We start from the raw sequence: 461373 nt of genomic DNA, 5'->3' as shown, positions 1-461373 counted from the left end.
AGCGCTTGGTAGCTGGAGCCACAGACCACCCGCACACGGCCAACACAGTCGCCTTCGCGATCGGCGCTCTTGCTTTCGGACTTGGATACATGATGGGACACTCGGCCGGCAAGTCGGAAAGTCGCTACTGGCGTCAGGTGAAACAATCGCTGCAGATAGTTAGCCTTTCCTGGACCATGGTCCACACACCACGATCGGTAACCGCTTCATTCGCTGGAGCAGGCTCGGCGTATTCAATCGGATTTTGGCTGAGCTGACCGCCAAGCAGGGCAAGCCAGAGCAGTTGATGATCGATGCCCGAATACTCATGTTTTAAGCTCGCCGTAGGCCACCGCCTGTGCTGCAACCACAGCAGTAAGGCTCCAAACAACGGAACTACAATGTCCATCCAGAAAAACACGCCAGCGTTGCCCGGCGCGAAATTGTTGACTATTGCCATTTAGTAGATATGTCCGGCCACCGCACCGACAGTGACCTGAGGCAGCTATCTCTGTCTTTTGTTCTTCATACTTGGGCTGCAATTCAGATCGCACATTTTCAAGACTGACCTCCTGAGCGATGGCAGGAGAGGTCAACAGGGAAACGAGCCAGATAGCGGATAAGAGTTTCCTATCATCGCGCCTGTTCCAAAACTTCGGACGGCTTGCCGCCCTGATACGCCATGTCATCATAGCAGAACCCACGCTCAGGCCGCGGACTTCTCAAGGAGATCCTTCAATGTCCCAGTTGCTCACAGGTTTCGACAAGCCTTACGCCGCCTTCCTGTTCGATATGGATGGCACCATCCTGAACTCGCTGGCCTCTACCGAACGTGTCTGGGGACGCTGGGCGGAACGACACGGACTGAACGCTACCGAGTTCCTTCCCACCATGCACGGCTCTCGGGCCGTCGATACGATTGCCCGGCTCAACTTGCCCGGCGTCTCGCCCGAACGCGAAGCTGCAGCCATCACCGAGGCCGAGATAGACGATGTCGAGGGAGTGGTCGCCTTGCCGGGTGCTGCGGTTTTCCTCAGAAGCCTGCCGGTCGAACGGTGGGCGATCGTGACATCATCGCCGCTTCGCCTGGCCCGACGACGCCTGGAAGCGGCCGGGCTGCCTCTACCGGCGGTCATCGTCACGGCTGAGGACGTGGCAATCGGGAAACCGAACCCGCAGTGTTATATTCTCGGGGCGGAGCGGCTTGGGGTGCGCCCAAGCGAATGCCTTGTGTTCGAGGATGTTCGCGCCGGGATTTTGGCTGGCGAAGCGGCTGGTGCCGATGTGATGGTGGTGACGGCAACACAACATCACGAAGAGTCCTACGCGACGCATTCCACCCTACCCTCATACGAGGGTGTGAAGCCAATTCTGTTCAATGACGGCAGAATCGGTATCAGCCGGTCCTGAAGCCACGGCTTCCGCAAAACGATCGCTGCCCTTGAAGATCTATGCAGCTAGATATGCGCAACCACGGAGATCGCAACTGCGACCCAAAACAGGGCGCTAACCTCTGCCGCAACCAAGTAACCAATCGCCCGATCACTCATCAATTCCCTCCACAAGAACCGCTTTCACGTCTACTCCGCCAAGACGTGTCTGTTTCGCCATACGAAGTCTCGCGCCCGCAGCAATTCGACGTAACGGTGTCGAAGAGTTCGGACGTCGATGTCCCCGCGTGCCCACTCCTCCAACCAACTCTCGAATTCCTCGGATGCCTCCAAAGGGAAACCGACGTTTTTGGCACGGTTGAATGCTTTGGCGACAATTGCGCGGCGATATTCAACTGACATCGCGTTCCCTCTGCAAGAAGACCCGTGCATGAACCCTAGTTGTCGAGGCCCCAGCAGCGCCAGCAACCGCCGCGCGAAATGTGTCACCTGCGAGAGATTTTATTTAAGGCGTTGCTAAATTGCAGCATCGCTGACCAGGAACGGCGTTCCTGGATTCTCCGGCGTGTTAGTATCCTGAGGGGATCGACGTGAAGGTCGTGCATCGCGCCGCGACCGGTTCGTCGAAGCTCCGGCGAGGTGAAACCACGACGGTCGATATACTGCAGCCGTTCGCCCGCAGCCACGCCGGCGGATCTCTGATCACTGGGCACAGAGCAAGTTCAGACTTGCACGCCAACGGGGGCCCTGGGGCTGGTGTCCCAAGGCGCTACTTCCACCGCAACGGCTCGGTGATCAGCTAGATAAGGGCTTGAGGCAGGTGGGCCTGTCTTACCAGGTCAGCCTTCAATCGAGCGGTTTCGAGCCCCAACTCGATAAATGTGCGAGCATGCCTTGCAAGCGCGACGTTGTCTGTCCACAGATTCCGCCAGATCGCGGTCTTCAGCGACAAGTCCCTGTCGACGATGGTGGTCGAGAAAGATTCAAACGTGACGTAGTCGTCCCATCCGATTGCGGTCAACGCGTCGAATATCGCCGCGAAGTCGATGTTGCCGGTTCCGAGATAGCCGCGGTGGCTTTCACCGATATGCACGTATCCTATCCTGTCCGCAGCGTGACGAATTGCGAGGCCCACGTCCGCTTCTTCTATGTTCATGTGAAACGTATCGAGATGCAGGAAAACGTTCGAAGCGCCGGTATCGCCAATGTAGGCAATGCCCTGTGCGGCTGTGTTGAGCATGTTGCTTTCGAAGCGGTTGACGATCTCGAGATTGAGCGTCACCCCCGACGCCTTCGCCCGATCAGCCACTCTCGCCAAGGTCGCGACACTTGTGTCCCATGCTTTCCTCGTGAGCGGTCGCTCCTGCTTGCCGTGCGAAGAGCTCAGAATTCCGGCGAGCTTGGTCCCGCCAAGATCCCGCACCAGCGCAACCGCACGATCGAGGATTTCGTTGCCGTTGGAGACGACCGCGGCGTCGTCGCTCGAGATATCGCCCTCCGGCGGCAACCCCATGCTGATGGCAACGTCGAGGCCGAGCTCTTGCACCCGGGACGCGAGCCATTTTACGTCGACCTGTTTCGGATCAAGGTAGGAGAACTCGATGAGCTTGAAGCCGAGCTCGTGCGTTCGCGTGAGGGCTTTCTCCAGTTCGTCTCGGGAGGAGCCGGCACTCCAGACAAACGAATGAACACCGATTTTAGACATGACGGACCGATTCCTGATTTCATCTGGATGCATTCAGCCCGCCGCGCACAGGGCGACGGCGGGCCGCTCGGGAGGGAGACCTTAGCGGGCTGCTGTCCAGCCCTTGTAGTCCTTGATGTTGTCGGCGGTGATCAGTTTCGGATCGAGAAGCACTGTGCTTTCGGCGGGTTTGTTACCCTTGAGGACGTCGACGGCCATCTTGAGAGAGTCGCCAGCCATCACGTATGGATCCTGAGAAGCGGACGCCTTGATCATCGATTTGCCGCTTGCAAGAGACTTTTCGATATCCGGTGCACCATCGACCGCTGTGATGAAGAACTCATTGCGGTTGAGCTGCTTTGCCGCAAGTTCAGCGCCGATGCCGGTCGGGTCGTTGATGGCGAACACGGCATCGATCTTGTCGAAACGGGTCAGCAGCCCCTGCATGACGGCGAGGCCGCCGTCGCGGGAACCCTGACCATTCTGGTCATCCGACAGGATCTTGATGTCGGCGCTCTTGGAAAGGACGTTCTTGCATCCCTGGACGCGATCCACGATCGACGATGATGCAGGACCGTTGATGATGACGACGTCGCCCTTGCCCTTCAATTGATCGACGATGTACTGGCAAGCCTCCTCGCCCGCCTTCACGTTGTTGGTCATGACCGTGACGTCGGCGCCCGGCGCCGACACGTCGAAGGCAGCTACGATGACACCGGCGGCCTGGGCTTTCTTCACTGCCGGTGCGATCGCCTTGGCATCGACGGCGTTCAGCATGATGATGTCGACGCCGGCGGCGATGAAGCTGTCGATCTGCGATACCTGCTTGTTGAGATCGTAGTCGGCGGATACCGAAGTGACCTGTACATTCGGATTGATTTCCTTGGCGCGGTCCTCGATGCCCTTGATGGTCGCGACGAAGAAGGGGTTTCCAAGCAGGCCAACGGATATGCCGATCTTTTCGAGATCCTTGGCAGCGGCCGGCATTGCGATCGACGCGGCCAGTGCGGTGGCCGCGAGCAGTTTAGAGATCATACGCATGCTTTCCTCCATATGGCGCTTCCTGCGCCCTGTTATCCGGTAACCCCGGTTCCTCCAGCCACACGTTACGTGCGGCTAAGCCCTTTCAGCCGATAGCGGTCCAGCGCGACGGCGACGATGATCACAAGCCCCTTGATGATGTACTGCCAGATGTCGGAGACCCCCACGAGGATCAGGCCGTTCGAGAGGACGGCGATTATGAGCGCGCCGATCAGGGTGCCCCAGATGGAGCCGACGCCACCCACGAAGCTGGTGCCGCCGAGGATGACGGCGGCAATGGCGTCCAGTTCGTATGACTGGCCAAGTTGCAGACCGTTCGCCGCATAGAGACGAGCTGCCGACATCACCCCACCGAGACCCGCAAGCAATCCCGACATCGAATAGACGAAGAGAAGGACGATTGGCACCTTGATGCCGGTCAAGCGAGCTGCCTCGACATTGCCGCCCACAGCGTAGATCCAGGTGCCCAGAACGCTGCGCTTGAGGATCACCCAGGAGATCAAAATCGTTGCAAGGGCAATAATTGCCAGCCAGGGGACACCGAGAAGACTGCCATTGCCGATGAAGTCGAATGGAAGGTCCGGATTGAAGACCGTGGTGTCGTTGCCGATAAGACGAGCAATGCCGCGCATTGCCGTCAAAGACCCAAGCGTGACGATGAACGGTGGAAGCTTGAAGAGTGCGATGACCAGGCCATTGGCGACCCCGCATGCCAACCCGACCGCGATCGCCGCAGGAATTCCCAACATGCCGACATCAGGCCAAAGTGACACGATGACGCCGACCATCGCCGATGCCGCCAGGATGGAACCCACGGACAGGTCGATACCGCCCGTCAGGATGACGAAGGTCATTCCCGCAGCAAGCACGGTATTGATCGACGCCTGCTGCATGACGATCGACAGGTTGTTGACGCTCAGGAACCGCCCGCTAAGGAGATGAAAGCCGATCGCCAAGATGACGAGTACCGGCAGCATTCCGAGTGCGGTCAAGGTCGACCGCAGCTTGATCTTGTCGGTTGCTGTCTGTTCGCTCTGCGTTGCGCTCATTACTGTATCTCTCTGTTATCGCGCTTCATGCGTCTCGGTTTGCCGGGCCGGTCGATAGGGCCATGATGGCTTCCTGCGCGATCGGCTGTTCGGGCGATCCGACGATTTCGCCCGCGATGCGTCCTTCCCGCATGACAAGGACACGGTCGGCGATGCCAATCACCTCCGGCAGATCGCTGGAAATGACGACGATCGCGATGCCGCTTTGCGCGAGCTCGTCAATAATTCGGTAGATTTCGGATTTGGCCCCGACGTCCACGCCCCGCGTCGGCTCATCGAGAATGATCGCTCGCGGCTTGGTCTCGAGCAGCCGAGCCAGCAAGACCTTTTGCTGATTGCCTCCGGATAGCGCACCGACGTTTATCGACGTGCTTTTCGTCCGGATCGACAGCGATGTCACAGCGCTTTCGGCACGGCTCTTCGCCTTTGTGAAGTCCAGCAGCCCACCCGAGCGTGCATCCTTGGAAATCACGCCGATGTTGATATTTTCATTGATGGACATGTCGAGAAAGAGACCGAGGCCCTTGCGATCCTCCGTGAGGTAGGCAAGGCCCGCATCAAGAGCGTCGCTCGGGCCTTTCAACGTGAGTTCACGATCGTCCAGAGCAACGGAACCCGACGTTTTATGATCGGCGCCGTAGATCAGCCTCGCCAATTCCGTGCGACCCGATCCGACCAATCCAGCAATGCCAAGGACCTCCCCGGCGCAGGCATCGAATGAACAGCCGTGAACCCGCCGCCCGTCGCCGATATTCTTGACCGACAGGACCACCTTGCGATCGCTCGTTGCCGCCCGATGCTCCTTTTTGTAGAAAGATGATATATCCCGTCCAACCATCATGGAGACGAGACGTTCGGCCGACAGCTCCCCGCGCTCCAAAGTGCCGACATAGGCGCTGTCCCGGAGAACGCTGACACGATCTGCGAGCGCATAGATTTCTTCCATGCGATGGCTGATGTAGATAATCGCGATACCGTGAGCTTTAAGGCCGGCGATGACGTCGAAGAGCTTTTCCGTTTCCCTGCTGGTCAGGGATGTCGTCGGCTCGTCCATGACGATGATGCGTGCATCCGTCGTCAGCGCGCGGGCGATCTCAACCATCTGGCGCTCGCCAAGAGACAGCGTGGCTACGAGCTGGTTCGGCGCAAAATTGATCCCCAGGCGTTTAAGGATCGGCTCGGCGCGTTTCTTGATATCACCGCGGTCGACCAGACCCAACCGCGAGGGCTCCGCGCCGAGAAACATGTTCTGTGCCACGGTCAGGTTCGGGGCCAGCGAGAGTTCCTGATAGATAACCGCGATGCCGTTTGCCTTGGCCTTTACCGGATCGCCGGCAACCGCCGCGCGGCCGCTCACCAGGATACTTCCGCCCGGATCAGCGGTGTAGGCACCGGAAAGCACTTTCATCAAGGTGGATTTGCCGGCTCCATTTTCGCCCATCAGGGCATGGACCTCGCCTGGGTAGACCGTAAGCGAAACATTTGTCAGGGCACGGGTACTGCCAAACGTCTTGCTGATATTCCGCATCTCCAGAACCGGAACGTCGTGTGCGGGTGCGGCGTTGCTCATGCCCTCGCCTCCTTCAGTGCAGTCTCGCTGGAGACATTCAGGCCAAGCTCTTCGACACGCCGCTTCCACTCCCGCCGGTAAGCATCAAGTCCGGCGATCTCGGCAGGGGCGATCCGAACACACTCATTCTTGAAAGGGGACCTGCCAGCCTGCCGGAAGACGAGGGCGGCGGCACCAAATGCGCTTCCTTCAGGGTTGCTGCTTGTGAAAACCGCCTGCTGTCTCAGGGCCGCCAGGATAGGCGCATAGAGATCGGCTTTGAGTAGGCCACCATCGATGACGATGTCGTTTGTCGAATGAATCAGATCGAGGGAAGCATCCGACATCAGCGCAACGTAAAGCAGCGCCACTGCTGCACGCTCCTCACCCGAGACCTGTGGGCCTACGAACATTCCCTCGAAGCCGGGGAACGGTCCACCTGCCGCAAATGACGGCAATGCGAAACAGCCCTTGGCTATGACCGCCTCGATAGCGACCTTCGAGATCGACCTGTTCCATCCGCCACTTGCCACGTCGTATTCGCGACCGCCCATAAACCTGATGGTTGCCGCTGGAACGTGATCCACCGTCACGTTCGCAAGCATGTCACGCTCCCGATCCAGAGCCTCCAGCGGGCATGCCTGGTTGAAGATGATGACCCACGTTCCAGTCGATATCAGTGTGAAGTCATGGAAGCCGAGCGAGCGGTAGTAGTAGAGAGCCGAATTGCTGTCGTGCAGACCATTGTGAACGGCAACGTCGGCGCAGGTGCCATCGGCAATTTCAACACGGTGGGTGCCCAGGACCTCTCCAGCAGCAACCACGGCAGGCATCTTCGACCTCCACCCCTGCTGATAGACAAGACTGCTGAAGTCGTCCGCGTGCGGAGCCCAGAGATGAGAGTGGCATCCGAGGTAGGAGACCTCCGAAGCGACCTTTCCCGAGAACTTCCACGACCAGAACTGCGGATAGGACAGAATGCTATCCGTAGTCTCGAGCAACCTCGGGTCTCGATCCTGCAGCCAGAGAATGTGTCGGCCGTAATTGAAGCCGAGCGGCAGCCGTGGAGAAAAGGTTTCGTCAAAGGGCGGCGTCAGCAGATCGATCCGAGCAGCCACGTCCGCTGGCGGCTCTTGCTCGTAGTCCAGGATTGGGTGGTGAAGCCTGTCGTCCGCGACCAACGCGAAGGTGCAACCATGTCCCGAGAAGATCAGGTGCCGTACACCGTAGGCTTCGACAGCCTTCTTCAGTTCGATGTTCATCCAGCCGAAGAGCGCTTCGTCGTCAAGCACGCGAATGTCACCCACCTCGCGCCAGACCGGTTTGGCCCTTGCCTCCCCCACGACCTCACCGTCACCGTTGATGACGAAAAGCTTCGAGTTGGTCTTCCCGAGATCGAAAACTGCGATGGGACTATGGTCGGTCAATTCCCGCCTCCCAGACTCGCGACGAGAATGTTGATCCCTGCATCTTCCAGCATCCGGGCATTTGTATCGGACAGGCCATCATCTGTAACGATCGTCCCAACCCGCGACAGTGGAAGGACGATGTTCCGGGGCTGGATTGAAAACTTCCGGCTATCGGCCAGGAGTACGATTTCGTCAGCACAGGCGCTCAATTCACCGATCGCCTTCACCAGCAGCGGATGGGATTCCAGAAGCCCCTGGACGCCGATACCCTGCGTCCCGACAAAGAAGCGCGAAGCGAAATAGTCGGGGGTCCCCGCTGAGGGATCGTGGATAATGCCCGGCTCGCGATAAAGCTGCCCGCCCGCGACGCTGAGATGGCAGGTGCCGTGTTCGCCCAGATGGGCCGCCAGCGGCATGGAATTCGTGTAGATGCGCAGATTGCGATGAGCCAGCAAGGCGCCGAGTTGGAAGCATGTGGAGCCGGCATGGACGATGATCGAGTCACCATCACGAACAAGCGAGGCTGCTCTCTGCGCGATGGCGCGCTTGGCCTCGACGGCGATGTCCCGGTTCTCATCGTAAGGGCGGGCTGACAGGCGTCCCGATACCTCGGATGCGGAGATACCGCCGTAGACTTTTTTGGCTTTTCCCGTCTCGTGAAGCTTGTCGATATCCCGGCGGATGGTTGCAGGGGAAACGCCCAGCCGATCCTGCAGATCACGCACAGACGCAAACGGAGTGTCCCGCAGCAGGTCTGTGATGAACTTGTGTCGCTCTGAATCGTTCAATGCACTTCCTCCACCAGCCGCTCCCCGCTGATGATTGAAGATAATCACATGAAAGCGCCTATCGCAAGATAGTATGATGCAGAATCTTCGTGATTGACGATTATCGATCGCAGCCATACGATAAAGATAAAGTTCGCTCACACGATCGTGAGACTTCGAGCTTTCAGATACGGAGGAAAGCGTTTGGCGGCGGCAGCACGGGACTCGCACAGCGAGTTCGATCAATTTCTGAACCTGTCAAGGCAGATTGGAACCGACATCCTCAAGACGCAGGGAGCCGGCGGCAACACATCGTTGAAGCGCGACGGCACGATGTGGGTCAAGGCATCCGGCACCTGGCTCGCACACGCCAACGACAGGGACATCATGGTCCCTGTCCGGGTTGCCCCGCTGGTCGATGCCCTGCGCGCAGGAGATCCGCGAGCCGAGAAGGCAACGGATTTCGTCGTGGGCGAACTGAATACGAGTGGATTGCGGCCGTCGATTGAAACGAGTTTCCATGCCGCCCTCAACAGTCCTGTTGTTGCGCACTATCACTGCGTCAATGCGATCGCGCTTTCGGTGCTCCAAAAGCGCAACCAACTGCTGGCCGAAAAGCTGACCCCGACAGGTTTGAAGTGGACCACCGTGCCTTACCGTCGTCCGGGAACGCCGCTGGCGCGCGAGGTAGATGCAGCCGCGAATTCAGACCCGGATGTTCTGATCCTCTTCAATCATGGCATAATCGTCACCGGAACAACCGTTGACGAAGTTGCCTCGAAAATCGCGAACGTTTCGGCGGCGTTGAATATGCCGACAAGAGAGGTTTCAGGACCGTCACTCGACGCTCTCAAGACAATGAGCGCGGGGAGTGGTTACCTTCCCGCAAGCGATATCGAGAGCCACCAGCTCGCTCTTTCGCCAGAGAGCATTCGGCTAGCGACCGCAGGCTCGATGTACCCCGACCATGTGATATTTCTCGGAACCGAGATCGGCGTTCTGGATCAGGGGCAATCGGTATCTGATCTCGTTGCCAGCTATGCAGGTGCGGGTGCGACCACTCCCAAGCTGATAATCGTTCCAGGCATGGGAGTGCTTCTGTCAGACGAACTCACGGCTGGCGGCCAAGTCATGGCCCGATGCCTGGCGGAAGTAGTTGCCCGCATCCCCGATAGTGCCGATGTCCTGTATCTCTCGGATGCCGACGAATACGAACTAACGAACTGGGAGGCCGAACAATACCGTCAGGCACTTGATCGCGGAGCGTCTCGAGGTGAATGACAGGTCGGCCGACCGGGTCGCGACCGTGATTGGCGTCGACATCGGAACGTCGGGTGTGAGGGCCGCGGCGATCGACGACAACCGCGACGTCGTGGCCATCTCCAGCGCGCCGTTTCAAGATGCAGCCAGCTTCCGCTCGCCGGCCGCTTGGTGGGAAAACACCGAGCAAGCCCTGCGGTCACTGGCGACCGCCGCAGACCTGACAAACGTCAGGGGGATTGCCGTCGACGGCACTTCCGGGACCGTCCTTGGCGTCGACGACGAGCTGAAGCCGATCGGCAGGCCGTTGATGTACAACGACACGTGCCCGGATCCAGCCATTATCGCGCGTATCGAGAAAACTGCCCCGGCAGACAGCGCCGCGCGCGGCTCCGGCTCAGCGCTCGCCAGGGGGATCTATCTCGCGCGGCACGCGAACGTCACGCGCATCTTGCATCAGGCCGATTGGATTCTTGGCAAGCTCGGGCTGCAGGAGATCTGCTCGGATGAGAATAACTCACTGAAAACCGGATACGACCTCGAGCACGAAGCCTGGCCGGCGTGGATTGAGGAGGCAGGCCTGGACCTCCGACTTCTTCCTCGCGTCGTTCGCGCCGGCGCGTCACTGGCGCGGGTTGACGGTTTCGCGCATGGTCTTGGCCTTGCGCCGGACTGCCACTTCCACGCCGGAACGACCGATGGCTGTGCGTCGTTCATCGCGACCGGAGCTTCGGAAATTGGGGATGCGGTCACGGCGCTCGGGTCAACGATGGTGTTGAAGCTCGCTTCCGGCCGACCGGTGAACGCGCCGCAGTACGGCGTCTACTCGCACCGGGTGCTCGATTTTTGGCTTCCCGGCGGTGCCTCGAACACGGGTGGAGCGGTTATCAAGTCCCTGTTCGGGGATGAGCGCCTTTCGGAACTGACCGCTCAGATCGACCCATCAAGGCCGACCGGCCTGAACTACTACCCGCTGAACAAGGCGGGAGAGCGGTTTCCTGTAAGCGATCCCCTCTATCCTCCGCGTCTCGAGCCCCGCCCTGCAAACGAAGCCACATTCTTCCAGGCGGTGCTCGAAGGCATCATGGAGATTGAACGGATGGGCTACGAGCGGCTGGTGCGCCTTGGGTCGGCTCCATTGAAAACTGTCCGGACTGTCGGTGGCGGCGCTAAGAATACAGTGTGGGCATCCATGCGGGAGCGAACGCTTGGCGTGCCCTTTGCACAGCCGGCCTCGGTCGAGGCGGCGGTCGGGACCGCCGCTCTGGTCCTCCAATGGGAAAAGAGGAAACCTTGAACAAGATCCCCTGGACATCGCTCTCGCAGCTTATCGCGCAATACGACTATTTTTTGCTGGACCAGTTTGGTGTGCTTCGCGACGACGAAGGCCCCTACGATGGCGCAGCCGAGGCGCTGAGCGAGCTTCGATCGGCGGACAAACATGTGATCGTGCTTTCGAACTCCGGAAGGAGCGGCGAATTCAATGCAGACCGGTTCACGCAGCTGGGTTTTGGCAGGACAACTTTCGACCGGTTTGTCACATCGGGCGACGTTGCCTTTGAAATCCTTGCGTCATCCGGGAGCATCAAGGCGGGCCTGCGGGTATTCACCATCTCGAGCGGCGGCGACACCAACCTCGCAGACCGCCTCGATCTCGCAACCGTCGACGATGCCGCCGAAGCTGAGTTGGTCATCATCTCCGGCAGCGAGGCCGAACGCATCCCGCTCGAACGCTACCGGGAGATCCTGGAGCCGGCCGCGGCAAGGCAGGTTCCGTGCATCTGCACCAATCCGGATATTCACAAGCTGTTTGGCGGGATAAACGTTGCAGGAGCCGGTGCGATCGCAGAGATTTACGAAAGTTTGGGCGGCTCGGTCCGCTGGATAGGCAAGCCGCATCGAGAGATGTACGACGTCGCGATGCGGGCGTGGGGAAACCCGGCCCGATCGACGGTTGTGTGTGTGGGTGATAGCATCGCGCATGACATCAAGGGCGCCCAGGACGCACAGCTGGCGTCCGTGCTCGTCCGCACGGGAATTTTATCCGATGCGTCGGAAAGCGATCTGGAAGATGCATTCGCAACTACAGGAGCTTACCCCAGCTTCCTGATGAAGCGCTTTGGCTAAACAACCGCTACGACCGGACGTTCACTGCGCCGGTTTGTCGGCGAAATGCGACATGGCGTATTCGGCAATGCGCTGGTTCGCGCGCCGCGCATCGTCAAGCCAGAACGGAAACAGCTGCCATTGATGAACCATGCCGGGCCAGACCTCGGTCGTAACGTCGACGCCTGCCTGGCGAGCCTTGTCGGCAAGACGCAAGGTGTCGTCCAGAAGCACCTCCCCGGATCCGACCTGCATCAACAGCGGTGGAAAGCCGGTCAGGTCAGCCTGGACCGGCGAGGCTTGTGGGTCTGTCGGCGAGCGCTCGCCGAGATAGGCCTTGCTCAAGGCTTTCAGATGGGCCTCGCTGATCAGCGGATCGCTGAGCGCGTTGCTCTTTACCGAAGCGCCCGCGGCTGCCAGATCGGTGATCGGGCTCATGGCGATCACGGCCGCCGGCAAGGGTCCCTTGACTTGCATCTGCCGTAGCGTCGCCTCGATCGCCAGATTGCCGCCGGCAGCGTCGCCTGCGATGACTATATTGTCATTGTCGTAGCCAGAATCGAGCAGCCAGCGATAGGCCGCCAGCGCGTCGTCGATCTGCGAGGGGTAGGTGTATTCGGGAACCAGGCGGTAGTCGATGAGGAGGACGTCGGCGGAGGCGGCTTTTGCGAGCGAACCCGCCAAGGCACGGTGCGTCCTCAGTGAACCACTGTTAAAGCCGCCGCCGTGAACGTAGAGAATCACCCTTCGGCCGACAGGATGGTGAAGGCGAGCCGGCCAGATCAGCTGCGCATTGACGCCACCGGCATCGACATTGCGGATCTGGATGCGCGTCGGTTCCGGCGTCGATGCCATCAGTGTCTCGAATGCAGCGCGCCGCTCTTTCGGGCTGTCCGCATCGGCATGGTGCTCTTTCCAGAGGCCGACCAGCTTGTCGACCTGCTGTTTCGATGCGTCCGTCTGCGGTGGAGGATCGTAGGCGTGCGCCGGAATGACGGGCATTGCCAGGCAAAGGCAGGCCGCTACCCACGCGGCGGCTGGCCAGCGCGATCGGGAACTGCGCTGCGGAACCCCTCCGGCGATCCGCGCAATTTTTCGCTGCTGAGAACGTACCCAAGACATCGCAAAGCCTCTCCATTCAAGGCGAAATACCGACGTGAACGTGCCACGCCTGTCGTTGGAGTCAAGCATGGCAAAATGGAAAGAGATGCCTGGCTAGCCCTTCGACGTTAGCGCGGCTACGCGCCCGAGGTTGACGATCGCCTTGATCGGCAGATGGTCTGAGGCGATGCGGGCAAGTGGCGTGTCATGGGCCTCCACCGCCGTCACGACGCCCTTCCGGTTGGCCATGATCCGGTCGAGCGCCAGGACAGGCAACCGGGCCGGAAAGCTTGGAACGGCATTGGGCTGCTGCCCGAACACCGACTGGAAGGTCTGCAGCGACGAGCGGTCGCCGAGCCGCCACTCGTTGAGGTCGCCGAGCAGGATTGTCGGTGTCTCCGCCCGATCGGCCATCAACTCGACCAGCATCTTGGCCTGCCGCGCTCGCGAATGACGAAGCAGCCCGAAATGCGCGGCAATGATGCGCAGCGCCCCTCCCCGTTCGAGCTCGATTTCGGCCACCAGCGCCCCGCGCGGCTCCAATCCGGGCAGTTTTATCTGGTGTACGTCGCGCACCAGACCCCTCTTGAACAGCACGACGTTGCCGTGCCAGCCGTGTGCCTTCGCCATGCCATCAACGGGCACGGGAATGAGCCCGGTTTCCCGCTCCAGGCGATTGAGATCGAGAATCCCGGTACGCTCGCCGAACCGGGTGTCGGCCTCCTGCAATGCGATCACGTCCGCGTCGATCTCGTGGATTACGCGGCTGGTGCGCTCAGGATCGAACCGGCGATCGTTGCCGATGCACTTGTGAACGTTGTAGGAGGCGATCAGCGTGCCTTCGGTTCTCGGCTTTGTCTCAGGATGCGCCGCATCCAGGCGTCGTCTACGATTCTTGATGGACGCAAGGATGCTGGCCGGCAGGCTGTCTTTTCTGGCATGCATCGGCGGTCGCTGACGCTCCATTGATCGAATTGGTTCAGGTGCGGAGTATAGGCCGCGCGCCGGAAGTTGCCACATCCAAGCGCGCGAAAATGCGCTCTAAAGATAGGGTGATCCCAGCCACAGAATCTTATCCAGCAGGCGCACCGCAAAGGGGCGGTTGCGCAAGCCGGCCAGGGTCACCGGTGAAGCCGAGCGGATCGCCTCGTCGATATGTTCGTCGATCTCCGTCGAGAAACCTTCGTTGAAGACTTCGAGGTCGATCTCGAAATTCAGCCTGAGCGACCGCGGGTCGAGGTTCGAGGAACCGACATAGGACCAAACGCCATCGATCGACAGAAGTTTCGAGTGGCTGAAGGCGCCGCTGGATCGCCATATGCGACAATAGTTGCTGACGATCTGGTCGAACTGCGCGGTCATCGCCCGGTCGACGAGGACAAGGTTGTTGGCGGCGGGCACGACGATATCCACCTCCACGCCACGTCTTGCGGCGGTTGCCAGTGCACTGATCAATTCACGATCCGGCAGGAAGTATGGCGACATGATCCGAATGGACTTTCGCGCTATGGAGAAAGCGCCGATCAACATCTTGTGGTTCGTCTCGATACGCCGGTCCGGTCCCGATGCGACGACACGCATGAAGACCGGATCGCCCGGCTGTCCCCCGGGCGCCTCTGTCCGCCACGCCTCGCCCTCAAGGACCTCGCCGGTGGCAAACCGCCAGTCCTCGCCAGCCACGTTGAAGAGATCGGCGACGACCGGCCCTGTAAGGCTGAAATGCGTATCACGGGCAAAGTTCTCACCGGCCACCTCGCGGGTAAAGCCGGCCCTGATGTTCATCCCGCCGGTCAAGGCAACCCTGCCATCGACGATCAGGATCTTCCGGTGCGTGCGTAGATTCGCGTAAGGCAGGCGCAATCCGATGATCACGTTGCCGTTGAACACCGCGACGGTGACGCCGCCCTCAGCAAGGTAACCGAGGATACTGGGAACAGAGTAGCGGGCACCCACCGCATCGATCAGCACGCGAACCTCGACGCCGCGCTTGGCTGCGCCAATAAGCGAATCGGCAATCCTCAACCCGATCGGGTCGCGGTCGAAGATGTAGGTCTCGAGCAGCACGCTGCGTTCGGCGTTGTCGATTGCCGCCTTCATCGCAGCGTAGCATTCGTCGCCCGTTTCCAGCATGTCGATGGAATTGCCGGTCGAGATCGGATTGCGGGTGACGCGGTCGCCGAGCGTCTGCATGGCGGCAAAGCGGCGACCGAAACCGCTGATAACGAGCTCGGCATCGGCGTCGAAGGCTTCGAGCTTATCGAAATCCGCGTCCGGTGTCAGCGCATCGCGCCTGACGCTCAGGGACGCAAGCCGAATGCGGTTGATCCCTGCAATGGCGTAGAGCACGGCGCCGATGATCGGCGAAAGGATGATGACGGCGACCCAACCGGTTGCTGCTCGCACCTCCTCTTTGGTCATCGCGGCATGTATCGCCGCCGCCGCTCCCATGGCAAGCGAAACAACGAATAGAATATGCGGCCAGTACGTCGATATGAGATAAAACATTCGTGAAAATATAGCGATAAAGTCGTAGCGCGCAATTGTGAAGCCGATGGCAATTGACCAGCGTCCAGAGTGTTCTACCTGGTGGATTTACGTCCAGCCAACCTGAAGACCCGCCCGGTTCAGGCGACAGCCAACGGTTGGGCCAACCATAGAGATTTGCCCCAAGAACCAATCCGAGATCGGATGGTCTGACGCCGAAGAATAACCGAACCCGTTTTAGCGGCAGAAAGGGTAATATCGACGTCGTTTGCTGCGCCGCAAGAATTGTTTTTGCAGTGTGTCAAAAACTGCTTGAATCCTGACTGTTCATCTGGAACTGTTCTCTGGGTATCGCGTTAGACCACGGCATCACATGACTGGAGATCGGCGATGACAGAAACTCGGGACGAGTGGATCAACAAGCGCGCTTATGCGCTTTGGGAAAACGAAGGGCATCCGACTGGGCGAGACCATCTACACTGGGAGCAGGCCAAGAAGGAACGTGAAGCGCTCGAAGGTTCCGCAGCATCTTCCGATGGCAAGGAAGTAAAGACACGTGCGAAGGGTACTGCATCCGCACGCAAGGCAAACGGCGCCGTCAAGGCGGCGGCTCCCAAGAAGACCGCTAGCACCAAGTCGGCATGATCGAACTGTCGATCAATCTGCAATCATAGGGCGCCACGTGGCGCCCTTCTTGTTTGTCATATGGCTGCATTGGTTCCGAGTTATTGATGGTACGAAGACGCCGGATGCGCGGGAGGGGCGATGACAAATGAACGCGCATGACTGCTACGCACAAAACGCCCGGCGGTGGCCCCTGGAGATGGAACCAAAACGACACTCCGATCTTTTTAGAAGCAAACGGAGGCTGGTCATGAACAGAAGCTATTTCGATGCAATTCTGATGTCGTTTGTTGTTGCCGGCTGCTATCTTTTCATCGCCCCGGTGTGAGGGCCAAATGTCGACCGTGGTCATCGCCGCAACGGCTTATCTGGTATTTGCCCTGCTGATTGTCGTTGTCATCGACAACGTCGTATCACTGCTCTTCCGTGAGACCACGGCCGTTCATATCCGGTCATCCGCTTTTGCAAAGATGTTGTCGGTCTCCCGCCGATTCCCCTGGAAGTCGTAGCCCACCATGGCCAGAAATTGACGGCAACGCACCACTGCTCATCGATATCCCGTCGAAGGATATTTTCCGGGCCGCCTTTTCCACCACTAGCACTCCTCTATTTCTCCGCTCTTCAGGCGGAGTTCTTTAGCGTGCGGACGATTGGTTCCCGGGTTCCGTGCTGATGTCAAAGCCCTTCAGCAGCGTCGCACTTGGCGAGGCCATCAGATCGGCCCTGCAACAGAGACCCATGGGGTGAAAGCGCAGCAATGGCCTACGAACTGTTTTATTGGGACGGCCTCCAGGGGCGCGGCGAATTCGTACGCCTGGCACTGGAGGAAGCGGGTGCGGACTACGCGGATGTTAGCCGTCAGGCCGGTCCCGGGAAGGGCATCGGAGCCATGATGCAGATCATGGAGAGCCGATCGGAAGCTTACATTCCCTTCGCTCCGCCTTTCCTGAGGGACGGTGACCTGATTGTTCCGCACGTCGCCAACATCCTGGCCTACCTCGGTCCGAAGCTTGGGCTTTCACCTGAGGAGGATCGGTTGCGCCACGTCGCGAACGGGCTGCAATTGACGATCACCGATCTTGTTGCAGAGGTGCATGACACCCACCATCCGATCGCGACGTCTCTCTACTACGAAGATCAGAAGGAAGAGGCGAAAGCCCGGTCGGCCGCGTTCATACGGGACCGAATCCCGAAATTCCTCGGATATTTCGAAAGGGTTCTGCAGCAGAACCCTAAAGGATCGCGGCACAGCGTCGGCAACGCGATTTCCCACGTCGATCTGTCTCTGTTCCAGGTTATTGAGGGCCTGCTTTATGCCTTTCCGAGAGCCATGAAAGGTTACAAGCTGCAATATCCGGGGCTCGGCACGTTGCACGACGCCGTGAGAAGGCGGCCGAACATTGCCGCCTACCTTCGTTCCGATCGACGGCTGCCGTTCAACCAGGACGATATCTTCCGCCATTATCCCGAACTCGATCAGGCGGGCTAGATCGGCATTGCCGGCTGGCCATCGACGCTGATAAGCTTTGGCCAACTCGCCCTGTTATCCATCCCGCACCATTCCTGGAGGCCGTCGCTGCCATGGCAAATCTTGCTCAATCGCTTGCATCCATCAAAATCCCCGATCTGGCGGGAAAATCCGTCCTGATCACCGGTGCGTCGACCGGCATCGGCGCGGCGCTTGCACGTGCCTTTGCCGCGCAAGGCATGAAGGTCGGGGTTCACTACAATGCGAGCCGCGAGCCCGCGGAGGCACTGGCTGACGAGATCACCGCCGCCGGGGGCACAGTGCATCTGGTACATGGCGATGTCTCGCGGGAAGGCGAGACCGAACGCGTCGTGGAGGAAACCGCCAGGACCTTTGGCCATCTCGACGGCCTTGTGAACAATGCAGGGGGAATGCTTGGCCGCAAGCCCACCTCGGAATACACCGACGAGCACTACCTGAAGGTCATGGACCTGAACGCTCGCTCGGTGCTCGCCGCAACGCGCGCAGCGCATCCGTGGCTGAAAAAGCAGGGCGGCTTCATCATCAACACGACATCGATTGCCGCCCGCAACGGCGGCGCCGGCGGCGCGGTGCTCTATGCGGCATCGAAGGGATTCGTCACCACGATTACCCGCGGCCATGCCAAGGAATTCGTGCCCGATCGCATTCGCGTAAACGCAGTGGCGCCGGGCGTCATAGCCACACCGTTCCATGAACGTTACACCAACGACGAGCAAATGGAGATGCAACGCAAATCCATTCCCATGGGCTTCGTGGGCACACCCGAGGATTGCGTCGGCGCCTATCTTTTCCTCGCGTCGCCGACATTATCGGGGTACGTCACCGGCCAAATCGTCGAAGTCAATGGCGGACAGCTGATGCCATGAAATTTGGAGGACGCAGGGCGCGATCCTCTGAATGCTCTTGGAACTTTTGCAGTGCAGCAACGTTTCCGGCTTGGGCAATGGCCAGGTGGGGGCGTCGATGAGCTATGCATTTTCCGAACTCGATTTTCTCAAACCCGAGCTGGGAGCCGAATATACCGGTCGGGGCACGCACTTCTCCGTTTTCTCCGCTCACGCCGAACAGATGGAACTCTGCCTGTTTTCGCCTGACGGCAAGAAGGAAGTTGCACGGTTGGCATTGCCGAAGCGCGAGGGCGATATCTGGTCGGGCTACATCGCCGACATAGGTCCCGGCACACTCTATGGCTATCGCGCACACGGTCCCTACGATCCCAAGTCCGGACATCGCTTCAATCCCAACAAGCTGCTTCTCGATCCCTATGCCAAGCAGACCGCGGGGGACCTGCGGTGGGACGATGCGCTTTACGGCTATACGGTTGGCGCCAAAGGTGGCGATCTGACTTTCGACAAGCGCGATAGCGCTCCCTTCATGGTCAAGGGCGTCGTCCAGGATTCCGATTTCGATTGGAGCAACGACCAGGCGATCCGCCGTCCGTGGACCGACACGATCATCTATGAAGCACATGTGCGCGGAATGACGATGACGCACCCCAAGGTGCCCGACAGGTTACGCGGCACCTTTCTCGGCATGTGCAGCGATCCGATCGTCGACCACCTGGTGAGCCTCGGTATTTCGGCAGTCGAGCTTTTGCCAATCCAGTATTTCCCGAACGACCGCTACCTGCTGGAAAAAAATCTCAACAACTATTGGGGTTACCAGACGCTTGGCTTCTTTGCCCCGCAGGCCCGTTACATGTCGAGCCAGCAGATCACCGAAATCAAGACCATGGTTAGGAAGTTCCACGCCGCGGGCATCGAGGTGATAATGGACGTGGTTTACAACCACACCGCCGAAGGCAGCGAGCGCGGCCCGACACTTTCTTTCCGAGGACTGGACAATGCCAGCTACTATATTCTGTCGCCGGACGATCCGCGCCACACCTTCGATACGACGGGAACCGGCAATACTCTGAACGTCGCACATCCGATGGTGATGCGCATGGTGCTCGACAGCCTGCGCTATTGGGTTGGCGTGATGCATATCGACGGTTTCCGCTTCGATCTGGCCAGCACACTCGGGCGACAGGATCTGGAATTCGACCGCCAGGGGATTTTCTTCGGAGCGATCCGGCAGGATCCCATCCTCTCAGGCGTCAAGCTCATCGCGGAGCCATGGGACGTTGGTGAAGGCGGCTACCAGGTCGGCGGCTTTCCTCACCCCTTTCGGGAATGGAACGACAAGTTCCGTGATGATGTCAGGCGCTTCTGGAAGCGAGATGGCGGCATGGTGTCGGACGTTGCGTCGCGCCTTACCGGCTCGTCCCTCCAGTTCAATCATTCGGACCGCGGTGCAACGTCCTCGGTCAATCTGCTGTCGGCGCATGACGGCTTTACGCTGATGGATACAGTCTCTTTCAACGACAAGCACAACGAGGCCAACGGAGAGGACAACCGCGACGGCCATTCAGACAATCATTCCGACAACATGGGCGCCGAGGGCACCGTCGAGGATGAAGGAATTGCCGCGGCCCGCGCTCGCCGCCGCCGCAACATGATGGCAACCTTGCTCCTGAGCCAAGGGATTCCGATGATTCTGGCCGGCGACGAGATCGGCAACAGCCAGGATGGCAACAACAACGCCTATTGCCAGGATAATGAAATCGGCTGGGTCGACTGGTCGCGCCTCGGGGATCCGTTTCTGGTCTTCTGCCAGAAGATGATCGCGCTGCGCAAGGCGCACTCCGAATTGCGCCAGGAGCGTTTCCTGACGGGAGAAACGAGTGAAGACGGCCGTATCGAAATCGCCTGGTACAAGGCGGACGGCCAGTTCATGGACGACGACGCCTGGAACGATCCGGAACTGCGCCTCGTCTGCGTGTACGTATCAGCCAGCCTCAATACCCCCAATACCGAGAAGATCGGCGGCCTGGTGATCGTTCTCAACGCTGGTGGCGACTGCGAGGTCGTGCTTCCCGAGGTGAATGGCATCAAGGATTGGGGCCGGCTTCTCGATACTGGCGCCGACGATCCGTTCAGTGCATTCCGCCCGGATCGATCGGTTGTCGCTTACCACGAAACCGTTTCGGTGTTTGCGCCTAAGGGTGCCAGCGAGCCGCCAAAAAACGCCAGCCCGGCAGAGCGTCGCCGCTGGTTCCAGTTCGGACGGCGCCGCAGCTAACATTTGCCTTAACGGAACACCGCCCGTGCGGTGTCGGCCTGCACCCGCGCCTTGCTTTTCAAACCCTTTCGAGTGCGATGGCAATCCCCTGCCCTACTCCGATGCACATCGTCGACAGCGAATAGCGGCCGCCGGTTTCGCGCAGTTCAAGAGCTGCCGTGCCGGTAATGCGGGCGCCCGACATGCCCAGCGGATGACCGAGGGCGATGGCGCCGCCATTGCGGTTCACGCGCGCGTCGTCATCGGCAATGCCGAGTTCGCGCAGAACCGCCAGACCTTGCGACGCGAAGGCCTCGTTGAGTTCGATCACGTCGAACTGTTCCTGCGTCATCCCCAGCCGCGCCATCAGCTTGCGGGAGGCCGGGACCGGGCCAATTCCCATGACGCGTGGCGGCACGCCGGCGGCAGCGCCACCGAGAATACGCGCAATCGGGGTCAAACCATGCTTCGCGGCCGCAGCCTCGGATGCGATGACCAGCGCGGCGGCGCCATCGTTGACGCCGGAAGCATTGCCGGCCGTCACTGTGCCGCCCTCTTTCCGGAAGGGCGTGCCGAGCCTGGCAAGCGCTTCCATCGTCGTCGCGCGCGGATGCTCGTCCTTCTCGACAACGACCGGATCTCCCTTGCGCTGGGGAATCGTAACCGGGGTGATTTCCCTGGACAGACGTCCGTTTGCCTGGGAGGCCGCGGCCTTCGCCTGGCTGCGGACAGCAAAGGCGTCCTGGTCTTCACGGATGACGCGATACTTTTCCGCGACGTTTTCGCCGGTTTCCGGCATGGAATCGACGCCGTACTGCTTCTTCATGAGAGGGTTGATGAAGCGCCAGCCGATGGTCGTATCGTATATCTCCGCATTGCGCGAAAACGCCGTGTCGGCCTTCGGCATCACGAAGGGCGCGCGCGACATGCTTTCGACGCCACCGGCAATCACCAGCTCGGCTTCACCGGCGCGGATGGCGCGGGCGGCTGCGATGACAGCATCCATACCGGAGCCGCAGAGCCGGTTGATGGTCGTGCCGGGCACCGAGACCGGCAGGCCCGCGAGCAATGTCGCCATGCGCGCGACGTTGCGGTTGTCCTCGCCAGCTTGGTTGGCGCAGCCGAAGATCACGTCCTCGACGGCTTCCCAGTCCACTGACCTGTTGCGCTCCATCAGCGCTTTCAACGGGACGGCGCCCAGATCGTCCGCACGCACGGCGGACAGCGATCCGCCGAAGCGCCCGATCGGGGTGCGGATGTAATCGCAGATATAGGCGTCAACCATTTACGCGGCTTCCTTGTCGCCCTGGTGGGCTTTCCTGGTGCGCGCGTTGATGTCGCGCAGCGTTGTCAGTTCCGTTTCAGTCGGCACGGGCGTCTCGATCACCAGATCGGCAAACTTGACCGCCCAACCGCAATTCTCGACGATCTGCTCGCGGGTAACGCCGCGATGGATCGATACCACTGTCAGTTCCTTCGTCACTGGATCCGGCTCGAGAATGCAGAGATCGGTGATAACGCGAGTCGGGCCTTTCGTCTTCATCCCAAGCCGCTCGCGATGATCGCCGCCTTCACCGTGGCCCATGGAGGTGATGAAGGGCAGCTTCTCGACGAAGCCGCGCTTGGAGAGCGCCATGGTAATGTAGATCTGGCCGCAATTGCTGGCGATCTCCGGCGCACCGCCGCCGCCCGGCAGGCGGACCTTTGGATGGTCGTAGGGGCCGACGACCGTGGTGTTGAGGTTGGCGAACCTGTCGATCTGCGCGCCGCCGAGAAAGCCGGTGGTGATGCGTCCGCCCTGCAGCCAGTAGCGGAACATCTCGGGGACAGAGACGGTGAAGAGCGCCGTGTCGCAGAGTTCGCCATCACCGATCGACAGCGGCAGAACATCCGGCTTGGTGCCGACGGTACCGCTTTCGTAAATCAGCGTGATATCAGGCGCATGCGTGAGACGCGCGACATTGCAGGCGGCCGATGGCGCACCGATGCCGACGAAGCAGACATCGTCGTTGGTCAGTGCCCGCGAGGCGGCAATGGTCATCATCTCAGTCGGGGTGAAATCGCTCATCTCGGGCTCCTCACGCTGCCTGCTTCCTGCCATGCCTGGCGAAATTTTCCGGGCCCGCCTTCATGACGTTTTCGTCGATCCACTTTTCAAAACTCTGCCGTTCGCGGGCGATTTCGTCCCAGGCAATGTAGAAAGCGTTCGAGCGCGGATAGTAGCCCTGCGCATACGAGGGGAAAGCACCGCCTGGCACTTCGGCGACGGCGGTTACCGCCCAGCCCGGCAGAACGACGGAATTCGGCGATGGCGGATCAAGCTCGTCGACGATCTCCTCGACGGTGACGATCGACCGCTTGGCGGCAAGAACCGCTTCCTTCTGGACACCGACGATGCCCTCGAGAAGCACGTTGCCCTTGCGGTCGGCGCGCAGCGCGTGGATGATGGTCACGTCGGGGCGGATGGCGGGAACGGCAGCCAGCACCTCACCCGTGAAGGGGCAGGTCACCGACCTGATGTTCGGATTGACCTTCGGCAGGTCGGCGCCGATGTAGCCGCGCAGCATGGCAAACGGCAGGTTCGCAGCACCGGCCTCGTAGGCGTTGGCCATGGCGGCATGGCTGTGCTCCTCGATCTCCAGCGGTCGCGGCCACTGGTTTTCGACGGCATCGCGGAACCGATGCAACGAACCGACGCCGGGATTGCCTCCCCACGAGAATTTCATTGCGCGGGCCGCGCCAACCCCGATCAGCTGGTCGTAGAGAATGTCCGGAGTCATGCGGATCAGGTATAGGTCCTTCCGACCCTGCCGGATGACCTCGTGGCCCGCGGCATAGGGGATCAGATGGGTGAAGCCCTCCATCGAGACGGTGTCGCCATCCCGGACGTTCTCGGCCACCGCTTCCTTCAACGTTACGATCTTCGCCATTTGGCCTCCCGCAAAATCATCCTGTCGGACGGGCGCCAATAAGCGCCTGTCCGACGTTGCCGTCAAATATTTTGTGCGTTATTTGACATTTGTTCATATATCGCACAGAATAACGGTATGGAGGAGCAGATGCGTGAAACGGATTTTGTAAGCGGCTTTGCGCGGGGTCTGAAAGTCATCGAGGCATTCGGCGAGACGCGGCAGCGCCTTTCGATCGCCGAGGCGGCCAGGTTGACCGGTCTTGACCGCGCTACCGTGCGTCGCTCGTTGCTGACCCTCGCCGAACTCGGCTATGCCGACTACGACGGCAAGTTCTTCGCGCTGACGCCGAAGATCCTCCGGCTTGGCCACGCCTACCTTTCGGCCACGCCGCTGCCCGTTCTCATCCAGCCCCATCTTGACCAGTTGTCCGAAAAAGCCGGACAGAGCGCGTCTGCCTCGGTACTCGACGGCACGGAGATCGTCTATATCGCCCGCGCTTCACAACGTCGGGTGATGTCGATCAATCTGATGCCGGGGAGCCGGCTGCCCGCCTATTGCGCCTCGATGGGGCGCGTCCTTCTCGCGTCCCTGCCGGATAACGAAGCCCGCTCGATCCTGGCCAGGACCGATCTAAGAGCCAACACCCCGAACACGAAAACAGATCCGGTTGAACTGGTGGCCGAATTCCGCCGCGTGCGCGAGCTGGGCTATGCGATTATCGATCAGGAGCTTGAAGTCGGCCTATGCTCGATCGCGGTGCCAGTCGAGAACGACCGTGGCCAAACGGTCGCTGCCATCAATATAGGCGCGCCGGCCGCGCATGTGCAGGCGTCCGAAATGGCGCAGCGCTACCTGCCTATGCTCAGGGAAACCCAGAAAACTCTGCGCCCGATGCTGCGCTAGTCGAACTCGGTCCCGGACCTAGACCTTGCGGAACTCAAGTTCGTAGACCACTTCCTCGCCATTCTTCGGATCGACGCCCGGCGCCCCGCTGATGACGAGCCGGTTGCCGTCTATGGAAAACGGTCTGATCAGGTCGCTCACACCCCAGGCGGGGTTCCAGCTTGCATCGACATGATGCACGACGCGACCGTTTTCGAAGGTGTAGGTCCCGGCATAGGCAAGCATCGAATCGAAGAGTGCCACCTTCTCGGCATCGGTGGGCACTTCACCCTTGAGCGCAGGCCTTTCTCGGCTAACGACGACGGCCATCACCCGTCCGTCCGGGTGATAGGAGAGATACCCGACCGGGTCGGGTCCCATTGCGTCGGTAATTGCACCGGTCGCAACGGTCCGCCGTTTCCAGGACACCATTCTCCATGTCCCATGTAATGCGGCTGCACTTCCCATAGGTCCTCCCACGCAGTTACAGGGGCGGACGATACCACGCGTTTCGAACCCGGAACAGGCGGTAAAGGCTTGGTCGCAACGCCGGCATGCGCCTCCCGGATTGCCTGCACCAGCATCGGTGGCATAAGTGGCAAGTCGCGTTTGAGCCATTTGCTTCTTATACTATGGGCGAAGCCAGACCCATTTGCATTCGAAGGACCAAACAACCATCTAATAGACATGAAACGCAGGTTTCTCGGCTTCGATCATGTGAGACCGGACCTTGCGTTTACGGAATACGAACCATAAGCGGTTGCTTTGTGAAGAAAACCCGTTTGCTTAGGAAAATCTACCACTTCTCCTGATAGTTGGTGGAAACGGTACCAAGGATACGGGCAACCCATGAAATTCCACGCTTCGCTTCCGGATCAAAGTGTGATTACGATGGGAAGGTGGGGTCGGCCCATTTTGAAGACGCGATGAGTAAAGATCAGTTTCAGGTAAAGTTTTGGGGGGTTCGCGGCAGCATACCGGTCTCCGGCCCCGAATTCGATCGTTATGGCGGCAACACCTCCTGCATCGAAATTCGTTGCGATAAGCATCGGATGCTTTTCGACGCCGGTTCCGGTGTACGTGAAGCCGGGCTTGCGTTGCTCAATGACGAAGTCAAGGATGTCGACCTGTTCTTCAGTCATTGCCACTATGACCACATCATTGGCCTGCCTTTCTTCAAGGCGATCTACTATCCTACCATCGATCTCAACATCTGGTCCGGCCATCTCGATGGCAAGATGACCACGCGGGAGATGATCGAGCAGTTCATCAGTCCGCCTTGGTTCCCTGTCAAAACCGATATCTGCCAGGCAACAATGAACTTCCGCGACTTTCACGCGGGCCAGACGCTGGAGCCGCGTCCCGGCATCAAGATCAAGACGTTCATGCTGAACCATCCGGGCGGGGCAATCGGCTACCGCATCGAATGGAAGGGCCGCTCCGTCGCGCTTATCTACGATATCGAGCATGTTCCCGGCGCCCATGATCCGGTTGTGCTGGAGATGATGAAGGACGTCGATCTCGCAGTCTACGACTGCACTTACAACGAAGACGAAATGCAACGCTTCAAGGGCTTTGGCCATTCCACCTGGCAGCATGGCGTCGCGCTCGCCAAGATGGCCGGCACCAAGCGGTTTGCCCTCTTTCATCACGCGCCGTCACGCACGGATGTGCAGTTGGAGGGGATGGAGAAGGAAGCACAGGCTGCATTTCCGGGAGCCTTCGCCGCCCGAGACAACCAGGTTGTCGAACTCTAGGTTTTCAGAAGGTCATGCGCCGACAGCCAGTCGGCGCCCGGGTGATTGCCGGTTTCCTCGACAAGACGAGCCAGGAAGTCCCATTCCGCCGCGCCGTGGACGAGGTGGTGGGTAAGTATCCCGATCGGCTCATTGTCGTTTCCGAAGCGTGCGTCCAGTTCCGCCACCAGCTCCGCGACGAGATCGGCATGTGGCCTGTTGCCACGCTGACCGCGCGTGTTGACGACGTCGACATGCGTGTTGAGCAAGCGGATCGCGCTGCCGGCTTTCACTCTGCCAAACGTCGACAGCGCTTCGAAACCCAATTCCGCAAGGTTCGGAATCAGTGGTTCGCTTATCCGGTTCCAAGGCGGCACCAGCATGGGGACCAATCGACGCGGATGCAGTTTCCCGAGAGCACTGAGACCCTCCTGAAGCTCGCCAAGCACAAGGTCAGCGGGGCGGTGGGCACCGAGTTCCTGTTTCTTCTCTTCCGGGCCGGCATGGTTCTTATGGGCCCAGCCGTGAACGGCGACCAGAACGTGATCTTCCCGGGAAAGCCGCCCCACCAGCCTTTCGCCGGTACAGCTCGGGATAACCGCGAGCGTCAAGGGCATGGGCCGTGTCAGCTCGAGCAGGGTGTCAAGCGCCTCCGTCGGCTCGATCGCGTCGTCGTCCCGAAGCCAGAGCCGTGCGGCGCGACCGGCCGCCTGCCAGCGGTCGAGTTCGTGGCGAAGCGGTGCCCAAGTCTCATTGTTCGTCATGTCATCGGTCCAGCATATCCACGCAAGATAGTGTCGAGTTTCACTGCAGCGATTTCGAGCGAACGCTCGCCCAATACGAAATGGCGTGCGCTGTCGCCCATGCTCGATCGCTTGAAAGGGTCATCGAGCAGTGCGCCGATTGCCGCCGCATACGCAGCGATGTCGTTGCTCGGCGTGAGGTAGCCAGTCACCCCAGCCTCTACAACATCCGGAACGCCGGCGGTTTTCTGCGCCACCACCGGCAGCCCGGCGGCCTGGGCTTCCAGATAGGCAAGGCCGTAAGCCTCACCGCATCCGGGCCAGACATAAATGCCGGAGTTCCGGAGTTCGTCGGCAATCTCGGCTCCGCCCAACTCTCCCAGCCATTGGATGCGACCGGGCGCGAATTCAGCAAACTGCCGCTCGACGTCTTCCCGCATCGGTCCGTCTCCGATGATGGCCAACGTCCATGGCCGGTCCCGCAGGAACCGCAGCGCCGCCGCGAGCATCATATAGCTGTCCATCTTGTCGCCCGCGCGCATCATCGCGATGGCGATTAGCCTTTGCGATGATGCGCCACTCGGCGCGTTGACGTCAAAAGCAGCGGTGTCGATGAAGGGCTTGAGGTCCGCGAACCGTCCATCGGGAATAGCCCGCACCAATCCGGCCTTGTCGCGCTGCGTCATCGTGATGTTGACGGCAGCGTTTCGAACGGCATCCACAACCAGTTGCTGGAGCGGCGCCCAATCGGTCTGGTCCCGCTTCGGAGAATAAGATGCCTCGGCGGTGACGTAGGGAACACCGAATTCGGCGCACAGCACCGGCCCGAATGGATCTGGGGATTTGTAGTAGGGATGATAGCAGAACCAGAGTTGCGGTCTCGGCCCACTAGCCCATTGCTGCCGCAGCCGCGCCAACTCTGATGCCGCAGCCGATTGCAGTTCTGCGCCGATCTCAGCCGTGGGCGCGAAGCTTCGAAACTCCGACGCGAGTTCCACGGAATGTCCGGCAAGCTCCAATGCCCGGATAAGAAGGCGCGCCATCAGGCGATCGCCGGAAGGCACGGAGTGGTTTGGCGATTTCAGCGGTGCATAGAATGCAATTCGCATCACGATGTTCCCGCCGACACAGACTGTTCACAATCGACTTCTAGCTCTGCCACCAAAAATTCCGCTATTGTCGGCTCGCATAAGGCTTGCCGGTAAACATGTGAAATGCGATCGCAATCCGGAAAGACGGCATTTCCACCTCAGTTTTGTCATCTCTATTGCATTTGTCATTGGGTATTCAAGAACGGGAATGAATGGCGACGTTCGCTGCCACCAGCGTTTTTTCGGAGCGCGCGATCAGAAGAGCACGGCTCGGTTCCGGGCTGATCATGTTTGTCTTCGTTCTACTGCATCTCTCCAACCATGCGCTGGGACTGATCTCCGTCGCCGCCGCCGAGGACGGTAGACGGTTTTTTCTGGCGATCTGGCGAAACCCGGTCGGCACGGTGGTCTTCTACGGCGCCGTGCTGGTCCATATTGCGCTGGTGTTGCGCGCGATCTACCGGCGCCGCAGTCTTGTAATGCCGGCAAGTGAGACCGCCCAGATCATCATCGGCCTCGCGATCCCACTATTGCTGATGGACCACGTCATCGGCACGCGCATCGCTCACACGCTGTTCCACTACACGGACAACTACGAAACTATCGTACGTCTGCTCTGGATAGCATCGCCGATCAGCGGCTGGCGTCAGGTGGTCGCCGTCCTCGCCGTGTGGACACATGCCTGTATTGGTTTGCATTTCTGGCTGCGCTATCGACCTTGGTACGACAGCCTTGCCGCTCCCCTTCTCGCCATCGCGATCCTGATGCCGGTGCTGGCCCTGCTTGGTTTCATCGAGATGGGACGAACGATTGCCGAGCCGGCCTACGAAGGCATCGTCGATACCAGCCGCTATCAGGCAAACATCAACACCCGCTACTACACGGATCCCGAGGCGCAGCACCAGATCGCGATCATCCGCGCGGCCTTGTACGGATCGTTTTCAGGTGCCTTGTTGATTGTCGTCGCAGCGCGTGCGCGCCGGCGGTGGAAGGAGCGGGTAGATCAGATCACCGTGCGGTATCCGGGCGGCGAGGCGATCCGCGTGCCCCGTGGCTTCACGGTTCTTGAAGCGAGCCGGCTGGGTGGACTACCGCACTATTCGGTCTGCGGCGGCAAGGGTCAATGTTCGACATGCCGTGTCCAGATCCTCGGCAACTATGAGGACCTGCCGCCGCCCGACAAACTGGAAGAGTCGACGCTGACTCGGATCAACGCCGCGCCGGACGTGCGGCTCGCCTGCCAGCTTCACCCGATCCATGACATCACGGTGGTCCCGTTGCTCGTACCGGCACCCGAGACCACGCTTCCCGCCAACAGTCAGGAAACAAGCCCCGGGCGCGAACGCGAGATTACCGTTCTCTTTTGCGACATTCGCCAATTCACATCGTTGACGGAAACCCGCCTCCCCTTCGACATCGTGTTTCTGCTCAACCGCTACTTCTCGCTTGTCGGCAATGCTGTCGAAAAGGCCGGTGGGAGGATCGACAAGTTCATCGGCGACGGGGCGATGGCTCTGTTCGGCATCGGCAACTCGCCGGAGGAAGCCTGTCGTCAGGCGATCGAGGCAGCGTTGGCGATCACGCGAGACATCGAGAAGCTGGGCATGGAACTCTCCGACGAATTGTCGCTTCCGCTTCGCATCGCCATTGGCATCCATACCGGGCCGGCGGTCGTCGGAACGCTCGGCTATGGCCGGGTGCGCAGCCTGACGGCGATCGGCGACACCGTGAATGTGGCAAGCCGACTGGAGACGGCGGCAAAGGAATTCGACGCAGCAATCGTCATTTCGGAGCCGGTCGCCACTCTTTCCGGGGCCGATATGGCCGGTGTCGAGAGCCAGGAAATCAGTGTGCGCGGCCGCGCCTTGCCCTTGAAAGTTTACATGATTCCAAGCGACAAGGCTGCTGGGCTACTGAAAGGAAAAGACTGATGACTGGCCGCAGCAGGCTTGCCGCGAAATTCTGGATGAAACGCTTCCGCAAGGCACGCAACGCCATTGCAAGCAGGCTGTTCGACACCCGCACCGGTCGCCGCGTTCTGATCGAGAACATAGGACCGCGGGTCGTTTCGATGACGGTCGACGCCGGCGATCATTTGATGACTTTCTCGCCGTCGGACTACATCGGCCGCAAAGTCTTTCGGAAAGGGCATTTCGAGCGCGACCACGTCGACCGGTTGATCACGACCCTGCGCGAGCGCGGCTTGATGCGAAAGCATTCGAGCCTGCTCGAGATCGGTGGAAACATCGGCACCCAGACGATCTACTTCGCCTTGAGCGGCGCCTTTGCTCATGTGGTCAGCGTCGAACCCGATCCTCGCAACTTCCCACTGTTGCAGACGAATATCCTTCAGAACGGTTTTGGCAGCATAGTCACGCCGGTCAACTGTGCCGCCGGGGAAACGGCTGGCGAGATCGACTTCTTCATGAACGCCGGAAACCACGGCAAGAGCAGCGCCATCCGACAGAGCGCCAGGGACATAAAGACCAGCGTGCCGGTGAAACCGGTCATGCAGATACTAGCCGAGCTTTCCGTCGATCCTGCCCGGGTGGGTCTCGTCTGGATGGATATCGAAGGCTACGAGCCGGTTGCCTGCCGCTCGATGGTGCCGTTGCTAAGCCGTCGCGTGCCACTCTACATGGAGTTCACGCCACTTTTCTATGGCCCCGGACCTACCCGCGAGTTCATTGCCACGCTCGCCGGCTTCTACGAGACCTGCCTCGTGTTTTTCGAGGACGGCGAGCAGGAGATGAAAGTCGTCGACCTGCCGGCAGGCTTGGAGCAGTACGATGTTCTCTTCCTGCCCTGATCACTTCCGGCGGTAGAGGAAGTACCGCCCTTCCTTGATACCCTGCGGCAGCGGCAGTTGCTCGAGTTCCGGCCGGTCAAGCGGCAAGCCGCTGACGGCAATGCCATCCTTGACAAGCACCCCGACCATCAGTTGCGGCAGCCACGTCAAGGTCACGGCATCGATTTCGTCATGGCCGGTGCCGATGTCCGCATGGGCGAGCGCGGCATCGATGCCAAGGAACGACTGGCCGGAATCCCGGATATCACCCGTCACGATGTCTTCTGCCGGCGGTGTCGAGGATGAATAGGACCGAACCTCCCGATCGAAGGCTATGATCCGGCGGTCCGGGAACTGCTCACGCAGATGATCGTAGGTGCGGCCGTTGCCGAGGCCAAATTCCAGAACGGGCCCCTCGGTGCCGTTTACGAGATCGGCGACTGCGTTGAGGATGTCGCGCTGAGCCGTCAATCGGCGGATAAAACTGTCGAGGCGGCTCATCTATGTCCTTGTCCGTTCACTGATTTTTCGACACTGGTGCTAACACATGAAACCTTGTGAAGTCGATTGCCGTAAATGCACAATGACGTTGCAATGACAACACGCGGCTATGCTAAGGTCTGCCAATGAACGACATTTCGAATGATGCATTCTTCGCGGGCGTGCCGGTCTTCACCGATTTCGAGGATGTGACCAATACCGGCAACTATCGGCCGTTGCCTGACGGTTGGATTCTCGCGCTCGCCGATATTGTCGGCTCGACGCAGGCGATCGAGGGCGGACGTTACAAGGACGTCAACATGGCCGGCGCCAGCGTCATTTCGGCAGTGCTGAACGCCGTGGAAAAAGGCGACTACCCCTTCGTATTTGGAGGCGACGGCGCGCTGATCGCTCTGCCCGGCAGCCTGGAAGACGTGGCTCGCGAGGCCCTGGCCGCCGTGCAGGTCTGGGTGGAGGAAGACCTGCAACTGACGCTACGCATTGCCGTGGTGCCGCTCCAAGATATCCGCGTGCAGGGGCTCGACGTGCGGGTCGCCCGTTACGCGGCGAGCCCCTTCGTCACCTATGCGATGTTTGCCGGCGGCGGCACGAGCTGGGCAGAGCGGCAGATGAAGGCAGACTCCTATGGTGTCGATCGTGCGCCGACCGGCACGCGCCCGGACCTTGCGGGGCTCTCCTGCCGCTGGAATCCTATCGAGGCACGCAATGGGAAGATCGTCTCCATCATCGCTATTCCCGGCGAGGCAGGCTCCGGGCCGCAATTCCAGCAGCTCGTCGGGCAGATCGTCGCCATCTCCGCAGAGCTAAACCGGGCAAGCCACCCGGTGCCGGTCGAAGGCCCGAAGCTCGCCTTCTCGCTTGCCGGCATCAACCGGGAAGCCATGGCCGTCGCGCCGAAAGGCCGCCGCTTCCTGCGGAAGCTCGGAATCATCGCCCAGACCGGACTGGCCTATGTTCTCATGCGCTTCAGTCTCTCGCTCGGCAGCTTCGATGCCGATGACTACCGGCGCGATCTCGCCGGCAATTCCGACTTCCGCAAGTTCGACGACGGTCTCAAGATGACGATCGACGTCGACGAAGCGCATCTGCGACGCATTGAAATTCTTCTCGAAGAGGCACAGGAAAAGGGAATCACTCGTTACGGGCTGCACCGCCAGGATTCGGCGCTGATGACCTGTTTCGTACCGACGCCGCTGGCGCAAGACCATATCCATTTCATCGACGGCGCTAGTGGGGGCTATGCCGTTGCCGCCAGCCAGATCACCCACAAAAAGCTTTCCGCAACCTCGATCACGCCTTGATGATGTGATCGGCGGACAGCCCGCGCCGTCCGAAGATGTTACGCGTATCGATGATCAGCGAGGCGCTTGCCGCAAGCAAGTCGTAGTCGACCTGGTCATGGTCGGTCGCGATTAGAACCGCATCATAGCCGCCAAGCGCTTCTCGTGTCAGCTCTACGGACTGGCGCCCCTTCAGCGCCTGGTATTCGCGCGTGGTCGGAATCTCGGCAACGAAGGGGTCATGGTAGTCTGCCTTGCCGCCGCGCTCTTCGATGATCTCGATCAGACGCAGCGACGGGCTCTCTCGAATATCGGCGACATTCTTTTTATAGGCAAGCCCGAGCACAAGAACGCGCGAACGGCTGAGAGCCTTCCCGGCGCGGATGTCGAGGCTTTCGGCGAGCTTGCCGACGACATAGCGCGGCATGGCCGAATTGATCTCGCCGGCGAGCTCGATGAAGCGTGTCGGCAGTTCGTATTCCCGCGATTTCCAGGTGAGGTAGAAGGGATCGATCGGAATGCAGTGGCCGCCGAGGCCGGGCCCCGGATAAAAGGGCATGTAGCCGAACGGCTTGGTCTTGGCAGCGTCGATCACTTCCCAGACATCGATGCCCATGGCGGCATAGACGGTCTTCAGCTCGTTGACGAGCGCTATATTAACCGACCGAAAGATGTTCTCGGTCAGCTTTACTGCCTCCGCAGTCGCGTTCGAAGAGACGGGAACCACGGTCTTCACAGCAGCACCGTAGAAGCTCTTCATGAGCGCCAGAGCTTCCGCGCCGTCGCCGGCAACGACCTTAGGAATCGTTGCCGTGTTGAAATGCCGGTTGCCGGGATCCTCGCGCTCAGGCGAGAAGCCGATGAAGAAATCCGTGCCTGATTTGAGCCCCGTTTTTTCGAGGATAACCTTGACCACGTCGTCCGTGGTGCCTGGATAGGTTGTCGATTCCAGCACAACAAGCTGGCCGGCCCTCAGATGGGCGGCAATGGAACGCGAAGTCGCCTCGACGAACGAAAGATCGGGGTCGCGGTGCTTGGTCAATGGCGTCGGCACGCAGATAACAATAACGTCGCAGGCGGCAAGTCCGCCGAAATCCGTCGTCGCGGTGAAGCGCCCGGCGTCGATCTCAACCGACAGTTCGGCGTCGGCAACCGCGTCGATGTAGGACCGGCGGGCGTCGAGCGATACGATCTTTCGCGGATCGATATCGAAGCCTGTGACGGCGAAACCGCAGCGTGCAATCGCCATCGCCAGAGGCAGACCGACATAGCCGAGACCGATGATGCCAGCGCGGGCGTCGCGGGTCTCGATTTTGCGTGAAAGTGCGTCGTGGGCTGGGGAACTGGCCAAGGGTGTCTCATCCGGATGCAAAACGATGGCCACTGATCTAATGTAAGATCGCAGCGAATGAAACCCGCCGCAACGCCCTGCGAAAGCGACATGATTGTTAAAGACCGATCCGAGTTCCCGGGCACCGTCGTGGTGTGGCCGAAATGACTCGGATGCCCAAAGAGATATCATCGCAGTGTTGGAAAGTTGGCGACTGCCATTGTCTGGCATTTGGTACGTGCCTATCTACCCGGGATAACGGAACACCAGAAAGGACTGCCTATCCTGCCCGCTTATCAAGGGTTTGACAGGTACCTCTGCCGGGCACCCGGCAGATCGTTGACACAATAATACTGCTCATCCATCCTCGGTCCGTCCTGCGCATGCTCATGCTGCAGGCAGCCTTGTTGTCGCTTTGAGGATTGGATGCGCCCTATGAGGATACTATCTAAAATGGGCACTATCGAATCCAGCGTCTCGTCTATCTTGTTGGATCGCGTCGCCGAGTGGCTGACAAATTCGTCGCTGGCCGGGGATGATCTTGAAAACATTGTTCGCGGATTTTGCGAACGTATTGCCGCCGCGGGCCTGCCAATCGCGCGCGTGCACCTGACGTTTTCGATGCTACACCCGCTTTACGACGCCCTGAGCTTTACGTGGCGCCGCGCGAGCGGAGTAACGATCGAAGGCTATCGTCACGCCGTGGGCCAGAAGCCCGACCGCTTCCTGCAAAGTCCCTACTATTATCTGCTCGACAATAATCTTCAGCACATTCGCCGGCGCATTCCCGCCGATGGTCCGGCGGAGTTCCCAGTGTTCGCAGATCTGCGCCAGGAGCACATCACAGATTATCTAGCCTTTGTTCAACCGTTCGGCGACGGCTCCGTTCAGGGAATGATGGGATCCTGGTCGACGGACAGCCATGTCGGCTTCTCCGACGACATGATCGACGCCTTGTTGCGGATGCAGAACCACCTGGCGGTAGCCGCCAAGATGGCAGTGCTCGGCAAGCTCGCGAACAATATGCTGACAACCTATCTTGGCGGCGACGCCGGAAAGCGCGTGCTGAACGGCCAGATTCGCCGTGGCGATGGCGAGACGATCCGCGCGGCCCTTGTGATGGGCGACATGCGCCAGTCGACCATGTATGCGGAAAAGGAAGGCCGACAGGCTTACATCGATACGCTGAACCAGTTCTTCGACGCGATCGCCGCGCCCTTCAATCGCAACGGCGGGGAGATCCTGAGCTTCCTCGGGGATGGCTTCCTGGCGGTCTATCCCTGCGGTCGCCACAAGGATCCCTCAAAAATTGCTTGTCAGGCGGCCCTCTCCGCCGTGCATCAGGCACAAGCTCGGGTGGCGGAGCTCAACAAGGAGCGGTTGGAAGCCGGCTTGAGCAAGGTCTCCTATGGCATCGGCCTGCACGTCGGCAACGTCATGTTCGGCAACGTCGGCCTGAAGGATCGCCTGACCTTCTCGGCATTCGGTTCCGCCGTAAACGAAGTCCAGCGCCTCCAGTCCCTGACGAAGAAATACTCGCGCGAAGTGGTTGCGAGCCAGGCCTTCGCCGGCTATTGCGGCGGCGAGTGGAACACACTCGGGGAAGAAAAGCTTCGCGGCATCCGCCAGAAGGTTACAGTGCTCCAGCCGCGTGCTCCCGCACCCGTGCCGCGGGTCGAAGAAAGTTTCCGGGACGTCGCCCAGACCGGTCTTTCCGAGGCGGAGCAGGTCATTCTGCTTCATCGCGATGCGCGCAAGCAGGCTGAGAAGCCCGCAACCGAGAAATTCATGCAATAGAGCGACCTGCATCCGCGAATTCAGCCAACGCTTCACCTTTTGGTGCGCGTGAAGCGTGATGCGTTTTGCCTATCTGTCATCAACTGGACACCCCGATTACGGTACGATAGTGTTGCTCCAACATGAGCAAATAACACTGGGGAATTTCATTGGTATGGCGTCCGCCACGGATCTGTTGCGCATCGAGAATCTTGACATTTCCTTCTCGATTTTCGGCGAGCGCCTGCGCGTCGTAAAGAACGCAAATCTCCGCATTCTGCCGGGCAAGGTTACCGCGCTCGTCGGTGAATCCGGCTCCGGAAAATCCGTGATCAGCCAGGCTATCATGGGCATCTTGCCCAATTCGGCCAAGGCCGAGGGACGCATACTGTTTACGGATCCGCTCGACGGAGAAACCAGGGATATTCTACAGTATTCACGCGATAGCGCAGAGATGCGCGATCTGCGGGGCCGGCGCATGGCGACGATCTTCCAGGAGCCGATGACCTCGCTGTCGCCGTTGCACACGGTCGGCAACCAGATCAGTGAAGCATTGCTCATTCACACCGACGCGGACAAGAAAGAAGGGCGCGAAAAAACCGAGGAGATGCTTGGCCTGGTCGGGTTTACACACCCCAAGCGTACCTTCGACATGTATCCCTTCGAACTCTCGGGCGGCATGCGCCAGCGCGCGATGATCGCAATGGCGCTCATCTGCAATCCGGCACTTTTGATCGCTGATGAGCCGACGACTGCTCTCGATGTGACCATCCAAGCGCAGATTCTCGAACTGCTGCGCGATCTTCAGCACAAGCTCGGCATGGCAATGCTTTTGATCACCCACGATCTCGGCGTCGTCGCGAACATGGCCGACGAAGTCGTGGTGATCTATCATGGCGAGGTTATGGAAGCCGGGCCGGTCGAGTCGATCTTCGGCAATCCTCAGCACCCGTACCTGCAGGGCCTGATGGCCGCCGTGCCTCATTTCGACATGAAGCCCGGCGAACGGCTCAAGGCTCTGCGCGACGTGCCGGTCAATCTCGAGTCGCTGATCGGCAAGAAGAAATCCCAGATCGAGGGGCCGGACGTTCTGCTCTCGGTGAACAATCTCTCCAAGACGTTCAAGACACGCAATCGTGGCCTGTTCGGAACGCGTGAAGCGGCAGCCGTGCGTGCGGTCGATGACGTCAGCTTTGACATCAAGCGCGGCGAATGCCTTGGCCTGGTCGGAGAATCCGGCTGCGGCAAGACGACCGTCAGCAAGATATTGATGCGCGCCGTGACGCCAGACAGCGGCTCGGTGATCTTCAACGACGGCAAGGACGTGATCGACGTGCTTGCCGTGCGCGGCGACGAATTGCAGGACCTGCGCACCAAAATCCAGATGGTGTTCCAGGACCCGGTTTCTTCGCTTTCGCCGCGCATGACCGTGCGCAATATCCTGAGCGAGCCACTGGAAATCCATGATCGCGGTGACAGTGCCGAACGCAAGCAAAGGGTCGAGGGGCTGATGGGTGCAATCGGCCTCGACCGCCGATACCTTAGCCGCTACCCGCATAGTTTCTCCGGCGGCCAACGCCAGCGCATCGGCATCGCCCGCGCGCTGGCACTTGGACCGAAGCTGGTTATCCTCGATGAACCGGTATCCGCGCTCGATGTGTCGGTACAGGCGCAGATTCTCAACCTGCTCAAGGACCTGCAGAAGGAACTGGGCCTGACGTACCTTTTCATTTCGCACAATCTGGCGGTTGTCGACTACATGGCGGATCGCATTGCGGTTATGTGCATGGGCCGCATTGTCGAGATCGCGCCGCGCGAGATCATTCTTCGCGATCCGGTGCATCCGTACACAAAATCGCTCCTGGCAGCGGTGCCCTTCCCGGATCTGAGCCGGCCGCTCGATTTCGAAGCCCTGCGCAAGAACGGTGCCGCGGACAAGCAGAATTGGGGCATTACCTTCACCGCCGAACACGACGATGCGTCCGAGCTCGATTTTGCCGATCTCGGCAATGGCCATCTCGTGCGCGCCCGCAAGGGAGCCGACGCCAAGGAACTCCGCTCATGGTAACGCGGCGCACGTTCATCGGAGGGCTCATCGGCTCGGCGATTTTGCCCTCTGCGGGCAACGCCGCAGCGGATCGGGATATCGAGCCGGAATTCCTCCGCGATTGGCTGAGAGCAGGTCGTATTCCAGCCATGGTGGATCGCCTCCCGACGCATCCGCGTATCATCAATATGAAGGAAGCGGGACTGCAGCCGGGTGTCTATGGCGGCACCGTCCGCACGATCATCGGCAGCGCGAAAGACATCCGCTACATGACCGTTTATGGTTATTCGCGGCTGGTAGGCTACAACGAGAAACTGCAGTTCCAGCCCGATATCCTGATCGGCTTTACCTCCGAGAATGATTCAGTGTTCACCTTTCATCTTCGCGAGGGGCATCGCTGGTCAGATGGGCAGCCGTTTACTGCCGACGATTTCCGCTACTGGTGGGAAGACGTCATTCTCAACAAGGATCTGACGCCTGGCGGTGGCGCGCTGGAACTGAGGCCACACGGCAAACTGCCCCGGTTCGAGGTGATCGACCCGGTCACGGTGCGTTATACGTGGGATGAACCGAACCCGAACTTCCTGCCGGCGCTGGCGGGGCCACTTCCGCTCATGATCTTCGGACCCGGACACTACCTCAAGCAGTTCCACAAGAAGTATCAGGATGATTTTCGCCTCTCGGCTCTGATGCGGGAAAACCGGGTCAAGAAATGGGCCGATCTGCATATCAAGATGTCGCGCGCATCCCGTCCTGAAAACCCCGATTTGCCCACGCTTGATCCGTGGCGCAACACGACGGCGCCACCGGCAGAGCAGTTCATATTCGTGCGAAACCCGTTCTTCCATCGCATCGACGAGAACGGCGTGCAGCTTCCCTACATCGACAGGTTCATTCTCAACGTCAGTTCGTCATCCATTATCGCTGCCAAGGCCGGCGCCGGTGAATCCGACTTGCAAGCGACCGGCGTCGATTTCAACGACTATACGTTCCTCAAGGATGCCGAGAAGCGGTTTCCGGTGAAGGTCAGTTTGTGGACGCAGGTGCGCGGCTCACGCGTGGCGCTTCTGCCAAATCTCAACTGCGCCGACGAAGTCTGGCGAAATATCTTTCGCGATGTGCGATTCCGTCGAGCTCTGTCGCTGGGCGTCGACCGGCACGAGATCAACATGGTCGCATTCTACGGACTCGGCAAGGCGAGCGCCGACACTGTCCTTCCCGTCAGCCCGCTGTTCAAGCAGGAGTATGCGGACGCGTTCATTGCGCACGACCCTGATGAGGCAAACAGACTACTCGATGAAATTGGCCTGACGAACCGGGACGACGATGGCATTCGGCTGCTGCCCGACGGACGACGCGCGGCGATCACCGTGGAAACGCCCGGCGAAAGCAATCTCGACACCGACGTCCTGGAATTGATCCGCGATCACTGGCGCGAAATCGGCCTGGCTCTATTTACCCGTACGTCACAGCGCGATGTTTTCCGCAGCCGCGCGATGAGCGGTACCATTATGATGTCCATCTGGTTCGGGATCGACAACGGTGTGGCGACCGCCGACATGCCGCCGAACCAGCTTGCGCCGACCGTGGACGATCAGCTGCAGTGGCCGCTATGGGGAATGTATTATCTTTCCGCCGGACAAGAGGGCAGCGCGCCTGACCTGCCGGAAGCCAAGCAACTGGTCGATCTGCTGAACCAATGGGGCAGGTCCTCCCGATTCGAGGAGCGAGAGGCCGTTTGGCACCAGATGCTTTCTCTTTACACGCAGCAGGTTTTCTCGATCGGCCTGATCAACAGCACGCTGCAGCCGATCGTCAAATCGGCGAAAATGCAGAATGTCCCGGATCGCGCGCTATATGGCTTCGACCCGACATCCTATCTCGGCCTCTACATGCCGGATACCTTCTGGTTCAAGGAGGCCTGAGCGATGCTGAGATACATTCTGTGGCGCATAGCCGCCATGGTCCCGACGCTCTTCGTAATCTCCGCATTGGTCTTCACAATCATCGAATTGCCACCCGGTGACTTCTTCGAAAGCCAGATTGCGGAGCTTCGCGCACAGGGCGAATCCGCGAATCTGCAGGAGATCGAAGAGCTTCGAACACAGTACGGTTTCGACAAGCCCGAGATCGTCCGTTACTTCTTTTGGGTCGGGGGGATGCTTCGCGGCGATTTCGGTTATTCGTTCGAATACCAGCTGCCGGTCTCCGAGGTCGTTGGCGATCGGCTTTGGCTGACGATCCTCGTCTCCTTCACCACCATTTTGTTGACGTGGCTCATCGCCTTTCCGATCGGCATCTACTCCGCTACCCATCAGTACAGCTGGGGCGACTATGGCCTGACATTCCTCGGCCTCCTCGGCATCGCCATACCCAATTTCATGCTGGCACTGATCCTGATGTATTTTGCCAATGTCTGGTTCGGTGTCTCCATCGGCCACCTCATGGACCAACAGTACCTGAACGAGCCGATGAGTTGGGCAAAGGCGCGCTCGATTCTTTCGCACCTCTGGATTCCGGTCATCATCGTCGGAACCGCAGGAACCGCAGGCATGATCCGGCGGCTTCGTGCCAATCTGCTCGACGAGATGCAGAAGCAGTACGTCGTGACGGCGCGGGCGAAGGGAATGCATCCCCTGCGCGCCCTGATAAAATATCCGCTGCGAATGGCGCTCAACTTCTTTGTTGCCGATATCGGGTCGATTCTTCCGTCGATCATCTCGGGGGCGGAAATCGTCGCCATCGTCCTTTCACTTGAGACCACCGGCCCGATGTTGATCAAGGCTCTCCAGAGCCAGGATATGTATCTGGCAGGGTCGTTCCTGATGTTCCTCGCATTCCTCAATGTCATCGGCGTGCTGATATCCGACATCGCCCTCGGCTTCCTTGATCCGCGAATCCGTCTGCAAGGCAGGAGCACCAAATGACGTCGCCCTTGCCCCCGCCCGGCGCGCCGATGCCGCACTTTGTCTCAACGGCACACTTCGATCCCCACGCGACCGAAGCCATGACCACGAGCCAGTCGCGAATCCATCTCGCCTCGCAAAAACAGCTGATGTGGTGGAAGTTCAAGCGGCACCGGCTTGCCTTGATCTCAGGCATTTTCCTGCTTTTCGTTTATCTGATGATCATCATCGTCGAATTCCTGGCACCGTACGGGCTACACACCAAGAACGTCGACTTCATCCATTCGCCGCCGCAACGCGTTCGCCTCTTCCACGACGGCAGCTTCGTCGGACCGTTCGTATACGGCCGCAGCATGTCGCTCGACCTCGACACCCTTCACCGCAGCTACACGGATCGACCCAACGATGTTCAGCCGATCCGGTTTTTCTGCCGCGGCGATGCCTACAAGTTCTGGGGGCTCATAAGCTCCGACCTGCATCTGGTCTGCCCGGCAGTCGGGGGGCAGATGTTCCTGCTTGGCACCGATCGTCTTGGCCGGGACGTTCTGTCACGCATTCTCTACGGAGCACGCATCTCGCTCACGATCGGTTTGATCGGTATAACCATCAGCTTCTGCCTCGGCATCATCATCGGCGGTCTTGCGGGTTATTGGGGTGGCATTTTTGACCTGGTTGTGCAGCGGCTGATCGAAGTGTTGCAATCGCTGCCGAGTTTGCCGCTCTGGATGGCTCTGGCGGCGATCATGCCGGTGACGTGGAGCCCGATCGTGATCTATTTCGGCATCACGGTGATCCTCGGGATCATTGACTGGACAGGGCTGGCACGAGCGGTGCGCTCCAAGCTCCTCGCACTGCGTGAGGAGGACTATGTGCAGGCGGCCCAGCTTATGGGCGCGAGCACGTCGCGGGTGATCGGTCGGCACCTGGTTCCCGGGTTCATGTCGCACCTGATCGCCTCGGCGACGATCTCCATTCCCGGCATGATCCTCGGCGAGACTGCATTGAGTTTCCTAGGCCTCGGCTTGCGGCCTCCCATCACCAGTTGGGGCATCCTGCTGACGGAAGCAAAAAGCGTAAGCGTTATCGCATTCTACCCATGGTTGCTTTTTCCGATCATACCAGTCGTCCTAGTGATTTTGGCGTTCAATTTTCTCGGAGACGGCTTGCGCGATGCGGCAGATCCCTACAAATAGCGGCCACACCGGCGGAGCGCTGCTCTGTTGCCTCATGGCCCAGCGGAAACCGACGGTGCTATCATGACACACACCCCAGAAGGAGTGCCCATGGCACGGCGCCTGGAAGATGCCCGCATTCTCATGTACAGCCACGACACGTTCGGGCTTGGCCATTTGCGCCGCTGCCGCACGATCGCGCATGCACTTGTCGAGGACTATCGCGGCCTCAATATCCTGATCATTTCAGGCGCTACGATCGCCGGCGCATTCGACTACCGCACACGCGTCGACTTCGTGAAGATCCCGAGCGTGATCAAGCTTCGCAACGGCGAATATACGTCGATGGCGGGCCATATCGATCTTCACGAGACGCTCAAAATGCGCGAATCGAGCATTCGCCACACAGCCGAGACGTTCCAGCCGGATATCTTTATCGTCGACAAGGAACCCATGGGGCTCAAGGGCGAGATCGAGGAAACGCTAGGTTACCTGAAAGCCCGAGGCACGATACTCGTGCTCGGCCTGCGCGAGATCATGGACGCGCCGCACCTGCTTGATGCCGAGTGGAAGCGGAACGGGATCATGCAGAAGATCGACCACTATTACGATTCCGTCTGGGTATATGGTCCACCGGATTTCTACGATCCTCTGGTGGGTCTTGACGTTCCGCCCAGCGTACGGCGCAAGATGGATTTTGTCGGCTTCCTGCAACGCAGTGTTTCGACCAGCAAGACCTCGATCAATGCGCGCACTGACAACTATATTCTGGTCACGACGGGTGGCGGTGGCGATGGCTCGGATCTGGTGCATGACGTGATGAACGCCTACGAGCAGGATCCGACGCTACAGCAAAAGGCGCTCGTGGTGCTCGGTCCCTACATGCCGGCCGCCGAGCGCTCAAAGCTTGTCGCCAAGGGGGCGAAGATCCCCTACATAGAAGTAATCGAGTTCGACAATAACATGGAAGAGTTGATCGCGGGCGCAATCGGGGTCGTCGCCATGGGTGGCTATAACACCTATTGCGAAATCCTTTCTTTCGACAAGCCGGCGTTGATCGTGCCGCGCGTAAAGCCCCGTGAAGAACAATTGCTGCGTGCCCAAAGGGCAAGTGAACTCGGGCTGATCGACATGTTGCTGCCCGATCAGTCCTCAGATCCAGCCGTTATGTCCGAGGCGTTGAAGCGTTTGCCGGAGCGGCTGCCTCCATCCAAGAGCGGCTGCACCGCGCGGCTTGAGGGGCTGGATCATATTTCCCAGACCGTTGGGGACTGGCTCGACAGCCGCGGAAGCCGCCTTTCAGTCGTCGGCGCCGAGTGAAGAGCAAGGCCTTGTCGTACCGTCGCAAGATCCTCGTCGTGCTGAAGGGCTACCCGCGCCTTTCGGAGACGTTCATCGCCCAAGAATTGCTCGGCCTCGAAAAGGCCGGCTTCGACCTAACCCTCATTTCGATGCGCCGCCCCACCGACAAGAAACGGCATCCGGTGCACGACGAAATCACAGCGCGCGTGGTCTACTTGCCGGAATACCTGCACGAGGAACCGGTTCGTGTGTTGAAGGGGCTTTTCGCCGGCTTTGGCAAACCTGGTTTCAGGGCGCTATGGAAGCGCTTTTTCCAGGATCTGCCACGCGACATATCCCGCAACCGCTTCAGGCGCTTGGGACAGGCGCTGGTGCTTGCGCGCGAATGGCCGGACCACGGCGAATGGCTGCATGCGCACTTCATCCACACACCGGCCTCTGTAACCGAATATGCGAGCATCCTGACGGGCGTGCCGTGGACCTGTTCGGCTCATGCCAAGGACATCTGGACCTCTCCGGATTGGGAGCTGAACGAGAAGCTCGGCAGTGCACGCTGGACGGTCACCTGCACCCGAAGCGGGTTCGAGCATATGCGGACGTTGACACCGCGCAAGGATGCCGTGCATCTGAGCTACCACGGCCTTGATCTTGCGCGCTTCGGGCATTTCGCCGGTGAGCGTTCGCATCGCGATGGCAGCGATCCCGCCGATCCGGCATTCATTCTCAGTGTTGGCCGAGCGGTGGAGAAAAAGGGATACGACACGTTGCTGCGCGCCCTCGCGCTCCTGCCCGGCGACCTGAACTGGCGGTTCGAGCATATCGGCGGTGGCGACGAGCTTTTAAGGCTGAAGGTGCTGGCGACGAACCTCGGGCTGGCCGACCGGATCACCTGGAAAGGAGCGCTCGCACAGGAAGACGTCCTCGATCACTACCGCCGCGCCGATCTTTTTGCGCTTGCCTGCCGGATCGCGGCGAATGGCGATCGTGACGGATTGCCGAATGTCCTGGTGGAAGCGTCGAGCCAGCGCCTGCCTTGCATCTCGACCGCCGTATCCGGTGTTCCGGAGCTTCTTGAGGACGGCGAGAATGGGCTGGTCGTTCCACCCGAGGAGCCCGCAGCACTGGCCGCTGCCCTGGAGATCGCCATCCGCGACCCGGCCTTGCGTCAGAGGCTTGGCGACGCCGCCGAGGCACGCGTTCGGGAGCATTTCGACTATCACTCCAGCATCAGTCAATTGAGCCGCCTCTTCGAACAAGAATGGCAGAAAGCTTCATGAACCGCGCGCCCCGCGTCTTTTTCTATGTGCAGCATCTGCTTGGCATAGGCCACATCGCACGTGCCAGTCGCATCGCAAGCGCACTCGCCAAGGATGGGCTTGATGTCACTGTCGTGACTGGTGGGCTGCCCGTTCCCGGTTTTCCCGCCGATGGCATCAAGACGGTGGCCCTGCCGCCGGTCGTTGCAAGCAATGCGGGTTTTTCAGGGCTCGCCGACAGCGATGGCACGGCGGCGGGAGAGGCGTTCCTGAATAGGCGTCGTGATCTCTTGCTGGCCGCGTTTCGCGAGACCCGCCCCGATGTCGTGATCATCGAGGCGTTTCCGTTCGGACGCAGGCAAATGCGCTTCGAACTGCTTCCCCTCCTTGATGCGATCGAGAACGCTGCGCCACGCCCGAAGCTGGTGAGCTCGGTCCGGGATATCCTCCAGCAGAATCGAAAGGCCGGACGGGACGAAGAGACCGTAGCGCTGGTGGAAACGCACTTCGACGCAATCCTGGTGCATGGCGATCCAAGCTTCGTTCGCCTTGAAGATACATTTCCGCTGACATCGGGGATTGCCACCAAGATTCGCTACACCGGGATGGTGGTGGCTCCGCCCGCGGCCGACCCGATCGAGGCGTTCGATGTCATCGCCTCGGCGGGGGGCGGTGCAGTCGGAATGGATCTGTTGCGTGCCGCTGCCAGTGCGGCGACCCGGCTGCCGGCGAACTTGCGGTGGCTGCTGATCAGTGGTCCAAACCTGCCGGATGCGGATTATGCCGCGCTATCGGCAGAGACGCCCCCAAACGCAAGCCTCGTCCGGTTCCGCAGGGATTTCCCATCACTGCTGCGTGTTGCCCGCGTCTCCATCTCGCAGGCGGGCTACAACACAGTGGGCGATCTGCTGCAGACCGATTGCCGAGCGATCCTCGTGCCATTCGTTGCCGGTGGCGAGACCGAACAGACAGTACGGGCGGAGCGCTTGGAGGCACTCGGCCTAGCCGATGTCCTGACCGAAGCGGACTTGACTCCGGTTCGCGTTGCGAAGGCTGTTGAAGCCGCACTCATGGGGCGACGCGCGAATGCGATGCCGATTGACCTCGGCGGCACCGATGCAACAGCTGCGATCATTCGGTCAATGATGGGCTGAAACGCTCGCACTTTGCGAAAGTCCTGTGATATAAACAACGTCCCGGCGAGAATCGGCATGACGACGGCAAGCCGCTTCGCCTTGTTTGCGTTATGATATCCGGCAGTCCGGTTGCATGGTCCTGGTTTTCGGCATTCTCACCGTTTCGCCGCAGGTTCCCTGCCCAGATTTCCCAGGCAACTGACGGTTAGCAATGGAAAAAAGCCTCGCGCGATACATTTGGTCGAATACGCGCCTGCAACAGCTCTGGATTCTGACAGTCGTTGCAGTGTCGATGATCCCCTATTTTCTGTCTTTCGACCTGCCTAAGCAGATCGTCAACGGGCCAATACAGGGTTCGGGCTTCGAAGGCGAAGGCGCGACACAGACCTTCATGCACCTGTCCTACAGCCTTCCATGGATGGGCGAGGTGGTGTTCTTCAAGGGCCTGCAACTGGATCGCTACCAGATGCTGATGGGCCTGAGCCTGGTTTTCCTCGCTCTTGTCGTTTTGAACGGTCTCTTCAAGTTCTACATCAACACCTACAAGGGTCGCCTCGGCGAGCGGATGCTGCGCCGGATCAGGTTCGAGCTGATCGATCGTGTCCTGCGTTTTCCGCCATCGCATTTCAAGCGTGTGAAATCCGCTGAAATCGCCACGATGATCAAGGACGAAGTCGAGCCGATGGGCGGCTTTACCGGTGACGCCTTCGTCTCTCCTGCGCTGCTTGGCGGTCAGGCGCTGACAGCACTTGCCTTCATCATCGTCCAAAATTTCTGGCTCGGCATGATTGCCGCGGGGATTGTCGGCGTGCAGGCCGTGGTCATCCCGCGCATGAGAAAGCGGCTGCTCGAGCTCGGCCGCCAGCGCCAGCTCACCGCACGCGAACTCTCGGGCCGCGTCGGCGAGATCGTCGATGGCATTGGCACCATTCACAGCAACGACACGTCGAACTTCGAGCGCGCCGACATCGCAGCCCGGCTGGGGCTGATCTTCTCGATCCGCTACGATCTCTATCAGTGGAAGTTTCTGGTCAAGTTCCTGAACAACTTTCTGGCGCAGGTGACGCCTTTTCTGTTCTACGCAATCGGCGGTTATCTTGCGCTTCAGGGCCGGCTCGACATCGGGCAGCTCGTAGCCGTGATCAGCGCCTACAAGGATTTGCCAGGCCCGTTGAAGGAACTGATCGACTGGGACCAGATGCGTCAGGATGTTCAGGTCAAGTACCAGCAGGTCTATGAACAGTTCAACGTCGAGCCACTCATCGACAGCAAGATTCAGGAAATCCCCACAGGGCCCGTCGGCGCATTGACGGCGGCGCTGGTGGTGACGAACCTGACGGTGAGTGACGATAGTGGCGCCCGTCTGGTCGACCACGTTTCGGTTGAGATCAAGCCGAATGAAACGGTCGCAGTCGTCGGCCCGAATTCCAGTGGGGCGGAGGCTTTCGCGGAGGCGCTGGGCCGGCTGGTCTGGCCGGATTCCGGGCGGGTCACGATCGACGGCAAGGACCTGCTGGAAATGCCGGAATCCATCACCGGGCGGCGTATTTCCTACGCGTCGGCGGATAGCTATTTCTTCCATGGTACGTTGAAGGACAATCTGCTTTACGGCCTCAAGCATGCGCCGCTAACGGACCCGGGCTACGACACGCAGGCGGCGCTGGAAGCCAAGTGGCATGCCGAAGAAGCCGTGAAGGCGGGAAATCCGACGCTCGATCTCAACAGCGATTGGGTCGACTACCAGGCTGCCGGAGCGAGTGGTTCGCAGGACATCCTTACGGCTATACGACCCGTGCTCGACGCGGTGCTGATATCGGAGGACATTCTGGATCTTGCGCTTCGCTCCACGGTCAACACCAAGGTGCATGTCGGGCTTGCCGATCACATCGTCGATTTGCGCAACGCGTTGCGCGACCGGATGCAGGAGTCGGACCTCGGCAACATCGTTGTGCCATTCGACTTCGACGCCTACAACGCGCAGGCGACCGTCGGTGAAAACCTGCTCTTCGGCTCGATGCAGCGGCCGATGATGAACAATCGGCGGCTTGCGGCCCACTCTTATTTCCAGGCGCTCTTCCGCGACACCGGCCTCAGCGATGATCTGTATGCGATGGGTCTCGAGATCGCCGAAAACGCCGTCGAACTCTTCCACGACCTGCCGCCGGATCATCCCTTCTTCCAGCAGCTCACCTTCATGACCGCGGACGACATTCCAACCTATCAGGCCCTCCTGCAGAAGCTGCAAAGCCGCAGGTTCGACGATGCAACCGCAGAAGAACGATCGGCTATTATCCGGCTGAGCTTTGCCTATATCGAGCCGCGGCACCGCTTCGGTCTTCTGACAGACGAATTGATGGCGAAGATCGTCAGTGCTCGCAAGCAATTCCACAGGGACATTCCGGCGGACCTCGCAGCCGTCATCGAGCGCTACGACCCCGAGCGGTTCATCTCTTCGGCGAGCCTGATGGACAATGTACTGTTCGGGCGTATCGCCTATCAGCAAGCCGATGCATCCGAACGCATCCGGGCAATCATGGGCGATCTCTTTGACTCGCTCGAACTGTTCGATGACGTGCTGTCGATCGGTCTTGAATTCGACGTCGGCTCGGGCGGAAAGCGTCTAACCATGGTACAGCGGCAGAAGGTCAATCTTGCCCGCGCTCTGTTGAAGCGTTCTGACTACTTCGTCTTCAACCGGCCGCTGACCGCGCTCGACCAGCGTGTTCAGGATCAGATCACCCACAACATCGTCGAAGGGCTTCACAGGGAAGGCGAGAGACCAGCGATCATCTGGGTGCTTTCCAATGCAAAACTAGCGGAGATCTTCGATCGGATACTGCTTTTCGACCGCGGAAACCTCGCGGAGGCAGGGAATTTTCCGGAACTTTCCGAACAGAATGGTATGTTCAAGGAACTGTTATCGTAATATTCTATTAGAGCGGCGGTAAAGGCGCTCTTCAACGGGCGCAACGGAATTCTAGAGCGCACCGGAACAGTGCGGCAAGGGGTAAAGACGCTCATGCTGTTGAGAGACGAAGTCGACATGCTGCGGCGGGTGCCAATCTTTTCAAGGATAGCGCCGGCGAAACTCAAGCTTTTGGCGTTTACGTCGGACAGAATGACCTACAAGGTCGGACAGGATCTCTTTCACCAGGGCGATCCGGGCGACGCGGCCTATGTCGTGCTGTCCGGCACAGCCGATATCCTTGTGCGTTCCTCCGCGGGTGACATCAAGGTCGCCGATGCCGAACTTAACTCCATCGTCGGTGAGATCGCCATATTGTGCGACGTATCGCGTACGGCGACCGTGCGTGCGACCTCGCCGCTGGAGGTGTTGCGCATCAGCAAGGAACACTTCCTCAAGCTGCTGAGCGATTTTCCCGAGATGGCCGTCGAGATCATGCGCGTGCTGGCCGATCGCCTGAATCATACGACGGCCGAATTGACCGCCGAGCGCGCTGCCAAGCAGCCGCAACCTACCATGTAAATTCCCGCATTCCTGACATTCCTGCCAAATCACAAAACCCGCCTTGCCAGGCGGGTTTTGTAGAATCGCGCGCCTTGTGTCGTCAGTCGCGCTGTTCCAGCGCCTTGCTGAAAGCCAATGCGGCAAGAGTGCATACCGCGCCGGAGAGCAGATAGTAACCGACGAAGGTGAGGCCGAATTCGCTGGACAGGCTGAGCGCCACCAGCGGCGCAAAGCCGGCACCGACGAGCCAGGCCAGATCGGAGGTGAAAGCAGCACCGGTGTAGCGGTAGCCTCGACCGAAGCGCGACGAAATCGATCCCGTTGCTTGTCCGAACGAAAGACCGAGCACGCCAAAGCCGATGATGACGAAGGCATCCTGACCATTGGAACCCGACGCAATGAGCATCGGCCCAACGAAGCTGAAGATGGCAATCAACACCGCGCAGATCGCAAGTTGACTGCGACGACCGATGCGATCGGCAATCATTCCCGAAGCGATGATGGCAACGATACCGACCATCGCACCGATGATCTGAACGACCATGAAGGCGCCAATCGGCTGGGTGCCGTAGAGGCTCATCCAGCCGAGCGGGAAAATCGTCACGAGGTGGAACATCGCAAAGCTTGCCAACGGCACGAACGCCCCGATCAGAATGTCGCGACCGTGCACGCGCAACACGTCCCGGATCGGCGCCGCCTCGAGTTCGTTCCGTTCAAGCGCGGTACCGAACTCAGTCGTCATGACCAGCCGCAAACGGGCGAAAAGTGCCACGACGTTGATGGCAAAGGCAACGAAGAAAGGATAGCGCCAACCCCAGCTCAGGAAATCCTCGCTCGACAGGTTGGCGATGAAGAAGCCGAACAGCACGCTCGCAAGCGCAAAGCCAATCGGCGCGCCAAGCTGCGGGATCATCGCATACCAGCCGCGATGATTTGGCGGAGCATTCAGCGCGAGCAGCGAGGCGAGACCATCCCACGCTCCGCCCAATGCAAATCCCTGCCCAAGCCGGAAGAGCGCCAATAGCGCAATCGACCACACGCCGATCTCATTGTAGCCGGGAAGGAACGCGATGGAAGCGGTCGAGCCGCCGAGCAACACAAGAGCAATGGTGAGCTTTGTGCCTCGCCCGTAGAGACGATCGATCGTCATGAACACGACCGAGCCCACCGGACGCGCCAAAAATGCCAGCGAGAAGATCGCGAAAGAGTAAAGCGTTGCAGTGAGGAGATCCGGCGCGAAAGGGAAAACAAGCTTCGGAAAGACCAGCACCGAAGCCAGGCCGTAGACGAAGAAATCGAAGAACTCGGACATTCGTCCGATGATCACCCCGATCGCAATGCTGCCGGGTGAAACCGGCTTGTCGCCATGAATTTTTCGTGCGTCACGTTCCATCGACGTGGACGACGGTCCGTAGTGTGTCGTGCTTGCCATCAAACGCCTCCCTGCAGAAGCGCTTGCGGCAAAGCGCCTCAGAACGATCTTGAACAAACCAGTGCGGTTATCAAGTCCGATCGACGCAAATAGTTCATCAACCGCCATCGAAATCGAGCGCGGATGAAGAATTTCGCCCGCGAGCCCGGAATTCGTCCTGAAAGTGGTGGCGGTCGCCGCTTCTGTCGATATATTAGCCTTCGAAAAAGCTTGCGCGCAAAAAGTCCTATTAACTCCAATCCGGATTTTGACATCCTGCGCGACGTGTTTTATCCCGCAGTGCGGCATTCCTGCTGCACTGCGACCAAACACCTCATGTTGCTATCATGTACAGTGCTTTAGTCGCGGATCGGATGAAACGAAAAGAGCATAGAGACGTGCAAAAACTGAGCAAGTTTTCCCGCCCTCTCCTCGTCCTGCCAATGCTTCTTACGCTGGCCGGATGCAACATGGTGGTCATGTCCCCCTCGGGCGACATCGCCGTTCAACAACGCGATCTTATTATCGTGTCGACGGCGCTGATGCTGCTGATCATCATCCCGGTGATCTGCATGACGCTGCTTTTTGCCTGGCGGTATCGCCGGTCGAACACAGACGCGACCTACGATCCGGAATGGCATCACTCGACACGTCTCGAAGTCGTGATCTGGTCTGCCCCGCTGGCGATCATCATCGCGTTGGGTGCCATAACCTGGATCAGCACCCACAAGCTCGACCCCTTCCGGCCGCTCGATCGATTGGATGCCGAGCGCGGGATATCGGCGGAGACCAAGCCTTTGACGGTGCAGGTCGTCGCGCTCGATTGGAAATGGTTGTTCTTCTATCCGGAACTCGGGATCGCAACGGTCAACGAACTGGCCGCGCCGGTCGATGTTCCGATCAATTTCGAGATTACTTCCTCGTCGGTTATGAACTCCTTTTATATTCCCGCACTTGCCGGTCAGATCTATGCAATGGCGGGCATGCAGACGAAGCTGCATGCGGTGATCAACAAAGAGGGCGTTTATGACGGCTTTTCCGCCAATTACAGCGGTGCCGGCTTCTCGCATATGCGTTTCAAGTTCCACGCCTTCAACCCACAGGGTTTCGACGCTTGGGTCGCCCGGGTCAAGACGCAGGGCACTGCATTGAACCGCGACGCCTACCTGAAGCTCGAGCGTCCGAGCGAGCGCGAGCCCGTGCGCTACTTCGCATCGGCCGACAAGGATCTCTTCAATGCGATCCTCAACCTGTGCGTTCGGCCCGGTCAGATGTGCGTCGACGAGATGATGCACATCGACATGATGGGTGGTGGCGGCAAGGAAAGCGCCGAGAATCGCGCGAAACTCCGATACGACAACCGCCATGCCGATCAGGGCGAAGGTGGTCACGCCGTTCCGGAAAGCGGCACCGAGGCAGCGCCTGCGGAAGGTGGCCAGGCAGACGACATGCAGGGCATGCCGGGAATGCAGCATGACGGCCACACCATGCCCGGCATGGATCACGGCAACGGCAATTCAGCTCCCACGCAGCAAAATAGCAATTAGACCTGGCGCTTTGCGTCGATAAGACATCAATGAACGGGTTACTCCATGTTTTCCAATCCTGACCTCCTGAAGTTCATCTTCGGCCGGTTAACCCTAGAATCCATCCCCTATCACGAGCCGATCCTGGTCGTGACCTTCATCGGCGTCGCCGTGATCGGCATCGCGGTGCTCGCCACGATCACCTATTTCAGGTTCTGGGGTCCGCTATGGCGTGACTGGCTGACAAGCGTCGACCACAAGAAGATTGGCATCATGTATGTCATCCTGGCACTCATCATGCTGCTGCGCGGTTTCTCCGATGCAATGCTGATGCGCACCCAGCAGGCACTCGCCTTCAACGGTTCCGATGGCTACCTGCCGCCGCACCATTACGACCAGATCTTCACCGCCCACGGCGTCATCATGATCTTCTTCATGGCGATGCCGTTCGTGACTGGCCTGATGAACTTCGTGGTACCGCTGCAGATCGGCGCGCGCGACGTCTCCTTCCCGTTCCTCAACAATTTCTCGTTCTGGATGACCACGGCCGGCGCCATCATCATCATGATGTCGCTGTTCATCGGCGAATTCGCGCAGACCGGCTGGCTTGCCTATCCGCCGCTCTCGGGTGCGGACTATAGTCCGGGTGTCGGTGTCGACTATTATATCTGGGGTCTGCAGGTCGCCGGTATCGGCACGACGCTATCGGGCATCAACCTGATTGCGACGATCGTGAAGATGCGTGCTCCCGGTATGACGCTGATGAAGATGCCGGTCTTCACCTGGACCTCGCTTTGCACCAACGTGCTGATCGTCGCCAGTTTCCCGATCCTGACGGCAACGCTGGCGCTGCTATCGCTGGATCGCTACGCCGGCACCAACTTCTTCACAAACGATCTCGGCGGCAACCCGATGATGTATGTGAACCTGATTTGGATCTGGGGTCATCCGGAAGTCTACATCCTCGTGCTCCCGGCTTTCGGCATCTTCTCCGAAGTGGTCGCGACCTTCTCTGGCAAGCGCCTTTTCGGTTACGCGTCGATGGTCTATGCGACCGTCGTCATCACCATCCTCTCCTATCTTGTCTGGCTGCACCACTTCTTCACGATGGGGTCGGGCGCCAGCGTCAACTCCTTCTTCGGCATCACCACGATGATCATCTCGATCCCGACGGGGGCGAAGATGTTCAACTGGCTCTTCACCATGTATCGCGGTCGCATCCGCTACGAAGTGCCGATGCTGTGGACGATCGGCTTCATGGTCACCTTTGTCATCGGGGGCATGACCGGCGTGCTGCTCGCCGTCCCTCCGGCGGACTTCGTCCTGCACAACTCGCTGTTCCTGATCGCCCACTTCCACAATGTCATCATCGGCGGCGTGGTGTTCGGCCTGATGGCAGGCGTCACCTACTGGTTTCCCAAGGCCTTCGGCTTCAAGCTCGATCCCTTCTGGGGCAAGATGTCCTTCTGGTTCTGGTTCATCGGCTTCTACTTCGCCTTCATGCCGCTCTACGTGCTCGGCCTCATGGGTGTCACCCGCCGTGTATCGCAGTTCGAGGATCCGTCGCTGCAGATCTGGTTCCTCATCGCCGCCTTCGGCGTCGGGCTGATCGCTCTCGGTATCGCCTCCTTCCTGATCCAGCTTGTGGTCAGCTTCATCAAGCGGGAGCAGTTGCGCGACACCACCGGCGACCCGTGGAATGCACGCACGCTGGAGTGGTCGACCTCGTCGCCGCCGCCGGAATACAATTTCGCGTTCACACCGGTCGTGCACGATCACGACTCCTGGTACGACATGAAAGCGCGTGGCTATGCCCGTCCGCTGGAAGGCTTCAAGCCGATTCACATGCCTAAGAACACCGGCACGGGTGTCATTCTCGGTGCGCTCAGCGTTGCCTTCGGCTTCGCGATGATCTGGTACATCTGGTGGCTCGTGGCCGTGTCGTTCGTCGCCATGATCGCCATCGCAATCGGTCATACCTTCAACTATAACCGCGACTTCTACATTCCCGCCGAGGACGTCGCCGAAACGGAAGGCAAGCGCACCGCCACGCTCGCCGGGCAGGTGTAAGACCATGAGCGAAATGACAATCGACAAGGCCGCCAAGCCCGAATTCTACATGACGGAAGAGCACCATCCGGAAGGCAGCACCATGCTGGGCTTCTGGCTCTACCTGATGAGCGACTGCCTGATCTTCGCAATTCTCTTTGCGACCTATGGCGTTCTCGGCCGCAACTATGCGGCCGGCCCGTCACCGGCGGATCTCTTCGATCTACCGCTGGTGGCGCTCAATACCTCGATGCTGCTGCTCTCCTCGATCACCTATGGCTTTGCCATGCTGCAGATGGTGCAACAGAAGAAGAGCGGAACGTTGTTCTGGCTGGCCGTCACCGGCCTCTTCGGTGCCGCCTTCCTGGGACTGGAACTCTACGAGTTCTCGCACCTGATCCACGAAGGCGCGGGCCCGACGCGTAGCGCGTTTCTCTCCTGCTTCTTCACGCTGGTCGGCACGCACGGCCTGCACGTCACCTTCGGCATCATCTGGCTGGTGACGTTGATGGTACAGGTTCAACTGCGCGGCCTGATCCCGGAAAACCGCCGTCGCCTGATGTGCCTTTCGATGTTCTGGCACTTCCTTGACGTCGTCTGGATCGGCGTCTTTTCCTTCGTCTATCTTATGGGAGTTCTCGGATGAGTTCGAACGCACCAGCGCACGAGGATGCCCACGAGGCCCACCATGGCCACAGTCACGGACACGAGGCAGCTCACGGCACGTTCAAGAGCTATGTGATCGGCTTTCTCCTGTCCGTCGTTCTGACAGCCATCCCTTTCTGGCTGGTCATGGCCGATGTCTTCGACAGCCGCGCAGTCACCGCCGCCTTGGTCATGGCATTGGCGGCCGTACAGATTGTGGTCCACATGATCTTCTTCCTGCACATGAACCCGCAATCGGAGGGTGGCTGGACGATGATGGCGTTGATCTTCACGTTGCTCATTGTCGCCATCGGACTCTCGGGCTCGCTCTGGGTCATGCACCATCTGAATGCCAACATGATGCCGATGAGCCCCGAAATGATGAAAAACATGCCGTAGGCATGACGGGCGGCGGAAACGCCGCCCGTCATGGTTTTGAACCATGCGCAGCGTTTCTCCCGAAGAACCGTATAGACAACACTCCACAGCCGGGCTGGCGATCTTCTGTGGCCTGATGGTGCTGCTGATTGCTGCGCTGTTGGCACTGGGCGGATGGCAGATCGAGCGTCTTTCCTGGAAACAGGATCTGATCGCACACGTCGATCAGCGTCTTCATGCCGAGCCTGTTGCCGCACCTTCGCGCGCCGAATGGAGTGCCGTCAACAAGGCGAACGACGAGTATCGCCGGGTCACGGCACAGGGAACTCTCCTGAACGACAAGGAGACCGTGATCTATGCATCAACGGCGCTCGGTCCAGGTTATTGGGTGATAACGCCGCTTGTGCTCGCCGACGGCACGGCGATCCTTATCAACCGCGGCTTCGTTCCGACCGAGAAACGTGATCCGGCCTCCAGGCCGGAAGGGCAGATCTCGGGGCCGGTCAGCATCACCGGCTTGCTGCGCATCAGCGAACCAAACGGCACGTTGATCAAGTCGAACGATACGGCAAATGATCGCTGGTATTCGCGAGACGTGGCGGCGATCGCCGAGCGACGCGGCGTTGGCGATGCTGCTCCCTATTTCATCGACGCCGACACCTCGCCCAATCCGGGTGGACTGCCGATCGGCGGGTTAACGCAGGTAGCCTTCCCGAACAATCACCTGGTCTATGCTATCACCTGGTTTGTACTTGCCGCCATGGCGGCCGGCATTTTCCTCTTTATCCTGCGGGGCGAATTGCGGTCGCGCCGCACCTGATCAGACGGCCTTGCTTTTTGGGTAGAACCGTTCCCCGATGCGCTCGGCGGCTCCATAGGCCTGGCTGACGATTTCGGGGACGAGGTCGATATCCGGCAAGCTTCCGACTCCGAGCGGACCGACGGCGAAAAGGTCATCCACCATGGTACCATTTTCCAGGCAAGGCTGGCCGCGTTGGTTGACGGCAAGACCGAGTGACAGTTCGTCGGGAACGGCAAGGCCGGCGTTGACCAGCGTTTGGATCAGCGGCGACGTCAGGTCCGGTGCCCGGCAACGGCAATCGAAGATGCGTTCGGCATGGAGCAACTCCTCGACCTGCGATCTGGCGGGTTTGAAGAATATCCCGCTCAAGCCTCGTCGACCTGCGACGCCACGGCAAAGTACGGTGCTGCCTCCTGCGAGCTCGCTTTTGAGCCGCGCATACATTGCCTCCGGCAAGCGGTTGCGATGGCTGTCGTAAATAGCCCGCAAATGCCGGTTGAACTGATGCTTCTCGCGGGCCGGCAGTGACTGCCAGAGTGAGCGGGCGTGCTTGCGCAGACCGTTCATGACTGATTGCCAGCTACGGCCTTCGTTCTCCGCCTCACGGCAGGCGGCGCGAATGAAGCGAACGATCTCCGGCAGGGCCTCGGGCAAAGCCTCCGCGGGAAAGACGGGATCGGCCGAATTCGGCGTGTGGCTCTGCGGCAGGAAGCCATGCTTGGAGATGATGGTGACTTGGCCGGCATAGCCGGCATCGCGCAATTGCTGGAGTTGATCGACGACGCGAATGCCGCTTCCGAGCAAGACGGTGTGCGGTCTGGCGACGAGACGCTGCGCGCGAACCGGCGTCGTTACCGGCTCTGGCTCTTGTGCTTCGCGGGCACCGTAGCCGGTGGCGAGGATCACAGTATCGAACAACGGATTGGCCGGGTTGGCGCTTTCGAGCAGGAATCGACTACCGTGGCTCCTGCGAATTGCCACGACCGCTTCGTGGCAGACCTGGACGGTGATATCCTTGCGGGCGGCGAGCGCCTCTGAAAAACGCTGGTAAACATAATCGCTGAAGATTTCCTTTGGCACGAATATCTGGCGGAAGCCCGGGATTGCGGCAGGTACCGCCGCGCGGAATTCCGCATTGCTACAGAGCCAATCGTTGAAATCGTCGGTATCGCCAAGCGAGACCGAGAGGTCCCGCACGCGCGTATTGAGGATGGTGGATGACCTTGCCGACGATAACGCCTGTCCGCCGCTGACGGAGGAGTTCGGGTCGAAGAGTTGCAGATGGAACGGAGTCCGTACCGTCTTCATCAAAGCGATCGCCATCATCATTCCGGAAAAGCCGCGTCCGACGATCGCAATGCGTGGCACCGCCGAAATGTGAGCAGCCGCACTGGACTTCGCAGAAAAAAGTCCCTGAACCGTCATCGCAACTCCCTTGCGGTTAATCCGCACCGTGTCTCGATCATGGTTTCAACGCAGGAATATCGATCGCGCGTTGAGCAGGTTGAGCGGCTTTCACCAACACCGTTTGCCGCAAATTTCGAGCTTGCTCCCTCGGTTCAGCAAGCTTCGTGACAGACTTATAGTCTATCAAACCAGTCGTGTATCAAAGACCTAAAAGACGATTTTAGCAAGTCCCCGTTCCTGCGCAGGGCGACAAAATCCGGTAAGCGGCTGAGAGAGAAAGATAATTCTTGCGCCCGCACCGTCGCCCACCGGTGCCCTGACTGCCCGGCGTGTGGCTGGTTGAGGCACTCACGAGAAAATAACCATCTGGTGAATTGTTTACTTGAACGCCCCCGTGGAATCAGCAAAAGTAAGTGCGCTAACCAATCCCTATACGGATTTGTCGTCCTTTCGGGCCACCGCCCGACCACACATCTATCTGGAACCATTCCCGTGAGCAGCGATGCGTCAATACGCGCTACGAAGCCTTCGGCTTCGCTGGCGCTTGTCAAAGCGGCAGGCTGGGGCAAGGGCCTCTTCACGCTAGTCCGCATTACCGTCATGGCCTTCCGCCATCCGTGGCAATCGGGGTTCGCAATCGGCGCAACCCTCGTCGCTTCTACTTTCCAGCTGATGATCCCTCGCCTGCTCGGCCAAGCCGTGGATCACACAGAGGTTGCGATGGAAGGCGGCTCCGCGGGGCAATTGGCCCAGGATGCGTTGCTGACCACCGCGCTGATGCTGTTGGGCGCAAGCATATTGCGCGGCATCTTCACGATGATCCAGAACTACTACAGCGAGTCCGTCGGCCACCATATGGGCTACGAGCTGCGGCTGGCCTGCTACGAGAAGATACAGCGCCTTTCCTTCAGTTTTCACGACAGCGTTCACTCGGGCGACCTGATCACCATCGGATTGCTCGATCTTGAAGGCGTGCGCATGTACTTTTCCACTGCCCTCGTGCGTACGATCTTGCTGACCATGCTGATCGGCATCGGCGCATACATGCTGCTTTCCACCGATGTCGTGCTCGGGCTTCTGGCACTGAGTTTCGTGCCTTTCGTTGGCTGGCGCTCGTCGGTCACGCAGCTTCGCCTGCGCTCCACCTGGCTCGATCTCCAGGAACGACTTTCGGTGCTGACCCGCGTGATGGAGGAGAACCTCGGAGGCATCCGCGTCGTGCGTGCCTTTGCAGCACACGCCCACGAGATTATGAAGTTCGAGACGGCATCGAAGAGCGCATTGGCGCTTGCACACCGGCGCGTCGGCATCCGCGTGGTCAACACCAGCGCGATGACCTTCTCGTTTTTCGCGTCCATGGGCCTTGTGCTCTGGATCGGCGGCGGCAAGGTGATGTCGGGCGAGATCACCGTCGGAACGCTCGCGTCATTCCTGACGTTCATGACGATCCTGCAGATGCCGGTGCGCCAACTCGGGCTGATGGTCAATGCCTTCGCCCGCGCCTCCACATGCGGTACGCGCCTCTTCAACCTGCTCGATCTCGAGATCGCCGTTCGTGATGCGCCCGATGCAAAGGAGCTGAACGTCACCGACGGCACACTACACTTCGAGAATGTCAGCTTTGCCTACCCCGGCGCGCCAACACGCGAGGCGTTGCACCAGGTTTCGTTCGAAGCCAAGCGCGGCGAGACAATAGGGATCGTCGGTCCACCAGGGAGTGGAAAGTCGACTCTCGCCCATCTCATCCCGCGGTTCTACGACACGACGGAGGGCCGGATCACCATCGACGGACAAGACATTCGCAAGGCGACGCTGCAATCGCTTCGCCGCGCTGTCGCGGTGGTGCAGCAGGATTCCTTCCTCTTCACGACGTCGATCGAAAACAACATCGCCTATGGGGATCCGTGGGCCAAGGAAGGGCGCATCGAGCGCGCCAGCGAAAGTGCGCAGTTGCATAACTACGTTCTCGGACTGCCAACGGGCTATGACACCGTCGTCGGCGAACGTGGCGTTTCGCTGTCCGGCGGGCAGAGGCAGCGTCTGTCCATTGCACGCACTTTGATGCTGAAGCCTGCGGTCATGGTTTTCGACGATTCGACCGCGGCAATCGATGCTGCGACCGAGCAGCGGATCCGCGCGGCGATGCGCAAATACGCCGCTGACCGGGTGACCATTATCGTCGCGCATCGCCTGAGCTCGCTGATGCATGCTGATCAGATCTTCTTTGTCGAGGATGGAGAGATCGTCGAACGCGGCACGCACGAGCAACTGCTCGCCGCAGGCGGTCGCTACAAGGCACTCTACGATCTGCAGGTGCGGCCGGGCGACGACGCCCGCAGCGCCTAGGGAGGAACACAATGGCCGAGGAACTGGAAACCGAGCGCTCGGACGTTCGCGAGGATGGACGGAGACCACCGCGAGCCGTCGTTGGCTCTCACCGAATCGAAGAGGAGATGTTCGGCAAGGCTTTCGATGGCAGCATCGTCAAGCGCATCTGGGCCTTCGTCAAACCATACAGGAAGCAGGTTCTGCTGTCGGTGGTCGCAGTGTTGACCTTCACAGCGATGCAGTTGCTGATACCGTTGATCATCCGTTACGCGATCGACCACGGGATGAAGCCGGGCGGCGATCATTCTGCCTTGACCTGGGCGATGGTGGTTTTTCTCGTTGCCATTCTCATCAACTATGCCGCCAGCTATGCCCAGGAAACGCTTGTCGGTGGCGTCGCCGAGGAGGTGCTGTTCGATATCCGAAAGGCAATGTTCTCGCACCTGCAGCGCGTCTCGCTGTCCTTCATGGACAAGACGGAAGTGGGGCGGCTGATGTCGCGGCTGCAGGGCGACGTCAACTCCATGCAGGAGTTCCTTGAGACCTCCGTGCTTTCCGTGGGCGACATCGCTCTCCTTTTCGGCATCGTCTTCGTGATGCTCTATCTTGATTTCAAGCTCGGCCTGCTGACCTTGTCCGTGCTACCCATCCTCTTCATCGTCCGCCTCTTCTGGCTGCCGCTGGCGCGAAAATCCTTCATGGCGGCCCATGAGACCAATTCGGTCGCCAATGGGGCACTTGCCGAGGCGATCCATGGCGTGCGAGCCGTGCAGAGCATGGATCGGCAAGGCGTCAATTTCGCGCTCTACGATGACAAGGCCAAGGCCAACCTGCTCACTCACTTGACGGCCGCGCGCTATGCCCAGGTGATGGTACCGATCGTCGATTCATTGACTGGCGTTGCCATGGCGTTGGTCATCGTCGTCGGTGGGGCACGGGTGCTGAACCAGGCGCTGGACGTCGGCGTGCTGGTGGCATTCCTCTTCTACATCCAGCGGTTCTTCGACCCGATCCGATCGCTGACGCTGCAATATTCCGTCATGCAGCGCGCCATGGCATCCGGCCAGCGACTGACCGAAGTGTTGGACGTCCCCGTCGACATCAAGGATGCGCCCGATGCCAAGGTCCTGTCGAAGGACATGGACGGGTCGGTCGAGTTCAGGGACGTCGTTTTCGGCTACAACCCGGAACACCCGGTGCTGAAGCATGTCAGCTTCAAGGTCAATCCGGGCGAGACCGTTGCACTCGTCGGCCCCACGGGCTCGGGAAAATCCAGCTGCATGTCGCTCATCCACCGCTTCTATGACGTGCAGCAGGGTCAGGTTCTCGTTGGTGGACATGACGTGCGCGAATTGACCCAGGATTCGCTTGGAGACCAGATCGCCATGGTGCTGCAGGAGCCCTTCCTGTTCACCGGCACGGTTTTCGAAAATATCCGCTACCACAAGCACGAGGCAACCAGGGAACAGGTGATCGACGCCGCCAAGGCGGTTGGTGCCCACGAGTTCATCATGCGGTTGCCTGACGGTTATGACAGCATGCTCGGGGAGCGCGGCGGCAATCTCTCGCTCGGACAGCGGCAATTGCTGAGCTTTGCCCGAGCGCTGGTGGCTGACGCGAAGATCCTCGTGCTCGATGAAGCAACGGCGAACATCGACAGCTACACGGAAATGCTGATCCAGAAGGCCCTGGTAAAACTATTGGAAAACCGGACAGGGCTCGTTATCGCGCACCGGCTGGCAACCATCCGCGAAGCCGACCGCATCATCGTGTTGCAGAACGGCGAGTTGATCGAAAGCGGCAACCATCAGGAACTGATGAATAACCGCAAGCTCTATTCGCGGCTCTACAACCTCAACTATGCTTCGTTCGACGATATTCCGGAAGAGGTTCTGGAGCCGACCGGGCCGACGTGAAGCTGCCGAGCCGGCACCAATTCAGTTTGTCCCTCCGCGGTTCCATCCTCGGCCGCGCTCCCCGAACATCTCATAGCCGGACGCGGTGATCGCCAGTGTGTCTTCGAGCTTGATGAAGCCGCGCGTCGGGTGAAGCATGGTGGTCTCTATGGAAATCACCATGCCGGCCTCGAGCGGACGGCTGGCGTCCGTGCCGTCATAGGTGACGGGGTGGTTGGTCATAAGGAACGGCGCTTCGTGGGTGATCAGCCCCATGCCGTGGCAGAAGAAGTCAGTGAAGCCGGCCGACGGCAGAGCTTTGAGAACCTTTTCTGCCGCATCGATCACCTCGGTCCCGGCCACTCCCGCCCGGACCTTGGCAAAACCCGCCTGCTGCACGGAGTCGACTTCGGCAAGAAGATCCTCGAGTTCAGCATCGGGCTCACCGAGGACACCCATCCTGCACAGGTCGCCGATGTAGCCGTGATAGTTGCCACCGGAATCGATCGACAGTATCTCGCCCGGAGCCCAGGCCTGCGGCGATGCAGCGCGGTTGTGACTTGCCCCGAGTGTGAGCAGGCAATATTCGAAATGGAGGCCGCGATTTGTCTCTTCGCGCCTGAGCCGCTCGATGATCTCGGTCTTGGTGGAGCCTTCCGATGCCGCCGCTATGGTCGCCAGCATTGAGTCGGTTATCAGGTCGGAGGCGAGCCTCAGCTTGTTGAGCTCTTCCGGCGTCTTGATCGCACGCAGCCTTTCCATCGTGTGCGTCGCGTCGACGAATCGCGCGCCGTCCAGATGCGCCGCAAGGAAATCCCGCGCGTCGGCAGGCAGGAACGACGGTTCGATACCGATGCGGGAGCCCGACTTGCCGATCTTGGCGAGGTGTTCGGCAGCAAGCGCAGCCGCATCGAGCGTACCCCACGCTGCAGTGTGGACCGAGCCGGTCCAGAAGGGCTTGTTCTGATGCTCGGCACCTTCCATCCGGTTGCCGACATAGGCGGAATGGTCAGGTTTTCCTCTTTCGTAGATGACGATCGGCAGGTAGCGGCCGTGGCCGATCGCATCCATGGCGGCGAAAAATATGAACTTGTAGCCACCGAGCAGGTATTGCGTGTTGTGCTTGGAGGTCGCGAGGAGAACATCTATGCCCGCGGCCTCCATGAGCTGGTCGAGCCTTGCTGCGTCGAAGGGCGGTTCTGCCGCTTGGGTTTGCACTGCACTGATGCTCATCGGTTTTCCTCCTGGATGCGTTGCTGCTCACGACCTCACGTGCCACTCGGCAACAGACGGAAGTCCGGCAGGTCGCGGAGCGTGCGTTCCGGCCCGGCGGGCGAATAGACGACAAAGAGCTGCATCGGCCCGGCGCCGGTGTTCCTGGTCGAGTGAAACCGGCTTTCAGGCACATAGACGGTGCAGCCTGGCCCGACCGTTCGCGTTATCGGTTCGCCGCGCTCGTCTTCCACCATCTGCTCCCCCTCGCCCGCAATGACGAAAATGATCTCCTCGGCGCCCGGATGGTTGTGGCGTGCATGTCCTTGACCACTTGGAAGATCAACCACGCCGCCAGAAAAACGCACTGCGCCGTTCACTTCGGGAGCAACCGTCAACGAAAGGCGGCCCCAGTCGAAACCGAATGCGTCAACGTCCTCCGGATAAAGAAACATATCCTTTTTCATCATGTCGCGGCCTCCTCCCGCATCCGTGTCTGCATTCAGACCGCCCGCTCGACGACGATCGATTTGAAACTTTCCGTCTGCTTGCGAATGGCTAGCTCGGCCGGCAGCCGCTCCATGGAACTCGCGCCATAGAAGCCATGGCAATCGGCGCAACGCTCGAGCACGTACCGCGCGTCCTCGGGCATCGATATCGGCCCCCCGTGGCACAGGACAAGTACATCCCCGCGCACGGAGCGGCCGGCAGCCGCTATCGCATCGATCTCCTTCACGCAGTCGTCGAGAGACTTGGCGGAGGTTGCGCCGATGGTCCCGCCGGTGGTCACGCCCATGTGGGCAACGATTATATCGGCTCCGGCCTTCGTCATGGCGATCGCTTCCTCCTCATTGAAGACATAGGGCGTCGTCAGCAGATCGAGCTCGTGGGCCTGTGCGATCATCTCCACCTCAAGGTCGTAGCCCATACCGGTTTCCTCGAAGCTTCGGCGCATCTGCCCATCGAAAAGCCCGATCGTCGGGAAGTTCTGCACACCGGAAAATCCCATCGCCTTCAGTTCTGCGAGGAATTGCGGCATGAGAATGAACGGATCGGTTCCATTGACGCCAGCGATCACCGGGGTGTGCTTCACCACTGGCAACACCTCGACTGCCATCTCCTTGACGATCTCGTTGGCATTACCGTATGCGAGCAATCCGGCAGCAGAGCCGCGTCCTGCCATGCGATAGCGCCCTGAATTGTAGATGATGATCAGGTCGATTCCACCCGCTTCCTCGGCTTTTGCGGAGATTCCCGTGCCGGCTCCACCGCCCACGATGGGGCGACCGGCGGCGATCGTGCCGCGAAGCTTGTCAAGGATGGTCTTGCGGGGGATCGCTGGCATGAATGTCTCTCTCGTCAGTTGGTGATTGCACGAAAAGCTGCGACGGCGGCTTCGGCGAACTCGGGGTCGTTGATATGGTGCGGAAGCCGCGCAATGCGGCGGTTGTCGGTGGTCTCGAACGTTGCTTCCAGCGCTGCAAAAAGAGCCTCGTCGGCAACGGGATCGAAGAAGGCGCCACCTTCGACGTCGAGCGCGGAGACGCCTTTCTCGGGAATCAGGAAGCGGACGGGTCCGCTGCATCGGTTCAGCTTCTCGCCGATCCAGGCGCCAAGCTCGGCGCACTCCTCGGCGGTTGTTCGCATGAGCGTGATATTTGGATTGTGACGATAGAGCAGCCGTCCGGCATGGCGCTCCGGTACAGTCTCAAATGCCCAGAAATTGATCATGTCGAGCGCGCCCACCGAGCCGATATAAGGGAGCCCTGTGCGGGCGATGGCGCCGAAGCGGTCTTCGGTCGCAGGCAACACGCCGTCGAAGAGGAGATCGCAAACCTCGGTGGTCGTTATATCGATGACGCCGGCAAGGAGGCCGCTGTCAGCGAGCTTTTCCATGGTGCGCCCGCCTGTTCCGGTGGCGTGAAAGACCATGCAATCATGATCGGCTTTCAGACGATCGACGATCGCCGTCACACACGGCGTCGTCACACCGAACATGGACAGCCCGATCGAAGGCTTGGAGACAAATTGCGGAGGCGGCTGCCGCGTCATCGCCGTCACTGCCTGGGCGGCGTTCTGCAGTATAATCCGGCTCAGACCATTCAGCCCCGCCATGTCGGTTACAGAAGGCATCATGACGATGTCCGAGATGCCGACATAAGGCGCGACGTTGCCGGATGCCAGCGTTGAGACCATGATCTTGGGCAGGCCAAGCGGCAGCTCCCGCATGCCGGCGGTTATAATCGATGTGCCGCCTCCGCCCCCAATTCCCACCACGCCGCCGACGTCGCCGCGCGCAGGAAGGAACCGCGCCAGGGCCTCGCCCATGGCCGTCACCGCAACACCACGGTCGTCTCCTGACAGGACGGCGGACATCCCGCGGGGATGAGCGGCGGCGACGGTTTCAGCCGCGATATCGACCGCCACGGACGCGCCGCGGATGCCAACATCCACCCGTACGGCCTTGCCACCTGCGGCCTCGACGCAGTCCGCCAGATACGCAAGCTCTTCTCCCTTCGTGTCGGCTGTGCCGATCACGTAGATGCGCTTCATCCTTCCTCCCCGGCGCTGATGGGCCTGCTCGACCTCACGCCACCCTCGCCTCGGTCGGCCCGCTGGCCCTTGCAAATTTGTGAGACGCGCGTATCATAGAGATATGGCTGTCTCACGTCAACAAACCGAATCCGCATCCAGTATCGAACGTGGCCCTCGCGCCCGCACACGGCGGCTCATGCTCGAAACCGCAACGCGACTGATGCAGTCCGGCGCCACACCTTCCATCAGCGAGGTGGCCGAGGCGGCCGAAGTGTCACGCGCCACTGCCTATCGCTATTTCCCAAGCCAGGCTGCCCTCGTCCACGCGGTTGTCGACGAGGCTTTGGGCCCTATTCTCGACTGGCACTCGGACTCGCCGGATGCGAGAACAAGAGTGTCAGAGCTCCTCGCAACCGCGATGCCGCGCATCGACGAATTTGAGGCGACTTTCAAGGCGGCGCTCAAGCTCTCGCTCGACCAATGGGCACTGAGGCAAGCCGGTACCCTTGGCAACGAACCACAATTCACTCGCGGCCACCGTGTCGATCTTTTGAGGGAAGCGACCGCTCCGCTCGCGGGAACGCTTTCGCTCCAGTCGCGGGAGCGTCTCACGCAAGCCCTATCCCTCGCGTTCGGCGTCGAGGTCTTGATCGTTCTGAAGGACATATGGGGATTGACAGCCGATCGGGCTCAGGCGGTCACCCAATGGGCGGCCACAGCGCTTGTCGACGCCGCGATCCGAGACACACAGCATGAGCGGAGCTTGCTGTCACAGTAGATAGACCGAATCTGGTTATACCAATTCTGAAAGATGACGCGCCGTCCAAGACAACTGTCGACCGGATACAGCTGGTATATTTGAACCGTGAGTATTCTATGGGAGTGGCTTTTTACGCGCGTCCACTTAGTATATTGGCACGCAGATCTGAAAATTGCTCCTCTTGACGGCAATGCTCTTTGGTACTACCAGTTTAAATGCAGAAAACTATTCCAGGCATTGGATCCGATTGGGGGGGCAGGGGCGAGGAGGCTCTAGAACTCTGATAGCGGATTGGATCCACTGACCAGGCCGGAATGCCCGCATCAATGCGGGTGGCGTGCATAAATGGGAGGAAACATTATGCGCAAGACAGTAGCCGGTCTGTTGGCCGGCATCGGCTTGATGTATGCGAGCGCGACCACCGCGCAAGCGCAAGAATTGACAATTTTCTGGGCGGAGTGGGATCCAGCCAACTATCTTCAGGAACTCGTGAACGAATATGAGGCCGAGACGGGCGTCAAGGTCACGGTCGAGACGACGCCGTGGGCGGATTTCCAGACCAAGGCATTCACGGAATTCAATGCCAAGGGGTCGGCTTACGATATGGTCGTCGGCGACTCACAATGGATCGGAGCGGCATCGGAAGCCGGACACTACGTCGATCTGACGGAGTTTTTCAACAAGCACAAATTGACTGAGGTGATGGCTCCGGCCACGGTCAAGTATTACTCCGAGTATCCATCGAACTCGGGCAAATACTGGTCGATCCCCGCCGAGGGCGATGCGGTGGGCTGGTCTTACCGCAAGGACTGGTTCGAAGATCCCAAGGAGATGGCCGCCTTCAAGGCAAAATACGGCTACGATTTGGCGCCTCCGAAGACCTGGAAGGAGATGCGCGACATCGCCGAGTTCTTCTACCGGCCGGATGAAAAGCGCTACGGCATCGCCATCTACACGGACAATTCCTATGACGGACTGGTGATGGGCGTTGAAAACGCAATGTTCTCGTTTGGCGGCGAACTGGGCGACTATGCGAACTACAAGGTCGACGGGATCATCAATTCGGACAAGAACGTTCAGGCTCTTGAACTCTACCGTGAACTCTACGGCTTCACGCCTCCCGGTTGGGCGAAGACCTTCTTCGTGGAAAACAACCAGGCCATCACCGAAAACCTGGCGGCGATGAGCATGAACTACTTCGCCTTCTTCCCGGCGCTGGTGAACGAGGCATCAAACCCGAATGCAAAGGTGACCGGCTTCTTTGCCAATCCGGCCGGCCCGACGGGCGAGCAGTTCGCCGCATTGGGCGGACAGGGTATTTCAGTCGTGTCCTACTCCGAGAACAAGGAGGAGGCCATGAAGTTCCTGGAGTGGTTCGTCAAGGATGAGACCCAGAAGCGCTGGGCCGAACTCGGCGGCTACACGGCGAGCGCCAAGGTGCTGGAGTCGCCGGAGTTCCAGAACGCGACCCCCTACAACAAGGCCTTCTACGAGACGATGTTCAAGGTGAAGGACTTCTGGGCAACGCCGGAATATGCGGAATTGCTGATCCAGATGAACCAGCGGATCTACCCCTTCATCACCGCTGGACAGGGCACCGCCAAGGAATCGCTCGACGGCCTCGCCTCCGACTGGAACACAACATTCAAGAAATACGGGCGTACAAACTGAACCTTCGTTCCGGAGGGGGTGAATTCGCCCCCTCCCCTTTCAAAAGCGCGCCTTGCCCTTCGGCAGGGCGTTCGCAACAAGGCGATAGCGTGCCCGTTGTGGGCCCGCCACGTCGGGCTCTCGGAGGAGGAGCGTATTGGCCACCCTAGTCATGACATCGCTGAACTCGAAGACACGCGCGGCGTCCAGGGGCATGAGCGACCTCAGGATTCGCAACCTGTTCATCATTCCGACGATCCTGTTCCTGATCGTCTTCAATATTTTTCCGCTGATCTATTCGCTCGGCTATTCGTTCACCGACTTCAGAGCCTCGACCAATGCACCGGCAAATTTTGTCGGCTTGCAGAACTACCGCGAGCTTCTCAATGATCCATTCATCTGGTCGAACTTTGCGATCACCGCGCAATACGTGATCGTGTCGGTAACCGGCCAGGTTATCGTCGGCTTCGGCACAGCCATGCTGCTTAATCGCGACATCCCGTTCAAAGGCCTGCTGACGACACTGTTGCTCTTGCCGATGATGCTTTCGATGGCGGTTGTCGGCCTCTTCTGGAAGCTGCTTTACGATCCATCCTTCGGCATCATCAATTATGCGCTCGGTCTTGGTTCCTTCGAATGGTTGTCGAACCCCAGAGTGGCTCTCTACGCGGTCGCTATCACCGATATCTGGATGTGGTCGCCCTTCGTGATGCTGCTTTCGCTGGCCGGACTCTCGGCGGTGCCGAAGCATCTCTACGAGGCAGCGGCAATCGATAGGGCGGGACCATTCTACACCTTCTTCCGCATCACCCTACCGCTCGTCGCCCCTATTCTGATGATCGCTATCATCTTTCGCACCATGGAGGCCTTCAAGACGTTCGACCTGGCATACATCCTGACGAGCCAGCCGACGACCGAGGTGATCTCGATCCGCCTCTACAAGATGGCCTTCCAGGAGTGGCAGACGGGGCGTTCATGCGCGCTCGCCTACATCGTGCTGATCATGGTGCTGGCGATCACCAACATCTACGTCAAGTATCTCAACAAGGTGAAGGAGCGCTGAGATGGCCGCCGTCCAAACCCGCTCAGAACGCGCATTGAACCGGGTGGCCATCGCCGCAGTTCTTGCCATCACGCTGATCTTCCTTGCGCCGATCTACTGGATCACCGCGACAGCCTTCAAACCACGCAACCTTGCCACGACGATTCCGCCGACGGTGCTGTTCCAGCCGGAAATCTCGCCCTTCGTGAAGCTCTTCACCAAGCGTTCCCAGCTGCGCGAACCGCCGACAGCGGAGCAATATGCGGCAGCGCCCTGGTGGGAACGGCTCGTCTTCGATGGCGGCGAAAAGGTCGTGCGCTCCGGTCGCGGCGAGGTGCAGCTTTCGGGCTACCCCAGCCGCTTCATGAACTCGTTGATCGTTGCGATCACCTCGACGGTGCTCGCGGTCGGAATGGGTACCTTCACCGCCTACGGTTTCTCGCGTTTCAGGGTAAAGGGTGAGGCCGACCTGCTTTTCTTCATCCTCTCGACACGCATGCTTCCGCCGGTGGTGGTCGCGATCCCCATGTTCCTCATGTACCGGGCCGTCGGACTGAACGACACCCACTGGGGTCTGATCATCCTCTACACCGCCTTCAATCTCTCCTTCTCCGTCTGGCTGATGAAGGGTTTCATCGACGAAATCCCCAAGGAATACGAAGAGGCAGCCCTCGTCGACGGCTACACGCGCATGGAGGCGTTCTTCAAGATCGTCATCCCCGAGGCCGCGACAGGCATCGCTGCCACCGCCGTCTTCTGCTTCATTACCGCATGGAACGAATACGCCTTCGCCCTGATCATGACGAACAGGCGGGCGCAAACCGCCCCGCCCTTTATCCCGAGCCAGGTCGGCTCGGGCCTTCCCGACTGGACGGTGATCGCCGCCGGCACGTTCCTTTTCCTGTTGCCGGTTGCCATCTTCACCTTCCTGCTCCGCAACCATCTCCTGCGCGGCATGAGCTTTGGAGCGATCCGCAAATGACATTTCGCGCCATGAACCACAAATATCTCGAGCCCGGTGCACAGATCCTGATGATCCTGGGCATCATCGCCCTGTGCCAGCCATGGAACCTGTTTCTCCATCGCTATGGGCTGACGATGACGCTGATCGGACTGATCGCCTTCATGGTCACATCCAAAATTCCGCCGGAAGCGAAACGCGACGAAAGCATCAATTCATGACGCAGATCGAACTTCATGGCATCGAGAAATATTTTGGCGCCGTTCAGGTCATCAAGAACCTTAGCCTCGACATCGCAGACAACGAGTTCATCGTTTTCCTTGGCCAGTCGGGCTGCGGCAAGACGACAACGCTGCGGGCTGTGGCAGGCCTTGAGACAATCGATGACGGCGATATCCTGATCGATGGCCAGCCTGTCCAACACATGAAAGCCTCCGACCGAGACATAGCTTTCGTATTCCAGTCCTTCTCGCTCTATCCGCACATGACCGTCTACGAGAACATCGCATTCCCGCTTCGGGCCATGCGCAGCAACCGCGCCGATATCGAACGCGACGTGCAGGCCGTGGCGAAGACCCTCCAGATCACGCATCTGCTGGCCAAGAAACCGTCTGCGCTGTCCGGTGGCGACATGCAGCGTGTCGCGATCGGCCGGGCGCTTGTCCGCCGTCCGAAGGCGATGCTGATGGACGAACCGATCGGCGCGCTCGATGCCAAGCTGCGCGAGGAGATGCGCGCGGAAATCAAGCGCCTGCATATCAAGCAGGGGTCAACCACGATCTACGTGACGCACGACCAGGTGGAAGCCATGTCGCTCGCCGACCGCATCGTGATCATGCACGAGGGCGTGCTTCAGCAGATCGGCAGTCCGACCGAAGTCTACTCGCGCCCCGCCAACGTTTTTGTCGGCCAGTTCGTCGGCAGCCCGGTGATGAACATGACCGAAGCCTCGGTGAAGGAACATGCTGGGCAACTGCGCGTCCAGGTGCCCGGGGCGACGGACGGGTTTACATTCCCTTCCGCACTGGCGAACAGCCTCTCGGCTCAAAAAGGCGAGAACGGTAACCTTACTCTCGGCGTCCGGCCCGAAGGTGTGCTTGTTTCGCGCGAGGCACGCGAGGGTTACATACCGGTCGAGGCCCACATCATCGAGCCGCTTGGATCGCACGACATCGTCGACCTGCGGGTGGGTACCCAGACTTTGCGCGCCCGCACGAAGAGCGGGTTCGTGGCACGCGCCGGCGACCCGGTATGGGCTCGCATCGCCCCGGATCAGGCCCACTTTTTCAACACCGCGACTGGCATGTCTCTGGGGATCAGACTCTGATGGCGCATATCGAACTCAAGGGTATCAGCAAGACGTTCGGCGACCATACGGCGTTGCAGAACCTCAACCTTGAAATTGCCGACGGCGAGTTCTTCGTGTTGCTCGGCCAGACGGGTGCAGGCAAGACGACAACCTTGCGACTTATCGCCGGACTGGAGAAGCCGACCGCGGGCAGGATCCTCATCGATGGCGAGGATATGGCTGAGTGGGGTGCGGCCGAACGCGACGTCGCACTCGTACTACAGCAATATTCGCTTTATCCGCGCTATACTGTTCGTGAAAATCTCGAGTTCCCCCTCAAGTCGCGCATCCGCCGCGTCGATCCGAGCGAGATCAAAGAACGGGTGGATCGGGTCGCCAAGACGCTTCGGATCGAACACCTGCTCGATCGCAAGACCGACCGGCTCTCGGGCGGCGAGATGCAACGCGTCTCTATTGGCCGCGCAATCGTTCGCAAGCCGCACGTGTTCCTGATGGACGAGCCGCTTTCCGCCCTCGACGCCAAGCTGCGCGAGGCGCTGCGGACAGAGCTCAAGAACCTGCAAATGAACCTCGGCGCAACCTTCCTCTTCGTCACCCACGATCAGATCGAGGCCATGTCGATGGGCGACAAGATCGGCGTCCTCAACAATGGTCAACTGGTGCAGACCGGCACGCCACACCAGATCTATACCAATCCGGTAAACACCTTCGTCGCCCGTGCCGTCGGATCACCGCCAATGAACCTGATCGATGGCAAACTGGCCGGCGGACAGGCAATGGCAAATGGCGGCTACAGCCTGCCTCTTGCAACCGCGAGCATCTCCGCCGGTGATGCGCGCCCATTGACCTTTGGAATCCGTCCCGAGGACCTCGTTCTCGAAGGCGGCGCGCCCGGCGAGGCTCGCGTCCACGACATAGAGAACCACGGTGTTGAAAAGATCGTGACGCTGAGAGCAGGAGAAAAGCTTCTGCAGGCTACGGTTCCGGCCCAGACCAAAATCAAGATCGAGGATGTCGTCCGCTTTTCCTGGAATCCCGAAAAGGTCGTCCTCTTCGACGGAGAGAGCGGCATCAGCCTGCGCCACGCCGGATGAGTGGATCAAACCGACCTGTTGTCGATCGAGCGACTATCGCGATTGAGACTGCTGCTTTCGCGAGGACGGACGCCTACTCCGGAAATCTTCGGCGATAGTGCCCTACGACTTCGGGGTTGCACAGGTTGAGCGGAAGTTCTCCCCGCAACACCCGAACGGCTTCCGCTGCGGCCCCTGTTCCCATGCGCATCATGCTCTCCTGCGTCAGGCCGGCGAGATGCGGTGTCACAATCACATTGTCGAGGGCCAGGTAGGGGTGATCCGAAGGTAACGGCTGGCTGGAGAAGACGTCGAGCGCCGCTCCGGCGATCCTTCCCTCGACAAGTGCTTCGATCAGGGCGGCATCATCAATGACGGCGCCGCGCGAGACATTGACTAGGATCGCGTCCGGTTTCATCCGGCCGATGCGCTCAGGACTGAGCAGCCCGGTCGTCTCGGGCGTCAGCGGACAGCAGAGCACGAGGATATCGACGCTGGTGACAAGATCGTCCACGGACGCGAACCGTACGCCTTCCGGCAGACTTCCCGGCGAGCGGCTATTTGCAACCACCTCGAGACCAAAGCCGTATCTTGCAATGTGGAAGACCGCCTTTCCCACATTGCCCATACCGATGATGCCCACGGTCCGCCCGGCGAGATCGACGGCCCGGTCGGACTGCGCACGGCCGACGGCCCAGCCTTTGTCCCGCAGATCGCGATCCATCGTCCGAAAGCGCCGGAGCAACGCCAGCGTAACCATGAAAACGTGTTCAGCTACCGTCGACGCATTGGCGCCCGGGACGTTGGCAATGAGCACACCCGCCGCCCTGGCGGCGTCGTAAGGGATCATGTCGAGCCCGGCGCCGTGACGGATCGCGGCCCGCAAAGCCGGCGTCACGGCAAACAGCACCGGTGGAATCGGCGCCCGTACGATCAGCACCTCGGCATCTCGCGCCTCCCGGATCAACGTATCGGAATCGAGCGAGGATGCGATGCGCAGATCGCCCGCCGCTCTCAGCATCGCGTCAGCCTCTGGGTGCAGTGGATGCGTTGAAAAGATCAAGCGCACCGGCCTCTCCTCTTCCTCAGTGCCGCCGTCTATTCGGCCGCGTTTGCCGGCCCGCCGAGCAGACCTTTCCAGTAGCTTTCCGCACCCTGCAAATGAGCGTTCATGAGCGCCTGCGCGAGGTTCCCATCGCGCGAAAGAAGTGCCTCGTAGATACGAATGTGCTCCTCGTGCGAGCGCCTGCTGCGACCTGCATCACCGAAATAGATCGGCAACCGCTGCTCGCCCATCGAGTAGTAGACGCTGCACACGCGATAGAAGATGCTGTTCTTGGTCGCCCGCACGATCTCCAGATGAAAGTCCCGGTCCTCGCGCGCCAGCCCCTCGCCGGTCGCCAGCCGCGCTTCGGACGCTGCCAGAATTTCGCGAAGTCGTTCGTAGTTCTCTTCCGTCGCACGCGCGCAAGCAAGTTCCGCCGCCTTGATCTCGTGGATCTTCCTAAGTTCCACTGTCTCGTAGATCAGGGTCGGGTCAAGGGGCACGCCGGCACGCGCGAAAAGCGCCATCGCCTCTACGCTCGCCTCCGTGGTGGTGAGATATATTCCGGACTTAGCCCGACGCTCGACGATGCGCATGGCCTCCAGGATGGCCAGCGCCTCGCGGATCTGCCCACGGCTTACCGCAAAGTGCTCGGCAAGTTCCCGTTCCGAGGGCGTTCGGCCGCTGCCGTTCGACGTCGAGAAGAGATAGGCTGCGAGATCGGAGAGGAGATTGTTTTCTTTCATGGTCAATGTCTTTGCGCGTGGGCCTCCAGAATGCGTTCATTGATCGTGAAGCCCAAGCCGGGTTTCTCGGGAATCTCTATCATCCCCTCCTTTACCGAAACCGTCTCCTCGACGAGGTCATGAATCATCGGGTTTGCGCCAAGCGAATATTCAACGACGAAACTCGCCGGCGAGGCAGCGCAAACGTGCAGGCCCGAGAAGAAACATGGGGCGCCCGCCCACAGATGCGGCGCGAAGCGAAGGTTGAAGGCGCTGGCCAGCGCCGCGATCCGCATCGCCTCGGTGATGCCGCCGCAAAAGGCAGGGTCAGGCTGGAATATATCGACCGACCGCAGCATGGCGAGGTCACGAAAGGCAAAGCGGGTCGCCTCGCTCTCGCCGGCGGCAATCGGCACGTTTCCGGCAGCGCGCACCTCCGCCATGCCCGGCTTGTCATCGGCAACGACCGGCTCCTCGAACCAGGCGAGATCACAGTCGCCGACAAGCTGGATGAACCGCTTGGCGTCGGCCACCGTATAGGTTCCGTGCGCATCGACCATCAGTTCGACCGCGGCACCGAGCGACTTGCGGGCCGCCCGCACGCGAGCCGCCGATACATGCGGCGCCCCATCCATGGCTCCCACGCGCATCTTGACCGCGCCGAAGCCGCCTGCGGCAATGTAGGACTGAAGCTGGTCACCGATCTTGTCGACATCTTCCCAACCACCGGAGGCATAGGCCGGCAAACGCTCCGCCTTGCGACCGCCAAGCAGCTTCCAGACCGGCACGCCCAGTGACTTCCCAAGGATGTCCCAAAGAGCGATATCCACGGCGCTGATCGCAGCGACCGATAGCCCGCGACGCGACAATTCCGGCATCGAATGGCCGGTCCTGGCAGCCGTCTCGTGACGCACACCGTTGTATAGCATCTCCCATATTGCCGAAATGTCGGAGGGATCACGCCCGATCAGCTTCGGTCCGACTTCGTGGTTGAGCATATGCACGAGTGTGCCGTAGGTGCCGGCGCTGCCGGCCGCATTCTTGCCCTCGCCCCAACCAACAAGACCATCGTCGGTTTCGATGCGCAGTATCGCCGAATCAAAGGTTGTCAGCCGACCGAAATCGCTGCTGTGCTGGCGGCTTGCTTCGATGGGGATGCGAACCCACCAGGCGTCTACTGTCTTGATGCGCATTTCGGCTTCCTCGCCGTGGCGGCGCTCCGGCCGCGGTCATCCTCAGTGCCAATCGTCACTTGATCAGCGGAAGGATGGTTTCTGCCGTAATCCGCATTTGATCGTCGTAGAATTTCTCGGTGAGCAGGCTGGAGCCATGATCCTGAATAAACTTCAGTTGTTCCGGCGGAATGTCCACGGGGCTGCGTTCAACCATGTCGGGATATTTCGCTGCCGGCGTCCGGTCCACAGGAGCGACAAACTCGTTGGTCAGCGCGCCGTCATAGCCGACTTCCTTCAGCGTCGCGACAATCCTCGGCCAATCGAGATGGCCAAGCCCCGCCGCGAAGCGGTTGTTGTCCGCGACGTGGAAATCGAAAAGCCGCTTTCCTGCAAGCCGGATTGCATCGTACATATCCTCCTCCTCGATATTGAGGTGGAATGCGTCCAGGCAGACACCGCAGTCAGGGTGGACGGCATCGGCAAGGGCAAGTGCCTGGGCCGCACGATTGAAGAGGTAGGTTTCAAATCGGTTCAGGGGTTCAATCGCGATCCTTACGCCTGCTTTCTGCGCATGGGCGAAGCATTCTTTTGTCGCCTCCACCACCCATCCCCACTCCTCTTCCTCAGTGCCATCCGGCACCACTTTGCCGACGGTCGCCGGGACCAGCGTCACGATCTCCCCTTCGAGCGCGCTCACCATCGTGATGACATCCTTGACGTAATCGACAGACTTCGCCCGCTGGCCTTCGTCCCTTGCAGCAAGGTTTCGCTCGCCGAGCGTCAACGTTACCGCCCCCCAGCAACGGATCCCGTACTCCCGCAGCAGCGCACGCGTCTCCTTTACGTCGTATTGGGTCGGTTCGCCTGAAATCTCGATGCTCTCGTAGCCGTATCTCTTGATGCGCTTGAGCGTTACGGCGAGCGGTTCTGCCCGCATCCAGTTATGGGTAGAAAGATGCATGGTCGTCCTCCCAGACTAACATCAATGTCTATCGCTTTCGCGAGCGCGCCACCAGCTTTACCAGCTATCTGGTTCGGCCAATTGGCACCATAGTAGATGGTCTATCGCAAAATCCTTCGTATCGCAAGGCACGGTGATTGCATTGTGAACTTCACTAAATGACTAATTGATATTATTTTATAGATAAATACGTAATCTTGGCACATCCGGCTCCGTTCACTGCGTTTGACGCGAGTGACCAACGTGGTATTACCAGATTGCACACATGGAGAACAGCTGCTGCGTGGCAGCGCGGGAGGGAATATGAGAATAGGCATGTGCATGTTTCTCTGGACGACACACGTCAGTGGCCGGCACGAAGGCATCCTTCGGGACATCAAGGCAACGGGCTTTGACGGTGTCGAGATCCCGATATTCGAAGGTACTCCCGAGGACTATCGCCAGCTCGGTGACCTCCTTGACCGGATTGGATTGGCGCGCACCGCTGTGTCCGCGATGGGAGATCCGGCGATGAATCTGATATCACCGGAAAGCGCGACACGTGAGCGCGGTGTGGCCTACATGAAATGGGCAATCGACTGCGCCGCCGCGCTTGGCGCCGACACGCTAAGCGGACCCCTTCATTCGACCCTCGGTCACTTCTCCGGCGCCGGCCCCACGAAAACGGAATTAGCTCTCTCGGTCACCTCGCAACGCAAGATCGGCGACCACGCAGCGGGGCGCGGCGTTGTCATCGGGCTCGAAGCACTGAACCGCTTCGAATGCTACCTGCTGAATACGATGGACGCCCTCGCCGCGCACATCGATGAAATCGGTCACCCTAACGTCCGCGCGATGTACGATACGTTTCACAGCAATATCGAGGAGGAGGACCCGGTTGGCGCCTTCACCCGCAACAAGGACCGCATTGCGCACGTGCATATCTCGGAGAACAACCGCGGCGTGCCTGGACGGGGCAATATTCCGTGGCCCGAGACATTTCGCGCGATCCGGGCCAGCGGCTACGACGGATGGCTGACAATCGAAGCCTTCGGCCGATCACTCAAGGATTTGGCCGCTGCCACGAAGGTGTGGCGCGACTTCTCCGAGACACCGGAAGCGGTTTACCGGGAGGGCTACCGCCACATTCGCGATGGATGGCAGGCGGTCGAGGCACGAACGATCTAGAGATTGGCGCCGAGCGGTCACCCGGGTCGGCTGATAGCGACCTCGCCGTGCCGATCGCGTTTGCCGGTAGTGACCTGCATGCGGGGCCTCAAGGCTCAACATGCCCTTGGATTAAATCGGCTTCGCTGATACACAAATGAAAGTTTCACTTTTCATCGGAATTTAGCATGAGCCGCAACTTTCTGGTCGTTGATCCCGAGGAGAGTATCGAGGTGCTCAAAGGCCTGGCTTCGCCGGTCAGGGTGCGCATTCTCAAGCTTCTGCACGTCGACGGATCGATGAATGGCAACGATATCGCTGCGAAGCTCGACCTCCCCCAATCAACCGTGTCGATGAATATCCAGATTCTCGAGGCGGCTGGCCTCATACGAACGGAAACGCAGAAGGCCCGAAAGGGAAATCAGAAGATTTGCCATTCGACATTCGACGAAATCCTCGTGATGTTCAAGGAAGACATCGCGCCCTTGAACTCGCGCGTTATCGAAGTGTCGATGCCGATCGGCCTTTATACGAGCTGTGAAGTGTCCGCCCCTTGTGGACTATGCTCGACGGAAGGAATTATCGGCCTGCTGGATGTTCCGCATGCATTTCTGGATCCTGACCGGATGAAAGCCGGGCTGGTCTGGTTCACGCGCGGCTATCTGGAATATCAGTTTCCGAACAACGCCAAGCTCAGCCAGAACGTCATTGAATCGATGGAATTTTCGATGGAATTGAGTTCTGAGGTGCCGGGCACGTCGGCCGACTGGCCAAGTGATATTACACTTTCGGTAAACGGGAAGGAAATCGGCACATGGATGTCGCCGGGCGACTTCGGGGATAAACGTGGCGTTTACACGCCGGATTGGTGGAAACTGAAAGGCAGTCAATATGGCAAGCTGAAAACCTGGCGGGTAATGCCGGACGGTAGCTATGTGGACGGCATCAAGATCTCGCCGGTGTCGCTTGCCGACCTCGATTTGGGCAGTCATCACTCGATCCGGCTGCGGATCGCCGTCAAGCAGGGTGCCAAGCACCCCGGAGGCATCAACATCTTCGGACGAGGCTTCGGCAACTACGATCAGGATATCGTCCTGCGACTGATGACTGATCGCTGAGCGGGAGCCACGCTACCGACTATTTTCACCCTCGGGGTGCTCTCCCCATGGCAGCAGAGAGCGGAACGGTTCCGCCTTCGCATTTTGCATCTGATATCTTGATGTGCATCGTGAAACACGTTACCGCGCCCATGCCTTCCGTCGGCCGACCTGCGCAAGCAGTATGACCGGCAGAATGCCGATAACAACGATCGCAAGCGCTGCAATCGCCCCCTCCTCGTACGTGCCGCGGGCGGCTTCCCCGTAGAGATGGGTTGCAAAGGTCTCGAAGTTCAGCGGACGCAGCAGCAGCGTGGCCGGCAACTCCTTTACGCAGTCGACGAAGACAAGCAGGGCACCGGCTGCCAGCGACGCCTTCGACAACGGCAGGTGTATCCGAAACAGCGTGCCACCAGCCGACGTGCCGAGCGTTCGAGCCGCGTGATCGAAGGCGCGTGGTATCCGCGACAGCCCTGCCTCGATGCTGCCCGCGGAAATTGCCAGGAAGCGCGTGGCGTAGGCATAGAGCACCGCACCGCCCGAACCGATGAGTAGAAGTCCGGCCGAGTTTGCGAACCATTGCTTCGTCGCGCGGTCGAACAGGCCATCGAAACTTGCAGCGACAATCAGCACGCCGATTGCGACGACCGTGCCGGGAGCCGCGTATCCCATGGTGGAAAGGCGGTAGAACCACGGGGCCATCCTGCTGCCCGAAACTCGACCGGCATAGGCAACGATCAGCCCGGCTGCGACGGTCAAGATTGTGGCGGTCGCCGCAAACAGCAATGTGTTCGTCATCTCGCTGAAGAACCGCTCGGAGAGCCCGGCGAACCGCCAGCGCTTGTAAGCCTCGCCAAGCAGAAAGATGGCGGGTGCCCCGAACCCGAAGAGAACCGGTAACATGCCGGCAAGAAGCAGCAACACACCCGGTGCACCGCCGACGCGACGGGGCTCGAAGACCCGCGACCGCTGAGCCGAGACCGAGTAGCGCTGCCGCCGTCGCGCCCAGCGTTCCATGGCAACGAGCGCGACAACGAACAGCAGCAGGAAAAGCGCAATCTGGGCGGAGCCTGGCAAATCCGAACGTGTGATCCAGGTCGTGTAGATCGACACTGTAAGCGTCCGCACGCCGAGGAACTCCGCAGCACCGATATCGTTGAGTGCTTCCATCAGGGCGAGGCTGACACCAACCGCGACCGCCGGCCGCGCAAGTGGAAGCGCCACACGCCAGAAGATGCCGCGACGCGACACACCAAGCGTTCGCGACACCTCGATGAGGCTCGCCGATTGCATGAGGAATATCGCACGCGTTGGAATATACACGTAAGGGTAAAGAACAAACCCAAGCAGCAGGACGCAGCCCGTCATCGAGCGGATATCCGGCAGCCGGAATTCGCGCGGGCTGGAGTACCCAAGCACCCAACGGATCACTCCCTGGACCGGACCTATCGGGTGAAGAATGTCAAGATATGCATAGGCGATAATGTAGGTCGGCACAGCGAGTGGAAGCAGCAGCGCCCACTCTAGCACCCAGCGTCCGCGAAACTCAAAGGCGGTTACGAGCCAGGCCAGCATCGTACCCAGTGCACCTGCCAGAAGCCCGACGCCTCCGAGTAGCAAGAGCGTGTCTACCAGGGCAACAGGCAGCACCGTCGACACCAGATGCAACCATAGCCCCGGCGACCCCTTCGACGCCTGATACACAAGCGAGGCGAACGGCAGAAGCATGACGAGCGTCACGGCTGCGGAAGCAACGAGCCACCCCGAACGGCCAGCAAATCGCCGCCATACCAAGAAGCCCGAACGTGGGAGAGTTGAAGACACGCGCCGTGGAAAACGACATGCCGTTTTCCGGCATGTCGTCAATCCGTCAATTGTCGAAGCCGACCTTTTCCGCGAGCACGCTCGCCTGCTTACGATGGCTGACAATCTCGCTGAGCGGCGTCTTGTCGATGTTGAGGGTCCCTAGCGATGCAATGATCGGATCAACCGCGACGCCGGCCTTGACCGGGTATTCGAAGTTCGCTTCGGCGTAAATCTTCTGTGCCTCGTCGGAGACCAGATACTCCAGCAGCTTGATTGCTTCTGCCTTGTTGGGCGCATGCTTCGCCACGGCAGCACCGCTGACGTTGACCTGCGTCCCGCCATTCTTGAAGGTCGGAAGGATGACCTTGATGGCATTGCCCCAGGCAACCTGCTCCTCACCGCCCTTGCCGGAGCGCATCAGACCGACATAGTAGGAATTGGCAATTGCGATGTCGCAGATGCCGCCGAGGATATCCTTTGCACCATCGCGGTCGCCACCGCCGGCCTTGCGGGCGAGATTGGCCTTAAGCCCGGTCAGCCACTTCTCCGTTTCATCGGCGCCGTAGTGGGCGACAAAGTCCGCGAAAAGGGCGGTATTGTAGGGGTGTTGACCCGAGCGAATGCAAACCTTGCCCTTCCACTTCGGATCGGAAAGATCCTCGTAGTTGAAGGCGGCGAGATCGAGGTTCTTCTCGGCGTAAAGGACGCGCGCCCGCATCGAGAGCGCGAACCAGTTGCCGTCGGCATCACGAAGCTCTGCCGGTATGGCCTTCGAAAGAAGGTCCGAGGAGACGGGCTGGGTAACGCCCTTTTCAACCAGATCAACGAGATTTCCGGCATCGACCGCCATCATGATATCGGCTGGTGAGCTCTCGCCCTCTGCCAGGACCCGCTCCGGCATGCCGTCCTTGAGGAAGACCGTGTTAACGTTGATGCCCGTCGAAGCCTTGAAGGAATCGAGAAGCGGTTGGATAAGTCCGGGCTCACGCGTCGTGTAAATGTTGACTTCGGCAGCCGTCGCGGCGCTTGCGAGCGTGAAAAGCGCAGAGCCCGCGATGGTAAGCGTCACAATTGTTTCCCTGATCATGGCGCACAATCTCCCCCTTTGGAACGCCATTTAGAAGCAACATACATGATAGAAGCGGTCAAGTTATTGAGCTAACGTTCACCAAATAGTGACCGGCGGCCAACCGACCTCATGGGTTCGGAAAGGTCAGCACGGCTTCGCTGCGGATGGAAATTCCTACCTCCCCGGTGTCGGGCGGTCGATGATCCAGCGAGCGGACGCAAATCGGCTCCTCCAGCCCGTCCAGTTTGACAGCAAGTTGCTCAATCTCACCCAATAGCACTCGTTGGACGATGCGGCCGCTGAGCCCGGACTGCGCTGTCGTCACGGTGATGTCGCTCGGCCGAATGTAGGCGACGGCCTGGCTTTCCTCCCGAAGCTGGCGAGCAGAGGGGAAGGCACCTATCGGCGTGTGGATCTGCCCGTTGCGGTATATTCCCTGTACTTTGTTGAACGCGGTAAAGAAATCCGCCGCATAGCGTGAATTGGGAGAGTGGAAGAGCTCATATCCACTACCCTGCTGGACAATCTCGCCGGCGCGCATCAGCACGACACGATCACCTGCGGAAAGAGCCTCCTCGGGATCGTGCGTGACCATCACGACAGTCGTCCCCATCGAGCGCAAGAGGGAGAGTGTATCGTCGCGCATCTGCTCCCTCAGTCCTCTGTCGAGATTTGAGAACGGCTCGTCCATCAGCAGAATGTCTGTGCCCGGAGCGAGTGCCCGCGCCAAGGCGACACGCTGCTGCTCGCCGCCCGAAAGCATGTGCGGATGACGCGAAGTAAGATGCGTGAGCCCTACCCTCGCGATCATCGCCATAGCCTTTGTCCTGGCGTCCTGCCTTGGAAGGTTTCTCAAGCCGAAAAGCACATTCTGCTCGACTGTCAGATGCGGAAACAGCGCATAGTCCTGGAATACAAAGCCGATATTGCGCATCTCGGGTTCCACGAAACGGGACGGCCCGGCAACGTACTCGCCACGTATGCGGATCACACCCCGGTCCGCGGTATCGATACCGGCAATGATCCTCAGAAGGGACGTCTTTCCGCAGCCCGAGTGCCCGACAAGGCAGATGACTTCACCCGGCGCAATAGACAGCGACAACTCCCTGACGGCATAGGTGTTTCCGAAGCGACGCGAGATGTTCTCAAGCTCGAGCGACTTCGGTGCATCATCAGATATCAATTCCAGTCTCCCATCGCACGATCAAAAGACATTCAGACCGGGTTGCGCCAACCATACGAACTAGCGCCATGCCTTCGCAACAGCCGAAGCGGAGCCTGCCTGAACACTAGGAATTGAAGAGGATCCATGCACATCCGAACTCTTTTGCCGTGCTGAACACTTGCAGCCCCAAAAGTGCATTGTACAACAGTGTCCGATTGGAATTGGTACAAACCAAAGTAGCGCCTGTGACATGCCAAGACGTCCGTCGGAACCCTCACAGGGCATCGCTGCATTCGAAATGAAATTCGATGAATCGAACAACCCCCTCTGGAGGAAGCGGCCATAGTGGGCCGTAAGCGGGCTACCGATTCTTCAACCATGATACCGAATAAGCAAGGAGGATGTTTAAATGGACTATCGCAAGTTGGGGCACAGTGGGGCCGTCGTAACGTCATTTTGCCTGGGCACCATGACATTCGGAACAGAGGCCGATGAAGCCGCTTCGCACAAGCTTCTGGATGACTACTTCGCATGGGGTGGAAATTTCGTCGATACAGCTGACGTCTACAGTGCCGGAAAGTCGGAGGAGATTATTGGCCGATGGCTGAAGTCCCATCCGACGGAAGCACGTCAGGCGGTGATCGCCACCAAGGGGCGCTTTCCGATGGGCACGGGACCGAACGACATCGGCCTGTCGCGCCGGCACCTCAATCAGGCACTGGACGACTCGCTGAGGCGCCTCGACGTCGAACATATCGACCTCTACCAGATGCATGCGTGGGACGCTCTTACGCCTATCGAGGAAACACTTCGCTTCCTTGATGACGCGGTTTCCGCCGGCAAGATCGGCTATTACGGCTTCTCAAACTATGTCGGCTGGCACATCGCAAAGGCGGTCGAGATTGCCAAGGCAAAAGGATACACGCGCCCGGTGACCCTGCAACCGCAGTATAATCTGCTGATGCGCGACATCGAGCTCGAGATCGTCGCTGCCTGCCAGGATGCCGGCATGGGGCTGTTGCCTTGGTCGCCGCTAGGCGGCGGCTGGCTGACCGGAAAATACAAGCGGGACCAGATACCGACCGGCGTCACGCGCCTCGGCGAGAATCCGAAGCGCGGCGGCGAGGCCTATGAAGCGCGCAACGCGCAGGAGCGGACCTGGGGCATCATCGGCGCGGTCGAAGAGATTGCCAAGGCCCGCGGCGTCAGCATGGCACAGGTGGCGCTTGCCTGGGTTGCTGCCCGACCGGCCGTAACCTCTGTCATTCTTGGTGTGCGCACCACAGAACAGCTGGCCGACAACCTCGGCGCCGCCAAACTGGTCCTCTCGGACGAGGAGATGACAAAGCTGACCGACATTAGTGCGCCGACGCCCGGTCAGTATCCGTACGGTCCGCACGGCATCAATCAGCGCAACCGCAAGATTGAAGGCGGGCGCTGAAAAAGCCGAGGCGGCGTCAGATCCTGACGCCGCTTGTCTTGTCGAAGAGGTGAAGGTGCTGCGGATCGACGGTGACGCCGATCGTTTCGCCTGACAGCAGGCTGCCGCGGCCGGTTTGGACGATGGTCAGCTCCGGCGTGGTGGCTGTCGCCACGAAGGTCGATGAACCCGTCGATTCCACGAAGGCAACAGGCACATCGAAAATCCCCTGCCCCTGTCCGACAATATCGAGATGTTCGGGACGAAGCCCTGCCGTCACCTCGAGCCCCGGCTGCAACTGATTGCCGGAGACGATCCTTTGCTTCGCCGCACCGAGATCGAGAGTGAGGGTCCTTCCGTCTTCGCCGACGACCGCCGGGATGAAATTCATCGCCGGTGAGCCGATGAAGCCTGCAACAAACCGGTTGGCGGGCCTGTCGTAAAGATCAAGCGGCCTGCCCTGCTGCTCGATCACCCCGTCGCGCATGACGACGACATGATCGGCCATGGTCATGGCTTCGATCTGGTCATGCGTCACATAGACCGAGGTCGCATGCAGCCGGTCATGTAGCGCACGGATCTCCTTGCGCATCGACACACGCAGCGCGGCATCGAGATTGGACAGCGGCTCGTCAAACAGGAAGGCCTTCGGGTTGCGGATAATGGCGCGGCCCATGGCGACGCGCTGGCGCTGGCCGCCGGAGAGCTGCCGGGGATAGCGGTCCAGCAGCCCTGTCAGCCCGGCGATCCTGGCGACCTCCTCCGCCTTGATCTTCGCCTCGGGCTTCGGGACCTTGCGCATCCGCAGCGAGTAGGTGAGGTTCTGCTCGACGGTCATATGCGGGTAAAGCGCATAGGACTGGAACACCATGGCGATATCGCGCATGCGCGGAGGGACATCGTTCATCACCTCGCCGGCAATCTTCAGCGTACCTCCGGAAATTTTTTCCAGCCCGGCAAGCGAGCGCAGGAGCGTGGACTTGCCGCATCCCGATGGACCAACCAGCGCCACGAATGTCCCTTTGGCAATCGAAAGGTTGATGTTCCTCAGGGCGTGGTAGGCACCGTAATGCTTCTCGATCCCGGAGAGTTCGATCTGGATATCCTGGTTCATGCCGAAAACCTTGCTGGTCCCGGAACGGGACCGGTGAAATGGCCAAGGGTGAAAAATGTCGTCATTTGACTGCTCCGGCAGCGATACCGCGCGTCAACGTGCGCTGGAAGATCAGGAAGAAGATTACAGTCGGTACGATGCCCAGGAACGCCGCCGAAGCCTGCAGTACCGGGTCCGACATGTTCTGGCCGCGGGTGAGGCCCATGGCCACCGACACCGTCTGATTGTTGTTGGACACCAGCATGACCAGCGGGATCAGGAATTCATTCCAGGTCCAGATGAAGAAGAAGGTTCCCAGGACCATCAGCGTCGGCCGCAAGACCGGAACCACGACGAACCACAGCGTCTTCCAGTGGGTCGAGCCGTCCATCTCAGCGGCTTCGAGGATTTCCTTGGGAAAGGTACTCAGCACGGTCGATAGCAAGTAGGTCCCAAAAGCGCTTTGCAGGACCGCGAATATAATGATGACGGAAAGCTGCGTATCGTAGAGCCCCGTCGCTTTCGCCATGTAATAGAGCGGGTAAATGATCGACTCCTGCGGGACCATGATGCCGAGAAGGAAAACCACCAAAATCACGCGTGAGCCCCGTACCTTGCCGATGCCGATCGCATAGGCATTGAACAGGCTGATCAGCACCCCCAACACCGAGACGGCGAGACTGATCATCACGCTGTTGATGAGCTTGCGGCTGAAATCAGAGGTCGTCCAGAATTTTTCGACTGCTGTGAGATCGATCGACCGTGGAATCGAAAGCGGTCCGCCGACAGCATATTCGGCGCTCGCCTTGACGGCGTTGAGCAGCGCCAGGAAAAACGGAAACAGCGTGAAGGCGAGGAGTAGAATAAGGATCGCCAGAACCAACCACCGCATGGGATTGCGCTGAGTGCGGCGGGTTGCAGCCGTCGCCTTGACCTTGGTCGTACCGTCGCTGAGAGCTGAATAGGCCATGATCTACTCCTTCGGCTCCTGCCGGCTCTGGAAGCGCAGGAAGATTACCGCCAGGGCGATTGTCAGGGTCGTCTGCACGACGGCGATCGCCGCTGCATAGCCGACGCGCTGCGTGGTAAAGAAGTGGTAGTAGGTCAGATAGGAAGGCACGAGTGTGGCATTGTCGGGCCCGCCGGCAGTGATGACGAAGATCGGCGCGAAGACTTTGAGCGCTGCGATCAGCGTGGTCAGCACAACGACGAAAATCTCCGGCGCCAGCAGCGGAATGGTGATCGTCACTAACCGGCTCCACCAGCCTGCACCGTCAAGCTCGGCAGCCTCGTAGAGAGAAGGGTCGATACGCGACAGACCTGCCATGAATACCACAAGGCAATAGCCGACCTGTATCCAGACGATGACGAGCGAGACGGCAGCAAGCGCGTAAGTCGCATCGCCGATCCAGTTCTGGGCGAGATTGCCGAGACCGATGGCCTTCAGGGTGATGTTGATGACGCCGACGGGATTGAGAATCCATCCCCAAAGCACGCCCGCGACCGTCACGGGGAGAATTTGCGGCAGATAAAAACCGGCCCTGAAGAAGCTAGAGACCCATTCCCCGAACTCGTCCCTGACATAGTCGAACAGCAGTGCGGCCAGCACTAGGCCAATGCAGACCGGTATCACCGTCATCGAAAAGATGAACAGCAGCGTGTGATACATCGACCCCCAGAACTGGTCGTCGGTCAGCAGACGCTGATAGTTTTGCAGGCCGACAGGCCGCGGCGTGCCGACGCCTTTCCATGCCGTGAAGCTCAGCCCCAGATTGGCAAGCTGGGGTATCAGCACGATCAGAGTGAAGCCGATCAACCCGGGGATCAGGTAGAGGCCATAGCTTGGTGAACTGCTGCCCGATCGCTGGCTGGATAGTGCCATATCGTTCTTCCTTCAACCTCCCACGAGGGCTGCACCCGGAGGCGCAGCCCAGCGCTTGGGTGGCGCTACTGATTTTCCTGCGCGTCGTCGTAGACCTGCTTGATCTGTTCGATGAACTGATCCGCAGTCAGACTGCCCTGGAAGAGACCAGTGTCTTTCTGATTGAGCACGTCGTAATAGCCGGGAACCGGCCAGTCCGGATAGAAGCCAAGGCCGCTCTTGTCAGAGATCTGCTTGAAAACCGCAGCAGCGTTCTTGCCGATCGGGTTGGTGATCGCGGCCGGATCCGCAGCGATCGGAACGCCGCCGGCATTGGCGAGTGCGGCCTGATACTTTGGTGACAGAGTCAGGCTGATCCACTCGGCGGCGAGATCGGGACTTTTGCTAGCCTTGGGAACGACCCAGAGATTGCCCGTCGAACCGACCGAATATTTCGGCGTCGGAATCACGAACTGACCCCATTTGAAATCCTTGATGGTCGAAGCGAAGGTGCCAAGATTCCACGTGCCCGAGACGTACATCGGCGCCTTGCCGGAGGTAAAGAGCAGAGCCGCGTCCGGGTCCTTCATACCCGTCGAGTCCTTGTTGATGTAGCCCTTACCGACCCAATCCACCAGCGTCTGGGCCGCATAGAGATAAGGCGCGCCATCGAGGGGAGCCTTCAGACCCTGATAGTTCTGAACCCAGGCGTCATCGGCCTTGGTATAGGCGAGAGAGGCAAGCAGATGCTGGCCACTGGTGTCGATGGCGCCAAGCGCAAGGGGCGTCAGACCCTTCTGCTTGAAGGCTTCCATGGCAGCGACCCATTCTTCCAGCGTCGACGGCGGCTTGAGGCCAGCCTTTTCGAACATGTCGATATTGTAGAAGCACGACACATATTCGCCGAACACCGAGACGCCCCACACGGGACCGGAGCCGTAGATGCCCTTTTCGTCATAGCGGCTGAGAACAAGATCGCCCTCGTTCAGGATCTTGTCCCAGCCTTCCTTCTTCACGTAGTCGTCCAGATTGGTCAGCAATCCCTGGCTTGCAACCAAGCCAGCCGTCGCGTTGCCCTTGTTGTATTCGAGAACGTCGGGCGCCTGATCGGAATTGAGGATCATGCCGCCAGCGGCCTGCAACTGCTGAAAGGTCTTCTGCTCGAAACTGACCGAGACGTCGGGATGCTTGGTCTTGAACTCCTCGAGCGCTTCTTTCCAGACGATGCCCTGGGCAGTCGTCGGCTCCTCGAACCACCAGATCTTGAAGGTCTTCTGCTCGGCATGGCCGATCGATGTCATAAGCATCGTCGTGCCGAGCACCAGCGCAAGTCTTGCAATTCTTTTCATGCTTTCCTCCCAAAAAAGCGGCAGAGCCGCGAAAAGATCCATGTCAGTCATGGCGCCGCCAAGCCTCCCCGCCCGGCGTTCGCCTACCATAGGTGGTCGATCAGGGATCAACAACGAAATCTCCGCCACGGCAGTTCTTCAGATAGTTGAGCCCGTGAACCTGGCCAGTCATCTCCAACGCATCGCGGTAAACGGGGTCATGCCAGCCCTCGATATCGATCGAACCGGACCAGCCGGCAAGGCGAAGCTCGGAAATGATGTCGGTCCAGTTGCTGTCGCCGAAACCCGGCGTGCGCATGAAGACGAACTTTTCCTTGCCGAAGATGCCATGCTCCTTGATGACATCCCAGCGGATCGTCGCATCCTTGCCGTGGACGTGGAAAATCTTCGAGGCCCACTTGCGGATCTGCGGCAGCGGATCAATGAGATAAACCATCTGGTGGCACGGTTCCCATTCGATGCCGATATTGTCATCCGGCGTCTCGTTGAACATCAATTCCCAAGCGTCCGGGTTGTGCGCGATGTTCCAGTCGCCTGTCGCCCAGTTCCCGTCCATGGCGCAATTCTCGAAGGCGATCCTGACGCCCTTGTCGGCGGCACGTTTGGCAAGCTCGCTCCACACCTGCTTGTAGCGCGGCAGGCTGTCGGTGAGCACGCTGCCACGGATGCGGCCGGTAAAGCCGGCAACGCAGGTAGCGCCGAAATGATGCGCATTGTCGATGCAATCCTTCCAGCCCTCCAATGTATCAAGGTCGATATCGGTTGTTTCGAGCGGATTGCCGAACATGCCGAGCGTCGAGATGGTGATATCACGGTCGCCGATGGCATCGAGCGAGCGCTTGCCAAGCTCGGCGAGATCCTGGCCGTTGGTGGTCTGCCAGAAGAATGGCTCGAAGCTTTCGAAGCCCATGTCGGCGATCTGGCCGATGCGCTTGTCGGCGCCGCCCTTGGAGGCGCTGACCATGGTTCCGACGCGAATGGACTTGGCGGGGTTGCTCACAATCTCAATCCTATGCTGAAATTTCAATGCGTTGGCCGGTCTTGGCGCTCTCGATTGCGCCGAAGACCATGGCGAGGCTTCTGATGTTGTCCGAACTTGCCGTTTCCGGGCGTTCGCCGGTCTTTATCGCCTCGACGAAGCTTGAAATGACACTGGCGTGGCCGTGGGTTTCCTCGTCGTTCTCGGGCACCGGAACCTCCACGGTCGTGATGCCGCGCAGAAGCCCAGGCTCGTTGCCGGCAACCGCCGCCTTGAAGCCCTCCTCACCGTCCCAGGTCAGCATCCCCTTGGAGCCGACTAGGCGCCACTGGCTTTCCCAACTGGTGCGCTCGCCCTCGGCACACCAGGAGCCCCGATATGTGAACACGACGTCGTCTGCGAATTCAAACGTGGCGTTGGCCGATGCGCCGTGCTGATACCAGGAGCCCTTCGGATTGCGCTCGATGCAGTAGACGGCAAGCGGCTTCTTGTCGGCCACGTAGCGAGCCGCGTCGAATGTGTGGATCGCCATGTCGAGCAACAGGACGTTTTCCATCTCCTCGCGGAAGCCGCCGAAATGCGGCGCCAGGAAGAAGTCACAGTGGATGCCCGTCAGGTCGCCGATCGCCCCACTTTCGATAAACCGGCGCATGCGTCGAACGCCTGAGATGAAGCGGCGGTTCTGGATAATGGCGTGTATCCTGCCGGTCTCGGCAGCGAGATCGATCAGTGCGGCGCCCTCGGCCAGCGAGGTCGCCATTGGCTTTTCGCTGAGCACATGGCAGCCGGCCTTGAGCGCAGTCGAGACGATGTTAAATCGAGCAGTCGGGATAACCACGTCGAAGACGATATCGGCCTTGGATCTGGCAATGACGTCGGCGAGGTCCGTGCCTATGACGGCGCCACCCAGACCGAATTCCTCGGCAAGCTTGTCAGCCGCCGCCTGATTGACGTCGACGAGACCCTTGACCTCAATTGCTGCCGCAAGTGCCGGGGTTTCCTTTATAGCGCGCAACCAGCCCTTGGACATAGCTCCGCAACCGCAGAGAACTGCATTCAATGTCACGATTTCCTCCGGTGGACCGCTTCTGGTTTCCTCCCGAAACGCATCCCGTAAACGTTTACGACATTAGGCGGAATCGTTTCCTGGTGTCAATAGGGGCGGAACTCGATCAAATGCCGCGAAAACCTCTGAGAATGCCATGGCTTAGGGAGACGCGCGCTGCGGCGCAGCATAAAAAAAATGTCATGTCATCTGGCTGTTAAACAAAGCTTCTACTAAGCTCACAATCGGATTGCACAGCCGTGCAATGGGAGGAGAAGCTATGAACCAGGACGCGTTTCTGGAGCTGAATTCTGTTGCCTGCCAGTATGGCAACACCAAGGTTCTGAACGATATCAATCTCAGTGTCGCCCGCGGCGAGTTCGTCGCCCTACTCGGCTCTTCGGGCTGCGGAAAGACGACGCTGCTGCGTGTTCTCGCCGGTTTCATCACCCCTTCCGCCGGCCAGGTCAGCGTGCGCCATCGCGACGTGACCGTGCTGCCGCCCGATAAGCGCGGCATGGCATTGGTCTTCCAGTCCTACGCGCTCTGGCCACACATGACGGTGGCGCAGAACATCGGCTACGGCCTGAAGCTGAAGCGTGTGCCGAAAACCGAAATCGCCGAACGTGTTGGCGCGATGCAGACACTCCTCGGGCTCGACGGTCTCGGCAACCGCAAGCCCTCGGCGCTCTCGGGTGGCCAGCGCCAGCGCGTGGCGCTTGGCCGGGCGCTCGCCGTAGATCCGGAAATCCTGCTGCTCGACGAGCCGCTCTCCAACCTCGACGCCCGCATCCGCCTGACCGTGCGCCACGAACTGCGCGCCCTGCAGAAGCGGCTCGGCATCACAGCCATCCACGTCACCCACGACCGCGAGGAAGCCATGGTGATGGCCGACCGCATCGTCATCATGAATGCCGGCCGCATCGCGCAGCAGGGCTCGCCGGAAGAGGTCTACAACCGTCCGGCCTCGGCCTTCGTCGCCGCCTTCATGGGCGCCGAGAATGTCATCACGCTGGAAGGCACGCTGCAGGGCGACAGCTTCGCGATCGCTGCCGGCCCGGCCAATGCCGCGGGCCATGTAGCGCTGATGGCCCGCCCGCTGGCATCCGGTATCGTCGAGGCGCGCTTCCGCCCGGAAGCGGCCCAGCTTTTCGCGGCCGATACGCCGATCGTCGGTCCCGGCATCACGTTCCGCGGCGAAGTCTCCGCCGTCAGTTATCCCGGCGGCCATTGGCGCCACTCGGTTCGGCTCGCCCACCGCGAGATCATGGCCGATTCGCCGCGCGCCTTCGAACCCGGCGAACAGGTGAGCGTCCATATCGCGCCCGAAGCCCTTTTCCTTTTCAATTCGCCGGACGCAAAGCCGGCGCCCGCCATTTCCCTGCCGACGGCCGGGAAAGTTCACGCCTGACCTTTCATTTCTGGAGAAGCAATTATGAAGAGACTTACTTATGCAGCATTCGCTGTCGCTCTCGCTGCCCTTCCCGTAAAGGCCGACGAGCTGACGGTTGCCACCGCTGGCGACCAGAACATGGTCGACTACATCAACCAGTATCTCGGCCCGCTGTTCGAAAAGACCTATCCGGGCAACACGGTTCGCGCCGTCGGCACTGGCCCTGGCGATGCCGGCTCGCAGAAGATCCTCGAGCGTTTCGACGCCCAGGCCGCTGCCAACAGCCCGACATGGGACGTCGACGTTGCCGTCGTGCATGAGAAGTTCGCTGGCCCGATGGTCCAGAAGGGCTATCTCGAAAAGTACCGCAGCGACATCGACACCGGCAAGCTTGTCTCGCGCGCCAACGCCAAGAACGCTCTCGGCTCGGACGTCGACGGCTACGTCATGCCGATGTTCAACAGCCAGACGGCCATCGCCTACAACCCGGCCATGGTTCCGACCCCACCGAAGAGCTACACCGAACTTGCTGCCTGGGCCAAGGAACATCCGAAGCAGTTCGGCTATAACGGCATCAAGGGCGGCGCTTCCGGCGTCAGCTTCGTTATGGGCTGGATCTACGCCTTCGGCGGCGGCGACGCCAACAACCTGATGACCGGTCCGTTCAACAAGGACGAGACCACCAAGTGGGGCGAAGCCTTCAAGAGCCTGGCCGACTTCACCAAGAACGCCACGCTGACCCCCGGCAACGCAGGGACGCTCGACCTGCTGTCGCGCGGCGAAATCGCCATGGGCCCGGTCTGGGTCGACATGTTCTACTCCTGGCAGGCCAATGGCCAGCTGCCGCCGGAACTGAAGCTGGTTCTGCCGGCTCCGGGCATGCCGGGCCAGCCGATGCACTACGTCGTGCCGGCAAAAACGGGCCACAAGGAACTCGCAGAGAAGTTCATCGCGCTCGCCACCAGCCCGGAAGTCCAGGCTGACGGCATCGTCAAGAAGTTCAACTGGTATCCGGGCATCGACGCGCAGTTTGTCAAGCCGAAGCTCGATGACGCCACCTGGAACAAGCTGTTTGTCGACATCACGCCGGAAGATCTTGCCTCGAAGGGTAAGCCTTTCCCGATCGCTCCTTACAACAGCGCGATCCTCGAAGCCTACGAGCAGTCGGTCAAGTAAAGCAAGAAGCGGCCTCCCCGTCCCGCAAGGATGGGGAGGCCGTATTGAAATCACGGCTTCCCTTCTCCTTTCTGGAAGAAGGGCAGCCATCCATTCGAAGGTCGATCGATGTCCAAACGTCTTCTCGGTCTGCTGCTTGTCGCACCGGCGCTGGCGGTGATTGCCGCTCTCTTCATCCTGCCGCTCATCATGTCGGCGGTCGGGGCCTTTCGCGTCGACGGCGGCGAATTCGGCCTCGGCAATTTCACCAAGACCTTCGACCTCTATACCAACGACATCGTCTTCACGGTGCTGATCGTCGGCCTGTCGACGATCCTGATCGGCCTTGCCTCGATCGCCATCGGCGGCTACCTGACGCTCGGCGAACATCCGGTTGCCGTCGCCATCCTGCGCTGGCTCTATCGCTGGCCGATGTTCATTCCCTTCATCGTCGTCGGCCAGATTCTCCGCACCTTCCTTGCCAAGAGCGGCATGATGAACAACGTGTTGATCGGCATGGGACTGATGACGCCGCTCGATGCGACGAGCTATCTCGACTGGCGCGGTATCGTCATCGCCTTCGTCTGGAAGCAGACGCCCTTCGTGGCGCTGCTCGTCGCCGGCGCCATGGCCTCTGTCAACCGCGACACCATCGAGGCGGCGCGCAATCTCGGCGCCTCGCGGCTGCGGCTGCTCTTCGAAATCCTCGTGCCGCAGGTCGCCGTGACGCTGACCGTCGGCCTCATCCTGTCCTTCGTCACCATGATGTCGGTGCTCTCCGTGCCGCTGATGATCAATGCCCAGTCGCCAACCATGCTGACCGCCGACATCGCCTTCCGCGTCAATGCCTATGGCGATTACGGCGTCGCCAATGCGCTCGGCCTCGTGTCGCTGGTGCTCGCGTCGTCGGTCGCCTGGATCTATCTCCGCCAAAGCCTCAAGGAGCGCGCATGACGACCGCCGCCGCAATCGCCATTCCGTCCCGCCCGCTCGCCGCCCTGTGGTGGATTCCGCGCGGCATCATCTTCGGGCTGCTGGCCTTCTTCATCTTCGGGCCGCTCTTCAATCTGCTGCTCTGGACGGTCGCGGAGAAATGGTATTTCCCGCACACCTTCCCGCTCGAATACGGCTTCAGCTCCTGGGCGCGCGTCTTTGCGCCGCGCGGCGGCGCGGTCGAATCGCTCACCAACTCGCTGATCGTCGCGGTGCTCACCGTCGTCGTCTCGCTGCTGCTGGCGATCCCGGCGGGTTATGCGCTGGCCCGGCTGAAGCTGCCGTTCCGCGCCCTCATCCTGCTCGCCTTCCTCATCCCGCAGGCGTTTCCGAACCTGACGGTCTACGTCAACGTCGCACGCATTTTCTATGAGATTCATTTGAACGGCACGATCCCCGGCGTCGTGCTGGTGCATGTCTCGCATGGTCTCGTTTATGCCGTCTGGATCGCCACCGCCGCCTTCTCGGCGATCGACATCGAGCTTGAGCAGGCGGCCCGCTCGGCCGGCGCCGGCGCCCTGCGCGCCTTCCTCGACATCACCCTGCCGCTTGCGGCCCCCGGGCTGATGGCAAGCGCCATCTTCGTGTTCCTGGAAAGCCTCGACGAGTTCACCGGCAGCTATTTCGTCGGCGCGCCCGACGTGAACATGCTGCCGTTGCTTCTCTATACCGCGGGCTCCGGCGGCAACTATCAGATCGCCTCCATCACCGCACTCTTGCTGCTGGTGCCCTCGTTGGTCTTTATGCTGATCGTGGAGCGATTCCTGAAAGCCGACGTGCTGTCCCGCGTCGGGCACTAAGAGATCAAAATGAACGACGAGACGGTGAAAGAAGAAAAGCAGCAGCGCAAGGAGCGCATGCGCTTCGTCAGCGCCGAGCAGGTCGCCCAGCTTGCCGGCGTCTCGCGCTCGGCCGTCTCGCGCACCTTCACGCCCGGCGCCAGCGTCGCGCCAGCGACCCGCGAAAAGGTGCTGAAGGCCGCCGACGAGCTCGGCTATCACGTGAACGACCTTGCCCGCGGCGTGCTCGCCAACCAGAGCCGGCTCGTCGGCATCGTCGCGACGCGGCCGGAAGTCGGCTTTCGTGCCCACCTCGCCGCCGCCCTCGCCAAGGCGCTGATCCAGCGCGGCAGCATCCCGATCCTCATCAATACCGGCCAGACCGAGGACGAAATGCTGGCGGCGCAGAAGATGCTGATCGGCCACCGCGCCGAGGCGACGATCATCCTCTCCGGCTCACCGCCGGAAAGCTTCTTCGAGCTGGCGCACCGCAACGGCCAGCCGCTCGTCGTCATTGGCCGTTCCGAGCCCGGCGCCGACCATGTGCGCGCCGGCAATTCCGAAGCCTCCCGGAAGGCAGCGACGGCCTTCTTCGACAGCGGCAGGCGTCGCCTCGCCGTCGCCGGTTCGCATTCCGGAACGCCGAGCATCCGCGAGCGCGAGACCGCGTTTACGGCAGCAGCCGAGGCGCTGGGCGCCTCGGTCTCGATCGGCCGCGGCCCCGATTCCGACTATGAGAGCGGCATGACGGCGGCCCGCGCCCTGTTTGCTGGCGGCGAGCGGCCCGACGCCGTCTTCTGCGCCAACGACCAGATCGCCTTCGGGCTGATGGATTTCGTGCGCACCGAACTCGGCCTGCGCATCCCTCAGGATGTCGCCGTCATCGGCTTCGACGACGTTCCGGAAGCCGCGTGGCTGAGCTATCGGCTGACGACCTTCCGGCAGGACCCGCAGATCATGGCGTTGCGCGCCGTCGAGATGGTCGAGCGGCGCCTCGAAAACCCGAACCTGCCGCCGGCCTATGAACGGGTCATCCCCGACTTCGTCATTCGCCAGAGCTTCACACCCTGACCGAAAGAACGCCATGCATTGCGAATTCCCGGATGACTCCCGCTTCGTGCTTGCCAGAGGGATTATTCTCGAAGCCGCCGAGACGGCGCTGTCCTATTTTTCCGATCTTTCAAAGCTTGCGACCGGCGAGAAGCTGAACGGCCAGGATGTCGTCAGCGAGGCCGACAAGGCGGTGGAAGCGATGATCCGCGCGCGGATCGCCGCCACTTTTCCGGATGACGGCGTGCTCGGCGAGGAGGAAGGACTGCTCGAAGGGCCTTCCGGCTATCTCTGGGTTGTCGATCCGATCGACGGCACGAGCTGCTTCGTGCACGGCATCGACCAGTGGTGCATCTCGATCGCCGTCATGCGGGGCGACGGGGCCGTGCTCGGCCTCATCTGCCAACCGACCACCGGCGACCTCTTTGTCGCCCGCAAGGACGGCGGCGCTTTCCTAAACGGCAAGCCGATGCGCGTCGACGGCAAGACGGCTATCGCCACCGGCCTTCTCGGCGTCGGCGCCAATTTCCGCATCCCGGTGAAGCAGGTGTCGCGCTTCATCCACCTACTGCTCGAGGCGGGCGGCATGTTCATCCGCAACGGCTCCGGCGCGCTTATGCTCGCCGAAGTCGCCTGCGGCCGGCTTGCCGGCTATTACGAGCCGCACATCAACGCCTGGGACTGCATGGCGGGCCTTTTGATGATCCGCGAGGCCGGCGGCTGGACGGAGGATTTCCCCGGCAAAAACGGCACGCTACTGACCGGCGGACCGGTGATCGCCGCTGCATCCCAGGTGCGCGACGAGCTGCTGCAGCTTATCGACCGCTCGCTACAGGACGAACGGGCTATCGCATGAAACTGATCCATGTTTCCGACCTCCACCTGATGCCGCCAGGCGAGACGCTGCTAGGCCTCGATCCGCTCGCCCGCGTCAACGCCTGCCTCGCTGATATCGAGCGGTTTCATGCCGATGCAGCGCTTGTCGTTGTTTCCGGCGACCTTTCCGAGACCGGCACGCCGGACACCTATGCGGCCCTGAAGGAACGGCTTTCGCGCTTCCCGCTGCAAACACGCCTGCTGCTCGGCAACCACGACGACCGCGCGAACTTTTCCGCCGCCTTTCCGGATCATGTGACGCCCGACGGCTTCGCCCATGCGGCGATCGACCTCCAGCACGGTCGGGTCATCGCGCTCGACACGCTCAACGACGGCAAGGTGACGGGCAGGCTCTGCCCGGCGCGACTCGCGTGGCTGGCGGCGCGACTGGAGGAGGCACGCGGTCGCCCGGTCTATCTCTTCATGCATCATCCGCCGGCAAAGGTGCATCTCCCGGCACTCGACAGCATCGGCCTTGCCGATCCGCAGCCTTTCTTCGACCTGATGACCGCGCATGGCGATGTCCGCCACGTCTTCGCCGGGCATTTCCACCGGCTCGTCACCGGCAACCGGCAGGGCATCCCCTTCACCATCCTGCGTAGCACCAACCACCAGACGGCGCTCGATTTCGTCTCGCCGCAGACCACCAACTGCTTCGAGCCGCCGCTCTATTCGATCGTCATCGCCGAGCCGGATTCACTGGTCATTCACTTTCACCAGTTCCAGGGTTGACCGAACGGAGGTGACATCGGCTGCCACCTAAGTCGTCGCTGTTTTGATCACGACGATCTGGTTGATAGCCGCACCCTCAAGCGGGTGCGGCCTCATACTTACTCCGCCGGAGCAGCAACAGCGCGGCGGCCGAGCGTCGCCTGCGTCAGCAGGAAGGCGAACAAGGCGCAGAGCGCGATGCCCACCGCCATCGGCATGGCCGTGCCATCCGCAAACAACGCAGAAATCACCATGGCCACGGCGGCAATGACGAAGTGCAGCGTGCCCATAAGCGACGATGCTGTCCCGGCAATCTCACCGTGATCCTCAAGGGCGAGCACCGCGCTCGTCGGGATGACGAGGCCGAGGAAGCCATAGCCGATGAAGAGCAGGACCATCATCACCGGCAGCTGATCGAAGCCAGCCGACATCAGGGCCGCGAACGCAACCATCACGAAGGCAAAGGCGGCGACGGCAACGCGCATGACACGCACGAGGCCGAAGCGCTCGCCGAGCCAGCCGGTGGCCTGTGACACCGTGAAGAACGACACGGCATTGATCGAGAAGGCGAAGCTGTATTGCACCGGCGTCAGTCCGTAGTGCTCGATCAGTATGAAGGAGGAGTTGGCGAGATAGACAAGGAAGCCGGAAATGCCGAGACCGCCGATGAAGGTCAGGGTCAGGAAGTTGCGATCGCGAAGAAGAAAGGCATAGGCCGTGAGCGCCGTTTTGAAACTGCTCCCGGCGCGATCCTGCTGCGTTCGGGTCTCGTCGAGCTGCGTCGCCAGAAGAACGAGGCCGATGAACGCGGCGATCATGACCGCCCAGAAGACGCCACGCCAACCATAGAACTGGATAACGGCACTTCCCGTTAGCGGTGCAAGGATCGGCGAGATGCTGAAGACCAGCATCAGCAGCGACATCAGGCGGGCAGCCTGGACGCCGGTGTGCATGTCGCGGACGATTGCACGCGGCACGACCATGCCCGCAGCACCACCGATGCCCTGAATGAAGCGGAAGACAATCAAAGTTTCGATGTTTGTCGCCAGCGCGCAGCCGATGCTGGCGAGCGCGAAAATGCCGATGCCGAGATAGAGCGGCACCTTGCGTCCCCAAATGTCCGAGATCGGACCGTAGAGAAGCTGGGCGAGCGCAAAGGAGATGAAGAAGGCGAGAAGCGTCAGCTGCGTAACGCTGTTATCCGCATGGAGATCCTGCCCGATCGTGGGAAGCGCCGGAAGGTACATGTCGATCGCGAAGGGACCGATGGCCGAAAGCAGGCCCAGGATGAGGGCAATGCGAAAGAAGGGAGCCGTCATAGTCGTTGTCTTTCATGAAACCGCGCGAAGGGACCGGATTGTCGCTCCGCCACATTGCTCTCGAAGGTTCTTGAGTTCGGCGGCCGGCGAACGCGCGCTTGGGAGGACCCGCGCGCCTGCTACCAACGTGTCAATAAATCTGGACACGGATGTCAAATTAGACACCATTGTCTAAAACGTCAATACGCATTATCTTCGCTTTTATGAAAAGTAAGATGACACCGGCGAGGAAAGCCGCAGGACATACGATGCGCGGGCAATGTGCCAAGCGCTTGTCGATTCTGGAGGCTGCAGCGAACGTTTTCTGCCGCCAGGGATTTTCCGGTGCGAGCATCGACGAGATCGCAGCTGCGGCCTGCGTATCGCGTCAGACCATCTACAACCACTACCGCGACAAGGAAACGCTGTTTGTCGCAGTCGTCGACGATGTGACGAGCCGCGCCAATGCCATGCTGTTTTCGGTTCTGTCGAGCTTTCCTGACAAGGCGGATAACCTTGAGGACGACCTGACCGCATTCGCGGTCCGGCTCAGCAAGAACTGCGTCTGCAATCATGACGGCAAGTTCCTGCGCAAGCTGGTGCAGACCGAAGGTGAGTATTATCCCCACCTCTTCGAATCGTGGCGGCAGCAAGGCCCCGGAAAGCTGACGAACGCGCTGTCGGCGCTTCTGGCAAGGCTTAGCCACAGCGGGGAGCTGGTTATTGACGATTTCGATGTAGCAGCGCGGCAGTTCGTGGCGCTCGGCAACGCAGATCTGCAGCTGGTTACATTGTTTGGTGGAACGCCTACCGATGAACAGCTGGAGGGTGCAGCCCGCAACGCCGTGCGCACGTTCCTTCGTGCCTATGGACGGGCATACGTTCCGCAGCGGCCGCCGTTGGCCGTCGTTAGCGCCTGATCTATGTATGAGAAGGTATGTCGGCTGTGCACGCCACGAAAGATTGGCGCCCGTCTTGGGTTGGTTTGGCGGCGGGTACCGAGAACGGGCTTCAACGAATCAGGATGGCACGGAAGTCGTTGACATTCGTGCCGGTCGGGCCCGTCTCGAACAGATCGCCGGTCGCGGAGAACCCGCTGTAGCTGTCATTGCCGTCGAGCAAGCGCCGGGGATCATGGCCTGCGGCCCGCAGTCGCTTTGTCGTTTCGCCGTCCACGAAGGCGCCGGCATTGTCCTCCGAGCCATCGATTCCATCGGTATCGGCCGCAAGCAGGTGCAGGTCATGTCCCTCGATCGCGAGTGCCATGGCAAGTGCAAACTCACCGTTTCGGCCGCCCCTGCCCCCCCTGCCCCGCAAGGTCACGGTCGTCTCGCCGCCGGAGAGAATGACGACCGGTTTGGCGAATGGCCTGTTCTTGCCAAGCACTTCCCGAGCGATGGCAGCGTGCACCAGAGCGACATCGCGTGACTCGCCCTCAATGGAATCAGAGAGGATAGCGGGCGCGATTCCTTGCGACATCGCGAGAGCGGCTGCGGCCTCCAGCGAGACGCCAGCAGAAGCAACAATGTGACAAGCGTGGCGTGCGAAGACCGGATCATCGGGGTTCGGCGCATCAGCCGCCGGCGAGGCAAGATGATCGAGGGCCGCTTGCGGCAGCTCCAAACCATACTGCTTGATGATTGCCAGTGCATCATGTCGCGTCGAGCGGTCCGGAACCGTCGGCCCCGACGAAACATGGGCCGGATTGTCACCGGGAATATCGGAAACGATGAGGCTGACAACGCGCGCTTTCGTTGCCGCAGCCAACCGCCCGCCCTTGATGGTCGATAGATGCTTGCGCACGACGTTCATAAGCGAAATCGGCGCTCCCGAGGCAAGCAACGCCTCGTTCAATGCAATCTCGTCCTCCAGCGTCAAACCGTGTGGAGGAGCCGGAAGCAGGGCCGAACCCCCGCCGCAGACGAGAGCGATCACGAGGTCGTCCGCGGTCAGATCGCGCACCGTCTGCATCAACCGCTCGGCGGCGGCCAACCCGGAACGATCCGGCACCGGATGTGAGGCCTCGATAATTTCGATGCCCTGCGTGTCGCAACCGTAGCCGTAGCGCGTGACGACAACGCCTTCCAACGGGCCGTCCCAGACACTTTCGAGCGCGCGCGCCATCTGCGCGGCCCCCTTGCCGGCGCCGACGACCACTGTCTTGCCCTTTGGTTTTTCGGGAAGATGTGCCGTGATTCCTGTCAGCGGATCTGCGGCGAGGACCGCGGCGTTGAACAGGCTCGTAAGGAAGTCACGGGGTTGCATTGGACGCTTTCCAATCAGTTCGCGAGAGTGAAGGCATCGCTCTCGCCGGGGACGAGTTCGAGCGGCCAGATGGTGTTGTGCACCCCCTTGGGATAGTGCTCCGAATAGGCAGGCATCGTCGCGAGCAGCGTTTCGGCAAGTTCCACACCGAGATCACGCAGCGACATGCGAAAGCAGGTGAGAGACGGCTGCAGAAATTTCCCACGCGGTTCCTCGCGGAAGCCGATAACGGCGACATCGCGGCCGGGTACGACGCCGGCTTCGGTCAATCGGCGGTAAAATCCGATCGCCATCAGTTCGTAGATCAGGATGATTGCCGTCGGCTTGCCATCGAGCCGGAGCATTTCGTGGCCGGCTTGATAGCCGCCCTGCTCGCTCGATTTGACGCGGATCACGAGAGACGGATCATATGCGATGCCATGCCGTTCCAGCGACCGTTGATAGGCATCGACGAAGATATAGCCGAGATTGATATCGTTTGACGGCGCGGCAATGGCGATGCGCCGATGGCCCTTTGAAACCAGGCGATCGACGGCGGAAGCGGCAACACCCTCAAAGTCAAGGTCGATCCATGTATAGCTGCCGCCAGAGGAGCTGCGTCCCAGCGCCACGAACGGAATCTTTGCCTTCACGAGAAGATCGATGCGCTTATCGACACGTTGGGTGGCCGAGATGATCAAGGCATCGACGACGCGGCGCGCCACCATGCGCTTCAGATATTCATGGGGATCCTCGTCATTCGGGCACGGCAGCATGATCAGGTCGAGCTTGTGGCGCGCCAGGACGCTCTGCAGCCCGCCAGTAACGCCCAGGAAGAAGTTGTCGCTGTTCTCGACCGTTTCCTTGGTGGATTCGATCATCAGCCCGATCACATTGGTCGTACCCTGCCGAAGGCTGCGCCCGGATTGGTTTGCCACGTAGCCGAGTTCTTCGGCCGCGGCGAGCACACGCTTGCGCGTCTCCTCGTTGACGTCGGGCTTGCCGTTCAACGCACGCGAAACAGTCCCGATCGAAATGTCGAGGTGCCTGGCAAGCTGGCGAATTCCCTTCATCTGCGACAATCTTCCTCCCGATCGAACGCTGTGCCTCCCTATCTGCCACACTAAAACGTTTCCGGAAAGCGTCTAAAGTGGAGAGCGGATGAGGGCTGCAGCGCTCGACACACATGCCGTTTGACTGGCAGTGCCGAATCTCACCTGGAACATGTCGAAAGTTGCCAGGACTAGTCGCTAGAAGTCCGTGGCGGCGGCGAATACCTCCGCCCTGTCCAGGGACGGTGCAACGGCATCCTTCGCTGAAAGGATCGGCATGCCGTTGATTGGCCAGCGAATATCCAGGGTCGCGTCATTCCAGATGACGGCACGTTCGTTTTCGGGCGAATAGAAATCGGTCGTCTTGTAGAGAAATTGAGCAGAATCCGAAAGGACGAGAAACCCGTGGGCAAAGCCCGGTGGAATCCAGAGCTGCCGCTTGCTCTCGGCGGAAAGAACCTCACCGACCCATTTGCCGAAAGTGGGCGACGCCCGGCGCATGTCGACGGCAACGTCGAAAACCTCTCCCTCGACGACCCGCACCAGTTTCCCCTGCGGTTCCCGGATCTGGTAATGAAGTCCCCTCAGGACGCCTTTGGCCGACTTGGAATGGTTGTCCTGCACGAACGAAACGTTGCGACCGACAACCGCATCGAACTGGGCCTGATTGAAGCTCTCGAAGAAGAAGCCCCGGTCATCGCCAAAGACGGTCGGCTCGATGAGCAGCACGTCAACTATTTCCAGCGACGTCACCTCTCCAACCAACGCAAACACTAAACCAGAGATGAAGTCCTAGTATACGTTTCTGCGATCCAACATGCTTATGGTCGTCAGCAAGACAATCTTCAGGTCAAGCCAGAGCGACCAGTTATTGATGTACCAAATGTCGTGGTGAACGCGCCCTGCCATCTTTTCGACTGTTGGCGTCTCACCCCTGTAACCACTGATCTGGGCCCAGCCAGTCAGGCCGGGTTTGACATGCCTGCGCGATGCGTACTGCGCGATAAGTGCGCCATAGAGGTCATCATGGGCCAGTGCATGCGGGCGAGGCCCCACGACCGACATATCGCCACGCAGCACGTTCCAGAATTGCGGCAATTCGTCCAGGCTCGTGGAGCGGATAAATGCGCCGACGCGCGTCACTCGCGGATCATTGCGGGTCGCCTGACGGATGAAGGCGGCGTCCTCCATGACAGTCATGCTGCGAAACTTCAGTATGCGGAAGGCGCGGCCGCTGTAGCCTTTGCGCGATTGGACAAAGAAGACCGGACCGCGGCTGTCCAGCTTGATTGCAATCGCCACTGCCAGGCAGATGGGGAACATGACGATCAGGGCAACGATCGAGAAGCCGATGTCGAACGCCCTCTTGAGGGCGCGTTCATAAAGGTCGAGCGGTGGCCTATGCGTCAGAAATGCACGTCTTTCACCCACCGTCTGCGTGTAGCCCTCGACGATATCGCCGATCAATCCGTCGAACATGACGCTTACCGGGACGCAGAACTGCCGCAGGGCGCAAAGGCACTTATCAAGCGCGGGCAGGTTTCCGTAATCGCTCCAGGCGACGATGACCTCGTCCACATCGGCAATGCCGTGCCGCTCGAACGCTTCGTTCGATGGAGCCAAAGTGTCTGAAACCCGCATGGTGTAAGTGACAGACAACCCGCTCATCGCTGCCTTTTGAACGATGGCTTCGGTCCGCATCGCATTTGGGCAGACAAGCAAGACGCGACGAGTGGGGAACGACGCCCGCGCGATCGCCTTCTTCAAGTGACTGTACCACATAAGCCGCAGACCGATCAGCCCGGCGGCAGACAGCATCGCTATTGAAAGGATTGCCCCGCGTGAAATCGTCATGTCGAGCTTTAGGAAAAACGCGACAGCGAGAAGAAACAACAGGGCTGCCGGCAGAAGGGTGACGATCAGGAGCAGTTGATGGCGAAATGCAAGGATTTGAGCGGGACGGTAAGCATGGACGCCGCCCATTGCCAGGACGAAGATCGTTGCGACGAGAAGCCCTACACCAATGTAGAGGGACGGGTCGGCAAATGCCCCGAAAACAATGGGCTCATAAAGTGCATAGCCGGCCGCAGTTGCTGCAAGCAGCATCAGAAAGTCGGAAATCGCAGCGATATATGTGATCGCAATGCTGTTAAGTCCGAACCATTTTCGGTCACTTCTGACCGAAAGGTGCGAGCCCCAGCTCTGTTCCACTGGCATGGTCATAATTCACACCCTCAACCCTGCCGTATAGTTAGCATAAGATAAACGTGCGCAACAATTAGCCTTCCAATACGCCTTATTACGTATTCCTGAATATCTACGCCGAACACCTTCCGTTATGTTGGCGATATTTCGAATTTCTTCCGAACAAATACATATATTTTTCCAGATGCGACCCGATTTATGAAAATCATATTTTATAAATCGATGTATGATTTAACTATTTAAGGTTTAGTATCTGTTTTTTACTATTTATACTACATTGTGAGCGCATGAAAACTAGGGCAAATGCCTTCGCAGAGCTGATACTTTCGCTTTGATACAAAGCATCGTCGGGATTCAGCCAAGAGGGAGGACGACGATCACAAGCGTCCCATTCCCGCGGCGAACTGTACGAATTTTGCCGCCAAAAGCGCGTATGCGCCGCCTTTGCATGAGTTGGCCGAGACGGACCCTGTCCTTCTCCACCATGGCTTGCGCTCTCGGCGGCGTGCCTACGTCGGCGATCGCGATCGCGATCCGGTTTCGCCGCGTTCCGTATCTCAGCTGCTGCACATTTCCGGGTGCGTGACGATAGGCATTCATCAGTGCTTCCTGAATGAACCGATACACGCAGATGTTCAGATGGCCTTTGCTGGGATTGACATCGACCTTTCCCTTAATTGCCACATGGTTGCCGGTGAGGTCCGTATGGCGACGAACTGCCAGCAGGATGGTCTCGTTCAGGGAAAGGTCATCGAGTTCGGGTAGTATGAGACCAGATGAGATATTCCTGATGTCGTCCAGCACAACGGTCACGAATTGAAGTAGCTTCGCCATGCTGTCGACGGCAACCGTGATGGAATTGCTTCCGGTTTGCGGCCGCATGTCGCTGAGTCGAAGCTTCACTAGGGTCAGCACCTGTATCGGCCCATCATGCAAATCGCTGCCAATCTGGTCGAGTATTTTTTCGTTCAGTTTGCCGGATTCGAGCCTGGCGCTTTCGGCCTCAAGTCGAAGTTGCCTGTTCTGGTTAGACAGTTCCAGTGCGTGGCGAAGGCTTGAACGGATTGCCGTGTGCTGGTCGTCGATGAGGCGGCTTCCACTGCGCACGATCATATAGAGGAGCGCGAGCATCGGAACGGAAACCAGCAGTACAATCATCAATGTCGACCGCCAGGCGCCTGATATCTCGGCAAGGAGATAGTCGGGCCGTTCGTAGAACTCGCCGACGAGAATGGTCTTGCCCCGCGCATCGCGCACAAGCGGCGCGTACACTTCTATGTATTGGGCGCGCCGTTCCTCACCGGAATACACGTGCCTGTCCGTTTCCGTCCGGGAGACGACCACCTCGCCATTCAAGGCACGCTTCAGTTCGTCGAAGACCTCCTCCTTGTCGACGGTTCGACCGGCTGTCGAGTAGAAAAGGCCACCGTTTCTATTCCAGATCTTGATCTCGCGGACGTGCTGTCCCAAGGGGCTGTCGCCGAGCAATTGGTCGAGCTTCGCTTTCAATTCAGGCGACACGACCTTCTCGCGAACGTCGGTCTCCGAGATCAGAGGTTCAACAAAGGTTTGCAGATAGGCAGCGCCAACGCCGCCGGCACCCTTCATAATGGCTTTTTCGATGCTTTTCGTCGTCCATAGGCCGAGCACGAACATAAGCGTCAGGACAACCAACGACGCAATCAGAATGAACTTCACTTCCGGACGGGCGTTGCGAATGCTGCTGGTAGCTCGTCGCCATAGCGCCATCCCCCCACCCGGTATTTGGCTCAGCAGTTGTTTCGTTCCGGCTTTCGCCACGCCCGCCTCCCCCGAATCACGCGCCTCGCCATCATATCCATGATTTCTGATATTTTGCGAACGGCAACCCGACGCGGACGGCATCGATTCGGTGCGGTCGGCGACGGGCGCGGGATATGCTTGATGTGACCGGCCCCCGGCGAAGGCCACCAAAACGTTTCAGTGCGCCTCCGAGGCTAACTGCGTTCCCCCGTCGAAGCTCGGAACAATTCGCGAAATTGGCGCGGCTGACACCGAAGATATTGGTTCGGCGCAACGACCTGAGCTCCAAAATGTGCGGCCGCGTGCCATGGCCAGCGTGGATCATATAAGATGGCCCGCGCCAGTGCGATCATATCCGCATCGCCCGTGCTGATGACCGCCTCAGCCTGCTCGAATTCGGTAATAAGGCCGACGGCCACGACGGGCATGCCGGTTGCCGCCTTCACTGCGCGCGCGAATGGTACCTGGTAGCTGGGACCGACAGCAATCTGCTGTTCCGAGGAAAGGCCTCCGCTCGAAACGTGAATGGCGTTGCAGCCCCTCTTTTCGAGTTCCAAGGCAAAAGTCACCGTCTGATTGACATCCCACCCGCCTTTGACCCAATCACTTGCCGAAACCCGCATGGTGACCGGTTGGTCGGGTGTGAACGCAGCGCGAACCGCGTCAAAGACCTCGAGAGGAAAACGCATCCGGTTTTCGAGCGAGCCACCATATTCGTCCGTGCGTTGATTGGACAGCGGCGACAGGAACTGATGAAGCAGATAGCCATGTGCAGCATGGACCTGGACCGCATCGATCTGAAGCCTGGCAGCACGGCGAGCCGCATTCGCGAAGGCCTCGCGAATCCGTTTCAAACCATCGCGATCCAGTGCCACCGGCGGCACGTAAGCATTTAGGAAAGGCGTCACAGACGGGGCTTCCGTTTGCCAGCCACCGGACTGTCCAGGCGAAATTTGCCCGCCGCCTTTCCAGGGCACTTCGGTGGAAGCCTTGCGGCCCGCATGCGCGAGCTGAATAGAGATTGGCATGTCGGACCACCGCCTGACGGACTCAAGTGTCCGCCCGATCGCAGCCTCGCATTCGTCGGAGTAAAGTCCGACGTCGGCGTAGGTGATCCGCCCCTCAGGCGTAACGGCGGTTGCTTCTATCGTCAGCAGTCCTGCTCCTGACAAGGCAAGGTTGCCAAGGTGGATAAGATGCCAGTCGCTCATCATGCCGTCCTTGGCAGAATACTGGCACATCGGCGCTATGACGATCCGGTTCGTCAGTTCGAGACCAGCAACGTTGATCGGCGAGAATAGCTTGGCTGAACTCATGGTTCCAATGCCTCCGTTTTTTCAGCAAATAGTATGACAGCCGAGGACGTCCAGATGCCGTCCAGGCAATTTGGTAGGCCTTGCGAGCGCCGCAGAGGTTCGGTGATCGACCCGACACTCCAATGATGAGGCCGATGCGACGACTTGGCCAGCACCTTTGCGCTTTTCGCACGGACGTGCTCTGACATTCATTCCAAGAAGCGCAAGCTGCGCGCTTAAACGCGCACCCGGTTACTCATTCCAAGATCATCCTACCGACGGCCTTGACAAACCCTGGTTGCCTGCCTTTTATGCAGGCCTGCAGATTAGGCAATGCGCCGCTGCGAATTACATGACTTCGATAGTCGCTGGGCAGTTTCGCCCCATGACGCTCCGTCCCAGACGGAACCCGCGTCGTGGGTTTTTTGTGTTTGAAGGAATGATACGTTGAAGATCGGTGTTCTCTTTTCAACGACAGGACCATACGGTGCGATGGGTCGCGATGCGCGCGACGGCACCCACTTCGCCCTCGAAGAGCTTGCCGGCGCCGGCGGCATCGCGATAGAGCCCATCTTTTTTGATCCGCATGCCGATCTTTCCGCTTACCTTGACGGTGCACGCCAGCTGCTTCGCGCGGGATGTCATCATATCATCGGGACAATCACTTCGGCCGCGCGCAAAGAGGTCATGCCACTCGTGGAGAAGCACGACGGGCTCCTCTGGTACATGTGCCCCTACGAGGGTTTCGAGGCGAACGAGAACGTCATCTACGTGGGGGGCTGCCCCAACCAGCACCTCATTCCGCTCTTCGAGCACCTGATCCCCAGATTCGGCAAGCGACCCTATCTCGTCGGCGCCAATTATGTCTGGGGATGGGAAATGAACCGCTTGGCGCGTGAGCTTGTCGCCAACGTCGATGGCGAGGTTCTCGGCGAACGCTACCTCCCGCTCGAGGAAACCGACGTCGAGCGGATTGTTTCCGATATCGAGCAGCGCCGACCAAGCTTCATCCTGAACAACCTTATCGGCCCATCGAGCTATGCGTTCCTCGCGGCAATCAAAGCGCTTGCCGATCGAGATCCGGCATTCCGGGCGGAAAACTGCCCGGTCGTCAGTTGCGATCTGATGGAATGCGAACTGGACCATATCCCGGCAGGTTCGGCGATCGGCCAGCTTTGCGCGGCTTCCTATTTCGACACTCTCTCGACGCCGAGCAATTTAGCCTTCAAGACGCGGGTTGCTGCCCGGCATGGTGCGGACCGCCGCATCTCAAGCGTCTTCGCAAGCGCATATACCGCTACCAGGCTTTGCGCCGATGCAATCGTTGCAGCCGGCAGCGACGATCCCGTTGCCGTCAAGCGCGAGCTCCACGCCACCTCCTGGGCGACGCTGTTCGGCTCGCTTGTCATAGACCGGGAGACCAATCATGCGGCATTGCCCTTTCATCTCGGCCGCATCAATGCACAGAACGGCTTCGATATCGTCGCCTCTCGCCCGCCGCTGGCAGCCGATCCCTACCTGACCCGCCGCAACAAGCCGGCTGTGACGAAATTGCGGGTCGTGTCATGAGAGAAACACCCAGTTTTGCCGGCTGGCGAGCCACTATCCTGCATCGTCAGGACGGTAACACGGAACGTCTGAACCGCCAGCTCCGGCTGCTTGGAATGGATACCAAACAGCAATGGTCGACGCTGTCGGCAGCCGAAATTCCTGATCTCGTCATCGTCGATGCAGATCAGGGCTGGGACAACCTGCTCCCCTGGCGCGGCACGACGCCGAATTGCCCTGTGGTCGCGCTGCTCGGTTCGGAAGCACCCGGCCGCATTGCGTGGGCCCTGGAGCAAGGCGCCGGCGCAATCATTGCCAAGCCGATTGCCGCGTCGGCCGTTTATCCGGCGCTCGTCGTGGCCGTGTCGATCCATCAGGAGCGCAAAGCCCTCGCAGAGCGCTTGCAATATCTCGAAGAGCGAGTGCGGCTTCGTCCGCTCGTTTATGCCGCAGTGGAGAAATTGATGACCGTTCGCGGCATAGACGAGGAGCGCGCCTATGCGATCCTTCGGGATTGCGCCATGCGCAGGCGGCTACCGATGGAGCAGATCGCAGCTTTCGTCCTAGGCGGGGCCGAACCGCTTCCGGAGGCCGGTTGATGCGTGTTTTCAAAGACTTGTTGCGACAGCCCGCCGCACTTTTCGGTCTCGTCGTGGTTCTGCTCGTTATTGTCACGGCGATTGCCGCTCCGTGGATCGCTCCCTTCAATCCTGATGAGCAGATGTTCGACGGCCTCACACTCGAAGGTGCGCCATTGCCGCCGGGCGGCCAATTTCTGCTGGGCACCGACACGCTGGGACGCGACCTCCTCTCTCGCCTGCTCTTTGGCGCCCGCACGTCGCTCATTATCGGCCTTGTCGCGAACGGCATCGCCGTCACTATCGGCCTGCTGATCGGCATCCTCGCCGGCTACCTTCGCGGCTTCGTCGGCAACCTGTTGATGCGCTTTACCGATCTAATGATGGCGTTCCCGGCGTTGCTTCTCGCGATCGTACTTGCAGCCTTGCTTCGGCCGAGCCTTTGGATCGTCGCGATGGTCATTGCACTCGTCAACTGGGTGCAGGTTGCCCGTATCGTCTACACGGAAACCCGCGGCCTGGTGGAGCGCGACTTCATCATGGCGCAGCGGTCGCTCGGGGCCGGTCACCGGCGTATCCTCTTCGTGCATATCCTGCCGCACCTGATGCCGACAGCCATTGTATGGGGCACGCTCGGCATCGCGACAACCGTGCTGCTGGAGGCAACGCTTTCGTTCCTCGGCATCGGCGTCCAGCCACCACAGCCATCGTGGGGCAACATCATCTTCGAGAGCCAAAGCTATTTCCAGGCGGCTCCGTGGCTGGTGTTCTTCCCCGGCGCCGTGATCCTGCTGACTGCCCTCTCGTTCAATCTCGTCGGCGATGCACTGCGCGACATACTCGACCCGACGCAGCGAGGACGCGGCTGATGGCATTCCTCGTCCTGCGCCGCCTCGTCCAGGCAGCTCTCATTCTTCTCGGCGTTGCGGCTATCACTTTCGTCCTGCTCTATGCACTGCCGGCTGATCCGGCGCGCATGATCGCCGGGCGCAGCGCCACGGCGCAAACCGTCGCCAGTATTCGCCACGAACTCGGCCTTGACCAACCCCTGCTGGCGCAATTCTGGAGCTACCTGCTCCATCTTCTTTCCGGAAATCTCGGGCGTTCCTATGCCCAGAAGACCGAGGTTTGGACACTGATTGTGGCACGCCTCCCCGCAACCCTGGTGCTGATGCTGGCGGGAATTCTGGTCGAAGTCGCGCTCGGGCTGGTGCTCGGTACCTTGGCTGCCGAGCGCCGTGGCGGCGCAGTCGACCGGCTGGTGATGATGGCATCGTTCGTCGGCGTCTCCGCGCCACAATTCGTGGTCGCCTTGCTTCTGCTCTACGTTTTTGCGGTGACGCTCGGTTGGTTTCCGATGAGCGGCTATGGCAGCTTCGCCCATGTGGTGCTGCCCGCCACCACCCTCGGCGTTCTTGGCGCCGGCTGGTATGCGCGCATGGTGCGGTCGGCGATGATCGACGTGCTCAATCAGGACTATGTTCGCACCGCTCGTGCCAAGGGGTTGTCCTCCCGGCGGATCATCTTCCGGCACGCGCTGCCCAACGCAATCCTGCCAATCATCGCCATGATCGGCATCGACATCGGCCAGTTCATGGGCGGCGTGGTTGTGGTCGAGGCGGTCTACGGCTGGCCCGGCATCGGCCAACTTGCCTGGCAGGCGATCCAGCAAGTCGACATCCCTATCATCATGGGCGTCACGCTGGTCTCGGCGCTCGCCATCGTAATCGGCAATCTGCTCGCCGACGTCATCGCGCCGCTTATCGATCCACGCATCCGTACTCGTTGACAGCAACCAAAGAAGGGGAACTCAGTATGTTCAAACGCTTGCTTCAAACAACAACACTCGCGACGATGGTGGCGCTCGCGCCGCTTTCGACGATGGCCCAGGAAACGCCGAAGCAGGGCGGCGACATTGTCGTCACCTACAAGGACGACATCACGACGCTCGACCCGGCAATCGGCTACGACTGGGTTAACTGGTCGATGATCAAGAGCCTGTTCTCGCGTCTCATGGACTACGAACCGGGTACGCCGAACCTCGTGCCGTCGCTTGCCGAGAGCTTCACGGTTTCGCCCGATGGGCTTAGCTACACGTTCAAACTACGCAAAGGCGTGAAGTTCTCGAATGGGCGCGAAGTCGTTGCGTCCGACGTGAAATATTCCATCGAGCGCGCCGTCGATCCGAAGACGCAAGGTCCGGGTGCCGGGTTCTTTGGCGCCATCAAGGGCTTCGAGGACGTGACTGGCGGCAAGGCGACGACGCTTTCCGGCATCGAAACCCCTGACGAATCGACGGTCGTCTTCAATCTGTCGCGGCCCGACGCAACCTTCCTGCATGTGCTCGCAATCAACTTCGCATCAGTAGTGCCGAAGGAAGCAGTGGAAGCCGCGGGCGGCGACTTCGGCAAGAAGCCAATCGGCTCCGGTACTTTCATCCTGAAGGACTGGACAATCGGCCAGCAGCTCGTCTTCGAACGCAACAAGGATTACTTCGTAAAGGACGTTCCGCACATCGACAGCTTCAAGGTCGAAGTGGGCCAGGAACCGCTGGTAGCCTTGTTGCGGCTGCAGAAGGGCGAAGTCGATATTGCCGGCGACGGGATTCCTCCGGCGAAATTTCTCGAGATCAAGAATTCAGCCGACGGCCCCAAGATGATCGTCGATGGCGAACAGCTGCATACAGGCTACATCACGCTCAACACCAAGGTGAAGCCGTTCGATAACGTCAAGGTTCGCCAGGCGGTTAACATGGCGATTAACAAGGAGCGCGTCAGCCGTATCCTGAATGGTCGTGCTACTCCCGCAAACCAGCCGCTTCCCCCGTTGATGCCCGGCTATGACAAGTCCTTCACCGGCTATGCCTTCGATGTTGCCAAAGCCAAGGCGCTTCTCGCCGAGGCCGGATTGGCCGATGGTTTCGAAACAGTCCTCTATTCGACCAATACAGACCCGCAGCCACGTATCGCCCAGGCAATCCAGCAGGATTTGGCTGCCATCGGCGTGAAGGCTGAGGTTCGTGCGCTTGCACAGGCCAACGTCATCGCGGCCGGCGGCACCGAAGGTGAAGCGCCAATGATCTGGTCGGGCGGCATGGCGTGGATCGCCGACTTTCCGGATCCATCGAATTTCTATGGTCCGATCCTTGGATGCTCAGGTGCAGTCGCCGGTGGCTGGAACTGGTCGTGGTACTGCAACGAAGCTCTCGACAAGCGTGCCGTAGAGGCCGACTCGATGTCCGATCCGGCAAAGTCTGCGGAGCGCATCGCCACCTGGGGCAAGATCTTTACCGACATCATGGCCGACGCGCCGTGGGTTCCGGTCATCAACGAACGCCGCGTTGTTGCGAAGTCGCTGCGCATGGGCGGCGCGGACAACGTCTACATCGATCCGACCCGCGTCATCAACTACGACGCGATCTACGTGAACCAATAAGCTCGATAAGGGCAAAGCCTTCCCGGTACGGTCCGGGAAGGCGCTGACAATTCCAGGGAGATACGACATGTGCGTTGCCTGCACCCACACCATCCACCGCGCCCAGCATAATTTCGGCTGGAACAAGGATTTTGTCCCTGCCGTCGTCGCCAAGCCGGGCGAGACCATCCATTTTGAGTGCCTCGACTCCTCCGGTGGCCAGCTTGGACGCGACGCGACGCTTGATACATTGAACAATCTCGACTTCGGCAAGATCAATCCGGTCTCCGGACCGGTCTACATCGAGGGTGCCAAGCCCGGTGACGCGCTGAAGGTGACAATCCGACGCTTCGAGCCTTCGGGCCATGGCTGGACTGCCAACATCCCCGGCTTCGGCCTTCTGGCTGATCAGTTCAAGGATCCGGCACTGCATGTCTGGTCCTATGATGCCACCAGCATGGCTCCCGCCCTCTACGGTCCCGGCGGTCGCGTCCCCCTGAAGCCCTTCGCCGGCACGATCGGCGTGGCGCCTGCCGAGCCCGGCACCCATTCCGTCGTCCCGCCCCGGCGCGTCGGCGGCAACATGGATATCCGCGACCTGACGGCGGGGGTTACACTCTATCTCCCCGTTGAAGTGGAAGGCGCCCTGTTCTCGATCGGCGACACCCATGCGGCCCAGGGTGACGGCGAGGTCTGCGGCACGGCCATCGAAAGCCAGATGAACGTCGAGGCGACGATCGAGCTCGTGAAGGATGCGCGTCTGCAGACGCCGCGCTTCACCACCACCGAGCCTGTCACCCGCCATCTCGATGGCGCTGGCTACGAGGTAACGACAGGCATCGGTCCCGACCTGATGACCGGGGCGCGCGAAAGTCTCATGCGCATGATCGACCTTCTGACGGTCGAGCACGGCTTGAACCCGGTCGATGCCTATATGCTCTGCTCGGTCTGCGGGGACCTGCGCATCAGCGAGATCGTCGACCAGCCGAACTGGGTGGTCTCCTTCTACTTCCCCAGGATCGTATTCGCGTGATGTCATCTGCCGCAGCCGCACTCGTTCTCGACGTTCGAAACCTCGCTGTCGATGCGCTGACACCCGAGGGACGCAAACCGGTGCTTCGGGACATCAGTTTCGATCTGACTGCCGGCGAAACACTGTGCATTGCCGGCGAATCCGGGTCCGGCAAGTCCGTAACGTCGCTTGCGATCATGGGGCTGCTGCCAAAGGCGTCGCTTCGCGTTGCAAGCGGTAACATCATTCTCGGGGATCGAGACCTGCTGACGCTCTCCAACCGCGCGATGCGCAGCGTGCGCGGTGGCGATATCGCCATGGTCTTTCAGGAGCCGATGACATCGCTCAATCCGGTCATGTCCGTCGGCGCACAGCTGACCGAAGCGATACGGGAGCACCAGGGTAGCGAACAGGCCGAGGCCGTTGCCTTGCGAATGCTGGATGCGGTACAGATCAGCGAACCCACACGCCGTCTCAGGCAGTTTCCACATGAACTCTCGGGGGGGATGCGCCAGCGGGTCATGATCGCAATGGCGCTCTCTTGCCGTCCCAAGGTCCTGATTGCCGACGAGCCGACCACTGCCCTCGACGTTACCGTGCAGGCCCAGATCCTGAAGCTGATGAGGGAGCTGAAGTCCGAATTCGGGACCTCGATCATCCTGATTACCCACGACATGGGCGTGGTTGCCGAAATGGCAGACCGCGTGATCATCATGCAGCATGGCCGCATCGTCGAGACCGGCCGGTCAGCGACGATTTTCAACACGCCGAGCCACACCTATACGCAGCAGCTGCTCGCGGCGGTCCCCCGTCTCGGCGCGATGGCCGGCACCGACGGACCGCCGCGCGTAACCCCGCAAACCGGCGCGGTGCCGCGTCCCGACCGCGCGCCGGTCATGAATGTGAGCGGCCTGAACGTCAGCTACGGCACGCCAAGCGGCCGCTTCTTCGCAGGTACGCCGCCCGTCAAGGCTGTCAGCGACGTGTCGTTCGACATTCGCCCAGGAGAGACCCTCGGCCTGGTCGGAGAGAGCGGCTCTGGCAAGTCCACGACAGGAAAGGCCGTGCTGGGTCTCATCCCCTTCACCGGCGACGTCGTGATCGACGGTCGTAACATCGCAGGCCTGGGCCAGCGCGACATGTTGCCGGTGCGTCGCGCCGCACAGATGATTTTCCAGGACCCCTATGCTTCGCTGGATCCGCGCATGGCGATCGGTCCAGCGATCGCGGAGCCTATGCTGATTCACGGCATCGGCAACAAGACCGAGCGCCAGGACCGGGTCGAGGAGTTGCTGCGCCGCGTCGGGCTCGCACCGGATACGGCAACACGCTATCCGCACGAGTTTTCGGGCGGGCAGCGCCAGCGCATCTGCATCGCCCGGGCTCTGGCACTCGAACCCCGTATAATCATCGCGGACGAAAGCGTTGCAGCGCTTGATGTGTCGGTGCGCGCCCGTGTCCTCGATCTCCTGCTTGAGCTTCAGGAGGCTTACGGCTTGGCTTATCTGTTCATTTCGCACGACATGGCCGTCGTGGAACGCATGTGCCACAAGGTTGCGGTCATGCGGCATGGCAAGATCGTTGAAGCGGGCTCGCGCAGGGACATCTTCGAGAACCCGAAGGACGCCTATACCCAGTCACTGATGGACGCCGTTCCCACGCTCCCGCCAGCACCTGCGAGGGCAACCGCATAGGCTCCGGCCGGCGCACTGACGGACAGTGCCTCGGCGTGCCGACGTCGGAGGCCCTTGCTCAAGCCTTGCTGTAACAAGTCGAATGCCTAGATTAGCCGCAGGACAATCGCTTGAGAGCCAGATCGGAAGGAACCGGCAATGCCAGAGAATACTGCAAACGCTGCAAGATCAGGAACGTTCACAATTGGTGGTACAACCGTGCATCGCCTGGGCTTTGGCGCGATGCGCATCACCGGAAAAGGCATATGGGGACCCCCAGCAGACCGTGCGGAAGCCTTGCGCACTCTCGGCCGCCTGCCGGAATTGGGTGTCAATTTCATCGACACCGCAGATTCATATGGGCCAGACGTCTCTGAGGAACTGATCCGGGAAGCCCTTCATCCATACAAGGGGCTTCTGATCGCAACGAAAGCCGGGCTGACGCGGCAAGGACCGGATCAGTGGACCCCGAACGGTCGGCCCGAATATCTGATCGAGCGGGCGCGCGGCAGCCTAAAGAAGCTTGGTGTCGAGCAGATTGCGCTCTGGCAGTTGCATCGCATCGATCCGCGGGTTCCTCGCGAGGAGCAGTTTGGCGCGGTTAAGGCCCTGCTGGATGAAGGTGTCATTGCGAACGCCGGTTTGAGCGAAGTGTCCGTTGCCGAAATAGAAGCCGCCGCAAAGGTTTTCCCGGTTTCAACCGTCCAGAACAGATATAACCTCGTCGACAGGACGAGTGAGGACGTCCTGGATTACTGCGAGCGCCATGGCATCGGCTTCATCCCCTGGTTCCCACTAGCCGCGGGTGAACTGACAAAGCCGGGATCAATTCTCGACGTCGTTGCAAAGAACCACGGCGCTACGCCCAGTCAGATAGCCCTTGCGTGGGTGTTGAAGCGCAGCCGGGTGATGCTGCCGATTCCGGGCACTTCGAAAGTGAAGCATCTCGAGGAGAACGTCGCTACCGCCAACATCGAGTTGTCCGACGACGAATTTCAGTCGCTGGACAGGGCGGCACGCTGACGGCTGCACTTCGAAAGTTGGCGACTGCGCGCATTGCGGCGCGCGGTCGCCTCGCCTTTGCCTGGCGTTCGCCTATGCAGCTGCCTGAACGCGACGCAGTCCGTCGATGCTGGAAACCAGAAACTCCGCAAGCATTTTAACGGCAGGCTCCATTGTCCGCCCTAAACTGATGAGGGCAAGTTCCGAACATGGCTCGGCATCGAACCCCTCGGCCTGCCCAAGCTGACGGTGGTCGGTCAGGACAGCGTCGGCCGGAAGCAGGCTGATGCCCAGCCCGGATGACACCGCTGCCTGGACTCCCATCAGGCCCTGGCTTGTATAGGCGATACGCCAATGTCTTCCCGATCGCTCGATAGCGCTGATTGCCCGATCCCGATAAACGCACCCGGCCGGAAAAACGACCAGTGGCACGGGATCAGAAGGCGAGGGAAACCGATTGTTTCCGACCCAAAGCAGCTCTTCGTCCCACTTGGCGATGCAGGGACCGTCACCCTTCTCGCGTTTGATGAGTGCGAGATCCAGATCCCCCATCTCGAGCAATTTTCTAAGTTCGAAGCTCCAGCCGCTGACTGTGTCCAAACGCGTCGTCGGGAATTGTCGCGCAAATCCAGATAGCAGATCAATCATGGGACGGCCCGCGAAATCCTCAGGCACCCCGAGCCTAACGGTCCTTTGCGTCAGGTTCGGCGCTCCGAGCGCCTCGTTCGCTTCCATCGAAATGGAAAGGATTCGGCGCGCATAGCCGAGCAACAGCTCCCCTGGTTCCGTCGTTCGCACGCCGCCGGTGGCCCGGTCGCGGATCAACAGGAGATGACCCAGGTTGTTTTCCAGCTTCTTGATCTGCTGACTGATCGTCGACTGGGTCAAATGAACCCGGCCCGCTGCCTTGGTGAAGCCGCCGGCGTCAACGACCGCGACAAAGGTCCGTAGCAGGTCCAAGTCAAATCCTATGACCATTTGATTTTCCACTTCTGCCTATTTCGTCATTTAATTTCCAAATTACCTCGATGCATGTCAACTTTTCAATAGAGGCTTGGAGCGACAAAATGACAATTGCAGGCGAACGACCAACGTGGCTGACATTCGATTGCTACGGCACCCTCATACAATGGGATGAAGGTCTGCTGGAAGCGATGGACAAGATCCTTGCCAACAAAGGCACGTCGGTTGATCGCGACGCTTTTCTTGCTGTCTATGATCGGCATGAGCATGCCTTGGAAGAAGAACGCCCTCATCGCTCCTTCAAGGACGTCAGCACCCGCGCACTGGCATTGGCGATGGCTGATTTCTCTCTCAGTGCAAGTCCAGACGATGCCGAGATCCTGACCAGCTCGATTGGCCGAATGCCGCCATTTCCCGAAGTCGTTCAAACCCTGTCGGAACTCAAGGCAAGCGGCTTCAAGCTGGCCATCATTTCGAACACGGACGACGCAATCATCGCCGGCAACGTCGCACAGCTTGGAGGAGTGATCGACAGAGTGATTACGGCCGAACAAGCCGGTGCGTACAAACCGAGTAGCGATACCTTCCGGTATGCCTGGGGTACCTTGGAGACAACAAAGGAACAGCTCGTGCACATCTGCGCGAGCCCCCACCTCGATCTGGTGGCAGCACGAAATCTCGGCTTCAGAGCCATTTGGGTTGATCGCGGGACAGGTAGGAAGCCGTTGCCCGACTTCGTTCCAGTCAAGACAGTATCAAAACTCGACGAGGTCCCCCGGATCTTTGCTGCAAATGGCTGGATGTGATCAGGAGCGCCCGCATGGCTCACGAACTAAATATAGGTAAAGACGGCAAGACGCATCTTCGCAATATCGATGTCGACACGCCCGAGATTCGAGAAGCGAGGGTGGACCTAGCCGCCTGCTTGAGGGCCGCGGCAAAGCTCGGGCTCGAAGAAGGCATCTGCAACCATTTCTCGGCCGTCGTGCCTGGCCATCCCGACCTGTTCATCGTCAATCGATTGGGATGGGCGTTCGAGGAGGCGACCGCTTCCAGCCTGCTCATCTGCGACTTCGCCGGAAACGTACTTGCCGGAGACGGTGAGCCGGAGGCGACGGCCTTCTACATTCACGCCCGGCTGCACAAGATGCTCCCCCGCATCGGCGCCGCGTTCCACACCCACATGCCGAACGCAACAGCCCTCAGCATGATCGAAGGTGAGCCGTTGGTCTGGGCCGGGCAAACTGCGCTGAAATTCTACGGACGCACCGCCGTCGACGAAAACTACGGCGGATTGGCACTGGACGAATCCGAAGGTGACCGCATCGCCGCCACGCTCGGCGACAATGACATCCTGTTCATGAAGAACCACGGCGTCATGGTCTGTGGCCCAAACATCGCGGAAGCCTGGGATGACCTGTACTACCTCGAGCGCGCCGCGGAAGTCCAACTCAAGGCAATGAGTTCCGGTCGGAAGCTTCTGCCGGTTTCGCAGCAGACTGCGCAACAGACCGCCAAGCTCATGCGCGATGGCGACCCGGAAAGCGCGCGCATGCACCTTCAGAGCATCAAGAGAGTTCTAGACCGACAGGATCCGAGCTACCGAAACTAGGCAATGCGAAGTCGACGCGCCGTTCGCGTGAGCATAGGGTCGCGCTTGTTTGCGTGATGGTTTGGACGACGTCGTCGATCCTGCCATCCAACTGTATACCGACTTCATATAGCCCGACAGGCAAAGGCGTCCTGCGCGTTGATGTCCGGTTCAAGTCTTTCCTCCCGCAACGCCAGCACCTGATCGACGAGCGTCAAGACCTCGGGATGGTGGGTGATGACTAGCGTCGTGCGATCCCGCATCAGCTGTTTGAGAGCCTGAAGAACCAGCTGTTCGGAACGCGCATCCAGCCCTTCGGTTGGCTCGTCAAGCAGCAGGATCGGCGCATCCTTGAGAAAGGCTCGGGCGATGGTTATGCGTCGCATCTGGCCGCCGGAGAGCCGCGCACCCGCCTCGCCGACATAGGTATCCAGCCCCCGCGGAAAAGCTAGAACCTCATCAAGCACCGCCGCGCGCCTCAATGCCTCGCGAAGCTCTTCTTCGGTCGCGGCCGGGCGCGCCAGGAGCAGATTGTCTCGTATGCTGGCGTTAAAGAGATGGCTTTGTTGGGCGACGACGGCGTAAAGGGTTCGTACCTGTTCGCCGCCGAGCAGTTGCAGGGGAACCCCACCGACCGTCACCTCGCCACCCTGATAATCCCAGAAGCGCAGAAGCACGTTCAACAGGCTGCTCTTGCCGGAACCGGAGGGGCCAACGATGCCCAGCGCTCCGCCTTGGGGTAGATGAAAGCTGACACCATCGAGCGCCCATGCCGCATCATGCGAATAGCGCATCCGCAATGCGCTTGCTTCGATATCGAAGCGGGTCGGCAATGCCGTCGCCGGTTGCGGCTCGACCGCCGCCGGTTCGGCGTCGGCGATCTCGAAGATGCGCCGCGCTGCAGCCAGCGTCTCGCCAAGTGACTGGAATGCAGTCGGTAGCGGTGCAATCGTGTCGAAGCTGGACAGGACGAAGAACGCAACGAGAGCCAGATCCGCAGGAGGCAGCGTTCCAGCATGGATGACGGGAATGATGACTATAAGAGCGCCCCACATAGAGATCTGGGCGGCCAGTGTCGAAAGGCCGGAAAACAGGCCCTTAATGCGCACCAGTCGGCGCTGATCGGCAATCAGCGCATGCGCCAGTTCCTCGAGATGCACGCCTTGACGGCCAACGGCACCGTAGACCCGCAATTCGCCTGCCCCCCGGCAACTGTCCGTGACGGCAGCGCGAAGCGCGGCGCGGGTCGTCACCAGACGGGCGCCGGGCCCCCTTCCGCTCCACTGTGCAAGCAGCGGCAAAGCTATACCCGCCATCAGAAGCCCGAGGCCGTTGATGAATGCTACTTTCGGACTGATAAACGACACGGCAGCGAGCAAGGCGACGACGCAGATGGCTGCCGATACGACGGGAGCCAGAATACGGAGATAGAAATTATCGAGACTGTCGATATCGGCGCGAAGTCGGCTTAGCAGGTCGCTGCCGCGATAGAATTGCAGGCCTGCCGGCGCCAGCGGCTCAAGACGTCCGTAGAACCAGACGCGAAGCTCGGAAAGCAGCCGCAGCGTCGCTTCGTGCGTGACGACCCGCTCGAGATAGCGCGCCACCGTCCGCGTGATCGCAAGTCCGCGTATCGCAGCAGCCGGCGTGAAGAAGTTGAACATCTGGTTTCCGAGACCGCTCAGCGCCATCGAGGCGATGAACCAGCCGGAAAGCGCGAGAAGGGCAACGTTCGACAGCGCGACGACGACGCTGAGGCCGATGCCTGCGGCGATCCAGGCACGATAGGGGCCAAAGAGCCGCAGCAGTCGCAATATATCCCTCATGACGCGCTGACCTCATCCAACCTGGCGGTTTCCTCGGGCAACTCCGCACATGCGGGCGCTTCCCCGTGGCCCGTCCTTTGCACGATCCGGCCGCGTTCGATCGTGATGATCCGGTCGGCCATTTCGGCGGCCGCCAGGTCGTGGGTGATGAAAAGCACGGCGCTCTTCGATGCCACCTGTCTGATCGATTCCATCACGCGCGACGCGGTCTGTCGGTCGAGCGCCCCTGTCGCCTCGTCGAGGACAACAAGCTCTGCCTCCTTCAGAAGCGCGCGCGCCAGGGCGACACGGCGAATCTCGCCTCCGGAGAGCCCTTGCCCCCCATCGCCGAGCAGCGTGTCGTAACCTGAAGGAAGTCGCGTGATGAAGCCGTCGGCCTGAGCCTGCGCGGCGGCTTTGCGCATGGCTTCGACCGACGCCGCGGGAACGCCGAGCCGAATGTTCTCGCCCACCGTTCCGTAAAACAGGGTCGGGCTCTGCGGCACCCAGGAAACGCAGCGCAGCCAATCCGTCTCGTCGATATCCTGTAGGTCCACGCCATTGACCAGGATGCGACCGAATTGCGGCTGGAGGAAGCCGAGCAACAGCTGGCCGATCGTCGTCTTGCCCGCCCCGCTTGGGCCGACAAGCGCCACGGTTTCGCCCCGCGAGAGCGTGAAGCTGATGTCTTCAACGCCATGACCATCAACATCATGCGAAAAGCCGACCCCTTCGAAGGCAACGTGCATTTGTCGACCGGTCGCGGAGCCGACATGGTCGCTTACCCGCTCGGGCAAGGGTGTCTGCAGGCAGCGAATGATGCTCTCCGAGGAGGCAATCGCCGACATGCGGGCATGGTACTGCGCACCCATGTCCCTCAATGGTCGATAGAATTCCGGCGCAAGCAGCAGGACGAAGAAGCCCGAAAGGAAATCGAGTTCGCGATAGTAAAGCCGAAAGCCGATGTATACTGCGGCAAGTGCGATGCTGACCGTTGCGAAAAACTCCAATACGAGCGCCGAGAGAAAGGCGACCCGCAGGACGGTCATCGTGCTGCTGCGGTATTCGTCCGAAATCCGCGCCACCATCTCGGCCTCTCTGCGGCTTGCACCAAATAGCTTGAGCGTCGTCAGGCCCTCGATCACATCGAAGAAATGAGCGCTCATCCGCGAGAGTTTGCCCCACTGACGCTGGTTGAGACTTTCGGCACCCTTACCGATGATGATCATGAAAACGGGGATCAGCGGCGCCGTCACGAGGAAGATGAGGCCCGACACCCAGTCGACCGGAAACGTGACAAACAGGATCGCAAGCGGCAGGAGAGCCGCCAGTGCCATCTGCGGCAGGTAGCTTGCATAGTATTTTTCTATTTCCTCCACGCCATCAACCACAGTGTTGGCAAGCTCGCCGCTGCGCTGGTTCTGCATCCAGGCCGGGCCGAGTGCAGTGATGTGGTCGTATAGAGTGCGGCGGAGTCTCTGCTTGACATTTGCAGCCGCCGAGAAGGCGGCGATGTCGATCAAGCCACTGACCACAGCGCGCGCGGCGATGATGCCGAGGAGTGCGACCAGCCAGTGCCAGACGTCCGCGATCCCTTTGCTTTCGATCGTGACGGCATTGACGACACAGGCCTGCAGCCAAGCCTGTATGATCATCAGCACCCCGGCAACCATTCCTGCCGTGACCGCCAGCGAAAGCGGCAGGCGGACACCAGAAAGGTAGCTGCGCAGCCAGCCTTCGCGCTGCCGCGTGGCGGAGCGGTCCGGCATCCGTCGAGATCCAGTCGTCATGGCCTTCGCCCCCGGTTCCTTGCTTCCCACCGCCTCAATCGTGATAAGCGACGAGTTTGCTGATGCGCGCACGGAAGACCCAGATCTGGTACCAGTTGTACATCAGTATGACCGGGAGGAAGCCGCCCATCGTAAGGGTGAAGGTCATTAGCGACACTTGTGGGCTGGCGCCTGCGTAGATCGTCCAGGTATTCGGCACGAGCCAGGGGAACATTGTGGCCGCCATGGAGATCCCCACGATCGCGACCGTCAGGTTGAACCACAGGATAGCAGCCAGATCCCGGTCCGCGTGGATTGCCCAGCGCATGTTGATGGTCGCGTAGACGACGGCGACGAGCACCAGCCCCCAAATCCAGAAGTTCGATCCGAACCATTTCTGCGCCGCCCACGGAAAGATCGCGGCACACCAGATGACGGTGATGCAGGCACAGGCAAGAGAGGTAATGAAAGCGAAATTGGTCCAGCGCGCAACATGCTGGCGCAACGGTTCGCTCCGCTCGAAGCGCGCACGGATGAAAAGTCCTCCAGCCATCATCACCACAAGCACAGCGGCGAAGCCGGTCCAGATACTGAAGGCGCTGATGAACCGCAGCGCGCCACCGACATAGGTCGGCACCTTGCCCGGATCGCTCGTCAATGGGAAACCTTGAAGAACCGCGCCTATCGCCATGCCGCCGAAGAATGTCGTAACAAGGCTCGACAGCCCGAAGGCATAGTCCGAGAACCGGCGCCACTTGGGATCAGCGAGATGGCGGAATTCCAGCGCAAGTGCTCGCGTCATGATACCCCAAAGGACCAGCGCAAGCGGCAGCAGCAGGTAGCTGAATGCCGATCCGTAGACAAACGGGAAGGTGCCGAAGAGAATGCCGCCCGCCAGGACCAGCCAGGTTTCATTGGCGTCCCAGGTACCGGCCATGGCCGCCATGATCGCTCCGCGCTCCTGCTCGTCGGGGACAAAGAGCGAAATGATGCCTGCCCCGAGGTCTGCACCATCGAGCATGACGTAGAGCAGGACGCTGACGCACAGCGCCATCCACCAGGCGAAAGCGAGTAGCTGCTGCAGTTCGGTGAGGGTATCCATCATCTATACTCCGCGACCTTCATCTATTCCCGCACGTTGTTCACACGGGCCTGACATATTCCGGTTCGTTGTCGGTATTGGAGGGGCCGTCCGCGAGATGGCCAAGGGCTTCGTGCCCCTCGCCCACAATCGGGCTTTCCATGTCGGGGCCTTTGCGGACCACCTTGGCGAGGAAGTACCATGTGGCGCCCCAGACGATCAGTTCGAAGAACATGAAGCCTACCAGCCAGGCGATGGCCACCGTGACGGACATCTTGCTGACGCCGTCTTCGGTTCGCATCATGCCGTAGACGACCCACGGCTGGCGCGATACCTCGCGCGTCCACCAGCCGGTCCAGACCGCGATGTAGGGCAGGAAGCCGCTGAAGATCAGTGCACGCAGGTACCATCGGTTTTCGGTAATGCGCGCGACCGAGAGACCACCCCTCAAAGCCAGCCAGGCGCCCCAGAATGCAATCAGCACGAGGAAACCGCCAATGCCAGCCATGATGCGGAAAGAATAGAACGGAATGACCACGGCCGGACGATCGGCCGGCGGGAACTGATCCAGACCTGGAACCGCCTCGTTGAACGTGTGCGTTTCGAGCAGGCTCAACACATACGGGATCTTTATCGACCACGCATTGCCATCGCCTTTTGCGTTGGGCCACGCGAGCGCGTTCCAGGAGGTGTTAGGGCTGCCGTCGGGATTGAGAGTATGAAAATGGCCTTCGATAGCGGCGAGACCGGCCGGCTTCGCCTCTGCCGTAACACGGCCCAAGGCGTCGCCGAGATAAGCCTGCAGTGGAGCAATTGCCACCAGGGCAAGCACCGAGTACTTCAGCGATCGCTGGAAGAGAGCCACGTGCTGCTGTTTCAGAAGATACCAGGCCGAGATGGCGGCAACGAAACAGAGCGAAAGTTCGAAACTGGCAACCAGCATGTGCGGGAATGCAGCAAGAGCGTCGGGGTTGAGGATTGCGGCGATCCAGTCAACGATCCGGAACACGCCGTCCCTATACTCGACCCCCGCTGGCGACTGCATCCAGGAGTTCGCATCCATGATCCAGAATGCCGACAGCGAGGACGCAAGCGCCACATTGAAGGTCGCAAACAGGTGCATTCTCCGGCTGATCTTGCCCCAACCGAAGATCATCAACCCGATGAAGCCCGCCTCATACATGAACGCTGTAATCGTCTCGTAGCCGAGAACCTGGCCGAAAAAGGGTCCGGCTGCCTGCGAGAAGGGTCCGTAAAGAATGCCGAATGCCATCTCCATCGTCACACCCGTCGCCACACCGGCGCCGAAGTTGACGATGAACAGCTTTTCGAAAAAGCGACACAGCCTGTACCAGGTCTCGTCATCGGTGCGCAGCCAGCGCCACTCCGAGAAGAACAACATGGCAGCCAGCCCAATTGTCAGCGGCGGATAGATGATGTGGAGGCTCGTGATCCATGCAAAGTCGAGCCTCGAGATCAGGGTCGCCAACTCAGTATTCGACATCGCTTTGCCCCTTAAGCTAGAAGTGAAATCTCGCTATTTCCTGCCGACCTGATGCAAGTCCCGCCTTTGCCGCGGTAACGTCGGTGTGAATTGCCGCAGCTCGGAAACTCGGAAGTCGCGGAATACCTGCGGAACGCTTGCGACAGTGCAGCCAAGACTGCTTAGAGGCGACCCAGATTAATAGTGAACTTAGGGCGATCTGACCTATACCTAGGTCTACGTCATGCATCCGAGCATGGGTTGGCTACCTCTCCAGCAGCGACAGTCGCCGGGTGAACAGAGCGTTCGATTATCTTTTCGTGGCCTATGTCTCGAGCCGTGTTATGTCACCACCATTCAAACAGCGGCTCACCACATCCAACGGGCAAAAATCATGAAAAAGATCGGTTTTCTTTCCTTCGGCCACTGGTCGCCATCGCCGCAATCGCAAACCCGCTCGGCGGGTGATGCGCTCTTGCAGTCCATCGATCTCGCGGTCGCCGCCGAAGAACTTGGTGCTGACGGTGCCTATTTTCGGGTACATCACTTCGCCCGGCAGCTCGCATCCCCCTTCCCGCTACTGGCGGCAGTGGGCGCGAAGACCAAGACTATTGAAATCGGGACCGCCGTCATCGACATGCGCTACGAGAACCCTCTCTATATGGCTGAGGACGCCGGCGCCGCCGATCTCATCGCTGGTGGTCGCCTGCAACTCGGTCTCAGCCGCGGTTCACCCGAACAGGTCATCGATGGCTGGAGCTATTTCGGCTACCAACCGCAGGAAGGCTCGAACGATGCCGACCTCGGTCGCAGTCATGCCGGAGTATTCCTGGAGGCGCTGAAAGGTGATGGCTTTGCCCAGCCCAATCCGCGCCCCATGTTCCCCAATCCGCCCGGCCTGCTGCGCCTCGAGCCTTACTCCGAAGGTCTCCGCGAGCGAATTTGGTGGGGCGCCGGATCAAATGCGACGGCTGTCTGGGCCGCCAAGCTCGGAATGAACCTGCAGAGCTCGACATTGAAGGACGATGAAACCGGCGAACCCTTCCACGTCCAGCAGGCTGCGCAGATACGCGCCTACCGAGAGGCGTGGAAAGAAGCGGGCCACGAGCGCACGCCGCGTGTTTCAGTCAGCCGAAGCATCTTCGCGCTCGTTGACGATCGTGATCATGCCTATTTCGGCCATAGCGGGAAGGACGACGATTCAATCGGCTACATCGATGAAAATACGCGAGCGATCTTCGGCCGTTCCTACGCCGCCGAACCGGATGTGCTGGTCAAGCAGCTCTCTAAGGATGAAGCCGTCGCTGAAGCAGATACCCTGCTCCTCACCGTTCCCAATCAGCTCGGCGTCGAGTACAACGCACATGTGATCGAGGCAATCCTGAAGCATGTCGCGCCTGCGCTTGGCTGGCGTTGATCGACCCTGCCTGTCCTTGAGGTGGGCTTTCGCCGGGCGCACCGATCTAACCGACCAAGCTCGCAACTCGACATCAAGTCGCGCAATACGGCTGCGCGTCGGCGCGAATGACGTCAGCGTCGATCAAGTCGATCTGGCTGCTGGTCGGCGATGGCGTTGAAAAGCGCGTTGAGTTTTATCTGCTGCTTGTGCAGCCGCATCGAGCTGCGTCGGGCTGCATCGACATTGGGGCGCTTGGTGTTCAGCCAGAAATAGGTGGCCTGCGCGCCCATCAACATCGCGGTCAGAAGTAGATTGATTTCATGAACGTCTTGGGGCACCCCCTCCGGTGCCCGTAGGTGTTCTGGCAGCTTCCCAGCCAAGCGACTACCGCGTGCATCGCCTTCGGCCCGACGAGGCGCATTGTTGCTCTCATTTTCCGACTGATTGCTGGTCATCCCCATTCGCCCGGAGACCGGAGGAGGTTGCTGCCAGATTGTTTCCGCAAGTTGCCTTGCGGCGATGCGGGAATTCGCGTCGTTGTGGCGACCGGCTCCCCATTCCCCCGAGCAAGTGTGCCGCAGCACGTGGACCAGAGCGGACGCGTTATTGACGCTGCCATTGCCTGAACTCCCTTCTCTGCGATCTCGCCGGCAGTCGGCAAATGCTTGCCGCCTGCTCTGACACACATTGAAGGTCTGTGACGGTTAATTGTCAACAATCAGCAAGTTGCAAATAGAACCAAATTCTACACAACTCTTGTCAAGTTTTTCTGATGCTGCTCGAGTAATGTCGCGGGCCTCATAGCGCCGAAAGGAAGTACATTCAGCTGAAAATACTGCGGACGCCTACTCAAGGAAGCGTTCAAAGCAGCGACAGCACAGTCTTTTGGCGTTACTTCTCTTCGTCCGGATGATCTACCGGCCAGCGCGCGACGGCATCCTGCCCGGCCGCAGCTACGTTGGCTCGGAAGACGCTTCCAGCCAAGCTTGGCTGACCGGAAAGCAATACATCGAGAAGCGGCTGATGCTCCGCGACGAGACGCGTGACTGCATCGGGCACCTCGTTGCCGACCACGATCAGCATCTGGATCTGGGCGTCAACGCGCTCGTATTGGGTTAGCAGACGGCGATGACCGCATGAGGCGACAATGACCTTGTGAAACGCGAAGTCGGCAGTGTCGGCCTGCTTCGTGTCAAATTTCTCGCAGGCTGTTCTGAGCGCATCGAACGCTTCCACTATGGGCTTTGGATCAAGTGTTTTTCGCGCGATTGCATCTGCGACGAGTTCGGCCGCCAACCCCTCAAGCGCAGCTCGCAACGTATATAATTCCCATACGTCCTTAGCTGAAAACCCCGTGACTTCCCACGCCGCGTAAGGACGCTGTGCCACGAGGCCCTCGGTGAGAAGCTTTTGCAATGCTGAGCGGACTGTGCCTCTGGAGATACCAAGCATCTCCGAGAGCTGCATCTCGGTCAGCCGGCTGCCCGGGGCATAGCGACGGGCAATGATCGCAGATCGAAGCTCGTCTGCTGCACGGCTTTCAAGACTGTGGCGCTGGATCGCGCGAAGAGGTTGTTCACTTGCCATGCACTCTTATACGACAGTAGATTGCTGACAATCAACAAACTTAACCTACCTAAACCTAAGTATGGTTATAAGGCCCCGCCGCTGCGGGTAGTTTTCCGGCAACGTTCGCATCGAAGCGTTTCTTCGATTTGCAATTATTTACCTGCATACCACGGATTTCCCTACACGATGCTGTTTCGGTACCGGGGTTATCAGTCGCTCGGAAATGCCAACAATTGAAACGCCTGCCACACTACCGAGGAGGGTCCTGTGAACGAACTTCTAGCCAAGGTGATTGATGCGCATGGCGGTATGGATCGGTGGAACACCTATGAAAGGGTGGAGGCGACGATCGTCACCGGTGGTGGCTTTTTTTCTCTCAAGGGTCTCTTGCAGGATACAAGTCCACGCCGAATGACGGTCTGGCTGCATCAGGAGCGGTCATCGGTGTTGCCCTATGGCGCGCCCGACCAACGCACCATGTTCACGCCGGACCGAATTGCCATAGAGAAACTGGACGGTGCGATCGTCGCGGAGCGGCGTGTGCCCAAGGATTCGTTTGCGGGCCATCAGATGAACACCCCCTGGGATCCGCTTCATCGCGCCTATTTCAACGGCGAAGCGCTCTGGACCTATCTCGTGACGCCGTTTCTCCTTGCCATGGACGGTGTGCATGTCGAGGAGACCGAACAGTGGCGCGAGGGGGGCGAGACGTGGCGCGTATTACGGGCCTATTTTCCCGGCTCGATCGAAACGCATAGTTTCGCACAGGACTTCTTCTTCGGCGAAGACTTGATGCTGCGTCGCCACGACTACAACGTCAACATTGCAGGTGGGTTTGGCGCATCGCAGTTGACGTCTGACTATGTGACCGCAAACGGCATCCCCCTGCCCACCAGACGCCGCGCCTATACGAGGGGTCCGGACAGACGCCCGGTGCTCGACATGCTGATGGTCGCCATTGACATCAGCGACGCGAGCTTCAGCTAACGACCCGTCGAGCCTGGACTGACAACGCGGCGGCGAGAACAGATTGGACATCACCTGCCCTCGATTGAGCTTCACGCCGCCTGACGCGCGGCCAGCAAAAGGAACCCGAACCATGACAGAAAGTCGCCCGCCCCTCCCGCCCTTCACCCGCGAAACTGCGGAAAAGAAGGTTCGCGGCGCCGAAGATGGCTGGAATTCCTGCAACCCCGAACGGGTGTCACAGGTTTACACACCGGACAGCTACTGGCGGAATCGTTCGGAATTCGTAAACGGCCGGACCGAAATCATCGCGTTTCTGACCCGCAAATGGGCAAAGGAACTTGACTATCGCCTGATCAAGGAGCTGTGGGCTTTCACCGACGACAGAATTGCCGTGCGTTTCGCCTATGAATGGCACGACGATTCCGGAAACTGGTTTCGGTCCTATGGCAACGAGAACTGGGAGTTCGACGGCAACGGACTGATGAAACGCCGCTTCGCCTGCATCAACGACCTTCCCATCCGCGAAAATGACCGCAAGTATCATTGGGATCGCTCGGGGCCCCGCCCTGCCGACCATCCAAGCCTTTCGGATCTTGGTCTCTGACCCTTCGCCCGCAGGCCCCGATGGCGGCTGCGCCACCCAGCTCCAGCCGGCCGGAAAGTCAACCAACAGGAGGTAATTCGCATGAAACCGAGGAAGACAGCATCTCCACCAGGACAGCCGGAACGGCGAACAGACGAAGCCGGGAGCAACGGTCGGTCCTTGACGGACAGCTTCCATCTGACGCGTCGGCAGATCGTCGCCGGTGCCGCCGGCTTGGCCGTATCAAGCTTCGTCACGCATGACGCGTTGGCGCAGAATTCGAAGAGAACCCATCGTTCAACAGGAGAAAATACAATGAGCAGCGGCTTCATCAAGACCAAGGACGGCACCGAAATCTTCTTCAAAGACTGGGGTCCGCGCGATGCCCAGCCCATTCACTTCCATCACGGCTGGCCGCTGTCGGCCGACGACTGGGACAACCAGATGCTGTTCTTCCTGGCGAACGGTTATCGCGTTATCGCTCACGACCGACGCGGTCATGGCCGCTCGACCCAGGTGTCCATCGGCAACGACATGGATCACTATGCAGCCGATGCCTCGGCCGTGGTCGAGCATCTCGACCTGCGCAACGCCATCCACATCGGTCACTCCACCGGTGGCGGCGAAGTGGCCCGCTACGTGGCCCGATATGGCCAGCCGCAGGGCCGTGTCGCCAAGGCTATTCTTGTCAGCTCGGTTCCACCTTTGATGCTGAAGACCACAGCCAATCCCGAGGGCACCTCGGTTGCCGTCTTCGACGGCTTGCGCAAGGCACTGGCCGACAACCGGGCACAATTTTACATCGACCTGCCGACAGGTCCCTTCTACGGTTTCAACAGGCCCGACGCGAAGATCTCCCAAGGCATCATCAACAATTGGTGGCGGCAGGGCATGATCGGCGGCGCCCTGGCACATTATGAAGGCATCAAGGCCTTCTCGGAAACCGACCAGACCGATGATCTGAAGGCATTCAAGGTGCCGACTCTCGTTACTCAAGGCGATGACGATCAGATCGTGCCATACAAGGACGCCAGCCTGCTGCAGCACAAACTGATCAAGGGCAGCGTTCTGAAGATCTATCCGGGCTATCCGCATGGCATGCTCACAACACACGCCGAAGTCATTAACCCGGACCTGCTCGCCTTCATCAAAGGCTGACAGCAAGACCGCTCGGCGTCCCTGAACTGGCGCCGGGCACTGTGGTCGTGCAACGCGCCTGTGCACGCGCAACACAGTTTGAGCCGCTGCACACGGGCGAGCGGTATGATCGCCAACGTTCCACAGCCACTTTCCGTCGCCTGCGTCCACTGCATCCTGCAGGGAAGCCGGGAACCCGGGGATGGCACTGCGCGCCTTCAGGCGTTTCGGAAAAAGCTCGGGACTGCCGCTGCTGTTCCTCCAGCACTTCACCGGAACGCTGGACAACTGGGATCCTGCCGTCACCGACCCGCTTGCCGCCGACAGAGAGGTCATCCTTTTCGACAATGCCGGCATAGGCCGCCCGTCCGGTGATGTGCCGCCAACGATCGCTCGCATGGCCGAGCATGCGCTCGCATTTCTGGATGGCCTCGGCATCGGCCGCTGCGACATCGTCGGATAGTCGCTTGGCGGGATGGTGGCGCAGCAGATCGCGTTGGATCGTCCGTCCATCTTTCGGCGGATCATTTTCGTCGGCACCGCTCCACGTGGTAGCGAAGATATCATGCACCTGGAAAAGCCCTTATTGGCCAAGCACTTCGGCGATCGTACGCTGAAGGGATATGCGATCCTGCAAAAGATCTTCTTCGCGTCGTCGCCAGCAAGCCAGGATGCCGGTCAGGCTTTCATCGGAAGGCTGATGCAGCGGACGAAGGATCGCGAGCCTGTTTCCGGGCGCAAGGTTGCTGGAGCTCAGATCGCGGCGTTTCGGGAAGGGGAGCAATTCAGCGGCGAGCGCTTCGCCGATCTGAAGAACATCCGCCAGCCGACGCTCGTCGTCAACGGTGTCGGCGACCAGATGATCCCCGTCCGAAACTCCTATTGGTTGAGCGAGATCCTCTCGAAAGCAGTTTTCATGACCTATCCGGACGCCGGGCACGGTTCGCTCTTTCAATATCACGAGCCCTTCACACGGCAGGCGGCTGCGTTCCCTGCTTCCGACTCTCCGCTCGCCCCCTATTGAAAGTCAGGCCCAAGCCAAAGCCATCGCGCTACACACAGCTGACGATGCCGTTGAGTTCCGCGAGGCAGGCACGCAGCGGCAAGGTGCCGTGCGTGATGAAGGTGCATGAGCGCATACAACAGATTTGAAACCATACCGAGTATATTCGGTTTTCACAGGAGCCAAAAATCGTACTTTGAAGTTCTGCCGAAAGGAGGCAAGAATGCTCCTCTTCAAGAAGAAGAAACCCTATCCCACCGCGGGGTGGCTGCGCGACGACAACGGCCGGGCCTATGCGAGCTACGGCCGGTTCATGCTGACGGTAGAGGGTGCCGATGAACAGTGGTTCTATCGCGTGTCGGATACCAAAGGTGAGCTGCCTCCTGTCGACAGCAAGACATTTCCAGGTGAAGGCAATGCCCTCAATGCCGCTCAAGCCGAGCTTGATGACAGCGCAGATGCGTTGCGCCCACGTCCTGAGTATTAGCAATTGGATAGGGGCGCGCCGGCCAGGCGGATGCCGCAAGACCAACCATTTTGGACTATAGGTGGCACCGTGGGGTGCCACCTGCCAACATCAAGCCGCCTTCACGGCCGCATGCAGCGGAATCTCCACATCGATCTCCAGGATCGACATGTGCTCGTCGCGATCCATCTTGACATGCACCCGGTCGGCGTCGACCTGCACGTGCTTGGCGATCACGGCAAGGATCTCCTCGCGCAACACTGAAATCAGGTCCGAACCCGTAGAGGATCGTTCATGGGCCAGCAGGACCTGGAGCCGCTCACGGGCGGCAGGCGCGGTTCTCTGCTTGGTGAAAAGACTGAAAATGCTCATGCGGCCTTCCTTCCGAAAATCTTGCCGAAGAAGCCCCGCTTCTCTCCTGGAATCGTCATCGGTACGTCCTCGCCCGCCAGCCGGCGGGCAGCGTCGAAATAGGCCATGGCCGGCGCACAGCGACCGTCAGCCAAAGTGACTGGCGCGCCGATATTGGAGGCGCGCAGAACATCCATGCTTTCGGGAATAATACCCAGCAACGGGATCGAAAGAATTTCCAGAACGTCGTCGACTTTGAGCATGTCGCCGCGATCGGCACGATTGGCGTCGTAGCGGGTCAGCAACAGGTGCTTCTCCATACGCTCGCCTCGCTCGGCCTTGGCAGTCTTGGAGTCCAGAAGGCCGATAATGCGGTCGGAATCGCGAACCGACGAGACCTCGGGGTTCGTCACGACGACGGCAACATCCGCATGCCGCATGGCGAGTGTGGCACCGCGCTCGATCCCGGCGGGGCTATCGCAGATGACCCAGTCGAAATTGCGCTTCAGGTCGTTCATGACGCGCTCGACACCCTCGGCGGTCAGATTGTCCTTGTCCCTGGTCTGGGAGGCCGGGAGAAGGAAGAGCGTTTCCAGTCGTTTGTCGCGGATCAGCGCCTGCGGCAGTTTCGCGTCACCCTGAATAACGTTGATCAGGTCGTAGACAACCCTGCGCTCCGCACCCATCACCAGATCGAGATTCCGCAGCCCGACGTCAAAATCGACGACGACGACTTTCTCGTTTCGCTGTGCCAGAGCCGCTCCAAGTGCAGCGGTAGAAGTTGTCTTGCCAACTCCACCTTTGCCTGAAGTGACGACGATGACTTTCCCCATCTTGCTCTCCTAATGTCCTGGCCAGCCCCGGCTCAGATAAGTTTTTCGGCCTTGATCGCGTCGTCTTCGAGCCAGAGCTGCACAGCCTGCCCGCGAAGGTTTGGTGCCATGTCTTCTGCCATTTTGTAGATACCGTCGATTGCGACAAGTTCCGCCTCAAGCTTGCGGCAGAAGATACGCGCCGACGCATTTCCGACCGACCCTGCCATCGCACGCCCACGCAACGTCCCGTATATGTGCACGGACCCCCCCGCGATGATCTCCGAGCCTGATGCAACCGAGCCGATGACCGTTACATCGCCTTCCGGAAAGATCACCGATTGCCCGGAACGCACCGGCTCTCTGATGACGATCGATTGCGTCGTCTGTCGGATCTCCTGTGGCGCAGGCCTGCTCGTCAATTCGTTAGTTGGCTCCGGTTGAGGCACTTCGAGGTCGGACACCGGGCGACCACCCTTGAGGGCGGGCGGCATGCCTGGACCGAGAATCGATGGCCGTCCGCCCTCTATCCCCATGACACTCACATTGCGGGCCGTCAGTTCCGCGATAAGGTCTTTCAACTGCGTCCTGTCGATTGCGAGATCCGTCACATCGAGCACGACAGGGCGTCCCAAAAAGAAGCCCGCGGAACGAGCAGCCAGATCGTCCAGTCGGATCAACCAGTCATCGAAAGGCAGATCCGGTGACAGCATGACCGCCAGAAAAGAGCGGCCCTTTATACGGATCGAGCGAGCGTCTGTTAGCACTTTGGTCATCTATGTTAAGAAATCGTTGACCATGTGTAGCGCTGCTTTGGTTAACAAAAAGTTAACGGAGCCCAAATGTGAAGGGAATTTCAAACAGTCTGGCTGGACGGACAGCGGACTCGCGGCGCGTTTCCTGATCGCCGTGAAACCCGCCTTTTGAACCAGTCATGAGGGTCGTCCGGCGGCTGAACTTCATCAGCATGAGGGCTGCTTGGTGATGGCGACTCGAAAAAGAACGGCAGGCCCCATAGCCCGGCATCACCGATCCGCCACGATTGCTTCCGGGCGGTCGTCCGAACGAACATACTCGTGATGCCAGACCCCCGTTTCGTCCTGATACAGAATCTCGGCGCTCTTGCCCTCGACCTGCTGCCGGAGTGCCGCATGCTTAGCGGCCGATAGCGCCGCGCCGTGTGTTGAGAAGGCCTCTGACCAAACGTCACCGAGCCTGTAGCTCCACCCGCCGTCGTGCCTGCCGATATGATAGGTAATCTGCACTTTTGCATCCTTCTTTACTCTGCAATCTGGCACCGCGGGAGGTACTCAAAGCAGTGATGAATCAGCGACGCCGATCCGGCACCAGAACCGTTGTCTGCAATTCCTTTCCATCCGGACGAGAAAGCAAACTTCGGCGCCACCGTCCGATACTTGAAACTATCAGGTCAAAAGGGCGCTTGGTACCATACCGAAGCATAGGGGGCCCGCAGGGCGTCGAGCACGCGGCCCAAGGCAGATCCGAACGCCAACGGCAGGCTTCGACACCGGCGGCCGATGCACGCGGCCGATCAGCCCGGTGTCAGAAGTCAGTGAAGGCGGCCGCTACCCTAAAGATAGCGCCGCTGGTGTCCTAAAGTTCAGTGATGCCTGCGACCAAGGTCAGTTGATATCGATAGACCATGGGACCTGTTCCCGCAGGCCTCGCTCGGTCAGTATCTGCTTACGGGAGACTACGCCAAAAAAGCAATACTGGCCAAGCAGATCCACTCTTTTGGTGGGGTCTCTCAACGTGTCCGGAACACGGCTGCCGAAGATTTGCAGCCAACCAAGCAACGGGAGAGAAGCTATGGTCACCTACATTCGGTCAGATCTCGATTTCATTCTGGCGCAGATCAAGATCGCCGAGGCCCACGCGGCCGGACAGCCGCTCTATGGCGCGGGTGGCCTTATTCCCACGTATAACCTGGCCTGGGGCCTGCGTACCGTCGATGGCACCTATAACAACCTTCTTCATACCGAATGGGGCGCGGCCGACACCGAATTCCCCGAGCATCTGGGCACGATTTTTCGGCCTGCAGCCGGCACGCCGCTCGACATGGACGGCCCCGGCGGCGCGCCTGCGATGCCGACCGCGCCGAATTACAACCCGTCCACCAATCCCAATTCCATTGTCGTCGACAGCAGTATCCGCACCATCTCAAATCTTATCGTCGATCAGACCCTTGGCAACCCGTCGGCAATCCTGACCGGGCTGCAACGCGCCGGTATCGTGCCGGCGGCGAACCAGATCGCGGTTACGGGGCAGATCAGCGCCGCCTATGAGCCGCTGAAGCCTCTTTTCAACGCCGTCAATTCCGCTGCGCGCGTCAATGCCGAAGCGCAGGCGGCAGCGTCGGCCAGCCCAGGAAATGTGGCGCTCCAACAAGCAGCCGCCGACGCTGCCGCCAACCTTCTCTCGGCGGAGACCGCTCTGGACGCTGCTGACGACGCGCTCATGACTCTGCTCACTTCCAGTGGCATCGAGCTCAACGGCGCAAACATCGTGATCACCAATGCCGCGCCCGACGAAGGTCTGTCGGCGCCGTTCAACTCCTGGTTCACGCTCTTCGGCCAGTTCTTCGATCATGGCCTCGACCTCGTCGCCAAGGGCGGCAGCGGCACCGTCTTTATCCCGCTGCTGCCGGACGATCCGCTGTACGATCCGACCAGCCCGACCAACTTCATGGTCCTGACGCGCGCGACGAATGTAGGACCAGGACCGGACGGCATTCTCGTCGACAACCCGCTAACGGCAATAAACGAAGCCGCTGACAATACCGATCGCCCGGTCAACACCACCACTGCCTTCGTCGACCAGAACCAGACGTATTCCTCCCATCCTTCGCATCAGGTGTTTCTGCGCCAGTATGCATTCGATGCGGCAGGAGACCCGGTTTCGACCGGCAACCTCATTGAGGGCGGCAATGGTGGCATGGCGACCTGGGGCGAACTCAAGGCCCAGGCGGCGTCCCTCCTCGGTATCCAGCTGCTCGACGTCAATGTCGGCAATGTCCCGCTTCTGGCAACCGACCAGTACGGCAACTTCATCCCCGGTCTCAACGGCTTCCCGCAGATCGTGACTTCGACCGGGCTGGTGGAAGGCAATCCAGCCGCCAACGGTGGCCTTGGTGTCCTGGTGCCGGCGAACGCATTCCTCACCGGCCATGCGTTCCTCGCCGACATCGCCCACAACGCGGTTCCTGACGGCCTGGCCGATGGCGACATCGAAATCGGGTTGAACAATCCCGGGTTCGAACCCGGTGCCTACGACGACGAACTGCTCGATGCGCATTACGTCGCTGGTGATGGCCGCGCCAACGAGAATATCGGCCTGACCGCTGTCCACCACGTCTTCCACGCGGAGCACAACCGTCTGGTGGAACACACCAAGACGGTCGTACTGGCGGACGCACAGGCAATGCTGGCGGACGGCGCAACACCGGCCGAAGCGGTGGCTTTTTTGAACGAATGGCTCGTCAACGACGTCGCCGCGGTTCCTGCAACGGCGGCCGGGCTGATCTGGGATGGCGAGCGACTGTTCCAGGCCGCCAAGTTCGGCACCGAAATGCAGTACCAGCATCTCGTGTTCGAAGAATTTGCACGCAAGATCCAGCCGAACATTAACGTGTTCCTGGTGCCGGACGGCTATGACGTTACGATCGATCCGTCGATCGTCGCCGAGTTCGCGCATGTCGTCTACCGCTTCGGCCACTCGATGCTGACAGAAACGATCGATCGCTTCGATCCGACCTTCAACGAAGATCAGATCAGCCTGATCGAGGGCTTCCTCAACCCGATCCAGTTCGCCAACAATGGCGGGACGACCGAGGTGGTCGACGGCATCAGCGCCGGCGCAATCATCCGCGGCATGACCCGTCAGGTCGGCAACGAGATCGACGAATTTGTTACCAGCGCCTTGCGCAACAACCTGCTCGGCCTGCCGCTCGACCTTGCCACCATCAATCTGGCACGCGGTCGCGACACCGGTGTGCCGTCTCTCAACGAAGCGCGCGCGCAGTTCTACGAAGCCACCAACCAGGATGCCCTGCTGAAACCCTATGAGAGCTGGATCGACTTTGCCGGCCACCTCAAGCATGAAGCGTCGATCATCAACTTCATCGCCGCCTACGGTACCCATGAGTCAATCTTGGAAGCGACGACGCTCGAGGGCAAGCGCGACGCGGCAATGGCACTGGTCGGCCTGACGACCACGGGCAGTCAGGCAGCGGCGATCAGCAATGCCAGCTTCGAGGCGGATTCACTTGCATCGGGCGCCCCCAACGTGATCGTCGACGCGCTTGGCAACTATACGCTCACGGCACCGACCGGCTGGACGATGACCGGGACGGGCGGCCTGTTTGCACCGACTGCCGCCGTGATCAATCCGGCGGGACTGCAGGGGACGAATGTCGCCTGGCTTGGCCAAGACGCCATGCTGTCGCGAGATACCGGCGTGGTTCTCCAGGAAGGCGCCAGCTACAGCCTCAGCTTCGACATCGGCGATCGAACCGATACGGTATGGCCCGGCGGCGTCGCCAGGCTCGTATCGAGTGGCGGAACCGTACTGGCAACCCAAGCTCTTGCTGCGCCGCTCGATGGCAACTGGTCCACAGTAGCATTCCAGACCGCCGCCATCGCGAGCGCCCTCGCCGGCCAGACCCTGAGGATCGAAATCCAGCAGACTGGCGGCACCAGCAACCAGATTCTGGTCGATGACATCCAGTTGAACGTCCTGCAACCGCTGGCACCACTCGACGAGGCGGACCGGCAGGCCTTCCTCAACGGCACCGGACAGTATGCCGGCAATCTCGGCGGCCTCAATCTCGTTGATCTCTGGATAGGTGGCCTCGCCGAAGAGATCATGCCGTTCGGCGGCATGCTCGGCTCGACCTTCAACTTCGTCTTCGAAACCCAGATGGAGAAGCTGCAGAGCGGCGACCGCTTCTACTACCTGCAGCGTCTCGACGGCCTGCACCTGTTCGGCGAGATGGAGAACAATTCCTTCGCCTCAATGATCATGCGCAACACCGACGCGACCCATCTGCCGTCGGATGTGTTCTCCACCCCCGGCCTTATCCTCGAGGTCAACCAGACCCGGCAGTTCAACGATCTTGACGGCGACGGAGTCATGGAAAATACCGATCCCACCGGGGAAGGCATCCTGACGCAGCTCGTCATCCGCAACAACCCGGCGACTCCGGGAGCGGACACAAACTATCTGCGCTACACCGGCGGCGACCACGTGGTGATGGGCGGCACTGAGGCCAATGACACCATTATTGCCGGCGTCGGCGACGACACCCTCTTCGGCGACGGAGGCAATGACCGGCTCGAAGGTGGGTTCGGCAACGACATCATCAACGGCGGCGACGGCGACGATATCATCGTCGACAGCGGCGGCGACGACAACATCAAGGCCGGCAAAGGCAATGACGTGGTCCACGCCGGTCCAGGGCTTGACCTGGTTATGGGCAATGACGGCCAGGACTTCATCTTCCTGGGCACGGACATGGGCTCGGAAGTCTTCGCCGGCACCGGCAATGACTTCATCTACGGCAACAAGAACGCCGAGCGCATCCTCGGCAACGAGGGCAACGACTGGATCGAGACAGGTACCTTCGACGGCGCACCCGGCGATAACTTCGACGAAATCTTCTCGCACGACACGATCGACGGGCATGACGTATTTCTCGGCGATGGCGGCTTTGACGAGTTCATTGGCGAAGGCGGCGACGACATCTTCGTCGGCAGCGCTGGCCGCGGCAAGATGGTGGGCATGTCCGGCTTCGACTGGGCGACCTACAAGGACAACCCGAACTTCGTCAATGCCGATCTGTCTATCCCGATCGTGTTCGACGAGGCGCCGACACTGCCCCAGAACGCCTCGCTCGATGAGTACGAATCGGTCGAGGGCCTGTCAGGCACCCGTTTCGACGATATCCTCAGCGGCACGAATACCCTTGCGGCAGAGCGGCTGCCGGCTGCTCAGGGCGGCACGGAAGGCTACCAGGGTAGCGCGCTCGCTGCCGAAGGTATCGCCCTGATCAGGGGCCTGCAGGAAGTCCTGGGTGCCGGCGTCACCGAATACAGCGCCGGTGACATCATCCTCGGCGGCGATGGCAGTGACATCATGAGGGGCCTCGCCGGCGACGACATCATCGACGGCGACAAGTGGCTCGACGTACAGATCGGCGTTTTTGCACCGGGTGACGTCGACCATACCGGCACACCACTCGAATTGGTCAACAGCATGACGGCGCTGGCGGCGCGCATGTTCAATGGCACGATCAATCCCGGCCAGCTCTCGATCGTCCGAACCATCCGAACCGACACCACGACGGGCGACATCGACACTGCCAGGTATCAGGGTGCCCGCGCCGACTATACCTTCGGCGCCACATCCGACGGCCGTGTTACGGTCACGGACGTCACCGAGCTCAACCTCGACGGCTCGGACACGCTTAGCGGTGTCGAACGGCTGCAATTCACTGACGGCACGGTCGGGCTGATCGTCGGCACCGCTGGGAACGACGTCCTCAACGGCACCACCGGCGATGACCTGCTGCTCGGTCTGGGCGGCAACGACGTCCTGAACGCAGGCGACGGCAACGACATCCTTGTCGGCGGTCCCAGCACGGCGGCGACATCGAGCAACTATGTCGATAACTTCACCACCCCAGTGCTGAACGGCAGCAATGGTACGGCGCCGTGGACATCGTCCTGGGTCGAAACGGGCGACAATGGCAACACGAGCAGCGCGACGGCCGGTCAGATCCGGATCGACGACAGCGACAACAACCAACTGAGGTTGCGCGACGACGACACTGACGCCGGAAACGGGACCGCGACGATCACGCGAAGCGTGAATCTCTCCGGCGCCGCCAGCGCCACGATCAGCTACACCTACAGCGAGAACAGCTTCGACGCAGGTGAGACGGTCACGGTTCAGTTCGCCGCCGATGGCGTCAACTTCAACCAGACGATCCAGACCATCAACAACAATTCCGGAAACGGATCGATCACCAACGCTCCCTTGACGGGGCCGTTCGGAGCCAACTCGGCGATCAGGTTCGTCGTTGCGGGTACCAACGCCAATAGCGCCAACCCTATCGACTACGTCGCGATCGACAGCCTGACGATCGCCTTCTCCGGCGCGGCGGAGACACTCAACGGTGGCGCAGGTAACGATACCTACGTGATCAACCTTGGTGATGGCATCGACATCATCAACGAGACCAGCGGCACCGACCGGATCACGGTCGGCGGTACAGTGCCACCGGCGCTGCCGGCGGCACTGACCGGGCTCAACATGTTCGAAGTGACCACCGGTGGCGGCAACGACGATCTGGTGATCCAGTTCAACGGCCAGCAGGTCACCGTCACCGATCACTTCGACACGGCTGGCGAAGCGGTGGAGTTCATCAACTTCAACGGCAGCACCTTCGAGGGCCACGTCCTCACCGGTGACTACGCCTTGAGCACAGACGACAACGGCGACCGCACGGCAGCGGCGGGCGTCAACACGGCCCTGGCCGGCACCACCGGCGGCGATACGCTGACCGGCAATGACGGTTTCGATCTGCTCTTCGGTCATGACGGCAACGATACGCTCAATGGTGGCCTTGGCGAGGATCTGCTCGTCGGCGGCAGCGGAAACGACACGCTCGATGGCGGTGATGATCTCGACACGCTGGTCGGCGGCGCCGGCAACGACACCTATATCGACGAGACCGGCGAGGATATCATCGTCGAGGCCGCGGGTGCTGCCGGCGGTGTCGACACCGTCGAGACGCTTGCCGCAGCCTACAGCTTGGTCGGCAAGGCCAACGTCGAGAACCTGACCTATACCGGTGTCGATGCTGACCCGTTTGTCGGTACCGGCAACGAACTCAACAACCGGATCGAGGGCGGTGATCTGAATGATGTGCTCGACGGTCTGGTGGGCGCCGACACGATGATCGGTGGCCTTGGAGACGACACCTATGTCGTCGACAACACTGGCGACATCGTCGATGAAGATGCGAATGAAGGCACCGACCTGGTCAATGCGTCCGTGACATACACGCTTGGGGCGGACGTCGACAATCTTACCCTCACCGGAGCCGCAGCGATCAACGGCACCGGCAATGCCCTGGCCAACGTGATCACCGGCAACGCTGCAGCGAACCAGCTGTTTGGCGGCAGCGGCGACGACACGATCAACGGTGGCGGCGGCGCCGACCTGCTCGAAGGCGGTATCGGCAACGATGCGCTGGATGGCGGTGCCGACGCCGACATCATAATCGGTGGTGCTGGCAACGACACGATCAATGTGGCCAACGGCAACGACGTCGTGCGGTACACGGCAAGCGGGTTCGGTGCTGACACGATCAACAACTTCGACGCTACCGGAGGCTCTGCGGCGACGCAGGATCTGATCGATCTCAGCGCCTTCGGCCTGACTGCCGCCAACATCGGGACAACTGCCGCGTCCCGCATCCAGCTGACGGACGTCGAGGACGGCGCAACTGACGACACCCTCATCACCATCCGCGATGCGGCGAATGCAGTCATCGGCACGATCCGTATCGAAGAAGTCGATGTGACCAACATTACAGCGAGCGACTTCATCCTCGCGGGACCGCCCGCAGCCGTGCTGCCAGGTGCCACGGCGAATAACGATACGCTTAACGGTACGGCTAACGCGGACACGATCAATGCTTTGGCAGGGAATGATACGGTCAACGGTGGTGGTGGCAACGATGTCATAAGTGGAGGACTAAACGGCACCGGTGGCCCGGGTGCGGATATCCTGAACGGCGGAGATGGCGACGACACCATTATCTGGAACGCCAACAACGCCACAGCCGCCTCGCTCGTGAACTCGGACGGCGTTGACCGGATAAACGGGGGCACCGAGGGGACCGGTGGTGACACCTTCGTCATCAACGGCAACGGCACCGCCGAGACCTACCGGATCTACACGCTTGCGGCTTGGGACGCCGTCGGCGTCAACAACCTAAGCAGCTTTGCCGGTAGAACGCCGGAGATCGTCATCACCCGCGGCGGTACAGCGTTTGCAAACGTGATCGCCGAGCTTACCGACATCGAGGAAATTCGTATCAACGGATCGGATCCGGCTGGTGGCACCACGACGGTGGGCGGCGACAACATCCAGGTGATCGGCGACTTCTCGGGCACCAGTCTTCGTCTCAACACCATCACCATCGATGGCGAGGCGGGTGACGACACGATCGACATATCGTCGCTGGGTTCTGCGCACCGGATCGTGTTCAAGTCGAACGGCGGCCACGACACGATCGTCGGAACGCTGCGACCCCAGGACGTGATCGAACTTCCGGCCGGCACGACGCCTGACGACTATGTGACCACGACCGATGAAAACGGCGTGACAACGATGACCAGCGCCAATCACAGCATCCGCTTTACAAGTGAGGGCGGCCTGCCGGAATTCACCGACACAGGTGACGGAGATGGGGGTGGGGATGGGGATGGCGGTGGAGATGGCGAAGTTGAAACGCCACCGCCGTCCCCGAGCACGCCAACCGGAGCCCCGGTTGTTGGCACCGTCGCTGCCGACGTTCTGCTGGGAACCTCGAACGGTGACACGATCCTGGCGCTCGGTGGCAACGACTCGGTGATCGCTGCCGCCGGTGCGGACATCGTCCGCGGCGACGACGGAGACGATTTCATCGTTGCCGGGGCTGGCAACGACATCGTCTTCGGCGGAGCCGGAAATGATGACATTTTCGGCGGGGACGACAATGACATGCTCTACGGCGACGCCGGGGCCGATCGTATCTTTGCCGATGGCGGCAACGACATGATCCAGACCGGTCTCGGTAACGACACGGCGTATGGTGGCGACGGCAACGACATGTTCGTGGCGGAGACCGGTGACGGCGACGACACCTACTACGGCGATGCCGGTACCGATACGCTCGACATGGCGGCCATCACGGCAAATCTGACCGTCGATCTCGGAAGTGGGTTCATGGCACGTGGCAGTGCCGTGAGCAGTCAATCGGGCGACGATACCCTCTGGGGCATCGAGAACATCGTGACAGGGTCCGGAAACGATACAATCATCGCGAACGCCTCTGCCAACGTCATCGATGGTGGTGCCGGCAACGACAAGTTCCGGTTCCTGTCCGAAGCGGACGCCGACGGTGACACGATCATAGGGTTCCAGCCCGGAGACAAGATCGATCTGAGTGCGACCGATGCCAACAACGGGCTTGCCGGAAATCAGTCGTTCACACTTGTTGCCGGATCAAACCTGTCTGGTGCCGCACAGTTGATCGTCACTCATGAGACCCGGGTAGATGGCGAGTACACAGTCGTCCAGGGAAGCGTCGATGCCGACAATGCTGCCGAGCTCCGGCTCAGCATCAAGGGCAATCACAACCTGACCGCTTCGGATTTCGATCTGTAAGTCGCGCAATGCAGCATGCCGGCGGTGCCGGCATGCTGCATGAATCAACTAAGAGCGGTGAACTCCATGCGTCCCAAAGCGAACCTGACAGGCAACAAACGCCGGAACGTCGAAAAACTGACGAAGGGCTTTCGAGGAATAGGCGGCTTCCTCTTCATCACCTCCGGCATCATCAACGTTCTCGCGTTGACCGGCTCTTTCTACATGCTTCAAATTTATGATCGGGCCCTGACGAGCGGGAGCGTCCCGACGCTTCTCGGTCTGTCCGCCCTGGCGGTCGGCCTCTATCTTTTCCAGGGCCTTTTCGACATCATCCGATCGCAAATCCTGGTGCGCATGGGCGCTCGCCTGGACAGCAAGATCGCCCCCCTTGCACATCAGGTTGCCATCGATATGCCGCGCTTCGGCTTTTCCACGGCCGAGTCCCTCGAGCGGGGCCGCGACGTCGATACGGTGCGTAGCTTCCTCGGCAGTCAAGGTCCTGTTGCACTCTTCGATCTGCCGTGGATGCCGCTCTATCTGATATTCATCTATATCCTGCACCCGTATCTTGGCGCCCTGACATTTGCCGGCGCCTTCGTGCTGTCCGTCCTCGCCATCGTGACAGAGCTCATGACACGCAGGCTTGCGGGCGCCACGCACAAATCCGGCATCGAAAGAAACACGATCGCCGATTCAAATGCCAGGAATGCAGAGACGCTGAAGGCGATGGGCTTTGCGGGTCGGGCGGTAGACCGTTTCAATCGAGCCAATCAGGATCATCTCGATCTGCAGACGCGCACCAACGATATCAGCGGCACGTTCGGGGCCTTGTCCCGCGTGCTTCGCATGATCCTGCAGTCGGCGGTCCTTGGTCTCGGTGCCTGGCTCACGATACAGGGCGAACTGTCAGCCGGAGCGATTATCGCGGCATCCGTCGCATCGGCCCGCGCGCTCGCCCCGGTCGATCTTGCCATCGGCAACTGGAAGGGATTCGTTGCCGCACGCACGGCGTTCAACAGGCTTAAGGAGACCGTTGTGGCGCTCGCCGGTGTCGATACGCCAATGGCCCTGCCCGCACCGTGCGGTACTCTCAAGGTCGAAAAAATAACGGTGGCTGCGCCCGGCTCCGGTCGGGTGTTGTTGAGTGAGGTCAGCTTCGAGATTTCGGCAGGCCAGGCGCTTGGCATCATCGGCCCCAGCGGCGGCGGCAAGACGACGCTTGCACGGGCGCTGACCGGTATCTGGCCCACACTTCGCGGCAGCGTACGGCTTGACGATGCCGAGCTCACCCAGTGGTCGGATGCAGATCTCGGGCAGCATATCGGTTACTTGCCGCAAGACGTGGCGTTGCTCGATGCAACCATCGAGGAAAACATCGCACGGCTTGAGCAGAATGCCGACCCGCGCGCGATTGTTGACGCAGCCCAGATCACCGGTGTCCACGAGATGATCGTCCGCATGCCGGATGGCTACCGGACCCCCCTTGGTTCTCAAGGGGCATCGCTGTCGGCTGGTCAGCGTCAACGCATCGGGCTTGCCCGCGCCCTCTACCGAAAGCCCTTTATCGTCATAATGGACGAACCCAATTCTAATCTCGATGGAGAGGGTGAGTCAGCGCTTACACAGACGATCAAGGCTATCCGGGAACGCGGCGGAATCGCGGTCGTCATCGCCCATCGTCCGAGCGCACTTGCTGCAGTCGATCTCGTCGCCGTCATTCAAAACGGCAAAATGGTGGCCTTTGGTCCGAAGGACGAGATCCTCCGGCCCACGGCATCCACCACCAATGTCGGCCAGCCGGCCAACACGGCTCATCTTGGCTCGCGTCTAACATCGAGGATGTCAGAATGATCGAGGTAAAAGGAACGAAATCGGAGCAGCAAGAGGACCAGTACGAACGCTATCTCCTGAAAAACGAGGAGAAACGGTCCAAGGCGCCACTGTTCTTCACCGTTCTGCTAACAGGCTTCGCCCTCTATCTGAAAACGGCGTTGTCGGGCAAACAACAGGAACAGCAGCCGATCGATGACGCGGTGCCGAACATCGCGCCCGAGGAAAATCGGGTTGCGCCGCCCGAGGAAACCAGCAACGCCATCGCGTTTAACGATGAGTGGGAACCGCTACCCTCAAAGAAAACCGGTGGTGTCAGGGAGACCGATTTTCACAATCGCGTAGGCTATGCTGTGGACGAAACGCCATCGATCGACTTTCAACAGCTGCACCTTCCCAGTTCAGCGTTGTTGAGACGGTTCGGCGGCATTTCCGTGTCGTTCCATGCCTCCAATGACAACACCTGGAGCACGTTCCCGCCGGATCGGCAGCACCATGCCAAGCCCGACCCGCGACGCAACAACATAAGCAGTAGCGAAAGAAATGCACCTCCGAGTGAGGCAGCAGTGCGGCCCGACAGCCGGCAGACAAACCGGGCGCCGCAAGTCACAGGACCGGTTTCGCTTCTCGACGTATCGGGATGCACGGTCGCCCTGATCGGTCTTGCGGATCTTCTGCGCGGCGCCTGGGATCTGGATGGGGATCCGCTTTCCATCAGAAACCTGACTGTTTCCTCCGGCAGTATTGTCCAGACCAGCGGGGGCTGGGCCTATAGCCCGGCCGCGCTCGGTCCTGTAACGATCACCTATATCATCACCGACGGGCAGTTGTCCGTCCTGCAGACCGCACAGTTCTCCGTCGTCAAGCCGCCGCCGATCGTCGGATCCGACGGAGACGACAATCTGCTCGGCACCGCCTGCGCCGATGAAATCGATGGACGGGGCGGCAACGACAACATCGATGCACGGGCCGGAAACGATACCGTCAACGGCGGTGACGGAAACGACAACATCGTTGGCGGCCTCGGAAACGACGTGATTTTCGCCGGCCTCGGTAACGATACCGTCTTCGGCGGTCTCGGCGATGACCAAATCTGGGGCGGCGCCGGAAACGACCGGCTCTTCGGCGATGATGGCAGGGATATCCTCTTTGGCGACGCCGGGGATGATCTCATCAGCGGTGGTCTGGGCAACGACATCATGTTCGGCGGCGACGGCGACGACCGATTGCTCGGCGACGATGGCGATGACGCACTGAACGGTGAGGCCGGGAACGATGCGCTCGAGGGTGGAAATGGTAACGATGTCGTCTTTGGCCACGCCGGGCAGGATGTCCTGAAAGGCGGCGGCGGCAATGATCTGCTTTCCGGCGGCGCTGGGGCGGATGATGTGGACGGCGGCAACGGCAACGATACGGTCGTAGGCGACGCCGACCAGTCGGCCGATCGGTATGACGGCGGCAGCGAGATCGACACCCTCGATTATTCCGCGCTCATGCAGGCCATCGACATCGATCTCGGCGCAGGCAGTGTTTCCAGTGCGGAGGCCGGCGACGACCAAATTTCAAACTTTGAAGTCATCCGGGCGGGGTCCGGTGACGACGAGGTTACCGGCAGCGACCGCGCCGAGGAAATCCACGGCAATGACGGCGACGACGTGCTCGCCGGTCTCGGCAATGCGGACAGCGTTTCGGGAGGAAACGGCAATGACACCGTGGTCGGGGATCTTGACGGTGCCAACGACCGATACGAAGGAGGAGCCGGCATCGATACACTCGACTATTCGTCGGCCATGGTGTCCGTGTTCGTCGACCTCGTCGCCGCCAACGCGACCGGCGCCGAGATCGGCACCGACATGGTCCGCGGCTTCGAGGTCATCAGAACCGGCGCGGGCGACGACCGGCTTGTTGGGAGTGGTGATGCCGATATTCTCGACGCAGGCTTTGGCAGTGACACCGTGTGCGGTGGAGCGGGCGACGACGTCGTCCTGGCTTCGGCAGACAGCGCGGACGATTGCTATACCGGCGGCGAAGGCTTTGACACGCTCGATTACTCTCAAGCCGGCCACGGCGTTCTCATCAACCTGCAAACAGGAGCCGCGACCGGCTTTGACGTCGGGCGGGATATCATTGACGGCTTCGAAAAGGTTGTCGGGGGCGCAGGCAACGACGTTGTCACCATTGGAGGTACGGCTGTCACCCTGACCGGCGGCGGCGGCGATGACACCTTCCAGTTTCATGTGGCGCCGGGAACCACGAGCGCAGACGTTGTGCATCAGATTCTCGACTTCATGGTCGGCGATCGCATCGAGACGTCGCGGTATGACATATTCGAAGAGGTTATCGACAGCCTCGAGGACCGTTTCGAGGACGTCTATGGAGAACAGGGAGATATTGAAGATTTGCCTATCCGCATCCGCCACGAGGGGACGGACGAACTCGGAAAGACCTTCGTTGAAGTCGACATGGATAGAGATCAACACTTTGAAATGACGATCAGCCTGAGTGGCCACCACGTGCTGATGATCGTTGAAAATGCGGCCGCTTGAGCCGCAGAGGAGGAGACGACATGTTCAAAGGGCGGGAACAGCGCGGGACAGATCAGCCGGATGCTGAAGCAGACAGGATATTTCCTGTCGGCGCTAGAATTCTGGCAGGCTGCACCCTTGGCCTCCTTCTGTTTGCGGGCGCGGGTGGGTGGGCAGCCACGACGCAACTTACGGGTGCAATCATTGCGCCAGGCGTAGTCAAGGTGGATCAAAACCTGAAGGCCATCCAGCATCGGGACGGTGGCATCGTCAGCGAAATTGCGGTCAAGGAAGGCGACTTCGTTAGCCGCGGCCAGGTACTGCTTCGCCTCGACGATGCGCAGACGCGGGCGGAGCTTTCCATCGTCAAGACGCAACTGATCGAACTCAAGGCGCGTCAAGCACGCCTGCTGGCCGAGCGGGACAATCTCGATGAAATCATCGTCACTGCGGATGTGGCGGCAACGTTGAGTGCTTCACCGATGATTACGGCCGGTGAAGCCCGGCTTTTCGAGGGAAACCGCAAGAACCGTGAGAGCCAGAAGCAACAGTTGCGCTATGGCATTTCTCAACTCGAAGAGGAGGTCAAAGGTCTGGATGCCCAACTCGAGGCTAAGGCGGACGAACTTGCCCTCGTGCATACGGAACACGCAAAAATGTCGGGGCTGGCCGAGAGAAAGCTGATCGACACGTCCCGCAAGTATATTGTCGATCGTGAGATTGCAAAGCTCACCGGCGAGACCGCCGAAATCCGGGCCAACATAGCGCGGACCAGGGCACGGATGAGTGAAATTCAACTTCAGATCATAGCCATCGACGAGACCGCGCGGACAGAGGCTCAGCGAGAGTTAAGCTCGATTGAACCTAAAATCTCCGAACTGAGAGAGCGGCGCATGGCGGTCGAAGATCGCCTGTCGAGAACGGAGATTCGTGCTCCGTTGTCGGGGACGGTCAACGAACTTTCGATCCATACGATCGGCGGCGTTATCACGCCCGCAGAGAAGCTGGTTACACTGGTACCGGCCGATGCATCCTTGAAGATCGAAGCGAAGCTTTCGCCCGTCGACATTGACCAGGTGGCAGTAGGCCAACCGTCAAAATTGCGGTTCTCCGCCTTCAACCAGCGCGCCACGCCCGAGCTCAAGGGCAGGATTACCTATGTTTCAGCTGCCACAAGCACCGATCCGACGACCGGTCAGATATTCTATCTCGCAGATGTCGCCGTTTGGCCGGGAGAGCTTGCGAAGCTGGGCGACAACAAGCTTCTGCCGGGGATGCCCGTGGAAGTGTTTATCTCGACTGAAGAGCGAACCGCAATATCCTTCCTTGCCAAGCCGCTGACAGACCAATTCAATCGTGCTTTTAGGGAAGAGTAGTCGGTAGCGTGGAGCCGCGTGACCTTGCACCGGGGTGAGCGGCGACAGGCTTGCCGCCGCTCACCCTTCTCTCACAGAGCGACCTCCCAAAGGCAATCTGTCAGGCGGATGACAAGCCGCGCCGGTGTTGAGCCTCCCGTGCTCGAGTCGTGACCAACATGGTGGCCAGGCAATCCTGGGCAGCACAACATCCGTTTCTCAACCACCTCGGAAAACTCCAAATTGTTAAGGTCGGGATGGATCGCGCCGAGAGAAGCTCAGTGCGCTGGTGCGCCGTCTCAGGCACGTCGAGAGACTGGTGCACCCGCTAGTCGTATTCGCAACGTCGATTGCAGCGAACGCCCGTCCCCGCACTGTGGCGATGGCATAAGCTTCCATGGCCAGCACGCTTCCAGGGCATCACGTCAATGGTCGCATCGCGTAATCCTATCGGTGTACGGAAGGCGACCGGCATACTGCGGATTGCTGTCGTTCCCTGATGTGAGAAAGCTGGCAGGATGATTGTTCCTAACACTTGCTTAACGGCTATTGGGGACGTCGCTGATGCTCAGAATCCAGATCAGGAACCGCGATTACTTGAGCGCTTTCGGCGGCGCGACCCGAATCTACAGTGCCCCTGTGACATGGAGTGCGCTCCTGGCCAATGCAGCGGTCGTTTCTTCCGCAGGCGGCGACCGCCCGCTCGCAGGCTGGGGAGCCTCCGCCCCCGCGCTGTCGAGCGGAAGCTCCACTGCGGTGGGGCCGGCATCGATGGTGCCGGTTGACGAACATACGCAACAGGTGTCGCAGGTCACAAACGTCTTGTCCGCTGCCGCGGCACCCACCAGCGCGGGATCCGCAATGGCGAAGTCGGCGACGGCGACAGCCGACACTTCGGCCGAGGAAGGACCGGTAGTAAAGCCTCGTACCGTTTTAGCCGATGAGGGCTCCTATGCACCGACACAAGTTCCGGGCCTGGCTCCCAAACTGATGAGCGCTGCACCCATCATCGGGCCTAGTGCCGGAAGTGACCCGATGCCATCGGCTGCCGGTCGCGCGCCAACCACAAACGTGCCCTCGACCAGTGCGATCGAGCGCCTCGCTCCGCCGGCGACGATAGCGCCTGCTGCAACCGACACGTCCTTTGTGGCAGCTGCGGCACCGGCCGCTGCCGCACCGGCCGCCGTTGAGCCCGCCGCTGCTGAGCCGACCGCAGAGGCACCGGCGGCTGCTCTCACGGCGACGCCGAACAAGATCGCCCAAGAAAATGCCAAACAGGGCAACCCAATCAGCGAGTGGGGCATCGACGGCGACGGCGACGGCAACATCCAGGGCTTCGCTACGGAGATCAGCACCAACATTGGCCAAACGGTCGATTTCAAGATAGCCACCGACTCGACCCATTATCGCATTGATATCTACCGAATGGGCTATTATGGCGGTGACGGGGCCCGCAAGGTCGCTTCGATCGACAAATCGCTGACCACCGCGCAGATCCAGCCGCATCCGATCGTCGACATGTCGCTTGGTCTGATCGACTGTGGCAACTGGTCGGTATCTGCAAGTTGGGAGATACCAACGGATGCCGTTTCAGGCGTCTACTTTGCCAAGCTTGTGCGCGAGGACGGTACCGAAGGCGCAAGCATCATTCCCTTCGTGGTTCGCGACGACAGTTCCACCAGCGATATCGTCTTCCAGACATCGGATACGACTTGGCAGGCCTACAATGCCTGGGGCGGAGCGAGCCTGTATTACGGCGAGGTTCCTGTCGATCCGGCTGACATGATCGGCTACATGCCGCCCAATTGCAGCTGCGGCCTGACGGCAATCGGTCGCGCTTCCGCAGTCAGCTACAATCGCCCGATCATCACCAACACCAGCCCTGTTGGCGGCTCATGGGATTTCGTCTTCGGTGTCGAACATTCTGCCATCCAGTGGCTTGAGCAGAACGGCTATGACGTTTCATATATTTCCGGCGTCGACGCAACCAGAAATGGCAGCTTGTTGCTCAACCACGATGCCTACCTGTCCGTAGGGCATGACGAGTATTGGTCAGCGGAACAGCGAAGCAACGTCGAGGCCGCGCGTGACAGCGGTGTCAACCTCGCGTTTTGGAGCGGCAACGAGTGCTACTGGAAGGTCCGTTGGGAAAGCAGCATTGATGGCAACGGCACGCCTTACCGCACCATGGTCTGCTACAAGGAAACCTGGGGCACCAGCAGCGACCCGAGCAATATCGGCACCGGCACCTGGCGTGATCCTCGCTATGCCGATCCAGGTCAGGAGCCCGAGAATTCCTTGACCGGCACAATGTTCACGGTCGATAGCTATCGCTCCGATACGATTTCCATACCCTACGACTATTCGAACCTTCGCTTCTGGCGCAACACAGACGTCGCAAACCTTCAGCCGGGAGAGACCTACAATCTCGTTCAGAACCTCCTTGGCTACGAGTGGGATTCCGACGTCGAGAACGGGTTCAGGCCAGATGGGCTTATCAACTTGTCACTCTCGACAATCGCGGTGAACACGTACCTGCGCGACTACGGCACCAGCGTCGGCGACGGTGTGGCGACCCATAGCCTGACGATGTACCGGGCGGAAAGCGGCGCCCTTGTTTTCGGTGCGGGCACCGTTTTCTGGTCATGGGGGCTAAACGCCGATCATGACGGCGTTTCGACGCCGACTGATCCAAACGTTCAGCAGGCAATGGTCAACATGTTCGCCGACATGGGTATCCAGCCCACGACACTGGACGCGAGCCTGATCCTAGCAACACAGTCGACGGACACCGTTAAACCGACGTCGACAATAACGTCGCCAGTAGTGGGTGGGAGTTTCGTGGAGGGACAACGCGTCACCATCACGGGCACGGCACAGGATTTTGGCGGCGGCATCATTGCCGGCATAGAGGTCTCGACGGACGGCGGCCAGCGTTGGTTTAAGGCGACTGGCCGAGAGAACTGGAGCTACAACTGGGTCGTTCAAGCAAGCGGCACATACACGATCATGTCGCGTGCAGTCGATGACAGCGTCAACCTCGAAACGCCGGCGATTGGAAAGCAGGTTACAGTTACGCTCCCTTCTACCAACAGTCTTTGGACGCTTGCTGCAAAACCCACTATGGAGACTGCTGCTGACCGCGACGGCGTGGAACTCGGCGTTCGCTTCCAGTCTTCAATTGGCGGCTCAGTCCAGGGAATTCGATTTTACAAGGGTTTCTACAACATCGGCGAGCATGTCGTCAGCCTCTGGAACGCCGACGGCACGCTTCTGGCCACGGGCATTTCGACCAACGAATCGCTATCCGGCTGGCAAACCGTCACGTTCTCAAGCCCAATCCATATCCAGGCCGGAACGACATACGTCGCATCGTACCACAGCAACGGATTCTATTCGGTAACCGAGGACTACTTCGGCCCGAATGTCAGTCACGGCAGTGGCGTTCTGAAAACCGTCGACGCCGGCGGCGTGTATGCGTACGGTTCCAATCCCAGCACGTTCCCGGGCAACAATGGAGGGGGCTCCAACTACTGGGTGGATGTCGTTTTCGACGCGGGGCCAAACACGGCACCTGTTGCCGTCGATGACAGCGGCTACACAGTTTTCCGCAATGGCACACTCACCGTGTCTATTGCAGCGCTTGTCGCGAACGACACCGATGCTAATGGCGATACGCTGACGATAACGGGCGTTGGCAATGCCACAAACGGCACGGTCGCTCTCGATATCCAAACTGGCAATGTAATTTTTACGCCAACCGCCAACTACACCGGACCAGCAAGCTTCAGCTACACGCTGTCCGACGGCAGGGGTGGAACCGACCAGGGTAGCGTCAGTCTCTCAATTGAAGAAGGGGCCCCGGGCGTCACGCTGTTCCAAGCGAATGAGGGACCAACAGGACCTGCTTACAATGACAGCTCCCCGATGGAACTCGGCATGAAGTTCGTAGCTTCCGGCAGTGGGACGATTACCGGAATCCGTTTCTACAAAGCAGGCAGCGATACGGGTGCGCACACCGGCTCAATATGGGCATCTGATGGCACGCTGCTCGCGACCGTGACATTTACGAATGAATCGCTCAGCGGCTGGCAGACCGCCAAGTTTTCGAGCCCCATCCAGATCACGGCAGGAACAACATATGTCGCGTCCTACCACACGCCAGGGCCGTACGTTGCTACAGCGAATTACTTTACTACAGCCCATACCAACGGCCCGCTGACCGGACTGTCTGCAGCTACAAGCGGCGGTAACGGGGTCTTTTCGTATGGGGCAAATACCACCTTCCCCAGCTCCAGCTACCAGGCGTCGAACTACTGGGTGGATGTCGTCTTCAACCAGTCGACTGTCAATTCGGTGCCGATTGCGGCTAACGACAATGGATTCAGCACTTACTCGAACGTCCCATTGTCCCTAGCCGCTGCAGCGCTCCTTGCAAATGACACCGACGCCGATGGTGATCCTCTATCGATCACCGGAGTCAGCGGTGCGACCCACGGCACTGTCAATTTCGACGGCCAGTCAAATACCGTCGTTTTCAACCCTACGGCCGGATATGTCGGCGCTGCGAGCTTCTCCTATACTATATCGGACGGTCGTGGAGGCACGTCCTCGGCGACGGTCAGCCTGACTGTCGGCCCGCAGGCGACCACAGTAGGCCTCTTCACGTCCTCCGACACCCCAAGCATTGCCGCGGACAACGATCCAGCATCCGTTGAGCTCGGCGTGAAGTTCATATCCTCCGCGCGCGGCGAAATCACCGGCCTGCGCTACTACAAGAGCGCTCAAGACATCGGTACCCATGTCGGTTCGCTCTGGACCAGCACCGGCCAGCTCCTTGCATCAGCAACGTTCTCCAATGAAAGCGCGAGTGGCTGGCAAACTGTGACCTTCTCTCAACCTGTCAGTGTGTCGGCCGGCGTTACCTACGTAGCCAGCTATCATTCCAACGGCTTCTATGCAGCAACCCCAAACTATTTCACGAGCAGCCATTCGAACGGTGCCCTTACGGCTCCATCCAGCTCGACCAGCGGCGGAAACGGGGTTTATGCCTATGGCACATCCAGCCTGTTTCCGACCGCAAGCTATAACTCAACGAACTACTGGGTCGACGTGCTCTACCAGCCCGCGACGCAAAACGCAGTCCCTGTTGCGGCCAACGACACCGGTCTATTGTCCCTCGCGAACACGCAATTGGCTATTCACTCGTCGACATTGCTCGCCAACGATACTGATGCCGACGGCGACGCGGTAACGATCACCGGCGTAGGTAACGCAGTCAACGGATCGGTTACCTTCGACAGCCAGTTGAATGTGGTCACATTTACACCGTCAGCCGGTTACACTGGTCCGGCAAGCTTCTCCTATTCGATTGCGGACACAAACGGAGCGACGGCTACGGCCCAGGTTTCCCTCTCCGTTGTGAACCAGGGCAATGAACAGAATGTGTTTGCGGCCGGCACCACTCCAGCAATTGCCTCGGTCAACGACAATGACGCTGTCAACCTCGGCATGAAATTCCAGGCCGACACCGCAGGCTGGATCACCGGCATCCGTTTCTATAAGGGCGCAGAGAACACGGGACCACACACCGGTTACCTCTGGACCTCGACCGGCACCCTGCTTGGCAGTGCAACATTCACCAACGAGAGTGCAAGTGGCTGGCAGTCTGTCAATCTGTCAGAGCAGATCGCGATCCAGGCCGACACGACTTATGTCGTCTCCTACAGCACTAATGGCAACTATTCTGCCACCGCCAACTCTTTCGGCTCCGATACCTCGACCAACAATCTGCACGCCCTGTCGTCGGCACTGAGCGGCGGTAACGGGACCTACGCCTATGGCTCGAGCGGGGTGTTCCCGACCAGCACCTACAACAGCACGAATTACTATGTCGACGTAGCGTTCAGACCGCAGCTCGCGGCGTAAGGGGTAAAGGGCAGCTTGCATGACAGGTGATAGTCGACTCCCGGTGACGGTATTGGCGGGCTTTCTGGGCGCGGGAAAGACAACGATCCTCAACCATGTGCTGCGCAACCGGGAAGGACGACGGGTTGCGGTCATCGTCAACGACATGAGCGAAATCAACATCGACGCCGATCTCGTTCGAGATGGCGGCGCCAACCTGTCGCGGACGAACGAGACGCTGGTCGAGCTCACCAATGGCTGTATCTGTTGCACACTGCGTGACGATCTGCTGAGCGAAGTGCGCCGCCTCGCCGCCGATCGTCGCTTCGACTACCTCCTGATCGAAGGTACCGGCATTGCCGAGCCGTTGCCGATCGCCGCAACGTTCTCGTTCAGGGACGATAGTGGCGCGGCACTCTGCGATATCGCCAGGCTCGATACGATGGTGTCGGTCGTCGATGCGGCCAACCTGCTTTCGGACTATTCGAGTGCAGATTTTCTGAGCGACCGCGGCGAGACGCGCGATACCGAAGACAAACGCACGCTCATCGACCTTCTGGTCGACCAGATCGAATTTGCCGACGTGATTGTCATCAACAAGATTTCAGAGGTGACAGAGGATGACCGCGCTGCCGTGCGCCGGATCGTCGCTGCGCTCAATCCCGATGCACGCGTCGTCGAAACGGATTTCGGCCACCTGCCCCTCGACACCATCCTCAACACGGACCTCTTCCGGGAGGCAAAATCGGCGCGGCATCCGCTCTGGCACAAGGAGCTCTACGGTTGGGGCGATCACGTGCCGGAAACCGAAGAGTACGGAATCGCGAGCTTCGTCTATCGCGCACGACGCCCATTCGACCCTTCGAAGCTCGATAATTTCCTGGCGCAGGACTGGCCCGGCTTGATCCGCGCAAAAGGTCACTTCTGGCTGGCGACTCGTGCAGACGAAATCGGCCTGCTCTCGATTGCCGGCACGCAGCGGCGAACCGACACCAAGGGATTCTGGTGGGCGAGTGTGCCGAAGGCCCATTGGCCGCGCTATCCGCAATTCCGCCAACAGATCGATCGGCATTGGCACGAGGTTTGGGGCGACCGCAGACAGGAGCTCGTCTTCATCGGAGCTGGGCTCGACGAAGATGCCATCCGAGCTGCCCTCGACGCCTGCCTGATCGGAGCGGAAACCGGCTTCGATCCCTTGCTTGCGCGGGGATTGATCGATCCCTTCCCGCTCTGGCAACACCAACACCACGCATGATGGACTTCCAACCATGAAACTTGAGGAGACGACAATGAGCAACGAACTTTACGCAGATGGCATCGGCGAAATCACCGTCACAGGAACGATTGTCAGAATCGATCTGATGTCCCTCTCCGCCACTGAACGCGATGCGAGCAACAACCCTAAGCCAGTGTTTCGCCAGCGCATCATCATGCCAGTCGACGCTTTCGCCAATGCCGTGGATCTCATGCAGAAGGCGCTCGGCGGCTTGGTCGAAGCCGGTGCGGTGCGCCGGATCGGCGATGTTGCGAAGTTGCCCGCTGCGGACGGAGTTCAGGCACCACATACATCCGGCAACGCATCACCGAATTTCAACTGACCGTAACCGCAACGATGTCTCGGGTGGGCCATGAGTAACTTTTTGCACACCAACCTACACTGCCTTGCGCTCGTCGCGCGCCATCACGGCGTCGATCTGTCACCCGAGCGATTGCAGCATGACTACGCCGTGGATGACCAGCCGGTCGCAATCCGGCAAATGCTGCGGATGGCAAAGGATTCCGGGTTGCGCGCCCGGCACGTCACTCTCAGCTGGCAGTCGTTGTTTCAATTGGGCGAAGCCTTTCCGGTCCTCGCCGAACTTGACAATGGCAACTGGGTGGTCATTGCCGGCGCGGCTGGAAATCCCGACGACCAGAGAATTCGCGTTCTCGACCCTCTGGCTGCACGCCCGGACTTCATCCTGCTAGACGAGGAACAATTCAGCAAATCCTGGCACGGATCGGTTGTCCTTCTCAAACGCAACTATCGTCTGGCCGACGACGACCAGCCATTTGGCTTTCGCTGGTTCATACCCGAGATCATCAAACAACGCAGCTTCTTCCGCGACGTTGCGCTCGCGGCGTTCGTGCTCTACGGCCTCGGTCTGGCAACGCCGATTTTCTTCCAGCTGGTCATCGACAAGGTTCTGGTACATCAAAGCTACGCAACGCTGACCGTTCTGACTGTCGGCATTGCGATCGCGCTTGTGTTTGACGCGCTGTTCAGCTTCCTGCGGCGATACCTGTTGCTCTATGCAACGAACAGGATCGACATCAGGATAGCAACGCGTACCTTCGGGCATCTGCTCAACCTGCCGATAGCTCTGTTCGAGCAGGCTTCCGCCGGCGTCCTTGTCAAGCATATGCAGCAAACCGGCCGAATCCGCGAATTCCTGACGGGCAGGCTTTTCCTGACGCTCCTCGACGGCGTGTCGCTTCTGGTCTTCATCCCGATCCTGCTTCTCTACAGCGTCAAGCTCACCCTGGTTGTTCTGGGCTTCGCTGCGCTTGTCGGCCTTGTCGTCATGATGCTCGTCGGCCCCTTTCAACGCCGGCTGCAGGCTCTCTACAAGGCTGAGGGCGATCGGCAGGCGCTGCTGGTCGAAACCGTCCATGGCATGCGGACCGTCAAGTCGCTGGCACTGGAACCGCGTCAGCGTCGCGTGTGGGACGACAGTTCCGCGCAATCGATCTCGGTGCGTTTCCGGGTCGACAAGATCTCGACCGTCGCGCAATCACTGACCGGCATGCTGGAGAAACTGATGAGTGTCGCCATCATCGGGCTGGGGGCACTCGATGTGTTCAGCGGCGCGATGACCATCGGTGCACTGGTGGCATTCAACATGCTGGCCGGCAGGGTTTCCGGGCCACTCGTCCAGATCGTGACCATGGTGCACGAATATCAGGAGGTCGCGTTGTCCGTGCGGATGCTCGGCGAGATCATGAACCAGCGCCCGGAGCAGTCCGGCCGCGGTCGCGGTATCCGGCCGGAGCTCAAGGGGCGCATCGATTTCGACAAGGTAACCTTCCGGTATGGACCCGATGGCCCACCGGCACTTGACGATGTCTCGTTCACAGTTCCTGCGGGTTCGGTTTTTGGCGTCGTCGGCAAGAGCGGCTCCGGCAAGACCACGATTACCCGGCTTATCCAGGGGCTGTATCAGAACCAGCAAGGCCTCGTTCGGATGGATGGTTACGACAACCGGGAGATCGATCTCGTCCATCTCAGAACAAGCATCGGCGTCGTGCTGCAGGACAATTTCCTTTTCCGCGGTACCGTTCGCGAGAACATTGCGGCAGCAAAGCCGGATGCGAGCATCGAAGAGATTGTCGAGGTCGCACGGATCGCCGGCGCAGAGGAGTTTATCGAACGGCTTCCGCGCGGCTTCGAAACCATGCTGGAAGAGAACGCGGCCAATCTTTCGGGTGGCCAGAAGCAGCGCCTGGCGATCGCTCGTGCGCTGATCACCGATCCGAAGCTCCTCATTCTCGATGAAGCCACGAGCGCACTCGACCCCGATAGCGAAGCGATTATCCGGCAAAATCTAAGCCAGATCGCTGCCGGGCGCACGGTCGTCATCGTATCTCACCGCCTGTCAACGCTTGTCGACGCCGATGCCATCCTAGTCGTCGAACGTGGCAAGGTCGCCGATATCGGCCGGCACGACCAGCTCGTGTCGCGTTGCATGACATATCGTCACCTATGGGCACAACAGATGAGGCAGGTGGCATGAACGTCCGTGCTCAGAAGTCGAACGAAAATCTACCGGTTCCTGCCACCGGTCCGGGAAGGAATCTGGCCAGGGGCGCGCTTCCACCCAGCATTGCGGAGTTCCAATCGGATGCAGTGGAGCTTGAGGAGCGTGCACCACCGCGGATTGCCCGCATGACGCTCTACGGCATCACGGCCCTCATCAGCGCCGCGATTATCTGGGCTTGCGTTTCATCAATCGATGAAGTTGTCATCGCCCCCGGCAAGCTGGTAACGACCCAGCCGACGATCGTCGTCCAACCGCTGGAAACATCGATCATTCGTACGATCAATGTTACGGCGGGTGAAGTTGTGCAGGCCGGACAAACACTCGCAACACTTGACGCGACGTTCAGCCAGTCTGATGTCGACCAGCAGCGGGCGAAATTCGCGGCACTCGACGCGCAGGTGAAGAGAATCGAGGCCGAATTGACCGATGCCGACTATTCGAAGATGGCCGGCACTTCGTCCGACGAAGCTTTGCAGGTGCAGCTCTTCGACCAACGCCGCGCCTTCTATGTCGCGCAACTCCAGAACTACGACCAGCAGATTGCGGGCCAAGCAGCGACTCTCAAGGCAAGCAAGAACCACGAGGCTGTTCTTACCGATCGCCGCGAGACGCTGTCCTTGATCGAGAACGCACGCGAGCGGCTCTACAACCGCGAAAGCGGCTCGCTAATCACCCTGCTCGGATCGCGCGATGCCAGGCTCGATGTCGAGGCCGACCTTACCTCCGTGCGCGGCCGGGCGGATGAAGCCGAACACTCCCATGCCAAGCTGATCGCAGATCGCCAGGCGTTCATCGAGGACTTCCGTCGCGCGTCGATGGAAAAACTCGTCGAATTGCGAGGTCAGCGAGACGCTGCGGGCGAAGAACTCAAGAAGATGGAGCTGCGTCGCAACATGGTCGCCCTCGTTGCGCCAGCAAACGCCGTCGTGCTCGATCTGGCGCAGCGCTCCGTCGGCTCGGTGGTGCGCGAAGCCGAACCGATTGTGACGCTTGTTCCGCTCAACGTGCCGCTGGAAGCGGAGGTTTCGATCAACACGCGCGACATCGGACGCATCGCCACCGGCAAGGAGGCGCGCATCAAGCTCGATGCCTACCCATTCCAAAAGTTCGGGACTGCATCGGGTACGGTCAGGACCGTCAGTCGCGATGCGTTCACGCCCACGAAGGAGGACGCTGCAGCAAACCAGACGTCGGCGCCCTTCTTCAAGGCACGGGTTCTGCTTGAGGATACGCGGCTAAAGGCGTCGGGCGGCCCCGTGCGTCTGCTTCCCGGGATGACCGTTTCTGCGGAGATCAAGGTTGGCCGCCGAACCGTGATATCTTACTTCCTCTATCCGCTGTTACGCGGACTCGACGAGTCTATTCGCGAACCGTAGGCGGTGCCGATCTGCGGTCCGGCGGGTCAGGTTGCGGCGGCTGCGGTCGCGCGTTTCGTGTCCTTCGACAGCGCACTCAGGTAGACTTGCATCGTTTCCCGTGCGACGCGGTCGATCGTCAGGTGCTCTATCCGAATTTGGCTTTTACGCTTCCACTCCTCGATGCGTTCGGGATTTTCGAGGAGGCTGCTGAGAGCCGTGGCGAGTGCCACTGGGTCACGAGGCGGCACGAGGATGCCTGCCTCGCCATATTCCAGCAACTGGGGAATACCATCGACGTCCGTGGCGATGACCGCACATCGCGCCTCGCGTGCCTCCGGCAGCACCAAAGGCGCAGGATCAGCAAGAGACGGAAGGACGAAGATGTCTGCAGCCAGCATGTAGGGAAAAGGGTCCTTGCTGGCACCGAGAAAATTGACTGCTCCCGCGCACGCCAAAAGAGCCACGGTCTCCTTGTAAGCCGCTCTATGAGGGCCGTCTCCCAAGACATAGAGGCGGGCATGCGGAAACGCCCGATTTACAATGTCGAAGGCCTGAAAGAGATAGTCCAGACCCTTCCTCGGATGAAGACCGCCGACAAACAGGATGCTGGGCGACTGCAACACGGCGGGTTCAGGGGCGCGATCCTGAAAGCGGCTTGATCCGATGGTGCCGTTGAGGACGACATCGAGCTTGGAGGCGGATACGCCACGTCGCCTCATCGACGCGCCGACGACATCGCTGACAGCGATCACTCGCGTTCCGAGCCCCATCAAGGTTGCGCTCTTTTCAAACTCGTTGTGCACGGTTGTTATCAGTGGAATGCCGGCCAGCTTGCAGATCGGGAACGCAAGGACCGCACTTGTCATCATATGCGCATGAACAACGTCAGCCTGAAAAGATCGCACAAGCCGTCGCAGTGCCATGGCGGCGCCAAAGAGGTTGGGCAGTTTCCTGGTGTGGTCGACGACTGGCGTTTCAATGCCGTGCCCGTTCAGGAGAGCGTCAAAATCCCCTCCACCACTTGCGACACAAACCTGATGCCCGAGCTTGGCTTGGGCACACGCAAGATCAACTGCCGCGTGCACATGCCCATTTAGTCGCCGGGTGTGATTGAGGACGTGCAGTATGCGCATGATTTTTCGCTCTCCTAAGAAATCGACCGGCGCCGCGGTCGTGCCTGCAGCCCCGTGTAGAAGACCTGCTACCGCACCCGGCTATTGAATTCTAGCGCTGATGATCTGCTCGCCATTGCCACCTCGACATCAATGGTCGAAACCCGCGCCGTCGGCTGATAGTTGAAGGCTCCCTGTCGCCCAATCGATTCGACCCCGAGCGCCTGCAGCCTGGCGATCGCCGCTGCGGCATTAGTGGCCGCGCCTTTGCTATAGATCGGGTAGGCGCTTTCGAGGACCTGGCTGCCTTCGAGTTTCAGGTCGCCCTTGAACATCCCATTGGCAAGAACGTGGCGGCGGAAATTCGCCTCGGCCTGCGCAGGTGAGGCAACATGGTTCGCGATGACCTCGACGGCGAAGTACTCACGCTCCCGCACCTTCCCGTAAAAATCTGAATAGACTGTCAGTCGTTTCCAGGCGCCGTCGTGCGAGAAGTTGTAAATAATCGACTGGTCAAATCCCCGTTCCCCTGAAAAGCTGAAATAGAGGCTTATCAGCGTGATGGTGTGCAGTTTCTGCAGCGACGCGATCCCCCAGAGACTCTCGGTCCTGGGTATCGGGATCGTCGAAACAACACGGCCGGCAATGGCGGTAGAGTCGGCCATATGCAGTCGGAACCCGTCCTGCGATTTATCGAGCCGTTGCATTGCGGCAGACAATTTGAAGGTGACGCCGGAGCGCTCTAAACGCTTCACCGCTGCGAGATAGAGAGCGTCAAATCCCTCTCTGGGTCGCGCCATTTGTCGATTTTTCGGCCCGGCGCTGCGCCTTTTCATGAAAGCGCGCTTCACCAAGTTGAGGACGGACGCATACTCGCTGATCCAGAGCATTCGCTTGCGCGCAAGGTCGATGTCGATCTCTTCGGCCTCTACGCCATAAAAGCGCTTCATGTAGGTTTCCAGGCCGGATCGATGCAGCAGGTAGGATCCAATCCAGAAACGTGCGAAGTCCTTGGCGTTGCTCATGCTGCGCTTGAAAAGGCGGGCGTAGAGCACGGAAGCGAATATGCGCGTCAGACCGATTGGACCAGCACCCAGAATGTCCTCGCGGACGGATATCGGATACGCGGTTATCACCCCCTGCGGGTTCAATCTTCCCCAGCTTGGAGTGATCGGCACATAGTGCGGAAGGAGTTCAGGGAAATGGCGCAGCAACGGCGAATCGTCCTGGAAGATCAGGCTGCCGATGTCGAATGTATATCCCTCGTTGGAGGTCCAATTGATATGATTGCCACCGACATGGTCATACTCGTCTACGACAAGGACCTTGCATCCCTCGGCTGACAATATGGACGCGGCAACCAGCCCCGAAATTCCTGCCCCGAGAACAATAACGTCAAATTGCTGTGCTACAGACGAGTTCTGGGTCCGATGGCTTGCGTCATCCATAAAGCTGCCCCGTTGCTGCCCTCCCAGGTAACACCTGCACAGAGTATAGTTCATTCTGTCAAGAGTCGATATGCTGGATATTCGTTCAATCAAATGATTGAACATCCAATATCAACCAAAATGAGACTTTCTGTCACAAGACTAAACGGTTTTTGGGACTTGCTATCGCGCAAATTATGCTGATACAGTTTCAGACACTACGCTCACAATTGGGCCGATTTCTGCTCTGCTGATCACCGTGTGCGCGTCCCGATGGAGCGTCGCCTGGACGTAGATGTCAGATAAACTGATCGAAGGCGAAGGGGTATTCAGTGGTACGACGAAGCCTCGACCATCTTCACGGCCCTCTGGCCGGCATTGATCTGATCTCGACTGACGTATTTGACACCTTGCTGCTTCGCCAGCCGAAATCACAACGGTCCCGGTTGATGGAGGGCGAGCGCCGTTTCGCCCGCTTGTTACGAGAACAGGGTATTGCAATTGGCGCGGAAGACCTCGCTCGAGCCCGGCTATTGGCCGAGAGGTTTGCATACCGGGCGTTGAACATAGGTGGGATCGAAGGAGAGGTTCGCCTCATCGACCTTGTTGCCCGCCAACTGGCGATTCTCGGCCTTCCCGCGAAACTCATCGACACGCGTGTAGAACTTGAGGTTGAGACCGAGAAGGCGTCGCTGTCAGCAAACGGGCCGTTGGCGATGGCGCTGCGGCTACAGAGGCAGGCAGGTGTTCGCATCATCGCCGTCTCCGACACAGCCCTACCTACCGATCGGCTGGCACATTTGATCGATTATTTCCATGGCCCGGGACTCATCGACAAAGTGTACTCCAGCGCGGAAATGGGAACCAGCAAGAGGCACGGTGGCCTGTTTTCTGCTGTCCTGGACGCGGAAAATGTCGCCGCTTCGCGGATGCTGCACATAGGCGACGATCGAGTCGCCGATTGCCTCGCCCCACGTGCCTTGGGGATCAGTTCGATCCACATTCCCAAGGGCCGAATTCGAAAATACGCTGCGCAAGCCGATGGCGCCAGGACGGAGGCGCTACGGGGAGTACGCCGAGGATTGCGACCGCGTCTCAATCGAACCCCTGCTCCCAAAGATCAAATCTCTTTTGGCCGCGAGGTTTTCGGTCCGATCGTTTCCCAATTCTGCCTTCACATCTGGCTCTTCGCCCAGCAGGCCGAAGCTCAGGGTGACGCCGCAATGCTGTTTTGTGCCAGGGGCGGCATCGGCATTCGAGAGGCATTCGAGCGTCTGGTTGCCAAGCTTGGGCTACCGCTCGGTCTCAGGCGCGAGAATGTCCTCATTTCGCGGCTCGTCGCCGCCCGCAGCGCACTGATGGTGCGAAGCCCTGCGGTATTGGACGAACTACAACGCGAGTTCAAAAAAAGCAGCTTCGCGGAGGTCGCCGCCGCATTGGGGGGGCGGCGCTACGAACTACCGACATCCTGGCAGGAGGCCTTCGCGGCGCCGGATTTCTTCGACATGCTTGATACGCCTCACGGGCGCGAAGTCCTTGAGGATATAGAAAGGCAGAACGCGCTGTTTGTCCGCCACCTCGACAGCATTTCCGGCACGGCGAAACGCACGATCCTCTGTGACACCGGGCTGTACGGCAGCACGCAAAGGCTCATGGCGGCGGCATTTCCGGACCGTCAGTTCGAGACCATTCAATTCGCGCGCTGCAACTACAAGGGCTTAAGCGAGGAGCATTTTCCGAAGGTCGCAGGACTTGTCGTCGAGCAGAGCCACTATAGTCCGCTCAAGGCAGAGACAGTGATTCTCCGCTACTGGCAGATCATTGAGAGTCTGTTTGAGCCGGCAATCCCCTCCGTGCGCCAATTCAGCGAGACCGCCGATGGCGCCGTCACAGGCAATTGCGGGGACATCGCCTACAGGCACTTCGAGGTCGCAGCCGGCAACGCGCTTTTGTCGGGCGTCCTGCAATACATCGAGCGGGTTGATAATGGCGTTGCTGTCATGCAGGACGCAGATCTTGCATGGGCGCGCCTCAAGCAAGCCATCACCTATCCCAGCTCATTTGACATGATGGCGTTGGGCGTGGGGGCCCGCTCGATCGATTTTGGCCGAACCGACAGTGTCGACGTGATGAACGAGCCAGAAGCGCCTGACGTTGCACAAAGACTAAAGTCGCTAAAATCTCACCTGTGGCGCGAAGGTGCTATCGCGCGAGATTTTCCGCGCCTGAAATCGGCATTGTTGCCTGCCCTGGAAGTAGCACACATCGTCCGGGGGGTGTCGGCACGCCTACAGCGGTGAACAGTGCGGAGGAGCGCCTGTTCGCCGTCGCGCCGGTTGATCCCAGTGCAAAGCAGAAATCGCAAAGGGAGGATATTTGGTGTGCCGTGTGGCACCGGGCGGCTGATCGGCTCAGCCGCGCCTGAAGATGCATCGCGCGGCCTGTGTCGATTTGGCTGCGGAGGGAACCGGAGTGTCGGATGCTGGCGTTTAAGGCTATAAAGGGGGCCGGGTGGCTCGTCTTTTCCAGGTTCGTCGGTCGCCTGATCGACTTCGGCACGCTCCTTGTTCTCGCACGGATTCTAACTCCTGCCGATTTCGGCCTTGCGGCTCTTGCCACCTCCTTGGTGCTTGTCGTCGACACGGTGCTTGAGGTGCCCGTAACACAGGCACTGGTTCGCTTGCGATCCGTTGACAAGAGCCATCTGGACACCGGCTTCACCCTGGGCATTTTGCGAAGTTTCCTCATCGCGATCATTGTCCTGGCGGCAGCATGGCCGTTTTCGGTCTTCAACCACGAGACGATGTTGATGCCACTGGCTTTGGTGCTGGCGCTGGGGCCAATCGCCCGGGGCTTCGTCAGTCCGGCCATGGTGAATTTCGCCCGTCAACTCGGATTTCACCAGACATTTCTCCTCGAAACCTCCGGTAAGGTATGCGCCAGCATCGTTGCCGTCGTGGTGGTTCTGTATGGCGGGGGATATTGGGCAATCGCTGCGAACTTCGTTATCGCCTCCGTCGCCTCCACTGTCGCCTCTTATATTCTGGCACCTTACCGCCCCGCATTTTCTCTCGCCAGGCTTTCCGACTTCAAGGGGTTCATCGGTTGGTTTAGCTCGGCGCAACTGATATCGGCCTTGAATTGGCAATTTGATCGCTTCGTCATCGGCGCCCACGCCGATCGGACCACGCTCGGTCGCTATTCAGTTGCCAGTGACGTTGCGGCCGTCCCGACACAGAGCATCATCGGGCCAGCGCTTCAGCCGGTCATGGCGGCCTTCTCACAGATCACGTCAGACAGAGACAGGTTAAGGCTTGCCTTTCTGAAGGCAACGCGTTTCGCAATGTTGATTTCGGTGCCAGCCTGTGTCGGAATTTCCCTGATCTCCGACCTTGCCACCGATCTGCTGCTTGGCGCCAAATGGCACGATGCGGCTCCGATCCTTCGTCTTGTTGCGCTATCGGTCATTCCGATCCCTTACTTTCAGACCTTGTATTCGGTCAGCCTTGCTCTCGACCGACCAAGCATCATCTTTCGATTGAACGCGATCGACCTGTGTTTCCGGATCGTGCTTGTTTCGATCGGCTTCTATCTCCTCTCCGTCATCGGCGTCAGTATCGCCCGCATAGTCCTTTCATCGATCATGTTCCTCTTCTATCTGGCGGAGGCACGCCGGCTGCTTCAGTTGGCAATATCGGCACAGCTGAGAAACCTATGGAAAATTGCGTTCGCTGCCGCCGCAATGGCTAGCTGGGTCTGGTTTCTTCGTGGAGAGTTGGCCGATCGCGATTTGAACCACGTTGTGGAACTTATATTCGTCGCTGCCACTGGAGCCGCTGTCTATCTGGGAATGCTACTTCTTCTCGGCATGCGACTGATTGCCGGCGGTGGGCGCCTGGAACTCGTCGACCGTGCCATGGTACGTCGCAGCTGATTGATGCTGGGCCGGCAAGAGGTCTACAGCAGAGCTCGAAAAAGGCCCGTCACCGAACGGTCACCGGCATCCAGTCGATAGGAGAGGCCTTTACGGGCGCGCCGGTTCGGAAGAACGGCCGTTGTTACCAGAAAGGCGCTAAGCGCGATCCTCGCCTTGACGGAGTGGCCTGCCGCCCACAGCTGTTTGATAAGACGGTACAAGCTTGCTGCCGATACGCGCCGCCCCTCGGCAATCGCGAGGTAAAAGGAACGCTCGAGAAAGAAGTATGTCTGTTCGGCTGCAATCAGGTCGTCCGCCTTGCCAACCCGTGCCAGAACTCGACGCAGGTGGTCCATCCTGTTGACGAAGCGGGTCAATTCTCGCCGCAAAAGCTTGGCGTCGAGCGGGCGCCCTACACCGGAATCGTTGCGGTCGTGAACGCGGTAACGGCCTAGCGCTTTCGAGATACTGAGCACGTCCCCAAAGAATGGCGCGGCAAAAAGCATGACACCATCGATCGCTTGCTCGTACTCCACCTCAGCCGGCAGCTCGCAGAGATCCCGCCTGAAGACGTTTCCAGACGTCGGTGGTGCCATGTATGTGCCGGTCCGCAACACTCGCTCGGCCAGGCGCCGATCGCGAAAGGCATCCAGCTTCGGAACTGGACCACTGATAACCCGGCCGTCCCCGTCAATCCGTGTCAAAGGGAACTGGAGCTTTGCAACACCATCGTCGAGGTTGTCTATGATCGTCTCTATGGAACCCGGTTCGAGCTCATCGTCGGCATCGAGAAAAAGGACGAATGGCGCTCGCGTCCGGCGCGCACCATAAAGACACGCAGCCCGGGAGCCGCCGTTATCGATATGAAATGCCGTGACCCCCTCGCGCTGGATTACGTCCCAAGAGGCATCCGTGGAACCGTCGTCTACCACCACCAGCTCACACCCGGCATGCGCCTGGGACGTGACGCTGCGGATTGCGTGTGCGACATATCGCTCGTAGTTCCAGCACGTTATGACAACCGCGAGACGCGGACCGGTTCCGCGCCACTCTGGATCCGAGATCATGACCTTGCCCTGTTGATGACGACACCAACTACGTTTGCGCCGGCGCGTCTGAGAAGTTGCACGGCATCGGCGACCTCTTCGACGGTCGTCTGCTCGGCACGGGCTACGACGAGAACGGCATCGGCATAGTTGGCGAGCGCCAAGGCATCCATCGAGCCATGAAGCGGCGGAAGGTCGAGGAGCACATCTCCCCTGAGACGGGCAGCATCGAGAATCTGCTTAACCTTCGGACTGCGAAAATCAGCAAAGAGGTTTGCGTTTGCGTCTTTGGAGTGGATCGGCAACACGGCGACACCGCCGACTTCGTCGAAGGATATCGCATCGGGTTGCAGGCCGGCGAACGCGGCGTCCGCCAAGGACGCGAACGGGAACGCTTGAATGCCGTCCAGCGTAGCGCGGTCGTTTGCCTCGGTTGCCTGAAAGATTGTTACACGGCGACCGCTTCTGCTGATCAACTGCGCAAGCCCCGAACTGACCGTGGAAACCCCCACATCCGGCGTCCAGGCGACAAAAGCAATTGTGATGCTCTTGTCGTTGCGAAGGCTCGTGCAGGCGATCTCGATCGATGTCCGCAGGTCGTGGATGGCAGCCACAAATCTTTGCTGCTGTGCATCGCCGATGCGCCAGGGAACCACATCGACGCCTGGGGTATCAGGAATCGAGCCGAGGCAGACAATGCCGGTATCGCGGGAGAGATCCCGAGCGTTGTGAACCCTGCGATCGAGCGCCAGGTTGATGGCAATCAGCCCGAAGCCACCAAGTAGCCCCAGCAAGCCGCCGAGCGCCGTTATGAGGGATTTACGTGGCGCCGAGGGAGCCAATGGGGCAAGTGCTGCACCAATAATCCGCACGTCGGCGTCAGGCGTCGGGATTGATGGCAGGGTGCCATTGTGCATAGCGTCGCGAGCGGCTTCGACCTGCGTCGCAAGCGAATCGAGGCGACCTTGCAATGCTTCGGTTCCCGCTTTTGCGATCTGCTCCTTGAACCCGACAGCCTGGAAGATGTAGCCGGAGACTGCCGCATTGGCTACGCGTGCTGGAAGCGTCGGATCCGAAGACGAGTATCCGATCTCGATGACGAAGGATTGACCCACTCGCCGCGCATCAAGACGCCGGGCAAAGTTCGAGAATGCGGCCCGCTCCGCGTCGTCCGCAAGCTCCAGAGTGGTATCGGCAGGCGGGCGGCCGCCTTTGCCAGATTCCGGCGCGGCGAATGTTGACGGCAAATACGACCGCGCGTCGTTGATAATCGTCGCGATCAGGCCGGAATGCTGTTGGCCAAGTTCCGGACTGTCCTTCAGATTCAGGCTCTCGAATACCGCTGATAGCAATCGTTCGGATTTGATGGTCTGCAACTCGCTGTCAGCGCGGTTGAGATCGAGGTTTTGCTGGCTTCCAAATTCCTGCCCAGAGGCAGCTGACTGGCGGGGTTCCAGCAACAGCGTTGCTGTCGAATTGTAGGTCGGCGGTAGTGAATGAGCGTAAAGACCGGCAATTACCAGTCCTGCGATCGTGCAAACCAGAAGGCTGATCTTGTGGCGCAGACCGAGTGCTATCAGCGAGCGCAGCAGCGCGATCGGTCCATCGCCGTCACCGTCCGCCTGCACCTCGTCCACTCGACGGAGCCGCGACATCACATCAAGAGGACGTGGTCTGTTAAACATCATCGTGGATCCTACTCCGCACAGTTTGAATTACCGTCGAGCGTGTGGCGATCGCGGCGGCACGCTCAGGTTCCAGGCGGCCCCGAAGAGCGTCGGCCATTGCAAGGAGATTTCCTCGCGCGCGTCCCTTTCTGTCGATGAAGGGTTCGGGCCATGCGACTCGTCCAAAATTACTCATGGTGTTGCCGAGGATATGGTTGACGACCTTGGCGAAGGTCATCGTCCCTTTCCCCATCATGTAGATGGGATTTATGATCTGCGAGTAGCCCAGACGCTCTCCGCTGACCCTGCCGCTCTTCACTCCCATATGAACACCGTAGGCCAGAACCGACTTCACCAACCTGCCACCCTCCTTCGTCACTGCTGCGGCAAAGTCTCTATCCTCCAGCCAGCCGTAGAGGACGAGGCGTTCGTCAAACCGTATGTGGCCAATCGCGGAAACGCGGAACGCCATGTTGCAGCCATAGGGACTGTAGGGCTCGGTCCACCCAGGCGAATGATTGTTTTCGGCGCATTCGACAAGACGCACTGCCTCATCGAAAGCGATCCCCGGCCCCTTGATCCCGTCAGCGACGACATTGCCGGTAAAGCCCACGACCCGGCTCTCGTCACGGAAAACCTGCGCAGCGCTGGCAAGCCAGTTCTTGTCGGCGACGAAATCGTCATCGAAGAAAACCACTACTTCGGCTGCACCGGCAAGCCTTGCCAAGGCGGTGTTACGCTGGGCGGCAAGTCCCGCGGGACCGGTCAACACAGTTACGCCGGGGCAGGATATGAGATCACCGGCATCGCCAATGTCGACGCACGATATGATCACGATGCCTGGCTTCAGCGTCTGGCTGGCAAGAAGGTGGCGGACAGTCGCCTCGACCATGCGTGGACGGCCGCGTGTGGCGACGACGACGGCGACACGCGGCTTCTGCGAATCTGGCGGCCTGTAGATTGCGACGTCCGCGCTCGGTCGTTCGAGCAATTCGCGATATCCGGCTGCGGTATTCTTCCAGGAGAACCGGAACACCTGCTCCAGTCCACGCCCCACGAGTTCACTACGCAGCCCTGCCGAGTCCCTGAGTGACCGAGCGTGCTGCACCCACTCGCCTGGCTCGAATGGTGACGCGAGAAGCGCGGCGTCGCCGCAGACCTCCGGCATGCTTGCGCAATTGGAGGCGATGACCGGGCAGCCGCGCGCCATTGCCTCTACAATCGGCAGGCCAAATCCTTCCGTCAGGGAGGGGAATGCCAGGCAAAGAGCCTGCTCCAGAAGGTATGCAAGATCGTCGTCCGAAACCCTGCCTGCTAGCCGCACGTTGGGTCTTTGCTGAAGCGCCTCCGTCGCGAAAATACCGTCCCCGCCACCGACAACGATGACATCGATCCCAAGCGCGTCGAGGTCGGGGGCAGCATCTATTAGCAGCGCAAGATTTTTATGGCGCGCACGAGAGCCCAGTGCCAGCACAAAGGGACGACCGCTACGTTGCGACGCCAGGAGCTGCGGCGCGACTTTCGCCAGTGAAGGGTTCCAACTCAGCGCGTGCTCGTGGCCATTCGGCAATACGGCGATGTCGCCAAGCGCGACGGGCAAATGGCGGGCGAGTTGGCGCGCGGCCGCGTATGATACGGTCGCGACACGCACCGATCGGCGCGCAAGGATGGGCTGGAGATTGTGGTAGAGCGCACGGAATGCAGCACTGTAACTTTCGGGTGCGCCAAAGATGTTGGCATCGTGGATGCAGATAATCTGGTCAGACTTGGCGGCGGGGGCTGTGTTGCACAGGTTCAGCAGCCGTCTGCCGCGGCTCAAATAGGGAAGTTCGATCTGTTCCCAAGCATGCCCCGCCAATCTTCCCGCCTCGACGACGTGCTGGCGGTCGAGCTTGAAATTGTCCGCGCTCGTCCGCTTTGGCGATAGAATGATTGTTTCCTGAAGTGCCGATTGCGCTTCCATGGCGACGACGACGTTGTTTGCGTAGCGTTGCACGCCCGTGATGCTCTGTGTGAGAAAGCGACCGTTGATGGCAACCGATACGGCGGAACTCATCCCGGAACTCCGGTCGTAGAAAAGAGCATCGCTTGAATCGAACAAAGGTGTGACTTGAGTTCCAGAATGTCCTTCAACACCAACTCCTTCGGCCGCCAGTGACGCAACAATACCGCCCACGACGGAGCTAAAACCTCACTCATCCAAGCGCGGCAATCGACGAGAATTGCCGCGAGCAGATTTCAAAAATGCGGGGCGCGCGATGCGCCGCCGGTTTCTCAGTAGCTGCCTCGCGATCTCAAGACAGCGGGAATCGTCTTAAACATGATCGCAATATCGCCCCAGAGGGTGCGTTCGGACACGTAGCGCGCATCTAGTTCGACACGCTCGTTGTAGGTTGTGTCACTGCGACCGCTCACTTGCCAAAGCCCCGTAAGACCCGGCCGCACCTGCATGTAGTCGCCATAGTGGACGCCATAAAGTTCGGCTTCGCTTGCAACAATGGGACGGGGGCCGACCAAGCTCATCTGTCCCCTGATCACGTTCCAAAGCTGCGGGATTTCATCGATGCTGCTCTTGCGCAGGATCGCGCCGAATGGCGTTATTCGCGGATCGATCTTGAGCTTTCGCGTAGCGTTCCATTCAGCCATGTACTGGGGATTAGTCGCCAGGTACTGCGCGAGCACCTTGTCGGATTCTTTCACCATCGTCCTGAACTTCAGGCACGGGAACATCACCCCATTTTTGCCGATGCGGCGGTGGGCGATGAAAATCGGCCTGCCTTGCAGAACTAGCAGGATAAGTATCACCATCACGATCATCGGCCATAGAATGACAAGACCAACCGTCGCCAAGACCGCGTCGAGCGCATACTTGCTGAAAGCCGAAGCGATGGAGGACATATCCCGCCTGATCGCCCTGTCTGTCGGGAACGATACTTTGCTGGTAGGCAACAGCATCTCGTTGACCTTGTCGAAATCTCGACTGAGATCAATCTCTCTCATCTGCGCACTCCCCACCAAAAAGAAACACTTCGGGTCTGCGGAGGCCAATACCAATTGGCAAGCACAATTAAGTTAACAAGTATAAAACGATTTGACAATGATTTTATTGCACCGCAATATACGACAGTGCAACGCGGGATTTCCGAAGCATACTGATAATTATATCGATTGATTGCACCTGCAATGTGCCTGAATTACTATGTGATTTATATATATAGCTCGTTGCAATCTTCCGTATTACACGGAGCAGTGCTTTCCGATTGTTTCTGTTCGTGGAGTATCGCGTGCGCGTAGCAATCATACATTATTGGCTGGTGGGGATGCGAGGCGGCGAAAAGGTTCTCGAGGCCCTCTGCGAGATCTTCCCGTCTGCCGATATCTATACCCATGTGTGTGACATGTCCGCGATTTCGGACGTGATCAAGACCCACAAGATTCAGACGACCTTCATAGGCGCGATGCCTTATGCGAAGCGCATGTACAAGAGATACCTGCCGCTTATGCCGATGGCGCTGGAGCAGATCGATCTCGGCGCATATGATCTTGTTATCAGCAGCGAGTCTGGGCCAGCAAAGGGCATAATTCCCACTTCGCCCGCCGTTCACGTCTGCTATTGTCACTCGCCGATGCGCTACATCTGGAATATGTACAACCGGTACTACGACAGCTCGGGGCTCATGACCCGGCTGATGATGCCGCCGCTGGCCCACTATCTGCGGACATGGGATGTCGCGACAGCGAACCGCGTCGACGACTTTGTCGCGAACTCCAACACAGTGGCGCAGCGCATCAAGAGCTACTACCGCCGCGATGCCGCGGTCATTCATCCGCCTGTCGATACAGGTGCCTTCCACCCCGTTTGCGCCGACGAACTCGGTGACTACTATTTAATGGTCGGCGAACTTGTGAGCTACAAGCGGCCAGACCTGACCGTTGAGGCATTCAATCGCCTGAAGGCGAAACTCGTCGTCATCGGTGGCGGCGAAATGCTCGAGCATCTCAAGAAAATCGCTGGGCCAACGGTAACGATCATGGGGTCACAGCCGTTCGATGTTCTCAGGCATCACTATGCGCGTTGCAGGGCATTGATATTTCCCGGCGAGGAGGATTTTGGCATCGTCCCGGTCGAGGCCATGGCGAGCGGGCGTCCTGTCATCGCGTTCGGTCGCGGTGGTGCGACGGAAACAGTCGTCGCCGACAAGACGGGAACGTTCTTCGCCACCCAAACTATTGAGAGTCTCATCGATGCCGTCGAACGGTTCGAACGAATGGACTTCAATCCAGCCGTCGCCGTCGCTCGCGCTTCGGAGTTCAGGAAAGAGGTTTTCGTCCAGAAGTTCCGACGCCTCGTCGAGCAGTCGACGGGAGTCGGTCCATTGGCACTCCTCGCATAGGGCTGGAGACCGCAGTAGCATTGGTGGTGATTGGGAGTTGAATAGTATGAGGCAGTGTCTCTCCGGCCCTGGGCAGCACGTTGATCGCGTACCTGGCGCCCGCTTGTGGCAGCGCCTAAAAGCTGCATTTCGCCTGCTGGCCTTTGCCATCCCGGCAACTGCGTTGATCGCTGTGCCGGAAACCTCAGCGCAGGATTACATCCTGGGGCCACAGGATACGCTCAAGATCCGCGTTTTCGAATGGCGACCAAGTACCTTTACCGCATTTGAATGGGTGCCTTTGACAGGTGATTTCGTGATCTCAGCTGCGGGCAACCTGTCGCTGCCGATCATCGGAACGGTTCCCGCCGCCGGCAAGACGCTGGAGCAGGTGGCGGACACGATTGGAGAAAGGCTTCAGAACCAGATTGGGCTGCAAAAGCGCCCGAATGCCTCGGTTGAAATCGCGTCTTATCGCCCCTTTTTCATCACCGGCATGGTGACCAATCCAGGGAAATATAGCTATAGCCCCGGCCTTACGGTCGTTCAGGCACTGAGCATGGCCGGAGGTGTCGGGCCGGTTGATCCGAACCTGATCGGCCTGCAACGCGACGCGCTGTCGAGCCGCGGTGATATCCGCGCACTCGTAGCAGAGAGGCTCGGTCTAATTGCACGGCAGGCGCGCATCGACGCGATCTTGAGCGGCGCCGCCACGGTCGTCTACCCGCCCGAACTTACTTCCCGGGGGATAGAAACGGGGGCCGCCCGAATGATGCAGGAGGAGCAATCGCTGTTCGAAACCCGTGAAAAGTCCACGAACACCGAGATTGATGCGCTTGGTCAGGCCAAAGTGCTTGCCACCAATCAGATCGACGCATTGAAGGCGAAGGCGGCATCGCTCGCGAAGCAGATCGAGCTTGCCAACAAGGATCTTGGTTCAGTGAACAAGCTCGTTTCCCAGGGATTGACCGTTTCCGCCCGGCAACTGGGTGCGAACCAGAACGTGGCGGAGCTTGAAAGCCGGAACCTGGACGTGTCTCTGGCTATTCTCAAAACCCAGCAGGATCTCGCAAAGTTTGATCAGGACATTGCCGATGTTCGCAATCGCTATCGGATCAACGCGCTGACAGAATCGGCCGAACTCCGGGACCGGTTTGCATCAAACGCCGAAAAGACAAAAACGGCAAAGGATCTCCTCACGAACCTTGAAATTCGTGCCCCGGCTGCGATAGCAGCGGTCGACGAGAACGGAGAGACGTATAGATTCGTAACCTCGATCGATCGGGTCGTCGACGGAAGTGTCCAAAGCTTGATCGTCAACGACAACGATCCGATTTCGGCTGGCGACGTCATTCGCGTCGAGCGAAGAGAACGCCCTCCGACCCCGCCGATCCAGAACAGCAACTAGAGCACCAATCCGGTGCAGCTTCCGGCGAAGATCGGCCACCGTTAACCACGTCTGGTGAGCGAAATTCAATTCCGACTTGCGTGAGATCGGCGAATGGCCGATGATCGACAGCTAGGTTTGGTGCCGGGCGGGCTGGTCGGAGCAACCTTGATGGGGTGGGAATTCGTTGTCGCTTTTTTGGTGGGCGCCGCATGTGCGTTGCGCATGCCGGTGCTTGTCTTCACGATCGTCGTGCTGATTGTATTGATTGCCTACGCGGCCGCCAGTTATACAACCGGATCTTCCGCTCTGTCGTCGATGATCTGGGCGTTCATTTTTGCAGCCGTGCTTGAGGCAGGCTATCTGGTTTCACACGGAATCCTCTACCTCGTATACGTCAAAGGGGCCGGACGCGAACGCAAGCGGTCATCGGCGGACGTGTCGTCCAAGTATTCCGCCGACTAGACTTGCCCATGGCCTTGCGTTTCCACAATCTGGCTGTTGCCGTCCAGACTAAGTTGGGCCTCCCGTCGAAGGCTTGCCAGCGCAAGTCGTTCGGCGTTCGCCATGCCGAACGGGAACCGATAACCGACATCTTTTAAACGCTTGCTGGAAAACCTCATTCTCCACAGCGGATTCCTGATCGTAAGTGAGCGGAACCGCAAGAAGTCGTTCAACCAATCTGCCATCCATGGAAAGTTCATCGTGCGGTAGCGTAGATCGCCGCTCGCGGCGAAAGCCTTGCGCATGAAATCGATGTGCCTGGGTTCGGCGAACTCGTCCTCGGCGAGATTGTAGACCTCGATACTCCCTGGTACCCCGCCTCCCCTCGATCCTCGCTCCATAAACCAGATAAGTGCGTCGGACACGTCCCGCACATAGACGTGGTGGGCATGGCGATGAGCCGCCAGCAGCCGTTTTGCGAGGCTCCAATCACGCACGCCAATCATCTGGCCAAGGTCAACGACAACTGCCGGTCTCAAGATGACATACCGAACCGTCTCGGCAACCCCCCTCAGCGCGAGCTCGCCCCCGAGCTTTGTCCGCCCGTACTCGCGCACGTAGTCGAGCGCCCAGTATTCGGACCGCACATCGCGATCATGTGTCAAAACCGGTGATTCTTCGGTTATCGTCCTCTCTCGCCCGCTTCCATAAACCGACACAGAGCTCGTGTAGCAAAACGCCAGAACGCCGGCGCGCTCGCCTGCCTGCGCAAGTCCCTTCGTTGCCTCGACGTTAACGCGGCCCATGCGGTCCTTTCTGCCGATCTCCGCGGCAAGGTGGAGGATCGCGCTGCAGCCGCGGACCAGACTGTCGAAGTCGGGTTCTGCAAAAAAATCGACCTGACGCCATTCGATCACGGAGTCGCTGGTGTCCGACGGCACAGGGTGCGATGTACTTGCGCGCACTCGATAGCCACGCTCCAAAAGATCGGCGACCACCACGCTTCCGATCCGTCCTGTCGCACCTGTGACCAGAACCAGATTATTCGCCGAGAGCATTCGCCATCACCTTGACTGTAGTGGAGTGTGCTTGTCGTGCCTTGAGGTGATCGGCCAGCCGGACTGCCATCGCGACGATCATCTGCGTTGGATTGCAATGCCCAGCCGTCGGGAAAACAGAACTCCCCGAGACGAAAAGCCCTGACACACCGTGCACCTCGCAATTCGCATTGACGACACCCTTGCCGGGGTCGTGCGCCATCCGGGTTGTTCCGGTTGGGTGGGCGACGTCGACGAACGTGCCAGGAATATCACCGTGGTCGCGAACCCAGTCCGCAAGGGTTGGCTTCTGCAGTCCGGTGCGTTCGAATTCATCAGCGACGAGCTCCGCCATGCGGCGCATGGTGCGGGATTCGTCAGGGTGACTGCGCCAGTCGATCTTCGGCAGCCGCATCCCGAACGGGTCGCGTCGATCGGACAACGTGACGCGGCTGTTTGCGTCGGGAACTTGCTCGCACATGCAATCGAGATCGAGCGCCTCGAGCTTTCGCGGAACCCCGTTGCGGGCACCGAAATAGTCCTTGGCCCCTCGCAGCACCAGCCTGCTGTTCTTGATGATACTTACGGCATCCTGCGGTAGCCTGGGCGTTCGACCAGCGATCCGTCTCAGCGCATCCCATGGATCGTCCGGCGCAAGCGCCTCGCCGAGCCAGCCTGCGCAGTTCAGCAGCCCCTCGCGGCGCTGGATCTCGGGACTGAGGCGAAGTCCAGCCCTGAAGAAGTGCCCCTTGACATTGTAGCGGCCAAAGCGCCGCTGCACCGCGCCCGACCCTTCAACCGCAAACGAGGCCACCGGGCCGCGAAGATGGTCCATCAGGTATCGTCCGACCTGATTGCGATCATTCCCAAGACCGGATGTGGCGACGGTGTCGGAGTTGAGAAGAATCCGCGCATTCTCGATGCCGCCTGCGCACAGGACCCCGGCAGACGCGGCAAGTGTATGGGTTCGCCCGTCAAGCGTCGCAAACTCGACGCCCCTTAGCGCCTTTCCGCCCTCAGCCGGCAGCATTCGCAGGACAGTTGCGCCTGTAACTAGCGTGATATTCGACCCAAGCCGCTTCGTCAGATGTCGTCCAAAGCGCATGTATTCGTAGGGGTAGGACTCCGCATCATCCCTGCTGAACTGCCAAAAGAACGGCAACAGGAGAGCAGGATCGACCTCCGAGCTCGGGCCCGTACGATTGGCCACCGACCAAAACCGTTCATCGCTGAAGCCGCTGCCCATTGCCAGGCCGAGATGCGATGCGCTGCGATCAAGGTACGGGACGATCTCCTCACTGTCGAACGGCCAGCCGGAATCCTGCACCCAAGGTCGTTTCTCGAAATCAATTCCATCAAATCCGGCGCACCGGCCGCCCCAGGTGTGCGAACTGCCGCCAAGGATACGGTTGCGAACTGACCATTGATCATTGGCGCGCGGGCGACCGACGTTCTCGATCTCATTGAGCATGTCGATTTCAGAATTGCGCTCCAAGCCGCCGCTTTCGAGAACAATGACACGAAGCCTAGAATTCGATAGCTCCCGTGCAATCGCACCACCCGCCGGGCCGGTGCCAACGATGCACAAGTCACATTCCAGATGCGGAAGTACAGTACCGGTCGTTACCGATATTAAATCAAGGACATCCATCGTACTTCGCACCTTTATTGTTGCATTTCGACCTGCCATGAATAGTATTCTTGCAGATCAACAATATTTATTCGTTCCGACAGCCAGATGACAGCGGCACGAACAAGGGCGTTTCCTGGGCATTTTCTGAAATTTGTTGCCCACACCATACTACGCAAATCGATCTGTTCAAGAGGACGTAGATAGATGGAAGTAAAAGCCGACGTATCGAGAGGGACCGAAACCTCCCGGCCCGACAACCGGCGGAAGATTCTCTACATCCAGCCCGGTACGCATTGCTTCGCGGGCATAGAGCGTGTCGTTGACACGATCTGCAGCGATCTCTCGGAAAAGTATGCAGACGACTTCGACGTCGACGTCCTTTACACCACCTCCCAGGAAAACAGACCTCCAGAGCCGCGCAAATACAATTCGATCGACCGGCGTCCACGCGGCCGTTTCGAGCTGATGCGTACGTTCCGAAAGGTCATAAAGAGCAAAGACTACAGCCTTGTCGTCGTCCCGCAAATCGAGCCGGCGGTGATCGCCATGGCGTCTTGCATCGGCCTCAGGCGCAATTTCGCGGTCCATCTGCATGGCAATCCGCGGCTCGAACGCAGCCATCTGAAAGCCAAAATCCTGTTTTTCCTGATGAAGGCATATTTCCTACGTCGCACTTCCTATGTTTTCGGCACATCTCCGCGGCAACTGGCGTCCTTCAAGGCGATGTTCGACAGCCGCACCCCGCAGTACTGGGTTCCCAATCCGGTCAGGAGGTTCGACGAAGTCGACGCCCAAGCCGTTGGCGGGGAAGAAGGTTGCGTGACGTTTGTAAACGTGGGTCGATTTTCGCCCCAGAAGGGCCAGGACATCCTACTCCGGGCGTTCGCCAATCTGTTCCAGTCGCGAAAAAACATCAGATTGAAAATCGTGGGCTACGGCGCCGGTGAGACGGAGCTGCGAGAAGAGATCAAGCGGCTCGGCCTTGAAGAGGTCGTCCGCATCGAGCATCATCCCGACAATCCGCAACCCGCTCTTTCGGCAAGCGACGTGTATGTATCCACATCACGGTGGGAGGGTTGGTCGCTGTCCATTTGCGAAGCCCTGCGAATCGGCTTGCCGGTTATCGCTACCGATTGCGAGTTCGGCCCGAGCGATATTCTGATCGATGCACGATTGGGACGTCTGGTGCCTGTGGATCAGGGCGACGAACTGGTCGCGGCGATGGCGTACTATTGCGACAACCTGCCGGCTGAACGGGCCGATGCAGCGTTCCGTCAGGAGTTCATCGACCGATTCAGCGCCGAGCGGGTCGTTGACGTTCACGCCAGCGCCTTGCGCGCCGCCGCAGGCTAGTCTTTGCAATCTGTCCGAGGGAGATTTTCGATGAGCGAGACATCGTTGTCCAGGCGCAGCTTTGCTAAACTATCAGCCGCGGGGCTTGGGATGCTGCTCAGTGGTCCTCGCAACACCCTTGCCGAATTGTCGCCCGATGACCCCACGGTTGGCCGCAAGCTTGTTTTCGAGGAGAACTTCCCGACACTCGACTGGTCCGTCTGGAATGCCGGGCCCAAAGCATCGACTGCCGACCCCGGCTTCTATGGCAGATCCGCATTTTCAAGACAATTCGGCGAGGAGGGCTTCAACCCCTACCTCGTTGTCGATGATGACATGGCGGGTGACGGGAAGGCGCTGCAGATATCTGCAAAATATATCGGCAAACCAATGGCCGTCCCCCATTACTACGGCAACCTGCTTAGCGAGTACCAATGGATTTCGGGTAACCTGCAGACGGCGAGCATTGACGGCATTGTCAACAAAGGCTGGCGTCAGGGTTACTTTGAGGCCCGAATGCTGTTTCCGACCCACCCGCTTACGTGGCCGGCATTCTGGATGATGAACGGGCGCAGTATTCTGAGCCCGCAAACCAGCATCGAACTGGATGTCGTCGAACACAAGGGCTGGGAGCCAACCCTTTACGGAGCGTATCTTCACGAGTGGGGGCAACCGGGCGAACATCACGAAGGAACTGGAGTTCCGACCGCCTTGGATATGACGAAAGGCTACCGCCGGTATGGCATTCTGGTCGACAAGACCCATTGCGTTCCATATTTCGAAAGAAAGCCGGTCATCGATACCAAGACGGGATTACCGGCAAACTGGGCCATTCATCGTTCGGCAGATATGGATGTCGACGGCGATGTCTTCTGGCCGCTGCTGACATTGGCCATGCGTTCGGATGTTGCCTACCCTCAGCCGCTCAAGCCCGAAGATGAACTTGCCCACATGCGGGTCGATTATTTTCACGTGTATTCGTAAGGTGACGGGTCGCGTCGTTGCAACCCGGCGCTTGCACGAGAGCCGTGTGGCTGATCATGCTTCGCTTGGCCGTCCCCGCAGAGGAACGGCAGGCACCATGATCTCCTCTGCCGAAGCCGTCCTGCAACTCGCCAATCCGGCAAAGATGAAGAAGAGCAAGCCGAGGTCTACGGTCGCGCCCGCGAGCATTGCTCCGACGAGAAGGCACAAACATCCGTTTCGAGCAGCCAGAGCAACGTCTGCCTCATAGGTGCGCCGCGCGTCCCTGCGCGAGCCCAGTGCGGCAAAGGCGAACAACAGGAAGAACATCATGCCCGGAATGCCGACATTCGACAGAAGCGCCACCGGGAAACTCGAGGTGCGGGCGGTCCCCAGGCCAACGCCAAGGCCCCAGCTGTCGACGAAATTCCCCAATCCATAAGTGTTCCACGATCCGCGCTCCATTCCGGAAGCCGAACCGGATTTACTAAGAACAAGCAGGTCCACATAGTCGTGCACCAGATTGTAGAGGTCCTGGTAGAGAAGGACGATGAGCGCGGCGGCGACGACCAGCGGCGGCGCCAGCAGCACCACCGCCGTACTATGGCGGCTGCCCCTGTCGACACCCGAACGAACCAAGGCTGTCGCGTAGAGAACGACGAGGCAGATCGGCGCGGCAACGAGGCCGGTCGAGGAGGTGGACATTATGATCAACATGAGGGATGCCAGGCTGAGGGGGCCGGTCCAGTTCAATCTGCGCGAACAAAGCCAGAGAGTGGCGGTGAACCCAAATGCGCCCAGGGTCGTACCGGCAAATGCCGAAGCCTCGGGCCATGAGCCGACGATGCGTTTCATCCCGTTGACGGTGTCGTTGTCATGAAACGTGTATTGCGCATTGCGCATGAACTGCAGGGTGTCCGACGTGCCAGTCGCGTTGGTGGCGAGATCCAGCAATGCGAAGACGACATTGAAGGCGGCGTAGGCGATGAGCCCGTTGACGATCGCCTGAAAGCCGCTCCGCGACGAGCCTACCGCCACGATGAGCAAGAAGCACACCAGATCAGCGACAAGGTAAATCGTCTGGGTCAGGTTGCTTGACACGGGACCGAGCGGAACGGTGCCGCCACTGGACGGGTATTCGGAGACCCCTAGCGGGATGATCTGTGTGATGCCCGCAAACAAGCGCGGCGAAAAATAAGCCGTCACGGCCCCGTAGACAACGAGGCAAGCCAACCAGAATCCCGGCTGCCCGAAGCTGAGTGTTTTCAACACCACCGTCCGGCGGGCGCCGGATTGAACGGCCGCAATAGCCAGAAACAAGAGGAACAGGTGTGCCGGCTGCACGTTGGCCGAACCCGCAAGGATCGCGGCAGCGGATCCGAACAGCGCCATGACGATGAAAACCGTGGCCGCAGCTCGATACCCAAGAGCGAGGCAGACGAGACCCAGCGCTACGGTGAAGATACCGATTGGCTCGATGCTCATGGTGTCCAACCCTGCGGGCGGGCCGGAATTGTGCCCGCTGGCTTCTTCGACCGCGGGGGAATTGTCAGCGAGATGCGGCAGTCTGATGTCATGCTCGGCCTCGTCGTCGCAAACCCCACGACCTCCAGAAGCAACTGAATGCGCATTCTCGGACCGACACTAAAGCGCCATGCGGCCGAAGCTTGCGGGCATCGCTAGTATTGCGCTGCACAATAACGCATCAATATGGTTTTGAGAACGCCGATCTGTTGCGAAGTATAATAAACGCTAGACCTTCGCCATGACATGCTTAACTGAGCCGAAAATATGCCTGACCACAAGCTGTCTGAACAAAAACCGCTGCACAGCTGGCGGATCTGCTTTGAGAGACGAGCTTTGGAAAGCTACGTCGAGCTTGGGGTGCTTGGGACATCACCCGCATGCCCCGTCGACGGACTGTCCGGGTCTCCACCCAACTGCACAATTTCAGTCGACGCTGCCGCTTGACGTGGCCTGCTGGGAGACGACCTCTTTCACCGCCAACTCGGCCATAGCGAGTGCGGCTTCGCGGGTCTTTGCGGCAGCAATGAAACGGCCATTATGGCAGAAGCTTGCGCCCGCTACGCCGCAAGCCGCTTCCAGATCACGATGGGTCAAACCAGCCCAGGCTGCCGGCAGGTCTGCCCGCAACTCGAACCCTTCGTCGGCGCGCCTGATACCAGTCAGGCACCAATCGTTTTCGCGCGGGTGAACGACAAACAGAAGGTGGTCGGCGCCCGCCTTCACGATGGCGGCCCGGAAAGGCATGCCCATTGGCAGTTCCAGAATGCGTCCCCGACCTGTATCCGCGATAGCCCGCTGCACAAGCGCCTCGGCTCGCAACTTCGCATGGCTCTGGGCTATTCTTGCCTCAACGAAACTGCGCGCAATTGCGAGCGCTGTGTGAAAAGCGCGATCTTCGGCCGCAGGATCGGCCTCGTCGAAAACAGGCTTCAGGGTTTCCAACAGCGCCGGCAGCGTGAGCCCTGCAAGCAGGCCCGCAACGGCCGGGCTGAGCGCCCCGTTGTCCACCAGGTCGACCGGCAGGACGAAACGGGCGTCAAACGAGGCATGGATTGTCTCAATGTAGGCTTCAGGAACGCCCGAGGCGGCGAGATAGTCACTGCCGTAGTGCTTCCAGATCAATCCGAAAGAACTGTACGGCTGGCCATCTGCGCGTTGCGGCGCGCCGCGCTGATGGTGATCGAATATCTGCGCTGGAGCGTCATACGCGCCGCCCACATCGAAGACGATGCGATCCTTGCCGGATGTAGTCCATTCCGGCGACCTGCTGCGGACCAGACGAGCCTGCGGGAAAAGCCGTGTCAGGATAACACTCGACAGCAATTCGTCGGCGTGGAAGCCACCGGAGTGAGTAACGAGAAAATCTGGGATCATGCGGGGGATAGGCCTGATTGTTCGCGGAGCGGGCCCGCTTGCGGTTAGCACCAGATAGCCTTTGTCGCCCCTCATCTCAACCCCGCAATCCATCCTTTTCGGGTGCATCGACCCTTGGCGCGTATCGAGAAACACGCAGTAGATGACGCGCGAAAACGATGAATTAACTATACCATTGCGGGTATTGTGATTTTTAACCAATAGTTTTCTTTTAAAGTAATAGGTTTCCCTCAATAAAGCGGGGGCGACATGTCTAATTCAAAGGCATTTTCAACGGAAACATTTACACGGCGCATAGTATATCCGATGGCAGCCGTGATGATTGTGACGATCCTGGTAATCATCGGCTTCGTCATTATTTCTGCTCGCAGCCAAAATGAGCTTGAAGTTGAAGCATCCACCAAGTTGGCCACCACGGCTCTGCAGGTGAAGGCGCGCGAAGTCGCGCGCAATCTGCGGGACTATGCCGTGTGGGAGGATGCCTACAAGAACCTCCATGAGCGAATTGATCTGGAATGGGCAGCGACCGATGGCAACATCGGCGCGAATATCTATGAGGGGTTGGGTTACGAGATGGCGTTTGCCATTAGCCCCGAAGGCAAGACCGTGTATGCGGTCGTCGAAGGCAAGCCACAGAAAGTCGATGCGTTCGAATTGATGCCGCGGGGCTTGCGGGATCTCCTGCGTGCCGCATCGACGCAGACCAATCCGACAACCAATCTGATCAGGGCCGGAGACGACCTTTTTCTGGTAGCGGCAAGCGTCCTGTTGCCACCGTCTATCGATCGATCGTCCGTGGCGTCCAAGGATTTCACGATGCTCGTCTTCGTGAAGAAGCTTGACCAGACCTTCCTCGGTAGAATCAGCAGTGACTACCTTTTGAAAGATATTGCCATCGAACTCACAAAGCCCCAAAGCGCCAATGCATATATCCCGCTATGGTCGCAAGATCGCCAGCAACTCGGTTTTCTCACCTGGTCGCCGGCGACGCCCGGCTATCAGCTCCTGGGTTTGATTTTGCCACCTCTGGCGATAGCGCTTGCCTTCCTTGCCGCATTCGCTGCTCTGGTCATCGGGAATGCCCGTCGATCAACGAGGGCGCTGGAAGACTCCAGCAAAACGGTGGCGGCCTACGCGCAAACCCTTCGCGAGAGTGAAGCACGTTTCAAGGACGTGGCGGAAGCGTCGTCGGATTGGATCTGGGAAAGCGACCCCAAGCTGCGGCTTGTATACTTCTCAACGCGTTTTACCGACGTCACCGGGTTGTCGGCGGCAAGCGTGCTCGGCAAAACGATAAACCAGTTTTTTTCCAGTGACGCGGATTCTGATGGCTGGCAACGGCTGGTCGACGGAACACATGAGCATACGTCGTTCAGGGATTTGCGTTGCTGCTATCGAGACGCCACCGGGCATACGCGCATCTGCCGCCTTGCCGGAAGGCCGATCCTCGGGTCCAACGGGGAGTTTCTGGGGTTCCGCGGAACTGCGACCGACATTACCGAAGAAGTCCAGGCGCAGGAGCGCGCAACCCACCTCGCGCACCATGACGCTCTGACAGGGCTGCCGAACCGGGTTCTCTTCCGTGAGCGCCTGAACTTGGCGCTGTCTGCGAATGCAGCGGATGCATCGCGTGTATCGATCATATGCCTTGATCTCGATCAGTTCAAAGAAGTCAACGACACCTTGGGCCACGGGGCCGGTGATCTGCTGCTGCAGCAGCTATCGAGCCGGCTCGTTAGCTGCGCACGTGCGAGTGACACGGTTGCAAGGCTGGGTGGTGACGAGTTCGCCATCATCCAAATGGGAGTCAACCAGCCACTGGAATCAGAACAGCTGAGCCGGAAACTCATCGAAATCATCCGGATGCCGTTCACCATCGAAGGCCATGAGTTGCACATCGGAGTAAGTATCGGGATCGCCGTCGCCGACCGGGAGGATACCGATCCCGAGCGCTTGCTGAAGAATGCCGATATTGCTCTGTATCGCGCCAAGCAGGCTGGCCGGGCAACATATCGCATCTTTGAAGCGCAGATGGATGCGGAGTTGCAGGCCCGCAAGACCCTCGAGTATGACTTGCGTCAGGCAGTGCTGAAGAATGAGCTGGAATTGCACTACCAGCCGTTGATCGAGCTGGAAACAAACGACGTGGTGGCCGTCGAAGCACTCGTGCGCTGGCGGCATCCAACGAGGGGTTTGGTATCACCCGCGGAATTCATCCCCCTCGCCGAAGAAATAGGACTGATCGTCGCCATCGGCGAATGGGTCCTGGAGACGGCTTGCCGACAGGCACTGGAGTGGCCTTCACTACGAGTGGCGGTCAACCTCTCTCCCGTCCAGTTCCGCAATCGCGAGCTCATTGACACGGTCAAGTCAGTCCTTTCACGAACGGGACTTGGTCCGGAACGACTGGAATTGGAAATAACCGAAAGCGTTCTGATCAACGATGCGGCCGCAGCGCTCGATATCCTGAATGCGCTGAAGGCGATCGGGGTAAAAATCGCAATGGATGACTTCGGCACGGGTTATTCGTCACTGGGATACCTCAACTCGTTTCCCTTCGACAAGATCAAGATCGACAAGTCCTTCATCGGCGACATGAGCGCCAAGGAAAAGGCAGGCGCAATTGTCAAATCGGTGCTGAGCCTCGGCCAGAGTCTCAACATGATCACCACCGCTGAAGGCGTGGAGACACCGGAACAGGCCGCGTTTCTCACTCAGGAAGGCTGCGATCAACTTCAAGGCTATTATTTCAGCAGGCCGATACCGGCCTCGGAGCTTACCGCCTTCATTGAGAATTGGCACTCCGAGAAAGCTCTCGGGATCGCCGCCGCCTAGCTATTTTCCAAGCAAATCAAAAACGGATCCTATAAATGAACGCGCTTGCGAAATCCCTCGGCGATGCGCCGGGCTTGTCACCACGAGAGCTCCAATCCCAGATCCAGAGCGCCCTTCCCGCTCAGGGAAAAGCACGCGATCTTCATCTGCCGCTTGCCAACTATGCAAGCGTTGATGCGCTCATCGCGGAGCTAAAGCCGACGGAACCCATCTTTAGCATTTCGGCCGCAAAGCTCCGTGAGGCAGCCCAGAGTTTCCAGACATTTCCTGGACGCGCGCTGTATGCAGTGAAATGCAATCCGCATCCCTTTGTGCTCGAAACGCTGTTCCGTGCGGGAATAACCGATTTTGACGTGGCATCGCTGGACGAAGTTCGCCTGATCGACGGCATGTTCGGCACGGCAGCGGGACAGTTCTTCAACAATCCTGCCAAAACGCGCCCTGCCATCAGGATCGCCAGCGAAATGCACAAGATCCGGTTCTACACAGCGGACTGTTTCGAAGAAATAGACAAGATCATCCAGGAGACCGGCGATAGGGAAGATCTTGTCATCGCTGTGCGCCTTGCCACGCGAGGCGCCGACGCACGTTACGTGCTCTCCACGAAATTCGGGGCGCAGCCGAATGAAGCCACGAAGATGTTGCGATACATCGAGCAACGCAAGATCAAAGCGGGAATTTCATTCCACGTCGGCTCGCAGTGCCTGGCCGCATCCGCATTTGCCAATGCCGTGGAACTCGCCGGCGCGGTCGCTGACAAGGCGGGCATATCGCTCAGCGTATTGAATGTCGGAGGCGGATTTCCAGCGCCCTACCCCGGCGACGACATCGTCGATCGTGAGCACTATTTTGGCAATGTTTTTCGTGGCATGCAGGAAATAGGGTTGCCGCGGGGATGCATCGTGCTGTGCGAACCTGGCCGCGGCCTCGTCGCCACCGCCGGCACGACGATCGTTCAGGTCGTGATGCGACGCGATCGCAACCTCTTTTTGAACGATGGCGTGTTCGGGACGCTTCAGGAACTCGGGCACCCCAAAGAGCGGAGGCCGGTCAGGGTCGTTCGCGACGGTGTCAGGACACCCGGCCGGAATGTCGATTTCAAGATCTACGGCCCGACCTGCGACTCGAACGACGTGCTCGGGGCTCCTTTCAATCTTCCCGAAGATATAAGGGAGGGTGACTGGATAGAGATCGGCATGATGGGTGCCTACAGTCTCTCCATGCGCACCCATTTCAACGGTTTCTTTGCCGATCACGTTGTATCGGTCGGCAACTAGAAACGATATCACGATGCGACTGGCTCGAAACCGCGTAACCGCCTCGGCGCTTGGAGCACTCGGCGTCATTCTCTGGGCGACGGAAACCGTACTTGTAACCTTTACAGTGGGTATTCCACCGCTTCAGACAGTAGCGATATCGTTCGTTTTCGCTGCTGCCATGTCGCCGTTGCTTTGGCTCGTGACCCGAAGCAATCCACTCGTTGCATTTAGACAGCCGCCGCGAGTGTGGTTCCTGACGGTCTTTGCACTCGCGGGATACCACTCGTGCATTTACTACGCGACACAGAAAGCTCCTCCTGCGGCGGCGGCCCTGCTTCAGGGCACCACGCCGTTGATGATCGTCGTCGGCTCCGCGTTTCTCCCCGGCGAACGCCTAAGGTGGTGGCATCTCGTGGGAGTGGGACTGGGCCTGATGGGGGTGGTAACTCTCGTTGAAACTGGTGGCCATAGCTCGGCAAGCACCGACGGTCCTTTCTACCTGGCACTGATCGGTGCCGCCGCCGCCCTATGGGGCCTTTATTCCGTCATGACGCGGTTGCTGCCTGAAGTACCATCGTCGACCCTTGGCGTGTTCTATGGCGCCTCGGCGATCGTATCGCTCCTGGCCCACGTCACACTCGAGACATGGGTGCAACCCAACACCGACGAGTGGATCGCGATGGCAGCGCTTGGATGCCTGCCAATGGGACTTGCCATTTACTTCTGGGACCACGGCCTCAAGCACGGCGATATACAGGCGCTGGGCGCCTTTTCCTTTGTCGAGCCTTTCATCGGCGCGCTTCTCGTTGCGCTGTTCACGTGGACCGCACTGGACTTATCCCTGTTTTGGTCTGGTGTGCTGGTCGTCGGTGGTGCCGCAATGGCGAGCGCCAGCCTTTGGCGTCGTCCGGAAGTCCTCCCGCTGGATCCTCTCCGGAAGCAATAGCCGCGGATACGATACGCTCGCTCCCACCGGTCGAGCCGCTCCCGCAAGGGCGAGGATCAGGTCCCGCCGCATCGAGGTTGGGCTAAGCCCCATTGGTGTGCATCAATTGTCAAAAAGACGTATTAGTTATGACTTATATAGCGCACGATTTTATCGCTAATTGTAGCCTGTATCATTTTGGCACCCAATGCTGGGAAGAGGATGTCGCTCTACGCCGTGATCGTCTGCGGGGACGTTGAAGAGGTCCACAAAAGCCTGCCATCCGCGAGAGCCGCCGCGAAGCGGTTCGAGCTGTCAGGCTATACGGTTCTAATTCTGCCAATCCGCGAAGACACGGCTTCCGCGAGACGCAACTTGGCGAGACGCATTTTTAACGGCAACGCCCGCGAGGAGGGCGCAAACACCGCCGCGCGAATACATGCATTTGATAAAGCAAGCTCAGAAGGCGTCGCGCTGGAGAACGCCATACGCCTCGGTATGTGCATCATCATTGTTGTTTGCGCCTTCTGGTTGATCAGCTATTCCCGTGACGAGGGGCAATCCGTGGATGAACCCGCAGCGCACGTGATCCAATGACACATGTTGTTCGAACCCTTTCGAAAGGAATGGATAATGGATTCGCTGCCGCCGATCCCCGATGAGATCAACGACGAGATCATGAATGAACTGGGTTGCCTAACCGAAGATATCCTGAATCCGGGGTGGGAGGATTCCACCCATCGCTCGGTCTTCTTCCTGACCATTGTCACGAGTGGCGAAGGCATCGGGAGGTGGACCCGCTTCATCGGTAACATGTCCCTGGAGAGCACGATTTCAGTTGTCGAAGCACAACTCCAACTCTTGAAGCAGGATCGTGACCGTGAGCCCTATCCGCTCTCGTGATCCCGCCGCATATCATGATGGTACATTCTTGGCGGTAGCGACCAGCCGTCATCCGCGCCTCGTAAGTGCCCGTTGCTTGTTCATCGATTGTCTGGGAAGGTAAGCTTCATGGATGTCGCCTTGCGCATGGAAGTCACACTGTGAACGCCGCAACGCAAAAAAATCCTGCAGGTTCGCGAGGCATTTATCTTGAGTTGGATCCGCACCGAAAATGCCAAGCGAACAAAGGCAAGCTTTCCAGAACTGTTCTTCGATCTCGTTTTCGTATTTGCTCTCATGCAATTGTCCCATACGCTGGCAGCCGATTTTAGCTCCGCGACTTTGGCGGAAGCGGTCCTCCTCATTTTCGCAATCTGGTGGCTTTGGATCTATACGACATGGGTCACCAACCTCCTGGATACCGCCCAGGAGGCCGTGCGGCTGTTACTCTTCGCCCTGATGTTTGGCGGCGTGCTCTTGGCGATTGCCTTGCCGGGTGCATTTGGCGACCGTGGGGCGATGTTTGCGGGATTGTACTGCTCGATGCAGATTGGCCGTAGCGTTTTCATGCTTTGGGCCTACCGCGGTGTAGACGAAGCTTCGTTCCTGACCTTCGTACGCATCACCGTTTGGGTCTTCGCTTCGAGCCTGTTTTGGGCGGCAGGCGCCTTTGTTGAACTGGAAGCACGCGTTGTACTCTGGGCAATCGCTCTTCTGATCGAGTACGGCGCGCCGCTGGCTCGTTTCTGGGTGCCTCGGCTTGGGGCCTCGCCGCCGGAAACATTGAATGTTTCCGGAGAACATATGGCTGAGCGCTGTGCTCTTTTCGTCATCCTGTGCCTCGGCGAGACAATCCTGACGACCGGCCGAAACGCGGCAGAACACATGCAGCCGAATCTGACGTTTGCGGTGTTCTGCAGCGCATTTCTGACCACCGGTTTCATGTGGTGGATCTACTTCCATCATGGCCAACAAGAAACGGCGGCCAAGGCCGAGAAGACGTCGGCTCCCGAAACCGTCGCTCACGGACTATTCACTTATGGGCACTTGCCGATCGTCGCTGGAATCATATTGACGGCAGTCGGCGAGGACTTCAGTCTGTCCCATCCCACAGAACAAAGCAGCTTCAAGAGCGCTCTTTCCATCCTCGGTGGTCCAGCCATATTCCTTGCTGGAAATGTGTGGCTCAAGCTGGCGACGGCACAGAAGCTTCCGGTTTCTCATATTGCGGGCATTGCTGTTCTAGCGGCGGCTTTGGCGCTATTGCACTCCCAGCAAAATTTCGGCCTTCAACTGATCAGCACCGGCACGCTCTTAATGGTTGCCTCGTGGGAATACGTTGCCTTGCGGCAGGTCAGTTCGACCACCGCTTAGTGCGTCAGGCTAGCTGGGGAACACGCCCTTCCCGCTCTTGATCCAAAGCGTGAGACGTTCGGGCGCGATCAGCCCAACGCTGTTGGCTCGATCAACCCGCCGACAACCCGGATTTGGTCGTCCCGGTATCGAATTTCTGTCTATGATCGCGACTAGTTGAGAGGAGAGCCGCATGAGGCCAATAGAATTCTCGCAAGCGCAGACCACTCTCGGCGACATCTGTTTGCCAACCTCGACGCTACCGATTTCGAAGCAATCTTCGACGTTGACCCGTTCGTTTCCGGCCGATTTGCGATGAGCGCCGACGCCGCAACCGCTCACGTTTCAAATACGGTGATTGTGGCCGCGCGGCGTCTGTTCTCCGTCGATCTCGGCTGGCGTAATTTCCTTTTCTCGGCAAGGACGGCGGGGGCGGCAATACTTGCCTTGGCGATCGCCTACCGCCTTGAACTGAAAGACCCGCAATGGGCAACGTTGACGGTTTACCTGCTTGCACAGCCGACGGTCGGCGCTGCCCTTTCCAAGGGTACCTGGCGTGCCATCGGCACGGTAGGCGGCGGGGCAATCGGCCTTGCCATTGCCGGGATGTTCTCGCAGGCACCACATATGCTTGTTGCTGCCACGGTGTTCGTCGTCGGCGTCAGTTTTTACGTCGGCGCCAGGTTGCGCAACTTTGTCTCCTATGGCGTGCTCCTTGGCGGCTACACGGCACTGCTGATTGCCTATGAGGGGTCGAGCGATCCCCTCCAGGCCTGGTCGATCGCCGTCGACCGAATAGGCGCCATCCTGATAGGCATCGGCTGCGGCACTGCTGCGAGCATGCTCATCTTTCCACGGTACGCGGGCGACGCCCTGCGCGAATCGCTCGCGAGTACGTTCCGTGACCTGGCAGGCTATACCGCGATTGCACTTCGCCTCTCTGCGCCGCCCGAAGTCTTCGCCCGCATGCGTCAGCAGATGGTAGCGAAGGTTGTCTCGTTCGACGCGCTGCGATCTTCGGCGCTTTTCGAGGCGCCGGAAATGCGCGCCAGCGCGAAGCGGCTACGACGCATCCTCCGCGAGTTCCTTGTCGTGCTGTCGGTTGCGCGCGGCCTGTTCGTCCGTCTCGATGCGTTTGAAGGAGACGGGGCGGCGGCAGTTCGGGACCGATTGGTCCCCGCCCTGGAAGCGATCGCCGTGCGGATTGAGCAGGTGGCGGCCAATCCGCTGATGTGGCGGAATCCAGGGACGTTGAGAAGCGAACTGCGGGCAATGCAGCGGGCGCTGGACGAGGAGGCGGCGGAACTTGAAAAGATGGCGGGCAAGGCTCCCTTCGATGCGCTCGCCAATGGAATACTGATCCTGGAGCGCGTCGCCCATCTTCTTCGCAGCCTTGCCACGATAGCGGCCGCCGAATCGGCAGGCGCGGACAACCGGGATACCCGGTCGCCATCAGCCGCTCGGCATCGGCCGGACCCCGAGGGTCGCAGGGAGGCACTGCTAATCGCCATCCGCGCAGCGTTCGCCATGCTGATGCTCAGTATCATGTGGATGGCGAGCGGCTGGAACGAGGGCTTCACGGCGGTCTCCGGGGGCGCGATCATGCTGTTCTTCGCTGTCAACCAGGATAATCCGCAGGCAGCGGCACGCACCTACCTCGTCTGGACAGGTTGCGGTATTCTGCTCAGTTACCTCGCCATGATCTTTGTCCTCCCTCGCATCGAAGGCTTCGGCACACTCGCTATCGTATTGCTGCTGCTGTTGCTGCCGGCGGGCCTGATGATCGGAACGCCGAACCGCTCCCTGGCGGGCATCGCGTTCGGAGGCTTTGCAATCTCCTATCTGAGCACCGGTAATGTTTTTACGCCGGATGAGATCGGCTTCGTCAGCAGCGCAATCGCGATCCTTCTCGGTATGGTGGTCTGCCTCGCTGTCATCGTAGCGCTGCCCGTCACCTCGAAGGCGAGGCGGGAGCAGAGCTGGCGGCGCACGATCGGCGGGGTCCTGCCCGCGGTCGCGCGGGGCATGCTCCTCCCCCGCCGCGGCGCCGACGAGATCGGCAACATGCTGGCCGCACTCTTACCCCGTCTTGCGCTCGATCGACAAAGCGAAGAAGAGTTCTTGCGAGGGATGCTCGGCGCGGCCTCCTCCACGGCTGAACTTGGCCGACTGGTAGACCTCAAATCACAGACCGACATGCCACGCGATGTTGCCCGTGCTATCGAGAGCTTTCTCAGCCGGTTCGCTACAGCGCTTGAAAGGTTTGCAACAGAACGGAACGCGGATCGTCAGGTTCGCTTCGCCGAGGCCGAAGCTCTTGTCACCGAGATGCTCGCCTGGATTTCCGCCCGACCACTTAGTCCCGGCCCTTCAGTGCGCTCGCTGCTGTGCACAGGCGCCTCCTTGCGTTTTCTTGCCGATCGGTTCGACATCGACCGCGCCTATCTCCTGCACGACTTTGACGGAGATTGACAATGTTCAACCAAGGATCGAACATGACGCCAAGTCTCGCCGTGTTTCATACCGTGGAGTTTCTCGGCTTTTACCTGCCGCCATTGGCGCTCTGGGCCGGCGGTGCACTTGTCGTATTCCTGTTTGCGCGCTGGCTGCTGGAGCGGCTCGGTCTCTACCGCTTTGTCTGGCATCGTTCGTTGTTCAATATCGCGCTTTATCTGTTGCTCATGGGTGGAATTGTCTACTTCGGGAATCTCGCATGGCTGTAGTCGCATCACTGCGCGTTCTCGCCACTCTCGTTGTCGCGGCGGGCGCGGTGCTGTCCGGCTGGTGGTTATGGAGTTTTTACACCATTTCCCCTTGGACCCGAGATGCACGCGTTCAGGCAACGATCGTTGAGGTTGCGCCGGATGTTTCGGGACCGATCACATCGATCAATGTCTCCGACAACCAGAAAATCATCAGAGGCGACGTGTTATTCGTCATCGACCAGCAACGTTTCACGCTGGCAGTGGCGCAAGCGCAGGCGGCCGCCGACCAAAGCCAGTGGGCGCTGAAACTCGCCCGGGATGATGCCGACCGGGATGCAAGGATGCTCACCGATGGTTCCGGTGTCATATCGGCGGAGGCGGCCGAAACGACGCGGGCAAAGGCGGCGGAAGCTTCCGCGGCGCTGCAACTTGCGCAGTCGCAGCTTGCCACGGCGCAACTCGACCTGGAACGAAGTACAGTGCGCTCGCCGGTGAACGGTTTCGTCGCCAATTTGACAGCCGGAGCCGGCGACTATGCGAACAAGGGCACCAGTGTGTTGGCACTCGTCGATAGCGACTCCTTCTACGTCTATGCCTATTTCATGGAAACGAAGCTGCCCGCGATCAAGGCAGGCAGCCAAGCAGAGATTCGCCTTATGGCAGGAGGAACTCTCTTGGGGGGCAAGGTACAGGGGCTGAGCCGCGCTATCGCCAACCCTACCGCGGCCGGCGGTGGCCTGCTCGCCTCGGTCGATCCCAATTTCGAGTGGATCCGTCTCGCCCAGCGAATCCCGGTGCGCATTACACTGGAGAATGTGCCCCCCGATGTGGAGCTTGCAGCCGGCATGTCGGCGACCGTGGTCGTTCGCCCGAATTAGGGCTTGTCGCGGCATCCCGTGGACGGACGAATCCGACCTTACCGGTGCCATGGGGCAGAGTACACCTCTGCCCCATGGAACTGCTTACTGCCAGCTGCCGTTGGGGAGGCGGCCATGATATGGCGTATCGCGGCAATGACCCCACGGTCCGATCCAGTAGCCGGGAGGGCAAGGGTTGGCGACGGCCGGCGGGTAGTATGCCGGCGGATAATAGGGCTCGACGTAGCGCGGACCCGCAAACTCTGCTCCGAGAGCCGCACCCGATGCCACTCCGAGCCCGTACCAGCCGGCATTATTCCATCCGCGCCAGTGATCGATGAAGACTGCGGTCGGTCCGGTAGCCCCGGCTAGGTTGCCTTCGAGGATCGACACATCGAATGTTAGTGTGCTGCCGTCAAGCTTCGGAGCTCTGAGGGTGACGACTGCATCGCTGACGTCACTTCCGCCACCGAGAACGGAAACGGTAGCGTTCGGTGGATCCTTGTCGAAACTATCCGACCCCTCGCCCCACTGCTTGACGATTTCCTCGGTGGCGATATGGCCGGCTGCGCGGACAGGGCGGTCGGCAAAGACGATCGAATTCCTGGCGACACCGGTCAGGACCAGTTTATCCCCTTCGAGCTTTGCGCCTTCCGCGTTCACCACCAACAGCGAGGCCACCGGCGCCTTCTGGGTGACCTGGCCGACGGTTTTTTCCAGAGGTACATGCGGTTTCTTTGTGGCGTCTTGCGCCAGAGCGGCACCGCACAAAAGTGTCAAAGTACCTGCGAGCAGAAGGGCGCTTGCGTCTGAACGTGTCATTGATGAGTTCCTTGTTGTATCGGCGTTTACTGCTTAAGCGACGGGAAGTGCTCAGCCGCCGCCATGCTCGGCGGCATAGTCGATGCCAGCCTGCACCTCGGCCATAGCCTGTTCGATGAGGCCAACTGCGCGTTCCTTGTGGCCACCCTTGTTCGGTGTGGCGCGCCGAAGCGACTCCAGCGCGTTGCCGAGCTGACGCATTGCAGCGTCCATGTTGCCCTGTTCGGCCATGGCCGCCGACGTCGCAAGCGACGTCACTGATCCCGCGGCCAAGACAAAACCCATTCCGGCAACCAGGTGGCGACGAGCCAAGATTGTTTCCGACATGTCATTCCCTCTGCTTACTTGGCGGCGGTCAGGGTGACCTTCAGCACGCCGGTTGCGATGTTTATGCCGGTCTCGCCGTCAACCGACAGCGGCTGCAACGAAAAAGACTGGTCGCTGCCGCCGACCAGAGCGTTCGCGCCTGCCCCAACGCCGAGCGATGCACCGGCGCCAACACCCACATACGTACCGGCAAGCGCACCTTTCGGCACACCGCGCATCGCGGTTGCGACGCCCCAGATCAGATGCCCTTGATCGACCTTGCCGATCTCCAGTCCGTATTCGTTGATGCTACCGGTATAGGCCTCCTGCGACCCGCTGTCCGGTTTGAACAGGCAATTGAGCGACTGTTTGCGCGTGAGAATTTCTCCCACGCCTTTCGAAACGTCACACGAGAGTATGCCGATCTTGGCAACGTCGGCATGGCTTGATCCGGCGGTACCGGCCAGCATGGCCAAGCCCAGCATCAAGCTGCTGGTGTTCTTTGGAATGCTCATGGAAATCCCCTTTTGGTTCACTTCTCGGTGGGTAACTGGAGCAGCATTGCCCGCGATCGCCGATATGCTAGCTGCCGGTCGGCAGTTGGCCACGACAAGTAGTGTCGCCGATAACGAGGAGGACCAGCGACAACTCGTCGATGTCCTGTGTGGCGGAGATGGCCCCGGCAAAAGATGATGCGACGCAGAGAATGACTGCGGTTTTCGAGTTCATTCTGACTCCAGATGTCAATGAATTCTGCATGCGCGCTATGCTGGCGATAGCCCGGGTTAATCATCGGGAAACGTATGGCCCTAGTTCGTCAGTTCCACACAACGTGGAATTCGGCAGTCGCACTTGCCTGATCGGGCAACTGCGGGTCAGGATGACAAGGTCGCATTTCGGATACCGGTGAAGATCCGTTCCGCATATTGAGATCGCATAACGTCTTAGATGCACTGCTAAACCGGTTGAATTCGCGAGACGAGATATACCCGTTTGCGTTTATCGGACAGCTTACAAGCGACACCTGATATATCAATACCGCCATGCACCGTGCATGCATAATTCTTGCGACGTCGCCAGTTGCGGTCCTAGGAAAACGCGGTGTCCTTGCGAGCTCGAAAAACGCGAGACGGCGAACCAGCAGAATAGCGCACGACCCCGTCACCGATGCTTCGATCGCCATCCCGGCGTTTCGTTACGTTCAGTTACGCTCCCTGCGACTACTCGAGCAGCAAGGGCAGTACCTACCGCTATCAGGACGGGATTGTCGTAGCCGATCGCCGCGATGCCATCCAAAACCGTGTCCAGGTTGCCGCGCCATTCTGTCTGTGTCGGGCGACTGACGTCGCTCATGATCAGGGCCGGCGTTGAGGGCGACATGCCATGTGCGATCATTGCATCCGCAATACGCGAGGCTGTCCGACCGCCCATGTAAAAGATCGTGGTCGTCTGTGGGTCGGCGACGGTCTGCCAGTCTATATCGGCCGGCAGCCCGCCGTGGCGGGAATGGCCGGTGATCAGACGTACGCTTTGCGCATGATCACGGTGCGTCAGCGAAATGCCCAGGCGCGAGGCCATGGCACTGGCGGCCGTAATGCCGGGAATGACGTCGACGGGGATACCCTCACGATCGAGATGGGCAATCTCCTCTCCTGCACGCCCGAAGATCATCGGGTCGCCCGATTTCAGACGAACAACGTGTTTTCCTGCCTTGGCGAGCTTGACCATCATTTCGTTGATATCTTCCTGGCGGCAGCTGGTGCGGCCGCCGCGTTTCCCCACCAGCATGCGCTTCGCCTCGCGACGGGCGAGTTCCAGCACCTCCGCCGACACGAGATCGTCAAAGAGGATGACATCGGCCGCCTGCAGTGCGCGGACGGCCTTGAGCGTCAATAGCTCCGCGTCACCGGGGCCGGCACCAACCAGCGTGACGCGACCAACGCCGGAAGTGTAGGCGGGCGCTTCCCGAAGCCTTTCGGCTTCCTTCAGAAGCAGCCCGCCAGCGCCCTCCTCCGGCGTATCGCGACTTGAAAAGGCACGGTCGACAAAGCGTTCCCAGAACGCACGGCGCAACGGGCCTGATGCAAGCCGCTCGTTGATCGCCTCCCGCAAAGACTGAGCAAGCTCTGCCCAGTCTTTTAGGGTCCGTGGGAGCAAGGTCTCGATCCGACGGCGGATTGCCTGAGCGAGGATCGGCGCTGCGCCATCGGTCGAAATGGAAACGACTACCGGCGAACGATTGACAATCGAGCCGAACTGGAACTGGCAGAAGGCGGGCTTGTCGATGACATTGACCGGCACCCCGGCCATGCGAGCGGCGTCGAAGAATGCGCGCGCTTCCTCGTCGTTTTCGCAGTCGGCAATGGCCATGGCCGAACCGGCGATGGTTGCCACGTCCCAGTCCCGCAAGTGATGAGTGAAGCCGCCTTTTGGATGTTCGGCGCCGCGCCGGATTAGTACCTCAAACGTCTCGGAGAGCCGGTCGGCATAAACATGGACGTGTGCTCCGCAAGCAGCCAACAACTCGGCCTTCCAACATGCAGCATCCGATCCACCGGCAATGACGACACGCTTGCCTTCCAATGCCCAGAAAACCGGAAGCTTGGCGAGCCGTTCCATTCGCGCGGGCGTTTCATTCCGCGGCAGCTGCAAGACATCCATCGATAATCCCCCTGATCTCGGCGCGACATGAGCCGCAATTGCTTCCGGCGTTGATCTGCTTTCCGACTGCCTCGACGCTATGGCACCCTTCGCGAACGGCGGCGACGATCTGGTTGACTCCGACGCTGAAGCACGAGCAGACGGTTGCGCCCGGATCGGGCTTGTCGGCGCCGGGGCGTCCGGCGACGAGCGAGAAGCGTTTGCGCAGCTCATCATGGTCGACCGCGAGCTGCGAGATTGCCCAGTTGCGGGCGACGGCCACGGGTTCGCTCGCAAGGAACAGTGCGGCAAGCAGCCGCTCGCCGTCGAAGAAAGCGAACCTGAGATCGCCGGATTGCCGGTCGGCATAGCCAAGCGGTTCGATATGCTCTGGAACGGTGAACGTCTCGCGACACCAGCCGCACCAATCTTCGATGGGCTGATCGAAGCCAAGCTCCAGCCGCCAGCCGCCAGCCGCCTTTGCCATGGCCCAGTAGGCGGCATCGATACCCTCCGGCTTGGCGGCAGATACGGCGAATCCGTAGTGCTTTGTTTTGAAGCGACGTGCTGCGACCGCGACATTCTTCAAAGCCGGCTGGCCGGAATTGGGATCCGTGACCGGCGCGACCACTGCATCGATACGAGCCTTCGCTGCGAACTGGTCGTTCCAGTGCATCGGCACAAAAATGCTGCCACGGGCCTGCCGTCCGGTGATCAATGCGCGAACGACCGATTTACCATGCGGGCTCTCGATCTCGACAAGCTCGGCATTGCCGATACCGATTTCCAGTGCGTCGCGCGGGTGAAGTTCGGCAAAAGGCTCTGCGATATGGGCAGAAAGGCGGGCGCTTTTTCCCGTTCGCGTCATCGTGTGCCACTGGTCTCGGATGCGGCCGGTGTTCAGCGTGAAGGGATACTCGGCATCGATCCGATCCGAAGCGGCGGGCTCGACGGCGACGAAGCGCGCCTTGCCGTCGGTGTGATAAAAGCCGCCTTTGGCGAAGAAACGGGTCTCTGCGGGTGCGTTGCCTCCTGGCTGAGGCCATTGAAACGAAGGCAATGCGTCATAGGCTGGCACGTCGATCGCAGCATAGGCACCGATGTCGAAATCACGGCTGCCATCGTTTTCGAAAGCTGAGAGGCACGCGTGCTCCGCAAAGATCTCGGCCAGGGATGCGAAATCGAATGCACGGTCAAAGCCCATGCGCCGTGCCACCTCGGCAAGCTGCCACCAGTCGGCGCGGGCCTCGCCCGGAACATCGAGGAAGGACCGCTGACGGGAGATGCGACGCTCGGAATTGGTGACCGTGCCGCTCTTTTCACCCCAGCCAAGAGACGGCAGAAGGACCTCTGCATGGCGGGTCGTATCGGTGTCCCGCAGGATGTCGGAGACGACAACGAATGGACACGCTTTGATGGAAGCCTCGACAGCATCCGCATCCGGCATCGAGACGACAGGGTTGGTCGCCATGATCCACAGCGCCTTGATCCGGCCGTCCGCCACCGCCTTGAACATGTCGACGGCCTTCAGGCCGGGCTTCTGCGCAATCGCCGGTGACTGCCAGAAGCGCTGGACGCGGTCGCGATCTTCGGGATTTTCTATCGCCATGTGAGCGGCAAGCATATTGGCCAGGCCGCCGACCTCGCGGCCGCCCATGGCGTTGGGCTGCCCGGTCAGTGAAAACGGCCCCATGCCAGGCCGGCCGATGCGGCCGGTCGCGAGATGGCAGTTGATGATCGCGTTGACCTTGTCGGTGCCCGTCGAGGACTGGTTGACGCCCTGGCTATAGCAGGTGACGACCTTTTCTGTTGTGGCGAACAGCCTGTAGAATTCGCGAAGCTGCATAGCCGGCAGGCCGGTCTGGTCCAGCACGTCGCTGAACGTGACTGCTGAAGCAGCGGCGAAGGCTTCGGCGAAACCGTTGGTGTGTTCGGCGACATAGTTCTGATCGATGGCGTTGGCGGAGATCAGGTGGGCGAACAGACCGACGAACAGCGCCACATCGCTGTCGGGCCGGATCGCCAGATGCAGGTCGGCAATATCTGCCGTCATCGTCCGGCGCGGGTCGATGACGACGACCTTCATCGAGGGACGGGCGGCCTTGGCCGCCGCCAGCCGCTGATAGATGACCGGGTGGCACCAGGCGAGGTTGGAGCCGGTGAGGATGACGAGGTCGGCAAGCTCGATATCCTCGTAGGTGCCCGGCACGGTATCGGCGCCGAAGGCACGGCGATGACCGGCGACGGAGGACGACATGCAGAGGCGAGAATTGGTGTCGATGTTGCCGGAGCCGATGAAGCCTTTCATCAGCTTGTTGGCAACGTAATAATCCTCGGTCAGAAGCTGGCCGGAGACGTAGAAGGCGACGGAGTCCGGCCCGTGCTCGGCAATGGCCTGCAGGAAATTGCCGGCGACGAGATCAAGCGCTTTGTCCCAGGACGCGGGCTGTCCGCCGATTTCCGGATGCAGGATGCGTCCGTCGAGATCGATGGTTTCGGCGAGCGCCGAGCCCTTCGAGCAAAGCCTGCCGAAATTGGCCGGATGATCGGGGTCACCTTTGACGGAAACAGCACCGTCATCGGCGACCTTGGCGATCACGCCGCAGCCGACACCGCAATAGGGACAGGTGGTTTTGACCTCCGCTGCCATCTATTCTGCCGCCATCATCAGGCTTTCGAGGGCGATGAAGAGGGCGCCGTTCTCGTTCCTCACCGCAATGGTGCGAACTTGGCCTTCATCGGCGCCAAGCGCCTTGCCGGTTTCCAGCGAGATGACCCAGTTGTGCAGCGGGCAGGTCACGGCTCTCGCATGAACGATCCCCTGGCTGAGCGGGCCGCCCCTGTGCGGGCAGTGATCTTCGATGGCGAAGACCTCGTTTTCGGCGGTGCGGAAGACGGCGATCTTGCCTTGTGGCGTCTTCACGCAGCGGGCGCCTCGCAGCGGGATATCGGAGATGTCGCCGATCGGATGCCAGTTCATATCCATCTCCTTACTCTGCCGCCTGGGAATAACCGATCGTCGCCATCGGCTTGAATTCGTGCTTGTCCTTGCCCGACACGCGTTCCGACCAGGGGTCTACCTGCGCGAAGCTCTGGCTGAAGACGAAACGTTCATAGTAAGCCTGCCGCTTGTCGGCATCGCCCATGATCTGGCGGCGGATCTCCTCCAGTCCGATGCGCTTGGCCCATTTGTAGATGCGCTCGAGATAACGACCCTGCTCCCGGTACATCTGCGTCAACGCCACGATATACTCCAGCGCCTCGTCTTCGGTCCTGACCAAGCCGAGAACCTCGGTGCCCTTGATGTCGAGGCCGGCGGCACCGGCAAAATGGATCTCGAAGCCGGAATCGACGCAGATCACGCCGATATCCTTGCAGGTCGCTTCCGCGCAGTTGCGCGGACAACCGGAGACGGCGAGCTTGAGCTTTGCCGGTGTCCAGGAACCCCACATGAATTTCTCGATACGAATGCCGAGCCCGGTGGAATCCTGGGTGCCGAAGCGGCACCAGTCGGAGCCGACGCAGGTCTTCACCGTGCGCAGGCCCTTGGCATAGGCCTGGCCGGAGATGAAGCCGGCCTTGCCGAGATCGGCCCAGACGGCGGGCAGGTCTTCCTTCTCGATGCCGAGCAGGTCGATGCGCTGGCCGCCCGTCACCTTCACCATCGGTATCTCGAACTTGTCGACCACATCGGCGATCGCGCGCAGCTCGCCGGAATTGGTGACGCCGCCCCACATGCGCGGCACCACCGAATAGGTGCCGTCCTTCTGGATGTTGGCGTGGACGCGCTCGTTGATGTAGCGCGACTGATAGTCGTCGGCATATTCGTCCGGCCAGTCGCAGACGAGGTAGTAGTTCAGCGCCGGCCGACATTTGGCGCAGCCGCAGGAGGTCTTCCATTCCAGTTCCTGCATCACGGCAGGGATGGTTTTCAGGCCCTTGGCCTTGATCAGGCGGCGAACGTCGTCATGGCCGAGTTCGGTGCAGGTGCACATCGGGGTGACGGCAGCGGGGTTGTAGGTGTCACCGAGCGTCAGTGCCATCAGCTGTTCGACAAGGCCGGTGCAGGAGCCGCAGGACGCGGACGCCTTGGTGTGGGCGCGAACATCGTCGAGCGAGGTCAGGCCCTTGGCAGAGATCGTCGAGATGATCTTGCCCTTGCATACGCCGTTGCAGCCGCAGATTTCCGCATCATCCGGCAAGGCTGCAACGGCCGCCATAGGGTCCAGCGGCGACCCTCCCTGGTAAGCCTGCCCGAAGATCAGCGTGTCGCGCATCTCCGAGATATCGGTGGCTTTCTTCTTCAGGTCGTTGAACCAAGCACCGTCGGACGTCTCGCCGTAGAGAACGGTGCCGATGATCCGGTTGTCTTTCAGGACGAGACGCTTGTAGACACCAGCGGTGGCGTCGCGCAGCACGATTTCCTGGCGATCGTCGCCATCCGCAAAGTCGCCGAGCGAATAGAGCTCGATGCCAGTGACCTTGAGTTTGGTCGGCGTGTCGGAGTGGACGAAGGCTGCCGATGCATCGCCCGAGAGATGCGAGGCGGCAACGCGGGCCATCTCGTAGAGCGGGGCGACGAGGCCGTAGACCTGCCCGCCGACTTCGGCGCATTCGCCGAGCGCCAGAATGCTGCCATCAGAAGTCCGCATGCCATCGTCGACGACAATGCCGCGGTTGACGGCAAGGCCGGCCTCCTTGGCGATGCCCGCATTCGGGCGGATACCGACGGCCATGACGACCAGCGTCGCCGGGATGATGCGGCCGTCGTCGAGTTCGATTCCCTCGACCTTGCCGTTTCCGATGATCGCCTTGGTGTTGGCCTTGCAGATCACCTTGATGCCGCGCTCTTCCACTGCTTTCTGCAGCAGGTATCCTGCAGCCGGATCGAGTTGGCGCTCCATCAATGTCGGCATTACGTGCAGCACAGTCACATCCATGCCGCGTTGGGCAAGGCCAGCCGCTGCTTCGAGGCCAAGCAGGCCGCCGCCGATGACGATTGCCTTTTCACGCGACTGGGCGGCCAGCAGCATCGCCTGCACGTCGTCGAGGTCGCGATAGGTGATGACGCCGGGAAGGTCCTTGCCGGGAACGGGGATGATGAAGGGCACGGAGCCGGTGGCGATCACCAGTCTGTCGTAGCTCTCGGTGACGCCGTGGTCCGAGGTCACCGTCTTGGCGTGTCTATCGATGGCCACGATCTTGTGGCCCTTGTAGAGCGTGATGCCGTGCTCGATGTACCAGCCGTCGCCATGGATGACGATCTGTTCGTAGGTCTTCTCGCCCGATAGAACCGGCGACAGCATGATGCGGTCGTAGTTGACGCGCGGTTCGGCGTTGAAAATGGTGACCTGGTATTGGCCGGGCGCCTTTTCGAACAGGTGCTCGAGCATGCGCCCGGGCGCCATGCCGTTGCCGATGATGACGAGTTTTTCGGTCATATCTATTACTCCGCGGCTTCGACGAAGCGGTGACGTTCGTAGAGGAACTTCAGCACGGCTTCGCGGCATTTGAGGTAGGTTCGGTCGGAGGCGAGCTCGATCCGGTTGCGGGCGCGCGCGATCGGTACGTCGAGCACCTCGCCGATCTTGGCGGCCGGGCCGTTGGTCATCATCACGATCCGGTCGGACAGGAGCACGGCTTCGTCGACATCATGGGTGATCATCACCATCGTGTTGCCGAGGCGGGCGTGGATTTCCATCACCGCGTCCTGCAGGTGGGCGCGAGTGAGTGCGTCGAGCGCGCCGAAAGGCTCGTCCAGCAGCAGGATCTTCGGTTCCATCGACAATGCCCGGGCGATGCCGACGCGCTGCTTCATGCCGCCGGAGATTTCCGATGGGCGCTTGTCCCTGGCGTGGGCCATCTGGACGAGGTCGAGATTGGCCATCACCCAGTCTTGACGCTCAGCCTTGGTCTTGGAACTGCCGAAGACCTTGGAGACGGCGAGGTTGACGTTTTCGTAGACGGTGAGCCACGGTAGCAGGCTGTGGTTTTGGAATACGACAGCGCGCTCGGGACCGGGGGCGTTGACCTCTCGGTTTTCGAGCAACACGGCACCTGCGGACACCGGCGTGAGTCCGGCGATCAGGTTGAGCAACGTGGACTTGCCGCAGCCGGAATGGCCGATGATCGAGACGAATTCACCCTTGGAGATCGTCAGGTTGATGCCCTTCAGCACCTCGGCGCGCGTGCCTGCCCGGTCGAAATGTTTATCGATGTGGTCGAGCTTGAGATAAGCGGTCATGGTCATTCCCTTCAATTGGCCGAAGCGCCGCGGGTGATCAGCTTGCCGACGGCTGCCACCAGCTTGTCGAGCGCGAAGCCGACGACGCCGATGTAGGCAAGCGCGACGATGATGTCGGGCAGGCGCGACGAGTTCCACGCATCCCAGATGAAGAAGCCGATACCGACACCGCCGGTGAGCATCTCTGCGGCAACGATCGCCAGCCACGACAGGCCTACACCGATGCGAAGGCCGGTGAAGATGTAAGGGGCAGCCGAGGGCAGCATGATCTTGAAGAAGAACTCAATCTGGTTCAGCCGCAGCACCTTGGCGACGTTGCGATAATCCTGCGGGATATTGCGTACGCCGACGGCGGTATTGATGATGACGGGCCAGATCGAGGTGATGAAGATCACAAAGATCGCCGATGGGTTGCTATCTTGGAAGGCGGCGAGCGACAGCGGCAGCCAGGCGAGCGGCGGAACGGTGCGAAGCACCTGGAAGATCGGGTCGAGGCCGCGCATGGCCCAGACTGACTGGCCGATGATGGCGCCGACCACGACGCCGGCGACGGCGGCAAGACCGAAGCCATAAGCCACGCGCTGCAGCGAGATCAGCACGCGCCAGCCGAGGCCGATATCCTGCGAGCCGTTGTTGAAGAACGGATAGGCGATCAGATCGTAGCTTTCCTGCCAGACCTGATGCGGCGAGGGCAAGGAGGCCGTTGGCGACGAACAGAGCACCTGCCAGACGGCGAGCACGATGGCGAGAACGACCATCGGCGGGATGACGTTGGACAGCACGGCTGATGTGGTCTTCTTCAGATCGAACTTGGTTGCGGGCCGTTTTGCCAGCGGCAGGATGGTCGCTGTCTTAGAGATGTTCGCTGCGGCAGCGATGGTCTGTTTCTTGGCCAGGACAGGCATGGCGCGCTCCTACGGATACGGGAAAAAACCGGCGCGCCCCGCGCGCGCCAGCAGCGGAGATCAGGATGCGGCCTTGATCGTGAGGCTATCGAGATAGGCGGACGGATTTTCCGGATCGAAGACCTTGCCGTCGAAGAAGGTTTCCTTGCCGCGCGAGGAGGATGCCGGAATGTCGGCTGCGGCCACGCCGAGGTCCTTGGCGGCGTCGCGCCAGATGTCTTCGCGGTTCACCTTGTCGACCAGCGCCTTGATGTCGGTATCGGGCGCAAACTTGCCCCAGCGGATGTTTTCGGCGAGGAACCAGGTGTCGTGGCTCTTGAACGGGTAGGAGACGCCGCCGGCCCAGAACTTCATATAGAGATCGGTGCCATGCGCGACACGGCCGTTGCCGTAGTTGATGTCGCCCTTGAGGCGACCCAGCACGTCCTTCGGCGGCACGTTGAACCACTGGCGCTTGCCGAGGATGGTCGACATCTCTTCCTTGTTGTCCATGCTGTCGCACCATTGCTGGGCTTCCATCACGGCCATCAGCAGAGCCTTGGCGGCGTTCGGGTTCTTCTCGACCCAGTCGGTACGCATGCCGAGCGCCTTTTCCGGGTGGCCCTTCCAAAGTTCGCCGGTGGTTGCCGCGGTGAAGCCGATGCCTTGGTTGACCAGCTGTTCGTTCCAGGGCTCGCCGACACAGAAGACGTCCATGTTGCCGACCTTCATGTTCGCCACCATCTGCGGCGGCGGCACGACGATCGTCGAGACATCCTTGTCCGGATCTATGCCGCCGGCAGCGAGCCAGTAGCGGATCCAGAGATCATGGGTGCCGCCGGGGAAAGTCATGGCCGCCTTGATCTCCTTGCCGTCGGCCTTCTTCTTCTCGAAGGCGGCCTTCAGCTTGGACGAGTCGAGTTGCACGCCGGTATCGGCATATTCCTTGGCGACAGAGATGCCCTGGCTGTCGTAGTTCAGCCGCGCCAGGATGGTCATCGGCACCGGCTGGTTGTTCTGTGTGACCTTGCCCGATTGCATCAGGTACGGCAGCGGCGAAAGGATGTGCGCGCCGTCGATGCCGTTCGAAGCGCCGCCGAGCACGAGGTTGTCCCGGGTGGCGCCCCAGGAGGCCTGCTTGGCAACCTCGACATCGGGAAGGCCATGCTTGGCAAACAGGCCCTTTTCCTGTGCGACGATCAGCGGCGCTGCGTCGGTCAGCGCAATGAAGCCGAGCTTGGCGCCTGTCACCTCGGGGCCGGCGTTGGCGGCAAGGGCGCCGGATGGAAACGCGGTGCGGACGGCGGCAATCAATGCCGCGGCTGACGTCGTCTTCAGGATGCTGCGTCGTGTGATGCCGGTCGTGACAATCTTGTTCATGCGGAGGCTTCCTCTGCTGGTGCTGGCCGGAATTTGGGAATAAAAAAACGCCGCTCGGCAGATGCGTCATCGGGAGGGAGGATCCCGGACTGCAAAAACCTTGCGACGTCGATGTCTTTCGTGGGCGCTATCGGGCGCTCAACTTGCTCCGGTCGCCGTTGACCAGAGCAATTTATGCACTGCAAAGGCCGTGCCAGTTTTGCTCAAAGCTGACTAACACTTTGACAAAATTTGATAAATCGTTCAGCCTATTGTTCAGCTCATATTTTTAGCATTCACGACATTGGCTGATATTTTGTGCATCTGCGTCGTGAGGTCTCAGTAACCTGCAAGCGATTTGTGCGATGCGGCAACAGATCAGTGATCATCCGGACTTCCGGCTGGCGAATGAAAGCTGCGCACCGCAAAGTCAGAAACATAGGCGCCGAGCTTCGATGGATCGAAGACATGTCCATCCATAAAGCGATCGCCGTCTGCGTCTCCCTCGATGCGAATATCCGCATCCGCGGGCGCATTTCCATCGCCGAGTGCTGCGCGGTAGAGATCCGGACGATAGGCGGAAGTTGCCGCTCTGGCGCTGCCGAGCGCCATTCCCACCTGTCCCCAGCGGACCATCTGGCTGTAGATCCACAGCGCATGACCGGGACGCGGATAGTTCGCAAATCGGCGGTGAAACACGAAATAATCGTCGATGACACGCCTGTTGCCTTTGGCATCGAGGCTGAATTCGCCGGCCAGAACACGCCGGATAATTTCGACCGGGGCAGCAAGATAGCGCGGACCTGCCAGCACCTCGGCCAGCGCATCGTGATTTTCTCCCAAGTCGCACCAGCGCGCCGCCGCATCCAGCGCGACAATCAGGCGCGAGACGGTTTCCGGATGAGCGTCAGCCCAATCCGGCCGCATGCCGATGACCTTCTCAGGGGCCGAGGGCCAGATATCCTGCTTGGCGGCGACGATACGCCCGACGCCGCGCTCGGATGCGATCATGTTCCAGGGTGCGCCGACGCAGAAACCGTCAATAGCACCGGCGGCGAGCGCATCTGACGTCAGCGGCGGCGGCACGACGACGAGTTTCACGTCGCTGTCCGGATCGATGCCGCCGGCGGCGAGCCAATAACGGAACTCGTAGTTGTGCGACGAGAACGGATAGGTCATGCCGAACCTTGGCAGCGGCTCGCCACGTGCCTTCATGTCCTTGAGAACCATGGACAGTGCGCGGGCACTCTCCAGCGCGCCAGTCTTCTCGGACAGGCCGGTAGTCTGCCGCATTCGCTCAAAGAGCCGGGTGGAAAGCGTGATGGCGTTGCCACCGCGGCCAAGCGAGAAAGGCGTGATCGTCGGAGACGGATTGGAGCCGAGGCCGAGCATGGAAGCAACCGGCATCGGCGACAGCATATGCGCGATGTCGAACTGCCGAAAAGCCAAGCGGTCGCGTACATTCGCCCAGGAGACGTCCTTGACGAGATCGAGGGTCAGACCTTCTTTCGTCGCAAAGCCGAACTCAGCTGCGGCAATCAGCACCGATGCGTCGACGAGCGGAATGAAACCTGCGCGTAGTGTCTTCGGCCCCTCGGACGAGATCCAGTCGGGTGCGGCAAGGCCGCCGGTCGAATTTCCTGTCATTGTCATATTCACTCCGGTGTCCTCCGGACATCATGCGTATCCTGATTGGTCGCGATCACATCAGCAGCCCGGCGGCAGTGACGACGCTCTGGGCAATGTCGGCGATTTTCTTTTTCTCATTCATGGCGGTCTGCCGCAGCAGGGCGAAGGCCTCCTCCTCCGACAGGCCACGCACCTTCATCAGGACGCCCTTGGCGCGGTCTATGACCTTGCGCTCCTCGAGTGCCGACTTCGCATCGGCGAGCTCGCGCTGCAGACGACTGAAAGCGTTAAAGCGGCTTACCGCCATCTCAAGGATGGGCTTGACCCGTTCCTTCTTGAGACCGTCAACGATATAGGCAGACACTCCCGCTTCGACCGCGGCGACGATCGAATCCTCGTCCGACTTGTCGACGAACATTGCGATCGGACGTTTCACCGCGCGCGATATCTGAAAGATGCTCTCCAGCATGTCGCGGTTCGGATTCTCTATATCGATGACGATAACGTCCGGGTTGATCTCCTCGATCCGGCGCGCCAGCCCGTTCATGTCGTCGATCACGGTCACGCGATCATAGCCTGCCTCACGCAGACCAAGCTCTATGATTGATGCCCGTATCCCGTTCTCGTCAATGACAAGAACATTGAGGCTGGATTTCAACGGTGGGGACTTTGCCACTGGCAGCAAGCAATCCATTTGCGGAACGTCGGTGAATAGCTCCGATCTGAATTGCGGGATATTAGCCTAAAAATCAAGCAAATTATGACATGCACAAAAATAAGCCTGCCTTGGGTTCGCGCTGAGAAGACACGGTTGACATGGCGGCTGCGGGACGACAGCCCAACTGGCCGTATCTGCGCTCGGACATAGTTACTGGCCAAGCGGCGCAGACGAGATTGTCATGCGCATCTACACGATCCGCAGCGTCGAACACGCAGCGGGCGAGATGGACAGCGATATCGTCCAGCATGCAGGCGAGAGCATGCCCGGCGCGAACTGGGCAGTTAATGCGAGGCTCAGTCACTTTGTCGTCTGCTCGGACTTGGTGGAGGTGGTGTACCGAAGGCTCAGAACATCATTCTCGCCGGCGAGGAGACCGCCCTGCCGGCGATCCTGCGCATTGGCGCCGAGGCCCCGCCGACGGGAACAAGACTACGCGCCCTCCTTGAAATCGATGGGCCGACCGAGGAGCAAGCGCTTTGCTCGGCTGGCGAACTGGTGGTCAATTGGCTTCACCGCACCGCTGCCGCTGCGGGCACGACGCCGATGCTCAACGAAGCGCTGCGGCAAGCAGCAACCGGCTAGGCACCCCAGCATTTCATTTGGGTTGGCTGCGAGCGGACGCACGCCGAGACAATCAGAGATCTTGTCCGGAATGAACTGAGACATGACCGTCAGATGATGTCCGTTGGCGCGTATCGGAGCCGATAGCGACCAAGCTGGCCCGAGCCATCGTGTCAATCGCGGAAATTCAAACTCTGAGATGATCCGTCTTTCTGCCTACCGCAAAGGGTGTCAGTAGCCGTACTTCTCAGGCGTAAACTTGCACTTGTTCAAGACGACGCCCAGGACGTTGGCTTTGGCAGCAAGGCTATGCTCGCACACATCGACCTCGGCGAGTGTACTGTGTTCCGCCGCCGCGACCAGGATCACGCAATCCACGTTAGGCAGGAAAGCCAGCACATCGTCGGTAGACAGCATCGGTGGCAGGTCGAAAAGGATGATATCCGGCATCATGCGCTGCTTCATTTCAAACAGCGCGTCAGTGGAAGCGGTGCTCTGCAGCAACTCTGCGGAAAACTGCGCCGGCTTCCTATTGGCCGCAATCGCAAGATTTTCCTCGTGGCGCAAAAAGGTGTCGCCGACCTCGATCTCCCCCTTCAGAAAGCTCTCCATCGAGGCCGCGTTCTTGATCCCCAGCGTTTTGCCGACCTGGGGACGCCGCAGATCGAGGTCGAGCAAGAGTGTTCGACAATCCTTCTGATTGGCAAGGCTGAATGCAAGGTTAGCCGCAACGAAGGTCTTACCGCAGCCCGGCGTCGGAGACGTGATGGCGACAGACGTCCAGTTGTTTTGCCGCAACTCCTGCAGCAGCTTTGTCCGCAACATGTCGAAGGCGACATGTGCCGTGTCCGACCGGTTCGCGGTCACAATACGATTGCGCGCGATAGCATCGTGGTCGATGACGAGCGGTGAGAGTGCGTCCCATGCGATTTGACTCAATTCCTGCGAGCGAGATACCGGCATCCGATCACCATCGCGGTGTGCCGCCGGATTTTGCGCCGATACAACTGTTTGTTCCATGCCATTTGCCTCAACGGTTCTGTCTCGAAGTGTCTTTTTTCGCGGCGGACGCATGTCGAATCACCCGCGTTTGAGTGCTCCCCGCCAACCGGCGGCATGGAGCATACCTCGCGATGGCGCAGCATCCTCCGCAGGTGCGATATAAGGTATGATCGCTAGTGGCTGTCGCTGGAGCAAATTGGCAAGTTCCGATGGCCTCCGTATGGTTCTGTTCAACATCTCCATAAGGGCGATGAACGCCAGACCGAGCGCGATCCCACCCATAGCGCCCGCCATGACGATCATGCGGCGACGTGACCGCAGTGGATTCTCAGGCGGTGTCGCAGGTTCAAGCAACGAGAACCGCCCACCGTCGGCGCGCACCTCGATCTGCTTTCCCAGAGAGGCTTCGGCTCGCCTTGCTATGGCGGTGTTGTATTGCGTCTGAATGTTCACGAGATTGCGCTCGAGGGCGTTCAATCCAGTCTCGGTGGCCGGTGTCGCACTGACGGATCTGGTGAGGCCGCCGATGGTCTGCGTCAAAGCCGCCCGCTCGCGCTGAATGAATTGCAGTCGCTTGTCGATATCCGCCAGCTGCAAATCGAGGCCGGACGGCACCTTTTTGTCCACTGCCGAAACACCATTCGAAACACTTTTGGCACGCAGGGATTCTATGCGAGCGCGAAGCCCGCGAATGTTGGGGCTGTTTTCGGAAAAGATCGCGAGTTGTTCGCTCAGCGCCCTGTTCAAGTCCAGAAGCATCTGCTGCTCGGCACTAATAGGACCGGCGCTGGCAACCTGGCCCGTGATCATAAAATTGTCGACGAGCATGCTCCGTCTCGTGCGAAGATCCGCTTCCTCACGTCCGAGTGAAATCAACCTCTCCTGCTGGCTGCTTTGCTGCTGGCGGCGGAATTCGAGGCTTTCAGGTAGCGTATCCTTGTTTTCGGTCTTGAACTTGAGAACGTCGGCCTCGATCCTTTCCAGTTCACTGTCCAGCCTTGTCACCTCGTCGTTGAAGAACTGCAGCGTGTCACCTGCGCGGTCTGTCCGTTGGCGTTGGTTGCTCATCAGTATCATCGAAGCTAGTTCGTTGGCCGCCTTTGCCGCTAACGTTGCCGTCCCGGCTTCAAACGCGACACTAAAGACCGTTGCTTCGCCTCCGTTGCCGAGCGGCAACTCCTCAAAAGCTATGCGAGAGCGCATATCCTTGACGAGGCCGTCGATCGACGGCTTATCCTTATCGTTGCCATAGACATCGAGCTTGCCTGCCAGGGCAACGAGATTGTCGCGGGTGGTAATCTGCTGCTGAATAATCTGCAGTTGTTCCAGCGAACTCGTCGAAACAGTCGATCGGACCAGATTGGCGGGAATTTGCGGAGCCTCAACCAGAATCTTCGCTGTTGACTGATAAGAACGCGGAAGCAGCAGCGCGATGGCTAAGGCAATAACCGTCGATAGGCTGGCAATGGCGAGAAGATACGGTAGCCTCCGCAGAAGAATAGATAGGTAGAAGCGTACATCGATAGCGTCCATTGCGAGATCACCCGAACTTAAGAACCAAGGGGTGTTTGATAGAGCGTCTATCTTGGGTCAGTTCCGCACCGCGCGGTAGTTCATCGATAGTGGATGCGACTCCTAGTACATTTGGCTAGGGTCGAAGGCAGCGATTGCCATTGAAGCCCGAGACAACGGTGAATCCCGTCGCCGCAAGCACCCCGCGTCGCCTTCCTTCCCATCAAAGTCGCTTCAAACTAAAATTCATGTCTATGGGAGCCTATTTTTTGGTGATGCCCGCATTACGTCGTATATGTTTCTCGAATGCAATTGCGATGGTGCCTAGTCCATTTTGGTAGCGAGCTCGCTATTGCCATCACACTCTTCCATATTCGATAATCCCAACGGAATGATGCCTGACGGCCGCATGTATCTTCACCTCATGTGAGGAGTAAATTCTGCAGTCTTAATACTTCCACAGCGGCGCCAGCATCGATAATACGTTAAAGTTATCTCGGCATACTGGAGACATACATGCGCCTATTTTCCGGTGCTCGTCGGTTCGCCTTTCGGGGAGACGTAGGGCTGTTCGCCTTGCTTGCATTCGCGGCACTGATGCCCCGATCCGCAGAGAGCTCTCCGTTGCCACCCGAAACCAAGATCAAGCTGACGGTCGTGCAATGGATTCCCACCAAAGGCGTCTACGAACAGTGGGGTTCGCTCGGAGGAGAATATACGGTTTCGGAGGAGAAAACGATAGTTATGCCGGTGCTGGGCAGCATCCAAGTCGGCGATCTTGACAACGCCGGCCTTGCTGCCGAGATCGGCATCCGTCTGAAGGACAAGATCGGCTTGGTCGAAACGCCGGCGACTTTGGTCGAGGTGCTCCAATACGCTCCGATTTACGTCGTGGGTGACGTGGCCAAGCCGGGCGAATACACGTATCACCCCCGGCTAAGCGTTCTTCAAGCCTTGGCAATGAGCGGTGGCGAAATTCGTTCGGTCGACGGACTCCAGAATTCACTTGATGTGACCAAACTAGTGGGCGAGTTGAAAGAACTCGATGATTCCATCATTCGGAGTGGCGCCAAGATTGAACGGCTGCAGGCGGAGATGTCCGGTGCCAAGGTGCTCGACTTCGAAAAGCAGCCTGGCAATACCGACCAATTCACCGCTGCTATCTACAATCAGGAAAAGGCGATTTTTGCCGCTCGCGCCAACGCCCTCGATCGCAAAACGAAATCTCTATCGGAGTTACTCGATCTTTTAACCGAGGAAATCCACGTGCTCGACGAAAAGACCAAGAGCACTGATGCAAACATCAAATCGATGCAGCAACAGGTCGATAGCATTGCCACGTTGGTTTCGAGGGGCGCGGTCGTTGCAACCCGGCAAGGCGAAGTCGAGCGCGTGCTCAGGAGCTATCAGGACAACCGGCTGGATATCGTGACGGCGATCATGCGCGCACGCCAGAGCATTAGCCAGACCACCAGAGATCTTCAAGGAGTTGCGGACGAGCGGCAAACAGAAGTCGCATCTGCATTACAATCTGAACGGGCGCTAATCGTACAATTGAAGCTAAAACGGGAAACCAGCCAAAAATTGATGCTGGACAACCTGTCGCAAAATGGAGCCCAGACGCATCAAAGCGAGAAGCTCCCGTTGATCTTCAGCATAGTTCGGCGAGACGACGGCAAAATGGTTGAAGTGGGCGCTTCCGAGACCACGGCGCTTTTGCCGGGAGACGTCATCAAGGTCAGCCGGCAGTCTTCGCAGGCTTCTATGCCGACAGCGCCGGCATCCTCAGACGACGGGCATCCTGATCGGGCCAGTCAATGATACAGAGCCCACGGGAGCGACGATTTGCTTATTTCGTTCGCATTCCTGCAACGGAGCCACAGCTGGCCGACTTAATACGCGTGGCGGGCACTTCGACGTGCGACGTGCGTTCGAAGGTAGTGTGAGTTTATGGGGTTGCATTCAGATTCCATCAGCACAAAGAGCCACTTACAGATCCTCAAGTCGACTGCGCTCATCGGCGGCTCATCGATTGTGAACGTCGGATTCTCCATCGTTCGCAACAAGGCGATGGCGGTCCTGTTGGGACCGGAAGGTGTCGGTTTGATGGGACTCTACAGCGCGACCGCGGACATCGGCCACACGCTTGCCGGGCTGGGGTTGAATGCCAGCGGGGTGCGCCAGATCGCCGAAGCCGCAGGGACAAGCGATGCCGACCGAATTGCCCGGACGGCCACTGCGTTGCGGCGTATATCAATGGTGCTGGGCCTCGTGGGCGCATTGCTGATGGCGTGCCTGGCGGCGCCGATAGCAAGGCTCACTTTTGGGGATGATCGGCATGCTGCCGCCGTGCTTCTCTTGTCAGTGGTCATCTTTTTTCAAGTCATGTCTGGAGGGCAAGCGGCTTTGCTACAAGGCATGCGGGACATAGCAAGCCTAGCTCGTATCAACGTCTTGGGCGCTTTCTTTAGTACCGTGATCAGCATCCCGATAATCTACTTCTTCGGCGAGCGCGGCATCGCTGCATCGCTGGTTTGCGTAGCGGCAACCACGCTCGCCACCTCCTGGTGGTTCAGTCGCAAAATCCGTATCAATTCATGCCGCCTATCGCTGCAAGAATTGCGGAATGAAGCCGCTGGCCTGCTCAGACTCGGCTTCATCTTCATGATCAGTGGATTTTTGACATTTGGTAGCGCCTATGCGATCCGCATTATTGTGCTGAACCACGAGGGAATTGCCGCCGCCGGGCTGTACCAGGCGGCATGGGCACTGGGCGGCCTCTATGCCGGCTTCATCCTACAGGCGATGGGCACCGATTTCTACCCGCGGTTAACTGCCGTGGCTACCGACAATCCCGAGTGCAACCGCCTTGTCAACGAACAGACACAGGTCAGCTTGTTGCTGGCAGGCCCTGGCCTGCTCGCCACGCTGACCCTCGCACCACTTGTCATGCGCTTGTTTTACTCTCCGGAGTTTTCCGCTGCCGTCGACCTCCTGCGCTGGATATGCCTCGGAATGATGCTCCGTATCGTCGCCTGGCCAATCGGATTCATCATTTTGGCAAAGGGAGCACAGAAAATCTTCTTCTGGACGGAGGTGGCGGCGACCGTTGTGCATGTAGGCCTGGCGTGGCTGTTTGTTACGACATTCGGCGCCGTCGGTCCGGGCCTCGCATTTTTTGGGCTCTATGTCTGGCACAGTCTTCTGATATACTGGATTGCCCGGCGCTACACGGAATTCCGGTGGTCTGCGACTAACCGGCGGCTCATACTGATGTACCTTCCGCTGTCAGGACTGGTCTTCGTGTCGTTCCAGTTCTTGCCCCTCTGGCAGGCAACAGCGCTTGGCTCACTGACCACAGTTGCGACGGGGCTTTACTCCCTGAAGACCCTGGTCGAGCTTGTGCCGCCGGAAGTCCTGCCGCGGGCGATCCGCCCCTGGGTCCTTAGGTCAACTTGACGGGATGTGAAAACGCACAACCTTTCAGCCGGGTCGAGACGGCTGAAAGGTTGTGCGTTACAATCTGCTAAACCGTTGCCGGCTCGAGATAGACTGGCGCACTCTGAAGCGCGCTCGCCACTTGAGAAACCTCAACGTCTGTCATCTGCACAAACAATGGCAAGATGATCGTTCGATCCTGGGCTCTCAGGCTATTTTGCATGCCAGTCGCGACTCGATGTGATCCCGTCCCAGCATAGGCTTGCTCAAGGTGGCTGTTCATGATGCCACGTCGGGTGGAGATGCCACGATCTAGCAACGCCTGCATGATTGCCCTCTGGTCCCATCCATTGGGCAACTCCACACAAAAGCTTTGCCAGTTGCTACGCGCCCAGCTTGGCTCAATGGGGAGCCCTATGCCCGAAGCCGCGTCGAAACTCCTGCGGTACATTTCAGCTAGCTCTCGCCTGCGAGCGACAATCTCGGGAAGTCGCTTGAGCTGTTCCCGCCCGACCGCAGCCTGCAGATCCGTCATTCTGTAGTTATACCCGACCTCGGGATAACTCTCGTAGATGACCTGCCGCGAGCCATGGCGAACCGTATCGTTCACGCTCATGCTGTGCTGTCGCCACAGTCGAAATTTTCGATCGTATTCGGGGTTGGCGGTCGTCAGCATGCCGCCGTCGCCTGTTGTAACAACTTTACGCGGATGGAAAGAGAAGCAGGCAATATCACCGTGCGGTTTGCCGATCTTCTCCCATCGGCCCTTCCAGAAGATCTCGCTTCCAGTAGCGCAAGCAGCGTCTTCGATCACCGGGATCGAGCGTCGACTGGCTATCTCAACGACGCGGCGCAGATCACACGGCATGCCAAGCTGGTGCACGCAGATGATTGCTTTAGTCCGCGGCGTGATCGCCGACTCGATCAAGTCCGGATCAATATTGAAGCCCTCACGCTCGATATCAACGAATACAGGTACAGCACCGCAATAACGGATCGCATTCGCGGTCGCGATGAACGAGTGGCTTACGGTAATCACTTCGTCGCCGGCGGTAACACCCACCGCCATAAGAGCCAGGTGAAGTGCCGTCGTGCAGTTGGAGACGGCACAGGCGTGCGCTGCTCCGACGAAATCGGCAAACTCTTCTTCGAAGGCCGCAACCTCGGGGCCTTGTGTCACCCATCCAGACAAGATCACGCGACGAACGGCCTCAACTTCACGCTCATCGAGAACGGGCTTCGCAACGGGAATTTGGCTCATGCCGCCACTCCAGCACTGAGCGTCTTCTCCTCTCGCCACCAGGCTACGAGATCACGAAGACCTTGCTCCATGGTGATCTGCGATTTGAACCCGAGAAGTCTTTCCGCCTTGACGGTAGATGCAAGACGCCGGGGCACGGCATTCACTTTCCGGGCCGGGCCGTATTGCGGTTCCATTGAAGCACCCATGACGTGGGTCAGCAACTTGGCGAGTTCACGCAGGCTTGTTTCCGTTCCGCTAGCAACATTGAACACTTCGTCGGTGACTGCCGACTTTGCCGCAAGCACATTGGCACGGGCAATGTCGTGCACGTGGACAAAGTCCATCGTCTGGGTGCCGTCGCCGAGGATGATGGGCGGCAAGCCACTCGCGATACGTTCCATCCAGCGGATCAGCACCTCCGTGTACGCGCCATGGACGTCCATCCTTGGTCCATAGACATTGAAGTAGCGCAGCGCCACGTAACGCAGACCATACATGTCTGCGAAACTGCGCAATAAGCCCTCGTTGAAGGCCTTCGCAGCACCATAGATTGTACGATTGTTATATGGATGATGATCCTCAGTGGTCGGGAAAGTCTCGGCTAGCCCGAGCACGGAGGCCGAAGATGCTGCCACGACTTTCGACACACCCGCCTGAACGGCCGCTTCGATCACATCAAACGTCCCGCCTGCCAGAACATCAAAAGCCAGACGCGGCTCTTCGGCGCATTGGGTAATTCTGATTGCTGCCTGATGGAAGACGAGATCGACACCCTCAACCACGTCCTTCAGCAGCGCACGGTCGCGAATATCGCCTTCGACGATGGTCAATGGTGCCGCGTTGATCGCGTTGGCCAAATTTTCGCGCCGCCCGCGGACAAAATTGTCAAGGACAACGATCTCACGCGGCTCCTCGAGCGCGACCAAATCAGCAATGTGTGAACCAATCAGGCCCGCGCCGCCGGTGATCAGGATTCGTTTGTCTTTCATGGCTAGTCCAGCCTCTTTGCTGTTGACGGATCGCAGTCTTCACGCCAGCGGATGAATTTGGCCGGCACGCCGGCGACGACTGAAAATGGTTCGACATCCGAAACGACGACCGCTCCCGCGCCGACGATTGCACCTTTGCCAATGCTGACGCCCGGCAGGATGGTGGCGTTTGTCCCGATGTCGGCCCAAGCGCCGACGCGCACCGGCTTGATCTCGAGATCGGTGCGGATAATCGGTACATCGACTGGCATCGCGGTATGACTTGAACCGAGGATCTTGGCTCCGGGTCCCCAGCCAACGCAGTCCTCGAGAACGAGGTCGCGGGCGTCGAAATAGGCCTGCGGCCCGATCCAGACATTGTCGCCAATCCTGCAGGTGCCGTCATATCTGCCTTGGATGTAGGCCTGTGCGCCGATAAACACGCCGCTACCAATCTCGAAGGTTTCGGGATGTTTGAAACCCGCACCGCTTCCAATCTGCAAACCGGCGCCACAGCTGCGGGCGAGACTCTTCCAGATAACCTTCCGCATCAACGTATCGACCACGCCGTCGCCGGTTGCAAAACGCGCGTAAAGCTCGAGAAGGCCAGCGGGCCCATAGGACCGCTTCAGTTCTTCGGCCAGTTTGACTTGGTAATCCGGGTCGGCGAGTTGCTCCTGTCGACCATGGACAGCTTGTACAAGGCGGCCGGCCGGGACGGGATCAACTGACATAGGCTTCCTGCTCCACGGCGGCGACAACCTGCTCAACCTGTCGGAGCGTCAGCTCCGGATAGATCGGAAGGGAAAGCACCTCACGCGCAGCGGCTTCCGACACGGGCAAATCACCGGTGCGGTAGCCGAGATCGGCATGGGCTTTCTGGAGGTGGACCGGTATGGGGTAGTGGAGGCCGGTATGAATGCCGTCCGCCCGCAGCGCATGCTGCAAGTGCTCCCGATCGTGGCTTCGTACGGCGTAGACGTGATAGACATGGCGTCGATCCGCGACAGCAACCGGCGCGCGCACCACGCGCGATCCGGCGAGCAAAGCAGAATATCGGTCCGCGCGGGCGCGCCGAGCCTCTGTCCAGTCTTCGAGATACCGGAGCTTGACGCGAAGAATTGCGCCCTGGATCTCGTCCATCCGGTAGTTGAAGCCTTTGAGCAAGTGGTGATAGCGTTGCTCCTGTCCCCAGTCGCGCAACATGCGGATCGTCTTGGCATGTTCATCATTGCTGGTCACAACGATGCCACCCTCGCCGCACGCGCCGAGATTTTTGCCCGGATAGAAGCTGAAGCATCCTGAAACGCCGATGCTTCCAGCGCGCCGGCCCTTGTACTCGGCGCCGTGCGCCTGACAGGCATCTTCGATTACGGGCAGCCCATGCTTGTCGGCAATTGCCCTGATGGCGTCCATATCTGCCATCTGGCCATAGAGGTGGACCGGCACGATGGCCTTGGTACGCGGCGTTATCGCCGCTTCGAGCTTCGTCGGGTCCATAGTGAGTGTCACGGGCTCGACGTCGACGAAAACCGGGCGCGCGCCCGTGTAGCAGATGGCCGAGGCGGTTGCCACGAAAGTGAACGAGACCGTGATGACTTCGTCACCCGGACCGACGCCCGCGGCGAGCAGCGACAGATGCAGGGCGCTTGTGCCGGTATTGACTGCGATCGCGTGCCTGGCGTTGCAATAGGCGGCGAATTCCTCCTCCAGCCGCGCCACTTCTTCGCCGAGCACGTAGTGACCCGATGCGAGCACACGGAGCGCCGCCGCATCGACTTCGCCCTTGATCGAGGCGTATTGGGCTTTCAGGTCGAGAAGCGGAATCATGCAATAAGCCTCGCCTGTTCAAGTTCGATGACGCGTCCGCGCTGGGCAAGAGACAGCGTGGCCGCCTCAAGTGTTCGAACAACACGCAAACCGGCATGACCGTCAGCAATGGGCTGCTCGTTCGATGCAACGCAATCGATGAATTGTTTCAGCTCCCGGCCCAAGGCTTCAGTCATATCGAGCTGCGGCGCGTGCATATCGCCGGTGCGATATCCAACACGCATTTCATGCACCTTCTCGCCGTCTCGTTGGGCGTTGCCGTTCAGGGTGATGCCCTTGTCGTAGACCTTGATCTTCTCGCTGGGCTCAAGATCGTCGTAGACAATCATCTTGTTGCTGCCGCCGACCAGCGTGCGCCGTACCTTGACCGGAGCAAGCCAATTCACATGGATGTGGGCGATCAGCTTGCTTTCGAAGAACAGCGTGAGATACGCGATATTCTCCGGCTCGCCGGCGACATGGCCCATGCCTGTCGCGGAAACCGCGACTGGCTTCTCGGGCAAGACATAATCCATAATGGACAGGTCGTGCACGGCAAGATCCCAGATGACGCTGACGTCATGCTGGAAGAGGCCGAGGTTAACGCGCACTGAATCGTAGTAGTACATTTCACCGAGACCATTCTCGATGATCTCCCGCATCTTGCGGACAGCGCCGGTGTGAATGAAGGTGTGGTCGACAGCCAAAATGAGGCGGCGACGTGCTGCCTCTTCGACCATGCGGCGGGCTTCGTCGGAAGTCGATGCCATGGGCTTTTCAACGAAGACATGCTTGCCCGCCATCATCGCCTTCATGGCGAGCTTGTAATGAGCCGATACAGGCGTTGCGATGGCGATGGCGTCGACCCGGGGATCACGCAGAACCTCGTCGAAGTCATCCGTTATCTGTACCGCTGGGTAGCGCAGCTGAACCGTGGAGAGGCGATCCTTGTTGAGGTCACAAACCCAAACCAGCCGCGCACCTGGCGTTTCGGCAAAATTCCGGACCAGGTTCGGTCCCCAATAGCCATATCCGACGACGGCGATACCGATCATCTTGCTCTCCCGGATGAAATAGCTTCGACAGGCGCATCTTTTGCGCGGCCGATGATCCTTGCCGGAACACCGGCAACAATTGCATAGGCAGGCACATCCTTGGTGACCACCGCGCCGGCGCCCACTTGCGCGCCCTCGCCGATCGTCACACCTGCGACGATGGTGGCGTTGCTGCCGATTGCAGCGTATCGCTTGACCAAGGTGGGCGTGACAGACCAGTCCGCGTCGGACTGCAGGCCTCCGTCAGGATTGACCGCGCGCGGATGGAGGTCATTGGTAAACATGACGCCATGACCAACGAAAACGCCGTCCTCGATCGTCACGCCTTCGCAGACGAAAGAGTGGCTCGAAATCTTGCAGTTTTCACCGACGAAGGCATTTTTTTGGATCTCCACAAACGTGCCAATGCGCGTGCCTGCGCCGATTGAGCAGCCGTAGAGGTTGACCAAATCTGGATGGTGGATAACGACGCCGTCACCCAAGGTGACGCTCGGTGCAATCATGTCGTTAAGATCCCCTGTTAAATTTACTCAGAACCGTGAGAGCAGCGAGCCGGGCTACGCCTCTGCTCAACTATTAGCCAGAGCTCCAAAAAACTACTTTGGCACCACCCAGTAAAGCGAGCAAAAATCGGTATTTAATCTACCCAAAAGTATTAGACAAAACGCATAAGGCCAATAAACTCCAATACATTTCAAATCTTTTTGAATGATTTAATTACCGAAAGTTGATATTGATGTTATTTATTCTCCAATAAAAATTGGAACTTGGGATAGGTTATCGATTACGTATGTCTACAACGCAGCTTTAATGGAGAAGCGTATTGCGTGTTCTTGTATATCCACACGATTTGGCGCTTGGTGGCAGCCAAATAAACGCGATTGACCTTGCTGCTGGAGTTGCCCAAAGGGGCCATGACGTTACCGTTTACGGTATCCCCGGGCCGCTTGTGGATTACATCAGAGAAAGGGGGCTCCGCTTCCTGCCGGCTAACGACCTGAAGTATCGACCTGCGCCGTCGCGAATTGCGCAAATTGCGGCAATATCTCGTCGAGAGCAAATTGACCTCATCCATGCGTACGAATGGCCGCCATGCCTCGACTCCTATTTTGGCGCTACCCTGGCTCTCGGTGTTCCGCTCCTATGCACGGTGCTGAGCATGCAGGTCATGCCACACATTCCCGCGTCGGTTCCGCTGATTATGGGGACGGCTGAACTCGGCGAAGAAGCGCGCAAGCGTCATCGGGCCGACGTCTGGGTGCTTGAGCCGCCTATCGACGTGGAACGCGATAATCCCCAAATCAGCGGCAAGGAGTTTCGGTCCGCGCATGGTATAGCGGACGAAGAGTTCTTGATCGTGAGTGTCTCTCGTCTAGCCCTTGATCTTAAGCTCGATGCACTTGTAAGGGGTATCGACGCAGTGAATCAGCTTGCAAGCTTAAACTCAGTGAAACTCGTTCTGGTTGGAGATGGGCCAGCCCGGGGTGCACTGCAATGTCGTGCCGATGAGGTAAATAGGCGCCACGGACGTGAGGTAGTTACACTAACCGGCGCTGACCCCGATCCGCGTAGTGCCTATGCGGCGGCCGACCTTGTCATTGCTATGGGAAGTTCCGCACTTCGAGCATTGGCAATCGGGCGCCCGCTCATTGTTCAAGGGGAGCAAGCTTTCTCCGAGCTGTTTAGTCAAGATAGCTGTGAGCTTTTTTTGAGACAAGGCTTCTACGGACTGGCAGATGGCGCATGCGGACCGGGTCGATTGGTGGCACAAATCGCGCCCCTTATTCGCGAGCCGGCGCGACGCCTTGAACTCGGCCAGTTTGGCAGGCGGTTTGTGAGTAACCGTTTCGGATTGCAGCGGGCCGTCGATTTTCAATTGGAAGTGTACAACTCAGTGCTCCAGAGCACTCCCGCCGCGAGGATCGGCGAAGCGTTTCGCGCCGCCCGTCTGGCGGCTTCCGTGGAAATCGAAAATCACAATCCCTTTCGAAAGCACCGAAATCGAAGGCTTCAAAATACAATACTTTCGGCAGCACGATCTGGTGAATGGCCCCCGTGTTTTTGATGTCTTATCGACTGATACCGATACTGTGCCTCCGCACCCACGGCTTCGCCCTTCGTTGCACCACTGGGCTGTGCCAAGCAATCGAACTCGCAGACGGGATCGCGGGACGCAGCATCGCGATACTCTAGCGCGCAGCAGCCCATGGGTAACGGGGGTTTAGTCACCACCAGATTGCCGGCCGCCGGTCCCCTAATCTCTACTCTAGAGAGAGTACAGTTTTATGGGGAGCATATCCGGCTGCTGTGAGAAGTTTGCACATCCGTGTGGTGAGCGTGACGATTTATGCCGACGGTGGCGACGGAGAGGACGATGAAGACACTTGCAGCGTTGACGGCGTCGGCATCGATGTTCGCCACAAGCGCAGTTGCGACCCCGGTGGTTACTGCAGCGACTGTCAATTCGCGCTCAGGGCCGGAACGGATGGCGGCCAGCCCGGCTGACTACAAGCGACTCGGGGGTCTCAATGGCGTCAAGTCGCCCTCCCCGAAGATATTCATCAGCGACGATCCGGCAATCGTTACCCAGACCGATGGCAAGGAGGTGCTTTCGCCGGTGAAAGGCATCGCGAGGCTTCAGTTCGTCGTCAATACCGACTACGCCGCAGCAAACACCGACGTCCGGCCGAACACCACCACCTCCCTGTCAGCGACAACCGGCAACTACGGCACCAGGATCGAGTTCACCACCTCCGCCTACAAGTCCCCGAACTATGCCATCAATGTGAACTTCGAGGCCGACGCAGTAACCACGTCCATCAGCCGCACACCGAGTGCTTCGCCCCCGGCTTCGCAGTATGCAACTCCGACTGTCGCTGAGATGCCTTCGCGGACTCCAAGTCCCACCTCGACCTCCACGGGTGGCATCGTGGTACTCGGACGCAGCTTCCCAAATGAGACCAATACGGGCGTCCCGGATGACCTCAAGTCGAGCCTGACTCCGTATACCGGATCCTGCTCGATCACCGCAGCAAACGTGAAGATTGACCGCAAGGTGATCACCTGCGATCAGCTCCGGCTCCTTGGTCCTAACATTGCCATCACAAACTCGATCATCAACGGTACAGTGCACTCCGACTGCTGCTACCTGAACGGGTCTTATAGCCTGACGGACTCCGAAGTTCGTGGGCCAGACTCCACAGCCACAGTGATCGGTGAGGCCAGGTTCAAGCTCCTCCGTGTCGAGGTGTCAGGTGGCTCTCGTTCGGTGAACTGCAACGACACCTGCGAGATTCGCGACTCTTATATCCACGGCCAGTACGGCGACAAACGTGGCATCGACCACGAGTCCGGCATCCGGCACGATTCACACGGCACGTTCGTGCACAACACGATCTCCTGCGATGCCATCTCCTACCCCAACCCCAACGGCGGTGAAGGATCGGGCTGCTCTGCGGCAATCTCCGGCTATGGTGACTTCGGCACGGTGAACAACAACACGTTCACCAATAACCTCATAGAGTCCCGCGAGGGGCTCTTCGGTCCGGCCGCCAGCTCGTACTGCGTGTACGGGGGTTCCACCGCGGGGAAGCCATACCCGAACGCGCATGACATCGTGTTTACCGACAACATCTTCCGGCGCGGCGGCAGCGGCAAGTGCGGCATCTACGGACCGGTTACCTCGTTCGACTCCAAGGCGGAAGGCAACCGCTGGCAAAACAACCTCTGGGACGACGGCGCTTCCGTTCCGCCAGCCAACTAGAGAACCTGAATGGCTATCACCTCAGTGCGGCACCCGCATACTAGTAGTGACAAGCACCATCCCGGGCAGCTTCTCGCGTGGTTCGATCATCACTGCCGACCCGGCTCGCCACGCCGCAGGCTGTCACTGGCAACCTCTCGCCCAGCCTCCGGTGGGTTACGGGCAGCCTCCCCGCCAAGCTGATCGAAGCGGGTACTACAACCGGTACGTCGCGGAAGGAGGCCGGCTCCCCGGTGTTGCTCTCGCCGCCGCCGCTCGCTGTCCAATGTCTCACGCCGACCGATGCGAACCACATCGAGAGCTGCGGCACAAATAGCAACTGTCCCGAACGGGGGCGTGGCCGGCCGCTTCTTCACAGGATCAGGTTGGGGAAAGCGCACCCGAGCATCTTGGTCTTGATCATGCCGGACGCCAGACCGGAAACATGCGCGAATTCGGCAGCGACTTCGGGCACCGCGGCGCGCAGTTCCGAGGCGAAGGGCGACCACTACCTCTGTATGAAAGCGAGTTGCTACCACCTATTGAGAAAATTACATTGTCAGCCAAAGATGAATATGATGGCGAGCGACTACGGAACTGCGCAAGGAGTCTTTATGCCTAACATTGTCTCTGTCATACTTCCAACCTTCAACAGAAGTCACAGTTTAGTCGCTGCGATCAATAGCGTTTTGATCCAATCACACAAGACTCTTGAACTGATTGTCGTCGATGATGCCTCTTCCGAGGATATCGAAAGTGTGGTGCGCGGAGTAGGCGACAGTCGGGTAAGCTATGTACGACGACCTCAGAACGGCGGCGCCGGTGCTGCGCGGAATACAGGCCTTGGCTACGCCAAAGGTGACTACATAGCGTTTCAAGACAGCGACGATGTTTGGCTTCCCAACAAACTCGAACGACAGCTTGAGCTTCTTTCGTCGCTCCCCGAGCACGTAGGGGTCGTGACGGGAGCAAAAATTGTCTACTATGGCCCCACGCGTATACTGCATGCACCTCCGCCGGAAGGACGGCTTAGTGTCGGCGAAAACCAGTTGGCGCGACTTTTGACCGAGAACCGCATCAGCGTACAGAACGCGCTGTTTCGTAAGGGCTGCTTCCCCGGAACGCACTGGTTTGACGAGTGCGCGAGTGCAAATGAAGATTGGGAATTCGCAATCCGGCTGGCTCAGCACACCACCATCTACGAAGATTTGGCACCGGTTGTGCTCGGCTTTATTTCAGCTGACAGCATATCCATGAATACTCGTAAAGAGCTCATAGGGTATCTACGTATACTTCGTAAAAATCGACATATTTTAAAGACCTTAAAAACTCAAAGATCTCTATTGATGATCGGAGCCAGTAGATATTTTTTTAAGCTTGGGAAGACAACCACAGCGAGAAAGTTTCTTCTGGCAAGCTTTTTGGACAATCCACCGAATATTAGGCTCCTTATATCGCCAGCCTTCAAAAGGGCTGCCTATTTCATTCTTGGCGGCCAGACCAGGCGAGAGATTAGGCGCAAAAGCTCACCGAGCTAATTGCCACAGCCTTCGGGCAATGACGACATACTCCATTCAAAATCTTCATTCCATAGCCTCCGGAAGCCCAACGGCCGACGTCGCAAACTCTAGAATTTGGATTGACGCTCTCAGGTGAGCAGGGTCGGGGGGGACTAGTTAACTTGCGGCAGAACATTCGGGATGGTCGACAGCGCGGTGTTCTATTCGCCCGCTCCTTTGGACGGCCCGCAAGTGGCCATCGCGAGGTAATCGCTTTCAGCGATAAAACAAGCTGGGATGCGGATAGTCCTTCCGACATACTTGGATTTTCATCCAATAAGATGACCCCTCATACGCTTACTTTTGTGATCACTAACGGATAAGCTTGGCAAGCTTCGCCGGGTTGCGGTCTAGTCTGCATTACCAAAGCAATTCTCATCCAAGGAAAGAATATGCTGCTGCCGGGATCTGATAACTTCGACGGACAATTCGTCATTTCGACTGTCGCCAAGCCCTGCCCGCGAGGCTGGCAACAGCGTCAACTCGGCGCGCTTGTCCTAAATTTGGCTCCGACAACCAATGCTGTGCCGGTGCTGGATGCCGAAAACCGTTCCATTGGCTTGCTTATAGGCATGCCCATCGACTTAGACCGAAACTCGATCGTCGATGGGCAATACAGACTGGACTGCAGGCTGGATGACGTCCGAAATCTGGATGATTTTGTTGAGAAAAACATTTATAGACTGACTGGAAGCTTTCTGTTCATCCTCAGCGCCCTCGGCTCGAGACGCATCTATCTTGATGCCGATGGCACACTGTCGGTGGTATATGATCAGGAGGCAAGGGTTGCCGGCGCGACCGCTTCGGTTCTACTCGACACCGATGAATATCAGAGGCGATTTCGAGCGGAGCTCTACAAAACCCTCGACGTTGAGGACGCTGGTTGGTTCACGGCCGGCTTGACGGCGCACGAGGGCATCACACGCCTCCTTTGCAATCACTACCTGGATTTAGACAACTGGACGACAAGACGCCACTGGCCAGTCGCCCCGATCGAGATATCCAAAGATCCAGCGTCGGTTTGCGCGAGAATTTGCGATCGCATTTCTCAAACGACGCAGATCCTTGCGCGCGCCGGAAGCACCAGTGTGGCGCTAACTGCAGGCAATGACTCGCGACTTCTGTTGGCATGTTCACGACAGCTGCTTGCAAACCTAACTTTCGTGACCGTAGCCGCGCCCACCGCTGATATGGATGTTGCTTGCGCCAAGCGCTTGGCGCGCCAGTTCGGCCTGAGACATGACGTCCTGCCCTACCGCGAGGCAACCGTCGCTGAAGCGGACCTTTGGCGCTTCAGGGCTGGCCACTGCGTCGGCGGAAATAACGTCAAGATGCATCCCAGCGTCGAGCCGCTCGAAGGACAGTACTTCATCGGTGGCCTTGGGGGAGAAGTTGGCCGCGGCTTCCTCTGGCTGAATGCCAAACAAGACACCGCAATCGACGCCAAAGGTCTGGTGGCAAGGTTGAAGCTGGCACGGACCGCCGAGGTGGTGGAGGCGGTGGATGCTTGGCTTGCTCCCCTCGCCCATTTCGACACTTTCCTTATATTGGATCTTGCTTATCTTGAATTGCGGATGAGCACGTGGGGATTTTGCGATTCATATGTGAAGCCAAGGCATCACGAAATTCACCCCATAATATCAAGAGCAAACTATGTGGACATGCTATCCCTTCCGCCGGAACTGAGGCGAAAGGGCGACATATATTTCCAGGCTATTGAAGCCCGCTGGAAGGAGATATCGAAGGTTCCGATAAACAAATACGGAAACTACAAAGACATATTGCGGCCCGCTAAGGAGGCGATCCGAAATCCCAAGCGAGCATCAAGGAAGGTCATGCAGATCGTTGGTGCCTGGCGATGAGAGATCGTAGAACAGCACGCGAAGCGCGGATCAGCAACGGTTCAGCGGCTAATCACGTGTCTCTCCTAAGCACAGATGACTTGAGGATCGAGAGTGACGCAGAATTTTGATTGGGAACCCGGGATTGGTGACCCGACGATCGGCGGATGGATTACCGTTGTTCTGTACTTTCTTGCCGGTGCAAGTTGCTGGAAGACTACGGGGATCGTCCTCCGCCAAAGTCGGGGCCAATACTCCGACGGCTACGTCTGGCGTGCAATCTCCGTAGTTTTTTTCTTTCTTGGTATAAACAAGCAACTTGATCTCCAGTCTGCTATGACGGAACTGGGACGTATGATTGCTTATTCTGGCGGGTGGTATGAGCAACGCCAGACTGTGCAGATTTACTTTATCATTGGCGTTGCAACCGTATGCGTTGCCGTAACACCTTTGGTTCTCTTTTGGGCCAGAAAGTTCCCAATTCAGACGTGGCTGGCGCTTATCGGTTCAACGTTTGTACTTGGTTATGTGCTAATTCGAGCGGCATCTTTTCATCATCTTGATGTCTTCTTCAGGAGCCGGTTCCTAGGCTTCAAGTGGTACTGGATTTTGGAAATGACTGGGATTGCTATCGTATTGCTTGCGAGCGAGTGGCGGCGAGCAAAGGGCTTGTACGCCGCAGCGACACATCTAGCCCGGTAAAAAGCGCTAAAGCGCTTTCGACGACCAACAGGCGTGAGGCCATCGCTAAGTGGCGCGCCGTCGCCGGCGTTCGCTTTGCAAGACCGGTCCCCGGCTTTTTGCAATGTTTTCGGCTATCTAGTTGCTTGGCTTGCCACAGATAGACTTCAGAATGTGATCAATGGTGTTTGCCCCTCGTTTGGTCTGATGCGTCATCGATATCTCTTGGCCAGAAGGACGGTTGCGGCGATGCGTTTTGCGGCGCGGCGGTCTCAGGACCATGGGGCCTTGCTTGACTGATATCCCGCCTCGTCAGGGCGTTTTGGGCGCGAGAGGGTCAATAGGGCCTGCGGTCTTGCATCGGAAATCGGCGATCGAGCTCACTTCGCTCGGTTCTCGACACTCATCTCGGCCGATCGTCAGCGTTATCGAGCACTTATCGGACAGTAGCCACGCGTGTTCAACTAGGTGACGGCGACTTACTGCTGAATGGTGGGTTCGTGCCTGGCACAATGGCACCTCGATCAGCCGGTTCGGTCTGCACAACGTTACAACGCGCCGGCAACTTGCGAACCTTGTCGCCAATGCGTTCCAGTCGCTGGCGGGGGTTGCAATCAAGAATCCACACGCCGGAGCCAACAAGGAAGAAAAACCAAACGTATGCGGCCACCCAGAAGTGCACGGTGGAGCCAACGAAGACATAGGCTCCCATACAGATGAGATATGATGTCCTGCATACATCAGTATCAGGATCGATATCTGTTTTCTTGGCGACAGAGACCCAGATACAAAGTAGGGACAGGACCAAGAACACGAAACCGGGCAGGCCGTGCCGCATTGCCATCAATAGCCAAAAGTTATCAACACTGTCTCCCATCCATGGTGGCCGCGCCCAATCGCCCAGCCCGATTCCGAAAATTGGATGATTAGCGACGGATGCAGACCCATATTCCCAGATCCAAAGCCGATACCAGCCTGTCTGCTGATCAAACGTAAAATGCGAAACATAGAACTGTGCAGGTGTCTGATTGGAACCAAGCTCAACAATCAGATAACCGATGAATCCGATTGCCCAAAGTAGCTTCCAGCGAGCGGTGAAGCCGCCAAGAACCTTATTCCACAGCAGGAAGGCGATCTGTAGAACCACCCCGGCCATCGGGGCTGACGACATCGACAGGAATGCGGAAAATCCCACTAAACCGGTTAAAATGCCGCGCGAAGTCCCCGACAGCTTTCCTTTCGTCGCCAGGCATGTGAGCGCAAGCATGCTTCCACAGAAAGTACCGAACAATATCGAATGGTTAAATGGCCCCTGGACACGCGAAAAGCCCATCCGGGGCGCCATCCATGTTATTGCCTCCGTCCGGAATATCGATCCAAACGCGAGAAGCAGCAAGTTCGTCCCGGTCACCCACTCATAAACAGTAAATGGCAGCATGCATATGATCAGTTTGGTGACATACAACACCATATTGCGGAAGTCCTGAGCATTGCGAATGCAAACCCGAGCCAGTAGGTAGGAGCCCATCGTTTCAATGAAGAGAATACCCGCCGGCTCAATTGTCTGGTCGATGCCCTGTACGACAGCAAAGGAAATAGCTGCCCATAAGCAGAAAAGAAGAATGCCGAAATCGGCGACTCTTTTTTTCCCCGCCTTCCCTTGCGACCAACTGACAATGCACGGGAGGAGCGCGAGCAGGAGGATAATTCGATATACCGAAAGATTGAGCGGGCCTATTGGCAGCACCCACGGGATAAGCAGTCCTGTGAGAAAAACCTTAACCGGCCATCCCGACCGAGTCTGGTCGGCCTGGGCAAAAGCTGATCTCCGGGTCGGCGCGAGGTTGACCGGACGCTGTGCGCCTTGAGCGACTGTCGAGTTGCGTAGGTTTATCTGCCCTGACCGAGGCCCCTGGTAGTTGCTTACTGTCATTTTCTACCCGGCCTCGCTTGCACTCGAAAGCCTTAGAACTCAATCAATGGCCAAGGCAAAATGGTAGTCACAATCACCTCCGACCGCGATTAATACTTCTGATATTTGCGTCGTCCAAATTGATTAAGGCATAGTGATTTCGACGCCGGCCCTCTGCTTTTCCAACCCGGGCATCGCTGTCCCTGCTCTGTCGTTGTCAATTAGGTCGGCATAAATTGAATCCATGCGGTCAAGTTTGGCGGACCACAAAGCAGTTTGCGTCGCGTGCATGTACGACGCAGCGCCCATGCGCGTGCGCAAATCGGGATTTACCGCAAGCCTGCGTATGGCAGCGGCAATATCGACAGCAAGTGCATCTGGAGTGGAGATTCCAAGCTTAATTGCGCAGAGATCCGAGGTCGCACTTCCGGGGCCACCGCGATCAACCACGATCAGCGGCAGTGAAAAGCTCATCGCTTCGAGTGCAACGTTCCCGCCCGCCTCACGGTAGCTTGGGAAGACAAAGACATCTGCATTTCGGTAGAATCCGGGAAGCTCATCTTTTGGACGCCAACCCACGAGAGAAACCCGCTCGGAAAGACCAAGCGACGCTATCAATGCCTCGCATTCTCTGCGATCGGGACCATCTCCAACAATCGCGAGCTCTACTGGCAACTCACGCAACAGCGACATGGCGTTTATAATGTCTTGTGCGCCCTTCGTCCGAATTAAACGCCCCGCGTACAAGAGCTTCAGCGGACCAGCTTGTCCGGATCGGATTATCGGCGGAGGCATGATGTCGATACCTGTCTCACTCATGACTTCGAAGCGTCGAACAGGCACTGCAGACAGCTGTTCCTCAACATATCCCGCTATACCGAGAACGCAGTCGGCACTCGTGTAAGTTCGTCTTAGGAGAGGATCCCAGCGCAGGCGGTGGCGATCTAGATTGCGCAGCCGACTGTACCACGGCGCCGAGTTATCCTCGCCAGTAAAACCAGGAGGGGTATTGAGGCCACCTCCAACTGGCCCGATGACCAGTGGCAACCCGAGATTTGCCGCCGGCGACGGGTATCGCATTGCGACTGGAACAGGCTGGTGCACAACATCGAACCGTATGCCGTCCTTTAGAGCTTGGCGTATCCAACGTCGTGCACGGTAGTAAAAGGGAACATAACCAGGCTTCAGAATGCTGTTCAGTCGCTCTGCCCGGCCAAGGATCGGTGGCTCGCTCCACTCGACGATTCTAATGTTACTCAGTTGCCGAGAGGCAGGCGTCGCCCCTTTCTTATGATAGGTCAGCAACGTCACATCGTGACGCTCACCGAGCCGCCGAGCCCACTGATATGCCACCCATGCCTCGCCAACATCCTCTCCATTGCAAGTGGGCGCCAGCAGCAGCAATTTCACCATCGAAGTCTCTCCGTCCTGTCAATGCTCGTCGCCGAAAGCCTTCCGAAAGCCACTGGGCTGATGTTTACACTCGAAACCTCGTTCGCGCCGCGTTACGGAGCCTTCTCCAGAAAGGGATCTGTCCCGACAGAATATCGTCCAGAGCTCTGTCCTCCGTCTGTGATCGCACTGAGTTCCTCGGCCTGAGAAAGCCCTGCAGTTCTGCGCTGCCTCCGCCACTTGAGTAAGCAGCCCTGTACCCCGCATTTCGTATCTGCTCTAGCACCGAGGAATTATACCATCCAAACGGCATCGAAGCCGCGTCGACAGGACAACCACATATCTCCTCAAGCTGCGCTTTTGACGCCTCGAGTTCGTAGTGGAGTTCAGTGGCCGTCAGCCGCGTCCAATCGCGGTGATCGACGCCGTGGCTGCCAACCCCCATCTTCAGAGCAATAAGGGTACGGATGTCATCTGCAGCAAGAGAACCCACTTGCCCTATCCGGCCGGTCAAGACAAAAAACTCCGCACGAAGACCGCGTTGGCAAAGCTCAGGTGCAGCGATCAAAAGGTCGGAAGCATTTCCATCATCGAAGGTGATGTAAATTCTTTCGCGCGCGGGATGAGAGGCTATGCGATCAAGGGCATTGAGAAAACGATCATGGCTAAGCCAATAGTCCGCTTCGCCGGGCTCAAGATCACGCAGCGGCTCTCCAATACCGTGAAAATTAACGATCTGGTATCCATCTGCCTTAGCCATGCTGGCTTCTCGTACTTTCCACAAATGCAGCAGCGGCGCGCAGTGGAGCCAATGCACTCATCAGCGCGGCGCGATGTGAAGCTCCGCGCCATGATCGGGCTGCATGTCCTACGAACACTCCCAATTTGAAGAGTGAGGTTCGCAGCGCCCCGTGGTGACGGCGGTAGTAGAGAATCCTGTTGGCGGTCAGAAGCGCGAACAACCGAGGCCCCGTGCCACTTCCTGCCCCAGCATGCATCACCTTCGATCGCGGTTCATAGACAATATCAAATCCCGCGTCGCGAATCCTTCTCTGATAATCTACCTCTTCGCTGTAGAGAAAAAATGTTTCATCCCATTCCCCGACAATTTTGCGGACCTCGGACGCAACAAGCAGCGCCGATCCCGTTGCCCATTGGACAGACCGGCGGCGATCGTAGTGGCCAAGTTCGCCAACGATCTCGCCCAGCCCAAGTCGAGCAGCCAAATTGCCGCCTAAAATAGCATCCGACCATGCGGTAACGATCGAGGGCTCGCGTCTCAGGGTTGGGTCGATGGATCCGTCCTCCTTGTAGTTGAGCGGAACAACAACTCCGACTTTCGACATTGCTAGTTGTTCGATCAGCGGCTTGACAGCGCCTGGATAAAGCCGGAGGTCAGGGTTTAAGATAAGGAGATGGGCTCCGGCATCGGCTCTTTGGGAAGCAATATTGATTGCTGCTGCATAGCCAGCATTTCGACCCGTACGTATAACGGTCGGACGCAGGGGATGGTCCTCAGCGATTTCAGCTGACCCGTCCTTTGAATCATTATCGACAACGACAACTTCAAAGCGATCCACGCCCTCCAAGCCATCGCCAAGGGAATCCAATAGGGCCGGCAAGGCATCGGCACTGTTAAACGTTACGATGACGACGACTACGCTAACCTGGGTTTTCCCGGTTGCCAAAACACGGTCTGCCGGCGTTGTCATGGTTGCCTCACCTACTTCAGTTTTTCCATTTGATCGCCAACTCGCCAAGCGCCGTCGCGAACTCGTTCTTTCCCGGACGCTTCCTGAGCTCCCTAGCCGGCAGCGAAATCGGCTTTCGACCGGTTCCGGTCCACGAACATCGCCAGCGACCCTACGGTTTCAAATACCGCACCGGTGAACTCGCTGTCGTCGATCTGAAATCCGAAGCGTGTTTCGAGTGCCGCCGCGAGGCTAAGCACTGCGAAGGAGTCAAGCTCGGGTATACTGCCGAACAAGGGCGTGGCGGCTCCTTCAATCCTGGCGCGATCTTCTATGCCGAGCGTTTCGACGATGACGTCCTTCACAGCTTCGAGCGTTGACGAATTCATGATACCCCTCTCATTGTTCTCTTCGGTTTGCGTCCTGCGGGCCGCACTGCTGATGACTAGACGAGCACTTCCGGTGGCAGCGGATGTCCAAGAAACGCGGTAGGGCTGGCGGTGAGGCCATAGGCGCCCGCTTGAAAGATGACGATAAGATCGCCAATCTCTGCGCGGGGAAGCGAGACGTTGTCGCCCAGCAGATCCAGTGGTGTGCAAAGGCAGCCCACAACGGAGACAGTCTCCATCTCCCGGTCGTCCATCCTGTTTCCCACCACGATCGGATAGTTGCGGCGAATAACCTGACCGAAATTGCCCGACGCAGCCAACTGATGATGGAGCCCCCCGTCAACGACAAGATATACCCGTCCTCTGGATACCTTGCGATCGATGACGCGGGTGACATAGACTCCTGACTCGCCGACGATGTATCTGCCGAGTTCGATGACAACCCGGGCGTCCGGAAGATTCGGACGGATTTCGGCCTCCATCAAGTCGGCCAGCCTTTGCCCGACCGGCATGAGGTCCAACGGACGATCCTTGTCAAAATAGGGTATCCCGAATCCGCCGCCAAGGTTGAGATAGCGAACCGGCCAGGGGCATTCCCCGGCGAGCCGTAGTAGCAGCTCGACGTTCCTTGACAGTGCCTCGCAAAGGATATCGGCGTGAAGGTTCTGGGAGCCAGCAAAGACATGAAATCCAAGAAGATCGAGGTCAGCAGACGAAAGTGTCCGCATCAACGATGGGACCTCCTCGACGTCGATCCCGAACTGCTGCGGACCTCCCCCCATGCGCATGCCGGAGCCTTTGACCTGGAAATCTGGGTTTACCCGCAAAGCCACTCTTGGCCTGATGCCTAGTCTGTTCCCAATCTCTGCTACGCGGGAGGCCTCGCTTGCGGACTCCATTTCGATGGTCACGCCTGCCGCAACGGCCTGGGTCAGCTCCGCAGTTGTCTTTCCCGGCCCCGCAAAACTGACGTGCGATGCAGATATGGAAGTATCCAGCGCCGTCTTCATCTCGAAAGCCGAAGCGACGTCGAAGGCGTCCACAAGACCCGCCAGGTGCTGGACGACGGCGGGCATCGGATTGGCTTTGACCGCGTAACTCAGCTTTATGTCAGCTGGAAGCACGGATCGAAGGTAGCTGATCCGTGACGTTATCAGCCGACGATCGTAAGCAAAGAACGGCGTGCTGCCGACTCGCTCGGAAAGGCGGTCGAGCGAAATGCCTCCGACAGCTAGGCAGCTTTGCGCCGCCTCGAACATAGCAATGGATGGGTGGGAACTCACGATCTCAACTGCTCCCGCAAAAGAACCCGATCGAATTTACCGTTCGGGTTGGTTGGAATCGTTGCCATCTCGATCACCTCTGATGGAACCATGTACTGTGGCAGCCGTCGCCGGAACGCTGTCAGCAAAGCGCCCACGTCGAGCGATTGAGACATCGGGCTTGCGACAAGGATGATACGCTGCCCTAAGGCTCCGTCGTCGATCCCGAGCGCAACCGCGTCGCGTGCCAAGCCTGTGGCGTAGGCAACCTCTTCGATCTCCGTCGGGCTAATGCGATAGCCGGACGTTTTGATCATCTCATCGCGGCGACCGACGAAAAACAGAAATCCCTCCTCGTCCGTGACGACCGTATCGCCCGAGAAGACTGCAATCTCGGGAGATCGCCAACCTGGACCATTGCCCGGTAGCGGGCGAAAGCGTTCGCCTGTTCGTACCGGATCGTTCCAATAGCCCATCGCGACTAGCGGCCCGCGATGAACAAGCTCGCCATGCTCTCCGGGCTCACAGCGCGAGCCGTCCGGCCGCACGACCAGGATCTCCGCGTTTGGAATAGCCTTGCCAATCGAATCGGGGCGGCGGTCTATCTCAGCAGGATCGAGATACGTCGACCGAAAGGCTTCAGTCAGCCCGTACATCAGGTAGGGCAGCGCCTTCGGGAAAATTGCGCGCAATCGGTCGAGCGTTGCCTTCGGCATCCGTCCTCCCGTATTTGCGAAGTACCGCAAGTTTGCCGCCACCTCGGTGGGCCAGTTGAGATCGGCAACCTTAATCCAGAAGGGAGGCACGCCGGTGATCCCGGTAACTCGGTGCTTTTCGCACAGTCGAATGACGTCGCTCGCCAGTAGGAAGTTCATCAGCACTATATGAGCCCCGGAATTGAACGCCGTTGTCAGTTGGCTCAGTCCAGCATCAAAACTTAGCGGCAGCGCGGAGAGGATCGTGTCGTGAGGACCATTTCCCAGATAGTGGCTGACGCTTTCCGCGCCGACGATCATGTTGCGGTGACTGAGAACGACGCCCTTGGGTTTGCCTGTACTCCCTGATGTATAGAGGATTGCCGCCATGTCGTAGTCGACAGACGCGATTTGAGGCGCCTGACCCGTCTCGTTCGAGAACACTGGTGTCCAGCCGTGCATTTGGGAGCCGTCAATTTCCGGCAGCCCCACCTCGTCGCGCGAATCCTGATCCACCAGGATCACATGCTCCAGCGCGCGGTTATCGGCTATGTAATCCTTGAGTTGACTCAGGCGGTCGGACGACGTGACCAGAACGCGGACATCGCAGTCGGCCAGGATGTAAGCGACTTGCTGGGGACGAAGCAGCGGGTTCACGGGTACTGTCACGCAACCTGCCGCGGTCGTGCCGAATATCGTGACGACTGTCTCGATACGCTTCTCAAGGAACACCGCGACCCTGTCGTCGCGTCGCAGCCCCAAGTCAACGAGCGCCGATGCAAATCCGCAAACACGCTGCCATAACTCGGTGTAGCTGCACGTCACGTTCTTGTATGTCAGCGCAGGTGCCGCGCCGTGCAGCAACGCTCCCTGGCGAAGCAGATGGGACAGGTTGGTCTTGACCGATGAGTGCATGATGCCCCCGCTCCCCACTACCACGGCACGCACGTTAGTTCGCTATAGAGGTAGTCCACGTCGCTCGCGAGCACGCGATTGCTGCGAAACATTTTGGGGCGCGGTGAACGCAGAGAGATAGCAAAGCGAGGATTGGCAACACCGAACCGGTTTTCAACCAGTGTCGCAACGATTCCAAAACTGGTCAGCAGATGGCTATAGATATGGCGTGCGGTCGCCTGGAACAGTTCGGGATTTCCTATATGGAGGATCGATGCGAAGAGCGGCATCCGCTTCCGTCTGTCCCTTCGAAATATCACGTAGCAGGATTGTTGGCCGCGAGTGACCACTAGGTGGTGCGCCGCAGTCGCCCGCGCGTGATCGCGATAGATCTCAAGGTCGCGCCCCTGTAGGCAGGACTCGATCACTTCCGGATCGGAAGCGATGCGAATTCCCGTTCCCCATCGCGGCAGTGGCCAGTTCAAAACTAGGGCTGCTGCCGTGTCCAATTGCTGGAAGTTCAGACGTTTGTTCAACGGAACGACGTTGCCGCTCGGGGACAGATCGGTGAAGGTGTAACCTTGCTGGTCAAGCAGGGCTTTCAGGAGTCTCAGGCCATATGAGCGATAGTCTTCCAAAACGCACCAGGCGGCCAGATTGCAGAAATTCTCCGTCTGGTCGCCGACTCGTCGCTGTGAATAAAAGGCCACGTAGACGCCAAGAACACGGTCCCCGCCAACCAGCATAAAACCGTGATTTGGGGATACCGTCTGCCACGAGGGTTGGATCGCAGCTGCCCATACTGATGGCGAAAGTCTGTTGTTCAACTCGGCATGAAGAAAATCCGCAACTCTGGTCACGTCGCCTGCAGCGATGGGGCAAATCGCGACATGTTCGGCCGCCGCTTTGAACTCAGAGTGTGACACAGCCCGCCAATTCCTTCGAACTACTCAAACATTCCATGCCGAAAAGTATCACGACAAGTATTAGTACAGATATTTATAGCCGCCATCACGAGTGCCCGGTAGTTACACAAAAGGTCAATTGCTTATCCTGTTAGCTAACTGGAGGATTACGGCTTCGGAGTCGTATGGTTATGCCTCAGCGTGTTCACGAGAAACACATCGGGAGGCTGTCATTTCCAAGAGCCATCACGTCCTAATACTGGTCGAGAACCTGCCGGTTCCGTTTGATCGTCGGGTTTGGCAGGAAGCACAGGCGCTGAATGAGGCAGGCTACGAAGTGTCGGTCATATGTCCAAAGGGCAAGGGACACGACGAAGCATACGAGGTCTTGGGCGGCATCCATATTTACCGCCATCCGCTACGAGAGGCGGTTTCTGCCGCAGGATACTTACGGGAATATTGGTGGGCGCTCTTTCACCAGATCCAATTGTCGTTTCGCGTTCGCCGGCGGCAGCGCATTGACGCGATTCAGGCCTGTAATCCCCCGGATCTGATGTTTCTGGTGGCCCTTGTACACAAGTTTCTGTTCGGCACTTACTTTGTGTTTGATCATCATGACCTGAGCCCGGAGCTTTATGTCAGCAAATTCGGGCGAAAGGATTTTTTTCACAGATTGCTCCAGTTCTTCGAACGGCAAACGTTTCGTGCAGCCGATGCCAGCATCGCCACGAATGAAACCTTTCGCGATATTGCGATAGCTCGTGGCGGCATGGCTCCCGATCGTGTGGTCGTCGTGAAAAGCTACCCAGAGGCATCCAGGTTCCGGTTGACCGACGCCGACCCATCCCTTGTGATCCCCGGGAAGCATCTCATCGGCTATATCGGCATAATGGGCGCGCAGGACGGGGTCGAGACATTGGTTGGGGCCGTCGCGGAGATTGTCCATGTCCGAAAGCGCAACGATATTCATTGCCTGATCATCGGCGATGGGCCGGAGTTCGGCCGTTTGAAGACGATGGCAGACGAACTTGGGCTTGGTGATGCATTGCGTTTCTCTGGCTATCTCAGTGGGCCGCCGCTGATGGCCCATCTTTCGGCACTGAATGTCGGGATCATTCCCGACCCACCAAACGACTTCAACGACAAGCTATCGATGAACAAGGTGTTCGAGTACATGATGCTTGGCTTGCCGATTGTGCAATTCAATCTGCGCCAGGCAACCAGCGATGCCGGAAACGCGGCTCTGGTCGTCTCGGAGCATTCGCCACGAGCGCTCGCGGACGGCATTCTCGAACTCGTCGACGATCCCGAGCGGCGCCAGCACATGGGCTTGGCCGGCCGGGCAGTGGCCGAGCGAACATTTCGATGGACGGCCGAGGCGCACCGGTATCTTGGCGCCTACCGCAACCTGTTCCGGGAGAGATTGGACGTCAATGATCAGCGTCATTATCCCGCATCTTGATCAGGCGCAATCGCTTCGATTGTGCTTGTCATCAATCACATCCCAGACCGGTTTGGAACAACCCGTCGAGGTCATCGTCGTCGACAACGGCTCCAAGGTTCCACCTGTTGACATCTGCTCCTTGTTTGCTGGAGTGACGCTTCTGTCCGAGCAGGTTCCCGGTCCCGGGCCGGCACGCAACCGCGGCGTCTCGCAGGCTTCGGGAAGTATCCTGGCGTTCATTGACGCCGACTGCCTCGCGGGCGACGGCTGGCTGTCTGAGATCGAGCGGCGCTTTTCGGAAAGTGCAGAAGTTGGCATTCTTGGCGGCGACGTACGCATTGCATGCGAGGACCGTGATCGTTTAACCTTACTGGAGGCCTATGAAAGCGTGTTCGCCTACCGGATGAAGGAGTATATCGCGGAGCAGGGCTTCACGGGGACTGGCAACCTGGCGGTGCGTTCTGACGTGTTCTCGAAAGTGGGTCCCTTCGGCGGAATCGATATGGCAGAGGACAGGGATTGGGGACAGCGGGCGCTTCGGGATGGCTATCGGACCCAATATTGCCCGAGGATGATCGTCTATCATCCCGCCCGCAAGACGCTTGGGGAACTCGCTCGGAAATGGGACCGACATACCGCCCATGATTTCGCGCGGATTCAAGCAAGACGAGGATGGTGGGCTCTGTGGATGCTTCGCACTGCCGCCGTTGCGGTCTCACCTGTTGCGGAGGTGGCTCGGATCGGCTTCTCGGATCGTCTGAAGGGGTTGCGCGCCCGCGCTCTTGCATTTGTCGGCGTGGTTCTTGTTCGCACTTATAGGTCCGGGATCATGCTTGCCCTGGCTTTCGGGGCGAGTGCGCCGGGCTTCAGCCGACGTTGGAACCGGGAGACTGCCGCAATGCGAGCCGCAGATAAATCATAGGCTGAATAGCGTGTAGGACCTGATCCCTATTAACGTAGGCGGGCGATGAATGACTAGTTCACCAAAGAACGCTCACGCAATCACATTGGCGGTAAGTTTGACGACACTCGCAAGGTGGATGGCAATTGCAATCTCGATACCCATTGTGTTCGGATTGAAGCCCGTTCAATCAGTGCCTCCCCCCAAAGGCAGTAGATCTTAGTGGCTTCCTTGGTCCAAACAACACGGGCGTACCGAAAGGGATAAAGCTGACGCCCTATACGGGTCCATGCGTCGTTCTCGAACCAAACACCGTGATCGATTCAAAATCCGTGAGTTGCGATTTGTACATAAAAGCTCCGAGCGTGAGAATAACGCGAAGCACAACCAATCGGATCGATGTTGACACCCCGGGCGCGCCTCGCTGACGATCGAAGATAGTCTGGTCGATGCGGGTAAATGGGAGGCTACTGCCGTCGGCTTTTCAAACTTGATCGTGAGACGTGTCGAAGTGAGGGGTGGAGGCGCAAGCATCGTTTGTGCGCCGAATTGCCTTATCGAGGACTCATGGTTGCACGGACAATACAGGCAGCCCGGACAACCACAGCACCTCGGCGGCTATATGTCCAACGGCGGGAGTGATGTCAGGCTTATTCACAACACAATAGGTTGTGATGTGCCAGACAATGATGTTGGAGTCAGGCAAAGCTGCGACGATCTCTCGCCAGACCTGTTGGCGAGCTCGACAATGATAATTTGTTCAGGCTGGAGCGCGGGGCTGGCGTTGATCGGCATGTTTTCTTCGACGGCCCGGAACGCAGGACGGCTGCGCTGGCGACTGGCTCAGGCGCATTGAGCTTTTTTTGCCTTGGGCGTCACTGTGAAATCGACGGTCACTTGGCCCATGTCCATTGGATACTTAGCTGCAGATGATCTTGGCATCGGCGACTCGTTCGATCTCTGCGGGCACCTCGCAGGCGTTTGAATTGCCTAAATTCTCGCGTTGAGCTTTACTCAAATCTTGCATAAAGACTGCGCCATAAACGGGAGACGTGGGCAAGAGATGGGATCCGGGAAAACGACGGTAGCTCAGTGGCTGGTGCGCATGACCTGCGCCATGGCTCTGATATTTGTCGGTTTCGCCCATCAGGCTCCGGCTTTCGCCGACGGTGCCTTCGTTCCGGCAGAGTTTGCCGAATACGTGCTGCCCGACGGTACGCTTCCCGTGATCTGCATCGCCGGTAAAACCGACGGAAAGCATACGCATGGCAAGGCCCATGCCTATGGCTGCGAAGCCTGCCGGATCAGCGCGTCGATCCTGCTGCGACGCCCCAGTGACAACGGCAGCGAGCGTCTTCGCATCGAGGCCGCAGCGGCGCTGCCTTACAAGGCCAGAGCCTATGGCAGCCGAGTATTCCCACCCAGCAAGGGCCCCAGAGCGCCTCCCCGCGATCCTGCCTCTGATTGAGCCAGTGTCTCGGCCGATGCCGTGACGCTTGTCGTCAATGGTAGCCGTGCGCCCGTCTTTGCCGGGTCAGGCCTCATCACAGATCATACTCATGGTCAATTCAAGCCACACACAAGGTTCTCGCCGAGCATTTAGCGCGAGCGGCATATTGCGCGATCCACATCCGGCGCATCTCCCAAGGAGCTAACACAATGAAAATGAAAAAGCTGATTGTCCTTTTCGCAGGTCTGCTTTTCGCAAGTCTTGCGACCGCCCACGGATTTCAGGCGGGCGACATCGAGATCGGTCATCCGCATGCCCGGGCCATGGTTCCCGGAGCCAAGGTGGGGGGCGGCTATCTGAAACTGACTAACAAGGGCTCCACCGACGACAGACTGATCGGCATGGCATCAGACAGGGCAAAATCCGCAGAAGTTCATCAGATGAGCGTGAGCAATGGGGTAATGACAATGAGGCCCGTCGCTGGCGGCCTGGCAATCCCTGCCGGACAAACCGTCGAACTGAAGCCCGGCGGCTACCACATCATGTTCATGGACGTGTCCCAGCCCTTCAAGGAGGGTGAGAAGATCAAGGCGACCTTGACGTTCGAGAAGGCAGGCAAGGTCGACGTCGAATTTGCGGTCGGCAGCGCTGGCGGCGCAAACGCCGGTGCCAAGGACGCACATTCGGATATGGACGGCGCGGACATGTCCAAGCCGCAATAGACAGGCCCCGCATCGAAACCATTTGGAAACCAATTCAATCGAGGAGCACTCATGCCGAAATTTTACCGCCTTCTCGCGGTGTCTATCACTGCAGGACTTTGCTTTTCCGGTCAGGCATGTGCGCATGCACATCTGACGACAAGCGCTCCCGCGGAAAACGCAGTGACAACGTCTCCCGCCGAACTCGACCTGCGCTTCTCGGAGGAGCTGAACGTCAAGTTCTCCGGGGTGAAAATCATCGGCCCTGACAAGAGCGAGATAAAGGCCGGCGACGCCAGGCTCATGGACGAGGGCAAGACATTGTCGATTCCCATTTCGGGCACGCTCAACGCCGGGGCCTACACCGTCGAATGGTATGTTCTGTCGACGGACGGCCACAAGACGGACGGCAGCTACCGTTTCACCGTCAAGCCGTGACACCGGACGGCGCCCTGATCCTTTGCCGCTTTCTCTTCGACGGCGCCGCCATATGCTTGTGGGGCGCCTCTGCCTACCTCTGGGCTTTGGTTCCCGGCGAATTGGCACGACATATCGATGATAGGCTTGGGCCATGGCGACTTGGCGCAATACTGCTGGTGGTAACGACCACTGCGGCATTGCTCCCGTTGCGGGCGGCAACGATCGGCGAGGGATGGACGGATGCCCTCGCGCCGGCCATGCTGCATGCCGTCCTCTACGACACCGATGTCGGAAAGGCGTGGATCGCGCAGGCGGGAGCCGTGGTGCTGCTGGTTGCCGCGGCAGCGTTGCCAAGCCAACGCCGGCAGGGCGCGCTGACATTCTGCTCCGGGCTGTTGCTCGTTACCCTGACGATCAGCGGCCATGCGGCAATGAACGACGGCTGGCTGCGAACACTCCACCGTATCAATGACGGCATTCACCTGCTATCGGGCGGCGCCTGGCTGGGGGCGCTGGGTCCCGTCCTTCTTGTCCTGCGGATGCTGCATAGCCCGCGTTGGCACACCGCCGCCCGGATTGCGCTGGTTCGGTTTTCCACGGCGGGGCATGCCGCCGTGGCGCTCGTCATCCTATCGGGAATCCTCAATACGGCGTTGATCATCCGCGCAGTTCCATCAGACTGGGCGTTCACCTACCAATTGCTACTGAGCGTCAAGATCCTGCTGGTAAGCGCGATGGTCGCGCTTGCTGTCGTCAATCGCTACGTTTTCGTACCAAGGCTTGGCACAGTCCGCTCGCTAGCCGCCCTGAAAAGCGGCACGACCGCGGAGATCTGCCTCGGACTGGCCGTTGTCGGCCTTGTCGCATGGTTTGGAAACCTGCAACCAACGTGATCGCTGCTGCGTCGCAATACGACCTACGTCAAATGACTGTGTCCGCCGTTTTTTTCCTTTAATGTATTTTCCCACCGTGTCAGTTTCTCCCCAGCATTGCATATGATCCAGGGGCACAACATGTTTTCAAAGACCGTCAAATTTACCGCTGCGCTTGCGGCTCTTGTTCTGGCACCCTCTCTGGCGTCTGCGCATACTGGTATTGGCGAAACAGTCGGCTTCTTCCACGGCTTCAGCCATCCGCTTTCCGGGGTCGATCACATCCTCGCCATGGTGATGGTCGGCGTTCTTGCCTGGCAGATGGGAGGACGCGCCCTTTGGCTCGTGCCTACAACATTCGTCTTGGTGATGGCCCTTGGCGGGGCGCTCGGCATGTTGAGCATCCCCGTTCCGTTCGTCGAAGTTGGCATTGCGCTCTCAGTCATCGTTCTCGGCGCGATTGTTGCACTTGGGGTTCAGGCTCCACTCGCCGTCGCGGCGAGTGTCGTGGGGCTGTTCGCCGTATTTCATGGCCATGCCCATGGTGCTGAAATGCCGGCTGCTGCGGGCGGCATGGCCTATGCGGCCGGTTTCATGATTGCCACCGCAACGCTTCACGTCGCGGGCATCGCGGTGGGCTACCTGATCGGCAAGGTCAGCGAAAACTACGGCACCGTCGTCACCCGCTCGGCCGGCGGCATCGCTGCGCTTGCCGGCGTCGGCTTGCTGACCGGATTGATATGATCTCCGCACGCCCGGGCGACTGCCCGGGCTTTCTCACGAAAAGAAGCGATTCTGCGGCCGGGGCAGGCCCAGATGGTCGCGCAGTGTCGACCCTTCGTAATCCCTGCGAAAAAGACCGCGGCGCTGCAGCTCCGGAACTAGCCTTTCGGCGACGTCATCCAGGCCCTGCGGCAGATAGGGGAACACGACGTTGAAGCCATCGGAACCCAGTTCGAAAAGCCAAGCTTCCATGTCATCCGCCACGGTCTGCGGCGACCCGACAAATGCAAGGCCGGAATAACCTCCATAGCGCTGTGCCAGCTGGCGCACCGTCAGATTCTCGTCGGCAGCGAGCTTCAAGACCTGTGCCCGCCCGGTCTTGCTGGCATTGGTTTCGGGAATCTCCGGCAACGGTCCGTCCGGATCGAAACCCGAGGCGTCGTGGCCGAGGGCGATCGAAAGCGAGGCGATTGCACTGTCATAGTGGACGAGACTATCAAGCTTGCCGCGCTTGGCACGCGCCTCCTCGACGCTGTCGCCGATAACGACAAACGCGGCGGGAAGGATCTTCAGATGGTCGTGGTTGCGACCAACCAAATCCATGCGCGCCTTTATATCGGCATAGAGGGCTTGGCCTGCGGCAAGGTCGCGCGGCGAACAGAAAACAACCTCTGCTGTTTCTGCAGCCAGTTGACGCCCGGGTTCGGATTGGCCGGCCTGAACGATCACGGGCCACCCCTGCGGCGGGCGCGCAATATTTAGCGGCCCGCGCACGCTGAGTTCTTCCCCCTTGTGATCCAGCACATGCATTTTTCCGGGATCAAAGAACATGCCGGTTTCGGCATTGCGGATGAATGCGTCATCCGCGAAGCTGTCCCACAGGCCGGTGACGACGTCGTAGAACTCCCGGGCGCGATGGTAGCGCTCGCCATGTTCCACGTGTTCGGCGAGCCCGAAGTTCAAGGCCGCATCGGGATTGGCCGTGGTCACGATGTTCCAGCCTGCGCGGCCGTTACTGAGGTGATCGAGAGAGGCAAACCGTCGGGCAACGTGATAGGGTTCATCAAACGTCGTCGATGCCGTGGCGACGAGCCCGATCCTTTCGGTTACAGCCGCGAGCGCCGACAGCAGCGTGAAGGGCTCGAACGAGGTGACCGTATGACTGCGCCGCAGTGCCTCGATCGGCATATTCAGCACCGCCAGATGATCGGCCATGAAGAAGGCGTCGAATTTGGCTGCCTCAAGCTTCTGCGCGAAGGATTTCAGATGCGTGAAATTGAAATTGGCGTCGGGATAGGAACCTTGATAACGCCAAGCACCGGTATGAAGGCTGACGGGCCGCATGAACGCGCCCAGATGCAGTTGCCGTGCCTGTGCCATGGGTGCCTCGATGTGAAATCGCTCGGGCAACTGATGTAGGACCGACTGGGCGCAACGCAAGGGGCACTGCGCGCGTTGTCAGGCTCTAACGCCAAGTTGATGATCGTCGGCCAGTCCGCGATGTCACGCGCGACGGCGTGCCTCCACTGCGGAGCGCAAGGACCTCTCGACCACCGACGGCCTTACAGGCTTGGTGACGACCCCCAGAGCGCCTTTCACTTTGCCGATAACGGCTTCCGGATTCCCGGTCATGAAAACAACCGTGATGCCGAATTCTTCCACTAAACGCTGACCGATTTCGGGACCGGTCGCCCCATCGGAAAGATTGACGTCCACAAAGGCTATATCCGCCATCGGCGCCAGCCGGAGGGCCTGTTCCTTGTCGGCTGCCATGCCTGTTACCGCAAGCCCCATTGCCCTGACCGTTTCCTCCAGATCGAGCGCAATGAGAAATTCGTCCTCAACAATCAGCACACGCTGGCTGCTGGCAAGATCCTTGTGTGACGCGTGCACGGCATTGATACCCATCGACGATCTCCTTGTTACTCACTGTATAGCGTCAGCTCGGCAGGCGATTACAGAGATAACAGGCGTGAGCGCGATATGTTCCAGGCCGGCACACAACTACTGGATAGTAAATTGTTGTTAATATTGATAAAATGTTAACGCCACCAACTGCCGCTTAGGCATTCCGAAACAACGCAGACCTCCTTACGAGACCGTGGCGGCGGCTGGCGACCGTTCATCCAAGACAGCCCATCAGCCGAGTTGACAACCAGCCAGCGAGTGCCGAGAGTGCCTCGATCCAGCGCCAGCATCCCGGGGGCCCTATGTCTGTACGCTCGCTTCTTGCCATTACTGCCATTGCGCTTTCGACCATCTTCGCCGGCTCCACCGCATTTGCGACCGACACCAAACGCGAGATCCAGACAATCCGGGACGCCGATTATTTTGGCTTCGACTTGCGCACGGAACAGAATGTCACCCTCGATCAATGCAAGACGTCCTGTATCGGCGACAAATCCTGCAAGGCGTTCACCTATAATCCGAATGTGAAGTGGTGCTTCCTTAAGTCCGATTTCAAGGCGATGAACGCCTTCCCCGGCGCCATCGCGGGAAAGATCGTCGAAACGGCGCAGCAGCAGGAACCCGACATCGGCGCTGCGCCGCGCCTTGGCTTCCTATCCGGCGACGTGCTGCAGCAGGCGCGAGACGACAAGGCAAATCTCGAGCTTGCCGACGACCAGCAAGGCCAGACTGCAGACAGCCTGATCGCCAACGCGCGGATCGACCTGACAGCTGGCAACGTCACCGATGCACTCAAATCCCTCCGCGGTGCGCTCGCGCTGACCCCCGACAATGCGGAGCTATGGCTGGAAACCGCGCGCGCGGGCGACAGCTTCGTCAAGACCGACGACAACAATGGCGGCGAGATTTACGGTCAGGCGGTGCTGGCAGCTATCAACGGCTACGACGCGACGCGGACCACCTCCAGCCGTGCGGACGCATTGGCGGTGCTGGCGGCCGCACTGGAAAAGAACACGAATTATCGTGCCGCTCTCAATGCCTACAAGGCGAGCTTGGCGCTGGTGAATTCAAAGGAAGTGCAGGCGGCTTATCTTCAATTGAAATCGACGCAAGGCTTCCGCATTACCGAACATACCGTTGATGCCGACAGCGCGGCGCCACGCGCCTGCGTGACCTTCTCGGAATCGCTCATCAAGACAACGGACTACACGCCGTTCGTGACGCTCAACGACGCTTCTCCCAAAGCGCTAGAGACCAAGGACAAGCAGATTTGTGTCGAAGGTCTGGCGCATGGGGAAAACTACAAGATCGCCTTCCGCACCGGCCTCCCCTCCTCGGTCGACGAGGTTCTGGAGGCACCGGTCAGCCTCGACATCTACGTCAAAGATCGTACTGCCAGCGTGCGTTTCACCGGCGACAGCTTCGTGCTGCCTTCGACAGCGCGGCGCGGTATTCCGATCGTGTCGGTCAACATGCCCTCCGCCAATCTCAAGCTCTACCGGATCGGCGATCGCGGCATCGCGCCGCTGCTGACCAGTTCGCAGTTTCTGACCCAACTCGACGGCTACAGCGCCCAGCGCATCGAGGATGAAAGCGGCGAAATGGTCTGGCAGGGTTCGATCGAGATCAGCAACGACCTGAACAAGGATGTCGTCACCAGTTTCCCGTTGGACGAAGCGTTGCCCGAACGCAAACCCGGAGTCTACGTTCTCACGGCCACCGCGCCGAACACGCCCGACCAGGACTGGAATGCCCAGGCGACACAATGGTTCGTCGTCTCCGATATCGGCGTTACCACCTATGCCGGAACGGATGGGCTGAACGTCTTTGCCCGTTCACTGGCCTCCGCCAAGCCGATGGCCGGCGTGGCGCTGCAGCTTCTTGCGAAGAACAACGAGGTCCTCGGCACGGCAACGACCGATGCAGATGGCCGCGCCACGTTCACAGCGGGCCTGATCCGCGGCACAGCGGCGTTGACGCCGGCTGTCATCACCGCCAGGAACGGGACGTCCGACTACGTTTTCCTCGACATGACGCGTGCTGGCTTCGATCTTTCCGATCGCGGCGTCACCGGCCGCGCCTCGCCCGGTGCAATCGACGTGCTCACCTGGACCGAGCGCGGCATTTATCGCGCAGGCGAGACGGTTCATGCCGCGGCGCTGGCGCGCGACACCGACGGCATGGCGATCGAGAACCTGCCGCTCACCTTCATTTTCCTTCGCCCCGATGGCGTCGAGGAGCGCAGAATCGTCAGTCAGACAAGCAATGTCGGCGGCTACACGATCGACTTTGCCGTTCAGGACAATGCCATGCGCGGCACCTGGACGATGAACATCCATACTGATCCGAAGAGCTCCGCGATCGCAACCAAAAGCTTCCTCGTTGACGACTTCGTGCCGGATCGCACCGACATGGAGGTCACGACCGACGCAAAGGTGATCGGTCCCGATACGCCGGCGACCATCACCATCAGCGGCAAATATCTCTACGGTGCGCCGGCAGCCGGGCTGACGCTTGAAGGTGACGTCGTCATCAAGCCGACGCGCCAGAGCGAGGCGTTCCCCGGCTATTTCTTCGGGCTCGCCGACGAAGACGCGAGCGAAGAGTCTCGCCAGTCGATCGACGGCTTGGCGGAGCTTGACGCCGATGGCGAGGGGGTGACGGATCTCACTGTGGGTGATCTGCCGGCAACGACACAACTTCTCAATGCGACCGTCTATATCCGCATGCAGGAAGCCGGCGGTCGCGCCATCGAGCGCTCGCTGGTTGTTCCCGTCAGGAACCAGGGCTCGATGATTGGCATAAAGCCTGAGTTTTCGGGCGATCTCGGCGAAAACTCGATCGCCAACTTCACGATCATCGGCGTCAATGACAACGGCCAAAAGGAGGAAATCGAAGGTCTTCGCTGGAAGCTCTACAAGCTCAACCGCGACTACCAATGGTATCGCGACGGCACTGCATGGAAATATGAGCCGGTCTATACAGCCGAACAGGTCGGGAACGGCACCGTCGATGTGAGCGTGGACGGTGCCAGGATATCCTCACCGGTCCAATGGGGCCGCTATCGTCTCGAGGTCGAAAGCACCGCTGCCGATGGTCCAGCATCGAGCGTCGAATTCGATGCCGGCTGGTTCGTGCAGGCAACGTCGACGGAAACGCCGGACGGATTGGAGATCGCGCTCGACAAGGATAGCTATAAGGTCGGCGAGACCGCGAAGCTGAAGGTCTCCTCGCGATATGCCGGCGAACTGATGGTCGCGGGCGGGACAGAAACCCTTTTTGCCGTCCGGAACGCGTCGATCGGCGACAAGGGCGGCGAAATCGAAATCCCGGTCACGGCCGAATGGGGGGCCGGTGCTTACGTCACAGCTACGCTGTTTCGTCCGGGCGACGCACAGGACAGTCACATGCCGATGCGTGCCATCGGGGTGAAATGGCTGAAGGTCGATCCGGAGGAGCGCGCGCTGCAGGTGAAGATAGACACGCCGGAGAAGATGCTGCCGCGCGGACCTCTTCCCATCAGCCTTGCGGTGGCGGGAGCAGGTGCCAACGAGGATGCCTATGTCACGATTGCAGCGGTCGATGTGGGTATTCTCAATCTCACCCGCTACGAACCACCGAACCCGGAGAACTGGTATTTCGGCCAGCGCCAACTCGGTCTCGAAATCCGCGACCTCTACGGCCGCCTGATCGATGGATCATTGGGCGCAACCGGCAAGCTCCGAACCGGCGGCGACGGTGGCGCGGTCGCACTGCAGGGTAACCCACCCACGCAGAAGCTCGTTGCGTTCTTCTCCGGTCCGGTGAAGCTGGATGGCGAAGGTAGGGCGCAAGTCAGCTTCGACATTCCACAATTCAACGGCACGGCCCGGGTCGTGGCGGTCGCCTGGTCGAAATCGGGCGTCGGTCATGCGACCCGGGACGTAGTCATCCGCGATCCGATCGTCGTCACCGCAAGCCTGCCGCAGTTCCTGGCGCCTGGCGACAAGTCGGAGCTGCGCCTCGACATCGCCAATACCGATGCGCCTGCAGGTGACTACAAGCTGACGATCGCGGGTAACGATGCCATTTCGGTCGACAACGGAGCGCAAACGATCCGCCTGGATGCCGGCGCCAAGTCGGCGCTGACCCTCGCGGTGACCGGCCTGCAACCCGGAGGTGGCAGCGTTTCGATCAACCTCTCTGATGAGGCTGGGCTTTCGCTGGATCAAACGATCGACGTGCCAATTCGGCCAGCAGTGCTGCCGGTGACCGAACGCCGCGTGCTTGCCCTCAATCCGGGCGCCAAGCTCACGGTGGACGCTGCGCTGCTTTCTGACAGCGTCTTGCCCGGCGCCTCCGTCAATGTCAGCGTCACCCGGTCGGCTGCCTTCGATATCGCGGCCCTGCTGATGTCGCTGGATCGGTATCCATTCGGCTGCGCTGAGCAGACAACGAGCCGCGCGCTGCCGCTCCTCTATCTGAGTGAGCTTGCCGAGCAGACCGGCCTGGAGAACGACGCCGACGTGAGGAAGCGCGTTCAGGATGCGATCTACCGTGTCCTTTCCTACCAGGCCTCGGCCGGTAGTTTCGGACTCTGGGGACCGGACAGCGGCGACCTCTGGCTGGATTCCTATGTCACGGACTTCCTGACCCGCGCCCGCGAGCAGAAATACGACGTGCCGGATCGGGCACTCTCACAGGCATTGGAGAACCTGCAGAATGCTCTGAGCTATGACGTCAACGTCAAGGATCAGGGAGACCAGATCGCCTACGCGCTTTATGTACTCGCCCGCAACAAGAAGGCCGCGATCAGCGATCTGCGCTACTACGCCGATACGATGATCAACGACTTCCCCACCCCTCTTGCCAAGGCTCACATTGCTGCGGCCCTTGCGCTGTATGGCGATGCGACGCGGTCCAGGAACATCTTCCTCGATGCGCTTCAGATGTCGGAGCAATCGATGGTCACTCGCGTCAACCTGTCCCGCACGGACTACGGCTCCATTCTGCGGGACGGCGCCGCCATCCTCGCGCTTGCCGCGGAGAGCCGCCCGGTGCCGCCCGTGGTGCCAGAGCTCGCGAAAGCCGTAGCCAAGGAATGGGAGCGCAACAAGTACACCAGCACTCAGGAACAGGCATGGATGCTGCTTGCCGCCCGGGCGATCCAGGGTGGCGACGACTCGCTGAAGATAGATGTCAACGGCGGACTGCATAGCGGAGCCTACATGGCGAAGATGACGGGTGACGCACTGCTCGGCAATCCGCTGACACTAACCAACCAGACAAGCGATCCGGTCTCGGCCGTCGTCACAACGGTAGCCGCTCCGGCTACTCCGCTACCAGCGGGCGGCGACGGGTTCGCCATCGATCGCACCTACTACACGTTGGATGGCGAGCAGGCGAACGTGACCGAAGCCAGGCAGAACGAGCGTTACGTGGTCGTTCTGCATGTCACCGAGAGCAACCAGTGGCCGTCCCGCATCGTGGTCACCGACCTGCTGCCGGCCGGCTTCCAGATCGACAATCCGAACCTTGTCGACAGCGCGCAATTGACCAACTTCGACTGGATCGGCGAGGTCACTGCCGCTCATACGGAGTTCCGCAACGACCGTTTCGTCGCAGCATTCAATCGGTCGGCGGACGACAATCGCGAAATCAACGTCGCCTATGTCGTGCGCGCCGTCACACCCGGCACCTACGATCATCCGGCAGCGAATGTCGAGGACATGTACCGGCCGCAGCTGTCGGCGCGGACGGCGACCGGCAAGATGGAGGTCGTCGCGGCACAGCCATGAGACTGAGGCGGACAATTGCAATCGGAGCTGCAACCGGCATCCTCGTTGCCGGTGCGGCGCTTTTTGCGATTTCCGCAGCGGACAAGGCCTTCCCGCCACCGCTTGCCAAAGCCACGGTTTCCGCAGAGGTGCTGGACGCGGACGGTCAGCTCCTGCGCGCCTTTGCGACGCCCGAGGGTCTCTGGCGGCTGAAAACCACTGTCGCCGATGTCGACCCGCAATTCCTGCGGATGCTCGTTGCCTACGAGGACCGGCGCTTTTACGAGCATGCCGGGGTGGATCCTTGGGCGATTGGCCGCGCCGCGGTTCAGATGCTCACGAATGGCCGCATCGTTTCCGGCGGCTCCACCTTGTCGATGCAAGTGGCCCGCTTGATCGAGCCACGACAGGGCCGGTCCCTTTCGGCAAAGCTGCGGCAGATGGCACGCGCCGTCCAGATCGAGCGGCGGCTCTCCAAGAAGCAGATCTTAGACCTTTACCTCACCTACGCGCCCTACGGCGGCAATCTCGAAGGCGTTCGCGCCGCAAGTCTTGCCTATTTCGGCAGGGAGCCGAAACGCATGACAGTCGCGCAGGCAGCCCTTCTCGTTGCCCTGCCGCAGCTGCCGGAAAAGCGCCGGCCTGATCGCAATCTTGCCGCTGCCGAAGCCGCGCGCAGCCGCGTGCTCGAACGCGTGGCCGTGGTCGACGCGATCGGCGACGGCGAAGCCGAACGCGCCGCAACCGTTCTCGTTCCAGCAAGGCGCATGCAACTGCCGGCGCTTGCCGCCCATGTCGCCGAAGCCGCCTTGCGCAAGGAACCAGCGGTTTCACGGCATCGGACGACATTGAAGAAGCAGGTACAGGAGGGCCTGGAATCGGTGGCAAGGGGTGCTGCCCTCAAGCTTGGGCCGAGGCTTTCGCTTGCCATGGTGATGGCGGACGCGCGCACCGGCGAGATCGTCGGCGAGGTTGGCTCGGCGGACTATTTCGATGCAAGCCGCTCGGGCTGGATCGACATGGCGCGCGTCAACCGTTCGCCCGGCTCCACGTTGAAGCCATTCATATACGGCCTGGCTTTCGAGGAGGGACTGGTCAACCAGGAAACGATCATCGAGGATCGGCCCGCAGATTTCTTCGGATATCGGCCGCGCAACTTCGACATGAGCTACCAGGGTGATGTAACCGTCCGGGAGGCGCTGCAACTGTCGCTCAATGTGCCGGCGGTCAAGCTGCTCGACGCCGTCAATCCGGCAAAACTATTGGTCCGTTTCCGGCGGGCCGAAGTACGCCCTGTTCTGCCACCGAACGAAACGCCGGGCTTGGCCATCGGCCTTGGTGGCGTCGGCCTCACGCTGAAGGATCTGGTTCAACTGTATGCGGCACTCGCCAATCGTGGCCAGCCAGTTCGGATCGGCGATGGCGTGAGCAATCAACCCGGCAAGATCGACGGCGAACCACTGCTGGAGCCGGTCGCCGTCTGGAACATCACCGACATCCTTTCCGGCGTCATTCCGCCCGCCGGCGCACCGCAGCGCGGCATCGCCTACAAGACGGGTACGAGCTATGGATATCGCGACGCATGGTCTGTCGGTTACGATGGACGCTTCGTTCTCGGCGTGTGGGTCGGGCGGCCAGACAATGGTGCGGTGCCGGGATTGACCGGCTACGGCACCGCCGCCCCCATCCTGTTCGAAGGCTTCGCGAAGTCGGGCATTGCCACGAGCCCCCTTCCCCGCCCGCCATCGGGCGCCGTGCGGATTGCTCAGGCGCAATTGCCGATCAGCCAGCGCCGCTTTGCCGTCAATACAAGCGGCCTTCTGGTCACGTCGGGCCGTGAACCTGCCCCGCAGATCGTCTATCCGCCGGAAGGGGCGCGTGTCGATCTTGGTGCCACAAGCGGCGACCTCTCGCCACTGATGCTGAAGCTGCAGGGCGGGCGGCCGCCGTTCCGCTGGCTTGCCAACGGCAAGCCCTTGCCCGACATCTCCCGCCGACGCACCAATCAGTGGATGCCGGATGGGGGTGGCTACTCGAAACTCACCGTCATCGATGCGATGGGCCGCGCAGCGAGCGTCGGCGTCTTCGTCGACTGAAGAAGAATAGCCGCAGGGTCTGCCAGATCATGGGGGCCGGTCGTATCTCCACCATCACGGCCAACACGATACGATAAGCGGCCAGACAACCATTTGTCTCCACCTTGCCCCTCGTAACTGAACTTTCTTCTTGACCTTCCAGTTGCTGGAAGGCTCATAACCTTTTCCACTGCCCAACAGGGTCAAGGAGAAAGTCATGAACGATACGCACACCCATCATCGCGACCACAGTCATCGTCATGATGGGCCGGACGCCGATGTCGTGCGCGATCCCGTCTGCGGCATGACGGTCGATCCGAAAGCCGGCAAGCCGACGCTCGCCTATGAAGGGCGCAGCTATCATTTCTGCAGCGACGGCTGCCGGGCGAAATTCGAGGCCGCGCCACAGGATTACCTGACGGCGAAGGACCCGGTCTGCGGCATGAGCGTCGACCGCTCGACCGCCGCCCATTTCCTGAAGCATGGCGGCGAGAAATTCTATTTCTGCTCGGCGAGCTGCCAGGCGAAGTTCGAAGCGGAGCCGGAGGCCTATCTTCACGGCAGCAAACCGGCAGCAAAACCCGTGCCGAAGGGTACGCTCTATACCTGCCCGATGCATCCGGAGGTGATCAGCGACCATCCCGGCGACTGCCCGAAATGCGGCATGGCGCTGGAGCCGATGGGCGTGCCGCCGTCCGACGAGGGACCGAACCCGGAACTCCTCGATTTCACCCGCCGGCTCTGGGTCAGCGCCGTGCTGTCGGTCCCGCTGCTCGCCCTGACCATGGCGCCGATGGTCGGCCTGCCGCTGCGCGATATCATCGGCGAAGAGCTTTCGACCTGGATCGAGTTGCTGCTGGCAACGCCTGTCGTGCTCTGGGCCGCGCTGCCCTTCTTTCGCCGTGCGTGGAAGTCGGTCGTCAATCGCAGCCCCAACATGTGGACGCTGATCGGCCTCGGCGTCGGCACGGCCTATATCTACAGCCTCGTTGCCACTATCGCGCCCGGCCTCTTCCCGCATACGTTCATGGTCCATGGCGGCATGGTCCCGGTCTATTTCGAGGCCGCGTCCGTCATCGTCGCGCTGGTCTTCGTCGGCCAGGTGCTGGAACTGAAGGCGCGTGAACGCACCGGCTCGGCGATCCGCGCCTTGCTCGATCTCGCGCCGAAGACCGCGCGGCGCGTCAATGCGGATGGCAGCGACAGCGATATCCCGGTCGACGACATCCAGCTCGGCGACCGGCTGCGCGTGCGCCCCGGCGAACGCGTCCCGGTCGACGGCTCCGTCGATGAAGGCCAGTCGACCATCGACGAATCGATGATCACCGGCGAGCCCCTGCCCGTCGAAAAGACGAAGGGCGATCCGCTCACCGGCGGCACGATCAACAGGAATGGCACGCTGGTCATGACCGCCGAGAGGATCGGCGCGGAAACGACGCTGTCGCGCATCGTCGATATGGTCGCCAAGGCGCAGCGCTCGCGGGCGCCGATCCAGGGCGCCGTCGATCGCGTCTCGGCCTTCTTCGTTCCCGCCGTCGTCGCCGTCGCCGTCCTTGCTTTCTTCGTCTGGAGCTTGGTCGGGCCGGAGCCGCGCATGGCGCATGCGCTCTTGGCAGCCGTCGCCGTGCTGATCATCGCCTGCCCCTGCGCGCTCGGTCTGGCGACGCCGATGTCGATCATGATCGCCACCGGGCGCGGCGCCCATGAGGGCGTGCTGATCAAGGATGCCGAAGCGCTGGAACGCTTTTCGAAGGTCGATACGCTGATCGTCGACAAGACCGGCACGCTCACCGAGGGCAAGCCGAAACTGACCGACGTCGTGCCGATTGGCAGCGTCGATGAGGCCTACCTGTTGACGCTCGCGGCCAGCCTCGAGCGCGGCTCGGAACATCCGCTCGCCGAAGCCATCGTCTCGGGCGCGGAAGAGCGAGGCATCACGTTCCTGCAGGTCACCGGCTTCGAGGCGAAGACCGGCAAGGGAGTTCAGGGCACGGCCGGCGACGCCAGGGTGGCGCTCGGCAATGCCGCGATGATGGCCGATCTCGGCATCGACATCGGCCCGCTGGCCGACCGGATCCAGGCGTTGCGCGACGACGGCAAGACGGTGATGTTCGTCGTTATCGGCGGGGCGCTTGCCGGCTTCGTCGCCGTCGCCGACCGCATCAAACCGACCACGGCGGCCGCCATCAAGGCGCTACAGGAAAGCGGCCTCACCATCATCATGGCGACCGGCGACAACGAGCGTACCGCCCGCGCCGTCGCCAAGCGCCTCGGCATTGACCAGGTGCGCGCCGATATTCTGCCGGAAGGCAAGAAGCTGCTGATCGACGAGCTGAAATCGACGGGCGCCGTGGTCGCCATGGCTGGGGACGGTGTCAATGATGCACCCGCTCTCGCCGCCGCTGACGTTGGAATTGCTATGGGCACTGGTGCCGATGTAGCAATGGAAAGCGCCGGCATCACCCTTGTGAAGGGCGACCTCAACGGCATCGTCAGGGCGCGCCGGCTGGCCGAGGAGACCATGCGCAATATCCGCCAGAACCTCGCCTTTGCGTTCGGCTACAATGCGCTCGGCGTGCCTCTTGCGGCAGGCGTGCTCTATCCGGCTTTCGGACTGCTGCTGTCGCCGATGATCGCTGCCGCGGCGATGAGCCTCTCCTCAGTATCGGTAATCGCCAACGCATTGCGGCTGCGGGTGGGGAAATCATAGGAGAAAACGATGAACATCGGTGAAGCATCGGAACGGTCCGGCCTGCCGTCGAAGACCATTCGCTACTACGAGGATATCGGCCTGATCCGCCCCGACCGGGGTGGAAACGGCTATCGTGACTATGCTGCCACGGACGTGCACAAGCTGCGCTTCCTACAAAGGTCGCGCGGCCTCGGCTTCTCGGTCGAGGAATGCCGCCAGCTGCTGGCGCTTTACGAAGACAGGAGCCGGGCGAGCGCAGACGTCAAGGAGCTGACACAAACCAAGCTCACGGAAATAGACCGCAAGATCCGTGAGCTGACAGACTTGCGCCGGACCTTGGAGCATTTGGTCCACGCCTGCCACGGCAACGAGTGGCCGGACTGTCCCATCCTTGACGAACTCTCGGATGGTCGAGTGGATTAAGGTTTGGCGGCGTGTAACAAGCGGCCAACCGAGCAAGGATTGCCGATCGGGTGTATTTTTTTGACCACCCGGGAATAAAACGTCGGCTGCTTTCGTATACTCAATCATGGAACGGAAAGAACGCCCATTCGATGTCATTGGCCAGCTCGCGGCGCTCAGGCGCTATGCCCGCTCGCTCGTGCGCAACTCGGATGACGCCGAAGACCTTGTGCATGATGCGCTGGTCAGGGCCTACGAGAAGAAGCAGAGCTTCCGGCGCGGCGGCAATCTCCGCACGTGGCTGCTTTCCATTTTGCACAATGCCCACATCGATCGCGTTCGACAGAACCGTTCGCTTGAGCGACGGCACGACGAAGCGGCTATCGACGCTGAGCAGTCCTTGCCGGCTGGCCAGGAACACGCACTGCGGCTGCAGCAGGTGCGCGATGCGTTCTTTCATCTGCCGGAAGAGCAGCGCGAAGCCCTGCATCTGGTCGCGATCGAAGATCTTTCGTACCAGGAGGCCGCCAAGGCGCTTGGCATACCGGTCGGCACGTTGATGTCGCGAATCTCGCGCGCTCGCGCCCAACTTCGCGAGTTCGAGGAGAAGACCCCGCGCGCATCGCACTTGAGACTAATCGGAGGGAACGGCAATGAAGGCGATTGATCCTATCATCGACGCTGATCTCGATGCCTATGTCGACGGCGAGCTCGACGTGGCGCGCCGGATACAAGTCGAGTCCTACCTTTCAGAGAACCCGGCGACCGCCGCCAAGGTGATGGCGGATCTCAGCGTGAAGGGCGAACTGCGACTCGCGCTTGCCGGCGAGAGTGCTTTCGGGCGCCCGGACACACGCGACGCCGCGAGGCGATTGGAGCGCGGTCTTGCCTATGGCCGCATGTTTCATTCGCTGCAGCGGATTGCGGCGGTCGGCATCCTTGTGGCGGCAGGCTGGGTGGCGCACACATCGTTTGGCGCATTTACCGCGACCGAAGTCGCCGCCTCGGTTCCCGCCCCTGCCTATGTCGAGGATGCTGTTCGCGCTTACCACACGGCAGTGTTGCGCCAATCCGTGCCGTCGCAGTCCGTGGCAATCTACAAGGCCGAAGACATCCGAGCCGCGACTGCGATCGTGATGCCGCAATTGCCGGATGGCTGGAAGATTGCAGATGTGCAGATATTCCCGTCGGAGTTTGGACCCAGCGTTGAGATGGCGATCCAGACAACCGAAGGCAAGCTTTCTTTGTTTGCCGTACGGCCGGGCGCGTTTGCCGTGCAGTCGGTCAAACATGTCGTGCTCGACGATGCCGATGCGGCCTATTGGCAGATCGGTGACGTGGCTTATGCGCTCGTCAGCGGCGATAAGAACGCAAACCTTGATCGGGCAGCTGATCAGCTTGCCCGCACCCTTTATTAGTTCAAACCGAGGAGATCAGTATGAACCCGATCAATCAGCGTTACGGGGCGGCCGCAGGATCGCAGGCGATATTTGACGAAGGTCTGCGCCAGCACATGCTCCGCGTCTACAACTACATGGGCATCGGCCTTGTCATCACCGGTATAGTCGCATTCGTTGTCGGCAGCACGCCGGCGCTTTATGTGCCGATCTTCCAATCACCGCTGAAGTGGGTGGTGATGCTGGCACCACTGGCCTTCGTCTTCTTCTTCTCCTTCAAGATCCAGACAATGTCGGCGGGTGCTGCCCAAATGACGTTCTGGGCCTTCTGCGCCGTCATGGGCCTGTCGCTCGCCTCGGTGTTCCTGGTCTTCACCGGCACGAGCATCGCACGCACGTTCTTCATCGCCGCGACCATGTTCGGTACGACGAGCCTTTACGGTTATGTGACGAAGCGTGACCTCTCCCGCTTTGGCTCGTTCCTGATGATGGGCCTGATCGGCGTCATCATCGCCAGCGTGGTCAACATCTTCCTTGGCTCAAGCGCACTGCAGTTTGCGATCTCAGTGATCGGCATCCTCGTATTCGTCGGCCTGACCGCCTACGACACGCAGAATATCAAGGAACAGTATTCGGAGAACTACGATCAGGAATCGAACCAGAAGCTTGCCGTTTTCGGCGCGCTCTCGCTTTACCTGAACTTCGTCAACATCTTCCAGCTTCTGCTCAACTTCACTGGTGAGCGGGAATAGGTAAAAGCGCTTCTGGGGGCAAAGGAAGCGCTAGAACGCCCGGTCCGCACTCTGTGACAGGATCACGGATCGGGTGTTCACCACAGGAAGCGGCCGGGCTCACCCCCGGCCGTTTTCTTTTGCAGATGGCTTAGATGATACCCCAGGCGCGATAGCGCCCGCGCCCAGTAATTTCGCGGATGCCCATGTCGTTCAACAGGTTGAGAGCACCGCGACTGGTGATCCGCAGCTCGCGTGCAACCATCGCCGTAGAGACCATCGGCCGTGACAGGACGAATTCGGCGAGCTGCGGCAAACTGCTGTTGGAGCGCCGATCCCTGAAGCGCACTTCCATCTGCGTTCGCGCCAGCGACAGGCGGTCCATTTCCTTGAGACCGGTCGCCGCGCTTTCGATCATTGCTTCGAGAAATGCCTGCAGCCGTGTGAACCGATCCCGCGAGCGGCGCCGTTCATGGCGGATCGTCTTCAACCCCGCGTAGAATGAAAAGAGATGGGAAGGCACCTTGTCTCGGCCACGCAGATAACTTGCGGCCAACAGACCCCCGAGCCAGTTCTGCCGGCGCAGCGGCTCGATCTTTTCCCAAGTCTCGAAGAGCAGGGCGGCACCAAGCGTCGGGGGCAACTCGTCGGCGATGAAGATGACGCTTCGCCATTCGCGCAGGCGCTCTGCTTCGTCCCACTCCTCGTCATTGAAGAGACCAAGTGGATCGTCGGGACGTCTCTCCCTGGCGCGTTCCACACGACCGGTCGGAGCCGACCCGCGCATATGATTGTCCAGCGCACGCTGTGATCGCTCCAGCACAGCGTCGATCTCTGCCAGTTCGGCAGACAGCGTGCCATCCATCTCGTCGGCGTCGCCTTCATCGACCTGCGCTTCGGCGCTCTTGGTCTCGGGCGCCCTCCCCTCTCCCTCGCCCGCACCGGCTAAGGTAAGCAGGCCGCCTGGACTGAGCGCCCAGCCCGGGTCTCCCGTCCAGATTCGCCGCCGCGCGCGCAGGATCGAGTGAGCGATCGTCAGTTCATGGCTCGGCGCGCGCGTATCCATGTGGGCGTCATGCAGGACGAGATCTTCGACATGAACCAGTTCGCCTGCCACCCACATCGCGCCAATGGCATCGAAGAAGTGACGCCGCTCCGCAAACCCCTCGCCGATGGCGGCGCGAGCAGTTCGCTCGTCCAGGCGCGCCAGTCCGTCCTCGGCCTGGACAATGGCCGGTAACAGGCTCGTCACCAAAGAAGAATCAATTTCATAGCGCATTGTTAGTTATTTCAATTTACGCGCAACAGAAGTCAACAGGAAGTTAGCTTCCGCCATCGTTGACTAAGGCGTTGAGCGCAGGGAAACACTGCTGTGGGTAAATATACGGACGATGCGTATCTGGGCCAAAGCTCGGCAACCCGGTCCAACCGAATGCCTGCTACTTTGCTGCCCGATAGGCCTCATAGAGTTCGTCGAGATGACGAGACACGTAATCGCCAAAATCCGCGGCATCGCCTGTCTTCAAGGCAATCGTAAAGGAATCAGCCGCACGCCTGATGCGCCCCTTGATCGTACCGCCGTTCCTCGGCTTCCAATCGTATTCTGCCGCTTCTGGCTTTCTTTGCTTCTTTGCGAGTTCGGCCACGACAAGCTCGAAGCGCCGATCGCTTTCTACCGAAACAAAGGCGGGTGAACCAAGCAGCCCGGCAAGGCGCGCCGCGGTCGCAGCCGTCCAACCTTGGGCAAGCGCGATCCATTTCCGACGGCCGGCTGCAGGCGCTGCACCAATTGCGGAAACGACCTCCATCGGGATCGTCTTCGCGACCGAAATCAACTTCGACAATTCCGTCTTGTCCGTGGACAGTGCCTTCATGATTACAGGACGATCGAAGCCCTTGCTCTCCAGATTGAAGGCAAAAACGGCACGTTCTATGTATGAGAGGTTCCGTCTCGCGGAATTCTCGATCCCCTGTGCTATGACGACATCGATATCGTCGAGCTTACGGATAATCGCCTGCACCTTGCGCTCGAGAAGGCGCAGTGCCTGGAGGCGGCGATGCCCATAGACCACCTGGTAGCGTGTGTCGTCCTGCGGATGACGGCGAACAAGAATAGGCACTTCCTGGCCGTTGTCACGGATCGACTGGACAAGCTCGTCTTCCAGATCGAGTGGCAGATCTGCCAGCCGATCCCGGATAAAGGAGGGATCGATCAGAGCGGGATCGAGTTCGACGACGCGCTCGCCGGAGAGCAAAGCCTCTTGCATGGCCCGGCTCTCTTCCTCCATCCTGCCAAGCGTCAGCGCCATCGAGCGCACGGGGCCAGCGGGGCCGCGCGCCGGAGATTCGTCTTCCAGGTTGGCCGCGGCCAACTCCTGCGCAGTGTCGTCGAAAAGGCCCTTCAACCGATCACGTCTGCTCATGTCCGACCCCATGCCTTGTGGATACCCGCCAGGACCTCTCCGTTTGCTGCGTTGACCGATTCCAGCGCCCTGTCATAGGTTGAGCGCCGTACCTGGCCTTTCTCGATTTCGTAGAGCGACTGCTTGGTCAAACCGGCATCGGCAATCGCCGTGGATTTCAGTATCGTCGCTGTCAGCACGTCGTCGCCAAAGAGGTTACGCAACAGCGCAACGATCTGCGACTGCGGCGCATCGAATGGCTCGTGGCGCGTCACCACGTATTTGATAAAATCATGCTGCAGATCGCCCCCTGCCTTGCGGACGACCGAGAGCAGGTCTGATGTCATCAGCAGGAACTGCGACATCGATGCGACGTCCACCATCTGCGGATGAATGGTGATAAGCAGCGAAGTGGCCGCGCACACGGCTCCCAGCGTCAGGTAGCCAAGCTGCGGCGGGCAATCGATCACGACGATGTCGTAGTTCGCTTCCACCTCGGAAATCGCAACCCCGACCCGGCGGAAGAACACCTCCCCCGATTGCTGCCGGTCGCCCAAGGCGCGAGGCGTCTCGTGCTCGAACTCCATAAGTTCTAGATTGCCCGGCACGAGATCGAGCCCGTCGAAGTAAGTCTTGCGAACAATATCCTTCAGCGAGCGCCGGCTGGCGTCATACCGGATGGCGCCATACAGAGTGTCGCCATCGCCGAGATCGAACTCCGGCTGGACCCCGAGCATGGACGACAGCGACGCCTGCGGATCAAGATCGATCGCAAGCACGCGATAGCCATTCAGCGCCAGATATTGGGCCAGATACAGCGTGGTGGTGGTCTTCGCCGATCCGCCCTTGAAATTCGTCACCGCCACAGTCTGCAGCTTCTCGCCCGACCGGCGCCGAGGAAGGTAGGTCAGCGCGTCCTTCGGCTTGATCTTCGCCATATGCTGGCGCAACTCGCCGATCTGCCCGAGCGTGTAAGACCGGCGGCCATTGATTGCCACATCCGGCTGCGGTCCCTTGCCGTCGAGTGACAGCTGTCGCAAATATCCGTCAGATACACCAATTATCTGCGCCGCCTCGCCCGACGTAAATGTGCGCAGGGTCTTCTGGGACAGCGGCGGGAACAGCTTCTCTCGAAGGAGCTTCAGCTGACGCGAAAGCTGCATGGCGTGCCGCTCAATTCGGACATCCGTCGTCGATACGCCAATATTGTCCAAAACACCTGTTCCCCTGCAATGCGCTTTTCTGTCGAAACGTCGCTAAAAAGCGTATCGAAGATGACATGATTCGGGATTCCCGGCAATAATGAGCGCATGCGCTTGCGCCGAAGTTGGCCGCGGCCAACTCTCGGGTTTGCCACTTGCGGAGCGGCGTTCGCTGCGCCAAAAACAAACGAAATCGAACGGGAGCGACGGCGTGCCTCATATCCACATCATCGGCATCGGAACCGGGAACCCCGAGCATCTGACGATCCAGGCAATCAATGCCATGAATGCTGCAGACGTGGTATACATCCCCACAAAGGGGGCTGAGAAAGACGGACTTGCAGCCGTCCGGCGCGAGATCTGCAGGCGTTACCTCACAAATCCCGACACCAGAACCATAGAATTTGCCCTGCCCACCCGAACCACGGCTGACCGCACATATCTGGACAGCGTCGATACCTGGCACGCCGCGATTGCCGAAACCTTTGCCGGACTGATCCAGGCGCTTCCCCAAGATGGTGCCGGCGCGTTTCTAGTCTGGGGCGACCCGAGCCTTTACGACAGCACCATCCGCATCATCGAACGCGTGAGGCAAACCAATGCGGTGGATTTTGAGTTCAGCGTCATACCCGGCATCACCAGCGTTCAGGCGCTTGCGGCTAGCCACCACATTCCAATCAATCTTATTGGCAAGCCGCTTGAGATAACCACGGGTCGCCGCCTCGCCGAGCACGGCAATCGTACCGGCAGCACGGTCGTCATGCTCGATGGAGAACAGGCATTTTCCAAGATCGAAGATCCCGAGGCGGAAATCTTCTGGGGTGCCTATCTCGGCACCGCCGACGAGATCATTTGCTCGGGACGGCTCGCGGATGTTGCAGACGAAATCCTCAGGAAACGAGCCGAGGCGCGGGCGCGACACGGATGGATCATGGACATCTACCTCCTTCGCAAGGGGCGCGATTTCGACGATCTCTGATCTTGATGATCGTTTTGCGCTGGTTGCCTCGATCATGTTAGGACATGCCCGAAGGAACGAACGAAGATGGCAGTCAGCGGCATTATCGCAGGGGACGACAAAGAGGCGGGCGCGCGGCGCGGCGTTTGCCCAACGCTGTCTCAACCCATGCAGACCGGCGACGGGCTGCTGGCTCGCTTGCGGCCCAAGGGCGGTGCTTTCACCATATCGCAATTTATTCACGTGGCAGAGGCGGCACAGCGGCTCGGAAATGGAATTCTCGAGATCACGGCGCGTGGCAGCCTGCAGATCCGTGGATTGACAGCCGAGACAGTCGACCAACTCAACGCGGAGATCGCCGCCGCGGGCATCTCGGTGCCAGCCGGTCCCGTTATCGAACTGCCGCCTCTTCATGGGATCTCTCCCGACGAAATCGGACCCGCCTCGGGGATGGAGCAACACCTCCGCGAGCAGTTGAACACGCTCCTCCTCTCGCCCGGATTGGCACCAAAGCTGTCGATCACCATTGACGGTGGCGGTAGCTTCGGACTTGCGGAAGTCAGCGCCGACATCCGCTTGACCGCGATTTCCCCGGGTACGTGGCAGGTCTCGATCAACGGCGATGGACGGAGCGCCACAGCGCTCGCGACAGGGAACGCCGATGAGGCCGTCCGGACGATCCGTCGCGTTCTGCAGTTGCTCCTCTCGCTTGGATGGCAAAAGCGTTGCCGCGATATCCAAATCGAGAGGCTGAGGGCGGTTTTTCCTCGAATGACCGGCTTGGTGGCTGTGCCTTCTGCGGCCGGCGTCGCCGTCGTTGGCGGCATTCACGCGCTTGCCGATCGCACAGTGGCTATCGGCCTGAAGCCGCGGTTCGGGCAGATGCAGGCAAGCGAGATCATCGAGTTCCTGGCTAGGGCCGACGGGCATGGCGCCAAGGACATCAGGCCTGCCCCACGGCGCGGCTTCTTTCTGACGGGATTGCGCCACGAGGAGGCAACAGCCATTCAGCAGATGGCGCCTTCATACGGCCTTTCGCCCGATCCCAACGACCCGTCCGCGCATATAGCGGCGTGCGCCGGCGCGGGTTGTTGCGCGTCGGGCCAATATCGAACCAAGGCTCTGGCGGACAAGGTTGTTGCGATCGCCCCCGAATTGCTCGACGGTTCCATGACGATACATCTTTCCGGCTGTGCAAAGGGATGCGCGTATCCGCGCCGCACTTTCGCGATCGTAGGGACATCAGGCGGCTATCAACTGGTTGTCGATGGCTTGGCTTCCGATGCCGCGGACGCACAGATCGCTGGCGGCGACATTGATTCCGCTATAGAGAGGCTCGCCCGCACCATCACGCATCACAGACAGGCTGGCGAATCGGCTGCAGCCTGTCTTAGACGACTTGGCAAAGGCGACGTGACGAGAGCGCTGCGACAGGGATAGGAATGCCAGATTACGATTATATTCACAGCGGTGACGCAATCTACGAACGGTCCTTCGCGATCATTCGGAGCGAAGCCGACCTCTCGCGCTTTTCGACGGAGGAAGCAGATATCGCCGTGCGGATGATCCATGCATGTGGATTGGTGGAAGCGGCAGAGCAGTTTCTCTTTTCCCCAAGCTTTGTCGAAGCTTCCCGTTCCGCTCTGCACGCAGGTGCGCCGATCTTCTGCGACGCGGAAATGGTCGCGCACGGCATCACCCGCACGCGCCTGCCCGCCGAGAACGAAGTTCTGTGCACACTCCGTGATCCACGGACCGCCGATCTGGCAAAGGAGACCGGCAATACGCGCTCCGCAGCGGCCCTCCATTTCTGGCGTGACCGGCTCGCCGGTAGTATCGTCGCAATTGGCAATGCTCCGACAGCCCTCTTCCACTTGCTGGAACTGCTGCGCGACGGCGCACCCAAACCGGCCGCGATCATCGGCATGCCCGTCGGCTTTGTAGGCGCTGCAGAATCGAAGGACGCTCTGGCCGAAAACTCGTACGGCGTGCCATTTGCGATTGTTCGTGGCCGCCTGGGTGGCAGCGCAATGACCGCAGCCACCGTGAATGCTCTCGCGAGGCCGGGACTATGACCGTGACGGGCCGTCTCATCGGCGTGGGCACCGGTCCCGGTGACCCGGACCTCCTGACCGTCAAGGCCGTCAAGGCGATGGAATCGGCGGACGTCATCGCTTATTTCGCCAAACAGGGCAGGGGCGGCAACGCCAAGGCGATTGTCGAGCATCTGCTGAGAACAGAAACGATCCTGTTGCCACTCTACTACCCGGTGACCACCGAGATCGAGAAGACGGAATCGGCTTACCGCAACCAGATCACTGCTTTCTACGATGCGTCCAGCGAAATGGTCGCCGGCCACCTCGAAGCCGGGCGAACCGTTGCCGTGCTTAGCGAAGGCGATCCTATGTTCTACGGCTCCTATATGCATCTGCATGTAAGGCTGGCGCACCGTTACCCAACCGAGGTGATCCCCGGAATCAGCGCGATGTCGGGGTGCTGGTCGCTCGCGGGCATGCCTATTGTTCAGGGGGACGATGTCCTATCGGTCCTTCCCGGCACGATGGCCGAGGCAGAACTGCAGCGCAGGCTCGCTGATACGCAGGCGGCGGTGATCATGAAGGTTGGCCGCAATCTCCCGAAAATCCGCCGAGCGCTTCAGGCATCGGGCCGGCTTTCCGAAGCGGTCTACGTTGAGCGTGGCACCATGGCCGACAGCGCCATGGTAAAGCTTGCCGACCGGCCCGATGGTGAAGCACCATATTTTTCGCTGGTGCTTGTTCCCGGCTGGGAGACGAACCGATGACCGGCCGGCTGTTCGTGATCGGTACGGGTCCGGGCAATCCGGATCAGATGACCCCGGAAGCGCAGGCTGCCATCTCGCAAGCCACTGATTTTTATGGTTACGGCCCCTATCTTGACCGGCTGAATCTGAGACCCGATCAACGACGCCACGCCTCGGACAACCGCGAAGAACTTGACCGCGCAGCGGCCGCCCTTCGCACCACCCTGGCGGGTTCCACGGCATGCGTCGTCTCCGGTGGGGACCCCGGCGTGTTTGCCATGGCCGCTGCTGTATGCGAGGCGATCGACAATGGTCCCGATGAGTGGCGCAGCGTCGATATCGTGGTTCTGCCGGGCATTACAGCGATGTTGGCGGTCGCCGCGCGTATCGGTGCTCCGCTCGGCCACGACTTTTGCGCGATTTCCCTTTCCGATAACCTAAAGCCTTGGAATATAATAGAAACGCGCCTTGAAATGGCGGCGAAGGCGGGATTTGTCATTGCGCTTTATAACCCGATCAGCAAGGCTAGGCCCTGGCAGCTCGGCAAGGCGTTCGAGTTGCTGCGCGGCAGTCTTCCAGCGACAACGCCGGTGATTTTCGGCAAGGCTGCCGGACGTCCCAACGAGCTCATCACCGTTCGACCACTCGGCGTCGCCGATGCCGCGATGGCGGATATGGCCACCTGCGTCATAATAGGTTCCGCGGAAACAAAAGTGATCCCGCGAGACGGAAAGCCCGATCTGGTCTACACGCCGCGCTTCACTGCCGGGGGGAACAGGTGATCGATCGCTGCAAGCGCTTCTTCGACCTTTGCCACCGCCTGCATAGCGGGCGCGGGGGCGCGCGCGATCATCAAGACTTCGATGCCAAGCCGCCGTGCCGCCTCGATCTTGGCGTAGGTTGCCGCCCCTCCGCTGTTCTTGGTGATCACAGCATCGATGAGGTGATCCGAGAGCAGCGCGGCCTCGCTTTCCACATCGAAAGGCCCGCGATCAAGAACAGAGTAGAGTTCGGGGAGCGCCAGCGGTGGTTCGACCGCATCAACGCTGCGAACGAGGTAGAAATGCTGAGGCGCGGCTTCAGCACGATGGGCCTCCTGCCGGCCAATAGCCAGGAACACGCGGCGGGGGAGGGGACCAAGAGCGTCGATCGCCTCAGGGAGACTCGCGACGTGCTGCCAGTTGTCACCCCTTTTCTGCGTCCACTCGGCTCTGCGCAGGGCAAACGCCGGGATACCGACCGCCGCAGCCGCCTCAACAGCATTTCTGGAAATACGGGCAGCAAACGGGTGCGTTGCGTCGATCAACAGATCGAAGCGTCCCTCGCGAAGGAAGGCGGCCAAGCCATCCGCACCGCCGAAACCACCGATACGCACCAAAACCGGCTGGGCAGCCGGTTTGTCCGTCCGCCCGCCAAGCGAAACCAAAAGCTCGTACTTGCCGGACTGCACAAGCGCGTGTGCCAGTTCACGCGCTTCGCCGGTACCGCCCAACATCAGAATGCGGATTTTGCCCATGTCTGATATCTCTTCTGCCTCCAGCCAACGCTGGCTGACTATTATCGGTATCGGCGAAGACGGTCCAGCCGGGCTCGGCGAAGAAGCAAGTCGGCTGATCGCCTCCGCACCCATCGTTTTCGGTGGCGCCCGTCATCATGCATTGCTTGCCGCGCTCGTTACCGGCGAGGCGTTGTTGTGGGAAAGCCCTTTCGAGAAGTCCGTAGAAGCCATCTTGGCTCGTCGCGGATTACCGGTCGTCGTGCTCGCATCCGGCGACCCATTTCTCTACGGGGTAGGAGCAACCCTCTCCCGAAGCGTCGCCGCTGGGGAAATGCATGTGATCCCTGCTCCCTCGGCCACCAGTCTGGCGGCCTCACGTCTCGGCTGGGCCCTACAACAGACCACGACCGTTTCCTTGCATGGGCGCCCGCTTGACCTTATCAGGCCGCACTTGCATCACGGCCGACGTATCATAGCGCTGACATCGGACGCCGAGACACCGCGCCAACTCGTGGCGCTGCTGCAAGCGACGGGCTTCGGGCAATCACGGGTGCACGTTCTTGAGGCTCTTGGCGGTGCGCGGGAGCGGCTGCGTGTGTCTCCGGCCGATGGTTTTGACTTGACTGACATCGATCCTCTGAACGTCTGCGCGCTGGAAATCGTGGCAGGGGAGGGGGCACGGGCGATTGCCTTCACGCCAGGCCTTGATGATGCGCTCTTCGAGCACGATGGCCAGATTACCAAGCGGGAGGTCCGCGCGATCACCCTCTCGGCGCTTGCGCCCCGCCACGGCGAACTGCTTTGGGATGTCGGGGCGGGGTCCGGCTCGATTGGTGTCGAATGGATGCTCGCCGACCCGTCTCTGCGGGCGATCGCCGTTGAGCAGTCGAGTGAGCGGGCGGCGCGCATCGCCAGAAATGCCTCGGCGTTCGGAGTGCCGGAACTTGCTGTCGTCGAAGGAATAGCCCCACAGGCACTAAGCGGCTTACCCGAACCAGACGCGGTCTTCATCGGCGGTGGCGGAAGCGAAGGCGGCGTCATCGAGGCAGCGATCGCGGCGCTGAAAAGGGGAGGGCGGCTGGTCGCCAACGCCGTGACGCTTGAAATGGAAGCCAAGCTGCTTTCGCTGCACGCAGAACGCGGCGGGACGCTGACCCGCATCGAGATAGGACGGGCGACGCCGATCGGCGGCATGACCGGCTGGCGCAACGCCATGCCCGTGACCCAGTGGCGCTGGACAAAGAACTGAAGGGGAAAGAGATGACGGTGCATTTCATCGGCGCAGGCCCGGGCGCTGCGGACCTTATTACGGTGCGCGGACGCGACCTCATCGGCAGATGTCCGGTGTGCCTCTATGCAGGCTCGATCGTTTCGCCGGACCTGCTGCAATATTGCCCCCCGGACGCCCGTATCGTCGATACGGCGCCAATGTCGCTGGACGAGATCGAAGGCGAATACCTTCGCGCAGCGGGCGCCGGCGCCGATGTCGCACGACTGCATTCAGGCGACCTTTCCGTTTGGAGCGCTGTTGCTGAGCAAATCCGTCGGCTGGACAAGCACGGCATCGACTATACCATGACGCCCGGCGTACCGGCCTTTGCCGCAGCGGCCTCGGCCCTTGGCCGAGAACTCACCATTCCGGCGGTCTCACAGAGCCTTGTGCTCACGCGTGTTTCCGGTCGTGCATCGCCGATGCCAAACGACGAAACGCTGACGAAATTCGGTGCGACGGGGTCCACGCTTGCCATCCATCTTGCCATTCACGCCTTGAAGCAAGTCGTCGAGGAGTTGACGCCGCTCTACGGCGCGGATTGCCCGGTCGCCATCGTCGCCAAGGCATCATGGCCGGATGAGCGCATCATTCGGGGCACACTTGGCAATATAGAGGCGAAGTTGACGGCCGAGCCGATCGAACGGACCGCGATTATCTTCGTCGGGCCGTCGCTTGCGGCAAGCGACTTTCGGGAGAGTTCGCTTTACGACCCGGGCTACCAGCGTCGCTTTCGAGGCAGAGAGTAATCAAGACTTTCTGATCGGGGAGGCCCCGATCAGAACCCCGGCCCAACAGCCGGGGAGAAACGTCGGCGTACAATCCGGCTGCCTGACAGTAACTATCAAATGCAATTCAGGATCACATATACTACAAAAATACCAGTAGGAGCGGTAGTTTTGACACAAAATCACGAATTATTATTTTATTAATAAGAAATATATTCCAGCTCTGCGCGACGGCTGCGACGTGCATCCGATCAATATAATTCTTTCTGAAATTATATTCCACATACGGCGTTACATTGCCGCAATCTCGCACTGGAGGCTTTTTCTTCGGGTTTTCTCGAAGCATTTTTATATTGCTTATTAGTATTCTTGTATGTAGGCTCGGAACTAAGTAGAAACCCGGTAACAAAATATACGTATCAAGCGCAAGTCGGATAACTACTTTGTTAGCATACTAAAGGGGATCATCACAGCGTTCAGGGGATCGTCGCAAAGCATTGCGTTTACTTAATGCGATCACCTTAAACACTACAGGGGTATGAGGGCTAGTATGAATTACGTACCTTCGGAATTCGAAAGCGGAAGAACACCGCTGAACAGGCTTCGGGCATCGGCAATGTCCAAGGCCAGAAAAGACTTCGCGCAGTATGACGGGGCAGCCGAAGATGAGCACTGCTTGCTGATCATCGACGTCAGAACGCTGGAGCGCGAATGCCTTGCGACAACACTAACAACGAATGGCCTCGGCATGGCCACGCTCGCCGTCGGTTCCATCGCGGAATGGCAGCGGAAGAAGGACACCGTCCACCCGGTGGGTGCGGTCCTCCTGAACATAGCCGGCCGAAAGGCGAGTGAAGGCTCACTGTCGGAGGAGATTGCCACAATTACCGCGGAGCTTGCACCTGCGCCGGTCGTTGTCCTCGCTGATGGGGACGACTTGAACCAGATGCTGAAGGTCCTTGAGTATGGCGCCCGCGGTTTCATTCCAACGTCCGTCGGGATCGAGGTTTGCATCGAAGCAATCTCGCTAGCGGTCGCCGGTGGCACCTTCATCATTGCGGGCAATAACTTCTCTTCAGCTGTTCCGCTGGAGAAGAGCGAGCAAAGAAGGCCTCAGGAACTGACACGCATTTTCACTTTGCGGCAGGCGGAGGTCGTACAGGCGCTTCGCAAGGGCAAGGCAAACAAGATCATCGCCTACGAACTCAACCTGCGCGAAAGCACGGTCAAGGTTCACATCCGGAACATCATGAAAAAGCTGAAAGCAACGAACCGTACTGAAGTTGCCTACAAGCTCAATGATTTGTTCCAGAGCGACGCACGATAGTACGTCTTGCGGCGATACCGCTTGGCACAACAGATTCTTCAGATAGCGCGCAGACAACAGCTGAGCGCTATCTGCGGAGTGTCCAACTCCGAGTGCTTGTCGGCTCTTCTACTTGGCTTCGGGCGACCCAGCCTCCGGTACGGCGGGCTCTCGTGTATCGGGCCTGCGCCCAAGAATCGCCCGAAAGCCCTTCGACGAGAAGGGTTGCACAAGTTGCTCGATAAACCCTTCCGCGATACGCCCGCTAATGCCGATTTCGACCGGAGGCCGGCGTGCAGGGTTGAAATAGGTTCCGAATATCTGATCCCACAGGACGAGATTCTCGCCATAGTTCGTGTTGCCTTCGGCCAGCACCTTCGAATGATGCCATCGATGCAGGCGCGGGGTGCTGAACACCCAATCCAACGGCCCGGTTCGTACGTCGATGTTGCAATGGGTGAGGAGACCAATGAAAGCCGTGACGGCGCCGATCCAAAGAAACACCGTCAACGGCGCTCCCATCAGATAGAGCGGAATTTGGCTGAACGCGATCTTTATCAATGAATCAATTATATGAAAGCGGCCGGTGTTGACGACCCAGAGACGTTCGACACTGTGATGCAGCGCATGGAAGCGCCACAGCGTGAGCCATTCGTGGGCTGCCCGGTGCGCAACGTAAAGCCCGAACTCCGCTATGATCAACCCGAGAACCACTTGTAGGGCAAGAGGCCACTCAACCGGCCATATCTCTGACACGGCAAGCGACGGCTGCACGACCGTAGCAATCGCCATCGGAGCAGATACGCCAATCGCAGCCGCGATCTGCACGCCGCCCTTGTTCAGGAGGGTGTGAGCTATATCGTTGAACGTCTCGCCGTCGCGTTGCAGCCACTGCTTCTCGTAGGGCATGAGCCGTTCAAACGTAGCGATCGCCGCGACGGTCGCGAGATAGACGACATTGAACCACAATAGCGGTGTCTGCGTGCGAAACGCAAAGCCCGCTCCCGTCAATCCCGCGACGAATATCATCGGCCAGAGGCTCCAGGAAGCAGCCACATATAGGCGCGATTTTCGCTCGTCGGTCATTTGCAATCCTCGGCATCATTGCGGGTGGCGAATGATACACCGCAGTTGTCGCCATCAGGCAAGGCCCATGAGCGGCTTGATGGACGTTTCGTCGCGCGGCACGCACCGGAATGTGTATTTCTGGTAATTGTATCAACACGCGCTTGTTGCTAGTCAGCACATACTTACCCATAGCTGCTGCAGGCCACGATGTCCTCCCGATCTTCAGACCGTCAAACAAGTCCGCTCGTCGGAATAGCACTCGCCTGTTCCGGCTATTCGCTGTTTGCGATCCAGGACGCGATGGTCAAATGGCTCGTCACGGACTATTCCGTCCCGCAGATCCTCTTCATGCGCAGCATCATGATCGTGGCCATCGCAGGCCTCATGGTCCGGCGGCTCGGACACCCATCGATCTTGAAGAGTGCGCATCGGAAATCGTTGCTGCTGCGTGCCGGCCTCATGCTTGCTGCATGGATGGCTTTCTACTCGGCCGCGCGGCACCTCGGTCTTGCGGAAATCACGACCATGTACTTCTCGGCGCCGATCATCGTCATTTTCCTCTCGATCCTGGTTCTCAAGGAGAATGTCGGCCCGGTCCGCTGGCTCGCCTGCATCGGTGGTTTTGCCGGTGTGCTGTTGGCAGCCAACCCCGCAGAAGCTCCAAGTCTGATTCCGGCAGGCATGGTCATTTTTGCCGGATTTTGCTGGGCCTGGAGCACGGTTCTCGTTCGCCTCGTCAGTCGCACCGAAAGCACGCTGAACCAGATGATGGCGACGAGCTTTCTTTTCGTAGTCGCCTGCGGCGCCACGCTGCCGTGGCTTTGGAAGACACCCGATTCGTTCGGATGGTTCCTGATGATCGGTCTAGGTCTTGTGGCGGCCGCCGGGCAATATCTGCTTTACGAAGGCTTTCGCTACGCGCCGGCTTCGACGCTCGCGCCGATGGAATACAGCGGCCTCATCTGGGCATTCCTGTATGGCTATCTCATATGGTCTGAAGTGCCGACGATAAATGTCGTCGCCGGCGCGATTGTGATCGTCGTCTCCAGCGTTGCACTCGTCTTGTGGGAACGCCGCCAGCTGCTCGCAACCCGGCGACTGATCGTCTGATCGCCGGGCTGCGGCACTCTCAGTTGAACGACTTTGCGCCAGCCACATCGAGCGGCTTGCTCAGCCTTTGTGCTGCAAGAACGACTTCCAGACGATTGCGGGCATCCAGCTTCTGCATCAGGACGGTCATGTAGTGCTTCACGGTCTTTTCGCTGATATCAAGACAGCTCGCGATTTCGCGGTTGGTGTTGCCGCGCATCAGATGGTCGACGATCTGTTCTTCGCGTGCGCTCAGCCTCAGGTTAACTTGAGCCTTGCGGCGAAGCGCTTCGGTCTTCATCGACATGATTACCTTGGTGGCAAAGCCAGGTGTGATGAATGTGTTTCCGGCGTGCACGGTTCTGATCGCTTCGTGCAGGTCGGACGCCGTGCTGCCTTTCAACACGTAACCGGAAACACCAAGGCTCAAAACCTGAATTGCCAACTCGATGCTCGAACTTGCGGTAAACACAATGATCCGGGTTCGCTGGTATCGCTGCAAGATGATCTCAATCGCCGCGATCGCGTCTCCGGGCATACTGAGATCGACCACAATGACGTTTGGTGCGAGCTCCTCGACAAGCTTCAGAGCGTCCACGGCGTTGTCGCCTTTGCCGACAATACTCAGATCCGGTTTATTCGAATAAAGGCTGACCAGTCCCTCCAGCAGTATTGGATGATCATCGACGAACGCTACAGAAATCGCCATATTCCCCCCTCCAATTCCAAGTAATACCCTAGCCCAGGAATGCACCATTTTGGAATGCATACTTAAGTGATAGTTACATTAGGCGTAGCACACGCATATGAATTGTGTGGGATCGTTCCCCTGCGGAAGTAATGAGTTTTTGGGCTCAAACGGAAACCAAAGAAACCCGTAGCTCGCAGCACGCAGTCTCAAGCCGCGCCTTCGACAACCGTGACGATCGCGTTCCCGACAAAGAGGCCTGCCTGTGCGGCATGTTTCCTCGCCTTCGGACGGGGTGCTCGAACTTCCAAGTCCTGTAGCCCACTCATGAGCCCACTATACCTGATGGGGAAACACCGTCTTGAGCAGAACGTCCTGACGGCTCTCGGGCTCGAATGCGACTGTTGTCGTGAGGACAGACGGGCGAGCGATGATGGAAGCATGCGGAAACCATCTCAAAAACTCGATCACACCAGCCGCCATGATGATTGCACCACATGCCACCGCGATCATCGTTCGCCTGAACGGCAAGGGTTGGCGGTGTTCAGGTGAAGGTTGAGTGGAGTTCATAGCACTGCCTCTTAATCTTGAAGGGTGATGCGCGGAATGTTCTTGCTTGCGAGGAACACGTACCGCGGTTGATGGATTGTCGTTCAGCGCGTGACATACACTGGTGTAGGGTCGGATTGAGCAAGTCGCGCTGGCGAGGGACGCTTGCTCGGCAGCCGCCTCCGCCGAGCGCCGACTGTCAGGCGGCTGTGAGCACCGGCTCCCCGTTGAAGAACGCATCGAGGTTGGCCCCTACGAGCGCGGCCATGCGGCTCAGTGCAAGGTCTGTAACGCCAGCGATATGCGGTGACAGAAACGCGTGTGGTACATCGCTCCAGCGCCCGGCGGAGGTCGGCTCCTGCTGATACACATCCAGTGCCGCGGCAGCCAATGCGCCGCGTCGCAACGCACTGATCACGGCATCTTCATCCACGAGTGTTCCCCGGGCTACGTTGATGAGTGCGCCCTGCGGACCCAGTGCCTCGATTACCTGTGCGGAGATCAAGCCACGATTGTCTTCGTCCGCGCTCGCAGCCACCACCAGCACGTCGCTCCAGCGCGCAAGCTCGATCAGATCGGACGCCTTGCGCCAGGGAACGTCGGGCTTGTCGCTTGGCGCCCACCAGGAGGTTACCATACCCATCACGTCCGCACGGCGGGCAAGAGCCTGCCCGATGCTCCCGAAGCCGACAATTCCCAGGCGAAGACCGGAAAGGGACGTTGTGATCAGCCGCTTTCCCGACTGCCACTCTCCATCGTTGACCCAGCGGCTGCCATCGGAAATCTTCCGATAGATGTTCAGGATCTGTCCGATCGCGAAGTCTGCGACGTCCTCGTGGTTGACGTTCCGCGCATAGGTGACAACGATCCCGCGCCTGTGCGCGTCGGCCACGTCAATACCATCGTAGCCAGTGTTGAAGCATGCTACCAGGCCAAGGTTCGGCATGGCTTCATACCATCTCTTGTCGAATGGCCGGCTTCCGTCGACAATGACAGCGCGGGCGCCGCTCGAGCCAGGCTTTGGCGGGGTCGGGCCAAAATCCACAAGACGATACCGGCCATCGAGCGCCTCCTTGAGAAAGGGCGCCAGATGCGGGCTGGCAAGAACCACCGTTTTTCGAAGATCCTTATCCATGTCGGTCAGATTCCGTCTACTGGCGTGTTGTCGAGAGTATCGTTGGCTGTGATGCCGCTGCCGAGTTTTTGCATTTTGATCTCTTTGATGTGCGGGGAAGCAAACTCCTGCGGCTCGCCCCACGGACGAACGCGTCTGGCCTGCTCCGACTGCGAGCGCGGCGTTCGAAACGTTGTCGTCACTCGTCAGTTGAAGATATGAACCCCACGGCTGCTCACCAACCATACGAAGGTCGTGGCAAGTTCAGACGTTGGTTTCTAACAGTGAAGAGTTCGCTGCTTCGCTCGCGTCATTGAAGCTGCGAGACGGATGCACGGCTGCCGTGCAAGAAGATCATTGCCAGGGGATTTAGGGGTCTAGCGCTTTGAGCAGCCGTCGAGAAATATGTCGGCGCAGGCTCGCGCCCTTTCTACGATCTGATCGTCAGGTATTCCCGCGACCTTGCCAAGCATTACTGTGCGCTGTGGTTCCATTGTCATCATGCCACGCAGCATGCCGATCGCCATTGCGACATTAACGGGCTTCACAGCCCCCAGGCTGATCTGGCCGGACAGCCAATCCTCCATCACCTTGCTGGTTCTGATGATCGCTTGCTCATAGAAGACCGATGCTATTTCGGGGAAGCGGTCGGATTCGCTAAGCACCAGCCGCGTGATCATGATCGTCTCCTCCGAAAGAGTAAGTCGGCCATAAGCAAGGAGAAGGCGCTCAAGGCCTTCTCGTGGTGCAAGACCTGCAAGACTGCTGGGATCCATTCCGAGGAAATAGCGGTTAATCTTGCTCGAGATCAGCTCGGAAAACAGGTCTGCTTTCGCGGGAAACAAGCGGTACAGTGTCTTGGTTGAGACGCCCGCAGCCCGGGCGATTGCGCTGATGCTGGCAGACGCGTACCCAGCTTGCTTGAATTGATCATTCGCGGCTTCGATGATGACCTGCCTCGTCTCATCATCGGATCTAACCTGCGGCCTGCCGCGGCAGCGTTTCTCTAACGAGACCTGATCCTGCATCATCACATTCCAAATTGGCGCTTCCCAAGTGCTATTGCAAATATAGGAAATTATCAAGTTTCCTAAACACCTGAGGCGCGCAATCCGTCCACTAAGTCGACCACTTTCATTTTGGAATACGAAAATTTTCCAAATTTGCATTGACATTGCAGATCGACAACATATTTTTGGAAAACCATAAGTTTCCATATTAACGACTGCGGTTCGCAAGGCGACCTTCGACAGTCAGGAGTGATCGCAATGGACGAGAACGTAATCGCGCTGACCAAGCCGGACCGCAGCGTTGCCGTTTCCCAGAACGCCGCACAAGCCCATACGATGGACGCGGGGCAGCCCGGAGTAGTGGCACCTCCCGCTGCTTCTGCCGCGGCGATCGGCGCAAGTAAACGCGGTGGTGGCCTGAAAAAAGCGGTTATGAGCATCGGCGCGGTCGTGGTTGTCGCGGCGGGCGCCTACTACGGCCACGACTATTGGACCGTCGGTCGCTTCATGGTTTCGACCGATGACGCGTACATCAAGGCTGACAGCAGCGCCATCGCGCCCAAGATCTCGGGTTATCTCGCCAAGGTGTTGGTTGGCGACAATCAGCACGTCAAGGCAGGGCAGGTGCTAGCGACGATCGACGACCGCGACTACGCAACGGCTCTCGAACAGGCAAAGGCCGATGTACAAGCGGCCCAGGCGACTGTCGACGCCAAGAAGGCAGCGCTGGTAACGCAGCAATCCGTCATCGCCGCAGCTCAAGCGTCGATTGACGCCGATCGCGCGAATGAAACCTTCGCCGAGCAGAACGATCAACGCTATGCGCGTCTTGCGAACAATGGCTATGCACCGGTCCAAACCGCGCAGCAAGCCGCGTCTCAGATTGCTGCCAACCGTGCCGCGACTGCCCGCGATGTTGCATCACTGGCGACCGCGACACACCAGGTCGAGATACTCAAGGCAGAGGTGACGCAGGCTGATGCGATGCTCGCCCACGACGTTGCCGTCCAGCACCAGGCCGAACTCAATCTCACCTACGCGAGCATTGTGGCGCCGATCGACGGCGTCGTTGGAAACCGCACTCTTCGCGTCGGCCAATATGTGCAGGCCGGGACCCAGCTCATGACGGTTGTTCCGACAGACGCCGCCTACATCGTGGCGAACTACAAGGAAACCCAGCTGACGGACGTTCACCCCGGACAGCCGGTCGATATCGACGTTGATACCTACCCTGGCCACATCTACCACGGCCACGTTGAAAGCCTCGCTCCAGCGAGCGGTCAGGAGTTTGCCCTTTTGCCTCCTGACAACGCCACCGGCAACTTCACCAAGGTTGTCCAGCGCATCCCGGTTCGCATCGTCATCGATGCAAATAGCTCTGCCTCCGGCGACTTGCGGCCCGGAATGTCCGTGACACCCAGCATCGACACCCGAAACGGCGCCAAGTAACCGTCCAGAACCAGGAGGATCAGGTCATGTCCAATGCCACAACGATCCAGGGAGCCGCGGCAATGCCAGCGGCAGGTGGCGCACAGACAGCCGGAGCCAGGGAATGGATTGCCGTGCTGGCCGGGATGATCGGCGCGTTCATGGCGATCCTCAACATCCAGATCACCAATGCATCGCTTCTGGAGATCGAGGGTGGGATCGGCACCGGTGTCGACAACGGCGCATGGATTTCGACCTCTTACCTCATCGGCGAAATCATCGTCATTCCGCTCACCGCCTACTTCAGCAACGTGTTCTCGTTCAGGCGGTATATCCTCGTGAACACGATCCTTTTTCCACTGTTCTCCATGGCGTGTGCGTTCACGCACGATCTCAGTTCGATGATCGTGATGCGGGGGCTGCAGGGGTTTGCCGGTGGTATCCTCATTCCCATGGCCTTCACGATGGTGCTGACCAAACTGCCGAAATCGCAGCAGCCGGTCGGCCTGGCGATCTTTGCGCTCTCGGTGACATTTGCGCCGGCCATCGGCCCCACCATCGGCGGTTACCTGACCGAAAACTATGGATGGCAGACGATCTTCTTCATCAACACGATCCCGAGCGCGATCATGGCGCTCGCGCTGGCGTTGACACTGGATAAGCAGCCGATGCGCCTCGGCCTTCTGCGCGAAGGCGACTGGGCGGGCATCGTGACGATGGCGATTGGTCTCGCGGCCCTGCAGACCGTTCTTGAGGAAGGCAACAAGGACGATTGGTTCTCGTCGCCGTTCATCCTGAAGCTGAGCGTGGTCGCCTTCGTCTTCCTGACCGCCTTCATCTGGATCGAGCTGACTGTCGAGAAGCCGCTGGTGAAATTGCGGCTTCTGAAGCAGCGTAATTTCGGTATTGGCGTCGCGGTGAATGTCCTTGTGGGCGTAGCATTGTTCGGCACCGTCTACATCCTGCCGCAATATCTCGGACAGGTGCAGCACTACAATGCCCAGCAGATCGGAAATGTCCTCGCATGGACCGGTCTGCCGCAACTGCTTATCATTCCGCTGGTCCCTATGATGATGAAGCGCTTCGACGTCCGCTACATCGGGTTCCTCGGCATCAGCATCTTTGCGATCAGCTGTTTCATGAACATTTCTCTGTCGCCTGATAATGCCGGTGACCAGTTCTGGATTCCGAACATCGTACGAGCGATCGGGCAGGCACTGGTGATAACCCCGATAACGGCGATCACCACGGGTGCCATTGCGCCGTCGGACGCTGCAGCCGCCTCGGGGCTGACGAACATGCTCCGCAATCTCGGGGGAGCGGTCGGTACCGCGACGCTCGGCACGGTGCTCACGAAACGGGAGCAATTCCATTCGAACATCATCGGCCAGTCGGTCACGGCGTCTCGAGACGAAGTCAAACAGCGGCTCGACGCACTCACCGGATATTTTCAGACCCATGGGGTATCGGACCATGCCAAGGCAAGTGCAGAGGCGGTCGTGGCGCTTGGGCGCATCGTAAAGCGGCAGGCATTGATAATGGGCTTCAGCGATACCTTCGCTGTCATCGGCGTGGTTCTCGCCCTCGCCGCAGTGTTGCTGCTGCTCACGAAACGCTCCAAGGCCGGAGGAGGGGCGGGAGCGCATTGAGCGCCGCGAGCGAGCATCGCCCGTATCGTGACGCCTCCAGAGACATGCAGAACCGACGCGAACATTCGCGTCGGTTCGTTGCGCAATTCAGCTATGCCGGATCTCGGTTCCAAGGACCTTGAGGCACTCCCTGATAAAGGCCGCAAGTGCCGTCCAGCCCTTAGCTGAGACCATCGTGCCATCGACGTACGCTTCAGTTGGCGACAGGTCGATATATGTGCCGCCGGCAAGGATTACCTCCGGCTCGCAAGCGCCGAGCGCGGCGACCTTTTTGCCGCGCACCACGCCATCGACCGCGACAAGGATCTGCACGCCGTGGCAGATCGTGAAGATAGGCTTCTGCTTCTCGTGGAAGTGGCGGACCATCGCCTGCACGCGCTTGTCGGTGCGGATATATTCGGGACCACGGCCGCCCGCGCAATAGACAGCGTGGTATTGATCAAGCTGGGCTTCGGCCTCCGAGAACGTCTTGTTGATGACGACATTGTGTCCGAGCTTTTCGGTATAGGTCTGGTCGCCTTCGAAATCATGGAGCGACGTTCTGAGAATGTCGCCGGCCTTCTTGTCAGGGCACACGACGTGGACGGTGTGGCCAACGGCCTCCATCGCCTGCTGGTATACGAATATCTCGTATTCCTCGGTGAAGTCGCCCGTTAACATCAGGATTTTCTTGCCTGGCATGGTTTTGCCCTCCTCATTTGGTTGGGTGTGCGGGCGGATCGTTTCTCCGCCAGCATCATTGACATCTTAGAACGGTGAATCCGGGAAATAATACTCCGCGGCGTTATCCTTTGTGATCAACGGCGCGTCGAGCTTAACTGCACCGCGAACAGGAGCATGGCCCACGAGGTTCGCGACGGTCATGTAAAGCGCCGTCTTGATCATCGACGGCGGATAGGGGGTTTCGACGGGGGTGACAGGATCGCCGTCGATGACCTTCTTGATGATCTCCTTCATACCGTTGCCGCCGAGCGCATACTTGATCTCTTTGCGGCCGGATTCCTTGATGGCTTCAAGCACTCCGACGAGCATGTCGTCATCATTGGCCCATACCGCGTCGATCTTCGGGTACTTGGCCAGGTAGTCCTGCATCAGCTTGAACGCATCGTCACTGTTCCAGTTGGCATACTGGATATCGAGAACTTTCATCTCCGAACCGTTGATGCCGTCTTCAAAGCCCTTGACGCGTTCGTCGTCGATGACCGTCGGGATGCCGCGCAGCACCACGACGTTGCCCTTGCCCTCAAGTTTGTCGACCAGGAATTTCGCCGTGTTGCGACCGACTGCGATATTGTCGCCGGCCACGTAAAGATCCTGGATGGTCGGGTCGTTGAGACCACGATCGACAACGGTGATGAATGTACCTTTGTCCTTCACCGCCTTGACTGGCAAGGTCAGTTCTTCGGAGGTGTGTGGAAGGATGACCAGAGCGGCAAGATCCCGGCTCGCCGAAAGGTCTTCAAGCGCGCTGACCTGGGCCGTCGCAGAAGGCGAGGTCTTCACCACGACTTCCACTTCGGGGAAAGCCGCGTTGATCTCCTTGGCTGCTGCCTGCGCGTGATAGACGATCCCGGCAGTCCAGCCGTGATCTGCCGCAGGTATGGAGACGGCGACGATCTTCTTTCCGTCGGCAGCCGCCTGTCCCGCCATCAGCAGGACACCAAGCGCTACGCCGGCAATCAATTTAGTTCGAAACATAGATACCTCCCAGTAAATGGACCGATGGAAAATGACACCCGTGTGGTCCGGACACGGGGTTATCTCGAAAATCTTTGGATGAGCATGGCGATGATGATGATTGCACCCTGCACCGCTGCAACCAGGTATTCCGATACGAAGTCGGAGAGCACCATCAGGTTTGCGATGAGTTCGAGGATGACGGCACCTGCAACGGTGCCCCATATGTGGCCCTTGCCGCCGCGCAATGCCGTGCCGCCGATGACGACCGCCGTGATCACTTGCAATTCCCACAAGACACCGGTGGTTGGCGTCGCTGCGCCGAGGCGCGGGACATAGCAGATGGCAGCGATCGCGACACAGGCCCCCTGAATTGCGTAGGCAATAGTGCGGGTCCGGACGATCGAAATGCCGGAGTATCGCGCAACGTCCTCATTGGCGCCGACGGCTGCGCATTTGCGGCCGTATTTCATCTTGTAGAGAATGAGCGAGCCGATCGCCGCCACCGCAATCGAAATCAGGATCGGTATCGGAATTCCGCCAACCGTGCCGAAGTAGACGGGCCGATAAGCCTCGCGAAGCGCCCGGTCGATTGGAATTGTCCCACCATCCGACATGTAGGTGATGAGCGCGCGGAAGATGCCCATCGTGCCCAGGGTCGCGATGAAGGGTTCGATCTTTCCGACGGTAACGATCAGGCCGTTGAAGAGCCCGCATGCCACGCCGGCGAATATCGCGATCCCCATCCCGGCGGCGATCGACCAGGGGCCCAACGTCGGGGTCATCATGTTCATGGACATGATGGTGATGCCGGTAATGAATGCCGCCATCGATCCGACCGAGAGGTCCAGGCCGCCGGAAGAAATCACGAACGTCGCGCCGACAGCGATGATCGCAATGAAGGCGCTGCGGGTGATGACGTTGCTGAGATTGGTCGTCGACAGGAAGTCCGGATTGATAACGAATCCAACAGCCAGAAGAACAGCCAGGGCCAGGAACGGTCCCGCGTCGGTCCAGCTGATGTCAAATTCTCGCTCTCGCCCGATTGGGATTGTATGTGTCGTTGTCGTCATTCTGTGCCTCCCTGAATGCCATTCCCGGCGATCGCGTCGCTTGTCGCCAACAGCGCGATGTTCTTCTCGGTCATGTTCTCGCCTGCGAGTTCGCCATTGATCCGGCCCCCGCGCATGACCAAAATCCGGTCGCAAATACCTATGAGTTCCTGCATCTCCGATGAGATGACGATGCAGGCTTTGCCCTCGGCGACGAGACCCTGGATAAACGCGTAAATCTGCGCCTTGTTGGCAATGTCTATGCCGCGCGTCGGCTCATCGATGATGACGATGGACGGGTCGGTCAGCAGCACTTTCGCAAGAAGCAATTTTTGCTGGTTGCCGCCGGAAAGCTGGCCGGCTTTCACACTGAGGCTCTTCAATCGGATGTCGTATTGACCTACTGCCTGTTCGAGGATTCCGACCTCGCGCTGACGGTTCATCAGTGTACCCGGATGAAACTTCTCCAGAGCCGAAAGCGTGAGGTTCGGCGCCAGTCGTTCCTGGAGCAGCAATCCCTTTCTCTTGCGGTCTTCCGTTAGGTAGCCAATACCTGCATCGATGGCTTCTCTTGGGTTGTGGATTTGGATAGGCTTGCCCTTAAGCTCAATCTGGGCCGTTGCGGGTCTGAGGCCCGTGATCCCTTCAAACAACTCGGTGCGGCCGGCACCGATCATCCCGGCAAACCCCAGGATTTCGCCCTTGTGCGCAGCGAAAGATACGTTCTCGACGAAACCGGGAACCGTCGCCCCGTGCACGGCGAGTATCGGTTCGCCGTTCGGGTACGAGTTTCGGGATGGGTAAAGCGCCGATAGCTCTCGACCAACCATCAGATGCGCCATGTCCATCTGGCTGAGTGTGTGTCCGGGATGCGTGCCCACCATCTTCCCGTCACGCAACACCGTCACCTTGTCGGCAAGCCGCTGCACTTCGTCCAGACGATGGCTGATGTAGAGGACGGCGATGCCTCGGCCCTTCAGGCGCAGGATTATGTCCAGCAGACGCTCTACTTCGTCGCCGGTCAGGACGGCCGTCGGCTCGTCGAAAATCACCAGCCTGTAGTCGTCGAGCAAGGCCCGCGCGATCTGAACCAACTGCCGGTCGGCAAGCGCGACATTGCGCACCAGGGCGTTCGGGGAGATATCACAGCCAAGTTCCGCGAGCTTTTCGGCGGCGATCCTTCTCATCGCGCGGTCATCGACAATCCCGTTTCGACTAAGCTCTCGCCCAAGGAACAGGTTTTCGGCGACCGTTAGGCCATCTGCCAGCAGGATCTCTTGATGCACGAGAACGATGCCGGCGTCCTGCGCCTGGTGCGGCGTTGAAAATCGGACTGGCCGGCCTCCCACGGTGATGGTCCCGCTGGTGGGAGCTGCGTAGCCAGACAGCAGGCGCATCAGCGTCGATTTGCCGGCACCGTTCTCGCCGATGATCGCATGGATCTCCCCTGCCAAAATGTCGAGCGTTACCTCCGACAGGACCGTTACAGAGCCGTACTGCTTCGAGAGATTTTCTGCTCGAAGAAACGGGGCGTCGAATGCATGTCCGTTGTCTGGCGGCGACATGTCTTCCCCATTCCTCTCGATGTCGATCGCGATGGACATTCGTTGAATCTCACTGAAAGGCGGGCAAAAGCCGGTCGCGGGAATGTTCTATATGGGTCCGCATTGCGGATGCCGCAGCCTCCGGGGAGCGGGCGGCAAATGCGTCGAGCAGCGCCTGATGCTCATCAAGGGCTTCCTCGGTCACACGCCAGTGGAACATCAAACGGAAGATATGGAAGTGGGTGTGCTGGTAAGTCAGCATTTCCCGAATGAGCTGGTTACCGGCGAATTCCATGATGCTGTCATGAAAGACCGCGTCCTGACGGGCAAATGTCGAATAGTGGAGGAGATCGTCGGTGGCCTCGCGCCGCGCCATCACACCGGCGGCCTGATGCAGGATGGCGAGCTTTTCATCATCCATCGCGGCGGCAGCCTTAGCGGCGCCCGCCGGTTCCAGAAGCAGGCGAAGCTCGTAGAGCTCATCGAACCGTCGACGCGTGATCTGCGGAGCCGCATGGTAGCCGACAAGATGCTGCTTGACGACCAGTCCTTCGCCTTCCAGCCGGCCGAGCGCTTCGCGGATCGGTGTCTGGGAGACATTGAACTCCTTGACGAGATTGTCCACCGTGATGCGTGCACCCGGCGCGATCTTCAGCGACATCAACTGGTTGAAGATCGCCTCATAGACGTCTTCCACCAGACTGTTTGAGCGCTGGATGGCGGTGCCGCCTTGAGTTGTGTTCGTTACCCGTGTCGAAATCATCTTCTGCCGTCTTTTACCTCTTGACAGTTTCAATCGCTAACACGATGCTCCGACCAATGCAATACTATATCCTATAGGATTTTATATAGGGAGAGAATGTGAAGGTATCGGGGCAGACGGCACTCGCGCTCGGGAAACGGTTGCTGGAGGGATGGAACGTCCCCCCGGAAAACGCCGCTCTCCAAGCGCGCGTACTGGTGGAAGCTGAACTCAAGGGCCATCCCTCGCACGGGCTGCAACGCCTTCCGCGCGTGCTCCGTCGCATTGAGCGCGGCTTGGTCGCGCCATCGGCTAAGGGCGTCTATAAGTGGAGGTCCGATGCGGTGCTGGAGGTGGATGGCGGCGCGGGGCTGGGCCCGGTCGTGGCAATGGACGCGCTTGCTCGGCTGATGGATCGCGTCCTCTCCTCGGGGATCGCACTTGCCGCCATTCGCAACAGCAATCACTTGGGAATGCTGGCCTATTACGTTGAACAGGTCGCCGCCCGCGGCCTCATCGGCATAGCAATGTCGTCGAGCGAAGCGTTGGTCCATCCATACGGAGGTACACGGGCGATGCTAGGCACCAACCCTCTGGCAATCGCCGTGCCGACAGCCGGTCAACCGCTGGTGCTGGATCTCGCCACCAGCAATGTCTCGATGGGAAAGATCCATCACCACGCGGCGACAGGTCGGCCAATTCCGGAAGGCTGGGCGCGTGACGCCGAGGGCCGGCCCACCACCGATCCGCTACGAGCAAAACTAGGTGCAATCGCGCCGTTTGGGGATGCAAAAGGATACGGCCTGGGCATTGCCATCGAGCTTCTGGTCGCCGCTCTTGCTGGATCGGCGTTGGCGCCCGAGGTTCGGGGCACGCTGGATGCCGAAGCGCCTTGCAACAAGGGCGACCTACTGATTGTGATCGACATGGGCTCCGCGCCGGATCTCGCAATGCGGCTTTCGGCCTACCTTGATGCAGTCCGCGCATCACCGCCTACACAAATCGAGAAGCCCGTGCGGGTACCCGGCGATGGTGCCCATCGCCGGCGCCAGGCCGCGCTGGCGCAGGGGTTCGAGATAGATCCGCGCCTGTGGGCTGAACTCAACGCACTCCCGCATTCCAATTCCGCCGTTTTCGAAGGACATGAATGATGACCCTGTTCGCCGCGTTAAGACTGCCACGCGAGATTCTGTTCGGCAAAGGCCAGCGTCATGCGCTGCCGGACGTCGCACGGAAGCTCGGTACGAAGGCTCTCATTTGTACCGACGAGCGGTTTGCCGGCACCGCGGTGTTTCGCGAAATCGTCGATGCGCTGAAAGCCGCTTCGGTTGAGGTTCTGGTGCACGACGCTGTTTTGCCGGATGTGCCACGTGATACAGTCGCCGTCTGCGTCGAGGCGGCGCGCCCCTTCGGGCCGGATATGGTAATCGGTATCGGTGGCGGCAGCTGCCTGGACATGGCGAAATGCGCGGCGCTGCTGATCGCCCATGGAGGTTCGCTGCAGGATTACTACGGCGAGTTCAAGATTCCTGGCCCGGTCGTGCCTGTCATTGCGGTTCCCACCACCGCCGGCACTGGATCTGAGGTGACGCCGGTAGCAGTTATCTCGGATCCAGACAGAACGCTCAAGGTCGGCATCTCCAGCCCTTATCTCATTGCCACGGTTGCAATCTGCGACCCCGACCTGACCATAAGCTGCCCGCCAGCCCTGACCGCCATCGCCGGCGCCGATGCCCTTACCCATGCCATAGAAGCGTTCACGGCGGCGCGCAGGGGTACAGATCATGGCCTCGCGCAGAAGCATGTGTTCATCGGCAAGAGCGCGTTGAGCGACCATTTTGCGCTACTGGCGATCAAGATGCTGGGACGGAGTCTCGAGAAAGCCTATGTCGATGGCTCCGACGAGGATGCCCGCGCGGACGTCATGATGGGCGCGCTCGCGGCGGGTTGTGCTTTCGGCACCGCCGGCACGGGGGCGGCGCACGCCGTGCAATATCCCGCCGGCGCGGTCACCCACACCGCCCACGGACTTGGAGTGGCGACAATGTTGCCCTATGTCATGAACTACAACCGTTCTGTCGCCGCCGCCGACATCGCCGAAGTCGGTGCTGCGCTTGGCCTCGAAGCGAACAGGCGCGGCGCCGACGAGATGGCTGAAGCGACGATCCGGGAAGTTAGCCGGCTCTTTGCCGCGATCGGAATCACGCCAACGCTTGCAGCGCTAGGACTTCCGGCGGACAAGCTCGACTGGACGGCGGAGCAGGCGATCAGCATCGACCGGTTGATCAAGAACAATCCGCGCGTTTTCGATCTCACTGCCATGAGGCGGCTCATTCAGGCCGCATTCGATGGCGATCTCTCCGCCTCCGCTTTATAATATCAGGAAGAAAACGATGAGCGCTTCGCACAATATCAAAGCCGACCCCGAAACCTTGGACTTCCATGCGTTTTCCCACGGATTGTATATCGACGGACAGTGGCGTGCGTCGCACGATGGCGGACGCATCGACGTCGTCGACCCGTCCACCGAAGCAGTGATTGCTGCCGTTCCCGATGCAACGTTGGAGGATGGCGCCTTGGCTGTCGAGGCCGCCGCTCGAGCAGCGGAAAGCTGGCGTGCAACGCCGCCGCGCAAGCGCTCGGAGATTCTACGCCGCTGCTTCGAACTGATGGTCGAAAGGTCGGAGACGCTGGCCACATTGATCTCCCTCGAGAACGGCAAGGCCTTGCGGGATGCGCGCGGCGAAGTGGCATACGCCGCCGAATTCTTCCGCTGGAATGCCGAAGAGGCCGTTCGCATCACCGGGGAGTTCGGCACATCGCCGTCCGGCGCGAACCGCATTGTCGTCGACTACCAGCCAATCGGCATCTGCGTGCTGATCACGCCGTGGAATTTCCCGGCGGCGATGGCTACCCGCAAGATTGCGCCGGCGCTTGCCGCTGGCTGCACCGTGATCCTAAAGCCTGCCAGCGAGACGCCGCTGACCGCCTATGCCCTGGCTGCACTCTACGAGGAGGCCGGCGTACCTCCAGGCGTGGTCAACGTGGTTACCACGTCCAAGCCCGGTGTGGTTACGGCAGCCATGCTGAGCGACCCCCGAGTGAGAAAACTCTCCTTCACCGGCTCGACCGGGGTCGGGCGTACGTTGCTTGGCGAGGCGGCAAAGCACGTGATTTCCTGCTCCATGGAACTGGGCGGGAATGCACCATTCATCGTCTTCGACGACGCGGACCTCGAGGCCGCGCTCGATGGCGCGATGATCGCCAAGATGCGCAACGCCGGTGAGGCATGCACGGCTGCTAACCGCCTGTACGTGCAGTCCGGGATATACGATGCCTTTGCAGAGGGCCTCACCAGGCGGATGAACGGTCTGCGGGTTGGCGCCGGCGCGGATGCCGCAACAGAATGCGGCCCGATGATCACGCGAAAGGCCGTCGACAAGATCGATCGTCTCGTCAAGGATGCCGTTTCTCGCGGCGCGCGCGTTCTTTGCGGGGGCACGATCACAGCGCAAAAAGGCTTCTTCTATCCCCCGACCGTCCTCTCGGATGTCCCGACGACCGCAGAGATGGCGAAGGAGGAGATATTCGGCCCGGTCGCACCGCTTTCGCGCTTCGAAGATGAGGCCGAGGTCATCGCACGGGCCAACAATACGGAGTATGGACTTGCGGCCTACATTTACACCGCGGATCTTGCGCGCGGCATGCGAGTGGCGTCAAAGGTCGAGGCAGGGATGATTGCGCTCAACCGTGGCCTGCTTTCCGACCCGGCCGCGCCCTTCGGCGGCGTGAAGCAGAGTGGCCTCGGGCGAGAAGGCGGGCAGCACCATGGGATCGCGGAATTCATGGAGGCGAAATACATCGCCGCCACCATCTGAAAGGCAGCATGACCTTGGCAGCAGATCTGTTCCGTATTCGCGATCATGTCGCCGATTTCGACGATATCGTGAAGGATATCAAGGCGCGCAGCGAAGCGACGCGCACCGATATTCCAATGGTCGCCGACATTGCCTATGGAGCGGACCCGACCGAGACCGTGGACCTGTTCATTCCACGCCATCGCAGAGCTGGAATGCCCGTGCACATGTTCATACATGGCGGCTACTGGAGGATGTTCTCCAAACGCGACTACTCATACGTTGCGGACACGATCACCGGTGCCGGCGCGATCGCCGTCATTGTGGACTACGCGCTGATGCCGGTCGTGCGGATGGTCACAATCGTGGATCAGGTTCGGCGTGCGAAGCAGTGGGTGCTTGAGAGGATCGCCGAGCATGGGGGGGATCCGGAGCGGATATCGGTCAGCGGCCACTCTGCAGGGGCACACCTCTCAACGTTTCTGTTCAACGAGACGGAGCGGCCGTCGGGAATAAAGGCTGCATTGCTCCTGGGTGGGATTTATGATCTGAAGCCGCTTCAATCGTCCTTCCTCCGCACTGAAATCGGCATTACCGACAAGGAAGTCGACGAGTTCAGCCCAATGACGCGCCGCCACGATCCGTCGACGAGTGCCATGCTGCTGGTAGGAGCCGACGAAACGCCACCGTTTCATCAGCAAGCGGACGCATTTATGGCCGCGCTCAGCCGTCAGGGCCTGCCCGCCACCCGCAGCAGTATCGCGGCGGGCAACCATATGAGCAGTGTACGGGATCTCGGCATTCCCGGCTCGGAGGCAGCGGCATGGCTTGATAAAGTCATAGCACGCACCTAGTGGTTCACGCGTTTCTTGTCAGGTTGAGCAGTCCCGTCTTCTTGGCGACGCACGATATTTCCTCCAACGCGATAGCCGAAGCATAGGGCTGCATCGCCAGGAATGGCACGACGTGGAAACACTGGCCGAGCGCTGTCACGCCTCAACCTGCAAATTGAATGTCCGCAGACAAAACGGGAGCAGGCACGCGCAACAAAAACATGCGCCAATACCACACAACCGGGCTAACTATCCTCGCCATCTCAAGTTTTATTCGTTATCATACTCAACTTCAGATAGGCTTACGTCTTAATTCTTTGATACTTATCGTATCAATTGCGGTTGAAAAGTGTCCAAACTGTGCCATAACTGGCTATGAGGGAAATTCGCCCCCCACAATACGGGTTCTTTGACGGCAACCGCGGCTGGGAGCGTCGTGCCGTGTTCAGACGCGAGTTGCAACGGCTCATCGATGGAGCTGTGCGCGCTGGCTGGCGAGAGGATGAGATAGCGCTCGAAGTTGCCGACCTGGCAGATGAGTATGTGATGAAGCTGGCGAGGCGGAAGACAGCCCAGGCACCTTTTTTATGTGCAAATGACAACGGCTAGCCAGGCCGGCGCTTCCCTTCGGCCGGTACCCGGCCATGCATCAATCTCCGTGCAAACACGGCTGACGCGGGAGAGTAGGCGTTGTACCATCTGCGTGCACTCCGATAAGCGTGGCATTGAGCAGCAGGAAACGGCAATGAGGCAATTGCACCAATGCGATGCTCGGGCCGTTTCAGATCCTGACATTTGCGCTGTTTTCCGCCGTCGCGATTTCCTGCCTCTTCGTCATCCTGATGCGGCAGTTTGGTCCACTCGTGGTAGCCAGCTCTATCTATGGGGAGCCGATTCCGACCCTTGGGTCCAATAGCCTCTAACGGCCGCGCTCCACGGTCGCTGCATTCGGCATTTTCGATCGAGGTCCTTATCTCTCACCCGGTTGACAGCACGATTCTGGCGTGTCAGTTATGTAACTAACTGGTTATTTATTGGGAGGAAGAGGCAGATGGCTGTAAAATCGCTCGGCATTATCATGCACGGGATTACCGGCCGCATGGGCTACAACCAGCACCTGGTGCGGTCCATCCTTGCGATCCGGGAGCAGGGAGGACTTGAACTCGGGAACGGCGACCGGCTGATGCCCGATCCGATCCTCGTTGGCCGAAATGCCGACAAGATCGAGGCGATCGCCCGCAGGCATGGTCTGACGCGCACAACGACAGACCTCGACAGTGCTTTGGCCGATCCGCACAACAGTATCTTCTTCGACGCCGGCTCGACTCAGATGCGCGTATCGCTTCTGAAGAGGGCCATCGAGGCCGGCAAGCATGTCTATTGCGAAAAGCCGATCTCGGAAACGCTTGGCGAGGCGCTGTCCGTGGCAGACCTTGCCGAGCAGCGCGGGGTCAAGAACGGCGTCGTGCAGGACAAGCTCTACCTGCCGGGCCTGCGCAAGATTGCGTTGCTGCGCGATAGCGGCTTCTTCGGCAAGATTCTTTCGGTGCGCGGCGAGTTTGGCTACTGGGTGTTCGAGGGCGATTGGGGCGTGAAGGGGCAGCGGCCTTCCTGGAACTATCGCGCGGCAGACGGCGGCGGAATGATCCTCGATATGCTGCCGCATTGGCGCTATGTGCTGGACAACCTCTTCGGCGAAGTGAAGGCCGTCAGTTGCTATGCCTCGACCCATATCCCAAGCCGCGTCGATGAAAGCGGCAAGACCTACCGGGCAGATGCCGACGACGCCGCCTATTCGACCTTCGAACTCGAAGGCGGTATCGTTGCGCACATCAATTCGTCCTGGGCCGTGCGCGTCCGTCGCGATGACCTCGTCACCTTCCAGGTCGACGGCACACATGGCTCGGCGGCCTGCGGACTGACGAAGTGCTGGACGCAGCATCGCGTCAACACACCGAAGCCGGTGTGGAACCCGGACCAGCCGCAAACGATCGACTTCTACAAGACCTGGGACGAGGTCCCGGAAACGCAGGTCTTCGACAACGGCTTCAAGGCGCAATGGGAGGATTTCCTCCGCTATGTCGTTGACGATGCCCCGTGGAAATTCACGCTGCGCGAAGGCGCCAAGGGCGTGCAGCTTGCCGAACTGGCCCATCAGAGCTGGAAGGAACGGCGTTGGGTCGACGTACCGTCGCTCGCCGAGACACCCGTTCGCAAGGTCGCGTGACGCCATGCCAGCCACCCTTCGCCTTCCCGTCTCCGGCGGCAAACTGCTCGACTATACGACCGCCAACACCCCGATTGCCCCGCCGCGGCGTGCCGCCGGCGAGCCCGCATTCAACCGTGTGGCCTACGCTGCCGCCCACGTCGTCGTCGATCCGCTCGCCGACAACGATCCCTGGATCGATCGCAATATCGACTGGGAGCGGACGATTGCATTTCGCGAATATCTCTGGGACCTCGGCCTCGGCGTCGCCGAGGCCATGGATACCGCCCAGCGGGGCATGGGGCTGGACTGGACCGGCGCCAAGGAACTTATCGCCAACGTCCAGTCGGCGGCGCGCAAACGCCCGGGCGCACTGATTGCGTATGGTGCTGGAACAGATCACCTGGCACCGGGACCTGACGTCACTATCGACGACGTGATCCGCGCCTATGAGGAGCAGGTCGCCTATGTCGAGGGGCAGGGCGGGCGGGTCATCCTGATGGCGAGCCGCGCACTGGCGGCGGTGGCAAAAAGCCCGGACGACTATGCTCGCGTCTACGCGCGCATCCTGCGGCAGGTCCGCGAGCCGGTCATGATCCACTGGCTCGGCGACATGTTCGATCCTGCCTTGGCCGGCTACTGGGGCTCGTCGGACGACCTGCGCGCGATGGAGACCGCGATCGCGATCATCAACGACAACGCCGCCAGGGTCGACGGAGTGAAGATTTCCCTGCTTTCCGCGGAGAAGGAAATCATCATGCGACGGCGGCTCGATCCGGCGGTGAAGATGTATACCGGCGACGACTTCAACTATGCCGAACTGATTGCCGGCGATGAGCAGGGCCACTCGCATGCGCTGCTCGGCATCTTCGATGCGATAGCGCCCGCAGCGAGCGCCGCTCTTCAAAAGCTTGCAATGGACGACATCAAGGGGTTCCACGACATCCTCGCGCCGACCGTGCCGCTGTCGCGTCATATCTTCAAGACGCCGACGCGCTTCTACAAGACCGGCGTCGTCTTCCTCGCCTACCTGAACGGATTCCAGAACCATTTCCAGATGCTGGGAGGCCAGCAGAGCGCGCGCTCCGTGGTCCACCTGGCAGAACTGTTCCGTCTAGCCGACGAGGCACGCGTCCTGAGGGATCCGGATATGGCTGCAAACCGCATGAAGACGATTCTGGCGACTGCAGGCATCTAGGAATCAACGCAACGCTTCGCGGCTAGCGAAGCGGGAGGAGCATCCATGGAAATCGACGGCCTTTCGATCAATCTTGCGACCGTCCGACAGCAGTACAACATGAAACAGGCCGTCGATGCCTGCCTCACGCATAAGATCTCGGCAATCGCGCCCTGGCGCGATCAGGTCCATGCGATCGGCCTTGCAGAGGCAGCCCGCATTGTCACCGACAACGGGCTGAGGGTGACCGGACTTTGCCGCGGTGGCATGTTTCCGGCGGCCGACGCCGTCGGGCGCGCTACTGCCATCGACGACAACAAGAAAGCGATCGACGAGGCTGCGACCCTGAATGCAGACTGCCTTGTCCTCGTCGTCGGCGGTCTACCGACTGGTTCGAAAGACATTCCCCACGCACGCGAGATGGTCGCCGATGGCATCGCTGCGATCCTGCCGCATGCCCGGGCATCCGGCGTTCCCATCGCCATCGAACCCTTGCACCCGATGTATGCCGCCGACCGCGCATGCGTGAACACACTCGAACAGGCGCTCGACATCTGCGACCTGCTGGGCGATGGCATAGGCGTTGCCGTCGACGTCTATCATGTCTGGTGGGATCCCAAACTCGAACAGCAGATCGCCCGCGCCGGCGCTTCCGGGCGTATTCTCGCCCATCACATCTGCGACTGGTTGGTCCCGACGACAGATATGTTGCTCGATCGCGGCATGATGGGTGATGGTGTTATCGACTTGAAGCGTATTCGCGGAATGATCGAGACAGCCGGCTATCATGGGCCACAGGAGGTCGAAATCTTCTCGGCTGCAAACTGGTGGAAAAGGCCAGGCGAAGAGGTGCTGTCAACCTGCGCGCAACGGTTCCGGACAGTGTGCTGAGCCGGCACCGCGGATCGCGGTAAAAGCACCAGAACCGCACGTAACGATTGACAGATCACATTAGAACGGCGGATGGCGATCGATCCTTGTGGCCTGCTAAACCTCTGGTTAACCATAGATATTTACCGTTACGGCAGCAAATCAGCACCTAGCTTCCTCTACGGCCTACAGCCACTTCCTTCTTTCGAAGGGTGGTGATGGGAACGCAAGGCAACAGCGCACAATTTGATAAATGGGCCGTCAGCGCCGGATCGGAACCTGATCATCACTGATTCGTCTAAATTCGTCGACTGATTTGGCGTTAATTTAGGGCTGCGGCCACGCAAAATCGCGCCGCGACTGAGGTGCCCCATCGCTGTTCCCCGCGGGGAACTGCCGGTCTTGGGTCGCTCCAATGTTACCTGGTCGTCACGCAGGGCAGGCATGCGAATTCATACTCGACACGACTTGATTGACCCGCCCCGTCCGCTAGCTCCGTTTACAAGGGCGCATGTTGCAATGGGGCTGCGCAAACCATCAGTCGAATGGAGCCCACAATGAAACATCAGACATTGGAGCAACTGCAGAACATCGCGGAGATCGAACCAGCGTGTTCGCAACGGATAATGTTGCGTGGCGAGCGCTTGCAACGCTGGGCGCAAGACCTTGAACGGAGTCCGCACCGCCGCCTCGCAACACTCTACCAGACGGAGCACCAGCCTGCCTGCGTCACCGCGCTCATGCGAAGTGACAACTCACCGCTCACCGTCGCCTTCGAGGATCCGATCCTGCGGGCCGCCGGATTGCAGAATGATACCTACGGCGAGACGAAGCGGTTCTTCGAGCTCGCTGACGAAGAGTTGCATGACATCATCTGCTACTGCCATTTCGGCGCCACCGTCAGCGCCTCGGCGGCAGCTCGGCACATTCGCGCGGCGGTCGCCACGGAGCGGCCGGGGCTATTCGCGCGATTGCGCGCGATCTTCTTGGCTTAAACCGTTCGCGGGTGCCCTGCGGCACCCGCGTCCATCCATCCCGTCATGGCAGATCGAATTGTCGGACTTAACCGTTGTCGGCCCGATAAGGCATGGCGCGATAAACGCGATCAGGCCTTCTTCGCCGGACGATTGTGGATAGGCTCCGCCCGGTGCCAATTCTCCAGAACACGGCCATCCGTATGGGTCTGCTTCGCCCAGCGGATACCGTTCGAGATGACCTTGTGGATCGTCTTGTCGTGGTAAATCGGATAGCTTTCGTGACCCGGGCTGAAGAAGAAAATACGTCCGCGGCCCCGCTGGAAGGTGCAGCCGCTGCGGAAGACCTCACCGCCTGAATACCAGGAAATGAAGACCAGCTCGTCCGGCTGCGGAATATCGAAGGGCTCGCCGTACATCTCCGAAGCATTCACCTCGAAAAAGGGCGGTAGCCCTTCGGCAATCGGATGCGACGGGTTGATCACCCAGACTCGTTCGAGATCTCCCTCCGGCGTCTCACGCCAGGAAAGGTTGGCATTGGTGCCCATCAGCCGGCGAAAAAGTTTGGAATGATGGCCCGAGTGAAGGACCAGCAAGCCCATGCCTTTGAGTACGCGCTGCTGCACGCGGTCGATCAGTCCGTCGCTGACATCCTCGTGGGCCATATGCCCCCACCACAGCAGCACATCGGTATCGTTCAGGACGGAGTCGGGGAGACCCTCGTCGGGATCGTCGAGCGTACCCCGGCGGATCTCGAAATCAGGATGCTGGATGCCTGCCGCAATCGCGCCGTCGATCCGATCCGGATAGATCTCCTGTACCTCCTTGTGCAGTTGCTCGTGGCGTCCTTCGTTCCAGATGGTGACCTTGATTGTCATGATGTCCTCGATGTTATGAAGCTTGTGCCGCGCGGATCAATCGTCCAGCGGAATCGAAAAGATGGCAGGTGGACGTGTCCGCTTTCAGCGCTACGCGATCGCCGGGCCGAACCGGGATATCGCCATCAGCGCGAACGACAATTGGTTGTTCCGGCGAACCGACGGTCAGGTAGGTCTCGACGCCGAGTCGCTCCACGATGACGACCTCGGCCGAAAAGCTGCCTTGTGCTTCGGAGGCGATTTTCAGATGTTCCGGCCGGATGCCCAGCGTCGCTTCCCCTTGCGGCACCGCGCCGTTCGTGTCTGCGAAGTCCAGTGCAAGACCGATCGGACTTTCCGCCCGAAGCTTCCCGCCCAACGGCCTTGTGATCGTGACCGGAATCGTGTTCATCTTCGGTGAGCCGATGAAAGTCGCGACGAACTCGTTTTCGGGCTGATGGTATAGTGCCATCGGCGCACCTTGCTGTGCGACAACGCCCTTGTTCAAAACAACGATCCGGTCGGCCATAGTCATGGCCTCGACCTGGTCATGGGTCACGTAAACGACGGTTGCCTTCAGCTCCCGATGCAAGCGCTGCAATTCCGCGCGCATCTGGACCCGAAGCGCGGAGTCGAGGTTGGAGAGTGGTTCATCGAAGAGGATCAGCGACGGCTTCTTGATGATCGCGCGGCCGATCGCGACACGCTGCCGCTGCCCTCCCGAGAGTGCGGCCGGACGCCGGTCCAGATAATCGGTCAGCTGCAATATCTCGGCGACGCCTTCAACCTGCTTCCGGATTTCCGCCTCCGGCACCTTCTTGAGGCTCAGTGAGAAGCCGATATTCTGCGCCACGGTCATATGCGGATAAAGTGCATAGGACTGGAACACCATGGCAATTCCGCGCTTGTCCGGCGGCACGTCGTTGATGCGCTGGCCATTGAGAATGAGGTCTCCATCGTCAATGCCCTCGAGGCCAGCAATCATGCGCAGCAGCGTGGACTTCCCACAGCCGGACGGGCCGACGAATACCGCGAATTCGCCATCCTCCACCGTGATATCAACCCCCTTGATAACCTCCAGGGCGCCGTAGAATTTGCGAACGTTCTTGAGATTGATCATCGTTGAAGCTCTTTCTGGATATCAGCCTTTGACGCCGCCCGCGAAGGTCTGGACGAGGAAGCGTCGCGCGAAGCCGAAGGCGACAACGGCCGGTAGGAGATAGATGAAGGCGAGGGCGGCCAGCAGGCCGTAGTCGATCTCGTTGATGCGCAGGAAAGCGCGAAACAGACCGAGCGGCAGCGTTTGCAGCTCCGGAGACGACAGGAAGATCAGCGGCAGCAGGAAATCGCCCCATGCCGACATGAAGGCAAACAGTCCGGCAGCGGCGAGGCCCGGCAGCGCCAGCGGGATCAGTACCCGCCGAATGCGCTGCATCAACGTCGCCCCGTCCATCAGCGCCGCCTCCTCGTAGTCACGCGGAAGGCCATCGAAGAAGGTTTTCATGATCCACAGTGCGAGCGGCAACTGCATGGTCGCCAGCACCAGGATCAAGCCCAGATAGCCGTCGATGAAGCCCGTCCAGCGCATGATCGCCCGGGTGTATCCGCCGAAGATCGGCCTAAGAATGGCGCCTTCTATGTTGTTCAGCGTCAAAAGGAACTTATAGAGCGGCACGACAAGCGCGGTCGGTGGCAGCACACGGATCAGCAGGATCGCGTAAAGAAACGGCAGCTTCCACCAGGCGCGCGTTCGTGACAGCGCATAACCGCCGAGGCCGGCGAGCACCATGACCAAAACGGTCGCCCCACCAACCACAAAAAGCGAATTGAAGAGCCATTTCGCTCCATCCTCCTTGGTGAAGACGCGCAGATAATTGGCAACCGTCCATTGCTCCGGCCACCGCAGGAACAGCTGCGCGTTGCCATCGAGGGACGCCAGCAGCACCCAGAAGAAAGGTACAGCGCAGAAGATCGAGATCAACGACAGTGTCGCATAGGCAAGCAGATCCGAACGGGTCTTGTTCGCATTTTCTGTCGGAGAGATTGCAGCCATGTCAGACCTCCACCTTCATGGACCGCACATAGCCGATGCCGAGGATCAGCGAGATCAGCAAAGTAACCACCGCGACCGCTGCGCCATAGCCAAGCTGGAATGCCGTGAACGATTGGTTATAGATGTAGATGCTGATGACCTCGGTCGCTCCACCCGGACCACCGCGTGTCAGCGCATAGACGAGGCCGAATACGGCGATCGTCGAAACGGCCGAGATCAGCATGTAAAGCAGGATTGTCGGCATCATCAGCGGAAGGGTGATACGGCGGAACATCTGTGAAGGGGTCGCGCCATCCATGCGCGCCGCCTCGTAGATTTCGCTGGGAATAGTGCTGAGACCCGCCGTCAGCAGTATCATTGCTGTCGCGATGCCGCGCCAGGTGTTGACGATGATGATCATCGACAGCGGAAAGACCTGCAGCCAATCGGCCGGCGTGACACCGAAGAAGCTGACGATGCGGCTGAGCGTGGCGTGCTCGCCGCCCGCGAGCATTGAAATCCACATGAAGCCGGCGACAACCTCGGGCGCGGCGTTCGGCAAAAGGATGATGGACGAGAATATCTGCCGGAAACGAATGTTCCGGCGTAGCGCCATGGCAGAGATCAACCCGAGAACAAACTGGCCGATCACGGCCGAACCGATCACGAAGAAAAAGGTGACGAGCAGCGCGTTCCAGAATTTCGCGTCATTGAGGAGTCGCGCATAGTTGCGAATGCCGACAAAGCGCGGTCGAAGGGCGGCAGCCCCCGTCAGCGCTTCGTTGGTGAAGCTCAGGTAGACGGAATATAGCGCGGGATAGATCACGAAGGCCAGAAGCAACACCAGTGATGGCAGCAGGATCACGAGCAGCTGGCGCTCGACGCGCCGTTCGTGAGAATTGAGGACCATGAAGCTCACAACCTTGTCTGATGATCGGAGACGCGGCCAATGCGCCGCGCCTCCGTCTTGGGCGGAAGTTGAAAAGCCTGAGGCTTACTTGACGGCGTCGTCGCCGAGGGTTTCCTTAACGTAGTCGACAAGGATCTTCTGAGCGCCGGCCGCGTCGGTATCCTTGCGCAACAGCGCTTCGGTTGCACGGGCCACGCCTTCAGCGACGATGCCAAAGCCGGACGCCTGCTTGAGGAAAACGCCATTGCCGGCGGCTGCGTGGATCGGAACGAGTTCCGTCAGCTTCTGGAACTCGGCATTCTTTGCCGCATCCTTACTGGCGGGAATATTGCCGATGCGCGCGGCATAGGAAACCTGGGTTTCCACCGAGCCGATTTCCATCAGTGCCTTCGTGGCAAGCTCGACATTCGCGGACTTGGCGTTGACGGCCCACGGAGCGGCAAGGTTGGCCAGCACGTATTGCCCGCCATCCTGGCCCGGAACAGTCCAGGTGCCGACGATCTTGGTGACGTCTGGGATCGGGTTCTTGCTCTCGCGGCCCCAGTCGAAGATGTAGCACCACGAGCCGCATGTGGTCGCCACCAGCTTGCCCTGTGGGAACATTTCATACTTGGGCACGACCCAAGGTTCCGGCCCGAGCAGCGGCTGCGTCGGCATCAGGTCCTTGTCGATCAGCTCCTTGTAGACGCCGAAGACGTCCTTGACGCCTTCACCGCCGAGATCAAGCTTGCCATCGGCATCGACCAGCTGCGGCGTCTTGGAACCGACGAGCAGGTGCTGGAAGCCTTCATCGAACGCACCGCTGCCCCAGGAAACGCCCGCGGGAAAGAGCAGACCATAAGCGCCGGTCTTCTGCTTCACCTCGGCCGCGCGATCCAGCAGATCCTTCCATGTTTTCGGCTGCTCGGTCGAGATCCCCGCCTTTTCCAGTACATCCTTGCGGAAATAGATTTCCTGGATGCCGAGCATGAACGGCATCACATAGGTTTCGCCGTCGGGGCTGGTGGCGAGCTGCTTCGCCACGTCATAGAAATTGGCATAACCATCCCAGGCATTGATTTCCTTGGTGACCGGCGCGAGGTATCCGGCGGCGACCATATCGGCGACCGCAGCTGTCGTCGGGATGGTGAAAAGGTCGGGCGCATTGCCCGCGCCGAGCTCGGTGAGCAGCTTCGTGAGGTAATCCTTGTCCGGCGCCGGGTATTCGACGACCTCGACGGTCACGCCGTATTTCTTCTCGATCGCCTCGACCGTCGACTTCATCGCGTCGATGCCGGCCTGGCCATGATTTGCAATTCGGATTGTCTCTGCATGCGCCAGCGTCGAAACGGCGCTAAGCAAAATGGCGCACAGGCCACCAATGACCGTCTTCTTCAACGGAAGTCCTCCCTTTTTGGCTTTTCGGCGCCCTCCAGCACCATGAGCGAAAATGTACACGCATTCCATTTTCAGGCAAGATGGATTTTCAAAAGATTCTTGTCCTTTGACCAACTATATGTTTTTATTCGCTTTAATACACGTTGCCTTCAAACGATCGTTTGTGTAATCGTATACACAAAGCAGTTTGGAGGAACCAGCATGTCACGGAAATTGCGGCTCGGCGTCATCGGCGCCGGCTTGAAGGCGGCTGAGTATGCCGCGAGCTGGGCTAGGATGCCCGAGATCGAATTCGTCGCGCTCGCGGATACGACCGCCTCCTCGCGCCAGCGACTGATCGATGTCTGCGTCGCTGCCGGCGCCGCAGAGCCGAGGAGTTTCGAGGACTACCGCGAAATGCTTTCGATGTGCCGCGAAAACCTGGATATCGTGTATGTCTCGACGCCGCACGCCTTCCACGGCGAACAGGCAGCAGCGGTTGCGGAGGCCGGTCTCGACCTCTTCCTTGAAAAGCCGATGGTCACGACAGTCGCCGAAGCCGAGACACTGATCGCCGCACAGAAGAAGAGCGGTGCAACCATTGTCACCGCCTTCCAGGGTGGCCTTTCTCCTTTGGTCATTGACACGCGCAGACGCGCTCTTGCCGGAGAGTTCGGTGAGCTCATCGCGATCTCCGGGATGATCTGGGAAAGCTGGTCGGGCAACTACGATGGGCACTGGAAGCAGCAGCCCGCTATCGCCGGTGGCGGCTTCATGTTCGATACCGGCGCGCACATGATGAACACAGTCTGCCTGCTTGCGAATTCCGATTTCGACAGCGTCTCGGCGTATATGAACAACCATGGCAAGAAGGTGGATATCGCCACCGCCGTGTCCGCGCGCCTGAAGAACGGCGCTCTGGCGACGCTCACAGCGGCAGGGGAGGGACCTCCGGGTTGCGCCTCCTACATTACGTTCTTCTATTCCAAGGCCATCGTGCGGATAGACGCATGGGGCGGCTGGCGCGAAATCAGCGTCGGCCAGGTCAGCGAACCGCGGGAAGAGGCCGAGATCCTTGGCAACCCGATGAAAAATTTCCTGGCCATACGCGGCGGCACGATGGAAAACACCGGCTCCGTTGAAATGGGCCTGCGTTTCGCTAGGCTATGGGATGCAATCAAGGAATCGGCTGCAGCCGACGGTTTCCCCGTCAAAATCGCCGCATAGCGTACGGAATATTGGAAATGAGCAAGCGACGGATCACCTCGAAGGAACTGGCGAAGCTCGCCGGGGTGTCCTCCGCGACGATTTCGCGAGCCTTCTCACCCGATTCACGGATCGGCAGTGCCACGCGCGACCGTATCCTGGCGGTTGCCCGTGAGTACGGCTACCAGCCGAATGCGATTGCACGCTCGCTAAACAATCAACGCTCCCGTCTCGTGGCGTTGGTCGTCAACGCGATCGGAAACCCCTGCGAAGCCGAGGAGCAACAGCTTCTTGTGCACCGCCTGCAAGCCCGGCAGTTGCTGCCGATCATTCTATGCTGTGCCGATCACGATGACCGGCTGCAACTGATGCGCCTTGCGTCGACCTATCAGGTCGATCATGTCGTCGTCTTCTCCGACATGGTATCCATGCAGGATGCGGTCGATATCTTTCACACGACGAAGCCGATCATCGTGTCCTTCGAGCCGCTTGAGAACGAAAACGTTTCGAATATCCGCATCGACGGCTCTGCCGCAGCCGACGAGATCATCGACAAGATCGCGCGCGACGGTAAAAAGCGCTTCGCCTATCTGTCCGGTACCAAGTCGAGCTGGATCGACAAGCTGCGTCGCAAGTGGTTCGCCGACGCGCTGGCCAAGCGCGGTTTGTCGATCGAGGCGGAGGCTTTCGGTGATTACAGCTATGATTCCGGCTTCAAGGAAGCGGTGCTGTTGCTTCATCGCGCCAAGGTCGACGCCATCATCTGCGGCAACGACGTCATGGCAATAGGCGCACGCGACGCGGCGCGACGTGTGCTTGGCAAAAGCACACCGACCGACATCGCCATCGTCGGCCAGGACGGCATCGCCATGGCCGCGTGGGACTGCAATGACCTCACGACGCTAAGCCTTGACCATGTCGCCTTCATGGACGCCGTCGTGGAACTCATAGAATGTCACGAAGCCGATCTTGAGGGGCCGCACAGTATAACGCTGACATGCACTGCTCGTTGGGGTTCGACCGCATAGTGCCCCAGGCATCCGGCCCGGAATTCATCAAAGCAGCCCAGGCGTCGGTTGTCGTTCCCAAGCGCGGCAGTCTCTAGGCTCACGCGACAACAATGTGCTAATATACAGCCTCAGCACGGCGCAGGGCCGGATTTGTTGCGTTTGTTGCGAGTTTCACCGCAGCCGGGCCGTCGCGCCGACACAGAACAAGACTTGCCGGGGGTAGCAATGCATAGATTCTCATCTCGTTTTCCGCGGGTGATCGTACCCGTGGTCACTCTGCATGCGCTCGGCGCATTTCTCTGGCTTGTGGGCGCTGCGACCGCGCAACAGCCAACCACAGAGCAGCGAAACGCAATCCGGTCCGCCTGCCGCTCCGATTTCATTGCGCAATGCTCGGGTGTGACACCTGGAGGCATGGAGGCTCTCACTTGCTTGCAACAGCATAGTGCGACTCTCTCCGCAAATTGCAGGGAGGCCGTATCGGCCATTAGTCCCGCCAAGCCGAAACCAACCTCAGTCACACCTGCCGAGACGAAACCGGACACGCCAGCGCCCGTTGCCGCCGCCACTACGCAGCCGAGTACGCCCACTCAAGCGCAGCACAATGCGATCAAGTCCGCTTGCAGCTCCGATTTCATGGCGCAATGTGGCGGTGTGACGCCCGGCGGGGCTGAGGCGCTTTCCTGCCTGCAAACGCACAGCAATTCGCTTTCGGCCTCATGTCAACAGGCGGTCGGGGGCCTGGGAAGCACCGGTGGGTCGATCCCGGCAGGGGCTCCGGTTGCATCGGAAATGCCGCCAGCCAACCAGCCTACAGCCATGCCTGCCTTTTCGCCGCGCGAGGAACTGTTCGTGATCCGGGAAACCTGCGGCGGTGATTTTCGCAGGCTCTGCGGTGCGGTCCCACTCGGCGGCGGCCGCGGCATTGCCTGTCTGAGGCAAAATCTGCCGCGTGTCTCGGCAGGCTGCCAGAAGGTACTGATGACGGGCCTCTAGCAGGCCTGGGTATTCAAACCTCTGAGGCGACCGCCCCTTTTGCGCGTCTCGTCCTGTACTCTTCGAAGCGCTGCAACACCACGTAGAAAGACGGAACGAACAGGACGGCAAGGCATGTCGATGCGATCATCCCGCTGAATACCGAGATGCCGATCGACTTGCGCGCGGAGGCTCCGGCTCCCGTGGCCAACACGAGCGGCAGGACGCCGAGTATGAATGCAAACGAAGTCATCAGGATCGGCCGAAAGCGCAAGCGTGACGCCTCGATCGCGGCCTCGACGATTTCCATGCCTTCCGCTCGCTTCTCTCGCGCATATTCGACGATCAGGATGGCGTTCTTCGAAGCAAGCGCGATGAGAAGGATGAGGCCAATCTGGGTATAGAGATTGTTGGCGATGCCGACAGCGGTCAGTGCTCCGACGGTGCCGAGAAGGGCGAGGGGAACGGCCAGCAGCACCGCGAGCGGCAGTATCCAGCTCTCGTATTGGCCGGCGAGCACGAAATAGACGAGAAGCATCGCCAATCCGAACACGACATAAATCTGCGATCCGACGGCCTTTTCCTGGTACGATAGTGCGGTCCAGTCGAAGCCGGCACCGGGCGGCAGCGTCCGATCCGCGATCTGCTCCATGACATGCAGGGCCTGGCCGGAACTAAACCCGGTCGCGGACCCGCCGACAATGGTCGCCGTTGGATAGAGGTTGTAGAGGCTGATCAAGGAAGGACCTTGCGCCGGGGTAATGTCGATGACGGTGCCAAGCGGGACCATGGTGCCATCGCCGGCTTTCACCTTCAGATTCGCGATGTTCTCGGCGTTGACGCGCGAGCCAGGCGCGGCCTGCACATAGACCTGGAACGTTCGGCCGAACTTGTTGAATTGCGTCACGTAGCTTGAGCCGACATAGCTCGAAAGGGCCGAGAAGACCTGGCCGACAGTCACGCCAAGCGCTTCGGCCTTGCTGCGGTCGACAGTGATATCCAGTTGCGGCACCTCGGCGCGAAAGGTCGAACTCAGCCGTTGCAGCGATGACTGGGAGTTGCCGTTGCTGACCACCGTCTCGGCAAGCTTCTGCAGCAAGGGATAGTCGAAGTTGCCGTTCCTGAGCTCGACCTGCATGGTAAAGCCGTTCGCATTGCCGATACCCTGGATTGGTGGTGGCACTATCACGACGGTGCGTGCCTGAAGTACCTCCCGCAGCGCACCGTTCATATGCTCATAGATCGAGAGCAGGTCCTGACCTTTCTGCTTGCCGCGTTCGTCCCAGTCCTTGAGCACGACATACGCCACACCCGCATTTTGAAGGCTGGCACTATTGTCGAGAACGGAAATGCCGCTGATCGTAAGGACCTGGTCGACGCCGGGGGTAGCCTGGGCGATTGCCCCGACCTGTTCCATGACCGCGTCCGTACGTTCTTTTGAAGCGCCATCCGGCAACTGCGCGCTGATCAGCACATAACCTTGATCCTCGACGGGCAAAAACGCCGTCGGCAGACGCGTCAATCCCCATACAGCAACGCCGATCAGTGCAAGCGCGACAATGACGGCCTTACCGCTGTGATGGACCAGACCGCCGATCAACCTGACGTAGCCCCTCTCCGCCGCGTCATAGACCCTGTTGAACCCGCGATAAAAGGCGTTTCGTTGCGCGGGCGGGACGGGAGGACGCAGCCAGAGAGCACATTGTGTTGGCTTCAGCGTCATCGCATTGATGGCGCTGATGAGCGCGGTCGCGGCTATCACGAGCGCGAACTGCCGGTAGAGTTGGCCCGTCAGGCCCGGCAGAAACGCTGCGGGAATAAACACCGCCATCAGGACCAGCGTGATCCCGATCACAGGGCCGAACAGTTCGTCCATCGCCTTTTCGGCCGCTTCCCTGCCGGGCATGCCTTCCTCGATCTTGCGGGCGACGCCCTCGACAATGACGATAGCGTCATCGACGACGATGCCGATGGCCAGAACGATGGCAAACAGGGTCGAAAGGTTCACGGTGAAACCGAGCGCAGCCATTGCGGCAAACGCACCGATGATGGTCACCGGCACGGTTGTGGCAGGCACGAGCATGGCGCGCCAGTCCTGAAGGAAGACAAGGATGACAATCAGGACCAGAACGCCGGCCTCTATCAGCGTCATGTAGACCTCGCCGATGGAAGCCTTCACGAATTTCGTCGTGTCGAAGGGAATCTGGTAGGTAAGGCCCGGCGGAAAGTCCTTGGCAAGCTCCGCCATTCGCGTCGATACCTCTTCGGCAACGGCAATGGCGTTGGCCTCCGGCAGCTGCGAAATGCCTATCCCGGCCGCTGGCCGGCCATTTTGCATGAACGACTGGCTGTAGCTTTGGGCACCGAGTTCGACGCGGCCAATATCCCGGATGCGCGTGATGCGCCCGCCATCCGTCGGATCCACCTTGACGATGATGTTCTCGTAGTCCGGCGCTTCGTTCAACCGGCCGTGCACGTTCAGCGTATATTGAAAATCCTGACCCTTCGGCACCGGCGGCAGCCCAATCTGGCCGGCAGCGACCTCCTGGCTCTGCTGTTGAACCACGTTGATGACATCCTGAGGCGTCAGGCCTCGCGCCTGCAGGAGATCGGGATCCATCCAGATACGCATGGCGTACTGGCCCGCGCCGAAGACGCTGACATTGCCGACGCCGGGCAGGCGCGCCAATTCATTCTGCAAATTGATCACAGCATAGTTCGACAGGAACAGGCTGTCATAGCGGCTGTCAGGCGAAGTGAGACTGACGAATCCGAGAATCGCCGTCGATTTTTTCTGGGTGGTGACACCCTGAACCTGCACCGACTCGGGAAGTGACGGGATCGCGATGGCGACACGGTTCTGCACGAGAACCTGTGCCTGATCGGGATCGGTGCCGATCGCAAAGGTCACGGTCAGGGAATAGGTGCCGTCGCTGGCACTCGTCGACTGCATGTACAGCATATCCTGCACACCGTTGACCTGCTGCTCTATCGGGAGGGCGATGGTATCGACCAGGGTCTTTGCGCTGGCGCCGGGAAAGCGCGTCGTCACCTGCACCGTGGGCGGAACCACGTTCGGATACTGGGCCACCGGCAACTGGAATAGCGCGACAACGCCGAGGAGAACGAACACCAACGCAAGGACGTTGGCAAGCACTGGCCGCTCGATGAAGAAGCGCGAGATCATGCTGTGGTCCTCGAGTGTTAGGCTCTGATGCGGCGGTGCAGTTATTGTGTCCCGGAGCTTGTCGCGGTTGCGCTCGATGCGTCGGCCGCGGCTGTTTTCATATCGATCTTCTCGGGCGATACCTTGCTGCCGGGAATGGCCTGCTGAATGCCTTCGGTGACGACCCAGTCCTCGGCCCCGATCCCGGACTCGATCACCCGTAGCGCGCCGTCGCGCTGGCCCGTCTTGACTGGCTTCTGCTCGACCGTGTCGTCTTTTCCGAGCACGAGCACGTAGCTGCCCAACTGGTTGGTTCCGACCGCGCTATCGCGCACCAGAAGAGCCTTGTCGTTGTGCCCGACTGGCACCCGGACACGCACGAAAAGACCGGGAAGCAAGGCGTGATCCTTGTTGTCGAAAAAGGCACGCACCTGGAGCGTTCCTGTCGACGTGTCGACCTGAGGCGACACATAGTCGAGATGACCCTTGTGGTGAAAACCGTCTTCATCCTGCAAAGAAATCTCGACCGGAATATTGGGAAGATCCAGTTGCGTTAACGTGCGGCCTTGCTTGGCGAGGAGTTGCTTGATCGACAAGACCTGTGTTTCGCTCACACTGAAATAAACGTAGAGCGGGTCGGTCTGCACGATCGTCGCGAGCTTGGTCGGCCCGGATACGCCAACAAGTTCTCCAATGTCTACGAGATGTTCGGTCACCGTTCCATCGAAGGGCGCAAGGACCTGCGTATAGCCCAGGTTTATCGTTGCGAGTTCCAGGCTTGCCTGCGCATTCAAAATGGTTGCATTCGCCTCGTCGAGCGTCGCCTTGGCGCTGTCGACAGCCGTTTGGGTCGTCACCTGCTGTTTGTTCAGGTTGAGCTGTCGATCATACTCCTGTTTCGCGCCCACCTGCGACGCCTGCGCGGAAGCCAGTGTCGCTTTTGCCTGGTCAACCTGGGCCCGGTAGGTATCGGGCTCGATGCCGAAGAGCTGCGTCCCCTTGGTCACCAGCGTTCCGTCGCGATAGTCGATCGATTGTACGTAGCCGATGACGCGGGCTTCGATATCGACGGCGTTGAGTGCTGCCGTGTTACCGGTGAGTTCGAAGTATTGCGTCACAGGCTGCTGGGCGGGAAGCGCGACACGCACCACGGGAGGAGGCGGCGGTGCGTAGGTATTGCTGCTTCCATCGCATGAGGAGATGAGTGCCGCGCTTAAAATCGCCACGGCGAGTTGCAGAGGTTGGCCGAACCCTTCACGCATTTTAACTGCCCCGACGCTTTGCAAGTCCCAGTCCCGATGCGTGGCCTGCCGATGCCCTGCGGCTTCGCAAGGTCAAAGCATGCAAGCAATATGAAACAGCAACGCTACGAATTGCAATAGGCGAGATGCGTAGGGGAAGTTGAGTGCGCACCCCAAGTCAGCTTGCTTAGCAGCTGGTGCGCCGCCGTTGACGGAGATATCCGACAATCGATTGGCCGGATATCCGAGCTTAGCTCAGTGAAGCGTGACCGATTCCGGACGGCTGGGGTCGCGTAGACGGAATTGCTCAATCAGTGTCATTGCCTGTTGGAGAAGGATTTCGGCTGCCCGCAGATTGGCGCTCGCAAGTTCGTCTGCGCTACCGCGAATTATGACTGCCAGATTTTGAGAATTGGCCGCAAAGTTGCGATTGCCTTCGACAAGCGCTTCCCTGGCGCTCACTTCAAGCGTTTCCGCCACGGCGTCCAGGATATCCCGGCGCTCGCGAACACTCATTTGAGCGATGGTTTTGGATCCTTCCATGACTATTTTCTTCTTTCCAACGATTGAAGCTCTACGAAACGGCAAAGCGGTCCCAGTTGACGCACGCAGTCCAAACAGTGGTTCTGGACCCATATAGGGGCCTGCGAGAAGAAGGGGACCGGCGCATTGTCACGCGCCGGTCCGTAACGATATCAGGCTGCGGCGAACGGAACCGCCACGAACGTCTTGCTCTCTCCGCGCTGGACGAGAAGCAGGACGGACTTCTTTTCCGCCTTCGCTGCGGCTGCGACCGCATTCTTCGCCTCGCTGGCGTCGTGAACGGTCTTGTCGTTCACGGAAAGAATGAGGTCTCCATTCTGCAACCCGGCCTTTGCAGCCGGCTTGTCAGGGGCAACATTCGCAACGACTGCGCCGGAAACATCCTGTGCAAGTCCGAGCTTTTCGCGAACCTCAGGTGTCAGGTCAGCGAGTGCAACGCCAATCTTCGGGCCACTCTGTGCCTTCTCATCGGCCTTGGCTGCAGCTTGCTGTACGCCGTCGTCATTGCCCCCGATCGCGACCGCAAGGTCGACGCTCTTTCCGCCGCGCCAAACAGTCACGGTTTCCTTGTCACCTGGCGAGAGATCGGCAACGAAGCGCGACAGATCCCTTGGCGTCGACACGCTCTCATTGCCGACACTCGTAACGATATCACCAGCCTTCAGGCCAGCATTGGCCGCAGGTGAATCCTTGGTGACATCGGCCACCAGTGCGCCCTGTGGCTTGGCGAGGCCCATCGCGTCCGCGACATCCTGGGTGACGGGCTGTATCTGGACGCCAAGGTATCCATGATCGATGGAACCGCTCTTCTGCAGCTTGGCAACAATCTTCTGCGCTTCGTCGGACGGAATGGCAAAACCGACGCCAACGCTGCCGCCATTCGGCGAGTAGATCGCGGTGTTGATACCGACGACATTTCCGTCATGATCGACGAGCGGGCCACCGGAATTCCCGTGGTTGATCGGCGCGTCGATCTGGATGAAGTCGTCGTACGGGCCGCTGTGAAGGTCTCTGCCGCGTGCCGAGACGATACCTGCCGTTACCGTCGTACCGATGCCGAAGGGATTGCCGATCGCAAGAATCTGGTCGCCCAGCTTGAGCTTGCTGGAGTCGCCCCAAGCCATCGTCGGCAGTGGCTTCGATGCGTCCACCTTGACCACAGCCAGATCGGCCTTGGTGTCCGCGCCAACCAATTTGGCCGGCAATTCAGTGCCGTCGTCGAGAGTGACCTTGATGTCGGTGGCGTTCGCGATCACGTGGTTGTTGGTGACGATGTAGCCATCCGGGCTGATGATGAATCCCGAGCCCAGTGCCTGCGCATGTTCACCTGACTGCGGGGAAGGGGCCTGGCGTGGAGTCGGAATGCCCTGCTGCTCGAAGAAATGCTTGAACTGTTCCTGCATCTCCGAATTGTCGGCGGTGTCGCTTGTATCCGCCACGGCCTTCATGGTCGTCACGATTGTCACAACGGCAGGCTTATCCGCATCGACGACAGAGGCGAAGGAGCCGTTCGAAGCGTTATTTGTCAAAGCGGCGCTTGCGGGCGATGCGACGGCCGACGATGTCTCGAAAGCGTAGGGTAGCGACGCCGCGCCGACAATGATTGCGGCGCCCAGCAAAGCGGCTGATCGGCGGCGATTGAGGATATTTGACATGATCTCGGTCCTAGGGTGGGTTGCTCGATCGCGGGAGAGCTTTCGTCCGAAAACTTAACGCGTGGGATAAATATGAAGACCGGCGCATGTAGTTTCAAATTAAATATAGGTTAGTTTTTCATTACGAAACATCCATGATTACATCAATTTAATGTTCCGATTTGTAGTATATACAATTCTGTACTTATGTGAAGAAATATACTCCGAAGAAGCCTCCTCGCTTTACCCGTCATTCTTCACGCTGGAGCCCAAGCTGCGGCTTGGCATGAAACATCTATGTAACGCCCGGCCCGGTGGATGCCGTCGCCGTTACCAAGTTGACATGAAAGGATGTCAAACGTCGCCTTCTCAGACATATGGAGTATCGCGCAGAAATGGCCACACTCAAGCAAGTCGCGCTCCACGCAAAATGCTCAGTCGCAACCGCCAGCCGTGTTCTCAACCATAGCGGACCGGTCAGCCAAGCGGCGGTTCTTCGGGTTCGTCGGGCTGCGGCCGAGATCGGCTATCGGACGTCAGGGACCACCGGCAACCGGACGCGGCGACCGGTTATTGGCGTCCTGATCCCCAGCATCGCCAATCCAGTATTTGCCGCATCACTTTCCGGCATTCAAAATCGAATGCTCGCTGCGGGACATGGCGTGCTTATTGCCCAATCCAACTACGATCCGGATCAAGAGCTAAACGCTGTTGAAGCGTTGCTGAGCGAACGACCGACTGGCCTGATACTGACCGTCTGCGATGGCAATACCAGTCGCGCCCTTTCCGGGAAACTGCCGCCGACGGTCCTGCTGCACAATCTGCCGACGGCGGATTTCCCGTCAGCCGTGACGGTGAACAACCACGAAGCCGGTCGCAAGGTCACCGAGTATCTGCTGTCGATGGGACACCACCGGATTCTCTTCGTCTCCGGAAACTTCGCAGCGTCCGATCGGGCGTGCCTGCGATATCAGGGCCACAGCCAGGCCATGGCAGCGGCTGGTTGCGAACGATTTGGTGCCCTGCAGATTTCCTTCCTTACCGGGTATGATGAACTGGACCTCGCTGAGCCGGTCGCACGGCTGCGTCCGACGGCCATCATCGCGTCCAACGATCTTCTGGCGCTTGGGGTCATCGGCGCACTGAGGCGTGACGGCCTTCGTGTTCCTCACGACATTTCCGTCGCGGGATTCGACGGAATTTCTATCGGCCGGCTGTCCGACCCCCAACTGACCACGATCGAGATGCCCGATGCCAGCATGGGAACGACAGCCGCAGCGCTTCTACTCGATATCGCGGAAAACGGCGTGCCACCCCGCCATCTCGAACTTGCGCACAGGCTTCGCAAGGGTGGAACTGTGCGGGCGATAAACGGCTGCACGGACACGAACGCTGCCACATCCATTGGTGCGGCAGCGTAAGCGTCAACGCACCTCTAGTCAGCTGCGCGGCAGCATGCCCTCGACGTCAGCAGCAGCGTCGTCCAAAGCCTCCTTCGGGGTCGCTGACTGGTCAACGACACGCGAGAGGTTGTCAACGATCGTCTGCGTGACCTTGACACCGTTGGAGCCCGGGAAGGCATACCACGGGACCATCAGCGACATTTGGCTCAGGCCTGCCTTGAACAGCGGGTTCTTCTCGTAGAAATCACCGAGATAGTCGGCCGACTTGGCGGCAAGCTCGTTGTTCGGCACATAGCCGGTGCCGGGCACGACGACAGAGGCGCCGTAGGGGCCGGCCGCAAACTTGGCGAATTTCCAGGCGGCTTCCTGCTTGGCGCTGTCCTTTGTCAGGATGACGACGGCGTTGCCACCGGTCGGCAGCCGACCGTTGACCGGATCGAGCAGCGGGATCTTCGCAGTGCGCAGATCGAACTTGGTGCCGACATTCTTGATGGTGTTGCGCAGAGCACCGGTGGTCTGGAACGTGAAGCCGACCTTGCCGGCAGCGAACGCCTGCTCACCTGCGGACTTGGTAAAGACCGGTAGGCCGCCTTCCTTGGCCATGCTGGCGATGACTTCCACGGCCTTCTCACCTTCAGGACCGTTGAATGTAACCTTGCCTTCGTCGTCGCTGAGCATCTTGCCGCCGGCGCCGAAGAGGAGGGCGGAGAACATCCAGTCATCGCCCTGCCAGCGGAAGTCGATGCCATCGACGCCGTTGCCAAGCGCCTTGATCTTGCCGCCGAGGGCAATGACGTCATCCCAGGTCTTCGGTGGGTTCTCGGGATCGCCACCGGCAGCCTTCACCAGATCGGCGTTGTAGTACATGATCGGGTTGGAGGTCGCGAACGCGAGGCCGATCTGCTTGCCCTTGACCTGAGCAAGTTTCAGGATGGTATCCGAGAACCCCTGCTCGGCCATGTTGCCGTCCTTCTGGATCAGCGGTCCGAGATCGACGGCGACATCACGCTCATCGATCATGCGCAGACGGTTGAGACCGATAAAGGTCAGGTCCGGCATTTCGGAGGTGCCGACCTGACGAAGGATCGTCTGGATGCCTTCCTCGTAGGTCGCCGAAGGGCTCGCGAACTGGATCTTGATATCGGGATTTTCTTCCATGAACTTCTTCGAGATCGTGTCCATCACGTCTTTGAAGAAGCCCGGCATCGGGTAGTGGACCGTCAGCGTCGTCTCGGCGTAGGCCGGTACGGTTACCGCCATCGAAATGGCTGCTGCGGCGAGAATCTGGGTGATAGGCTTCATCGCTCGTTCTCCTGTTGGAAACCGGTCAACCTTTGAGACCGGTCATGGTGATGCCCTCGACGAAGCGTTTCTGGGCAAGCAGAAAGGCGGCGACGAGGGGAAGGGTGATAATCATGGTAGCGGCCATCAACGCGCCGTAGTCGTCGCCGGCTTCGGCGGCGCGGAAGTACATCAGGCCGAGAGGCGGCGTGGCATAGCCCTGCTTGCTGATGACCACGAGGGGCCAGTAGAGGTCGTTCCAGTGGGCGACGACCGAGAAGATGGCAAAGGCAGTCACGGCCGGCCAGGCGTTGGGCACGATGACGCGAGCGACGATACCAAGTTCTGACATGCCGTCGAGCCGCGCGGCGTGGATCAGATCATCCGGCATCGCACGGAAGAACTGCAGGAACATGAAAATCGCAAAGACGGATATAGAGAACGGCGCGACCAGCGCGGTGTAACTGTTGAGGAGCGACAGGCTGTCAAAGGCGACGTACAGCGGCAGGGCGGTCGCATGGATCGGCACCAGCAAGCCGAGCATGACCAGCACCATCATCATCCGAGCGCCGCGAAATGTCAGCTTGGCCATGGCGTAGGCGCAGGGAATGGCAATCAGCACCTGGAAGAAGAAGATCAGGCCGCAGACGAGGACGCCATTCCACAGCAGCGTCGCCATTGGAACACGCGCAAGGGCCTTGGCGAAGTTGGCGACGTAGTAGAAGTGCTCAGGAACCAGCGACAAGGCGGACGTGAAGATATCGCTCTGCGCCTTTCCGGCCGTCGAAAGCATGAAAACGTAGGGCGCAAGGAAAACGAGCGCTCCAAGCGAAAGCAGTGCCAGGCGACCGACGCGACCGAAGGTCCAGCCCTTGGCGATCATGGTGTTCGTGCTCATGAGTAGTGCACCCGCCGGTCGAGGACATTGTATTGGAGGAACGTCAGCACCACGAGAATGGCAAGGAAGACCACCGTCATCGCCGAGGCGTAACCAACCCGGAGATAGATGAAGCCTTCCTGGTAGATGCTGAAGAGCAGCACTTCCGAGGCATGGTTGGGGCCTCCCTGCGTCAGCGTCTGCACAGTTTCGAACACCTTGACAGCATTGATCGTGCTGATGGTCGTCACGAAGAGGGTCGTCGGTCCGAGCATCGGCCAGGTGACGAGCGCAAAGCGGTCGAAGGCGGACTTCGCGCCATCCACTTCGGCGGCGGCGTAGAGTTCCCGCGGGATCGCCGTGAGGCCAGCGAGGAACAACACCATATTGAACCCGACCGACTGCCATATCCCGATGATCGACAGGCTGTAAAGCACGGTGCCGGAGGCGGCCAGCCAGTTTGGCCCGGGGATGCCGACCAGCGCCAGCAGGGCATTGATCGGGCCGATGGTCGGATGGAAAAGATACTGCCAGACGGTTGCCATGGCGACGATCAGCGAGGCGACCGGCAGGAAATAGGCGGTGCGAAAAAAGCTGCGCGCCGTCGTTTCGCTCTCAATCAGGAGCGCCACGCCAAGTGCCAGTGCAATCGAGACGGGCGCGACGATGGCGGTGTAGACGGTGGTGTTCCACAGCGACTTGCGGAAGGTGCGGTCAGTGATCAGCTGGGCGTAGTTCTCGAAGCCGACGAGGCGGAACTTGCCCATGCCGAGCTCGAAGTTGGTGAAGCCGAGGAAGACCACGGCGGCCACCGGCAGCAGCACGAAGACAACGATGAGAACGATGGCTGGCAGCGCCAGCAGCCATGCCGTGCGGGCCTCGGCGCGTTCGTGATGGGCTGCGGTCTTGCGGATTGGCTGAACGCCGGAGGCGACGCTAGCCATGCGCCTTCTCCATCATCTTGTCGGCAGCGACCGGCACAGTCTTCAGACGGCGCCCGTCGTCGGCAAAAACCATGGCCTTATCCGGCGCTAGCGACAGCGCCACAGGCATCCCCGACGCCACCCCAGCAGCTTCGGCCGGCGACAGCTTGGCGATCATGATTTCGCCGATGGCATCGAGCCGGCAGTAAAGGATCACTTCGGAGCCGAGAAATTCGATGCGCTCGACGTGGGCGGCAAGCCCGCCATGCCTGCTTTCGGAAAGGCCGACGAATTCGGGGCGGATCGCGAGACTGACGGTCACACCGCCAAAATCCCGATCCCCTAGAGCAAGGCTGATACCGCCGAAGGAGACCAGGCCATTCTCTGCGCGCGCCGCCACGACGTTGATGCGCGGCTGGCCGACGAAGCGGGCGACCTCGATATGGGCTGGATCGTCGTAGATCGATTGGGGACTGGCGAGTTGCAGCAGATTGCCCGCGATCATCACTGCCACGCGATCGGCCATTGAAAGGGCCTCCGCCTGGTCATGCGTGACATAGACGGTAGGAACGCCGGCCCGGCGATGCAGCTCGACGATCTCGCCGCGCGCATGGACGCGCAGATTGGCGTCAAGATTGGAGAGCGGCTCGTCCATCAGAAAGACGCTGGGCTGGCGGACCATGGCGCGCGCGAGCGCCACCCGCTGGCGCTGGCCGCCCGACATCTGGCCCGGCTTGCGATCGAGCAGGTGGTCGATCTTTAACGCCTCGGCCATCTCGGTGACGTCCCGGGCGATCCCGGCACGCGTGCTGCGCTGACCGGGCATGAAGGTGCCGACGAAAGGCAGGCGCTGACCCCGCGAAAGCCGGCGCATGGCAAGCGGCACGGCGATGTTCTGGCTGGCCGTCAGATGCGGATAGAGCGCGTAGGACTGGAACACCATGGCGATGTTGCGGTCGGCGGCGGCGATGGCTGACATGTCCTCGCCGTCGATGATAATCTCGCCGCCATCGGCGTGATCAAGGCCTGCGAGAATGCGCAAAAGAGTACTCTTGCCGCAGCCGGAAGGACCGACAAGGGCAATGAACTCCCCCGGTGCGACATCCAGGCTGACACCCTTTAAGATCGAGTTCCCCGAAAAGGACTTGGTGATGCCGCGAAGCGAGAGCGCGGTCATTGAGCCTGCTCGCTATGCTTTTTAGGTGCAGCCTGCGGGTAGACTTCCTCGACAACGTCATCGAGGAAATAGGCGGTCATGCCGGGCACAGCGACGAGCTCGCTCGTGACGTCTTCGCCGAATTCGTGTACGGCCGCGCCGATCAGGCGCTCGCCCGGCATTTCGCGTTCCATCTTGTCGAGGATGAAGGCGGTCGGTGGTGCCCAGACGAGTGCAGTCTGGCCGAACTGGCCTTTCCAGCTCCAGTGTAGATGTCCGCTGCCAAAGAAGGCGACGTCGTGGGCGGCGATCAGATCATAGAGCCGGCGACGCTGCAGCGGGCGAACGCTCCAGTAGCCGGTATCGCCTTCCTGGGCATCGTCAACGAAAAGCGGTTTGTGGGCGAAGATCGCAACGCGGCGGCCACCACGCTCGGCCAGCGTCCTTTGGAGCCAGTCGAACTGCGCCTGCTCCTCTGTATCCTCGCAGCCCATCAGCAGGCTGTCGAGACCGATCAGTCGCCAATCGCCGATATCCTTCACCCAGTAATCGGGACCGACAATGCGGCGCCAGCGTGCAAGCCGCTCCGCATTGACCGGCTGGGCAGAACCCGGCAGATGCCCGACATCGTGGTTGCCGGGAACGATCAGCATGGGCACCGAGACCTGTCGCATCAGGTCCATGGAAAAGCTGAGATCCTCGTCGCTGTCGGCGCCATCGACGCTCAGATCCCCTGTGTGGACGACAAGATCGGCGCCGGTCTCGTTTATCCAGCACACCAGAGGCGCCCAGTTGCCGTTGAAGTGTGGCTTGCTCTGGCTGAGATGGGTGTCGGTGATCTGGATGATCTTCATTTGTGCACGCTCCGCTGCGAAAGACCGGGTCCGCAATACGAGCGGGCTGCCTTCGTGCGGTCTCTTTAGAGTCGTTGCGTGTCACGACAGTAACAACTGTTTCCACCGGGGTTACAGTATCGTCAGATAAACGTCATGCAGGTCCGCGATCCGCCTTCGACCGGCCGTTGCGCGCGGCCGGCAGCTTCCACGATTTGGCCGACGGTGTATTCTCCTTTACCGGTCCATGTCAGGAACGGGCCAAAGGCCAGTGAGCCGACCCGGCGCGTTATGCATCGTAGGACAGTGATCGCTTGACCGCGCGGCGCAATACCTCGACCTGGTCTTCAAACGCTGGACAGCTGAGAATTGCGCTGGGCGTATCGGGCGTCAGGCCACATCGAATTGTGTAGGTTGGTTTGGCGTGAACGCCGAAAGCCCTGACGAGTGGCTGGATCTGGCTGTAGCCTCCAATCACGGAGGAATCCTCGAAGCAGAACATGTGCTTGTCCTCACTGGCTATCAATTGATCTTGGCTGTGAGGATAAGCTTGAAGGCGGTTCTGCGTAATCATACCGAAGTTTAGGCCAGCCGATACCGAGGCACGATCTTACCTATGCCAGTGGAATCGGAAGGCCGCGGCAGCAGCAGGTGCCATCCGCATAGAACGCCGAATCCTAACAGATCGTTGGCATTCCGAGACCCAGAGGCTGCGGCGAGGAGGATCGCCCCCCGTAGGAAGTACCACAATCGCGCGATATCACCGGAGCTATAATTGTCGCGACCAAACGTGAACAGAAGTGAACGAAAACGGAGAAATGTGGCAAGCGAATACCTGTTTCGCTGCACATATATTGTGTGTTGGCTGCAGACAGCCACTTAAGGAAGATTATCATGTCCATGCTTCGAAAGATCGCAGCAACGAGCCTGCTTACCCTGACGCTCGCAGTCGGTTCCATCGCAACAGTAACGCCAGCACTCGCGCATGGCGGCGGGGGCGGGGGCGGAGGTCATGGGGGAGGCGGCGGCCACGGAGGAGGGTTTGGCATGAGCAGTCACTTCGGCGACGAAGGAAACCGCGGCCGCGCGTCTTTCGGTGGCGATCACTTTGCCGGTCGCTTCCGCGACCACAGGCCGTTCTTCTTTGGCGACGACGACGACTATTATTACGATCAATGCCAGTGGCAATGGAGCCACAACCAACTCGGCCATCCCGTCAGGATCGAGGTATGCTACTGATCTCCCGTGATCGCCCTTCGGGGTGACGATAGGGCCGCGCAGGCGAAGTAGCAGGCGCGCTCAAAAGCTCCGTCTCATCGAAATGCCGTCGCTGTCTCAGGCATAGCGCCATAGGCAGCGACCGCGCGGCGTTCGTCCCACCACAGAAGACCGACAATTCCGTTGCGACCGCGCGCTCCACGCTGCAGACGGCGCTCGCTCATCCAGATCGATATGGGAGTGAATGCTTTCCATTGCGGCTTCCTTACGAATGACAACTCATTGGTATCATTCGCAAGTCGCACATCCTTGAGCCCACCCCGCCTGCACGAGGATGCGGCGTAATCTATCTTATGGAACATGCGATCTTGCAGCTTCAAGCGCCGAGCCACCAAACACGTATTTGCCAAGATGAACTCACATCCCACCGCTCCCGGGATCCACAACTCAAGACGATACACGTCTCAAAGCGATCGCGTCGCGCCTTGGCGGAGCACCGAACATGCGCGCGTACTCGCGGCTGAACTGTGAAGGGCTTTCGTACCCAACTTGGAATGCTGCCGCCTCGATATTGGCCGCCGCCGAAATGATGAGGCGGCGCGCTTCGAGCAATCGGAGGCGCTTCTGGTATTGCAGCGGCGTCATTGAGGTCAGGGCCTTGAAATTGCGGTGGAAAGCCGATGGACTCAATTGGGCCATCTCCGCCAGCTCCTCGATGCGAACTGCTTCGGTGAAGCGATCCCGCAGGCTGTGAATAGCAGCGACTATGCGCTGAGAGTGGCTGGTCGCCATCGTCAGCTTCGCGATTTCGCCTCCGTGCGGGCCGGTCAGGAGCCAGTAGCTGATCTCGCGCGCAATCGTTGGCTGAAGTGTCGGTATTGCCTGAGGTGTGCCGAGCAGCCGGACCATACGCAACACGCACTCGGCAAGTGGCCCCTGGAAGTCTGTCACGCAGATGGCTTGACCCACATCTCCCTTGGCCGTTGGGCGCGCGTTGAGCCCTTCCATGACTTCACGCATGATCCCCAGGTCGAACTCGATGATGAGCCCCAGATAAGGCTCGGTGGGGCTGGCTTGCGTCACGCGACCAACCGCCGGTATCTCGACACTGACGATCAACGCCTCTCCCGCCCTGTATTCGTGCCTGGTATTGCCAACAGTCGTCCATTTCGCACCCTGCACGACGATGCAAAGCGCCGGTTTGAGAACCATATGGGCCGGCGGTTTCTCGTGATCCGATCGCAAAATGGTCAGCCCATCGACCGGTGTGACATATGGGCTCTCTCCGGGCTGTGCAGCGGTATAGCGCGTAATGGTTTTTACCAACTCGTCCAGCATGCGCGTACCTCGCTAGGTCCTGCAGTTTCCGCAGGTCAATGGAGCAGTAATAGGCAAGAAATGGGAAGGTTCGGACATTCGCGCAAGACCGTAAATCTCGTAATCTTGGTCCATTGAGCAAATGGAGCACACAATGCCAACAATCGAGACCTCAGAAACAAACCGCAGGATCGCAGTTGTCACCGGTGGCAGCCGCGGTCTTGGCCGCAACACCGTGATCAATCTCGCCCAACGCGGCGTCGATACGGTTTTCACATACAGATCGAATGAATCGGAAGCCGCGAAGGTGACTGATGAAGCCGCAGCAATGGGACGCAAGGCAATCGCACTCCCGCTCGATACAGGGCGCGTTGGCGCCTTCGACGCCTTCGTGGAAACGCTCCGGCAGGCACTTGAGGAGCTCGAAGCCGATCGCTTCGACTATCTCGTCAACAATGCCGGCACCTCGCATCACGGTTCGATCGAGGAGACCACCGAAGCGGAGCTTGACGCGCTGTATGAGGTACATTTCAAGGGTGTGTTCTTCCTCACGCAAAAGCTGCTGCCCCTCATCAGGGACGGCGGACGGATTATCAATGTATCGACGGGCTTGACTCGCATCATCGTGCCCGGAAGCGCCCCTTACGCCTCGATGAAGGCCGCCATCGAAACGTTCACGAAATATCTTGCGAAAGAACTCGGTCCTCGCCGCATCGCCGTCAACGTCGTCGCCCCGGGCGCCATCGCTACCGATTTCAGCGGCGGCATGGTTCGTGATAATCCCGACCTCGGCAAGCGTGTTTCAGACATGACGGCGCTGGGGCGCGTGGGCGTGCCGGACGACATCGGCCCGATGATCGCGTCTCTGCTGTCCGAGGACAATCGTTGGGTCAACGCGCAACGGATAGAGGTTTCCGGCGGCATGGCCATATAGTGCGCCGGCAGCGGCTGCATGGCTACCCAACACGTTAGCGGCGCGGGCTGAGCGGCCCTTCGGGAGCCTGTCCCATCAGGCTCGCGAGCACCAGCCCGGCAATGGCTGCCCAGAACGAGATGAGGAAGCCATCGGCATAGGCCAGGACGTATGCCTGCGCACTGACCTGCTTGGACAGTGTCACCAGCGCGTCCGCGGACGGCGCTTCGGAAATTGTCTGAAAAATGGGACGCAGTGTGGAAAGGACTTTCTCCGTTGCCGGGGCTGCTTCCGTAACGTGCGTCCCGAGGACGTTGGAGTGAAACTGCTCGCGCTTGCTAACAAATGTGGCCATCAGGGTGGCCGAAAGTTCCGCGCCGCCCAACCTGACCACCTGGACATAGGCGGCATTCGCTGTCGATTTTTTCGGATCGGCATTCGATAGAATGTAGGTGATCGCCGAGAGAAGGGTAAATCCCTGACCCACGATCTGTATGATGACGAGAACGGTGAAGTTCTGAAGCGCCCAGACACCGGTCAGGGGCGTCGCCAGAAGCGATCCGACGCCCATGCAAGTGAAACCGATGATAAGGCCCCAGCGGGCATCGAGAATGTGAAGCACGAACGCCGCGAGAGCGATCGACAGGAAGAGCGGGAAGATGACTGCCGGAATATAGAGGTCGCCAATCTGCACCGGGCGCAGGCCCACGACCGTCTCGAGATAACCGGGAATCAGAAGGAAAGTCGGGGAAGCGGCAACAATGAAGAGGACGATCGCAGCAAAACCCAGAACCAGGTTCTTTGATGCCAGTACACTTGTGTGTGCCCACGGATGGCGAACGATGCGTTCATTGATGACGAAGGCGATTGCCAGCAACCCGCCGGCGATAAGAAGGACGGTCACTGTCCCGGACTGAAACCAATTGAGCCGCAAGCCCTGGTCCAAACCGACATAAATCATCGTCATCGAAGAACCGAGCAGCAGCATTCCTCCCCAGTCGGCGGTTGCGAGTTGTGCTTTGTCTATCGGCTCGCGGGTCGCGCCCAAGACAATCAGCAGAGCCGTCAGCGGCGTGAGGAAGACATCCTGCCAATAGAGCCATTCGAGGCCCAGATGCTCCGTGTAGAGGCCAACGAGAAAGACTCCAAGGTTCTGCGAGAGCGGTAACCGCATGCTGTAGATTGCAAGGCCGATGATCCAGTAGCGGCGATCGAGATTGCGCAGGGTAATCATGATTGTTGCCGGTATGAATACACCGAGCAACAACGCCCGGACGATATGAAGTGCGATCAGCGCGCCGAGGCCGTGCATGAATGGAATGATCAGGGATATCACGGCGTAGACAAGGCAAGGACCCACCATCACCCTGCGGACGCCAAAGACGGTGACAAGCCAGGCAACTGCCGGAGCGATAAAGATCTGAGGCGCGGCAGCGAAGGTGGCGAGCCACGAAGCCTGATCGACACTGAGGTCGAACGCGCCGCGCAGGTCAGTCAGGCCAACGCTGAAAACGCGTGTATCAAAGCCGACAGTAAAGGAAGACAGCATGAGCGCTGCCACCACGAGCAGGGGGCGATTGTGGCCCGCCGCATGCCCTGCGTCCGAGCCTGTCGCAACCACGGAACTCATGGCGTTTCAGCGGAGTTCGAGCCGTCTGGTGTGTTCACTCTAACCAGGACGGACAATCCTGCACGCAGCTTGGGCACCAGCGGCTGGCCGGGATCGAATTCGATCTTGATCGGAACGCGCTGCACGACCTTTGTGAAATTGCCGGTTGCGTTGTCGGGTGGCAGGAGCGCGAATACCGCACCGCTCGCAGGCGAAAGGCCAACGATCTTCCCAGTCACTTTTTGGCCAGGATATGTGTCAATTGTTATTTCGGCGACGCTGCCCGGCTTCATGCGGGCAAGCTGCGTTTCCTTGAAATTGGCCGCGATGTAGAGGCTGGACAGCGGCACGATGGAAATCACGCTCGTCCCAACGCCTACGTAGTCGCCCACATGGGTGAGGTTCAAGCCGACAACGCCGTCGTAGGGAGCGTAGATGCGCGAATACTTCTGCTGGAGCAGCGCTGTCGACAGATTAGCGCCTGCGGCGTCGACTTGCGCCTGCAGGGATGCTTCCTGTCCTTTTAGCACTTTCAACTGGGCTTTCTGCTGCTCGATATTGGCAGTTGTAGCCTCAACTGCGGCTTGCGCCTGCAGATGGGCGGCCTGGGCGGCCTGCAGGTTCTGCTTGGTGGTAGCATCGCCGAGTGCCACCTGCCGGACAGCCTCTTCTCCGGTCTGAACCTCCTGGGCGACGGCCGAATCGCGCTGGGCTATGGCAGCGTTGATGACGGCCGACTGAAGATCTTCCTGGTTGGATAGGTTTGCGAAGCTTGCTTTCGCAGCGTCGACATTGGCCGTTGCAAGCCTGACGGCCGCATCATAGAGGTCCGGGTCAATCTCGACGATCAGTTGGCCCGCCTTTACCGATTGGTAATCCGAAACGCCGAGCGTTTTGATATTGCCACTGATCCTTGAACTGAGCGTGGACACGTCCGCCGCTACGTAGGCATCGTCCGTGGTCTGGACGGCGGAGTTTACCTCCCACTGGCTCCAATTGACGATAGCGCCAATGCCGAGGCCAACTGCCAAAACGGTTGCGGTGACGGGTATGATCAGTCGCTTCAACGGACCGCTGGAGGGGCCGCTGTTACCCGCCGGCACTCCGGACGCGGGTGGTGCCGGCAGATGAGTCGGAATCGGTTGCTCCGTACGGGCGTTGGTTTCCAAATTCGCGGACTCAGCAACTTTGATCATTTCCCCACCTCGATAAGTCGGCGTTTCAGCCAGGTTCCAACACCCTTCTCAGCATTCCCATTAAGCCCGTGGCGGCGATTTTCCGCGATAAGGAACGGTGTTCGCGGTGCCGGCTCACAACTGCCGATCCGGGTAACCGGCGGCTCACATCGGTCTCAGATCAGGATCGCACTTCTAGTATGGAACGGAGAATACCGATGGTCACGGCGGCCGAATATCATACGTAGGTGTAGACTAGGCTACCCCATTCTCCACCGAGACTTCCGCGCTCAGATCGGCAACAATTTCAGCAATCGAATGGGCCTTTCCGCAGGCCGCAAGGGCAGACTCAGGCGCGGCTTTATTCCCTCACACCGGGTTGGAGACTTCCGGGGCGAGCCTATCTCCTGTTTCGGTGACATCATTATCTCCCATTTCAAGGATATCCAAATATGACTAGAACGGCAGCTGATTACATGGCGGAGGCCCTCGCCCAGTCGGGCGTGAAGCGAATCTACGGGGTTGTCGGAGACTCATTGAACGGGTTTACCGACTCGCTAAGACGTCTCAAATCGATCGACTGGGTTCACGTCCGCCATGAGGAAGGAGCCGCTTTTGCAGCAAGTGCCGAGGCCCATCTGACAGGACAGCTGGCCGTCTGCGCCGGCAGTTGCGGCCCCGGCAACCTTCACCTCATCAACGGTCTCTTCGATGCCCACCGCAGCGGCGTGCCGGTGCTTGCAATCGCGGCGCACATTCCCAGCACGGAGATCGGAATAGACTATTTTCAAGCCACCCATCCGGAGACCCTTTTCAAGGAATGCAGCCACTACGTCGAACTCGTGGGCCATCCGGATCAGCTGCCGCAGATCCTGTCGCGCGCCATGCGCGTCGCCGTGGCGCAGAAGGGCGTCGCGGTGGTGGTCATTCCCGGTGACATTGCGCTGCAAGCCCTGGCAAAGCCAGTACCGAAATGGCAGCTGCCCTCTGACCCGGTCGTCCTGCCGCATGCGGACGATCTGGCCGGTCTCGCCGGTCTGCTAAACAGCGGGAGACGCATCACGCTGTTTTGCGGCGCGGGCTGCAAGGGTGCACGCGACGAAGTTATCGAGCTTGCCGGCAAGCTCAAGTCGCCGATCGTGCATGCGCTTCGCGGCAAGGAGTACGTAGAATACGACAACCCTTTCGACGTCGGCATGACGGGGTTCCTCGGCTTTGCCTCGGGCTACCACGCGATGAAGGACTGCGATACGCTTCTGATGCTCGGGACAGACTTTCCCTATCGCCAATTCCTTCCGGACAATGCCCGCATTGCTCAGGTCGATATTCGTGCCGCCGCACTCGGCAATCGCTGTGCACTCGATATCGGGGTCATCGGTACGGTTGTCGACACGCTGCGGGCGCTGCTTCCGCTTGTCGACGCAAAATCGGACACTTCGCATCTCGACGGAGCCGTGGCGGACTATCGTAAGGCACGCGCCGAGCTGGATGCTCTGGCGGAAGGCAGGCCCGGAACCCGTTATATCCATCCCCAATATCTCAACCGTGTGGTCAGCGAGCTTGCTGACGAGGACGCAATCTTCACGTGCGACGTCGGGACACCGGTGGCCTGGGTGGCGCGCTACCTCAAGATGAACGGTCGTCGCCGGCTTGTCGGCTCGTTCAATCACGGCTCGATGGCCAATGCCATGCTACAGGCTATCGGCGCCCAGGCCACGTTCCCGAAGCGTCAGGTCGTCTCGCTGTCGGGCGATGGCGGCTTCACAATGATGATGGGCGAGTTCATGACGCTCATTCAGCACAAGCTGCCGGTCAAGATCATCGTGCTCAACAACGGCACACTCGGCTTCGTCGAAATGGAGATGAAAGCATCCGGATTCCTGGACATTGGCTGCGATCTGAAAAACCCGAACTTTGCGGCGATGGCTCAGGCGATGGGTATCAAGGGTGTTCGTGTCGAGTCGCCGCAGGAGGTTGAGGCCGCAGTCAGGGAAGTGCTCAGCCATGACGGGCCGGCGCTTCTCGATGTTGTCAGCGCGCGACAGGAACTCGTGCTGCCGCCGGCGACAACTTTCGACGAGGCGCACAAGTTCGGCATGTTCACGCTAAAGGCCGTCCTGGATGGCAGAGCCAGTCAATTGATCGACCTGGCGAAGGTCAACGTGCTTAGGTAACGATCTCCGCGCAACCATGATGTCGTCGTGCTGGCGGTATGCGCTGACCCGCTAGAGTTCAATGATGCCCCGCTTTAGCCCGAGCGCCACGGCGTGAGCACGGTCGTTCGCTGAGAGCTTCGAGAGAATGCTCTTGACGTGACCTTTGACCGTCTGTTCGGTTATGGCCAGATGTTCTCCCACCGACCTGTTCGAATTGCCGCGAGCGATCAGAGCGAGAACGGCGATTTCCCGGGGCGTGAGTGCGTCGTCGGTCGCATGTATCGCGAGATTGGTCGCCACCCCAGCGTCTACATGTTTCTGCCCCCTGACGACCGACCGGATGGTATCGATAAGCTCGCGCCTTACCGAGCTCTTCAGCAGATAGGCCTGGGCACCCGACGCGATCGCCTTGGCCGCCAGTTGCTCGGTGTCATAGGTGGTCAAGACAATGATCCGGGCCCCGGGGTGCCGTTCCTTGATTGCAACCAGCGCCTCCAGTCCCGTTAGATTCGGCATCTGCAGATCGAGCAGCAGGACATCGGGCCGGAGTTCATCGAAGCGCGCGATTGCCTCATGTCCATCGGATGCTTCGCCGACGATGACAATGTCGGGCTGTGCTGCCATAAGCGCGGCGAGCCCCTCCCGGATGAGGGGGTGATCGTCGGCGGTAAGCACTCTGATCGGCTGCCCTGTCATTGACTCTGCCGCCTCCACCAGCGTGCCCACCAGGATCCGGGCCGTGCCTTGAGGGTGAGCTCGACCGAAGTGCCTTTGCCCGGAGTACTCTCGATGGCCAGGTCGGCACCTATCTTCTCTGCCCGCTCCTTCATTCCGGCCATGCCCCAACGTTTGCCAGCCGGGTCATGAGCACCCCTGACAATGCCCAAGCCGTCGTCGCAAACTCGAATTTTCAACCCACTGGCGTCATAGTCGAACTGGCACTTTATGAGCGATGCGCCCGCGTGCTTGAACGCGTTCCGAAGAGCTTCGGACGTAATGCGATAGACCTCCTCCTGAACGTTTGGCCGAAGATCCGTCGGGCGCCCGCTAAGGTCGAGCCGAAACACCGGGGACGGGACAACGGACGCGGCCGATGCGAGTTCCTGACCGACACTCCGGACAGCCTCGACCAGGTTTGTGTCGATCCCTTTGGTGTCACGCAGCGCCTGCACGGCGTTTCGGCCTTCGATGATCGCGTCGTCGCTCTTCTCCAAAACGAGATCAAGCATGCGCGCAGCTTCCTCCGGCTGCTTTGGCAAGAGATGCCGTGCGGCCTGAAGCCGGAAAGTGAGGCCCTGAAAGCTCTGGAGCAACGTGTCGTGAAGATCGCGTGCTACCCGATTCCGCTCTCCCACACGCTCTTCAAGTCGTATGCGGTATTGCGCTGCGACCTTGGCCAGCCGATACCGATAGAATGTCGCGAGGGCCGTTACCGAGAGCGCCAGCGCCGCACCATAAAACCACCACGTATCCCACCAGGGTGGCAGCACCATAATTTTCAAACCTGCTCCCGGCATATTCCAGTCGCCGCGTGTGGTGGCTGCCTGGACGGTCAAGGTGAAGTTGCCCGGCGGCAATTCGGCGTAGCTGATCGTCCTCTGATTGCTGTCGGCGCTATGCCAGTTGGTGTCCAACCCTTCCAGCCTGTAACGATAGCGCGTGCTGTCGGGACTCCTGAAGCTCAACGCTGAAAAGGAAATCGTCATGTTGCGTGCGCTATATGGCAGCGTGAAAGACGCTTGCCCGGTGCCTGACAAGGTCGCCGGGCCTGCTTGCGCCGGCAGATTTCCGGCCTGAATTTCGGTAAATACGACAGGCGGAACAAACGGCTTTCGAGCATCGTCATGTATCTTGACAGTCGCGCCGGTGAAGCCGCCGAAATATAGCCGACCATTCCCGCCGTTTGCACAGGCGTTCCATCCGGTAAGGTCCTCGCCCGGAAGACCGTCCGAGGCTGAATAGGTCTGGAACGTAGCGGCGGCTCTGTCCATCCGGGAGACACCACGATTGGTGCTCATCCATAAATCACCCCTATCATCGCTGAGGAGGCAACTGACGGCATTCCCCGCCAACCCGTTCCGGTCGAAGAAAGCTTCGAATGTGCTCGTTTCGGTATCCAGCTTGTTCAGTCCGTTCTGCGTCCCGATCCAAAGCTTCCCATCAGGTGCAAGGTAGAGGCTGTTGACGGTGTTGTTGCTCAGGCTGGAGTTGTCACCGGGAGTGTGCTTGTAGGTCGTGAATGTCGCGCCTTTCGGATCAAAGCGAACCAGGCCGGCCGTGGTGCCGAGCCAGAAGGATCCTTTTCCATCCGGGACAATGGAAAAATACGCTTCCGCGCTGCTCGCCGGGTCGCGCTTGTAGGTCGTGAACTTGCCGGTCGCGGGATCGAACTTGTCCAGCCCATTCCACGTCGTTAGCCACAAGTCACCCGACTCCGCGACGTGGATCCGTGTCACGATATCGCTGCTGAGGCCATCGGCTTTGTCCTGGCCATAGCGATACGACGTGAACTGGCCGGTGCTCGGATCGTAGGAATACAAGCCGGCTCCCAAGGTGCCGATCCATAGCGTTCCCTTGGCATCCTGCGTGATCGCGAGCACTTCTACCGAGGTTCCGGCGCCCAAAGGCTCCAGAACCTGTAGCGTCTTGCCATCCGGATCGATCCGGTTCAGTGCACCTCCTGCCCCGATCCAGACTGCGCCTTCTCGGTCTTCGAAGATCGTGTTTACCAGGCTCTCGCCGAGTTTATCGACGTGACCGGCAAATGGCCACACCTTGAGGAAGGGTGGGGCATCGCTCGGAAAGACGTTTGGTGGCGTTGCGTGCAGCCCGGTCCAGATGTTTCCTTCTCGGTCCTCGAACAATGCGATGGCTCGATTTTCCGCCAGGCTTCGTGCGTCACTCGGATCATTGCGATAGCGGATGAACCGCACATTCTCTCGATCGAATTTCAACAGTCCAGCGCCCATGGTGGCAAACCACATGTCGCCGTTCGTCGTTTCCAGTGCCGCGAAGACTCCCGACAAGCCGCTTTCGGTCGTTTCATCCTCGAAGGCATATCTGACGAGGGTATTGGTCTTGCGGTCGTAGATACCCAAACCGTTCCCCGAACCATAGATGATCCAGAAAACGCCGTGCGAATCCTCGTGAAATGAGAACTCCCGAACCTCCTGACGCAATGGGATCCTGACCTGCACCTGGCCTGTATCCCGGTCGAATGCCTCGAGGCCACCGCTGGACGCGACCCAAAATACTCCCTCCCGGTCCTCTCCTGTCGATTTGATGTCGCTGCTGGAGAGACTCAGGGGGTCATTTTCGTCGTGACCAAATCTCTTGGTCTCGCCGCTTGTCCTGTCCAGCCGATACAGGCCCTGGCTGGTTGCAAGCCAAAGGTATCCCTGCCTGTCTTCGCTGATATGTATCACCGTCGGATTCGATGCATCCACCGAATAGTGCCGAAAGGTGCCCGTTCTGTTGTCGAAGGCATCGAGAAACTGGTCGCTTCCCACCCAGATCGTACCCGAGCTGTCCTTGAACAGGGCATAGATGAAAACCCCGCTCAGGCTTCCCGGGTCACCGCGCACATGCTTGAACACATGAAATCCATAGCCGTCATAGCGGCTGACGCCATGTTGGGTGCCAAACCATAGGTATCCGTCATCGTCCTGGATAATCTGTGAGACCCGCGTTTGCGACAGGCCTTCGGAGAGCGACAATCTGCGGAATTGGATATCGTTTCTGTCCTCGACCTGAACGTGGGTGAATGCAGGCGCGACCTTCGCAACGATCGTATCGGCAAGTGCCTGCCCCGGCATGAACATCGCAGTGGCGGGGAGCAAGGTGATCCCCAAGACCAGGAGCCTTGCCCATGTCATCCTAGCGAGCCTGCTTTCGCGCTGCCCCATGGACATCGTGTTCGGTTGCTGGACTTTCACTGCAGGCTCCCGACCACCGCCATCGATTGAAGCGTATTTTACTCAGCCGCATTTTCCATTCGGGCAATCAAGGCCTGAAGCTCGACAGCTTGCTTCGTCAACCGTGTCGTCGTCCTCTTCGCGGCTTCGAGCTCGGGCGAATGACGGTTAATCCACCGGTAGTTTGCATGCATACCGATCAGCATTGCTCCTATAAGTAGATTGATCTCGTGGACTTCGTTCGTCAACCCGCGTGGAAGCGACAAATTTACCCGGTCGGTATCGCAATGGTCTGGATCCGCATATGTGTCGGATACGGCATCCGGGTTGTCCGTCGGGGCCGGATGTTGGTCCAAGCGACCGCTAGCAGATGTAAGCATTTTCATCCCACTCTAGCCTTTCGCACGCTTTCACAAGCCATCATCGGCCGCTTCGGAGGTACGAGGTGTGCTGCCGGATTGCCTGGATCGATCAGCCCCCGATAAATTACGTTGTATGGATATGCGATTTACGTCCACCCTCCAAAGAGGGGGTCGCTCGGTAGACGGTGTTCCCCAAGACCAACGTATGGGCAGCTGCGCCATCGGTATGATTTCGGACGAAATAGCGAGGGCCTACGATGGCCCGTGCCCCCCGCACCTATGCCAGCCGATTGGGGCGCCTGAAGATTCCGACTGGCGAGCCAATCAAAGGAAACCGCAATGAACAAGATAGCAAAACTCGCACTGGTCGCCATCGCGTCGTCGATCGCCTTCGCAGGAAGCAGTCGCGCGGGCAGCTGGGGCATGAACTCCGGGTCGTCGATTGAACGCACGATCCGCTCCTTCAGCGGTAACGACTTCAATGTCCAATATGTCTACAATTGGCGCCATCAGGCCGACCGTACGACCGGGCCGTGGTCAGTACCGCAACGTTCACCCACGGCAATTCAGCACATTCAGGAATCTATCGATTCAAACAGAACGCTTGTCCAGAGCCTCGCCCGCAAGGGCGTCAATGTGCGCAATATCGTCAATGCCAACGAAGCCTTGGACGGCAGCCTAACTTTCTATGTTCGATAGGTTCGCGTAGCCGATCGCCCGGACGGCAGCGTCCGGGCCGGGCACTGTTGATCGGGTTGGTGTTGCATCACGGCAATTGGGACGCACTCGCGCTCCAGATTGTTCACCCCGGCGCAGAACAATGGCAGACTGCGTTCGAATCGGACGCTGGAACAACCGCCGTGGCAAGAACCATTGCAAGTTCGTTGATCATGGCTTTGTCTGCCATCACTGCGCATGCTGACGACGGCAGCCCTCCTCCATCCTACGCCGATACCACGCTAACCGGCGACTGGATAGGATATCGGAACTGGCTGCGCGACAAAGGCGTCACTATGACGCTCACCCAAACCAGCGATGTGCTTGGCAACACTTCCGGCGGTCTGCAAACCGGAAGCGCCTACGATGGCGTCTTCCAATTGCAGGGCGATTTCGACATGGATCGCCTGATGGGCTGGAGCGGCGGCGCTATCCATGTTTCGGCCTATGCGATCCAGGGCCTCGGATTGTCGCAACGCGATCTCGGCAATCTGCTGACGGTTACGTCGGTCGAGGCCGCAAGCGGCGTGCGGCTCGGTGAAGTCTACGCCGCACAAAGCATGATGGACGGAGCCGTGACGCTGAAGCTCGGACAGATCCTCGCCGACCAGAATTTTGCGGTCAGCAATACCGCAGCACTGTTCGTGAACTCGACATTCGGATGGCCAGGGCTTTTTGCTTCCGACTTACCCGGCGGCGGTCCTGCCTATCCCTTTGCGGTCCCGGGCGCGCAGATCATCGTGAAACCCGACGATGCATGGACAATCCAGGCTGCAATCTTCAACGGCAACCCGACGGGGCCGGATCCAAACGGCAATCACAACGGCCTGGGCTTTCCGATTGGCGACGGGGTCCTCGCGATCAGCGAGGTTGCCTATGCCTACGAGCCGAGCGGGATGGTCGGCCTGCCTGGCACCTACAAACTTGGTGCATGGTATAATTCCGAGCAGTTCGGCAGCCTCTCCGACGCCTCGAATGGCGTCTCGCTGGCCGATCCGCTGTCGGACGGCATTCCGCAGCCGCTCTCCGGCAACTATGCGATATATGCCGTCATCGACCAGACGCTTTGGCAGGAACCGGGCAACGACGACAACAGCCTCAATGGTTTTGTTCGGGTCGCCTTCGCGCCGCAGGAAGATCGCAATCAGATGAACTGGTACTTCGACGCCGGCCTCAGCTACAAGGGCCTGCTGCCGGGACGTGACAACGATACGGCGGGTATCGGATTTGCATACGCCAACATCAGCAGCGGCGTATCGTCGTTGGCCAGAGCCGGGAATGCATTTTCAGGCACCTCCCAACCCGTCCCGACTTCTGAAGCTGTCATTGAGCTCACTTATCGGGCGACGATGACGAACGGACTGACGGTTCAGCCGTTCTTTCAGTATGTCATCCGGCCCGGGGGCAACGCGCCCGATCCTGAAAGACCGGAATCGCCGCTCGGCAATGCGCCTGTGTTCGGATTGAGAGCTGCCGCCACGTTTTAGGTATCCGGCGCGCCAGGGACCTCGTGCAGGGAATGCGCGAGCGCCATCAAGGAACGAGCTTGGCCTCGAAACTGATGTCCACGTTCATAAGCTTGGAAACAGGGCAGAACGCTTTTGCGTTGTGAGCCAGGGATTGAAAGGTCTCGTCGTCGGTGCCGGGTATCTTCGCAGTCACCGACAGATGTACGGAGGTAATCCTGAAGCCTTCTCCGTCCTTTTCGATTTCAACCTCTGATCTGGCATCCAGGTGCTCCGGCACCAGATTGGCCGTTCCGAGCATTCGAACAAACGACATGGTGAAACAGGCTGCATGGGCTGCTCCGATCAGTTCTTCCGGATTTGTACCCGGCTTGTCGCCATAGCGGCTAAAGAACGTGAAGGCATACTCGTCAAGTGCGCCGCTCTCGGTTGATACCGAACCGCCGCCATCTCGCAGGGCTCCGCTCCATGCGGCAGATCCGAAACGTTTCATCGGCATTGTCCCTCGGGTTCCGGTTTGAGCGGTCAGTCTTTGGATGGATCTCCCGTCGCGTCAGCGGTCTCGCCCTTAGCGGCGCTGCACGCCTCGGACGGAGGCTCGCCCTGCGGAAGGTGACCGGCTAACGGCGAAAGCGCGGCGCGATACCAACTGACAGCTCGCGAGCAGACTAGCCGACCCCAATATAAGCATCATACCATTCGCTATGAGATCTACGTTTATAGTTGCTAGATAGAACATTTCAGCCTCCCTTTACCTTCCTTCGACTCTATTTTGGTAGTCTACGCAAATAACTGCGTCCGTTGAACTATACGTAGGTCTATGACACCTCCTCCGTGGGTTTGGCCTCACGGTTGGCCCGGGTGCCGAAGCCGGCACCCGGGCCAAACCACGTTCATCAGTGGACGTAGAAAGTCATGCTGCCATCGGCTGCCTGTTCGGCATTGATGATGTTGTCGACATTGACACCCCTGGCGTCCAGTCTCCGAACGAGGGCCTTGTTGGTATCGATCGAGGCCTGAATGTTCTCAATTGCTCGAGGGGAACGTGGAACCACGCCCTGCGGCCCTTCCGGCGCGTACTGCTGGTCGTGAGCGTTGTACTCGTACTTGACATTGAAGCCGTTGTCGAAGGTACGAAGGGTGTGTTCGATAGCGAAACTATCGTTCATGGTCAGGGTGTCGGCACGGCTTACGCCAGCAAAGGCGAGCGACGATATGGCAGCGACCACGGCAACATTGAGTACACGGTTCATGATAATTTCCTTCCACATTACAAGAGCCGCAGCAAATCTGGCGGCCATGCGGTTACAGTGCAGAGGGTGACATTCACCCGAGTGCGTCGCCCCGTTCGAAGCGGCATGGACAAACTATGTTTCCGTGCGTCAGCGCGAAATCATACCGAGGGCTCTTGAAGCTAGACTAAGGTTTGCCGTGGTTTTTCGTCGCGCCCCAGATACCAACGACGCAGCAGTTGAGAGAGGCCGCATGCCGAATTTGGGCAGCGGTCTTGTCACAGGTCCAGTCTCTTGCAGATTGGAGATTTTTGAGCATTACCGTTTTCACCGCCTCCCGACGGCCATGCGAAAAACGGTGCCCGCTGCACTCACGAGTGCATAGTTTGGGTCATCGACACTTTCGTCGATCCGGCAGATGGCTATCTACGAAATCGACGGCAAGCGGGCCACACCGCGAGCAGGTGTTCCCAATCGGAGGCGCGTAGAAATACTTTTGGTTTCACTCGATGCGTCGTCGACCCGACCCGGCAACCAACTCTTGGCAACTCCAGATCGGTCGAAGGCTGGACATGACAGCTTTATGGCCGGCCGTCCGGCAGGAACGCGACGCCCGGCAGGCGCGAAAGCTCACCTGCTCCCGCGCCGCCGGTTTGGTCGAAAGCCCGCGTCGACCCCGGTCGCCACGCAATGGGCTTCCGAGGCCGGCGAAGTGGTTATTCAGTCTGCGGCGTGCAGCCTTAGCGCGGATACGCCGACCGCGACGTTCAGGCCCTCTTCGGCCTGCACGGAAACAGGCTGTAAAGAAATTGTGCCGTGATCGCCGCCAGCAAGAACATTGGCCCCGAGACCCACGCCGACGGCAGCATCCGCGCTCACGCCCCTATATGTTCCGGCAAGCGCGTCCTTGTCGCGGTTCACTGGCGCATAAACAAGCCAGGCCATTTTTGCCTTGCTGGTTTCACCAATATCGATGCCAAACTCGGTGATCTTGCCGACATAAGTCTCGGTTGGCCCCGGTGCGGACGGAGTGAAAACGCAATTCATATCCTGCTGGGATCCAATAATGACGCCGATACCCGCAGATACGTCGCAGTCGAGTTTGCCGGCCTCGACGTGCTGTGCCGCAGCAGCGCCGTTCGCTAAAGCCATGGTGACCGCTGAAATGGTGGCGGTAACGATCAAAAAATTACGCATTTGTTTTTCCTTGAGAAATCGGTCCAGTCGGAGGCAGTGAGCCGGTTTTCTGTCCGCATGTGGGAGTGGCAAGATTGAAGAACCGCGAGGCTATTTCGCCCGGCGCGTTGCCTCGAAGAGGAACCAAGTGCGCCGCTCGGCTTGATCGATCCAATTCTCAATCACACTCGTCGTCGCATAGTCATCGTGCTCGGAGGCGAGTTCATGAAGCTGGCGCAACAGGCCGACGAGCTGCTTGTTGTCATCGCGCAGTTCGGCAAGCATGTCTTCTGGCGTGACGTATTCGGCGTCGTTGTCGAGCAGACGCTGAAGCCGCGCAATATGGCCGATCGAGCGAAGCGTGGTACCGCCTATCTTGCGGGCACGTTCCGCCACATCGTCCGTCATCGCAAAGATCTCCTCGCCCTGTTCGTCAAGCATGAGATGGTAGTCGCGGAAATGCGGCCCGGACATATGCCAATGGAAGTTCTTCGTCTTGATGTAGAGCGTGAATACATCTGCCAGAAGCGCCGTCAGCGCCGGGGCGATATCTGTTGTCGCGTTCGACGACAGATTGGTTGGCGTAGCCAGCGCGGCACGGATTTTCGAGGTGGAATGATGCGTCATTGGAGTTCTCCTTCAAATGTAGGGGATGGTAATGGCTAGATAATTGGAAGTTGACAGGATCAGTTCACCTTAACGGCAAGGCAGTTTCGCGCCGCCCACCGCTCCCGGCTGAAAGCTCCCGGGAACGTCCTGCGGTGGACCATTCTTTGCGAACATCAAGTGCTTTTGCCCCGCCGATTGATCGTTCGAACTTATGCGGCATCGTTTTGTATTGGTATTCGATGGTCGTTTAGTTCATCCCACACTTAAGTATAGTTATGAAACAGGCCGAAACCCGGTAGCTTTTAACCCGCAGCCTCCCCCTCAGAGGCGCCAAACTTCGGTGCCTCCCCTCCACCGAAGTCGCGGATCTCCCCCCCGATCCGCCAAGACCGTCCCTTCTCCCAGGGGCGGTCTTTCTGTTGTGACGACAATGATACAGCAGCGCCGATCAACTGGGCGGGGCAACAATTAAATCCGGCAGCAGGAAAACTGGGAAGTCAGTGCCACGACCTATGCCCGCGTATAGTTTCGCTTCTCAATTGCAGCTGTTACCGTGCTTGAGAAGGTTCACAAGGATGAGCGATATGACAACCAAGCGCCCGGACGGAATCGAAACCTATGACGAGCCGGCAGGTGGATGGGGAGCGTTGCGCGCAGTTGCCAAAACTTTGGCGCACCAGCAAGTCATTGTCCAAGGTGCCGCAACCCTTCTGAAGGCCAATCAACCCGAGGGCTTCGATTGCCCGGGATGCGCCTGGCCGGACCCGAAACACACATCGTCGTTCGAGTTCTGCGAGAACGGCGCAAAGGCAATTACTTGGGAATCGACCGCGAGACGCGTCAATCCCTCGTTCTTCGATGCCAATACGGTCTCCGATCTGTGGACATGGACCGACCACAAGCTGGAGGACCAAGGCCGGCTTACGCATCCAATGATCTATAATCACGCTCGCGATCGCTACGAGACGATCGAATGGAGCGATGCCTTTGCCTTGATTGGCAAGGAACTGAACAAGCTCTCCAGTCCAGACGAAGCCGAGTTTTACACCTCCGGTCGCGCTTCCAACGAAGCGGCATTCCTCTACCAGCTGTTCGTACGTGCCTTCGGGACCAACAACTTTCCGGATTGCTCGAACATGTGCCACGAAGCAACCAGTGTCGGGTTGCCGCAATCAATCGGTGTCGGCAAGGGGACCGTCACCCTCGAAGACTTCGACCATGCCGACGCAATCTTCAGCTTTGGGCACAATCCCGGAACCAATCATCCACGGATGATGACGACGCTGCATGAGGCTGCCCGTCGTGGCTGTCCGATTGTCGTCTTCAATCCCTTGAAGGAACGCGCACTGGAAAAGTTCGCCGCTCCGCAGAACCCGATTGAAATGGCCACATTCTCGTCGACGCCCATCGCTTCCGCGTACCATCAGGTCCGCACCGGCGGTGATCTGGCGGCGTTGAAGGGGATGATGAAACTGATTTTCGAGCGCGACGCTGCAGACATCGCTGCCGGCGGAATTGGCGTGCTCGATCGCACTTTCATCAACGAACATACCGACGGCATCGACGCGTTGCGTCAAGATGTCGAGCAGACGAACTGGGACAGCATCCTGCGGCATTCCGGTTTGTCGAAGGAAGCATTGGAGAGCGCGGTTGACGTTTATCTGAACGCCAAGAACGTCATCCTCTGCTACGGAATGGGTATCACCCAGCACGCCAGGGGCACTGCAAACGTTCAGCAGATCGCCAACCTGCTGATGCTTCGAGGAAACCTGGGAAGAGAGGGTGCCGGCATCGCGCCGATACGAGGTCACAGCAACGTTCAGGGTGACCGAACCGTCGGCATTACCGAGATCCCCAACGATGCGCTGATTGAGGGGATGGAAAGGGCGTTCGGTTTCCGACCCCGACAGGACAAGGGTCACAACGCGGTTGAGGCAATCGATGCCATCTGCGCCGGTGAATCAAAGGCGCTCATCTGCCTGGGCGGGAACCTCGCGGTTGCGATGTCAGATTCCGACAGGACGTTTGCGGGCATGCGGAAGCTCGATCTTGCCGTTCATATTGCGACCAAACTGAACAGATCTCACCTGCTCACCGCAAAGACGTCGATCGTCCTGCCCTGCCTTGGCCGAACGGACCTGGATACGCAGGCCCTCGGACCACAGGCGGTGACTGTCGAAGACTCGATGTCGATGGTTCATGCATCGAGAGGATTCCTCAAACCGCCGAGCGACATGCTGAAGTCCGAGCCGGCAATCATCGCGGGGATCGCGAAGGCAACGTTGCTCGACAAATACGGCATCGACTGGGACGGCATGATCGCGAGCTATGACCGGATCCGAGACAAGCTCGAGCAGGTTTTTCCCGATTTCTATGATTTCAACACGCGCGTCCGCGTTCCGGGCGGTTTCAGGCTTGACGTGCCGGCGTCCTACAGGAGCTGGAAGACCAAGAGCGGGAAGGCAAATTTCCTTGTCGGCGCTGGCCTGGATGAAGACCCGCGGCTGCTGGATCCCGAGACCCTAGTCCTGACAACCATACGCAGCCATGAACAATACAACACAACGGTCTATAGTCTCGACGACCGCTATCGCGGTGTGTTCGGACGCCGCGACATCATCTTCATGAACAAGGATGATCTGGCGGCCCGCGGCCTCGCCGACGGCGACCGCATTGATGTCGTATCTATGCAAACCGGTGAACAGGGCCAACGCTCGACGCGTGGTCTTACCGCGGTAGCCTATAACATTCCGCGGGGATCAGTCGCCGGCTATTATCCGGAGATGAATGTGCTCGTTGCCCGTGACGACTACGACAAGGTGTCTGGAACGCCCGCCTACAAGGGCATACCGGTGAAAGTCGCCGCAAACCAGGGGTAGCGCCCGCATCCACCAGGCAATAATGCAATACGCGTCCGGCGCAGGCCGGGCGCGTATTGCATCGTGCGGATTTCTCCCGACCTTCATAGGAACGGACCTAGACGTAGGTATGATTCATCCCTCAGGTGGGAGGATCTACTCTCGCTGCATCAAGTCAAACACGAGGACATCTGATGTACCGGGAAACGATCGAGAACTTTGCTGATGCAGGGGCCCACAAGGCCGTCATGGTCAAGACCAACCTGGTCTCGTTTCTGGTTGGCGCGGCCATGGCTGGCGCCTATATCGGATTTGGCGATATCCTCATGTTCACGGTGGGAGCCCACGCGGATCCCGCGTGGGCTCACCTTATCATGGGTTCCGTTTTCGCGTCCGCGCTGACCATAGTGATCTTTGCCGGGTCTGAGCTCTTCACCGGCACTGCCATGTACATGCCGTTCGCCGTTTTCAGCCGAAAGGCCACCATCGGCGAAATGTTATCGGTATGGGCGACCACCTGGCTCGGCAACCTGGTCGGAGCGATTGTCCTTGCAGCAATCTTTCACATGGCCGGTGGCGGCGTGCTTCTTGGAGATGGCCGCGAAGAGTTCTTCTCCGTCGTGACCGCCAAGATGTCCGCACCGGCACTCCAGCTGTTTGCGCGCGGGGTGCTTTGCAATTGGCTCGTCTGCCTGGCGATCTGGATGTGCGCGCGCACCGACAACGCCGCCGCCAAGATAATGCTGATCTTCTGGCCGATAACAATCTTCATTGCTGCTGGCTACGAACATTCCGTTGCCAACATGTTCACCTTTTCGATGGCGCTGATGGGCGATCACCCGGCCTCCGTCACCTACGCCGGCGCGCTCAACAACCTTGTCTGGGTTACTCTCGGTAACCTTGTCGGCGGGACAGTCATGATGGCCATGGGCTACTGGATACAGGACGAGGGCATCGGACACGTGTCCTACTCCAAGGCTCCCGTCGCGGCCACGACGCGCAACGCGGAGCACCCGAAGACCGGGGTCAGCCACGAAGGACGTTCTTGAGAAAAACTTCCCGCCGGATGACTTGGGCGCAGCCGCGCTGCGTGTTCATCCGGCATCCCTCCTGCTCATGGAACAGCGGCATGTATCTATCGACCTTCGATTATCCCAGCCGCCAAGTTGCTCAACCGCCGCGACACAACCGTCTTGCACGACCCACACCTATGTATAGGTTAGAATCATGCAACCTCGCGCGCTATCATTCGTGCCGGGGAATACTGGGAACGAGTAATGACCACCGAGCGAACCGGCATTGTGTTTAATCATCGAGGCGGTGTCGGGCACAGTGCTGCTGTCGGGCTGATTGCAGTCGCGCTGGGCGCAATCGTTTTCTATATCGACACGTTCACGGAAATCGAGGGGGCAATTGCCGTTCTCTACGTGATCGTACTCCTGCTCGCATCGGAAATAGTGACGCGTGCGGGGCTGTTTCTGACAGTTGCCGTGTGTATAGCCCTTGCTGTCGCGTCCTACGTCCTCACTCACGGCCCCGATACCGACCTGCAAACATTTCTGCGTCTTGCAGTCTCCCTTTCTGCCCTAGCCATCACGATGGCCCTGTTGCTGCGAAACGAGATGTTCCGTTCAGAGCTGCTCGCGAAAAACGCTGCCATTCGCGACAGCGAGGCGCGATACCGTTCGATTTTCGATCGCGCGCGTGTGGCATTGTGGGAACGTGATTATTCTCAGGTGCGTTCCTTTCTCATGGAGCTCAAGGGCACCGGCATTTCGGACCTCAGGCAGCATGCGCACAACCATCCGGAGGTGATTGATCGCTGCATCAATCTCGTGCGCACGGTGGCAGCGAACGAGGCAGCGGTGGAACTCCTCGGGCCCTTGTCTGCCGATGGGAGCCCTGGCTCAATGGCTCGGTATATCGCGTCAGGCGATCTTGCCTTTCTCAATCTCATGGATGCGATCTTCAACGAACAGACTTATTTCGAAGGCCGAGGAAACGTAACCACGGAAAGCGGCGAGACCAAGCTGGTGTTGCTTAGTGTAAGCTTCCCCGAAGACCCCGCGGCCTTCAACAGGGTCGTCGTGGGTATGGTCGACATCACGCAACGCGAGTTGACTCAGATGGCGCTGGACGAAGCCCGGGCGGAACTGACAAAAGCCTCCAAGGCAGCAACCGTGGGCGCGCTCTCAGCATCGTTGGCGCACGAGCTCAATCAGCCGCTGGGTGCGATCGTCGTCAATGCGCAGACCCTGCTCCGCTGGCTTGATCGCGATCCTCCGGATCTAACGGCGGTCAGTCGTTCCGCCGAGCGGATTATCCGAGACAGTCAGCGCGCGAGCGAGATCATCCAGAATACGCGAAACCTGCTCTCCCAGAAGGAAAGCAAGGCCGAGTGGATCGATCTCTATGCCCTGGTTCACGAAACCCGGGCGTTGATGGAACAGGACCTGCAGCGGGACGCGATCCTCGTCGATGTTGTTCTGAGCGCTAACGTTCCGTTGGTCAAAGGTGTTAGGATCGAACTGCAACAGGTGATGATCAATCTGATGACGAACGCGATCCAGGCGATAAATGGTGCAAACTGCGCCATTCGACGGATAACGGTGGGTATCCAACCCTTGGAATCCGACAAGGTCAGCCTTTCGATAAGGGATAGTGGTCCCGGTATAAGCGATGAAGCCGCCGGGAAGCTATTTGCGCCGTTCTACACAACGAAAAGCTCGGGCATGGGGATGGGGCTTTCAATTTGCCGCAGTACGCTTGAGCATCGCGGCGGCCGACTTGACGGCTTCAATCACCCGGCGGGTGGCGCCGTCTTTGAAATCACATTACCGGTCGAGGACAGGCATGAATAACGCTAGAAACGCGCCACAGAAAGCCGACGCAAACGGCAGCCCCATCGTCTTTGTCGTGGATGACGACCTCTCGATGAGAGAGTCTCTTCTCGATCTGTTTCTATCGATGAAGCTGGAGGCGGCCGGTTTTGAAAGCGCCTCGGCCTTCCTTGAATCGGCAAACCTGACGCGACCCGGTTGCATCCTCCTCGACGTCCGCCTCCCCGGGGTAAACGGGCTCGACTTTCAGGAACAACTGGAACGCATGGGAAGCCGGATGCCGATCGTGTTCATGACCGGCTTTGGCGACGTGCCGATGAGCGTGCGGGCGATGAAGGCCGGCGCTGTCGATTTCCTGACAAAGCCGTTTCGTGATCAGGACATTCTCGACGCTGTATTGGCTGCCATCGAAAGGGACGGCGTCAGGCGTCGTCAGTCGGCTGAGTCCGAGGCGGTTGCCTCGCTGGTTGAAACGCTCACGCCTCGCGAACTCGACGTCATGGGTTCGGTGACCAAGGGAATGATGAACAAGCAGATCGCATTTGAACTCGGCATCAGTGAGATTACCGTCAAGCTTCATCGCGGCAACGTCATGCGAAAGATGCAGGTCCGGTCCGTTGCCGACCTGGTTCGCAAGGTCGAACTTTTGAAAAGCCGATCGTAAACCTACACTCCTGTATGGTATTATTCTCGTTTGAGTAGGCGCATATTAGTTAGGCAATCGCGCTAAAGAACTTCTGTAAGGTCACATTCTCTTGCCCCATACATCCACCATTGCCATCATCGACGACGACGAGGCGATCCGAGAAGCCCTGGATGACCTGGTTCATTCCTGCGGCTACCAGAGCAAATTGTTCGCTTCAGCCGAGGAGTTTCTGAGCTATGATCGCCGCTCGGCTTTCGACTGCATGCTTGTCGATGTGAAGATGCCGGGTCTGAGCGGCATCGAGCTCCAGACTGAACTCAACAAGGAGCCGCAGCGCCCTCCCATGATCTTCATGACCTCTTATCGTGACGAGCGAACACGCGCGGCGGCGATGGACGGTGGCGCTTTTGCATTCCTTGGCAAGCCGGTGGATATTGATACCCTTCTGGACTGTTTGGCGTCGGCACTCGACGTTCAAGCTGATCCGATTTAGCACCGCGGATATCCAGCACTCGACATCGGGCCTCTCGATCCCGAGACGCTGTCGTTCGATACAATCGAACAATCGATGCGCAGCAAGTCATTGGAGGGCCGCCGCACCTCTTCGGTGGGCCCTATGTCGAAGAAGCTGCTCAAAGGCATCGACGTTCCTAGACCAACGTATGATTCCGATGGGACCCTGGCGCGGTAAGATGACCCATCGAAAAGTTGTCGAAATCGAGGATCCGATGTTCACTTTCCAAAACGTTTCCCTGGTTGAACGAAAGAATTGTGTACACGTAAAGGTGAGCGTGCTCAGCCTCCTTTCGAGACGAACCTATACGTTCAAATGCGAACTCACGCGCGACGACCAGATGCGAACCATCGATGACCGGTCGCTGTCCGCTCCAGTTATCTCCGGCGAATGCAAAACCGGCAAGCCGGTTACAAGCTAGGTGCACTCCCTTTGTACCGCATCCCAGTCAGAGTTCATCGTTTCGTAAGCGAGTTTCGCGATGACCGATCATGTCAGACGTGATGCTCGCCCGGCGAACGAGGTGACACCAGTCAGTGCGGAATCACGCCTTGCGTTCTTCCGGTCTGCCTTGGAAGCCATAGCAGCCCAACACGGCCTGCAGTTTTACATGGCGGGATTCTTCCCCGAAGCCGACAAGGTAGGCCTCCTCGAGAATCTGATCGTCAGCAACTGGCCGTCCGAGCTCCTGCGGAAGTACGAGTCCACCGACATTTTCCGTGAAAGCCGGATAGTATCGCGCCTTAAGAACACCATTCTTCCAATAGCCGCCGGAAACCTTCTCTTCGCCAGAGCGAGAGATGATGGATTGAAGAGCGAGCTCCTGGGCATATTTTACGACAACGGTTTCAAGCGAACGGTCGGCCTTTCCCTCCACGATGCCGACCGGAAGCACTATCTGATCCTCCTGTCAGGCGACCGTGAGGTAAGTGAGGATCAGGAAGTTGCCACGCTGGTCTACGACATCATGAAGGCGCTCGACGCTTACTCTGCGATGCAGAGAAGGCCGGCGCCAGGCGAGATTCTGGCGGCACGAGAGATCGAATGCCTGAGATGGTCCGCGGCTGGCAAAAGCAGCGAGGAAATTGCGATTATCCTCGGCATCAGCGCTCATACCGTCAACAGCTACCTGAAGTCAGCAATCCGCAAGCTGGACAGCACCAATCGGATGCAGGCGGTTGCCGCCGCGTGCCGGCTACGGCTGCTATAGACCAGCCAAGTGACTGGCCCGCATTCCCGATTAGATTGCGACTACTCCGTTCGGCATCGTCAAGCCTTTAGCCGGGTCGCTCAATCATGGGGTTTGGCGAGCAAGCCATTCGATTTGGGGTGATGCTCTAAGGCTTGAATATAGCCTGTCCTAGACGTCCGTATGGTAGCTCAGCCCCTCCCCCAAGTGTAGATTCGCGGCAGGTAAGACCCTGAATTCACTCAAGGACGTGTCCGTTTGCGTTCCTTCAGTTGAAGCGCCTTCATGCGCATAGCAGCCGCGGCGTTCCGCCAATCGGGATGAGGGCCGCCATCGGAAACACACGAACCAAGGACCTCGACATGTCGAATATTCATCGCACACATCTTGCCACAGCGGCGGTGGGCGTAGCCATCATCGTCGGTGCGGCTTCCCTGCCCTTTACAATCAACCCCTCGCGCGTTCTCGCCGCTCCCGCGCAGGTCGAGGGAGCCGTGGACTCGGGCGGTTCGTTTGCTTCGATCGTCGAGGCGGACAAGCCCGCCGTCGTGACGATCGTGACCACCATGAAGGGAACCGATGTGAGCGCAACCGACGATGGTTCCCCGATGGACAAGAAGTTCAAGAAATTTTTAGAGCAACAAGGGATGCCGGGGGCTCAGCAAAAGCCAGAACGAGGCCCCGTTGCACAAGCGCTCGGCTCCGGATTCATCGTGGACCCCAGTGGCATCATCGTGACGAACAATCACGTGATCGACAACGCAGCCGATATCAGGGTTACCCTGGATGACGGCACCGAACTGCCGGCGACGCTCGTCGGCGCCGATCCGAAGTCGGACCTCGCAGTGCTCAAGGTTCAGGCCCCGAAGCTGCTCCCGACCCTCGCGTGGGGCGACTCGAGCGCTCTTAAGCTAGGCGATCAGATCCTTGCAATCGGCAATCCGTTTGGTGTCGGCACGACGGTCACTGCGGGTATCGTGTCGGCACGCGGCCGCGATCTGCATAGCGGGCCATATGATGACTTCATTCAGATCGACGCGCCGATCAATCACGGAAACTCCGGCGGCCCGCTGGTGGACCGCGACGGAAAGGTCGTCGGTATCAACACTGCCATTTATTCGCCGAACGGCGGCAGCGTTGGCGTCGGATTTGCCATACCCTCCGACGAAGCGAAGGCGATCATCGCGAAGCTCGAGAAAAGCGGCTCTATCGATCACGGCTACCTCGGCGTGCAGCTTCAGCCTGTCACTCCGGAGATTGCCGATGCGATCGGCCTCGCGAAGCCCGAGGGCGCGTTGATCACCTCGGTCACCGATGGAACGCCTGCCGACAAGGCCGGCATCAAGAGCGGCGACGTTGTCACGCGCGTGGGCGGCAACGACGTCAATACCCCGAAGGATCTCTCGCGGCTGGTAGCTGACCTCGTCCCCGGCGACAAGGAAGTCGTAACGGTCTGGCGGGGCGGAAAGACCGCCGAACTGAACGTGACCATCGGCGGGAGTGACGAGCAGGACAAGCAGGCCGCGGCGGAAAATTCGGACAGGCACCATCAGGTGGGTCCCGCACTCGGAATCGGCCTCGCTGATTTGACACCGGAAATCCGGGACGAACTCAAGCTCGCTCAGAATGTCGATGGCGCGGTTGTTGCCAGCATCGATCCCGACAAGCCGGCTGCGGCCGCGGGCATCCAGGCTGGCGATATCATCACCAAGGTGAATGACCGGGAAGTGCATGATGCGCGTGATGCGAAAACCGCCGTCGCAGACGCCGCGAAGTCGGGAAGGAAAACGGTCCTTCTGTTGATCGAACGTGCCGGTCAGACGACCTTTGTCGCCGTGCCCTTCGCAACATCATAACAAGCACGTCACCAGAGCGCCCCGTCGATGAATTCGGGGGCGCTTCGGATACTGAACAAAGCCGGCTTTCGATTGGAGAGCCGGCTTTCTGCTGTCATCTTCAATCCCGCAGCCATCAGATGTGACCGCCCGCGCGCACTCACTGGCACGAGACACCGGACAACACTGCAGCACCGGACCCTGAGCGGCTTCAACGGCAGCAACCGCGCTGTTCGATTGCGTTGACCACGCCAAACGGAAAAGCCTCCCGACACTGCTTTCACCCGGCGTATTTTCGCCTTTAGCGGCTTTCTCGGTCCGCTGGCGTCCCGCCTGGACGGTAATCGCCGCGCTGGTCTGCGTTCACGGGCTTGTCAGCCGGATATAGCAACTGAGCCGATGAGAACTGCGTCATGCCGGACGGAACGTTGGACAGGCTCCGGAAATACGCGATGCCCAAACGACTGCGGCGGTACCATCAACCTTGAAGGTCGATGGTACCGCCGCTCTGTCTGCCTGTGTATCAGGAAGCGACGTGCTAGCCGCCCGGTGTCGCGCACTGACGTGCCGTCGTCATTCCGGCACGATCCCGGGCTGGTTCGCCGGCCACTTGGCGATCTCGCTTGCCGGGATGTTGAAGTGCTGGGAGACCAGTGCCGGCGGCGTATGCGTCAGCCAATCCGAGAGACCGATCTCCTGGTATTCGTCCGTCCTGAAGACGGCCACGAACACCAGATCCTCGTCGCCGGTATTCTGGATGATATGTCCCTGCTGCTTCTTGACATAGCCGATGTCGCCTGCATGGAAATCGGCTGTCTGCGCCCGCGGACCGGCGTCGAACACCGTCATGCGGCCCTGGCCCTTGATCCAGTATTGCCATTCGTCCGCATTGGGATGCCAATGCATTTCGCGCACCGCACCCGGCTTGATCGTCTCGATCGCCGAGGCAACGTTCTTTGCGACGTTGAAGGTGGAGCTGTCGGCGAGCTTGATGTTGCCGGACTTGGTTTCCTTGAACGGCTTGGCAGCACCGAGCCTGAAGGTGAAGGGGAAAGGCGGGAGGCCGCCGGAAGCCACGGCTTCCTGATCGATGGACAGCGGTCCAGGTTCCTCGCCCTGGAAAATCCAGAGATCTTGCAGCGGAATGTTCTTGAATACGTCTTTCGAGACGCCGAAGTTCGCGGCCAACAGATCCGGCTCCGTGTGTGCAAGCCAGTCGCTCACCAGCAGCGTGCCGTATTCAGACTGATTGCCATCATCGAATGCGAGGACGAATTCGGCGCCGTCCGGACCGAGGCCCTGCAGCGAGTGCGGGTAGCCAGCCGGGAAGTACCAGAGATCGCCTTCGCCGACGTCCTGCACGTAAGCCCGCCCCTTTGGGTCGAGCACCGTGATACGGCAGCGGCCGTTCGTCATGATCGCCCACTCGGCCGCACGATGCCAGTGCAACTCGCGGATGCCTCCGGGGCCGAGGCGCATGTTGACGCCGGCAATGGTGTTGGAGATCGGGAAACTTTCCTGGGTGACCTGTCGCGCCCAGCCACCGTTCTGGATGCGTTTCGGCGCATTGTTGAACGAGGCCCAGAACAGCTGCATGTTACCGACGTCAGTTGCCGGCGGGCTTTCAAAAGACGGGAACTGGCTGTCGAGGGTGGGGTCCTGCGGCCCCGGATCCGACAGGCCACCCGGGTTGGCGTTGATCGCGCCTTCCGGCGGCTGATCGGGATTGCCGAACGTGGCTGCCCGAACTGATCCTGCGGCAAGTGCGGTACCGCCGACGGCGCCCAGCGCCAGTACTTTGCGTCGAGAAATTGGATCCATGATATGCGTCTCCTTCATTGTCTGTTTGGTGTAGATCGTGGGTTACAAATTCACTCGCCGGGCGCGTGGCTGGTCGCCTCGGTTTCTCGGTGACCGGTCAAGAGTTCTTGAAGTCTGTCGAGGTAGAGATAGATGACCGGCGTCGTGTACAGGGTCATTGCCTGGCTCAGCAGCAGACCGCCGACCATCGCATAGCCAAGAGGCTGGCGAAGTTCAGAGCCCGTGCCGTGTCCGAGCATCAGCGGCACCCCGGCCAGAAGTGCGGCGCATGTTGTCATCATGATTGGCCGGAAGCGGAGCAGGCAGGCTTTGCGGATAGCCTCCTCCGAAGACAGCCCTTCATTGCGTTCCGCGGCAATAGCGAAGTCGACGATCATGATACCGTTCTTCTTCACAATGCCGATCAGCAGGATCACGCCGATCAAGGCGATGACGGTGAAGTCGAAACCGAAGATCCACAGCATCGCGAGCGCACCCAATCCGGCGGATGGAAGCGTCGAGAGAATGGTCAGCGGGTGGACGTAGCTTTCATAGAGAACACCCAGAATAACATAGATTACGGCGAGTGCGGCCAGCACCAGCAGCGGTTCGCTCGAAAGAGACGCCTGGTAGGCCTGAGCATTGCCCTGGAACGTTCCGATCAGCGTGGCAGGCGTTCCCATGGTCGTCTCAGCATGCTGGATAACGGCCACGGCCTGACTGAGCGCAATACCGGGAGCGAGGTTGAACGACAGCGTCACCGATGGAAACTGGCCTTGGTGGTTGATCGCCAGCACGTTCGTCGGTTTGGTGGTCTGTTTGACCAGGACGTTGAGGGGAACCTGCGCACCGGTCAGCGGCGACTTTATGTAAAGCTGGTTGGTCGCCAACGGAGAATTCTGAAATTCCGGCGCCACCTCGAGAACGACGTGATAACTGTTCAGGTCGGTGAAGTATTGCGTGACTTGCCGCTGGCCAAATGCGTCGTCCAGCGTGTCGTCGATGGTCTGCGGCGAGATGCCGAAACGGGACGCTTGATCCCGATCGATTTTCAGAGTGACGGTTGCGCCGTCGTTCTGCTGATCGGTCGCGACGTCGGCCAATTCCGGCATTGCTTGCATTTTGGCGAGGAGCTTGGTTGCCCACTCGTTCAGCTCGGTGGCGTCACCATCCTGCAAGGTATATTGGAACTGGGTTGCGGAGCTCCTGCCGCCGACGTTGATGTCCTGAGCAGGCTGGAGGTAAAGCTTGGCGCCTTCCATCTGCGCCATCTGCGGCCGAAGCCGATCGATGATCTGGCTTGCCGAAGCGTCTCTTTCATCGAGCGGTTTCAGCGTGATGAACATTCGACCGACGTTCACCGTTGAACCGGACGCCCCGCCAACAGTCATGGCCACGGAAGCAACGCCAGGGTCGGAAGAAACGAGCTTGCCTGCCTTCAATTGAAGACGCGACATCTCGGCGAAGGAGATATCCTGCGCGGCCTGCAACTGTCCCGTGATCAGGCCGGTGTCCTGTATCGGAAAGAAACCTTTTGGAATTTCTACGAACAGGTAGCCGGTTGCGACGAGCGAGGACAGGAAGACGCCAAGCGTTATCCGGTGATGCTTCAAGGCGATGTCGAGCGTGACACGGTAGCCGTGCAGCAAAGCTTCAAAGCCGCGTTCGGAAATCATGTAGAGCCTGCCATGCTTTTCAGCCGACTCGGCTTTCATGAACCGGGCGCACATCATCGGCGTAAACGTCAGCGAGACAATTGCCGAGACCACTATCGTCATTGTGACGGTGATGGCGAATTCCCTGAACAGCACGCCTACAATGCCGCCCATGAGAAGCAGCGGAATGAACACTGCCACGAGCGAAAGGCTGATGGATATAATGGTGAAGCCGATTTCGCTGGCTCCGTCGATCGCCGCCTGTTTTGGCGTCTTGCCGTGCTCCATGTGTCGCTGGATGTTCTCGAGCATGACGATTGCGTCATCCACCACGAAGCCGACAGCGATGCTCAATCCCATGAGCGAGAGGTTATCCAGGCTGAACCCGGCCACGTACATCAGGGCGAGCGTAGCCACCAGCGCAAGGGGTACGGTCACACTGGGAATTGCCGTCGCCCAGAAACTTCTGAGGAATATGAAGATGACCATGACGACGAGGATGATCGTCAGCATCAACGTGAATTCGACATCCTGCACCGAAGCACGGATTGTGACGGTTCGGTCGCTCAGGATCGAGATGTGGAGCGCCGCTGGAGCGATTGCCTGCAGTTGCGGCAGGGCTGCCTTGATTTGATCGACCGTCTGAATGACGTTTGCACCCGGCAATTTAAAGACGGGAAGAATGATCGCGGGTTTGCCGTTGGCCCAGGCCGCCAGCTGGTCGTTTTCGGCTCCGTCGATTGCCTTGCCGACATCCGACACCCTGATCGGCGCGCCATTGCGATAGGCAATGATGGCGTTGTTCCATGGCTTTGCCGTCAGCAACTGATCATTGTCGTAAAGCGTGTAGGTTCGGGCCTTCCCCTGTATGGTTCCCTTCGGCGTATCGGTCGTGGTGGTTTCGATGGCGCTGCGCACGTCTTCCATCGCGAGACCAAGATCCGCAAGTTTCTTGGGGTCTACCTGGACCCTTACCGCAGGTTTCTGCTGGCCGAAGATGAGAACCTGGGACACGCCGGAAATTTGGCTGATGTGTTGGCCGAGCACATTTTCAGCATAATCGTCCACCTGCGTCAGCGGCAGCGTGTCCGAGGTCAGCGCGATGACCAGAATTGGTGGATCGGCGGGGTTTACCTTACGATACGTTGGCGGCGACGGCAGGTCGGTCGGCAACTGGCCGCCTGCGGCGTTGATCGCAGTTTGCACGTCCTGGGCAGCGGCGTCGACGCTGCGAGACAAGTCGAACTGCAACGTGATCGAGCTGACGCCGAGCGTGCTCACCGACGTCATCTGGGTCAATCCGGGAATTTCGCCGAACTGGCGCTCCAGGGGTTGCGTGACGGAGGAGGCCATCGTTTCCGGCGCCGCTCCGGGAAGCTGCGCGGTCACCTGAATTGTCGGGAAATCGATCTGCGGCAAGGGTGCAACCGGGAGAAACGGGTACGCCGCTGCGCCGATTGCCAACAGCGCAACCATTAGAAGCGAGGCTGCGATCGGCCGTCGAATAAACCAGGAAGACATCGACATCGCGCTAGTTCCCCTTGCTCGTCGCGGAAGGAGCAACGACCGATGGGCTCGCAAATGAAACCTTGCTTCCGGGTTCGAGGCGATACTGACCCGAAGTCACCACACGTTCGCCGGCGGACAGGCCACTGGCAATCACCGTCGTTTCGTCCGCGATTGGCCCGGGAGTAACGGGATGCGGCGATACCGTGTTGTCGCTATTCACGAGGTAAACGAAGAACCCCTCGGGGCCTCGTTGCAGCGCCGGCGACGGTATCGTTGTGGCCCCGGCTAGCGTCTTCTGAAGGACTCTGAGATCGATGAACTGCCCAGGCCAAAGTTTCTCGTCAGCATTCGCGAAGGTCGACTTCAGCCTTACGGTTCCAGTGGTTTGGTCGATCTCGTTGTCGATCGTGGACAGCGTCCCCGTGGACAACGCTGTTCCGCCGTCGCGGGTAAACGCGGTGACCTGAACAGGGCCTGCCTTGAGGGCGGTCTGCAACACCGGGAGATCGTCCTCCGACAAGGTCGAAATAACGGATATCGGTTGCGTCTGGGTGATCACCACCACACCATTCACATCCGTTGTTTGCACCTGATTTCCCTGATCAACCTGCCGGAAGCCTGTCCGGCCGTCGATCGGGGACCTAAGTTGGGTGTAGGAGAGTTGGACGGCCGCGTCATCCCGGGCTGCCTGGTCCTGTGTGAGCTGGGCCTTAAAGCCGTCGAGCGTGGCCTGCTGCATCTCGACCTGCTCCGCGGTCGTGATAATCTTTGTCGCAAGCTCCTGATCCTTCTGGAGCAGGTACTGAGCATTGGCGATGTTGGCCTTGTCCTGCTCGATCTTCGCAACGGCCTGGTCAAGAGCCGACTGGAAAGGGCGCGGGTCGACCACCGCTAAAAGATCGCCCTTCTTGACGTTCTGCCCTTCGGTGAACAGGACGCTCTGCAACTGGCCATCGACCTGGGTCTTCAACGTTACCGTATTGAAAGCTTGAACCGTACCAAGCCCGTCGAGGTAGACCGGAACATCCCGGCGCGTCACGGTCGCGATCTGCACGGGTATCAATGGTGCGGCGGCAGGACCCGGAGCGCTCGCCCAAAACGGAAACTTGGCAAGGCCGACAGCGGCCACGACGGCAAGGATCAATCCCCCGGCGGCGAGGGCCGCCAGTCTTTTCCTCATCGACCGAACAGGCTTGGATTCAGCAGAGTATTGAATGGATGTCATAGCGAATCCTCGATCTGCCAGAATGCGAAATCGCGTGATCCGCCCCCTTGGACCGTGTCATCGGCGACCTATTCTGTTGCCTCGAAAACTACGGGTTGACGACCGCCAGTTAAATCAGACTGTGGTCCATCGGATACTATACGATGGTGTAGAAGACCGGGATTTTGTGCTGGAGAGCCGTGCCGTGAGCGCATGAGGAAACGACGTCAAAAGGTCGATTGTTCCTGGCCACGAATAGTTCCGCCCGCGACGGATCAGCATTGACCTGAGCGGAGGCAGGAGACGCTATACACTTACGTATGATTCAACCGGCGAGGGTCCGCGTCTACAATTTGCCTCAACGAAATCGTTCCAAACGGAAACCTTCGCGGAGGCTATCATGATCTCACTCATCAACACCCCGACCAACGGACGCACCGGCATGCGCGCGCTCAAGGCGCGGTTTGCCTATCTGATGATCGCCCGACGTGCTGCTACGCGCTTGACGCGAAGCGGCACGGTTGTCGGCTTTGATGCCAACCGGTTCCGATCGCAACTGGCAGACTACCGGAGATCCGTCGACCTGGCAGTGGCCGACCAGTACGAACCGGGCGCATACCGGTCGGGTCCCACGGCAGCTTCGCTGTCGGGGCGGCCACCCCAATAAGCTTCTCGCGCAGGCCCTCGACCTGGCGGATAGACACGCCGCGGGTTTCCAGAGGGCACGGCGAACCATGAAAGGATATCAATATGGGACCCGGAGGCTGGAAAAGAATAGTCTGGTTTGTTGCGCTTTGGGTATGCAGCGTCGCGGCCGTCGGCATCTACGCATCGGTTCTGAAATCTTGGATTGGCGGTGCCTAGCACTTCCGCGATCTACCGGCCGAAGTCGTTCCACTCCAGTAACGACGCTGACGCGAGCGCCCCCGGTGACGAGGGCGCTGCTTTTGCGAAGTAAGACTAAGCCTTGAAGAACGCCAGCAGGTCGGTATTGATAATGTCCGCGTGTGTCGTGGCCATGCCGTGCGGCAGGCCCTTGTAGACTTTCAGCGTACCCTTCTTCAGCAGCTTCGAAGACAGCAGGGCTGAATCGGCGATCGGAACGATCTGGTCGTCTTCGCCGTGCATCACCAGGACCGGCACATCAATCTTCTTCAGATCCTCGGTAAAGTCGGTTTCCGAAAACGCCTTGATGCAATCGTAATGCGCCTTTGCCCCACCCATCATGCCCTGGCGCCACCAGTTTTCAATTACACCCTGCGAGATTTTTGCACCCGGACGATTGAAGCCATAGAATGGCCCGGCTGGAATATCATGAAAGAACTGGGCACGGTTGGCAGCCAAAGCGGCGCGGAAGCCGTCAAAGACCTCGATCGGCAGACCACCGGGATTGGAGGCTGACTTGACCATGACGGGAGGTACGGCACCGATCAGCACCGCCTTGGAAACCCTGCCCTTTCCGCCGTATTGTGCCACATAGCGAGCAACCTCGCCGCCGCCCGTCGAGTGGCCAACATGAATGGCGCCCTTCAGGTCAAGATGATCGGCTAGCGCCGCCATGTCGGCAGCGTAGGTGTCCATGTCGTTGCCGTTTGCCGTCTGGCTCGAGCGCCCGTGACCGCGGCGATCGTGCGCAATAACGCGAAAACCCTCATTCAGGAAAAACAGCATCTGCGCATCCCAGTCGTCGGCGCTTAGCGGCCAGCCGTGGTGAAATACAATGGGCTGTCCGGTTCCCCAGTCCTTGTAGAAAATCTGCGTGCCGTCGCTGGTCGTGATCGTTCCGCTGCTCATCGTGTCCTTGCCTCTTGGTGGTTGCTTTGTCGCCGCCGCTTGTGCGGTCGGGATAAGGGATAAGGTTGCGGTAGCGGCGACAAGGCCGAGACCGGCGGCCATTACGTTGCGGCGGGTCGCCTGATGGTTCAACTGGCTCATTTTGCCCTCCATTTAATTTATGGCGCGATATTTATTATCGCGATATACGTATGGGTAAACCCACTACACCCCGTTGTCTACTAAAATATTATCGCGATATTATTTTTCGTGGTAGGATAACGAAACGGCACGCGTCAGGAGACGATCCATGTCCGCCAATCCCCTTGTTCCTTTGGACGACCAGCTTTGCTTTTCGCTCTATGCAGCGAGCCTAGCCATAACCAGAACCTACAAGCCCATGCTCGATGAGCTGGGCATCACCTATCCACAATACCTCGTCCTGAGTGTTCTGTGGGAGAATGATGGAATGACGGTCGGCGCGATCGCCGATCGGCTGTCACTGGAATCGAGCACGATCACGCCACCCGTGAAGCGCCTCGAGCAGGCCGGGCTGCTTGAACGACGCCGTAGCAAGACTGACGAGCGTCAGGTTCATGTCTGGCTCACCGCCTCCGGTCGCGATCTCATCGTCAGAGCAAAGTGTCTCGGCGACACGCTGTTGCAGCGCTCCGGCATGACGGCTGGACAGTTCGAAGCCCTGAACAAACAAGTGAAGACGCTACGCGAAGCACTTGAGTCCGTTGGCTAGGTTATCTAGGTGGAGATGCTTCAAGCTGGTGCGAAAGGCTCTCCCGTTGGTAACCATCCATTAATGATGCGCTGCATATAGCACGTGAAGTGCATCGGAATACGCCTCGCCGGATTGGCCGTTTGGTGCGAACTGGTCCATGGTGTCCGGAAGCCGCTGCCCATGACCTAGCCACTGATTCGAGAGGCAAGTTGTCCAAATCAAAGCAACCCAAGCCCGGTGTCTTTCTGCTCGCGGCCCTTTCGTCTTTGCGAACCGCGTTTCTCGGAGTCGGGGTGACGAGTTGTGTCGTCAACATTCTGGCGTTGACGGGCTCGTTCTTCATGTTGCAGGTCTACGATCGCGTCATCCCGGGACGCAGCCTGCCGACGCTTGTCGGATTGGGCATCATAACCGCAACGCTCTTTGCCTTTCAGGGCATCCTTGAGTTGATCCGCACCCTGCTGCTCGCCCGCGTCGGACAATCGGTCGATGAGCGTTTCAGCCAAGTGGTCTTCCGATCGTTCGTCATCGCGCCTTCGAAAAGGCACACGTCGCAAAGTAGCCTCCAATCGCTGCGCGATATCGACACCGTGCGCGGCTTCCTCTCAGGCCCCGGTCCGACGGCGCTATTCGATCTGCCGTGGATGCCCTTCTATCTCGGACTCTGCTTCCTGTTTCATCCATGGATCGGGGCCGTCGCTCTCGCCGGCGCCCTGCTGCTTGTTGGCCTGACGATCGTTACGGAACTGAGATCGCGCGGACCTGCGAAGGAAGCAAACAGAATCGGTCTGGAACGCATGACCCTTGCCGAGGCTACCAAGCAAAATGCCGAGGCCGTGGCCTCGATGGGCTTCGGGAACCGGCTTGGAGAGCGATGGGCGGACATCAACGCCCGCTACCTTCAAAACCAGCTTCACGCAAACAACGTCACGGCTCTTCTGTCCACCGTGTCCAGGGTCGTTCGCCTGATGTTGCAGTCCGGTGTGCTCGCGGTCGGCGCGGTGCTTGTTATCCGGCAGGAGGCGACGGGCGGCATCATGATTGCAAGTTCCATCCTGATCAGTCGCGCACTTGCGCCGGTCGAACTGGCAATCGGTCAATGGAAGGGCTTTGCGGCCGCACGAGAGAGCTGGTCGCGTCTCGTCAGACTTGGCGAGATGACGATGATCGAAAGACCGGAGGTTCAGCTTCCCAGGCCGGTCGAGGGGCTCAGGGTACAGAACCTTCATCTTGCCGCGCCGGGATCGACAACACCGATTATCCATGGTGTGTCATTCGAATTGAAGGCTGGCGAGGCGATCGGTGTCATCGGTCCGAGCGCTTCGGGAAAATCCTCACTGGCGCGCGCGCTGGTCGGGCTCTGGTCACCCCTTGCAGGCGCTGTCCGGCTGGACGGAGCGGCACTGTCGCAATGGGATCCCGAAGAACTCGGCAAACACATCGGGTACCTCCCGCAGGATGTCTGCCTTTTCGACGGCTCGATTGCAGAGAACATTGCGCGTTTTGACCCATCCGCTTCATCCGAGATGGTCGTTGCTGCAGCCCGCGCCGCCGGCATCTACGAGATGGTCGTGCAGCTCCCGGAAGGTTTCGACACCAGGATCGGCGAACAGGGTGCAATCCTGTCTGCGGGCCAGCGCCAGCGGCTGGCGCTGGCACGGGCGCTTTATGGCGAGCCATTCCTGGTCGTTCTCGACGAACCCAACGCCAATCTGGACGCTGAGGGCGACGCCGCGCTCGCGCACGCAATCCTTGGCGTCAGTCGGCGCGGTGGCGTGGCGATTGTCATCGCACATCGCCCCAGTGCCCTCGCAAGCGTCGACAAGGTCATGGTCCTTGCCAATGGCAGGTTGCAGACCTTCGGTCCCAAGGGCGACGTTCTTGGGCAGACGATGGCCCCGGTGTCCATGGCCGTCCCGTCATATCGCCTCCGGCGCGCAAACGAGGGGACCGCGCAATGATCGGGACGAACGCTCCGTTGGCTGAACGCGCGATCAGGCGGCTCACACTGATGGCGCTGACCGCCACGATCATCCTGGTTGGTGTGCTCGGCGGTCTGGCAGCAACAATCCACCTCAACGGCGCGGTCATTGCGTCGGGTACCCTTGTTGTCGATAGTCACATAAAGCCGGTTCAACACCAGAAGGGTGGAACTGTTGGCGCGGTGTTCGTCCGGGATGGCGATCGCGTCGAGGCTGGTCAGGTTCTAGTTCATCTGGACGATACGCAGACGCGAGCCACGCTCGCAATTGTCTCCAGACGAGTGAGGCAGCTTTCAGCGCGCACCGCACGTCTGTCCGCAGAACGCGACGGCCGGGAAACGCTCGAATTTCCGTCATTGGTGAACGACGCGGCACCCGATGAACGCGCGGCGTTGATCGAAGGAGAGCGCAGACTTTTCGATGATCGGAAGTCGTCGCTGAGAGGGCGCAAGGCGCAGCTGCAGGAGCGGGTGCGCCAACTCGGTCGGGAAGCGGACGGCCTGACCTCGCAACAGGAAGGCAACCGTCAATCGATAGACATCATCGGCAAGGAGCTTGCCAACCTAGAGCCACTTCTCCAGCAGGGGATCATTCCCGCAACCCGCGTCTACGCGCTGCAGCGCGACGCCGCCGACTTGAAAGGCGAGCTCGGCAGGCTCGTCGCTGCGTCGGCGGAAGTGAGGGGGAAAATAGCCGAAACGGAACTGCAGGTCATTCAGGTGAGTGACGACAATCGCAGTGAAGTATCCGAACAGCTGCGACAGGCACAAGGCGACCTTGGCGAATATTCCGAACGCCTTGTCGCGGCAGAGGATGAATTGAAGCATGTTGACATTCGCGCTCCGCAGGCGGGAGTGGTCCACGAACTCGCGGTTCACGCCGCCGGCGCCGTGGTGGCGTCGGGCCAGGCCATCATGCAGATAGTGCCCGATCGCGATGACCTGACGCCTGAACTGAAACTATCTCCCCAGGATATCGATCAGGTGACTGTGGGCCAGACCGTGACGCTGCGTCTTTCAGCCTTCAGTCAACGCACGGCTCCGGAATTGAACGGCCGAGTGTCGAGTGTGACTGCGGACCTCATAACCGACCAACGCAGCGGCCAATCCTACTACGGGGTTCGCGTTCACATACCGAGCACGGAATGGCAGCGCGTCGGCACGCTGGTGCCGATCGCCGGCATGCCGGTGGAAGCATTCATGGAAACCGGCGAGCGAACTGCCCTCGCCTATCTCGCAAAGCCGTTCATCGATCAGGCCGCCAGAGCGTTCAGGGAAGAGTAATCGGCAGCGCGTCAGGCCCGAAGCCGCGACGCATCGGATCGATACACTCCTGCCGCGGCGAGAGCAACGATTAAGGATGAAGTCGCCTATACCGCGAGTTTGACACCTATTTTTCTAATATATACGCGTATAGGTATATTTCCGCCTTGCGGACTGGTAGGCTTCTCGCGGCAACAGAAGGAGCTAACCATGCCGCAATCAATTCAGAACGCCGTTGGTCAAAAGCTTTTCTACAGCGGTGCATCGAGCGCCTGGTTTTCAGCGACGGGTTCGGGACCCGTACTGAACGGCACCGCCGGCAATGATTCGATCTGGGGTGACAGCTCGGTCAACGTCACGATGAAAGGGGGCACGGGCGACGATATCTACTATCTCTACTCGAGCATCAATCGCGTCGCTGAAGCGCCAGGTGCCGGCGTCGACACAATCGAAACGTGGATGAGCTACACGCTGCCCGAGAATTTCGAAAATCTAACGGTCACGGGCAACGGCCGATATGCCTTCGGCAACAGCGCAGACAACATCATTTCGGGCGCATCGGGCAGCCAGACGATCGACGGCGGGGCAGGCAATGACGTGCTGATCGGTGGTGGCGGCGCCGACACGTTCCTCTTCACGCGTGGCAACGGCAGCGACCTCATCGTCGACTTCAGCCGTGATGATACCATCCGGCTGAATGGGTACGGCCTGACAAGTTTCGATCAGGTCCTCAAGCACGCAACGCAGGTGGGCGCCAATCTGCGACTGGATCTCGGCGGCGGCGAAAGCCTGGTGCTTGCGAACAAGACGGCCGCGGACCTGCACTCGGATCAGTTTCAGCTGACCCTGGACCGATCGAGCCTGAAGCTTGCATTTGCGGACGAATTCAACAGCCTATCCCTACGCAATGGCGATAAAGGCGTCTGGGATGCGAAGTTCTGGTGGGCTCCCGACAAGGGCAGCACCCTTCCGGGGAACGGAGAGCAGCAGTGGTACATCAACCCCTCCTACGCTCCAACCTCGTCGGTCAACCCCTTCTCTGTGCACAATGGCGTCCTGACCATCACGGCCAGCCACACGCCTACCGCGCTCAAGCCCCAGGTCGATGGCTACGAATATACGTCGGGCATTCTCACGACACATTCTTCATTTGCGCAGACCTACGGCTATTTCGAGATCCGCGCCGACATGCCGACGGAGCAAGGCGCCTGGCCCGCTTTCTGGCTATTGCCCGAAGACGGCTCCTGGCCGCCTGAGCTCGATGTCGTCGAGATGCGTGGACAGGACCCGAACACCGTCAACGTCACCGTTCACAGCCAGCAGAACGGCGGACATACGATGCAGTCCACTCCCGTCAAGGTGGGAAGCACCGAAGGTTTTCACACCTATGGCGTCCTGTGGGACGAGGATCAGATCGTCTGGTATTTCGACGATGTAGCGGTCGCGCATGCAGACACGCCAGCCGATATGCACAGCCCGATGTATATGCTGGTCAATCTTGCCATTGGCGGAACGGCAGGAACCCCTACCAACGGTCTGCCAAACAGTTCCCAGTTTCACATCGACTACATTCACGCCTACTCGCTCGCCAACAGCCCGGCACATGTGACATCGGATGACTGGCAAGCGTAACGCGCACTGCGTTCCGCCTGACGCATTGCAAGGGGACAGGAGTCTTTCCCCTGAAACGGTTCCAGGGCTTCAGAAGCCCCGGAACCTGTTTCCCGGTCGCTGGGGACGACACCCGTGCTCTGGCAATCCGCAGGAAAATTGGTGGTCCAAGGGGATTTGTTGAGCGCCCAACGCCGCTTGAGGAAGCCGATCTTAACCCTTTGTTAACCATGGCAACTGCTAATTCTCAATAGCGGTCCTGTGGGTCGTTGATTCGAAAATCCGCCGCGGGAATTGCGCAGGGATGTGAGGAAAGACGTTGCGGCGGCTACAGACCATGCGCTTGCTGAAGACAACATCCTGTGTGGTGCTAGCCGCCCTTGCGACCGCCTGCGCTTCAACGGGCGGGATCAGACAGCCGACGGTTGCCGAAACAGTCCCAAGCGAAAGAGCACTTGCCCTTCCACCTCCAGGCGGCCCGTCAATCGTGAGCGTCGTAGAGCGCAAGCGCGGCAACGGTGTAGAGCAGACGATATCCTTGTTTACGTCCTCCACCGTACCGGACCAGAATTTCCTGAAAGTGCAGTTCCTCGGCGCATCGGGCACCAACCCCGGCACAGGCAATGCCGGCTTCCGTATGGTCAGCGAAAGCGGCATTTCGCGCGAAATGTTTGCCGCCGTCCCGGGCGTGCCCATGGTCCGGTCGGCTACTTTCCTGCAGAACAGCTACGGTCCCTTTGGTTATGGCTCCGGTCGCAGCGCGACCGGCGACACCTGCATCTATGCCTGGCAGCAAATCCGCTCCAGCCGATCGGCGCAGACGCAGGCTCGAAACTTCGGCATGATCCAGGTGCGACTCAGGCTCTGCGACACACGGGCAACGGAGCGGCAGCTCCTGAGCATCGTCTACGGCTATACCATTATCGGCACGTTCGACGGCGAAATCTGGAACCCCTTCGGCAATCAGCAGGGAACCGATCCCGCTCTCGGCCGCACTGGAAGCCCGATTTACCCCGACGTGGGCGGCTATCGGGATGTCGCAATGCCGATCGGCTATGAACCGGCCCCGGTCGCCGTGCGTACTTCTCCCGTCGTTCGCCGGCCTGTCCGCCCGGCGCCCGCTGCCCTGCCGCCAGCAATCGGTCCCCGTGTACCATTGCCGGATCTGCCACCTGAGACCCCACGGGCAAACGCGGTTCCACCCACAGCGGTGACACCGACCGGACAGCAGGCGATGGCGACGACTGTAGTGACTGTCCCCTCGCCCGATTGTATAGGCGATGCGGCCATGACGGCCGCTTGCCAGAGATAATACAGACCCGACTGGCGCCGCGCGCGGTGGCATCCAGTCCAGGACTATCGAAGGGACGTAGATGCATAAAGCCCGAAGCATCTTGATGTGGGCCGTGGTTTCTCTGGCTGTGATCGCGCTGATCACACTGCCGGTGAACCTGCAGACGCAGCTCATCGCCAGCATCACCGTCGTTGCCATCATGGCGATCATCAAGGGGCTGAAAGCGGAAGGCACCTGGCGTCTGGTTGCGCTTGCCTTCGGCACCTCGATCGTGTTGCGCTATGTATATTGGCGCACGACCAACACCCTGCCGCCCCTCAACCAGCTCGAGAACTTCATACCCGGTCTGCTGCTCTATCTCGCAGAAATGTACAGCGTCGTAATGCTGGCGCTCAGTCTCTTCATTGTGGCAACGCCCCTGCCCTCACGCCCCTCGCGCGCGGCAAATGAAGCACGCTTTCCCCACGTTGACGTTTTCGTGCCGTCCTACAACGAAGACGCACACCTACTCGCCAACACGTTGTCCGCCGCCAAGGCGATGGATTATCCGGCTGAAAAGCTGCACGTATGGCTTCTCGATGACGGCGGCACCTTGCAGAAGCGTAATTCCAGCAAGCTCGTGGAAGCCCAGGTCGCCGTTTCCCGCCACAACGAGCTGAAACAGCTCTGCGAGGATCTCGACGTCAAATACCTCACGCGAGATCGCAACGAACACGCGAAAGCCGGCAACCTCAACAACGGGATGAAGCACTCCTCGGGCGAGCTGATCGCGGTCTTTGATGCCGACCACGCGCCCGCCCGCGACTTTCTCCTCGAGACCGTCGGCTATTTTGATGACGATCCGAAACTGTTTCTGGTTCAAACACCACACTTCTTCATCAATCCCGACCCGCTCGAACGCAACCTCAGGACCTTCGACAGGATGCCAAGCGAGAACGAAATGTTCTACGGCATCATCCAGCGCGGGCTCGACAAGTGGAACGCTGCATTCTTCTGCGGATCCGCCGCCGTGTTGAGCCGTAAGGCACTGGAGTCGCAAAACGGCTTCAGCGGCATCAGCATCACGGAGGACTGCGAGACCGCGCTGGCCCTGCACGGCAGCGGTTGGAACAGCATCTACGTCGACAAGCCGCTGATCGCCGGTCTGCAGCCGGCCACTTTCGCAAGCTTCATCGGCCAGCGCAGCCGCTGGGCTCAGGGCATGATGCAAATCCTGCGCTTCCGCTTTCCGCTGCTGAAGCGCGGACTGACCGTCCCGCAGCGCCTCTGCTACATGTCATCGACGCTGTTCTGGCTGTTTCCGTTTCCGCGGACGATTTTCCTGTTCGCACCGCTCTTCTATCTTTTTTTCGATCTCGAAATCTTCACCGCTTCCGGCGGTGAGTTCCTTGCCTATACGCTCGCGTACATGCTCGTGAACCTGATGATGCAGAACTATCTCTATGGTTCCTTCCGCTGGCCGTGGATATCGGAGCTTTATGAGTATGTGCAGACGGTGCATCTGCTGCCTGCGGTCGTTTCGGTCATGCTCAATCCCCGGAAGCCAACCTTCAAGGTCACCGCGAAGGACGAATCGATCGCCGTCAGCCGCCTGTCGGAGATCAGCCGCCCCTTCTTCCTCATCTTCGCAGTCCAGATCATCGCGTTGATCGTGACGGTCTACAAGATCTACGCCGAGCCGTACAAAGCGGACGTCACACTCGTGGTCGGCGGCTGGAATGTGATCAACCTGATCATGGCGGGTTGCGCCCTGGGCGTTGTTTCAGAACGCGGAGAACGCGCTTCATCGAGGCGTGTCCGGGTCAATCGCCGTTGTGAACTGGGCGTCAACGGCAAGTGGTACACGGCATCGATCGAGGACGTTTCGGTTCACGGCGCCAGACTGCATGTATTCAACAGGCAACTGGACCCGATGGTCATCGGCGCGGAGGGTGAAGTCCGCTTTCAGCCTTACAGCGGCGCGGGGATGGAGACGCTACCGCTGATCGTCCGCAACATCGAGCCGTCCGGGGAGATCGTGGCGGTCGGCTGCCAATATGTTCCGAAGAGTGCGCTGGATCATCGTCTGATTGCCGACCTGATGTTTGCGAACTCCGCTCAATGGACACAATTCCAGCAGGGTCGAAGGCGCAATCCCGGCCTCATTCGTGGTACCGTCTGGTTTGTGGGACTATCGCTCTATCAAACGAGCCGCGGGCTTGTTTACTTCTTCCGGGGCATGGGGCCGGAAAGGGAGAAACAACAGCAGCAAGCGAAGGCAAACTCTTGATGAAGAAGGTCGTTTCCGCCTCCATCTTTATTCTGGGCGCTACAGCAATCGCGTACGCCCAAACAGCACCCTTCGACATGTCCGGTGAACGATCTCAAGGCACGCAACCCATGGTGCCGCGTTTCACGATTCCGGCCACGCCTGCTCCGTCCACGGCAACACAACCGCCGCCCGCGGCAACACCGGTGATACCATCGGTCGCCGCGCCACCGACACCACCATTCGTGATCACGCCGGCTCCGACAGAAGCTGCACAACCTCAAGCGGTGCCATCGACGCCAGCCGCCATGCCAGATCAGTCCCCTGCTACCGCACCGAGTGCACCACGGCCGACGGCGCAGCAGGACGGAACGCTGCCTGGCGGCGGGACGTTTAGATTTGTCGTGCCTTCCGCAAAACTGGGCCTCGAGGGAGAGTTCGACCGAAGGTCCTGGTCGGTCTACCTCACTCCCGAGCAAGCCGCCGCACCCGCGAAGTTCAATCTGGCCTATCAGAACGCAATCGTCGTGGCTCCCGAGGCGTCACAACTCACAGTGTTGCTCAACAACCGCGTTGTTGGCGAACAGCAGATCGGTTCTCCCGACGGCCTCTCGTCCATATCGTTCGACGTACCACCGGGACTGTTGCAGCCCGGTGGCAATCTGCTGAGCCTCCAGGCCACCCAGCGCCACAGGACCGACTGCAGTGTCGCGTCCACCTACGAGCTTTGGTCGGATATCGATCCGGCACAGACCTATCTGAGCTTTTCCGGGCAGGAAGCCGCGAAGCTGTCGAGCACGGATGCCATCCGAGCCATCGGCGTCAACGAAGCGGGCAGGACACAGTTCAATCTGGTGGTGCCGGCGCTTGAGCAGCCCGGGACCACCAAACCGCTGCTGCGCCTTGCTCAAGGGCTTGCGATCCTTAGCGGCATGCCCAACCAGACCTTCGCCTTCACAACGGATGCGCTTCCCATGCCCGGCCCCGGGAAGATGGCCATCGTGGTTGGAACGCCTGCTGAATTGCAGCCTCTGTTCGCGGCGCCGGCAGCCGCGCTGACAGCTCCGCTTGCAGCATTCGTCACTGATCCGCGCTCCGGGTCGCCGGTCTTGCTGATCAGTGGCCCATCGTGGCCCGCGATTTCCTCTGCGATCGATACGATCGTCTCCACGACCGATCGATCGCCAACCGTCCGTCGCGATGCGCTGGCGACCGAACGTTGGAGCGCTCCCGATGCACCGCTGCTCTTCTCGGACACGAAGCTGCCTTTTTCACAACTGGGCGTGAAAACGATCGAATTCTCAGGACGTCGCGTGCGCACAGGCTTCAATATCGGCGTCCCGTCCGATTTCTATGCCAATGCCTATGGCGAGGCGACGATCCTTCTCGATGCTGCCTACACGCAGGCGGTTCTGCCGGGTAGTCACGTCGACATATATGTCAATGGAAACATTGCATCCACCGTTCCGCTGGCGTCAACGGGCGGCGGCATCTTTCGGCACTTCCCGATCCGGGTGACGATGCGCCACTTCATACCCGGCGTTAACAGGATCTCGGTGGAAGCAATCCTGATGACGAAGGAGGACGAGGTTTGCGTACCGGGAACGACCGGCAGTACCGCACCGCGGTTTGCGCTGTTTGACACCAGCGAATTTCACATGCCCGATTTCGCCCGGGTCGGGCAGCGACCAAATCTCGCGGCCTTCGCGGGAACCGGTTACCCCTACGGCCGCAACGCCGATCCAATACCGCTTTTTATCGATCGGATAGACCCGGACACGCTGTCTGCAACGGCTACTCTCCTCGGCCAGATGGCGCTCGTCGCAGGTCGCCCCATGGCAGTGGAGCCAGCCGCAACTCCGGCAGCGATTGGCGAGCGCGACGCCATATTCATCGGATCGATATCGCAGATGCCGGCTGCGGTGCTCTCTCAGGTAAACATATCGCCAACCAGCCAGGCGTCCTGGCGACCGACAACGGACGCACAATCCGCTCAGGCAGAACCCGCGACGACATTCGACGAATGGCGATCGAAGGTCAACGGCGGCGTCTGGCGAGGCCAAATTACCTCGTTTCAGGAATGGCTGCGGCGGAATTTCGACATTTCGCTGAGTTCGCTTCAGTTCATTCCGGGGGCCGAGACGATTTTCACGCCTTCCAGCGTCGACAGCTTCATGATCGCTCAAGGCCCCAGCAGTTCCGGAGGCGCCACATGGACGATCGTCGCCGCGCCCTCGGCCAAAGATCTGCGGGAAGGCGCCGAAGCCGTGACAGCGCAAGATATCTGGCCGCAGATTTCCGGTCACATCACCACCTTTTCCAGCAAGACTGGCGCGATCGAAACGGTCCCGGTAAGCCGCTTCCACTTCGTCGCCTCGCAACCATGGTCCCTCTCCAACTATCGCCTCATCGCCGCGAACTGGCTTTCGACCAATATTCTCTCCTACGCGCTACTGCTTGTCGCCCTCTCCCTGCTCATCGGGGTCACGACTGCCGGCATGCTCGCCACACTTGGCAGGCGCAAATGAGGGGCTGGCGCGGAATGCTTCTCGGGGCTGGCATCGCCATGATGGCCATCGGCCAGCCAGCCTTGGCGCAAGGCTCTGTCAACGCACGGGTCACCGCGCAGGCATGGGCCGACTACAAGTCGAAGTTTCTCGACCCCAGCGGTCGCATCGTCGACAACGCAAACGGAAACATCAGCCACAGCGAGGGACAAGGCTATGGCCTGCTGCTCGCTTATCTCGCCAACAGTCCCGCCGACTTTGAACAGATATGGTATTTCACCCGGACCGAACTGCTGGTGCGCGACGACGGGCTTGCCGTGTGGAAGTGGGACCCGGCGACCACCCCGCACGTCGCCGATGTGAACAACGCTTCCGACGGCGATCTGCTGATCGCCTACGCCCTTGCATTGGCCGGGTCGGCCTGGAACAAGAGCGACTATATCGAGGCGGCCGCCAAGATGGCGCAAGCGATCCTATCGCAGGCGGTGATCGCCTCGGGCGGTCGAACGTTGCTGCTTCCTGGCGTCAAGGGGTTCGGCGCGGAAGATCGGAAAGACGGTCCGGTCATCAATCCGTCCTACTGGATCTACGAAGCGATTCCGGTAATGGCGGCGCTGGCGCCCTCGAATGCCTGGCAGAAACTATCCGACGACGGTCTCTCGCTGCTGCAGGCAATGCAATTCGGTCCGCGAAAGCTGCCGGCCGAATGGGTCAGCCTCCGTGGCCAGCCCCGTCCCGCAGACGGCTTTGACGCCGAGTTCGGCTACAACGCCATTCGTATTCCCCTCTATCTCGCTCGGGCGGGAGTTTCGGACAAGGAACTGCTGCTAAGATTGTCAGCCGGAATGACCGCGAACGGCGATGTGCCGGCGACGATCGATTTGGCGAGCGGCAAGCCGAAGCAGTTGTTGACGGACGTCGGTTATCGAGTTGTTAACGATGTTGTGGCCTGTGTAACCAAAGGAACGAAGCTGCCGGCATCGTCCCAGCAGTTCGCGCCATCACTCTACTACCCGTCGACCCTTCAGCTCCTGGGGTTGGCGTTTGTCGGGGAGAAACATCCAGAGTGTCTGTGAAGTCCTCTCTCGTCGCAATAACCGTCGCGGTCGTGGTGGCTGGGTTCGTCGCCGCGCTGAAAGACCGTGCGGCTATTCAGGAAAAGCTGGGATTTGCCACTCCAAGCAGTGCCGCGCCGCAATTGATGCTGATGGGGCGCATCAACGGACCTGACACCTTCGCCGAAAAACCGCGGATCGACGTTCAGGCTGTCGTCAATCGTATCCAGGCAGCCGCACCTGTATCGGTCTTGCCCGATGCTGAACAGGAGTCAGACGCAATCGTCGCCCAGGCTGCGCCACCACCCGTGGCCACGCAGCCAGCGCAGCAGCCGAAAGTTGATGAGAGCGCGCTTCGATATTTTGCCAGCCGTGGCGACAAGGCGCGCCTGCAGGCCGAGATTTCCCGCCTGCAACAGCTCTACCCGAATTGGGTGCCACCGGCCGATCCGCTGGCGATTCCTCAAGGTGGGGACAAGAAACTCGAATCCATGTGGCAGCTCTATTCCGAGGGACGCTACGCCGAGTTGCGAAAGGCCATCGCCGACCGGCAGACCACCGAAACCACTTGGCAGCCACCAGCCGACCTGCTTGATCGCCTTGAAGTCGCCGAAGCGCGAGCGCGCCTGGTGAATGCCTCCGATCTAAAGCAATACGCAACCGTCGTGGAAATTGGCGCCGGCATGCCGAGCCTGCTCACATGCAGCGACATCGATATTCTATGGCGAGTCGCGGAAGCATTCGCCGGCACCGATCGCGCCCAGCGCGCCAAGGATGCTTACCTTTATATCCTCAAGACTTGCACCAACCCGCAGGAACGGCTGGCTACCATCCAGAAGGCATCCGGGCTGCTGCCATACGGGCCGATGCAGGATCTTCTTGCCTTGGAAAAACCGGACGGCAACGGTGGCCGCGAGTTCGACAGCATCCGAAACGATCTGGCACGCAGCTTCGTGGCGGCAGGCAATAGTGATCCCAACCTGGCGGTCGCTCCGAGTTATATATCGCAAGTCGAACGTCTGGCGGAGACCCAGGGATTGGCCTCCGATGACCTGCTTCTCGGCTGGTATCACTTGCGGCGAGAGAACTACGCCGCTGCCGAAAAATGGTTCCGGGCGGCGCGTGCTAAACAGGATTCGGCCAGCGCATCCCAAGGCTTGGCTCTGGTGCTGATCGAAGGCGCAAAGAACCAGGAAGCTGAAGACATCATGTTCAAGTGGCGTGCCGATTCCGAGGATGCGACCGCAACCTACCTTGCGGCAACCGCCAATCTGATGGCCATGCAGCCACCTCCCAATCTCAGCGAAGAGGTGCTCGGTCGCATGGCCGCCGAAGTCATCGCGCAGAAATACGTCCCGACTGCCCAGCAATTCGGGTGGTATGCGCGCTCGTTGAACCAGCCGCAGACGGCGGCTCGCTGGTTCGAAACCGCGCTCCGATGGAAGCCGGATGACGAACCATCGGCCTATGGCCTGGCCATTACCCGTGCGCAGCTGAACGACCGCCCCGGCGTCGCCGAAATTCAGCGTCTCTGGGCCGGCCGTTCGGAGCGTATCGCCCAGCTGGGGGAAACCACGACACCGGCGCAACCGACGCGCCTGCCTCTTCCCGTGCCGGGCCAGGAAACACCTGGATCGACGGCAATCCCTCAACAGACCCTTGCACCGGAGAGCAACGCTGCGGTCGAGTACCGCCGACCGACGATGGACACGGTGACGGTCCGGCGCGGTGCCCGCCAGCCGCGCGGTTGCTCCACGACCGTAAATGCCCGACTGCTCGAGCCCGATAGCGCGCTTACACGCGGCTGGTGCCTCATGGATCTCAACCGGCCGATGGAAGCTGCGGCAGCGTTCGAGGCCGCCCTGAATAGCCCGACACGGAAGACGCGCGAAGACGCGGCGTACGGCCAGAGCCTGGCATACCTGCGCGCCGGTCTTTCCAACAACGCCGCGGTTGCCGCGACAAGGGCCCCTCAAAGCCGGCAGCGCGCCGCGGAATTACAGGTCGCCATACTGTCTGATCGGGCATTGTCGGCGTTTGGCGCCAAGCGCTATCGCGAGACGCTCATCTATCTGGACCAGCGTGCGCATTTGCAGCAGGAACGCATCGACCTGATGGTGTTGCGAGGCTATTGCTACCTGAACCTCAAGATGTATGGGGACGCGGAGCGTATCTTCAACGCGGCAGCCGCCACCGGCAGCAAGGACGCCAACAGAGGGCTTGCCGACCTGAAGGCCGCCACCCATCCCGACACGACGGACTAGGATCGCGGCATGCTCTCGCATGAGAGCCCATGCGGGCCTTATCCGCGTCGGCGGCAACATGAAGAATACTTCGCCTCTCGATCCATGCCTTGCTTTTGTTGACGTCGAGTGATGCTGTCCCTCATCGCGTTCACGTCAATAGCGCTCCAACGACAGGATTTTGCGTGATGTCCGAGACGCCCGGTACGACGGCAGACAAGACGGTGCTTACGCGCTGGTTTGGCTTTGTTGCCATGTGTGTCGGCATGTTCATGGCGATTCTGGATGTGCAGGTCGTCGCAACATCGCTCCCGACCATTCAGAGCGCGCTCGACATTGGCCCGGACCAGATGAGCTGGATCCAGACCGCGTATCTGATCGCGGAAGTCGTTGCCATCCCCCTGACCGGTTTCCTGACGCGGTTCCTCACCATGCGTTGGCTGTTTGTCGGCGCGATACTGCTGTTTGTCGGGTCATCGATCGGCTGTGCGGCGAGCAACAGCTTTTCGGAGTTGGTTGCCTGGCGCGTGGTGCAGGGTTTTTCCGGCGGAACGCTGATCCCCTCGGTATTCACCGCCGTCTTTGTCCTGTTTCCCAATGAGAGACAGGCTATCGCCACGACGATCGCCGGTGTCCTTGCGGTTCTGGCGCCGACCGTCGGGCCGATTGTCGGCGGCTGGCTGACCGAGACCTACTCGTGGCATTGGCTCTTTCTGATCAATGTCGTACCGGGGATCCTCTCGGCAATCGCCGCAGGGTTCTTTTTGCCGAGGGAACAGCTGAACCTTTCCCAGCTCAGGCAGCTCGATCTGCTCTCGCTGCTGCTGATGGTCGTGTCGCTGGTCGCACTCGAACTGGGTCTGAAGGATGCTCCCACCAGCGGCTGGGCCTCCGCCTACGTCACCGGCCTTACCCTCCTTTGCCTTTTTGCCCTCCTCGCATTCGCGTGGCGAACGTTGCGCGCCGCACATCCCGTCGTCGACCTCGGGAATTTCCGCGATCGAAACTTTGCCGTGGGCTCGATCCTCAGTTTCGTGCTCGGGATAGGCCTGTTTGGATCTGTCTACTTGATGCCGGTATTTCTGGCTTTCGTGAGGGGACACAACGCGCTCGAAATCGGCGAGACGATGCTTGTGACCGGCGTTGCGCAACTCGTCACCGCGCCGATTGCCGTCGCCTTGGAGAAACGGATGGACGCGCGTCTGTTGTCGGCGGCTGGTTTTTGCCTTTTTGCCATAGGGCTTGGGATGAGCGCCTTTCAGGATCCGCGATCTGATTTCGACGCGATGTTCTGGCCACAGATTATCCGAGGCATCGCGATCATGTTCTGCCTTCTGCCGCCGACGCGGTTGGCACTCGGCATGCTTGCGCACGACCGGGTTCCCGATGCGAGCGGGCTCTTCAATCTCATGCGCAATCTGGGGGGCGCAATCGGCATCGCGCTGATCGACACCATCATATACACCCGCTCGGAGCCCCTGGGACGGCATATCACCGATCGCCTCCAAGCGGGTGACCTCGATGTGGCGAAATTCGTGGGTGCTCCAAGCGAGATGATCGCAGGGCACAGTGGCGCATTCGACGATGCTGCGATGGCGACGCTGGATCCCTTAGTGCAAACGGCCGCGACCGTTCAGGCGATCAACGAAGCCTGGGCGGTGATTGCTGTTCTCACCGGCTGCGCACTTGTTTGCGTTCTGTTTTCGAAGCGCTCGAAATCGTCCGCGGCTGTCGCTCAAGCCCAGTGAGTGGCGAACGTACGCGAAATGCTGGCGTCATCATTGATTGCCTCTCATTCTGACGCTATATTACGTCTAAGAAAGTGGATGAAAGATGGAGATGAGCTTGATGGCTCTCACCCAATATGCAGACAACGGGCTGTTTGCCCCCCGCAAGATCGCCGACGCCTTTCGCACGACGAGCGAAGAGATCGCCCGCACAGCTGGGTTGGGAAAGGATGCGATCCAGCGCAAGGATCGCGTCCGGTCGGACAAGACGCAGCGGCGTTTGCGAGAGATGGTCGAAATCGTCAACAAGGTCGAGCCACGCTTCGGCTCGGGCTTGATTGCCTATGCCTGGTATCGGTCCGAGCCACTATCCGGCTTCTCCGGTCAGACGGCCATGCAACTGGTACGCAGCGGCCGCGCCGACGAGGTGCTCGATTATATCGATGCAGTCGATGCCGGCGTCCACGCCTGATCGCATCGATGCTTTATCGCGGCAAACTCTATAGGGCATTGAACCCGGTCTATGCCAAAGAGCCACTGTCGGGCCACGGCGCCGAGCTCTATGGCGGCCGCTTCAATCCCAAGGGCGTGCCGGCACTCTATACGTCCCTGAGCGTCATGACGGCGCTGCGAGAAGCCAACCAGATCGGCAGCCTGCAGCCGACGACGCTCGTATCCTATGACGCCGACATCGAGCGCATCTTCGATTGCCGGGACGAAACTGCCCTCGCAGCACACGGCATGCAGGTCGCCGCGCTCAGCGATACGACATGGCGCGACCAGATGAAGACCGAAGGAGAAGCCACAACGCAGGGCTTCGCCCGCCGACTGATCGCCGACGGCTACAGTGGACTGCTCGTGAAAAGCTTTGCTCCCGGGGCAATTGAAAGTGATCTCAACCTAGTTGTTTGGACATGGGGCAACTCCGCGCCTTCGCGCCTGACCCTGATAGATGACGAGAACCGTCTATCCAGATAGCGCCGGCTGCTCAAACGACTGGTCTCGAATGAAATAGCGGGCTGTCTGGCTGGCAATCCACTGCAGCACGGCATTACAATCAGATCTTTGCGGTTCAAGCATAGGGAGGCGAATTTGCGTAAGGCGGTCATCGTGTGGGGCGGATGGAATGGCCACGAGCCGGAGCAATGCGCCGAAGTGGTCGGAGCGTTGCTGCAAGAAGATGGCTTTGCTATCGAGATCACCGGCGATCTCGATATAATCGGCTCTCCAAGGCTCGCGAGAACTGATCTGCTGGTGCCGATCATCACCGGCGAGAAGATCGAGAAACCCCATGCCGACGCTTTGGTCGAGGCAGTGCGCAACGGCATGGGCCTCGGCGGCCACCACGGAACACTCGCCACCTCCTTCAAAGAGAGTGCGCCGTTTCGCTATGTTTCTGGCGTGACCTGGGTTGCCCACCCCGGCAACGTCATCGACTTCCGTGTCAACATTACACGCCAGGACGATCCGATCGTCACCGGCATCCCGGATTTCGACTATCGCTCGGAGCAATATTACCTCCACTACGATCCCTCGATCGAAATTCTGGCGACGACCACATTTAGCGGCGAGCACGACGAGGCCGTGCGCAACGTCACGATGCCTGTCGTTTTCAAGCGCCATTTCGGGGCTGGCCGTGTCTTCTACTCGGCGCTCGGCCATGTCGCGGCGGAGTTCAACCATCCCCATATGTCACTCATTCTCCGTCGTGGACTTTCCTGGGCCGCGCGCCAATAACTCATTTCATTCCAAGGAATGGACGAGACCCGCCGACCGTCACCCGGTGTTTCTGGCTCCTCCGCCGTTGGCGCGGACCAGCGACATCAACATTGGACCGATTGCAAATTCGCCCCTTTCGGCCCGACGCGTCAGATCCCGAAGATATCCGCCGGCCGAATTGATATGCCCGCCGCGCTCGAGGATACAGGCCAAGATGGTCGCCGTGTTTTCCGGCCCCATCACCGCCGACGCCTCCTCGTAGGCCGACGGGCTGACGCCGAGCATCGATCGGACGAGAACCGCCGCCGACATCAGGTCACGCCAATTTGCGATCGCGCCGCCAGGGCCGTAAGCCGATATCTCCGGGCAAGCCTGAAGGACCAGACCGAGCGGGAACGATTTCAAGCCGGCGCCCCTCTCCACGCCAGCCGATCGGGTCTTCGGTTTGTCACGTATCGGCTGCCGGATCCCCCCGTCCTCCTCAACCGGCACCGCACTGCGCTCCGCATACTCCAGTGGCTTCGCTTCCTGCTTTGTTTCGAAAGCTGGTTCAAGTTCAGTTATGGAGTCGGGATTTGAATTCTGTATGTGACGCTCAATATGATTGGGATTGCCGCTTCGAATTGTTGAATTAATCTGCATTTCCAGATGGTTGACGACTTCCTCGCGCAATAGTTCCATTTCGTCGAGGACTGCCGCCAGCTGACCGGGCGTCGGCGTTCGCGGCACGCCGTCGACAAGGCTTCGGAAGTGTCCAAAGATGCTGGGCCAGTCGCCCGCGACGTCTTCCTCAACCGCGGTCTCGATCAATTTGCCGACGTCCCTTCGGCAAAGGCTGATGCGCTCTCGTAGGCGCTGCAGGTGAAGGCGTTCCGCGATCACGTCTGCTGCCAGGCGTTCTATCTCCTCGGCTCGAGCCAGCAACGGCGCCAGTGAGAAGCCGAACGCATCGTTGATTGCACCTTCGCTGTCCCTGCGGGCGTAACGCTTGCCGTTCGGGCTATCCTTGCGAAGAAGTAGGCCGGCTTCGACAAGCACGGCGAGGTGGCGCCGGATCGTTTGCTCCGCCATCCCGTGTGCGCGCAGCGAAAGCTGGCTGTTCGAAGGGAAAACGATGAGCCCATTCTCCTCGGACAGCGCGTCCTTCGGATAAAAGCTCAACAACGCGTTCAGCACGGCAAGTGCGCGGTCCGTGATGCCTAGCAAAGGCCTTGCCTCGCATAGCGCACGATAGATCTTCCATTTGTCGATCGATTGATCGGGCTCAATCTGCTGCGCGGCCTTCTGGCTTGCCAACATGCCAAGCGTCATCGACCGGCGCCCGAAGGGCGTCGTCACACTTCCTGTTTCCACCATCTCTTACCTTTTCAAAGGCAAAAGAATTCCACCCACCAAAACGGTGCCAAGACTCTTGACAGTGATTCCCGGAAGTGCGATTCTCTAGCTGCTAACCTATGAGAAGGGCTTCCGCGACGGCAACGTTCGGGAGCTTTTTTCTTTTGCGGCGTTATCCTTTGCTGCTGCGGGCTGTCGACTGCACGAATTCGCTGTGTAGCGCCTCCATGCGATCACTTATGAAATCGACGAAACTTGCCGGTACGGCCTTTGTGAAGCTCAATCTCGGCCCGGCCTTCGGGTAGCTGACAGTTGCCAGCAGAAATCCGTTGGCGCGTATTTCCGTGGTTGCTGTGATGGAAACGACCGTCAACACCTCTGTCTTGAGAGCGTTGAGCGCGATCGCAAACCGTTCATTGCTTGGCACAGGCTGCGCGTGTGCAAGCGACTGCTCGACCCGGGTCACCGCATCGGAACGGGTTGCAAAGGCTTCGGCAAAGTCCACCCAGCGGCGACGCCCGATTTCTGGCGATGAACCGACGGCAAGCAAAACGTCGCGTGGTATCGCAGTCGCGATCCGCAGCATCTCCGACACATGCGACTTTCCCGTCGCGAGCGAAGCGCATATGACATCCCGTCGGTAACCGGCCTGTTCCTGGGAAAGTGCAAAAGCGCATTTTTCAATGAATGTCAGATCGTTCCGGTTCGCATTTTCCTCGCCCTGGAAGACGATCGCCTCTTCATCGGTGAGTTCACGCACGATGGCACGAAACTTCACTCCGAGAACCTGCGCAGCAGCAAGCCTGCGCCGACCAAACACCACCTGATAGGGCTTGTCGCCGTCTTTGGATGGTCTGATCAAACCCGGGACGATTTGCCCGCGCTCCCTTATCGAGGCGGCAATCTCCTCGATCGCCGCATCATCATAGGCGCCATCGAAACGATCGGGGATCGAGGACGGTGCGACCTCGCTCGGATCTACCTCGACGATGTGATCGCCATCCTTGAGGAGCCGGTCGAGGACTTCGCCCTTTTCCTGGATCTGCCGTACGCCTGCAGCGACCTTGAGCAGATGAGGAGACGTTGTCTTGGCGGAAGGCGCCTCGCTCGGCTGCTCAAGCTGGCCAAGGACATTGGCGAACATGCCGCGGGAATCTTTCCGGCTCATTCGCGCCCCCAGGCTGCCCAGAGCAGTCTCTCGATTTCAGCATTGGCGGCGTTGATCGATTCCATCGCGCGATCGTAGGTCTTGGGTGCCGAAAAGCGGGAGCGCTGCACTTCGTAGAGGCTCTGTTTCCAGGTGAGCGCATCGGCGACGGCGGTTGATTTCGTGACCATGTTCAACAGCAGGTCTTCGCCGAAAACCTGGCGCATCAGCGCCGTCATGTTGGCTTGCGGATGATCATTCGCCTCGAACTTGGTGACCAGAAACTTGGCGAAATCCCACTGTGCGGAAGCGCCCATTTCGCTCAGTATCTGCATGTAGGACGAGGCCAACTCGAGAAACTTACCCGTCGAGTCAACATCCAGCATATGTGCCGGCACCGGGATGACAACGCCGGTCGCGGCGGTTAGCGACGAAAGCGTGAGGAAGTTCAATGAAGGCGCCGAATCCATGAGGATAACATCATAGTCGTCGGCAACCTGTTCCAACGCCTGCGAGACCCGCAGAAGGAAACTTGTTCCTCCATTTTTGCGCATTTCAAGCGCAACTGCGGTTTCGAATTCCGTCAGGTCGAGACCGGCACAGATGACGTCGAAGCCGGTAATATGCGTATTGTGAATGAGAGACTTCGTCGGCTGCGGATCGGCGAAGCGGATGGCGGCGTAGAGCGTTTCGTCCTCGCGAGGGTCGAAATCTGCAAGCGCGCCGTGGAGACTTGTCAATGAGGCTTGCGGATCGAGATCAACAGCCAGAACGCGGTAGCCCTTTAGCGCCAGGTAGTGTCCCAGATGAATCGTCGTCGAGGTCTTGCTCGAGCCACCTTTGAAATTCGTTACCGCGATGACCTGGCACTCTTCACCGTCGATGCGGCGTGGATTCATCCATTTCTTGCGTCCTTTTTCCGCAAGCATCATCCGCAATTCGAGAATCTGCTCGAGCGAGTACATGCGACGACCGTTCGGCGTGGTTTCGGGCGCGGGTCCTTTGTCCTTCAGGACGATCTGGCGGATGTAGGCTTCGGAAACATCCAGCAACCCGGCGACTTCTGAAGACGAGAACTTCCGCATCTCCCGGCGTGCATCCGGCGGATATTGCGCCATTGTGAGATTCTGCAGCGCAATCTCCAATTTCGTGGAGAAGTTCTGCATGAAGTCGAGGCTGCTTAAGTGCCGGTTCACGATTCTGCCCTCAGTTCGTTTTAATAACCTAAGCGCCAAGATGGTTAACGAACGGTTAATGCGGTCATTGTTTCGCAACGAAGCGATAATTCGCTGTTTTTGCGTAGTTTCAGAACTATCCCGATTCGCAGGAACCGGCAAATCGGCCTGCGAGGAGCCTCGTTCGCTACAGCCGCTTCCAAATCAATGACACGCAGAACACCTTCATTGTGCAGCCCCTCATTCGAACAGTATCACCCGAGACAGTGAGGACACCATCGAAGGTCTTGTTGCTGTTGGGCTCGACAATCGTTCCCACAAAACTACCGTTCTTACCCTGGAACGAGCCGATCTTCTTGCCGGCGTGATCCCCGGTCTTCATCGTAATGCAATAGCCTTGAACGCACTGATCTATCGCGGCAGTCGTTCCAACCTGCGTTTTCCATTTGCCAACAACGGGTTCTTGGGCCGAAGCCACATGGGCGATCAATGCCAAAGGCGCTGCGGCCGAAATCAGCCAATGCATGGTTCGCTCCCTTGTTTGAAGGGTAAGGGCAAAGGTTGCTGAAGCAACCTGAGAAAGCTCGCGACCATATACCTTCACGCGGCCATGCTCCAGCCTTCGCGGCGCCGAACTGCAGCAAAAGCTCACGCAGAGGCGCCAAACTCTCGGTCATCGGTGGCGAGGGCCCGACGACGACCGGACTGGCCCCGCCTCTGGCACGCGGCCGTCGCCGTTTCTTCAGGTTTCGGGTCCAGGCGAAGGGAGTGTCGATTCTGTGGATAGCGACCATCGGTCTCATCCATGTGAACGGCATGGTTACCTTTGCCGTGGCCGCGGCGTCGGTTTCGTGACATATTGGTGTCAGCACTGCTCAACATTTGGCCGAATCCCGCGCGAAAATGGAGACGTGAAAGATGCTGGATTGCCGTCGTCCCCCTCATTGGAACACGCCTAAGTCCTTGAAGGAACAAATAGTCGTCTGCGCCGTTGTTCCATCTAGCGCGCCGACAGGGCAGCGATCCCGCTTTATCCAACCGGCCGCGGGAGATCGTCATGCAAAAAGGTGAAAACGACGTCTTCGATCTCTTCTCCGAGATTTATTCAGGTGCCGCTCAAGAGGAAATCAGCCTACAGGAATATCTCCTCGCCTGCCGCGATGATAAGAGCTTTTATTCAACTGCGCAGGAGCGGATGGTTGAAGCGATCGGCGAACCGACGTTGATCGACACCAGCGCTGACGAGCGCTTGGGACGAATTTTCGCCAATCGAACCGTGAAGATCTACCCCGCTTTCGCCGACTTCTACGGGATGGAAGATACCATCGAGCGTATCGTCGGCTATTTCCGATACGCCGCACAAGGTCTCGAGGAACGAAAACAGATCCTGTACTTGCTCGGGCCGGTCGGCGGCGGCAAGTCATCGCTTGCAGAGCGATTGAAAAGGTTGATGGAGCACCGACCGATCTACACGTTGGCCGTCGACGGCAAGATCAGCCCGGTGTTCGAGTCGCCACTGGGTTTGTTCCAGCCGGAGCGAATGGCCGATCTGCTGGAGGATAAGTACGGCATTGCGCGGCGTCGTCTGACCGGATTGATATCGCCGTGGGCAACGAAACGGCTGGACGAACTCGGTGGCGACATCTCCAAATTCAGCGTCGTCAAGCTGACGCCCTCCCGGCTGCGTCAGATCGCGATTGCCAAGACCGAACCGGGCGATGAAAACAACCAGGACGTCTCGGCCCTCGTCGGCAAGGTGGACATCCGGCAACTCGAAAACTTCAGCCAGGCGGATCCCGATGCCTATTCCTACAGTGGCGGTTTGAACAGGACCACACAAGGGTTGCTCGAATTCGTTGAGATGTTCAAGGCGCCAATCAAGGTCCTGCATCCCCTGCTGACCGCGACCCAGGAAGGCAGCTATAACGGTACCGAGAATTTCGGCGCCTTCCCGTTCCAGGGGATTGTGGTTGCCCACTCCAACGAATCTGAATGGCTCCAATTCAAGAACAACAAGAACAACGAAGCCTTCCTTGACCGCATCCTTGTGGTCAAGGTTCCCTATTGCCTGCGCGTCACCGAAGAGCGGCAGATCTACGAGAAGCTGCTTCGCGAGAGCGAGCTCGCACGCAGTCCCTGCGCCCCCGAAGTGCTCGAGACGCTTAGCCGTTTCACGGTTGCGACGCGTCTCCATGTTCACGAAAACTCGCCGCTCTATACGAAGATGCGCGTCTATGACGGCGAGAACCTGAAGGACACGGATCCCAAAGCCAAGTCCGTGCAGGAATACCGTGACGCCGCAGGCGTGGACGAAGGCATGACCGGCATCAGCACCCGGTTTGCTTTCAAGGTCCTTTCGGAGACATTCAATTACGATACCAAGGAGGTGGCGGCGGATCCCGTCCATCTCATGTACATCATGGAACAGGCGATCCGGCGAGAGCAGTTCGCCAAGGAGACCGAGGCCCGCTATATCGATTTCATCAAGTCGGAGCTCGCGGCACGTTATGCCGAGTTCATCGGCCACGAGATCCAGAAGGCCTATCTCGAATCCTACAGCGAATACGGCCAGAACCTGTTCGACCGCTACATCTCCTATGCCGATGCCTGGCTCGAAGACCAGGACTTCAAGGATTACGATACCGGGCAGATCCTCAACCGCGAAATTCTCGATAGCGAGCTGTCGCAGATCGAGAAGCCCGCAGGCATTGCCAACCCGAAGGACTTCCGCAACGAGGTGGTGAAGTTCACGCTGCGCGCCCGCGCCAAGAACCATGGGCGCAACCCTTCATGGACCAGCTACGAAAAGCTCCGAGAAGTGATCGAAAAGCGCATGTTTGGCCAGGTCGAGGATTTGTTGCCGGTGATCAGCTTCGGCTCAAAGAAGGACAGCGCCTCCGAGAAGCAGCATGCCGAATTCGTCCAGCGTATGACGGAGCGCGGCTATACTGCTCGTCAGGTCCGACGGCTCGTCGATTGGTACATGCGGGTCAACAAGGCCGGTTAACCATGCCGAACCGGGGGATGGCAGATGCCGAATTTCATCGACCGTCGGCTAAACCCGAAGGACAAAAGCCTGGGTAACCGGCAGCGCTTTCTGAACCGGGCGCGGGAAGACCTCAAGCGGGCAATCAAGGATCAGATAAAGTCCGACAGGATTGTCGACGTGGATGCTGCTCACGGCGTACCGATGCCGAAGCGGGGAGCAGGAGAGCCGACCTTCCAGCCGGCAACCGGCAGCGGCAATCGCGAGCATGTCCTTCCGGGAAACAAGGAGTACATGGCAGGCGACAAGCTTTCGCGGCCGCCAGGTGGAGGCGCTGGCGGCGCTGGCCGTGGCGCCGGACAAGGCGAAAGTGAAGACGACTTCCAGTTCCTGCTCTCGCGAGAGGAGGTGCTCGATCTCTTCTTTGAGGATCTCGAGCTCCCTGACATGGTCAAATTGAATCTCAAGGAGACCGTCATCCACAAGCCGCGCCGCGTCGGCTTCACCACCGCCGGCACGCCGACCAACATCAATGTCGGCCGGACGATGCGAAACAGCTTTGGGAGGCGCATCGCCTTGCAACGGCCAAGCGAGACCGAGATGAAGGCGCTTGCCGACGAGATCGCCGACCTGGAAAAAGAGCCGAATGCACCTGCGCCGCAACGCCGTCGTCTGCAGGCGCTGCGCGAAGACCTGGAAAAAATGGAACGGCGACGCCGTCGGATTTCGTATGTCGACCCGGTGGACATACGCTTCAATCGTTTCGAGCGTCAGCCGCTGCCGAATGCCAGCGCCGTCATGTTCTGCCTCATGGACGTGTCGGCTTCGATGGGTGAGCGCGAAAAGGATCTCGCCAAGCGTTTCTTCGTGCTCCTGCACCTGTTCCTGACACGCCGCTACGACCGTATCGACATCGTCTTCATCCGACACACGGACGAGGCGCGGGAAGTTGATGAGGACACATTCTTCTACAGCAAGCAGAGCGGGGGAACGGTAGTGTCGACTGCTCTCGAGGAGATGCTGCGGATCATCGAGGAACGCTATCCGGCCCAACTATGGAACATCTATGCCGCGCAGGCGTCGGACGGTGACAACATCAGCGGCGACTCGGAACGCTGTGCGGCACTTCTGCGCGAGCAACTCATGCGCCTTTGCCAATACTACGCCTATGTCGAGATCATCGACGAACGTGAGACCGAAATATTCGGAACGACCGACAACGGTACCTCCCTTTGGCGCGCCTACCGCACGGTCGATGGCGAAGTGCCGAACTTCCAGATGGCCCGCATATCGCGACCGGCCGACATATACCCGGTCTTCCGCAGGCTCTTTACCCGGCAACCGGCAGTGCGCACACGCACGTGAGGAACGACCGAATGGCGAAACGCTCGACCTCCGGCCTGCTGTTTCACGGCTCCGACTGGAATTTCTCCACGCTCTCACGTGCGTATGACGCCATCGAGACGATTGCGCTCGACGAGATGGGACTCGATGTCTACCCGAACCAGCTTGAGATCATTTCGTCCGAGCAGATGCTCGATGCCTATTCTTCGGTTGGCATGCCGCTGATGTACCAGCACTGGTCGTTCGGCAAGCGTTTCATCTTTGAGGATCACCACTACCGCAAGGGCCATCGTGGACTGGCCTACGAAATCGTCATCAACTCGAACCCCTGCATCACCTATCTCATGGAGGAGAACACCATGGCGATGCAGACATTGGTGACCGCGCATGCCGCTTTCGGCCACAACCATTTCTTCAAGAACAACTACCTGTTCCGCCAGTGGACCGACGCGGGCGCCATTCTCAGCTACATGGATTTCGCCAAGAAGTATATCTCCAAGTGCGAGGAGCGACATGGGACGGATGCGGTGGAGGCGATGCTAGATTCGGCCCACGCCCTGATGGACCAGGGCGTTTTTCGGTATCGACGGCCGCCACGGCTGTCTTCGGAAAAGGTAAGGGAACGCGCGCGTGAGCGACTGGAATACGAAGAGCAGACGTACAGCGACCTTTGGAGAACGCTGCCCCTTGCCAGCGAAAGCCCGGACTCAGCCAGTGCCGAACGCGATGCATCGGAACGCAAGAAGGTTCTGAACCTACCCGAGGAAAATCTCTTGTATTTTCTGGAGAAGCACAGCCTGATCCTGGATCCGTGGCAGCGCGAGATCTTGAGGATCGTGCGGGTCATCGCGCAATATTTTTATCCGCAGCGGCAGACAAAGGTAATGAACGAGGGCTGCGCGACCTTCGTCCACTACACGATCATCAACCGGCTTTTTGACCAGGGCAAGCTCAGTGAAGGCGTCATGCTGGAACTGCTGAAGAGCCACTCCAACGTCGTCTTCCAGCCGGATTTCGACGACCCGCGGTTCTCGGGCCTTAATCCCTATGCGCTCGGCTTTGCGATGATGCAGGACATCGAGCGCATCTGCACAGCGCCGACGGCAGAGGACCGCGAGTGGTTTCCCTCCTTCGCCGGCAATGGCGATCCGCAGGGGACCCTGCTCGACGCTTGGGCAAACCATCGTGACGAATCCTTTATCCTGCAATATCTCAGTCCGACGCTTATCCGCAAATTCAGGCTGTTTCAGCTCTCGGATCGCGCATCCAATGCGTACTGCGAAGTCTCTTCCATTCACAACGAGCGCGGCTACGCCGCTGTGCGCAGCGCCCTTGCGCGCAGTTATGACGTCGCGGCCAGACAGCCCGATGTTCAGGTCGTGGATGTTGACCTTCTCGGCGACCGCCGGCTTCGGCTCCGGCACAATATTAACGATGGCATCCTGCTCGAGGAAAATAGCCGTGACGCCACGCTGGGACACATTCGTCACTTGTGGGGCTACGACGTCAGCCTGACAGGCGTCGACAGCTCCACAGGCGCCACGCTCTATGAACGCTCCACCGCCGCGACCTGAAGTCCGTTCCGTTACGGCAAGTCCTGGTGCTTGTCGTCCTCGGCATGCCTCCGCCTGATGCTGCGCATCACCAGCCACACACTGGCGACGACAATCGGCACGGAAATACCGGTCAGAGTTTCGGGAGCTATCTCGAAGCCGAAGTTATGGGCGCCCTTTGCCGCATAGCCGAGAAGTCCGACGACATAGTACGAAATCGCCGCAACCGAGAGGCCCTCCACCGTCTGTTGCAAGCGAAGCTGCAACTGCGCCCGACGATCCATCGAATTCAGCACCGTCGTGTTGATACGCTCCAGTTCGACATCGATCCAGCTTCGCAGCAGCGAGGTCGCGCGCGCAAGTTTGCGCGAAAGGTTCGCCTGTCGCTCTTCGACCGATTGGCACGTTCTCATGGCCGGAGCCAGACGCCGCTCCAGAAAGGAACCGAGCGTTTCGCTTCCAGGAAGCGCGACCTCCGCCAGTGCGCGAATCCGCTCCAGAACGATCTCGTAATAAGCGCGACTTGCTCCAAAACGGTAGAGACTGAGCGCGGCATTGGCCTCGAGCTCGGCAGCAAGGCGCGTTATCTCCGACAGCATCGGATCTGCCTCGTCACGGGCGTGTTGCTTCATCCGCTGCGTGATCGCCGTCAGGCCGGCCTCGATCCGCCGAATGTCGGGTGACAAAGATTGCGCAAGGGGAAGTCCCATCATCGCAAGCGTGCGGTAGGTCTCGATGTCGAGCAATCGCTGCGCCAGCGCGCCACGCGCGCCTTCTGACATGCCTCGGTCGATAACCAGAATTTTCGTCAATCCGTCTCCATCCTGTCGGAAATCCGTCAAGATGGTTGCCTGGCCGTTTCTCAACTCGCTACGGCAAAGGCTCGTAGGATCAAAGACCGAGATTTCGTGCACCGTCTCGGGGGTATCGAACCTGATCTCAAGACGAATACCCGAAATGAAAGGTCCCGGTGGAGAGAAACTGTCTCCGAATGGATGAACAGGGATATCGGCTCCGAATCTTTCCGGAGCCGGACAATCCCAAAAGTAGGTCGAGAACTCAGTGTGCCGCTCCCACCGGAGCGTTCCCTGCCCCCAGCTTATTGCGTGATGACTGGCTTCACGAAGCGGCGGAGCGACACCGCTCGAAAGGGAAAGATCAGCAAGCGTGTCGCGATCGCTATCCGTTGCTGCCTCCGTCAGGAAAGCGAGCTGGAATATTACACGCGGGGCGGTGACGAGCGCATAGGGTCTGGCATGGATTTCGCCCAACGCACGTGTCCGAAGATCCGCCGGCGGAAAGTCGAAGGTCCCTTGCGTCATTCGTCGTTTTCCTTGGCGCCGTCAGATGGCAGAGGCCGATCCGGTTCTCGCCACGTGATCATGGACGCCGGGCGCTCCGGTCGCAACCCTCCTCCGATCGGACGCTAGCCGGGCAGATTTCCTGCTCGCATCCTCCATCGACCAGCCGAACCGCCAGGCATCGAACTTGGCATACCACTCTTCGAGGTTCAAGATCGGCATGAGTTCAGGCCGTGACATCGGATTGTCGTAGAGTTGGTATCCTAGAATGCGATCCCTTATGCCCCGCTCCTGCATTGCCAGGAGACTCTCGATGTCCATGGTAACACCCCTCGCACACCAGCCCCCCAGCTAACCTTATGCAAACACCTCCCCATATCGCTGTCTAGCACGATCAGATCGTCGACCCGTTTTCCACAGGCGCCAACTCCACATCGCCGCCAACCACGCCTGACAACTCGAGGCGAAATCGAGTCGCTCAACCGTTGCTGCCTTCGCGACCAAGAGATGAATTGCCCTCGCGTCGAAAGGCATCCGGGCTCTTCGCCGTCCATTTGCGGAAAGCCCTGAAGAAGGCGCTGGGCTCGGAATAGCCAAGCTGCGCGGCAATGTCCCCTATTGTCTTCGACGTGTTGAGCAGCATGTCGACTGCGAGTTCACGGCGGATCTCATCCTTGATGCTGGCGTAGCTTTGCCCTTCATCATGTAGACGGTGGCGCAGCGTCGAAGGCGGCATCCGCATCTCCGCTGCCAGATCGGCAAAACGTGACCAGGCGCCCGGCTGCATTTCGCCGAGCCGACGCCGGACGTTTGAAGCAAGCCCCGCATCGTAGCGGTAGCGCACGAGAATGTTCGCCGGAGCGCCGCGCAGAAACTGCTTGAGCGCCTGCTCGGTCCGCGAGATCGGAAGATCCAGCATCGCACTGTCAAAGCCAAGCCGGCTGAACGGTTGTGAGAACCGTACGGGTGCGCCGAAGAAGAGGCGGTAGTCTGTCCCCTGCTTCGGCTCGGCACAGCGAAAATCGACCAGCCTTATCGGAATGCGGCGACCGATCAGCCAGCATGTTATGCCATGCAGGATGATCCAGTAGGTGCGGTAGGCGAAGGCTGAACGCGCCGCTCCCAGGTCCCTCAGTTCGATTTGCGCCAGACCATCGCGGATGACGAGTTCGCCGCGTGGATCCTCAAGCACGAGATCGAGAAAGCGCAAGGCTCGGCGCAGAGCATGCCCGAGCGTCGGCGCGTGCAGTACGCAATGACAGAGCAGCGTGAAACTGCCGCGACGCATCGGCCTTGCACCCATGCCGAAGAATTCGTCATCAAGCTCTCCCGCAATGGCAAGCCACAATGCACCGTAACTCTCGGCGGAGATTGGCCGATCCACCGTCGGCGGAAGTTCCAGCTTCGCCAGAACCAGTTCCGCCGACTTGCCCAGCCGCCGTACGCTGTCCAGCGCTTCCTCGACAAACCCCGGCGCGATCATGCGCCTCTCGACCTCGGCCATCCCTTGTCTCACTATGGCAAAAATGTCCGAAATAATGAAGCTATTCTGTCATCGCTTGCAATAGTGCGCCAGCATAGAATTCGTCCCGTTGCGGTCGCGTTGGAGGACGAGATCGCCGGCAAGGGTACTGGGCTGTGGGAGCAGATCAATGTTGATCCGTGGAGGAACATTTATAGTCACCGGTGGGGGATCCGGCCTTGGCGCGGCAACCACGCGAATGCTCGTCGAGAACGGCGCTCGGGTCGTTGTCGCTGATCTGAACGACGACGCGGGCGACAAGATCGCCGCCGACCTCGGCGGTGATATCGTCCACTACATCCATGCCGACGTGACCAGTCCGCAGGACGGCGAAAAGGCCGTTGCCGCGGCGGTGAACGGATTCGGCAATCTCCGGGGATTGATCAACTGTGCCGGTATCGCTCCGGCGGAAAAGGTCATCGGGCGGGATGGGCCGCACAGCCTTGAAAGCTTCGCACGCGCGATCAACATCAATCTCGTCGGTACCTTCAACATGATCCGGCTTGCCACGGCGGCGATCCAGCAGCGGGAGCCGGATACCGACGGCGGACGTGGCGTGATCGTCAACACTGCATCGGCTGCCGCCTTCGACGGCCAGATCGGGCAAGCCGCCTATTCTGCCTCGAAAGGCGGAATCGTAGCGATGACGCTCCCGATCGCACGCGAACTCGCCCGTTTCGGAATCCGCGTCGTGTCGATTGCGCCCGGCATCTTCGAGACGCCCATGATGACAGGCATGCCTCACGAGGTTCAGGAAGCGCTCGGCAAAAGCGTGCCGTTCCCCTCGCGGCTCGGCCATCCGGCGGAATTTGCCGCTCTGGTGCAACACATATGTGAAAACAGCATGCTGAACGGCGAAGTCATCAGGCTCGACGGCGCATTGCGGATGGGCGCTCGCTGACGCGCCCGGGAGAAAACAAATGGCATACCAGGACCCCATTGCGATCGTCGGCTCCGCGCGCACGCCGATCGGCGGCTTTCAAGGCGATCTCCGCGGCGTGGCAGCACCCGATCTCGGAGCCACCGCCATTCGGGCGGCGCTTGAGCGCAGCGGTCTACCCGTCGACGCCGTGGACGAGGTGGTGTTCGGTTGCGTGCTTGCCGCCGGCCAGGGGCAGGCACCTGCAAGGCAGGCAGCGATCGGCGCCGGCCTGCCTTTTTCGACCGGTGCGAGCACCGTCAACAAGATGTGCGGCTCGGGCATGAAAGCCGCGATGATCGGGCATGACCTGATCGCCGCCGGCAACGCCTCCGTGGTGGTGGCGGGCGGCATGGAAAGCATGACGAACGCGCCCTATCTTCTCGATCGTGCCCGTGGCGGCTACCGGCTCGGTCACGGACGTACGATCGATCATATGTTCCTCGATGGACTGGAAGATGCCTATGACAAGGGGCGCTTGATGGGGACCTTCGCCGAGGATTGCGCCGAGGCGTACCAATTTACGCGCGAGGCACAGGATACCTATGCGATTGCCTCGCTGAGACGAGCGCAAGACGCGATCGCAACCGGCTGTTTCGATTCCGAAATCACACCGGTTCAGGTGAAAGCCGGCAAAGGCCAGGAAACGGTCAGCCGCGACGAACAGCCGGGCAAGGCGAAACCTGAAAAGATTCCGACCTTGAGGCCTGCTTTTCGCGACGGCGGAACCGTGACTGCCGCAAACTCCAGCTCGATTTCCGACGGCGCGGCTGCGCTTGTGCTGATGCGCCGCTCTGAAGCCGAGCGACGGGGCCTGCGGCCCCTTGCGACGATCATCGCCCAGGCAACCCATTCGCAAGCGCCCAATCTCTTCGCCACCGCGCCGATCGGCGCCTTGCGGAAGCTTTCCGAGCGTGCCGGCTGGCCACTCTCCAGCGTCGACCTCTTTGAGATCAACGAAGCCTTCGCGGTCGTTGCGATGGCTGCTATGCGCGATCTCGACCTCCCTCATGACAAGGTCAATGTTCACGGTGGCGCCTGCGCGCTCGGCCATCCGATCGGCGCTTCTGGCGCCCGGGTCATCGTGACGCTGCTGGCAGCCCTTGAGAGGTATAATCTGGCACGTGGAATGGCGGCGCTGTGCATCGGCGGTGGCGAGGCGACGGCCATCGCCATCGAGCGGCACTGACGAAACCGGGGGGAGACGCAGCGATGATCCTGTCCGACGTACAGCAGCAGATCCGCGATATGGCGCGTGACTTCTCGCGGGAACGACTGGCGCCCGGCGCCGCCGAGCGGGATCGCTCACATGCCTTTCCGCGTGAAGAGCTGAGGGAGATGGGGCAGCTCGGCCTGCTCGGCATGCTCGTTCCGGAGGCCTATGGAGGCTCCGAAACGGGTACAGTTGCCTATGCCGCCACGCTCGAGGAGATTGCTGCCGGTGACGGTCCCTGCTCCACGATCATGAGCGTCCACAGTTCGGTTGGCTGTGTTCCGATCCTGAAGTTCGGCACCGAGGAGCAAAAACAGCGCTTCCTGCCGAAGCTTGCGACCGGCGAGTGGATCGGCGGGTTTGCACTTACCGAACCGCAGGCCGGCTCGGATGCTTCCAATCTGCGCAGCCGCGCACGCCGGGATGGTGCGGATTATGTGCTCGACGGCGCCAAGCAATTCATCACCTCCGGCAAGAACGGCCAGGTGATCATCGTCTTCGCCAGCACCGATCCTGACGCCGGCAAGAAGGGCATCACCGCCTTCATCGTGCCGACCGACACACCCGGCTACGAGGTGATCCGCGTCGAGGAAAAACTAGGCCTGCATTCATCCGATACCTGTCAGATCGCCTTCAACGAGATGCGCATCTCCGCGGATCTCCGTCTTGGTGAGGAGGGCGACGGATATCGCATCGCGCTTGCCAATCTCGAGGGTGGGCGGATCGGCATCGGCGCACAGGCCGTGGGCATGGCGTCTGCTGCCTTCGAGGCGGCGCGCGATTACGCCCGCGAGCGCAGCGCCTTCGGCAAGCCGATCATCGAGCATCAGGCTGTCGCCTTTCGCCTCGCAGACATGGCAACGCAGATCGAGGCCGCGCGCCAGCTCGTTTTCCATTCAGCCGCGCTGCGCGAAAGTGGCCTTCCATGTCTGTCGGAAGCATCGATGGCAAAGCTGTTCGCTTCCGAAATGGCCGAGCGCGTCTGCTCCGATGCGATCCAGATTCATGGCGGCTACGGCTACATGACCGACTACCCTGTCGAGCGCATCTACCGGGATGTGCGCATTTGCCAGATATACGAAGGAACGAGCGACGTGCAGCGGATGGTTATAGCGCGCAACCTGTAGGCAACAAACTCGCCGGCCCGTTCCTGAGGAGAGGACGCGGCCCGGTAAAGGGAGGAATGACACGACATGACGGAACACGCTCACCTGAGCCTGCATGTCCCTGAGCCTGCCGTCCGCCCGGGCGGCCATCCTGATTTTTCCAACGTCAAGATCGCCAAGGCTGGCGCAGTGCCGCGTCCGGAGGTCGATGTCGCCTCGGAAGAGATTCGCGATCTAGCCTATTCGATCATCCGCGTCCTCAATCGCGAGGGCGAAGCTGTCGGCCCTTGGGCCGGCATGCTGTCCGACAACGAGCTGCTCACGGGCCTTCGCAACATGATGAAGCTGCGGGCCTTCGATGCCCGAATGCTGATGGCGCAACGCCAGGGCAAGACATCGTTTTACATGCAGCATCTCGGTGAAGAGGCGGTCAGCTGCGCTTTTCGCAAGGCGCTCATCAAGGGCGACATGAATTTCCCGACCTATCGTCAGGCCGGCCTGCTGATCGCCGATGACTACCCGATGGTCGAGATGATGAACCAGATCTTCTCGAACGAGAGCGATCCGCTACGCGGCCGGCAGCTGCCCATCATGTATTCGTCGAAGGATCACGGCTTCTTCACGATCTCCGGCAATCTCGCGACCCAGTACGTGCAAGCGGTCGGCTGGGCCATGGCGTCGGCGATCAAGAACGACAGCAAGATCGCGGCGGCCTGGATCGGCGACGGCTCCACGGCCGAATCCGACTTTCATTCCGCGCTGGTCTTCGCCTCGACGTACAAGGCACCGGTGGTCCTCAACATCGTCAACAATCAATGGGCGATCTCCACGTTTCAGGGGATCGCTCGGGGAGGATCCGGCACGTTCGCGGCACGCGGCCTCGGCTTCGGCATTCCGGCGCTGCGGGTCGACGGCAATGACTATCTTGCCGTCTATGCAGTGGCGCGCTGGGCGACCGAGCGTGCGCGGCGCAACCTCGGCCCGACGCTCATCGAGTATGTCACCTATCGCGTCGGCGCCCATTCCACCTCAGATGACCCGAGTGCCTACCGGCCCAAGACCGAATCCGAGGCCTGGCCGCTCGGCGATCCGGTGCTCCGCCTCAAGAAACACCTGGTCCTGAAGGGTGTCTGGTCCGAGGAACGTCACACTCAGGCCGAGGCCGAGATCATGGACGAGGTGATCGAGGCACAAAAGCAGGCCGAGGAACATGGCACGCTGCACGCAGGCGGCAGGCCCTCGGTGCGCGATATCTTCGAGGGTGTCTATGCCGAGATGCCGCCGCACATCCGTCGTCAGCGGCAGAAGGCGGGGTACTGACATGGCTCGGATGACCATGATCGAAGCGGTGCGCAGCGCCATGGACGTATCGATGGGACGCGACGACAATGTCGTGGTGTTCGGCGAGGACGTCGGTTATTTCGGCGGTGTGTTTCGCTGCACGCAGGGACTGCAGGCTAAGTACGGCAAGACCCGTTGCTTCGACACACCGATCAACGAATCCGGCATCGTCGGCACGGCGATCGGCATGGCGGCATACGGGCTCAAGCCCTGCGTCGAAATCCAGTTCGCCGACTACATGTATCCGGCCTATGATCAGATCACGCAGGAGGCCGCGCGCATCCGCTATCGCTCGAATGGCGATTTTACCTGCCCGATCGTGCTGCGCATGCCGACCGGCGGCGGCATCTTCGGGGGGCAGACGCACAGCCAGAGCCCCGAGGCGCTTTTCACGCACGTCTGCGGGCTGAAAGTCGTCGTGCCCTCCAATCCCTATGACGCCAAGGGGCTTCTGATTTCCGCGATCGAGGATCCGGATCCCGTCATGTTCCTGGAGCCGAAGCGGCTTTACAACGGGCCCTTCGACGGCCATCACGAGCGTCCCGTGACGCCGTGGTCGAGACACGAACTCGGCGAGGTGCCCGAAGAGCACTACACGATCCCCATCGGCAAGGCCGAGGTGCGGCGCTCGGGAACCGCTGTGACTGTCATCGCCTATGGCACGATGGTGCATGTCGCACTGGCCGCGGCAGAAGACACAGGCATCGACGCCGAGGTGATAGATCTGCGCAGCCTGCTGCCGCTCGATCTCGATAGCATCATCCAGTCGGTCTCCAAGACCGGCCGCTGCGTCGTCATCCACGAGGCGACCTTGACCTCGGGCTTCGGAGCGGAACTGGCGGCACTCGTTCAGGAGCATTGCTTCTACCATCTGGAAGCACCGGTGGTGCGCGTCGCAGGCTGGGACACGCCTTATCCGCATGCGCAGGAATGGGATTATTTCCCCGGACCGGCGCGTGTCGGGCGGGCGTTGACCGAAGTCATGGAGGCCTGACGATGGGCGAATTCGTCATCAAGATGCCCGATGTCGGCGAAGGTGTTGCCGAGGCCGAGCTGGTGGAATGGCACGTGAAAGCCGGGGACCCGGTTCGCGAGGACATGGTCATAGCCGCCGTCATGACCGACAAGGCAACCGTCGAGATCCCCTCGCCGGTCACCGGCACCGTGATCTGGCTCGGCGCCGAGGTCGGGGACAAGATTGCGGTCAAGGCGCCGCTGGTGCGCATCGAAATTGCCGGTGAAGGCGGTACGGCGCCGGCGAGTATTCCAGCAACGGCACCTCCAGCGCCACAACCTCCAACACCGCCGCTCGCCGCAGCGGCACCCCAAGTGACAACGACGGCAGCAACAGCTCCGCCTGCGCCACCGGTGATGCCGGCAGAAAAGCCGCTCGCCTCCCCCGCGGTCCGGCTCTTTGCGAGAGAAAGCGGTGTCGACCTGCGGCAGGTGGCGGCGACCGGCCCGGCCGGACGGGTGCTTCGCGAGGATGTCGACCAGTTTCTCGCACGCGGCGAGGCACCCACCCTCGCCCGGCCTGGCCGCGCGAAGAAGACATCGACGGAGGAAATCAAGCTCGTCGGCCTCCGGCGCCGCATAGCCGAAAAAATGTCGCTCTCCACCTCCCGCATTCCGCACATCACCTATGTCGAGGAAATCGACATGACGGCGCTGGAGGATCTGAGGGCGACCATGAACCGCGATCGCAAGCCGGAGCAGCCAAAGCTGACGGTCTTGCCCTTCCTCATGCGGGCGATGGTCAAAGCGGTCGCCGAGCAGCCGGACATCAACGCCACATTCGATGACGATGCGGGCATAATGACCCGACATGCCGCCGTCCATATCGGCATTGCCGCCCAGACGCCGGCCGGGCTTGTCGTGCCTGTCGTGCGGCATGCCGAGGCACGCGGCATATGGGACTGCGCCGCGGAGATGAACCGGCTGGCTGAAGCAGCACGCAACGGCATAGCAACCCGAGACGAACTCGGTGGCTCGACGATCACCATAAGCTCGCTTGGCGCTATGGGCGGCATCGTCTCGACGCCGGTGATCAATCATCCCGAGGTCGCTATCGTCGGCGTCAACAAGATCGCCGTCCGCCCCGTATGGGACGGGACACAGTTCGTGCCGAAGAAGATGATGAACCTTTCCTCCAGTTTCGACCATCGTATCGTCGACGGATGGGACGCCGCCACCTTCATCCAACGCGTCCGGGTCCTTCTCGAAACGCCGGCACTCATCTTCATCGAAGGTTGAGCCCATGAAAGAGATCGTCTGCAAGCTTCTCGTTATCGGCGCTGGCCCGGGAGGCTACGTTTGCGCCATCCGCGCGGGGCAACTCGGTATCGATACCGTCATCATCGAAGCCGGCAAGCCGGGGGGGACCTGCCTCAATATCGGCTGCATCCCATCGAAGGCGCTGATCCACGCAGCCGAGGAATTCGACGCGGCACGGCGGATGCTCGCCGGCAAGAGCCCGCTGGGCATCCGCGTCGAGGGCGCCACGATAGACCTCGCGAAAACGATCGCCTGGAAGGACGGGATTGTCGGACGCCTGAACGGCGGGGTGTCGGCACTGCTGCAGAAGGCGAACGTCAAGATCGTCCATGGACGCGCGACCTTCCGCGATGGGAAGACCGTCGATGTGGAAACCGAAACCGGCATGCAGGTAATACGAGCCCAGACCGTGGTCATCGCGACCGGGTCCGAGCCGGTTGAGCTGGGCGCCCTGCCGTTCGGCGACCGTGTCATATCTTCCGCCGAGGCGCTCTCCCTGGCCGACCTGCCGAAAAGGCTTGCGGTCGTGGGCGGTGGATATATCGGTCTGGAACTCGGGACCGCCTTCGCCAAGCTGGGCTCCGAGGTAACCGTCATTGAGGCGATGTCGCAGATCCTGCCGCAGTATGACGCCGATCTCGTACGGCCGGTGCAGCGAAAGCTTGGCGAACTCGGTATCCGTGTTCTGACCGGCGCCAAGGCACGTGGGCTTTCGCCCGACGGCAGTGGGCTCCTCGTCGAGACCGCTGACGGGCAGGAACAGGCGATCTCCGCCGACCGGATCCTGGTCACCGTCGGCCGTCGGCCGAAGGTGGCGGGTTCGGGGCTCGAAGAGCTCGACCTTGACCGGTCGGGTCCCTACCTCAGGATCGATGATCAATGCCGCACGTCAATGAGGGGCGTCTACGCGATCGGCGATGTCACGGGCGAACCGATGCTTGCACACAAGGCGATGGCCCAGGGGGAAATGGTGGCCGAGATCGTCGCCGGACGCAAGCGCGCCTGGGACAAGCGCTGCATCCCGGCAATCTGCTTCACCGATCCGGAAATTGTCACGGCAGGCGTCTCCCCTGCGGAGGCGCGGACGCAGGGGTATGACATCCGCATTGGCCAATTCCCTTTCAGCGCCAACGGGCGCGCCATGACCATGCATGCCGAGGACGGCTTTGTCCGCGTCGTGGCTAGAGCCGACACCAATCTGGTCGTAGGTTTGCAGGCCGTCGCCAACGGCGCCTCCGAACTCTCCGCGGCCTTCGTACTGGCTATGGAAATGGGCGCACGGCTGGAAGACATCGCCGGCACGATCCACGCGCACCCGACCCGCAGCGAAGCCATCCAGGAAGCCGCCCTCAAGGCGCTTGGTCATGCACTGCATATCTGAGAAAGCCGACACAAGTGCCTGAAAGTGCCGCACGAAACGCCGCGAACGATACGCCCACCGTCGCGCGGCAACGCTACCGTCAGGCTTGCGCCATTGTCCGTAGGATCGTGCTCGCCATCAGCAAGACAGCCTTTCATAGGCTGCGACGAAAAGTGTCATGGCGAGGATATCCGCCGAACCGCCCGGGCTAAGCCGACGGTCGATGAAGCCGCGATGTACCGATCCGGCGCGCTCGCGCCAACCGGGCGCGCCGACACCGCCCTCATCAAGAAATTTTGCGGCGGCACGGCGTGCAAACCGAAGGCCGTGCGGACCACCGCGATGCAGCAGGTTCGTATCCTGCACCTCTGCAATGAGGGCAAAACACGCCTGCACGCGGGCCGCTTCGGCGTCTCCAGGGACATCGTCGGCGGCACGTCGAAGCGCGGGCAAGCCGGTTTTGTAAACACTGGGGAAACCCAGCGCCGCTTCCATGCGTGCACCACCGGCACCGAAACGACGGCGCGCTCGCTCGCCGTGACTGTGTAAAAGCACTGGTCCGTCGAGAATGTCGTTGCCCCACCGCTGAGAGACGATCTCCCCCAAGGACAACGCCGGATCGGCGCGGCCACTCGCCCTGACGCCGGCCGCTGCGCATAGCAGGCCCAGGCCGAATATGGCGCCGCGATGGGTGTTTATCCCCGATGTCGCCGCGAACATGGCCGCTTCGGCCTCCAGTCCGATCACCCTCAGACGCCCCATTCCACACCCTTCGGCACCCGCATCCGCCAAAGCGCGGAAATACGGCCTGATGGCAGCGGCGCTACGACGGAAGGTGTCAGCGTCCATGTCGTCATGACTGCCTGTATCAACGTGGCTGACGAGACCGGGCTTCGGCCATGTTTCCAGCTCGAGCAAAAGGCTCTGCGCAGCGCTCGCCGCGATCCCGAAATCGCGAACCGGCGCCGCTCTTACCTCTGATCGACGCGCCCATTGCGCGGCCAACGCCAGGATAGTCGTCATGATAGCATCTCTCCATGAATGAAAATGCTCGGGTCGAGCAACGCGGTACCGCTGGCCGTTTTCACCAGGACCTCGCGCGCACCGGCATGGAATTCCCGCCAGTTGACGGCTGCCCCGTCATAACGGATGAACTCTCCGTCCAGCCTCATAGGTGCCTTGGCCTCGAACCGAGCCAGGTCGGCGGCAAGGCGGCGTAGATCCGTGTTGCCGTGGACGTGAAGCAGGAGATCGAGATCGGAACGCTCCGTCTGGTAGTCGAGCCCGGTGAGCGCCGACCAGCCGAGGCTGCCGAGCACTCTTACTTCAAGGGAATACCGCCTCGCGAGCTTGTCGAGAGCGTTCAGCGTGGGCAGCCATCCACGCGGCGCCACCCGGCTGACGGATATCAACGAAGGCGGCGGCGCGACGGCGATGATATCATCGGGCTGCATGAGAAACGAAAGCCTTCTTTTGCCGGTGGCGGGCGGCAACGGCAGCCCCAGGGGCACGCCATCCGTTTCCCCAGGCATCGCGCGTCGGCTGATCAGCGGCCGCCCTTTTTCGACCCAGGGCGCTACGAGCGGATCCAAAGCCAGCTCGCCGCGTGCGGCGATGACCGCGTGCCACCGCTCCGGGCTGACGAAGGCCAGATCGTGGCGCCTCACCGGCCGGTCAACGTGTCTGGAGTGCACGGTCATGGAACCGCTCCGCGATTCTGTTGCCAGTTCATCGTCATTCTTGCTCCTGCGTCCGATCGTGGCGGCCTGCGGCGTTCAAGGCCGATCCTTTGCGGCATTCGCTCCGCGCCAAAGCGAACCGGGATTGGCGCGGTTGGGGTGTAGTTCGAGCATTGCGTCGTAGAGTTCGCGGGCCGTCGTCGTCGTTTCATCTAGGCGATTGAAATCGCGCAGGTACTGCCGCGTTTCGGCGATGCTGCGGGGATCGTCATCATTTTCCGGCAGCTTGTGGCCGGCAATGACGGCTGTGGGTTCCAGCGCATCGAGCCTGTCGAGTGCCGAGATCCACTCCAGGCGGCTCTGCGTGTCTGTTTCGGCAAGATAGGGGTGGATCCCGTTGTAAACGACATCGCCGGCCACGATCAGGCCTATGGAAGGAACATGCAGGCTTGTCGAATCGACTGTATCGGTCCGCCCTGCTTTCACGACCAGAAGTTCGTGCCCTTCGAGTTCCAGTCGATCGCCATCGAGTGGCTGTGCCGTTGTGAGCCGCTCGGGTATCTGGCCCGGGAGGCGTTTGCGCCAGAAGCCGTCGATCGATTCCGGCCGCAGTTGCGCGTGCATTGCCTTGACGACCTCGGGCGTCGCAAGTGCCTTCGCATGCGGGAAGCGCTGCAGAAGCGGCACAAGCCCGAAGAAGTGATCGCCATGGCCATGTGTGATGTAGATCGCGGTGAGGTTCTTGCCGCTGCCGACCACCCAGTCCACGAGGGTCTTTGATTGCTCGGTCGAGAGGAACGTATCGACAAGGACCGCGTCACGCTCACCGGCAATCAGGGTCGAGGAATTCGCAACCCAGGCCCATCGTTCCTGCCCGGGCGGCAGTTCGCTGCTTAACCCCTGGCGCTTCGATGTCAGGACATTCCAGGTCAGGGTCTTGTTGGTCTCGGCTAAGTGCATCGTCCTCTCCGCGGTGTCACTGGGTACGAAGGCGACTGCGTCAGTTCGACAGCCGCCCCATTCGTCGGCAAGCCTACTTCTGCATCTTTGCGGCGGCGGCTTCGACGTTGCGGGCAGCTTCCGTGATAACGGCAGCGACTTGTTTCGCATGTGACTCGTAGACCGAATGGCTGGCGCCCTTGACCACGGTAATCGGGCACTTGGCGCGTTCGTAGTACCAGCGCTCGAGATCGGGATTGATGATCTTGTCATCCCCGGCGACGACGCCCCAGCATGGCTTTGTCTTCCAGGCGGCAGCGGTCAGCGGCGTGCTGAATACCTCGGACGCGGCCAGCACCTGAGAACGCGACTCGAATACAGCCTGTTCGTGGGGCAGGTCGGGAGCGAACAGCTTGGGGAAGTCGACGGGGTTGAGATAGGTGTAGCCGTCCGGGGTCTTCTTGATGGCGCCTTCGGTCTTGCCAAGCACGCTCGGCGTCTTCTTGCCGAGTGAGCCCTCGTCTTCGCCGACGTCCGGCGCATGAGCAGCGACATAGACGAGACCGGTGACCTTGGGGTTCACGCCGGCTTGCGTGATGATCGAGCCACCGTAGCTATGGCCGACCAGGAGCGTCGGACCATCCTGGAGATCAAGAATTCGGTTGGCGGCGGCAACGTCATCGGCAAACGAGGTTTCAGGCTCCTGCACCATCGAGACATGGAAACCCTCCTTCACGAGGATATCATAGACGGGTTTCCAACCAGAGCCATCGACCCAAGCGCCGTGCACCAAGACGATATTCTTCACCGGTGCTGCATTCGCCGGGACGGCGAGCGCAGCGAAAGGGAGGGCGGCGGCGATGGCCAGGCAAGCTTTGAGGTGCTTCATATTCGCGGTTTCCTCTCTTGGCAGCATTGATGCGCGCTTGGCGTCGCAAGAGGCTGCAATACTCCGGGCATGGCGGCATCATGTCGGGGCGCCGGAGACCTCACGACCGAGAAAGGCATTGCAATCGGCACACGACCGCGTCGGCCACAATTTCAATGGGGCGCTTGACCGACGGGGTACTGGATCGCTATCGCCAGTCCCCTCAATCAACCGATTGTCAGCGAGGACTTGCTGGGAAAAATCTATCCGCAGCAGATCGAGATACAAAGCATACCTAAGTGTAGGTCGCGCCAGACCATCGCGTAGCCCGGAGACCACAGGCGCCTTTACCGTGGGATGCATCTCGCTATTCAGGTGTGTTGGAGTTAACCGGGCGGCCGAAGTTGCAGGCACCCCCGGCAACAGCCGGCGGCACGAAGCCTACTTGACGTCAGGCCTTCGCCCACCTTGGACTGGTGCGTGGCTCAACCGCGCAACATCTCGATGATGGCCGAGAAATCGCGCGCTCCATTGCCCTGTTTTTCAAAGAGGCCATAGAGCTGCGCGGCCTCGGCGCCGAGCGGCGTGGAGGCTCCGGCAGACAGTGCCGCCTCCTGCGAAAGCCGCAGGTCCTTCAGCATCAGCGCCGCGGCAAAGCCCGGCTTGTAGTCGTTGTTGGCCGGCGATCCCGGAACCGGACCGGGGACAGGGCAATAGCTGCTGATCGACCAGCACTGGCCCGAGGAGGTCGAGGCGACGTCGAACAGCGCCTGGTGCGAAAGGCCGAGCTTCTCGCCGAGCGCAAATGCTTCGCAGACCCCGATCATCGATATGCCAAGGATCATGTTGTTGCATATCTTGGCCGCCTGCCCCGCTCCCGCCTCCCCGCAATGGACGATCTTCTTGCCCATTGCTTCAAGGAACGGCTTTGCCTTTGCGAAGCTTTCGGCGGAGCCGCCGGCCATGAAGGTCAGGGTTCCCGCCGTCGCACCGCCGGTGCCTCCGGAGACCGGGGCATCGAGCGACAGGCAACTGGCCGCACTGGCCATCTCGTGGGCCTTGCGGGCGCTGTCGACATCGATCGTCGAGCAATCGACGACAAGCGTTCCGGCTGGGATCGCTCGAAGGATATCCGTCCAGGCGCTAAGCACATGCTTGCCCTGCGGCAGCATCGTGACGATAGCCTCGGCATCCGCGATCGCCTGGCTGATGTGGCTTGCCGGCTGCACGCCGTTCGCTTCAGCCGCCTGCAACATTGGCGCTGCGAGATCGAAGCCAGTGACCTGATGGCCCGCCTTAACCAGATTTGCGGCCATCGGCCCACCCATGTTGCCGAGGCCGATGAATGCGATCCTTGCCATGCCATTCTCCTATCTGTTGTCCGTCAGGATCATTGCCGCCGCCTTTTCGGCGATCATGATCGTCGGCGAATTGGTATTGCCCGATGTGATGGCGGGCATCACAGATGCGTCAGCGATCCGCAACTTTCCCAGCGCCCGGAATTTCAGCCGCGGGTCGACGACACTCTCGCGATCGCCGCCCATGCGGCAGGTGCCGACCGGGTGGAAGATCGTCGTGCCGATATCACGGGCGGCTGCCGCCAGCTCGGCATCCGTCTGCTGGCTCGGGCCCGGTTTGAATTCCTGGGGACGGAACCGCGCAAAGGACGGTTGCGCGACGATCCTTCGTGTCAGGCGTATCGAGCGGATAGCTATGTCGCGATCCCGTTCGGTCGAGAGGTAGCGCGGGCTGATCGTCGGCTGGGCGAAAAAATCGGGGCTGGCGATATGCACGGAGCCGCGGCTTTCCGGCCTCAGATTGCAGACACTGGCAGTGATCGCCGGAAAACGATGGACCGGCTCGCCGAACTTATCGAGCGACACCGGCTGGACGTGATATTGGAGGTCCGGCGTTTCCTTGTCCGGACCCGAACGCGTGAAGATGCCGAGCTGGCTCGGCGCCATCGCCATCGGGCCGGAGCGACGGACCAGATATTCAAGCCCGATCACCGCCTTTCCGATCAGCCTGCTTGCTTTCTCGTTCAAAGTCGGCACGCCGGTCACCTTGTAGGCAAGCCGCAGCTGAAGGTGATCCTGCAGATTTTCACCGATGCCCTTGACCTCCTTGACGACATCGACGCCCGCCCGCTGCAGGATATCGCCACGGCCGATGCCGGAAAGCTCCAGGATGTGAGGCGACCCGATCGAGCCGGCCGACAGGATGGTTTCCCTGGCTGCGTAGGCTCGCTTCGCCGCGCCGCCATGCTGAAACTCGACCCCCGCGACCGCCCCCTCCTCGATCAGAAGCCGGCGCACCTGCGCCTTTGTCAAAACCGTCAGGTTGCTGCGCTTTGCTGCCGGCCGAAGGAACGCCTTGGCGGTGTTCCAGCGAATACCGGAGCGCTGGTTGACGTCGAAATAGCCGGAACCCTCATTGTTGCCGCCGTTGAAGTCGGCGGTTTCGGGAATGCCCGCCTCCTTGGCGGCCGCCTGGAATGCGTCGAGTACCGCCCAGCGCACGCGCGCCTTCTCCACCCGCCATTCGCCGCCGGCGCCGTGCATCGCGGTCTCGCCGAGATAATGGTCCTCGGATTTGCGGAAATAGGGCAGCACTTCATCCCAGTTCCAGCCGGTGCAACCCATCTGCCGCCAGAGATCGTAATCCCGGGCCTGGCCGCGCATGTAGATCATGCCGTTGATCGACGAACTGCCACCAAGCACCTTGCCGCGGGGATAGCCCAGCGCGCGGCCGTTCAAGCCTTCTTCGGGCGCGGTCGTGAAGCACCAGTCCGTGCGCGGGTTGTTGATGCAATAGAGGTAGCCGACCGGAATGTGAATCCAGTGGTAGTTGTCGCTTCCACCGGCCTCGAGCAGCAGGACGCGGTTGCTGCGGTCTTCGGAAAGCCGGTTGGCGAGCACGCAGCCCGCACTCCCGGCACCGATGATGATGTAGTCGTAGCGGTCCATTCGATGCCATCCAGCCGCAGGTCAGCGGCGGTAAACGAAGCCCAGTTTCCGACCGATACGCGAGGCGTAGAATTCGCCGATAATACCGCGGCGGAAGATCAGCACGCAGACCATGAACACGACGCCGGTGATGATGGTAACCGGGAATTCCGAGGTCGCGAGATAGTTCTGCAGCACGACGACCAGACCTGCCCCGAACACCGGGCCGATCAGCGTACCGATACCACCGAGCAGTGTCATCAGGATCACCTCCCCGGACATCTGCCAGGCAACGTCGGTGAGTGTAGCGAACTGGAAGACCAGCGACTTCACCGCGCCGGCTAACCCGGCAAGGGCGGCCGACATCACGAACGCGCCGAGCTTGTAGCGCGCCACGGAATAGCCGAGCGAGATTGCTCGCTGTTCGTTCTCGCGAATCGACTTCAGGATCATGCCGAAGGGCGAATTGACGAAGCGCCAGATGATCAACAGGCCGATGATGAACACCGCCAGCACGAAGTAATACATGTTGATCGAGTTACCGAGATCGATGAAGCCGAACAGGTGGCCGCGCGGCACCGACTGGATACCGTCTTCGCCCTCGGTGAATTTGGCCTGCAGGCAGAAGAAGAAGAACATCTGCGCCAGCGCCAGCGTGATCATGGCGAAATAGATACCCTGACGGCGGATCGCGAAGAAACCCATGACGAGGCCGAGGAAAGCCGCGCCGGCAACGCCGATCAGGATGCCGAGTTCCGGCGGCACGCCCCACTCCTTCACCGTATAGGCGGTGAAATAGGCCGCTCCCCCGAAGAAGGTGGCATGGCCGAACGACAGCAGCCCGGTGTAGCCAAGCAGCAGATTGAAGGCGCAGGCAAAGAGCGCGAAGCAAAGCAGCTTCATCAGGAAAATCGGGTAGAAGAAGAACGGCGCCAGCAGGAGCAACAGCAGGCCGATGACAAGGAACCCGGCCTGGACCGACATTGCGGTGCGGCTCTTTTCAGCGCGGATCGTTTCGGTGATGTCCGTCATCTCACGCATCCCGGCCGAATAGGCCCGCGGGCCGGATGAGAAGCACGATCGCCATGATCACGAAGATCACGATGTTCGAGGCTTCCGGATAGAAGACCTTGGTCAGGCCTTCGGCGATGCCAAGCATGTAGCCGGTAATGATGGCGCCGAGGATCGAGCCCATACCGCCGACGACAACGACGGCAAAGACGACGATGATCATGTTCGAGCCCATCAGCGGCGACACCTGGTAGATCGGCGCGGCGAGCACGCCGGCGAAGGCGGCCAGCCCGGCCCCGAGCGCGTAGGTCATCGTCAGCAGCACCGGCACGTTGACGCCGAACGCCTGGACCAGAGTCGCGTTTTCCGTGGCTGCGCGAAGGTAAGCGCCGAGCTTGGTCTTCTCGATCAGCAGCCAGGTGCCGATGCAGACGACCAGCGACATGACGACGACCCATCCGCGATAGATCGGCAGAAACATGAAGCCGAGGTTGACCGCCCCGGTAAGGGCGGCGGGTTGCGCGTAAGGCTGGCCCGAAGAACCGTAGAGATAGCGGAATGTGCCCTCGACCGCGAGCGCAAGGCCGAAGGTGAAGAGCAGCCCGTAAAGCGGGTCGAGATCGTAGAGCCGCCGCAGAAACAGCCGCTCGACCACGGCGCCGGCGAGACCAACAATGATCGGCGCGAGGATCAGCGACGGCCAGTAGCCGATGCCGAGGTACGCAAGCAGCAGATAGGCGACGAAGGCGCCGAGCATGTATTGCGCCCCATGGGCGAAATTGATGACGCGCAGCAGGCCGAAGATGATGGCAAGGCCGAGGCTGAGCAGCGCGTAGAAGGAACCGTTGATCAGGCCGATCAGAAGCTGGCCCATGAACGCCTGCAGGGGAATGCCGAAGATCATTGTCATCAGATCACACTCCCAGAACCTTGTGCAGCGTATCCATTCGCTGCGGCAGTTCGCCGACGGGGAATTCCGACACCATCTTTCCGTGATCCATAAGATAGAAGCGATCGGCGATCCGGCTAGCGAAGCGGAAATTCTGTTCGACCAGCAGAATGGTCATGCCCCGTTCCTTGAGTTTTTTCAGGACTTCGCCGATCCGCTGGACGATGACCGGCGCCAGTCCCTCGGTCGGCTCGTCGAGGAGGAGCATGCGGACGCCCGTTCGCAGGATGCGAGCGATCGCCAGCATCTGCTGCTCGCCGCCCGAGAGCTTGGTGCCGGAGCTGTTGCGCCGCTCGTAGAGGTTCGGAAACAGCTCGTAGATCTCGTCGAGAGTCATGCCTCCCGCGGCAACAACGGGCGGCAGCGTCAGGTTCTCGGACACCGTAAGCGTCGAGAAGATGCCGCGCTCTTCCGGCACGAAGCCGATGCCGCGATGCGCCGTCTTGTGGAGCGGGACCTGCATCATGTCGGCACCGCCGAAACTTATCTTGCCCTTCCGGGCCCGGACGATACCGGTGATGGTGCGCAGCGTCGTCGTCTTGCCGACGCCGTTGCGGCCGAGGATGGTGATCGTCTCACCCTCGCCGACACGCATGTCGACGCCGTGCAGGATGTGGCTTTCGCCATACCAGGCATTCAGCCCCTGAACGTCCAGAAGTGCCGCCATCAGCCTTCCTCCGTGCCCATGTAGGCCTCGCGGACACGCGGATCGGCGCTGACCGTCGCATAGTCGCCTTCGGCCAGGATTTCGCCACGCTGGAGCACGGTAACATGCTGGCAGATATCGGCGACAACCGAAAGATTGTGCTCGACCATCAAGACGGCATGATCACGGGCGACATCTCGGATGATGGCCGAGACGACGCTGACATCTTCCTGCCCCATGCCGGCCATCGGCTCGTCAAGCAGCAGTACCTTGGGGTCGAGCGCCAGCGTGGTTGCAATCTCGAGCACACGCTTGCGGCCATAGGAGAGGTCGGCGGCGATCGCATCGCGTTCCTTCGACAATCCCACTTTCGCCAGCAGCTGCTCGGCGCGGTCGGTCAGCCGATCCAGCGCCGACATCGGCCGCCAGAACTGCGTCGACAGGTTGTTCGGCCGCTGCAGGGCGACGCGGACGTTGTCGATCACGGTGAGATGCGGAAAGACCGCCGAAATCTGGAAGGAGCGCACCAGTCCCATCCGCGCCACCTTGTCCGGCGACGTTTTGGTGATGTCGGTTCCCATCAGCGTAATCCTGCCCGATGTGGGCTGCAGGAACTTGGTAAGCAGGTTGAAAACCGTTGTCTTGCCGGCGCCGTTCGGGCCGATCAGCGCATGCACACATGCATCATGCACGTCGAGATCGACATCCTTGACAGCTGTAAAGCCGCCGAAATCCCGTCGAAGGCCGCGGGCGGAAAGCACCACCCGCGGCTTCGTCTGAATGTCTTGCGCAGTGACCGCCATGGTTGTCTACTTTACCAGATCGCAGCCGCTCTTGGCCGGATCGATATAGGCTTCCTTGCCGGGAATGGTCGCGAGAACATCGAAGTAGTCCCACGCCTCCTTGCTGTCGGCGGGCTTTTTCACCTGCAGCAGATACATGTCGTGGATCATGCGACCGTTCGGGCCGACGGTGCCGCCGCGCCCGAAGACGTCGTCGACCGGCATTGCATGCAGTTCCTTGGCAACGGCTTCGGTGTCGTCGGTACCGGCCTTCTGGATAGCTTTCAGATATTGCAGCACGGCCGAGTAGGTGCCGGCGTGGATCATGTTCGGCATCTTGCCGGTGCGGGCAAAGAACTTTTTGCCGAACTCGCGGCTCTCGTCGTCGCGGTTCCAGTAATAACCTTCCGTCAGCGTAAGGCCTTGCGCCGCCTCGAGCCCGAGACCGTGCACTTCTGCCAGCGTGAACAGCAATGCCGCCAGGCGCTGGCCGCCCTGGGTAATGCCGAATTCGGCCGCCTGCTTGATGGCGTTGGCGGTGTCGAGACCGGCATTGGCAAGGCCGATCACCTTGGCGCCGGAAGACTGGGCCTGCAGCAGGAAGGACGAGAAATCCTGGCTCGACAGCGGGTGGCGCACCGAACCGACGATGGTGCCGCCGTTCGCTTTGACGAAGTCGCTCGTCTGCTGCTCCAGCGAATAGCCGAAGGCGTAGTCGGCGGTCAGGAAGAACCAGGTATCGCCACCCTGCTTGACCAGCGCGCCGCCGGTGCCGACAGCAAGCGCATGCGTGTCGTAGGCCCAATGGAAGCCGTAGGGCGAGCAGGCCTTGCCGGTCAGATCCGTCGTCGCTGCACCGGTAACGATATCGATCTTCTTCTTTTCCTTGGCGACCGCCTGGACGGCGAGCGCCACCGACGAGGTCGTCAACTCCATGATCGCATCGACCTGTTCGGTGTCGTACCACTGCCGGGCGATGTTGGAAGCGATATCAGGCTTGTTCTGGTGGTCGGCATCGACGATCTCGACCGGCACACCCAGCACCTTGCCTCCAAAATCCTCGACCGCCATCTTGGCGGCCTCGACCGAAGACTTGCCGCCGAAGTCGGCATAGACGCCCGACTGGTCGTTCAGGATACCGATCTTCACCTTGTTGTCGGATGCGCCGTCAGCGAGCACCGCGGTGCTGCTTGCAAGCAGGAATGCCAGGGACGCAATGAGATTCTTACGCATATGTCTCTCCTCCCAGAGATTGGCAGAATGCAGATCTGTTCAAATTTGGCCAGCCGCTCTCCTCAAAGCGGCCAGTGCATGGCTTACGATCACGGAATTACCGGGACGAGGCAAGGCCGCTTTACAACTAATTCCAAACAGTATCTGTTCATTTTTGAACACGTTGATTGTCGGAACAGGCCAGCATCCCAACAAATGCAGTCGTTGGGCGGCTTGCGAAACAAGTTAGGGCAGTCCGCTGCCTTGTGCAGGCAGCGCGTCATTAGACGAAAGACCAAGTGACTGCGGCAGCAGGATCTCCGGCAGGCAAGGAGCGTGGATGAGCAACCCGCCGCAATTCACCTGGGACGATCTCCAGTTCTTTCTGGCGGTTGCCCGCACAGGCCAGCTTTCGACCGCAGCCCGGCAACTGCGCACCAGCCATGCGACCGTTTCCCGGCGCATCGACCGTCTGGAGTTTGCGCTCAAGGTCAAACTGTTCGAGCGCAATCCCCGCGGTTATGTCATGACGGCGATGGGCGCCCGCTTCGTCGAAACGGCCGAAAAGATGGAGCAGGAGACCGAGCGGTTGCGCGCCGATCTTGCCGATGGGTCGATGACGCAGCGGGGCGTCGTGCGGCTGAGCGCGCCGGAAGGGTTTTCCAACTTCTTCTTCGCGAGCGTCCTGCCGCGGTTCGCCGCACAGCATCCGCACCTGTCGCTGGAATTGGTGACGATCCAGCAGATCATGTCGCTGTCGCGCAAGGAGGCGGATATTTCCGTTGTGCTCGATGAGCCGAAGGGTGGCCCGTATTTTTCCGAGAAGCTGACGGACTATCATCTGCAGGTCTACGGCTCGCGGGACTATCTGGCCAGACATGCCCCGGTAACCAGCCGCGATGATCTGCTGCGGCATCCCTTCATCAGCTACATCGAGGAGATGATCTTCGCGCCCGGCCTCGATTACCTCGGCGACGTCCACCCGCGCATCAAGCCGCAATTCCAGAGCTCCAGCATCTTTGCGCAGTTGACGGCGACACGAAACGGGCTCGGCCTTTGCATTCTCCCGTATTTTTTCGCCAGCCGCTATCCCGAGCTCGAGATCGTGCTGCCGGGGGAGATCGATCTCACGCGGCACTACTGGATCACCTGCCATCAGGATCTCCGGCAATCACCGCGGGTTCGCGCCGTCATCGACTTTCTGCGCGAAGCGGTGGCTGGGGAGGATGTACGCTTCGTGCCGCCGTGGGTGAAACGATAAGTCCGGTCAATTGAGGCACAATGTTCGTCGCGCAAATTGAAAGATGCGCAACAATATGCAAGCTTCCCGTGACCGCGATGACATTGCCGCGGCATGGGGGACTGCACATGCTTCTGCTTCTTGCATTTCTGATTGGTATCGTTGCGGGTCTCAGGGCCATGACGGCACCTGCCGCCGTCGCCTGGGGCGCGGCGCTAGGATGGTTCGACGTTTCGCAGTCGCCGCTTGCCTTCATGGCATACCGGTGGACACCCTGGGTATTCACCCTGCTCGCCATTGTCGAGCTGATCACCGACCAGTTGCCGTCGACGCCGTCGCGCAAGGTCGCGATGCAGTTCAGCGCCCGCATCATCATGGGCGCGTTGAGCGGCGCGACGATCGGCGCATCGGGCGGTTCGCTGCTGGGTGGCCTGATCGCGGGTGCCATCGGCGCCGTCGTCGGAACGTTCGGCGGAGCCGCCGGACGCAGCAAGCTTGCGGCCGCCTTCGGCAAGGACGCCCCAGCGGCACTTATCGAAGACGCGATAGCCATCGTCGTCGCTCTGCTGATCGTGGCGGCGGTCTGATGCGCAGCTTCGACGCCATCGTCGTCGGGGCGGGCCAAGCAGGCCCGTTCCTCGCTGCGCGGATGGTCGAGAAGGGCATGAAGGTGGCGCTGGTCGAACGCAAGTTCCTCGGCGGCACCTGCGTCAATGCCGGCTGCATGCCGACGAAGACGCTGGTGGCGAGCGCCCGTGCCGCGCATGTCGCCAGACGTGGCGGCGAGTATGGCGTCAAGATCCCGGGCGAGATCGGGATCGACATGGCGGTCGTCCGCCAGCGGGCGCAAACAGTGATCATGAACGCGCGCAACGGCCTGATCGGGTGGTTCGATGGCATGGACGGGATAACCGTCATTTACGGGCAGGCCCGTTTCGAGGATGCGAAGACGATCACGGTCAAAGGGGAGCGGCTGACGGCGCCGCGGATATTCCTGAATGTCGGCGCCCGACCGACCATCCCCGACATGCCGGGGATCGCGGATATCGACTATCTCACCAGCACGTCGATCATCGATCTGGACAGCCTGCCGCGACATCTCGTCGTCATCGGCGGCAGCTATATCGGTCTGGAGTTCGCCCAGATGTATCGCCGGTTCGGCGCGGAGGTGACCGTCGTCGAACGCGGCCCGAAGCTGGCCTCCCGCGAGGATGCCGATATTTCGGATGCGATAGCGGATATTCTTCGCTCCGAAGGAATTGCCATTCACACGGATGCTGACGGCATCGCTTTCACCAAGGCGGGCGGCGGGATCAAGGTCACGATCGGACAAAGCCTGCCTGATGTCGAGGCTAGCCATGTGCTGATTGCCACCGGCCGCGTCGCGAACACCGATGATCTCGGGCTGGATGTCGCCGGCGTCGTGACCGACAAGCGGGGTTACATCACCGTCGACGACAAGCTTTCCACCAACGTCGAGGGCATCTGGGCGCTTGGCGATTGCAACGGCCATGGCGCCTTTACCCACACGTCCTACAACGACTTCGAAATCGTCGCGGCCAATCTGCTTGACGGCGAGGACCGCAAGCTCAGCGATCGCATCCCGGCCTATGCGCTCTACATCGACCCGCCACTCGGCCGCGTCGGCATGACGGAGAAGCAGGCCCGCGCCTCCGGCCGCAAGATCATGATCTCCACCCGCCCGATGAGCGGCGTCGGCCGCGCCAACGAGCGGGGCGAGACCAAGGGCTTCATGAAGGTGATTGCGGACGCGCAAACCCAGCAGATCCTCGGAGCGGCGATCCTCGGCATCGAGGGTGACGAGGCGATCCATGGCTTCATCGGCGCCATGCACTCAGGATCTCCCTACCCCGTGCTGAAGTGGGCCGTGCCGATCCATCCGACCGTTTCGGAACTGATCCCGACATTGCTCGGGGACCTGAAAGCGGTCTAGCCACCCGCTCGGGTAACGACCAGACGCGGCCTCGCGGTCACGCGGTTTTCACCCGTGGTGTGACGATGCTGGCTTGCTCGGACGGGGCACTGGAAATTGCCGCGTGAGAGTAGAGTAAATATGGCGCTTCCCAGCGCCCCGTTCGGCGGTTTATGCCCGCAACTCCGATCCCTCTGGCTCCCCTCCTGACCTTCGTCGGGAGAAGCCTGCGCTTCCCCCTGGAGGGGCCTTGTGTGCCACACAGGCACGTCCGGAGCTCAACTCGACGAGGCATTCTCGCCACACCGCCNGCTGCATTTTCGCACGCGCGGCAAGGACTGGCGTCTTCCGGCGCTCGTCCTGTGCTACCTGGCATCCCCCTCCTGACCTTCGTCGGGAGAAGCCTGCGCTTCCCCCTGGAGGGGCCTTGTGTGCCACACAGGCACGTCCGGAGCTCAACTCGACGAGGCATTCTCGCCACACCGCCGTCTCCGGAGGGAGACCATTTTCCGCGGACTCCGGGTGAGAGAGCATGCGTCGTTCCCAACCACCCGGCGCCGGTCCCGTCTCGCCGCAACGCCTTGCGGGGTATCCGATGACGGGACAGGGAGATGATCGCACGGTATCAAGCAGCGGGGANCTCCGGAGGGAGACCATTTTCCGCGGACTCCGGGTGAGAGAGCATGCGTCGTTCCCAACCACCCGGCGCCGGTCCCGTCTCGCCGCAACGCCTTGCGGGGTATCCGATGACGGAACGAGGGGATGATCGCACGGGCAAAGTGAGACGAGGATGCCAGGGGAAAATGGTTCCGCCAACCGATTGAAAACATTTGGAATATCGTTTTCGTTCATCCTCGTCGCATCTGGCACCGTGAATTGGCAGCCGGTGCTACCCCCTGCCGGCGACTTTCAGCTCAGTCTGGCGTTTCGGCGAAGGCTTCGAGTTCGGGATCGAAGTCTACCTCCACCACATTGTTGAAAACGGCGGTAGCAATCATGATGCCGGCGAAGGCGACGAGATCGACCAGCGTCCTCGTGTCGTAGCGGGTTTTCAACTTCGCCCAGATATCGGCCGGGATGGCGTTGGAATCGGCCACGATCGCCTTGCCGAAGGCGTCGAGAAGAGCCTCCTCCTCCGACAGTTCCAGCGCCTGCGGGTCGAAGCCGGCATTGATGAGCGCACGGCGGAAAAAGGTGACGGCGATCTTCGATTTGCTCGCCTTCGAAATCGCATGCGAAAAGATCCAGATCGGGCGATCGCTGATGACGGAGAGTTCGGCGCGCAGTGTAAACCACTCGGCATAGATGCGGTGCGCGGCCGGCGAATGCAGCAGCGTCCGCTTCATGTTGGTCATGCGTCCGCGGACGCTCACCTCTTCGTCGTGTGCTGCGCGAATCTCGTCGGAAGCGGTGTCGTAGTCGATCTGTGGGAGGTGGCTCATGTTATCTGCCCTGTGAACGTGGCGAGAAACTATCCGACGCAGCAGGGAATGGGCAGTCCCCATTGATCCACCCTTCCATCTCCGCGAAAAAAATCGTGGAAACACCCCACTGAGCTGCTTATTACCGTCGCATGTATCAGGATTTTTCCGCGGGGTTGTTGACAATCCACAATGTGAACGGCACGATGAAACCGGTTTCACTCATGCAAATGGAAAGATGGTGCGGTTAGACCTGTCGATTCTCCTGCCTCATCTGGGCTTCCTGGCGCAGGGCGCACTTCTGACGGCGCAGGCGTGCGCGCTGGCGCTTATCGGCAGCGTGGTGATGGGCGCATTCGTCGCCATCGCCCGTACATCATCGTCGACATCGTTGCGAAGGATCGCCTTCGTCTATGTCGATATCTTTCGCAACGTCCCCTTCATCGTGCAGCTGTTTTTCTTCTACTACGGCCTGCCGGAGATCGGCATCTACATCGATGCCTTCACCACCGGGGTCATCGCATTGTCGATCGCAGGCGGCGCCTATGCGTCGGATGTCATCCGCGCGGGAATCCTGGCGATCGATCAGGGGATCATCGAAGCAGCCGAGGTCAGCGGTCTTTCGCGGCGAGTGATTTTCACGCGCATCGTCTTGCCGATTGCGCTCAGGACCTCGGTACGGCCGCTCGGCTCGGTGCTGATCAACATGATCCTCACCTCCTCGATCCTTTCGACAATCACGCTCAATGAATTGACAGGGTCGGCGCAGATCGTCGTGTCGCAGACATATCGGCCGTTCGAGGTCTATGTGGTGCTGCTCGTCGTCTATGCGATGCTGACCTATCTGGTATCCCTCGGCATCACGCTGCTGCACCGTCGCCTGAACCGCGACATGATGGAGGCGGTTGCCTGATGCGTTTCACGGATTTTACCACCTACGATTTCGTGCTGCTGGCGCAAGGGCTCGGCGTCAGCGTCGCGCTCTTCCTGGCGACATCGCTCATCGGTCTGCTGATCGGCATCAGCTGGGCGATCATCCGCTACTACCGCTTCCCGGTGCTGAGCGAGATCGTCACCTTTGTCTCCGAACTGCTGAAGAACTCACCGGTGCTCGTGCAGCTGTTCCTGGTGTTCTTTGGTCTGCCCGGCCTTTTCCACATCCGCGTGACGCCGGTCACGGCTGCGACCATCACCCTTTCCGCCAACACCGCAGCCTTTGTCTACGTGATTGCCGTCTCGGCGATCGAGTCCATCAGTCGGGATCAGATCGAGGCGGCACGCGTCTTCGGGCTGACGCGCTGGCAGGTGCTCCGCCATGTCGTCGCGCCGCAGGCGGCGGCATTCGCGATCGGCCCGCTGATCGCGCTGCTGGTCAACCAGTTGCAGGTCACGTCGCTGATATCGGTCATCGGCGTCGTTGACCTGACCAAGATCGGCAACATCCTGAACATGCGAACGCTGAAGCCCTTTGTCGTCTGGACGGCTGTCGGACTTCTCTACTACGCCGCCGCCAAGCTGGTTGCGCTGCTCGGGTCGCGCTTCGAAAATCGCCTTCGTGCCCACAGCGCCTGGAGAGGGCTCTGATATGATCAAAGTTGAAAAGGTCCAAAAGGCCTTCGGGAATACCACCGTCCTCGACGGCATCGACCTGAAGATCGAACCGGGCGAAGTGGTTTCTATTCTCGGCTCTTCCGGCTCCGGCAAGTCGACGCTGATCCGCTGCATCAACGGCCTTGAGAAGCTGAATGCCGGACGGATCACGGTCGACGAGTTCGATGTCGGCAAGCCCAGGGAACTGGCGGAAGCGCGCAAGCGCTCAGGCACGGTGTTCCAGCTGTTCAATCTCTATCCGCATATGACGGTGCTCGGCAACATCACGCTGGCGCCCATCGAAGTGCTGAAGAAACCGCGCGCAGAGGCGGAAGCGACCGCGCGTGCCCTGCTTGACTCCGTCGGCCTCGGCAATCGCGCCGATGCCTATCCTGCGCAACTCTCCGGCGGCCAGCGCCAGCGGGTGGGCATCTGCCGCGCCCTTGCGATGCAGCCGCGCTATCTCCTGCTCGACGAAGTCACCAGCGCGCTCGATCCGGAGATGACGGCCGAGGTGCTGACGATCCTCGCCAAGCTGGCGCAGGAAGGCACGACGATGCTCTTCGTCACGCACGAGGTCGAGTTCGCGCGGCAGATTTCCGACCGGATCGTGTTTCTCGACAAGGGCAGACTGCTGGTCGATCTGCCGACCGAACAATTTTTCGCCGCCGATGGCGGCATGACGCAGCCGCGTGTTGCCCAGTTCCTTTCCAAGATGCGCAAAGATTAGAGGTTTTCATGCTGCTTTTGGCCAACAAAGAAGCCTGGCCGGGTTTCCCGACCTCCGTCGAGATGCTGCGGGACGGCGCGATAAGCCTCGATGCGATGGTCGCCGGCATCAGCAAGGTTGAGAGCGAAGTCAAGGTCCGCAGCGTCGGCTACGGCGGCTGGCCCAACATGCTTGGCAACATGGAACTCGACGGCGCCGTGATGGACGGCAACACGCGCGAGGTCGGCACGGTTGGAGCCGTGCCGAATACGCTGCCGGTGGCTCGCCTCGCCCACGAGGTGATGAAACGCCTCCCCCACGTCATGCTGACCGGCGACGGCGCCCGGCGCTTTGCCACTGAAATCGGTTTCTCGGAAGACGACGTGCTGTTCGAAGACAGCAAGCGCGTCTGGTGGGAACGGCTTGAAAAGGAACTGTCGCCTGAGGAACTGGCGAAATTCCCGAACATCGCGCTGGCGCCTCTCAGCCGCACCATCACCGACCCCGAGCGCGTTCGCGACACGACGGTGTTCCTGTCGGCGGATTCCGCGCGCGGCATCCATGCGGCAACGTCGACTTCCGGCTGGGCGTGGAAGTATCCCGGCCGCCTAGGCGACAGCCCGATCCCCGGTGCCGGCTTCTATGCCGACAGCCGCTATGGCGCCGCAGCATGCACGCATACGGGCGAAATGACGATGCGATGCTCGACGGCCCGGACCGTCGTGCTGGCGTTGAAGCTCGGCTACTCACTCTCCGACGCCGTCAAGCTGGCTGTCGAAGAGCTCGACGAACTTTCCTCCGGCTTCCTCGCCGGCGTGGTGATCCATGCCGTCGATGCCAAGGGAAACCATGAGGTCGTGAATTTCAGGTGCGAGGGCGAGATCCGCTACTGGCTCTGGGAGGACTCGATGCCCGAACCGGAACTCCGGGCAGCGAAACTGGCATAATCAAAAGAGGGAATACGACCATGAAACGCATTTTGACTACCCTTGCCGCACTGGCCCTCGTGGCCGGCTCGGCGCTCCCATCCTTCGCAGGCATGATCGACGATATCCGCTCGCGCGGCACCGTTCGCATCGGCGTGTCGCTTGGCGGCGAGCCGATCGGCTTCCGCGATGCGCAGAACAATCCGGTCGGCTATGACGTCGATGTCGCGACGCTTCTGGCGCAGAAACTCGGCGTGCCGGTCGAGTTCGTCGACGTGTCGGGCGACGCCCGCATCTCGATGCTCGTCTCCGGTCAGATTGATATCGCGGTCGCCAACACCTCCGCGACGCTCGAGCGCGCCAAGACGGTGAACTTCACGATCCCCTACAACCGCGCCGGCCTGCGCATCATCGTGCAGAAGGATGCAGGCATCAAGGACCTGAAGGACCTCGCCGGCAAGAAAGTCGTCGTCGGTCGGGGAACGACGGGCGAGAGCTTCCTGAAGACGGCCGTGCCGGATGCCGAGCTCGTCTATGTCGACCAGTTCGCCCCCGATGGCATCCTGCAGCTGCAGCAGAAGCGCGTCGATGCGGCGATCGAGGATTCCTCGCTGCTCGACTACCTCGCCACGAAGAACCCGTCGCTTGTCACCCTGCCGGGTCTCTATTCCAACGACCCGATCGGCATTGCTGTCGCCAAGGGCGATCTGGAATTCGTGCGTTGGCTGGATATGTTCGTTTCCGATTACATTCAGTCGGGCGCCTACACCGCCAACTACAAGAAGTGGTGGGGTGCAGACTCCAACCCGCCGGCACTGAATCCGCTGTGGTAAGCTGAAGCAATGCGGGCTGCCTCCGGGCAGCCCGTCCCTGTCAGGCCGTCAGCCGCGGCACGAAACGCGTCGGCACGGTCACCGGCGGCTGGCCGGGCATAAAGCCACGCGGATTTACGACGGACTCGACGATATGGCGCACATAGAGCGACTTGTCGTAGCCGATCGAAGAGATCGGATAGGCGTCGAAATCAGTCAGCGACAAGTTGTCGAAGCCGTAGAGCCGGAACCGCGATGGGCGGTTGTGCGGGAAATCGGCGCGGCAGACATCGAGGATGCCCATGGCCATGGCGTCCGACGTGCAGAAGATCGCATCGGGACAGCCGGGGCCGACCAGCATTGCGGCGGCGGCATGCCCACTCTCGTAGGAATAGTCACCCTGCACCGTCTGGATGAGCTTGATCCCGTGCTCCGCGAAAGCTTCCCGGTACGTATCGACCCGTGCCTGTTCCACCGGCGAGGAAGCGCGGCCGGTCACCAGGCTCGCGCTGCGCACTTTCTTGGCGGCGGCATCGGCAACCGCCTCGAAAATGCCGGCGTGCTCGTCGGGAATGACGACCGGCGAGAGTTCGTCATGCAGGCCGTTCAGCATGACCACAAGTTCCGACCGGAACATGCGCCGGACGGTCGGCGCGTCGGCGAAGTCGGAGAAGACCAGGGCAGCATCGACATGGTAGGCAACGCCGTTGCGCAGGAACTCCTCGACGCGCGCAACCGAGCCGATGCGCACCAGGATCACCTGTTTGCCGACCGCCTGGATCTGGTCAATCAACCTGTCGAAGAGATCGAGGTCGGACAGGTCGTGGATGTGGTTGACCACGACGGCAACAAGGTTGACCGTCTTGGTTGTCAGGCTCTGGGCAAGCAGGTTCGGTTTGTAGCCTAGGCTGGCCGCAGCTTCGATCACGCGCTCGCGCTTGTCGGAGGAGACGGGGCGTGGCTCGGTGGAGAGGGCGCGGCTTGCGACGGCGCGAGAGACCCCTGCCAGCCGTGCCACGTCGGCAATCGTCGGAGGCGCGGCGCGGCCATTGTCATGATTCATGATCGAGAGCTCCCCCGTTTCCGGGGTGATAGCGCAATGAGGCGTGTCTCGGCTACGCTAATCTTCATCGATCGGACGATCGGGCGCCGCGATGCACGCTTTTTCGCAATATTAATCGCGCTTTTGACGGTTGTGCCACCCCAGCCATCGCCTTGAGCTACCTAGCCGCCGCCTTCCTCGCGGTCGCCGCCCGGCCAACCAACGCCTCGATGGACAAGCCGGTGCTCGCCGACGCGATGCTGTAGAGCGCCTTGGTGACGTCCCTTGTCTTGAACGCGATGCCATTTTCGCCGCGCCCGCGATCGAACCCGAGCGGATTGCCGAACCGGTCGACGATGATATGGACACCGTAGAACATCTGGCCGAAATCACGGCTGATCGGCTTATAGAAACCCGCGCCGTCAGACGTGTCTAGATCGCCATCGAAGTTGGCGATGAACATCTGCGTCACGGCGTACCCATCCTGCCCGCGGTCGGTCACCACCTCGCCGAACTTGCAGGTGCCCAAGTGGGGAATGCCCGGCAAGAGAGACGAGCGGACTGTCCGGCGCATCCTGTGTCCCGAGGGAAGTCTGGACCTGAACAAGTCGTTGGCGTCCTCGCCGAGGATGGAGAGATTCTCCCTGGTCGCCGCGGCAACTTCGGCCAAGGCCATATTGGCGGTAATGGTTTTAAACTTCCGGCTCGAAGTTGCCATCGGCTCCGGCGTGCCGTCCTCGGCACTGAACCAGCGGGAATACTTCGTCGATGCGAGTTCGACATCGGAAGATGTCGAGACCACGGACAACGATGACCTTGCGATCTTCTTCACCTCTTCGCCGAAACGGCTGCCGTACTGGAGTTTCGAAACTGCGTTCACTTGTTCCCCGCTATTTTTTATTGTTTCTGGCAGCGAGGATACGGCCGACTTCTTAACGAGCCGCCGAAGTAAGATCCGTAGTTTTACCCTCTTTGTCGGTCGACGAAAGGTGCCTTACTCGCCCGCGCTGGATGGCGTTGGTCGCTAGCAGAACGACAAGGCCAAGGAGTGGCAAGATACGGTGGTGGTAACGATCCGGCGGTCCGGAAACGATTGCGAAGAGCAGATCGTTTCCAACGGCCATCAAGAGGAGCAACGCGACCCATATCCGCTCCTCCCTCGCGAGCGCTCTACCCGCGCGGATCACGGCAAGCGCAACAAGCAGATAGAGGGCATAGCGACAGACAGTGGCAGAGTGGCGAAACATGTCGCTTTGCCACAGGCCTTTGCCTTGAGCGGATTGATAGAAACCGGCCGGCATTGGTTCGGTCAGGACAGGAATGAAGTCCAGCAAGGTTTCGGGACCATAGAAGCTCAGGAAATCGCCGAGGATAACCCTGCTGCTTTCCACCGGCCGGTAGGTCAGACCGTCGACGATGATCGGACGCGCGTGGTAGCGCTCGAAACGCACGAGCTGGAACGCCTGCGGGAAGCGTCGTGCAACATCCCAGAAAAAGTCGCGGCGACCGGCGTTGGCAGGGTCGCTCCTCAGTTCGGCCACATAGTCTGCCGCGATGCAAAGGGCGGCGTCCCCGGATCGCTGACACTGACGTCGCAGCAATTCCGGGTGGATGGAGAACAGCCGCGACGCAAGAAACGTCTCTCCAAGCCTGGGAACGTCAGGGAAATACTTGCGCTCCAGGGCACCGTTCACCAGCAGCAGCGTGACGATTGCAATGGCCGGCATCGCAAACAATTGCCACCTGCGGAACGCAACTGTCATCAGGATCGAGAACGGCAGGACAAGCAAGAGTCCGCTGCCGTGGCTCGAAAAAAGGATGCCAACCAGGATTGCCAGCAGCGGGCTTTTGCGCCGAACGGCAACGATCAGGAAAACGATTGCCGCGAAGAACCACGTATCGACGAGAACCGCACTGACGTAGAGCGGCAGGAGGGCGAGAACCGAAAGTGGTAGGGCCAGCACCAGAAGATCGCGGAAGGCGAAACTGCGGCAGAAGAGAAGCCAGGCTGCGGCCACTAAAACCGCGTTGAATAGCGGCAGAGCCCAGTATCCGAGCAGATTGTACAGCGGCGCGATCACGACGGCTGCGGTATTCGACCGGATCCAGCCGACACCCTCACCCGAATATGCAATGGAATCGTCCATCACCAGTGGAAAGCCGTTGATCAGCAACGGGATGAGGAGAAGTGCCACAAGCAGCAGAAAAACTACTGCTTCCCTCCACACGCCAAACTGCGCCGCCGTTTCTGCCCTTGACCGCCATGACGCATCCATCATGCAAGCGCCCGGAAGTCATCGATCCCGACCGAGCGGGTCATGCTGGGCAAGGAATGACCGAGCCGCAACACCTCGAAAGGTAGCAGGCGCAAATTGGCAATCAGCAAGAAGTTCATTCGTTTTCCAGACTTGAAGCATAGAGCGCTGTCACATCGATGGCGGATCAAGATGTCTCGGCAACCGCATTGAACAAGCCTTGCGAGAATGCGGCGTCCGGCCGATCGCCCTCGCTGCGGCGCGTCTTCGCCAACTGCTCGGTCAGGACCCGATCCCTCCGATTTCCCCCTGTCAAACCTCAAACCGGCCTCGACCATACCGACCCTCCGTAAGCTTTCAGTAAAGATGTCGGTCCACAATCAAGGAAAGCAGAGGCTGGCTGTGCAGGAGCGGCTAGCGAGGTAAGGTCACAGGGTTTGCAGCCGGGGATGAGAGAATGAGGCAGCCCGCCGCGTCAGCCGCTTCGAAGAATGGCAACTCGATGGTCTGGATCATCGTTGCGACCGTTTGTATCGGCTCCTTCATGGGGCAATTGGACGCCAGCATAACCCAGCTCGTTCTTCCCGCGTTGGAGCGCGAGTTCGCCGTCTCAATCGGCCAGGTGAGCTGGGTGGCGGTGATGTTCCTGCTCGTCGTATCTGTCATGCTTCCCATATTCGGGCGCCTAGCCGATATGTATGGTCGCAGGCGGCTTTACGTGGCGGGTTTCCTGGTTTTCATCGCAGGTTCGACCCTTTGCGGCTTCGCCCCCGGTCTGGCCTGGCTCATCGCGGCCCGGGCGGTGCAGGCCGTGGGTGCAGCGATGCTATCGGCCAACAGCGTGGCCATCATCGTGTCCGTCGCCGGCGACCGGCTCAGGGGCAAGGCGCTGGGAATCCAGACGGCGGTACAGGCCGTCGGGCTCTGTGCCGGGCCAACCGTCGGGGGGTGGATCGTCGATGCGCTAGACTGGCGCTGGGTGTTCTGGGTGAACGTACCGTTTGGCCTGGCTGGCACCGTCATCGCCTGGTTCATCATTCCGGAGACGAGCGCCACAAAGCCCGGCAGCCGTTTCGACATGCTTGCCGCGATGCTCCTTGTGCCGGGTCTGGGGACCCTCATGCTGGCGATCAACCAGGTCGGCTCGTGGGGACTGGCTTCACCCGGGGTGATCGGCAGCGCAGCCGCCGGCGTCATTTTGTTGACCGCTCTCGTCATTTGGGAGAGGCGTGCTCCCGACCCGCTCATTCCATTACAGCTGTTCCGAAAATGGTCCTTCGCATGCGGCAACCTGGTGAGCCTGTTGGCCAACATCATCCTCTTTGGGCTGTTCTTCCTGATGCCGTTCGCATTTGAGCGGGTCTTTGGAGAGAGTGCATTTTCCGGTGGTCTCCGGCTGACTGCCATTCCCCTGGCGCTCGGTCTCATGGCACCGGTCAGCGGCGCTTTGTCCGACCGGATCGGCACCAGGTTTCTGTGCGCCGGCGGCATGCTGATCGTGTCCGCCGGTTTGTTTCTCCTGTCCCTACAACTGGGCCCACACACCCCCAGCCTTGCCATCGTGACCGCCTCGCTGGTCGTCATTGGCATAGGTCAGGGCGTGTTCCTTGCCCCGAACAACAATTCGATCATGGGGAGCGCTTCGGCATCGGAGGCCGGTGAAGCCGGGAGCCTCATGAACGTGACACGCGACGTCGGGACGAGCATCGGCATCGCGATGGCGGCGAGCCTGCTGTCATGGAAACTTCGCCTCCTTACAGGCGGATCGAGCTCCACACTAGACGCGAACAATGCGGATCTGACCGACGCCATCCGGCTGGTGGTGATCGTCCTGGCCCTGCTGGGACTGCTCGCAGCCGGTATGTCGTGGGCGCGTCCGGCTGGCCGGTTTGCGGCACAGAAACAGTAGACAAGGGGTCCGCACGGCAACGGAGCAGCGGCTTGGGGTGGATGAACTGCATCCCCCGACACCGATTGGACACGCGCTCGCTTCAAAACGGCGGGGCTGCACGGCAGCGCTCGCGGCTGGTGATGCTTATCCACCGTCCGAAAGACACGCACGATTTCCGTTTTATCGACCGTTGTATACCGTCCATTAGGGTTTTGTTGACCATAGTAGGAGGTCGAACGGCGTCGTTAGTTCAGTGCGCCTGAGTTCCCGAGCACCACCGAGGACCAGTATGGCGTTCCTTCAGCATGCTTTTGCTTCCCTACCGACGGGCACGTTTTTCCCGGCCCTGTCATTCGTCGTCCATCGCGCGGTGCTTGCCGCGATGATGCTGTTTGCGGCAATGACGGTAACCGCGCAGGCCGCCTCCGATGACCGGGCCCTCAAGCTCTTCTTCATTCACACCGGGGAAAGAGCGACCATCGTCTTCAAGCGCAATGGGAAATACGACCCGAAGGGGCTTGCGAAGATCAACCGCCTCCTGCGCGACTGGCGAAAAAACGAGCCGACCAGGATCGACCCGCGCCTGCTCGACCTTGTCTGGGAGGTCTACCAGCGCAGCGCGGCAAGGGAGCCGATCCATGTCGTCTCGGCCTACCGCTCTCCGTCCACCAATGCCGCACTTAGGGGCCGTTCGCGCAGTTCGGGTGTCGCGAAGCGCAGCCAGCACATGCTTGGCAAGGCGATGGATTTCTACATACCGGGTGTGAAGCTTGCGACTTTGCGCGGGCTCGCCATGCAGATGCAGGTCGGCGGTGTCGGCTATTATCCGACGTCCGGCTCGCCCTTCGTGCATCTGGATGTCGGCAATGTTCGCGCCTGGCCGCGGATGTCGCGCCAGGAGCTGGTACGACTTTTCCCGAGCGGGCGCACGCTGCATCTGCCGGCCGACGGCAGACCATTACCCGGCTACCAGGTGGCGGTCGCCGACGCCAGCAAGCGTTCGCGGCCGGTGCCGATCGACGTCACTGGCCCCTCGGATATCGATGATGAGGGCGCGCCCGCACCGCCAGCCAGAGACGTGACCGGAGCAAGCATTGTCACCGCCATGCTGCCCACGCCTCGAAGCAGGGCGGCCGACAGCAGGTTCGCCGCCCGGGCTGAAAAGTCCGTTGACGGCGATGGCAAGCAGGACGCGTTCATCGACCTCGCCGCCTATGCCGCTCCCATGCCAACAATCAGACCGAGCTTAACCGAGGAAGCCGCTATCGTCCCGGCGGGACGCACTCCGAGCTTGCTCTCGCAAACTGTCCTTGGGAGCAGGGGTGCCGGCGGGTTGCACGTTTCCGCACAAACCGGAAATCCGACGAACGGCGTTCTGGCGAGGATGCAACCCATAGCAAGCTTGCCTGCATCGGCATCACAGGACGCATCGTCAGGCGTCGGCGCCGTATCTGCCAAGGCGCTGTTCGCCTGGGCGCTCCAGCCTCCCGGCACAGCCATCGACCTTGCGCTTCCCCGCCTCGCCGCGAGTGCCATCCCAGAAAATACCCAGATCGATGGGCGAGCAACGGCAAGTATTTCGGATAGCAATGACGAGGATTTCGACGTGGAAAGGTTCGGGTTCGACGGCTAGGGCAGAGGCCGATGCCGCATTCCAATGATACGGCCCGGCGACCGAACCGGGCTTTGATCTGCCGTGCGATGGACGGAGCGGTCAATCAAGTCCTGAGCCACTCCCGGCCAGTGCCGGGCCAGTCGCGGGCAGCAGATAAGTGCCACCCGCGATGTCGATTTATGGCTTGGCCACGTGCCAGACGCCGCCGTCTGCCCCGTTGCCCGAAACATCGCCGCGCTTGAAATCAAGGCGGTAGGTGTATAGCGGCGAGCCATCGTGAGCCCACTGGAACGCACCGCTCGACCGTCGGACCAAGGTCCAAGGGCCGTGCGCCTGTGCGCCCGCGCGAGCGACAAGCGGTGGCCACGCCACCGCGCACAGGAACGTGCATTCGGATGCGCCAGGCTTATCCTTGTCAAAGGTGTAGAGTGTCCGTCCGGCGCCATCGACGAGGATCTTCCCAGGTCCGTCCATGGCCACGCCGGCAGGTGGTGCCATGGCCGCTTGCGCCATTGACGCAGATCCCAGCGCGAGAGCAAGGGCGAGTGTGGATGCAGCGATCTTTCGCGACATTGTAAGCCTTTCCGCCGCTACCGCGGCATCGAATTCTCGGGTTGCACTGAGATCGCGACCGTGCGGCGCCTTCAGAGCCACCGGTAGAGTTCAACGCGATCTGCTATCTATTTGTAAAATTTGGAGAACAAATGTTATCACCATCACGTATACCGGGGATAGACGTTGGTATAGTTCGGCGCCGGGACCCCTGCCCGCGCCTGCACGCAGCGGGAACAAACGTTGGGTCTCGCCCACGGGACCGGACACTGGCACCGCTGAGGTCTGGAGTCCCTGGGCGCGCGATCTGCCGACGCACCTCTCCTTGAAAAGGCCTGGGAAACTCCAGAATCCGGTGCACCAGAAACTTAATGCGGTTCGCAACGCTGCCGAATCAATTTAACCTGACGCCCAGTTCGACAACCGTTGGCAACGCCCATTCGGAATGCCATCGAAGGAGCAGATGTGACTACCGTTCGTTGCTATTCAGGATTGCGGCCGATGTGGCCCGCCCTCGTCACCTTGATCCTGGGAAGCCCCGCAGTTGCGCAAGAAGCCGCGGCAGTGAAAGGTGACCGCCTCGTGGTGATTGACGAGCACGGTCTAACGCTACAGTCCTCCGACGGGGGCGTGAAATTCCACCTCGGCGGTCGTCTGCACGCTGATTTTGGAACCGGAAGCAGTTCGGCTGTTACCGACGAGTTTCCCAAGCATGCCGATATCAGGCGTTTTTGGCTCGAGCCGAAGATCACGATCTACGACGACCTGATTTTGAACCTTCAGTACGACTTCAGCAGCGATACGACCCCAATCAACAATCTGCTGGCAAGCTACAAGGGCTTTTCCCCGTTCACGATAACCGTGGGCAATTTCAAGGAGCCCTTCAGCCTCGACGAGCTCACATCCAACAACGATATCATGTTCATGGAGCGCTCGCTTGCGTCCGCGTTTGCCTCCGGACCGGCCGGGCGCAACACCGGTGCGGCCGTCGGCACACACGGCGAGAACTGGACGCTTGCCGGCGGCGTCTTTGGCGGCAACATAAATGAAAGTGTCGACGGGGTCGGTCTCGAAGGAACGATACGCGCGACCTACGCGCCGATCATGAACTCACACGAGGTTCTCCATTTCGGCGTTTCCGCCAACTACCACTCGCTTGCGAACAATGTCGGCGCCTCTTTCTCCACGACGCCGGAGAGCTTCCTGTTCAATGCCGATCTCGTCAAGACGGGCAAGATCGACGACGCGAGCGCCATCGGCCGCCTGGGCCTGGAATTTGCCTGGGCCAGCGGCCCTTTCCGCATGCAGGCCGAGTACATCGCCGCCGAAGTTGATCGCGACGCAGCATCCGACGCCTTCTTTCAGGGAGCGTACGTGCAGGGAGGCTGGGTCATCAACGGCAATTCAGCTCCCTACGTGCTCGAGGCCGACACGGCGACCGAGATCGGCATATTCAAGCGGGTCCAGCCGAGACCGGACCAGCGGGTAACGCATGGCGGGGCCGGCGTGTTCGAAGCCGTCGCGCGTTACTCCGCTATCGATCTCACGAGCCAAGACATTCGCGGTGGTATGCAGCAGGACATCACCCTTGGCCTGAACTGGTACCCCGAACCCTATGCCCGCCTGATGATGAACTACATCCACGCATGGGCCGATCCGACCACCCGCAGCCTCGGCGGCAACGACGGCGATGCGGATATCTTCCAATTGAGGGCGCAGATCGCATTTTGAGACCTGACCAGCACTCGAAACCACCAAACGTAGACCGGCGGCCGGCGGCCGAAGGCGATGAGCTGGCATGGATAATATTGCCCGGCGGCGGAACTTCCGGCCCCAGTGCGAAACAGATTTTTACAGGCTTCGGTCGAACGACAGAGTTGTCGGGACCGCGGTGCTGATACAGGGAGAACCAACGTGCAGCGTGCAGATCTGGCCGGAGCGGCCATCGCGCTTTTTGCCTTCATTGCGGCGGGCAGTGTTCATGCGGGTGAAGCGACCCCACACACACCCGATTCCACTGCAGCGGCAACCGAGCCGGTTCCGTGGCTGTTCGGAGACTGGGACGGTGCCCGCACCCGCCTCAAGGACCGCGGCATCGATTTCCAGTTCGGCTATACGGGCGAGTTCGCGTATAATCCGACCGGTGGCGTTGTAAGCAAGGGGGCGTATGCCGACCAGTTTACAGCCGGCGTAACATTCGACCTCGATCGATTGTTCGAGGTCCCCGACGCCCGGTTTCAGGTCACCTTCACCGAGCGCAATGGCACCAACCTCAGCGACTCCGCGGAGCTCGGTACGCTGCAGCAGGTCCAGGAAGTATTTGGCCGCGGCCAGACCGCACGCCTCACCGATTTCTGGTTTGAGCAGAGTTACGCAAATGGACTGCTCGACTGGAAGGTCGGACGTATGCCCTTTGGCGAGGATTTCGCCTCGTTTTCCTGCGACTTCCAGAACCTGACGTTCTGCGGCGCCAACCCCGGCAACCTTGTCGGCAACTACATTTTCAATTGGCCCATAAGCCAATGGGCCACCCGCGCCAAAATCAACGTGAACGGCTTCGGCTATTTCCAGGCGGGCGTCTATGACGTGAACCAGAAATACCTGGGCCTTGAGGATGCGGTCCTGCCGGTATTCTTCAGCGACTCGACCGGAGCCTTGATTCCGGTGGAAGTGGCATGGCTTCCCACCTTCGGTAACGGCGCGTTGCCCGGCAGCTACAAGGTCGGGGCCTGGTACGACACATCTGAAGCGGATGACGTCGCGGAGGACATCAACGGCGACCCCTTGGTCCTCACAGGCCTTCCTGCAAGCCAGCACCGCGGACGATATGGCGGCTACCTCAACTTTCAACAGCAGGTTTCCAACAGTATCAGCCTGTTCCTGAACGTTGTCGTGGCTGACAAGCGGACATCGACGACTGACCGCCAAATTGCAGCCGGCATTATTTACACCGGTCTTTTCAAGCAACGTCCGCTGGACGATATCGGCTTCGCCCTGGGTACCACGCATGTCAACAGCCGTCTGTCCGACGCAGAAGACCCGCTGGATTCGGAATACGCTTTCGAACTGTACTATACCTACCGTCCGAGGACTGGCCTGCTGTTCCGGCCCAATGTGCAATACATCCACCGTCCGGGCGGCACCAGCCAGAACGACGATGTGCTGGCACTCGGCCTGAAGGCGTCGGCAAACTTCTGATCGCCGGGAAGCCGTACGCGACGGCGCATCACCAGCTTACCGGTTCAGTACGCGTATGCGATCTGAACCGGTAAGGCCTTGCAAATCCGAAGGCATGGGAAAAATGTGAGGCGTCATACGCCGAGATATCTGTCCTGTACCTCCGGCGTCACCGCTTGCGGGTGACCGCTCCAGACGTTGCGGCCGTTCTCCAGGATGACGCACGGTCGGCGACCGGCAGAAGTTCGGAGAGGGACTTGGCGACGACGAGGATAGAGCGGCGATCTCGAAGCGATGTCCCGCATACTGCTGAAGATCGGTCCGCTGGGGAAAATCGTCCGAGAAACCCCTACGCTCCAAGCCACGGCCGAACCTGCGCTGCGCGCCGCCCTCGCCGCCCTCGGCGGCCCCTCCAGAGTGCAACTCCGGGCATCCGTGTGGATTGTGACCGCGCTAGGCTGATGCACGAGATCGGCGATACCGGTCTTATCCCATTTGCTGTTCCATCACGATCTGCAGCTTGACGTCGCTCGGGCGCGCTTCGACGGCACGGTCGAAGGCCTTGATGGAGTCTTCGAACCTGAAAGTCTCCGAAATCAGAGGCTTCAGGTCGACGCGACCCGAGCCGAGCAGCGCGATCGAACGTTCGTACTGGTGGGCATAGCGGAACACCGTCTCGATGCGGATTTCCTTGGTGGACGCCGTCGAGACATCCAAGCCGATCGGATTGACCGGCAGACCGATGGCGACGACGACGCCGCCCGGGCGCGGCAGTTCCATGATGGTTTCCCAGGCCTTCGGCGAGCCGGAGCATTCGAAGATAACATCGGCGCCCCAGCCATCCGTCAGGCGAGCGACTTCCTCGGCGAGGTTCTTCTCGCGGATGTTGACCGGGATGACGCCCTGGTACTGGGCGGCGATATCGAGCTTCGGCTGGGCAAGGTCGGCGACGACCGCGCGCGCGCAACCGCCGGCAAGGGCGGCTATCGCCACCATCGTGCCGATTGGACCGGCGCCAAGCACCACGGCGGTATCGCCGGGCGCGATCTTCGCCTTGGTGGCCGCCTGCATTCCGACAGCGAAGGGCTCGACCATCGCACCCTCCGCGAAACTGACATTGTCCGGCAGCTTGAACGTATAGTTGGCGGGGTGGACGACTTCCGGCGTCAGGACGCCGTGGATCGGCGGCGTCGCCCAGAAGGCGACGGCGGGATCGACATTGTACATGCCAAGCCGGCTCGCCTTGGAGTTCGGATCGGGAATGCCGGGCTCCATGCAGACGCGGTCGCCGACCTTCAGGTGCGTGACACCGGCGCCGACTTCAATGACGGTACCGGCAGCCTCGTGGCCGAGCACCATCGGCTCGTGGACGACGAAGGGCCCGATCTTGCCATGGGTATAGTAGTGTACGTCGGAGCCGCAGACGCCGACCGTATGGATCCTGATCTTTACCTGACCCGGACCGGTGTCCATCGGCAGCTCGATGTCGCGAAGCGCGAGTTCATGCTGGCGCTCGAGCACCAGCGCACGGACCTTGGCCATTGTCTGTTTCCTTCCAGTTGCCTCCCCGCACCTTCCGAGTCGTGCGGCCATGGAGGACTATAAGACCCACGGTCGTCGCAATTCAATTGCCTTGCAAAGGCGTTTGCCCACGAAGTGATAAAATGCTCAGTGCGATGACGGATACCCAAAGCGACGGCCCTTGTTCAAAAGCCGGATGGTTTCCTGTGCGAGCCTTTATGCGGCTTTTATATTTGCCGCGCTCCGCCCCAATCGAAATTTATCTCGCTTGGGCCTATGAACGCGTAGCGAATAGGCAACCCACGACCTGTGGCAATAAGGGTGATGTACATCGAGCGGATAGCGTCCTATGCGACAGCATGCTCAGCCGGCTTACATGGCACCAACGACAAGAGAGTCCATATGGATCTTCCCACTATCATCCGCCCCGAGCATACGTTCATCGGCGTATCGGCAACAACTAAATGGCGGGGATTGCAAATCATTGCCGAAAAGGCGGCCATCGCCTTTACCATAGAGGAGAAGAAGATCCTCAAGGCGTTGGAAAGCAGGGAGAACCTCGGCTCCACCGGGATCGGGAACGGCATCGCGGTGCCGCATGCGGTGGTGGAAGGCATGTCGCATCCGCGCGGACTGCTGATCCGCTTTGCGCATCCTCTCGATTTCGAGGCTGTTGACGATGTGCCGACGGATATCGCCTTCGTGCTGCTGTTCGGCAACAGCAATCGCGGCGAATATCTGAACGTACTCGCGGCAATCGCCCGTCAACTGCAATCGCCAGGCGTGGTCATGGCAATGCGCAAGGCGAAGACGGTGGACGAATTCTATTCCGACTTCCTGTCAGACTCCCGCGGGTAACGCCGGCCGACGTTCATGCCAGCTTGCCCGCGCAGGCGATTTATGAGCGGCGACATTTATCCAAGCACAAAACAGGCGCTGCTCCCGGCCAACGGATCGGGCGATTCGGCTTCATCGACATTCACACGTTGCACTTCGGCAAAGTCCAACCGCGCGAGTGTCACCGTGTTGGCCGCGGCCAACGCGAGCACGTCTATTTCAAAGTGTGGCTACAATTGGGATGTCATTCCCGCAAGCTCCGCTGGAGCCGAAATAATCTTCGTTTCATTATACGACTGACTTGGTAGTGTTTAGGTCGTAAACGAAGGAGGTTTCCCCGTGCAGTCAATACGGATCACCCGGCTCCTCGCGGCCGCTCTACTAGCAGGCAGTGTCGCAATCGGCGCTGTCGCCCCCGCATTCGCGGATCAGACGCTTCTCAACGTATCGTATGATCCGACAAGAGAGCTGTACAAGGATTTCAACGCCGCCTTCGCCGCCAAGTGGAAGAAGGACACGGGCGAAACCCTGACAATCCAGGCCTCCCATGGCGGTTCAGGAGCACAGGCGCGCGCCGTGATCGACGGCCTGGACGCCGATGTCGTGACGCTGGCGCTGGAAGGCGACATCGATGCCATCTCCAAGAAATCCGGCAAGATTCCGGCTGACTGGAAAACCAAGTTCCCGAACAATTCGACGCCCTACACCTCCACCATCGTTTTCCTCGTCCGCAAGGGCAACCCCAAGGGCATCGCGGACTGGGGCGACCTGATCAAGGATGACGTCCAAGTCATCACGCCGAACCCGAAGACCTCCGGTGGCGCGCGCTGGAACTTCCTGGCTGCCTGGGCATGGGCAAAACAGGCAAACGGCGGCGATGAGGCCAAGGCGCAAGAATACGTCACGAAGCTGCTGCAGCACGTCCCCGTTCTCGACACCGGAGCCCGCGGTGCAACTACAACATTCGTCCAGCGCGGTCTCGGCGATGTGCTGCTCGCTTGGGAGAACGAGGCCTATCTCTCGCTCGAGGAGCTTGGTCCCGATCAGTTCGAGATCGTGACGCCGGCCTTTTCAATCCGCGCCGACCCGCCGGTCGCTGTCGTTGACGGCAATGTCGACAAGAAAGGCACCCGCAAGGTCGCGGAGGCTTATCTCAACTACCTCTATGCCGATGAGGGCCAGAAGATCGCCGCCAAGCACTTCTACCGTCCGATCAAGCCGGAGGCAGCCGATCCCGCCGATATCGCCCGCTTCCCCAAGCTGACGCTCGCCACGATCGATGACTTCGGCGGCTGGAAGGAAGCTCAGCCGAAGTTCTTCGGCGACGGCGGGGTATTTGACCAAATCTACAAGCCGGCCCAATAATACATCGCATGAGAGCACATAGCCCCACGCGGTGGCGGTTCAAACGGCCGAGCGTCATTCCAGGTTTTGGATTGGCGCTCGGCTTTACCTTGACCTGGCTTACCCTTCTGATCCTCATCCCTCTCTCGGGCCTTGCCTGGCGCTCGAGCGAACTCGGCTGGGAAAAATTTCTGTCGATCGCACTTGATCCGCGCACGACGAATGCACTGCGCATCAGCTTCGGCACGGCTTTCGCCGCCGCCTGCATCAATGCCGTCTTCGGCGTTGTTCTGGCATGGGTGCTGGTACGATACCGCTTTCCCGGCAAGCGCGTGATCGATGCGATGGTCGATCTGCCCTTCGCCCTGCCAACTGCTGTCGCTGGCATCGCGCTGGCGACGCTCTACGCCCCGAACGGCTGGATCGGCCAGTTCCTGACGCCGCTCGGTATCAAGGTTGCCTTCACCCCGCTCGGCATCGTCATTGCACTCGTCTTCGTCGGTCTGCCTTTCGTCGTGCGCACGGTGCAGCCGGTGATGGAAGAAATCGACAGGGAGGTCGAAGAAGCAGCCGCGACGCTTGGCGCAAATCGCTTCCAGACGATCTTCCGGGTGCTGCTGCCCGGCCTCGCGCCGGCGGTGCTGACCGGTTTTGCACTCGCCTTCGCCCGCGGCGTCGGGGAATACGGTTCGGTGATCTTCATCGCCGGAAACCTGCCGTTCAGATCGGAGATCGCACCCCTGCTCATCGTCATCAAGCTCGAGGAGTACAATTACGCGGCAGCAACAGCTATCGCGGCGGTGATGCTGGTGATTTCGTTCGCCATGCTGCTCGTCATCAACCTGATCCAGAGCTGGAGCAGACGGAGGTACGGTTATGGCGCTTGAGACTATTGCCCGATCGTCAAGGGTGCGCTCGGTCGTCACCGAGAGCAAGATCGCGCGCTGGACGCTCATTCTCCTCTCCCTGGTGTTCCTGACGCTGATACTGCTTCTGCCGTTGGCTGCGGTGTTCGTCGAGGCATTTCGAAAGGGTCCCGGCGCATTTTTCACTGCGTTGTGGGACACCGAGACTTTCTCGGCAATCCGCCTCACTCTGATCGTTGCCGGTATCAGCGTGCCTTTGAACCTGATCTTCGGTGTGGCCGCAGCATGGGCGATTGCCAAGTTCGAGTTCAAGGGAAAGGCGTTTCTGACGACGCTGATCGACCTGCCCTTTTCGGTGTCGCCGGTGATCTCGGGCCTCGTCTTCGTGCTGCTGCTTGGCGCCAACACCTATCTCGGCCAATGGCTGAGTGCGCATGAAATCAAGATCCTCTTCGCCGTGCCGGGATTGATCCTCGCGACAATGTTCGTCACCTTTCCCTTCGTCGCGCGCGAGCTTATTCCGCTGATGCAGGAGCAAGGCACCGGTGACGAGGAGGCAGCGATTTCGCTCGGCGCCAGCGGCTGGCAGACGTTCTGGCATGTCACGCTGCCGAACATCAAATGGGGCCTGCTTTATGGCGTACTTCTTTGCAACGCCCGCGCGATGGGCGAATTCGGCGCGGTTTCGGTAGTGTCCGGCCACATTCGGGGCCAAACGAACACCATGCCGCTGCAGGTGGAAATCCTCTACAACGAGTATAATTTCACCGGTGCGTTCGCCGTCGCCACCCTGCTTGCCCTGCTTGCACTTGTGACCCTTGTTTTGAAGACGCTGCTCGAAATGCGATACAGCGACGAAATCGCCGCCAGCCGGCGGCACTGAAGGAATTAGAATGGAAGTACGCGTTCAAAACCTGCGCAAGGAATTCGATCGGTTTCCGGCGCTGCATGATGTCTCGCTCGATATCCATTCCGGCGAACTGATTGCATTGCTCGGGCCATCCGGATCGGGCAAGACCACGTTGCTGCGTCTGATTGCCGGCCTCGAGAGCCCGACCGATGGACTGATCTATTTCGGCGACGAGGATGCCTCGAAGAAGACGGTGCAGGAGCGCAACATCGGCTTCGTGTTCCAGCACTACGCCCTCTTCCGCCATATGACGGTGCTGGAAAACGTCACATTCGGCCTGAAGGTTCGCCATGCCTCGCGCCGCCCCGCAAAGGCGGAAATCCGTCGCCGGGCGATGGAGCTCCTCGACCTCGTGCAGCTTTCAGGGCTGGAGAAACGGTATCCGGCGCAGCTCTCGGGTGGCCAACGCCAGCGCGTGGCTTTGGCGCGTGCAATGGCCGTCGAGCCGAACGTGCTGCTGCTCGACGAGCCATTCGGGGCGCTCGACGCCCAGGTACGCAAGGACCTGCGCAAATGGTTGCGCGAGATCCACGATCGCACCGGCCACACCACCGTTTTCGTCACCCATGACCAGGACGAGGCGATGGAACTCGCCGATCGGGTCGTCGTCATGAGCCAGGGCGCAATCGAACAGGTGGGCACGCCGGACGAGGTCTACGACCGTCCCAACTCGCCTTTCGTCTTCGGCTTCGTCGGGCAATCGAATTGTCTGGATGTGAGTATCGCCGGCGGCGAGATCTGGTTCGAGGACCGGCCACTCGGCCTGAAAGCGGAGGGTGAACCCGACGGCAAGGCGCAGCTCTATTTCCGGCCGCACGACATCGAACTGCGTGATGGTTGCAGCGGCTGCATAGCCGGGCTGCTGACGACAAGCCGGCGCGTTGCCGGCACGCGCCACATCGAGGTCAATATCGGCAAGGATCATCCGGCCATCGAGCTTGAACTGCCCCCGGCGCAAGCCGACAGTCTTGATCGCAGCCGCATTGCTTTTCGCCCCACCCGGTGGAAACTGTTCCGCAACGCGAAGTGACTATTCGGCGAGGAAATCTGGCGGAGCCGCCTGCGGCATTGCCTGCAGGGGGCGTATTGACATGCGAAAAAGCGGGGAGTGCGGGAGACGGCATAATTGCAGCGGGCACCGTTTCCAGACGCCCACGTCTCACATGATCAAGCGCCTGGATGGAGCGCAACGGCAGTCGAAAACAGCAAGGCGAGGACCACGGCCGAGCGAATGAAGAACAAAGCGTAGTTGAACGTATATATCGATTGCAGTGAATTCATAACCATCTCATTTCATTGATTGATCGGGTCATTGGCCTGGAAGGCCTCATTTCTTCGGCGCCGTACCCGGCGAAGGTGTCTTGCTGTCCTTGACCTGGTGGCCAAACCCACTTTCTGCCTTGGGAGCCGATTTTTCCTTCTTTGGTTTCCGCGTTTCACGGTTACTGCGCATTTGTCCTTTGGCCATTGATGCAATCCCTTTTTAAATTTCGGTGTTTCAGGATGACGAAAGCTTGAATGCAGACACAGGGTACCACCGCTGGCATCGATCTCGTGGAAGCCTTGCGATTGCACCACCCCGTGGGCGCGCAAAAATACTGCGCGAGCGAAAGGCGGATCGATATACGAATGCACTGCCGACAACAGCAGAACGGCGGGTGATGGTTTGTGACACCGCGGTGCCAGCCCAGCTAAATCGGCGAAATCGAACAATAAATTCAAATTGAGTTGCTAGTAAGGCACGTCACACGACAGTCCGAGCTTCGCCGCTGCGAAGTCCTGACCTCTGCGTGTTCAACGCCACCTTTGCATCCGCAGGACGTGGTTGCAAGGACGATTTTGCGCTGTATGGCCGTCGGCTGTATCTTGCCGCAGGCAAAGCGGCAGCCGACATCTGCCGAGTGAGGTAGACGTCATGCTACGGCATTAAGCGCCCACATTTGAACTCGGGATGGCTTTCATAATTTGCTTCGCCGATGGCTTAGGGCCGGACCGTCGCCCGTCCTCCGAGACATCAAAACGATCCCGCCGCGTGACATTGGTCGATCGCAGCATGGACAAGGCAGGATGACTTGCGTATCAAGCCGCGACCTCCAGCAGATCTAACAGCCGGAAAACCGCGACAGGACCGACACAGGACCGTCCAGATGTTTTCGGCGCGCGGGCGCACATGATACGTATTGACAGCATCAGCAAGCAGAACAGCCACCGCATTCTCTTCATCGAGGCTTCGGCTGCACTCAACAAGGGCGAGAAGATCGGCCTGGTCGGCCCGAACGGCGCCGGCAAGACCACCCTCTTCCGCATGATCACCGGACAGGAGCAGCCCGACGAGGGCAGCGTCTCCGGCGAGAAGGGAGTAACCGTCGGTTACTTCAATCAGGACGTGGGCGAGATGGCGGGTCGCAGCGCCGCAGCTGAAGTCATGGACGGCGCCGGACCGGTGAGTGTCGTTGCCGCCGAATTGCGTGCGCTCGAGGCCGAGATGGTCGACCCCGACAAGCTGGACGACATGGACCGGATCATCGAGCGCTATGGCGAGGTCCAGGCGCGCTACGAGGAACTGGACGGCTACGCTCTGGAAGGCCGCGCGCGCGAAGTGCTGGCAGGTCTGAGCTTCAGCCAGGAGATGATGGACGGCGACGTCGGCGCTCTTTCGGGCGGCTGGAAGATGCGTGTGGCCCTTGCCCGCATTCTCCTGATGCGCCCGGACGTGATGCTGCTCGACGAACCGAGCAACCACCTGGATCTCGAAAGTCTGATCTGGCTGGAAGACTTCCTGAAGACCTATGACGGCGCGCTGTTGATGACCTCCCACGATCGCGAGTTCATGAACCGCATCGTCGGCAAGATCATCGAGATCGACGGTGGTTCGCTGAACAGCTACTCGGGCGACTATGCGTTCTACGAACAGCAAAGGGCGCAGAACGAAAAGCAGCAGCAGGCGCAGTTCGAGCGCCAGCAGGCGATGCTGGCCAAGGAGATAAAGTTCATCGAGCGCTTCAAGGCACGGGCCTCGCATGCCTCGCAAGTGCAGAGCCGGGTCAAGAAGCTGGAGAAGATCGACCGCGTCGAGCCGCCGAAGCGACGCCAGACGGTGGCCTTCGACTTCCTGCCGGCACCTCGCTCCGGCGAGGACGTCATCAATCTGAAGAACGTGCACAAGAAATACGGAAGCCGGACCATCTACGAAGGCCTGGACTTCATGGTCCGCCGCAAGGAACGCTGGTGCATCATGGGGATCAACGGCGCCGGCAAGTCGACATTGCTGAAGCTGGTGGCGGGCTCCGCCGAGCCGGATCAAGGCAGCGTCGCGCTGGGAGCCAGCGTCAAGATGGGCTACTTCGCACAGCACGCGATGGACCTGCTCGACGGCGAGCGCACGGTGCTGGAGTGGCTGGAAGACTCTTTCCCGCAGGCAGGCCAGGCGCCACTTCGCGCGCTGGCAGGATGTTTCGGGTTTTCCGGCGATGATGTCGAGAAAAAGTGCCGGGTGCTTTCGGGTGGCGAGAAGGCGCGCCTGGTCATGGCGAAGATGCTGTTCGACCCGCCAAACCTGCTGGTACTCGACGAGCCGACGAACCACCTCGACCTCGACACCAAGGAAATGCTGATCAAGGCGCTGTCGCAATACGAGGGCACGATGCTCTTCGTCTCGCACGACCGGCATTTCCTGGCGGCCTTGTCCAACCGGGTGCTCGAACTGACGCCCGAAGGCATCCACCAGTACGGCGGCGGCTATACCGAGTACGTGGCGCGCACGGGACAGGAAGCACCGGGTCTGCGGAGCTAAACTCATTTGACCCCGTGAGCCGCCCGCGGGTCACGGGCCGCTCTCGTAAGGGCGTATCAGCAAGTGACGTCGGCGATCAGCCGGCTCTGTTCCCCCCGCCGTCGAACACATGCAGGTGCTCGGCCGGGAACGACACGTTGACCTTCGGCCCGGCCGTGAGTGCATCGCGGTTCAGTGTGAAGATCTTGAACGGCAGTCCGTGCAGGCTGAGATGCAGGATTATGCCAAAACCGGTCGGCTCGACAAGTTCGACATCTGCGCTAATGCCGGTCTGGTCGGACGTGATGACAACGTGTTCGGGCCGAATGCCCAGCGTCACCTTAGCGCCATCAGCAAGCGAAAGTGGGGCCGGCAGGGTGACAACCGTCCCATCTTTCAGCGTGACGCTGCCGGTCGCATAGGTCGCTTCCAGGAAGTTCATGCCCGGCGAGCCGATGAAACCGGCGACGAAAAGATTGGCTGGCCGGTCATAGAGTTCGAGCGGGCTGCCCACCTGCTGAACCACGCCGCCATGCATGGCAACGATGCGGTCGGCGAGCGTCATCGCCTCGATCTGGTCGTGCGTCACATAGATCGAGGTCGCCTTCAGGTCGCCATGCAGCTTCTTGATCTCGGCGCGCATCTGTTCGCGCAACCGCGCATCTAGGTTCGACAGCGGTTCATCGAACAGGAAAGCCTTCGGTTGGCGCACGATGGCGCGGCCCATGGCGACACGCTGCCGCTGGCCGCCGGAAAGCGCCTTCGGGCGACGTTCGAGCAATGGGTCGAGCCCAAGCTTGGAAGCCGCGGCGCCGACCGCGCTCGCGATCTTCTCCTTCGCCGTCTTCCTGAGCTTCAGGCTGTAGCTCATGTTGCCCGCCACGTTCATGTGCGGATAAAGCGCGTAGGACTGAAACACCATGGCGATGTCTCGGTCTTTCGGGTGAAGCTCGTTGACGCGGTTTCCGGCGATGCGGATCTCGCCGCCCGTGACCTCCTCGAGGCCAGCGATCATACGCAGCAGGGTGGACTTGCCGCAGCCGGAGGGGCCGACGAGCACGACGAATTCGCCATCCTTGATCTCGAGGTCGACGCCATGCAGCACCTGCACGTGACCGTAGGCTTTCTTGACGTTCTGGATATCTATCGATGCCATGTGATTAACCCTTGACCGCGCCGGCCGTCAGGCCCTGGACGAGATAGCGCTGGATGAGCAGGAAGAAGAGACCGGCCGGGATGAGCGCCATGACGCCAGCCGCCATCATCTGCCCGAAATCCACCGAGAATTTAGAAACGAAGGTGAGAAGCCCGACCGGGAAGGTTGCCGCGTCATTGCCGTTGATCAGCATCAGCGCGAAAAGTAACTCGCTCCACGCCGCCGTGAACACGAAGCCGAGAGTCGCGGCGATCCCCGGCAGCGTCAGCGGCAGAATGATCTGCCGGAAGGCCGTGAACTGCGTTGCGCCGTCGATCATCGCGGCCTCCTCCAGATCCTTCGGGATGCCGTCGAAGAACGACTGCATCAGGAACGTCGCGAAAGGCACGTTGAAGGCGGTGTAGACGACGACAAGGCCGGTCAGGCTGTTCGTCAGGTGCAGCGGCGATAGAATCTTGAAGATTGGCGCAACCAGCATGACGAGCGGGAACATCTGCGTCAGCAACATGAGCGCCACGATCCAGTACTTGGCGCGGAAGTTGAAGCGCGACAACGCGTAACCCGACAGGGACGCGCAAATCGTGACAACGATGGCAGTCGAGCCCGACACGATCAAGCTGTTCTTGAAGAAGGTCGGAAAAGCGCTGTGCTGCAGGACGAAGGCATAGTGTTCCCACGTGGTATGCGATGGCCACATCCGCACGCCTTCCGAATAGAGCAGGTCGTTCGGCGTCACCGAGACCTTGAGCAGCCAGAAAAGCGGGAACAGCGCAAAGGCGATGTAGCAAAAGATTGCGAGACGGTGCGCGATGGTCGGGAGAATGGATCGTCTCATGGCCTCAATCCTTGTTCAGCAGGGTCTGCCGCAGCAGGATGATCAACATCGAATAGACCAGCAGCAGCGCCAGCAGTACCAGCGCAATCGCCGAGGCATAACCGAAGTCGAGCCGCTTGAAAGCCTGGGTGAAGATATAGCTGGCGACGATCTGCGTCCGGTCCGCCGGGCCACCATTCGTCATGACAACGATCAGGTCGGCGAAATTGGAGACCCAGACAGTGCGAAGAAGAACGGTGATGGCGATCGTCGGCGCCAGAAACGGCAGGGTGATGGAGCGAAAACGCTGGAACCAGCCGGCGCCGTCGATCGAGGCGGCTTCGTAGAGATCGCGAGGAATTGCCTGAAGTGCTGCGAGCAGCGTGATCGCGAAGAAGGGAATGCCCCACCAGACGTTGGCGACGATCGGCCCCCACATCGCATATTGCGGATCGGACAGAATATTGGTCGGCTCGCTCATCAAGCCGAGCGCATAGAGCCAATGCGGGATCGGGCCGATCACCGGATTGAACAGCCACGCCCAGTTGAGGCCGGCGAGAAATGAGGGCACTGCCCAGGGGAGGAAAACGAGGGCCTGCACGATGCCCCGGCCCCAGAAAGGCTTGTCGAGCAGCAGCGCCAGGATGAGCCCGAAGATGAATTGCAGGGCGACCGAAGCGCCGGTCCACCACAGCGTGTTCTTCAATGCTCCGTAAAAGGCTGCGTCCTTCGAAAGTTCGCGGAAATGGTCGAGCCCGATGAAGCCACCGGAGAACGGATTGAGCAGCTGAATGTCGCGGAACGCGTAGGAGACACCAATCGCCAGCGGCACCAGCATCACCGCAATGATGAGGATCAGCGATGGCGCGCTGTAGAGATAGGGTTCCGAGGCATCGGCGAGACGCTTCAGCCACGACCTGCGGTCGTGACGCCGGTTGAGCGTATCGGCTGTCATGGTCATCGGCGAACTTCCGGGTTTTGCGGCGCCAGTCGGCGTCTCTGTCGGTCGGTAAAGGGCGGCGGCCCTGTTTGCCAAGGCCGCCGCGCGCAGGTGGTGCTTACTTCTTGGCCAGGAACTTCAGCTGAGCCTTGGTCAGGTAATCGGCCCACTGGTCGGCAAGGTCCTTTGCCGAGATGTCGCCGAGGAGTGCCTGCTGCGAGGTCTTGATCGCCAGCGAATCCTTGAAGAAGGCGAATTCCTCGAGGTAGGTCGGCATGACGGTCGGGACCGTGTTCGGGTCGGCCAGTTCCTCGAACCAACCCTTGAACTGGTCACCCGCATAGAAGGGGTCCTTCTCGGCGGCGGTGTAGGCCGGCAGTGCGCCTATGCGCTTGTTCCATTCGAGGTTGCCTTCCGGGCCTTCGAGCGTCGCGATCAGCTTCCAGGACAGGTCCTTGTTCTGGCTGGTGGTGAACATCGACCAGCCGCCGTAGCCGATTGTCGGGAAGGACTTGCCGTCCGGACCCTTCGGCAGCGGCATGACGCCGAAATCTTCCTTCTTCATGCGTTCGGCAATGGCGATCAGCGCGTCCGGATCCTGGTCAAGGAAGGCGCACGTGCCGGAATAGAATCCGGCGACGACTTCGTTGAAGCCCCAGTTGACACTGTCCTTCGGCGCATAACCCTTCTTGTAGAGATCGACCATCCATTCGATGCCCTTCTCCCAACCCGGGCTGTTCATCGTCGAGGTACCGTCCTCGTTGAAGTACTTGTTGGAGCCGGCCATCGAGGCCGCGAAGATCATCCAGCCGTTGAGGCCACCCGGTCCGCCGCGCATGCAGTAGCCGTACTTGCCGGGAAGCTTGGAGACCTTCTCGGACGCGGCCGTGAATTCTTCCATGGTTTTCGGCGGCTCGGAAACGCCGGCTTCCGCCAGGAGCTTCTTGTTGTAGAACATGGCGCGGAGGTAGAAGCCGTAAGGCAGCATGTAGGCCGTGTTCTTCACGTCACGGCCGAGTTCCAGCGCCCGCGGCGTCAGATCCTTGGTGTGGTCCCACTTTTCCAGGTAGGGCTCGAGGCTTTCGAGCATGCCGTTGTTGCCGTAGAGCGAAAGCCAGGTATCCGGCATTTCCACGACGTCAGGCGTATCGCCGGCGGAAACCATGGTAGCGAACTTCTGGAAGGCTTCGTTCCAGGGCAGCGATATAATGTCGACCTTGGTGCCGGGATTGGCGGCTTCGAACTTGCCGACGATCGACTTCAGCGTCTCGGTGCGCTCCGGGCTGGTAATGACTTCAACGAGCTTAAGCGTCGTATCGGCAAGCGCCGTACCCGCCATCATCGAAGCAAAGAGCGCCGCGGTTATTAGTTTTTTCATGCTCAGTTCCCCTTTTTAGGTGTTTCTCTCAGGTTGAAGGTTATGAAGCGACGGCGAGCGCCTCTTCGATATCTCTCCACAGCGCGTCGGTTCCTTCGAGACCGACATGGAGACGTACGGACCGCGCATGGATCCCGAAGGTGTGCGCGGAATTCGGCTGTGCCTTCTGCTGAAGGACGACCTCGCCTGGTACGATCAGGCTTTCATGTCCACCCCAGCTCACTCCCAGTTTGAAGAGCTTGAGGTGATCAGCGAAGGCGCGGATATCGATGCCTTCGCGGAATATGAACGAGAACAGGCCCGACGTGCCGTGGAGGCCGGCAGGCAGGCGATTGGCCAGGCCCGGATGGCAGACCGTTTCCACCACATCGAGCTCCTGAAGGCGCTTGGCGATCGTCATCGCGGCGGTCTGATGCGCTTTCATGCGGATCGGCAGCGTGCGCATGCCGCGGATCAGGAGCCAGGCATCGAAGGGCGAGAGCTTGCCGCCAAGATAAGGATAAGCCTCGGCCTTGACGCGCGCGATCATCTCCCTGGATCCGGCGACGACACCGGCGACGACGTCGCTATGACCGCCGAGATATTTGGAGGCCGAATGGATGACGAGGTCGACACCCAGTGTTATCGGCCGCTGGAAGACCGGGCTTGCCCAGCTGTTGTCGATCATCGAGACGACGCCGTGCTTTTTGGCAAGCGTCGCCAGCGCGCCGACGTCATGAGCTTCCATAACCCAACTGGTCGGGCTTTCCATGTAGAACAGCTTGGCGCCCGGCAGAGCCCTGTCGACAGCTTCCTCGTCGCGGCCGTCGACATAGGTGACCTCGACCTTCATCCGTTTCAGGACGGTGCCGAACAGGCGAAAGGCATCAGGATACACGTGCTTGACCGCCACGATCCGATCGCCCGGCTCGACAAAGGAGAGCACCGCAGAAGAGATCGCCGCCATGCCGCTTGCAAAGCCCAGCGCGTCTTCCGCGCCCTCGAGCTTGGCCAGCATCTCCTCGAACATGCGCACCGTCGGGTTGAGGCCGCGCGTGTAGATCGGTCGGACCTTCTCGCCGCGATAGGAGGCGATCATGTCGTCGTAGTCGGAGAAGGTGAAAAGCGACGTCTGGAAGATCGGCGGCACGACCGCCTCGGCGAAGTTGCCCTCGTCATGAGCGGTGATGAGGGAGGCAAGTTCGAATGGGTCGGCACCATTGCTCATTGGGACATTTCCTTGATGTCTTCCTCGACGACTGCGAGGATTTTCAGTGTCTCTTGCCGCGCGGCCTCGGGATCGCGTGCGGCAATCGCGTTGAAGAGCGTGCGATGAAAGGGGAAGGAGCGACGGGCGAAATCCTGTCGCTGGAAGGGGTGCTGCCAAAACTGCCAGAACGTCTCACGCATCTGCTCCAGAAGCTGGCGGAACAGCGGATTGTGGCTCGCGTCGTAGATGGCGAGGTGGAAGGCAAGATCTTCCGGGCCCGAGGTACCCTGCTCGATGTGGACACGCTCCATCTCGCTGAGCTTTTCCTCGATGAGAACCAGATCCTGCTCGGTCCGCTTTGTCGCGGCGACCATGCCGGCTTCGCATTCGATGCCGCGCCGAACCTCGAGCGTCTGCAGCAGCGCGTCGCGTAGATGTGTGGTGTTCAGCGACAACGGCATGTGGATCGTCGCCTTGGAAACCGGTTTCAGCAGATAGGTTCCGCTGCCCTTTCGGGTCTCGATGACGCCGAGCGCCTGGAAGTGGCGGATTGCCTCGCGGATCGTGGACCGACCAACCATCAGCGCCGCCATCAGCGCGCGCTCGGCCGGCAAGCGGTCACCTGCCTGCAGCCGTGCGTCCTCGACGTAGTCAGCCAGCGCGTCCGTAACCTGACGTGCGCGATCCAATGCCGGAAGCGGCCGAATGACCGGCCTGTCGTGAAATGGTGCCTTCATGGTTCCCCAGTTTTTTATAGGCAGCCGACCTGTTAAATTGGTCTGACATCCTATCATTTCTCAAAGATCTAAAAGCGTCAACCCCGCTTGGCAATGGTCGAACACGAGATGATCGTCCATAAGTGCAGAACCCAAGGTTCCGGGCTATCGCCAGGCCTTTCGGTCTGGGTTGATATCGAACTTAGCCTTAGTCCAGGGGAGTGGTCGATGCGGGTGTCCGGTGTCGGTGTCGAGATTGTTGGCTGCCCGCTTGAAACTTGGATGGGCAACAACGAACGGTCACCGCCCGTCTACGAATTCGATCCCTCGACACAATCAGGAGGCAGGTTGTGAACAAGCGTATCAATCTGCTGCATTCACAAACGCGATCGAACAAAAAGCATCTTCCTTGACTTAGGGCGGCTGCCCCACAATCAGCATGCGTATCGGTACCCATGAGTGAACGCTTTGGGGCCGCAAGCAGACTGCCCACTAGAGAGTGGCAACCTTTGCAAAGCAAGTCGTCGCGCATCTTGTCGAGCCAAAACTCGAGGACAGTTGGGATCTCTTCGGGCGCGCGCCATTTGTGAACAAAACTAAGCACCCGCCCCGTCGCCAGATCTTTCGGAAGGCACCTTGATCGAGGTCAATCGGCAACTTCTGCTTCCAGAACGCCCCCTTGCGTTCGGCCACCGTCAGACCGGCGAACAGCCCGATAAAGGCCAGGCGATAGGCCATGATGTCGACGGAACAGCTTCGAAAACGCGGCCGCGGTCTCGTAGCCAACGCGGGACGCAATCCGTGCAATCCCCTCGTCGCTTGTTTCGAGCAGAAACGCGGCCTCCGACATCCGGCGTGCGATCAGATAGCGGTACATGGGCTGGCCGACGAGCCTGGTGAAGCGATCCGAAAACGCCGAGCGACCAAGCCCAACGCTTTGCCCGAGGTCGCCAAGCGTCCAGGGTCGATCCGGTTGTTCGTGGATCAACTGAAGCGCCGGTCCTATGTGCGGGTCCGCCATGGCTCCCAGCCACCCGCCTTCTCCGGGACCGAGAGACTTGATCCAGCTTCGCAACACCTCAACGAAGAGCACTTCTGTCAGTCGTGAGAGTGCGACGCCTTGGCCGGGACGCGCAAGCGCCGACTCGCTCACCATGCGTTGCAGAATTGCCTCGAGCCATCCGCCGTCTTCCGCCGGCTTCAGGTGAAGCAGGGGCGGAAGCAACTCCAACACGCTGCCGCGCGAGGGCTGCGCCACCGTGAAATTGCCGCAGATCATCGTCGCGAGCGGCGGCGCGCCTCCGTGTCGAACCACGCCGAGACGTCCGGGCAGTCGATCGAGATCTATGACCGGCAACGGCTTCGTTCGACGATCCGAGTAAATCAAATGGGGCTCGCCGCGTGTGACGACAACCAAGTCTCCCGCGGCCAAGTGGAGCTCTTGTCCCTGATCGAGTGCGAGGGTAGCTGAGCCGCAACTGAGATAGTGAAACAGGGCGTAGGGGCGCGCTGGTAATGCCACGTTCCATGGATGGCCGAGCTCGAAGTGGAAGAGCAGAGTTCCGCCGAGGCGGACACGATCGAGAACTTCGGCGAGGATGTCCATGCGCCGGATGTTAATCCTCCGGACGGTCAGACACAATATTCGGACGACTGGGCACTAACGTCCAAGAACTGCTCCCACTATTTCCATCTCACGGCGAACCAATACGCCGTGCGGCAAACCACTTCGCAAAGCGGCGGATGGAAAACCCGCGACTTCACCGAACGGATGTATACCCCCCCGCATCCGTGTCATCCATCATCCCAAAAGGAGCAATGAATGCGAAATCTTTTACTTTCAGCCGCCACCGTCCTCATGGCCGGAGCAACAGTTGCAGCCCCGGCCCTGCCAGCTGAACTGCCCAAGGGCGCGGCCCATAATATTGTACTCGTTCATGGCGCTTTCGTCGACCAAACGAGCTGGAAGCCCGTTGCCGACATTCTCACGAATAAGGGCTATAACGTAACGCTCGTCGAAAATCCGCTTACCTCGCTCACCGCGGACGTCGATGCCACCAAACAGGCGCTAGCGAAGCAGAACGGCAAGACCGTTCTCGTCGGTCACTCCTGGGGCGGCGTGGTGATCACGGAAGCCGGCAACGATCCCAAAGTCTCGGCGCTCGTCTACGTCTCCGCATTCGCGCCCGATGTGGGACAATCTGTGGCGACGCTCGCCAAGAGCGGTCCGGCAACCGAAGGTGGAGCGGCGATACACCCTGACGACAAAGGCAACCTCTACATCGACCCCAAAGTGTTTCCTTCGGCGGTCGCGGCGGACCTTCCCACACACATCGCCGAAGCTCTGGCGAACCATCAGCTTCCGATAAGTCTCACGGCTTTCGAGGCTCCGGTTGATACCGCCGCTTGGCGCGACAAGCCAACGTTCTACGTGGTCACCACCAAGGACAAGGTGATCGCACCCGCGGCCCAGCAGTTTTTCGCCGCCCGAATGAAGGCCCAGATCACGGAAGTCGCCGGCAGCCATGCTTCTCTCGTCGTCCACGCGAAGGAAGTCGCCGCGGTGATTGAAAAGGCCGCACTCGCAGAGTGACTTTACCGCTCCCGGCGCGAAAGTGCCGGGAGCCATTGAAATGAACATCTCCTTTTTGGGCGCGGCGACGACCACTTCAAACGGCAGCTAAGAGGGCGCAAAGCGATTATGCGCCACCATCACCAGACGGCAACTCACGGCCGACTGGCGGATAACGCAGTTCAGAGGAACGATTGTGACTTCGGCGTGACTGTCGCTCTGGCGGCGGATTATGTCGCTTTATTGATACCGACCATTTCAGGTGCGCCTAAAGTTCTGGCCGCTGCAAGAAATCACGAATCGACTGGACAGTGCATTGAGAGCCTCAGAATATAAGGCTGCGGTTGCCGTCACAGGTTTGAGTGCCGCAGATATCGAAAAGCTATTTGGTGTTGACATACCAACTCATCGAGCGTGGGCGACTGGCATCGAGGCGATACCGCCTGCTGTGGCACTAAGCTTATTGCTGATGACGGTTACCAACACAAACGCAAGACAAGCAAAGATTCTTGTTTCGGATTCCTTACCCATCAGGGCTGCATAAAGAGGGTGCCCATGGAGGTCGGAAGTTCAACCGCCATCGGAGGAAGGTGTTACGTTGGCGGCTCCGCTGTGCCGCTACCAACCCCTATTGGTATGGCGCGGTTGAATTGACCAAGCCTTATAGAGCCTCTATAAATTGCCTCTGCCAAAATCTGGATTATCCAAAATAATCATTTAAAAACAATGATATTTTTTTTGGATGATGGCAAATCAAGAAACTGAAACCAGCGGATTAGCGATACGACGCAGCGCACCCGTATGCGTCAGCCATGGAGAAACAAAATCATCAAGATAATGGTATTGCTGCACAGTGCCGCTGGCACGGACTGGCAGTCTCCCCCTAAAGGAACAAGCCTGAAGACATTGAGCGAAGCTGAAGAGCAAGGCTTCATCTTGATCCGCGGAGAATTTCAGAAAAGACAATTCCGTCTGACAGAGTTGGGCTCCGCACATGTCGAGCGCGACAAGCGGCGTCTGGAGGCGCGCAGGAGCTGAACCGACCCCGTCACGCTTTCAAGGTAGTATGAAATCCTGCCCGTCTCTACGGACATTTCCTTCATGCAAATTCGGAGATGTAAAACATGGATCAGATTGTCATGTAAGAGACCACGCCCGCTCCACGCAGCCGGAGCGCTCATACTGCTAGGTTACAGCCTCGAGGATGTCGAATTTGCGACTGGACTGACGGTTGCGGAGATTTGTGGCCCTCACACCTGATATGAGGGCCACCCAAGAGAGATCGATGCCCTTATCGCAGAACGAGCGGAGGACAGAATCGACCACCCTGTCTTGTGTGCATTTCCTAAGGTCATTTCAATTCGTGCTGGACTGTTGCTAATAGCCACCGATCAGCTTCACTGGTTTACTGTGTGGAGGTCAGCAGCATGTCAAACTCATCCGACACGGTGGCCTCGCAACCGGGTTCCGCTCACTCAGCGGCAATCGATTGACGCTGGCCGTTTAGAGCCATCAGACTTTTGGCGCGCGCCAAGCTGTCCGGCTGTTCGTTGCGGTAGCGATGTCCGATCTCCATCATCAGGACTGTACCGGGCAGAAACTGCAATTCACTGAAAATATCCTCCCAGTCGATATCACCCCAGCCAAGTGGAAGATGCAGGTCGCCGATACCGAGTGCTACCGATTCCTGGAGAAAGAACGGCTTGTAGAAATTCTGCGGGCGGCCAAAGCTGTCGTGTACATGCAGGTGGCCTGCGACCGGCGCCATGGCCCGCAGTTGTTCGCGGAAGTCCAGGCCACGAAAGGTCGACTCGATGTAAGCGTGGCTGAAGTCGATCAGTGCGACGAGGTTAGGATGGTTGACGGCCTTGACTGTCTTCGCGACCTCGGCCGGCGTCTGGCGATACTGGCCCGGCTCCGTCGTGAAGATGTTCTCCAGGACAGCGCGCACTTCATAAGGTTTCGCGAACTCCGCGAGTTCGAACAGCGCTTCGCGCTCGCGACGATCGGCAGCGGCCCGGTCAAGAATCTGGTCGCTGCGCAGGCATCCCCCGTGCTGCACGAGGATGCGCGCACCAATGCGGTCGCAAATCTGCACCAGGGCCTTGGCAGCTTCGAGCTGATAAGCGCAGGTCGCAGGGTCCATGAAATTGGACGAGACAAGCCCGTGGACGGTATAGCGGAACGAAAACTTGCTGGTGATGGCGACGAGCCTCTGTGCACGTTCCTCGATGATACGGCCACCGCTGATAAGGTCGAGGCTGGTGAGGGCGAGTTCGACTGTATCGACGCCGAGCGCTGCAAGACGTCGGAGTTCGGTCTCGAGACTTTCCAGCTCTCCGTCGGTGGAACCGGCGTTGAAGCCGGTTGCGATGATGTTGGACATGATAATCTCCGTTGCGGTTGTGGATCGATGTCAGGCGACTGCCCGCATTTGCCCGCGCAGTTGCAGGGCAAGGTCCGGGGAGTCTGAGGTCAGGTGGCCGATACCGCTGTTTAGCCAGCGGCGGATGAGCGCCTCGTCGTTGAGCGTCCACGCGCAGAGCCGCTCCGGCGCAATCGTCGCGGTGATGGTCTGCCACTCCGTGTCCAGCAACTCGTGGTGAACCGCGATGATCTCCACGAGACTATCGACGCTTTCGATGAACCGAGCGATGCCTCCCTGCTTGTCTGCCCAGGCGGCATTCACGGAAGCTAGGCGGGCTACACCGGGTGCATGACGACGGCAGGCTTCCAGCACGGATGTATCGAAGGAGGTCAGATAGCTGCGGCCCTCGATGCCGAAGCGGGCAATCTCGGCGGTCACCTTTTCGACAATGCCGGGATAGGGAGTACCGCTTTCATCCATCTTTATCTCTATATGCGGGGCGATATGCCCCGCAGTGGCCAGGACCTCCAGCACTTCGGACAAAGTCGGGATCGTCTCGCTCGTGTCCTTCAGCAAAACCGACTTCCGCGTCTCCGGCGAAAGCGCGCGCACTGGGCCATGCCCGTCGGCCGTCCGCTCCAGCGTTGCATCGTGGATGACGAGGAGCTCGCCGGCGGTCGTCAGGTGGACGTCGAATTCCACGGCATCAACGCCAATGTCGAGCACATTGCGAAAGCCTGTCAGCGAATTTTCGGCCCAGAGGTTGCGTGCGCCGCGATGGCCGGTGATGAGCGTCATGGGTGTGGTCCTGATCTTGTTTGAAGGGCGCTAGCGGATGGTCGGGTCGAGCTTGTCGCGCAGCCAATCGCCTGCGAGCGAGATGGATAGAGTGGTGAGCATGATCACCGCCGCGGGAGCCAGCATGATCCACGGAGCCCGGGTCAGGTATTCGCGTCCGAAGCCAACCATGTTTCCGAGACTGGTCTCGGGGGGCTGCACACCGAGACCGAGGAAGGAGAGTCCGCTTTCCATCAGAATGATTTCCGGGAATGTAAGCGTCATGGAAACGATCAGCGTTGAGGCAACGTTCGGAAGTATGTGACGCAGATAGACACGCGCTGGGGTCGCGCCGAGATGGACCGCGGAGGCTGCATAGCCCTGTGCACTTGCGGAGATAGCAAGGCCGCGAGCGATGCGCGCATACCGTTCCCAGCCGTAGAAGCCCATTAGGCACACCAGCAGCACCATTGAAGAGCCGAAAAAGGCAAGCACTGCGAGAGACATGATGAGGAAAGGCAGCGCTGCCTGGAAATCGGCTAATACCAGCACGAGGTGTTCCACCGTCCCGCGGAATTTTGCCGCAGCGAAGCCGAGCGCCGTTCCGAAAGCCGCCGACAGGATCGTAGCGCCGAAGGCGATGATCAGCGAGACGCGTATCGACTGCAGCAAGCGGGACAGCACATCGCGCCCAAGCTCGTCGGTGCCAAGCCAATGCTTGACATTGCCGGGGGGCGAAAGCCGGCTGGTGAGGTCCATCGCGGAAATGCCGTAGGGCCGCAGCGTATCGGCAAGGCAGGCGACGAACACCATGGCCGCGAGCCAGAGGATACAAACGCCCACGCTGAAGGGCACGTTGCGGCGGATCACCGCCAGCAAACCGGCGCGCTTGTTCACCGCGGGGATATTGGTTGCCAGATTTACCATCGTCATAGGGTGCCTCCTCAATGCGCCGGCTGTGCGCGGAGGCGCGGATCGAGCCAGCCGTAGAGCATGTCGACGATCAGATTTGAGACAACCATGGTCGCGGCGATGACCAGCAAAATGCACTGGACGACTGCGAGATCGCGATTGCTGACCGAGACGACCAGCAGCCGGCCAATACCAGGCCAGGAGAATATCGACTCTACGACTACGGCACCGGCAATAAGTGTTCCGACCATAAAGCCTACGATGGTGACGATCGGGACCGCAGCGTTCGGAAGCGCATGCCTCCAGACAACGTCACGCCACTTCAGGCCCTTGGCTGAAGCCGTGCGGATGTAATGGTGACCCATCACCTCAATCATCGCGCTGCGTGAAAAGCGGGCGAGAATCCCGATGCCGCCAATGCTCATCGTCAGCGTCGGCAGGATGCCGTGCTGCCAGGTGTCCTGACCTCCCGAAGGCAGGAGCCCCAGGATGATCGAGAATACCAGTACCAGCAGTAGTCCCATCACAAACGACGGGATGGTGAAACCAACGATTGCCAGCATGATCACGCCGCGATCGGTGAAGCTCTGCCGGTGCAGTGCTGCGTAGACGCCGGCCGGAATGCCGATCACCAGCTTGAGAAGCAGTGCGGGGATAGTCAGCTGCAATGTCGCGGGGATGCGTTCGATAACCAGCTGCAGGGCGGATGCCTTGTCACGCATGGAGACGCCGAAATCACCAGTGAAGATCGATTTCATGTAGGCGAGGTACTGGATCCAGAGCGGCTGATCGAGCCCCCATGCCTTGCGGAAAGCGTCGACCGCTTCCTGAGGGACATCGGGGCCGAGCATCACCTGCGCGGGATCACCCGACATCCGCAGGACGACAAAGGCAAAAGTGATGACAGCCAGGATGGTGATAAAGGCCCGGAGCAGCCGAGCGAGGAAGAAGCGTATCATAACTGTCTCCGTTACGCAGCTATTGCTGCCTCGTCGCCGGGGACGACATGACATGCGGCGGTGCGGCCCTGGCCGATGCTTCGCAGCTCGGGTGTTGTCGAGCGGCAGACATTGAGGGCGATGGGGCAACGTGGATGAAAGGCGCAGCCTGAAGGACGATTGGCCGGGTTCGGCGGCTCGCCCTGGAGGATCACTCGGCTTTCCAACGGCTTGCCCGGTACCGGCACGCTGGAGACGAGTGCCTGTGTGTAGGGATGCTGCGGAGAGCGGAAGATCACGTCAGAGGACGCCTCTTCCACGATGCGCCCCAGATACATTACTGCCACGCGGTCGGCGATGTTGCGCACCACCTTGAGATCGTGGCTGATGAACACCATCGCGAGTTTGTTCTGCGCCTGCAGATCGGTCAGCATGTTGACGACCTGGGCTTGAATGGACACGTCCAAAGCCGAGACCGGTTCGTCGCAGACGATCAGCTTCGGGCGCGAGGCGAGTGCCCGTGCGATGACAGCGCGCTGGCGCTGGCCACCAGACAGTTCGTGCGGAAAGCGGTCCGCCTGGTCCGGGCGGAGGCCGACTGCTGCCATCAGTTCTTCTACACGCGCCGCGCGGTGCTCCCTGGGAATGAGCCCATGGATATCCAGTGGTTCGCCAATCTGGCTCGATATGGTCAGACGCCGATCAAGTGCCGCAAGCGGGTCCTGGTAGACAAGTTGCATTTTGGCCCTCAGCGCGCGCCATTCCGGCGTTGCCAGCTTCGGCATAGTCTTGCCCTCGAACAGGACATCGCCCGATTGTACGGGATCGATACCGAGCAGCATCCGACCGAGCGTCGATTTTCCAGAGCCGGACTCTCCGACGATACCGAGTGTTTCTCCAGCATTGACGAACAGCGAGACACCGTCGACCGCACGCACAGGTATGGCTTTTCCAAACAGGCTGCGTCGTATCTGATAGGTGCGGGCCAAGTCCCGGGCTTGCAAAAGCGGGGTCATGAAAGTGCCTCGTCGGCAACGCGTACGGCGGGCGCCGGTGTGTCAAGCTTTGGGACAGGGCGCAGGCATGCGAGCGAGCGTCCGTCGTCCAGCACGTCAAGCGCCGGCCGATCGCTACGGCAAAGATCGAGCGCCCGTGGACAGCGGGGCGAGAAGGAACATCCGGCGGCGAGTTGCTTGGGATTCGGCACGGTGCCTGGAATAGGGATAAGGCGCTTGCGCGGTCCATCAATGGTCGGAATCGCGTCGAACAGCCCGCGCGTATACGGATGAAGCGGTTCGGAAAACAACTGCGCGACGCTGCCCTGCTCGACGATGCGGCCTGCATACATGACGCAAACGCGTTCGCAGACTTGTGCGACCGCGCCGAGGTCATGGCTGATGAACACCGTCGCCATGCCGGTTTCGGTGCGAAGCTGGATGAGCAGATCGAGGATTTGCGCCTGGATCGTGGCGTCGAGCGCCGTAGTCGGTTCATCGGCGATCAGGATATCGGGCTCACCGGCAAGCGCCATTGCGATCATCAGCCGCTGACACTGGCCGCCGGAAAACTCATGGGGGTAGAGATCGATGCGGCTTCGCGCGTCGGGAATGCCGACGATGTCGAGCAGCCGCAGAGCTTCGGCTTTCGCCGCCGCGCCGCGCAGACCACGATGCAGCATCAGCGCCTCGATGATCTGGCGCCCGATGCGTTGAACGGGATTGAGTGAGCTCGACGGATCCTGGAATATCATGGCGATCCGCCCGCCGCGAACCTGCTCCAGAGCAGAGCGTGGCGCGCCGCGCAATTCGCGGCCTTCCAACTTGACGGAACCGCTGACGGTCGCCTTGCCTGGCAAGAGCCCGAGTGCTGCGAGCCAGGTAACCGATTTGCCACAGCCGGATTCTCCGACGAGGCCGACGGCTTGACCGCGTTTGACCTTTAGATCGATGCCGTGGAGGACCTGCACGCCGTCGAAGGCAACCTTCAAATCGTGCAATTCTACGAGACTGGAGTCCATTCGGTCCACCTCCTTCAATCGTTTCAACTGGCCAAAGCGCGGCTTGCCGCTGTCGAAAGGATGCCCCGGCGGCTTTTCGCGCGCCGGGGCTAGAGTGCATGATCAGCCGGTCCAGTTGTTGGAGCGGAAATCCATGGCGAAGGCGGGCGCGGCCTTCCAGTTCAGGGACGACTTCATGCCGGTGAAGACGGCATTCTGATGCAGGACCTGATAAACCGGGTCCTCGCGCTCGCAGATTACCAGCATGCGCGCGAATGCCTTTTTGCGGGCTGCACGATCGGTGGATGTCTCGAGAATGGCCGCCATCTGGTTGGCCTCTACGTTGGTCCAGTCCTTCTTTTGCTGAACTTCGCCATTTGGGCCGAATTGGTTGACGATCGAGGAGACCGGATCACTGAAGGCGGAACCTGCCGACCAGTCGCGCACACCCTTGATGCCTGCCGGATCGTGGATCTGCGCCCAGTTTTCCTTCATCTGAATTTCGACGTTGATGCCGACCTGCTTCCACATCTCCACCATGATCTGACCGTTTGCGGTCTGGTTGGTGTAGTAGTTGTTGAGAAGGCGGAAGGGGATGGCATCGCCCTTGTAGTTGGCCTGCTTCAGCAGATCGCCGGCGAGTTTTGGGTTGAATTCGGGAACGCTCCAGCCCTCGACGAACATGTCGGCGTAGAATGGAAACTGTAGCCCGGCGGGGATTTTCGTCTGACCCGCCCAGAGTGCCTCGACGATTGCCTGACGGTCGATCGAGTGGGTCATCGCGCGGCGGACGAGCGGGTCGGCAAGCACGGCATTCTGAGTGTTGAACACAGAGATACGGTGGTTGTTGATCGTCGATCCCTGCACCTCGAAACCGGGAGTTCCCTGAACAGTCGCGATCTGATCCGGCGGCAGGTCGCAGGCAAAGTCGTACTGGCCGGACAGCAGACCGTTTACGCGCGAGGCAACTTCGGGCACTTCGACAAAGCGTATCTGCTCAAGCGGAGGGCGACCGCCCCAGTACTCGTCAAAGGCCACCAGTGTCAGGGAGACGTCTGGTTTGTACTCGCCTACCATGTACGGCCCGGTGGTAACAGGCTTGCGAGCCCAGTCGATGTAGGTGGCGGCTTCGTCCCAGGCACGGCGATTGGCGATCTGGCTGCCAAAAGCGTAGAGGCGGCCTTCGAGCGTGACGTCCGGTGTTGCATTGTGGAAGCGCACAGTATGCTTGTCCACGATCTCGACACCGGCAAGAGCTGGCCACAAGCGGCGGCCGACGCCGGGCATGATGGCGGGCAATTCCTTGGCCGTCGCCGGTTTGTGATCCGCCTCGAAGATCGTCTTTCCGCCGGCGGGCTGCGTATTGCCGAACACGCGCTCAGCAGAGAAACTGAACGCGACGTCTTCGGCCGTCAGTTCGTCGCCATTGTGAAACTTGACCCCCGGGCGAAGCGTCAACTCGATGGTCTTGTCGTCGATGCGCTTCCACGCCGTCGCGAGGCCGGGGACCGGACCCTGGTTGCCCATCCAGTCGCGAATGATCAGGCCTTCCCAGAAGTTCGGGAAGAACACGCGCTCGCCGACGTTGGACTGCTCATTCCAAACGTCGAGCGTGTTGTTGTTGGTGATTTTCTGAACAGCGATGGTGACGGAAGGGCGCTTGCCTTGGCTGAACGCCATACGCGGAAGGATAAGGCTGCCAGCAGTTGCGCCGAGCAGGCCAAGTGCACCGCGTCGATTAAGTGAAATCATCGGAGTCTCCTTTGTGCAATAACTTGCTCTGCAATCGCACTTGTTCTTGCGCTTGCGTGATGTCGGCCAAGTGATGGCCGAATGAAAATTATGTGAAATCCCCGGCACCTGCGCGGATGTCAGCGGCGCAGCGCCAAGCATCGGAAAAGATTGTCGTTCTCGTCGATTTCGGTAGCCCTCGTCCAACCCGCGCGGCAGGCTTCGGTCTCCCAGGTACGTGTCAACATCCGGCTGCAACTCAATGAGCAACTCACTAGGTTACAAATGCTACGAGGATGTGACATATGTAACTTTTTTCGGAGGTCACCTTGGATCAGATGGACTTGTTGGTGAAGGCGTCGTGGCTCTACTACGCCGAGGGGCTGACTCAGGCGGAGATCGGTGACCGCATGAATCTCACGCGACGACGGGTGAACGAGTTGATCGCGATGGCCCTAAAAGAGGGCGTCGTCCGCATTACTTTCCGTGCGGGAGCAGCGGAGAATGTCGAACTCGAGGCCAAGTTACGCAAGACCTTCAACCTGGAAGACGCTGTCGTCCTGCCGACGCCCGTCGACCCAGCGCAGTTGCATTGCATCTTGGGACGAGGAGCAGCTGCGTATCTCGACAGGATGATCGACGTCCGCAAGCCACGATCGATCGGCGTCGGCTGGGGGGCGACCTTGCGGGAGACCGTGCGTCAGATGACAGCGCGCAGCGCGCCTGACCTGGATGTGCGCTCCATGATGGGAGGCCTCACCCGCGGCTCCGAGATCAACACGTTCGAGATAGTGCATAGTTTCGCCGCCGTATTGAACGCGCGATGTCACTATCTCGCGGCACCAATTTATGCCGGTAGTCCGGCGTCGCGTGAAGCCATCACTTCACAGCCGGTGTTCCAAGATCTTCTGCAGAAGATTTGCGATGTCGACATCTCGTTCCTGAGTGTCGGTGACGTTACGCTGAAGTCGCTTCAGGTGAAATATGGGCTCCCCGCCGGAACGGATATTCAACATTTGCTTGCCTTGGGTGCCGTCGGTGACGTGCTTGGGCGCTATCTCGATAGTCAGGGCAGGCCGATCAAGCACTCCCTCAATTGCGAGGTGGTGTCACCCGAGCTTGAAAGCTATCGCAAGATACCCTGCCGCATTATTGCGTCGGGCGGCGCCCACAAGCTTGCGATATTGCGGGCAGTCCTGCGCGCCGAACTCGCCACGGTCGTGATAACGGATGCTGAAAGCGCGAAAATGATGATCGAAGAGACTTGACTGAACTTGGATTGGTTAGCCCTACGACCATCGCGAGAAGAGCCATCATTAAACTTGAAATGCCTCTCATTGCGCTATCAACGTACGATGCTTGCATCAGCAGCAAAGTTGCGCCTCCGGGGTTGGCTTGAATTCAGAGAAGGTTTGAAAAACTTCTGCAAAACTGGTAGGTAGGCAGCAGTCTTGCTTTCAAAAATCCTCGATGAACTCGGGTGAACGACCCGAACAGACGAATACTCGATCCGATTACGGCGATTTGGACGGCGGTCATGACCAGCGCGGCCCAGGGCCGATAGGTCCTTTGGTGCAACTAACGGTTTTGAACCCGAAGTCTGATAGCTTCGTGGGGTTAAGAGCGATGAACAAGCATCTGGACGAGTTGAAGCGAGCGTGCAGAGCCGAGCTGAGCCATTCGGATTCCGAGCGCATTGATGAAGGGGAATCGATTTGGCTCGCGGGTCGCCCGGCGACTGCCGAGGACGGCTTCATTAGCATCGCCCAGGACGAAAACATACGTACGATCATCCGCGAAAAGGATGTCCAGGAAGTACGCAAGGAAGGCGACTTCTACCTCGTCAGAGTCAGCACTGAGGCAAATCTGCTCGTGCGCTACGAGCGAGTTACCAAGGCCAAGCCCACGGAGTGCGGCTGCGATTCTCCCGACGAGGGAGCGACAGGGCTGCAAGCCTCGATCGCGCGCCAAATCGGTGATACCGGCCCCTTCGGCGTGCCGCTCGGCCCCTGCCGGCTCTACATACATTGCGAGTATTGGGGCGGTACCAGGATCTGTTGGTGGTGGATAACCTGCCCCGGCAAGATAGGCAGCATTTGAGACCACCGATTCATCGCTTCACTAGTCCCAACTCACAACATTGAAGCCAGAGGTCGTGATCATGAAGCCAACGAACATCTCTACCCTTGTGGAACAAATCGAAAGGGACTTTGACGGGCGCTTTCCCAAGTATCCGGATCAGACTAAATTCATCGTGAAAGATGAAAGAGTTGAAAAGGCAATCGTTTCGCGGTTTGCCAAAAATCAGTCTTTATTATCAATAAGGGCTCTGCCCTACAATTTCACAACCGGCCTGCATTTCATCTGCTTTGATTTTACGCCGGAAGGCGGAGGTATCGGCCCTGACGGCCTATTGGTGATTGCAAATGGGGATTGCAACGTCGTAGCGCTGATCGATGACTTCGATGCTAGGCAGCCCAATCCATGGGTGCCACCCCTCCCTGAAAAGAGCGATATTGAAACGGACGTAACGCCATTTGCCTTGGCAAGGCCTTCCGGGCTCGACAGAATGTCCATCCAGACGGAAGACCTTGTTCCGATGGAGGTGCGCAGCACCGCGTTCTTTGCGCGGCTGGGCGGTATGGGCGGCGTATTTGGCAGAGGCGCGTTCGGGGTCGACGACGGCTCGGGCGGCACCGCCACGTCCTGCACCTATGTCTCATTTACCATGTGGGAAGGACCATTCCCGGGAATGGGCAACCGAGTGTTTCCGCGCGCGATCTACGATACCAGTTTGGATGACTGCGCGCCCGCCTGAAATCATGCCCCCGAATTGGTATTTTCGTAGCTAAGGAAAATCGATTTCGGGAAATGAGGCCGGCGAGTGGGGCGGCTAGCGACGGAGTGCGCCGCCTTGCTGCGGTCGCCCTCTCCATTGACGACAGGTCCGAGCGCCATGCCCCAGCCGATACTTATCGTTGCGCCTGCAAACGACGTACACGCCCTCACCGTCCAGCGGGTGTTGGAAAAGAATTTCTCCGCAGAGTCGATTATATGGGATACCGCACAGCTTTCCGAAAATGAGCGGATAGCATTCTATCCACGGGCGACGGACGATCCGTTCCACCTGAAGCTTGATCAATGCCTCCTGGGGCGCGCGGGAATTCATAGTATCTGGTGGCGTAGGCCCAATGGCTTTGCAACAACCCGGGGTGCAACCGCCGGCGCCGTGTCCAATTTCAATCGAAACGAGTATTCCGCGCTGCTCCATGGAGCGCTGTCGGCGCTGGATGTCCCCATCCTCAACGATCCCTATGTGGAATCGCGCGCCGGCAGAAAGCCTTTCCAGCTTTCCGTTGCGAATAGCTTGGGCCTGAACATTCCCGAAACGGTTATCTCCAACGACTCGCAGGCAATTCAAACCTTCTGGGAAAGGCGGGGTCGAAATTGCGTCTACAAGACCCTTACTCCGATGGAGGGGCGTCTGTTGGAAACACGGCGCCTGACGGCGGCCGACTTCGACGAGATCGACAAAGTCCGCCACGCTCCCATCATCGTTCAAGAGATCGTTCAGGGCTTGGATATTCGGGTCAACTGATCGGAAATGAGATATTCGGTGCTGAAGCGATGCCCACGATTCAGGCAGCCGAACTGGATTGTAGAATAGATCCCGGGGTAAAATGGGAAAAACACGTGATTGATGAAGCGCTGCAGCGGGATATGAGGGCCTTGGTCAGGAGACTGGGGCTTCACTACGGGTCCATAGACATGCGCCTCACGCCGGAAGGAAAATACGTGTTCTTCGAGATCAACCCGTCCGGCCAGTTCTTGTTTATCGAAATCGATACCGGCCACCCGCTTTCCAATGCGATGGCCGCCATGCTGTTAAGTGCACGATCGAAACCCAGTCAAATGGGATCGACAACTTGGGTTGACGGCTGGGAGACAAGAGCAGGACGTACCCGTCAGTGAACGGCCCTAATAACTCTAGGCCGAATGTTGCTGCACGCTGAGGCCGCCGTCCACAGTAAGGCATGTTGCATTCATGAAAGGGCACTCGTCCGAAATCATGAAGACGGCGGCCAACGCTATTTCCTCCGGCGTCGCAATTCGCCCGCCGGGATGCAGCTTCATGGTCTCTGCTTCGGCTGAAACTGGATCCGGAAAGCTGTTCCAGTAGTCAATGACCTTCTGTGTCGCAACGTAGCCCGGCGCCAACGCGTTCACCCGCACGCTCTTTGACGCATACTCCAACCCAAGGGACTTGGTCATGCCGAGCAGAGCATGTTTGGCGAGCGGATATGGAAAAGTGTGCGGAATGATCGTGAAGGCGTGCGTTGAGGCAATGTTCAGGATAGCGCCACCACCTTGATCGATCAGTCCGGGCAACACTGCCTTGCAGCAATTCCACGCACCTTTCAGATTGATGTCGAAGCAGCGGTTCCATTCTTCGTCTGTTGTTTCCAGTGGCTCGGAGAATACATTTACGCCCGCGTTGTTGATGAGGGCATTGAGCTGCCCGATTTCGGCACGAGCGTCTTCGACCACTGTTGAAATCGATCTAGCGTCGGTGATGTCGGCTGCCCTGTAGCCAAGGTTATGCCCTGCGCCTTTCAACTTCTCGGCCTCAACCCGCAAACGATCATCATCGCGGTCGATCATGAAAACGCTGGCGTCTTCTCGAAGCACAGCTTTCGCAATTGCAAGGCCGATACCCTGGGCCGCGCCAGTGATCAGTATTCGCTTGCCGGTTAGCCGTCTGGCCATGCCAATTTCCTTTACCACTCAGCGACGCTGCCATCCTCATGACGCCACAGTGGATTGCGCCAGCGATGTCCCTCTTTTGCCCGTTCGATGACGTAGGCCTCGTTCACCTCGATGCCGAGGCCTGGGCCTTGTGGAATGGACACGAAGCCGTCGTCGTAATGGAAGACGTCCTTGTTGGAAACGTAGTCAAGGATGTCATTGCCCTTGTTATAGTGGATCCCCAGGCTCTGCTCCTGGATGAATGCATTGTAGCTGACGGCGTCGATCTGCAAACAGGCAGCCAACGCGATTGGTCCCAGCGGGCAGTGCGGTGCCAGAGCGACGTCATAGGCCTCGGCCATGGCCGCGATCTTTCGACATTCGGTGATGCCACCGGCATGACTCAAATCCGGCTGGATGATGTCAACGTAGCCATCAGCAAGCACACCCTTGAAGTCCCAGCGTGAGTACAGGCGTTCGCCGAGAGCAATGGGCGTCGAACATTGGTTGGCAATCTCCTTCAGTGCTTCTCGGTTTTCCGACAGAACCGGTTCTTCGATGAACAGGAGCTTGTATGGCTCCAATTCCTTCGCCAGAACCTTGGCCATTGGTCGATGAACGCGCCCGTGAAAGTCCGCGCCGATCCCGACATGAGGACCGACCGCGTCTCTGACAGCTGCGATATTCGCGATGATGGCGTCGATCTTTTCGTGGGTGTCGACGATCTGCAGCTCCTCGGCACCATTCATCTTGATCGCCTTAAAGCCACGAGCGACCACTTCCTTTGCGTTGTTGGCAACGTCAGAGGGGCGATCCCCGCCTATCCAGGAGTATACCTTGATGCGGTTACGAACCTGGCCACCGAGCAGGGAATGGACGGGTTGCCCAAGTGCCTTGCCCTTAATGTCCCAAAGTGCCTGGTCGATGCCTGATATCGCGCTCATGTGGATGGCGCCACCACGGTAGAATCCGCCGCGATACATGACCTGCCAATGGTCCTCGATCAGGAACGGATCCTTCCCGATCAGGTAATCAGAAAGCTCGTGGACCGCAGCCTCCACCGTCAATGCTCGGCCTTCAACGACCGGTTCACCCCAGCCAACGATCCCCTCGTCGGTTTCGATCTTCAAGAATAGCCAACGGGGCGGCACGATGTAGGTTGTGAGTTTCGTGATCTTCATTAAGGATTTCCGATCTAAGCGAGAATGAGGTCGGCAGCTTTGCTCGCTGCGGCCATGACAGCGGCGTTAGTATTGCCGCTGACGATCGTAGGCATCAGCGACGCGTCCACAACACGCAGGCCGCTCGTACCTCGGACCCGGAGATTGATATCCAACACCGCTTCCGGGTCTGTGTCCTGCCCCATCTTGCAAGTGCCGACAGGATGGTACCCGGTCTTTACCGTGCGCTTGCAGTGCGCCGCGACCGCCTCGTCGCTCGTCACGTCAATACCTGGGAATATTTCCTTGTCGATAAGATCGCGCATCGGTGAGGCATCCAACACTGTGCGGGCAAATCGAAAACCAGCCATTGTCAGCCGCAGGTCATCCGGATGCCCGAAGATTTGCGTGTCGACGATCGGATTGTCAAATGGATCGGACGAAGCCAGGGTGACAGATCCCCTCGCCTTCGGACGAAGCAGGAGCGAGTTGATCGTCACGCCATCCCCAGGTTCCGTTCCCATCACATCTCGGTCGAGATAGACCGTTGGCACGCAGAACATTTGAATAGTCGGCCGCTCATTGTCGCCGTCTGGGTCGTAGAACGCGCACGTCTCGACGCCAGTCGTCGACACAGGACCAGATTTGAACAACAGATACTGCAGACCCGCCTTGATCATCGGCCATCCGCGATCAGCTCCATAGTAGCCGAACGCCCCCTTGGTGGTCGCAACGACCGGGCATTCGTAGTGGTCTTGCAAGTTCTTGCCGACGCCGGAGAGAACGACCCTTTTCTCGATACTGTGTTTGGTCAACTCGTCATCCGGTCCGATGCCAGAGATCATGAGCAGCTTGGGGGTCTGGTAGGCACCGGCAGCAAGAATGACCTCTCCTGCGCTTGCGGATTTCCGGCTGCCACGCCACAGATACTCGACGCCGGTCGCTCGGTTGCCGTCCATCGCAATGGCGGTCACTGTCGCCTCGGTTTCGATCTTCAGCAGCGGACTTTTCATAACTGGGGCAAGGAAAGCATCAACCGCACTGGAGCGCCGTTTCGTTTTCCAATCGATCGTATGCTGCATGAACCCAACGCCAAATTGCCGTGCGCCGTTGAAATCGGGATTGTAGGGGATCCCCATCCCCTGCAGCGTTTTGACGTATGTGCGGGTCATCGGGCTAGTATGTCCAAGATGCGAGATCTTTAGAGGCCCGCCGACACCGTGAAACTCCCCTGCAAGATGGTCATTGTCCTCCTGGGCTTTGAAATGGGGAAGCAAGTCACCGTAGGACCAGGCGTCGTCATTGGATCCACCCGGCGTGACGAGGTCGTTCCAGAGATCGAAGTCTGCAGCCTGCCCGCGCATGTAGACCATGGCGTTGACCGTGCTGCCGCCACCCAGGACCTTGCCCTGAGGGACGGTCGGGCCGCGACCGTTCAACTGTGGCTGCGGTTTCGTCTGGTGCATTGCAAGATAGGTGTCCTTGGCCAGGAATTTCATGTATCCGGCCGGAAAGCTCATGATCGGATTAGCTTTGGCTGGTCCACGCTCCAGTAGCAGAACCCGGGCCTTACCATCACGCACCAGCTTTTCCGCGACCACACAGGCGGAACTCCCCCCGCCGACGATGATGTAGTCATAACGGTCATTCACAGACATCAGTCACTCCAAAATTCAATATCAAATGCTGGAAGGGCGCATGTGGATGCTGCCGCAAAGGCTCTCGCCAGGTGCCAAAACCTTCAGGCCACCCAGATCTGGCATATTGTGCCCATTCGCCAGATGGGTCATGGGCTCGAAACAAAAGTAGTCCCGCTTGTAGCCCGGATCGAAGGTCGTATCGGAAACGAAAACGAACGCGTGCTTGAAGACGGCGTCAGCGGTCAGATGGAGCAATGTATTCCGCTCAGGCCAGGTAATTAGCGCTTCCCCACTCCAATCTTCAAAGCCATTGTTTACCCAACGGTGCGGTAGCGGCGCCGGAGAGCTGAAATCCAGATCTTCGGGGATCGTGGTCCGTTCACCGGGCAGCCAACCATCGACCTCCGTCCAGAATTGGCGGGCTGGTGCCAAGAGTGTCGTCTTCGGCGTCATCGGGAAATATGGGTGCCACCCAAGGCCAAACGGCATAGCCCGTTCGCCGCCGCTCTCGACCGTAAGGGTCATGGTCAGCCCCCCTTCGTCGATCGCAAAGTGCTGGCTCGCTTTGAATGAATATGGACTTTTGCCATTGGTATGCGTGAAGCTCATCTCGACCGAGGTTGGGGTCTGTCGTACGATCAGCCATTCAGCCTGCCAGCCCTCGCCGTGCAGGTAATGTTTGTCCCACTCGGTATTCGGCCTAAGTCGATATTCTTCCTCGTCAAAGGCGAACGCGTTCCCCTTCACGCGATTTCCAAAAGGGACGAGCGGATAGCACGATGAACCGAGTGCATCTACATCTTGGGACACGCTCGGACGCAGTAGCGCTTTCTTACCGTCTCCAATGTCCCTCCAAAAGCCGAGTACCAACCCGCCTTTGGTCGAAACGCGAAGAGACAGTGGACCAGCTTCGAGATCTACGACGGTCATGGCATCAGCCCTTGTTGCGGGACATGCTGCGCTTAATCGCCTGAATGTTGGCAAGCACCGCAATCACGATGATCAGACCGCGTACGACCTGCTGGAAGAAGGGATTGATCCCGAGCAGGACAAGGCCGTTGCCAATCAACGTAATAACGAGGACGCCGAGAAGGGTTCCAAGCATCGATCCCCGGCCACCGGACAACGATGTCCCGCCGACCACGACCGCTGCGATGACATCGAATTCCAAACCGGTAGCGGCTGTCGCATTTCCCGATCCCAGCCGTGAAACCAGGAGGATACCGGAGATTGCTGCCATGGCACCCGCAATGGCGAAGAGCGCGACGCGAATCTTTGAAACGCTGATGCCACTGAGAAACGCCGCGTGTGCGTTGCCCCCGATGGCAAATACCGAACGGCCGAAGGCAGTTTTCCGGCTGATGAATGTAAACACAGCGAACAACACCAGCATGATAATCGCGGCAGGAGGAATCCCCAGGAACGAGCGGTCCAAGGCGTCGAGCGTGTCGTTACGACCGATCGAAACCGGCAGCGCGTCCGTGACAAAAAGTGCCGTCCCGCGAAGCGCGCTCCAAAGGCCAAGCGTCGCGACGAAAGAGGGAACGTCGAAATAGGCACGAAGGGCACCGGCAATGGATCCAAGCAAGGCGCCGACGACAATGGCAAGTGCGAACGCTATGGGCGTTGGGACGCCCCACTGTAGGAGGAAGGCAAGCACGACTGAGATGAACGCCACCATCGGGCCAACGCTGACATCGATTTCGCCCGCTATAATGATCAGCGTTGCGGCCCAGGCTGCAATACCGATCGTCGCAGCATCACGAAGGATGTTGATCTGGTTGTTGAACGAGAGGAAGCCGTTCGCCGTCGATGTGAAAACGACATAGAGGATAAGGATTGCAACAAACAAACTCAGTTCGTTCATGTGTTGTGACAACGTGAACCGGGACTTCGGGCGTTGGGCTGATGCTGACTTTGCAGCCTGGTCGAGTGACATTTGATGTCTCCCTCAATGTCCAGCGATGCAGGCCGCCATCAAGGCATCCTGATCGATGTTTGGTGATTTGAATTCTTCTTGAAGGGTGCCATCACGCAGGACGAGCACCCGATCGCAAACAAGTGGAAGTTCCTCGATCTCGCTGGAGACGAAGATCACGCTCCGGCCCTCTGCTGCCAACTGGCGAATGATCGCGTAGATCTGAGCCTTGGCTTCAACGTCGACGCCTCTGGTGGGCTCGTCAAGAAGCAGGACGCGGCTGTTCGCGTAGACCCATCGTCCGATCACGACCTTCTGCTGATTTCCGCCCGACAGCGTACCGATTGGCGTGTCAGTCTGTGCGGTCTTGATATGCAGGCGCTGAATTACCTTGCGCGTGGCGTCGGCCATCATTTTGGCAGACAGGATTCCATTCCTGCTGACGTCAGAAAAGTTGGTCGACAGGGTATTTTCGTCGACGCCAAGCAGGGGAACGATCCCCTCTTCCTTGCGACTCTCCGGAGTGTAGCCAAACCCAGCGGATATCATTTGCTTGTAGCGGCCCGACCTCACGGATACGCCGTCGACCAGCACCTCACCACGATCCCGGGAACGGACACCCATGATCGCCTGCAGCAGCTCGGTGCGCCCCGAACCAAGAAGGCCAGCGATACCGAGCACCTCCCCGACTTTGAGCTGGAAAGACGCCGAGGACAGTTTTGGCGCGAGTGCCAAGTCGTGAACTTCCAGCACCGTCTGGTCTTGGCTTCGATTGTCTAAAGTGGCAGCCTTCGATGCCTCGACCCCGAGCATCAGACGAACAATCTCACGTGTATCAGCACCCTTGACGTCAAGGGTTTCTATGATACGTCCGTCCCTCATGATTGTTGCCGAGTGCGCTATCTGGCGGATCTCGTTCATACGGTGGCTGACATAGATAACCGCGATCCCTTCCGAGGCGATGCGGGTAACGGCGGCCATCACCTTCTCGGCTTCGGCGGCCGCGAGCGAACTTGTCGGCTCATCAAGAATAACAAGTTTCGGCTTTCCAAGCAGGACACGCGCGATTTCCAGGAGTTGGCGTTCGGCCGGACTAAGACTGGCAACCAGAGTGTTGGGCGCCCGGTCGAGCCCAAGCCGCGCCATTGCAGCCGATGCTTCCGCTTCCATGTCGGCGTACTGAATGATGCCACCCTTTCTGGGCCAGCGCCCCAAAAACAGGTTCTCGGCAAGCGTCATGCCCGGAACAAGGCTGAGTTCCTGGTAGACAACACGCACCCCCTTTTCGAATGCGTCCTGTGCACGGTTAGAACCCGAGTGCCGTAGTTCTTCACCGTCGATTTTGACGGTCCCACTATCGGGTATCTCAGCTCCAGTCAGAAGTCTTATAAGCGTGGATTTGCCTGCGCCGTTCTTCCCAAGCAACGCCCTTACTTCCCCGGCAGCGACTGAGAATGTTGCGTTGTCGAGCGCAAGGACGCCAGGATATTGACGCGTGCATCCCTCGATCAATGCGATCGAGTGTGAGGCAAGGACAGCCGTCCGCAATGTTTGTGTCATTTGCTTTCCACCTTCGAGAAGATGCCGCCGGTCTCCCGGCGGCCTCGGCTTTTGTCACTTGGGAGGTGATCTCACGGAACGCCGTCGGCATGAGCCTTCAGCCAGGCATTGCCGTCTTCAGAAGACTTGTAGAGGTCGATGTCATAGGCAACCTTGATACCTTCTGGCGGTTGACCATCGATCGACTTGATAGCCTGAGCAAGCGCCAGCTTTCCGAGACCCTGGCCTGAAATATCGACTACAGCCTTGATGACGCTGAAGTCGGCCAGCTCCTGGGCGATCTCGGTGGTCATATCGCCGCCGAAGACGACGACTTTGCCGGTCTTTCCCTGGCTCTTTACGGCACGGGCGGCACCGAGCGTGGCACCACCTGCTTCGCCGAAGAACGCGTTGATTTCAGGGTTTGACGTCAGCATTGTCGCAGCGACCGACACGGCCTTGTCGAGGGTAGCCCCTTCTTGATTGGCTACGATTGCAGCGCCAGGCACCTTCGCCTTCAGAGCTTCTTCGAAACCTTTGCGGCGTGTGACGCAGACTTCCACGAATTCGCAGTTCAGGACGCCAATCTTCGGTGAATCAATTTTTTCTGCGATAAAGTAATCTGCGGCCGCATCGCCCAGCTTGTGACCGAAATCATAGGGGTCACCGACTGCATACGCCGAGATGTATTCCTTCATGTCGGCGTCGTTAAGGCATGTGTTGTAGCAGACGACCGGTATGCCAGCGTCATGGGCACGCCGGATTGCTCGCGAGGAGCCGTCTGCTGATACCGGCGAGACGATGATCGCCTGAACGCCAGACGAAATTAGCGTGTCAATGAACGACGATTCCTTGCTGGCATCGCCTTGGGCGTTCGTCTCAACGACCTCCAGTTTGCGGCCAGCATCGTTTGCACCAGTCTGAATCCCCTTGCGTACACCTGCGTAGAAGCCCTGAGCGTCCATGTAGATGGCGCCGACTTTCAGGTCCTTATCCTGAGCGAAAACCGTTGTGGCGTGCGATCCAGCGATCGTTGTGAGCGCCAGGATCGCGGCGCGTACGATGAGCTTCATTTTGCTCCCTCCCGTTATCTCCAACAGCGAGCCCCACTCCGAAGCCCGCCGACAAGGCAAACTTAGTCTAGGTCCGATTATTGTCAATATAAATACGATTTATTTTTTTAAAAATATGGTGATTCCCCCTGAGCGTGTGCTATAGGCTATCTACGCCCGATAGTTTTTGGGCTACAAACGCTCTTGCGGCTGCCGAATGTTCAGACTTAGCCGTACTGTGATCGGGGGATAAACGAGTGGCAATCGCGCGAAATGAGTGGAAACTGACCGACGGCGGCATCGAGATCGCATCCGGCGGCAAGCGTACCGTTCGCGAAGCGCTGCTTTCCAAACTGGTCGAGAAGATCGTGTCTGGCGAACTGCCCGAGGGGGCCACCCTGCCAAACGAAGCGGACCTCACGGAGCAGTTTGACGTCAGTCGCACCACACTGCGCGAAGCGATGCAGTATCTCTCGGCAATCGGAATGATAAGATCGCGTACGAGGGCAGGAACCACAGTGCTGCCGCGAGAAAATTGGAACTACCTGGATCCACTCGTTCTCGATGTGATGCTCTCTCTGGGGGGTGACAAATCCTTTTACACCTCACTGATCGACGCCCGACAGCTCCTGGAACCGGCCGCAGCGGAACACGCGGCGAAAAACGCGAGTGCCAAACAGCTCTCGCGAATTGCCCAAGCGTTTGAGGATATGGTGGATGCGAACGCCCGGGACAACGAGGAGTGGAGTCGTGCCGACCTCGAATTCCATACCGCTATCATCGACGCGAGCGGTAACTGGGTCTATCGGCAGTTTGCAAGCGCGATCCGCGCCGCTCTCCTCGCCAGTTTCCGGCTTACCAACCGCGCCAGCCAGTCTCACCAACAGGCCATTCAAAAACACCAGGATGTTCTTGAGGCTATAAGAATGCGCGATCCCGTCGCAGCGCGAACCGCAATGGAAACCCTGATCGGTGTCGCGAGAGCGGAGATAACTGACGCACTCAAAAAGGGCACCCCTGCACCCTAGCTCAGAAGCGTGTGCGACAGTCTGATGCATCTCCAGTGTCTCGATGGCAACCGAAACACCCCGACGCAGGGTGTTTTCCAAAAAGGTTTCGAAGTCTTTGCAAGCGGCTTGTTGTGCGGCTCATTCAAGAAGCGGCCGGTTGCCTGGATGGCGACAAGCTCAATGCTTGAACCCCTGTAACTTCAGCTCGCACTGGACCCGCGTGTGCTTTGGTTTGATACTGGACGGGATTTCGGAGCAAGCTCTATGGGTGGGCATTCACTATTCTTTTTTTAGTCGAATCTGCCTGTGCGCTGCGGATATCGTAACCGCCCGATTGCTACCGCGTAGATTTGGCTTTGATGCGAGCGACGAGCAGCTCGTTGTCAACAAAGCTGTCTAGGAAGTCGTTCCATTCTT

The 461373-nt window shown here is 59.7% G+C and carries 383 protein-coding genes; 198 read left to right on the top strand and 185 right to left on the bottom strand.

Annotated elements, in window-relative coordinates; translation table 11 throughout:
• Window positions 1–133: 133 nt before the first annotated feature.
• The gene (locus ASC90_RS28965; protein ID WP_056543522.1) at window positions 134–439 is read right to left on the bottom strand and encodes a DUF6790 family protein; all 306 of its coding nucleotides are present in this window, start codon (window positions 437–439) and stop codon (window positions 134–136) included.
• Window positions 440–717: 278 nt separating this feature from the next.
• Here ASC90_RS28965 and ASC90_RS19055 point away from each other — a divergent pair, with 278 nt between their 5' ends.
• Window positions 718–1389 (top strand): HAD family hydrolase, encoded by a 672-nt coding sequence (locus ASC90_RS19055; protein ID WP_056543519.1) that lies wholly within the window; start codon window positions 718–720, stop codon window positions 1387–1389.
• Between the two features lie 780 nt (window positions 1390–2169).
• Here the strand turns inward: ASC90_RS19055 and ASC90_RS19045 are convergent.
• The 6 genes from ASC90_RS19045 to ASC90_RS19020 all read right to left on the bottom strand — a co-directional run bounded on the left by ASC90_RS19045 (window position 2170) and on the right by ASC90_RS19020 (window position 8890).
• Window positions 2170–3075 (bottom strand): sugar phosphate isomerase/epimerase family protein, encoded by a 906-nt coding sequence (locus ASC90_RS19045; protein WP_056543513.1) that lies wholly within the window; start codon window positions 3073–3075, stop codon window positions 2170–2172.
• Window positions 3076–3156: 81 nt separating this feature from the next.
• Complete coding sequence (locus tag ASC90_RS19040; protein ID WP_056543700.1) at window positions 3157–4095, bottom strand: ABC transporter substrate-binding protein; 939 nt, start codon at window positions 4093–4095, stop codon at window positions 3157–3159.
• A gap of 65 nt (window positions 4096–4160) precedes the next feature.
• On the bottom strand, window positions 4161–5144 hold the full coding sequence (locus ASC90_RS19035; RefSeq protein ID WP_056543509.1) for a ribose ABC transporter permease: 984 nt from the start codon (window positions 5142–5144) through the stop codon (window positions 4161–4163).
• A gap of 25 nt (window positions 5145–5169) precedes the next feature.
• Window positions 5170–6714 (bottom strand): sugar ABC transporter ATP-binding protein, encoded by a 1545-nt coding sequence (locus ASC90_RS19030; RefSeq protein WP_056543506.1) that lies wholly within the window; start codon window positions 6712–6714, stop codon window positions 5170–5172.
• The gene (locus ASC90_RS19025; protein WP_056543503.1) at window positions 6711–8120 is read right to left on the bottom strand and encodes a hypothetical protein; all 1410 of its coding nucleotides are present in this window, start codon (window positions 8118–8120) and stop codon (window positions 6711–6713) included. Before ASC90_RS19025 ends, ASC90_RS19030 begins: the two co-directional genes overlap by 4 nt.
• Window positions 8117–8890: a DeoR/GlpR family DNA-binding transcription regulator gene (locus tag ASC90_RS19020; protein ID WP_056543500.1), complete on the bottom strand. Its 774-nt coding sequence runs from the start codon at window positions 8888–8890 to the stop codon at window positions 8117–8119. Before ASC90_RS19020 ends, ASC90_RS19025 begins: the two co-directional genes overlap by 4 nt.
• 183 nt (window positions 8891–9073) lie before the next feature.
• Between ASC90_RS19020 and ASC90_RS19015 the strand changes: the two genes are divergently transcribed.
• From ASC90_RS19015 to ASC90_RS19005, 3 genes are read left to right on the top strand one after another with little or no spacing between them, the layout of a single operon-like run.
• Complete coding sequence (locus tag ASC90_RS19015) at window positions 9074–10150, top strand: class II aldolase/adducin family protein (RefSeq protein ID WP_056543497.1); 1077 nt, start codon at window positions 9074–9076, stop codon at window positions 10148–10150.
• Window positions 10143–11426, top strand: a complete 1284-nt coding sequence (locus ASC90_RS19010; RefSeq protein WP_056543697.1) for an FGGY-family carbohydrate kinase — start codon at window positions 10143–10145, stop codon at window positions 11424–11426. The genes ASC90_RS19015 and ASC90_RS19010 overlap by 8 nt, the downstream gene beginning before the upstream one ends.
• Entirely contained in the window at window positions 11423–12256 is an 834-nt protein-coding gene (locus ASC90_RS19005; protein WP_156393036.1) for a TIGR01459 family HAD-type hydrolase, read from the top strand. The genes ASC90_RS19010 and ASC90_RS19005 overlap by 4 nt, the downstream gene beginning before the upstream one ends.
• A gap of 21 nt (window positions 12257–12277) precedes the next feature.
• Here ASC90_RS19005 and ASC90_RS19000 read toward each other — a convergent pair whose 3' ends face one another.
• The 3 genes from ASC90_RS19000 to ASC90_RS18990 all read right to left on the bottom strand — a co-directional run bounded on the left by ASC90_RS19000 (window position 12278) and on the right by ASC90_RS18990 (window position 15841).
• On the bottom strand, window positions 12278–13237 hold the full coding sequence (locus tag ASC90_RS19000; protein ID WP_056543694.1) for an alpha/beta hydrolase: 960 nt from the start codon (window positions 13235–13237) through the stop codon (window positions 12278–12280).
• Window positions 13238–13450: 213 nt separating this feature from the next.
• Complete coding sequence (locus ASC90_RS18995) at window positions 13451–14281, bottom strand: endonuclease/exonuclease/phosphatase family protein (RefSeq protein WP_056543491.1); 831 nt, start codon at window positions 14279–14281, stop codon at window positions 13451–13453.
• Between the two features lie 96 nt (window positions 14282–14377).
• Window positions 14378–15841 (bottom strand): phosphatidylserine/phosphatidylglycerophosphate/cardiolipin synthase family protein, encoded by a 1464-nt coding sequence (locus tag ASC90_RS18990; protein ID WP_056543487.1) that lies wholly within the window; start codon window positions 15839–15841, stop codon window positions 14378–14380.
• 369 nt (window positions 15842–16210) lie between these two features.
• Between ASC90_RS18990 and ASC90_RS18985 the strand changes: the two genes are divergently transcribed.
• The 5 genes from ASC90_RS18985 to glgX all read left to right on the top strand — a co-directional run bounded on the left by ASC90_RS18985 (window position 16211) and on the right by glgX (window position 21077).
• A complete protein-coding gene (locus ASC90_RS18985; protein ID WP_056543484.1) occupies window positions 16211–16465 on the top strand; it encodes a DUF2934 domain-containing protein in 255 nt (84 codons plus the stop codon).
• A 314-nt stretch (window positions 16466–16779) separates the two neighbouring features.
• Window positions 16780–16953, top strand: coding sequence for a hypothetical protein (locus ASC90_RS28960; protein ID WP_156393034.1), 174 nt, complete (start codon window positions 16780–16782; stop codon window positions 16951–16953).
• Window positions 16954–17201: 248 nt separating this feature from the next.
• Window positions 17202–17933, top strand: a complete 732-nt coding sequence (locus ASC90_RS18975; protein ID WP_056543478.1) for a glutathione S-transferase — start codon at window positions 17202–17204, stop codon at window positions 17931–17933.
• A 92-nt stretch (window positions 17934–18025) separates the two neighbouring features.
• Entirely contained in the window at window positions 18026–18820 is a 795-nt protein-coding gene (locus ASC90_RS18970) for an SDR family oxidoreductase (protein ID WP_056543473.1), read from the top strand.
• A gap of 97 nt (window positions 18821–18917) precedes the next feature.
• Window positions 18918–21077: a glycogen debranching protein GlgX gene (gene glgX, locus ASC90_RS18965; RefSeq protein ID WP_056543692.1), complete on the top strand. Its 2160-nt coding sequence runs from the start codon at window positions 18918–18920 to the stop codon at window positions 21075–21077.
• A 58-nt stretch (window positions 21078–21135) separates the two neighbouring features.
• Here the strand turns inward: glgX and pcaF are convergent, their stop codons facing one another.
• The 3 genes from pcaF to ASC90_RS18950 are packed head-to-tail and all read right to left on the bottom strand — an operon-like array spanning window position 21136 to window position 23986.
• Window positions 21136–22341 carry a 3-oxoadipyl-CoA thiolase gene (gene pcaF, locus ASC90_RS18960; RefSeq protein ID WP_056543470.1) on the bottom strand — a complete coding sequence of 402 codons (1206 nt, stop codon included), beginning with the start codon at window positions 22339–22341 and terminating at the stop codon, window positions 21136–21138.
• Window positions 22342–23124: a CoA-transferase subunit beta gene (locus ASC90_RS18955; protein WP_056543688.1), complete on the bottom strand. Its 783-nt coding sequence runs from the start codon at window positions 23122–23124 to the stop codon at window positions 22342–22344.
• 10 nt (window positions 23125–23134) lie between these two features.
• Window positions 23135–23986 carry a CoA transferase subunit A gene (locus ASC90_RS18950; protein WP_056543467.1) on the bottom strand — a complete coding sequence of 284 codons (852 nt, stop codon included), beginning with the start codon at window positions 23984–23986 and terminating at the stop codon, window positions 23135–23137.
• Between the two features lie 129 nt (window positions 23987–24115).
• Here ASC90_RS18950 and ASC90_RS18945 point away from each other — a divergent pair, with 129 nt between their 5' ends.
• Window positions 24116–24871 carry an IclR family transcriptional regulator gene (locus ASC90_RS18945; RefSeq protein WP_056543464.1) on the top strand — a complete coding sequence of 252 codons (756 nt, stop codon included), beginning with the start codon at window positions 24116–24118 and terminating at the stop codon, window positions 24869–24871.
• Between the two features lie 18 nt (window positions 24872–24889).
• On the opposite strand, the gene ASC90_RS18940 is transcribed toward ASC90_RS18945, so the two are convergent.
• Window positions 24890–25318 carry a lipocalin-like domain-containing protein gene (locus ASC90_RS18940; RefSeq protein WP_056543461.1) on the bottom strand — a complete coding sequence of 143 codons (429 nt, stop codon included), beginning with the start codon at window positions 25316–25318 and terminating at the stop codon, window positions 24890–24892.
• 458 nt (window positions 25319–25776) lie between these two features.
• Between ASC90_RS18940 and ASC90_RS18935 the strand changes: the two genes are divergently transcribed.
• Window positions 25777–26607, top strand: coding sequence for an MBL fold metallo-hydrolase (locus ASC90_RS18935; protein WP_056543458.1), 831 nt, complete (start codon window positions 25777–25779; stop codon window positions 26605–26607).
• Here ASC90_RS18935 and ASC90_RS18930 read toward each other — a convergent pair.
• Together ASC90_RS18930 and ASC90_RS18925 are read right to left on the bottom strand one after the other, a co-directional pair.
• Complete coding sequence (locus ASC90_RS18930; RefSeq protein ID WP_056543456.1) at window positions 26604–27350, bottom strand: polysaccharide deacetylase family protein; 747 nt, start codon at window positions 27348–27350, stop codon at window positions 26604–26606. The two genes, ASC90_RS18935 and ASC90_RS18930, sit on opposite strands and share 4 nt — an antisense overlap.
• Window positions 27347–28438: a glycosyltransferase family 4 protein gene (locus ASC90_RS18925; RefSeq protein ID WP_056543453.1), complete on the bottom strand. Its 1092-nt coding sequence runs from the start codon at window positions 28436–28438 to the stop codon at window positions 27347–27349. Before ASC90_RS18925 ends, ASC90_RS18930 begins: the two co-directional genes overlap by 4 nt.
• A 194-nt stretch (window positions 28439–28632) precedes the next feature.
• Here ASC90_RS18925 and ASC90_RS18920 point away from each other — a divergent pair, with 194 nt between their 5' ends.
• A complete protein-coding gene (locus tag ASC90_RS18920) occupies window positions 28633–30351 on the top strand; it encodes an adenylate/guanylate cyclase domain-containing protein (RefSeq protein WP_056543450.1) in 1719 nt (572 codons plus the stop codon).
• Entirely contained in the window at window positions 30351–31229 is an 879-nt protein-coding gene (locus tag ASC90_RS18915; protein WP_056543447.1) for an FkbM family methyltransferase, read from the top strand. Before ASC90_RS18920 ends, ASC90_RS18915 begins: the two co-directional genes overlap by 1 nt.
• Here the strand turns inward: ASC90_RS18915 and ASC90_RS18910 are convergent, their stop codons facing one another.
• Window positions 31230–31709 (bottom strand): class I SAM-dependent methyltransferase, encoded by a 480-nt coding sequence (locus ASC90_RS18910; protein WP_056543444.1) that lies wholly within the window; start codon window positions 31707–31709, stop codon window positions 31230–31232.
• 125 nt (window positions 31710–31834) lie between these two features.
• Between ASC90_RS18910 and ASC90_RS18905 the strand changes: the two genes are divergently transcribed.
• Entirely contained in the window at window positions 31835–33010 is a 1176-nt protein-coding gene (locus ASC90_RS18905) for a DUF3095 domain-containing protein (RefSeq protein WP_056543440.1), read from the top strand.
• On the opposite strand, the gene ASC90_RS18900 is transcribed toward ASC90_RS18905, so the two are convergent.
• Window positions 33000–34340, bottom strand: a complete 1341-nt coding sequence (locus ASC90_RS18900) for a nucleotide sugar dehydrogenase (protein WP_056543436.1) — start codon at window positions 34338–34340, stop codon at window positions 33000–33002. The genes ASC90_RS18905 and ASC90_RS18900 overlap by 11 nt on opposite strands.
• A gap of 432 nt (window positions 34341–34772) precedes the next feature.
• Here ASC90_RS18900 and ASC90_RS18895 point away from each other — a divergent pair, with 432 nt between their 5' ends.
• The 10 genes from ASC90_RS18895 to ASC90_RS18850 all read left to right on the top strand — a co-directional run bounded on the left by ASC90_RS18895 (window position 34773) and on the right by ASC90_RS18850 (window position 49401).
• Complete coding sequence (locus ASC90_RS18895) at window positions 34773–36116, top strand: adenylate/guanylate cyclase domain-containing protein (protein ID WP_056543433.1); 1344 nt, start codon at window positions 34773–34775, stop codon at window positions 36114–36116.
• A gap of 154 nt (window positions 36117–36270) precedes the next feature.
• Window positions 36271–38163 (top strand): ABC transporter ATP-binding protein, encoded by a 1893-nt coding sequence (locus ASC90_RS18890; RefSeq protein WP_056543431.1) that lies wholly within the window; start codon window positions 36271–36273, stop codon window positions 38161–38163.
• Window positions 38157–40067: an ABC transporter substrate-binding protein gene (locus ASC90_RS18885; protein WP_056543427.1), complete on the top strand. Its 1911-nt coding sequence runs from the start codon at window positions 38157–38159 to the stop codon at window positions 40065–40067. The genes ASC90_RS18890 and ASC90_RS18885 overlap by 7 nt, the downstream gene beginning before the upstream one ends.
• Window positions 40068–40070: 3 nt before the next feature.
• The gene (locus ASC90_RS18880; RefSeq protein ID WP_056543423.1) at window positions 40071–41069 is read left to right on the top strand and encodes an ABC transporter permease; all 999 of its coding nucleotides are present in this window, start codon (window positions 40071–40073) and stop codon (window positions 41067–41069) included.
• On the top strand, window positions 41066–42241 hold the full coding sequence (locus ASC90_RS18875; protein WP_056543421.1) for an ABC transporter permease: 1176 nt from the start codon (window positions 41066–41068) through the stop codon (window positions 42239–42241). Before ASC90_RS18880 ends, ASC90_RS18875 begins: the two co-directional genes overlap by 4 nt.
• 90 nt (window positions 42242–42331) lie before the next feature.
• Window positions 42332–43540: a glycosyltransferase family protein gene (locus ASC90_RS18870; protein WP_056543418.1), complete on the top strand. Its 1209-nt coding sequence runs from the start codon at window positions 42332–42334 to the stop codon at window positions 43538–43540.
• An 11-nt stretch (window positions 43541–43551) separates the two neighbouring features.
• A complete protein-coding gene (locus tag ASC90_RS18865) occupies window positions 43552–44799 on the top strand; it encodes a glycosyltransferase family 4 protein (RefSeq protein ID WP_156393031.1) in 1248 nt (415 codons plus the stop codon).
• Complete coding sequence (locus ASC90_RS18860; RefSeq protein ID WP_056543411.1) at window positions 44781–45932, top strand: glycosyltransferase; 1152 nt, start codon at window positions 44781–44783, stop codon at window positions 45930–45932. Before ASC90_RS18865 ends, ASC90_RS18860 begins: the two co-directional genes overlap by 19 nt.
• Before the next feature lie 193 nt (window positions 45933–46125).
• A complete protein-coding gene (locus ASC90_RS18855; protein WP_056543406.1) occupies window positions 46126–48840 on the top strand; it encodes an ABC transporter transmembrane domain-containing protein in 2715 nt (904 codons plus the stop codon).
• A 93-nt stretch (window positions 48841–48933) separates the two neighbouring features.
• On the top strand, window positions 48934–49401 hold the full coding sequence (locus ASC90_RS18850; RefSeq protein WP_056543403.1) for a Crp/Fnr family transcriptional regulator: 468 nt from the start codon (window positions 48934–48936) through the stop codon (window positions 49399–49401).
• A gap of 82 nt (window positions 49402–49483) precedes the next feature.
• Here ASC90_RS18850 and ASC90_RS18845 read toward each other — a convergent pair whose 3' ends face one another.
• On the bottom strand, window positions 49484–50815 hold the full coding sequence (locus ASC90_RS18845) for an MFS transporter (protein ID WP_056543685.1): 1332 nt from the start codon (window positions 50813–50815) through the stop codon (window positions 49484–49486).
• Window positions 50816–51192: 377 nt separating this feature from the next.
• Between ASC90_RS18845 and cyoA the strand changes: the two genes are divergently transcribed.
• From cyoA to ASC90_RS18820, 5 genes are read left to right on the top strand one after another with little or no spacing between them, the layout of a single operon-like run.
• Complete coding sequence (gene cyoA, locus ASC90_RS18840; protein ID WP_056543400.1) at window positions 51193–52341, top strand: ubiquinol oxidase subunit II; 1149 nt, start codon at window positions 51193–51195, stop codon at window positions 52339–52341.
• A 45-nt stretch (window positions 52342–52386) separates the two neighbouring features.
• On the top strand, window positions 52387–54390 hold the full coding sequence (gene cyoB, locus ASC90_RS18835) for a cytochrome o ubiquinol oxidase subunit I (protein ID WP_056543397.1): 2004 nt from the start codon (window positions 52387–52389) through the stop codon (window positions 54388–54390).
• A gap of 4 nt (window positions 54391–54394) precedes the next feature.
• Window positions 54395–55015 carry a cytochrome o ubiquinol oxidase subunit III gene (gene cyoC, locus ASC90_RS18830; protein ID WP_056543394.1) on the top strand — a complete coding sequence of 207 codons (621 nt, stop codon included), beginning with the start codon at window positions 54395–54397 and terminating at the stop codon, window positions 55013–55015.
• Entirely contained in the window at window positions 55012–55413 is a 402-nt protein-coding gene (cyoD, locus tag ASC90_RS18825; protein WP_056543389.1) for a cytochrome o ubiquinol oxidase subunit IV, read from the top strand. Before cyoC ends, cyoD begins: the two co-directional genes overlap by 4 nt.
• Window positions 55414–55456: 43 nt before the next feature.
• The gene (locus ASC90_RS18820) at window positions 55457–56212 is read left to right on the top strand and encodes an SURF1 family protein (RefSeq protein WP_056543386.1); all 756 of its coding nucleotides are present in this window, start codon (window positions 55457–55459) and stop codon (window positions 56210–56212) included.
• On the opposite strand, the gene ASC90_RS18815 is transcribed toward ASC90_RS18820, so the two are convergent.
• A complete protein-coding gene (locus tag ASC90_RS18815) occupies window positions 56213–57619 on the bottom strand; it encodes an FAD/NAD(P)-binding protein (protein WP_056543384.1) in 1407 nt (468 codons plus the stop codon).
• Between the two features lie 474 nt (window positions 57620–58093).
• On the opposite strand from ASC90_RS18815, the gene ASC90_RS18810 reads away from it, so the two are divergent.
• Window positions 58094–59947 (top strand): ABC transporter ATP-binding protein, encoded by a 1854-nt coding sequence (locus ASC90_RS18810; RefSeq protein WP_200950923.1) that lies wholly within the window; start codon window positions 58094–58096, stop codon window positions 59945–59947.
• Between the two features lie 11 nt (window positions 59948–59958).
• Window positions 59959–61845: an ABC transporter ATP-binding protein gene (locus ASC90_RS18805; RefSeq protein ID WP_056543381.1), complete on the top strand. Its 1887-nt coding sequence runs from the start codon at window positions 59959–59961 to the stop codon at window positions 61843–61845.
• Window positions 61846–61866: 21 nt separating this feature from the next.
• Here the strand turns inward: ASC90_RS18805 and ASC90_RS18800 are convergent, their stop codons facing one another.
• From ASC90_RS18800 to ASC90_RS18785, 4 genes are read right to left on the bottom strand one after another with little or no spacing between them, the layout of a single operon-like run.
• Complete coding sequence (locus tag ASC90_RS18800; protein WP_056543379.1) at window positions 61867–63057, bottom strand: Xaa-Pro peptidase family protein; 1191 nt, start codon at window positions 63055–63057, stop codon at window positions 61867–61869.
• Between the two features lie 35 nt (window positions 63058–63092).
• Window positions 63093–63506, bottom strand: a complete 414-nt coding sequence (locus tag ASC90_RS18795) for a cupin domain-containing protein (protein WP_056543376.1) — start codon at window positions 63504–63506, stop codon at window positions 63093–63095.
• A gap of 32 nt (window positions 63507–63538) precedes the next feature.
• Window positions 63539–64381 (bottom strand): phosphoenolpyruvate hydrolase family protein, encoded by an 843-nt coding sequence (locus tag ASC90_RS18790; protein ID WP_056543374.1) that lies wholly within the window; start codon window positions 64379–64381, stop codon window positions 63539–63541.
• A gap of 14 nt (window positions 64382–64395) precedes the next feature.
• On the bottom strand, window positions 64396–65589 hold the full coding sequence (locus tag ASC90_RS18785; protein ID WP_056543371.1) for a Tm-1-like ATP-binding domain-containing protein: 1194 nt from the start codon (window positions 65587–65589) through the stop codon (window positions 64396–64398).
• Window positions 65590–65692: 103 nt separating this feature from the next.
• Between ASC90_RS18785 and ASC90_RS18780 the strand changes: the two genes are divergently transcribed.
• The 7 genes from ASC90_RS18780 to ASC90_RS18750 all read left to right on the top strand — a co-directional run bounded on the left by ASC90_RS18780 (window position 65693) and on the right by ASC90_RS18750 (window position 72387).
• Complete coding sequence (locus ASC90_RS18780) at window positions 65693–66349, top strand: TetR/AcrR family transcriptional regulator (RefSeq protein WP_056543369.1); 657 nt, start codon at window positions 65693–65695, stop codon at window positions 66347–66349.
• Between the two features lie 342 nt (window positions 66350–66691).
• Window positions 66692–68002 (top strand): extracellular solute-binding protein, encoded by a 1311-nt coding sequence (locus ASC90_RS18775; RefSeq protein WP_056543366.1) that lies wholly within the window; start codon window positions 66692–66694, stop codon window positions 68000–68002.
• Between the two features lie 136 nt (window positions 68003–68138).
• Window positions 68139–69044: a sugar ABC transporter permease gene (locus ASC90_RS18770; protein ID WP_056543363.1), complete on the top strand. Its 906-nt coding sequence runs from the start codon at window positions 68139–68141 to the stop codon at window positions 69042–69044.
• A gap of 1 nt (window position 69045) precedes the next feature.
• Window positions 69046–70005, top strand: a complete 960-nt coding sequence (locus ASC90_RS18765; RefSeq protein ID WP_056543360.1) for a carbohydrate ABC transporter permease — start codon at window positions 69046–69048, stop codon at window positions 70003–70005.
• On the top strand, window positions 70002–70205 hold the full coding sequence (locus tag ASC90_RS18760; protein ID WP_056543357.1) for a hypothetical protein: 204 nt from the start codon (window positions 70002–70004) through the stop codon (window positions 70203–70205). Before ASC90_RS18765 ends, ASC90_RS18760 begins: the two co-directional genes overlap by 4 nt.
• Window positions 70202–71311 carry an ABC transporter ATP-binding protein gene (locus ASC90_RS18755; RefSeq protein WP_056543354.1) on the top strand — a complete coding sequence of 370 codons (1110 nt, stop codon included), beginning with the start codon at window positions 70202–70204 and terminating at the stop codon, window positions 71309–71311. Before ASC90_RS18760 ends, ASC90_RS18755 begins: the two co-directional genes overlap by 4 nt.
• A complete protein-coding gene (locus tag ASC90_RS18750; protein ID WP_056543349.1) occupies window positions 71311–72387 on the top strand; it encodes an ABC transporter ATP-binding protein in 1077 nt (358 codons plus the stop codon). Before ASC90_RS18755 ends, ASC90_RS18750 begins: the two co-directional genes overlap by 1 nt.
• A gap of 73 nt (window positions 72388–72460) precedes the next feature.
• Here ASC90_RS18750 and ASC90_RS18745 read toward each other — a convergent pair whose 3' ends face one another.
• From ASC90_RS18745 to ASC90_RS18730, 4 genes are read right to left on the bottom strand one after another with little or no spacing between them, the layout of a single operon-like run.
• On the bottom strand, window positions 72461–73435 hold the full coding sequence (locus ASC90_RS18745) for an NAD(P)-dependent oxidoreductase (protein WP_082519982.1): 975 nt from the start codon (window positions 73433–73435) through the stop codon (window positions 72461–72463).
• Between the two features lie 29 nt (window positions 73436–73464).
• Complete coding sequence (locus ASC90_RS18740; protein WP_056543346.1) at window positions 73465–74157, bottom strand: FadR/GntR family transcriptional regulator; 693 nt, start codon at window positions 74155–74157, stop codon at window positions 73465–73467.
• Between the two features lie 2 nt (window positions 74158–74159).
• Complete coding sequence (locus ASC90_RS18735) at window positions 74160–75329, bottom strand: mandelate racemase/muconate lactonizing enzyme family protein (RefSeq protein ID WP_056543343.1); 1170 nt, start codon at window positions 75327–75329, stop codon at window positions 74160–74162.
• A gap of 55 nt (window positions 75330–75384) precedes the next feature.
• The gene (locus ASC90_RS18730) at window positions 75385–76272 is read right to left on the bottom strand and encodes a sugar phosphate isomerase/epimerase (protein ID WP_056543340.1); all 888 of its coding nucleotides are present in this window, start codon (window positions 76270–76272) and stop codon (window positions 75385–75387) included.
• A 303-nt stretch (window positions 76273–76575) separates the two neighbouring features.
• Here ASC90_RS18730 and ASC90_RS18725 point away from each other — a divergent pair, with 303 nt between their 5' ends.
• Complete coding sequence (locus ASC90_RS18725) at window positions 76576–77439, top strand: sugar phosphate isomerase/epimerase (RefSeq protein ID WP_056543337.1); 864 nt, start codon at window positions 76576–76578, stop codon at window positions 77437–77439.
• A 167-nt stretch (window positions 77440–77606) separates the two neighbouring features.
• Window positions 77607–78536 (top strand): helix-turn-helix domain-containing protein, encoded by a 930-nt coding sequence (locus ASC90_RS18720; protein ID WP_056543334.1) that lies wholly within the window; start codon window positions 77607–77609, stop codon window positions 78534–78536.
• Between the two features lie 120 nt (window positions 78537–78656).
• On the opposite strand, the gene ASC90_RS18715 is transcribed toward ASC90_RS18720, so the two are convergent.
• The 3 genes from ASC90_RS18715 to ASC90_RS18705 form a co-directional block, all read right to left on the bottom strand.
• A complete protein-coding gene (locus tag ASC90_RS18715; RefSeq protein WP_056543676.1) occupies window positions 78657–80243 on the bottom strand; it encodes an iron ABC transporter permease in 1587 nt (528 codons plus the stop codon).
• 142 nt (window positions 80244–80385) lie between these two features.
• Entirely contained in the window at window positions 80386–81408 is a 1023-nt protein-coding gene (locus ASC90_RS18710) for an extracellular solute-binding protein (protein ID WP_056543331.1), read from the bottom strand.
• A gap of 109 nt (window positions 81409–81517) precedes the next feature.
• Complete coding sequence (locus tag ASC90_RS18705) at window positions 81518–82573, bottom strand: ABC transporter ATP-binding protein (protein WP_244480418.1); 1056 nt, start codon at window positions 82571–82573, stop codon at window positions 81518–81520.
• A gap of 391 nt (window positions 82574–82964) precedes the next feature.
• Here ASC90_RS18705 and ASC90_RS18700 point away from each other — a divergent pair, with 391 nt between their 5' ends.
• Window positions 82965–83996, top strand: a complete 1032-nt coding sequence (locus ASC90_RS18700) for an aldo/keto reductase (RefSeq protein ID WP_056543325.1) — start codon at window positions 82965–82967, stop codon at window positions 83994–83996.
• Between the two features lie 16 nt (window positions 83997–84012).
• On the opposite strand, the gene ASC90_RS18695 is transcribed toward ASC90_RS18700, so the two are convergent.
• The 6 genes from ASC90_RS18695 to ASC90_RS18670 form a co-directional block, all read right to left on the bottom strand.
• Complete coding sequence (locus ASC90_RS18695; protein ID WP_056543322.1) at window positions 84013–85089, bottom strand: ABC transporter ATP-binding protein; 1077 nt, start codon at window positions 85087–85089, stop codon at window positions 84013–84015.
• A gap of 61 nt (window positions 85090–85150) precedes the next feature.
• Complete coding sequence (locus ASC90_RS18690; RefSeq protein WP_056543319.1) at window positions 85151–86038, bottom strand: carbohydrate ABC transporter permease; 888 nt, start codon at window positions 86036–86038, stop codon at window positions 85151–85153.
• A gap of 3 nt (window positions 86039–86041) precedes the next feature.
• The gene (locus ASC90_RS18685; protein WP_056543316.1) at window positions 86042–86950 is read right to left on the bottom strand and encodes a sugar ABC transporter permease; all 909 of its coding nucleotides are present in this window, start codon (window positions 86948–86950) and stop codon (window positions 86042–86044) included.
• 65 nt (window positions 86951–87015) lie between these two features.
• On the bottom strand, window positions 87016–88278 hold the full coding sequence (locus ASC90_RS18680; protein WP_056543673.1) for an extracellular solute-binding protein: 1263 nt from the start codon (window positions 88276–88278) through the stop codon (window positions 87016–87018).
• A gap of 100 nt (window positions 88279–88378) precedes the next feature.
• The gene (locus ASC90_RS18675) at window positions 88379–89278 is read right to left on the bottom strand and encodes a sugar phosphate isomerase/epimerase (RefSeq protein ID WP_056543313.1); all 900 of its coding nucleotides are present in this window, start codon (window positions 89276–89278) and stop codon (window positions 88379–88381) included.
• A 10-nt stretch (window positions 89279–89288) separates the two neighbouring features.
• Window positions 89289–90323 (bottom strand): Gfo/Idh/MocA family oxidoreductase, encoded by a 1035-nt coding sequence (locus ASC90_RS18670; protein ID WP_082519980.1) that lies wholly within the window; start codon window positions 90321–90323, stop codon window positions 89289–89291.
• Between the two features lie 259 nt (window positions 90324–90582).
• Here ASC90_RS18670 and ASC90_RS18665 point away from each other — a divergent pair, with 259 nt between their 5' ends.
• The 7 genes from ASC90_RS18665 (at window position 90583) to ASC90_RS18635 (ending at window position 97280) form a co-directional block, all read left to right on the top strand.
• Window positions 90583–91713, top strand: a complete 1131-nt coding sequence (locus ASC90_RS18665) for an ABC transporter ATP-binding protein (protein WP_056543307.1) — start codon at window positions 90583–90585, stop codon at window positions 91711–91713.
• A gap of 24 nt (window positions 91714–91737) precedes the next feature.
• Window positions 91738–92871, top strand: coding sequence for an extracellular solute-binding protein (locus ASC90_RS18660; protein ID WP_056543303.1), 1134 nt, complete (start codon window positions 91738–91740; stop codon window positions 92869–92871).
• Between the two features lie 108 nt (window positions 92872–92979).
• Entirely contained in the window at window positions 92980–93804 is an 825-nt protein-coding gene (locus tag ASC90_RS18655; RefSeq protein ID WP_056543300.1) for a sugar ABC transporter permease, read from the top strand.
• Complete coding sequence (locus tag ASC90_RS18650; protein WP_056543296.1) at window positions 93801–94643, top strand: ABC transporter permease subunit; 843 nt, start codon at window positions 93801–93803, stop codon at window positions 94641–94643. The genes ASC90_RS18655 and ASC90_RS18650 overlap by 4 nt, the downstream gene beginning before the upstream one ends.
• Before the next feature lie 9 nt (window positions 94644–94652).
• Window positions 94653–95693, top strand: coding sequence for a LacI family DNA-binding transcriptional regulator (locus ASC90_RS18645; RefSeq protein ID WP_056543293.1), 1041 nt, complete (start codon window positions 94653–94655; stop codon window positions 95691–95693).
• A 13-nt stretch (window positions 95694–95706) separates the two neighbouring features.
• Window positions 95707–96528: an inositol monophosphatase gene (locus ASC90_RS18640; RefSeq protein WP_056543291.1), complete on the top strand. Its 822-nt coding sequence runs from the start codon at window positions 95707–95709 to the stop codon at window positions 96526–96528.
• Window positions 96525–97280 (top strand): phosphodiesterase, encoded by a 756-nt coding sequence (locus ASC90_RS18635; protein WP_056543289.1) that lies wholly within the window; start codon window positions 96525–96527, stop codon window positions 97278–97280. Before ASC90_RS18640 ends, ASC90_RS18635 begins: the two co-directional genes overlap by 4 nt.
• Window positions 97281–97378: 98 nt before the next feature.
• Here ASC90_RS18635 and ASC90_RS18630 read toward each other — a convergent pair whose 3' ends face one another.
• Complete coding sequence (locus ASC90_RS18630) at window positions 97379–98578, bottom strand: multidrug effflux MFS transporter (RefSeq protein ID WP_056543285.1); 1200 nt, start codon at window positions 98576–98578, stop codon at window positions 97379–97381.
• Window positions 98579–98745: 167 nt separating this feature from the next.
• Here ASC90_RS18630 and ASC90_RS18625 point away from each other — a divergent pair, with 167 nt between their 5' ends.
• Window positions 98746–99477, top strand: coding sequence for a TetR/AcrR family transcriptional regulator (locus ASC90_RS18625; RefSeq protein WP_056543283.1), 732 nt, complete (start codon window positions 98746–98748; stop codon window positions 99475–99477).
• A 91-nt stretch (window positions 99478–99568) separates the two neighbouring features.
• Here the strand turns inward: ASC90_RS18625 and ASC90_RS18620 are convergent, their stop codons facing one another.
• The 6 genes from ASC90_RS18620 to ASC90_RS18595 form a co-directional block, all read right to left on the bottom strand.
• Window positions 99569–100822: a glycerate kinase gene (locus ASC90_RS18620; protein WP_056543280.1), complete on the bottom strand. Its 1254-nt coding sequence runs from the start codon at window positions 100820–100822 to the stop codon at window positions 99569–99571.
• Window positions 100823–100836: 14 nt separating this feature from the next.
• A complete protein-coding gene (locus ASC90_RS18615; protein WP_056543278.1) occupies window positions 100837–101874 on the bottom strand; it encodes a substrate-binding domain-containing protein in 1038 nt (345 codons plus the stop codon).
• A gap of 177 nt (window positions 101875–102051) precedes the next feature.
• Window positions 102052–102606: a dTDP-4-dehydrorhamnose 3,5-epimerase gene (gene rfbC / locus ASC90_RS18610; protein WP_200950922.1), complete on the bottom strand. Its 555-nt coding sequence runs from the start codon at window positions 102604–102606 to the stop codon at window positions 102052–102054.
• Between the two features lie 39 nt (window positions 102607–102645).
• Entirely contained in the window at window positions 102646–104076 is a 1431-nt protein-coding gene (locus tag ASC90_RS18605; protein ID WP_056543276.1) for an exopolysaccharide biosynthesis polyprenyl glycosylphosphotransferase, read from the bottom strand.
• A gap of 336 nt (window positions 104077–104412) precedes the next feature.
• The gene (locus ASC90_RS18600; RefSeq protein WP_244480417.1) at window positions 104413–105858 is read right to left on the bottom strand and encodes an ATP-binding protein; all 1446 of its coding nucleotides are present in this window, start codon (window positions 105856–105858) and stop codon (window positions 104413–104415) included.
• Window positions 105859–106034: 176 nt separating this feature from the next.
• Window positions 106035–107156 carry an NADH:flavin oxidoreductase/NADH oxidase gene (locus ASC90_RS18595; RefSeq protein ID WP_056543274.1) on the bottom strand — a complete coding sequence of 374 codons (1122 nt, stop codon included), beginning with the start codon at window positions 107154–107156 and terminating at the stop codon, window positions 106035–106037.
• Between the two features lie 426 nt (window positions 107157–107582).
• On the opposite strand from ASC90_RS18595, the gene ASC90_RS18590 reads away from it, so the two are divergent.
• From ASC90_RS18590 to ASC90_RS18555, 8 genes are all read left to right on the top strand, one after another.
• Window positions 107583–108704, top strand: a complete 1122-nt coding sequence (locus ASC90_RS18590; RefSeq protein ID WP_082519979.1) for a transporter substrate-binding protein — start codon at window positions 107583–107585, stop codon at window positions 108702–108704.
• Window positions 108701–109282, top strand: a complete 582-nt coding sequence (locus tag ASC90_RS18585; protein WP_056543271.1) for an ANTAR domain-containing protein — start codon at window positions 108701–108703, stop codon at window positions 109280–109282. Before ASC90_RS18590 ends, ASC90_RS18585 begins: the two co-directional genes overlap by 4 nt.
• Complete coding sequence (locus ASC90_RS18580) at window positions 109282–110130, top strand: ABC transporter permease (protein ID WP_056543268.1); 849 nt, start codon at window positions 109282–109284, stop codon at window positions 110128–110130. Before ASC90_RS18585 ends, ASC90_RS18580 begins: the two co-directional genes overlap by 1 nt.
• On the top strand, window positions 110130–111050 hold the full coding sequence (locus ASC90_RS18575; RefSeq protein ID WP_056543266.1) for an ABC transporter permease: 921 nt from the start codon (window positions 110130–110132) through the stop codon (window positions 111048–111050). The genes ASC90_RS18580 and ASC90_RS18575 overlap by 1 nt, the downstream gene beginning before the upstream one ends.
• A 26-nt stretch (window positions 111051–111076) precedes the next feature.
• Entirely contained in the window at window positions 111077–112696 is a 1620-nt protein-coding gene (locus tag ASC90_RS18570; RefSeq protein ID WP_056543264.1) for an ABC transporter substrate-binding protein, read from the top strand.
• 67 nt (window positions 112697–112763) lie between these two features.
• Window positions 112764–113708 carry an acetamidase/formamidase family protein gene (locus ASC90_RS18565; RefSeq protein WP_056543262.1) on the top strand — a complete coding sequence of 315 codons (945 nt, stop codon included), beginning with the start codon at window positions 112764–112766 and terminating at the stop codon, window positions 113706–113708.
• Complete coding sequence (locus ASC90_RS18560) at window positions 113708–115381, top strand: ABC transporter ATP-binding protein (protein ID WP_056543257.1); 1674 nt, start codon at window positions 113708–113710, stop codon at window positions 115379–115381. The genes ASC90_RS18565 and ASC90_RS18560 overlap by 1 nt, the downstream gene beginning before the upstream one ends.
• 138 nt (window positions 115382–115519) lie before the next feature.
• The gene (locus ASC90_RS18555) at window positions 115520–116383 is read left to right on the top strand and encodes an aldo/keto reductase (RefSeq protein ID WP_056543255.1); all 864 of its coding nucleotides are present in this window, start codon (window positions 115520–115522) and stop codon (window positions 116381–116383) included.
• A 72-nt stretch (window positions 116384–116455) separates the two neighbouring features.
• Here ASC90_RS18555 and ASC90_RS18550 read toward each other — a convergent pair whose 3' ends face one another.
• Complete coding sequence (locus ASC90_RS18550) at window positions 116456–117340, bottom strand: LysR substrate-binding domain-containing protein (RefSeq protein WP_056543253.1); 885 nt, start codon at window positions 117338–117340, stop codon at window positions 116456–116458.
• Between the two features lie 89 nt (window positions 117341–117429).
• Here ASC90_RS18550 and ASC90_RS18545 point away from each other — a divergent pair, with 89 nt between their 5' ends.
• Entirely contained in the window at window positions 117430–118131 is a 702-nt protein-coding gene (locus ASC90_RS18545; protein WP_056543251.1) for a haloacid dehalogenase type II, read from the top strand.
• Between the two features lie 14 nt (window positions 118132–118145).
• Complete coding sequence (locus tag ASC90_RS18540; protein WP_056543249.1) at window positions 118146–118937, top strand: aldolase; 792 nt, start codon at window positions 118146–118148, stop codon at window positions 118935–118937.
• A gap of 104 nt (window positions 118938–119041) precedes the next feature.
• On the opposite strand, the gene cydC is transcribed toward ASC90_RS18540, so the two are convergent.
• The 4 genes from cydC to ASC90_RS18520 are packed head-to-tail and all read right to left on the bottom strand — an operon-like array spanning window position 119042 to window position 125075.
• Entirely contained in the window at window positions 119042–120742 is a 1701-nt protein-coding gene (gene cydC, locus ASC90_RS18535; RefSeq protein WP_056543246.1) for a thiol reductant ABC exporter subunit CydC, read from the bottom strand.
• Window positions 120739–122511: a thiol reductant ABC exporter subunit CydD gene (cydD, locus tag ASC90_RS18530; protein WP_082519978.1), complete on the bottom strand. Its 1773-nt coding sequence runs from the start codon at window positions 122509–122511 to the stop codon at window positions 120739–120741. Before cydD ends, cydC begins: the two co-directional genes overlap by 4 nt.
• Window positions 122512–122545: 34 nt before the next feature.
• Window positions 122546–123595 carry a cytochrome d ubiquinol oxidase subunit II gene (gene cydB / locus ASC90_RS18525; RefSeq protein ID WP_200950921.1) on the bottom strand — a complete coding sequence of 350 codons (1050 nt, stop codon included), beginning with the start codon at window positions 123593–123595 and terminating at the stop codon, window positions 122546–122548.
• Window positions 123596–123632: 37 nt separating this feature from the next.
• Window positions 123633–125075, bottom strand: a complete 1443-nt coding sequence (locus tag ASC90_RS18520) for a cytochrome ubiquinol oxidase subunit I (protein ID WP_056543242.1) — start codon at window positions 125073–125075, stop codon at window positions 123633–123635.
• 373 nt (window positions 125076–125448) lie between these two features.
• Between ASC90_RS18520 and ASC90_RS18515 the strand changes: the two genes are divergently transcribed.
• A complete protein-coding gene (locus tag ASC90_RS18515) occupies window positions 125449–126471 on the top strand; it encodes an LLM class flavin-dependent oxidoreductase (protein ID WP_056543241.1) in 1023 nt (340 codons plus the stop codon).
• Between the two features lie 113 nt (window positions 126472–126584).
• Here the strand turns inward: ASC90_RS18515 and ASC90_RS18510 are convergent, their stop codons facing one another.
• Together ASC90_RS18510 and ASC90_RS18505 are read right to left on the bottom strand one after the other, a co-directional pair.
• Window positions 126585–126908 carry a hypothetical protein gene (locus ASC90_RS18510; protein WP_056543239.1) on the bottom strand — a complete coding sequence of 108 codons (324 nt, stop codon included), beginning with the start codon at window positions 126906–126908 and terminating at the stop codon, window positions 126585–126587.
• A 436-nt stretch (window positions 126909–127344) separates the two neighbouring features.
• Window positions 127345–128040: a GntR family transcriptional regulator gene (locus ASC90_RS18505; RefSeq protein WP_056543237.1), complete on the bottom strand. Its 696-nt coding sequence runs from the start codon at window positions 128038–128040 to the stop codon at window positions 127345–127347.
• Between the two features lie 249 nt (window positions 128041–128289).
• Here ASC90_RS18505 and ASC90_RS18500 point away from each other — a divergent pair, with 249 nt between their 5' ends.
• The 6 genes from ASC90_RS18500 (at window position 128290) to ASC90_RS18475 (ending at window position 132201) form a co-directional block, all read left to right on the top strand.
• Window positions 128290–129009 (top strand): hypothetical protein, encoded by a 720-nt coding sequence (locus ASC90_RS18500; RefSeq protein WP_156393026.1) that lies wholly within the window; start codon window positions 128290–128292, stop codon window positions 129007–129009.
• Between the two features lie 112 nt (window positions 129010–129121).
• A complete protein-coding gene (locus ASC90_RS18495; protein ID WP_056543236.1) occupies window positions 129122–129595 on the top strand; it encodes a nuclear transport factor 2 family protein in 474 nt (157 codons plus the stop codon).
• A gap of 294 nt (window positions 129596–129889) precedes the next feature.
• The gene (locus ASC90_RS18490; protein ID WP_156393024.1) at window positions 129890–130732 is read left to right on the top strand and encodes an alpha/beta hydrolase; all 843 of its coding nucleotides are present in this window, start codon (window positions 129890–129892) and stop codon (window positions 130730–130732) included.
• A gap of 181 nt (window positions 130733–130913) precedes the next feature.
• Window positions 130914–131174, top strand: coding sequence for a hypothetical protein (locus tag ASC90_RS18485; RefSeq protein ID WP_056543232.1), 261 nt, complete (start codon window positions 130914–130916; stop codon window positions 131172–131174).
• A 12-nt stretch (window positions 131175–131186) separates the two neighbouring features.
• A complete protein-coding gene (locus ASC90_RS18480) occupies window positions 131187–131735 on the top strand; it encodes an alpha/beta hydrolase (protein WP_056543230.1) in 549 nt (182 codons plus the stop codon).
• Window positions 131736–131937: 202 nt separating this feature from the next.
• Window positions 131938–132201, top strand: coding sequence for a hypothetical protein (locus ASC90_RS18475; RefSeq protein WP_056543228.1), 264 nt, complete (start codon window positions 131938–131940; stop codon window positions 132199–132201).
• A gap of 90 nt (window positions 132202–132291) precedes the next feature.
• Here the strand turns inward: ASC90_RS18475 and minE are convergent, their stop codons facing one another.
• From minE to ASC90_RS18450, 4 genes are all read right to left on the bottom strand, one after another.
• Window positions 132292–132552 carry a cell division topological specificity factor MinE gene (minE, locus tag ASC90_RS18470; protein WP_056543226.1) on the bottom strand — a complete coding sequence of 87 codons (261 nt, stop codon included), beginning with the start codon at window positions 132550–132552 and terminating at the stop codon, window positions 132292–132294.
• Window positions 132549–133364 carry a septum site-determining protein MinD gene (gene minD, locus ASC90_RS18465; protein WP_056543224.1) on the bottom strand — a complete coding sequence of 272 codons (816 nt, stop codon included), beginning with the start codon at window positions 133362–133364 and terminating at the stop codon, window positions 132549–132551. The genes minE and minD overlap by 4 nt, the downstream gene beginning before the upstream one ends.
• Before the next feature lie 32 nt (window positions 133365–133396).
• The gene (gene minC, locus ASC90_RS18460) at window positions 133397–134119 is read right to left on the bottom strand and encodes a septum site-determining protein MinC (RefSeq protein ID WP_056543222.1); all 723 of its coding nucleotides are present in this window, start codon (window positions 134117–134119) and stop codon (window positions 133397–133399) included.
• Window positions 134120–134368: 249 nt separating this feature from the next.
• Window positions 134369–134608, bottom strand: coding sequence for a hypothetical protein (locus tag ASC90_RS18450; RefSeq protein WP_056543218.1), 240 nt, complete (start codon window positions 134606–134608; stop codon window positions 134369–134371).
• A gap of 565 nt (window positions 134609–135173) precedes the next feature.
• Here ASC90_RS18450 and ASC90_RS30070 point away from each other — a divergent pair.
• From ASC90_RS30070 to ASC90_RS18405, 9 genes are all read left to right on the top strand, one after another.
• Entirely contained in the window at window positions 135174–143801 is an 8628-nt protein-coding gene (locus ASC90_RS30070; protein ID WP_056543217.1) for a peroxidase family protein, read from the top strand.
• Between the two features lie 66 nt (window positions 143802–143867).
• Window positions 143868–145634, top strand: a complete 1767-nt coding sequence (locus ASC90_RS18440) for a type I secretion system permease/ATPase (RefSeq protein ID WP_056543215.1) — start codon at window positions 143868–143870, stop codon at window positions 145632–145634.
• Entirely contained in the window at window positions 145631–148159 is a 2529-nt protein-coding gene (locus ASC90_RS29425) for a cadherin-like domain-containing protein (RefSeq protein ID WP_056543213.1), read from the top strand. The genes ASC90_RS18440 and ASC90_RS29425 overlap by 4 nt, the downstream gene beginning before the upstream one ends.
• 20 nt (window positions 148160–148179) lie before the next feature.
• A complete protein-coding gene (locus ASC90_RS18430) occupies window positions 148180–149514 on the top strand; it encodes an HlyD family type I secretion periplasmic adaptor subunit (protein WP_056543211.1) in 1335 nt (444 codons plus the stop codon).
• Between the two features lie 543 nt (window positions 149515–150057).
• Window positions 150058–155421 carry a DUF4082 domain-containing protein gene (locus ASC90_RS18425; protein ID WP_056543209.1) on the top strand — a complete coding sequence of 1788 codons (5364 nt, stop codon included), beginning with the start codon at window positions 150058–150060 and terminating at the stop codon, window positions 155419–155421.
• Window positions 155422–155440: 19 nt separating this feature from the next.
• Window positions 155441–156655 carry a GTP-binding protein gene (locus ASC90_RS18420; protein WP_056543208.1) on the top strand — a complete coding sequence of 405 codons (1215 nt, stop codon included), beginning with the start codon at window positions 155441–155443 and terminating at the stop codon, window positions 156653–156655.
• A gap of 34 nt (window positions 156656–156689) precedes the next feature.
• A complete protein-coding gene (locus ASC90_RS18415; RefSeq protein WP_056543205.1) occupies window positions 156690–156998 on the top strand; it encodes a hypothetical protein in 309 nt (102 codons plus the stop codon).
• Between the two features lie 30 nt (window positions 156999–157028).
• The gene (locus ASC90_RS18410; RefSeq protein WP_056543203.1) at window positions 157029–159173 is read left to right on the top strand and encodes a peptidase domain-containing ABC transporter; all 2145 of its coding nucleotides are present in this window, start codon (window positions 157029–157031) and stop codon (window positions 159171–159173) included.
• On the top strand, window positions 159170–160576 hold the full coding sequence (locus ASC90_RS18405; RefSeq protein WP_056543202.1) for an HlyD family type I secretion periplasmic adaptor subunit: 1407 nt from the start codon (window positions 159170–159172) through the stop codon (window positions 160574–160576). The genes ASC90_RS18410 and ASC90_RS18405 overlap by 4 nt, the downstream gene beginning before the upstream one ends.
• A gap of 26 nt (window positions 160577–160602) precedes the next feature.
• Here ASC90_RS18405 and ASC90_RS18400 read toward each other — a convergent pair whose 3' ends face one another.
• Both ASC90_RS18400 and ASC90_RS18395 read right to left on the bottom strand, forming a co-directional pair.
• Window positions 160603–161691 (bottom strand): glycosyltransferase family 4 protein, encoded by a 1089-nt coding sequence (locus tag ASC90_RS18400; RefSeq protein WP_056543199.1) that lies wholly within the window; start codon window positions 161689–161691, stop codon window positions 160603–160605.
• A gap of 68 nt (window positions 161692–161759) precedes the next feature.
• Entirely contained in the window at window positions 161760–163118 is a 1359-nt protein-coding gene (locus tag ASC90_RS18395) for an NAD(P)-binding protein (protein ID WP_056543197.1), read from the bottom strand.
• A gap of 311 nt (window positions 163119–163429) precedes the next feature.
• Between ASC90_RS18395 and ASC90_RS18390 the strand changes: the two genes are divergently transcribed.
• A complete protein-coding gene (locus ASC90_RS18390; protein ID WP_056543195.1) occupies window positions 163430–165397 on the top strand; it encodes a hydrolase in 1968 nt (655 codons plus the stop codon).
• Between the two features lie 179 nt (window positions 165398–165576).
• The gene (locus ASC90_RS18385; RefSeq protein ID WP_056543192.1) at window positions 165577–167031 is read left to right on the top strand and encodes a lipopolysaccharide biosynthesis protein; all 1455 of its coding nucleotides are present in this window, start codon (window positions 165577–165579) and stop codon (window positions 167029–167031) included.
• Between the two features lie 23 nt (window positions 167032–167054).
• On the opposite strand, the gene ASC90_RS18380 is transcribed toward ASC90_RS18385, so the two are convergent.
• The 4 genes from ASC90_RS18380 to ASC90_RS18365 form a co-directional block, all read right to left on the bottom strand.
• Window positions 167055–168080: a glycosyltransferase family 2 protein gene (locus ASC90_RS18380; RefSeq protein ID WP_056543190.1), complete on the bottom strand. Its 1026-nt coding sequence runs from the start codon at window positions 168078–168080 to the stop codon at window positions 167055–167057.
• Complete coding sequence (locus tag ASC90_RS18375; RefSeq protein WP_056543188.1) at window positions 168077–169747, bottom strand: Wzz/FepE/Etk N-terminal domain-containing protein; 1671 nt, start codon at window positions 169745–169747, stop codon at window positions 168077–168079. Before ASC90_RS18375 ends, ASC90_RS18380 begins: the two co-directional genes overlap by 4 nt.
• Window positions 169737–171782, bottom strand: coding sequence for a glycosyltransferase (locus ASC90_RS18370; RefSeq protein WP_056543187.1), 2046 nt, complete (start codon window positions 171780–171782; stop codon window positions 169737–169739). Before ASC90_RS18370 ends, ASC90_RS18375 begins: the two co-directional genes overlap by 11 nt.
• Window positions 171783–172000: 218 nt before the next feature.
• Window positions 172001–172726: a sugar transferase gene (locus ASC90_RS18365; protein WP_082519976.1), complete on the bottom strand. Its 726-nt coding sequence runs from the start codon at window positions 172724–172726 to the stop codon at window positions 172001–172003.
• Window positions 172727–173046: 320 nt separating this feature from the next.
• Between ASC90_RS18365 and ASC90_RS18360 the strand changes: the two genes are divergently transcribed.
• The 3 genes from ASC90_RS18360 to ASC90_RS18350 all read left to right on the top strand — a co-directional run bounded on the left by ASC90_RS18360 (window position 173047) and on the right by ASC90_RS18350 (window position 175951).
• Window positions 173047–174120, top strand: coding sequence for a glycosyltransferase (locus ASC90_RS18360; RefSeq protein ID WP_056543652.1), 1074 nt, complete (start codon window positions 173047–173049; stop codon window positions 174118–174120).
• 46 nt (window positions 174121–174166) lie between these two features.
• On the top strand, window positions 174167–175507 hold the full coding sequence (locus ASC90_RS18355; protein ID WP_056543185.1) for a polysaccharide biosynthesis/export family protein: 1341 nt from the start codon (window positions 174167–174169) through the stop codon (window positions 175505–175507).
• A gap of 93 nt (window positions 175508–175600) precedes the next feature.
• Entirely contained in the window at window positions 175601–175951 is a 351-nt protein-coding gene (locus ASC90_RS18350) for a hypothetical protein (protein ID WP_244480416.1), read from the top strand.
• On the opposite strand, the gene ASC90_RS18345 is transcribed toward ASC90_RS18350, so the two are convergent.
• Window positions 175948–176988 carry an NAD-dependent epimerase/dehydratase family protein gene (locus ASC90_RS18345; RefSeq protein WP_056543183.1) on the bottom strand — a complete coding sequence of 347 codons (1041 nt, stop codon included), beginning with the start codon at window positions 176986–176988 and terminating at the stop codon, window positions 175948–175950. The genes ASC90_RS18350 and ASC90_RS18345 overlap by 4 nt on opposite strands.
• Entirely contained in the window at window positions 176972–178618 is a 1647-nt protein-coding gene (locus ASC90_RS18340) for a GMC family oxidoreductase (RefSeq protein ID WP_056543181.1), read from the bottom strand. Before ASC90_RS18340 ends, ASC90_RS18345 begins: the two co-directional genes overlap by 17 nt.
• A gap of 186 nt (window positions 178619–178804) precedes the next feature.
• On the opposite strand from ASC90_RS18340, the gene ASC90_RS18335 reads away from it, so the two are divergent.
• Together ASC90_RS18335 and ASC90_RS18330 are read left to right on the top strand one after the other, a co-directional pair.
• Complete coding sequence (locus ASC90_RS18335) at window positions 178805–179953, top strand: glycosyltransferase (protein WP_056543179.1); 1149 nt, start codon at window positions 178805–178807, stop codon at window positions 179951–179953.
• 30 nt (window positions 179954–179983) lie between these two features.
• Window positions 179984–180916, top strand: coding sequence for a family 16 glycosylhydrolase (locus ASC90_RS18330; RefSeq protein WP_056543177.1), 933 nt, complete (start codon window positions 179984–179986; stop codon window positions 180914–180916).
• A gap of 54 nt (window positions 180917–180970) precedes the next feature.
• On the opposite strand, the gene ASC90_RS18325 is transcribed toward ASC90_RS18330, so the two are convergent.
• Both ASC90_RS18325 and ASC90_RS18320 read right to left on the bottom strand, forming a co-directional pair.
• Entirely contained in the window at window positions 180971–182380 is a 1410-nt protein-coding gene (locus ASC90_RS18325; RefSeq protein ID WP_056543175.1) for a hypothetical protein, read from the bottom strand.
• 465 nt (window positions 182381–182845) lie between these two features.
• Window positions 182846–183796, bottom strand: a complete 951-nt coding sequence (locus ASC90_RS18320) for an MYG1 family protein (protein ID WP_056543173.1) — start codon at window positions 183794–183796, stop codon at window positions 182846–182848.
• Window positions 183797–184114: 318 nt separating this feature from the next.
• On the opposite strand from ASC90_RS18320, the gene ASC90_RS18315 reads away from it, so the two are divergent.
• The 9 genes from ASC90_RS18315 (at window position 184115) to ASC90_RS18275 (ending at window position 194633) form a co-directional block, all read left to right on the top strand.
• Window positions 184115–186631, top strand: a complete 2517-nt coding sequence (locus ASC90_RS18315; protein WP_244480415.1) for an EAL domain-containing protein — start codon at window positions 184115–184117, stop codon at window positions 186629–186631.
• A gap of 35 nt (window positions 186632–186666) precedes the next feature.
• Window positions 186667–187908 (top strand): diaminopimelate decarboxylase, encoded by a 1242-nt coding sequence (locus ASC90_RS18310; RefSeq protein WP_056543169.1) that lies wholly within the window; start codon window positions 186667–186669, stop codon window positions 187906–187908.
• 13 nt (window positions 187909–187921) lie between these two features.
• Entirely contained in the window at window positions 187922–188836 is a 915-nt protein-coding gene (locus ASC90_RS18305) for a DMT family transporter (protein WP_056543168.1), read from the top strand.
• 201 nt (window positions 188837–189037) lie between these two features.
• On the top strand, window positions 189038–189412 hold the full coding sequence (locus tag ASC90_RS18300; protein ID WP_056543166.1) for a hypothetical protein: 375 nt from the start codon (window positions 189038–189040) through the stop codon (window positions 189410–189412).
• Window positions 189413–189448: 36 nt separating this feature from the next.
• On the top strand, window positions 189449–189718 hold the full coding sequence (locus ASC90_RS18295; RefSeq protein WP_056543164.1) for a hypothetical protein: 270 nt from the start codon (window positions 189449–189451) through the stop codon (window positions 189716–189718).
• 189 nt (window positions 189719–189907) lie between these two features.
• A complete protein-coding gene (locus ASC90_RS18290; RefSeq protein WP_082519975.1) occupies window positions 189908–191071 on the top strand; it encodes a low temperature requirement protein A in 1164 nt (387 codons plus the stop codon).
• Between the two features lie 294 nt (window positions 191072–191365).
• A complete protein-coding gene (locus tag ASC90_RS18285; RefSeq protein WP_082519991.1) occupies window positions 191366–193522 on the top strand; it encodes an FUSC family protein in 2157 nt (718 codons plus the stop codon).
• A gap of 2 nt (window positions 193523–193524) precedes the next feature.
• A complete protein-coding gene (locus ASC90_RS18280) occupies window positions 193525–193773 on the top strand; it encodes a DUF1656 domain-containing protein (protein WP_244480414.1) in 249 nt (82 codons plus the stop codon).
• On the top strand, window positions 193764–194633 hold the full coding sequence (locus ASC90_RS18275) for an HlyD family secretion protein (protein ID WP_056543157.1): 870 nt from the start codon (window positions 193764–193766) through the stop codon (window positions 194631–194633). The genes ASC90_RS18280 and ASC90_RS18275 overlap by 10 nt, the downstream gene beginning before the upstream one ends.
• 84 nt (window positions 194634–194717) lie before the next feature.
• On the opposite strand, the gene ASC90_RS18270 is transcribed toward ASC90_RS18275, so the two are convergent.
• From ASC90_RS18270 to ASC90_RS18200, 15 genes are all read right to left on the bottom strand, one after another.
• Window positions 194718–195434 carry a hypothetical protein gene (locus ASC90_RS18270; RefSeq protein ID WP_082519974.1) on the bottom strand — a complete coding sequence of 239 codons (717 nt, stop codon included), beginning with the start codon at window positions 195432–195434 and terminating at the stop codon, window positions 194718–194720.
• A gap of 51 nt (window positions 195435–195485) precedes the next feature.
• Window positions 195486–195761: a hypothetical protein gene (locus ASC90_RS18265; RefSeq protein ID WP_082519973.1), complete on the bottom strand. Its 276-nt coding sequence runs from the start codon at window positions 195759–195761 to the stop codon at window positions 195486–195488.
• 14 nt (window positions 195762–195775) lie between these two features.
• A complete protein-coding gene (locus ASC90_RS18260) occupies window positions 195776–196255 on the bottom strand; it encodes a DUF992 domain-containing protein (RefSeq protein ID WP_056543155.1) in 480 nt (159 codons plus the stop codon).
• A 67-nt stretch (window positions 196256–196322) separates the two neighbouring features.
• Entirely contained in the window at window positions 196323–196469 is a 147-nt protein-coding gene (locus tag ASC90_RS28920; RefSeq protein ID WP_156393022.1) for a hypothetical protein, read from the bottom strand.
• 432 nt (window positions 196470–196901) lie between these two features.
• The gene (gene cysG / locus ASC90_RS18255) at window positions 196902–198401 is read right to left on the bottom strand and encodes a siroheme synthase CysG (RefSeq protein ID WP_056543153.1); all 1500 of its coding nucleotides are present in this window, start codon (window positions 198399–198401) and stop codon (window positions 196902–196904) included.
• Window positions 198373–201030 (bottom strand): nitrate reductase, encoded by a 2658-nt coding sequence (locus ASC90_RS18250; RefSeq protein WP_056543149.1) that lies wholly within the window; start codon window positions 201028–201030, stop codon window positions 198373–198375. The genes cysG and ASC90_RS18250 overlap by 29 nt, the downstream gene beginning before the upstream one ends.
• Window positions 201031–201366, bottom strand: coding sequence for a nitrite reductase small subunit NirD (gene nirD, locus ASC90_RS18245; RefSeq protein ID WP_156393020.1), 336 nt, complete (start codon window positions 201364–201366; stop codon window positions 201031–201033).
• 4 nt (window positions 201367–201370) lie between these two features.
• Window positions 201371–203821: a nitrite reductase large subunit NirB gene (gene nirB / locus ASC90_RS18240; RefSeq protein ID WP_056543145.1), complete on the bottom strand. Its 2451-nt coding sequence runs from the start codon at window positions 203819–203821 to the stop codon at window positions 201371–201373.
• 5 nt (window positions 203822–203826) lie between these two features.
• Window positions 203827–204624 (bottom strand): ABC transporter ATP-binding protein, encoded by a 798-nt coding sequence (locus ASC90_RS18235; RefSeq protein ID WP_056543640.1) that lies wholly within the window; start codon window positions 204622–204624, stop codon window positions 203827–203829.
• 11 nt (window positions 204625–204635) lie between these two features.
• Window positions 204636–205529 (bottom strand): nitrate ABC transporter permease, encoded by an 894-nt coding sequence (gene ntrB / locus ASC90_RS18230; RefSeq protein ID WP_056543143.1) that lies wholly within the window; start codon window positions 205527–205529, stop codon window positions 204636–204638.
• 60 nt (window positions 205530–205589) lie between these two features.
• A complete protein-coding gene (locus ASC90_RS18225) occupies window positions 205590–206888 on the bottom strand; it encodes a CmpA/NrtA family ABC transporter substrate-binding protein (protein WP_056543141.1) in 1299 nt (432 codons plus the stop codon).
• 357 nt (window positions 206889–207245) lie between these two features.
• Complete coding sequence (locus tag ASC90_RS18220; protein WP_056543139.1) at window positions 207246–208520, bottom strand: CmpA/NrtA family ABC transporter substrate-binding protein; 1275 nt, start codon at window positions 208518–208520, stop codon at window positions 207246–207248.
• Between the two features lie 49 nt (window positions 208521–208569).
• Complete coding sequence (locus ASC90_RS18215) at window positions 208570–209172, bottom strand: ANTAR domain-containing response regulator (protein WP_244480413.1); 603 nt, start codon at window positions 209170–209172, stop codon at window positions 208570–208572.
• An 837-nt stretch (window positions 209173–210009) separates the two neighbouring features.
• Window positions 210010–210798: a CpsD/CapB family tyrosine-protein kinase gene (locus tag ASC90_RS18205; protein ID WP_056543132.1), complete on the bottom strand. Its 789-nt coding sequence runs from the start codon at window positions 210796–210798 to the stop codon at window positions 210010–210012.
• Window positions 210799–210858: 60 nt separating this feature from the next.
• Window positions 210859–212313 carry a Wzz/FepE/Etk N-terminal domain-containing protein gene (locus ASC90_RS18200; RefSeq protein WP_056543131.1) on the bottom strand — a complete coding sequence of 485 codons (1455 nt, stop codon included), beginning with the start codon at window positions 212311–212313 and terminating at the stop codon, window positions 210859–210861.
• A gap of 495 nt (window positions 212314–212808) precedes the next feature.
• Here ASC90_RS18200 and ASC90_RS18195 point away from each other — a divergent pair, with 495 nt between their 5' ends.
• Window positions 212809–214113, top strand: a complete 1305-nt coding sequence (locus ASC90_RS18195; RefSeq protein WP_056543129.1) for a hypothetical protein — start codon at window positions 212809–212811, stop codon at window positions 214111–214113.
• Window positions 214114–214242: 129 nt separating this feature from the next.
• Window positions 214243–215751, top strand: a complete 1509-nt coding sequence (locus ASC90_RS18190) for an O-antigen translocase (protein WP_056543127.1) — start codon at window positions 214243–214245, stop codon at window positions 215749–215751.
• Window positions 215752–215818: 67 nt separating this feature from the next.
• On the opposite strand, the gene ASC90_RS18185 is transcribed toward ASC90_RS18190, so the two are convergent.
• From ASC90_RS18185 to ASC90_RS18160, 6 genes are read right to left on the bottom strand one after another with little or no spacing between them, the layout of a single operon-like run.
• The gene (locus ASC90_RS18185; protein ID WP_056543126.1) at window positions 215819–216991 is read right to left on the bottom strand and encodes a DegT/DnrJ/EryC1/StrS family aminotransferase; all 1173 of its coding nucleotides are present in this window, start codon (window positions 216989–216991) and stop codon (window positions 215819–215821) included.
• Complete coding sequence (locus ASC90_RS18180; RefSeq protein WP_056543124.1) at window positions 216988–217962, bottom strand: NAD-dependent epimerase/dehydratase family protein; 975 nt, start codon at window positions 217960–217962, stop codon at window positions 216988–216990. The genes ASC90_RS18185 and ASC90_RS18180 overlap by 4 nt, the downstream gene beginning before the upstream one ends.
• 2 nt (window positions 217963–217964) lie before the next feature.
• Window positions 217965–218675: an acyltransferase gene (locus ASC90_RS18175; protein WP_056543122.1), complete on the bottom strand. Its 711-nt coding sequence runs from the start codon at window positions 218673–218675 to the stop codon at window positions 217965–217967.
• Window positions 218665–219771: a DegT/DnrJ/EryC1/StrS family aminotransferase gene (locus ASC90_RS18170; RefSeq protein ID WP_056543121.1), complete on the bottom strand. Its 1107-nt coding sequence runs from the start codon at window positions 219769–219771 to the stop codon at window positions 218665–218667. The genes ASC90_RS18175 and ASC90_RS18170 overlap by 11 nt, the downstream gene beginning before the upstream one ends.
• Complete coding sequence (locus ASC90_RS18165) at window positions 219768–220805, bottom strand: Gfo/Idh/MocA family oxidoreductase (RefSeq protein ID WP_056543119.1); 1038 nt, start codon at window positions 220803–220805, stop codon at window positions 219768–219770. The genes ASC90_RS18170 and ASC90_RS18165 overlap by 4 nt, the downstream gene beginning before the upstream one ends.
• Complete coding sequence (locus ASC90_RS18160) at window positions 220802–221308, bottom strand: acyltransferase (RefSeq protein WP_056543117.1); 507 nt, start codon at window positions 221306–221308, stop codon at window positions 220802–220804. Before ASC90_RS18160 ends, ASC90_RS18165 begins: the two co-directional genes overlap by 4 nt.
• Window positions 221309–221628: 320 nt before the next feature.
• On the opposite strand from ASC90_RS18160, the gene ASC90_RS18155 reads away from it, so the two are divergent.
• From ASC90_RS18155 to ASC90_RS18135, 5 genes are all read left to right on the top strand, one after another.
• The gene (locus tag ASC90_RS18155; protein ID WP_082519971.1) at window positions 221629–222870 is read left to right on the top strand and encodes a glycosyltransferase family 4 protein; all 1242 of its coding nucleotides are present in this window, start codon (window positions 221629–221631) and stop codon (window positions 222868–222870) included.
• A 309-nt stretch (window positions 222871–223179) separates the two neighbouring features.
• Window positions 223180–224568, top strand: a complete 1389-nt coding sequence (locus ASC90_RS18150; RefSeq protein WP_056543113.1) for a hypothetical protein — start codon at window positions 223180–223182, stop codon at window positions 224566–224568.
• Between the two features lie 593 nt (window positions 224569–225161).
• On the top strand, window positions 225162–226085 hold the full coding sequence (locus ASC90_RS18145; protein ID WP_082519990.1) for a glycosyltransferase family 2 protein: 924 nt from the start codon (window positions 225162–225164) through the stop codon (window positions 226083–226085).
• Window positions 226086–226498: 413 nt separating this feature from the next.
• The gene (locus ASC90_RS18140; protein WP_082519970.1) at window positions 226499–227968 is read left to right on the top strand and encodes a hypothetical protein; all 1470 of its coding nucleotides are present in this window, start codon (window positions 226499–226501) and stop codon (window positions 227966–227968) included.
• A gap of 93 nt (window positions 227969–228061) precedes the next feature.
• Window positions 228062–228649: a hypothetical protein gene (locus ASC90_RS18135; RefSeq protein WP_056543110.1), complete on the top strand. Its 588-nt coding sequence runs from the start codon at window positions 228062–228064 to the stop codon at window positions 228647–228649.
• Window positions 228650–229088: 439 nt separating this feature from the next.
• On the opposite strand, the gene ASC90_RS18130 is transcribed toward ASC90_RS18135, so the two are convergent.
• The 8 genes from ASC90_RS18130 to ASC90_RS18095 form a co-directional block, all read right to left on the bottom strand.
• Entirely contained in the window at window positions 229089–230561 is a 1473-nt protein-coding gene (locus tag ASC90_RS18130; RefSeq protein WP_056543109.1) for an O-antigen ligase family protein, read from the bottom strand.
• Between the two features lie 123 nt (window positions 230562–230684).
• Window positions 230685–231953 carry a glycosyltransferase family 4 protein gene (locus tag ASC90_RS18125; RefSeq protein ID WP_082519969.1) on the bottom strand — a complete coding sequence of 423 codons (1269 nt, stop codon included), beginning with the start codon at window positions 231951–231953 and terminating at the stop codon, window positions 230685–230687.
• Window positions 231954–232017: 64 nt separating this feature from the next.
• Window positions 232018–232692 carry a polysaccharide deacetylase family protein gene (locus ASC90_RS18120; RefSeq protein WP_056543107.1) on the bottom strand — a complete coding sequence of 225 codons (675 nt, stop codon included), beginning with the start codon at window positions 232690–232692 and terminating at the stop codon, window positions 232018–232020.
• Window positions 232685–233644 (bottom strand): glycosyltransferase, encoded by a 960-nt coding sequence (locus ASC90_RS18115; protein ID WP_056543105.1) that lies wholly within the window; start codon window positions 233642–233644, stop codon window positions 232685–232687. Before ASC90_RS18115 ends, ASC90_RS18120 begins: the two co-directional genes overlap by 8 nt.
• 92 nt (window positions 233645–233736) lie before the next feature.
• A complete protein-coding gene (locus tag ASC90_RS18110; RefSeq protein ID WP_056543103.1) occupies window positions 233737–234012 on the bottom strand; it encodes a phosphopantetheine-binding protein in 276 nt (91 codons plus the stop codon).
• Window positions 234013–234068: 56 nt separating this feature from the next.
• Window positions 234069–235295, bottom strand: coding sequence for a pyridoxal-dependent decarboxylase, exosortase A system-associated (locus ASC90_RS18105; protein WP_056543101.1), 1227 nt, complete (start codon window positions 235293–235295; stop codon window positions 234069–234071).
• Window positions 235292–236884: an acyl-CoA ligase (AMP-forming), exosortase A system-associated gene (locus tag ASC90_RS18100; protein ID WP_056543099.1), complete on the bottom strand. Its 1593-nt coding sequence runs from the start codon at window positions 236882–236884 to the stop codon at window positions 235292–235294. Before ASC90_RS18100 ends, ASC90_RS18105 begins: the two co-directional genes overlap by 4 nt.
• Window positions 236885–236901: 17 nt before the next feature.
• Complete coding sequence (locus tag ASC90_RS18095) at window positions 236902–237573, bottom strand: hypothetical protein (RefSeq protein ID WP_244480412.1); 672 nt, start codon at window positions 237571–237573, stop codon at window positions 236902–236904.
• Window positions 237574–237880: 307 nt separating this feature from the next.
• On the opposite strand from ASC90_RS18095, the gene ASC90_RS18090 reads away from it, so the two are divergent.
• The 7 genes from ASC90_RS18090 to ASC90_RS18060 all read left to right on the top strand — a co-directional run bounded on the left by ASC90_RS18090 (window position 237881) and on the right by ASC90_RS18060 (window position 244300).
• On the top strand, window positions 237881–239230 hold the full coding sequence (locus ASC90_RS18090) for a glycosyltransferase family 4 protein (RefSeq protein ID WP_244480411.1): 1350 nt from the start codon (window positions 237881–237883) through the stop codon (window positions 239228–239230).
• Window positions 239202–240134, top strand: coding sequence for a glycosyltransferase (locus tag ASC90_RS18085; protein WP_056543095.1), 933 nt, complete (start codon window positions 239202–239204; stop codon window positions 240132–240134). The genes ASC90_RS18090 and ASC90_RS18085 overlap by 29 nt, the downstream gene beginning before the upstream one ends.
• Window positions 240135–241176: 1042 nt before the next feature.
• Entirely contained in the window at window positions 241177–241581 is a 405-nt protein-coding gene (locus ASC90_RS18080) for a hypothetical protein (protein ID WP_056543093.1), read from the top strand.
• A 197-nt stretch (window positions 241582–241778) separates the two neighbouring features.
• Window positions 241779–242285, top strand: coding sequence for a copper chaperone PCu(A)C (locus ASC90_RS18075; RefSeq protein ID WP_056543625.1), 507 nt, complete (start codon window positions 241779–241781; stop codon window positions 242283–242285).
• A 51-nt stretch (window positions 242286–242336) separates the two neighbouring features.
• The gene (gene copC / locus ASC90_RS18070) at window positions 242337–242702 is read left to right on the top strand and encodes a copper homeostasis periplasmic binding protein CopC (protein WP_056543092.1); all 366 of its coding nucleotides are present in this window, start codon (window positions 242337–242339) and stop codon (window positions 242700–242702) included.
• The gene (gene copD, locus ASC90_RS18065; RefSeq protein WP_056543090.1) at window positions 242699–243577 is read left to right on the top strand and encodes a copper homeostasis membrane protein CopD; all 879 of its coding nucleotides are present in this window, start codon (window positions 242699–242701) and stop codon (window positions 243575–243577) included. The genes copC and copD overlap by 4 nt, the downstream gene beginning before the upstream one ends.
• Window positions 243578–243697: 120 nt before the next feature.
• The gene (locus ASC90_RS18060; RefSeq protein WP_056543088.1) at window positions 243698–244300 is read left to right on the top strand and encodes a HupE/UreJ family protein; all 603 of its coding nucleotides are present in this window, start codon (window positions 243698–243700) and stop codon (window positions 244298–244300) included.
• 33 nt (window positions 244301–244333) lie between these two features.
• Here ASC90_RS18060 and ASC90_RS18055 read toward each other — a convergent pair whose 3' ends face one another.
• Both ASC90_RS18055 and ASC90_RS18050 read right to left on the bottom strand, forming a co-directional pair.
• The gene (locus ASC90_RS18055) at window positions 244334–245659 is read right to left on the bottom strand and encodes an LLM class flavin-dependent oxidoreductase (RefSeq protein ID WP_056543086.1); all 1326 of its coding nucleotides are present in this window, start codon (window positions 245657–245659) and stop codon (window positions 244334–244336) included.
• A gap of 123 nt (window positions 245660–245782) precedes the next feature.
• Complete coding sequence (locus ASC90_RS18050; protein WP_056543084.1) at window positions 245783–246187, bottom strand: response regulator; 405 nt, start codon at window positions 246185–246187, stop codon at window positions 245783–245785.
• Window positions 246188–246489: 302 nt separating this feature from the next.
• Between ASC90_RS18050 and ASC90_RS18045 the strand changes: the two genes are divergently transcribed.
• From ASC90_RS18045 to ASC90_RS18015, 7 genes are all read left to right on the top strand, one after another.
• Window positions 246490–251964 (top strand): alpha-2-macroglobulin family protein, encoded by a 5475-nt coding sequence (locus tag ASC90_RS18045; RefSeq protein WP_056543082.1) that lies wholly within the window; start codon window positions 246490–246492, stop codon window positions 251962–251964.
• Window positions 251961–254039, top strand: a complete 2079-nt coding sequence (pbpC, locus tag ASC90_RS18040) for a penicillin-binding protein 1C (protein WP_056543079.1) — start codon at window positions 251961–251963, stop codon at window positions 254037–254039. The genes ASC90_RS18045 and pbpC overlap by 4 nt, the downstream gene beginning before the upstream one ends.
• A 196-nt stretch (window positions 254040–254235) precedes the next feature.
• On the top strand, window positions 254236–256728 hold the full coding sequence (locus ASC90_RS18035) for a heavy metal translocating P-type ATPase (protein WP_056543077.1): 2493 nt from the start codon (window positions 254236–254238) through the stop codon (window positions 256726–256728).
• Window positions 256729–256737: 9 nt separating this feature from the next.
• Complete coding sequence (cueR, locus tag ASC90_RS18030; RefSeq protein ID WP_056543074.1) at window positions 256738–257133, top strand: Cu(I)-responsive transcriptional regulator; 396 nt, start codon at window positions 256738–256740, stop codon at window positions 257131–257133.
• Window positions 257134–257239: 106 nt separating this feature from the next.
• Window positions 257240–257779 (top strand): sigma-70 family RNA polymerase sigma factor, encoded by a 540-nt coding sequence (locus tag ASC90_RS18025; RefSeq protein ID WP_056543072.1) that lies wholly within the window; start codon window positions 257240–257242, stop codon window positions 257777–257779.
• On the top strand, window positions 257766–258530 hold the full coding sequence (locus ASC90_RS18020) for an anti-sigma factor (RefSeq protein WP_056543070.1): 765 nt from the start codon (window positions 257766–257768) through the stop codon (window positions 258528–258530). The genes ASC90_RS18025 and ASC90_RS18020 overlap by 14 nt, the downstream gene beginning before the upstream one ends.
• Before the next feature lie 20 nt (window positions 258531–258550).
• The gene (locus tag ASC90_RS18015; RefSeq protein WP_056543069.1) at window positions 258551–259261 is read left to right on the top strand and encodes a Bax inhibitor-1/YccA family protein; all 711 of its coding nucleotides are present in this window, start codon (window positions 258551–258553) and stop codon (window positions 259259–259261) included.
• Window positions 259262–259391: 130 nt separating this feature from the next.
• On the opposite strand, the gene ASC90_RS18010 is transcribed toward ASC90_RS18015, so the two are convergent.
• The 3 genes from ASC90_RS18010 to repA (ASC90_RS18000) all read right to left on the bottom strand — a co-directional run bounded on the left by ASC90_RS18010 (window position 259392) and on the right by repA (ASC90_RS18000) (window position 262856).
• Window positions 259392–260519 (bottom strand): RHE_PE00001 family protein, encoded by a 1128-nt coding sequence (locus ASC90_RS18010; protein ID WP_056543067.1) that lies wholly within the window; start codon window positions 260517–260519, stop codon window positions 259392–259394.
• Window positions 260520–260679: 160 nt separating this feature from the next.
• The gene (gene repB / locus ASC90_RS18005; RefSeq protein ID WP_056543623.1) at window positions 260680–261663 is read right to left on the bottom strand and encodes a plasmid partitioning protein RepB; all 984 of its coding nucleotides are present in this window, start codon (window positions 261661–261663) and stop codon (window positions 260680–260682) included.
• Window positions 261660–262856, bottom strand: coding sequence for a plasmid partitioning protein RepA (gene repA / locus ASC90_RS18000; RefSeq protein ID WP_056543065.1), 1197 nt, complete (start codon window positions 262854–262856; stop codon window positions 261660–261662). The genes repB (ASC90_RS18005) and repA (ASC90_RS18000) overlap by 4 nt, the downstream gene beginning before the upstream one ends.
• A gap of 199 nt (window positions 262857–263055) precedes the next feature.
• On the opposite strand from repA (ASC90_RS18000), the gene cobF reads away from it, so the two are divergent.
• The 5 genes from cobF to ASC90_RS17975 all read left to right on the top strand — a co-directional run bounded on the left by cobF (window position 263056) and on the right by ASC90_RS17975 (window position 267366).
• Entirely contained in the window at window positions 263056–263823 is a 768-nt protein-coding gene (gene cobF / locus ASC90_RS17995) for a precorrin-6A synthase (deacetylating) (RefSeq protein WP_056543619.1), read from the top strand.
• 66 nt (window positions 263824–263889) lie between these two features.
• The gene (gene cobG / locus ASC90_RS17990; protein WP_056543064.1) at window positions 263890–265242 is read left to right on the top strand and encodes a precorrin-3B synthase; all 1353 of its coding nucleotides are present in this window, start codon (window positions 263890–263892) and stop codon (window positions 265240–265242) included.
• A gap of 2 nt (window positions 265243–265244) precedes the next feature.
• On the top strand, window positions 265245–265877 hold the full coding sequence (locus tag ASC90_RS17985) for a precorrin-8X methylmutase (RefSeq protein WP_056543062.1): 633 nt from the start codon (window positions 265245–265247) through the stop codon (window positions 265875–265877).
• Window positions 265874–266605, top strand: coding sequence for a precorrin-2 C(20)-methyltransferase (locus ASC90_RS17980; protein ID WP_056543060.1), 732 nt, complete (start codon window positions 265874–265876; stop codon window positions 266603–266605). The genes ASC90_RS17985 and ASC90_RS17980 overlap by 4 nt, the downstream gene beginning before the upstream one ends.
• Window positions 266602–267366: a precorrin-3B C(17)-methyltransferase gene (locus tag ASC90_RS17975; protein ID WP_056543058.1), complete on the top strand. Its 765-nt coding sequence runs from the start codon at window positions 266602–266604 to the stop codon at window positions 267364–267366. The genes ASC90_RS17980 and ASC90_RS17975 overlap by 4 nt, the downstream gene beginning before the upstream one ends.
• Here ASC90_RS17975 and ASC90_RS17970 read toward each other — a convergent pair.
• A complete protein-coding gene (locus ASC90_RS17970) occupies window positions 267330–268100 on the bottom strand; it encodes a cobalt-precorrin-6A reductase (RefSeq protein WP_056543056.1) in 771 nt (256 codons plus the stop codon). The two genes, ASC90_RS17975 and ASC90_RS17970, sit on opposite strands and share 37 nt — an antisense overlap.
• On the opposite strand from ASC90_RS17970, the gene ASC90_RS17965 reads away from it, so the two are divergent.
• The 3 genes from ASC90_RS17965 (at window position 268099) to ASC90_RS17955 (ending at window position 271407) form a co-directional block, all read left to right on the top strand.
• Window positions 268099–269331 (top strand): bifunctional cobalt-precorrin-7 (C(5))-methyltransferase/cobalt-precorrin-6B (C(15))-methyltransferase, encoded by a 1233-nt coding sequence (locus ASC90_RS17965; protein WP_056543054.1) that lies wholly within the window; start codon window positions 268099–268101, stop codon window positions 269329–269331. The genes ASC90_RS17970 and ASC90_RS17965 overlap by 2 nt on opposite strands.
• A gap of 11 nt (window positions 269332–269342) precedes the next feature.
• Complete coding sequence (gene cobM, locus ASC90_RS17960) at window positions 269343–270101, top strand: precorrin-4 C(11)-methyltransferase (RefSeq protein WP_056543052.1); 759 nt, start codon at window positions 269343–269345, stop codon at window positions 270099–270101.
• A 529-nt stretch (window positions 270102–270630) separates the two neighbouring features.
• The gene (locus ASC90_RS17955; RefSeq protein WP_056543050.1) at window positions 270631–271407 is read left to right on the top strand and encodes a response regulator transcription factor; all 777 of its coding nucleotides are present in this window, start codon (window positions 270631–270633) and stop codon (window positions 271405–271407) included.
• Window positions 271408–271515: 108 nt separating this feature from the next.
• Here ASC90_RS17955 and ASC90_RS17950 read toward each other — a convergent pair whose 3' ends face one another.
• The gene (locus ASC90_RS17950; protein ID WP_056543048.1) at window positions 271516–272472 is read right to left on the bottom strand and encodes a sterol desaturase family protein; all 957 of its coding nucleotides are present in this window, start codon (window positions 272470–272472) and stop codon (window positions 271516–271518) included.
• Between the two features lie 189 nt (window positions 272473–272661).
• On the opposite strand from ASC90_RS17950, the gene ASC90_RS17945 reads away from it, so the two are divergent.
• Complete coding sequence (locus ASC90_RS17945) at window positions 272662–273564, top strand: DMT family transporter (RefSeq protein ID WP_082519968.1); 903 nt, start codon at window positions 272662–272664, stop codon at window positions 273562–273564.
• 19 nt (window positions 273565–273583) lie between these two features.
• Here the strand turns inward: ASC90_RS17945 and ASC90_RS17940 are convergent, their stop codons facing one another.
• The 4 genes from ASC90_RS17940 to ASC90_RS17930 form a co-directional block, all read right to left on the bottom strand.
• On the bottom strand, window positions 273584–274252 hold the full coding sequence (locus tag ASC90_RS17940; RefSeq protein WP_056543045.1) for a response regulator transcription factor: 669 nt from the start codon (window positions 274250–274252) through the stop codon (window positions 273584–273586).
• Window positions 274253–274567: 315 nt separating this feature from the next.
• Window positions 274568–274801 (bottom strand): hypothetical protein, encoded by a 234-nt coding sequence (locus tag ASC90_RS28910; RefSeq protein ID WP_156393017.1) that lies wholly within the window; start codon window positions 274799–274801, stop codon window positions 274568–274570.
• A gap of 178 nt (window positions 274802–274979) precedes the next feature.
• Window positions 274980–275915, bottom strand: coding sequence for an NAD(P)-dependent oxidoreductase (locus ASC90_RS17935; protein ID WP_056543044.1), 936 nt, complete (start codon window positions 275913–275915; stop codon window positions 274980–274982).
• Between the two features lie 356 nt (window positions 275916–276271).
• Complete coding sequence (locus ASC90_RS17930) at window positions 276272–276925, bottom strand: TetR/AcrR family transcriptional regulator C-terminal domain-containing protein (RefSeq protein WP_056543041.1); 654 nt, start codon at window positions 276923–276925, stop codon at window positions 276272–276274.
• Window positions 276926–277162: 237 nt separating this feature from the next.
• Between ASC90_RS17930 and ASC90_RS17925 the strand changes: the two genes are divergently transcribed.
• Window positions 277163–278353, top strand: a complete 1191-nt coding sequence (locus tag ASC90_RS17925) for an HlyD family secretion protein (RefSeq protein WP_056543039.1) — start codon at window positions 277163–277165, stop codon at window positions 278351–278353.
• A gap of 62 nt (window positions 278354–278415) precedes the next feature.
• Complete coding sequence (locus tag ASC90_RS17920) at window positions 278416–279981, top strand: DHA2 family efflux MFS transporter permease subunit (protein WP_056543615.1); 1566 nt, start codon at window positions 278416–278418, stop codon at window positions 279979–279981.
• 87 nt (window positions 279982–280068) lie between these two features.
• Here ASC90_RS17920 and ASC90_RS17915 read toward each other — a convergent pair whose 3' ends face one another.
• The 5 genes from ASC90_RS17915 to ASC90_RS17895 form a co-directional block, all read right to left on the bottom strand.
• Complete coding sequence (locus ASC90_RS17915) at window positions 280069–280662, bottom strand: DJ-1/PfpI family protein (protein WP_056543037.1); 594 nt, start codon at window positions 280660–280662, stop codon at window positions 280069–280071.
• Window positions 280663–280728: 66 nt separating this feature from the next.
• Window positions 280729–281631, bottom strand: a complete 903-nt coding sequence (locus ASC90_RS17910) for a substrate-binding domain-containing protein (protein WP_244480421.1) — start codon at window positions 281629–281631, stop codon at window positions 280729–280731.
• 107 nt (window positions 281632–281738) lie between these two features.
• On the bottom strand, window positions 281739–282731 hold the full coding sequence (locus tag ASC90_RS17905) for an ABC transporter permease (protein WP_056543033.1): 993 nt from the start codon (window positions 282729–282731) through the stop codon (window positions 281739–281741).
• Window positions 282728–284275, bottom strand: a complete 1548-nt coding sequence (locus ASC90_RS17900) for a sugar ABC transporter ATP-binding protein (RefSeq protein WP_056543612.1) — start codon at window positions 284273–284275, stop codon at window positions 282728–282730. The genes ASC90_RS17905 and ASC90_RS17900 overlap by 4 nt, the downstream gene beginning before the upstream one ends.
• 49 nt (window positions 284276–284324) lie before the next feature.
• Window positions 284325–285017, bottom strand: coding sequence for a GntR family transcriptional regulator (locus ASC90_RS17895; RefSeq protein ID WP_056543030.1), 693 nt, complete (start codon window positions 285015–285017; stop codon window positions 284325–284327).
• Between the two features lie 98 nt (window positions 285018–285115).
• On the opposite strand from ASC90_RS17895, the gene ASC90_RS17890 reads away from it, so the two are divergent.
• The 4 genes from ASC90_RS17890 to ASC90_RS17875 are packed head-to-tail and all read left to right on the top strand — an operon-like array spanning window position 285116 to window position 289707.
• The gene (locus ASC90_RS17890; RefSeq protein ID WP_056543028.1) at window positions 285116–286147 is read left to right on the top strand and encodes an Ldh family oxidoreductase; all 1032 of its coding nucleotides are present in this window, start codon (window positions 285116–285118) and stop codon (window positions 286145–286147) included.
• Window positions 286147–287373, top strand: coding sequence for an iron-containing alcohol dehydrogenase (locus tag ASC90_RS17885; protein WP_056543611.1), 1227 nt, complete (start codon window positions 286147–286149; stop codon window positions 287371–287373). Before ASC90_RS17890 ends, ASC90_RS17885 begins: the two co-directional genes overlap by 1 nt.
• A 16-nt stretch (window positions 287374–287389) precedes the next feature.
• Window positions 287390–288874 (top strand): NAD-dependent succinate-semialdehyde dehydrogenase, encoded by a 1485-nt coding sequence (locus tag ASC90_RS17880; RefSeq protein ID WP_056543026.1) that lies wholly within the window; start codon window positions 287390–287392, stop codon window positions 288872–288874.
• A gap of 8 nt (window positions 288875–288882) precedes the next feature.
• Complete coding sequence (locus ASC90_RS17875; RefSeq protein WP_056543024.1) at window positions 288883–289707, top strand: alpha/beta hydrolase; 825 nt, start codon at window positions 288883–288885, stop codon at window positions 289705–289707.
• Window positions 289708–289711: 4 nt separating this feature from the next.
• Here the strand turns inward: ASC90_RS17875 and ASC90_RS30290 are convergent, their stop codons facing one another.
• The gene (locus ASC90_RS30290; protein ID WP_280138331.1) at window positions 289712–289846 is read right to left on the bottom strand and encodes a hypothetical protein; all 135 of its coding nucleotides are present in this window, start codon (window positions 289844–289846) and stop codon (window positions 289712–289714) included.
• Window positions 289847–290737: 891 nt separating this feature from the next.
• Between ASC90_RS30290 and ASC90_RS17865 the strand changes: the two genes are divergently transcribed.
• From ASC90_RS17865 to ASC90_RS17850, 4 genes are all read left to right on the top strand, one after another.
• Complete coding sequence (locus ASC90_RS17865; protein WP_056543021.1) at window positions 290738–291913, top strand: Gfo/Idh/MocA family oxidoreductase; 1176 nt, start codon at window positions 290738–290740, stop codon at window positions 291911–291913.
• Between the two features lie 4 nt (window positions 291914–291917).
• On the top strand, window positions 291918–293090 hold the full coding sequence (locus ASC90_RS17860; protein ID WP_056543020.1) for a dihydrodipicolinate synthase family protein: 1173 nt from the start codon (window positions 291918–291920) through the stop codon (window positions 293088–293090).
• Between the two features lie 45 nt (window positions 293091–293135).
• Window positions 293136–293960, top strand: a complete 825-nt coding sequence (locus tag ASC90_RS17855; RefSeq protein WP_056543017.1) for a sugar phosphate isomerase/epimerase family protein — start codon at window positions 293136–293138, stop codon at window positions 293958–293960.
• A 536-nt stretch (window positions 293961–294496) separates the two neighbouring features.
• Window positions 294497–294934, top strand: coding sequence for a hypothetical protein (locus ASC90_RS17850; protein ID WP_056543015.1), 438 nt, complete (start codon window positions 294497–294499; stop codon window positions 294932–294934).
• Window positions 294935–295044: 110 nt separating this feature from the next.
• On the opposite strand, the gene ASC90_RS17845 is transcribed toward ASC90_RS17850, so the two are convergent.
• The 5 genes from ASC90_RS17845 to ASC90_RS17825 all read right to left on the bottom strand — a co-directional run bounded on the left by ASC90_RS17845 (window position 295045) and on the right by ASC90_RS17825 (window position 300089).
• Complete coding sequence (locus ASC90_RS17845; protein WP_056543013.1) at window positions 295045–295791, bottom strand: ThuA domain-containing protein; 747 nt, start codon at window positions 295789–295791, stop codon at window positions 295045–295047.
• Between the two features lie 13 nt (window positions 295792–295804).
• Window positions 295805–296890 carry a sn-glycerol-3-phosphate ABC transporter ATP-binding protein UgpC gene (gene ugpC, locus ASC90_RS17840; protein WP_056543011.1) on the bottom strand — a complete coding sequence of 362 codons (1086 nt, stop codon included), beginning with the start codon at window positions 296888–296890 and terminating at the stop codon, window positions 295805–295807.
• A 21-nt stretch (window positions 296891–296911) separates the two neighbouring features.
• Window positions 296912–297823: a carbohydrate ABC transporter permease gene (locus ASC90_RS17835; protein WP_056543010.1), complete on the bottom strand. Its 912-nt coding sequence runs from the start codon at window positions 297821–297823 to the stop codon at window positions 296912–296914.
• A 1-nt stretch (window position 297824) separates the two neighbouring features.
• On the bottom strand, window positions 297825–298712 hold the full coding sequence (locus ASC90_RS17830; protein ID WP_056543007.1) for a sugar ABC transporter permease: 888 nt from the start codon (window positions 298710–298712) through the stop codon (window positions 297825–297827).
• Between the two features lie 84 nt (window positions 298713–298796).
• Window positions 298797–300089, bottom strand: coding sequence for an extracellular solute-binding protein (locus ASC90_RS17825; RefSeq protein ID WP_056543006.1), 1293 nt, complete (start codon window positions 300087–300089; stop codon window positions 298797–298799).
• A 201-nt stretch (window positions 300090–300290) separates the two neighbouring features.
• Between ASC90_RS17825 and ASC90_RS17820 the strand changes: the two genes are divergently transcribed.
• From ASC90_RS17820 to ASC90_RS17810, 3 genes are all read left to right on the top strand, one after another.
• On the top strand, window positions 300291–301295 hold the full coding sequence (locus tag ASC90_RS17820; protein ID WP_056543004.1) for a Gfo/Idh/MocA family oxidoreductase: 1005 nt from the start codon (window positions 300291–300293) through the stop codon (window positions 301293–301295).
• A gap of 8 nt (window positions 301296–301303) precedes the next feature.
• The gene (locus tag ASC90_RS17815; protein WP_156393041.1) at window positions 301304–302302 is read left to right on the top strand and encodes a LacI family DNA-binding transcriptional regulator; all 999 of its coding nucleotides are present in this window, start codon (window positions 301304–301306) and stop codon (window positions 302300–302302) included.
• A gap of 207 nt (window positions 302303–302509) precedes the next feature.
• A complete protein-coding gene (locus ASC90_RS17810) occupies window positions 302510–303280 on the top strand; it encodes a hypothetical protein (RefSeq protein WP_056543000.1) in 771 nt (256 codons plus the stop codon).
• 13 nt (window positions 303281–303293) lie between these two features.
• On the opposite strand, the gene ASC90_RS17805 is transcribed toward ASC90_RS17810, so the two are convergent.
• The 4 genes from ASC90_RS17805 to ASC90_RS17790 all read right to left on the bottom strand — a co-directional run bounded on the left by ASC90_RS17805 (window position 303294) and on the right by ASC90_RS17790 (window position 309864).
• Window positions 303294–306446, bottom strand: coding sequence for a multidrug efflux RND transporter permease subunit (locus tag ASC90_RS17805; RefSeq protein WP_056542998.1), 3153 nt, complete (start codon window positions 306444–306446; stop codon window positions 303294–303296).
• A 41-nt stretch (window positions 306447–306487) separates the two neighbouring features.
• Window positions 306488–307687 carry an efflux RND transporter periplasmic adaptor subunit gene (locus ASC90_RS17800; RefSeq protein ID WP_056542996.1) on the bottom strand — a complete coding sequence of 400 codons (1200 nt, stop codon included), beginning with the start codon at window positions 307685–307687 and terminating at the stop codon, window positions 306488–306490.
• Window positions 307688–307921: 234 nt separating this feature from the next.
• Window positions 307922–308209, bottom strand: coding sequence for a hypothetical protein (locus ASC90_RS17795; protein ID WP_056542993.1), 288 nt, complete (start codon window positions 308207–308209; stop codon window positions 307922–307924).
• Between the two features lie 152 nt (window positions 308210–308361).
• The gene (locus tag ASC90_RS17790; RefSeq protein ID WP_056542991.1) at window positions 308362–309864 is read right to left on the bottom strand and encodes a DegQ family serine endoprotease; all 1503 of its coding nucleotides are present in this window, start codon (window positions 309862–309864) and stop codon (window positions 308362–308364) included.
• Between the two features lie 374 nt (window positions 309865–310238).
• Here ASC90_RS17790 and ASC90_RS17785 point away from each other — a divergent pair, with 374 nt between their 5' ends.
• Window positions 310239–311264 carry a substrate-binding domain-containing protein gene (locus ASC90_RS17785; protein WP_056543608.1) on the top strand — a complete coding sequence of 342 codons (1026 nt, stop codon included), beginning with the start codon at window positions 310239–310241 and terminating at the stop codon, window positions 311262–311264.
• A gap of 18 nt (window positions 311265–311282) precedes the next feature.
• Here ASC90_RS17785 and ASC90_RS17780 read toward each other — a convergent pair whose 3' ends face one another.
• The 6 genes from ASC90_RS17780 to ASC90_RS17755 form a co-directional block, all read right to left on the bottom strand.
• Complete coding sequence (locus ASC90_RS17780) at window positions 311283–312548, bottom strand: ABC transporter substrate-binding protein (protein ID WP_056542989.1); 1266 nt, start codon at window positions 312546–312548, stop codon at window positions 311283–311285.
• A 25-nt stretch (window positions 312549–312573) separates the two neighbouring features.
• Window positions 312574–313410, bottom strand: a complete 837-nt coding sequence (locus ASC90_RS17775) for a carbohydrate ABC transporter permease (protein ID WP_056543606.1) — start codon at window positions 313408–313410, stop codon at window positions 312574–312576.
• A gap of 11 nt (window positions 313411–313421) precedes the next feature.
• Window positions 313422–314348: a sugar ABC transporter permease gene (locus ASC90_RS17770; protein WP_056542987.1), complete on the bottom strand. Its 927-nt coding sequence runs from the start codon at window positions 314346–314348 to the stop codon at window positions 313422–313424.
• Window positions 314341–315504 carry an ABC transporter ATP-binding protein gene (locus ASC90_RS17765; protein WP_056542986.1) on the bottom strand — a complete coding sequence of 388 codons (1164 nt, stop codon included), beginning with the start codon at window positions 315502–315504 and terminating at the stop codon, window positions 314341–314343. The genes ASC90_RS17770 and ASC90_RS17765 overlap by 8 nt, the downstream gene beginning before the upstream one ends.
• On the bottom strand, window positions 315501–316337 hold the full coding sequence (locus ASC90_RS17760; RefSeq protein ID WP_056542983.1) for a metallophosphoesterase: 837 nt from the start codon (window positions 316335–316337) through the stop codon (window positions 315501–315503). Before ASC90_RS17760 ends, ASC90_RS17765 begins: the two co-directional genes overlap by 4 nt.
• A gap of 268 nt (window positions 316338–316605) precedes the next feature.
• Window positions 316606–316818 (bottom strand): hypothetical protein, encoded by a 213-nt coding sequence (locus ASC90_RS17755; RefSeq protein WP_056542981.1) that lies wholly within the window; start codon window positions 316816–316818, stop codon window positions 316606–316608.
• A 392-nt stretch (window positions 316819–317210) separates the two neighbouring features.
• Between ASC90_RS17755 and ASC90_RS17750 the strand changes: the two genes are divergently transcribed.
• Complete coding sequence (locus tag ASC90_RS17750; protein ID WP_056542979.1) at window positions 317211–317555, top strand: hypothetical protein; 345 nt, start codon at window positions 317211–317213, stop codon at window positions 317553–317555.
• 426 nt (window positions 317556–317981) lie between these two features.
• On the opposite strand, the gene ASC90_RS17745 is transcribed toward ASC90_RS17750, so the two are convergent.
• Window positions 317982–318872 (bottom strand): AraC family transcriptional regulator, encoded by an 891-nt coding sequence (locus tag ASC90_RS17745; protein ID WP_056542977.1) that lies wholly within the window; start codon window positions 318870–318872, stop codon window positions 317982–317984.
• Window positions 318873–319005: 133 nt separating this feature from the next.
• On the opposite strand from ASC90_RS17745, the gene ASC90_RS17740 reads away from it, so the two are divergent.
• Complete coding sequence (locus ASC90_RS17740; RefSeq protein WP_056542974.1) at window positions 319006–319785, top strand: SDR family oxidoreductase; 780 nt, start codon at window positions 319006–319008, stop codon at window positions 319783–319785.
• Between the two features lie 34 nt (window positions 319786–319819).
• Here the strand turns inward: ASC90_RS17740 and ASC90_RS17735 are convergent, their stop codons facing one another.
• The gene (locus ASC90_RS17735; protein WP_056542972.1) at window positions 319820–321394 is read right to left on the bottom strand and encodes an MFS transporter; all 1575 of its coding nucleotides are present in this window, start codon (window positions 321392–321394) and stop codon (window positions 319820–319822) included.
• Window positions 321391–322569 carry an HlyD family secretion protein gene (locus ASC90_RS17730; RefSeq protein ID WP_056542970.1) on the bottom strand — a complete coding sequence of 393 codons (1179 nt, stop codon included), beginning with the start codon at window positions 322567–322569 and terminating at the stop codon, window positions 321391–321393. Before ASC90_RS17730 ends, ASC90_RS17735 begins: the two co-directional genes overlap by 4 nt.
• Window positions 322570–323000: 431 nt before the next feature.
• Here ASC90_RS17730 and poxB point away from each other — a divergent pair, with 431 nt between their 5' ends.
• On the top strand, window positions 323001–324722 hold the full coding sequence (gene poxB / locus ASC90_RS17725; RefSeq protein ID WP_056542968.1) for a ubiquinone-dependent pyruvate dehydrogenase: 1722 nt from the start codon (window positions 323001–323003) through the stop codon (window positions 324720–324722).
• Window positions 324723–324773: 51 nt separating this feature from the next.
• On the opposite strand, the gene ASC90_RS17720 is transcribed toward poxB, so the two are convergent.
• Window positions 324774–325400, bottom strand: coding sequence for a response regulator transcription factor (locus ASC90_RS17720; RefSeq protein WP_056542965.1), 627 nt, complete (start codon window positions 325398–325400; stop codon window positions 324774–324776).
• Entirely contained in the window at window positions 325397–328639 is a 3243-nt protein-coding gene (locus ASC90_RS17715; protein ID WP_156393014.1) for a sensor histidine kinase, read from the bottom strand. Before ASC90_RS17715 ends, ASC90_RS17720 begins: the two co-directional genes overlap by 4 nt.
• 680 nt (window positions 328640–329319) lie before the next feature.
• Between ASC90_RS17715 and ASC90_RS17705 the strand changes: the two genes are divergently transcribed.
• A complete protein-coding gene (locus ASC90_RS17705) occupies window positions 329320–329679 on the top strand; it encodes a hypothetical protein (protein ID WP_056542958.1) in 360 nt (119 codons plus the stop codon).
• 161 nt (window positions 329680–329840) lie between these two features.
• Window positions 329841–331184: a carbohydrate porin gene (locus tag ASC90_RS17700; protein WP_244480410.1), complete on the top strand. Its 1344-nt coding sequence runs from the start codon at window positions 329841–329843 to the stop codon at window positions 331182–331184.
• 46 nt (window positions 331185–331230) lie between these two features.
• On the opposite strand, the gene ASC90_RS17695 is transcribed toward ASC90_RS17700, so the two are convergent.
• From ASC90_RS17695 to ASC90_RS17680, 4 genes are all read right to left on the bottom strand, one after another.
• Window positions 331231–331656 (bottom strand): OsmC family protein, encoded by a 426-nt coding sequence (locus ASC90_RS17695; protein ID WP_056543600.1) that lies wholly within the window; start codon window positions 331654–331656, stop codon window positions 331231–331233.
• Between the two features lie 403 nt (window positions 331657–332059).
• Window positions 332060–332416 (bottom strand): hypothetical protein, encoded by a 357-nt coding sequence (locus ASC90_RS17690; protein WP_056542956.1) that lies wholly within the window; start codon window positions 332414–332416, stop codon window positions 332060–332062.
• Between the two features lie 699 nt (window positions 332417–333115).
• Window positions 333116–333592, bottom strand: coding sequence for a DUF992 domain-containing protein (locus tag ASC90_RS17685; RefSeq protein WP_082519966.1), 477 nt, complete (start codon window positions 333590–333592; stop codon window positions 333116–333118).
• Between the two features lie 90 nt (window positions 333593–333682).
• Window positions 333683–334198, bottom strand: a complete 516-nt coding sequence (locus ASC90_RS17680; protein WP_056542954.1) for a DNA starvation/stationary phase protection protein — start codon at window positions 334196–334198, stop codon at window positions 333683–333685.
• 566 nt (window positions 334199–334764) lie between these two features.
• On the opposite strand from ASC90_RS17680, the gene ASC90_RS17675 reads away from it, so the two are divergent.
• The 7 genes from ASC90_RS17675 (at window position 334765) to ASC90_RS17640 (ending at window position 344083) form a co-directional block, all read left to right on the top strand.
• Window positions 334765–337059: an FdhF/YdeP family oxidoreductase gene (locus tag ASC90_RS17675; protein WP_056543595.1), complete on the top strand. Its 2295-nt coding sequence runs from the start codon at window positions 334765–334767 to the stop codon at window positions 337057–337059.
• 173 nt (window positions 337060–337232) lie between these two features.
• A complete protein-coding gene (locus ASC90_RS17670) occupies window positions 337233–338087 on the top strand; it encodes a formate/nitrite transporter family protein (protein WP_056542952.1) in 855 nt (284 codons plus the stop codon).
• Window positions 338088–338315: 228 nt separating this feature from the next.
• A complete protein-coding gene (locus tag ASC90_RS17665; protein WP_082519965.1) occupies window positions 338316–339899 on the top strand; it encodes an ATP-binding protein in 1584 nt (527 codons plus the stop codon).
• Window positions 339892–340542 carry a response regulator transcription factor gene (locus ASC90_RS17660; protein WP_056542950.1) on the top strand — a complete coding sequence of 217 codons (651 nt, stop codon included), beginning with the start codon at window positions 339892–339894 and terminating at the stop codon, window positions 340540–340542. The genes ASC90_RS17665 and ASC90_RS17660 overlap by 8 nt, the downstream gene beginning before the upstream one ends.
• Before the next feature lie 91 nt (window positions 340543–340633).
• A complete protein-coding gene (locus ASC90_RS17655; protein WP_056542948.1) occupies window positions 340634–341017 on the top strand; it encodes a response regulator in 384 nt (127 codons plus the stop codon).
• A gap of 502 nt (window positions 341018–341519) precedes the next feature.
• Complete coding sequence (locus ASC90_RS17645) at window positions 341520–342248, top strand: helix-turn-helix transcriptional regulator (RefSeq protein ID WP_056542944.1); 729 nt, start codon at window positions 341520–341522, stop codon at window positions 342246–342248.
• 341 nt (window positions 342249–342589) lie between these two features.
• Window positions 342590–344083: a DegQ family serine endoprotease gene (locus tag ASC90_RS17640; protein ID WP_056543589.1), complete on the top strand. Its 1494-nt coding sequence runs from the start codon at window positions 342590–342592 to the stop codon at window positions 344081–344083.
• A gap of 552 nt (window positions 344084–344635) precedes the next feature.
• Here ASC90_RS17640 and ASC90_RS17635 read toward each other — a convergent pair.
• The 3 genes from ASC90_RS17635 to ASC90_RS17625 are packed head-to-tail and all read right to left on the bottom strand — an operon-like array spanning window position 344636 to window position 350251.
• Window positions 344636–345883 (bottom strand): cupin domain-containing protein, encoded by a 1248-nt coding sequence (locus ASC90_RS17635; protein ID WP_056543586.1) that lies wholly within the window; start codon window positions 345881–345883, stop codon window positions 344636–344638.
• Window positions 345884–345933: 50 nt separating this feature from the next.
• On the bottom strand, window positions 345934–349044 hold the full coding sequence (locus ASC90_RS17630; protein ID WP_056542942.1) for an efflux RND transporter permease subunit: 3111 nt from the start codon (window positions 349042–349044) through the stop codon (window positions 345934–345936).
• Between the two features lie 4 nt (window positions 349045–349048).
• Window positions 349049–350251 carry an efflux RND transporter periplasmic adaptor subunit gene (locus ASC90_RS17625; protein WP_056542940.1) on the bottom strand — a complete coding sequence of 401 codons (1203 nt, stop codon included), beginning with the start codon at window positions 350249–350251 and terminating at the stop codon, window positions 349049–349051.
• 379 nt (window positions 350252–350630) lie between these two features.
• Between ASC90_RS17625 and ASC90_RS17620 the strand changes: the two genes are divergently transcribed.
• Together ASC90_RS17620 and ASC90_RS30410 are read left to right on the top strand one after the other, a co-directional pair.
• Window positions 350631–350897: a hypothetical protein gene (locus tag ASC90_RS17620; RefSeq protein ID WP_056542936.1), complete on the top strand. Its 267-nt coding sequence runs from the start codon at window positions 350631–350633 to the stop codon at window positions 350895–350897.
• A gap of 83 nt (window positions 350898–350980) precedes the next feature.
• Window positions 350981–351094, top strand: a complete 114-nt coding sequence (locus ASC90_RS30410; RefSeq protein WP_082519964.1) for a DUF2474 family protein — start codon at window positions 350981–350983, stop codon at window positions 351092–351094.
• A gap of 96 nt (window positions 351095–351190) precedes the next feature.
• Here ASC90_RS30410 and ASC90_RS17615 read toward each other — a convergent pair whose 3' ends face one another.
• A complete protein-coding gene (locus tag ASC90_RS17615) occupies window positions 351191–352165 on the bottom strand; it encodes an alpha/beta hydrolase (protein WP_056542935.1) in 975 nt (324 codons plus the stop codon).
• Window positions 352166–352313: 148 nt separating this feature from the next.
• Here ASC90_RS17615 and ASC90_RS17610 point away from each other — a divergent pair, with 148 nt between their 5' ends.
• The 6 genes from ASC90_RS17610 to bcsA all read left to right on the top strand — a co-directional run bounded on the left by ASC90_RS17610 (window position 352314) and on the right by bcsA (window position 361154).
• Window positions 352314–352754 carry a MarR family transcriptional regulator gene (locus tag ASC90_RS17610; protein WP_056542933.1) on the top strand — a complete coding sequence of 147 codons (441 nt, stop codon included), beginning with the start codon at window positions 352314–352316 and terminating at the stop codon, window positions 352752–352754.
• Window positions 352755–352945: 191 nt separating this feature from the next.
• Window positions 352946–354697, top strand: a complete 1752-nt coding sequence (locus tag ASC90_RS17605; RefSeq protein WP_056542931.1) for a type I secretion system permease/ATPase — start codon at window positions 352946–352948, stop codon at window positions 354695–354697.
• Window positions 354694–356001 carry an HlyD family type I secretion periplasmic adaptor subunit gene (locus ASC90_RS17600; RefSeq protein ID WP_056542929.1) on the top strand — a complete coding sequence of 436 codons (1308 nt, stop codon included), beginning with the start codon at window positions 354694–354696 and terminating at the stop codon, window positions 355999–356001. Before ASC90_RS17605 ends, ASC90_RS17600 begins: the two co-directional genes overlap by 4 nt.
• A gap of 189 nt (window positions 356002–356190) precedes the next feature.
• On the top strand, window positions 356191–357612 hold the full coding sequence (locus ASC90_RS17595; protein ID WP_056542928.1) for a family 16 glycosylhydrolase: 1422 nt from the start codon (window positions 356191–356193) through the stop codon (window positions 357610–357612).
• Between the two features lie 316 nt (window positions 357613–357928).
• Entirely contained in the window at window positions 357929–358903 is a 975-nt protein-coding gene (bcsN, locus tag ASC90_RS17590) for a cellulose biosynthesis protein BcsN (protein ID WP_056542926.1), read from the top strand.
• Between the two features lie 61 nt (window positions 358904–358964).
• The gene (gene bcsA / locus ASC90_RS17585) at window positions 358965–361154 is read left to right on the top strand and encodes a UDP-forming cellulose synthase catalytic subunit (RefSeq protein ID WP_056542924.1); all 2190 of its coding nucleotides are present in this window, start codon (window positions 358965–358967) and stop codon (window positions 361152–361154) included.
• A 94-nt stretch (window positions 361155–361248) separates the two neighbouring features.
• Here bcsA and ASC90_RS30065 read toward each other — a convergent pair whose 3' ends face one another.
• Window positions 361249–361386: a hypothetical protein gene (locus tag ASC90_RS30065; protein WP_244480409.1), complete on the bottom strand. Its 138-nt coding sequence runs from the start codon at window positions 361384–361386 to the stop codon at window positions 361249–361251.
• 55 nt (window positions 361387–361441) lie between these two features.
• Here ASC90_RS30065 and ASC90_RS17580 point away from each other — a divergent pair, with 55 nt between their 5' ends.
• The 7 genes from ASC90_RS17580 to ASC90_RS17550 all read left to right on the top strand — a co-directional run bounded on the left by ASC90_RS17580 (window position 361442) and on the right by ASC90_RS17550 (window position 370402).
• Entirely contained in the window at window positions 361442–363661 is a 2220-nt protein-coding gene (locus ASC90_RS17580) for a cellulose biosynthesis cyclic di-GMP-binding regulatory protein BcsB (RefSeq protein ID WP_244480408.1), read from the top strand.
• Complete coding sequence (locus tag ASC90_RS17575) at window positions 363658–364716, top strand: glycosyl hydrolase family 8 (RefSeq protein ID WP_056542919.1); 1059 nt, start codon at window positions 363658–363660, stop codon at window positions 364714–364716. Before ASC90_RS17580 ends, ASC90_RS17575 begins: the two co-directional genes overlap by 4 nt.
• Entirely contained in the window at window positions 364713–366959 is a 2247-nt protein-coding gene (locus ASC90_RS17570; protein WP_056542917.1) for a hypothetical protein, read from the top strand. The genes ASC90_RS17575 and ASC90_RS17570 overlap by 4 nt, the downstream gene beginning before the upstream one ends.
• Window positions 366960–367126: 167 nt before the next feature.
• A complete protein-coding gene (locus tag ASC90_RS17565) occupies window positions 367127–368686 on the top strand; it encodes an MDR family MFS transporter (protein WP_056542915.1) in 1560 nt (519 codons plus the stop codon).
• A 100-nt stretch (window positions 368687–368786) separates the two neighbouring features.
• A complete protein-coding gene (locus ASC90_RS17560; protein WP_056543583.1) occupies window positions 368787–369137 on the top strand; it encodes an antitoxin Xre/MbcA/ParS toxin-binding domain-containing protein in 351 nt (116 codons plus the stop codon).
• 8 nt (window positions 369138–369145) lie between these two features.
• Window positions 369146–369643 (top strand): RES domain-containing protein, encoded by a 498-nt coding sequence (locus ASC90_RS17555; protein ID WP_056542913.1) that lies wholly within the window; start codon window positions 369146–369148, stop codon window positions 369641–369643.
• Window positions 369644–369757: 114 nt separating this feature from the next.
• Window positions 369758–370402, top strand: a complete 645-nt coding sequence (locus ASC90_RS17550; RefSeq protein ID WP_056542911.1) for a ThuA domain-containing protein — start codon at window positions 369758–369760, stop codon at window positions 370400–370402.
• 39 nt (window positions 370403–370441) lie between these two features.
• On the opposite strand, the gene repC is transcribed toward ASC90_RS17550, so the two are convergent.
• The 4 genes from repC to ASC90_RS17530 all read right to left on the bottom strand — a co-directional run bounded on the left by repC (window position 370442) and on the right by ASC90_RS17530 (window position 374567).
• Complete coding sequence (repC, locus tag ASC90_RS17545; RefSeq protein ID WP_056543579.1) at window positions 370442–371737, bottom strand: plasmid replication protein RepC; 1296 nt, start codon at window positions 371735–371737, stop codon at window positions 370442–370444.
• Window positions 371738–371891: 154 nt separating this feature from the next.
• On the bottom strand, window positions 371892–372887 hold the full coding sequence (gene repB / locus ASC90_RS17540) for a plasmid partitioning protein RepB (RefSeq protein ID WP_056542909.1): 996 nt from the start codon (window positions 372885–372887) through the stop codon (window positions 371892–371894).
• Window positions 372884–374062, bottom strand: coding sequence for a plasmid partitioning protein RepA (gene repA / locus ASC90_RS17535; protein WP_056542907.1), 1179 nt, complete (start codon window positions 374060–374062; stop codon window positions 372884–372886). The genes repB (ASC90_RS17540) and repA (ASC90_RS17535) overlap by 4 nt, the downstream gene beginning before the upstream one ends.
• Before the next feature lie 166 nt (window positions 374063–374228).
• Complete coding sequence (locus ASC90_RS17530) at window positions 374229–374567, bottom strand: DUF2147 domain-containing protein (RefSeq protein ID WP_056542905.1); 339 nt, start codon at window positions 374565–374567, stop codon at window positions 374229–374231.
• 531 nt (window positions 374568–375098) lie between these two features.
• Between ASC90_RS17530 and ASC90_RS17520 the strand changes: the two genes are divergently transcribed.
• Genes ASC90_RS17520 through ASC90_RS17510 form a run of 3 tightly spaced genes read left to right on the top strand, consistent with a single transcriptional unit; the run spans window position 375099 to window position 379945 of the window.
• Entirely contained in the window at window positions 375099–377048 is a 1950-nt protein-coding gene (locus tag ASC90_RS17520; protein ID WP_056542901.1) for a PrkA family serine protein kinase, read from the top strand.
• A gap of 24 nt (window positions 377049–377072) precedes the next feature.
• On the top strand, window positions 377073–378392 hold the full coding sequence (locus ASC90_RS17515) for a YeaH/YhbH family protein (protein ID WP_056542899.1): 1320 nt from the start codon (window positions 377073–377075) through the stop codon (window positions 378390–378392).
• Between the two features lie 11 nt (window positions 378393–378403).
• Complete coding sequence (locus ASC90_RS17510) at window positions 378404–379945, top strand: SpoVR family protein (protein WP_056542897.1); 1542 nt, start codon at window positions 378404–378406, stop codon at window positions 379943–379945.
• An 11-nt stretch (window positions 379946–379956) separates the two neighbouring features.
• Here ASC90_RS17510 and ASC90_RS17505 read toward each other — a convergent pair whose 3' ends face one another.
• From ASC90_RS17505 to ASC90_RS17495, 3 genes are all read right to left on the bottom strand, one after another.
• Complete coding sequence (locus ASC90_RS17505; RefSeq protein ID WP_056542895.1) at window positions 379957–381246, bottom strand: DUF3422 family protein; 1290 nt, start codon at window positions 381244–381246, stop codon at window positions 379957–379959.
• A gap of 21 nt (window positions 381247–381267) precedes the next feature.
• Window positions 381268–381546, bottom strand: a complete 279-nt coding sequence (locus tag ASC90_RS17500) for a CrpP-related protein (protein ID WP_056542894.1) — start codon at window positions 381544–381546, stop codon at window positions 381268–381270.
• 157 nt (window positions 381547–381703) lie between these two features.
• Window positions 381704–382729, bottom strand: coding sequence for an AraC family transcriptional regulator (locus tag ASC90_RS17495; RefSeq protein ID WP_056542891.1), 1026 nt, complete (start codon window positions 382727–382729; stop codon window positions 381704–381706).
• 148 nt (window positions 382730–382877) lie between these two features.
• Here ASC90_RS17495 and ASC90_RS17490 point away from each other — a divergent pair, with 148 nt between their 5' ends.
• The 7 genes from ASC90_RS17490 to lpdA all read left to right on the top strand — a co-directional run bounded on the left by ASC90_RS17490 (window position 382878) and on the right by lpdA (window position 390981).
• Window positions 382878–383648 carry a 3-hydroxyacyl-CoA dehydrogenase gene (locus ASC90_RS17490; RefSeq protein ID WP_056542889.1) on the top strand — a complete coding sequence of 257 codons (771 nt, stop codon included), beginning with the start codon at window positions 382878–382880 and terminating at the stop codon, window positions 383646–383648.
• A gap of 19 nt (window positions 383649–383667) precedes the next feature.
• Window positions 383668–384855 (top strand): acetyl-CoA C-acyltransferase, encoded by a 1188-nt coding sequence (locus ASC90_RS17485; protein ID WP_056542888.1) that lies wholly within the window; start codon window positions 383668–383670, stop codon window positions 384853–384855.
• 23 nt (window positions 384856–384878) lie between these two features.
• Window positions 384879–386006: an acyl-CoA dehydrogenase family protein gene (locus ASC90_RS17480; RefSeq protein WP_056542884.1), complete on the top strand. Its 1128-nt coding sequence runs from the start codon at window positions 384879–384881 to the stop codon at window positions 386004–386006.
• Window positions 386007–386072: 66 nt separating this feature from the next.
• Window positions 386073–387305 (top strand): 3-methyl-2-oxobutanoate dehydrogenase (2-methylpropanoyl-transferring) subunit alpha, encoded by a 1233-nt coding sequence (locus ASC90_RS17475; RefSeq protein WP_056542882.1) that lies wholly within the window; start codon window positions 386073–386075, stop codon window positions 387303–387305.
• A 1-nt stretch (window position 387306) separates the two neighbouring features.
• Window positions 387307–388320, top strand: a complete 1014-nt coding sequence (locus ASC90_RS17470) for an alpha-ketoacid dehydrogenase subunit beta (RefSeq protein ID WP_056542880.1) — start codon at window positions 387307–387309, stop codon at window positions 388318–388320.
• 2 nt (window positions 388321–388322) lie between these two features.
• Entirely contained in the window at window positions 388323–389579 is a 1257-nt protein-coding gene (locus tag ASC90_RS17465; RefSeq protein ID WP_056542875.1) for a dihydrolipoamide acetyltransferase family protein, read from the top strand.
• Between the two features lie 4 nt (window positions 389580–389583).
• Window positions 389584–390981: a dihydrolipoyl dehydrogenase gene (gene lpdA, locus ASC90_RS17460; protein ID WP_056542872.1), complete on the top strand. Its 1398-nt coding sequence runs from the start codon at window positions 389584–389586 to the stop codon at window positions 390979–390981.
• A 117-nt stretch (window positions 390982–391098) separates the two neighbouring features.
• On the opposite strand, the gene mdcB is transcribed toward lpdA, so the two are convergent.
• From mdcB to ASC90_RS17405, 11 genes are all read right to left on the bottom strand, one after another.
• Window positions 391099–391983, bottom strand: a complete 885-nt coding sequence (mdcB, locus tag ASC90_RS17455) for a triphosphoribosyl-dephospho-CoA synthase MdcB (RefSeq protein ID WP_056542870.1) — start codon at window positions 391981–391983, stop codon at window positions 391099–391101.
• Complete coding sequence (gene mdcG, locus ASC90_RS17450) at window positions 391980–392660, bottom strand: malonate decarboxylase holo-[acyl-carrier-protein] synthase (protein WP_056542868.1); 681 nt, start codon at window positions 392658–392660, stop codon at window positions 391980–391982. The genes mdcB and mdcG overlap by 4 nt, the downstream gene beginning before the upstream one ends.
• 75 nt (window positions 392661–392735) lie before the next feature.
• Complete coding sequence (locus ASC90_RS17445) at window positions 392736–393599, bottom strand: MBL fold metallo-hydrolase (protein ID WP_056542865.1); 864 nt, start codon at window positions 393597–393599, stop codon at window positions 392736–392738.
• 73 nt (window positions 393600–393672) lie between these two features.
• Window positions 393673–394467: an alpha/beta hydrolase gene (locus ASC90_RS17440; RefSeq protein ID WP_056542864.1), complete on the bottom strand. Its 795-nt coding sequence runs from the start codon at window positions 394465–394467 to the stop codon at window positions 393673–393675.
• Window positions 394468–394931: 464 nt separating this feature from the next.
• The gene (mmsB, locus tag ASC90_RS17435; protein ID WP_056542862.1) at window positions 394932–395807 is read right to left on the bottom strand and encodes a 3-hydroxyisobutyrate dehydrogenase; all 876 of its coding nucleotides are present in this window, start codon (window positions 395805–395807) and stop codon (window positions 394932–394934) included.
• Window positions 395808–395816: 9 nt separating this feature from the next.
• The gene (locus tag ASC90_RS17430) at window positions 395817–397412 is read right to left on the bottom strand and encodes a GMC family oxidoreductase N-terminal domain-containing protein (protein ID WP_056542860.1); all 1596 of its coding nucleotides are present in this window, start codon (window positions 397410–397412) and stop codon (window positions 395817–395819) included.
• Between the two features lie 21 nt (window positions 397413–397433).
• Entirely contained in the window at window positions 397434–398423 is a 990-nt protein-coding gene (locus tag ASC90_RS17425) for a branched-chain amino acid ABC transporter permease (protein WP_056542858.1), read from the bottom strand.
• A 1-nt stretch (window position 398424) separates the two neighbouring features.
• Window positions 398425–399312, bottom strand: coding sequence for a branched-chain amino acid ABC transporter permease (locus ASC90_RS17420; protein WP_056542856.1), 888 nt, complete (start codon window positions 399310–399312; stop codon window positions 398425–398427).
• 4 nt (window positions 399313–399316) lie between these two features.
• On the bottom strand, window positions 399317–400018 hold the full coding sequence (locus ASC90_RS17415) for an ABC transporter ATP-binding protein (protein ID WP_056542854.1): 702 nt from the start codon (window positions 400016–400018) through the stop codon (window positions 399317–399319).
• Window positions 400018–400800: an ABC transporter ATP-binding protein gene (locus ASC90_RS17410; protein ID WP_056542852.1), complete on the bottom strand. Its 783-nt coding sequence runs from the start codon at window positions 400798–400800 to the stop codon at window positions 400018–400020. The genes ASC90_RS17415 and ASC90_RS17410 overlap by 1 nt, the downstream gene beginning before the upstream one ends.
• A 6-nt stretch (window positions 400801–400806) precedes the next feature.
• Complete coding sequence (locus ASC90_RS17405; protein WP_056542850.1) at window positions 400807–402012, bottom strand: ABC transporter substrate-binding protein; 1206 nt, start codon at window positions 402010–402012, stop codon at window positions 400807–400809.
• A 319-nt stretch (window positions 402013–402331) separates the two neighbouring features.
• On the opposite strand from ASC90_RS17405, the gene ASC90_RS17400 reads away from it, so the two are divergent.
• From ASC90_RS17400 to ASC90_RS17390, 3 genes are all read left to right on the top strand, one after another.
• The gene (locus tag ASC90_RS17400; protein ID WP_056542848.1) at window positions 402332–403252 is read left to right on the top strand and encodes a LysR family transcriptional regulator; all 921 of its coding nucleotides are present in this window, start codon (window positions 402332–402334) and stop codon (window positions 403250–403252) included.
• 107 nt (window positions 403253–403359) lie between these two features.
• Window positions 403360–403818, top strand: a complete 459-nt coding sequence (locus ASC90_RS17395) for a hypothetical protein (protein ID WP_056543576.1) — start codon at window positions 403360–403362, stop codon at window positions 403816–403818.
• Window positions 403818–405185: an FAD-containing oxidoreductase gene (locus ASC90_RS17390; protein ID WP_056542846.1), complete on the top strand. Its 1368-nt coding sequence runs from the start codon at window positions 403818–403820 to the stop codon at window positions 405183–405185. Before ASC90_RS17395 ends, ASC90_RS17390 begins: the two co-directional genes overlap by 1 nt.
• Before the next feature lie 893 nt (window positions 405186–406078).
• On the opposite strand, the gene ASC90_RS17385 is transcribed toward ASC90_RS17390, so the two are convergent.
• Window positions 406079–406606, bottom strand: coding sequence for a hypothetical protein (locus ASC90_RS17385; RefSeq protein ID WP_056542844.1), 528 nt, complete (start codon window positions 406604–406606; stop codon window positions 406079–406081).
• Window positions 406607–406823: 217 nt separating this feature from the next.
• Here ASC90_RS17385 and ASC90_RS17380 point away from each other — a divergent pair, with 217 nt between their 5' ends.
• Genes ASC90_RS17380 through ASC90_RS17360 form a run of 5 tightly spaced genes read left to right on the top strand, consistent with a single transcriptional unit; the run spans window position 406824 to window position 410643 of the window.
• Window positions 406824–407498 carry an amino acid ABC transporter permease gene (locus ASC90_RS17380; RefSeq protein ID WP_244480407.1) on the top strand — a complete coding sequence of 225 codons (675 nt, stop codon included), beginning with the start codon at window positions 406824–406826 and terminating at the stop codon, window positions 407496–407498.
• Window positions 407498–408169 carry an amino acid ABC transporter permease gene (locus ASC90_RS17375; protein ID WP_056542842.1) on the top strand — a complete coding sequence of 224 codons (672 nt, stop codon included), beginning with the start codon at window positions 407498–407500 and terminating at the stop codon, window positions 408167–408169. The genes ASC90_RS17380 and ASC90_RS17375 overlap by 1 nt, the downstream gene beginning before the upstream one ends.
• 1 nt (window position 408170) lies before the next feature.
• Window positions 408171–408905 carry an amino acid ABC transporter ATP-binding protein gene (locus ASC90_RS17370; protein ID WP_056542840.1) on the top strand — a complete coding sequence of 245 codons (735 nt, stop codon included), beginning with the start codon at window positions 408171–408173 and terminating at the stop codon, window positions 408903–408905.
• A gap of 8 nt (window positions 408906–408913) precedes the next feature.
• Window positions 408914–409831, top strand: a complete 918-nt coding sequence (locus ASC90_RS17365) for an isoaspartyl peptidase/L-asparaginase (RefSeq protein WP_056542838.1) — start codon at window positions 408914–408916, stop codon at window positions 409829–409831.
• Between the two features lie 20 nt (window positions 409832–409851).
• Window positions 409852–410643, top strand: a complete 792-nt coding sequence (locus ASC90_RS17360) for a transporter substrate-binding domain-containing protein (RefSeq protein WP_056542835.1) — start codon at window positions 409852–409854, stop codon at window positions 410641–410643.
• Window positions 410644–410683: 40 nt separating this feature from the next.
• Here the strand turns inward: ASC90_RS17360 and ASC90_RS17355 are convergent, their stop codons facing one another.
• The 3 genes from ASC90_RS17355 to ASC90_RS17345 all read right to left on the bottom strand — a co-directional run bounded on the left by ASC90_RS17355 (window position 410684) and on the right by ASC90_RS17345 (window position 413943).
• Window positions 410684–411685, bottom strand: a complete 1002-nt coding sequence (locus tag ASC90_RS17355; protein WP_056542834.1) for a LacI family DNA-binding transcriptional regulator — start codon at window positions 411683–411685, stop codon at window positions 410684–410686.
• 157 nt (window positions 411686–411842) lie between these two features.
• Complete coding sequence (locus tag ASC90_RS17350; protein WP_056542832.1) at window positions 411843–412544, bottom strand: DUF6656 family protein; 702 nt, start codon at window positions 412542–412544, stop codon at window positions 411843–411845.
• 52 nt (window positions 412545–412596) lie between these two features.
• Window positions 412597–413943 (bottom strand): hypothetical protein, encoded by a 1347-nt coding sequence (locus ASC90_RS17345; protein WP_156393012.1) that lies wholly within the window; start codon window positions 413941–413943, stop codon window positions 412597–412599.
• Between the two features lie 433 nt (window positions 413944–414376).
• On the opposite strand from ASC90_RS17345, the gene ASC90_RS17340 reads away from it, so the two are divergent.
• Both ASC90_RS17340 and ASC90_RS17335 read left to right on the top strand, forming a co-directional pair.
• On the top strand, window positions 414377–415828 hold the full coding sequence (locus ASC90_RS17340) for a DHA2 family efflux MFS transporter permease subunit (protein WP_056542827.1): 1452 nt from the start codon (window positions 414377–414379) through the stop codon (window positions 415826–415828).
• A gap of 271 nt (window positions 415829–416099) precedes the next feature.
• Window positions 416100–417443: a DUF882 domain-containing protein gene (locus ASC90_RS17335; RefSeq protein ID WP_056542825.1), complete on the top strand. Its 1344-nt coding sequence runs from the start codon at window positions 416100–416102 to the stop codon at window positions 417441–417443.
• A gap of 159 nt (window positions 417444–417602) precedes the next feature.
• On the opposite strand, the gene ASC90_RS17330 is transcribed toward ASC90_RS17335, so the two are convergent.
• The gene (locus ASC90_RS17330) at window positions 417603–417998 is read right to left on the bottom strand and encodes a hypothetical protein (protein ID WP_056543570.1); all 396 of its coding nucleotides are present in this window, start codon (window positions 417996–417998) and stop codon (window positions 417603–417605) included.
• A 480-nt stretch (window positions 417999–418478) separates the two neighbouring features.
• Between ASC90_RS17330 and ASC90_RS17325 the strand changes: the two genes are divergently transcribed.
• Entirely contained in the window at window positions 418479–419708 is a 1230-nt protein-coding gene (locus ASC90_RS17325) for a porin (protein WP_056542823.1), read from the top strand.
• Window positions 419709–419891: 183 nt separating this feature from the next.
• On the top strand, window positions 419892–421175 hold the full coding sequence (locus ASC90_RS17320; protein ID WP_056542821.1) for a carbohydrate porin: 1284 nt from the start codon (window positions 419892–419894) through the stop codon (window positions 421173–421175).
• Between the two features lie 465 nt (window positions 421176–421640).
• Here ASC90_RS17320 and ASC90_RS17315 read toward each other — a convergent pair whose 3' ends face one another.
• On the bottom strand, window positions 421641–422696 hold the full coding sequence (locus tag ASC90_RS17315; RefSeq protein ID WP_056542819.1) for an NAD(P)-dependent alcohol dehydrogenase: 1056 nt from the start codon (window positions 422694–422696) through the stop codon (window positions 421641–421643).
• Window positions 422697–423077: 381 nt separating this feature from the next.
• Between ASC90_RS17315 and ASC90_RS17310 the strand changes: the two genes are divergently transcribed.
• From ASC90_RS17310 to abc-f, 6 genes are all read left to right on the top strand, one after another.
• Complete coding sequence (locus ASC90_RS17310) at window positions 423078–423533, top strand: PTS sugar transporter subunit IIA (RefSeq protein ID WP_056543568.1); 456 nt, start codon at window positions 423078–423080, stop codon at window positions 423531–423533.
• Window positions 423534–423851: 318 nt separating this feature from the next.
• Window positions 423852–424877 carry a sulfate ABC transporter substrate-binding protein gene (locus ASC90_RS17305; protein ID WP_056542816.1) on the top strand — a complete coding sequence of 342 codons (1026 nt, stop codon included), beginning with the start codon at window positions 423852–423854 and terminating at the stop codon, window positions 424875–424877.
• A gap of 8 nt (window positions 424878–424885) precedes the next feature.
• On the top strand, window positions 424886–425743 hold the full coding sequence (gene cysT, locus ASC90_RS17300; RefSeq protein ID WP_056542814.1) for a sulfate ABC transporter permease subunit CysT: 858 nt from the start codon (window positions 424886–424888) through the stop codon (window positions 425741–425743).
• Window positions 425733–426605, top strand: a complete 873-nt coding sequence (gene cysW, locus ASC90_RS17295) for a sulfate ABC transporter permease subunit CysW (protein ID WP_056542812.1) — start codon at window positions 425733–425735, stop codon at window positions 426603–426605. The genes cysT and cysW overlap by 11 nt, the downstream gene beginning before the upstream one ends.
• Window positions 426606–426615: 10 nt before the next feature.
• Entirely contained in the window at window positions 426616–427662 is a 1047-nt protein-coding gene (locus ASC90_RS17290) for a sulfate/molybdate ABC transporter ATP-binding protein (protein ID WP_056542810.1), read from the top strand.
• 1140 nt (window positions 427663–428802) lie between these two features.
• Complete coding sequence (gene abc-f / locus ASC90_RS17285) at window positions 428803–430425, top strand: ribosomal protection-like ABC-F family protein (RefSeq protein ID WP_056542808.1); 1623 nt, start codon at window positions 428803–428805, stop codon at window positions 430423–430425.
• Between the two features lie 76 nt (window positions 430426–430501).
• On the opposite strand, the gene ugpC (ASC90_RS17280) is transcribed toward abc-f, so the two are convergent.
• The 7 genes from ugpC (ASC90_RS17280) to ASC90_RS17250 form a co-directional block, all read right to left on the bottom strand.
• The gene (gene ugpC, locus ASC90_RS17280; RefSeq protein ID WP_056542806.1) at window positions 430502–431560 is read right to left on the bottom strand and encodes a sn-glycerol-3-phosphate ABC transporter ATP-binding protein UgpC; all 1059 of its coding nucleotides are present in this window, start codon (window positions 431558–431560) and stop codon (window positions 430502–430504) included.
• 4 nt (window positions 431561–431564) lie between these two features.
• Entirely contained in the window at window positions 431565–432395 is an 831-nt protein-coding gene (locus ASC90_RS17275; protein ID WP_056542805.1) for a carbohydrate ABC transporter permease, read from the bottom strand.
• Window positions 432396–432399: 4 nt separating this feature from the next.
• Window positions 432400–433335 carry a sugar ABC transporter permease gene (locus tag ASC90_RS17270; RefSeq protein WP_056542803.1) on the bottom strand — a complete coding sequence of 312 codons (936 nt, stop codon included), beginning with the start codon at window positions 433333–433335 and terminating at the stop codon, window positions 432400–432402.
• 97 nt (window positions 433336–433432) lie between these two features.
• On the bottom strand, window positions 433433–434692 hold the full coding sequence (locus ASC90_RS17265; protein WP_056542801.1) for a sugar ABC transporter substrate-binding protein: 1260 nt from the start codon (window positions 434690–434692) through the stop codon (window positions 433433–433435).
• Window positions 434693–434732: 40 nt separating this feature from the next.
• Window positions 434733–435899 (bottom strand): PLP-dependent transferase, encoded by a 1167-nt coding sequence (locus ASC90_RS17260; protein ID WP_056542800.1) that lies wholly within the window; start codon window positions 435897–435899, stop codon window positions 434733–434735.
• Window positions 435896–436618 (bottom strand): FadR/GntR family transcriptional regulator, encoded by a 723-nt coding sequence (locus tag ASC90_RS17255; RefSeq protein ID WP_056542798.1) that lies wholly within the window; start codon window positions 436616–436618, stop codon window positions 435896–435898. Before ASC90_RS17255 ends, ASC90_RS17260 begins: the two co-directional genes overlap by 4 nt.
• A gap of 625 nt (window positions 436619–437243) precedes the next feature.
• Window positions 437244–438203 (bottom strand): AraC family transcriptional regulator, encoded by a 960-nt coding sequence (locus tag ASC90_RS17250; protein WP_056542797.1) that lies wholly within the window; start codon window positions 438201–438203, stop codon window positions 437244–437246.
• 216 nt (window positions 438204–438419) lie between these two features.
• Here ASC90_RS17250 and ASC90_RS17245 point away from each other — a divergent pair, with 216 nt between their 5' ends.
• Both ASC90_RS17245 and ASC90_RS30055 read left to right on the top strand, forming a co-directional pair.
• Window positions 438420–439190: an alpha/beta hydrolase gene (locus ASC90_RS17245; RefSeq protein WP_056542795.1), complete on the top strand. Its 771-nt coding sequence runs from the start codon at window positions 438420–438422 to the stop codon at window positions 439188–439190.
• A gap of 816 nt (window positions 439191–440006) precedes the next feature.
• Window positions 440007–440207 carry a hypothetical protein gene (locus ASC90_RS30055; RefSeq protein WP_056543566.1) on the top strand — a complete coding sequence of 67 codons (201 nt, stop codon included), beginning with the start codon at window positions 440007–440009 and terminating at the stop codon, window positions 440205–440207.
• Window positions 440208–440640: 433 nt separating this feature from the next.
• Here the strand turns inward: ASC90_RS30055 and ASC90_RS17235 are convergent, their stop codons facing one another.
• From ASC90_RS17235 to ASC90_RS17205, 7 genes are all read right to left on the bottom strand, one after another.
• Window positions 440641–441555 (bottom strand): TIM barrel protein, encoded by a 915-nt coding sequence (locus tag ASC90_RS17235; RefSeq protein WP_056542793.1) that lies wholly within the window; start codon window positions 441553–441555, stop codon window positions 440641–440643.
• Window positions 441556–441585: 30 nt separating this feature from the next.
• Window positions 441586–442335 (bottom strand): glycerophosphodiester phosphodiesterase family protein, encoded by a 750-nt coding sequence (locus ASC90_RS17230; protein ID WP_056542791.1) that lies wholly within the window; start codon window positions 442333–442335, stop codon window positions 441586–441588.
• Between the two features lie 30 nt (window positions 442336–442365).
• Window positions 442366–443241, bottom strand: a complete 876-nt coding sequence (locus tag ASC90_RS17225) for an ABC transporter permease (RefSeq protein WP_162246986.1) — start codon at window positions 443239–443241, stop codon at window positions 442366–442368.
• Between the two features lie 17 nt (window positions 443242–443258).
• Window positions 443259–444185, bottom strand: a complete 927-nt coding sequence (locus tag ASC90_RS17220; protein ID WP_056542787.1) for an ABC transporter permease — start codon at window positions 444183–444185, stop codon at window positions 443259–443261.
• An 11-nt stretch (window positions 444186–444196) separates the two neighbouring features.
• On the bottom strand, window positions 444197–445180 hold the full coding sequence (locus ASC90_RS17215; protein WP_056542785.1) for an oligopeptide/dipeptide ABC transporter ATP-binding protein: 984 nt from the start codon (window positions 445178–445180) through the stop codon (window positions 444197–444199).
• Entirely contained in the window at window positions 445177–446181 is a 1005-nt protein-coding gene (locus ASC90_RS17210; protein WP_056542784.1) for an ABC transporter ATP-binding protein, read from the bottom strand. The genes ASC90_RS17215 and ASC90_RS17210 overlap by 4 nt, the downstream gene beginning before the upstream one ends.
• Before the next feature lie 102 nt (window positions 446182–446283).
• Window positions 446284–447912 (bottom strand): ABC transporter substrate-binding protein, encoded by a 1629-nt coding sequence (locus ASC90_RS17205; RefSeq protein ID WP_056542783.1) that lies wholly within the window; start codon window positions 447910–447912, stop codon window positions 446284–446286.
• 308 nt (window positions 447913–448220) lie between these two features.
• On the opposite strand from ASC90_RS17205, the gene ASC90_RS17200 reads away from it, so the two are divergent.
• The 5 genes from ASC90_RS17200 to ASC90_RS17180 all read left to right on the top strand — a co-directional run bounded on the left by ASC90_RS17200 (window position 448221) and on the right by ASC90_RS17180 (window position 451863).
• Window positions 448221–449159, top strand: a complete 939-nt coding sequence (locus tag ASC90_RS17200; protein WP_056542780.1) for a sugar-binding transcriptional regulator — start codon at window positions 448221–448223, stop codon at window positions 449157–449159.
• A gap of 358 nt (window positions 449160–449517) precedes the next feature.
• Window positions 449518–449991: a hypothetical protein gene (locus tag ASC90_RS17195; RefSeq protein WP_056542778.1), complete on the top strand. Its 474-nt coding sequence runs from the start codon at window positions 449518–449520 to the stop codon at window positions 449989–449991.
• A 61-nt stretch (window positions 449992–450052) separates the two neighbouring features.
• Complete coding sequence (locus ASC90_RS17190; RefSeq protein WP_056542776.1) at window positions 450053–450709, top strand: hypothetical protein; 657 nt, start codon at window positions 450053–450055, stop codon at window positions 450707–450709.
• A 138-nt stretch (window positions 450710–450847) separates the two neighbouring features.
• The gene (locus ASC90_RS17185; protein WP_056542774.1) at window positions 450848–451489 is read left to right on the top strand and encodes a hypothetical protein; all 642 of its coding nucleotides are present in this window, start codon (window positions 450848–450850) and stop codon (window positions 451487–451489) included.
• A 95-nt stretch (window positions 451490–451584) separates the two neighbouring features.
• A complete protein-coding gene (locus ASC90_RS17180; RefSeq protein WP_156393007.1) occupies window positions 451585–451863 on the top strand; it encodes a hypothetical protein in 279 nt (92 codons plus the stop codon).
• Window positions 451864–451878: 15 nt separating this feature from the next.
• Here the strand turns inward: ASC90_RS17180 and ASC90_RS17175 are convergent, their stop codons facing one another.
• The 7 genes from ASC90_RS17175 to ASC90_RS17145 form a co-directional block, all read right to left on the bottom strand.
• Window positions 451879–452658, bottom strand: coding sequence for an SDR family oxidoreductase (locus ASC90_RS17175; protein WP_056542770.1), 780 nt, complete (start codon window positions 452656–452658; stop codon window positions 451879–451881).
• A gap of 11 nt (window positions 452659–452669) precedes the next feature.
• On the bottom strand, window positions 452670–453818 hold the full coding sequence (dgoD, locus tag ASC90_RS17170; protein WP_056542768.1) for a galactonate dehydratase: 1149 nt from the start codon (window positions 453816–453818) through the stop codon (window positions 452670–452672).
• A 14-nt stretch (window positions 453819–453832) separates the two neighbouring features.
• Complete coding sequence (locus ASC90_RS17165) at window positions 453833–455455, bottom strand: GMC family oxidoreductase N-terminal domain-containing protein (RefSeq protein WP_056542766.1); 1623 nt, start codon at window positions 455453–455455, stop codon at window positions 453833–453835.
• Between the two features lie 21 nt (window positions 455456–455476).
• The gene (locus ASC90_RS17160) at window positions 455477–456367 is read right to left on the bottom strand and encodes an aldose 1-epimerase (protein ID WP_056542764.1); all 891 of its coding nucleotides are present in this window, start codon (window positions 456365–456367) and stop codon (window positions 455477–455479) included.
• Window positions 456368–456371: 4 nt separating this feature from the next.
• Window positions 456372–457376 (bottom strand): ABC transporter permease, encoded by a 1005-nt coding sequence (locus ASC90_RS17155; RefSeq protein WP_056542762.1) that lies wholly within the window; start codon window positions 457374–457376, stop codon window positions 456372–456374.
• Between the two features lie 12 nt (window positions 457377–457388).
• Window positions 457389–458915: a sugar ABC transporter ATP-binding protein gene (locus ASC90_RS17150; protein WP_056542760.1), complete on the bottom strand. Its 1527-nt coding sequence runs from the start codon at window positions 458913–458915 to the stop codon at window positions 457389–457391.
• 71 nt (window positions 458916–458986) lie between these two features.
• Complete coding sequence (locus tag ASC90_RS17145; protein ID WP_056542758.1) at window positions 458987–459967, bottom strand: substrate-binding domain-containing protein; 981 nt, start codon at window positions 459965–459967, stop codon at window positions 458987–458989.
• A 236-nt stretch (window positions 459968–460203) separates the two neighbouring features.
• Between ASC90_RS17145 and ASC90_RS17140 the strand changes: the two genes are divergently transcribed.
• The gene (locus tag ASC90_RS17140) at window positions 460204–460974 is read left to right on the top strand and encodes a FadR/GntR family transcriptional regulator (protein ID WP_056542756.1); all 771 of its coding nucleotides are present in this window, start codon (window positions 460204–460206) and stop codon (window positions 460972–460974) included.
• The last annotated feature ends 399 nt before the right edge of the window (window positions 460975–461373 follow it).

This window comes from Rhizobium sp. Root1220, assembly GCF_001426265.1.
GTDB lineage: Bacteria > Pseudomonadota > Alphaproteobacteria > Rhizobiales > Rhizobiaceae > Rhizobium.
The sequence above is the reverse complement of the archived record's forward strand: the minus strand, read 5'-3'. Positions and strand labels throughout refer to the sequence as shown.

Coding starts and splice junctions, on each gene's coding strand:
- ASC90_RS28965 (WP_056543522.1), bottom strand. CDS start 439: ATGGCAATAGTCAACAATTTCGCGCCGGGCAACGCTGGCGTGTTTTTC.
- ASC90_RS19055 (WP_056543519.1), top strand. CDS start 718: ATGTCCCAGTTGCTCACAGGTTTCGACAAGCCTTACGCCGCCTTCCTG.
- ASC90_RS19045 (WP_056543513.1), bottom strand. CDS start 3,075: ATGTCTAAAATCGGTGTTCATTCGTTTGTCTGGAGTGCCGGCTCCTCC.
- ASC90_RS19040 (WP_056543700.1), bottom strand. CDS start 4,095: ATGCGTATGATCTCTAAACTGCTCGCGGCCACCGCACTGGCCGCGTCG.
- ASC90_RS19035 (WP_056543509.1), bottom strand. CDS start 5,144: ATGAGCGCAACGCAGAGCGAACAGACAGCAACCGACAAGATCAAGCTG.
- ASC90_RS19030 (WP_056543506.1), bottom strand. CDS start 6,714: ATGAGCAACGCCGCACCCGCACACGACGTTCCGGTTCTGGAGATGCGG.
- ASC90_RS19000 (WP_056543694.1), bottom strand. CDS start 13,237: ATGCCCGTCATTCCGGCGCACGCCTACGATCCTCCACCGCAGACGGAC.
- ASC90_RS18995 (WP_056543491.1), bottom strand. CDS start 14,281: ATGCATGCCAGAAAAGACAGCCTGCCGGCCAGCATCCTTGCGTCCATC.
- ASC90_RS18990 (WP_056543487.1), bottom strand. CDS start 15,841: ATGTTTTATCTCATATCGACGTACTGGCCGCATATTCTATTCGTTGTT.
- ASC90_RS18985 (WP_056543484.1), top strand. CDS start 16,211: ATGACAGAAACTCGGGACGAGTGGATCAACAAGCGCGCTTATGCGCTT.
- ASC90_RS28960 (WP_156393034.1), top strand. CDS start 16,780: ATGTCGACCGTGGTCATCGCCGCAACGGCTTATCTGGTATTTGCCCTG.
- ASC90_RS18975 (WP_056543478.1), top strand. CDS start 17,202: ATGGCCTACGAACTGTTTTATTGGGACGGCCTCCAGGGGCGCGGCGAA.
- ASC90_RS18970 (WP_056543473.1), top strand. CDS start 18,026: ATGGCAAATCTTGCTCAATCGCTTGCATCCATCAAAATCCCCGATCTG.
- glgX (WP_056543692.1), top strand. CDS start 18,918: ATGAGCTATGCATTTTCCGAACTCGATTTTCTCAAACCCGAGCTGGGA.
- pcaF (WP_056543470.1), bottom strand. CDS start 22,341: ATGGTTGACGCCTATATCTGCGATTACATCCGCACCCCGATCGGGCGC.
- ASC90_RS18955 (WP_056543688.1), bottom strand. CDS start 23,124: ATGAGCGATTTCACCCCGACTGAGATGATGACCATTGCCGCCTCGCGG.
- ASC90_RS18950 (WP_056543467.1), bottom strand. CDS start 23,986: ATGGCGAAGATCGTAACGTTGAAGGAAGCGGTGGCCGAGAACGTCCGG.
- ASC90_RS18945 (WP_056543464.1), top strand. CDS start 24,116: ATGCGTGAAACGGATTTTGTAAGCGGCTTTGCGCGGGGTCTGAAAGTC.
- ASC90_RS18940 (WP_056543461.1), bottom strand. CDS start 25,318: ATGGGAAGTGCAGCCGCATTACATGGGACATGGAGAATGGTGTCCTGG.
- ASC90_RS18935 (WP_056543458.1), top strand. CDS start 25,777: ATGAGTAAAGATCAGTTTCAGGTAAAGTTTTGGGGGGTTCGCGGCAGC.
- ASC90_RS18930 (WP_056543456.1), bottom strand. CDS start 27,350: ATGACGAACAATGAGACTTGGGCACCGCTTCGCCACGAACTCGACCGC.
- ASC90_RS18925 (WP_056543453.1), bottom strand. CDS start 28,438: ATGCGAATTGCATTCTATGCACCGCTGAAATCGCCAAACCACTCCGTG.
- ASC90_RS18920 (WP_056543450.1), top strand. CDS start 28,633: ATGGCGACGTTCGCTGCCACCAGCGTTTTTTCGGAGCGCGCGATCAGA.
- ASC90_RS18915 (WP_056543447.1), top strand. CDS start 30,351: ATGACTGGCCGCAGCAGGCTTGCCGCGAAATTCTGGATGAAACGCTTC.
- ASC90_RS18910 (WP_056543444.1), bottom strand. CDS start 31,709: ATGAGCCGCCTCGACAGTTTTATCCGCCGATTGACGGCTCAGCGCGAC.
- ASC90_RS18905 (WP_056543440.1), top strand. CDS start 31,835: ATGAACGACATTTCGAATGATGCATTCTTCGCGGGCGTGCCGGTCTTC.
- ASC90_RS18895 (WP_056543433.1), top strand. CDS start 34,773: ATGGGCACTATCGAATCCAGCGTCTCGTCTATCTTGTTGGATCGCGTC.
- ASC90_RS18890 (WP_056543431.1), top strand. CDS start 36,271: ATGGCGTCCGCCACGGATCTGTTGCGCATCGAGAATCTTGACATTTCC.
- ASC90_RS18885 (WP_056543427.1), top strand. CDS start 38,157: ATGGTAACGCGGCGCACGTTCATCGGAGGGCTCATCGGCTCGGCGATT.
- ASC90_RS18880 (WP_056543423.1), top strand. CDS start 40,071: ATGCTGAGATACATTCTGTGGCGCATAGCCGCCATGGTCCCGACGCTC.
- ASC90_RS18875 (WP_056543421.1), top strand. CDS start 41,066: ATGACGTCGCCCTTGCCCCCGCCCGGCGCGCCGATGCCGCACTTTGTC.
- ASC90_RS18870 (WP_056543418.1), top strand. CDS start 42,332: ATGGCACGGCGCCTGGAAGATGCCCGCATTCTCATGTACAGCCACGAC.
- ASC90_RS18860 (WP_056543411.1), top strand. CDS start 44,781: ATGGCAGAAAGCTTCATGAACCGCGCGCCCCGCGTCTTTTTCTATGTG.
- ASC90_RS18855 (WP_056543406.1), top strand. CDS start 46,126: ATGGAAAAAAGCCTCGCGCGATACATTTGGTCGAATACGCGCCTGCAA.
- ASC90_RS18850 (WP_056543403.1), top strand. CDS start 48,934: ATGCTGTTGAGAGACGAAGTCGACATGCTGCGGCGGGTGCCAATCTTT.
- ASC90_RS18845 (WP_056543685.1), bottom strand. CDS start 50,815: ATGGCAAGCACGACACACTACGGACCGTCGTCCACGTCGATGGAACGT.
- cyoB (WP_056543397.1), top strand. CDS start 52,387: ATGTTTTCCAATCCTGACCTCCTGAAGTTCATCTTCGGCCGGTTAACC.
- cyoC (WP_056543394.1), top strand. CDS start 54,395: ATGAGCGAAATGACAATCGACAAGGCCGCCAAGCCCGAATTCTACATG.
- cyoD (WP_056543389.1), top strand. CDS start 55,012: ATGAGTTCGAACGCACCAGCGCACGAGGATGCCCACGAGGCCCACCAT.
- ASC90_RS18820 (WP_056543386.1), top strand. CDS start 55,457: ATGCGCAGCGTTTCTCCCGAAGAACCGTATAGACAACACTCCACAGCC.
- ASC90_RS18815 (WP_056543384.1), bottom strand. CDS start 57,619: ATGACGGTTCAGGGACTTTTTTCTGCGAAGTCCAGTGCGGCTGCTCAC.
- ASC90_RS18805 (WP_056543381.1), top strand. CDS start 59,959: ATGGCCGAGGAACTGGAAACCGAGCGCTCGGACGTTCGCGAGGATGGA.
- ASC90_RS18800 (WP_056543379.1), bottom strand. CDS start 63,057: ATGAGCATCAGTGCAGTGCAAACCCAAGCGGCAGAACCGCCCTTCGAC.
- ASC90_RS18795 (WP_056543376.1), bottom strand. CDS start 63,506: ATGATGAAAAAGGATATGTTTCTTTATCCGGAGGACGTTGACGCATTC.
- ASC90_RS18790 (WP_056543374.1), bottom strand. CDS start 64,381: ATGCCAGCGATCCCCCGCAAGACCATCCTTGACAAGCTTCGCGGCACG.
- ASC90_RS18785 (WP_056543371.1), bottom strand. CDS start 65,589: ATGAAGCGCATCTACGTGATCGGCACAGCCGACACGAAGGGAGAAGAG.
- ASC90_RS18780 (WP_056543369.1), top strand. CDS start 65,693: ATGGCTGTCTCACGTCAACAAACCGAATCCGCATCCAGTATCGAACGT.
- ASC90_RS18775 (WP_056543366.1), top strand. CDS start 66,692: ATGCGCAAGACAGTAGCCGGTCTGTTGGCCGGCATCGGCTTGATGTAT.
- ASC90_RS18765 (WP_056543360.1), top strand. CDS start 69,046: ATGGCCGCCGTCCAAACCCGCTCAGAACGCGCATTGAACCGGGTGGCC.
- ASC90_RS18760 (WP_056543357.1), top strand. CDS start 70,002: ATGACATTTCGCGCCATGAACCACAAATATCTCGAGCCCGGTGCACAG.
- ASC90_RS18755 (WP_056543354.1), top strand. CDS start 70,202: ATGACGCAGATCGAACTTCATGGCATCGAGAAATATTTTGGCGCCGTT.
- ASC90_RS18750 (WP_056543349.1), top strand. CDS start 71,311: ATGGCGCATATCGAACTCAAGGGTATCAGCAAGACGTTCGGCGACCAT.
- ASC90_RS18740 (WP_056543346.1), bottom strand. CDS start 74,157: ATGAAAGAAAACAATCTCCTCTCCGATCTCGCAGCCTATCTCTTCTCG.
- ASC90_RS18735 (WP_056543343.1), bottom strand. CDS start 75,329: ATGCGCATCAAGACAGTAGACGCCTGGTGGGTTCGCATCCCCATCGAA.
- ASC90_RS18730 (WP_056543340.1), bottom strand. CDS start 76,272: ATGCATCTTTCTACCCATAACTGGATGCGGGCAGAACCGCTCGCCGTA.
- ASC90_RS18725 (WP_056543337.1), top strand. CDS start 76,576: ATGAGAATAGGCATGTGCATGTTTCTCTGGACGACACACGTCAGTGGC.
- ASC90_RS18720 (WP_056543334.1), top strand. CDS start 77,607: ATGAGCCGCAACTTTCTGGTCGTTGATCCCGAGGAGAGTATCGAGGTG.
- ASC90_RS18715 (WP_056543676.1), bottom strand. CDS start 80,243: ATGCTTCTGCCGTTCGCCTCGCTTGTGTATCAGGCGTCGAAGGGGTCG.
- ASC90_RS18710 (WP_056543331.1), bottom strand. CDS start 81,408: ATGATCAGGGAAACAATTGTGACGCTTACCATCGCGGGCTCTGCGCTT.
- ASC90_RS18700 (WP_056543325.1), top strand. CDS start 82,965: ATGGACTATCGCAAGTTGGGGCACAGTGGGGCCGTCGTAACGTCATTT.
- ASC90_RS18695 (WP_056543322.1), bottom strand. CDS start 85,089: ATGAACCAGGATATCCAGATCGAACTCTCCGGGATCGAGAAGCATTAC.
- ASC90_RS18690 (WP_056543319.1), bottom strand. CDS start 86,038: ATGGCCTATTCAGCTCTCAGCGACGGTACGACCAAGGTCAAGGCGACG.
- ASC90_RS18685 (WP_056543316.1), bottom strand. CDS start 86,950: ATGGCACTATCCAGCCAGCGATCGGGCAGCAGTTCACCAAGCTATGGC.
- ASC90_RS18680 (WP_056543673.1), bottom strand. CDS start 88,278: ATGAAAAGAATTGCAAGACTTGCGCTGGTGCTCGGCACGACGATGCTT.
- ASC90_RS18665 (WP_056543307.1), top strand. CDS start 90,583: ATGAACCAGGACGCGTTTCTGGAGCTGAATTCTGTTGCCTGCCAGTAT.
- ASC90_RS18660 (WP_056543303.1), top strand. CDS start 91,738: ATGAAGAGACTTACTTATGCAGCATTCGCTGTCGCTCTCGCTGCCCTT.
- ASC90_RS18655 (WP_056543300.1), top strand. CDS start 92,980: ATGTCCAAACGTCTTCTCGGTCTGCTGCTTGTCGCACCGGCGCTGGCG.
- ASC90_RS18650 (WP_056543296.1), top strand. CDS start 93,801: ATGACGACCGCCGCCGCAATCGCCATTCCGTCCCGCCCGCTCGCCGCC.
- ASC90_RS18645 (WP_056543293.1), top strand. CDS start 94,653: ATGAACGACGAGACGGTGAAAGAAGAAAAGCAGCAGCGCAAGGAGCGC.
- ASC90_RS18640 (WP_056543291.1), top strand. CDS start 95,707: ATGCATTGCGAATTCCCGGATGACTCCCGCTTCGTGCTTGCCAGAGGG.
- ASC90_RS18635 (WP_056543289.1), top strand. CDS start 96,525: ATGAAACTGATCCATGTTTCCGACCTCCACCTGATGCCGCCAGGCGAG.
- ASC90_RS18630 (WP_056543285.1), bottom strand. CDS start 98,578: ATGACGGCTCCCTTCTTTCGCATTGCCCTCATCCTGGGCCTGCTTTCG.
- ASC90_RS18620 (WP_056543280.1), bottom strand. CDS start 100,822: ATGCAACCCCGTGACTTCCTTACGAGCCTGTTCAACGCCGCGGTCCTC.
- ASC90_RS18615 (WP_056543278.1), bottom strand. CDS start 101,874: ATGAAGGGAATTCGCCAGCTTGCCAGGCACCTCGACATTTCGATCGGG.
- ASC90_RS18605 (WP_056543276.1), bottom strand. CDS start 104,076: ATGACCATGCCAGTGGAACAGAGCTGGGGCTCGCACCTTTCGGTCAGA.
- ASC90_RS18595 (WP_056543274.1), bottom strand. CDS start 107,156: ATGAGTTCAGCCAAGCTATTCTCGCCGATCAACGTTGCTGGTCTCGAA.
- ASC90_RS18585 (WP_056543271.1), top strand. CDS start 108,701: ATGAGAGAAACACCCAGTTTTGCCGGCTGGCGAGCCACTATCCTGCAT.
- ASC90_RS18580 (WP_056543268.1), top strand. CDS start 109,282: ATGCGTGTTTTCAAAGACTTGTTGCGACAGCCCGCCGCACTTTTCGGT.
- ASC90_RS18575 (WP_056543266.1), top strand. CDS start 110,130: ATGGCATTCCTCGTCCTGCGCCGCCTCGTCCAGGCAGCTCTCATTCTT.
- ASC90_RS18570 (WP_056543264.1), top strand. CDS start 111,077: ATGTTCAAACGCTTGCTTCAAACAACAACACTCGCGACGATGGTGGCG.
- ASC90_RS18565 (WP_056543262.1), top strand. CDS start 112,764: ATGTGCGTTGCCTGCACCCACACCATCCACCGCGCCCAGCATAATTTC.
- ASC90_RS18560 (WP_056543257.1), top strand. CDS start 113,708: ATGTCATCTGCCGCAGCCGCACTCGTTCTCGACGTTCGAAACCTCGCT.
- ASC90_RS18555 (WP_056543255.1), top strand. CDS start 115,520: ATGCCAGAGAATACTGCAAACGCTGCAAGATCAGGAACGTTCACAATT.
- ASC90_RS18550 (WP_056543253.1), bottom strand. CDS start 117,340: ATGGTCATAGGATTTGACTTGGACCTGCTACGGACCTTTGTCGCGGTC.
- ASC90_RS18545 (WP_056543251.1), top strand. CDS start 117,430: ATGACAATTGCAGGCGAACGACCAACGTGGCTGACATTCGATTGCTAC.
- ASC90_RS18540 (WP_056543249.1), top strand. CDS start 118,146: ATGGCTCACGAACTAAATATAGGTAAAGACGGCAAGACGCATCTTCGC.
- cydC (WP_056543246.1), bottom strand. CDS start 120,742: ATGAGGGATATATTGCGACTGCTGCGGCTCTTTGGCCCCTATCGTGCC.
- cydD (WP_082519978.1), bottom strand. CDS start 122,511: ATGACGACTGGATCTCGACGGATGCCGGACCGCTCCGCCACGCGGCAG.
- cydB (WP_200950921.1), bottom strand. CDS start 123,595: ATGATGGATACCCTCACCGAACTGCAGCAGCTACTCGCTTTCGCCTGG.
- ASC90_RS18520 (WP_056543242.1), bottom strand. CDS start 125,075: ATGTCGAATACTGAGTTGGCGACCCTGATCTCGAGGCTCGACTTTGCA.
- ASC90_RS18515 (WP_056543241.1), top strand. CDS start 125,449: ATGAAAAAGATCGGTTTTCTTTCCTTCGGCCACTGGTCGCCATCGCCG.
- ASC90_RS18510 (WP_056543239.1), bottom strand. CDS start 126,908: ATGACCAGCAATCAGTCGGAAAATGAGAGCAACAATGCGCCTCGTCGG.
- ASC90_RS18505 (WP_056543237.1), bottom strand. CDS start 128,040: ATGGCAAGTGAACAACCTCTTCGCGCGATCCAGCGCCACAGTCTTGAA.
- ASC90_RS18495 (WP_056543236.1), top strand. CDS start 129,122: ATGACAGAAAGTCGCCCGCCCCTCCCGCCCTTCACCCGCGAAACTGCG.
- ASC90_RS18490 (WP_156393024.1), top strand. CDS start 129,890: ATGAGCAGCGGCTTCATCAAGACCAAGGACGGCACCGAAATCTTCTTC.
- ASC90_RS18485 (WP_056543232.1), top strand. CDS start 130,914: ATGGCACTGCGCGCCTTCAGGCGTTTCGGAAAAAGCTCGGGACTGCCG.
- ASC90_RS18480 (WP_056543230.1), top strand. CDS start 131,187: ATGGTGGCGCAGCAGATCGCGTTGGATCGTCCGTCCATCTTTCGGCGG.
- ASC90_RS18475 (WP_056543228.1), top strand. CDS start 131,938: ATGCTCCTCTTCAAGAAGAAGAAACCCTATCCCACCGCGGGGTGGCTG.
- minE (WP_056543226.1), bottom strand. CDS start 132,552: ATGAGCATTTTCAGTCTTTTCACCAAGCAGAGAACCGCGCCTGCCGCC.
- minD (WP_056543224.1), bottom strand. CDS start 133,364: ATGGGGAAAGTCATCGTCGTCACTTCAGGCAAAGGTGGAGTTGGCAAG.
- minC (WP_056543222.1), bottom strand. CDS start 134,119: ATGACCAAAGTGCTAACAGACGCTCGCTCGATCCGTATAAAGGGCCGC.
- ASC90_RS30070 (WP_056543217.1), top strand. CDS start 135,174: ATGGTCACCTACATTCGGTCAGATCTCGATTTCATTCTGGCGCAGATC.
- ASC90_RS18440 (WP_056543215.1), top strand. CDS start 143,868: ATGCGTCCCAAAGCGAACCTGACAGGCAACAAACGCCGGAACGTCGAA.
- ASC90_RS29425 (WP_056543213.1), top strand. CDS start 145,631: ATGATCGAGGTAAAAGGAACGAAATCGGAGCAGCAAGAGGACCAGTAC.
- ASC90_RS18430 (WP_056543211.1), top strand. CDS start 148,180: ATGTTCAAAGGGCGGGAACAGCGCGGGACAGATCAGCCGGATGCTGAA.
- ASC90_RS18425 (WP_056543209.1), top strand. CDS start 150,058: ATGCTCAGAATCCAGATCAGGAACCGCGATTACTTGAGCGCTTTCGGC.
- ASC90_RS18420 (WP_056543208.1), top strand. CDS start 155,441: ATGACAGGTGATAGTCGACTCCCGGTGACGGTATTGGCGGGCTTTCTG.
- ASC90_RS18415 (WP_056543205.1), top strand. CDS start 156,690: ATGAGCAACGAACTTTACGCAGATGGCATCGGCGAAATCACCGTCACA.
- ASC90_RS18410 (WP_056543203.1), top strand. CDS start 157,029: ATGAGTAACTTTTTGCACACCAACCTACACTGCCTTGCGCTCGTCGCG.
- ASC90_RS18405 (WP_056543202.1), top strand. CDS start 159,170: ATGAACGTCCGTGCTCAGAAGTCGAACGAAAATCTACCGGTTCCTGCC.
- ASC90_RS18400 (WP_056543199.1), bottom strand. CDS start 161,691: ATGCGCATACTGCACGTCCTCAATCACACCCGGCGACTAAATGGGCAT.
- ASC90_RS18395 (WP_056543197.1), bottom strand. CDS start 163,118: ATGGATGACGCAAGCCATCGGACCCAGAACTCGTCTGTAGCACAGCAA.
- ASC90_RS18385 (WP_056543192.1), top strand. CDS start 165,577: ATGCTGGCGTTTAAGGCTATAAAGGGGGCCGGGTGGCTCGTCTTTTCC.
- ASC90_RS18380 (WP_056543190.1), bottom strand. CDS start 168,080: ATGATCTCGGATCCAGAGTGGCGCGGAACCGGTCCGCGTCTCGCGGTT.
- ASC90_RS18375 (WP_056543188.1), bottom strand. CDS start 169,747: ATGATGTTTAACAGACCACGTCCTCTTGATGTGATGTCGCGGCTCCGT.
- ASC90_RS18370 (WP_056543187.1), bottom strand. CDS start 171,782: ATGAGTTCCGCCGTATCGGTTGCCATCAACGGTCGCTTTCTCACACAG.
- ASC90_RS18365 (WP_082519976.1), bottom strand. CDS start 172,726: ATGAGAGAGATTGATCTCAGTCGAGATTTCGACAAGGTCAACGAGATG.
- ASC90_RS18360 (WP_056543652.1), top strand. CDS start 173,047: ATGCGAGGCGGCGAAAAGGTTCTCGAGGCCCTCTGCGAGATCTTCCCG.
- ASC90_RS18355 (WP_056543185.1), top strand. CDS start 174,167: ATGAGGCAGTGTCTCTCCGGCCCTGGGCAGCACGTTGATCGCGTACCT.
- ASC90_RS18350 (WP_244480416.1), top strand. CDS start 175,601: ATGGCCGATGATCGACAGCTAGGTTTGGTGCCGGGCGGGCTGGTCGGA.
- ASC90_RS18345 (WP_056543183.1), bottom strand. CDS start 176,988: ATGCTCTCGGCGAATAATCTGGTTCTGGTCACAGGTGCGACAGGACGG.
- ASC90_RS18340 (WP_056543181.1), bottom strand. CDS start 178,618: ATGGATGTCCTTGATTTAATATCGGTAACGACCGGTACTGTACTTCCG.
- ASC90_RS18335 (WP_056543179.1), top strand. CDS start 178,805: ATGGAAGTAAAAGCCGACGTATCGAGAGGGACCGAAACCTCCCGGCCC.
- ASC90_RS18330 (WP_056543177.1), top strand. CDS start 179,984: ATGAGCGAGACATCGTTGTCCAGGCGCAGCTTTGCTAAACTATCAGCC.
- ASC90_RS18325 (WP_056543175.1), bottom strand. CDS start 182,380: ATGAGCATCGAGCCAATCGGTATCTTCACCGTAGCGCTGGGTCTCGTC.
- ASC90_RS18320 (WP_056543173.1), bottom strand. CDS start 183,796: ATGATCCCAGATTTTCTCGTTACTCACTCCGGTGGCTTCCACGCCGAC.
- ASC90_RS18315 (WP_244480415.1), top strand. CDS start 184,115: ATGATTGTGACGATCCTGGTAATCATCGGCTTCGTCATTATTTCTGCT.
- ASC90_RS18310 (WP_056543169.1), top strand. CDS start 186,667: ATGAACGCGCTTGCGAAATCCCTCGGCGATGCGCCGGGCTTGTCACCA.
- ASC90_RS18305 (WP_056543168.1), top strand. CDS start 187,922: ATGCGACTGGCTCGAAACCGCGTAACCGCCTCGGCGCTTGGAGCACTC.
- ASC90_RS18300 (WP_056543166.1), top strand. CDS start 189,038: ATGTCGCTCTACGCCGTGATCGTCTGCGGGGACGTTGAAGAGGTCCAC.
- ASC90_RS18295 (WP_056543164.1), top strand. CDS start 189,449: ATGGATTCGCTGCCGCCGATCCCCGATGAGATCAACGACGAGATCATG.
- ASC90_RS18285 (WP_082519991.1), top strand. CDS start 191,366: ATGAGCGCCGACGCCGCAACCGCTCACGTTTCAAATACGGTGATTGTG.
- ASC90_RS18280 (WP_244480414.1), top strand. CDS start 193,525: ATGTTCAACCAAGGATCGAACATGACGCCAAGTCTCGCCGTGTTTCAT.
- ASC90_RS18275 (WP_056543157.1), top strand. CDS start 193,764: ATGGCTGTAGTCGCATCACTGCGCGTTCTCGCCACTCTCGTTGTCGCG.
- ASC90_RS18270 (WP_082519974.1), bottom strand. CDS start 195,434: ATGACACGTTCAGACGCAAGCGCCCTTCTGCTCGCAGGTACTTTGACA.
- ASC90_RS18265 (WP_082519973.1), bottom strand. CDS start 195,761: ATGTCGGAAACAATCTTGGCTCGTCGCCACCTGGTTGCCGGAATGGGT.
- ASC90_RS18260 (WP_056543155.1), bottom strand. CDS start 196,255: ATGAGCATTCCAAAGAACACCAGCAGCTTGATGCTGGGCTTGGCCATG.
- ASC90_RS28920 (WP_156393022.1), bottom strand. CDS start 196,469: ATGAACTCGAAAACCGCAGTCATTCTCTGCGTCGCATCATCTTTTGCC.
- cysG (WP_056543153.1), bottom strand. CDS start 198,401: ATGGATGTCTTGCAGCTGCCGCGGAATGAAACGCCCGCGCGAATGGAA.
- ASC90_RS18250 (WP_056543149.1), bottom strand. CDS start 201,030: ATGGCAGCGGAGGTCAAAACCACCTGTCCCTATTGCGGTGTCGGCTGC.
- nirD (WP_156393020.1), bottom strand. CDS start 201,366: ATGGATATGAACTGGCATCCGATCGGCGACATCTCCGATATCCCGCTG.
- nirB (WP_056543145.1), bottom strand. CDS start 203,821: ATGACCGAAAAACTCGTCATCATCGGCAACGGCATGGCGCCCGGGCGC.
- ASC90_RS18235 (WP_056543640.1), bottom strand. CDS start 204,624: ATGACCGCTTATCTCAAGCTCGACCACATCGATAAACATTTCGACCGG.
- ntrB (WP_056543143.1), bottom strand. CDS start 205,529: ATGCCTGTCCTGGCCAAGAAACAGACCATCGCTGCCGCAGCGAACATC.
- ASC90_RS18225 (WP_056543141.1), bottom strand. CDS start 206,888: ATGAACAAGATTGTCACGACCGGCATCACACGACGCAGCATCCTGAAG.
- ASC90_RS18220 (WP_056543139.1), bottom strand. CDS start 208,520: ATGACAATGACAGGAAATTCGACCGGCGGCCTTGCCGCACCCGACTGG.
- ASC90_RS18205 (WP_056543132.1), bottom strand. CDS start 210,798: ATGGAACAAACAGTTGTATCGGCGCAAAATCCGGCGGCACACCGCGAT.
- ASC90_RS18200 (WP_056543131.1), bottom strand. CDS start 212,313: ATGGACGCTATCGATGTACGCTTCTACCTATCTATTCTTCTGCGGAGG.
- ASC90_RS18195 (WP_056543129.1), top strand. CDS start 212,809: ATGCGCCTATTTTCCGGTGCTCGTCGGTTCGCCTTTCGGGGAGACGTA.
- ASC90_RS18190 (WP_056543127.1), top strand. CDS start 214,243: ATGGGGTTGCATTCAGATTCCATCAGCACAAAGAGCCACTTACAGATC.
- ASC90_RS18185 (WP_056543126.1), bottom strand. CDS start 216,991: ATGAGCCAAATTCCCGTTGCGAAGCCCGTTCTCGATGAGCGTGAAGTT.
- ASC90_RS18180 (WP_056543124.1), bottom strand. CDS start 217,962: ATGAAAGACAAACGAATCCTGATCACCGGCGGCGCGGGCCTGATTGGT.
- ASC90_RS18175 (WP_056543122.1), bottom strand. CDS start 218,675: ATGTCAGTTGATCCCGTCCCGGCCGGCCGCCTTGTACAAGCTGTCCAT.
- ASC90_RS18170 (WP_056543121.1), bottom strand. CDS start 219,771: ATGATTCCGCTTCTCGACCTGAAAGCCCAATACGCCTCGATCAAGGGC.
- ASC90_RS18165 (WP_056543119.1), bottom strand. CDS start 220,805: ATGATCGGTATCGCCGTCGTCGGATATGGCTATTGGGGACCGAACCTG.
- ASC90_RS18160 (WP_056543117.1), bottom strand. CDS start 221,308: ATGATTGCACCGAGCGTCACCTTGGGTGACGGCGTCGTTATCCACCAT.
- ASC90_RS18150 (WP_056543113.1), top strand. CDS start 223,180: ATGAAGACACTTGCAGCGTTGACGGCGTCGGCATCGATGTTCGCCACA.
- ASC90_RS18145 (WP_082519990.1), top strand. CDS start 225,162: ATGCCTAACATTGTCTCTGTCATACTTCCAACCTTCAACAGAAGTCAC.
- ASC90_RS18140 (WP_082519970.1), top strand. CDS start 226,499: ATGCTGCTGCCGGGATCTGATAACTTCGACGGACAATTCGTCATTTCG.
- ASC90_RS18130 (WP_056543109.1), bottom strand. CDS start 230,561: ATGACAGTAAGCAACTACCAGGGGCCTCGGTCAGGGCAGATAAACCTA.
- ASC90_RS18125 (WP_082519969.1), bottom strand. CDS start 231,953: ATGGTGAAATTGCTGCTGCTGGCGCCCACTTGCAATGGAGAGGATGTT.
- ASC90_RS18120 (WP_056543107.1), bottom strand. CDS start 232,692: ATGGCTAAGGCAGATGGATACCAGATCGTTAATTTTCACGGTATTGGA.
- ASC90_RS18115 (WP_056543105.1), bottom strand. CDS start 233,644: ATGACAACGCCGGCAGACCGTGTTTTGGCAACCGGGAAAACCCAGGTT.
- ASC90_RS18110 (WP_056543103.1), bottom strand. CDS start 234,012: ATGAATTCGTCAACGCTCGAAGCTGTGAAGGACGTCATCGTCGAAACG.
- ASC90_RS18100 (WP_056543099.1), bottom strand. CDS start 236,884: ATGCACTCATCGGTCAAGACCAACCTGTCCCATCTGCTTCGCCAGGGA.
- ASC90_RS18085 (WP_056543095.1), top strand. CDS start 239,202: ATGATCAGCGTCATTATCCCGCATCTTGATCAGGCGCAATCGCTTCGA.
- ASC90_RS18080 (WP_056543093.1), top strand. CDS start 241,177: ATGGGATCCGGGAAAACGACGGTAGCTCAGTGGCTGGTGCGCATGACC.
- ASC90_RS18075 (WP_056543625.1), top strand. CDS start 241,779: ATGAAAAAGCTGATTGTCCTTTTCGCAGGTCTGCTTTTCGCAAGTCTT.
- copC (WP_056543092.1), top strand. CDS start 242,337: ATGCCGAAATTTTACCGCCTTCTCGCGGTGTCTATCACTGCAGGACTT.
- ASC90_RS18060 (WP_056543088.1), top strand. CDS start 243,698: ATGTTTTCAAAGACCGTCAAATTTACCGCTGCGCTTGCGGCTCTTGTT.
- ASC90_RS18055 (WP_056543086.1), bottom strand. CDS start 245,659: ATGGCACAGGCACGGCAACTGCATCTGGGCGCGTTCATGCGGCCCGTC.
- ASC90_RS18050 (WP_056543084.1), bottom strand. CDS start 246,187: ATGGGTATCAATGCCGTGCACGCGTCACACAAGGATCTTGCCAGCAGC.
- ASC90_RS18045 (WP_056543082.1), top strand. CDS start 246,490: ATGTCTGTACGCTCGCTTCTTGCCATTACTGCCATTGCGCTTTCGACC.
- pbpC (WP_056543079.1), top strand. CDS start 251,961: ATGAGACTGAGGCGGACAATTGCAATCGGAGCTGCAACCGGCATCCTC.
- ASC90_RS18035 (WP_056543077.1), top strand. CDS start 254,236: ATGAACGATACGCACACCCATCATCGCGACCACAGTCATCGTCATGAT.
- cueR (WP_056543074.1), top strand. CDS start 256,738: ATGAACATCGGTGAAGCATCGGAACGGTCCGGCCTGCCGTCGAAGACC.
- ASC90_RS18025 (WP_056543072.1), top strand. CDS start 257,240: ATGGAACGGAAAGAACGCCCATTCGATGTCATTGGCCAGCTCGCGGCG.
- ASC90_RS18020 (WP_056543070.1), top strand. CDS start 257,766: ATGAAGGCGATTGATCCTATCATCGACGCTGATCTCGATGCCTATGTC.
- ASC90_RS18015 (WP_056543069.1), top strand. CDS start 258,551: ATGAACCCGATCAATCAGCGTTACGGGGCGGCCGCAGGATCGCAGGCG.
- ASC90_RS18010 (WP_056543067.1), bottom strand. CDS start 260,519: ATGCGCTATGAAATTGATTCTTCTTTGGTGACGAGCCTGTTACCGGCC.
- repB (WP_056543623.1), bottom strand. CDS start 261,663: ATGAGCAGACGTGATCGGTTGAAGGGCCTTTTCGACGACACTGCGCAG.
- cobG (WP_056543064.1), top strand. CDS start 263,890: ATGGCAGTCAGCGGCATTATCGCAGGGGACGACAAAGAGGCGGGCGCG.
- ASC90_RS17985 (WP_056543062.1), top strand. CDS start 265,245: ATGCCAGATTACGATTATATTCACAGCGGTGACGCAATCTACGAACGG.
- ASC90_RS17980 (WP_056543060.1), top strand. CDS start 265,874: ATGACCGTGACGGGCCGTCTCATCGGCGTGGGCACCGGTCCCGGTGAC.
- ASC90_RS17975 (WP_056543058.1), top strand. CDS start 266,602: ATGACCGGCCGGCTGTTCGTGATCGGTACGGGTCCGGGCAATCCGGAT.
- ASC90_RS17965 (WP_056543054.1), top strand. CDS start 268,099: ATGTCTGATATCTCTTCTGCCTCCAGCCAACGCTGGCTGACTATTATC.
- ASC90_RS17970 (WP_056543056.1), bottom strand. CDS start 268,100: ATGGGCAAAATCCGCATTCTGATGTTGGGCGGTACCGGCGAAGCGCGT.
- cobM (WP_056543052.1), top strand. CDS start 269,343: ATGACGGTGCATTTCATCGGCGCAGGCCCGGGCGCTGCGGACCTTATT.
- ASC90_RS17955 (WP_056543050.1), top strand. CDS start 270,631: ATGAATTACGTACCTTCGGAATTCGAAAGCGGAAGAACACCGCTGAAC.
- ASC90_RS17950 (WP_056543048.1), bottom strand. CDS start 272,472: ATGACCGACGAGCGAAAATCGCGCCTATATGTGGCTGCTTCCTGGAGC.
- ASC90_RS17945 (WP_082519968.1), top strand. CDS start 272,662: ATGTCCTCCCGATCTTCAGACCGTCAAACAAGTCCGCTCGTCGGAATA.
- ASC90_RS17940 (WP_056543045.1), bottom strand. CDS start 274,252: ATGGCGATTTCTGTAGCGTTCGTCGATGATCATCCAATACTGCTGGAG.
- ASC90_RS28910 (WP_156393017.1), bottom strand. CDS start 274,801: ATGAACTCCACTCAACCTTCACCTGAACACCGCCAACCCTTGCCGTTC.
- ASC90_RS17935 (WP_056543044.1), bottom strand. CDS start 275,915: ATGGATAAGGATCTTCGAAAAACGGTGGTTCTTGCCAGCCCGCATCTG.
- ASC90_RS17930 (WP_056543041.1), bottom strand. CDS start 276,925: ATGATGCAGGATCAGGTCTCGTTAGAGAAACGCTGCCGCGGCAGGCCG.
- ASC90_RS17925 (WP_056543039.1), top strand. CDS start 277,163: ATGGACGAGAACGTAATCGCGCTGACCAAGCCGGACCGCAGCGTTGCC.
- ASC90_RS17920 (WP_056543615.1), top strand. CDS start 278,416: ATGCCAGCGGCAGGTGGCGCACAGACAGCCGGAGCCAGGGAATGGATT.
- ASC90_RS17915 (WP_056543037.1), bottom strand. CDS start 280,662: ATGCCAGGCAAGAAAATCCTGATGTTAACGGGCGACTTCACCGAGGAA.
- ASC90_RS17910 (WP_244480421.1), bottom strand. CDS start 281,631: ATGGCGGGACAGGCGGCTGCCGACGGAAAGAAGATCGTCGCCGTCTCC.
- ASC90_RS17905 (WP_056543033.1), bottom strand. CDS start 282,731: ATGACGACAACGACACATACAATCCCAATCGGGCGAGAGCGAGAATTT.
- ASC90_RS17900 (WP_056543612.1), bottom strand. CDS start 284,275: ATGTCGCCGCCAGACAACGGACATGCATTCGACGCCCCGTTTCTTCGA.
- ASC90_RS17895 (WP_056543030.1), bottom strand. CDS start 285,017: ATGATTTCGACACGGGTAACGAACACAACTCAAGGCGGCACCGCCATC.
- ASC90_RS17885 (WP_056543611.1), top strand. CDS start 286,147: ATGACCCTGTTCGCCGCGTTAAGACTGCCACGCGAGATTCTGTTCGGC.
- ASC90_RS17880 (WP_056543026.1), top strand. CDS start 287,390: ATGAGCGCTTCGCACAATATCAAAGCCGACCCCGAAACCTTGGACTTC.
- ASC90_RS17875 (WP_056543024.1), top strand. CDS start 288,883: ATGACCTTGGCAGCAGATCTGTTCCGTATTCGCGATCATGTCGCCGAT.
- ASC90_RS17865 (WP_056543021.1), top strand. CDS start 290,738: ATGGCTGTAAAATCGCTCGGCATTATCATGCACGGGATTACCGGCCGC.
- ASC90_RS17860 (WP_056543020.1), top strand. CDS start 291,918: ATGCCAGCCACCCTTCGCCTTCCCGTCTCCGGCGGCAAACTGCTCGAC.
- ASC90_RS17855 (WP_056543017.1), top strand. CDS start 293,136: ATGGAAATCGACGGCCTTTCGATCAATCTTGCGACCGTCCGACAGCAG.
- ASC90_RS17850 (WP_056543015.1), top strand. CDS start 294,497: ATGAAACATCAGACATTGGAGCAACTGCAGAACATCGCGGAGATCGAA.
- ASC90_RS17845 (WP_056543013.1), bottom strand. CDS start 295,791: ATGACAATCAAGGTCACCATCTGGAACGAAGGACGCCACGAGCAACTG.
- ugpC (WP_056543011.1), bottom strand. CDS start 296,890: ATGATCAATCTCAAGAACGTTCGCAAATTCTACGGCGCCCTGGAGGTT.
- ASC90_RS17835 (WP_056543010.1), bottom strand. CDS start 297,823: ATGGCTGCAATCTCTCCGACAGAAAATGCGAACAAGACCCGTTCGGAT.
- ASC90_RS17830 (WP_056543007.1), bottom strand. CDS start 298,712: ATGGTCCTCAATTCTCACGAACGGCGCGTCGAGCGCCAGCTGCTCGTG.
- ASC90_RS17820 (WP_056543004.1), top strand. CDS start 300,291: ATGTCACGGAAATTGCGGCTCGGCGTCATCGGCGCCGGCTTGAAGGCG.
- ASC90_RS17810 (WP_056543000.1), top strand. CDS start 302,510: ATGCATAGATTCTCATCTCGTTTTCCGCGGGTGATCGTACCCGTGGTC.
- ASC90_RS17805 (WP_056542998.1), bottom strand. CDS start 306,446: ATGATCTCGCGCTTCTTCATCGAGCGGCCAGTGCTTGCCAACGTCCTT.
- ASC90_RS17800 (WP_056542996.1), bottom strand. CDS start 307,687: ATGCGTGAAGGGTTCGGCCAACCTCTGCAACTCGCCGTGGCGATTTTA.
- ASC90_RS17795 (WP_056542993.1), bottom strand. CDS start 308,209: ATGGAAGGATCCAAAACCATCGCTCAAATGAGTGTTCGCGAGCGCCGG.
- ASC90_RS17790 (WP_056542991.1), bottom strand. CDS start 309,864: ATGTCAAATATCCTCAATCGCCGCCGATCAGCCGCTTTGCTGGGCGCC.
- ASC90_RS17785 (WP_056543608.1), top strand. CDS start 310,239: ATGGCCACACTCAAGCAAGTCGCGCTCCACGCAAAATGCTCAGTCGCA.
- ASC90_RS17780 (WP_056542989.1), bottom strand. CDS start 312,548: ATGAAGCCTATCACCCAGATTCTCGCCGCAGCAGCCATTTCGATGGCG.
- ASC90_RS17775 (WP_056543606.1), bottom strand. CDS start 313,410: ATGATCGCCAAGGGCTGGACCTTCGGTCGCGTCGGTCGCCTGGCACTG.
- ASC90_RS17770 (WP_056542987.1), bottom strand. CDS start 314,348: ATGGCTAGCGTCGCCTCCGGCGTTCAGCCAATCCGCAAGACCGCAGCC.
- ASC90_RS17765 (WP_056542986.1), bottom strand. CDS start 315,504: ATGACCGCGCTCTCGCTTCGCGGCATCACCAAGTCCTTTTCGGGGAAC.
- ASC90_RS17760 (WP_056542983.1), bottom strand. CDS start 316,337: ATGAAGATCATCCAGATCACCGACACCCATCTCAGCCAGAGCAAGCCA.
- ASC90_RS17755 (WP_056542981.1), bottom strand. CDS start 316,818: ATGTTCTGCTTCGAGGATTCCTCCGTGATTGGAGGCTACAGCCAGATC.
- ASC90_RS17750 (WP_056542979.1), top strand. CDS start 317,211: ATGTCCATGCTTCGAAAGATCGCAGCAACGAGCCTGCTTACCCTGACG.
- ASC90_RS17745 (WP_056542977.1), bottom strand. CDS start 318,872: ATGCTGGACGAGTTGGTAAAAACCATTACGCGCTATACCGCTGCACAG.
- ASC90_RS17740 (WP_056542974.1), top strand. CDS start 319,006: ATGCCAACAATCGAGACCTCAGAAACAAACCGCAGGATCGCAGTTGTC.
- ASC90_RS17735 (WP_056542972.1), bottom strand. CDS start 321,394: ATGAGTTCCGTGGTTGCGACAGGCTCGGACGCAGGGCATGCGGCGGGC.
- ASC90_RS17730 (WP_056542970.1), bottom strand. CDS start 322,569: ATGATCAAAGTTGCTGAGTCCGCGAATTTGGAAACCAACGCCCGTACG.
- poxB (WP_056542968.1), top strand. CDS start 323,001: ATGACTAGAACGGCAGCTGATTACATGGCGGAGGCCCTCGCCCAGTCG.
- ASC90_RS17720 (WP_056542965.1), bottom strand. CDS start 325,400: ATGACAGGGCAGCCGATCAGAGTGCTTACCGCCGACGATCACCCCCTC.
- ASC90_RS17705 (WP_056542958.1), top strand. CDS start 329,320: ATGAACAAGATAGCAAAACTCGCACTGGTCGCCATCGCGTCGTCGATC.
- ASC90_RS17695 (WP_056543600.1), bottom strand. CDS start 331,656: ATGAAACGTTTCGGATCTGCCGCATGGAGCGGAGCCCTGCGAGATGGC.
- ASC90_RS17690 (WP_056542956.1), bottom strand. CDS start 332,416: ATGAACCGTGTACTCAATGTTGCCGTGGTCGCTGCCATATCGTCGCTC.
- ASC90_RS17685 (WP_082519966.1), bottom strand. CDS start 333,592: ATGCGTAATTTTTTGATCGTTACCGCCACCATTTCAGCGGTCACCATG.
- ASC90_RS17680 (WP_056542954.1), bottom strand. CDS start 334,198: ATGACGCATCATTCCACCTCGAAAATCCGTGCCGCGCTGGCTACGCCA.
- ASC90_RS17675 (WP_056543595.1), top strand. CDS start 334,765: ATGACAACCAAGCGCCCGGACGGAATCGAAACCTATGACGAGCCGGCA.
- ASC90_RS17670 (WP_056542952.1), top strand. CDS start 337,233: ATGTACCGGGAAACGATCGAGAACTTTGCTGATGCAGGGGCCCACAAG.
- ASC90_RS17665 (WP_082519965.1), top strand. CDS start 338,316: ATGACCACCGAGCGAACCGGCATTGTGTTTAATCATCGAGGCGGTGTC.
- ASC90_RS17660 (WP_056542950.1), top strand. CDS start 339,892: ATGAATAACGCTAGAAACGCGCCACAGAAAGCCGACGCAAACGGCAGC.
- ASC90_RS17645 (WP_056542944.1), top strand. CDS start 341,520: ATGACCGATCATGTCAGACGTGATGCTCGCCCGGCGAACGAGGTGACA.
- ASC90_RS17640 (WP_056543589.1), top strand. CDS start 342,590: ATGTCGAATATTCATCGCACACATCTTGCCACAGCGGCGGTGGGCGTA.
- ASC90_RS17635 (WP_056543586.1), bottom strand. CDS start 345,883: ATGGATCCAATTTCTCGACGCAAAGTACTGGCGCTGGGCGCCGTCGGC.
- ASC90_RS17630 (WP_056542942.1), bottom strand. CDS start 349,044: ATGTCGATGTCTTCCTGGTTTATTCGACGGCCGATCGCAGCCTCGCTT.
- ASC90_RS17625 (WP_056542940.1), bottom strand. CDS start 350,251: ATGACATCCATTCAATACTCTGCTGAATCCAAGCCTGTTCGGTCGATG.
- ASC90_RS17620 (WP_056542936.1), top strand. CDS start 350,631: ATGATCTCACTCATCAACACCCCGACCAACGGACGCACCGGCATGCGC.
- ASC90_RS30410 (WP_082519964.1), top strand. CDS start 350,981: ATGGGACCCGGAGGCTGGAAAAGAATAGTCTGGTTTGTTGCGCTTTGG.
- ASC90_RS17615 (WP_056542935.1), bottom strand. CDS start 352,165: ATGAGCCAGTTGAACCATCAGGCGACCCGCCGCAACGTAATGGCCGCC.
- ASC90_RS17610 (WP_056542933.1), top strand. CDS start 352,314: ATGTCCGCCAATCCCCTTGTTCCTTTGGACGACCAGCTTTGCTTTTCG.
- ASC90_RS17600 (WP_056542929.1), top strand. CDS start 354,694: ATGATCGGGACGAACGCTCCGTTGGCTGAACGCGCGATCAGGCGGCTC.
- ASC90_RS17595 (WP_056542928.1), top strand. CDS start 356,191: ATGCCGCAATCAATTCAGAACGCCGTTGGTCAAAAGCTTTTCTACAGC.
- bcsN (WP_056542926.1), top strand. CDS start 357,929: ATGCGCTTGCTGAAGACAACATCCTGTGTGGTGCTAGCCGCCCTTGCG.
- bcsA (WP_056542924.1), top strand. CDS start 358,965: ATGCATAAAGCCCGAAGCATCTTGATGTGGGCCGTGGTTTCTCTGGCT.
- ASC90_RS17580 (WP_244480408.1), top strand. CDS start 361,442: ATGCCAGATCAGTCCCCTGCTACCGCACCGAGTGCACCACGGCCGACG.
- ASC90_RS17575 (WP_056542919.1), top strand. CDS start 363,658: ATGAGGGGCTGGCGCGGAATGCTTCTCGGGGCTGGCATCGCCATGATG.
- ASC90_RS17565 (WP_056542915.1), top strand. CDS start 367,127: ATGTCCGAGACGCCCGGTACGACGGCAGACAAGACGGTGCTTACGCGC.
- ASC90_RS17560 (WP_056543583.1), top strand. CDS start 368,787: ATGGCTCTCACCCAATATGCAGACAACGGGCTGTTTGCCCCCCGCAAG.
- ASC90_RS17555 (WP_056542913.1), top strand. CDS start 369,146: ATGCTTTATCGCGGCAAACTCTATAGGGCATTGAACCCGGTCTATGCC.
- repB (WP_056542909.1), bottom strand. CDS start 372,887: ATGAGCCGGAAAGATTCCCGCGGCATGTTCGCCAATGTCCTTGGCCAG.
- ASC90_RS17530 (WP_056542905.1), bottom strand. CDS start 374,567: ATGCATTGGCTGATTTCGGCCGCAGCGCCTTTGGCATTGATCGCCCAT.
- ASC90_RS17520 (WP_056542901.1), top strand. CDS start 375,099: ATGCAAAAAGGTGAAAACGACGTCTTCGATCTCTTCTCCGAGATTTAT.
- ASC90_RS17515 (WP_056542899.1), top strand. CDS start 377,073: ATGCCGAATTTCATCGACCGTCGGCTAAACCCGAAGGACAAAAGCCTG.
- ASC90_RS17510 (WP_056542897.1), top strand. CDS start 378,404: ATGGCGAAACGCTCGACCTCCGGCCTGCTGTTTCACGGCTCCGACTGG.
- ASC90_RS17505 (WP_056542895.1), bottom strand. CDS start 381,246: ATGACGCAAGGGACCTTCGACTTTCCGCCGGCGGATCTTCGGACACGT.
- ASC90_RS17500 (WP_056542894.1), bottom strand. CDS start 381,546: ATGGACATCGAGAGTCTCCTGGCAATGCAGGAGCGGGGCATAAGGGAT.
- ASC90_RS17495 (WP_056542891.1), bottom strand. CDS start 382,729: ATGGCCGAGGTCGAGAGGCGCATGATCGCGCCGGGGTTTGTCGAGGAA.
- ASC90_RS17490 (WP_056542889.1), top strand. CDS start 382,878: ATGTTGATCCGTGGAGGAACATTTATAGTCACCGGTGGGGGATCCGGC.
- ASC90_RS17485 (WP_056542888.1), top strand. CDS start 383,668: ATGGCATACCAGGACCCCATTGCGATCGTCGGCTCCGCGCGCACGCCG.
- ASC90_RS17480 (WP_056542884.1), top strand. CDS start 384,879: ATGATCCTGTCCGACGTACAGCAGCAGATCCGCGATATGGCGCGTGAC.
- ASC90_RS17475 (WP_056542882.1), top strand. CDS start 386,073: ATGACGGAACACGCTCACCTGAGCCTGCATGTCCCTGAGCCTGCCGTC.
- ASC90_RS17470 (WP_056542880.1), top strand. CDS start 387,307: ATGGCTCGGATGACCATGATCGAAGCGGTGCGCAGCGCCATGGACGTA.
- ASC90_RS17465 (WP_056542875.1), top strand. CDS start 388,323: ATGGGCGAATTCGTCATCAAGATGCCCGATGTCGGCGAAGGTGTTGCC.
- lpdA (WP_056542872.1), top strand. CDS start 389,584: ATGAAAGAGATCGTCTGCAAGCTTCTCGTTATCGGCGCTGGCCCGGGA.
- mdcB (WP_056542870.1), bottom strand. CDS start 391,983: ATGACGACTATCCTGGCGTTGGCCGCGCAATGGGCGCGTCGATCAGAG.
- mdcG (WP_056542868.1), bottom strand. CDS start 392,660: ATGACCGTGCACTCCAGACACGTTGACCGGCCGGTGAGGCGCCACGAT.
- ASC90_RS17445 (WP_056542865.1), bottom strand. CDS start 393,599: ATGCACTTAGCCGAGACCAACAAGACCCTGACCTGGAATGTCCTGACA.
- ASC90_RS17440 (WP_056542864.1), bottom strand. CDS start 394,467: ATGAAGCACCTCAAAGCTTGCCTGGCCATCGCCGCCGCCCTCCCTTTC.
- mmsB (WP_056542862.1), bottom strand. CDS start 395,807: ATGGCAAGGATCGCATTCATCGGCCTCGGCAACATGGGTGGGCCGATG.
- ASC90_RS17430 (WP_056542860.1), bottom strand. CDS start 397,412: ATGGACCGCTACGACTACATCATCATCGGTGCCGGGAGTGCGGGCTGC.
- ASC90_RS17425 (WP_056542858.1), bottom strand. CDS start 398,423: ATGACGGACATCACCGAAACGATCCGCGCTGAAAAGAGCCGCACCGCA.
- ASC90_RS17420 (WP_056542856.1), bottom strand. CDS start 399,312: ATGACAATGATCTTCGGCATTCCCCTGCAGGCGTTCATGGGCCAGCTT.
- ASC90_RS17415 (WP_056542854.1), bottom strand. CDS start 400,018: ATGGCGGCACTTCTGGACGTTCAGGGGCTGAATGCCTGGTATGGCGAA.
- ASC90_RS17410 (WP_056542852.1), bottom strand. CDS start 400,800: ATGGCGGTCACTGCGCAAGACATTCAGACGAAGCCGCGGGTGGTGCTT.
- ASC90_RS17405 (WP_056542850.1), bottom strand. CDS start 402,012: ATGCGTAAGAATCTCATTGCGTCCCTGGCATTCCTGCTTGCAAGCAGC.
- ASC90_RS17400 (WP_056542848.1), top strand. CDS start 402,332: ATGAGCAACCCGCCGCAATTCACCTGGGACGATCTCCAGTTCTTTCTG.
- ASC90_RS17395 (WP_056543576.1), top strand. CDS start 403,360: ATGCTTCTGCTTCTTGCATTTCTGATTGGTATCGTTGCGGGTCTCAGG.
- ASC90_RS17390 (WP_056542846.1), top strand. CDS start 403,818: ATGCGCAGCTTCGACGCCATCGTCGTCGGGGCGGGCCAAGCAGGCCCG.
- ASC90_RS17385 (WP_056542844.1), bottom strand. CDS start 406,606: ATGAGCCACCTCCCACAGATCGACTACGACACCGCTTCCGACGAGATT.
- ASC90_RS17380 (WP_244480407.1), top strand. CDS start 406,824: ATGGTGCGGTTAGACCTGTCGATTCTCCTGCCTCATCTGGGCTTCCTG.
- ASC90_RS17375 (WP_056542842.1), top strand. CDS start 407,498: ATGCGTTTCACGGATTTTACCACCTACGATTTCGTGCTGCTGGCGCAA.
- ASC90_RS17370 (WP_056542840.1), top strand. CDS start 408,171: ATGATCAAAGTTGAAAAGGTCCAAAAGGCCTTCGGGAATACCACCGTC.
- ASC90_RS17365 (WP_056542838.1), top strand. CDS start 408,914: ATGCTGCTTTTGGCCAACAAAGAAGCCTGGCCGGGTTTCCCGACCTCC.
- ASC90_RS17360 (WP_056542835.1), top strand. CDS start 409,852: ATGAAACGCATTTTGACTACCCTTGCCGCACTGGCCCTCGTGGCCGGC.
- ASC90_RS17355 (WP_056542834.1), bottom strand. CDS start 411,685: ATGAATCATGACAATGGCCGCGCCGCGCCTCCGACGATTGCCGACGTG.
- ASC90_RS17345 (WP_156393012.1), bottom strand. CDS start 413,943: ATGATGGATGCGTCATGGCGGTCAAGGGCAGAAACGGCGGCGCAGTTT.
- ASC90_RS17340 (WP_056542827.1), top strand. CDS start 414,377: ATGAGGCAGCCCGCCGCGTCAGCCGCTTCGAAGAATGGCAACTCGATG.
- ASC90_RS17335 (WP_056542825.1), top strand. CDS start 416,100: ATGGCGTTCCTTCAGCATGCTTTTGCTTCCCTACCGACGGGCACGTTT.
- ASC90_RS17330 (WP_056543570.1), bottom strand. CDS start 417,998: ATGTCGCGAAAGATCGCTGCATCCACACTCGCCCTTGCTCTCGCGCTG.
- ASC90_RS17325 (WP_056542823.1), top strand. CDS start 418,479: ATGTGGCCCGCCCTCGTCACCTTGATCCTGGGAAGCCCCGCAGTTGCG.
- ASC90_RS17315 (WP_056542819.1), bottom strand. CDS start 422,696: ATGGCCAAGGTCCGTGCGCTGGTGCTCGAGCGCCAGCATGAACTCGCG.
- ASC90_RS17310 (WP_056543568.1), top strand. CDS start 423,078: ATGGATCTTCCCACTATCATCCGCCCCGAGCATACGTTCATCGGCGTA.
- cysT (WP_056542814.1), top strand. CDS start 424,886: ATGAGAGCACATAGCCCCACGCGGTGGCGGTTCAAACGGCCGAGCGTC.
- cysW (WP_056542812.1), top strand. CDS start 425,733: ATGGCGCTTGAGACTATTGCCCGATCGTCAAGGGTGCGCTCGGTCGTC.
- ASC90_RS17290 (WP_056542810.1), top strand. CDS start 426,616: ATGGAAGTACGCGTTCAAAACCTGCGCAAGGAATTCGATCGGTTTCCG.
- abc-f (WP_056542808.1), top strand. CDS start 428,803: ATGATACGTATTGACAGCATCAGCAAGCAGAACAGCCACCGCATTCTC.
- ugpC (WP_056542806.1), bottom strand. CDS start 431,560: ATGGCATCGATAGATATCCAGAACGTCAAGAAAGCCTACGGTCACGTG.
- ASC90_RS17275 (WP_056542805.1), bottom strand. CDS start 432,395: ATGAGACGATCCATTCTCCCGACCATCGCGCACCGTCTCGCAATCTTT.
- ASC90_RS17270 (WP_056542803.1), bottom strand. CDS start 433,335: ATGACCATGACAGCCGATACGCTCAACCGGCGTCACGACCGCAGGTCG.
- ASC90_RS17265 (WP_056542801.1), bottom strand. CDS start 434,692: ATGAAAAAACTAATAACCGCGGCGCTCTTTGCTTCGATGATGGCGGGT.
- ASC90_RS17260 (WP_056542800.1), bottom strand. CDS start 435,899: ATGAGCAATGGTGCCGACCCATTCGAACTTGCCTCCCTCATCACCGCT.
- ASC90_RS17255 (WP_056542798.1), bottom strand. CDS start 436,618: ATGAAGGCACCATTTCACGACAGGCCGGTCATTCGGCCGCTTCCGGCA.
- ASC90_RS17250 (WP_056542797.1), bottom strand. CDS start 438,203: ATGGACATCCTCGCCGAAGTTCTCGATCGTGTCCGCCTCGGCGGAACT.
- ASC90_RS17245 (WP_056542795.1), top strand. CDS start 438,420: ATGCGAAATCTTTTACTTTCAGCCGCCACCGTCCTCATGGCCGGAGCA.
- ASC90_RS30055 (WP_056543566.1), top strand. CDS start 440,007: ATGGTATTGCTGCACAGTGCCGCTGGCACGGACTGGCAGTCTCCCCCT.
- ASC90_RS17235 (WP_056542793.1), bottom strand. CDS start 441,555: ATGTCCAACATCATCGCAACCGGCTTCAACGCCGGTTCCACCGACGGA.
- ASC90_RS17230 (WP_056542791.1), bottom strand. CDS start 442,335: ATGACGCTCATCACCGGCCATCGCGGCGCACGCAACCTCTGGGCCGAA.
- ASC90_RS17225 (WP_162246986.1), bottom strand. CDS start 443,241: ATGGTAAATCTGGCAACCAATATCCCCGCGGTGAACAAGCGCGCCGGT.
- ASC90_RS17220 (WP_056542787.1), bottom strand. CDS start 444,185: ATGATACGCTTCTTCCTCGCTCGGCTGCTCCGGGCCTTTATCACCATC.
- ASC90_RS17215 (WP_056542785.1), bottom strand. CDS start 445,180: ATGACCCCGCTTTTGCAAGCCCGGGACTTGGCCCGCACCTATCAGATA.
- ASC90_RS17210 (WP_056542784.1), bottom strand. CDS start 446,181: ATGGACTCCAGTCTCGTAGAATTGCACGATTTGAAGGTTGCCTTCGAC.
- ASC90_RS17205 (WP_056542783.1), bottom strand. CDS start 447,912: ATGATTTCACTTAATCGACGCGGTGCACTTGGCCTGCTCGGCGCAACT.
- ASC90_RS17195 (WP_056542778.1), top strand. CDS start 449,518: ATGAACAAGCATCTGGACGAGTTGAAGCGAGCGTGCAGAGCCGAGCTG.
- ASC90_RS17190 (WP_056542776.1), top strand. CDS start 450,053: ATGAAGCCAACGAACATCTCTACCCTTGTGGAACAAATCGAAAGGGAC.
- ASC90_RS17185 (WP_056542774.1), top strand. CDS start 450,848: ATGCCCCAGCCGATACTTATCGTTGCGCCTGCAAACGACGTACACGCC.
- ASC90_RS17175 (WP_056542770.1), bottom strand. CDS start 452,658: ATGGCCAGACGGCTAACCGGCAAGCGAATACTGATCACTGGCGCGGCC.
- dgoD (WP_056542768.1), bottom strand. CDS start 453,818: ATGAAGATCACGAAACTCACAACCTACATCGTGCCGCCCCGTTGGCTA.
- ASC90_RS17165 (WP_056542766.1), bottom strand. CDS start 455,455: ATGTCTGTGAATGACCGTTATGACTACATCATCGTCGGCGGGGGGAGT.
- ASC90_RS17160 (WP_056542764.1), bottom strand. CDS start 456,367: ATGACCGTCGTAGATCTCGAAGCTGGTCCACTGTCTCTTCGCGTTTCG.
- ASC90_RS17155 (WP_056542762.1), bottom strand. CDS start 457,376: ATGTCACTCGACCAGGCTGCAAAGTCAGCATCAGCCCAACGCCCGAAG.
- ASC90_RS17150 (WP_056542760.1), bottom strand. CDS start 458,915: ATGACACAAACATTGCGGACGGCTGTCCTTGCCTCACACTCGATCGCA.
- ASC90_RS17145 (WP_056542758.1), bottom strand. CDS start 459,967: ATGAAGCTCATCGTACGCGCCGCGATCCTGGCGCTCACAACGATCGCT.